The sequence below is a fragment of the Maribellus luteus genome, from assembly GCF_003576475.1.
Classification (GTDB): Bacteria; Bacteroidota; Bacteroidia; order Bacteroidales; family Prolixibacteraceae; genus Draconibacterium; species Draconibacterium luteum.
The window spans coordinates 173015-547515 of the sequence record NZ_QWGR01000004.1; the positions used below are offsets into that span (position 1 = coordinate 173015).

General features: G+C 43.4%; 284 protein-coding genes, 2 tRNA genes, 1 pseudogene and 1 riboswitch (1 of these 288 cut by a window edge). Of the genes and pseudogenes, 142 read left to right on the forward strand and 145 right to left on the reverse strand.

Annotation, left to right across the window (positions count from 1 at the left end):
- The 4 genes in view from mnmG to D1614_RS08910 are tightly spaced (each overlapping or abutting the next) and all read right to left on the reverse strand, a layout consistent with a single transcriptional unit that may run on beyond the window.
- Positions 1-295, reverse strand: the start of a protein-coding gene (gene mnmG, locus D1614_RS08895; protein WP_119437562.1) for a tRNA uridine-5-carboxymethylaminomethyl(34) synthesis enzyme MnmG. It extends 1586 nt beyond the left edge of the window; the window shows 295 of its 1881 coding nt (coding positions 1-295); the start codon lies at positions 293-295; its stop codon lies beyond the left edge, outside the window.
- Positions 292-729: an rRNA maturation RNase YbeY gene (gene ybeY, locus D1614_RS08900; protein ID WP_119437846.1), complete on the reverse strand. Its 438-nt coding sequence runs from the start codon at positions 727-729 to the stop codon at positions 292-294. The genes mnmG and ybeY overlap by 4 nt, the downstream gene beginning before the upstream one ends.
- Positions 729-1136, reverse strand: coding sequence for an ATP-binding protein (locus D1614_RS08905; protein WP_162304453.1), 408 nt, complete (start codon positions 1134-1136; stop codon positions 729-731). The genes ybeY and D1614_RS08905 overlap by 1 nt, the downstream gene beginning before the upstream one ends.
- Positions 1133-4417, reverse strand: a complete 3285-nt coding sequence (locus D1614_RS08910; RefSeq protein WP_119437564.1) for a DUF4175 family protein — start codon at positions 4415-4417, stop codon at positions 1133-1135. The genes D1614_RS08905 and D1614_RS08910 overlap by 4 nt, the downstream gene beginning before the upstream one ends.
- Before the next feature lie 429 nt (positions 4418-4846).
- Between D1614_RS08910 and D1614_RS08915 the strand changes: the two genes are divergently transcribed.
- Positions 4847-5218, forward strand: coding sequence for a response regulator (locus D1614_RS08915; RefSeq protein WP_241558096.1), 372 nt, complete (start codon positions 4847-4849; stop codon positions 5216-5218).
- A 10-nt stretch (positions 5219-5228) separates the two neighbouring features.
- Complete coding sequence (ruvB, locus tag D1614_RS08920) at positions 5229-6254, forward strand: Holliday junction branch migration DNA helicase RuvB (protein WP_119437566.1); 1026 nt, start codon at positions 5229-5231, stop codon at positions 6252-6254.
- Here ruvB and D1614_RS08925 read toward each other — a convergent pair.
- On the reverse strand, positions 6246-7319 hold the full coding sequence (locus D1614_RS08925) for a glutaminyl-peptide cyclotransferase (RefSeq protein WP_119437567.1): 1074 nt from the start codon (positions 7317-7319) through the stop codon (positions 6246-6248). The two genes, ruvB and D1614_RS08925, sit on opposite strands and share 9 nt — an antisense overlap.
- A gap of 89 nt (positions 7320-7408) precedes the next feature.
- Here D1614_RS08925 and D1614_RS08930 point away from each other — a divergent pair, with 89 nt between their 5' ends.
- The 4 genes from D1614_RS08930 (at position 7409) to D1614_RS08945 (ending at position 11282) form a co-directional block, all read left to right on the forward strand.
- Entirely contained in the window at positions 7409-8893 is a 1485-nt protein-coding gene (locus D1614_RS08930) for a lipopolysaccharide biosynthesis protein (protein WP_162304454.1), read from the forward strand.
- A 122-nt stretch (positions 8894-9015) separates the two neighbouring features.
- Positions 9016-9462, forward strand: coding sequence for a ribose 5-phosphate isomerase B (rpiB, locus tag D1614_RS08935; RefSeq protein WP_119437569.1), 447 nt, complete (start codon positions 9016-9018; stop codon positions 9460-9462).
- A 3-nt stretch (positions 9463-9465) separates the two neighbouring features.
- Positions 9466-10836 carry a lactate utilization protein B gene (locus D1614_RS08940; protein WP_119437570.1) on the forward strand — a complete coding sequence of 457 codons (1371 nt, stop codon included), beginning with the start codon at positions 9466-9468 and terminating at the stop codon, positions 10834-10836.
- A 2-nt stretch (positions 10837-10838) separates the two neighbouring features.
- Positions 10839-11282 (forward strand): RrF2 family transcriptional regulator, encoded by a 444-nt coding sequence (locus D1614_RS08945; RefSeq protein WP_119437571.1) that lies wholly within the window; start codon positions 10839-10841, stop codon positions 11280-11282.
- Here D1614_RS08945 and D1614_RS08950 read toward each other — a convergent pair.
- The gene (locus D1614_RS08950; RefSeq protein ID WP_119437572.1) at positions 11279-11659 is read right to left on the reverse strand and encodes a VanZ family protein; all 381 of its coding nucleotides are present in this window, start codon (positions 11657-11659) and stop codon (positions 11279-11281) included. The genes D1614_RS08945 and D1614_RS08950 overlap by 4 nt on opposite strands.
- On the opposite strand from D1614_RS08950, the gene hemW reads away from it, so the two are divergent.
- The 5 genes from hemW (at position 11658) to D1614_RS08975 (ending at position 17201) form a co-directional block, all read left to right on the forward strand.
- On the forward strand, positions 11658-12785 hold the full coding sequence (gene hemW, locus D1614_RS08955; protein WP_119437573.1) for a radical SAM family heme chaperone HemW: 1128 nt from the start codon (positions 11658-11660) through the stop codon (positions 12783-12785). The two genes, D1614_RS08950 and hemW, sit on opposite strands and share 2 nt — an antisense overlap.
- A 107-nt stretch (positions 12786-12892) precedes the next feature.
- On the forward strand, positions 12893-13327 hold the full coding sequence (dut, locus tag D1614_RS08960) for a dUTP diphosphatase (protein WP_119437574.1): 435 nt from the start codon (positions 12893-12895) through the stop codon (positions 13325-13327).
- Between the two features lies 1 nt (position 13328).
- The gene (locus D1614_RS08965) at positions 13329-15092 is read left to right on the forward strand and encodes a tetratricopeptide repeat protein (protein ID WP_119437575.1); all 1764 of its coding nucleotides are present in this window, start codon (positions 13329-13331) and stop codon (positions 15090-15092) included.
- Positions 15093-15095: 3 nt separating this feature from the next.
- Positions 15096-15974 carry a lipoprotein insertase outer membrane protein LolB1 gene (lolB1, locus tag D1614_RS08970; protein WP_119437576.1) on the forward strand — a complete coding sequence of 293 codons (879 nt, stop codon included), beginning with the start codon at positions 15096-15098 and terminating at the stop codon, positions 15972-15974.
- Between the two features lie 36 nt (positions 15975-16010).
- The gene (locus D1614_RS08975; protein WP_119437577.1) at positions 16011-17201 is read left to right on the forward strand and encodes a murein hydrolase activator EnvC family protein; all 1191 of its coding nucleotides are present in this window, start codon (positions 16011-16013) and stop codon (positions 17199-17201) included.
- Here D1614_RS08975 and D1614_RS08980 read toward each other — a convergent pair whose 3' ends face one another.
- The 3 genes from D1614_RS08980 to D1614_RS08990 form a co-directional block, all read right to left on the reverse strand.
- Positions 17202-17552: a hypothetical protein gene (locus D1614_RS08980; RefSeq protein ID WP_119437578.1), complete on the reverse strand. Its 351-nt coding sequence runs from the start codon at positions 17550-17552 to the stop codon at positions 17202-17204.
- A 5-nt stretch (positions 17553-17557) separates the two neighbouring features.
- Positions 17558-18400 carry a GNAT family N-acetyltransferase gene (locus tag D1614_RS08985; RefSeq protein ID WP_119437579.1) on the reverse strand — a complete coding sequence of 281 codons (843 nt, stop codon included), beginning with the start codon at positions 18398-18400 and terminating at the stop codon, positions 17558-17560.
- Positions 18401-18472: 72 nt separating this feature from the next.
- Positions 18473-19174 carry a Crp/Fnr family transcriptional regulator gene (locus tag D1614_RS08990; protein ID WP_119437580.1) on the reverse strand — a complete coding sequence of 234 codons (702 nt, stop codon included), beginning with the start codon at positions 19172-19174 and terminating at the stop codon, positions 18473-18475.
- Between the two features lie 149 nt (positions 19175-19323).
- On the opposite strand from D1614_RS08990, the gene D1614_RS08995 reads away from it, so the two are divergent.
- Positions 19324-19740 carry an OsmC family protein gene (locus tag D1614_RS08995; RefSeq protein WP_119437581.1) on the forward strand — a complete coding sequence of 139 codons (417 nt, stop codon included), beginning with the start codon at positions 19324-19326 and terminating at the stop codon, positions 19738-19740.
- A gap of 294 nt (positions 19741-20034) precedes the next feature.
- A complete protein-coding gene (locus D1614_RS09000) occupies positions 20035-21399 on the forward strand; it encodes an NAD-dependent succinate-semialdehyde dehydrogenase (protein ID WP_119437582.1) in 1365 nt (454 codons plus the stop codon).
- Positions 21400-21415: 16 nt separating this feature from the next.
- Here the strand turns inward: D1614_RS09000 and D1614_RS09005 are convergent, their stop codons facing one another.
- The 7 genes from D1614_RS09005 to D1614_RS09035 form a co-directional block, all read right to left on the reverse strand.
- Positions 21416-21736 (reverse strand): hypothetical protein, encoded by a 321-nt coding sequence (locus D1614_RS09005; RefSeq protein ID WP_119437583.1) that lies wholly within the window; start codon positions 21734-21736, stop codon positions 21416-21418.
- 3 nt (positions 21737-21739) lie between these two features.
- Positions 21740-22729, reverse strand: a complete 990-nt coding sequence (gene hemH, locus D1614_RS09010) for a ferrochelatase (RefSeq protein WP_119437584.1) — start codon at positions 22727-22729, stop codon at positions 21740-21742.
- Position 22730: 1 nt separating this feature from the next.
- Entirely contained in the window at positions 22731-24119 is a 1389-nt protein-coding gene (gene hemG / locus D1614_RS09015; RefSeq protein ID WP_119437585.1) for a protoporphyrinogen oxidase, read from the reverse strand.
- Positions 24088-25464: an oxygen-independent coproporphyrinogen III oxidase gene (gene hemN / locus D1614_RS09020; protein WP_206609963.1), complete on the reverse strand. Its 1377-nt coding sequence runs from the start codon at positions 25462-25464 to the stop codon at positions 24088-24090. Before hemN ends, hemG begins: the two co-directional genes overlap by 32 nt.
- Before the next feature lie 35 nt (positions 25465-25499).
- On the reverse strand, positions 25500-26714 hold the full coding sequence (locus D1614_RS09025) for an MFS transporter (protein WP_119437586.1): 1215 nt from the start codon (positions 26712-26714) through the stop codon (positions 25500-25502).
- A gap of 7 nt (positions 26715-26721) precedes the next feature.
- Positions 26722-28821: a TonB-dependent receptor gene (locus D1614_RS09030; RefSeq protein ID WP_119437587.1), complete on the reverse strand. Its 2100-nt coding sequence runs from the start codon at positions 28819-28821 to the stop codon at positions 26722-26724.
- A 68-nt stretch (positions 28822-28889) separates the two neighbouring features.
- Positions 28890-29228, reverse strand: coding sequence for a hypothetical protein (locus D1614_RS09035; protein WP_119437588.1), 339 nt, complete (start codon positions 29226-29228; stop codon positions 28890-28892).
- A 121-nt stretch (positions 29229-29349) separates the two neighbouring features.
- Between D1614_RS09035 and D1614_RS09040 the strand changes: the two genes are divergently transcribed.
- The 3 genes from D1614_RS09040 to D1614_RS09050 all read left to right on the forward strand — a co-directional run bounded on the left by D1614_RS09040 (position 29350) and on the right by D1614_RS09050 (position 32427).
- Positions 29350-30978, forward strand: a complete 1629-nt coding sequence (locus tag D1614_RS09040; RefSeq protein ID WP_119437589.1) for an amidohydrolase — start codon at positions 29350-29352, stop codon at positions 30976-30978.
- A 209-nt stretch (positions 30979-31187) separates the two neighbouring features.
- Positions 31188-31841 (forward strand): outer membrane beta-barrel protein, encoded by a 654-nt coding sequence (locus D1614_RS09045; protein ID WP_119437590.1) that lies wholly within the window; start codon positions 31188-31190, stop codon positions 31839-31841.
- Complete coding sequence (locus tag D1614_RS09050) at positions 31816-32427, forward strand: Riean_0653 family protein (protein ID WP_119437591.1); 612 nt, start codon at positions 31816-31818, stop codon at positions 32425-32427. The genes D1614_RS09045 and D1614_RS09050 overlap by 26 nt, the downstream gene beginning before the upstream one ends.
- A gap of 15 nt (positions 32428-32442) precedes the next feature.
- Here D1614_RS09050 and D1614_RS09055 read toward each other — a convergent pair whose 3' ends face one another.
- From D1614_RS09055 to D1614_RS09070, 4 genes are all read right to left on the reverse strand, one after another.
- Positions 32443-33039, reverse strand: coding sequence for a methyltransferase family protein (locus D1614_RS09055; protein ID WP_119437592.1), 597 nt, complete (start codon positions 33037-33039; stop codon positions 32443-32445).
- Positions 33040-33143: 104 nt separating this feature from the next.
- Complete coding sequence (locus tag D1614_RS09060; RefSeq protein ID WP_119437593.1) at positions 33144-34058, reverse strand: outer membrane beta-barrel protein; 915 nt, start codon at positions 34056-34058, stop codon at positions 33144-33146.
- 89 nt (positions 34059-34147) lie between these two features.
- On the reverse strand, positions 34148-35212 hold the full coding sequence (locus D1614_RS09065) for a hypothetical protein (RefSeq protein ID WP_119437594.1): 1065 nt from the start codon (positions 35210-35212) through the stop codon (positions 34148-34150).
- A gap of 24 nt (positions 35213-35236) precedes the next feature.
- The gene (locus tag D1614_RS09070; RefSeq protein WP_119437595.1) at positions 35237-35722 is read right to left on the reverse strand and encodes an RNA polymerase sigma factor; all 486 of its coding nucleotides are present in this window, start codon (positions 35720-35722) and stop codon (positions 35237-35239) included.
- A 254-nt stretch (positions 35723-35976) separates the two neighbouring features.
- Here D1614_RS09070 and D1614_RS09075 point away from each other — a divergent pair, with 254 nt between their 5' ends.
- Complete coding sequence (locus tag D1614_RS09075; RefSeq protein WP_162304455.1) at positions 35977-36834, forward strand: TraB/GumN family protein; 858 nt, start codon at positions 35977-35979, stop codon at positions 36832-36834.
- A gap of 141 nt (positions 36835-36975) precedes the next feature.
- Here D1614_RS09075 and D1614_RS09080 read toward each other — a convergent pair whose 3' ends face one another.
- From D1614_RS09080 to dtd, 3 genes are all read right to left on the reverse strand, one after another.
- The gene (locus D1614_RS09080; RefSeq protein ID WP_119437597.1) at positions 36976-37995 is read right to left on the reverse strand and encodes a branched-chain amino acid aminotransferase; all 1020 of its coding nucleotides are present in this window, start codon (positions 37993-37995) and stop codon (positions 36976-36978) included.
- 244 nt (positions 37996-38239) lie between these two features.
- The gene (locus D1614_RS09085) at positions 38240-38581 is read right to left on the reverse strand and encodes a nucleotide pyrophosphohydrolase (RefSeq protein ID WP_119437598.1); all 342 of its coding nucleotides are present in this window, start codon (positions 38579-38581) and stop codon (positions 38240-38242) included.
- Between the two features lie 77 nt (positions 38582-38658).
- Entirely contained in the window at positions 38659-39114 is a 456-nt protein-coding gene (gene dtd, locus D1614_RS09090; protein ID WP_119437599.1) for a D-aminoacyl-tRNA deacylase, read from the reverse strand.
- 103 nt (positions 39115-39217) lie between these two features.
- On the opposite strand from dtd, the gene D1614_RS09095 reads away from it, so the two are divergent.
- The gene (locus D1614_RS09095) at positions 39218-41599 is read left to right on the forward strand and encodes a TonB-dependent receptor (RefSeq protein ID WP_119437600.1); all 2382 of its coding nucleotides are present in this window, start codon (positions 39218-39220) and stop codon (positions 41597-41599) included.
- A 203-nt stretch (positions 41600-41802) separates the two neighbouring features.
- On the opposite strand, the gene D1614_RS09100 is transcribed toward D1614_RS09095, so the two are convergent.
- From D1614_RS09100 to D1614_RS09120, 5 genes are all read right to left on the reverse strand, one after another.
- Positions 41803-42810, reverse strand: a complete 1008-nt coding sequence (locus tag D1614_RS09100; RefSeq protein ID WP_119437601.1) for an adenosine deaminase — start codon at positions 42808-42810, stop codon at positions 41803-41805.
- Between the two features lie 101 nt (positions 42811-42911).
- Entirely contained in the window at positions 42912-43907 is a 996-nt protein-coding gene (locus D1614_RS09105; RefSeq protein ID WP_119437848.1) for a bile acid:sodium symporter family protein, read from the reverse strand.
- Positions 43908-43993: 86 nt separating this feature from the next.
- On the reverse strand, positions 43994-45103 hold the full coding sequence (locus D1614_RS09110) for an acyltransferase family protein (protein ID WP_119437602.1): 1110 nt from the start codon (positions 45101-45103) through the stop codon (positions 43994-43996).
- A 103-nt stretch (positions 45104-45206) separates the two neighbouring features.
- On the reverse strand, positions 45207-45719 hold the full coding sequence (locus D1614_RS09115) for an OsmC family protein (protein ID WP_119437603.1): 513 nt from the start codon (positions 45717-45719) through the stop codon (positions 45207-45209).
- Positions 45720-45769: 50 nt separating this feature from the next.
- Entirely contained in the window at positions 45770-46243 is a 474-nt protein-coding gene (locus D1614_RS09120) for a hypothetical protein (protein ID WP_147384131.1), read from the reverse strand.
- Between the two features lie 263 nt (positions 46244-46506).
- Between D1614_RS09120 and D1614_RS09125 the strand changes: the two genes are divergently transcribed.
- Complete coding sequence (locus tag D1614_RS09125; protein WP_119437605.1) at positions 46507-47088, forward strand: DUF2085 domain-containing protein; 582 nt, start codon at positions 46507-46509, stop codon at positions 47086-47088.
- Positions 47085-47792 carry a hypothetical protein gene (locus D1614_RS09130; protein ID WP_119437606.1) on the forward strand — a complete coding sequence of 236 codons (708 nt, stop codon included), beginning with the start codon at positions 47085-47087 and terminating at the stop codon, positions 47790-47792. Before D1614_RS09125 ends, D1614_RS09130 begins: the two co-directional genes overlap by 4 nt.
- Before the next feature lie 127 nt (positions 47793-47919).
- Here the strand turns inward: D1614_RS09130 and D1614_RS09135 are convergent, their stop codons facing one another.
- Positions 47920-48360 (reverse strand): cold-shock protein, encoded by a 441-nt coding sequence (locus tag D1614_RS09135; protein WP_119437607.1) that lies wholly within the window; start codon positions 48358-48360, stop codon positions 47920-47922.
- A gap of 489 nt (positions 48361-48849) precedes the next feature.
- On the opposite strand from D1614_RS09135, the gene D1614_RS09140 reads away from it, so the two are divergent.
- Positions 48850-49620: a hypothetical protein gene (locus tag D1614_RS09140; protein WP_119437608.1), complete on the forward strand. Its 771-nt coding sequence runs from the start codon at positions 48850-48852 to the stop codon at positions 49618-49620.
- Positions 49621-49966: 346 nt separating this feature from the next.
- Positions 49967-50176 (forward strand): hypothetical protein, encoded by a 210-nt coding sequence (locus tag D1614_RS09145; protein WP_119437609.1) that lies wholly within the window; start codon positions 49967-49969, stop codon positions 50174-50176.
- Positions 50177-50666: 490 nt separating this feature from the next.
- Here D1614_RS09145 and D1614_RS09150 read toward each other — a convergent pair whose 3' ends face one another.
- The gene (locus tag D1614_RS09150) at positions 50667-51398 is read right to left on the reverse strand and encodes a hypothetical protein (RefSeq protein WP_147384133.1); all 732 of its coding nucleotides are present in this window, start codon (positions 51396-51398) and stop codon (positions 50667-50669) included.
- A 376-nt stretch (positions 51399-51774) separates the two neighbouring features.
- Positions 51775-53952 carry a prolyl oligopeptidase family serine peptidase gene (locus D1614_RS09160; RefSeq protein ID WP_119437612.1) on the reverse strand — a complete coding sequence of 726 codons (2178 nt, stop codon included), beginning with the start codon at positions 53950-53952 and terminating at the stop codon, positions 51775-51777.
- A 1333-nt stretch (positions 53953-55285) separates the two neighbouring features.
- On the opposite strand from D1614_RS09160, the gene D1614_RS09165 reads away from it, so the two are divergent.
- On the forward strand, positions 55286-56026 hold the full coding sequence (locus tag D1614_RS09165) for a hypothetical protein (protein ID WP_119437613.1): 741 nt from the start codon (positions 55286-55288) through the stop codon (positions 56024-56026).
- A 781-nt stretch (positions 56027-56807) separates the two neighbouring features.
- Here the strand turns inward: D1614_RS09165 and D1614_RS09170 are convergent.
- Complete coding sequence (locus tag D1614_RS09170; RefSeq protein WP_206609964.1) at positions 56808-58115, reverse strand: cytochrome-c peroxidase; 1308 nt, start codon at positions 58113-58115, stop codon at positions 56808-56810.
- Between the two features lie 318 nt (positions 58116-58433).
- Complete coding sequence (locus tag D1614_RS09175; RefSeq protein WP_119437615.1) at positions 58434-58766, reverse strand: GYD domain-containing protein; 333 nt, start codon at positions 58764-58766, stop codon at positions 58434-58436.
- Positions 58767-59052: 286 nt separating this feature from the next.
- On the opposite strand from D1614_RS09175, the gene D1614_RS09180 reads away from it, so the two are divergent.
- The 5 genes from D1614_RS09180 (at position 59053) to D1614_RS09200 (ending at position 64879) form a co-directional block, all read left to right on the forward strand.
- Positions 59053-59721, forward strand: coding sequence for an HhH-GPD family protein (locus tag D1614_RS09180; RefSeq protein WP_119437616.1), 669 nt, complete (start codon positions 59053-59055; stop codon positions 59719-59721).
- Positions 59722-59790: 69 nt separating this feature from the next.
- Positions 59791-61005: a DNA cytosine methyltransferase gene (locus tag D1614_RS09185; protein WP_119437617.1), complete on the forward strand. Its 1215-nt coding sequence runs from the start codon at positions 59791-59793 to the stop codon at positions 61003-61005.
- Complete coding sequence (locus D1614_RS09190) at positions 61006-63522, forward strand: ATP-binding protein (protein WP_119437618.1); 2517 nt, start codon at positions 61006-61008, stop codon at positions 63520-63522.
- A gap of 6 nt (positions 63523-63528) precedes the next feature.
- Entirely contained in the window at positions 63529-64218 is a 690-nt protein-coding gene (locus D1614_RS09195) for a hypothetical protein (protein WP_119437619.1), read from the forward strand.
- Positions 64211-64879 (forward strand): hypothetical protein, encoded by a 669-nt coding sequence (locus tag D1614_RS09200; RefSeq protein WP_119437620.1) that lies wholly within the window; start codon positions 64211-64213, stop codon positions 64877-64879. The genes D1614_RS09195 and D1614_RS09200 overlap by 8 nt, the downstream gene beginning before the upstream one ends.
- A 33-nt stretch (positions 64880-64912) precedes the next feature.
- Here the strand turns inward: D1614_RS09200 and D1614_RS09205 are convergent, their stop codons facing one another.
- From D1614_RS09205 to D1614_RS09225, 4 genes are all read right to left on the reverse strand, one after another.
- The gene (locus D1614_RS09205) at positions 64913-66595 is read right to left on the reverse strand and encodes a hypothetical protein (protein WP_119437621.1); all 1683 of its coding nucleotides are present in this window, start codon (positions 66593-66595) and stop codon (positions 64913-64915) included.
- Positions 66596-66905: 310 nt separating this feature from the next.
- Entirely contained in the window at positions 66906-67205 is a 300-nt protein-coding gene (locus D1614_RS09210) for a hypothetical protein (RefSeq protein ID WP_147384135.1), read from the reverse strand.
- A 133-nt stretch (positions 67206-67338) separates the two neighbouring features.
- The gene (locus tag D1614_RS09215) at positions 67339-68088 is read right to left on the reverse strand and encodes an N-formylglutamate amidohydrolase (RefSeq protein WP_119437623.1); all 750 of its coding nucleotides are present in this window, start codon (positions 68086-68088) and stop codon (positions 67339-67341) included.
- A 56-nt stretch (positions 68089-68144) separates the two neighbouring features.
- A riboswitch (SAM-I-IV-variant riboswitch) is annotated at positions 68145-68241 on the reverse strand.
- 328 nt (positions 68242-68569) lie between these two features.
- The gene (locus D1614_RS09225) at positions 68570-69574 is read right to left on the reverse strand and encodes a hypothetical protein (protein WP_147384137.1); all 1005 of its coding nucleotides are present in this window, start codon (positions 69572-69574) and stop codon (positions 68570-68572) included.
- Between the two features lie 299 nt (positions 69575-69873).
- On the opposite strand from D1614_RS09225, the gene D1614_RS09230 reads away from it, so the two are divergent.
- Together D1614_RS09230 and D1614_RS09235 are read left to right on the forward strand one after the other, a co-directional pair.
- On the forward strand, positions 69874-71163 hold the full coding sequence (locus D1614_RS09230) for a citrate (Si)-synthase (protein WP_119437626.1): 1290 nt from the start codon (positions 69874-69876) through the stop codon (positions 71161-71163).
- Positions 71164-71540: 377 nt separating this feature from the next.
- Positions 71541-71912 (forward strand): endonuclease domain-containing protein, encoded by a 372-nt coding sequence (locus D1614_RS09235; protein WP_119437627.1) that lies wholly within the window; start codon positions 71541-71543, stop codon positions 71910-71912.
- A 469-nt stretch (positions 71913-72381) separates the two neighbouring features.
- Here the strand turns inward: D1614_RS09235 and D1614_RS09245 are convergent, their stop codons facing one another.
- Entirely contained in the window at positions 72382-73176 is a 795-nt protein-coding gene (locus D1614_RS09245; protein WP_147384139.1) for a hypothetical protein, read from the reverse strand.
- Positions 73177-73653: 477 nt separating this feature from the next.
- On the opposite strand from D1614_RS09245, the gene D1614_RS09250 reads away from it, so the two are divergent.
- The 7 genes from D1614_RS09250 (at position 73654) to D1614_RS09280 (ending at position 80992) form a co-directional block, all read left to right on the forward strand.
- A complete protein-coding gene (locus D1614_RS09250; RefSeq protein WP_119437630.1) occupies positions 73654-75807 on the forward strand; it encodes an ATP-binding protein in 2154 nt (717 codons plus the stop codon).
- Positions 75808-75992: 185 nt separating this feature from the next.
- Complete coding sequence (locus tag D1614_RS09255; protein ID WP_119437631.1) at positions 75993-77114, forward strand: mandelate racemase/muconate lactonizing enzyme family protein; 1122 nt, start codon at positions 75993-75995, stop codon at positions 77112-77114.
- 198 nt (positions 77115-77312) lie between these two features.
- Positions 77313-78008, forward strand: a complete 696-nt coding sequence (locus D1614_RS09260; RefSeq protein ID WP_119437632.1) for a hemerythrin domain-containing protein — start codon at positions 77313-77315, stop codon at positions 78006-78008.
- Positions 78008-78595: a helix-turn-helix transcriptional regulator gene (locus D1614_RS26415; protein WP_119437633.1), complete on the forward strand. Its 588-nt coding sequence runs from the start codon at positions 78008-78010 to the stop codon at positions 78593-78595. Before D1614_RS09260 ends, D1614_RS26415 begins: the two co-directional genes overlap by 1 nt.
- 98 nt (positions 78596-78693) lie before the next feature.
- Positions 78694-79881, forward strand: a complete 1188-nt coding sequence (locus D1614_RS09270; RefSeq protein ID WP_206609965.1) for a putative porin — start codon at positions 78694-78696, stop codon at positions 79879-79881.
- Between the two features lie 11 nt (positions 79882-79892).
- A complete protein-coding gene (locus tag D1614_RS09275; protein ID WP_119437634.1) occupies positions 79893-80405 on the forward strand; it encodes an FMN-binding protein in 513 nt (170 codons plus the stop codon).
- A gap of 206 nt (positions 80406-80611) precedes the next feature.
- Positions 80612-80992 carry a hypothetical protein gene (locus tag D1614_RS09280; protein ID WP_119437635.1) on the forward strand — a complete coding sequence of 127 codons (381 nt, stop codon included), beginning with the start codon at positions 80612-80614 and terminating at the stop codon, positions 80990-80992.
- A gap of 110 nt (positions 80993-81102) precedes the next feature.
- Here the strand turns inward: D1614_RS09280 and D1614_RS09285 are convergent, their stop codons facing one another.
- The 5 genes from D1614_RS09285 to D1614_RS09305 all read right to left on the reverse strand — a co-directional run bounded on the left by D1614_RS09285 (position 81103) and on the right by D1614_RS09305 (position 86258).
- A complete protein-coding gene (locus D1614_RS09285; protein WP_119437636.1) occupies positions 81103-81513 on the reverse strand; it encodes a DoxX family protein in 411 nt (136 codons plus the stop codon).
- A gap of 99 nt (positions 81514-81612) precedes the next feature.
- Entirely contained in the window at positions 81613-83181 is a 1569-nt protein-coding gene (locus tag D1614_RS09290) for a sulfatase (RefSeq protein WP_119437637.1), read from the reverse strand.
- Positions 83182-83249: 68 nt separating this feature from the next.
- Complete coding sequence (locus D1614_RS09295; RefSeq protein WP_119437638.1) at positions 83250-84575, reverse strand: phage exclusion protein Lit family protein; 1326 nt, start codon at positions 84573-84575, stop codon at positions 83250-83252.
- Positions 84576-84587: 12 nt separating this feature from the next.
- Positions 84588-85193: a hypothetical protein gene (locus D1614_RS09300; protein WP_119437639.1), complete on the reverse strand. Its 606-nt coding sequence runs from the start codon at positions 85191-85193 to the stop codon at positions 84588-84590.
- A gap of 150 nt (positions 85194-85343) precedes the next feature.
- Positions 85344-86258 (reverse strand): putative 2-dehydropantoate 2-reductase, encoded by a 915-nt coding sequence (locus tag D1614_RS09305; protein WP_119437640.1) that lies wholly within the window; start codon positions 86256-86258, stop codon positions 85344-85346.
- A gap of 398 nt (positions 86259-86656) precedes the next feature.
- Here D1614_RS09305 and D1614_RS09310 point away from each other — a divergent pair, with 398 nt between their 5' ends.
- The 7 genes from D1614_RS09310 to D1614_RS09340 all read left to right on the forward strand — a co-directional run bounded on the left by D1614_RS09310 (position 86657) and on the right by D1614_RS09340 (position 98014).
- A complete protein-coding gene (locus D1614_RS09310; protein WP_119437641.1) occupies positions 86657-87265 on the forward strand; it encodes a heparinase II/III family protein in 609 nt (202 codons plus the stop codon).
- 9 nt (positions 87266-87274) lie between these two features.
- Entirely contained in the window at positions 87275-89995 is a 2721-nt protein-coding gene (locus D1614_RS09315) for an endo-acting ulvan lysase-like protein (protein ID WP_119437642.1), read from the forward strand.
- A 47-nt stretch (positions 89996-90042) separates the two neighbouring features.
- Positions 90043-91239 (forward strand): glycoside hydrolase family 88 protein, encoded by a 1197-nt coding sequence (locus D1614_RS09320; protein ID WP_119437850.1) that lies wholly within the window; start codon positions 90043-90045, stop codon positions 91237-91239.
- A 284-nt stretch (positions 91240-91523) separates the two neighbouring features.
- Complete coding sequence (locus D1614_RS09325; RefSeq protein WP_206609966.1) at positions 91524-93416, forward strand: alginate lyase family protein; 1893 nt, start codon at positions 91524-91526, stop codon at positions 93414-93416.
- Between the two features lie 14 nt (positions 93417-93430).
- Positions 93431-94834 carry a BNR-4 repeat-containing protein gene (locus D1614_RS09330; RefSeq protein WP_119437644.1) on the forward strand — a complete coding sequence of 468 codons (1404 nt, stop codon included), beginning with the start codon at positions 93431-93433 and terminating at the stop codon, positions 94832-94834.
- 2 nt (positions 94835-94836) lie between these two features.
- Positions 94837-96765, forward strand: coding sequence for a heparinase II/III domain-containing protein (locus D1614_RS09335; RefSeq protein ID WP_119437645.1), 1929 nt, complete (start codon positions 94837-94839; stop codon positions 96763-96765).
- 55 nt (positions 96766-96820) lie between these two features.
- Complete coding sequence (locus D1614_RS09340) at positions 96821-98014, forward strand: alginate lyase family protein (RefSeq protein WP_119437646.1); 1194 nt, start codon at positions 96821-96823, stop codon at positions 98012-98014.
- A 113-nt stretch (positions 98015-98127) separates the two neighbouring features.
- On the opposite strand, the gene D1614_RS09345 is transcribed toward D1614_RS09340, so the two are convergent.
- The 6 genes from D1614_RS09345 to D1614_RS09370 form a co-directional block, all read right to left on the reverse strand.
- Positions 98128-99606, reverse strand: a complete 1479-nt coding sequence (locus D1614_RS09345; RefSeq protein WP_119437647.1) for a glycoside hydrolase family 30 protein — start codon at positions 99604-99606, stop codon at positions 98128-98130.
- Positions 99607-99752: 146 nt separating this feature from the next.
- A complete protein-coding gene (locus D1614_RS09350; protein WP_119437851.1) occupies positions 99753-101090 on the reverse strand; it encodes a DUF5125 domain-containing protein in 1338 nt (445 codons plus the stop codon).
- A gap of 11 nt (positions 101091-101101) precedes the next feature.
- On the reverse strand, positions 101102-102598 hold the full coding sequence (locus tag D1614_RS09355) for an endo-1,6-beta-glucanase (protein ID WP_119437648.1): 1497 nt from the start codon (positions 102596-102598) through the stop codon (positions 101102-101104).
- A 4-nt stretch (positions 102599-102602) separates the two neighbouring features.
- Positions 102603-104000, reverse strand: coding sequence for a hypothetical protein (locus D1614_RS09360; RefSeq protein ID WP_119437649.1), 1398 nt, complete (start codon positions 103998-104000; stop codon positions 102603-102605).
- A gap of 32 nt (positions 104001-104032) precedes the next feature.
- Positions 104033-105571: a RagB/SusD family nutrient uptake outer membrane protein gene (locus tag D1614_RS09365; RefSeq protein WP_119437650.1), complete on the reverse strand. Its 1539-nt coding sequence runs from the start codon at positions 105569-105571 to the stop codon at positions 104033-104035.
- 11 nt (positions 105572-105582) lie between these two features.
- Positions 105583-108558, reverse strand: a complete 2976-nt coding sequence (locus D1614_RS09370) for a SusC/RagA family TonB-linked outer membrane protein (RefSeq protein ID WP_119437651.1) — start codon at positions 108556-108558, stop codon at positions 105583-105585.
- A 224-nt stretch (positions 108559-108782) separates the two neighbouring features.
- On the opposite strand from D1614_RS09370, the gene D1614_RS09375 reads away from it, so the two are divergent.
- On the forward strand, positions 108783-108998 hold the full coding sequence (locus D1614_RS09375; protein ID WP_119437652.1) for a hypothetical protein: 216 nt from the start codon (positions 108783-108785) through the stop codon (positions 108996-108998).
- 17 nt (positions 108999-109015) lie between these two features.
- Here D1614_RS09375 and susR read toward each other — a convergent pair whose 3' ends face one another.
- Both susR and D1614_RS09385 read right to left on the reverse strand, forming a co-directional pair.
- A complete protein-coding gene (susR, locus tag D1614_RS09380) occupies positions 109016-110656 on the reverse strand; it encodes a SusR family glycan utilization regulator (RefSeq protein ID WP_119437653.1) in 1641 nt (546 codons plus the stop codon).
- Positions 110657-110827: 171 nt separating this feature from the next.
- Positions 110828-114862: a hybrid sensor histidine kinase/response regulator transcription factor gene (locus tag D1614_RS09385; RefSeq protein WP_119437654.1), complete on the reverse strand. Its 4035-nt coding sequence runs from the start codon at positions 114860-114862 to the stop codon at positions 110828-110830.
- A gap of 352 nt (positions 114863-115214) precedes the next feature.
- Here D1614_RS09385 and lacZ4 point away from each other — a divergent pair, with 352 nt between their 5' ends.
- The 15 genes from lacZ4 to D1614_RS09460 all read left to right on the forward strand — a co-directional run bounded on the left by lacZ4 (position 115215) and on the right by D1614_RS09460 (position 146146).
- Positions 115215-117233, forward strand: a complete 2019-nt coding sequence (gene lacZ4 / locus D1614_RS09390) for a beta-glucuronidase LacZ4 (protein WP_119437655.1) — start codon at positions 115215-115217, stop codon at positions 117231-117233.
- A 4-nt stretch (positions 117234-117237) separates the two neighbouring features.
- Positions 117238-119613 (forward strand): glycoside hydrolase family 95 protein, encoded by a 2376-nt coding sequence (locus D1614_RS09395; protein ID WP_119437656.1) that lies wholly within the window; start codon positions 117238-117240, stop codon positions 119611-119613.
- A gap of 562 nt (positions 119614-120175) precedes the next feature.
- Positions 120176-123373 (forward strand): SusC/RagA family TonB-linked outer membrane protein, encoded by a 3198-nt coding sequence (locus D1614_RS09400; protein ID WP_119437657.1) that lies wholly within the window; start codon positions 120176-120178, stop codon positions 123371-123373.
- Positions 123374-123405: 32 nt separating this feature from the next.
- On the forward strand, positions 123406-125427 hold the full coding sequence (locus tag D1614_RS09405; protein ID WP_119437658.1) for a RagB/SusD family nutrient uptake outer membrane protein: 2022 nt from the start codon (positions 123406-123408) through the stop codon (positions 125425-125427).
- A gap of 19 nt (positions 125428-125446) precedes the next feature.
- Positions 125447-128422, forward strand: a complete 2976-nt coding sequence (locus D1614_RS09410; RefSeq protein WP_119437659.1) for a SusC/RagA family TonB-linked outer membrane protein — start codon at positions 125447-125449, stop codon at positions 128420-128422.
- A gap of 11 nt (positions 128423-128433) precedes the next feature.
- Complete coding sequence (locus tag D1614_RS09415; RefSeq protein ID WP_119437660.1) at positions 128434-130107, forward strand: RagB/SusD family nutrient uptake outer membrane protein; 1674 nt, start codon at positions 128434-128436, stop codon at positions 130105-130107.
- A 59-nt stretch (positions 130108-130166) separates the two neighbouring features.
- A complete protein-coding gene (locus D1614_RS09420) occupies positions 130167-131867 on the forward strand; it encodes an SUMF1/EgtB/PvdO family nonheme iron enzyme (protein ID WP_119437661.1) in 1701 nt (566 codons plus the stop codon).
- A gap of 142 nt (positions 131868-132009) precedes the next feature.
- Complete coding sequence (locus tag D1614_RS09425) at positions 132010-133695, forward strand: SGBP N-terminal domain-containing protein (protein WP_119437662.1); 1686 nt, start codon at positions 132010-132012, stop codon at positions 133693-133695.
- A gap of 78 nt (positions 133696-133773) precedes the next feature.
- On the forward strand, positions 133774-135369 hold the full coding sequence (locus tag D1614_RS09430; protein ID WP_119437663.1) for a beta-N-acetylhexosaminidase: 1596 nt from the start codon (positions 133774-133776) through the stop codon (positions 135367-135369).
- Positions 135370-135455: 86 nt separating this feature from the next.
- The gene (locus D1614_RS09435) at positions 135456-136898 is read left to right on the forward strand and encodes an alpha-L-fucosidase (protein WP_119437664.1); all 1443 of its coding nucleotides are present in this window, start codon (positions 135456-135458) and stop codon (positions 136896-136898) included.
- A 43-nt stretch (positions 136899-136941) separates the two neighbouring features.
- A complete protein-coding gene (locus D1614_RS09440; RefSeq protein ID WP_147384141.1) occupies positions 136942-138081 on the forward strand; it encodes a glycoside hydrolase family protein in 1140 nt (379 codons plus the stop codon).
- A 288-nt stretch (positions 138082-138369) separates the two neighbouring features.
- Positions 138370-139416, forward strand: a complete 1047-nt coding sequence (locus D1614_RS09445; protein ID WP_438268350.1) for a glycoside hydrolase family 88 protein — start codon at positions 138370-138372, stop codon at positions 139414-139416.
- 64 nt (positions 139417-139480) lie between these two features.
- Positions 139481-142705 (forward strand): beta-galactosidase, LacZ type, encoded by a 3225-nt coding sequence (gene lacZ / locus D1614_RS09450; RefSeq protein WP_162304457.1) that lies wholly within the window; start codon positions 139481-139483, stop codon positions 142703-142705.
- Between the two features lie 157 nt (positions 142706-142862).
- Positions 142863-144413 (forward strand): sulfatase family protein, encoded by a 1551-nt coding sequence (locus D1614_RS09455; RefSeq protein WP_119437668.1) that lies wholly within the window; start codon positions 142863-142865, stop codon positions 144411-144413.
- Positions 144414-145018: 605 nt separating this feature from the next.
- Positions 145019-146146, forward strand: coding sequence for a site-specific integrase (locus D1614_RS09460; protein ID WP_119437669.1), 1128 nt, complete (start codon positions 145019-145021; stop codon positions 146144-146146).
- Positions 146147-146190: 44 nt separating this feature from the next.
- Here D1614_RS09460 and D1614_RS09465 read toward each other — a convergent pair whose 3' ends face one another.
- From D1614_RS09465 to D1614_RS09570, 22 genes are all read right to left on the reverse strand, one after another.
- Entirely contained in the window at positions 146191-146934 is a 744-nt protein-coding gene (locus D1614_RS09465) for a hypothetical protein (RefSeq protein WP_119437670.1), read from the reverse strand.
- Positions 146935-146970: 36 nt separating this feature from the next.
- Entirely contained in the window at positions 146971-147648 is a 678-nt protein-coding gene (locus tag D1614_RS09470) for an abortive infection system antitoxin AbiGi family protein (RefSeq protein ID WP_119437671.1), read from the reverse strand.
- Between the two features lie 20 nt (positions 147649-147668).
- Entirely contained in the window at positions 147669-148913 is a 1245-nt protein-coding gene (locus D1614_RS09475; protein ID WP_119437672.1) for a PIN domain-containing protein, read from the reverse strand.
- Between the two features lie 10 nt (positions 148914-148923).
- Positions 148924-150903 carry an ATP-binding protein gene (locus D1614_RS09480; protein WP_119437673.1) on the reverse strand — a complete coding sequence of 660 codons (1980 nt, stop codon included), beginning with the start codon at positions 150901-150903 and terminating at the stop codon, positions 148924-148926.
- Between the two features lie 71 nt (positions 150904-150974).
- Positions 150975-151508: a hypothetical protein gene (locus D1614_RS09485; protein ID WP_119437674.1), complete on the reverse strand. Its 534-nt coding sequence runs from the start codon at positions 151506-151508 to the stop codon at positions 150975-150977.
- 45 nt (positions 151509-151553) lie between these two features.
- Positions 151554-153509 (reverse strand): restriction endonuclease subunit S, encoded by a 1956-nt coding sequence (locus D1614_RS09490; RefSeq protein ID WP_119437675.1) that lies wholly within the window; start codon positions 153507-153509, stop codon positions 151554-151556.
- Positions 153502-155127 (reverse strand): HsdM family class I SAM-dependent methyltransferase, encoded by a 1626-nt coding sequence (locus D1614_RS09495; RefSeq protein WP_119437676.1) that lies wholly within the window; start codon positions 155125-155127, stop codon positions 153502-153504. Before D1614_RS09495 ends, D1614_RS09490 begins: the two co-directional genes overlap by 8 nt.
- Positions 155124-158198, reverse strand: coding sequence for a type I restriction endonuclease subunit R (locus tag D1614_RS09500; RefSeq protein ID WP_119437677.1), 3075 nt, complete (start codon positions 158196-158198; stop codon positions 155124-155126). The genes D1614_RS09495 and D1614_RS09500 overlap by 4 nt, the downstream gene beginning before the upstream one ends.
- Positions 158188-160041 carry a DUF262 domain-containing protein gene (locus tag D1614_RS09505; RefSeq protein WP_119437678.1) on the reverse strand — a complete coding sequence of 618 codons (1854 nt, stop codon included), beginning with the start codon at positions 160039-160041 and terminating at the stop codon, positions 158188-158190. The genes D1614_RS09500 and D1614_RS09505 overlap by 11 nt, the downstream gene beginning before the upstream one ends.
- 76 nt (positions 160042-160117) lie before the next feature.
- Positions 160118-161149, reverse strand: coding sequence for a hypothetical protein (locus D1614_RS09510; RefSeq protein ID WP_119437679.1), 1032 nt, complete (start codon positions 161147-161149; stop codon positions 160118-160120).
- A gap of 111 nt (positions 161150-161260) precedes the next feature.
- On the reverse strand, positions 161261-161722 hold the full coding sequence (locus D1614_RS09515; protein ID WP_119437680.1) for a hypothetical protein: 462 nt from the start codon (positions 161720-161722) through the stop codon (positions 161261-161263).
- 42 nt (positions 161723-161764) lie between these two features.
- Positions 161765-163057 (reverse strand): hypothetical protein, encoded by a 1293-nt coding sequence (locus tag D1614_RS26060; RefSeq protein WP_206609969.1) that lies wholly within the window; start codon positions 163055-163057, stop codon positions 161765-161767.
- A 380-nt stretch (positions 163058-163437) separates the two neighbouring features.
- Positions 163438-164433, reverse strand: a complete 996-nt coding sequence (locus tag D1614_RS09525; protein ID WP_119437681.1) for a DUF3871 family protein — start codon at positions 164431-164433, stop codon at positions 163438-163440.
- Positions 164411-165274 (reverse strand): AAA family ATPase, encoded by an 864-nt coding sequence (locus tag D1614_RS09530; protein WP_119437852.1) that lies wholly within the window; start codon positions 165272-165274, stop codon positions 164411-164413. The genes D1614_RS09525 and D1614_RS09530 overlap by 23 nt, the downstream gene beginning before the upstream one ends.
- A 302-nt stretch (positions 165275-165576) precedes the next feature.
- Positions 165577-165882, reverse strand: a complete 306-nt coding sequence (locus D1614_RS25550) for a hypothetical protein (RefSeq protein ID WP_147384143.1) — start codon at positions 165880-165882, stop codon at positions 165577-165579.
- Between the two features lie 361 nt (positions 165883-166243).
- The gene (locus D1614_RS09540; protein WP_119437683.1) at positions 166244-166606 is read right to left on the reverse strand and encodes a hypothetical protein; all 363 of its coding nucleotides are present in this window, start codon (positions 166604-166606) and stop codon (positions 166244-166246) included.
- 276 nt (positions 166607-166882) lie between these two features.
- The gene (locus D1614_RS09545; RefSeq protein ID WP_119437684.1) at positions 166883-167251 is read right to left on the reverse strand and encodes a hypothetical protein; all 369 of its coding nucleotides are present in this window, start codon (positions 167249-167251) and stop codon (positions 166883-166885) included.
- A 42-nt stretch (positions 167252-167293) separates the two neighbouring features.
- Complete coding sequence (locus D1614_RS09550) at positions 167294-168445, reverse strand: AAA family ATPase (RefSeq protein WP_119437685.1); 1152 nt, start codon at positions 168443-168445, stop codon at positions 167294-167296.
- A gap of 2 nt (positions 168446-168447) precedes the next feature.
- A complete protein-coding gene (locus D1614_RS09555) occupies positions 168448-168726 on the reverse strand; it encodes a helix-turn-helix transcriptional regulator (protein WP_119437686.1) in 279 nt (92 codons plus the stop codon).
- A 124-nt stretch (positions 168727-168850) separates the two neighbouring features.
- Positions 168851-169729, reverse strand: a complete 879-nt coding sequence (locus tag D1614_RS09560) for a hypothetical protein (RefSeq protein WP_119437687.1) — start codon at positions 169727-169729, stop codon at positions 168851-168853.
- A gap of 162 nt (positions 169730-169891) precedes the next feature.
- Positions 169892-169975: transfer RNA gene (locus tag D1614_RS09565), tRNA-Leu, on the reverse strand.
- A 59-nt stretch (positions 169976-170034) separates the two neighbouring features.
- On the reverse strand, positions 170035-171411 hold the full coding sequence (locus tag D1614_RS09570) for an MFS transporter (protein ID WP_119437688.1): 1377 nt from the start codon (positions 171409-171411) through the stop codon (positions 170035-170037).
- 135 nt (positions 171412-171546) lie between these two features.
- On the opposite strand from D1614_RS09570, the gene D1614_RS09575 reads away from it, so the two are divergent.
- The 7 genes from D1614_RS09575 to D1614_RS09605 all read left to right on the forward strand — a co-directional run bounded on the left by D1614_RS09575 (position 171547) and on the right by D1614_RS09605 (position 179999).
- Entirely contained in the window at positions 171547-172122 is a 576-nt protein-coding gene (locus D1614_RS09575) for an RNA polymerase sigma-70 factor (RefSeq protein WP_119437689.1), read from the forward strand.
- Positions 172123-172161: 39 nt separating this feature from the next.
- Positions 172162-173214 (forward strand): FecR family protein, encoded by a 1053-nt coding sequence (locus D1614_RS09580; protein ID WP_119437690.1) that lies wholly within the window; start codon positions 172162-172164, stop codon positions 173212-173214.
- 12 nt (positions 173215-173226) lie between these two features.
- Complete coding sequence (locus tag D1614_RS09585) at positions 173227-174792, forward strand: aspartyl protease family protein (RefSeq protein ID WP_119437691.1); 1566 nt, start codon at positions 173227-173229, stop codon at positions 174790-174792.
- A gap of 3 nt (positions 174793-174795) precedes the next feature.
- Positions 174796-176310, forward strand: coding sequence for an STN and carboxypeptidase regulatory-like domain-containing protein (locus D1614_RS09590; RefSeq protein WP_119437692.1), 1515 nt, complete (start codon positions 174796-174798; stop codon positions 176308-176310).
- A gap of 135 nt (positions 176311-176445) precedes the next feature.
- Positions 176446-177612: a Gfo/Idh/MocA family protein gene (locus D1614_RS09595; protein WP_175579274.1), complete on the forward strand. Its 1167-nt coding sequence runs from the start codon at positions 176446-176448 to the stop codon at positions 177610-177612.
- Between the two features lie 25 nt (positions 177613-177637).
- Positions 177638-178630, forward strand: a complete 993-nt coding sequence (locus D1614_RS09600) for a sugar phosphate isomerase/epimerase family protein (protein WP_119437693.1) — start codon at positions 177638-177640, stop codon at positions 178628-178630.
- A 52-nt stretch (positions 178631-178682) separates the two neighbouring features.
- A complete protein-coding gene (locus D1614_RS09605) occupies positions 178683-179999 on the forward strand; it encodes a Gfo/Idh/MocA family protein (protein ID WP_241558097.1) in 1317 nt (438 codons plus the stop codon).
- A gap of 308 nt (positions 180000-180307) precedes the next feature.
- On the opposite strand, the gene D1614_RS09610 is transcribed toward D1614_RS09605, so the two are convergent.
- The 11 genes from D1614_RS09610 to D1614_RS09660 all read right to left on the reverse strand — a co-directional run bounded on the left by D1614_RS09610 (position 180308) and on the right by D1614_RS09660 (position 190603).
- Positions 180308-181786, reverse strand: a complete 1479-nt coding sequence (locus tag D1614_RS09610; RefSeq protein WP_119437694.1) for a sensor histidine kinase — start codon at positions 181784-181786, stop codon at positions 180308-180310.
- A gap of 6 nt (positions 181787-181792) precedes the next feature.
- Entirely contained in the window at positions 181793-182494 is a 702-nt protein-coding gene (locus D1614_RS09615) for a response regulator transcription factor (RefSeq protein ID WP_119437695.1), read from the reverse strand.
- Between the two features lie 123 nt (positions 182495-182617).
- Positions 182618-183778 (reverse strand): helix-turn-helix domain-containing protein, encoded by a 1161-nt coding sequence (locus D1614_RS09620; RefSeq protein ID WP_119437696.1) that lies wholly within the window; start codon positions 183776-183778, stop codon positions 182618-182620.
- An 88-nt stretch (positions 183779-183866) separates the two neighbouring features.
- On the reverse strand, positions 183867-184394 hold the full coding sequence (locus tag D1614_RS09625; protein WP_119437697.1) for a hypothetical protein: 528 nt from the start codon (positions 184392-184394) through the stop codon (positions 183867-183869).
- Between the two features lie 53 nt (positions 184395-184447).
- Complete coding sequence (locus D1614_RS09630) at positions 184448-187042, reverse strand: beta-mannosidase (RefSeq protein WP_119437698.1); 2595 nt, start codon at positions 187040-187042, stop codon at positions 184448-184450.
- Positions 187043-187177: 135 nt separating this feature from the next.
- On the reverse strand, positions 187178-187366 hold the full coding sequence (locus D1614_RS09635; protein ID WP_119437699.1) for a YgaP family membrane protein: 189 nt from the start codon (positions 187364-187366) through the stop codon (positions 187178-187180).
- A gap of 60 nt (positions 187367-187426) precedes the next feature.
- Positions 187427-187855: a C-GCAxxG-C-C family protein gene (locus D1614_RS09640; RefSeq protein WP_119437700.1), complete on the reverse strand. Its 429-nt coding sequence runs from the start codon at positions 187853-187855 to the stop codon at positions 187427-187429.
- A 132-nt stretch (positions 187856-187987) separates the two neighbouring features.
- The gene (locus tag D1614_RS09645; protein WP_119437701.1) at positions 187988-188308 is read right to left on the reverse strand and encodes a hypothetical protein; all 321 of its coding nucleotides are present in this window, start codon (positions 188306-188308) and stop codon (positions 187988-187990) included.
- A gap of 1 nt (position 188309) precedes the next feature.
- Complete coding sequence (locus D1614_RS09650; protein WP_119437702.1) at positions 188310-188867, reverse strand: RNA polymerase sigma factor; 558 nt, start codon at positions 188865-188867, stop codon at positions 188310-188312.
- A 3-nt stretch (positions 188868-188870) separates the two neighbouring features.
- Positions 188871-189239, reverse strand: a complete 369-nt coding sequence (locus D1614_RS09655) for a DUF6249 domain-containing protein (protein WP_119437703.1) — start codon at positions 189237-189239, stop codon at positions 188871-188873.
- A 170-nt stretch (positions 189240-189409) separates the two neighbouring features.
- Entirely contained in the window at positions 189410-190603 is a 1194-nt protein-coding gene (locus D1614_RS09660; RefSeq protein ID WP_119437704.1) for a phosphoglycerate kinase, read from the reverse strand.
- 498 nt (positions 190604-191101) lie between these two features.
- Between D1614_RS09660 and D1614_RS09665 the strand changes: the two genes are divergently transcribed.
- From D1614_RS09665 to porX, 12 genes and pseudogenes are all read left to right on the forward strand, one after another.
- Positions 191102-192226 (forward strand): DNA polymerase III subunit, encoded by a 1125-nt coding sequence (locus D1614_RS09665; protein ID WP_119437705.1) that lies wholly within the window; start codon positions 191102-191104, stop codon positions 192224-192226.
- A 113-nt stretch (positions 192227-192339) separates the two neighbouring features.
- Complete coding sequence (locus D1614_RS09670) at positions 192340-193518, forward strand: PSP1 domain-containing protein (RefSeq protein WP_119437706.1); 1179 nt, start codon at positions 192340-192342, stop codon at positions 193516-193518.
- Positions 193519-193992 (forward strand): gliding motility lipoprotein GldH, encoded by a 474-nt coding sequence (locus D1614_RS09675; RefSeq protein ID WP_119437707.1) that lies wholly within the window; start codon positions 193519-193521, stop codon positions 193990-193992. It begins immediately after the preceding gene.
- A 49-nt stretch (positions 193993-194041) separates the two neighbouring features.
- Positions 194042-194779: a tRNA (guanosine(46)-N7)-methyltransferase TrmB gene (trmB, locus tag D1614_RS09680; protein WP_119437708.1), complete on the forward strand. Its 738-nt coding sequence runs from the start codon at positions 194042-194044 to the stop codon at positions 194777-194779.
- Between the two features lie 265 nt (positions 194780-195044).
- Complete coding sequence (locus D1614_RS09685; protein WP_119437709.1) at positions 195045-195404, forward strand: four helix bundle protein; 360 nt, start codon at positions 195045-195047, stop codon at positions 195402-195404.
- Positions 195405-195594: 190 nt separating this feature from the next.
- Positions 195595-195924, forward strand: coding sequence for an MGMT family protein (locus tag D1614_RS09690; RefSeq protein ID WP_119437710.1), 330 nt, complete (start codon positions 195595-195597; stop codon positions 195922-195924).
- Positions 195925-195982: 58 nt separating this feature from the next.
- The gene (gene mnmH / locus D1614_RS09695; RefSeq protein WP_119437711.1) at positions 195983-197008 is read left to right on the forward strand and encodes a tRNA 2-selenouridine(34) synthase MnmH; all 1026 of its coding nucleotides are present in this window, start codon (positions 195983-195985) and stop codon (positions 197006-197008) included.
- 6 nt (positions 197009-197014) lie between these two features.
- A pseudogene (locus D1614_RS26355) lies at positions 197015-198124 on the forward strand (cysteine desulfurase family protein); the annotation flags it as partial.
- Between the two features lie 36 nt (positions 198125-198160).
- Positions 198161-199219 carry a selenide, water dikinase SelD gene (gene selD, locus D1614_RS26360; protein ID WP_438268351.1) on the forward strand — a complete coding sequence of 353 codons (1059 nt, stop codon included), beginning with the start codon at positions 198161-198163 and terminating at the stop codon, positions 199217-199219.
- Positions 199220-199360: 141 nt separating this feature from the next.
- A complete protein-coding gene (locus D1614_RS09705) occupies positions 199361-200476 on the forward strand; it encodes an Mrp/NBP35 family ATP-binding protein (RefSeq protein ID WP_119437713.1) in 1116 nt (371 codons plus the stop codon).
- 205 nt (positions 200477-200681) lie between these two features.
- Complete coding sequence (gene porW / locus D1614_RS09710; RefSeq protein ID WP_147384145.1) at positions 200682-204371, forward strand: type IX secretion system periplasmic lipoprotein PorW/SprE; 3690 nt, start codon at positions 200682-200684, stop codon at positions 204369-204371.
- Positions 204372-204527: 156 nt separating this feature from the next.
- Positions 204528-206084 (forward strand): T9SS response regulator signal transducer PorX, encoded by a 1557-nt coding sequence (gene porX, locus D1614_RS09715; RefSeq protein ID WP_206609970.1) that lies wholly within the window; start codon positions 204528-204530, stop codon positions 206082-206084.
- Positions 206085-206103: 19 nt separating this feature from the next.
- Here the strand turns inward: porX and D1614_RS09720 are convergent, their stop codons facing one another.
- On the reverse strand, positions 206104-206955 hold the full coding sequence (locus D1614_RS09720) for a damage-control phosphatase ARMT1 family protein (protein ID WP_119437715.1): 852 nt from the start codon (positions 206953-206955) through the stop codon (positions 206104-206106).
- Between the two features lie 171 nt (positions 206956-207126).
- Here D1614_RS09720 and D1614_RS09725 point away from each other — a divergent pair, with 171 nt between their 5' ends.
- Complete coding sequence (locus D1614_RS09725) at positions 207127-208644, forward strand: TlpA family protein disulfide reductase (protein WP_119437716.1); 1518 nt, start codon at positions 207127-207129, stop codon at positions 208642-208644.
- Positions 208645-208677: 33 nt separating this feature from the next.
- Here the strand turns inward: D1614_RS09725 and D1614_RS09730 are convergent, their stop codons facing one another.
- On the reverse strand, positions 208678-209433 hold the full coding sequence (locus D1614_RS09730) for an ABC transporter ATP-binding protein (protein WP_119437717.1): 756 nt from the start codon (positions 209431-209433) through the stop codon (positions 208678-208680).
- Entirely contained in the window at positions 209430-210170 is a 741-nt protein-coding gene (locus tag D1614_RS09735; protein ID WP_119437718.1) for an MlaE family ABC transporter permease, read from the reverse strand. Before D1614_RS09735 ends, D1614_RS09730 begins: the two co-directional genes overlap by 4 nt.
- A gap of 236 nt (positions 210171-210406) precedes the next feature.
- Here D1614_RS09735 and D1614_RS09740 point away from each other — a divergent pair, with 236 nt between their 5' ends.
- Complete coding sequence (locus tag D1614_RS09740; RefSeq protein ID WP_119437719.1) at positions 210407-211495, forward strand: mannose-1-phosphate guanylyltransferase; 1089 nt, start codon at positions 210407-210409, stop codon at positions 211493-211495.
- Positions 211496-211577: 82 nt separating this feature from the next.
- Here D1614_RS09740 and fbaA read toward each other — a convergent pair whose 3' ends face one another.
- Both fbaA and D1614_RS09750 read right to left on the reverse strand, forming a co-directional pair.
- Positions 211578-212654 (reverse strand): class II fructose-bisphosphate aldolase, encoded by a 1077-nt coding sequence (gene fbaA, locus D1614_RS09745; RefSeq protein ID WP_119437720.1) that lies wholly within the window; start codon positions 212652-212654, stop codon positions 211578-211580.
- Between the two features lie 332 nt (positions 212655-212986).
- Positions 212987-213835: a coiled-coil domain-containing protein gene (locus D1614_RS09750; RefSeq protein ID WP_119437721.1), complete on the reverse strand. Its 849-nt coding sequence runs from the start codon at positions 213833-213835 to the stop codon at positions 212987-212989.
- A gap of 422 nt (positions 213836-214257) precedes the next feature.
- On the opposite strand from D1614_RS09750, the gene D1614_RS09755 reads away from it, so the two are divergent.
- From D1614_RS09755 to D1614_RS09770, 4 genes are all read left to right on the forward strand, one after another.
- Positions 214258-214626, forward strand: a complete 369-nt coding sequence (locus tag D1614_RS09755; RefSeq protein ID WP_119437856.1) for a BlaI/MecI/CopY family transcriptional regulator — start codon at positions 214258-214260, stop codon at positions 214624-214626.
- 9 nt (positions 214627-214635) lie between these two features.
- Positions 214636-216033 carry a M56 family metallopeptidase gene (locus tag D1614_RS09760; protein WP_119437722.1) on the forward strand — a complete coding sequence of 466 codons (1398 nt, stop codon included), beginning with the start codon at positions 214636-214638 and terminating at the stop codon, positions 216031-216033.
- A gap of 105 nt (positions 216034-216138) precedes the next feature.
- Positions 216139-216378, forward strand: coding sequence for a hypothetical protein (locus D1614_RS09765; RefSeq protein ID WP_119437723.1), 240 nt, complete (start codon positions 216139-216141; stop codon positions 216376-216378).
- Positions 216375-216671, forward strand: a complete 297-nt coding sequence (locus D1614_RS09770; RefSeq protein WP_119437724.1) for a type II toxin-antitoxin system RelE/ParE family toxin — start codon at positions 216375-216377, stop codon at positions 216669-216671. Before D1614_RS09765 ends, D1614_RS09770 begins: the two co-directional genes overlap by 4 nt.
- 122 nt (positions 216672-216793) lie before the next feature.
- Here D1614_RS09770 and hcp read toward each other — a convergent pair whose 3' ends face one another.
- Positions 216794-218461: a hydroxylamine reductase gene (gene hcp / locus D1614_RS09775; protein WP_119437725.1), complete on the reverse strand. Its 1668-nt coding sequence runs from the start codon at positions 218459-218461 to the stop codon at positions 216794-216796.
- 128 nt (positions 218462-218589) lie between these two features.
- Positions 218590-219471, reverse strand: coding sequence for an ATP-binding protein (locus D1614_RS09780; protein ID WP_119437857.1), 882 nt, complete (start codon positions 219469-219471; stop codon positions 218590-218592).
- An 86-nt stretch (positions 219472-219557) separates the two neighbouring features.
- On the opposite strand from D1614_RS09780, the gene D1614_RS09785 reads away from it, so the two are divergent.
- The 10 genes from D1614_RS09785 to efp all read left to right on the forward strand — a co-directional run bounded on the left by D1614_RS09785 (position 219558) and on the right by efp (position 231339).
- The gene (locus D1614_RS09785) at positions 219558-220235 is read left to right on the forward strand and encodes a Crp/Fnr family transcriptional regulator (protein ID WP_119437726.1); all 678 of its coding nucleotides are present in this window, start codon (positions 219558-219560) and stop codon (positions 220233-220235) included.
- Positions 220228-220971, forward strand: a complete 744-nt coding sequence (pgeF, locus tag D1614_RS09790) for a peptidoglycan editing factor PgeF (protein WP_119437727.1) — start codon at positions 220228-220230, stop codon at positions 220969-220971. Before D1614_RS09785 ends, pgeF begins: the two co-directional genes overlap by 8 nt.
- A gap of 43 nt (positions 220972-221014) precedes the next feature.
- Positions 221015-221920 carry a PorP/SprF family type IX secretion system membrane protein gene (locus D1614_RS09795; RefSeq protein WP_119437728.1) on the forward strand — a complete coding sequence of 302 codons (906 nt, stop codon included), beginning with the start codon at positions 221015-221017 and terminating at the stop codon, positions 221918-221920.
- A 144-nt stretch (positions 221921-222064) separates the two neighbouring features.
- A complete protein-coding gene (locus D1614_RS09800) occupies positions 222065-225148 on the forward strand; it encodes a glycosyltransferase family 117 protein (protein WP_119437729.1) in 3084 nt (1027 codons plus the stop codon).
- A gap of 25 nt (positions 225149-225173) precedes the next feature.
- The gene (purD, locus tag D1614_RS09805) at positions 225174-226442 is read left to right on the forward strand and encodes a phosphoribosylamine--glycine ligase (protein WP_119437730.1); all 1269 of its coding nucleotides are present in this window, start codon (positions 225174-225176) and stop codon (positions 226440-226442) included.
- 115 nt (positions 226443-226557) lie between these two features.
- The gene (locus D1614_RS09810; protein ID WP_119437731.1) at positions 226558-227544 is read left to right on the forward strand and encodes a DUF6427 family protein; all 987 of its coding nucleotides are present in this window, start codon (positions 226558-226560) and stop codon (positions 227542-227544) included.
- Complete coding sequence (locus D1614_RS09815; protein ID WP_119437732.1) at positions 227544-229193, forward strand: carbamoyltransferase C-terminal domain-containing protein; 1650 nt, start codon at positions 227544-227546, stop codon at positions 229191-229193. Before D1614_RS09810 ends, D1614_RS09815 begins: the two co-directional genes overlap by 1 nt.
- A 34-nt stretch (positions 229194-229227) precedes the next feature.
- Positions 229228-229938, forward strand: a complete 711-nt coding sequence (tsaB, locus tag D1614_RS09820; RefSeq protein WP_119437733.1) for a tRNA (adenosine(37)-N6)-threonylcarbamoyltransferase complex dimerization subunit type 1 TsaB — start codon at positions 229228-229230, stop codon at positions 229936-229938.
- The gene (locus D1614_RS09825; RefSeq protein ID WP_119437734.1) at positions 229935-230669 is read left to right on the forward strand and encodes a DUF3108 domain-containing protein; all 735 of its coding nucleotides are present in this window, start codon (positions 229935-229937) and stop codon (positions 230667-230669) included. The genes tsaB and D1614_RS09825 overlap by 4 nt, the downstream gene beginning before the upstream one ends.
- A 100-nt stretch (positions 230670-230769) precedes the next feature.
- Positions 230770-231339: an elongation factor P gene (gene efp / locus D1614_RS09830; RefSeq protein ID WP_119437735.1), complete on the forward strand. Its 570-nt coding sequence runs from the start codon at positions 230770-230772 to the stop codon at positions 231337-231339.
- A 74-nt stretch (positions 231340-231413) separates the two neighbouring features.
- Here the strand turns inward: efp and D1614_RS09835 are convergent, their stop codons facing one another.
- Positions 231414-232826 carry a serine hydrolase domain-containing protein gene (locus D1614_RS09835; protein ID WP_119437736.1) on the reverse strand — a complete coding sequence of 471 codons (1413 nt, stop codon included), beginning with the start codon at positions 232824-232826 and terminating at the stop codon, positions 231414-231416.
- Positions 232827-233016: 190 nt separating this feature from the next.
- On the opposite strand from D1614_RS09835, the gene D1614_RS09840 reads away from it, so the two are divergent.
- The 6 genes from D1614_RS09840 to bglX all read left to right on the forward strand — a co-directional run bounded on the left by D1614_RS09840 (position 233017) and on the right by bglX (position 246654).
- Positions 233017-235887, forward strand: coding sequence for a ligand-binding sensor domain-containing protein (locus D1614_RS09840; RefSeq protein WP_119437737.1), 2871 nt, complete (start codon positions 233017-233019; stop codon positions 235885-235887).
- Between the two features lie 442 nt (positions 235888-236329).
- Positions 236330-239401, forward strand: a complete 3072-nt coding sequence (locus D1614_RS09845; protein WP_162304458.1) for a SusC/RagA family TonB-linked outer membrane protein — start codon at positions 236330-236332, stop codon at positions 239399-239401.
- 38 nt (positions 239402-239439) lie between these two features.
- The gene (locus D1614_RS09850) at positions 239440-241038 is read left to right on the forward strand and encodes a RagB/SusD family nutrient uptake outer membrane protein (RefSeq protein ID WP_162304459.1); all 1599 of its coding nucleotides are present in this window, start codon (positions 239440-239442) and stop codon (positions 241036-241038) included.
- Between the two features lie 32 nt (positions 241039-241070).
- A complete protein-coding gene (locus D1614_RS09855; RefSeq protein ID WP_119437740.1) occupies positions 241071-242831 on the forward strand; it encodes a PKD domain-containing protein in 1761 nt (586 codons plus the stop codon).
- 272 nt (positions 242832-243103) lie between these two features.
- Positions 243104-244393, forward strand: coding sequence for a glycoside hydrolase family 16 protein (locus D1614_RS09860; RefSeq protein ID WP_162304460.1), 1290 nt, complete (start codon positions 243104-243106; stop codon positions 244391-244393).
- Positions 244394-244413: 20 nt separating this feature from the next.
- Entirely contained in the window at positions 244414-246654 is a 2241-nt protein-coding gene (gene bglX / locus D1614_RS09865) for a beta-glucosidase BglX (protein WP_119437742.1), read from the forward strand.
- Positions 246655-247153: 499 nt separating this feature from the next.
- Here the strand turns inward: bglX and dcd are convergent, their stop codons facing one another.
- From dcd to gldA, 8 genes are all read right to left on the reverse strand, one after another.
- Complete coding sequence (gene dcd / locus D1614_RS09870; protein WP_119437743.1) at positions 247154-247750, reverse strand: dCTP deaminase; 597 nt, start codon at positions 247748-247750, stop codon at positions 247154-247156.
- The gene (locus D1614_RS09875; RefSeq protein ID WP_119437744.1) at positions 247737-248909 is read right to left on the reverse strand and encodes a hypothetical protein; all 1173 of its coding nucleotides are present in this window, start codon (positions 248907-248909) and stop codon (positions 247737-247739) included. Before D1614_RS09875 ends, dcd begins: the two co-directional genes overlap by 14 nt.
- 852 nt (positions 248910-249761) lie before the next feature.
- Positions 249762-249834 (reverse strand) — tRNA-Met (locus D1614_RS09885).
- A 145-nt stretch (positions 249835-249979) separates the two neighbouring features.
- Positions 249980-251089, reverse strand: a complete 1110-nt coding sequence (locus D1614_RS09890) for a universal stress protein (protein ID WP_119437746.1) — start codon at positions 251087-251089, stop codon at positions 249980-249982.
- 139 nt (positions 251090-251228) lie between these two features.
- Positions 251229-252482, reverse strand: coding sequence for a methionine adenosyltransferase (gene metK / locus D1614_RS09895; protein WP_119437747.1), 1254 nt, complete (start codon positions 252480-252482; stop codon positions 251229-251231).
- A gap of 239 nt (positions 252483-252721) precedes the next feature.
- Entirely contained in the window at positions 252722-253492 is a 771-nt protein-coding gene (locus tag D1614_RS09900) for a LytR/AlgR family response regulator transcription factor (protein ID WP_119437748.1), read from the reverse strand.
- Positions 253489-255285, reverse strand: a complete 1797-nt coding sequence (locus tag D1614_RS09905) for a sensor histidine kinase (protein ID WP_119437749.1) — start codon at positions 255283-255285, stop codon at positions 253489-253491. The genes D1614_RS09900 and D1614_RS09905 overlap by 4 nt, the downstream gene beginning before the upstream one ends.
- Before the next feature lie 569 nt (positions 255286-255854).
- A complete protein-coding gene (gldA, locus tag D1614_RS09915) occupies positions 255855-256769 on the reverse strand; it encodes a gliding motility-associated ABC transporter ATP-binding subunit GldA (protein WP_119437751.1) in 915 nt (304 codons plus the stop codon).
- A 91-nt stretch (positions 256770-256860) separates the two neighbouring features.
- Here gldA and ispG point away from each other — a divergent pair, with 91 nt between their 5' ends.
- From ispG to D1614_RS09935, 4 genes are all read left to right on the forward strand, one after another.
- Positions 256861-258720: a (E)-4-hydroxy-3-methylbut-2-enyl-diphosphate synthase gene (ispG, locus tag D1614_RS09920; RefSeq protein WP_119437752.1), complete on the forward strand. Its 1860-nt coding sequence runs from the start codon at positions 256861-256863 to the stop codon at positions 258718-258720.
- Positions 258721-258920: 200 nt separating this feature from the next.
- On the forward strand, positions 258921-259499 hold the full coding sequence (locus tag D1614_RS09925) for a flavin reductase family protein (RefSeq protein WP_119437753.1): 579 nt from the start codon (positions 258921-258923) through the stop codon (positions 259497-259499).
- A 76-nt stretch (positions 259500-259575) separates the two neighbouring features.
- On the forward strand, positions 259576-261666 hold the full coding sequence (locus tag D1614_RS09930; protein WP_175579275.1) for a M3 family metallopeptidase: 2091 nt from the start codon (positions 259576-259578) through the stop codon (positions 261664-261666).
- A gap of 169 nt (positions 261667-261835) precedes the next feature.
- On the forward strand, positions 261836-262345 hold the full coding sequence (locus tag D1614_RS09935) for a hypothetical protein (RefSeq protein ID WP_119437754.1): 510 nt from the start codon (positions 261836-261838) through the stop codon (positions 262343-262345).
- A 46-nt stretch (positions 262346-262391) separates the two neighbouring features.
- On the opposite strand, the gene D1614_RS09940 is transcribed toward D1614_RS09935, so the two are convergent.
- Positions 262392-263453 carry an amidohydrolase family protein gene (locus D1614_RS09940; RefSeq protein WP_119437755.1) on the reverse strand — a complete coding sequence of 354 codons (1062 nt, stop codon included), beginning with the start codon at positions 263451-263453 and terminating at the stop codon, positions 262392-262394.
- A 359-nt stretch (positions 263454-263812) separates the two neighbouring features.
- Between D1614_RS09940 and D1614_RS09945 the strand changes: the two genes are divergently transcribed.
- From D1614_RS09945 to D1614_RS09960, 4 genes are all read left to right on the forward strand, one after another.
- On the forward strand, positions 263813-264154 hold the full coding sequence (locus D1614_RS09945) for a zinc ribbon domain-containing protein YjdM (protein WP_119437756.1): 342 nt from the start codon (positions 263813-263815) through the stop codon (positions 264152-264154).
- A gap of 111 nt (positions 264155-264265) precedes the next feature.
- A complete protein-coding gene (locus tag D1614_RS25555) occupies positions 264266-264871 on the forward strand; it encodes a hypothetical protein (RefSeq protein WP_147384146.1) in 606 nt (201 codons plus the stop codon).
- A gap of 89 nt (positions 264872-264960) precedes the next feature.
- Positions 264961-266724 carry a hypothetical protein gene (locus D1614_RS09955; RefSeq protein ID WP_147384147.1) on the forward strand — a complete coding sequence of 588 codons (1764 nt, stop codon included), beginning with the start codon at positions 264961-264963 and terminating at the stop codon, positions 266722-266724.
- On the forward strand, positions 266721-267239 hold the full coding sequence (locus D1614_RS09960; protein WP_119437759.1) for a nitroreductase family protein: 519 nt from the start codon (positions 266721-266723) through the stop codon (positions 267237-267239). Before D1614_RS09955 ends, D1614_RS09960 begins: the two co-directional genes overlap by 4 nt.
- 91 nt (positions 267240-267330) lie before the next feature.
- Here the strand turns inward: D1614_RS09960 and D1614_RS09965 are convergent, their stop codons facing one another.
- Positions 267331-269709: a transglycosylase domain-containing protein gene (locus D1614_RS09965; protein WP_119437760.1), complete on the reverse strand. Its 2379-nt coding sequence runs from the start codon at positions 269707-269709 to the stop codon at positions 267331-267333.
- A gap of 215 nt (positions 269710-269924) precedes the next feature.
- Here D1614_RS09965 and topA point away from each other — a divergent pair, with 215 nt between their 5' ends.
- The 8 genes from topA to porK (D1614_RS10005) all read left to right on the forward strand — a co-directional run bounded on the left by topA (position 269925) and on the right by porK (D1614_RS10005) (position 280885).
- Positions 269925-272258: a type I DNA topoisomerase gene (gene topA / locus D1614_RS09970; RefSeq protein WP_119437761.1), complete on the forward strand. Its 2334-nt coding sequence runs from the start codon at positions 269925-269927 to the stop codon at positions 272256-272258.
- A 51-nt stretch (positions 272259-272309) separates the two neighbouring features.
- On the forward strand, positions 272310-273461 hold the full coding sequence (locus tag D1614_RS09975) for an arginase family protein (protein ID WP_119437762.1): 1152 nt from the start codon (positions 272310-272312) through the stop codon (positions 273459-273461).
- 116 nt (positions 273462-273577) lie between these two features.
- Positions 273578-274546: a PorP/SprF family type IX secretion system membrane protein gene (locus D1614_RS09980; protein ID WP_119437763.1), complete on the forward strand. Its 969-nt coding sequence runs from the start codon at positions 273578-273580 to the stop codon at positions 274544-274546.
- A gap of 108 nt (positions 274547-274654) precedes the next feature.
- Positions 274655-276001, forward strand: a complete 1347-nt coding sequence (porK, locus tag D1614_RS09985) for a T9SS ring complex lipoprotein PorK/GldK (RefSeq protein WP_119437764.1) — start codon at positions 274655-274657, stop codon at positions 275999-276001.
- Positions 276002-276038: 37 nt separating this feature from the next.
- Complete coding sequence (porL, locus tag D1614_RS09990; protein WP_119437765.1) at positions 276039-276941, forward strand: type IX secretion system motor protein PorL/GldL; 903 nt, start codon at positions 276039-276041, stop codon at positions 276939-276941.
- A gap of 19 nt (positions 276942-276960) precedes the next feature.
- Positions 276961-278571: a type IX secretion system motor protein PorM/GldM gene (gene porM / locus D1614_RS09995; RefSeq protein WP_119437766.1), complete on the forward strand. Its 1611-nt coding sequence runs from the start codon at positions 276961-276963 to the stop codon at positions 278569-278571.
- Between the two features lie 5 nt (positions 278572-278576).
- Positions 278577-279428, forward strand: coding sequence for a type IX secretion system ring subunit PorN/GldN (gene porN, locus D1614_RS10000; RefSeq protein WP_119437767.1), 852 nt, complete (start codon positions 278577-278579; stop codon positions 279426-279428).
- Positions 279429-279538: 110 nt separating this feature from the next.
- Entirely contained in the window at positions 279539-280885 is a 1347-nt protein-coding gene (gene porK, locus D1614_RS10005; protein WP_119437768.1) for a T9SS ring complex lipoprotein PorK/GldK, read from the forward strand.
- 4 nt (positions 280886-280889) lie between these two features.
- Here the strand turns inward: porK (D1614_RS10005) and D1614_RS10010 are convergent, their stop codons facing one another.
- Together D1614_RS10010 and nikR are read right to left on the reverse strand one after the other, a co-directional pair.
- Positions 280890-282740 carry a TonB-dependent receptor plug domain-containing protein gene (locus D1614_RS10010; RefSeq protein WP_119437769.1) on the reverse strand — a complete coding sequence of 617 codons (1851 nt, stop codon included), beginning with the start codon at positions 282738-282740 and terminating at the stop codon, positions 280890-280892.
- A gap of 46 nt (positions 282741-282786) precedes the next feature.
- Entirely contained in the window at positions 282787-283188 is a 402-nt protein-coding gene (nikR, locus tag D1614_RS10015) for a nickel-responsive transcriptional regulator NikR (protein WP_119437770.1), read from the reverse strand.
- Between the two features lie 172 nt (positions 283189-283360).
- On the opposite strand from nikR, the gene D1614_RS10020 reads away from it, so the two are divergent.
- Positions 283361-283765: an OsmC family protein gene (locus tag D1614_RS10020; RefSeq protein ID WP_119437771.1), complete on the forward strand. Its 405-nt coding sequence runs from the start codon at positions 283361-283363 to the stop codon at positions 283763-283765.
- On the opposite strand, the gene D1614_RS10025 is transcribed toward D1614_RS10020, so the two are convergent.
- From D1614_RS10025 to D1614_RS10040, 4 genes are all read right to left on the reverse strand, one after another.
- Positions 283766-285691, reverse strand: coding sequence for a M1 family metallopeptidase (locus D1614_RS10025; RefSeq protein WP_119437772.1), 1926 nt, complete (start codon positions 285689-285691; stop codon positions 283766-283768).
- 566 nt (positions 285692-286257) lie between these two features.
- On the reverse strand, positions 286258-291720 hold the full coding sequence (locus D1614_RS10030; protein ID WP_162304462.1) for a LamG-like jellyroll fold domain-containing protein: 5463 nt from the start codon (positions 291718-291720) through the stop codon (positions 286258-286260).
- Positions 291721-291751: 31 nt separating this feature from the next.
- Positions 291752-292804, reverse strand: coding sequence for a right-handed parallel beta-helix repeat-containing protein (locus D1614_RS10035; RefSeq protein ID WP_119437774.1), 1053 nt, complete (start codon positions 292802-292804; stop codon positions 291752-291754).
- 64 nt (positions 292805-292868) lie between these two features.
- A complete protein-coding gene (locus D1614_RS10040; RefSeq protein ID WP_147384149.1) occupies positions 292869-293924 on the reverse strand; it encodes a hypothetical protein in 1056 nt (351 codons plus the stop codon).
- Positions 293925-294198: 274 nt separating this feature from the next.
- Between D1614_RS10040 and D1614_RS10045 the strand changes: the two genes are divergently transcribed.
- Complete coding sequence (locus D1614_RS10045; protein WP_119437776.1) at positions 294199-295356, forward strand: helix-turn-helix transcriptional regulator; 1158 nt, start codon at positions 294199-294201, stop codon at positions 295354-295356.
- 190 nt (positions 295357-295546) lie between these two features.
- On the opposite strand, the gene D1614_RS10050 is transcribed toward D1614_RS10045, so the two are convergent.
- Entirely contained in the window at positions 295547-296524 is a 978-nt protein-coding gene (locus tag D1614_RS10050) for an ROK family protein (protein ID WP_119437859.1), read from the reverse strand.
- 205 nt (positions 296525-296729) lie between these two features.
- On the opposite strand from D1614_RS10050, the gene yidD reads away from it, so the two are divergent.
- The 4 genes from yidD to D1614_RS10070 all read left to right on the forward strand — a co-directional run bounded on the left by yidD (position 296730) and on the right by D1614_RS10070 (position 299506).
- Positions 296730-296999, forward strand: coding sequence for a membrane protein insertion efficiency factor YidD (yidD, locus tag D1614_RS10055; protein ID WP_119437777.1), 270 nt, complete (start codon positions 296730-296732; stop codon positions 296997-296999).
- An 85-nt stretch (positions 297000-297084) separates the two neighbouring features.
- Positions 297085-297948, forward strand: coding sequence for a metal ABC transporter solute-binding protein, Zn/Mn family (locus tag D1614_RS10060; RefSeq protein ID WP_119437778.1), 864 nt, complete (start codon positions 297085-297087; stop codon positions 297946-297948).
- Positions 297948-298694, forward strand: a complete 747-nt coding sequence (locus D1614_RS10065) for a metal ABC transporter ATP-binding protein (protein WP_119437779.1) — start codon at positions 297948-297950, stop codon at positions 298692-298694. The genes D1614_RS10060 and D1614_RS10065 overlap by 1 nt, the downstream gene beginning before the upstream one ends.
- A gap of 2 nt (positions 298695-298696) precedes the next feature.
- Positions 298697-299506: a metal ABC transporter permease gene (locus D1614_RS10070; RefSeq protein WP_119437780.1), complete on the forward strand. Its 810-nt coding sequence runs from the start codon at positions 298697-298699 to the stop codon at positions 299504-299506.
- A 384-nt stretch (positions 299507-299890) separates the two neighbouring features.
- Here the strand turns inward: D1614_RS10070 and nagB are convergent, their stop codons facing one another.
- The 3 genes from nagB to D1614_RS10085 all read right to left on the reverse strand — a co-directional run bounded on the left by nagB (position 299891) and on the right by D1614_RS10085 (position 304328).
- Positions 299891-300670, reverse strand: a complete 780-nt coding sequence (nagB, locus tag D1614_RS10075; RefSeq protein ID WP_119437781.1) for a glucosamine-6-phosphate deaminase — start codon at positions 300668-300670, stop codon at positions 299891-299893.
- A gap of 75 nt (positions 300671-300745) precedes the next feature.
- Positions 300746-303052, reverse strand: a complete 2307-nt coding sequence (locus tag D1614_RS10080; RefSeq protein ID WP_119437782.1) for a glucosamine-6-phosphate isomerase — start codon at positions 303050-303052, stop codon at positions 300746-300748.
- 61 nt (positions 303053-303113) lie between these two features.
- Positions 303114-304328, reverse strand: coding sequence for an ROK family transcriptional regulator (locus D1614_RS10085; RefSeq protein WP_119437783.1), 1215 nt, complete (start codon positions 304326-304328; stop codon positions 303114-303116).
- 198 nt (positions 304329-304526) lie between these two features.
- Between D1614_RS10085 and D1614_RS10090 the strand changes: the two genes are divergently transcribed.
- From D1614_RS10090 to D1614_RS10125, 8 genes are all read left to right on the forward strand, one after another.
- A complete protein-coding gene (locus D1614_RS10090; RefSeq protein WP_119437784.1) occupies positions 304527-305636 on the forward strand; it encodes an Sb-PDE family phosphodiesterase in 1110 nt (369 codons plus the stop codon).
- A gap of 64 nt (positions 305637-305700) precedes the next feature.
- Positions 305701-306369 (forward strand): ferredoxin--NADP reductase, encoded by a 669-nt coding sequence (locus D1614_RS10095; RefSeq protein ID WP_119437785.1) that lies wholly within the window; start codon positions 305701-305703, stop codon positions 306367-306369.
- Between the two features lie 72 nt (positions 306370-306441).
- Positions 306442-307152: a LolA family protein gene (locus D1614_RS10100; RefSeq protein ID WP_119437786.1), complete on the forward strand. Its 711-nt coding sequence runs from the start codon at positions 306442-306444 to the stop codon at positions 307150-307152.
- A 223-nt stretch (positions 307153-307375) separates the two neighbouring features.
- Positions 307376-307888: an OmpH/Skp family outer membrane protein gene (locus tag D1614_RS10105; RefSeq protein ID WP_119437787.1), complete on the forward strand. Its 513-nt coding sequence runs from the start codon at positions 307376-307378 to the stop codon at positions 307886-307888.
- Positions 307889-308014: 126 nt separating this feature from the next.
- The gene (locus D1614_RS10110) at positions 308015-310093 is read left to right on the forward strand and encodes a hypothetical protein (protein ID WP_119437788.1); all 2079 of its coding nucleotides are present in this window, start codon (positions 308015-308017) and stop codon (positions 310091-310093) included.
- Between the two features lie 155 nt (positions 310094-310248).
- On the forward strand, positions 310249-311019 hold the full coding sequence (locus D1614_RS10115; protein ID WP_162304463.1) for a sensor histidine kinase: 771 nt from the start codon (positions 310249-310251) through the stop codon (positions 311017-311019).
- 114 nt (positions 311020-311133) lie between these two features.
- Positions 311134-311886, forward strand: coding sequence for a LytR/AlgR family response regulator transcription factor (locus D1614_RS10120; protein ID WP_119437790.1), 753 nt, complete (start codon positions 311134-311136; stop codon positions 311884-311886).
- 48 nt (positions 311887-311934) lie between these two features.
- The gene (locus D1614_RS10125) at positions 311935-312342 is read left to right on the forward strand and encodes a hypothetical protein (protein ID WP_119437791.1); all 408 of its coding nucleotides are present in this window, start codon (positions 311935-311937) and stop codon (positions 312340-312342) included.
- Between the two features lie 61 nt (positions 312343-312403).
- On the opposite strand, the gene D1614_RS10130 is transcribed toward D1614_RS10125, so the two are convergent.
- Positions 312404-312841, reverse strand: coding sequence for a DUF4395 domain-containing protein (locus tag D1614_RS10130; RefSeq protein WP_119437792.1), 438 nt, complete (start codon positions 312839-312841; stop codon positions 312404-312406).
- Positions 312842-313072: 231 nt separating this feature from the next.
- Between D1614_RS10130 and D1614_RS10135 the strand changes: the two genes are divergently transcribed.
- From D1614_RS10135 to pulA, 5 genes are all read left to right on the forward strand, one after another.
- Positions 313073-314938 (forward strand): Xaa-Pro dipeptidyl-peptidase, encoded by a 1866-nt coding sequence (locus D1614_RS10135; RefSeq protein ID WP_119437793.1) that lies wholly within the window; start codon positions 313073-313075, stop codon positions 314936-314938.
- A gap of 12 nt (positions 314939-314950) precedes the next feature.
- Positions 314951-316333 carry an aminopeptidase P family protein gene (locus tag D1614_RS10140; protein WP_119437794.1) on the forward strand — a complete coding sequence of 461 codons (1383 nt, stop codon included), beginning with the start codon at positions 314951-314953 and terminating at the stop codon, positions 316331-316333.
- Positions 316334-316393: 60 nt separating this feature from the next.
- Entirely contained in the window at positions 316394-318970 is a 2577-nt protein-coding gene (locus tag D1614_RS10145) for a phosphatidylglycerol lysyltransferase domain-containing protein (RefSeq protein WP_119437795.1), read from the forward strand.
- 99 nt (positions 318971-319069) lie between these two features.
- A complete protein-coding gene (locus D1614_RS10150; RefSeq protein ID WP_119437796.1) occupies positions 319070-319618 on the forward strand; it encodes a hypothetical protein in 549 nt (182 codons plus the stop codon).
- Complete coding sequence (gene pulA / locus D1614_RS10155; protein ID WP_119437797.1) at positions 319619-321562, forward strand: type I pullulanase; 1944 nt, start codon at positions 319619-319621, stop codon at positions 321560-321562. It begins immediately after the preceding gene.
- Between the two features lie 408 nt (positions 321563-321970).
- Here pulA and D1614_RS10160 read toward each other — a convergent pair whose 3' ends face one another.
- The 8 genes from D1614_RS10160 to D1614_RS10195 form a co-directional block, all read right to left on the reverse strand.
- Positions 321971-323473, reverse strand: a complete 1503-nt coding sequence (locus tag D1614_RS10160; protein ID WP_119437798.1) for a BACON domain-containing protein — start codon at positions 323471-323473, stop codon at positions 321971-321973.
- A 35-nt stretch (positions 323474-323508) separates the two neighbouring features.
- On the reverse strand, positions 323509-325317 hold the full coding sequence (locus D1614_RS10165) for a RagB/SusD family nutrient uptake outer membrane protein (RefSeq protein WP_119437799.1): 1809 nt from the start codon (positions 325315-325317) through the stop codon (positions 323509-323511).
- A gap of 12 nt (positions 325318-325329) precedes the next feature.
- Positions 325330-328569 (reverse strand): SusC/RagA family TonB-linked outer membrane protein, encoded by a 3240-nt coding sequence (locus D1614_RS10170; protein WP_206609971.1) that lies wholly within the window; start codon positions 328567-328569, stop codon positions 325330-325332.
- A gap of 55 nt (positions 328570-328624) precedes the next feature.
- On the reverse strand, positions 328625-330613 hold the full coding sequence (locus D1614_RS10175) for a calcineurin-like phosphoesterase C-terminal domain-containing protein (protein ID WP_119437801.1): 1989 nt from the start codon (positions 330611-330613) through the stop codon (positions 328625-328627).
- Positions 330614-330806: 193 nt separating this feature from the next.
- Positions 330807-331574 (reverse strand): glycerophosphodiester phosphodiesterase, encoded by a 768-nt coding sequence (locus tag D1614_RS10180; RefSeq protein ID WP_162304464.1) that lies wholly within the window; start codon positions 331572-331574, stop codon positions 330807-330809.
- An 80-nt stretch (positions 331575-331654) separates the two neighbouring features.
- Positions 331655-332587, reverse strand: a complete 933-nt coding sequence (locus D1614_RS10185; protein ID WP_119437803.1) for an HAD family hydrolase — start codon at positions 332585-332587, stop codon at positions 331655-331657.
- A 53-nt stretch (positions 332588-332640) separates the two neighbouring features.
- The gene (gene glpT / locus D1614_RS10190) at positions 332641-333984 is read right to left on the reverse strand and encodes a glycerol-3-phosphate transporter (protein ID WP_119437804.1); all 1344 of its coding nucleotides are present in this window, start codon (positions 333982-333984) and stop codon (positions 332641-332643) included.
- Positions 333985-334069: 85 nt separating this feature from the next.
- Positions 334070-335638, reverse strand: coding sequence for a glycerol-3-phosphate dehydrogenase/oxidase (locus D1614_RS10195; RefSeq protein WP_119437860.1), 1569 nt, complete (start codon positions 335636-335638; stop codon positions 334070-334072).
- Positions 335639-336142: 504 nt separating this feature from the next.
- On the opposite strand from D1614_RS10195, the gene D1614_RS10200 reads away from it, so the two are divergent.
- Positions 336143-336907 (forward strand): DeoR/GlpR family DNA-binding transcription regulator, encoded by a 765-nt coding sequence (locus tag D1614_RS10200; protein WP_119437805.1) that lies wholly within the window; start codon positions 336143-336145, stop codon positions 336905-336907.
- A gap of 18 nt (positions 336908-336925) precedes the next feature.
- On the opposite strand, the gene D1614_RS10205 is transcribed toward D1614_RS10200, so the two are convergent.
- The 4 genes from D1614_RS10205 to tsaE all read right to left on the reverse strand — a co-directional run bounded on the left by D1614_RS10205 (position 336926) and on the right by tsaE (position 340277).
- Positions 336926-337429: a hypothetical protein gene (locus D1614_RS10205; RefSeq protein WP_119437806.1), complete on the reverse strand. Its 504-nt coding sequence runs from the start codon at positions 337427-337429 to the stop codon at positions 336926-336928.
- Between the two features lie 195 nt (positions 337430-337624).
- A complete protein-coding gene (locus tag D1614_RS10210; RefSeq protein WP_119437807.1) occupies positions 337625-338476 on the reverse strand; it encodes a LytR/AlgR family response regulator transcription factor in 852 nt (283 codons plus the stop codon).
- A 19-nt stretch (positions 338477-338495) separates the two neighbouring features.
- A complete protein-coding gene (locus D1614_RS10215; protein WP_119437808.1) occupies positions 338496-339707 on the reverse strand; it encodes an alanine dehydrogenase in 1212 nt (403 codons plus the stop codon).
- 147 nt (positions 339708-339854) lie between these two features.
- Entirely contained in the window at positions 339855-340277 is a 423-nt protein-coding gene (gene tsaE / locus D1614_RS10220) for a tRNA (adenosine(37)-N6)-threonylcarbamoyltransferase complex ATPase subunit type 1 TsaE (RefSeq protein ID WP_119437809.1), read from the reverse strand.
- A 249-nt stretch (positions 340278-340526) separates the two neighbouring features.
- Between tsaE and gcvH the strand changes: the two genes are divergently transcribed.
- Complete coding sequence (gcvH, locus tag D1614_RS10225) at positions 340527-340907, forward strand: glycine cleavage system protein GcvH (protein WP_119437810.1); 381 nt, start codon at positions 340527-340529, stop codon at positions 340905-340907.
- A 195-nt stretch (positions 340908-341102) separates the two neighbouring features.
- Positions 341103-341642, forward strand: coding sequence for a LytR/AlgR family response regulator transcription factor (locus tag D1614_RS10230; RefSeq protein ID WP_119437811.1), 540 nt, complete (start codon positions 341103-341105; stop codon positions 341640-341642).
- Positions 341643-341766: 124 nt separating this feature from the next.
- Here the strand turns inward: D1614_RS10230 and D1614_RS10235 are convergent, their stop codons facing one another.
- The 8 genes from D1614_RS10235 to D1614_RS10270 all read right to left on the reverse strand — a co-directional run bounded on the left by D1614_RS10235 (position 341767) and on the right by D1614_RS10270 (position 355805).
- Positions 341767-344316 carry an adenosylcobalamin-dependent ribonucleoside-diphosphate reductase gene (locus D1614_RS10235; protein WP_119437812.1) on the reverse strand — a complete coding sequence of 850 codons (2550 nt, stop codon included), beginning with the start codon at positions 344314-344316 and terminating at the stop codon, positions 341767-341769.
- Positions 344317-344636: 320 nt separating this feature from the next.
- Complete coding sequence (locus tag D1614_RS10240) at positions 344637-345872, reverse strand: 3-deoxy-D-manno-octulosonic acid transferase (protein WP_119437813.1); 1236 nt, start codon at positions 345870-345872, stop codon at positions 344637-344639.
- On the reverse strand, positions 345869-346573 hold the full coding sequence (locus tag D1614_RS10245; RefSeq protein ID WP_119437814.1) for a lycopene cyclase domain-containing protein: 705 nt from the start codon (positions 346571-346573) through the stop codon (positions 345869-345871). The genes D1614_RS10240 and D1614_RS10245 overlap by 4 nt, the downstream gene beginning before the upstream one ends.
- 108 nt (positions 346574-346681) lie before the next feature.
- Entirely contained in the window at positions 346682-349882 is a 3201-nt protein-coding gene (gene lacZ, locus D1614_RS10250; RefSeq protein ID WP_119437815.1) for a beta-galactosidase, LacZ type, read from the reverse strand.
- Between the two features lie 134 nt (positions 349883-350016).
- Positions 350017-350577: a hypothetical protein gene (locus D1614_RS10255; RefSeq protein WP_119437816.1), complete on the reverse strand. Its 561-nt coding sequence runs from the start codon at positions 350575-350577 to the stop codon at positions 350017-350019.
- Entirely contained in the window at positions 350578-351474 is an 897-nt protein-coding gene (locus tag D1614_RS10260; protein WP_119437817.1) for a zinc ribbon domain-containing protein, read from the reverse strand. It lies immediately after the preceding gene.
- A 3-nt stretch (positions 351475-351477) separates the two neighbouring features.
- Positions 351478-352080, reverse strand: coding sequence for a zinc ribbon domain-containing protein (locus tag D1614_RS10265; protein ID WP_119437818.1), 603 nt, complete (start codon positions 352078-352080; stop codon positions 351478-351480).
- Positions 352081-352091: 11 nt separating this feature from the next.
- Positions 352092-355805 (reverse strand): hypothetical protein, encoded by a 3714-nt coding sequence (locus tag D1614_RS10270; protein WP_147384152.1) that lies wholly within the window; start codon positions 355803-355805, stop codon positions 352092-352094.
- 274 nt (positions 355806-356079) lie between these two features.
- Between D1614_RS10270 and D1614_RS10275 the strand changes: the two genes are divergently transcribed.
- Positions 356080-356496, forward strand: a complete 417-nt coding sequence (locus D1614_RS10275) for a hypothetical protein (RefSeq protein ID WP_119437820.1) — start codon at positions 356080-356082, stop codon at positions 356494-356496.
- 5 nt (positions 356497-356501) lie between these two features.
- Here the strand turns inward: D1614_RS10275 and D1614_RS10280 are convergent, their stop codons facing one another.
- The 5 genes from D1614_RS10280 to D1614_RS10300 form a co-directional block, all read right to left on the reverse strand.
- Positions 356502-357797 (reverse strand): cysteate synthase, encoded by a 1296-nt coding sequence (locus D1614_RS10280; RefSeq protein ID WP_175579276.1) that lies wholly within the window; start codon positions 357795-357797, stop codon positions 356502-356504.
- 150 nt (positions 357798-357947) lie between these two features.
- Complete coding sequence (locus tag D1614_RS10285; protein ID WP_119437821.1) at positions 357948-358829, reverse strand: DUF72 domain-containing protein; 882 nt, start codon at positions 358827-358829, stop codon at positions 357948-357950.
- 122 nt (positions 358830-358951) lie between these two features.
- Positions 358952-360880, reverse strand: a complete 1929-nt coding sequence (locus D1614_RS10290) for a peptide-N-glycosidase F-related protein (RefSeq protein WP_119437822.1) — start codon at positions 360878-360880, stop codon at positions 358952-358954.
- A gap of 25 nt (positions 360881-360905) precedes the next feature.
- Entirely contained in the window at positions 360906-362189 is a 1284-nt protein-coding gene (locus tag D1614_RS10295) for a transglutaminase domain-containing protein (protein WP_119437823.1), read from the reverse strand.
- Positions 362190-362374: 185 nt separating this feature from the next.
- On the reverse strand, positions 362375-363433 hold the full coding sequence (locus D1614_RS10300; protein WP_119437824.1) for an NAD-dependent epimerase/dehydratase family protein: 1059 nt from the start codon (positions 363431-363433) through the stop codon (positions 362375-362377).
- 232 nt (positions 363434-363665) lie between these two features.
- On the opposite strand from D1614_RS10300, the gene D1614_RS10305 reads away from it, so the two are divergent.
- On the forward strand, positions 363666-365012 hold the full coding sequence (locus D1614_RS10305; RefSeq protein ID WP_119437825.1) for an NAD(P)/FAD-dependent oxidoreductase: 1347 nt from the start codon (positions 363666-363668) through the stop codon (positions 365010-365012).
- Between the two features lie 27 nt (positions 365013-365039).
- Here D1614_RS10305 and D1614_RS10310 read toward each other — a convergent pair whose 3' ends face one another.
- Together D1614_RS10310 and D1614_RS10315 are read right to left on the reverse strand one after the other, a co-directional pair.
- Complete coding sequence (locus D1614_RS10310) at positions 365040-365273, reverse strand: hypothetical protein (protein WP_147384154.1); 234 nt, start codon at positions 365271-365273, stop codon at positions 365040-365042.
- A gap of 354 nt (positions 365274-365627) precedes the next feature.
- A complete protein-coding gene (locus D1614_RS10315; protein WP_162304465.1) occupies positions 365628-369338 on the reverse strand; it encodes a BspA family leucine-rich repeat surface protein in 3711 nt (1236 codons plus the stop codon).
- A gap of 412 nt (positions 369339-369750) precedes the next feature.
- Here D1614_RS10315 and D1614_RS25650 point away from each other — a divergent pair, with 412 nt between their 5' ends.
- On the forward strand, positions 369751-369888 hold the full coding sequence (locus D1614_RS25650; protein ID WP_155523335.1) for a hypothetical protein: 138 nt from the start codon (positions 369751-369753) through the stop codon (positions 369886-369888).
- Between the two features lie 27 nt (positions 369889-369915).
- On the opposite strand, the gene D1614_RS10320 is transcribed toward D1614_RS25650, so the two are convergent.
- The 5 genes from D1614_RS10320 to D1614_RS26065 form a co-directional block, all read right to left on the reverse strand.
- Positions 369916-370581 (reverse strand): NAD-dependent epimerase/dehydratase family protein, encoded by a 666-nt coding sequence (locus tag D1614_RS10320; RefSeq protein ID WP_119437828.1) that lies wholly within the window; start codon positions 370579-370581, stop codon positions 369916-369918.
- 71 nt (positions 370582-370652) lie between these two features.
- A complete protein-coding gene (locus tag D1614_RS10325) occupies positions 370653-371819 on the reverse strand; it encodes an exo-beta-N-acetylmuramidase NamZ family protein (protein WP_119437829.1) in 1167 nt (388 codons plus the stop codon).
- A 98-nt stretch (positions 371820-371917) separates the two neighbouring features.
- Positions 371918-373093 carry a peroxiredoxin family protein gene (locus D1614_RS10330; protein WP_119437830.1) on the reverse strand — a complete coding sequence of 392 codons (1176 nt, stop codon included), beginning with the start codon at positions 373091-373093 and terminating at the stop codon, positions 371918-371920.
- A 177-nt stretch (positions 373094-373270) separates the two neighbouring features.
- Positions 373271-374245 carry a DUF4238 domain-containing protein gene (locus D1614_RS10335; protein ID WP_119437831.1) on the reverse strand — a complete coding sequence of 325 codons (975 nt, stop codon included), beginning with the start codon at positions 374243-374245 and terminating at the stop codon, positions 373271-373273.
- A gap of 72 nt (positions 374246-374317) precedes the next feature.
- Positions 374318-374501, reverse strand: a 184-nt coding sequence (locus D1614_RS26065; RefSeq protein ID WP_206609972.1) for a hypothetical protein, incomplete at its 5' end; no start/stop codon positions are given.

A 374501-nucleotide genomic window follows, 5' to 3' on the forward strand; every position in this document is an offset into this window, starting at 1 on the left:
GATCGTTCTGTGCGCGTGGACTCCACATAGCCGGTCCTTTGGAGCGATTCAGCATTCTGAACTGTATGGTAGTTTTATCGGTAATAATACCTGAATAACCACCTAAGGCATCAATTTCACGAACAATTTGTCCTTTTGCTATTCCACCCATGGCTGGATTACAGGACATTTGACCGTATTTAGTCATGTCCATAGTAATCAGCAAGGTTTTAGAACCTAAATTTGCAGCAGCAGCGGCGGCTTCGCAACCTGCGTGGCCCCCTCCTACTACAATAACATCGTATTTTGGTATCATTTTTCCAACCCCTTAAAATCAACTTCACTCAAATAAAAATCTTCTTTGCTCCGCATTACAACCTTTTCATCTTCTGTTTTATCCTTATAACCCACCAAATGCAGGGTTCCGTGAAAAACGACCCTGTAAAGCTCCTTTAAGAGCGTTGAATCGAATTGCACAGCGTTGTCCTTCACCCGGTCTACACTAATAAAAAGATCGCCGGAAATAATGTCTCCTTCCACATAATCGAAGGTGATTATATCCGTATAATAATCGTGATTCAGATACTCTTTGTTCATTTCAAGCAGATACTCATCCGAACAAAAAATTACCGTAATATCACCTACTTCTTTTAACTCTTTTTTAATCAAAGATTTAAGTTGCAAATTTAAAATATTTTCGTGAATTGAAATTGGATCAATGTCTTCGAAGTAAAACTCGACTGAATTCATTAACATAGAATTTTAAATTGGAGGCTGTTTCCTCTCTTATTGAACTCAACGGAATTGGACAAGGTTTTTATAATATGAATGCCTCTTCCTGATTCTTTTTTGATATTTTCTACTGACGTTGGATCAGGAACTTCTTCTAAATCAAAACCTTCCCCTTCATCGGTTACACTTATAACCAGACTGTGCGTTAAACAATCAACTTTCACTTTTATTTCTTTGTGAAGCACGTTCTTATTTCCATGTACAATTGAATTAACAATGGCTTCTGACAAACACAGTAAACTTTTATTAAAACAACTTTCGGGCAACATATGGGCGGTAAAAATCTCCCTTAAGAATATTTCTACCCTTTTTAGCTCGGTTTGCGAAGATTTAATCACTAATATGTAGCGAGGTGGTTCTATCACTGGTTGCTCTTGATATTGTTCAAATATTGCTTGTATTTACTGTTATAAAAGTTGTTCAATTTATGAGAATTCTTGTTTAAATATTCAATTGAGTAGTTTTCTTTTTCTTTATACTCAAAAAATTTAACGGGGTTACTATAAAACTCATCAGCACTTTCCGATTCTCTCTTCTCTTCAAACTCCCGTTCCATTTCAGCCTTTTCCGCTTCCAGTAAACGAGTCGTTATCAAATTTTGCCTTTTTATTGTTTGTGCATTGATCGATTTATTCATCAACTCTTTTCTATTCTCTTCCAGCATTTTATCGATTTGTTGCAATGTATTTCGTGCGCCACTTCCCACACTTCCGTTATTCATCATTTCCCGGATCATTTGCTGCATCATTTCGTGCTGCATCAAACTTTCTCCCAATTGTTGATTCATTCCCTGGCTACCACCTTCTTTCATCTGCTGAATCATATTCTCCAGCTGTTTCTTTAAGCTTTCGGACGACTGTTTCAGATCCTGCATTCCACTGCCATTTCCACCGGGGTTTTCACATTGCTGATCACCAGGTTGTGCATTGGCCTGTTGTTTTTCCATCTGCTCCAATACCTCGTTCAGCAATAAAGCCAGGTTATTGGCAGCTGTAATAACAAATTGCTGACTTCCTCTCGCCTGCGGAAACAATGCTTCTTCCATCTCAGAAGAGGCTTTGTTAAGGTTGATCTCCAGCGAAACAAGTTCGTTGTTAATAGTACTTGTAATCTGCGGAGTACGCATCGCCAGTGCATAAAGCGAATCCTTTACAATGTTGCTCTGATCTTTAATCCTTTTTTGATGGAGGTTGAGTTGAACCAACTGCGGATCTTTGGCATCAACACCCGAAAGTCCGTTTAAAATATCTTCCTGGCTAAAACTTATATAAATCAGGTTGCTAAGAATTTGCCTCAGGTTCTGCATGTTCTCCATATTTTGCTCCTGGCTGTTCATATCCAGCATTTGCTGCATTCCGAAGGCCATATTTTTCATCTTCTCAGATGTCTCCTTCATACTTGAACCCGACTTCTTTCTGTTCTTTTGCTCCAGATTTTCCTTACTTTTTTCAATGCTTTCATCTACGTTTTTAAAATCTTCATCAAACTCGTCGAACATCATCGGCTTTGCGAGTTCTTCATTCATTTTCAAAGCATCTTTTATTTGATTTTGAAGATCTTCCAACGCTTTTTCGTGCTCTTCAACAGCCTCTTTAGCCTGTTCAAAATTCTTTTCTTCCAGTATCTCTTCCGCCATCTTTTCTTCTTCACCTGCCATTTCTTCAATCCGATCGATTACATCCTGTAACTTTTGCTCAATTTTCATTTTCTTAAGCATTTCCAGGTTCCGGTCCAGTTGTTTTTGAAGATCATCAAACGACATGTCCATATTCTTGCTCAACTGGTTTAGTTTTTTACTGTCGAACTCTTCAGCCAGCTTATTAAACTCTTCCATGAGTTTTTTTAACTCATCGGTAAAAACTTCATCGAGCAACTCTTCTATTTGCTTTTGCTTTTCAAGAATATCGGTATTCGGTTTATCGAATGAATTCAGGTAATTATTAAGATTCTCGTTGCTTTGCTTTACCTGATCGTATAACTTTTCAAGTTGATTCTGTTTTTGAACAATGTCGTTAACCATTTGCGATTTCTCCCAGTCAGAAACAGAAGTATCCATGTTTTTAAACTGAAGATTCTTAAGATCCTGCTGAATTTCATTGGCCAACTTTTGACTCTTATTCAGCATATCTTCAAGCGTTTCAAACTGTTCCTTGTCGAAAACCTGCAATTCCTGCTGATTCGGAAAATGAAAAGTAAAACTTTTAGAAGTAGTTGTCTTATAACGATTTACCGCATCGTTATCGCTTACCGAAAAGTAATAAGAAATAATACCTTCTTTGTCGGGCACATCATTGAAATCATAACTGAAATAGAAATCCTGATCTGTTAAATTCCTGACAATTGGAATTACAACACTTGAATCGGCATTATCAACATTGTAATGAAAACGAAGGGAAGAAAATCCATAATCGTCGCCAATTACTCCTTTGTAAAAAAAGCGTGTGATATGCGTTGAATCCTGCATCTGAACCACATCTATTTCCGGATATAAATCAGGAATCACTTCTATCGAATAGGAAAGAGCCAGCTCCGGTTCGGTTACTCTATTCTGTATAAACACGTTGTAAGCCGAAGATTTGTAAAAGTTTCTTTCTAGCACAAATCCTTCGTCGCTTTTTTGGGCACTAATCCGGAGCGAATCGTCTAAAATAATGTACAACGAATCCACATCCATTCCGTTAAAAAGCCATTTTACACGGGTTCCGTTTGGTACCTGTAAATCACCCATGTTATCAAAAACCTGGCTTTTTAAAGCTGTATAAGCAGGAGGTGTTACTTCGGTTTTAAAACTGTTAATACCTGGTTTGGGAAGTAACTGTAATTGGTATGTATCCGATTTGTATTTCAAATCGGTAAAATAGAAACGAACCGGGTTGATCACCGAAGCCATTTCAAATTCGTACTCCCCTTCTGCTCCCGTTTTCATTAAATAGTTGTTACCATCTATATTAATGTATACGATTTGCGGAATTTCATTTCCTTCGGCAGTAACCTTTATAGTAAAAGCATCTCCTTTCTTTGCCCTCAACTCTTCATTCTGCAAATAAAAGGTAAAAGGAGCCGGCTTTATAAACGTTTCGTTGTAATGGATGATCCGGTGTGCTGATTCAGTAAAAATATTCTTGTTAATAACCAACAAACCTAAAGCGATACCAGCACTAATAAACAGATATACAGCAACTAAGCGTATATTTTTAAAACTAACCGCCTCGTTAAAATCAAAAACCTTTAGTTCGTTGATCTTCTGATCGATACTCGCCAATAAAAGATCGTTGGAAACGTCAGCGCTTTTATATTCTGATAATTCAATTATATTCAACAATTTATCCTGAATGCCCGAGAAATGATTCTGAATTAGCTGTGAAGTTGATTTTAAATTCAGCGGCTTTAGAATGTGCACCAGACGCAACAACGGAATCCCTACAAAACTAACAAGTAGTAAAACCGCAAAAACAATAAAACCGTAAAACACTGTTTTTCTGGCATCTGAAGAAAGGTAACCAACATATTCAATCAGCGAAAAGGATGTGAATAACACAATTAAAACCACTGCGCTTACTACTAAACCCTTAATTAACTGGTACGAATAGTACTTAAGTTGAAAGGTATTTAGTTTATGAACAAGTATGTCGAAACTTTTCGTCATTTAATTATTTTTCAGGCCCTTGCAAAATAGCTCAATTGTTAACAAAGTGTGTGTTTTTTGCTCACAAAACAAAAATAATCTTTTCATTTAATATTTGGTTTATCCGCAAATTTCTACATATAACAACGAGCACAAAAAAGAATTGTTAGAAGCGTGAAAATTTAAGGTGAATATTTCAACATTATTTGCACTGGTTAATATCCTTCTTTTCTTTCTACATCGCGCTATTAACAATTGTTTATAACAACAGAAAGGGGATTAGATTATAGCGTCTTACTACTTCTCAAACCTGTTTAAAACCCCTTAAAAATTCCGTTAACAGTGTCTTCATAAAAACTAAGAAATACTAATTAACACTTACCAACAGGTTATAATAAACACCATTAGTTTTTTATATTTGTTATCAATATTAATATTAATACGGAAAGCTTGGACATTCTATTAGTTGAAGACAATGTACTGAACCAGAAAATCGTTTCTTTTAACCTGAAGAAATACAATTTCACGGTTACTGCTGTAACAAACGGACAGGATGCCATAGAGGCGGTGAAGAGTAATAATTACCGGCTTATTTTAATGGATCTGATGTTACCGGGCATGAACGGCTACGAAATTACCGGTGAAATTAGAAAATACGAAACAGAAAAAGGCGTTGAAAATCAGGTTCCTATAATTGCTATTACCGCTAATACCCTGGATAACGACCGGGAAAAATGTTTTGAAGCCGGTATGAATGAATACCTTTCGAAACCTTTTACGGCAGAGCAACTATTAGAGAAAGTGATGCACTTTTTAGCTTAATTGTTAATAAATGGAAGAAGATAATCTGGACATTCGGGGAGGCTCATACACGGAGACGGAAAGAGAGCTGGATAAAAAATTACGGCCACTTCAGTTCAGTGATTTCAAAGGACAGAAACAAATTGTTGAGAACCTTGAAATATTTGTAAAAGCGGCTAAAATGAGGGGGGAAGCCCTGGACCATGTTTTATTGCACGGTCCACCGGGATTGGGAAAAACCACCTTATCAAATATTATTGCCAACGAACTGGGCGTAGGTTTTAAAATTACTTCCGGTCCGGTGCTGGATAAACCCGGCGATTTAGCGGGTTTATTAACCAACCTGGAAGAGAGCGATGTGTTGTTTATCGACGAGATTCATCGTTTGTCGCCCATTGTGGAAGAATACCTGTATTCGGCCATGGAAGACTTTCGGATTGATATAATGATCGACAAGGGACCCAGTGCAAGATCGGTACAGCTCGAATTAAGCCCTTTTACGCTAATTGGAGCCACAACCCGCTCCGGACTGTTAACTTCTCCATTGCGGGCCCGTTTTGGCATTAAATCGCACCTGGAGTACTACGACGCGGATGTATTGACTTTAATTGTTAAACGCTCGGCCGGTATTTTGAATGTGGCGATCACCGAAGATGCTGCCCGTGAAATTGCACTGAGAAGTCGTGGCACACCGCGTATCGTCAATTCATTGCTTCGGAGAGTACGCGATTTTGCACAGGTAAAAGGAGATGGAAACATTGAAATAGAAATTACGCGTCATGCGCTGGCAGCCATGAACATCGATAAGTATGGTTTGGATGAAATGGATAACCGTATTTTGTCTTCCATCATCGACAAATTCAAAGGCGGACCGGTGGGAATAACCACGATTGCCACTGCAGTTGGTGAAGATGCCGGTACAATCGAAGAAGTTTACGAACCCTTCTTAATCAAAGAAGGATTTATTAAACGGACTCCCCGCGGAAGAGAAGTTACCGAATTGGCCTACAAACATTTGGGTAAAGTAAAATACGGCGACTCCCCTACTCTATTTTGAAATAAATTTTACTTCAAACAAACGGGAATATAGTTTGCCGGTTACAAACATGCGGTCGTTTTCGGCATCGTACGCAATACCGTTCAGGTAATCGATACGTTCGCCTTGTTTGTGATAAAGATTGATGATTCCGGCCATGTTGATTTCTTCCACTATTTTTCCGGTTGCAGCATCAATTTTTACGATGTAATCAGAGGTGTAAACGTTGGCATAAATAAAACCGTTCACATATTCCAGCTCGTTTAAATTGGCCATTAATGTTCGGTCGTTACCAACCTGCAGTTTTTTTACCACCGAAAAATCGTCCGGACTGATCCAGGTAAGAACATGAGTTCCATCACTCATAATCAGGTTTTTACCATCGTTGGCAAGTCCCCATCCTTCGGGTGAAGCGTAAGTAAAACTATCGGTAACCGCCAGTGTTTCCAAATCGTAAACAAAGCCTTTTTGAGCGCGGTAGGTAAGCTGATAGATTTTGTTGTTTAGTATGGTAATTCCTTCGCCAAAATATTTGTCGTCCATTTCAAATACCTGGAGCGGCTTACCTGTTGAAACATCAATCTTCATCAGTCTCGAATGACCTTTTTCCCCGGTTCCTTCATAAATAAAACCGTTGTGGTATTCCAGTCCCTGTGTATACGAAGTGGTTAAGTGCGGGTAATTATTCAGCACCTGGTAAGAAAACTGGGCAGGTTTAACATCCGACAAAACCGTGATAGCTTTTGACCGGGTATTTTTTAAGCCATCTGTTTTCTCAGCATGAACACCAATACTAACAGTTCCAACTTCCTTTAATTCAATATATTTCTCAGTAAAATCAAGTTCGTTACTTTCTGTTATCAATTTATTTTGAAGGTATAGATTCACCGATTTTAGTTCCCCGTCGCGAAGTTTGGTTTTTACATTTACCGAAACTTTTTCGCCGCAAATGTATTGCGCTTTTTCGGGTTGAACTGTGATGGTGCTAACCGGTTTTCGTGCTCGTTTTTCCGATTTACTTGAACACGAAAAGGTGGTTACAAACAAGGCTATGATAAGAAATATGGGAAAAAGCTTTTGTTTCATCTGCTTTTGAATAATTAAAAGTTCAAAGATAAAACTATTAAATGTTTGCTGTTAAATGTATTTTATCTTTGCTCAAAAATAATACTCCATTGAATCCTTTCAAAAAATTAGCCGGCGATACAGCCATTTATGGCGTTAGCAGCATAGTAGGGCGTTTCCTGAACTGGTGGCTTGTTCCCTACTACTCTTTTATGTTTTTGCCCGAAGAGTACGGGGTGGTTACCAACATGTATGCTTACGTGGCTTTTTTCCTGGTATTGCTCACGTACGGTATGGAAACTTCGTATTTCAGGTATGCATCGCGAAGCGACAAACCCGAAGAAGTTTATTCAACATCGCTGATTTCTTTGCTGTTTACCACGCTTTCTTTTGTGTTGCTGGCCTCGGCTTTCCGGCACGAAATTGCGGCCTGGATTCGCTATCCCGATCATCCGGAATACATACTTTGGTTTGCCATTATCCTGGGAATCGACGCATTTACAGCCATTCCTTTTGCTCGGCTAAGACTGAACAACCGGCCGATAAAGTTTGCGATGCTGAAGTTTATTTTCATCGGTTTCAACATCGGTTTTAACCTGTTCTTTATTTCGCTTTGCCCAAAACTGGTGGAGAACAACCCCGACTCCATTGTTAACCTGGTGTATTCAAAAGAAATTGGCGTTGGATATGTTTTTATTTCCAACTTGCTGGCATCGGTAATTGTATTGATTTTATTGCTTCCCGAAATCTTTCGTATTTCCTTTAATTTCAATAAAAAGCTGCTGAAACAAATGCTGAATTACGGTTTTCCTATTCTGATTGTAGGATTAACCGGAATGATCAATCAAAACATTGATAAAGTATTGTTACCCTTTTTATTGCCGCAGAACCAGGACCCGATGTTTCAGCTGGGAATATACGGGGCCAACTACAAACTGGCCGTGCTGATGAATATGTTTATCCAGGCATTTCGTTATGCTTTTGAGCCTTTCTTTTTTGCCCGCGGCGGATCAAAAGACGATCCCCGGATATATGCTGTGGTAATGAAGTATTTTGTGATTTTCGGACTGATCATTTTCCTCGGAATGATGCTTTACCTTGATGTTGTAAAACTCATCATCGATCCGAAATACCACGAAGGATTAAGAGTGGTTCCGCTGGTTTTACTGGCCAACCTCTTTTTTGGTATTTATTTTACGCTTTCGCTGTGGTACAAACTTACCGACAAAACCCGTTACGGAGCTTACATGGCGCTTGTTGGATCGGCTATTACGCTGGTTTTAAATTTTTTATTGATACCGCTTATGGGTTATATGGGCTCGGCCATCGCTGTTTTCGTATGTTTTCTGGCCATGATGATTATATCGTTTGTTTTGGGACAAAAGCATTACCCGGTTCCTTATGATTTAAAGCGGATTGGAACTTATGCTATTTTCGCAGCGGTATTTTTTGCCGCTTCCTATTTTACTGAGAGTTTGCCTTCCCTGCTGAAATACGGTGTGAATACCGTTTTTATGCTTCTTTTTCTGGGAACTGTTTTTAAACACGAAAAAAATGACCTGCTAAAATTGTTTAAAGCAGGAAATAAAAAGTAGATAAAGCATTTAAGTTTCTATCTATCAGCTACTAATTTTAGTAGTGGAGCTTATTTTATCTTCTTTCATAAATATAAGGAATGAATGAGATAAATATGAAAAAGTATTAATTTTGTGGGATTATGAATATCGAAGGTAAAATTATTGCTTTGGCCAGCGATCACGCAGGCTTTCTCAAAAAACAGGTGATCATAAAATTCCTGCAGGAGAACAACATTCCGTTTAAAGATTTTGGGTCTTACTCAGAAGAAAGCGTGGACTATCCGGTGTATGCGCATTTAATTGGTGAAGCCATTGAAAAGGGAGAGTACGAAACGGGTATTACTTTTTGCGGAACAGGGCAGGGAATCAGTATTGCTGCTAACAAGCATCAGGGAGTTCGTTCGGCTATTTGCTGGAATACGGATATCGCTGAATTAGCGCGTCAGCACAACAATGCAAATATTTGTGCTATTCCGGGCCGCTTTGTAAGCGACGAAGAAGCAATTGCCATTGTAAAAGCCTTTTTAAGTACTGATTTCGAAGGAGGAAGACACGCCCGAAGGGTAGACCAGATTCCTATTTGTTAGTGAATGACGGAACTGAAAAACATATTTCTTCAGGATTCTAAAATAGCTTTTAACAAACAGCATCGACGAACCTTAAATTTCAACATTTCGAAGTATGATGAAGCAGTGGCCAAAGGCAAGCTTCGTTATACAAATCTTGAATTGGCGAAACAACGTGCTTCTTATTTCAAAGAAAAAGTAGTTTCAAATCTTGCTGCACATCTCACCGAATTTGAGAAGAACGCCCAAAAGAACGGAATTGAGGTGCTGTGGGCGCGCGATGGAAAAGAAGCGGTAGAGGAAATAAGGAAAGTTCTGGAGGCCGTAAATGCAAAAGTTCTGGTGAAAAGTAAGTCGATGATCTCGGAAGAGATTGAACTGAATGAACACCTGGAACAAGCAGGTTACGAGCCGGTTGAAACCGATTTAGGGGAGTTTATTGTGCAGGTAGCCGGCGAAAAGCCTTACCATATTTTAACGCCTGCCATGCACAAATCGAAAGAAGATGTGGCGGCGCTTTTCAATCAAAAATTTGATACACCCGAAAATTCGACACCCGAAGAACTCACGAAATTTGTTCGCGGGGTTTTGCGTAAAAAATTTACCAGTGCCGAAGTAGGAGTAACCGGATCCAATTTTTTGGTGGCCGATATAGGCGGAGTAGCCCTGACCGAAAACGAAGGGAACGGGATGATGTCGGTTTCCTTTCCGAAGGTTCACATTGTTATCACCGGCATCGAAAAAATCATTCCTTCGGTTAACGATTTGGCTTTGTTTTTTCCGTTGTTGGCAACCCTCGGAACGGGGCAGCAGTTAACGGTTTACAACTCGTTGTTTACCGGGCCAAAAAGAAGCAATGAAACCAACGGACCCGAAAAAATGGTAGTGGTGTTGCTCGATAACAACCGAAGCAAAATAGCCGAAGAAAAAGAGCGCTACAAAGCTTTGAAATGCCTGCGTTGCGGAGCTTGTTTAAATGCCTGTCCGATCTACAAAAATGTAGGTGGTTACACGTACAATACTACTTACAGTGGACCAATCGGCTCGGTGATAACACCGGTTATGAAGGGGTTTAAATTTGATCACCTGAGTTTTGCCTGCACCATTTGCGGGGCTTGTACACAGGTGTGTCCGGTTAAAATTCCCTTACACGATTTGCTTTTACTCAACCGCAAAACAAGTGTTGAAACAAAGCACAGTTCTTTGGGCTGGAATGTGGGAATGAAAGCCTACGAATGGGCCTTTAAAAAGAGAAGGAACCTGGATCTGGTCAACGGTTCAGTAAAAAACGGCCTGCTGCAAATGCAGGCTAATATATTGGGCGACCGAAAACAGTTTCCACCGGTGGCCAAAACTTCGTTTAGTAAACAATGGAAATCACATAAAACGTCTTAATTATGTTATCGAATACGTGTAAATATGCTCTTAGAGCCCTCATTTATCTGGGAAAATTTTCTACCGAAGACAAACGAATCGGTATCAAGAAAATTTCGGAAGATCTTGAATTGTCATCACCTTTTTTGGGAAAAATTCTTCAAAACCTGGTAAAGCAAAAACTGCTGGTTTCCACCAAAGGACCCAATGGCGGATTTTCGCTGGCCAGAAGTGCTTCTGAAATTTCGTTGTGGGAAATTGTAACCAAGGTTGATGGCGAAGAGTTTTTCACCAACTGTCTGATCAGGTTGGAACCGTGTAAAACACACGACCCTTCAAAACCGCTGTGTCCGGTACACGCACAGTATGAAGTTCTCAGAAATCAAATCCGTGGATTTTACACCGAAACCACGCTTGAGAAAATTGGCGAGGACATCGATAAATACGAAGATCTGGTAAAACTTTAGAGGTATTTTTCCAGCTTTTTACCTGAAATAAACAGGCGAAAAAGAAAGGTAGCACTTAGTAATCCGGCTACATTGGCCCAAAGGTCAAGCACATCGGATTGACGGGTAACGGATATTTTATGTTGAACCGATTCCAGCATTACTGCCAGACATATGGCTACCAGTGGTGTCCAGAAATAGTAGTTGGGAGTAAATTTTTTTACCGGTCTGAAAAGCAGCAGGCACAGGATAAAAAACAGAAAAAAATGGACGATTTTATCCAAATGAGGAATCCTTAAAAAAGGTTCTGCTGGCAGTTGGCTGGCCGGAATAAAGAGTAAAAAACACGTAAATAAGAACCAAATCGTAAGTCTCCAGTAATCGTTAAATTTCAACATGGCGGGAATTTATATTCATATTCCTTTTTGCAGGCAGAAGTGCTATTATTGCGATTTTTACAAAACCGTTAATACCACCTTAAAACCTAAGTTTTTACTAAGCCTGAAAGCGGAGGCAAAGGTACGTAAAAACTACCTTCGAAACGAGGCGGTCGAAACCATTTATTTTGGAGGAGGAACCCCGTCGGTGCTTGAAGCCCGCGAGCTAGCCGATATTCTGAAGCATTTAAATGGGCTGTTTGAAGTACAGGAAAACGCAGAAATTACCTTCGAGGCCAACCCCGATGATTTAACTCCCGCATATCTGGAAGCAATAAAACAGGCAGGAATTAACCGCCTGAGCGTGGGGATTCAGGCTTTGCAAAACCGGCATCTTCAAAAAATGAACCGCCGGCACGATGCCAGCCAGGCCATCGAAGCCATTCAAAACGCTGCGAAAATTGGTTTTAACAACATCAGTGTCGATCTTATTTACGGATTACCCGGTTTAACCGAAACCGAGTGGGAAGATAGTCTGAACCAGGTTTTTGACTTGCCCGTACAACACCTTTCAGCGTACCACCTAACCTATCACGAAGGCACGGCTTTTTATACCTGGTTAAAAAAAGGCACACTCAGGGAACTGAGCGAAACAGAAAGTGTAAACCAGTTTGAAATTTTAATAGACAAAGCAGCCCTGGCAGGTTTTGAGCAGTACGAAATTTCAAATTTTGCGCGTAACGAACTCTATTCGCAGCACAATACTTCATACTGGCAAGGAAAAAAATACCTGGGATTGGGGCCCTCGGCTCACTCTTTCGACCAGCAATCGCGCCGGTGGAACACTTCGCATGTCGAATCGTATATCAAGGCCATCGACAACGGATTAGCCTTTTCGGAAGAAGAAATACTAAGCGAAAAAGACCGCTACAACGAATACATTTTAACACGCATCCGAACCAAATGGGGAGTGTCTTTAACGGCTATTAATGAGCTTTTTGGAGAAGAAATGAAAAGCTATTTTCTAACGCAGTTAGCAAAATATGCCGACGCCGGTTTGGTAAACCAGGAAAACGACCGCATCACTTTACCCCGGAAAGGTCTGTTTGTTTCGGACGAAATAATGACTGATCTGATGATTATTTGATTGTCAACCAATAAGTTGAATTCGCATTCTGTCTGAAAAATATTGCGAAAAGCAAAGGTGGGTGGCATTATTTATCTATCTTTGCGGTTCTTTGAAAATCAGATTGCATGCAAGTAAAAATTGTCAATAAATCGAGGAATGAGCTGCCGGCTTACAGTACAAAACTCTCTGCCGGAATGGATTTACGCGCGAATCTCGATCAGCCGGTAACTTTAAAACCCTTACAAAGAGCTTTGGTTCCAACGGGCCTGTTTATCGAATTGCCCGAAGGTTACGAAGCACAGGTACGCCCCCGAAGCGGACTGGCCCTTAAAAAGGGAATAACGGTTTTGAATACGCCCGGAACAATCGATGCGGATTACCGGGGTGAAATAGGCGTCATTTTGATCAACTTGTCGCAGGAAGATTTTGTTATAGAGAACGGTGAACGAATCTGTCAGATGGTAATTTCGAGCCACGAAACTGTGGAATGGGATTTGGTAGAAGTGCTGGAGGAAACAGAAAGAGGAGCGGGTGGCTTTGGTCACACCGGGAAAAATTAGCATGAAGAAAAGAATAGTACAAGGATTAGGAGCTGCATTTTTGGTGGCATCATTTATTTCCTGTTCAGGGCCTAAAAAAGTTACCGAGCAGGAAGTTGTAAAAGCGGCTGTCGATAAACCCGTTGATGAACTGGCAGAAGACCAGCAAAAACAGTTTGAATACCTTTTTGTAGAAGCCTTAAAACAAAAGATGTTTGGCAATCCGCAAAAGGCCATTCAGCTGCTGTCTAGCTGTTTGGAGATTGATCCAAACTCGTCGGCAGCCATGTTCGAGCTGGCAAACATCCACGCGGTAAACAACGATTTTACGAGTGCTTCTTTGTTGTTGGAGAAAGCTATTTCGCTGAATCCGGACAATAAATGGTACAAGGTGTTACTGGCGCAAATTTACCAGCAAACACGCAAGTTTTCAGAAGCAGCCGATTTGTATGCAGAACTGATAAAAAAAGAACCGGAAAACCTCGAATACATATACATGAATGCAGCTTTGCTCGCCAGCGCACAACGTTACGACGAAGCCATCGCTGCCTACGACAAAATGGAAAAGGAAACCGGGATAAACGAACAGATTTCGGTAGCCAAACAACAGGTGTATGTTTCGCAGGGAAAAATCGATAAAGCTTTTGAAGAGATTCATAAACTGATTGACAATAACCCGGGTGAAGCCAAGTATTACGGTTTGCTGGCCGATTTGTACCATAGTCAGGGAGACGATGAAAATGCCTTGAAATACTATCAGAAAATTCAGGAGTTGGATCCAGAAAATGGTTTTGTGCATTTTTCCCTGGCCAACTATTACCACGAAAACGGTGATACGAAAAAATCGTTTGAAGAAACCAAAAAGGGATTTGAAAGCGGATCGGTGGAAGTTCAGACAAAGCTTCAGCTGTACATGATGCTGACCAATAACAATACGCAGCCAAAACTTACGGAGGAGCAGGAAAACGAACTGATCGCGATTTTGCTCGAAAAACACCCCGACGATGCGCTGGTGCACACGATTTATGCCGAAAGCCTGCTGAAAAAACAAAAACTGGCAGAAGCAAGAACCGAATTGCTGAAATCGCTGGAGATCGAGAAAAACGATTACATGATTTGGGAACGGGTGATGCTAATCGACAACGATTTGCAGGACTGGAACAGCTTATATACACACACCAGGGAAATTATGGAGTTGTTTCCCAACCAGCCACAAGGATATTTTTTCCATGCCATTGCCTGTGTTCAGCTCGAAAAGTTTGAAGAAACAGTTACGGTTGTCGATGAAGGGATGGATTTTGTAATTCAGAACCCGCAACTGAAATCCAATTTTCTGATGCTAAAAGGAGAAGCCATTTATAAGCAAAACAAAAAGGAGGAAGCTTATAAATTGTTTGACAAGGCATTGGAACAAGACCCTGAAAATTACCTGATTTTGAACAACTATGCTTATTATCTTTCGGTTGAAGGTAAGGACCTGGATAAAGCCGAACGGATGAGCGGAAAAGTGGTGGAACGCTTCCCCGACAATTCAACTTACCTGGATACACATGCCTGGGTTTTGTTCAAAAAAGGAGAATATACGCTGGCCAAATTTTACATGGAGTCGGCCCTGAAAAACGGGGGAGAGGACAACCCAACCCTGCTCGAACATTATGGCGACATTCTGTTTATGCTTAAAAAGCTGGATGAAGCCAAAGCCTATTGGGAAAAAGCAAAGAATTTCGGAGGTGATTCGGAGGTTCTGTTGCGTAAAATAAAGGAACAAAAATATATTGAAGAGTAGAAAATGGGAAAACGTTCCTTGTTTAAATTTCCGCTTATTGTTTTTTTTCTGTTTTTGATTGGAGCAAGTGCCTGTAAGGCCCCGCGTGAAGTGGTTAGAACGGCCATTAAACCAATGGGCACCAATCGTCTTTTGAAAAACATTGAAGAGAATGCGTTTGATTACGAGTACCTGGCGATTAAACGAATCAGCTGCCAGTTTTCCACTTCCGAGAATAAATCATCGTTTCGCATTAACCTGAAGTCGAAGAAAGACGAGCAGATTCTGGTAGCGATCAGTAAGCTCAATATTCCGGTGGGTAGGGTGCTGCTTACCCCCGACAGCGTTAAATACGTGAATTACATCGATCACAACTATTTTGTGGACGATTATTCATTCATCAGCGATTTTTTGAATATGGACATCAACTTTTCCACCATTCAAAACATCATTTCCAACAATGTCTTTTCCTATCGCGACGACCCGCGTGACGATTACAAAACCTTTGATTCCTTTATTGAATCAGGAATGTACGTGCTTCAGTCGGAAAAAAACAGGAAGATATTTAGAATGGAAAACAAAAAGCCGCAGAAGATCGACCGCCGCCTCAAACGCCTTGATGTGGAAGCGCTTATCCTGCAACGAATGTTTTTTGATCCGGTGCATTATTCCCTCAAAAAGCTCGAAATATTTGACAAAACCAACAATCGTAACGTGTTTATGACGTTTGATGAATTTACGGAGGTAAATGGGAAAGAGTATCCGGGAGCTATCGATATGAGTTTTCAATCGGAAGTGGATAAGGTTTCGGTGTCGCTGAAAATGAGCGGTTTTTCAACCGAAGAAATCACCTCGTTTAGTATTAAAATACCCGAAAAATACGAGGAAATCCGTGTAAATTAAGCTCGATTCATTTACATTCGTGAAAACGATTTTGGGATGAAGTATTTCGTATTCACATGGGTTGTTTTTCTGATTCCTCTGGTAGGTTTCACACAATCAATTTCCGAACTGCAAAAGCAAAAAGAAGATGCAGCCAGGGAGATTGAATATACTTCCCGTCTGCTTCAGGAAGCCCAAAAAAACGAAAAATCATCGCTTACCAAACTAAACCTGCTCAACAGTAAAATACGCCAGCGAAACTCTCTTATTGACGCTATTAACGGCGAAATACGCTTGTACGACGAGTTTATTTCGAACAACGTTTTGGCGGTGGATATGCTGGAGGACGATCTCAAAAACCTAAAGGATGAATATGCTGAAATGATTCGGCTGGCTTACAAAAACAGGCACAGTGGAGATGTTCTTTTGTTTATGTTATCGGCCGAAAACTTTAACCAGGCCTACCGCCGGCTTTTGTATACGCGCCGGTATTCTGATTACAGGAAGAGCCAGGTTGAAATGATCGGGTCGGTTCAGGAAGTGCTGAACGGAAGCATTAAAAAGCTGGAAGAACAAAAAGCTGTAAAACAACAGCTGGTTGGGCAGACACGGGACGAACGACAGCAGCTTTCGAAAGAGCAGGGACAGCAAAACCAGGAGCTAAAGGAGCTGAAGGACCAGAAAAGAAACCTCGAAAAACGGCTTCAGCAACAACGAAAAATAGAACAACAACTGGAACGCGAAATCCAACGGATTATTGAAGAGGAAGCCCGCAAAAGCAAGGAAAGCGGAGGATCGGGTTTTGCACTTACTCCCGAGCAAAAGCTGATTGGCAGCAATTTCGAACAAAACAAGAAGCGCCTGCCCTGGCCGGTGGAACGGGGAATCATTGTGGAGCATTTTGGCGTTCATCAGCACCCGGTACTTACCAACGTGCAGGTGCGAAACAACGGGGTGAACATAGCAACCGAAGCGGGTTCAAAAGTACGTGCGATATTCAGCGGCGAAGTAACCCGTGTTTTTGGCATTTCGGGCGGAAATACGGCCGTTATTATCAGGCACGGGAGTTATCTTTCGGTTTACTCCAACCTGCGCGAGGTAGTGGTTAAAAAAGGCGATAAAGTGACCACGAAACAAGTGATAGGAACGGTGTTCACCGATTTTGACGATGACAACAAAACCATCCTCAAATTTCAGATTTGGCACGAAAGCCAGAAAATGAACCCTGAGGACTGGATTGTCCGGTGATTATTCACGTTCGTTTAGTTTGGCCTTAATGTCTCTCAGGTGTTCCAGCATTTCCATGGTTACCGGGTTTTCAACAGCGGCATTGCGCATTTCTTCTTTTCGCAAACCCAATTTGGTGTCAAACCGGCCCAGTATTAATGAGAATACTACAAAAAACACCATCATTACCGGATAAGTAATCCATTTGTTTTCATCCAGAAAATTTCGGATGGTTTCATCCTTCAAGTCGTTTAGAAACATAAAGGCGATCATCACAAAACTGATGTACCCGATGTACATCCGGGCGCGATCTACATAAATTTTCCACCGGATAAAGGTGCGTTTGTCCATTTTTATTCCAAAGAATTTCATAGCAGTTACGAGTTTAATTCCAGTTCCATTTTGTATTGAGAAAGAAAGTGTTGCAGGCCGGTTTTTTCAAGGAAATGCTGAGTTGCCCCGCTCGGATCGTTCACATTGTTGGTGTTGATCTCGCTTCCGGCTTTGTCATAAAAAGAACGAAACAAAGTGCTTCCTATTTTCTGACGCCTGAATTTTGGTGCCACTGCAAATTGCAGTATCCGTGCCCGCTGAAGGTTTCCGGCCAGGTAACCCATCAACTCATTATTGAGGTAAGCACCGTAAACCGTAGCACTGTTAAGTTTCCGGATGGTTTCCGAAGCATTTTGCCAGGTAGGTTCCCAACTTCTGAAAGTATCCAACAGGCTAAAATCGGGAGCAGGCATTTCACGAACCTCCACCGCATTATTTATCGTTACAGAATCTGGTTTTCCTTTAAAACATTCGAGTTTTGTTACCTTTTTAAAACCGGCGGAAGTGTACGATTTGATGGCAGGGATGTTGTCGCTGATCACCTCCAGTTCTATTTTGGTAACGTTCTTTTTCCGAAGCAGGGGAATCAGCTGTTCGTACATTTTAGGAGTGGCTTTTTGCCCCCTGTAGGCCTTTAAAACACCCGTGGCTGCATTGTAGGCAATGGTTTGGTTATTCACTTTCCGGATGGCGTGCAGCATAAAACCAAGGGGTTTGCCTTCGGCAAAAATCCCCATAGAATGGTCGGGCAGAATATCTTCCGACATGATTTTCTCGGTCAGTATTTCGGGGGTGAGGTTTACCTTTACAAAATACTCTTCGAAAGCACGATTGAACAGGTCGGTTAATTCATCAATGCTTAGGTTTTCAAGTGTGCGGAATTCCATTATTGATTGGTTTGAAGTTGAATTTTGGATAACAAAAAACCGGCTTGTGGCCGGTTTCTGTTTATGCTGATTTTATAAATTAGCCACTCTTGTAAGCGACGGGATGTCGAGAAATTTAATCTTTCGTCCCTGTAACTCAATGAGTTTGTCGTTTTTGAATTCAGATAGCAGCCTGATAACCGATTCGGTTGCCGTACCAACCATGTTGGCCAGTTCTTCGCGGGTGAGCGAAATCTGAAGCGTATTATGATGATCGAGCTCAAAATTCTCTTTCAGCAACAACAACACTTCTGCCAGGCGTTCGCGAACCGTTTTTTGAGCAATGTCGGTAATGTAATCGTTGGCTTCGCGTAATTCGCGACAAACAATCTGCAGCATGTGGTGCGAAAACTGCCAGTTGCTTTGGATCAGGTACAACAGTGTTTGATACGGAACGTGGCAAAGTGCCGCTTCATCAATCACTTTGGCGGTTGTACAGGCCAGCTCCTGGCTCAGTAGCGAACGGTAAGCAATGATCTCGCCTTTTTTGGCAAAGCGAATGATCTGTTCCTTGCCATCAATGCCCGTTTTGTACACTTTAATGATTCCGCGCGTGACACAGAAAAACCCGGTTAATCTGCTTCCTTCGCGGTAAATGATGGTTCCTTTTTTATAGAGCGAACAAGTTTTTTCAAAGTTCAAGCGGTTGAACTCATCCTCAGTCAGTTTTTTAAATAACTGAAATCCACTCAAATCCGATTCAGCATCCGATGGCCTTTTAACTGCACTTCTCATTTTAGGTTTTTAGAATAAATTAAATTCAGCTCTCTTATTGACGATAAAAATACAATTATCTGCTTTATCCGAAAAACTATTTATATAGATAGTTGTATGTTGTATATTTGTTGCAAAGTAAAGTAAAAGTATTTTAAAATTAGGATGTTATGAAGCATGTTGTGGATATGGCGTGGACTGATAAACTCGCTTTCGAAGGTGATATGGATGGACACAAAGTGATTGTTGATGCTACGGAAGAAGCAGGGGGCAGCGATTTGGGGCCGCGTCCCAAGAAGTTAATGCTCACGGCTCTGGCTGGTTGTACGGGGGTGGATGTAATTATGATTTTGAAAAAAATGAAAGTGGAGGTGGAAGCTTTCAATGTAATTGTGGAAGCCGATGTTACCGAAGAGCATCCCAAACGTTATTATAAAATGAAGGTGATCTACCAGTTTAAAGGAAAAGATTTACCACTGGAAAAGTTGGAAAAAGCAGTGAAATTATCCGAAGAAAAGTATTGCGGAGTAACAGCTGCCTACCAAAAAGCCATGGATGTGGAAAGTGAGATCAGAATTGTGGAATAAGAACAGTGCATGATCAGAATAAACAGAAAGCAATCTTCCCTGAAGATTGCTTTTTTGTTTATACTAACTGGTTAATAATAAGAGGGCTTTGATGGATGGAAGTGAGAAGCTTTGAAAAGCAATTCCTTTCCACCGAAATACGTTGTAAATCAATATTTACACGCCGGGAATCCCAATACGAAGGAGGCATTTTCTTCTTGCTAAACCTGAATACAAAAAATACCGGTGGACGCAAACGGGCTGCACACCGGTTATTTTTTGTAATTTAGTTTTTTTGATTAACAAACATTCACTATGCTACAATCGGTCAATCCAACCACTGGCGAAGTGGTAAAAACGTATGAAGCTCATACAAGCGAGGGGACAGAGAAAATAATCAATGCCGTAGATAAAACCTGGCACCATTGGAGAAGTACTTCGTTTATGTTTCGAAGCCAGCTGATGCAAAATTTATCGGGCTTGCTGAAATCGAAAAGAGAAGAACTGGCATTTCTGATGGCGCTTGAAATGGGCAAGGTGAAACAGGAAGGAATGGCTGAAATTGACAAGTGTGCCTGGGCTTGTGATTATTATGCAGCAAATGCCGAAAGTTTTCTGGAGAATGAACCGATTCCCACAGAAGCATTCAAATCATATGTTTCGTATCAGCCCATCGGAACTGTTTTGGGAATTATGCCCTGGAACTTTCCGTTTTGGCAGGTGTTTCGCTTTGTTGCCCCAACACTGATGGCCGGGAACACTGCGGTACTGAAACACGCCAGCAACGTGCCGGGGTGTGCCATTGCCATCGAAGAATTGTTTCGTGAAGCCGGTTTCCCTGAGAACGTTTTCCGTACACTGTTGATCGGTAGCAAGCAGGTTGAAAAGGTAATTCGTCACAAAGCCATAAAGGCGGTTAGTATAACGGGAAGTACGCCTGCCGGTAAAAGTGTGGCTGCGATTGCCGGATCGGAACTAAAAAAATGTGTGCTCGAACTGGGAGGCAGCGATCCGTACATCATCCTGGAAGATGCCGACATGGAACTTGCAGCCCAAAAATGTGCTGCAGGGAGGCTGTTAAATGCCGGGCAAAGCTGCATTGGCGCGAAACGTTTTATTGTGGAAGAAAAGGTTTATGCTCATTTCCTGGAGTTGTTTACACACGAAATGAGTGCAGCTGTGTTTGGTGATCCCTTTGATGAAGACACAACGATGGGCCCGCTGGCCCGGTTCGATTTACGCGACGAATTGCATCAGCAGGTAGTGGCGTCGGTTGAAAAAGGTGCTGAAGTGATCATCGGAGGAGAGATTCCCCAAATAAAAGGCGCTTTTTATCCACCCACTATTCTGGAAAATGTAAAACCCGGAATGCCGGCGTATGACGAGGAGCTTTTTGGACCGGTTGCTTCGGTGATAAAAGTAAAAGACCTTCAGGAAGCCGTTAAAGTGGCCAATGACACCGAATTTGGCTTGGGGGCGGCTATCTTCACCGCCAACAGATCAAAGGGCGAAAATATCGCTGAAATGCGCCTCGAAGCGGGTGCCTGTTTTGTAAACGATTTTGTGAAATCGGATCCACGGCTACCTTTTGGAGGAATAAAAACAAGCGGTTTTGGACGGGAGTTATCGGTACACGGCATTAAAGAATTTACCAACATAAAAACAGTGGTCGTAAAATAGCTTTTTGGAAAGTTGGTTAGGAGGATGTTTTGGTGTTTTTCCAGGGCCATCTGGAATAGATTTTTCGCCCTACAAATTGCCCAAGGAAAAAACTTCCGATGAGAAAAGGGGCCAGTTCCCAGGTGAGCGACAGACCAAAAAATTTCCGGATAAGTATGATCAGCGGAACCGGTAAATGAATAAAGAAAAACCACCAGAAGGAGAGTTTTCTGAACTTTCCACGCATATATCCAAAAGGCAGGTTAACCACAAAAGTAGCAAGGCAGGTTAACAAAACGCGGATCCAAAGCTCTTCGGGATATAGTTGAAACAGAAGAATGTTCAGGAAATCCGTCATCTGCTAATCAAGTTTTGCTTCAATCAGTTCGCACAGTGTATCCACCCAGCGGTCGTGTGTATTTAAACTTTCCACCAGCTGCACTTTTTCTCCGCCTTTTTGCTTGAACTCACGGTTGTAATCGTGTTCAATTTCAACAATGGTTTCCAGGCAGTCGGTTACAAAAGCCGGCGCAAGCACCAGTATTCTCTTTTTACCTTCCTGAAGTTTTCGGTCCAGTACTTCATCCGAAAAAGGAGTGAGCCAGTTTTTGGAAAGCCGCGACTGAAATCCAATGGTATATTCATCGTCTTTCAACCCCATTTCGTTGGCAATCAGTTGGGTTGTTTCGCAACAGGCCCGGCTGTAAGCATAGGTTTCTCCGGCAGGTTGATTATCTGGTTGGCTCTTTTCGTCCTGGCGGTTGGGCAGGCCATGGTAGGAGAAAAGTACAAAATCGAAACTCTTCGGATCGTATTTTTGCGCCTGTTCGGCAAAAGCTTTGATAAAGCCCGGATTCCTGAAAAATTGTCCGATCCGGACGACCTCGATATTTATTTTTTTCTTCTGAATATAGTCTTCAACAGCTACAAAAGCCGTTTCGGTGGTCGAAAGCGCGTGTTGCGGGAAAAGCGGCAATACGATCAGCTTTTTATATCCTTCTTTCTGAATTTGAAGAAGTGCCTGCTTGTACCCCGGGTTTCCGTAACGCATGCCTAAAAAAACATCGGCTTTTTCACCCAATTTATCCTGCAACTTTTCCTGTAATTCTTTCGACAGGTAAATAAGTGGCGAACCTTTTTTGGTCCAAAGCCGCAGGTACAATTGTGTCGACTTTTTTACCCTGAAAGGAATAATGATCAGGTTCACGAGTATTTTCCTTGCCAGCCACGGAATGTCTATCACCCGCTTATCGTTCAGGAATTGAGTGAGGTAACGACGTACTGCCGGCTTGGTGGGTGCGTCCGGGCTACCTACATTTACCAGCAAAACAGCTGTGTTTGAATTATTCATATTAGTTGGTTGATAATTGATCAGCAATCAAGCGGCCTTGTTTGATGCGGTCGGCCATTCCGATTCCGTCGCGAATGTTTCCGGCCAGAATCACACCCGGGAATTCCTGTTCGAGTGCTGAAATGGCAGCCAGTTTTTGCTCGCTTTCAAAACTGTATTGCGGAATGGCATGTTGGTAACGGAAAATACGGCATACATCGGGATTGAATGTTTTGAGTCCCATCATTTCGGTAACTTCCTGCTCAGCAACTTTTAACAGTTCTTCGTCGCTCAGGTCAAACAATTCGGGTTTGCGAATACCGCCCATAAATACCGACAACATGGCGCCGCCTTCGGGGGCACGGTTTTTCAAAAACGAAGAAAGGAATAAGATTCCCAATACTTGTCGTTTTTCAGCAGAAGGCACCAGTCCTCCAAAGGATCTGATCGGAAGACCCTCCCATTTTTTAAATCCCAGCGAAACCTGCGTTACTTTCGCATATTTCATCTGGTTGATTTCGTTGACTTTTTCGGCCGGAAGGAAAGGGAACAAATTCTGCAGACCATACGCTCCAACCGTAGAAATTACGTGGGTAAATGTTTCTTCACCGAGCTGATAGGAATTTTCACCTTCCTGTTTTTTTACTTCCAGGTTTTTACAATTCAGGCTGATGTTTTCTTCGCCAATATTTTTTACAAGCGCTTTTACCAGGTTTTCCAAACCACCTTCAGCCGAAAAAACAACCTTGGTAGCTTTCTTTTCGCGTTCTGTTTTGGGCTCCTTGGCTTTTTTGATGCTTCCGCCAATAAAACTGCCATAGTTTTGTTCGAGGTTGTAAAGTTTGGGCAGTGCAAAACGGGTGATCAGTTTTTCCGGATCGCCGGCATAAACCCCCGATAAAAAGGGATCGACTGCATTTCTGAGAAAGCTTTTTCCCATGCGCCGGCGAACCATTTCAGCAACGGTTTCGTCGGGATTGGTGCCCGGTTTTCGGAAAGGCTCACCCAAAATACGAAGTTTGTCACCAAAGGTAAAGAGGGGAGTGGTTATACCGCCGATCAAACCCGAAGGAATGACGCGCCATTTTCCGTTTAGCCAGATCCAGCGGGCCTTGGCCGATTCGTTGGCTACTTCCAGCGTGCAGTCGTCTTTCAGGTCTTCAAAAAGCTCGGCAGCTTCGGGCTGACCCAAAGCACCGGTATTCGGTCCCGATTCAAATACAAAACCATCCTGCTGATTGGTTCGGATAACTCCTCCCGGACGATCGTCTTTTTCAAAAACATGAAAGTTAACACCGTTCTTTTTGAGGTAGAAAGCGGTGGTTAACCCGGTTAACCCGGCGCCGATAATGGCTATTTTAACATTTTCTTTGTTCACCTTACAGGGCTCTTGAGAATTTCTGTGTTGCATTTTTTAAGTTCGGATCGAGGTTGGCGGCAATGTTTCTCACAAAAAACTTTCCGCGATCGGGTACCGTAATTTCGTCGTTGTTAAAAATCAGCAATCCTTCTTCTGCAAATGCCCCCAGTGATTCTTCTTCGTAACTGATTGCTTTCTTGATTTCATCCACGGTAACGCCAAAAACCTGTTCCGTTTCTTTCCATGAAATATAGTAATTACACATTACTTCGTTGATCACATGGCGGATTATTTTCTCACGTTGAGTGAGTTCATAGCCTTTTTCAACGGTGAATTTGCCTTTGTTGATCTGATCAACGTATGTATTGGTGTCTTTTATATTCTGAGCATAAGCACTTTCGAGCTGGCTGATACCGGTAGCTCCAAAGGCATACACCTGCCCGGTAGTTTCGCGGGTACAGTAGCCCTGGAAATTACGGTGAAGTTTTTTGCTGTTAAAAGCGATGGCCAACTCGTCGTCGGGTTTGGCATAATGGTCCAGGCCAATGGCTGCGTAGCCGCTTTTGGTAAGCAGCTGATAGCCTTTTTCAAACATATCGAGCTTTTTACTGGCCGATGGAAGACCTTTTGCTTCGAGTATTTTCTGTGCTTTGCGTACCCACGGAACATGCGCGTAAGAAAAAGTTACCAGGCGATCGGGCGATATTTCGATGGCCCGTTCAATGGTTTTGGCAAACGAATCCACATCCTGGTACGGAAGTCCGTAAATAAAGTCGAGGTTAATGCCCGTATTGGGGTGTTTCCGGATCATGGCCACCAGTTCTTCCACCGGAATGATGGAACCGTCGCGGTTAACGTTGTCCAGCACTTTCTGATCAAAATCCTGAATACCCAGGCTGAACCGGTTGAATTTCATGGCCACCAGCCTTTCAATAAACTCTTCATCCAACATGGCAGGGTGGCATTCCATCGCAATTTCCGCTTTGTCGATAAAGGTGAAATTGTCGTGAATAACCTCCATGATTTCATCAATCATCCCAACCGGTAACGAATTGGGAGTTCCGCCACCCCAGTGAACCTGCGATACTTTTCTGTTCGGATCGAGGTAGCTTTTTACCATCAGTATCTCCTTTTTTACGGCATCAACATACCGCCGCATTTTATCCTGATCTTTTGTTAAATGGGTGTTACAGCCACAGTAATAACAAATTTTCGGACAAAACGGAATGTGGATATAAATCGAGATGTTCTGCGGATTTTCATCGTTCGAACGTTCCAGAATCCGGATGTAATCGTCAGCCGTAAAATCAGGAGTAAAAAAATTGGCAGGAGGATAACTCGTGTACCTCGGTACCGGAGTATTGTATTTCTGAATAAGTTTTTGATCGATCTGCATAATCTGAAATTTTAAAAGTAAAATCGTTTACAGCGTTATTCTTCTTCCCGCTCGTAAAACGATACATTGAATATAAACGGTAAAAGCAGTAAAAGGATCACGCTCAGGGCAATCTCGATACCAAATAATCCACGGTAGCCAATTGCATCAGCGATTTTTCCACTCATTATTGCAATTACCAAACTGCTAAGATGGGTGATAACGATCTGGATCGTGAAGTCGGTTCCTTCGCGGCCCTTTCGCACCACCTGCATACTCATGGTATACACAAATACCGATGCCATTGCATAGGCTCCCCAAAGCAGTGCAACGCCGATATAAATCAAAATCAGTTGATGGTTCGTAAATGTTAATCCAAAGAAATAGACCGCCACCAGCAGGTTCAGCACCGGAAAGTACCACACTGAACGAACAATGCCTCTGCGGCGGAGAAACATTCCTGCGGGAATGGTCATGGCCACACCACAGGCAGTTCCGAAGATTCCCGAGATGAGGCCGATTTTCTTCACATCGTAACCCAGATCCACAAAGTAGGGTTTCACCATGGTCAGTATTCCGATGATTCCCGAGTAGAACAGGAAGAGCAGCAATACGTGCCCGCCAATTTTCTTTTGCTTGAAAAAATAGGCAAAGTCAAGCGGCGAAACCTTTTTGCCAGTGCTTCTTGTTTCCTTGTCTTTTCGCACTTTGTAGAGGGTTACCGGAATGAGTGCCAGCAACACAAAGGCGCCAAGCGAGTGCAAAAGCATTTGCCAGCCCCAGTAGTGGTAAATGATCAGCAGCACGCCGCTTCCCAGCATGGTTCCGATAAAACTCCCGGCCGATTGCATGCTGTTTCCCAGGCTGCGTTCTTCTTTTTTCAGAACGAGAATGGCAAATGCGTCGGTGGCAATGTCCTGCGTGGCCGACGCCGTAAAAGCGATCACCATCAGGATAATAATAGTGATGAAATCGGTGGCCAGATTCAGCGATCCAATGCTTACGATCACCATTGCATAAAATACCTCGGAAGCCAGGATCCAACGCCGGTACTGGGCTTTGGTTTTGCTGGTAAAATCAACCAGGGGCGCCCAAAGCAGTTTTAAAATCCATGGAAGTTTAATCAGCTGGATGTAACCGATCGACTCCAGCGAGTAGTTTTCCATGCGCATGATCACAGGGATCACCGTCGAGAAAAAACTCATCGGGATCGACTGTGCCAGGTAGAGGCTCAGCAGGGTGCCGTATTTGTTCAGTTCATTTTTCTTCATCTGCCTGCTAGAATACAACTTTCAGGTTCAGTCCCATGGTGGCCGGTTTCCCGATTTGTGCATACGAATGTCCCAGTGCCTGAAAATAGAAAGAATTGTAATGACTATCTAAAATATTTTTACCCCAGAATGCCAGTGTTACATTCTTTTTTTCGAAACTGATGCGGTGGTTCAGCAAGCCGTAGTACGACTGGTAAGCTTCGTTGGTTTCTTTCCAGTAATGCTTGCCAAAACCGTTGTAGGTAAGATGAAAACGCACCCGGTCGAGCCATGTTTTATTGAGTTCGAGCGAGTAGTTACCCCCTACGTTAAAAGAAAACCGGGGAACATAGGGAATGTAGTTTCCACTGTAATCCTCGTTTTCGTCTTTTACATAGTCGACGAATTTGGCGTGGTTATACCCAAAATTAAACCAGGTTTCGAGGTGTTTGGCTGGCAGGGCCTTTAGCTCAAATTCTACGCCTTTGCTTTCTGATTTACCGGCATTGGTCAACATCGAACCGGTTCCGCTCGGTACGGTCTGGTAGATCTGCTGGTTGGTCCAGTCGATGTAAAAGAAAGCCAGGTTGGCATAAACGCGTTGCTGTAACCATTTTGCTTTGATCCCTGCTTCGTAGTTCCACGAATGTTCGGGTTCGAACGAGCGATCTTCGTCGCGCTCAAAGGTAGAATTAAAGCCTCCTGAGTTATACCCTTTTGCAACGGTTGCATACGGAACAAAGTATTCGGATATGCTGTATTTAAGCGCAAATCGCGGAAGAATTTCAAAGAAATCCATTTCACTATTAAACGTTTCGACCGGTTTAAGTACACCGTTTGGGAATTTGTCGTAAACATAATCCAACGTGGCTTTTTCAAAATCGGCGCGCAATCCTATCGTAAATGATAGCCCTCCGTAATCAAGTGTTGATTGATGAAAAAAAGCAACGCCTGAATTAATATTGTCATAGCTCTTGGTGTAATAATATTCTGAATACGGGAGTCGGTAGGCAGCTATGCCATCTTGGCCATATTCTACCGTAACCGATTTATCCTGTACCTGTTTGAACGAGAATATGCCAAACAACCAGTTGTACAACTTGTCTCCGTTCGAGCGCAGGTTGTATTCCTGAGAAAACATGTGTTGTTTTTGATCCTGCGTAACAAAAAAGAGCGATTGCGGAGTAAAATCCTGGTCAATATCCTGAAAGTCGTCCACCGATTGATAACTTGTGGTAGCTGTAAACAGGTATTGTTCACTGGCATAACTTAAGTTGACACCTGTCGACAACATTTTTCGGTTGTACACGCTTTCGTGGTCATAATTAACATTTCCGGCCTGGTTGGTTGAATCATTAAACACAGCGTAAGGATAGCCGATTTGTTTACTGTCTTCATACTGAATATTACCGCTAACCTGGAAATTTTTTAGCGGATTATAGGCAAGTTTTAACCGGCCGGAATAACTCTCAAGAGCATCCACTTTTGTGTTGTTGAAATGGTTGGTAAAAAAGCCTTCGTTGTCGCGGACGCTTAAGTTACCCAACACAGCGAGGCTTTTGCTGATCGGCTGGTTGTGCGAAACCTGCGCATTGATCTGGTTAAAATTTCCGTAATCGGCAGCAACACTGGTGCGTCGTTTATTGCCGGGTTGGTTGGTGATAACGTTGATCAAACCACCCATGGCGTTTCTTCCGTACAGTGTTCCCTGTGGGCCACGCAGTACTTCGATACGCTCCACATCAAAGAAATCAAAATTGAAAGCTGATTTCTCAAAATAGGGGATGCCGTCAACATAAAGCCCTACCGACGGTGTGTTGATGCGGTTACCAACCCCCCGGATGTAAACCGGAGAAGTAAGTTTGGAGCCATAATCGGGCATAAAAAAGTTGGGAACCACTGCCGAAATATCGGTCAGGTTCTGAATTTTGTTGTTCTCAATCAATCGTTCGGGCACCATTGTGGCAGCAGCCGGAATCTCAAATACATTGCGGTTGTATTTGGGCGATTTTATTTCAATGTCCTCTAAATGGTAGTGTTTGATGGAGTCTTGAATAGCTTTTTTTTGTGCTTTTGCAGCAGTAATACTGATCAGTACTGCCGCCAAAAACATTGCGGTTTTCTTCATGTGGTTTCAAAATTGTTGATGCAAATTTTTCCCCCGAAACAGGGAAACAGATAACTTTCAGGTATTGGCTAGGCCACTACCGGAGGGGGACGACAGAAGAAATGCCCCTGACCGGGGTCTTGTTTGTACACGGTATGTTTGAACCAGCTTTTCCAGTGAAATTTTTGAAATAGTTGTGGAAGCTCGGTTTCTTCTGTTTTTTCGTATTGATTGTCGAAATGATAAACCAGGTCGGTAAGATAAACCGTGTGCTGTGTATTCAGGTTAAATTCAACCCCCTGCGAGTTTTCGCTTACACGGATGTTGCCGTTGCTGGCCTCGTTCACACCAAAAAGAAGAAAATAGGCATAGAAAAGCAGGAAAGCCAGGTAGGGGATATGGGTTGTAAATATTCCGACTGTAAACATTTTCCTTTGTCTTTTCTATCAGCGGGTAAAGTTATAAATAATATTCAGCTGAACAGTAACTTGTGTATGTTTTAGAAAAGCACTTTAATCCATACATTTGCTGAAGTTAAACACTTAAGTAATGAAAAAGTTAGTTCCGGTTTTAGTAATACTGTTTTTTATGATCAGCTGTACCACCAAAGAAAAAGTAGACCTGGTTTTAACCAATGCTACGCTTTATTCCATCGATGAAGATTTTACCACAGCAGAAGCCATGGCGGTGAACCAGGGAAAAATAGTAGCAATTGGGACTTCCGAAGAAATACGTTCGAAATACGAAGGCCAAGCCACCCTTGATCTGAAAGGAAAGTTTGTGTATCCCGGTTTTAACGATGCGCATTGCCATTTTAACGGCTACGGAAGTAACCTGACACAATATGCCGATTTACGCGGAACCCAAAGCCCGGAAGAAATTTACGAACGCTTAAAAACCCATCCCGAAAAATATGGTGGAGAGTGGATTCTTGGCCGGAGCTGGGATCAGAACGACTGGGAAGGAAAGCAATTTCCGGACAAAACAAAGCTGGATGAGCTGTTTCCCAACACGCCGGTTTACCTGGTTCGCGTTGACGGACATGCCGGATGGTGCAACTCAAAAGCACTTGAAATGGCCGGAGTAACTGCTTCTTCGAAAGTAACGGGGGGAGAAGTTCTGTTGAAAAACGGAGAACCCAGCGGGATTTTAATCGACAATGCCATGGGACTGGTATTTCGCCTGGTTCCTGAAATAACACCGGAACAGCAGGAAAAAGGCTTGCTGGCCGCCCAAAAGAATTGTTTTGAAGCGGGACTTACTTCGGTTACCGATTGCGGCCTGGGGAAAAATACCATTTTGCTGATGGATGAAATGCAAAAAGCAGGCGTTTTGAAAATGCGTATCAACGCGATGCTGGACCCAACACAGGAAAACTTTGAATATTTTGTAAAAAAGGGAGCTTACAAAACCGACCGCCTGTTGGTAAACACGATTAAAATTTATGCGGATGGTGCACTTGGATCGCGGGGTGCCTTACTTTTAGAAGATTATTCGGATGACCCCGGGAACAGCGGACTTCAGATAGAGCCGCAGGAATTTTACGACAGCATATGCCGGTTGGCTTACGATAACAACTACATGGTTGCCACCCATGCCATTGGCGATGGCGGAAACCGCCTGGTGCTGGATACCTATGCAAAGTATTTAAAAGGAAAAAATGACCGTCGCTGGCGCATTGAGCACTCGCAGATTGTAACCCCGGATGATTTTGAAAAGTTTGGGCAGTATTCCATCGTTCCTTCCATTCAGGCAACGCATTGTACTTCCGATATGCCATGGGCGGAAGACCGACTGGGGCCGGAACGGATCAAAGGTGCTTATGCCTACCAGACTTTGCTTCAGCAAAACGGCTGGCTGCCCAACGGAACCGATTTCCCGGTGGAGAACATCGAGCCGCTGTTTACCTTCTATTCCTCGGTTTTTCGGACTGATCACGAAGGTTCGCCCGAAGGTGGCTGGCACATCGCCGAAGGCTTGACACGCGAACAAACGCTGCGCTCTATGACAACCTGGGCCGCAAAAGCATCGTTTGAGGAAAATGAAAAAGGAAGCCTCGAGCCCGGTAAATATGCCGATTTTGTGGTACTCGATACCGACTTAATGACGGCCTCGCCCGAACAAGTGCTGAAAGCAAAAGTGGAAAGTACCTGGATTGGTGGAGAAAAGGTGTTTTGATGAACCCATTCATTGATATCGGGATCGGTCAAGTTATTGGCTGATTTGCGCCTTATTTCAGGGCAAGGCACGATTCTTATTACCAGGTTTAGTTTGTAAAAGATAGCTGGTGATAAAAAACTCTATTTTCAATTATTGTTCTTGTTTTATCAATCAACGCAACCATCGGCTTGTATTTATCATCTGCTAATAAATCAATAACCTGAATTATGAAATTTCCCAAAATTGTCTCCTGTAAATCTCCAACGCTGTTTTTTAAGCTGTTTGCGTTGTGTTGGTTGTTCTTTGTTTTTGTGTTGAAAACCGAGGCACAAATTGCAGTAATCGGGGGCGTTAATTTTAGCAATGTACGAAGCGATGTTTCGTTGGAGAGCAAGAATGGTCTTACTGCTTATCATTTTGGGGTAAGTGTTCAGTATTATCCGATAAAAAGCCTCGAAAAATTGTCCCTTACAAACGAAGTGATTTTCTCACAAAAAGGTTATCAGCAAAGCTTTGCCGAAGATTACACTTTCCGTTTTAATTACCTGGCATTACCGGTTTTAGTAAATTACACGCCACATCCTTTTTTCTCGGTTCAGGGCGGGATTGAACTAAGCCAATTGATGTCAACGAGTATCAAGCAGGGAATGAAAACATACAGGCATTTCGATACAGGACTGGTATTGGGAATAAGTGTTTTCGATAACTCAAGAGTTAGTTTTTACACGAGGGCTACTTATGGGTTGAGGTATATGCTGGATTATGTGTTAATCGATGAAATGGGAGATTTTGAAGAGGATATAAACGACATCTACAACGTTTGCTTTTCGGCAGGCATTAAAATCAAATTGAGGAATGAAAAAATTGCGTTTGGTAAATAAGCTATGGCTGGCAGGTCTGGCAATTGGGCTGTTCGCCTGCAACGGTATATTTGTTCCTGATCCAATCGACCCACGGCTTCCGAAATACACCGAAAGCGGTAACAATGTTGCGGGCGCCTTTGTCGGCAACAAAGTATGGGAATCACAGTTAACGTGGAGTTTATATGGGTATTCATACGCTCCTTTGATGAATGTATGGCCTGAAAAAGATAGTATCGTTCTACGCTTTCCCGGAAGTGCAGAAAACAAGCATGCAAGTATTGAATTTTCTCTTCATGAATCGGACGTGGATGGATTTGAGGATATAAGCCATTTGGAAGGACAAAAGATTGTACTTGATGGAGTAACAAATAAGGCATTTTACATCCGTGAATCAAAATATCAGGAAGCATATAAAAATAGGGGAGTTGGCCAACTTTATATCCGGAAGGTTGAACTGAACGCCTCATTGAGTAGCGCCATTTTTTCCGGTACTTTTGGGTTTTCTGTAACAGATTCAATCGGTAATACCACTAAAATATCGTATGGACGTTTTGACTACCGGCTGGGAAAAGAGAACAGTTTTTTTATTTCTACGGAGCAGTAGCTAAGCACAAGAAATTCAAAAATACCTTCCGGTTTTTTGCTGATAGTTTTGGTATTCTTCCCCGTAGTTTTGAAGCAGAAAACGCTCTTCTTTCAAAATCGAAAGATGAATACCAACCAATGCGGCCAATGCAAAAACAATCATAAAAACATTGGGGAAAACGAGTGCTACTCCGCAAAAATAAAGATCGAGCGAGAGGAAGAACGGGTTGCGCGAAATCGAGAATATACCAGTGGTGATGAGCTTTCCGCGGTTCGTGGCATCAAGGCCCAGGCGCAGCGATGCTTTAAAATAAACAAGTGTTAGCACCCATAAAACCAATGCAAGAGTGATCAGCAATGCGCCGGCTGCTTTCAGAAAGGTACCGTTGATAAGAATCCGGGTAAGCAATTCAGGGAGAATGGAAAACGAAAAAAAAGGTTGGCACAGTTCGAGGAACCAAAGCAGAAATAGGAATGTAAAAATGAGATAACGTAAGATTAGCAAAGGCTTTTTGGGATTGGCAGCAGCCATCACACGGATTTGTTTTTTTGTGAGGAGGTAGATCCTTGCTGCCACAAAAGCCATCATCAGCAGAAATCCTGTCAGCGGGAAATAATCTAAAAACTCCATCCTGTTTATTTGGAAATAAAAGTAGTTGAATCAGTGGTTTATACAACAAAAAATCCCCGGCAAAACTACCGGGGATCTATATCATTCATGGCTTGAGTTTTCTTCTAGATGTTGGGGAACGAGACACCGATCATCATCGGGTTAAGTTCGGGCCCTTTGCCGTCTTTAAACAGCGGCGTTAATCCGTAATTTACAAACACGCAGAAATCGCCAAATCCGATTCTTCCGGTGAGGTCTAACTTAAACTGCGAAAGGTTAAAGTTGCCTCTTGATTTTTCCTTGTTGCCGTCGTATTTATACTTGGTGTGCGAGCCAATGTGCAGGCCGCCGATTACACCCCCGGCCAAGTAAAGGTGCGAACCTCCCATCCGAAGCGGTGTTTTTCCTTCGAACATTAACGGAGCTGTTAAATACGTCATCGTTAGTTTCGATTTGTCGAATTTGTCGAGATCTTCCAGCGATACCGGGATGATCATTCCGCTGTTTGGGTCTTTTTCGATGGTGATCTGGCGGTCGAAGCGGTAATCCGAAAAGCTGAATCCCAGACCTGTAACCAGGGCAAAGTTGTTGCGTTCGTTTCTGAAAGCCCACTCTGCAAAGTTGATGTTCCAGGTCAGCGATTTTCCGGGGATAAGATCAAAAAACTCGTCTCCGTTGTACATCGAATAATCGGTGCTGCTAAACAGGTTCATTCCTACTTCAATGCCGGCCCAATGCGGGTTAAAATGACCGTTCCAGTTTTTGCTCCGGGGCTCCTTGCTGACATTTACGTAGGTTCTGTGCCCGTTTTCCACAACATCGAAAGTACGCCGTCCGATCCTGATACGCGTGGTATCGCCCCAGTCGTCGGTAATTACTTCAACGCCTTTGTTTTCTCCCACTTTCACTTTGGTTCCATTGCCGTCTTCAACAACGGTTACCACATTTTTTTTCAAAACTTTTACCTGGGTGGTATCTTCTTGTGCAAAAAGGTTGCTTACTAAAACACTGCACAAAAGTAAGGTCATAAACGATTTCATCTGTTTCTATTTTTTGTTTCTGATGCTGTGACGGACTGCTGTTTTAAAAAGTTACAAGCCATTGTAAAATCGATGAAAAAAAGAGCGGATTATTGACCGTCGGCTTTTTCGCGGGTGTTGGTTGGAATGGTAAAGGCCAGTAAACGAGAGTCGTAGCTGATTTCGGTTATTTCACCTTCAGCATCGGTTTTGTAGCTAAGATTTTCTTTGGTAAAACCCGAAACCAGTTTTAATCCGGCTTTTTTGATCTTACTCATGGAAAGATCGTTGAGCCCGGTTTTTTCGAGCACGACTTCGGCCAACAGCTTTTCTTCGATGTTTGAGTGTGAAGTTTCCGGCACGGTAATGTACATGGTCTCCAAAGCTTCGTTCGGATGCGGAACATCAAGCGATGCCGTAAGTGTTTTTATTTCCTGCGGCATTTCAACGCGTGCCCTTGCAATTATCGGTTGTTCTGGCTGGGTATTTTTTTGAACGATTTCCGGCGTGTTGACACTTTTCCCGGGTACTCTTTTTTTCTGAACAGGTTTTTCCGGCACCTCTGCTACCTGTTGTTTTTCTGCAAGAGGTTCCTGTGTAAAAACAATTTCGGGTTGAGTAGAAGGCTGCGTTTCTTTGCTTTCTTCCACTTGGGCAAGCTGATTGGTAGGAACGTTTGTTTTCCGGTTTCTTGTTACCAGGCTAAAAACTACCAGGCCCACTATTAAAATAGCTGCCACACGGGTGCTCCAAAGCAAAAGGGTTTTTCCGGCGGCTCGTTTGTAAAGCTTGTTTTTCTTTTCGAACCGGATGCTTTCGTCGGCTTTGAGTCGGGTCTTATCAAATTGGTCAATGTCTTCCTGTTTTTCCGGATGGGATAAAACATAAGCATCAAAATCGAGCATTTCCTGCGCAGAAAGATCGCCTTCGAGCCTGGCAACTGCTGCCTCGTTGAACTCGCTTTCGAGATCGTATTTTTCGTGGTAAAGCCTTTTCTTTTTATTGAAAGTAAGCGATTCGGGCACAGCTGTTACGGCACTGAAAAGTTCGAGTTCCTCTTTCAGATCGGGATTCTGTTGCAGAAAGTCGATAAAGACATCCACCAGCTGTTCATCGAGGTTACCTTCCAGGTAATCGATGAAATAAGCTTCGTAATTTTGCCTTGTGATCTTCATGTTCAACTTCTTTTCCTTTTCTTATCAGGCAACCGCCTCAATACTTCCGATGTATTTTTTCAAAAATACCCTTGCGCGGTAAATATACACTTTTACCTGTGCTTCGCTTAAGTGGGTAAGTTCGCCAATTTCCTTGTAGTTGTATCCTTCGTAATCGCGAAGCAACACAACCATTCGCTGTACTTCAGGCAGTTTGTCCACGGCTTCGCGCAAAACTTCTGCCAGGTCGGTATAGTTGTTTTCCTGCCCTTGTTCGGGCATCGTAATATCGTCGGCATACACCGAATGTTTCTCTTTTCGTATCCGGTCGATCATGGTGTGGTAAGCCGTGGTAAATAAATAAGCCTTTACTTTGGCGGCATTAACATTTTCCACGTTTTTCCACAGCTTTTCATAGCTGTCCTGCACAATGTCTTCTGCCTTGTGCGTGTCCCTAATGCTTTTAAGGACGAACCGGTACAAACGGTCCGAATATTCATCAACAGCCAGGTTATATTCGTTTACGGTCATTCGTTTTCAAACACTGTTCACTGCATATGACGGGCGAGTGAACAGGAAGTTACAGCAAAAGTTTTTTATTTCTCTAGAAATTCTATCTTTATTGATAAATCAGAAAATGATGTTTAAGAATGAAGTGATCATTATGATTTAGTCAATCCGGTTTGAAACGTTGATCTGTTTGTTAACGGATTTAGGTAAAAGGTATTCATTATTAAGGATTTGATTCAATGATTATCGATTTGTTAATCAATAAAACTAAACACATGAAACACCTATTTTTAATTTGTACAATTTTGTTGCTTTGTAACTTTTTGGGCTTTTCACAATCATTTGTGTGGAAAATAAAAGGCAAGGGAACCGAATTTTATATCGGAGGCAGCATTCACATTTTAAGAGATCAGGATTATCCATTGCCAAAAGAATTTTATGAGGCTTATGATCAGTCAGATGTCCTGACTACAGAGTTGGACATGAACGAAATGAAAAATCCTTCGAACTCAATAAAGATGCAGCAGGCGCTTATCTTTCAGGATGACAGAACATTGAGTGGAGTTTTAAGTAAAGATGTCTATTATAAACTTGATTCGGTAAGCAATGCAATGGGTGTAAATTTGAAACTCATGGAAAAATTAAAACCTTCGATGGTTGTTATATCTCTTTCCTTTCAATCGTTGCAAAAGCTTGGTGTAACTACGGAGGGGGTGGATACCCACTTTACCGAGAAAGCCGTGAATGATAAAAAATCACGTTTGTTTTTGGAAAGTTTTGATGAACAACTAGGATTTATTAAAGACATGGGAGAAGGGAATGAAGATGAGTTTGTTTTGTATTCAATTGAGGACATTGAAAAAAATGAAGAGGTGTTTACCGATTTACTTGAGAACTGGAAAAAAGGACAGCAAGAGTTATTGAATGACCAGTTGCTGGAATTTAAGTCAAACTATCCGGATGTTTACAATACTCTGGTTTTAAAAAGAAATAACAATTGGATGATGCTTCTGGAGAAATATATGGATACTGCTGAAATTGAGTTTGTTGTGGTTGGGGCTATGCATTTGGTTGGTAAAGATGGACTTTTAGCTCAACTAAAGAAAAAAGGTTATGAAGTGAGCCAATTATGACACAAGTAATTGAGTAATGATACGCAAAGACCGCAGATAAAAATGATTGATAATCAAAATCTGCGGTCTTTGTGCTTCCTATCGAATCGGGCTCTGTTTATACAAGTTAGATAGCCCCGTTTTTTATGCTCTAGACTCTATTTAATCCAGAACCGTCACCCAACCGTGGTTATCCGGCTCATCGCCGTATTGAATAGCACGTAACTTATTGTACAGTTTTTCACTGATCGGGCCCGGTTTTCCGTCTTTCGAGAAAACATACGATTCTTTTGTATCGTAGTCGTCAATTCGCTGAATCGGGCTGATAACAGCTGCGGTCCCGCAGGCACCGGCTTCTTCAAACGTAGCAAGCTCTTCCACCGGAACGTGGCGGCATTCTACTTTCATTCCCATTTCTTCAGCCAAGGTCATCAAACTTTTGTTAGTGATCGATGGCAAAATTGATTCAGACTTGGGTGTAATGTAGGTGTTGTTTTTTACCCCAAAGAAGTTGGCGGCACCACATTCATCGATGTATTTTTTCTCTTTTGCATCGAGATAGAAAATATTGGAATAGCCCAACTCGTGTGCTTTTTGTCCGGCAATAAGACTGGCTGCATAGTTTCCGCCCACTTTAAATTTTCCCATTCCAAGCGGAGCAGAGCGGTCAAATTCGCGCATAATTACAAACGGCGTGGTTTGGAAACCGCCTTTAAAATACGGACCAACCGGAGTCACAAACAAAATGAACATGTACTCGCGGGCCGGTTTTACTCCAATTTCGGCGCCTGTGCCAAACAGCACCGGGCGAATGTACAGCGAAGCTCCCGACTCGTAAGGAGGAACAAACCTTTCATTAAGTTTTACCGCTTTGGTTACGGCTTCCATAAATTTTTCCTGCGGAAAGCGGGCCATCAAGGTTCCGTTGGCCGAATCCTGCATACGTTTGGCATTTTCATCCATTCTGAAAACACGGATTTTGCCGTCTTTTCCTCTGAATGCTTTCAGGCCTTCAAACGCTTCCTGCCCGTAATGAATGGCAGAGGCAGCCATGTGCATCGTAAAATATTCACTGTCGCTAACTTCCAGATCACCCCAGGCGCCATCTTTGTAGGTGCATCTTATGTTGTAATCTGTTTTTCGGTAGCCGAAACCAAGATTATTCCAATCGATATTTTCCATTTTATTTTTTTAAGTCTTGTTAATTCGGAATGAATGCAACTTTTGTTGCATAGCCAAAGTAAGGAAATTTTCCGGGATTAAAACACGATAATAGTCACCGAAGTCCACTCACAGCAAATGTTTTAAAGCTGCTTAATATTGGCGGTTTTTTAGAGATTGGAACCAGGCTGTTTTCGGAACTTGCAAATTCATCTCACAGAATGGAATAAAGTTCTGAACTGATCAAAATCCCCGATTTTCGCGTTTATTTCAGTTTTTCATTGTTTTGATGGCGGTCTTTGTCCCTTGTTGTTTTTTTCCCGATGTTTTTGATAAATGCCTCACTTAAATCAACACCGGTTTGGTTGGCCAGGCAGATCAACACCCAAAGTACATCTGCCATTTCGTCGGCCAGGTTGTACGCTTCATCCGACTTTTTAAACGACTGATCGCCATATTTACGGGCCATAATACGCGCCAGTTCGCCCACCTCCTCGGTAAGGATAGCCATGTTGGTCAGCTCACTAAAATAGCGTACACCAATGGTTTTAATCCATTCATCTACTTGTTGCTGAGCTTCTGCCAGGGTGAGAGTTTTGTTATTCATAATACGCTGTAAAATTTAAAAATTGGGATTATGATCCCAAAATTTTATATAAAAACTGGGATTAGCCATTTTTTCTTTTAAAAATCTTTTTGTTTTGAATCGATGATGATGGTTACCGGGCCGTTGTTGATGAGTGCTACATCCATCATGGCGCCAAACTTACCGGTGCCAACTTTTTTACCCAATGCTTCTTCCATCGAAGCCACAAATTTTTCGTACATCGGGATGGAAAACTCGGGCCGCGCCGCACGAATGTACGAGGGGCGGTTTCCTTTTTTGGTGCTGGCCTGAAGTGTAAACTGGCTGACAATAATCACATCACCCCCTACATCCTGTACCGATAAATTCATCACCCCGTTTTCGTCATCAAAAACGCGAAGTTGAGCGATCTTTTTTACCAGGTACGATATATCTTCCTCGGTATCTTCGCTTTCGATTCCTACCAGGACCAGCAGTCCTGTCTCTATTGCCGAAATCTTCTCTCCTTCAACAGTAACAGAGGCTTCTTTTACTTTCTGAATAACTACACGCATAAATTTTTGATTTTGCTTTGCTAAGGTATAAAAACGGAAATAACTCTCAACTTTTGAGATTTGACATTGTTTAGTATTTTGCAATAAAAATTGAACAGAGCAAATGAGAATAATTCAAGTTTTTATATACCTGCTTATTTTTCCTGTATGTTCCTGGGCACAAAAAGCAAGCTTAAGTGGTAGAGTGGTAGATGCCACCAGTAACGAACCGCTTCCGTTTGTAAATGTGGTGGTGGCCGGAACGGGTATTGGGACGGTTACCGATACCGAAGGTCGTTTTGTTTTGAAAGGTCTTGAGTCCGGATTTATTCGCGTTGAGGCGTCGTTTGTAGGATACCGGAAGGTAATTTCATCTGAAACAGAAGTTCGGCAGGCCGGTAATGCTTACATCGAAATTAAGATGGAAAAAAGCCGTGAGAACCTTGATGAGGTAACGGTTAAAGCTTCCCCTTTTCGGGTAACCATGGAGAGCCCCTTGTCGATGCGGACGATCGGAGTGGGAGAGATAGAGAAAAGCCCGGGCGCCAACCGCGATGTTTCGCGTATCATTCAATCGTTTCCAGGAGTTCAGTCTACGCCGGCATACCGCAACGATGTGATCATCCGGGGCGGCGGGCCTTCGGAAAGCCGCTTTTTCCTTGACGATGTGGAAATTCCCAACATCAACCATTTCTCCACACAAGGAGCTTCGGGGGGCCCGGTGGGCATTCTGAATGCTGATTTTATCCGGGAAGTGAACTATTACTCAGGTGCTTTCCCGGCCAATCGCGGCAATGCGTTAAGCGGGGTGCTGGAATTCAGGCAAATTGACGGCAACGAAGAGAAGATGCAGTTTCACGGAACGCTCGGTGCCTCGGAAGTGGCTGCTACGCTTGACGGGCCGCTGGGCGAGAAAACCAACTATGTTTTTTCGGTGCGCCGTTCGTATCTGCAATTGTTGTTCAGCGCTTTGAAACTGCCATTTCTGCCCAATTTCACGGATATGCAGTTCAAGGTGCGCACCCGTTTCGATCAAAAAAATGAACTTACGCTGATCGGGCTGGGAGCTTACGATGTGAACAAGCTGAATCTGGATATCGAAGACCCGGATGAGGAACAGCAATACATTTTGAGCCAGTTGCCCGAGGACCGCCAGTGGAGTTACACTGTGGGTGCCGTCTACAAGCATTACCGCGACAATAGCTATCAGACTTTTGTGGTAAGCCGCAGTCAGTTGAAAAACCTGTCGGATAAGTACCTGGACAATGATAAAAGTACCGTAGATAACTGGATTCTGGATTATGAATCGCAGGAAGTCGAGAATAAGATCAGGCTCGAGAATACTTCGCGCATGGATGGTTTTAAGCTGAATTTCGGGGCGGGGCTTGATGTGGTCAATTACCTGAACAACACAGTTTCAGGACGTTTTTACGAAGGAGAGTTGCAGCAGGTGAATTATGACACCGATCTTTCGTTGCTGAAGTATTCGCTGTTTTTTCAGCTCAGTAAAAATATTTTTGACGAGCGTTTGGCGCTTTCGCTGGGTGTTCGCTCCGATGCCAACAATTACTCAGCCAGCATGAACAACTTGTTGGAGCAGATTTCTCCGCGGTTTTCGGCTTCGTACAAACTGAACCCGCAATGGAGTCTTAATTTTAACACGGGGCGTTATTACCAGTTGCCGTCGTACACTTCGCTGGGTTTTAAACAGGACGATGTGCTGGTGAATAAGCAAAACAAGCTGAAATATATTTCGGTGGATCATTTGATTGGTGGGCTTGAATTTCGGCCCAAATCAACGGTTCAGCTTTCGGCCGAAGCATTCTGGAAAAACTATGCCGACTATCCTTTTTCGGTGAAAGACCAGATCAGCCTGGCGAACAAGGGAGCCGATTATGGCGTGATTGGTGATGAGGAAGTTGTTTCAAGCTCTGAAGGAAGAGCTTACGGGGCGGAGTTTCAGGCACGAATTAATTCGAGCGAGGGCTTTAATTTCAACCTTTCTTACACGCTGGTGCGCAGCGAGTTTAAAAACGGCAGCCAACAATATATTCCTTCAAGCTGGGACAGCCAGCATTTGCTGGTTTTGACCACCACTAAAGATCTGAAAAAAGGCTGGAGCCTCGGAGCCCGGTGGCGGTACGTGGGAGCTTTGCCTTACACTCCGTGGGATCTGGATAAATCGTCGCTGGTGGAAGCCTGGAACCTGAGTGGCGGGCCCTACTACGATTTCTCGCGTCTCAACAGCGAGCGTCTGCCTGCTTTCCATCAGCTGGATGTACGGGTGGATAAAGCAATTTACGGAGAAAAGATCACAACCAAGTTTTACATCGACATTCAGAACCTGTATAATTTTCAGGCTAAAACCAACGATATTGTGGTGCGGGCAACCGATGCCAGCGGCAACTATCTGCTGACCGACAACGGAACCCGCTATCAGCTAAACGTGATTGAAAACAAATCGGGAACGGTGCTTCCCACCATCGGTGTTATCGTTTCGTTTTAAGCAAATAATTCCTCGTGGTTTGCCGCTGGGTTTCCTTATATTCTCCCCTGAAATTCAGGGGAGATGTCATTCGTCAGGTGACGGATGACAGAGGGGTGAGATAAAGAAAATTCGGTTTTCAGTTTTTTGCTGAAATAAAGTTGGCGAAACCTGCCCGCCAGTATTCCTTGACTTGTCTCGTTAAGTATTTTCTTTATGTTCGTTCAAAAAGCAGCCAGTTCAGCTATCCATCGCTCTTTTTCATGCTCGCTGAGAAAGCTGGCCTTAAAGCTGTTTTTAGCAAGCTTTAGTATTTCTTCTTTTGAGAGCTTCAGTGCTTCTGCTGTTTCCCGGAAATTTTGGTTGAGATAACCACCAAAGTAAGCCGGATCGTCAGAATTTACAGTTGCCATAATACCGGCATTGAGCAGTTTTTTTAGCGGATGATCCTTCAAATCGTCCACTACTTTCAGTTTTAAATTGGAAAGCGGACAAACCGTTAAAGGAGTCTGACGTTTGGCGAGTTCCTTCAGCAACTCCGGATCGTCGATGGAACGCACACCGTGGTCGATGCGTTCGGCGTGGAGTAAATTCAAACTGTCCCAAATGTTTTGAGCCGGGCCTTCTTCGCCGGCATGCACCACTACCCGAAATCCTTCTTCGCGCACCATCCGAAAAACACGTTCAAATTTAGTGGGTGGATGACCCAGTTCGGAAGAATCGAGGCCAAACCCTGCAAAATAGTCGCGGAAGGGCAAACACTCCTTAAAGGTGGAAATGGCATCTTCTTCACTTAAATGTCGCAGGAAATTAGGGATCAGAAAACTGGTGATTCCCCATTGCTCGCGGGCGTCATCCAGCGCCTTTTGAATTCCGCTGACCACCGTTTTCAAAGCAACTCCCCGGTGTGTGTGGGTTTGCGGATCGAAAAACAGTTCGGTATGCACGATATTTTCTTGGCGGCAACGATTGAGGTAAGCCATGGTCAGGTCGTAAAAATCCTGTTCATGCAGCAACACATCGGCTCCCTGGTAATAAATGTCGAGGAACTCTTGCAGGTTTTTAAACTCGTAAGCTTTCCGAAGTGCTTCAACGCCTGCGTATTTTAGCGGAATATTGTTTCGTTCTGCCAAAGCAAAGATTAACTCCGGTTCAAAGGTTCCTTCAATGTGTAAATGTAATTCGGCTTTTGGAATAGCCTGGATAAGGGCTGTTAAATTTTCTGTCGGCATTGCTCTTTCTTTTGATAAAGATAGAAAACACCCGGATAATACCAATTGTTTTTGAATGTCCGCCTTCAGCAAAACAATGCAATTATCCCAAAATAAAGGGATTAGTGTTGAATTTCGCGGCCATACTTTCCGGCCACCACGCCGATGTAAAACAACTGAAAAGCATGGTAAATCATGACGGGAACGAGGAAAAGACTACCCAAGGTACTTCCGGCAAAAAGAACACCCACCATCACCGAGCCGTGAACGAGCGATTTTTTGGACCCGCAAAAAAGAACGGTAATGCGGTCTTCCCGGTTCAGATGTAAGCGGCGGGTAAGGTATTTGGTGGCTTCAAAAACCACAAAGAAAAGGGCGATAACACCGGCCGACAACAGTAAGAGCGAATGCACGGGAATGCTGGTAAAAATGCCGTTGGTGAACGAATCGCCAAAACTGCGGTAAACAATGGCAAGAATCACCGATTTGTCGAACCAGCTGATGCGTTTTCGGTTGCGAATGGCCCAGTTTCCCCAGTAACGATGCAGGATAAGCCCCACAATAACCGGAACCAGCACTTGCAAAGTAAGATCGCGAATTACGGGGCCAAACGAAAAAGAGCCGGCTTGCTGATCCAGAAAAAGCCCCATCCACGCAGGCGTAAGAATGATGCCGATTACCCCCGAAATACTGGCGTTAAAGATGGCGGCCGGAATATTTCCCCCTGCAATGGAAACCATCACTACCGACGAGGAAACGGTGCTGGGCAAGGCTGCCAGAAAGAAAACGGAAAGCCACAGAATTTCCTGGTCGCTTCCCCTGAAAAGCGGGTAAAACAATAGCAGTAAAAACGGGAATAGAAGGAAAGTAATGCTTTGTATAACAAGGTGAAGCCTCCAGTTTCCGAGATCGTGCTTTAAGCGTGCCGGATCAAGTTTTAGCCCGTAGAAAAAGAAAAGCAGCGTGATGCCGTATTTGATAAGCTGACGAAGTTCGATAACACTTCCTTCGGCACCGATTCCCGGGAAAATGCGGGCCAGCAAAATCATCAAAAGGATTCCGGCAATAAACGGATCGGGAATGACCGTGCTGATAATTCGCCTGATTCTACCTGACATGTTCACTTTTACTTTCCGGTAAAGATGCAGATTTTCCCGAAGATCCAACTTTTATCTCCTGTTAAATGGCCTGAAACGACGGTAGCTTAAAATATCTTTTTGAATACCGGAAGTTGTTTGATCAACCAGGCGGTGAGAAAAGTGAGCAGCAAAGCCAAAGGTGCCAGAACCAGAAATTTAAGGTACGGAGGAATGGAAAGTGGCAGAAAAACAGCACTTAATGCCACAATCAGAGGCGCATGAAAAACAAATACTCCGTAAGCACTTTCCGACAAGTGACGGGCGAATTTTGTTTGGGCATTCAGCCGGTCTTTAAAAATTCCCAGTAAACCCATGATCAACGAAAAACCCACCAATTGTTCCCACAAAGCATACGAAAAGGATTGATAGGTAAGGCCACCCATAAAAGGATCAAGTCCGGAACTTATGGCTTTGCCGCCTATAAATACCGCCGGAAAGCCAATGAAAATAAGGGCTTGTGCAAAAAGGAACCACTGCATTCCCATTTTCCGGTTAAAATGTTCCAGCCAGTTGTTTTGCCAGGCGATGGTTCCAAACGCAAACAGCACAATGTACTGTACAAAGAAGGGAAACTGAAAATTGGTAAAACTCCAGCTCCAGCCAACGGGCAGCCAAATACGGATGATAAACTGTGCGATTCCGGTTAAAAGAGCTGTGACGATGATTTTTTTTGTTCCGGGAAAAGGGAGGCGGATTTTTAGCGGAGTCATTCTGATGATAAGATAAACAGCGGTGAAAATCAACAATGCTTCCACAAACCACATGGGGCCAAAACCAAAGGCACGTCCCGAAAGAATATGTTCGAGCAAACCAGGCTCCTGCTTACGGATATAGTGGTTGGCAATAAAATTGGTCAGCGGATTCAGAATAAAAAAGAAAAGTACGGTTGGAACTCCCAGGCGGATCAGCCGGTCGGAAACAAAACGCCCGGTGCCTTTGCGTTGGAGCGACGGGACCATGAAAAATGCAGAGATAAAAAAGAACATCCCCATAAAAAAGGCCTGGTTCGAAGCCACAAACATCGACAGGGGAATGATCTCCGGAAGTCCGGCTTCTGCTTCGTTGTAATACCACCCGCCGGGAGCTCCGTAGGTAATGGCAAAATGGTGGAGAACCACCAGGCTAATCAGAAAAATACGGAGGTTATCGATGTAGTAAAGGCGCTTACCGGTCATTTGCGGTTATGATTTTAAGTGGTTTAAAGGTATAAAAAAGTGAATATTTTTTTGCAAAAGCCCGGGCTCGGTTTGGATTCATTGATTCCGGCGTTTCTGCCCGCTACTTTTTTAATGCGTGAATATGGGCGTTTACCGGAGTGGCAGCCACAATGGTTTGCAACACCACACAATAGCGTTCGGTGAGTTTCAGCAATGTTTGTTTTGTTTCTTCGCCGGCATCGCAATCGAGTTCAAAATACAAGCGAATGTTTTGAAAGCCAACCGGAACTTCTTTCGAAACGCCCAGTGTTCCTTTAAAATCAAGGTCTCCCTCGGCTCGCACTTTTCCTTCTTTGATGGTGATTCCGATGGAAGTGGCCACCGCGTTAAGCGTAACTCCGGCGCAGGCTACCAGTGCTTCGAGCAGCAGGTCGCCCGAACAAAGCATGGTTCCGTCGCCACCGGATGCCGGATGCAGGCCTGCCTGGGTAAGTGCCCGCCCGGTATCTACTTTGCACGAAATGCCTTCGCCCAGTTTCCCGGAGGCATGCAAGGTGATCACGGCGGATTGCGGATCGTCGCTGTACTTTTTCTTGAGCGGTGCCTGCAGAGCTTTGAGATCTTCTGTTTTCATAGTATGATGTATAAAAGGAGGCTTAGCCTCCTTTCCTCATACGCAATTTATTATTTCTGGTTTTCCGGTGGACAAACCGTCATTTCGGGTACTACGTCCCAGGTGGTCCAGTCAACATAGCCGGAACCGATGTAATGGCTGCCGTCCTCTCCCATAATATTCCAACGAACCGAATAGGTGGGATCCATCCCTTCTTCAAACAATATTTTGTCTGATTCGCGAATGGTGAGCACTTCTCCGTTGGCACTGGTTAAGGTACCGCTAAAATTGATGAGGATCCACTGGCGCACACCGTTTTTGTAATGTACCCGCCAGTGCGCACTGATGTATCCACTTACATAATCCACGATTTCGCCCTCGCAAAAAAGAGGAGTAAAATAGGAGTCGTCGGTGAATTTGGCCTGGTAGGTTTTGGTTTCAGCCGATTTTAATACAGCATCAGCTTCGTTTTCGTACATGTCTTCTTTGGTACATCCCATCATTAGAAGGGATAGCCCCCATACAATAAACGCAATTTTTTTCATGATTCATTTTTTAGAGTTAGAAGAACAAGTTAGGAAGACGGCGTACATGCGACTTAGCAGTTTTGATGCATTGTTTTACAATTTTGCAGCATGAACAGAAACGCCAATGAATTTTTGGTGTTTACCGCGGGGGCTAAAAAAAGAACTTGTTGGATGGATGGTTTGCTGTGCGATTGTGGACACTTGTATAACCAAATCCCGGGCATTCACGTACACTCCACGTCTTGAGCTCCAGATCAGGCAAAAGAACTTAACTCGTTTATATGAAGCTCTTAACAACACTCGATTCATTTTCCGGAAGCCTGTTTAGCTATGTCTGTCACCAGGATAGTTCGATTTTGGTGGATATCCAGGGGAAAACGCTCATGTTGTGTCCCCGTTGTACAGGGCTGCAGGCCGGATTTTTTGCAAGCGTACTGATCCTATTTCTGATTTCGGACCGGAAAAGCCTGAAAGCGGGACGCGCTTTTAAATGGCTGGTGGTTGGGGCTTTGGTGTTTTTGTTCTCAGAATGGATGCTGGCACAACTGGGGATTATTCATTCAGGAACAGCCAGCCGGTTTTTGAGCGGACTGGCGGGCGGTGTAGCACTTTCGTTGCTGGCCTTTGCATACCGGAATCAGTTTGCTGGCCGTGGCAGCCGGTCGCGATCTCAATTTTACCAACTATTCTCGATGATAGTCATAAGCCTGTTACTTGGCTTGCTCTTGTTTCAATCCGACCTCTGGATTGTTGTAACACTCTTTTTGGCAGTGGCGGTTGTGACCAATGTGTTGTTTGTGCTGCAAACCGCCATTCTTCGTGTGTATTCTCTGTTGGTCAAACCAAAAAACAAGACTTTATGAAAAATTTGTATCGTTTAAACCGGATGGATGTGGCCTTTATCGTGGGGGCCGGCCTGTTCTTTTTTAGTTGTATTGCAACCACCCTGCAAACAGCACGTACCAAAGCGCCCGGACAGGTGGAATTGAGCGCCGGGTATTTACAGTCGCGTGGGACCGATGATACCGAGGAGGACGTTCCCGTTCAGCTGATTGGCATGAATGCCCGGGTGGGAGTATGGGAAAACCTGGATGTTGGCCTGGAGCATACCCTGGACCTCACAAAAGACAATGATGCTTATTTCAATACCATTTGGGGAGATGTAAAATACCAGATTTCCAACCACAGTAACCAGGACAAAAAACTTACTTTTTCTTCAGGGCTGCTCAAGGGATATGTATACAACGGAGATGTGTCGGTGCACATCACCACTTTGCCGCTGTACTTTAGTGTGCCGGTAAACAACCGGGCTACGCCAACTTTTATGTATCGGTACGGATTGATCAGCGATGGATTCTTCCCTGATTCCGACAGTTTTGAGGACCCGCGCCATACCTTTATGCTGGGAATTGAATATGCCCTGAAAGATCCGGATGCTGCGAAATGGCTACCCAAATTTGCTGCATCTATCGGAACCATGCAATCGTTTCAGGACGGCGACTCGGGTGCTTTCCTCTTTAACTTTGGATTTAAGCTGGATTCCCCGTTTGGGCAGCGGCAAAAGTAGCACAGGTTGGTACGCAGGATATGCAGTCAACCGAAACGCCGGCTGCAAAAGATGCGCCCGTTTCAGGAAAGTAAAGTACATCCGGGAAATTCACGGGAAAATAACGTTCGGGGGTTAGGGCCGGTTTTTAGGCCGGCTGAATGTTGCCGGCATTCCATCCCCGGGTCCCTTTTATCAGTTCGAAAGTTACCATGGCTCCCTCGCGGATTTCAGGATAGGCTTCCGAAATGTGAAAGAAATATTTTTCGGTACTGGCAGTGTCTTTGATAAAACCGTAGCCTTTGTCGGCTTTAAAATGCTCTACACGCCCGGTCAGCGGAACATCCTCTACCTCTTCTTTCTTAGGTGTCGACACTGCAATGTCTTCTGCTTTGATTTCTTCCTTTTTTTCGTCGGTTGGCATTTCAGTCGTAATCACGCCGTTTTCATCTACATACGCGATCATATCGTCCAGAGAGCTACCACCGGCATTGGCTTTGCGCTCTTCCTTACGTTTCAGCTTCTCTTTTCTTTTTTGCTCTCTTTTCTTTTCTAATTCTCTTTTGTTATACGAAATTGATCTAGCCATTCACTTGTATTTTATGTATTCTTTTTCTCTCTCAAGGTATTTTGCTGTAGGTGCACGACACGTATTTCACGGTATGCTTTTTTTGATGCCGGTCAGGCAGGTGCGCTCCTGTTGCGCAGCATGACCGGTGTACTGCTATTTGGTATACTCCCGGGTTTCAGGCGCTTTGTCTAAACAAGAAAAAGATTTTTGAAGACAATTTTAGCGTTCAGAATATCCGCCAACAAAAGGCGGACAAAACACTGCGGAGTATCACTCAACAAAATACCAGGTTGCCTGGCTTTCAAAGGTAATAAATTATTCCGACGATTGCCATTTTACGGCAACAAGGCAGTACTCCCCAAAACATAACCAAATGAGTTCCAATTACGTAGTCCATTGTGTTTCTCTCTGATTACCATTATGAATGAGTAGAAGCATGGAACTCATAAGCCATAGTGGTAATCAACCGTCGGTTGACGGACCTTTAAAAACTAAAAAATTTAACAGATGAAAAAGTTTACTTTGTTAATTGCAGTATGCCTGATTGTGGCATCGCTGGGTGTAAACCCAACTTACGCGCAGGAGTCGGAAGATCCCGGCCTGATACTGGTGATGGAAGAGTTTGTTGCTCCTTCCGATATGCCGCAGTTCTGGAACGTACAATCAGAAGCCATCAAGCTGTTCGACGAGCTTAATTTCGACATGAAGTTCTGGACCTACCGTACCGATCACAACTCGTTCTACTGGGCGGTGCCGCTCCGGAATTTCGGATCGATCGATGAATTTTATGCCCGGCACATGAAACTTACGGAGCAACTAAAAGAGAAGGGCTACGATTCGGCTGCCAAATTTCGCGACCTGTCCAACATCAGCCAGTTTGTGGTGCGCTGGAACAAAGATCTGTCGTTTCGCAAAACGGAAAGGGTAGAAGGTGCCGACCCCGACAAATTTTATGAATGGATGTTTATGTACCTGAAATCAGGTCATGAAAAAGAAGCCGCTGAAGCCTGTCAGAAGTACATTGATTTCTACAAAAGCATTGATGAAGATTATCCGTGGGACATATACGAAGTGGTGTTTGGAGAGCACACTCCCTGCTGGATTCTGGAAGTATCGTCGGAGAGTGAAGCCACATTGCGTGCCTTGGAAGACGAGTTGCAGAAGAAATACAAGGAGGATTTTATGAAGCTGTGGCAAAACATGATTCCGCATGTCCGCGATATGGAAAGCAAAAAAGGCTGGTTCCTTCCGGGCTGGTCCAGGTTTAGTGAAAACTAAGTAAAAGTACTGCGGTGTTGCCGTTATGCCGTATTGCCGCGATGGAGGTTAGCCGTCTCAGTATTTAGGGATTGAAGGATTGATGAGATTGAAGGATTGAAATGTTCAATATCCAATAATCAATTCTTGCTGATGTATTAAAAGTCCTTTCAGGACATCGTGCCTTTAAACCTGAAAACCTGTTGGTGACAACATTTCAATCCTCTGTAAACGCACCAATTGTAATCGCTAGCAGCTTGTCGCCTGAGGCTTGAAGCTATCATACGCCAAATTGAAGGAAGCAAAGAACCAAAACACCGGCTATTGAGTATCTTTGAGCAAAGCACAACCAATAACATCAGCACAAATGGAAGCGGATAACGGGAACAAAAGCGAAAAAAAGAAAGAAGATCTTCCACAGAAAAATGAATCGTGGATTGATAAAGCGGAAGCATTCATCGACGAGGCAGCCGACAAAATACACAAAAGCGACACTTACCGCAAAGCCGACGAAACAGTGGAAGAAGCCACCAAAAAGCTTTTCCGCAAAGCCGGACGCTGGTGGGGGAAACTCTGAATACACCAGGACGATCTACTGTTGCTACATTCGGCAGCGGACACCGCCATACATTTTCTGATCTTGTTTCATTGCGTCCGCTGCGTGCTTGGCACACATTGCGGGTCATTGCGATCCGTCTGTTGACGGAAGGAGGAAGCATGCTCGGGATGGTTTCTCCCATGTCCGGGATCGCCATGACATTTTATTGGATGATAACCCGCTGCGGGCTTTTGTTTTTACTGCCAGGGTATGGTTTTGTATAGTCCGCGGCATGATGACTAAGATGCGTACCGTCATTGCGAACCGTCGGCTGACGGTGAAACAATCTGACCACCCGTCGACCCCCTTTGTCGGCCACGCTAAAGCCTTACGCTGACATTTCCCCCAAACGGGGGAAAGAATTGGATGATTGGATTTTTAGGAGGGAAAAAATACCCTTTCATAGATTTTTTGATGCAGGTTTTTATTGAAACACTTTGGATCTTACAGATTTTGAAAAGGCTAAAAATCAAAAAGCTATCCCCAGGCTAATACCTCCCCGGTACATGGGGTAAAATAAATTTTTTCCTTTTATGTACACATTATGGCTGTCAGACGACACATCGATTTTATTTCCCCACATAGAGGGCAGATCGTCAACAACATCTTTGACATCATTATAAATATCGTCCACCTGCTCCGGGTCAGATACATAAATATGGGTATCCACCTTTCCAAGGCCGGCTTCAAGACCAAAAAAGAACAGGTCGAGTGTTACCGTTTTTGAAATCAGAAACTGGTACCCCAACTGACATCCTGCACCAATGGTATGAATCTTTGCATCATAGTTTTCGTTGTAACTCGAATTGCCCGGATCATCCACAATTTCTCTGATGTTATCAGCCGAAGCCGAAATTCCCTGGTATTTGATGTAAGGGGCAATGTAAAAACCTTTTGGAAGCATACTTGCCCCGGTGTAGTGACGATAAGCGGCACGAAGAGAAAAAATACCCAATTCATCATTGGAAATGTTTTCATCCTCACTCCAGGTCATCCCAAACTTATCGACAAATGTACTTTTGATTGGAAAGCCAATTCCAAATTCGAGTGCGTTCTTTTCATTTAGCATACGTTCGTACTCAACAACAGCACTGTTTAACGGAAGACTCATGGGCAGAATTTTGATCGTATTTTTCTTTTCCTGCCCCCGGATACCCATGGAGATCAGGCTAAAAACAAGGATTGATAATATGGCTTTCATGATGGTTGATGTATTGGTTTATATAAAATTACTAAAGAAATCAGTCAAAAGAAATGAAGAAACAAATAGAATTTGGTTGAAAACAGAAAAGCAATTTCAACCCAATAGATGTAGTTATTTCTTTAACTGCCCGGTTATCCCACGTTAATGAAAAAGGCAGGCGAAGCAGGACCACCCCGTCAGCGAATCCTTGGGGCCACCCCTCCTGCGAGGAAGGGAAAGTTGAAGTGTAATACCTCTTCACCCCCTTTGTCGGCCACGCTAGAATCTTATGCTGACATTTCACCCAAGCGGGGGAAAGAAAGCCGGCATATGTTACCGATCTTCTTTCCCTTGCTTTTAGGCAGTATTGTGGTTCCTGTTCAGAACCCGTATGTTAATAGGCTTTTGGCTTGTATTTCTCGCTGCCGGTGTTCCAAAGCGCAAAACTCAGGATGTCGGCAAGTTCTTCGAAATCCCTGCTTTTGGTATTGTCGATGCCATGCCCGGCTTCGTAATCCACCCGGAAGATCACCGGGTTGTTGTCCTGGTTGATGGCCTGCAAACGGGCGGCAAATTTTCCGGGATTCCAAACCGCTACACGCGGGTCGTTCATTCCGGCAGTGATCAGCGCAGGTGGGTATTTCACGCCCTCTTTCAGGTGGTGGTAAGCATCCATTTCCAGCAAAGCCAGAAACTCCACCGAATCTTTTACCGTCCCAAATTCCGGTATATTGGCGGGGCCCCCGGGTTCGAGTTCAGTGCGAACCGCGTTCATAACGCCCACCGACGGAATGGCTGCGGCAAACAGGTCGGGGCGTTCGGTCATCGCCCGTCCGATGAGGATACCACCGGCACTTCCGCCGTAAATGGCAATTTTTTCGGGAGTGGTGTACTGTTGGTCCACCATGTATTCGGCACAGGCAATAAAGTCTTTCCAGGTATTGGGTTTGGTGGTTTTAAACCCGGCTTTGTGCCATTGTTCACCCAGCTCGCCTCCGCCGCGAACGTGGGCAATCGCAAAAATGCCGTCTTCGAGGCACCACAGCAAGGTATTGGGGCCAAACCCCGGATCCATCGAAATGCCATACGAACCATAGCCAAAGAGCAGCAGGCGTTTGCTGCCGTCCTTTTTTAAGCCGTTTTTGTAGATGATCGACAAGGGTACTTCCACCCCGTCGTGCGATTTTACCATCACTTCTTCCACCACCAGGTCTTTGTACTCGGGAAATTCGGGAATAACCGACAGGTTCTCCAGCACAAAGGCATCGTTCGCCAAATCGTATCTGAAACGCTGGCTGTTGCTGGTCCAACCTGCCAGGGTCACCCACACTTCGCTAAACTCAACTCCTTTGCTGCGGACCATAACGGTTCCGGCAACAAAGGGAAGTGTCAGTTCGCGGCTTTCCCCGTCGTAGGGTTTGAAGTACAGTTTTTCCTGTACCCCGTTTAGCTTCCTGGTGTAGTAAACCCCGTCTTTGGTGAGGGTAAAGCCCGACAGCTTTTGTCCCGGGTCTTCCGGAATAAAGGTCTCGGCTTTGCTGATCTCAGGCTGATCGAGCGATACCCTTAGCAGCTGGAAGTTGGGAGCATCTTTGGGAGAATACAAAAAGAGGTCTTTCTGATTGGTGGCCCAGTTGTAGATCTCGTCTTCGCGGCCAAACAGCAACTTCCATTCGATCTGATCGTTGCCCAGTTGATCGCCCGGAGCATAAAACACCTGTGCCCGGTTGTCGACATTGGCTGCCAGGGCATACACCTTGTCGCAATCGCGGTCGTAAGCCGCCACCGGAATATCCATTTGTCCCAGCCCCAGTCCGGGGTATTGTTCTTTGGAGAAGAAATCGGTGTCGGTGGAAGCATCGGTGTTGATTTGGTGCAAACAGGTTTTGGCCTGGGTATAAAAGCTAAAATCCCTGACATTGTCGGAGCCCGTGCGGATATAGAGGAAGCTGTTTTTCCCTGGGAGCCACGAGGTAATTCCCAGCACCTGCTCAACGCGATCGGGAAGTAATTGGCGCTCGTCCACTTTCATCACCATCAGGGTAGCCAGCTCCTTTCCGTTGGGCGTTACGCCAAAGGCCAGGTATTCGCCGTCGAAAGTCGGAAGAATGTTGTTGATCACATACTTTATGGTGGAGTCGTTGCCAAAGGTTTCAGGGTCGAAAAGCAGTGTTTCCGAACCGCCCAGTCCTTCGCGATAGAAGAGTTTCCCGGTATCGTCGTCGGGGGTGGTTTTCAGGTAGAAATAGCGGTCGTTGTCGGTGATGCTCAGGTTGGTGACCCGCACCGTGCGGCGGCTGTCGAAATCGTACATTTTATCCAGCAGCTCCTGCCGGGCATCGATGCTTCCGAGCACGGTTTTGGCATAGTCGCCTTGTGCTTTTAGCCACGCCATGACGGTGGTATCTTCGGTGTTTTCGAGGTACTGGTAGTCGTCGGTAAGCGTGGTTCCAAAATAGGTATCCGTGACCGGTTTTTCAGGCGCCAGCGGTGGTTTTTCCACGGTCTGGTGTTGGGTACATTGCAGAAAAAAAGCGGAGATCGCTGTCAAAAGTAGAATTCGAGTTTTCATCTGTTTGTTTTTAGTTCTTTTTAGTGCGGATATTCAATTTACGTAAATCGCAGGTAAAAGACAAGTGAGCGCTTTGATTAGTGTATTGGAAACCAGTGGGTTTGGGTTTGGGTGAAAAAGGAGAGGAAGCGGGAGGGTGACCACCCCCGGCTGGATGGCTTCTCCCGTGCCCGGGATCGCCATGACATTCATTTGGATGATAACCCGCCGCGGACTTTTGTGTTTATTGTCAGGGGATGGTTTTGTATAGTCCGCGGCATGATGACTAACATGTGCACCGTCATTGCTATTTGTCCGTCCACTGACGGAAGGAGGCAGCAATCCCGGGATGGCTTCTCCCGATACCCCGGGATCGCCATGACGATTAACGTTTGTTACACCGGGCAGCGGACACCGGCATACATTTTCATACATTGTTTCACCATGTCCGCTGCCTGTCTGACACACATTGCGGGGTCATTGCGACGACGATCCGTCTGTTGACGGAAGGAGGAAGCAACCTTGGGATGGCTTCTCCCGATACGCCGGGATCGCCATGACGATTAACGTTTGTTACACCGGGCAGCGGACACTGGCATACATTTTCATACATTGTTTCATTACGTCCGCTGCCTGTCTGACACACATTGCGGGTCATTGCGACGACGATCCGTCTGTTGACGGAAGGAGGAAGCAACCTTGGGATGGCTTCTCCCGATACGCCGGGATCGCCATGACGATTAACGTTTGTTACACCGGGCAGCGGACACCAACATACACTTTCATACATTGTTTCATTACGTCCGCTGCCTGTCTGACACACATTGCGGGTCATTGCGACGACGAACCGTCTGCTGACGGAAGGAGGAAGCATGCTCGGGATGGCTTCTCCCGTGCCCGGGATCGCCATGACATTCATTTGGATGATAACCCGCCGCGGACTTTTGTGTTTACTGCCAGGGGATGGTTTTGTATAGTCCGCGGCATGATGACTAACATGTGTACCGCCATTGCGATTCGTCCGTCAACTGACGGACGGGGAAGCAATCTACCCCACTTCTTCTGCTCCACAACATATTGACAGTCAGCTGTGTTTTTTATAATTTGCAAACAAGTTAAAGCCGGCACACAGATATAACCGACAAGCATTCGTTTATTCTGTAAGACTTTTGAATTCCTTCTTAATCCTCACATGTACCCCGTGGTACATGCACCCGCCTCCCCAAACCGGTGGCGTGGATACGAAAAAGGCCACCTGCCCGGCCTGTCTTTTCAGACGGGCCTGTCTGCCCGGAAAAGCTTGCAAGTGGCCGGTCAATAATCTTAAATTATTAACTTTTTAAATGTAACAAAAATGGCAAACATTGATGATTACAATGATCTTTTAGCCAACATTCAGGCGATTCCCGATGAGGAAACCACTGAACCCACTCTTCCGGTGGATGTCGCTTTACAGGAAGCCGAAAACCTTCACCACTGGAGTTTAGACGATGCAGCAGCATTGGAAGTGGTTGGAATTACGGCCGACATGATCAACGCACTGCCCGTGCGCGCCGGTGCCTGCCGCGAAGCACAGTCGATCTGGAACAAAGATTACCGCTCGCAGCAGGAAGCCCAGAAACAGTGGGCCGAACAGGTTCCCGAAGCCTATGCTTTCCGCGACGACCTGTTGGCTTCGATGCGTTTTGCCTACCGGAAAGACGAAGCCCTGTTAAGCCGGGTAAGCGCTATTACCGAAGGGAACGGACATGCCGATATGATCCAGGACCTGAACGACATCGCTGTGCTGGGGCGCGAAAATACCGATCCGCTTACGGCCATCGGTTTCGACCTCGATCAGCTTGATGTGGCAGCTACCCGTGCCGACGAACTGGCCGATCTGCTGGCTGAAGCCAACGGCGACAAAGCCGATCCCAACGAATCGAAGCTTATTCGCGACAAGGCCTATACGCACATGAAGTCGCTGGTTGACGAGATTCGCGAAGCCGGGAAATATGTGTTCCGGAACAACAAAAACCGGCTGAAAGGTTATTCCAGCGAATACTGGCGAAAACAAAACCGCAAGAAAGCCGACGATGTAGAAGTAACTGATTAGAAGCTTCCTGTTGTGTTTTGGGGCGTCCTGTTACCTTGCAGGGCGCCCTGTTGGTTTGTACCCCTCCCTGTAGCACTTTGAGGCCTCCCTGTTAAACAGGGCGGGTAAAAAGTGAACAGGGAACAAAAAAAACGTAACAGGACGGTAAAAAATCCTACAGGGCGACTAAAAAACCTACAGGGAGCGCTCAAAGTGCAACAGGGCAACAAAATACCTCACAGGGCCACTAAATCACTGATCCGGACAAGCGAAACGCACCCGACGCAAGTCGTCAAAAGATAAAAAAAAGTGATCACGAGCCCTCGGGAGAAGCAATCTGGTTAGCATTTCGATCCTTGAGTTGAAGGAGTGGCCATTCAACCACTCCCCCCCGGCTATAGCCGTACCCCTGCTGGCAGGAGGGGAAAATCTGTGAAAGGCGTAATTCTATAGGGCTGATTTTAACCTGGAACACGAACCTTTCTCCTCCTGTTTAGGAGGAGTGGGCTTTTGCGGCAAAGGAGCAAAAGGTCGAGGTGGTTGGGGAGCCTGCCACCCGCAATCGATCTCACCGCTCGTTGTTGATAAAGAAAGTACGCTGCCTCCTCAGACCAGGTCTGATTTCTGCCGGCTTCATACACGAGTCTGAAGACGCGCACCAATGGGGTTTCGAGAGAAATAACTGCCGCCGGCGTGCCACGGGGGTCACCGTGCAGGAATGGTTGGCAACATACCATCCGGCTCAGCCAGCGGGATGCAGGTAGGGCTCTTAACCGGATGGAAAGTGCCACAGGCGGTTCTTCTAGTTTCCGGTATAACCGTCACTCAATGTCAACAGAAAGGCAACGATGGCATCTTCTTCCTCGCCGGTAAGCCCCAGATTCCCAAGTTCGTTTGTGTTTACATTTTGTGCAACTTCAGGTGCCGGCCAGGGCTCCACATCCCGGGTATTGTAGAAGTGTACCAGCTCTTTCAGCGATTTAAAGTACCCGTTATGGGTGTAAGCCTTGATAAATCCGTTTCCTTTCATTTTTCCGACATTTCTCAAGGTTGGTACCTTTTGTTTTCCCATGTTCTCACCGGCCATTGCCATCCACTCCGGATTCGGATGACTTTGCAGAAATCCTCCCAAACCCAGGTCTACCCAATCTTTGCCCATCGGATTAATGGGGGTTCCGTCGTCCAGATAAACCTTATCCATGGAGTAGAACGGGTTGTCGGGATTCTTCGGAACGCCCAGATTATCGAAGGTAAAATCGGTGAAGAGAGGAAGCATGTGGTGGCCTTCGTGTTCTTCGGCACGGCTTGGGTGACAGGCTGTGCAGTTTCCTTTGTCCTCTGCTTCGAAAAGCATCAGTCCTCTGGCTTCCTGTTCAGTAAGCTCCGCTTCGCCCCGCATGTAAGCATCAAACTTCGATGTGAAAGGATTCACTTCCGTTGAGCCTTCATAGGCGGCAATGGCAACTCCAACCCTGTCGTAGTTTCGGTCTGTTTCAGCGCCGCTGGCCCAGCCTGGAGGTTCGCCCCAGACTTCCTCCCACAGCCATGCATATTTCGACGCTGCGATCTGCATCAGAACGTCCTCTTTTGATGGTGCATTCTGTTCCACCGGATTAAGAAAGGGACCCAGCGCCTGCTCGGCCGAAGGCAAACCCATTCCTTCCAGCATCACAGCGTCGGGATTGAGCAGGAAATGTTCGCCTGTGGCGCGACCGTCCCAGAAATTGCCGCCCTCGAAAATACCTTCCTCGTCGATGTGCAACACCGGGCTGAAGGCAGCATAAGCAGCACTCGGTGGTTTACGGTTACCAAAGCGGTGCGGCACCGCTCCCCGGTAAACCGAGCCTTTTAAATTGATCCCGGGATTGGGACCTGTAAAACCTAGCCCCGGATCGTGACACCCGGCACAGGCCATGTTTTCGGGGGAAGAGATCTTGTCGAAATAGATGTTTTTACCCAGTAACTGCAAATCAGTCAGCCCATCGGTTTGGGCCATCTTGAGTTCCGGAACTCCCGTTTCGTCGTTCAACATTTCCTTTTGGCAGGAAATGATCAGTGTCGTCAGCAAGACGACAACTCCCATCTGAAGTAAACTTTTTGATCGTTGCATAACGCTAAAATTTAGGTGTAAGCTGATTTTGTTACAACCTAAAAGGGCGTGTGTATTTATTAAGGTACTTAAAAATCAGTAGTTTCACTTGAAGTATTGGACCTTTTTTATTCGAACGCACCCGGCGCAGGTATTCCGATTTATGTGCTAAATCATAAACAGCCGACTAAGTCTGCTGTACAACAATGTGCCTTCCCGGGCACTGTAAATATTTGTCCGGCTTAACGATTCTCAGACCAGGTCTGATTTCTGCCGGCTTCGCGCACGAGTCTGATGACGCTCACCGGCAAAGAGACAAGCGGGATTCCCTTCCCCTGTTCAGGGCAGCCAGTCGACACCGGGTGCACGGTATCTCCCGGTTTTTTTAGCCGCTTCGTCGATGTCTTCGGGGAGCATCAGCGGGATGCAGGTAACGCTTACCAGTCCGCTCGCCGATGCCTGCAACGAAAAGGCCGCCATGCTGCTGTTGTCGGGCATATCGAAAATGCCGTAAATATCGTATTCGCCAAAGGCGTAATAAACATTTTCCACGCTTCCTCCCAGCGAGCCCGCCAGTTCATGAATCACCGAACGCCTGCCCGAACCTCCTTCGCTAAGCAAGCCCTGTACTCCTTCGCCAATGTATTTTCCGCAAACCAGGTACTTTGCCATCGTATTTCGATTTAAGACACTACAGTCTGTTATGTAACTACAGCCTACGTCGTGGGGTGGAAATGGTTGCAAAGCGGATTGGGGCAAAACTCTTCTACCCCTCGTTTGTAACGAGGGGTTTCGGGTTTATCGTTTTTAACGATAAGAAACTTCAAGCTTTTGTATGAATAGTATAAGGCTGTTTTTCTGTGTCGATACAATCGACTTGCTTTTTACCCCTCGTTGCAAACGAGGGGTAGAGGAGTAATTTGCTATTTCGAGAGACTTATTAATTACCTTTATCCATATGGAAATTGAAGAAGAAAAGATTCAATATTTTCAGGAGAAGATTCTTGAATGGTACCAAGAAAATGGTCGACATTTTCCATGGAGAAATCCATCTGCAAGTAATTATGTAAAAATTATTTCCGAGGTGCTTTTACAGCGCACAAAAGCTGAAACAGTCTCAAAATTTTTCCCAACGTTTGTTAAAAAGTATGCCTCTTGGAAACAACTTGGGAATGCGACAGAAGCTGAACTTCAAGATTTCTTGAAACCACTTGGATTATATAATCAGAGAGGAAGTAGGCTTTTTAAATTGGCCCAAGAAATGAAAAAGCGCAACGGAAGATTTCCCCAGACCCGAGATGTTGTTGAGGAAATACCAATGATGGGTCAGTACATAACAAATGCCTATGAGTTATTCATATTAAACAAACCATCTCCACTTCTTGATGTAAATATGGCACGTGCTCTTGAACGATATTTTGGCCCAAGAAAACTTGCTGATATCCGATACGATCCTTACCTCCAAGGTCTTTCAAAAAAAGTAGTACAGCATCCAAAGTCAAAAGAAATCAATTGGGCTATCTTGGATTTCAGTGCATTAAATTGTAAACAAAGATCACCCTTATGCACAATCTGTTGTTTGAAAAATAATTGTAAGTATTACTCATCAGCAAAATCTGGAAATTAAAAAATCTTATTTTTGTTTAAAACCCGGATTTTTGTTACGATACCCGGTTTTTGCTTTATTTTGCCCCACATGAAAGAAAAGACACCGATCTATATCGACCTTTTTGCTGGTTGCGGAGGACTATCGCTTGGGCTGCACAATGCCGGATGGAAAGGGTTATTTGCAATTGAAAAAAACTCTGATGCCTTTAAGACGCTCGAATATAACCTTATCAAAAACAAAAATCATTTTGATTGGCCTGATTGGTTGCCACAGCAAAGTCATGAGATTAATGAACTGATTAAGAATTACAAAAAGAATTTAGAGGCTCTTAGAGGAAAAGTTGAATTAGTTGCCGGCGGCCCTCCGTGCCAAGGATTTTCAACCGCAGGAAGAAGAAAGGAAAGTGATTCTCGCAATAACTTGGTAAAATCATATATAAAATTTATCGGTCTGGTTCAACCTAAACTATTATTCTTTGAGAATGTAAAGGGATTCACCCAAGAGTTTAAAAAGAATAAAGATAAAGGCAAAAAGTATGCAAGTTATGTTGAGGAAGCATTGAAGAGGAAAGGCTACTATGTAAAAGGTCAGCTTATCAATTTTGGAGATTATGGTATTCCACAAAAAAGAACACGATTTATATTGGTAGGGATCCACAAAAGTGTTCAAGGAGCTAATAAACAAAAAGCAAAAGAGTTCTTTAATTTACTCGGGAAAAATCGATTTGAATTTTTGAAAGATAAAAACCTTTCTGTAAACACGAATTTAAAAGATGCGATATCTGATTTATTAAAAACAAATGGCGAAGTTCCTTCTCCTGATTCTTCTAATTTTAATGCTGGTATTTATTCAATCACAGGGAGTAAATACCAAGAACTAATGCGAGCCAATGTAATTGAAGAAATTCCAGACAGTCATCGTTTTGCTAACCATAAAGAAAAAACAGTTGCAAAATTTCAAGAGTTTATCTTATCAGACAGGAAGAATAAAAATTTAGGTAATGCAACACGAGAAAAACACAAAATAAAAAAGCACACAATTATTCCATTGGATGGTGAAGATAAAAGCCCAACCATAACAACTTTGCCCGACGATTACATTCATTATAGTGAACCTCGAATTTTAACTGTAAGAGAATACGCACGGATTCAATCATTCCCTGATTGGTATAAATTCCGGGGGAAATATACAACGGGAGGGAAACTTCGTACGCAAGAAGTTCCTCGTTATTCACAAATTGGTAATGCTATTCCGCCATTGTTTGGAGAACAAAGCGGTGAAGTGTTAAAACAGCTTTTATAAATGGCAAAAGTACATTTCAGAACAAATGTTGAGTTAAAAAGTATCATCGGGAAGGATTTAATTACTGATGACAATATTGCGGTCCTAGAACTTGTAAAGAATTCGTTTGATGCAGGCTCGAAAAAAGTGGATGTCATTTTTGAAAGTGTTATTCCAAAAATTGATGTCAAATCATATAAAAGGAAGAATAATTCAAAAATCATTATCTCTGATCAAGGTAAAGGCATGTCAAACTTTGATATTGAGAACAAATGGTTAAATATTGCCTACTCGGAGAAAAAAGAAAAAAAGGAGGAATACGGAAGAACGCTTGCAGGGAATAAAGGTGTTGGTCGATTTTCTTGTGATCGGTTAGGTAAATTTCTGACAATTTATACAAAGCAAGAGAATAGTGAGAATTTTATTCGGTTATCCATCGATTGGGAATTGTTTGAAAAGAAAGATGATATCAATTTTAATATTCAAGATGTTGAATTTGATTTATTCGAAATTAGTTCGATAGAGTTTCAATCAGAAACAAATATTGGTTCTTTTCAGTCAGGAACAGTTTTAATGATTTCTTCTCTAAGGGAAATTTGGAGTTATGATAAGATACTTGATTTGAAACGACAGCTTGAAAAATTAATTAATCCAAATCAATCATTTAAGTCTTCCAAGTTCGACATTAACATTATCGCTTCCGAATTCAAAGAGCAAGAAAAAAAGAAAGGGGAAAATGAAAAAATAAATGGGCTTGTAAAAAACCAAATATTTGAAAAATTGGATTTTAAGGTAACAAGCATACAAGCAAAAATTACAAGAGATGGAAAATTCATCATTTCGATTTTAAAAGATAGGGGAAATTCAATATTTACATTAATTGAGAAGAATCCTTTTTACTTACTAAAAAATGTAAAAACACATATATATTATCTTAATCCTTATTCTAAGGCTTATTTTAGAAAACAAACAGGCATTAGGTCGGTCGATTTTGGTTCTATTTCACTTTTTATAAATGGATTTAGAATACCTCCTTACGGTGATTTTGGTGACGACTGGCTTGGCATGGAAAGTCGTAAAGGCCAAGGAAGAACTAGATTTCTGGGAACGAGGGAAGTTATTGGTCGAATTGAGGTAAAGGATAATGATGATATTGCACTCGATGAAGAGAATGACGTATTTAAAATTATTTCTAGCAGAGCAGGGATTGTAAACAATGAAATATTTTCTCAACTAGCAAAGAGTACAGATCCTTATGGATTCTATTACAGAATTTTTAGGAGATTAGAGAGATTTGTTGTTGAAGGAATAAAATGGGATAGTGTTGCGGAGAGAAATTATTCTAAGCTTGAAAAAGAAGTTTTAAATCCAAGATGGGATGAGTCTAAAGAGAAATATGTTGAAGATTCATTATCTAGAAATAAAAGAGTTTACTCCGTCGTTCACAACATAATAGATACTAGAAAAGATGATTTGATCCGATTGAAGATAAATCAAGATTTTGTTTCAAATTTAATTAATGAACAAAAACAGAAAATCGATAAAGAACTTGAGACTATTACAAATCAAATAAATCAAAGTCATCTTTCTCCAGAAGAACTTAGTGATTTTATTGAAAGGTTAGAATCCTCAAATAAAGAATTAGAAGATTTTAATAATAAAGTTGGTGGAGGTGAGACCACTAAAACGCTAAAAGGCGATCTTGAAGCTAAAATAGAATTTCTGTCAAAACAAAAGGCAGAGCTTGAAAGTAAATTAAAGGAGGAAGAAGAACAAAGGAGAACGGCAGAAGAAGAACAAAAGAGGATTCAAGAAGAACTAGAATTAGAACGAGATAAGAACACCTATTTGCTAAGCACCAAAAGAAACATGAGTGAAGACGCAAAAGGTTTAATTCATAATGTTAAGCAGACAAGTAAGAGATCGAAACAGAATGCTCAAAGTCTTTATGATGCATTTGTTCAGGATAATGTAAAAAAAAACCAGGCCTTAAAATTGTTGAGTACTATTATTTACAATTCGGAAAAAGCATTGAAAATTTCCAATTTAATTACCAGGGCAAATTTCAAAGCTAACCAGGACTATCAAGATGTGAATATTGTAAAATTCTTGGAACAATATCTGGATCTCTACAATGTAATATATGATGATAATGAAATTAATTTCGTGTTAGAGTCGAATGTTGAATCATTCTGGAAACGAATCAGCATACTTGATATTTCGCTAATCATCGATGATTTAATTTCAAATTCCGATAAAGCCCATGCCAAATCGGTAAAAATTATTTTAGAAGAAGATAAGGACTCAAACTTAATAATGATATTTACAGATGATGGTGATGGCCTATTACACAAATTCGAAAAAAATAGCGAGGTTATTTTTGAATTAGGTATCACTACCACGGATGGTTCTGGAATTGGATTAAATTATGTTAGAAGGACGTTAGCGAAAATGCAAGGCAAGATTAGATTCCTTGGAAACAATAAATTCTTAAAGGGAGCCTCTTTTGAAATCGTTATTTCAAAATCATACAAATAACACACTATGAATTTACTATTAATAGATAACGAAGACCTCACGGAATCTATATCAGACATTAATGATTTAGCAGTAAAAAAAAGTATTCCAATTAAATGCTATCCCCTTCATGTCGGGCTGCCAGATGGAAATGATGTAATTGATGAAAATGGGAAAATAAGCTTGCAGTTAGTTCGTGATAAATTAGATAGACTATATGGGAATAGGCGTTTTCATATGGTAGCCTCTGATTTTAAGCTAAATGATGAAGAAATTGATGGGGTCGCAATTATTCGACAATTAAACGGAATCAGCAATACAAGAAAAGCAGCAAAGATTTTATATTCTGCAGAATTGGATGAAATTGTTCAGGGTTATCTTGAAATATATAAAAAAGATGGTGATTTTGACCGGTCTTGGAGAGATTTTAAGGCGCTAATTACTTTGAATATTCTTGACTTTGTTATAAGAGACAAGATTGAAGAATGCATTATAAATTTAATTGGTAAAAATGGCGATAATGGTGATGATTATATTGTTGATGAACTACTTTCGCACTCAGATTTGTCATTTAATCCATCGTTAGAGATTTACGAAGGAATGACATTAGGTGAAATAGCGGATCAATTAGTTAATAATGATTCTCAATCTCACAAATTCAAAAGAAAATTAATCCAACTCGCCGTCGCCGATCTTGTGAATTTGAACAATGAGTAAACTTTTGCATATTATTCATCCGAAAGACAATTCTACCGACTTCTTGGAAGAGATTCACACTTACCTCTCAGAAAAATATGAGGAACGAATTCATGTTAGTAGACTCCATACAAGGGAAGATCATAATTATATTTTTAAACAGATGCGGCAAATGCCCACCGATACTTTGTATTTGTTTTTTGGTCATGGCACAAGTACATGTTTGAGTGGAGCAATCACACGCGATTTTGAATACCCTCAATATATATCAGATGAACAGCTGCAAGTCTTTGAAGGCAAAAATGTAGTCTTGTTGTCTTGTAGATCTGATCAGTATCTTCAAAAATACTTCAAACAATGTAATTTAAAATCAGCAATAGGATTTCCGAATATGATAACTGATGATATCGAAACAGAATATCCTGAACCGGAGTCATTTGAAGAAAAGGTTACTTCTGAAGATATATTAGCTTATAGAAAAATTCTTGTGGATGTTATGAAATATTCTCTGGATGATTATTTAAAAGGGAATTTTTCTTCGTCACAGCTAATTGATCGCATGAGACTAAGAATAAATAGAAAATTGATAAACTTTTATAAGGAAAATCCAAATAAAGGTCACTTGCCGTTTGGAATGATGTTGTCCGAGCTAGCTAATGATGTTAGTTATTTTTCGAATTAATGTACAGAATAATTCAAGCCAAACATGTTTCTTCTATTCAAGAATTAAAGAACTAATCTTATATCTACCTAATTGAAATGTTTGTTTACCGGTATTTGGCAGTGATTGGTGTTGCAAGGAATTTTTACGTAAAAAATCAGACAACAAGTTAAGATTATTATTTAAATGAGGATTTTCATGTATTACACGAAATAACCTATACCAACTGCACCAAACTGCTCTTTTATCTTCTTCCTTATCTGAAAAATGAGAAAAATTTCGACCAAGTATCCATAGGTGAATATTTGAAATTTCTTGATTCTCTATTTTAGGATTCTTATCTAAACGGTTCAACAAAACTTTAGGATCGTTATTTTCAATCCATTCAGAAACCTTTTCAATCCATTTCACTGCTTGCGTCATAAAGTTATGAGCCATACTATTTCGTGCCTGCATAGATGGTCCGAAATCATCGTACCATTTTAACTGCACTAAAATGAGAGTTCGTGTTTCTTTATCAAAAAGCATTGCATCAATATCTGTTACAAGCTTCCCTGCCTGTTTTAGATTGATGTTTGAAGACGTTTTGAATATATTGACAGCAGGAAAAAGCTGATATAATTCTTTTTTATAAACATCCTCTCTTTTATTCACTGCTATGGAATAATCTCTTTCATAGTTTAGCTTTAAAGCTCTTACTAAGTATGAAAAAGGATTAATTAATGTTCCAGCAGCTGATCGCAATACAAGTTCTTTGCTAATTCGAATTGTAGGAGGGGTTGAAACACCTGCATCTCTGCCCAGAATTTCAATATTTTCGTCATTCAAAGTGATGTTTTCCAAGAAATTATAAACTGAATTAAAATTGAGTTTCTTGTGAATTGAAACCGAATTTGCTAAATCATCGAGTCGATAAGGTAAAGTATGAATGTTCCATGGATTTATTTTGTAATTTGTCTTCTTAAGTAAAGCTAAGCAATGGTCTTTATGCTTAATTGAATATCCAATTAATGCCTCCATTATTGAGATTATCTCTCCAAAATTTAAATCTCCAAATTTGGAATCAATTGGGAATGCATCATTGCTATGATACCTGATTCGATAGTCCTTTCCCGATAATTCATAAAATTCATCTAATTCTTGAGTACATCCATATTTTATAAAATAATCTTTCCAAACCTCAACCTCTTCGAACAATTGTTTTTCGATAATAGGTTCTAACTCTAACATTCTGTGTTTGTCAGATTCTTGTGATTTGACATGTCCCTGCCACCACAAAAAATCTTCTACTCCCAATGCTTCTCTTCCAGGGTTTTCTGTTTGATTAATAAAAAGGTATTCATTCCCGAGTTTTGATACTTTGAAGAGCCCTTGTTCTGTAAGTTTGATTAATCGTTTAGTATATCCTAAGTAACCGGAGTTAATTAGTACTTGATTTATCCAATTAATGGTTTGTTGATTTGCTGCAAATAATGGGAATCCAGATTCTTTAATAGAACTATCCAGAAATAGTTTTAAGGCTTCATAAAATCCTGTTCCAAATAATCTTTCTCTTTCTATATCTTCCTCTGTGCTGACCTTATTTATCTGTTTTAAGAAACTACTAACAGATGAATGGTCAAGACATCTTACAATTTCTGTTGCTGCTATTCGATTATCACTAAATCGATTTGATTTTTTAAGTTCCAACTGCTGTTGTTGAACTAAATAGTTGAGTTGTTGGATTAACTTATTCATAGTCTATTATTAGTTTTGTATTTTTGCCCTTCATGCGGCTCATGTTATACAAACGCCCGCCTGACTGAAGCATTCGGGCAGGGGTTGCTTTATCGTGCACATCCATCCCAAAAGATTCATTCAAGCTAAAGATAAAAAATGAAACACGTGCCCCTGATGCTAGCGGCATCAAATGTCTATAGAATATTCGTTGAGGAATGAGATATTCGACTCCGGCCGGAGTCGTATTGTTTCCACCGTTGTGTTTTCTATAGACATTCAAATCCTCCGGATTTGGGGTGTGGTAGCCGATTGTGTTTTCAATGGATATTCAAATTCGTCGGATTTGATTTTTGTTCTGCATTGCGACAGGCACCAGCTTTGGGTTTTGTGCTTTGCCCTTCATGCGGCTCATGTTATACAAACGCCCGCCTGACTGAAGCATTCGGGCAGGGCTTGCTTTATCGTGCGCACCCATTGAAAAGCATTCATTCAAGCTAAAAATAAAAAATGAAACACGCATCCCTGATGCCAGCGGCATCAAATGTTTATAGAATATTTGTTGAGGGATGAGGTATTCGACTCCGGCTGGAGTCGTATTTCCTCGGCACAATCTGTTTTCTACAGACATTCAAATCCGCCGGATTTGTGGTTTGGTGGCTGATTGTGTTTTCAATGGATATGCAAATCCGCCGGATTTGATTTTTGTTCCGTATTGTGACAGGCACCAGCTTCGGGCTTGGTGTTTTTGCCCTTAATGCGGCTCATAAAGAAAGTTCTTTTCGCAGCATATCGAGAAACCGCTGTACCAGCGTCCGGATTTCGGAAAAGCCCTTGCTTTTTTGGCTGCTTCCGGGGCAAAGGTAGAGCCGGCGGTTTACTTCGAGCATCAGCGAGTGCACCTGCGGCGCCGTGCGGTAAAAGGCCAGGGGCACCATGGAGCCGCTGTAGGGCCGGTCGATTTCGACCGAATAGCCCCGTTCGCGGAAAAATGCCGCGGCACACCCGGCCAATTCCGGCGGTGTATGAAACCAATCGGTACCAATGTTAAAATCGGGGCGCGGGAGGCTTTGGTCCGGATCGCGTTGCAGCGGAACATCGGGGAAGGAGTGCGCATCCACAATCAGGCAGCGGGAATGTTGCTCTAGTTCGGTTTGCACGGCGCGGGTAAGCCTTGCGTGGTGCGGAAAGTAATACCTGTCGAGTACCTGTTGCCGGAAAGCGGGGCTTACTTCCCGCAGCCGGCCGCCGTTGTCGAGGCCCTGGTACAACACTCCCATACCCCGGGCGGCCATGGGTTCGTGGCGGTCGTCGGAAAAACGTTCCACATCGCAAAACACCCGCGAAAAAGGCGCCCGAACGAGGTGATCGTGGTCGTTGCCAAACAGTTCGTCGGTGTGCCAGTCGGTAAGCCGGAGCAGCTCGGCATCAAGCGTTTCAGTGTTTACCACATAGCCTGTAAAATCGGGAATATGCGTAGACGCATGGGGAAGGTGAAGAATAAGTTGTTGCATTGTGCACAAATTTTATGGTTAAACCTTGTGCATCATGAATGGCCGGAAAAAGGTCTGAATTGAAATTTTTTTGACAGACTGTCCGCATGCTAAACCACCGTGGCTTTTCCTGCTCGGTTGGCGCCGGATTACTCCGGGCTCATGATGCTGGAGTAAAGATGTTTAATTAATTTGAAAAAGACAAGAGGGGAGATAGTCGCAGTTGGCAGTCGCAGTTTACAGTCTCAGTATTCAGTCTCAGTTGGCAGGGGTGCTGAAGCGATCTTCCTTGCCGGATACGTGATGCGGAGGGATTGAAGGATTGAAGGACGGAGGGATTGACGGAGGGGGTGCAGCCATCCAAAAGAAATAACAGAGATTGCTTCGTCGTGCCTCCTCGCAATGACAATTACTCGTTTAATAAATGGCAGCGGACCGTGCAGTTTCCTGCCGGGAATAAGATTTTTGTGGTCCGCTGCTTTTGCCCCCCACATAGTACGCGTCATTGCGATCCCGAGGTATCGGGAGAAGCAATCTGAATTCCCGGATACCTAATGCTGAGGGATTGAAGGACTGAAGGACAGAGGGATTGACGGAGGGGGTGCAGCCATCCAACAGGAATAACAGAGATTGCTTCGTCGTTCCTCCTGGCAATGACCAAGATATTATAGAAGTCTGGCAGCGGACCGTGGAGTTTTCTGCCGGGAATAAGATTTTCGTGGTCCGCTGCTTTTGCCCCCCACATAGTACGCGTCATTGCTTCTCCCGAGGTATCGGGAGAAGCAATCTGAATTCCCGGATACTTAATGCGGAGGAATTGAAGGATTGAAGGACAGAGGGATTGAAGGAGGGGGTGAAGCCATCCAAAAGAAATAACAGGGATTGCTTCGTCGTTCCTCCTCGCAAAGACCAAGATTTTATAGAAGTCTGGCAGCGGACCGTGGAGTTTTCTGCCGGGAATAAGATTTTCGTGGTCCGCTGCTTTTGCCCCCCACATAGCGCGCGTCATTGCTTCTCCCGAGGTATCGGGAGAAGCAATCTGAATTCCCGGATACTTAATGCGGAGGAATTGAAGGATTGAAGGACAGAGGGATTGAAGGAGGGGGTGAAGCCATCCAAAAGAAATAACAGGGATTGCTTCGTCGTTCCTCCTCGCAAAGACCAAGATTTTATAGAAGTCTGGCAGCGGACCGTGGAGTTTTCTGCCGGGAATAAGATTTTCGTGGTCCGCTGCTTTTGCCCCCCACATAGCGCGCGTCATTGCGATCCCGAGGTCTCGGGGGAAGCGATCTGAAACAGATGATAATAACTTATGATTTTGAAGAAGGTTGCTTTGGTCTCCGTCAACTGACAGATCCTTCGTAAAGACGAGACAGCAGGATAAAATAGAGATTGCTTCGTCGTTCCTCCTCGCAAAGACAATTACTCGTTTAGTAAATGGCAGCGGACCGTGGAGTTTTCTGCCGGGAATAAGATTTTTGTGGTCCGCTGCTTTTGATCCCCACATAGCACGCGTCATTGCGATCCCGAGGTATCGGGAGAAGCAATCTGAATTCCCGGATACCTAATGCTGAGGGATTGAAGGACGGAAGGATTGAGTGAAGGCATAATACCCGATGATGCCAGTCTCGGTTTGCAGGGGTGCTGAAATCTGCAACCGACATTCGTTCATCAACAATCGGGATTCTTTTCCTGGCTCGTGGCTCGCAGCTCATCGCTCACAGCTTTTCTTCCATTGAAACCCTGGCTGCGTCAACACAGTAAAAACACATAACAACGATTACCCGGTTTTAAATCATACCAGCCATGGAACAATTCAAGAACAACGTCAAAAAACGGATCGACTACCTGGGCATGGAGATTGCCTGGATGCTTCGGGAGCACGGCAAAACGGTGGTGGGAGAAGTAAGCGTAAAACAACTGCTGGGGGGCATGCGCGGACTTACCGCCCTGGTGTGCAACACCTCGTATGTTGACCCGTACCGCGGTTTGTTTATCAGCGATTATGCGATTCCCGAGTTTGAAGACAAGCTGCCCGAAGAGATCTTTTACCTGCTGTGTGCGGGAAAATTTCCCAACGAAACCGAACTGGCCGAACTGCAGGAGGAACTTGCTTTCCGGGCCGAACTTCCGGACTACCTGTGGACCTTTATCCGGCAGCTTCCGCGCCACCTGCACCCCATGACCATGTTTAGCCTGTGTGTGCTGGCCCTCGAAGGAGAGTCGGTGTTTAAACAAAAGTACGAAGCGGGCGAACTGGGCAAGTCGGAGTACTGGGAATACATGCTGGAAGATGCCGTGAGCCTGCTCGCAAAACTGCCGGCCCTTGCTGCGGCGATCTACCGTATCCACCTCTTGCGGGAAGAGCCCATGGATTACCATCCCTCGCTCGATTGGGGGAGTAACCTGGCGCATATGCTGGGCGTGAATCCCGAGCTTTCGTTTGCCGAACTGGTGCGGCTGTACATGGTGCTGCACTGCGACCACGAAGGCGGCAATGTGAGCGCGTTTACCTCGCGGGTGGTGAACTCGGCGCTGTCGAACCTTTACTATGCCACTTCGGCGGGTCTGAACGGGCTGGCGGGGCCGCTTCACGGACTGGCCAACCAGGTGTGCCTGCGGTTTATCCGCGGTATTCACGAACGTTTTGGCGAATCGCCAGGAACCGATCAGCTCGACGCTTTTGTGAGGGAAGAGCTCGATGCCGGGCGGGTCATTCCGGGCTACGGGCATGCGGTGCTTCGGGTGACCGATCCGCGGTTTACGGCTTTTATGGAGTTTGGGAACCGCCATTGTCCGAATTCGCCCTTCCTGCAAACCGTCAAGAAACTGTACTACGTGGTGCCCAACATCCTGAAAACCTACAAGGAAGGAAAGGTGGCCAACCCTTACCCCAATGTGGATGCGATCTCGGGAACGCTGTTGTACCAGTTCGGGATCAGTCATTTTGATTTCTATACCGTGATGTTTGGGATTTCGCGCACCTTTGGTTTCTGTGCGCAAAGCATTATCGCCTTGGGACTGAACCAGCCCATTATCCGGCCCAAAAGTGTTACCAACAAATGGTTGATGGATGCGCTGGAGCGGGCGGAGTAAAAGTGAGCAGAGGTATAATCAGGAACCTTTCTCCTCCTGTCAGGAGGAGTACGCTGACCGATGGGAATGAGGTCAGTGGGAGGTGGTTGTATTCGTTTTGTTGGATAAGTAGGTGGGGAATGGAAAAAGAGCAGTACCACCCCGTCAGCGAATTGGAGTTTGTTTTATATGGCTAGTTTAGTGTCGCTGCTCCCTTAACCCCCTTTGTCGGCCTCGCTAAAGCCATACGCTGACATTTCCCCCAAATGGGGGAAAGAATTTGGAAGATTGGTTTTTGGGAGGGGAAACTGGCCTTTCTATTAGAGGATATTGCCAGGGAGAGTAGGTAATGAGTAGCCGATGAAGTATAAACAGTTCATTTTCCATAACTTTAAGCTATGAAACTCCACAACCGGACATACCTGAAGAAAATACGGAAACATCTCCGCAATCATTCCACTTCGGCGGAGGCAGCTTGCTGGGATCTGCTGAAACACCGGCAGGTGGGCGGACATAAGTTTAGACGGCAGCATTCCATCGGAAAATACATCGTTGACTTTTTCTGTAATGAGCTTCAGCTGGCAATTGAATTGGACGGAGAGCCGCATGCCGACATTCAGAACATTATGCGTGATGAGGACCGCGACGAAAAGTTGAAGGGTTGGGGAATAACTGTCTTGCGGTATGAAAATCGCTGGGTTTTTGAATATCCAGAAGTGATTCGGCAAGATATTCTGGAATTTGGGGAGAAGAAGCGGACGGGAAAATGAGTTGACCACCCCGTCAGCGAATTGATGTTTGTTTTTATATGGCAAGTTTAGCGTCGCTGACACCCCTCCTGGGAGGAGGGGAAACTATCATTTTTACGATTAGATTTTATTATTAGGAACATTTCTCCTCCTGCGAGGAGGAGTACGCAGTCGGAGTATGCGAAGGCTGTGGGAGGTGGTGATTTTAAGTGATTTGGATTGGAGGAAGGAAGTTGTACAACTCCGTCCACGAGGATTCGCTGACATCCTCAACCCCCTTTGTCATCCTCGCTAAAGCCTTACGCTGACATTTCTCCCAAACGGGGGAAAGAACTTGGAAAATTGGTTTTTGGGAGGGGAAACTGTCTTTTTTGAGTTGCAAATCGATATTCAAAAAAGAAACAGCCACCTGTATCAACTTCGGGTTTTATTCCTTTTGTCAAGACAAGTGGCTGCTTCCGGGAACGGGTTCCCTTATGATGCTGGCTGTTTAATCATCGTCGTGGCCGTTCCCATGGTCGTCGTCGTAGCCATCGTGGTCATCATCGTCGCCGTGGTGTTTGTGTTTGTAGCGGGTACGGCAGTCGTGCGCGAGGTTGCTAACCACCACCTGGTAAATCTCCGGGTTGCTGTTGGCCGAGATCACAATCACCCCATCGGTTGGGTCGGCATTGTCGAGGTCGGCCGGGTCCACGTCTGCCATCAGCTGGTCGAGGTACATTTGTATCACCGAAGTAACATCGATGCCTTCGTCGGTCACTTCCACGTTTTCCTTTTCAGTTTTGAAGTAGACATCTTTTGTTACGCGCACTTCTATAGGCCAGCTACCTGCATCGTTTTTGTAGGTTCCGCCAAGGAAAAACACAGGGTCGCCGCCCGCATCTTCTTTCTTCCCTTCAATTTTGAGTTCAATCTCGTCGTAAGTTCCGGGCGAAAGCACAAAATTACCAAGCGTAAGTTCGTTGTTCAGCAGGTCGACCCACTCCGAGCCGTGCCATTTGTATTCGATTTCGATCGAGTCTTCGTCGGTGAGCTGGCTTTTTAATTCAGCTTCAAACTTAATGGTGGATACCAGTAAATGAGCCGTATCCCAGACAATGGAATCAGTTTCTACCGCGGCCGATTTAAGCGTTCCCTGAACAGGGAGTGCAAAGCGCGGATTCAATGCTTCAAACTGAACACCAAATTCAGAAGTTCCGTCGTTTTTACTGTCGTCTTTCTGGCAGGCGGTAAACACCATGGCAAGGGCCAAAAAAACAAGCGTTGCATTTTTCATTCTTCTCATACTTCTTTTTTAATCAAATAATTTTTCGTGGCTAGCCACGGGTTTTCCTTGTATTCTCCCCTGAATCTCAGGTTGTGTATAGGCAAACGCAAAAGCGCTTTCATTATTTTAATACCAAAAGGTTTCTTTTTTTCGAGAGGGGCACTTTATCGTCGCAGGCATTGTCAAAGCTGCGTTTATGGGTGTCTGTTTCCGGAAAAATGAACAGGGATTTGAGGGATCTTTGTGTAGGTCCCCGTTGTTCCCCCTTCTATATATTTATCGGAATGATGTTTCATTTTAAACTTATTCGCGGGGATTATGTTGAATGGCTTAGTACCGTTTGCTTTCTGCGTGTAACGTGCAAATAAGCCTGTTGAAGAATGTACTTAAGAAGATTGATTTACAGGAATAGATGCGGTGTTTTTCAAAAAAATACTAATTTTCAGCTCTATTAAAAGATAGAAGCACACGGGGAAATTCAAAAAGATAGGGTTAATGAAAAGAATTGCGTGGCAGTACTGTTTCCTGGTACTTTTTTGTATGCAGGCCTTTTCTTTGTACGCCAATGAGCAGGCCCGGTATGAGTCCAGAATAGACAGCCTGCGGAAAGAAATTGAATCAAAATCGGGCGAGCATGCAGTGGAGGCTCAACTGGAACTGGCCTTGCTAAAAGTGGGGACCGACAAGCCGGAGGCTCAGCAACTGGCGGATGCCGCTTTACTGGCCGCCAAAGAGTCGGGAAACCAAGCGCTGTTGATGAAAGCCTGTTATGTACAGGGCAGGGTACTTCTTGAAAAGGAACGTTACGAAGCGTCGCAGGCTTTTATGGACACCGCTTTGGTACTGGCCACCGAACTAAACGACACCTGGTACAAAGGGGAAATCCTGTACCGGATGGGAACCAACTACCATTTTTTGAGCGATGAAATTGGCGCGTTGAAATCGTTTAACGAAGCGGTTCAGGCATGTCGCTTATCCGATAATTACAAAACGCTGGGCTCGGCTTACTCCATGATGGGAACCATCTTCCGGATGAACGGTTTGTACGACCGCGCCATCGAATACATCATTAAGTCGGAGTTGAACTACGAAAAAGCCGGGTTTACCGAAGGAAGTGCGTGGGCCGACTACCTCTTGGGCCGTACCTATGCCGATCTGGGACTTCAGAAAGAAGCGCTGGAGTACTTTGAGAAGTCGCTGGAATTGTACAAAAAGCTGTCAAAAATTGATGGCGACGAAGGGGGATTGGCGATTTGCTATGCCCAGATTGCCTTGCTTAACATCGCTTCGGAAGAGTACGACGAGGCACGTAACAACATCGAGAATACCCGAAAGATCTATGCGGAAAAAGGATCGAAGTTTGGCATGTCGAACGTATATAAAGACCTGGGAATACTCGAATATTCACTCGGAAATTACCAGTTGGCGGAAAGCAATTTAAGAACCGCGGTGGAGATGAAAGAAGGGCTAAACGAAGTGCTGAGTTCTTCGGTTATTTTTGAATACCTGGGTTTGAGTTTGATCGGGCAGGGACAGGTGGAAGAAGGGATTGAAATCATTAAAAAAGGCTTGGAGCTGGCCATTACGAACGACCAGAAAAAAATTCAGCTTGATATTTACGGGAAACTGACCCGGGCCTACCTGGATATGGGCGATCTTAAAAGTGCCATTGATTGCCAGAACAAGCAAATCCGGATCCAGGACCTGATTCTGGCAGGAGGCGGAAACATCAAAGCCAGCCAGTTGTCGGCTATGTATGAGATCGACCAAAAGAACAACCAGATTGCCGAACTGGAAAAGCAAAACAAAATCAACGAGTTAAGTATCCGGGAACAACGGATCATCCGAAACTTTATGCTTAGCGCGGTTGTGCTGGCCTTTCTGATTGCCGGGGTAATCCTTTGGTTTTACCGGAAACTGAGATACACCAACCGCGAGCTGTTTGAAGCCAATGCTGCCAAAGACCGGTTTTTTGCGATTATTTCGCACGACCTGCGCGGGCCTACCGGGTCGCTGACTTCTTTTTTGCAGCACCTGAACTCTCATTTTGATCAATTTAGCCAGCAAGAACTAAGGGAGATGGTAGCCATCCTGTGCCAATCTTCCGAAAATGTAAGCCAGTTACTGGAGAACCTGCTGATATGGGCGCAATCGCAATCCGAAAAAATAGAATACCGTCCGGAAAGGTTGAGCCTTACTGATTGTATCGACAGCGTGGTGAAGGGGTTGTCGCAAATGGCCGAACACAAAGAAATTGACATTCGTTTTGAGCGGGAACAGGACCTGGTGGTTTTTGCCGACCGGAATATGCTGCAGACCATTTTGCGCAACGTGCTTAGCAACGCCATCAAGTTTACGCGCAGGGGAGGGCATGTAAGTATTCATCCGGAAATGAGCCGGAGTAACGCCGTTCTGGTTCGTATAGCGGATACCGGTGTGGGAATTGAAAAGTCGAAACTTGCCAGTATTTTTGATATCAGCAATTCGTACCACACCCACGGTACCGAAAATGAAATGAGTACCGGCCTGGGCTTGATCCTGGTAAAGGATTTTATCGAGAAAAACCGGGGAAGTATCTCGATTGAAAGCGAGCAGGAGAAAGGTACCACCGTTTCGTTTACTCTTCCGGCAACAGCGCCCGGAGCCTGAATGTAATTCGGCTTCCGAAAGAGCGGGCAACCGGCGTAACCAAAGCTTTGTCGGGTGCGACAACAGCGCGGCTCGCCAATCAACAAGTATTAACATAAAAAATTGGACGTCAGAGTGCTTGATGCGAGGTGTTTTTTATAACATTGTAAACGCTTTCCGTTAAACGCTTGGAAGCCGCATTGCATATGAAAGAAGAACAACTCACCATCGACCGGATTGAAGTATACCAGTCGCCGATCAAACTAAAAGAACCCTTTGTTATTTCGCTGGGGCCCTTGGCATATGCCCAGAACCTCATGGTTGTGATCCGCACCCGTGAAGGGATTGCTGGCTTTGGTGAGTGCAGCCCGTTTATGACCATTAACGGCGAAAGCATGGAAACGGCTTTTGTGGTTTCGAAATACCTGGCGCAAATGCTGCTGGGGCAGAATCCGCTGGACATTGCGGCCTGTTCGGCTGCCATGGACCGTGTTATCTTTGGAAATTCGAGTGTAAAAAGTGCCTTTGATATCGCGCTGTACGACATAGCCGCCCAACAGGCAGGCGTTCCTTTGTACAAATACCTCGGGGGCGACAATACCCGGCAACTGGTAACCGATTACACGGTAAGCCTGGGCAGCCGGGAGAAGATGGTGAGCGATGCACTAAAGATCAAAGCTGCCGGATACCAGGTGATCAAAGTAAAACTGGGAGAGAACGGCGAGCGGGATATTGAACGGATTCGCGCGATACGGGAAGCCATCGGAAATGAGATTCCGTTGCGTTTAGACGCCAACCAGGGGTGGGGAACCGATGAGGCCATCCGTGTTTTGCAGGCACTCGAACCGCACAACATCCAGTTTTGCGAAGAGCCTATTCCGCGCTGGGATTTTATGGACCTGCGAAAGGTAAGGCAGCAGTCGGGGATACCGGTGATGGGCGACGAATCGTGTTGCGACCACAACGATGCCAGGCGCCTGATTGACCTGGAAGCTTGCGACATGTTTAACATCAAACTGGGAAAATCGGCGGGCATTTTCAAGGCCTTAAAAATCAAAGAACTTGCTGAAGAGGCAAACATGCCTTTGCAGGTCGGCGGTTTCCTGGAATCGCGGCTGGGTTTCACCGCTTCGGCACATTTTGCACTGGCCGGGAAAACCATTGTTTTCAACGATTTTGATACGCCACTGATGCTGGAAGAAGATCCGGTGATCGGGGGAATCTCGTACGGCGAAAACGGCAAGGTTACTGTGCCGGAAGCGCCGGGGCTGGGATTAAGCGTGGATCCCGGATTTCTGAAAAAGCAGGTTTCGGCGGTGTTTTCCTAGTCGTGATTATCACTGTTTTTTTACGTGAAGCTTGCTGCTTGTGGCTTGTAGCTGTTTCCCCGGACTCTAAACCCGCATTTGAAAATGCGTCGGTTGAAAATTCGTTAGCTTAAAACTTTTGTTCGTGCTTGTTGTTGCTTAGGTAGCTATCAGAAAGGAAGCATCTTGATGCAAAGTTTTTATTAAAGCAGAACAACCATGCTGGAATTTACGAAGACGGACAAAATGGTGCACCTGGTGCAAAACAACCACAGTTTATTGCCGGTGATTCACCGCTTTGGAATCAGGTTGGGATTTGGCAATAAAACCGTGGAAGAGCTTTGCTCTGTTTACGGGGTCAACACCGATTTCTTTTTGGCAATTGTGAACACCTTTCACAACAAAAATTATTTTCCAAAGGCGCAATTGCTTTCCTTTTCGCCTTTGCTGATCGTTGACTATCTCAAAAAGACACATGCCTACTATGTGGGCTTTTCTTTGCCACAGATCGAAGAACTGATTCACCAGCTTTTGTTGAGTACCCCGCAGCAAAACAGTGAAATGAAAATGATCGAGACCTTTTACCTGGCTTACAAGCGAAAGTTACTCGAACATCTGAAAGAGGAAGAGGAAACGATTTTTCCGTACGTAGAAATGCTGGTTTTAAAGCCGCAGGAGGTAGAGCACCGGAATTTTGATTTCAATTTTGAAAAGGAACACGAGCACGTGGATTTCGAGTTGAACGACCTGAAGAAACTGATTCTGAAATACCTGGTTCCGGAATACGATGAGTGGGTGTGTAACAAACTGATGGAGGAAATATACCGGTTTGAGAAAGACATGCACGACCATTCGCGAATGGAAGATGCCATTCTGATTCCACACGTTTTGCATCTGATGAAAACCGCGGAGTAATGGGACAGACTGTGATCATTATCTATCCGGCAGAGCTGGTTCGCCGCGGGCTGGTTTCGGCACTTGAAGACTTTCAGGGGGCCCGGATCGTTAGCGTCGCAACTTTCCCGGAAGTGCGTTTGCAGGATTATGCATCGGTAGCAAAGCTTTTGCTGATTGTTCCGGCCAACTGTGAGTGTACAGGCGATTTGCTGGAGTTACGAACCCGGATTGGCGAGCACCTGCTGATCGGGATTGTTTCCAGCGAAAATGAAAAATACAACCAGGATACGTTTGACAAAGTGCTGCCGCTGGATACACCCGCCCGGCAACTGCGAAAAGCAGTCGAACGTTTTTTTGAACAGGAAGATGCGGCGTTGAACGACGAACTTACCGCCCGCGAAAAAGAAGTACTGCGTTTGATCGCCCTTGGAAACACCAACAAAGCCATTGCCGAGAGTCTTTTTATCAGTACGCACACGGTTATCTCGCACCGGAAAAACATTACTGAAAAGCTGGGTATCAAGTCCATCCCTGGGCTTACCGTTTATGCCATTATCCAGAAAATAGTGGCTCCCACCGATATTTCGGCTGACCATTTGTCGTAAAAAAATTCACTGGCGCCCTCCAAAAAATCCCTACATGTTGGGATATTATTTTGAATCGTTCAAAATAATTTTGCCCCCGAATAAATCACTCTATTGTTATGAAAAGAAATACAAAGACTATTTTAATGGCAACGCTGTTGTTTTTTAGTGTTGCCGCTATGGCCCAAAATACCGATAATAGCTCCGAATTTAATGCTGCCGAATCCCTGTTGAATTCAGGATCGAACCTGTCGATCGGGGGGTATGCACAAATCGATTTCAACCAGCCGGTTGTAGACGGTGAGCGACGAAATTCCACGCTGGATATCCATCGCCTGGTGCTGCTCTTTGGCTATCGTTTTAATGAGAAAACCAGTTTCGTGAGCGAAATTGAGCTGGAGCATGTACAGGAAGTGTATGTGGAGCAGGCATTTATGAATCACGAGTTTTTGCCCTGGCTGAACCTGCGTGGCGGTTTGATGCTGGTGCCGATGGGAATTCAGAACGAATACCACGAACCTCCCACATACAACGGAGTGGAGCGTACCAACCTCGACAGCAAAATTGTGCCCACCACCTGGCGTGAAATCGGACTGGGATTTGCCGGCCGTTTCGACCAGGCTTCGATGAAATACCAGCTGTATGTGATGAACGGCTTTAACGGTTACGACGGAGCGGGTAAGTTTCGTGGTTCTGACGGCTTCCGGAAAGGAAGGCAAAAAGGAGCCGAATCGTTTATGAGTTCGCCAACAGTGGCTGCCCGTGTTGATTATTATGGCATTCGCGGCCTAAAGCTGGGAGCCAGCACTTACCTGGGAAAATCGCAGTCGAGCCTTTACGACGGACTGGACAAAGACGATGATATGGCACTTGCACAGGCTGATTCTTCGGTCATTAACATCGCCATGCTTGGTTTGGACGCCCGTTACCGGAACGGTGGTTTTGAGGCACGTGGTCAGTTTAATGTGGCAAATGTTTCCAATACCGCAGAGTACAACGATTTTACGGGTGCTGATCTGGGAAGCCAGATGCTGGGCTGGTACCTCGAAGCCGGTTACGATGTTTTCCACGGCATTCAGAACGGGCAACGACTGGTTCCGTTTGTGCGCTACGAGCGTTACAACACACATGCGAAAACAGCCGGAAGTCTGGCTGAAAATAAGTCTTTCGACCGTACCGATGTTACCATTGGCGCGGGTTGGTGGCTGGCCACAGGGGCTGTGCTGAAAGCCGATTATCAGTTTTTTGATACCGCTGCCGGAAGTGCTGGAGGCCAGTTTAATATGGGAATCGGAATCTGGTTCTAAACGATTGAAACATGTTACGTATCTTAATTTTTGTATGCTTTATAACTGTTGCCGGTGTCAATGACCCGGCAGCAGATTTTTACCCGGAGGAGAAAGCCGTCGGGCAACTTGAAAAGAACCTGAAGACCAAGGATGTGGAGGTTTTAGAGCGCTTTGATTTAACTGCACAGGTTAAAAACGGGCGGAGAACCGTGGCTTACCGGTTCAAATACGATCATAAACCGGCCACCTTTTTTGCGGTTTTTACCGAATCAAAGGGGCGCTACGATCTGTTTGATTACCTGATTATCACGGACAAGGAAGGAACAATACAATCGGTGAGTTTGCTGAGGTACCGGTCGGAGCACGGTGGTGAAATCGCCTCGCGCAAATGGCTTTCGCAATTTGAAGCTTACTCGGGTGGTCGCCTGATCTATGGAGAAGATATTTCCGCGATTTCGGGTGCAACACGTTCGGCCATGTCCATAACCCGCGATATTCCCGAGGTTATTCAGTTGCTTCAAACCTCCCTGGTAAAGAAGTAAAACCGGGGGTTGGGTATTTTCTGCCCAAACAGGGCGGAAGAAGCCACATATTTGTTGGTAGAATTGTGGGCTTATAATCTTCTGGGGGATAGTTTCTTAAGCAGAAGAGGGCATTGCTGTGCCCAGGTTGTTTGACTTCTTGCGTGGAGATATTATGTGAAATCTCATAATTTCTGTTAATTTCAACGCCCTTTAACAGTCATTTTATGAGTACACTGCTCCGTATTGGAACCATTGTGGTGCTTTTCGCCTTTTTAGCCTATTCTTTAGGTATTTACCGGGAACATCGCAAACGACTTCTCACAAAATCCATCTTGTTTTTTATCACTTTAGGTGTTGTTCTCGACATTACCGCAACCGTTTATATGATCCTCGGATCATCAGAAGGGGCTTTTACACTCCACGGAATTCTGGGTTACCTGGCTCTGGCGGGTATGTTCACCGATGCGGTTTTACTGTGGCGGATACGTATCAAAGAAGGCCTGTACAACCGCATTCCGAAGAAGATTCATCTTTATTCGCGTTATGCTTATTTGTGGTGGGTGCTAGCCTTTATTACCGGCGGTTTGCTGGTGATGCTGGGATAATGCACATTTTCGCTCTTGATTCAATCAAGATGAAAATCAAGACCAAACATTAATAAGCTATAGGAAATCTTAGACTTCATCTCTCACAACGAGGATGTTGCAGCTTTCTATTATCGTTTGCCCAGCAATTGATCGGCTGAAATTTTGCCCGGTCCGGAGAACAAAAGCACCACAAAACTAAGCAGGTATAACAAAGCCATCTCCTTGCGTGCAAACGGATCGGCACCGTGAGCAATAAACGCTGCTACCGACATGGTCACAATCAGCGGAATGGTTGCGAGCCGTGTTCCAAGTCCCAAAATCAGCAAAATAGAACAGAAGAATTCAGCAAAAACTGTGAGTCCAAGTGAAATGCCGGGGCCGAGTCCAAACGGATCGGCAAACTGAAATTCTCCGGACAGCAAACGCTGAAGTTTCGGATAGCCGTGGGTGAGCATAAAAGCTCCTGTTCCCACGCGAAGGATCAGTAAGGAAAAGTGGGTGGCAGACGGGTGTAATCGGGTTGAAAAAATCTTCTTCATGGCTTGTAATTATGAATGATTAATTACCCCACTTAACAATCATAAAAAAGATTTGTTGGTAGAAACAGCGTTACAATCACCGATTTTTTGAAGTTGTGTTCAAAATAAATTTGTTTCATCGGGCCAGGGCACAGGTTGCTTGCTTGCTTTAAAAAGCGGTCGTTGTGCGTCCACGCTTCTGAGGTATTCGCCCAATTTCACAGCCAGTTCCTTTACTTTAGCGGGTTGCTGTTCTGCCAGGTTATTCAGTTCCCCAATGTCTTCACTGATGTTGAATAATTCAAAGCGCTGGTCGGCATAATAATAGATCAGTTTCCAGTCGCCGCTCCGGATGGTACAGGTCGCCCCGATTCCCGGTCCGCTTGGGCCCCAGTTGTTGGGGAAATTCCAGAAAAGATCGCGGTTTTCGTTGTTGGGTGCGTCGTTTTTCAGCACCGGCACAAAGCTCATCCCATCCACCGTTTGTACGGTTTGATAGTTGCTAACTCCTGCCATTTCAAGAATGGTCGGGAAGAAATCCTCGATAATGACCATTTTATCGGTCTTGGTTTTTGGTTGAACCACTCCCGGCCATTTTACGATCATCGGTTCGCGGATTCCGCCTTCGTAAGCCGAGCCTTTTCCGCTGTTAAGCGGTTTGTTGCTGGCATGCACGGCTTCCCTGGGTTTAAGGCTGAATCCTCCGTTGTCGGACATAAAAAGGATGATCGTATTTTCTGTCAAGTCATTTTCATCTAGGTAGTTCATCAGGTCTCCGAGGCTTTTGTCCATGCCTTCCACCATCGAAGCATAGCGAGCTTCGGCATCGGTTAAGCCTGCATCCAGGTATTTTTGGTAAAACCGCTTATCGGCATACAAGGGAACATGTACCGCATAATGCGACATGTATAAGTAAAAAGGTTGATTCGAATCGCGGGCAGAATCCAATGCATGGATGGCTTCCAGCGTTAGTGCCTCGGTTAGAAAAATGCTGTCGCCGTGGTACTTTTCCAATCCCGGAATCCCCCAGGGTTCGGAGTGGCCTCCTTTTTCCTTGTTGCCAAAGTTTTCGCTACCGTAATAACTTCCGGGACCGCCCGCGGCATGCCCGGCAATGTTTACATCAAACCCGCAATTCAACGGATCGGCCGCCGGCGTGGTCATGGCGCCAAAGTGCGCTTTCCCGCAATGGATGGTAAAATAACCGTTGTCGAGTAATAGCTGAGGCAGCAATGTTGCATAAGTGGCATTTTCGATGGAATCTACCGGTTGAATGCCGTTTACACTCCATTGAGGATAGCTAAGCACCGGGTGTTCAGAATCCACCGACTGGTTTCTTCTGAGTGTCCAGTTGGTGACGCGGTGGCGGGCAGCATTCATGCCACTCATCAGGCTCACACGGGTGGGTGAGCATACTGAACTGGCATAGGCCTGGGTAAACATCATTCCACCATCGGCCAGTTTCTCCATGGCCGGAGTATGGTAGCGCCGGTTAAATTCGGTCTCTTCGGTCCAGAAAGGAACAGAGGTATCCTGCCAACCCATATCGTCTACCATAAACATGATGATATTGGGTTTGTTTTGAGTCTCTTTTTGTTGATCGGAAGTTGTACAACTGTTTGCCAAAGCAAAAGAAATCAGCACGATAAATAAGCTGATTGCCCTTTGGACCGAAGTATGAATCGTCATAAGTAAAGTTTTTTTGAGTCCTTTACTGACAAAGAAAGTGAATTGTGATCTAAAAAAATGGATTCTTTTTAGTTTTTATGACTCAGGCTTTGGTTGGAGCGCATGCCAGTCCAGGTTCCGCCACCACTGGTTTGGTCGTCGTAGCCCCAGGTTCCTGAAAAAGAAGAACCTTTGGCTTTTAAAATGCCTCTGCCGCTGGTTTTTCCCCAGGTCCAGTTGTAGTGCAGTGCGTCGTTCTCAATTAAACCCTGAAGTTCGGCTACTCCCACGCCAAAACTAAAACGGCCGTTCACCCGGTTTCCTTTCCGGTAGAATACGGCGGTGGAGGCAAGTGCTTCTTTTTCACCGTTTTTTAACTGACGTTCGTGTTCCCCCTTGTACAAACCGGAAAAAGGCAAGTCTGAAAATACTGCATCTGAATATTCTGATTCGGTAATTGCATTTTCGCCCGGGCGTCGTGGATAAAGCGAAGAAAGATCGATGGCCAGCGCATGCCCGGTAAGAAAGGTTTGCATCTCGGGGGCTTCGATGATTTCGGCTATTTTTTGGGCTTCCAAACCGATGCCTTTGGTCAGTTGTGCCGATTTGTAAAAATCAGGTTCAGCGCCCACAAACGACTCCGGATCCAGGATCAGTTCATTGGCGATTACTTTTAAGCGGTCAGAAGAGACCGGATGAGTGGAGGTGCGCAGGTAGTTTTCCCAATCACCCTGGTTGGTAAAATCGCCCCGATGACCAAAGAAGTTGGTAAAAAGCGTAAACAGCAAGATCATTCCTCCCGGCATGGTTCCAATTCTCCGGAACATATCGGTTGCAAAAGCATCGGCCTGCTGCTCGTATTTTTGCGAAGTTTCAAACGAAACACTGTCGTAGGAAGGGTGTTGAAAAACGATGTGCCCCAGCTCGTGACCGAGTATCCACACAATAATGGATTTGAGCAGTTTCTGCGAAACATCGTCCACCCACTGGTCGCTTTCCCAAGCTTTTTCCGGAACATGCAGCGCTTTGATCGGATCGGGAATCTGCCCGGCAGGAAAGCGGTTCAAACCGTATTTCAGCACCGAAAGATAATCTACCAGTGTTTCCTGGCTGTAGCCGTTTCGTTCGAGCCAGGCCGAAGCTACCGAAAGATCGTCGATAAATTTAACCGACGAGATGGGAGCATAAATAACCTTGTTCTGCACATCGGCATAAAACGAAAATGGAGTGTCAGAGAATTGCGGATGTGGCTTGAGCGGAATTTCCAGTCGTACACCAAACGCATTGAAGCGTTCGGGCGCATAAAGTTTTGCCAGCATCAGGTTATTAAAGTTCCACCGGATATTATCGGGGTACCGGGTGGCGTAGTATTGCAATACAGGATCGGGGTAAATGTTGGAGTAATTGTTTTTCATGGCTGAATGATTTTATTTTCCCTGAAAGAATTTGGCTGCCTCCAGAATTTCATCTGGAACCGGCTCCGGGCAGCCTCGCTTGAGCCAGTTGTCAAAGTCGGGGTATTCGCCCCACTGTTCGTCCCAAACCGAAGCCATCAGCGATTGCCGGGTGTTGTTTAATGCAGTTTCAAATTCGAGCCTTAGATTATTCGGAACCGGTTCCCCGGAATTCAGTTTATCCAAAATACGCGAATACGTCCGAAAGTCTTTCTGGTAGTTGGCTCTAATGTTGATCGAAGCCTCCGATTGCCTGTCTGCTTTCTGAAGAAACTGAAAAGTGGTTGTAGTTTCCGTTTGTTGACCATTATTATTGGTGACAGTTTTCTGTGTTTTTGCTTGCGTGACGATCGAATAAACCGTAATCACCGCACCAAAAAGTGCAAAGAACACACCCGGTCCCACGTTGGCCATCATAAATTTTTTGTTGGCCCATTCGAGGTTGGCGGTTCCTTCAGCCGGTGCATCGGGGGCAAACAGGAACAACAAAAAACCGAGGATGATGCAAATTACTGCAATGCCCAAGGCCAGCAGACGTTCGTGCGCACGTTTTCGAATAAGAAGTTCATTGGTATCCATAACTTTGATCTAATGGGTTTTAGGACAATCAATTGACCCGTTTCCAACAAGTTACGAATTATTGGTTCTGAAAACAATACAAGCTGCTGAACCTGTTGTGAGCAGGATGTTGTCGAATCAGGGGTGTAAAAGATGAAGAAGCTTTTCTTCTTATGAAAGCCGCGCGTTGATAAATTTTAGCTGTTGTTCCAGCATAGCTACTTTTTTCATTTTGTACCCGGCTTTTTGGGCGGCTTTTACGGGTGCCGAATAAATGGCTTCCACTTCCAGTGTGCGTTTGTTGTCGAAATCGAGTTTCATGCTGGGTGCATAAGGCTCCATTTTCATGGTCATGTTGATCATTTTATGCGGCAGATCGTTGTCGAGGTTATACCCGCATTTTTGGGCGGCTTCCACCACTTCCTGCATCATTTCGTGCGACAGTTCACGAATCGATTCATTTTCCAGCAGGCGGTCGGTGTTGGAATTCAGAACAACGCACATCCCGTTAAAAGGAACATTCCAAACCAGTTTGTGCCACCGGGCATATCCCAGGCTTTCGGCTACGTGGGCGTCCACCCCGGCCTTGCAAAAATCAGTGCAAACCTGTTCCAATTGCTCTTTGTTCCCGCGGTACAAGCCCAGGTTGATGCGGCCCAAATCCAAATGAGAAATTACACCGGGGCTGTTTTTCTGTGCACAAATAAATGCGAGTCCGCCGGCAATGTTGGTGTGGGGTAATTCTGCGGCCAGCTTTTCTTCAACACCCAGTCCGTTTTGAATCAGAACCACCAGGCTGTTTTCGTGCAAAATCGGTCTTAAAAGTGATGCCAACTGATGGTTGGCCGTCGTTTTCAAGCCCACCAGGATTACATCGCATGCAGGCATGTCGGTGGTTGAATGGTAGGCATGAACAGGATTTAACAGAAAATCTCCGTCTACAGAGTTAATTTGCAGTCCGTTTTTCTTAACCTGCTCAAAATCGCTTCTGAACAGGAAATGAACTTCGTTTCCGGCTTTGGCCAGCTTTCCTCCGTAGAATCCCCCAATGGCCCCGGTTCCGATAACTGCATATTTTAATCCCATGACACCTTTTCTAAAAAACTGATTTCAAAAATAGCCGGAAAGCAATCGTTTGGGTAAAACAAGGGATAGCAGGAAAGAAGAGTTAACGAAAAGATTTGATAAAAAGCCGATTCAAACAGAAGCGACTTCTTTGAAGCTGCTCGTTTGAGAGATATAATATAAATGTCGAATGTAACTGATGTACTTATGCTTGCTGTAGAATAATTGGTAGCTTTTTCCGGTACTATATAAGAGGGCGTTCTACTCAAAATATGTTGTTTAACACATTCTAGTCATTCAAAATATAATAAATTTATGCAATCGATTGCATTTATGTGTGTGGATTAAAGTTTATTCAACACGTTATGTTAGTTGGTAAGTGATTGATTTTGTGTGAATTGAGTTTGCAATGATTGAAAATGCAAAACTACGAATCGCTGGAGTCAAAAGGGATGTCGATTTTTGGACGAAGTCAGGATGCACAACGCTGGACGATTTACCGGATGAACAATCATGCGCACAACGTTTTAACGGTAAACGATGAGTTGCAGAAAGTATCGGGCTATGCAAAAATTGATAAATTCTCGGATGCTGAAAATTTTAGGTTTGCTGTTTCCGATATCTCGTCGGTTTATAAAGATCTGTTGAAAAAAGCAGTTCGCGGTGTTGCTATCAAAGACGAAAAATACGTGGTGGTTCGTGATGAGATTGAGACGCCTGGCAATGCAGTTAAGATAAAGTGGGCGATCTTCACTTTTGCAGATGTTGAGCTGGGAGAAAAGTCTGCTACACTTGCCATTGGTGATAAAAGATTGTATCTGAGGGTGGAAGGTCTTCAAAACCTGACCATGAAAACATGGAGCACCGCTCCCACCAACGACTACGATGCGCAAAATCCGGGAACGGTTATGGTGGGCTTTGAATGCGAAATTCCTGCAAACACTTCCAAGAGTTTTGAAGTATTGCTGGTTCCTGATAAATATGCCAACGAGGCCTTGCCTTTAGACAAAACATTAAGTAACTGGTGATTTTTTAAGATGAAAAAGAATAAAATCGTTTGGCTTGTTTTCCTGTTGTTTCCGCTTCTTGAGCTTACGGCACAACAAAGTAATCCACATATTTTGGTTAAGCCGGAAGATAAACAAGTGGTATTAGACAAAATCGACAAACAACCGTGGGCAAAAACCATTTTCGACAACATGCGAAAGAACGTGGAAGCCTATGCTGATCGCCATCAAACCGATAAACAGTGGATTTTGAGCCGTTACCTGATGAACCGCGTTCCAGGCAAGCGCTATACAACGGTTTATTCCGACAATTCGGGCAAAAAACTGATTAAGTGGGAGGGTGATGCCCCAGTCCCCACGGTAAGGGTGAATACTTATTTGCGCACACCCATAACGGAAAAAGGCAGTTCGTATCAAAAGCCAGCCATCGAGGAGCTTGTAGCCAACGATACCTGTAGGTTGATGTTCCTGTTTAATCCCGAGACGGGTGAAAAGGAGTGGGTCGATCCGCAGGCTTATATCACCTCGATCAACAGTGACATTAACAAACTGGCACAGGATGCTGCTATTATTTACTGGCTCACCGGCGAGGAAAAGTTTGCGACTTTTGCTGCCGACATTGTTGATCAATGGGCAAAAGGCGCCTATTACCAGGAACCTATTGTTGGACCGTGCCGTACCGGTTTTCTCGACATGCAGACTCTCGGTGATGCAGCTTCCCGTTCGTTGATTGTAGCCTACGATTTTATCAAGCCATTTATGAGGCAGATGAATTATGACCTCAGTTATTATGATACGGTGTTTGAGAAGATTGCATCAACTTTGGCTTTTCGTGGTTACTGGAATAACAACTGGTACGCTGCCGAAAGCTCAACCATGGTTTTTGCGGCACTGAGCCTTGAAGATCCGCAAAAAAGGGATTATTATCTTCAGTTTTTTCTTGAAAAAGATACCATCAACGGTAGTTGCGGGCAACTGGCGTTACCATCAACGGTAGAAAAATGGCTCACTCACGACGGGCATTGGAAAGAACCGGGAGGTTATCACAATTATCCGGTGGGCAATCTTTTGGTTGCAGCGCTCGCCCTCGAAAATAATGGTTTTGATGTTTTTCTTCAGTTTCCTGCCCTCTTCAGGGCTTCCTATGCCATGTTAAAATATTCGTTCCCAAATCTTACGGTTTCTGCTTTTGGAGATACAGGACGGTCTTCGCAAAGCGCAGAATCGCTGGAAATAGGATTGATTGGAGCGGTAAAGCATAAACAGCCCGAATTGCCAGAGATGCTGGCATCAATGAAAAAACTGATGGATGGCGGTAAATACCGGCGAGATGATTCAGGATTCGTAGGCTTACTTTGTTATCTACCCGAAATACCGGAAGCAACTTCATCGTTCGAATGGCCCAGAACCGGGACACTCGATTTTGCGCGGTATTTTCTGCAACGTAACGGTACCGATCCAAAAACCGGATTGATGGTGGGCGTTCAGGGAGCTACATACAACCACAACCATTGCAACGGAATGGCCATGGAATTGTATGGTCTGGGTGAAGTAATGGGAATTGATGCTGGCACGGGCCCGAATTACGAACATCCGATGCACCGCAATTATTACAGCCAGTGGGCTGCACATAACACTGTGGTGGCTGCCGGTGCTTCCAGTTCTGTTCCTTTCAGCGGTTCGGCCGGCACAAAACAAATCGGGGAGATCGAATTGGTGGCTATGGAACCCATGCCCGACAAAGAAGCAGTGTCGCCCGATTATTCGTTTACCGATACCCGGTATTTTGATAAATCCACGAACACGAACCAGTTAAGGATCCTGGCCGTTGTGCGCACTTCACCTTCGTCGGGATATTATGTAGATATCTTTCGCTCCGACAATAAGGTGAGTAACGATTATGTGTATCACAACATGGGCGACGATCTTATTTTTACCGATACAAGCAACAATGTTTTAAAAACGATTTCGACGAGCTATCCGCTGACCGAAAGGGATTATCCCGGATTCCGCTTTTTCACCGATGTAAAAAAGCTGGAAAATTATGCCGGAAATATTACTGCGCTGTTTACCGTCAAAGAAAATCAACTCCCGGATAAATATATGCAGGTGCTTGTTCCGGAGGCAAAAGACAGAACCTACTACACCGCATTTTCACCCAAGGTAAAAACGGCTGGGAATCGGTATAAAAGTCTTCCGCAACCTGTTGTTACTGTTCATGCTCAGGGAGAAGCCTGGGATGAGCCTTTTATTGCCGTTTTCGAACCTTTTGAGGGGACTGGAAACCAATCGATCAAGGCGGTAGAAAAAATAGAGGAACTAAGCAGTTCCCAAAACACAGTGTTGAAAGTTTATAACAGGAATAACACGGAGCAGATTGTTTTGCAGGGAAACGATTGTGAGGCGAAAATCGATGGAAAAGATATCCGGTTCCGGGGTTATTTCGGAATCGTTTCGTTAAAAAACAACCAGCCGGAACACCTCTACCTGGGCAAAGGAAAGGAAATCGGATACGGTCCGGTGTCGCTGAAAGCCGAAAAGGAGCATATCTCTGCTGAGATTCGAAAAATTGATAACAACTCCTATTGGGTGAATTGTACCCATCCCATGAAACTTATTCTGGAGAATTCAACGATAAAAGAAGTCATTTTGGATATAAACGGTTTATCGCAGAAAATAACAACAGAACCTGCCGGAAAGGGAATGTCGGTTTCAATCCCTTCGGTTATGGGTGCAGTGGTGAAATGGTAAGAGAAACAAATTATTGAAACAATATCAACAACGTTAAATTTATGCAGATGAAAAAAACATTCATTTTAATTGCGATCATCGCAGCAGGCATTTTTTCTCAGTCGTGTCAGAATAAGTCTGGCGAGGCTGCAACCGATTTTATAGGTGAGAATGTAAAATTTGCCGCCGAACAATACGGTTTGCAAATAGCTGAAATTGAAAAATCTGACAAAGTGCTTAATCCCAAAAGTATTATCAATGGAAAAATGAAATACATTTCGCCGCAGGAATGGACCTCCGGTTTTTTCCCGGGTAGTTTGTGGTATATTTATGAGCTTTCATCCGACGAAAAATGGAAGCCGCTTGCCACAAAATATACTGAAGCACTCGATACAATTCAATACTTTACAGGCAACCACGATGTTGGGTTTATGATTTATTGCAGCTATGGGAATGCACTTCGGCTTACCGGAAACGAAGCATATAAAAATGTAATTGTAAACGCGGCCAAATCGCTATCAACCCGTTTCAGGCCGGGCGCCGGAATTATCCAGTCGTGGAATGCCAACAAAAAGAAAGACTGGACCTGCCCCGTTATCATCGACAATATGATGAACTTGGAACTAATGTTTGAAGCGACCAAGTTTTCAGGAGACTCCTCGTTTTATAACATTGCTGTAACCCATGCCGACAACACAATTAAGCATCACTACCGGCCTGACTACAGTACCTGGCATGTTGTGGATTACGATCCTGAAACCGGGGACATCCGTCACAAAAATACGCATCAGGGATTTTCAGATGAAAGCGCATGGGCACGTGGCCAGGCGTGGGGAATTTACGGATTTACCCTTTGTTACCGCGAAACCGGCGACCGCAAATACCTAGAGCAGGCTGAAAAAGCTTTTGAGTTTTTGGCGAATCATCCCAACATGCCTGCTGACGGCGTTCCTTATTGGGATTTCAATGCACCCAACATTCCGAATGAAAACCGTGATGCTTCCACTGCAGCCATTTTGGCTTCGGCCCTGTACGAAATGTCAACTTACGACAACAGCGAATACTACAAAGGTTGGGCAGATAAAATCGTTCAGAGCCTGTCAAGTGCCGAATACCGGGCCAACCTGGGCGAAAACGGCCATTTTATTCTGAAACACTCAGTCGGAAGTTTGCCGCACAATTCGGAAGTGGATGTACCACTCAACTATGCCGATTACTATTTCCTGGAAGCACTGAAGAGAAAACGCGATCTGGAGAGAAAGTAAACGGTAGTATAGAGGTTGTTTGAGAAGAGAAGGCGGTAAATGTGTTCCGATAACCGGATTCTCTTCTCACTCTGCCTTTGACGAAATAAATCTGTTGGGTGCGAGACCTGACAAAACGTTTAGTTTGCTCTAACGGGCAGCCTGATAACTTAAACCAAATTACCATGACCCATAAGTTCTTCATTTTTTGTCTGTTTTGTCTTCTGTCCTCAGGAGTTTCCTTCTCTCAGGATTGGCAGCAAATTCGCTCAGCAGAAGAGGTGTGTTCTGCTTACCCTGAGAAAATGGAGTACATTTTTGAGAACCTGGATCTCAGTTATCCCGGGCTGGAGAAAGTAAAAGAAGCTTTTGATAAAGATGAGTTGTCCAGGGCCTGTTCCTTGTTGCTGGAGTATTATGAAAAAAGTGATAATGCCCGGCGACTAAAAAAGCAGCAACCCAATGTATCGTCGCAAAATACATCATTGGGCGATTCCATTTTGCAGGATATTTATGTATTTCAATTGGTAGGGGCAAGGGTTCCCCGGGTGGATGATGGTCATCTTAAGTGGGACTACACCGGTCCTGAGGACGATATTGAATGGGCATGGATGCTAAACCGTCATCATCCGGTGAGTTTTATTTTTTCTGAATATTTCAAAACTGGTAATCCACAGTACGCAAGATACATCGATTGGTTTGTTAAGGACTGGATCATCGAAAGCTGGCCCTATCCGGCAAAAAAAAGCAGTACTGCAATGTGGCGTGGCCTTGAAGTGAGTTTCAGGGTGAAAATGTGGTCGCAGGTGTTTTACGGACTAATGAGTACTGATTACATCTCGCCGGCAACACGGCTGCTGATTTTGAGTAGTTTGCCTGATCATGCCGATTATGCACGCAATTTTCATGCACAGGGCAACTGGCTGACCATGGAAATGTCGGGATTGGCTACTTTAGCTACTTCGTGGCCCGAATTCAAAAAGTCTTCCGAATGGCTTAAATATACCATCAATGCCATGACCGAAAGCATGAAGGAACAGGTTTATCCTGATGGTGTTCAGACCGAACTTACTTCGCATTACCACAGTGTGGCCCTCGGAAATTTTTATCTGTTTTATGAAATTTGCGAACAGGCCGGGGTAGTATTGCCGGAGCATTTTACCAGCCAAATTGAAAAGATGTGGAATTATACTGCCTGCACCATGCGCCCCAATGGAACGGGTTTGTTAAACAACGATTCTGATCTGGATTTTAACCGGGATCGGGTGCTTAAAGCCGCATCACGATATGGGCGTACCGACTGGGAATATATTGCATCGAACGGAGAAAGTGGCACCAAACCTGAATCCGGGCTTTCGTTTGTTTATCCATGGGCCGGGCAGTTGATTTCACGAAGCGGATACGATGCCGGTGCACAGTGGTCTTTTTTCGATTTTGGCCCGTGGGGAAGCGGCCACCAGCACAACGATAAATTACATATTTCGGTATCAGCTTACGGACGGGATTTGCTGGTTGATGCCGGGCGTTTTGCCTATCGCGGTGAAGTAGCCGAAAAATTCAGGGGGTATGCCAAAGGCTCACAGGGACACAATGTGTTGCTTATCGATGGCAAAGGGCAGGCACCAGGCCCGAAGGTTGCTGAAGAACCGGTTTCGCCAACTGATTACCAGATTTCAAAAGACAACGATTTTGCCCGGGGATCATTTGAAGATTTTAAAGGATTGGAAGGCAAGAGTAAGCACACGCGCACACTCTTTTATTCCCGCGGAAATTTTTGGGTAGTGGTCGACCAGGTTTCGACCGACCAGCCCCGGAAAATTGAGGCGCTTTGGCACTGGCATCCTGACTGCCAAGTTCAGATCCGGGAGCAAAAGGTTTTTTCGGTGAATGACTATGGAAATTTGCAGATTATACCTGCTGACAATACAAAATGGTTGGTTCAGAAGATTGAAGGTCAGGAGAAACCTGAAATTCAGGGCTGGTACAGCAGGGAATACAATACGTACAAGCCCAACGCGGCAATCGTTTATTCTACAGATATTGAGGGAGATTCCACATTTGTTTGGGTGCTTTTTCCTTCAGAAAAGTCGGAATCCGGAGTTCAGGCTCAAATTGTTTCAAAATCAGCGAAAGAGATAAAAGTGAAGATCACCAATCAAGACAACAAGGAATGGGAAGTTGCGGTCCCTCTGAAATAAATAACTATAAACGAATGAAAATTTTACACTTGTTTTTCGCCTTGCTCTTTTTTATAGGTCCTTATTTTGTGGCGGCTCAATCATGGTTCACGCTGAATAACACCAAAATCGACGGTTACCGCGCCATTTGGTTCGAACTCAATCAGAAATACGAATACGGCGATAAATATTCGGGCGCCTTGGGAACATACACTGCCAAACATACTCCGTTGGCTATTTATTCAAAAAAGGCCGATAAAACCTTTTTTGTTTATGGCGGAACAACTAGCAAAGACGAGCGCCATTTACTTTGCATGATCGGCGAATTCAATCATAAAACCGGAATGTTTTCCAAACCAACGGTAGTGTACGATAAACAGAAAGTGAACGATCCACATGACAATCCTTCATTGTTGATAGATGATGCAGGTTATGTCTGGGTGTTTGTAAGTGGAAGAGGCCGGTCTCGGATGGGATTTAAGTTTAAAAGCAAAAAGCCATTCAATATCGATGCTTTTGAACAAATTACTGAAGAAGAAATGACTTATCCGCAACCGTGGAATACCAGTGATGGATTCTTCCATTTCTTTACCAAGTATTCGGGAGTGCGGCAGTTGTATTACGAAACCAGCACCGACGGAGTCCACTGGACCGACGATAAATTGCTGGCCGCTATCCCGGTCAATTCCGGTGAAAAATCGGGGCACTACCAAACCAGCGCCGTTTTTCAAAATAAAAAACTGGGTACTTTTTTCAACCGGCATCCGCAGGGGAATGTGGACAAACGCACCGATTTGTACTACGTTCAAACCGAAGACTTTGGGAAGAGCTGGACAAATGTCAACGGGGAAGTACTGGAATTACCCTTGTTGAAAATGGAAAATCCAGCCCGGGTGATCGACTATGCCTCGCAAGAGAAAAATGTGTACATGAAAGATATGGGATTCGATAAAAGCGGGAATCCTGTTTGCCTCTATATTCGAAGTAATGGCCACGAACCGGGCCCGGTAAGTGCACCTTACGAATGGTGTGTCACCCGGTGGGACGGCAAAGAATGGCAGACTTCAGTGGTCTCCGAATCGGACCACAATTACGACATGGGCAGTTTGTACATCGGCAAAAAAGAATGGAAAATTGTCGGCCCGACAGAACCCGGTCCGCAGAAATGGGGGGTAGGCGGCGAACTGGCTGTTTGGAGCTCAACCGACAAGGGAGCCAGCTGGCAGAAAGTGAAAACCTTAACGCACGATAGTCCTTTAAGTCATTCTTATGTAAGGCGGCCTGTGAATTATAAAGCGCCATTCTGCTTTTTCTGGGCCGACGGAAATTCGCATGAATTCAGTAAGTCGGAACTCTACTTTGGTGATTTTGAGGGAAACATCTGGAAACTCCCTTACGAAATGAAGGATGATTTTGTTAAACCAACTAAAATTCAATAATCATGAGAAACCTCGTTGTATTTATGGTACTTATCAGCTTTTCGCTGCATGGTTTTGCTGAAGAAAAGCGCGATTTACTTCAAAAGGAAGCGACTAAGATCGATCTGGCAGCTTCGCTGGTGAAAAACTTTTCGGAGTTAAATTTTCCAACGTATGAAAACCGCAGTTTCTGGAACAATCTTCCGGCCGAAGTCAGGAATGAATATATTGAAGAGGCCGAGGAAGCGTTGGATTACAACTGGCCGGTGGTAAAGGCCACCGATTACTTGGAAATCATCCGATCGGGCGACCGCCGTCAGGGGGCGTATGCAGCGCCGCAAAGGGTACTGCTTGCTCTGGTAATGGGAGAACTGGCTGAAGGGGAAGGCCGTTTTACCGACCAGATTGTGAACGGCGTTTGGTACTACAGCGAGCAAACCTGGTGGGGTTGGTCGGCGCATTTAACAGCTCAAAAGGCGCCGCATGGTTTGCCCGATGCCGACGAACCGGTCATTGACCTCGGCGTTGGCGAAATTACCAACATCCTTTCGTGGACCTGGTTCTTGTTCAAAGACGAGTTCGACAAAATTCACCCGCTGATTGCCAAAAGGTTGAAAAATGAGATTATGAAAAAGGCGGTGGTCCCCTACTACGAACGCAATGATTTCTGGTGGCAGGGATTGGATGGAAGCAGATCTGTAAATAACTGGAATCCATGGACAAATCATAACATGCTCACCGCCATTTTAATCCTGGAAGACGATCAGGAGAAGAAAATTGCAGGAGTTGAAAAGGTAGTGCGTTCGCTGGATGCTTTTACAAACGATTATCCGGCAGATGGAGGTTGCGATGAAGGTCCTTCTTATTGGGGAAGGGCAGGGGCTTCTTTGTACCAATGCCTCGATTTATTGAAAAGAGCTACAAATGGCAAATTTGACGTATTTGATAATTCCCTGATTCAAAACATGGGAAGCTACGTTTACAAAGCATACATCAGCTATCCTTATTTTACAAACTTCGCTGATGCTGATGCGACAACCGGTGGCCGTCCGCAAATCATTTACAGCTATGGGAAAGACATCGGCGATCCCATTATGCAGGGTTTTGGTGCGTTCCTGGCAAAAAAACAGGATTGGGGAACGAAAGCTCCGGGCGGTAAAGTTGACGAGCAGATAATGCAGCTGATGTTTTTAAAGGAAATCGCCAATGCAAAAGCAGAAGAACCACTCATAAGCGATTTTTGGTTGCCTGATTTACAGGTTGCCGGCGCTCGAGATAAGGCTGGCTCATCTGAAGGTTTCTTCTTTGCTGCCAAAGGCGGACACAATGCCGAAAGCCACAATCACAACGATTTGGGAACATGTGTATTGTATTACAATGGCAAACCCTGTCTGGTGGATATTGGCCGTGAAACTTACACTGCAAAAACTTTCAGCCGCCGTCGTTACGAAATCTGGACCATGCAGTCGCAGTACCACAACCTGCCCAAAATCAATGGCGTTGACCAAAAAGAAGGTCGCAATTTTGTAGCAACCAACTCAACATTCAAAGCCGACTCAAAAAAAGCTGTATTCTCAACAGATATTTCAAAAGCTTATCCTGAGAGGGCACAAGTGGATAAATGGATTCGCTCTTACACACTGGAGCGTGGAAAGCGCTTTTTGATCAACGATGGTTACGATTTAAAAGATGTAGTGGAACCGTCGACTCTGAACTTTGTAACTTGTTGTAAGGTTACCGAAGATGGCGCAGGTAAGTTAAAGCTTGAGGGCGATGGATTTACCATTAACATGGTTTACAACCCGAAAGTGCTTACTCCAAAAATCGAATTCAACGAAATAACCGACAGTGGCCTGAAAAGATACTGGAGCAGCATCACCCGGATTGTTTTCACCGTCAACAATCAGAAAGCCAGCGGCAAAAACGAGATTGTGGTGACAGCAGCAAAATAGGCATCACTGATTTCTGATTGAGAGACTGCCGGGTCTTTCCTAAAAATTGAATAACATGGTTAAAAAGAACTATCTCATCCGGATTTTTATTGCAGCGGCATTCTTTCTTGCGATAGCTGCCTGCCAAAAAGAAAAGCAAGTCCCGCTGATTTCTGATGCGGAACAGAAATACATTGTTGAAAAGGCCACATCTTTTCTCGACAGTTTTCCGATCACGGTAACTGATGCGATTTGCGAGCGCAGCGCGGGTGGGGCACACGATTTTTATTCGGAAGGAGATTACTGGTGGCCTGATCCTGAAAATCCGGATGGGCCCTACATTCGGCGCGACGGCGAGTCCAATCCAGGAAATTTTACCGCTCACAGGGAGGCGATGATCCGTTTCAGTCAAGTAGTCGGAATAGAAACCTCTGCCTATCTGCTGACGGGTGATAAGAAATTCGCGGCGGCTGTCGGTAAACACCTCGCAGCGTGGTTTGTAAACCCGAAAACGCGGATGAATCCCAGTTTGCTTTATGTTCAGGCCATAAAAGGAAGGGTTACCGGACGCGGTATTGGAATTATCGATGCCATTCATTTGGTTGAAGTGGCGCGTTCTGTAGAAATTCTGGAGAAAAACGGGGCTTTGCCTGAAGCGTTTATCGCAGAAGTAAAAAGTTGGTTTGGGGAATTGGTCACATGGTTGACGACACATCAATACGGCATTGATGAAATGAACGCGAAAAATAACCACGGCACCTGCTGGGTAATGCAGGTGGGTGCCTTTGCCCGGCTGACGGGCAATACGGAGGTGCTGGCATTGTGCCGCAACCGGTTTAAAGATGTGCTGCTGCCCGGGCAAATGGCTGCCGACGGTTCGTTTCCTCAGGAAATTGCCCGGACAAAACCTTACGGCTATTCCATTTTTAACCTTGATGTTTTTATGGCAACTGCGGAAATTTTATCCACTGACACGGATAATCTCTTCACATATATTACTCCGGACGGACTGACGCTGGAAAAGGCAGCTGAGTTTTTGTATCCGTTCATAAAGGATAAATCCACGTGGCCTTATCCGCCCGATGTAATGTATTGGGACGAATGGCCGGTGCGGCAGCCGTTTTTGCTGTTTGCCGGAAGGGCGTACCACAAACCGGAGTACCTTGAGTTGTGGAAAACGCTGGAAGGCTATCCGACAAACGGGGAGGTTTTGCGCAATTTACCGATTCGAAACCCCTTGCTTTGGCTGATGGAGAAACCGATAAAATAAAGACTAATAAAACCGGCTGTTTAAAATCCCATTTACTTATCAGGAATGAAATTTAAGCAACCGGTTTTGTATTCCTTTTTGCCCCAAAGCCGTGAGATAACAGATGATGTGGCTTACATCACAACCGTCATAATAGAGCGAGGTAAACTCTGAAGTTTCGTGGCTTTTTCTCCAACCATCAACAGGTAGTCGTATTCTTTTTCTGAAAGATTGAGTACGACCACTGCCACCGATCCATCAGGATTTTTAAAAGCTGTTGTTTGCAGATCGTCACGACTTGATGAGGCTGCAATTCTTTTGGCTCCTTCCCGGATGAATTTAGAGAAATGCCCGATGTAATAGTAGCTGTTAGTAAAAATCAACTCGCCGGTTTGTGTGTTGGCATGAACCGGGGCAAAGCAAAAGTTTCCTACGTGGTTTGGTCCACCGGTTTCATCCAGAATAATGTTCCAGTCGGTCCAGGCAACGGTTCCGCAGTTAAAATCATTCAACATCGAATAGCCGTAACGTTCACCCAAAGTCCAGTCATCAACTCTGTTCAGGTCGAATTTCTCCACACACCCTTCGGTAAAAACCAGTTTTGTTTCGGGATAGGCATCGTTTACCAGTTTCACGTTTTTAAACTGCATATCGCCACCTGTCCACGGTTCGTACCAGTGAAACCCTATTCCCCAAACGTATTTGGCTGCATCAGGGTCATTCAAAATAGTGGAAGCCCGCTGGAAAATCTGGTCGCGGTTGTGGTCCCAGGCAATGAGTTTCTTATCGCTCATGTCGTTGTTGTGCAGTGTTGGTCCCAGGTATTTTTTTATAAAATCGCGCTCTTCATCGGCTGTATAAACACACGATTCCCACCTCTGCACCGCCATTGGCTCGTTTTGTACAGAAAGCCCCCACACCGGAATTCCACGTGCTTCGTACTCCTGAATAAACTTTACGTAGTAATTGGCCCACGGCTGTTTGTATTGTTCCAGCAGTTTCCCGCCGCGCAGTACATTGTTGTTGTCTTTCATCCAGGCAGGAGGACTCCAGGGACTAACAAATAATTTCAGTTTTCCGCCGGCAGCTCCGATTGCTTCTTTTATAAAGGGAATACGAAACTCCTCATCATGCTTTACACTGAAAGTACTTAGCAACGAATCATTTTCTTCCACATAGTTATACGATGCGCTCGAAAAGTCGCAGCTGGCGATGTTCGTACGCGCAAAATCATAACCGATGCCTTCTTTCGGATCGAAAAATGAAGTTAAAATCTGCTGCCGGGTGGCTTCGGGCATTTTGTAAAAGGTTTCAGCCGAAGCGTCAGACAAAGCTGCGCCAATCCCCTCCATCGATTGAAAGGTTTTTGAAGGATCGATAAACACAAAGGGCTGTATTTCCAGCGGTTGATCTACTGACTGAAAAGCAAATTCACCCACGTCACTCATCCGAAGACTGGTGTCTTTCGCAGTTACAAATACCTGTGCCTTTTGCGGGTTAAACGATTGGGGAGCTTGTTGTTCGTTGCCGGTATTTTCCCGGTGGCTGCATCCGGCCAAAAGCAAAAGGGATGCGAGCAAGAGCTTAGCCAGCTTTTTCGAATGATTTCTCATGACAATAATTTTTAAACTATTTTTTTTGACGTTTTAAATGTTCAATGTTGTCCGCAATCGGTGGTTCGAAAGCTTTTCTGTAAAAAAAGGCCGTGCACCATTCTCTCTGACGGCGCACGACCTTTTCATCTCTGCATATATCTCTTTTATTGCTTCGTAACCGTCAGTACGGCTTGCTGTATGCCTGCCGACACATCGATGGTGAACACGTAGGTAGCATCTTCTTCGAGTGTTACTCCTGAAACAAGTCCAAGGTTACCGTTATCGCGGCCATTGGTACCATCACCAATGAATACAATTTCACTGCTTGTTGAAATAGCGGCGCTTCCAAATTCTCCGCCCCAGCCTTTCTGGTGGAAAAACTTGAAGTTGATACCATCAAGGCTGATGTTTTTACCGCCGACTAAAGTCAATTGGTATTTTTTTGCACCAACCGGTGCCATACACAAGGCTTTGTCGGTGTTCCAGCCCAGGTAATTATCCGTTAACGATGGTTTGCCAACATTGTCGCCAATCACCCAGATTGCTCCGGTGCCGTCGGCATTTAACGAAGCAACCGAATTACCGCTAAGTACTTCCACTCTGAAGTAATTGAGTTTCAGGTTGGCAGAAATGCGGTATTTGCCGGTGATCGGAACAAAAGTATACAGCCCGTTTTCCTTTTTGGTGAGATAATCGGCATCAATCCACCAGTCGGCAATGTTTTCCAATCCTTCAATGGTGATATCCTGACCCTGTGTGAGGTCCACATCGAGCTGGTAATTTTCCTTGTCGACCATGTGCATCTTTTCTCCGTTTAACAGGATTTCGAAGAAAGGAGCAGCTGCGTAGGTAAGGGTATTGAAGGTAACCGGGAAAGTTCCGGCAACCGGACTTACAAAAGGAATATTTGTAGTGGTGCCTTCGGTTACTGCACCGGCATCCCATCCGAATACGATTTCGCTTCCTTTTTCGTCGAGAGCCGGAGTTTTAATGTATGCCGGAAGATCGGTTGACGGGAAGGCCTCAGTAGCTGCATACTCGTTGGCTTGCCCGGTTGGGAGCATGGGGTACGAAGCATCTTCGGTTACCAAAATCAAATAAGGATATTGTGCGCGGGTAACCGGCACATCAAAGGTTTTTGTGATTCGCTTGAGCGTAGTATTCACCAAAATAAATTCAAGCGTGGCCGTTCCGTCAGGTATGTCTTTGTGAAACGGTATTTCAATGACTCCTGAATATTCACCGTTTTCCTTGGTGCGGATGGTAGTCCGTTCTACTTCTTCGTCGCCAAAATACAGGATGGCAGTGAGCGTAGAGAGAGGAATTTCGTCGCTTACGGTAGCGGAAAAAGGCAGCATGTCGCCAAAATGTACATTCGAAAACTGGTTCTCCATTTCCAGAACAGGATTTCCCGCCTGCTGGATTTCGTTTACCTCGTCAGTACACGAAATGAAAGCCGTAAAGCCCACCAGTATAAGTATCAAGTATTTTAAGTTCTTCATTGTGTTAGTTTTTATTTTTTCCATCGATATGAAATCACAGATTTAGCAGGTACCTCGTAGCTGAAATGGTGCGAGCCATCGTCGAGCGTAATCAGCTTGGAAGCGGTATTGCTGTTGAGTAAAACCACAGCGTAGGTACCATCGGTATTTTCAAAGGCCGACATGTAAAATCCGCCGTCGGCAAAGCCCGAAGTTCCGATGCGCACGGCACCCGGTTTAACCACTGAGGATAAGTGCCCGATGATGTAGTAATGCGAGTTACGCGTGATGGTCGAATAGTTGGAACGATCGATGTCAACTGCGCCGTAACAGGTTTGGCAGCCACCTTCGCGGTTGGGCCCGCGCTCGCTGTCGAGCATCAGGTTCCAGACAATAACGCCCCTGCACCAGTTGTTTACGGTGCCCAGCGCCACTTCCCGCATGTCGTCGATCAAACGCACTTCCAGGTTGCGACCATCGTTCCAGGTACCAATGGATGTTTCGGTGAAAATCAACTCCTTCTCGGGGTATTTTCCGTGTATATCCAGCAGTTCCGATTTGTCTCCGCCATAGTTGTGATAGGCCGCTCCGGCAACAAGCTCATCGTCGATTCCGGCATCGTAGATTTTTACCGGATAATCGTTCTGATCCGCCATGTTATCGTAGTTGTAGTTATGGTCGAACAGATAGATTTTTGTGTTTAGTGAAGCTGCTTTTAATGCCGGAACCAGGTTGTTTTTTACAAACTCGAGTTGTTCTTCCCAGCCCATAAAAAGAGATGCTGAATTTCCGCGGTTCAATGGCTCGTTTTGCGGCGTTACGGAATAAATATTTATTCCCTGCGCGTTAAATGCCTGAATCCATTTTACAAAGTAGGTGGCATAATCAGCATAATGAGCCGGGTTTAGCTGTCCGCTGGTCCACGAGTTGAAGGGCTGCAAATCAGTCAGATTATTCACTTTCATCCAACGTGGAGAGGTCCAGGGCGATCCCAGGATTTTTATGTCCGGATTAATGGCCAGTATCTCCTTTATAATCGGGATAACGTAGTCATTTTCTTCGGATGTAAGCCCGAAATTTTCGATGCCGGGAACATCGCAGCAGGTGTATTCGCTTAGCGAGAAATCGGAACAACCAATGGAAATGCGGATGTAGCTTTGTCCCATTCCTTCGGTTGGCGAAAACGTTTCCTTCAGAAATTTAGTCCGGTTTTCTGCCGTCATCTGCATCAGGTTGTAACAGGTAGAGCCCGTTACAGCTGCTCCAAAACCATCCATGGTCTGGTACCTGGTGTTGGGTTCCAGCTTGATGGTGGTTGGCGACATATTGCTTTTCTCACTGAAATCAACAGCGTGCTTTTTGAAATCCTGTGCCCGGTTGCTGGTGGTAACATAAATCGTTACATCGCCGGTTTCGGTATCCGGAATTTCATCCACGCCGCCGTTGTCTTTGTTTTTGTCGCTGCAGGCAACAAATCCGCAAAGCACGGCCGCCAGTAAAATCAGTTTTAAATCGAATTGTATCTTCATTTTATCAGAGCGTTACTTTTTCAATGTGTACTGTGTTATCGTTCAGATTAATTGTAAAACGATAATTGGCTGACTCAATCACCGGATCATTTTCTCCGTTGGGAATGTCCCAGTTGTTATCGCCTGAAATAATCTGTTCGCCGGTAAATGTAAACTGGCCTGCTTTTTTCTCATTTGCCCAACCTGTGTTCTCAAAGGGTTTAAACCCGGCATAATGATCCTGGTCGCCCGGAGTATAAAAAGTTCCCTGGTAAACACCAGCGCTAATCTGACGCAGCAGAACATAATTCATCACGTTACCAAAACCCCAGTCGGTATGTACCCTTTTGTGCCCCGGGTATACGGCATTGATTTCGTCGGAAGTTACATTTGTTGGATATCCCAGCCCCCAGCCGCAAGCCAGCAGGTACTCAGGATAGGCCGGATTATCGACTCCTACAAATATGTTCTTGCGAACCGGGTTGTAATAGAGAGTGTATTCGCCTGTTGCTCCGAGGAATTTAACCTGTGAATCAGAGATTCGCTCAAAGAAATCAGGATTGTAGATGTTGCTTGCATCTCCCAGTTTGCCAAAAACCTGGTACGTTTTACCGTTTTCGAGGGTGCGTTTCAGGGTGCGGAACGATTCACCATAAATATCCTGGTTGCCAAAAGCTGACAAGGCCAGGTCGTCTGCTCCCAGGTTACTTCCTGTAGTGGCTACACCAAAGGCGTAATTGTCGTAAACAAAAGCTTTGGTATAATCGGCATTGGGCGTATAGGCAAAAGCCGACTCGCCTGCTTCGCTGATCATGGCCATTTGGCCATTCACATTGCCAAAAACAGCTCCGCTGTAATCGATGGTTTTATCGGCATTCAGCTTTTCAGCCACTTTAAAACGGAACGACGTTTCAAAAGTCAGTTCGGTTGCTTCAAACTTGTTTTTGTCGGAAGACCGGGGTGAAAGCATTGCAACAGTTCCATCGTCGGTAACCAGATAAAGTTGGTTGTATACCGGGCGTTTTCCTGTCAGGCCTGTAACTTGATAGGAGTCCTTTCCTTTCAGAACATTTGCAGCTACGAGGTTTACCACCACATCCGAATTATCGGCCTGGTTGTTCAGCAAGGGAATAAAAATGGACTGATTTACCAGGAATGTATCTCCTGCCATTGGAATTACTCCTGAAGCCACCACTCTTCCTTCTGATACCACTTCGTATTTTAAGGTAGCAAGTATTGTGGCCGGATCACTCATCCGGGCGTTTAACGTAATGGAATCGCCAAAGGTAAAGCTTGCCGGGGTAACGGTTACGGCTTCAAAAACCGGAATTGATTCTTTGCGGGGGCCGTATTCATCGTCGCACGAAGCGAAGAACAAGCCAAGCACCCCGATCAGCATGAATATTTTATATATCGAGTTCATAATTATCTCTTTAAAAGTTTACTGTTCATAGTTTAATAGCCAGGGTTTTGAACCAGGTTGGGGTTCTGGTCGATTACGTCCTGTGGAATAGGCAGAATGTAGGATAAGCTGTTGAAGGGGTAAACCTGCGCGGGGCGTCCTTCATCCTTGTCGTAAACGGCATTCATTACTTCTTCCACTTTATCGAGGCGAACAAGATCGAACCAGCGCTGGCCTTCGAAAGCTAGCTCAAGCCGGCGTTCTTTCAGATAGGCTTGCATAATTTGCTCGTGTCCGGCAGTTGCCGACGACGGAAGATTGCTTAGCCCTGCCCGGCGGCGGGTTTGGTTAATAATGGCAGCAGCCCCGTTGTAGTCGCCTTTGCTGATCAATGCTTCTGCTTTGAGGAGCAAAATATCGGCATAACGCAATTTAATAATGCTGTTGTAGGCGCTGCGGCATTTGTACATAAATGGATAATTGTCGGCCGGGTAATACACGTTCCAGTCGCATTGATAAAACACAACCGATTCCTGGTAGCGTTTATCGCCTACTTCGCTGTTAAATGTTTTTATCAGGTCGCGCGACGGTGTGATCCATTTTAGCCAGGTGAAGTAAAAGGTCCAGTCATTCAGCGGACGACCATACATCCAGGTTACCCAGTTGGTATTGCCGGGGAAAAATTGAGCTTCGTAGATGGTTTCCTTTGTATTCCGGGCTTTGGCATCAATGGCTTTGTTTTGCTGCGATGCCGGAGAATTGGGATCCGTTAAAGTAACGCCAAACAGATCGCCGAAGTTTTCCACTAATTCAAAGCCATCGCCGGCTAACTCATCGGCATATTTAATTACTTTGTCGTAATCGCGCAAAGGTTTTTCGGCATAGATCTTAGCGAGCAGAGCACGGGCAACTGATTTCGACAGCTGTGTTTTATCGGCAGCGCTGTTGTCGGGTGCGTATTGCAGTCCTTCCAAAAGGTCTTCTTCAATCTGTTGATAGATGGTCAAAGCGTCCGTTTGCGGCGGGAAATAAGCCGGGTAAACATCCTTGATGGTTTCGGAAGTAATGTCGCCGGCTACGGTGGTTACCAGCGGTACATTTCCCCAAATCCGTACCATGTCGAAATAGATCATGGCCCGGAGGATTTTGGCTTCGGCCTTGTATTGCTGTCTTTCCGCCTGGGTTAAGGATGCGTCATTCACATCGTCGATAAAGTTAATCAGCCTGTTTGTTTGTGCCACATTGGCCATGTGCCCGTTCCAGTCGCGTCTCAGGTTAATGTTTGAACCTTCGATGGAGTTAACCTCAAAGGGAGTGGTTTCTGCATTGGGTGCACCTGCATAGGCGTTGTCGGAGTGCGATTCGGCAAGCAGCAACATATCAAGGTACCAGTGTTCCTGGCCGTTTTTAAAACGCTCGAGCAAGGTTTGCCGATGTAGCAATACAGCCGCTTTGTCTTTAAATACTACGGGTACGCTGTCCTGACTTACCCCTTCGGTTACATCCGAATAGGTGTCGATCGGATCGTAATCAAGCGAACAGGCTGCAAACAGGAAGGCAGATAGGATGGATAAAATATATTTTGACTTCATTTTGTGCAGTTTTAAAATTCAACATTTAGTCCAAAAACAAAGGTTTTACTGTGCGGATAGGTTCCCCAGTCAATGCCTTGTACGGCACCGCTGTTGCCCCACTGGTTTACTTCGGGGTCCATACCGCTGTACTTTGTTAACGTCAGCAAATTGCTGGCAGTAACATACGGTTGCAGGCGCGAAACACCCAGTTTGTTTAAAATGCCTCCATTGAAGTTGTAGGAGAAAGTAACATCTTTAACCCGGAGGTAAGAGCCATCTTCAACAAAATAACTGGAGGGTTGTATGTTGAACCCGGCTTTGGGAACTTCTGTAATCTGTCCGGGAGTGCGCCAGCGTTCCAATACCCTGGTTGATTGATTTTTCAGATCGTGCATGCCCTCTGTATCACCTTTCGAAGCATTGAAAATATCGTTTCCAACAGAACCCTGCATAAAAATGCTCAGGTTAAATCCTTTGTACGAAAAGGAATTGGTAAGCCCGAAAGTAAATGCCGGGTTAGGATCGCCGATGTAGGTTTTGTCCGAAGCAGTGATTTTTCCGTCTTCGTTGATGTCGCGGTACATTAGTTCACCGGTTTCCGGATCAACACCATCGCTGATGTAGCCGTAAAATCCACCTAGCGGACGGCCTGGCTCATTTCGTACCACACGTGTTTGATGAAACGCATCTGTTGTTTCTCCGTCGTAATAAATTTGCTGTAACTCAAGACTTTTTAATTCATTCTTGTTGAAAGAGATGTTGAAATCGGTATTCCAGCTAAAAGCTCCGGTAAAATTGCGTGAGCTTGCCGAGAATTCAAAACCCCGGTTCATCATCTCTCCTTCGTTCCGAACAATGTTGCTTGCTGCGGCGGCTCCGGAAGGGAGTGAAACGTACATCAACATATCGGACGTGTGTTTCGAATAGTAGTCCATTGCAATGGTCAACCTGTCTGCAAACAACGTGGCATCCATCCCAATATTTACTTGTGAAGTTGTTTCCCAGGTAAGGTCTGATGTTCGAAGATTTGCCTGTGTTATAAGTGGAAGCGCATCTTCCTTTCCGGTTTCGAACCAGGCCTGGCGCGTAATGTTGTACCGTTGCAGATAGGCATAATCACCCACTCCCGACTGGTTACCTGTTTGTCCCCAGCCTCCGCGGATTTTTAAATCACTGATCCAGTCGATGTCACGCATAAATTCTTCGGAAGACAGACGCCAGGCACCTGAAAGCGAAGGGAAGGTTCCCCAGCGAAGATCGGGGTGCAGCTTGGAAGATCCGTCCTGACGAATGTTGAACGTAAAAAGGTACTTACTTTCAAAGTTGTACGACAGACGTCCGAAAACAGACATAATGCCCCAGTCGGATGCCGAAGAACCGGTATTGTTCCACGAAATTTTGTTGGCTGCATTCAGTGTCTGGATATATCCGTCTTTAAAATGAGTTCCGTTAATGTAGCTTTGCGACCATTGAGAATCCGTCCACGAGGTACCGGCCATTGCTTCAAAGTTGTGTTTTTCCGCAAATGTTTTCTTGTAAGTCAATACATTGTCGAATACCAGAAGCGTGTTCATGCTTCGTGTGTCCCAGGCACTTCCCCAGTCATCTCTGTCTAACCCATGTACCGGAGGGGTGAATCCTGTTATTTTCCCGTTTCTGCGGTCAACAGTAAGCGATGATCTCAGGTTCAGCTCCGGGAGGAAAGTAATGGTTGCACTACCGGAGGCAATCAGACGGTTTTCGTTGTTTTTATTGTTTTTGCCGTTTTCGAGCGATTCAACCGGGTTGGTAATGTTTTGCCCGAAAAACAGACGGTTGTACAAGCCTGTTTCCGGATTAATGACACTTGCAGCTGTAGGCAGGTTCACTACGGAAAGCACTACGCCACCGCGGTTGGAGCCGGCCCCGGTGGTTACGCCGTTACTCGTATTATCAGAATACGACAGGTTCAGTCCAATATTCAGCCATTTACGTACCTGGCTGTCAACATTACTGCGCAGGTTATAACGACGGAAAAATGCAGAACTGAGCACTCCTTTTTCATTCAAATAACCGCCGGATACAAAATAGCGGGTCTTTTCGTTGCCATCAGATATTTGTAACTGGTAGTTTTGGGTAATACCGGTTCCGTATACTTCGTCAAACCAATCGGTTTGATCGGTGGTCCCTGCGGGGATGGTTCCCGGGCGGATTTCGTCAATCAGCTCCTTGTACTGGGCGGCATTCAACGATTCAATCTGGTTGGCCACACGGCTTACACCCATTTGAACATTGGCTGCAATTTTGGCACCGCCGCCTGCTTGTTTGGTGGTAATAAGAACAACTCCGTTTGCCGCCCGCGAACCATAAATAGCCGCCGAAGAAGCATCTTTCAGGATTTGCATACTGGCAATATCCTGCGGAGAAAGAAAGCTCAGGTTATCAACCGGAACTCCATCCACCACATACAACGGCTCGTTGCTTCCGTTAAAGGAGGTGGTACCGCGCACTCTTACAACCATTTCTCCTCCGGGAGCTCCATTGGGCTGGTAAACATTAACACCGGCGGCCTTTCCCTGGATAGCCTGCGCTGCAGAGATAATCGGGCGCTCGTCAATGTCTTTGGTTGAAACTGTGGAGACAGCGGTGGTTACGTCTTTTTTGGCAACAGTGCCATAGCCAATTACCACTACTTCGTCAATTTGTTGCAAGTCTTCCTTCAATGAAATATTGATTTCATCTTGATTGGCTACAGCCACTTCCTGTGCAAGGTAGCCGATGTAAGAAAACACCAAAACGGCATCGTTGCCGGGCACGCTGATCAGGTACTTGCCGTCAAGGTCTGTTATCACGCCCTGCAAAGTTCCCTTTACCACGATGTTTACACCGGGCAATGGTATTCCGGCAACATCTTTTACAACTCCTGTTATGTTTTTGGGATTTTGTGCCTGAGCCGAAAAGCCAAAGCATAGGATCAAAAGCAAATAAACAAGAGGAATTTTTAGTTTAAAGAAATTAGTTCCCATAGATAAGTTATTTAATTAGTAACAGTTTTCATCCAGAAATAAACGCGTGCCCTTTTGGGGAAAACGCAACGCTTACCTCTTACTCAAACTCTGGTAAATAAATTCCGAACGGTATTATAGATTGTTAAATAAGTCTGTCCTGTTTTATCTTTTACAAAGATATCTAATGACGAGGCCGCTTTTGGGGAGGCAAAAATTAAAGTGGATGTTTGCGTTGGTTTTAAATGATTAGTTGGTTTATTATGTGGTTGTTAGGCCTGGATCGTGGGGTTGAAAAAGTGGAAGGGGAGTGGATTGTTGCGATGGAAATATTTGGTTTATCCGAGCTTCGAAGATGTTTTTGTTGGAAAATGAAAGAGGACCTTTGGGCTGGACAGGTGATGTTTGGCAGGCGTTGGTTTTTAAAAAATCAGGAAGGTTATGTTAATGCCGGTTTCTGAAATTTTAGTGCTTGCTTTTATCTGATAAGAACCAGTAAGTCCTCGAATTCGTCGCGTGATACGGCCCGGCTTTTAGCTTTGGCGCGGTAATTATAAATGGTGTTGACCGAGTACCTTAAAAAATCGGCAATTTGTGAGCTGTTGCTTATGCCCAGGCGGATTAGGGCGAGTATTCTTAGCTCGGCATTCAACAGTTCGTCGTTTTTCAATACAATTTTCTCCCCGTCAACCAGCAGCATGTTTACTTTCTCTACAAAATGAGGGAAAATGCGTAAAAACGCTTTGTCGAAATTCCGGTACAGTTCTTCAATTTCGTTTTCCATCATCGTCTGCGACCGGGTGGCTACCAATAACTCAGAAACCTGGCCCGCCGTCAGTTTTTTATTGACCATGCGGCGGAACCCGTCCATTTTATCAATGTAAGTAGAACAGAGCTTGATAAAATGTCCGATGTATACTTCCTTGATTTGGTTGGACTCAGAGAGGTCAACGTTAACAACCTGTAGTTGCTGATTTACCTGTTTTAACTCGTTGTTCAGGCTTTGCAAATTTGTGTTTGCCTCCTGCAGGTATTTTCGGGTTACGGACAAACGCCTCATTTGGCTGTAGATATAGAAAAAGGCAATGGTGAGCAGTACCCCCAAAATACTTGAAAGAAGTAAGTAATTTTTTAGCTGCCGGTTTTTCTTTTCGATGGTGGCCTGGTAAGTTAAGTCAATCAGCGACAGAATCCCGGCACTTTGCAGGCTTCGGAGGCGCGCGTTGTAAAAAACGGTTTCGCTCCACGAAAAACGAATGTAGTTATAGGCACGTTCCATATCGTTTTCCTTGTACAGAATTTCGGCTAACATCCATAGCGATGCGTGGTCTTTTGTTGCCGAGAGTATATCCGACAGGGCGGATAGCGCGAGGTAGTATTTCTCCTTTTCTGTGTCTTTTAATTTTCGGTAAGTTAAGGAGCGATTGTAACTTGTTATGGCAAATTCGCGGGTGCCGAGGGTACATTTGGCCAGTATCGTGTCGTTTACTTTTAAGGCCTCTTCCAGCCTTTCAGAATTTCTCAGTTCGTCTTCTTTTCCCACATAATACAGTTCGTCGGCAGGTGTAAGAATAGCTTTTAGCGAATCGCCGTACCGGGAAGATATTTGCCAGTATTTTTCGGCTCCCTGCTTGTTTTGCGTATAAAAGGCAAGTTCCGAATAAACGTGTTTATAGGTGCTGTAGTATTCTTCCAGTAATCTGGCTGGTACTTTCTCCCTGTCAATCGAAATGATCAGATCAACCGCTTCCAGGTACATTCCGGTAGAGCCCATCAGGAACGCTAACTGAAGCTCACTTTCGTGCAGAAGCTCGGTGTTGTTCAGGTGCTTTGCAATTTCAATGTTCCTGTTTTTGTAAAAAATGGCGGAGTCGCAAATGTAGGGGCGGTATTCCTTGTAAAGTTCGGTGTTTATGGTGTATTCTTCGAGTGAGTTTTTGGGCGTATGTTGTAATTGGGCTTTAAGCCTTTGCAGGCGTTCTTCCTTTTGCTGTGAATAGTTTGCATGATTTTCGATGGCTACATCAAGCCGGGCCATTAGCGAGTCCAACGAATATTGTCCAAAAACAACACCCGGAGCAAAAAATACAAAACAAAACAATATTCTAACTGAATACATACTTTTAGACTTACCCTTCACCAGAGTAGCACAAAATAAGCATTTTTTATTGTCTCCCCAATGTGGAAAATCATTTTCCAATGCCTGTTGCGCAGGTGGTAGTAGGGTATAAAATATTGAAGTGTCCTTGTAACTTATATCAAAAGTTAAATTGTAATGCGATTTAACGTGTTAGCTATCATTTTCTATTTGGTGTAGTTTGGCCAAGTACTCTTTGGGCGTTTGGTTGTAGTGCTTTCTGAAACTTCTGGTAAAGTAGGAGTGAGTAGTGAACCCAACTATATGAGCTGCTTCATCAATATTGTATTGATTTGTTTTAAGTAAATTAATGGCTTTTTCCAGGCGATATATACGAATGTATTCTGAAGTTGAATAGCCGGTCAGATTTTTAAGCTTACGATGTAGTTGGGAGCGGCTAATGCCAATCAGACTCGTCAGAAGCTCAATATCGAATTCTTCGTCATTTAAGTGTTTTTCAACGATACTGTTTAACTTTTTAAGGAAGTAATTATCCAGCCCATTCATCTCGGATGATTCAGTAGCCGGTATTTTGGGGCCAAAATATTTGCGAAGCTTAGCACGCTGTTCCAGTAGATTGTCTATTTGAGTTAGTAACAGCTCGTCGTCAAACGGTTTTGATAGGTAGGAATCAGCGCCCAATTGCATTCCTGTAATCTGATTCTCGGTTGATGAAAGGGCTGTTAAGAGAATGACAGGTATATGAGAGGTGACTATGTCGCTTTTTATTTTAGCGCAAAGTTCGAATCCATCTATTTCAGGCATCATAACATCCGAAACAATTATATCCACTGCTGTTGATTGAAGGATATCCAATGCAATTTTCCCATTTTCTGCTGTTTTTGTCTGGTAGTGTGGCTTTAGTACGGAGCTTATGTATGTTCTTAAGTCCGGATTGTCTTCCACAATCAGAACCATAGCATTTGATTTTTGACTTTTCTCTTTAGCTCCATGAATTACTAAATCCTGAGAAGCAGTTGTGCTATAGGATTCAAAATATATGTTTTCACCTTCTTGCTTTAGCGGTAGCTGAACGACAAAACAGCTGCCTTTGCCCGGTGTGCTGTATGCATGCAGGCAGCCTTTGTGCATAAGCGTAAAGTCGCGACACAATGAAAGGCCAATGCCTGAACTGTTTTTGCGTAACTCTTTGCCCTGCTCAAAGCGGTCGAATACTTTCCTGAGGTCTTGCGCTTCTATTCCCGGACCTTCATCTTCTATTAAAATGGATACCGTTTCGTCGGTGTGGAGTTCGCCAAAACTGATGTGGTTTTGATACTCATCTTTTGGAGGCTGGTGTTTGCCTTTTTTTAATGAAAGATTAATTTTCTTGTTGTTGGTTGTGTACTTAAAGGAGTTTGAAAGCAAATTAAAAATAATGTAATCTAGTTTTTCAGGATCAAACTCCATTTTAATGTGTTTATCCGGGTAGCTTTCCGTAAAAGAAATGGACTTCGATTGGATGTCAAAAGAAAAATGCAAGCTTCGCTCTTTAAGGAAACCAATGACATCATCGGTCGAAAGGTTTAATTTCTCTTTTCCTTCTTCCAATTTACGGAAGTCTATGATTTGATTGATCAGTATAAGTAAACGTTTTGAGTTGCGCTGAATAATATCTACCATCTGTCTCTGAGAATCTGTTAAGTTATCCGCTTCGATTAATGATTTGGTAGGCCCTGAAATAAGAGACAGAGGGGTCTTGAATTCATGCGATACGTTGGTAAAGAAGCTTAATTTCAGTTCATTGATTTCTTCTTCCTGTTGGTGTTGTATTTTCTGTATTAGTATGTCATTTCTCAGTTTTGTCCGTGCCTTTAATATTCTTATTAAGAAAAACAGGATGGAGCCAATCAGTAGTAAATAAGTAATATAGGCCGTGTTTGTTGCATAAAGCGGCTTGGTTATGGTTATGTGTATGCGTGCAGGCTCTAAGCACCATATGCCGTCATTGTTACAGCTTTTTACTTCAAATATGTATGAGCCCCATTTCAGGTTGGTGAACATGGCTGAAGCCTCCTGGCCTGCTTCAATCCACTCATCATAGAAATTGACTAGCCGGTACTGGAAGCGGTTTTTTTCGGGTAACAGATAATTGTCCGAAGTAAACTTAAAGCGGAGAGTGGTTTCATTTGGTTTAAGACGCAGTTGATGGGTAACCGAGTCCATGTTGGTATAGAAAAGATTGTAGTGCTTTTCATTATTAATGATGGCATCGCTTATAATTACCTTTGGAGGTCGGGTATTAATTTTTATGTTATCGGGATTTACGGTAGTGAAGCCATTGGTACCGCCAAAGTACAATAAGTTATCCTGGTCTTTGAATACCGATTGTGGATTAAACCAAAGGCCCTGTATTCCGTCTGAGGTCTTAAAGTGCCTTGCGGTTTGGTGTTCCGGTTTATACAATACCAGGCCATTATTGGTTGTAATCCAGATGTGTTGATTGAAGTCTTCTAAAACACCATAAACGGCATTGTCTTTTAACAGATTGTTGGCGTTGAAACTGGTAAACTTGTCATCTTTTGGATTATAAATAATGAGATCCGTTTTAGTTCCTATCCAGATTGTACCGTTCTTAAGTTCTGTAATGGAGTAGATTAATCTGTTTAACCCGGCTTGTGCATTTTTTTTAATGGGTGTATTCGGTTTAAGCGGAATGCACCTGATATCGCTCACGGTGCCTATCCAGATGTTGGAGTTGGAATCCACAATGATGGATTTAATGAACGGCGAGTTGTTGGGTATCTCTTTGGGGAATATTGACGATTGAAAAGAAATTTTCTTGGTTTTGTGATGGTAGAAGTTGAGTCCTCCCCCGTGTGTACCTATCCATACTCCTGAATCAACCGGGAAAAGCGAATAAACTTCATTGAAAGAAATATGCTTTCCATCTTCCGGACCGGCATCAAAATGCGTATAAGAGCTGTGCCCCGCTGGTTTATACCAAAGTCCGTTTGCTTTTGTTGCCACCCAATGCCCGCCAAAGCTATCAAAGCATTGGTATTTAATATTGTAGGTGTTTTGGTCGTTGGAGAGTGGTACTGTTGTAAAGGTGCCTCGTTGCTTATCAAAGCTGTTGAGTCCTCCCCTTTCGGTTCCAACAAATATTTTTCCATTGCTATCCTGGGCAAAACAACTGACCATATTATTGCTGATAGATGATGGATCTTTAGAATGTGAATAGTTGATAAACTGATTATTGGCATAGTGATAATAACTAATGCCACCGGCCCATGTTCCGATCCAGATTCCATTTTGTTTGTCTTCAAACAGTTCAAAGATAGAGGAGTTGGGCAGGCCTTCATTCTTGTCACTGTCAATCCATAATAGCTGCTGTCCGGGTTGCTGGATAAACAGGCCATAGTAGGTTGCTATCCAGAATGTACCACTTCGATCCTTGATGACTTTACGAATATCCCAGCTATCATAATTAACCCCCATCGCTTTATTAAAATCAAACTTCTTTGTTTGGGTGCCATCCATTGAATACGAGATGAGACCATTTTTTACATAGCCTATCCAAATGTGGTGATTATCTATATATATGGAAGTTACCTTATTCCCCTGGGCAGAGATAAATAACTCTGGCTTTAGGTCTGTGAGTTTTGCTTTATAAACACTCCCTTCCTGAGTGCCAATCCATACATTATTGTTTAAATCAAAATAGAAGTATACAGGTCTTTCATCGTTATCAAAGGCCAAACGTTCAAGATAACCGTTGTCAGCATTAAGCCGGCCAATGCCAGCCTGATCTGCTATCCATATATTTCCTTCATTATCGCTCGCTATGTGATGTATATATTTGTTTTTAACGATGCCATCTTTATCATTGTAATGAAATTGACTAAAAAGCTGAGTAGCTTTGTCCATTACGCATATTTTATCACTGATAGCTACCCATATTCGTCCGTCACGGTCAATGGCTAAAGAGTTAATCGCGCCATTCTTAAGGCAGTCACTTTTCTTTTCTTCGTTGCTGAACTTGTTTTTATCCCGCATACTGTATTTGAGTAGCCCATGATTGGTTCCTACCCAAATAAAATCATTTTGATCTTGAATAATTGCATTAACCGATTCGGATGAAAATCCACCAAGAGGTGATATGCGACGAAATATAAAATCAGTATTACTGCCATTCATTTCGTGCCCAAAAAAACAAAGCAAAAATATTATGAGTACGATTTTCATATGCAAATGTTTGTTGCAAAAATAGCTGAATTAAACTACAAGAACTAGTATATATGTTGCAAGGTAACTGCATTTATCTCATTCGCGAACAATGCTTGAAAGAATATGCAATATGTGTGGCAGAGTTGGCTTGATGGTGTATTTATATTTGAAAAGAAGAACGTTTGGAGGAGGGTTTTGACATGAATAATAGCTGAGATAAATAGGAGTATTCTTATAATGATGCAAATCAGTTTGAATTTGATAGCGTTGAAGTCAGATGCCTGGATTCGCGATTGTCGCGTATCTGGTCAGATGGTTTTATGTTAATCTTCTTAAAGATGAAAGAAGAGAAAAATAAACACAACAAGATATGAAGAATTTTTTTTTATTACTGTTGTTAATTGTTGGTTTTATAACAATAGCATCAGGACAACGAGAGCAGATGGTGATTAATGACAAGTGGCGTTTCACCTATGGATATGAAGTGCGAAAAAATGTATTTACAGAAATAAATCTGCCTCACACGTGGAATACCAAAGATGCATTGGGAGGCAATGTTGATTATTATCGGGGACTAGGTAATTACGAGCGGACACTTAAAGTGGAAGAAAGCTGGAAAGGAAAGCGATTGTTTGTTCGTTTTCTCGGGGTCAATACGGTGGCCAATGTGTTTGTCAACGGTAAACATGTAGGCGAGCACCGTGGTGGTTACACGGCTTTTGCATTTGAAATAACTGATTTTGTCAATTACGGCGAAGATAATACGCTTTGGATTCGTGTCAATAATGCGCCGCAACTGGATATCATGCCTTTGGTGGGCGATTTTAATATGTATGGCGGCATATACCGCGATGTAGAACTGTATATAACCGATACCGATCTAATATCGTTGCTGGACTATGGCTCTAAAGGAGTTTACCTTCATCAGCAGGAAGTGTCATCAAGCAAAGCCCGGGTAAATGCAGTCGTTAAAACATTGGGGTATTCAGAGTCTGTCGTACGTTTATTAGTTGAAGATCATAGCGGTAATATCATACTCAATAAGTCTGTTTCTGTATCTCCGGGTAAGAACCAAACTGGCGAAGTAGCTATTCCTTTCGAGATGCAGGCACCGCGCTTATGGAATGGGCGTAAAGATCCCTATTTGTACACCGTGCGAACGCAGTTGATTAAGCAGGGAAATGTTGTGGATGAGGTTGTTCAACCATTGGGTTTGCGTTTTTTCCATGTTGATCCTGATAAGGGCTTCTTTTTGAATGGTGAGCATTTGCAGCTAAAAGGTGTGTGTAGGCATCAGGATAGACCAGAATTGGGAAATGCCGTATCGTACCTGCATCATGCCGAAGACATAGCCATTATGGAAGAGATCGGGGCCAATGCAGTGCGCTTGTCTCATTATCCGCAAGATCCGCAAGTGTACCGGTTGTTGGATGAGAAAGGTTTTGTCGTTTGGAGTGAAATTCCTTTTGTCGGTCCAGGAGGGTATCGCGATAAAGGATTTGTAAATCAGGCTTCTTTTAAAGAAAATGGAAAGCAGCAACTACTGGAGATGATACGTCAGCAAATCAACCATCCTTCGATTGTTATGTGGGGTTTGTTTAATGAGCTAAAGGAGCAAGGAGATAATCCTGTTGAGTACATTAAGGAGCTGCATGCGCTCTCTCATTCCGAGGATCCGTCGCGAATAACTGTGGCAGCAAGTAACCAGGGAGGTGCTTTAAATACAATTACAGACATTATAGCCTGGAACAAGTATTATGGCTGGTACGGCGGAAACCCCTCTTCTATTGGAACCTGGGCTGATAATCAACACAAGCAAATGCCTTCAACACCTATTGGAGTGAGTGAGTATGGTGCCGGAGCAAGCTTGTATCACCAGCAGGAAGAACTAATTCAGCCTGCTCCCAATAGTTTCTGGCACCCGGAAAACTGGCAAACGCATTTTCATGAAGGCCATTGGGTAGCTATCGATCAACGTCCTTTCCTATGGGGAACATTCATTTGGAATCTGTTTGATTTTGGAGGAGCGCATCGCACCGAAGGGGAAGTTCCGGGGAAGAATGACAAAGGCTTGGTGACTTTTGACCGGAAAGATAGAAAAGACGCTTTCTACTTTTATAAGGCTAATTGGAACCAGACCGAACCAATGGTTTACGTGGCCGAACGACGCATTGCTAATCGGACAAAAGCAGCACAAACCATTAAAGTGTATTCCAATCAAAAGCGAGTGGAGCTATGGGTAAATGGAAAGAAAGTAGGTACAGCCACCGGTGATTATGCACGTTTCTATTTCGAGGTGACCTTAAAGCCTGGCATGAACGAAATAATCGCCAAAGCGGGAAAAGAATTAATAGATAAGATTTACATTAATTTGCAGATTAATTATTAAAAAGATGAAGAGGAGAGTTTTACTGTTTGCCTTGGGTGTATTGGTATTATTGGCTTGTGAGCAACCACAGGATTTTACTGAAAAGCTCTGGTACAAGCAGCCGGCAAAAGAGTGGTTTGAGGCCTTGCCAATTGGTAATGGACGCATAGGTGCTATGGTGCATGGGGGTATAAATCGCGAGCATTTGCAGCTCAATGAGGAAAGTTTGTGGGCCGGATGCCCTGAACAGCCCTATCCGGAGGATGTACAGAAACACTATAAGCACTTTCAGAAACTAAACCTGGACGGAAAGTTTGAACAAGCATATGAATATGCGAGTAAGTATTTGGTTACTAGTCCAACCGGCTTTAGATCATACGAGCCATTTGGTGACCTGTATATAGGCTTTGACCACTCAGAGGGGCAGAATTATCGCCGGGAAATTGACTTAAGCACAGGCTTTGCTACTGTAGAATATGAGATAGAGGGAAAACGCTTCCGTAGGGAAACCTTTGTATCCATGGAGCACGATGTGTTGGTTTATCATTTTAAAAGTTTGGACGGTCAGAAAGTAAATGCCGAAGTGGCGTTTAGCCGTAAAAAAGATGTGCGAACAAAAGCTGTAGTGGACGGTATTGTTATTCAAGGTCAGATTTTTGATGATCCTGACGGTTATGATGATAATGTTGGAGGATCCGGAAAAGGTGGCTACCACATGAAATTTGCAGGCCGTGCCAAAATAATTGCTGATGGTTCTGAAATTGTTCGTAACGATGAGGCTTGTCAGATAAAAGAGACTTCGTCATTTACCATCCTGTTTGGTGCCGCCACTAATTACAATTTGGCCGGGCTTAATTTTGACGAATCCATTGATGCCTCAAAAAAAGTTGCAGAGGACATTGAAAAGGCTGAGACATTCACGTATGCCGAGTTGAAAGAAGCCCATGTGAAAGTTCATTCGGAATTATATAAGCGCGTGAACCTGGATCTGGCTAAGATGGTAGTGGATACCATTCCTACAGACAACCGTCTGGATGCATTGAAAGCTGGTAATGACGATGTGTATTTGCAGCAATTATTATTTCAATACGGACGATACATGTTAATAACCAGTTCGGCGGGCAAAGCCAACTTGCCGGCTAATCTTCAGGGTATTTGGAATAAGGATATGTGGGCGGCCTGGGAGTCGGATTACCATATGAATATTAATTTGCAAATGAATTACTGGCCGGCTGATGTTTGCAATCTCCCTGAAACTGTCAGGCCATTATCGGATTATTTAACCCGACTGGCGGTGAATGGAAAGCAGACAGCCCGCGAATTTATTGGTTCTGAAGGCTGGATGTTTCATGCAACGAGTAATGTGTTCGGACGCACTACGCCTTCTGCTTCAAATGCTTCTTATCAGGTAAGTGTTGGATATAGCTTCCCTTTGGCCGGAGCCTGGATGACACAGACATTATGGAGGCATTATCAGTTTACCCGCGACGAGGAGTATTTGCGCAAAACGGTTTATCCAATACTACAAGGATCGGCCCGTTTTATCATGGATTTTCTTCAACAGGACGAAAATGGCTTACTAGTTACAGCACCATCTTATTCGCCTGAAAATGAATACATAAATCCTGAAACTGGTAAGGCCTTGTCCAACACAGTGGCTTCGTCGGTAGATATTCAGATTATTCGTGATGTATTGAACAGCTGTTTGGAAGCAGAACAGTTGCTTGGACAATCAAATCTCACCGACGAGATTAAGGCGGTATTACTTCGGCTGCCTGAGATTAACATTGGAGCCAATGGCACCATCATGGAATGGATTCAGGACTATGAAGAAGCTCAGCCTGGGCATAGGCATATCTCACACCTTTATGGCTTGTACCCTTCCACTCAAATAAATCCTTCGAAGCCGGAATTATTTGCTGCCGCGCGTAAAACGATAGAGAGGCGGCTGTCATTTGGAGGTGGACAAACAGGTTGGAGCCGTGCCTGGATGGTTAATTTTTATGCGCGCCTGTTGGATGGTGATGAATCGTATAAACACATCAATGCACTGCTAAAAGAGCAAATGACCAACAATCTGTTTGATTTGCATCCGCCACGTATTTTTCAGATAGATGGCAACCTGGGCGTTACAGCCGGAATGGCTGAAATGTTGTTGCAGTCGCATGAGCCAGGTATCATTCGCTTGTTGCCCGCATTACCTCAACAATGGCGAGAGGGTACAGTTAGTGGACTCAGGGCAAGAGGAAACTATGAATTAGGTTTAAGCTGGTCGGAAGGTAAACTCACAAAAGTACATGTAAAAGCTTTCAGCGGAGGACAGGTTTCTTTGGTGTATCAATCAAAGGAGATGCTGGTTGATATGAAATCTGGCGAAACGAGAGAAGTGGCATTTTTATAGTTGAAGCATTGAATAAGCACTTGCTTTTAAGAAGATACCTGCAAAAAATATGAAATTACTTCCAGTCCTCACGATCAATGATCGTGGGGATTTTTCATCCTCATTACTAATGTTTTTCTTGTATGTATATTTTGTCTGGCCTTTTGGCTTTCTTATATATAGCCCATGAGTTCCCTCTCCGTCAGTCTCACTGATTTAATAACTCAAAACCGCCGCTGTTCTTTCATTATCTGTACCTGTGCCGATGTGTTCTCCAAAGGCGTCTCTAAACTTGGGAATATGCTCCGTTTTTTTTCGTTGAGCACCGAAAACGCTTAACAGCAACAAGAAGAATCTTTTAAAACGTAGAAATTATAAAAAAAAGTTAAATGCTGCTGTCGAGGATGTTGCAGTGGCGAAACAATAGTGAAAACATGCAGCATGTGTCTCAGAACTAAACACAAGAGTGCAAAAATCTTGGAAGCGCTTCATGTATGTTTGGATTTATAAGAATGGAAACATAGTAAGGCACAGTGGTGCTTAGTCTCCTTTTTTATAATAGTGTAATTCTAATCAACCATTTATGAAGAAAAAAAACAAAGTTGTTTATTGGACTCAGCTAAAAAAGTTTGTTTCCAGTAAATTGAAGTTTAGCTTACTGTTTCTGGGATGGAGTTTGTTCCATACATCAGCAATAGCTAATTATTCTGGCGGTGATGGTTTCAAGGAATCAGGAAGTCAGACTGATAGAACAGTTTTTCAAGAGCCTAGCCGGGTAATGACAGGTGTAGTTAAAGATGGGCAAGGGCTAACACTTCCAGGTGTAACTGTGTTTTTAAAGGGCACAACTACCGGTACGGTAACACAACCAGACGGTAGCTATCAGCTTAAGGTTCCGGAGAATGGAGGTGTTTTAGTATTCTCATTTATCGGGATGGAAACCAAGGAGGTTGTAATTGGTGATCAAACGGTTGTCAACTGTATTCTGGTTAGTTCAGTAACAGCGCTTGAAGAAGTAGCTGTTATCGCGTATGGCACTCAAAAGAAAGTGACGATCACTGGAGCTATCTCATCAATGGATACTGAAGAGTTGGGAAGAATGCCTGTTGCTTCGGTTAGCAATATGCTGGCCGGCAATATGACGGGTGTGTCAGCTGTGCAGTATTCTGGTCAGCCAGGTTCTGATGATGCACAAATTTACATTCGTGGTGAAGCAAACCCCTTAGTATTAGTGGATGGGGTTGAAAGAGCATTCTCTCAAATTGATCCGAACGAAATTGCCAATGTAACTGTATTAAAAGATGCCTCTTCAACAGCTGTGTTTGGAGTGCGGGGAGCCAACGGGGTGATTTTAATAACTACCCGGCGAGGACAGGAAGGGTCTGCTCAAATTCATGTAAACTCGTCAATTGGGGCACAGGTACCAACGAGCTTAGGTAAATATGTGAATGCCAAAGACTTTATGACTTATGTGAATGAAGCTAACTCAAATGATGGTCAGTCACCTACCTATTCTGAGGAAACATTGGCTCAATACGATGATCCTAACAGAAATACATTGTTGTATCCCGATACCGATTGGCAGGAGATGTTTTTTGATGATTATGCAATTCAGCATCAGCATAATATGAATGTAAGTGGAGGTTCGAAAAGAGTTAAATACTTTACCTCTATGGGAATGCTTAGTCAGAACGGTATTTTTAACGGAAATGATGAGCTTGAATCTAACGGAAACTTTACTTACCGACGTTACAATTTGAGAAGCAACCTCGACTTTGAGATTACATCGAGTACTACCATGTCGGTAAATATTGGTGCCCGTCTTGAAAATCGAAACGAACCCAATGCCTATAAAGAAGGTGAATTTTTTCGTTCATTTAAAGAAGCGAACCCAATTGGTGGCGCGGGTATCATTGATGGTAAGGTGATTATAGGTAACCAAGATTTGTATGTCCCTCTTGCAGGTCATGCTATGGGATTTGCAGGACTCGGTACAACGTCCAGCTCTAAAAACGTACTAAATCTCGATTTTAATCTGAAGCAGAGGCTTGACTTTGTCACTAAGGGTTTGGAATTAAGTGTGAAAGGTTCTTATAATAGTGCGTATGAGCAGTGGAAGACCTTTAAGACACAACGTCCCAAATACACACCTTGGTTACGAAAAGATATTCCCTGGCTGCAAGATGTGCCATATACTGAAGAGGAAGGCGAACAAGTTATTCTGATTAAAGACGGTGATGATGGACAAACCGAGTTCAACACTGGTGTTGGTAAAGGGCGTGATTTTTATACCGAGGCAGCCTTAAACTTTAAGCGGAGCTTTGGCGGGCATAATGTATCGGCCTTGGCTATGTATAATGCCAGGCGTATTTATTATCCTGCAAATGCTGTTAATCAGGATTTGCCGGCTGGTTATGTGGGGCTGGTTGGACGTATTACCTATGATTATGACACGCGCTACCTCGTTGATTTAAGTGTGGGTTATAACGGTTCTGAGAACTTTCACCGCGATCGCCGTTATGGAACGTTCCCATCTGTTTCTGTTGGTTGGATTGCGACCGAAGAGGGCTTTCTGAAAGATAATAATATCATCGATTATCTAAAGTTGCGTGCTTCATATGGTATTGTTGGTAAAGACCGACGATACAATGATTACAGGTATCGGTTTGGATACGTTCCCAATTCATGGACTTCATCTGGTGGCTATCGATTTGGAGATGTATCAGGTGGAACGTGGTATGGTGGTTACAACGAAGGTAAAATTCATGATGAATTTACTACATGGGAAACGGCTCATAAGCAGAATTACGGTGTGGATATGCGATTCTTGGACAGTAAACTATCTATTTATTTGGATTACTTTAATGAAAAACGCGATGATATCTTAATTGCCCGTCAGACTTACCCAACTTTTGTTGCCTTTACACCTCCTGAGGTCAATATGGGGTCACGGGAGATCACCGGATGGGAATTTAATATCGGTTGGAAATCGCATGTTAACGAGGTTTCTTACAATGTGTCTTTTAATGGTTCGTATGCTAAACGCATTGTTACTTTTATGGATGAGGTCCCAAATCCTGAAAACCCCTGGACCTTGCGCACAGGATATGAGGAAGGTCAACCCTTCGGTTATAAATTTATTGGATTTTACCAGGATGGGATGCTTAATAACAACGGTGTAGATGCTAAAGAAGTGCAGCCTTCTATAGCAGAAGGAGACTGCGTGTATGCTGATGTTAACGGAGATGGCGCTATTGATAGCAATGATATGGTTGCCATTGGCAACACAAACAACCCACGCTTTACCGCAGGTTTAAATATGGGATTTGAGTGGAAAAACTTATCCTTTTCTATGCAGTGGAATGGTGCTACCGGTGTTTCACGTGTGTTGGCAGGTGCCTATCGCGAGCCATTAGGACCAACAGGTAACCGCTCATTAATGCAAGAGCAGTTTGATAACCGATGGACGCCAGAGACAGCTGAGACAGCTACGTTGCCACGTGCCTCAATGAGTTCACTGCCAAATAATAGCATGGTTTCTGATCTTTGGATTAGAGATGCCAGCTATATCCGATTGAAGAACTTCCGTATAGGTTATGATATTCAGTCTCAGTTTATAAAGGGTCTGGGGATTAGTAAGTTTAACGTTTTCGTTGCCGGACAAAATGTGCTGACATTTGATAAGCTGAAAGTACTGGATCCGGAATCTCGCACAACAGCACTAAATCCTGCTTATCCGGTAATGGCTGTATACAACCTTGGGGTTAACCTTAGTTTCTAAGCAGTACTTAATCAATAAAAAAAGTTTGTACAATGAAAACGATAATATATAGATTACTGTTTGTTGGTGCCATTGTTGCCGGCTTGTTTGCAACATCGTGTGTTGATGAATTTGAAGTGGGAGATGACTTTCTGGTTAAAAAGCCCAGCGGAGATATTTCGATTGATACCGTATTTAGTGATGCGGTGAGTGCTAAAGGTGTGCTATGGAATGCATATGCTACACTTTATTATGGCTTAACCGATAGGACAACCTATTTTCATAACCTGGAAGGATTAAACTCTTTAGGAGATGATTACGAGAGTTTTTTGAATCAGGCGCGTGGAACATCGGTTTATTATTCCGGCCAGATGAATCCATCAAGGGAATATAATGACTCAAAAGGATATTATACAAAACCCGAGAGATGGAAAGGAATACGTTATGCCTATACTTTTATTGAAAACGTAGATAAAGTACCAAATTTCGAGGAAGGAGAGAAAGAACGGTTGGTTGGAGAGGCCAAGATGATCATCGCAAGCCATTATGCGAACATGTTTCGCCATTTTGGTGGATTACCATTGTTAAAAAAGGCATATCAGCCTGCTGATGATACCAATGTTAAGCGTGCCACCGTAGAAGAAACGGTAAAATTTATTACCAATTTGTGTGATGAAGCAGCAAATGCTCTTCCCTGGCAGTTGAGTAATGATGAGATAGGAGCATGGGCGGGCAGGTTTACAGCAGCCGGCGCAAAGGGGTTAAAAGTTAGAGTGTTATTGTTTGCTGCAAGTCCATTGTTTAATTCTTCAAATACCTGGAGTGGATCCGGAAACGAGTCGGTTAGCAATTTGCAAACAACCTATGGTAGTTACGATGCCAGCCGCTGGCAAGATGTGGTGAAGGCTTGCGAAGATTTCTTTACACTTAATGGAGGTCTTGCGCCCAATACAGGTACATACTACCTGAACCAGCCTACAGGAACTGATCTGCAAGCATATCGTGAAGGCTACCGCGAAGGCTATTACAACAGAAGTAACCCCGGAATGCTTATATCAGTGCGAAGAGAAGATAAATCACCTTCGAAATGGGATTATTATTATTTCCCAACCATATGGGTACGTTGGAATGGTATGTTGCCGACATTAACTGGTTTGAATGCCTATCCAAAAGCAGATGGAACACCTTTCCTGGAAGCAGATATGCCATGGAAAAAGAGCAACGCAGAACAGCAAACAGCTCTCAATAATGGGACATATGTTGATCCTTTCGCTGATCGCGACCCTCGCCTGTATGAAGTTAGTAACATAACCGGTAAGACCTACCATAACGGAAGATTGTTTGAAGGGTATATGGGAGGTTCCCACCGTGGCGATAAAGAAGATGGATCGCAGGTTAAGACGGACAAAGGACTGGCTGCATCAGGCTTTACAAATTATAAGTTCACGCTTGATTTTGCGGGAGAATACGACGGTCGTACAATCCATTGGCCTGAATTACGTATAGCTGAGATTTACCTGAGTTATGCAGAGGCACTGACAATGGTTGGCCGTTCAAGCGACGCCTATAAGTGGGTGGACGCGGTACGTGCACGTGTTGGACTTAAAGGTTTGTTAGAAGCCAATCCAACCCGCAGTGCCATTGATGTAACACATCCCGATTTCAGTGAGGCGGCACCAGCTGATGAGTTTTTATTAAAAGAAATCCTGAGAGAAAGAAAATGCGAATTGGCGCTTGAAGATGTACGTTTCTACGACCTCATCCGCTGGCGTTGTGCAGAGGACTTCAAAAAGCGTTTGTCTGGCTTATTAATATGGAGATATAAAAAAGATGACGGTACGATCGTGGATGATGATGCCTCATTTGTATTTAATGAATTTCAGATAAGAAAGCGCTTTATTCAGGATGGCGAGTCTGGTAAAGAACAAATTATTCGGATTTACCCTGGCGATAAAGAAACTGCGATCAATAAAGATGCGCACGGATCAATGTGGGAGCCTAAATGGTATTTGTCAGCTTTCCCAACAGCTGAATTAAATAAGAGCTATGGTTTAACTCAAAATCCAGGCTGGTAAGCAGTAAAAAGTTGAATTTATGAAGACAAGATATTTTAAATTTATTATTGGGCTTTTCCTTGTATTTGCAGTTCAAAAGTATACCAATGCAGACGAACTGACCGGCCGAGTGTTGGATGCAAAAGGAAAACCAGTTTCAGGAGCATTGATTTATTTGGTGCAGTATCCTGATGTTAAAGCGACTACTGACAGGAACGGTGAGTATACTATTGCTGCCACAGAAAATTCTGAAGCAGTTATTAATTCAGCTGATAATTTTTCTAAGTCAGTAATATTATCTGATAGCCTTGTGATTGTTATGGGCCTGGAAACGAGCCCGGTTAACCGTGGTTATGATTTAATTAACGCAACAAAAAACACGGCAGCATCTGCTCAAACTGTGTTTGCAGAAGACCTGGAGAAAAACGACTCAAAAGTGAATGCTTCCAATGCATTGTTTGGCGAGTTGTTGGGGCTTAGTGTGTTACAGAAAAGTGGAACGGTTGCCGAAAACCAGGCTAGATTGAATTATCGCGGCTTAGGACGTCCGTTGGTCTTAGTGGATGGTTTCGAACGTGATCTTGATGGACTGACCGTGGAGGAAATTGAGTCAGTAACCCTGTTAAAAGACGCAGCATCGCAAGCTATTTACGGCATGCGTGGGGCGAATGGTGTTTTGTTGGTAAATACCAAAAAGGGTAAATACAATACCATGGAGATTGATCTTAAATACGATCATGGGGTTAAGTTTGCCAAATCAAGTATTCCAATGGTTGATGCTTTCACCTATGCAAGTGCCATGAACGAAGCATTAGGCAATGATGGGTTAGCTCCTGAATTCAACCAGTATCAGCTTAATGCCTACAGAGACGGAAGTCAGCCCGGAATTTATAGTAACGTAAACTGGGCCAATGAGATATTTAAGGATGTAGCTCACTCTAACTCCTACAATGTACAAGTTAGAGGCGGTAATGGCATAACTCGTTTCTATGGGGCGGTTGCCTATGATACTGATGAAAGTTTTATTAAGCTCGGCGCGCCCGATCCTTCAATCCCGAACCAGTTCAAATATTCAAACCTGAATGTACGCACCAATGTAGATGTCAACATATCAAAAAATACACTGTTGACAATTAACATGCTGGGTAAGCTACAGGAGAACAGCCGGGGAATGCTAAGTGAATCGGACCTGATGAAAAGTATTTATAATACACCTGCCGGAGCATTTCCAATTAAAACCGAAAATGGTAATTGGGGAGCCAGCACAACCTGGAAAACCAATCCGGTTGCTGAATTATCGACAGCTGGTTTTACAAGGTTTCATACGCGTACTCTTTACGCCAATATAAATATTAAGCAAAACCTTGATGCGATTACCAAAGGTCTGAATGCTAGTGCCAGGTTTGGTATGGACTCTTATTCTGTTATTAGAGAGAAAAAGTATAGAACTTACCAAACAGAGACAATTACGCCTGTATTTGATAATGATGGTAACCCAACTGATCTTGAATATAACCTGATTGGAGAACGGATGACCAACTTTCAGGAGTGGAATGCGGGCACCATCGATCAGTGGAGAAAACTTACCGGACAGGGACAACTGGATTACAAACGCACGTTTAACAAGTCAACCGTAGGTGGTGGATATATCTTTGAGATATCGAGTTATTCCGGTTACGGGCAGCACAAAATGTTTAACCGGGTAAATAATGTCTTGTATGCTTCGTATGGCTATGATAATAAGTATTTGCTGGATGCTACATTTTCAGTTGGTTCTTCTAACGTACTGAACCCTCGTAGAAAGTGGGGCTATTTTCCTGCCATTTCGGCCGGATGGGTTGTTTCGCAAGAAGACTTTGCTAAAAACAGCGAGGCCATTGATTACCTGAAAGTAAATGCTTCGTGGGGTATTACCGGAAGTGATAACATGAACTTTGATCTGTACAAAGTATATTATCAAACAGGTAAAAGCTATTTATTTGGAAACTTCCAGGGAGTGGGTACTATTGAGCCCGGTAGCTTACCAGTGGTTAATCTTACTTATCCTAAAACCCGAAGTGTCAATGTTGGTGCTGAAGGTACATTCTTCGGTGGTATGAATGTGAGTGTTGATGTGTTTGACATTAAGAAGTACGACCAATTGATTGAAAGCAAGAATATTGTTTCATCAGTCATTGGTATTGACCCGGGCATGACCAACAGTGCAGAATATGCTTACAAAGGCGTTGAGTTAGGATTAGGATATACAGGCACAAAAGGTGACCTTAAGTATTCGGCGATGGGACATTTCACTTTTACAAGAAGTGAAATAATTAATAACAACGAGCAAGTATGGAAGAATGACTTTAACAGGGCTACCGGCCATCCGGTTGGTCAGATCTTTGGTTACGAGTCGATAGGTTTCTTCAAAGATCAGGCTGATATTGATAATAGTCCTGTTCAAACTTTCTCGGAAGTGCAGCCCGGAGATATAAAATACAAGGATCAGGATGATAATGGCATTATCGACCAATACGATAGAATTGCTATTGGCAATAATTCAATTGTACCCGAAATGTATTTTTCGTTGGATTTGAATGTTGAGTATCGTAAGCTAGGTATCAATCTTCTGTTCCAGGGAACCGCTAACCACAGTGCCATCATGCAAGCAGATGGTATTTACCGTCCGTTGGTTAATAATAAGAATATATCGCAGCATTATTACGATAATCGCTGGACTGAGACAAATCAGGATGCATTGTACCCACGTTTAACAAACGCGCTAAATGAAAACAATAATGTGGCCTCAACTATTTGGTTGCAAGATTTATCCTATCTAAAACTGAGGACAGCCGAGATTTACTATACCCTGCCAAAACAATGGGTTGAACGTGTAAAGCTGGGCAACGCCACAGTCTTTGCCAGGGGCTATAACCTGTTTTCGATCGATAAAATGAGAGTTGGCGATGCTGAGGCCTTTGGGCTTAATTTCCCAATGTATAGTTCTGTTAATCTTGGAGTGAAGATCAATTTCTAATAGACTGAAATATGAAAAATAAATATAACAAAATAGTATTACTGCTTAGTGCAGTGATGTTGACGTTTACTGCCTGCAACGACTTCCTGGAGTATAGCGAAACAGATACTCTCAATGAAGAGTTGGCATTTAGTAATCTGCAGCGAGCCACCTCTGCTGGTTTAAACTGTTACACTTATTTACAGGATAATTTTGGATCGGCTATGCGTTCCTCTGGTTGCGATGAATCGCAGTATGCCTGGCCTGCAAGTTATATTCATAAATACTATAATGGCAGCTGGTCGTCCTTTAATACGGTCGATGATCAATGGGGCCATTTTTACCAGGGTATCTTTGTGTGTAACAACTTCCTTGAAAAAGCGGCAGATAAGGAGTTTGAAGAGTATCTGTACAACGAAGATTATGAAAGATTGTACACCAACTTTAAAAATCTGAAATGGGAAGTAAGAGCCCTGCGTGCTTATTTTTACTTCGAATTGGTTAAGCGCTATGGCAATGTGCCTTTGGTTACTGATGTGCTTAACAAGGAGGAAGTTAATAGTGTATCGCAAACTGATGCCAAAAAAGTGTTGGAATGGATTGCCAGCGAGAGTCATACTTGTTCTGATTATCTGCCCGATACCTATGATGTTAATGAATACAGTAAACAAACTGGTCGTGTTACAAAGTTATTTGCAAAGGCCTTGGAAGCACGCGTACTGTTATATGCTGCCAGCCCCTTACACAACAATGGTACTTACGATCTGGATCTGTTACGCTCGTCTGGTTTGGCTTCGTTATCCATTATTAATACAATGGAAGCCAACGGTGTTAGCTTGTCTTCTATCGAGTACTCCGATTTGTGGAACTCAGAAGGCGATAAACATGCAAAATGCCCGGAAGTTATAGCGAATATCATGAAAGGTGCGACAAACTCGTTTGAAAAAGAAAACTTTCCGATTTCAGTAGAGGGAGGAAAAACGGGTAATTGTCCGACACAGAACCTGGTCGATGCCTACGACATGCAATCTGGCTTTACTTACGATCCGGCCAATCCATATGCTAATCGCGATCAGCGTCTGCAACAAACCGTGGTGGTCAATCAGTCGGAATGGGCCTATAACGAAACCATGGATATTTTCTTTGGCGGAAAAGATGGTTTGCCAAACAAAGGTGCCACTCCAACCGGCTATTACCTGAAAAAATATGCGATGAAAAACACCAACCTTAATCCGGTTGGTACCACACAGCATAAAATGGTTTGGATCCTGTTTCGTTTAGGGGAAGTGTATTTGAATTATGCAGAAGCAGCCAGCCAAATCAATGGTGTGTCAGGTACTGATGCTGACTTGCCGCTTTCAGCTGTTGATGCGATTAATAAGGTGCGCACACGCAAAGGCTTAACCATCGATGTTATTTCAGATGCTTTATCACTGGAGGATTTTACCGCTCAGTATCGTAAAGAGCGCATGGTAGAGCTGGCTTTTGAAGATCACCGTTTCTGGGATGTTCGACGCTGGATGATTGGAGATGCTACCGTTGCGATAAAAACAATGAAGATTGAGAAAGCGGCTGATGGTTCATTTATCTACACAAAAGAAGTAGATAATAGCACTCGTCTATGGGAGGATAAATATTACTTCTATCCGATCAATCAAAGTGAGTTGAATATTAATCCAAATTTGAAACCAGGTAAAAATTGGTAAAAATTACAGGGGCAGAGCTATCTCTGTAGCTGTATTACAAAATTTTAAAAAGTTTAATTATGAAGAAAAAATTAAGCTATATATGGATATTGACCATTGCTGTAGTGGCTTTTATCTACGGATGTAACAAAGAAGATGTATTGCACAGTAGTCAGGAAAAGGAAGATGTTGCCTTAAAAATGACAGTGAAGAATGATGTGCTGGTTTCGGGGGACAGCCTAAGTATTGTTTTCGATGTTGAGGAAGACGCTGTTGCCGGTAAAGACATTGAAATTACACTGTCAGTAAGCAATGCAAACGGAGAAGATGCTTCTCAACACTTTCTGGGGTTTATTGAAACGGTTGTTTTTCCAAGAGGTGAGAAATCACTTACTAAAAACTATTCAGTCAGTAAGCTTAAAATGGCTAAAATTAATGTGGAGCTAAGTGCCAGTTGTGAAACGAACACTATTACTGGCGAAAAGATTCCTTTAACGATTACCAATAATCCATCCTGCAATCTGAATTCTTTTCTGCTTGATGGCAGAGAAGGCGAGATTAACCAGGAAGACCGCACTGTTTTGGTATACATGGTATACGGTGCTGATCTGACAGCTTTGGAGCCAGGGTTGGAAGTATCGCTCGATGCAACATATTCGCCGGAGGGCAAGCAGGATTTTTCATCTCCGGTTGAGTACACCATTACTGCGCAGGATGGTGAAACTAAAAAGGTATACACCGTTTCTGTTAAGTATGCTAAAAATGATAAAGCTGTTGTCGAATCATTCATACTTGGCAATTACCCTGCTGTTATCGATCAGACTAACCGGGTAATCAATGTAAATGTGCCAACAGGAACCAATGCTGCTGAGTTGACCAGTTCACTCACACTTGCCTATGGTGCCACATATGAACAAGCGGGTGACACTTATACAGTAACCGCTGAAGATGGAGTGACAACGCAGGAATATAGCGTAAACATTGTTGAAAAAGCAGTTGCACCGCTAATGGTATTTGTTGAAGGTGGCACCTTTACGATGGGAGCCGGAGGAGCGTCTATGTTTGAAGCTACTATTTCTAAAGATTTATTTGTTAGTACTTTAGAGATTATGTGGGGAGAGTATGGTGATTTGTTAGGCGAAGACAGAGCCAGTGTTCAAGGCTGGAGATGGAAACCTGCCGGACCAACTATTCCTATGACTTGTTTGTCATGGTTTGATGCTTGCGACTTTAGTAATAAGCTGAGTATTGAGCATGGCTTAGAACCATATTATATAATATCAGATGTAGTGACTGAGGCAACTGGTCGTATTTCTTCAGCATCTGTAACCATCAATGATCCTAACGGTAAAGGTTACCGTTTGCCAACTGAAGCAGAATGGGAATTCATTGCACGTGGAGGCAAGTACTCTCAAGGATACATTTATCCCGGAGGCGATGTAGCAACAGAGCTTGGGTGGGTACAAGCCAATGCCACCAATGTTTATAACAACTGGGGAGAACCGCATCCTGGTGCAAACTTTAAAGCCAACGAACTAGGTATTTTCGATATGGTGGGTAATGTGAGAGAATGGTGCTGGGATTGGGCTGGCGGAGAACATCCGGCAATTCCAACAATTGATCCGATGGGGCCTGAATCGGGCACTAATAAAGTGACTCGCGGAGGATGCTATTGGACACGCCCTACGGATAAAGAGATGGAAATGTGGGAACGTGGTAAAGAGTTTGGTGTAAACCCAAACCATGCCTCCATAGGATTTAGGATTGTTCGTAATAAATAAGAAGTGGATATATAAGAGTTGGTATCCCTCAGAATACCAACTCTTATTACTTTAAGATTCGATTTATAAGTTGGTTTATTCGTTAGCCAGTTAATATTTTTAATAAAATAACAGCTGTAGTTGTTTTTTAAGTGGAGAAATTATGAAGTATCTTGTATGGGTAGTAGTTATGGCAGCTTGCTTTATGGCATCATGTGGTCAGGATGAGATGTTGGAAAAGGACAAGCCAATTGCTGCGATTCCTTTAAAAATGGCGCTGGAAGAAAAGAGTCTTGTTTCCGGAGATAGTCTCGAAGTAACGTTTAGCTCGGTGTATGGTACACCTGCAAAACTGGATATTCCAATTTCTATTGTGATTAGCGATGGTGATGGTTTAGATATTTCGAATTATTTCAATGATTTGGAAAAAACGATAACCTTTCAGAAAGGACAAACTGTTCTGGCAAAAAAATTTCAGCTAGGTGATGCGCAGATTACCAAAGGACAGGCAGAGCTGATCGCGAGTTCAGAGATAACATCAATTGCCAATAGTTCAGTTAGTTTTACTATCTCAAACAGCGAGTTGTGCAACCTGGTATCTTTTCAGATTAGCGAGGCTGTTGAAATTGTAAAAGATGGAAGTACAGTATATGTAACAATGCCTGCCGGCGCTGATTTAACCAGTTTGACGCCTGAATTGGAGGTATCTGCCAAGGCTACCTATTCACCGCAAGGTCCACAGGATTTTTCATCTCCTGTTGAATTTACCGTTACTGCGCAGGATGGTGTGACAAATAATAAGTATACCATCATTGTCAATGCTGTAATGCCTTACTTGTCAAACTTAGTGGCTGATTTAGAAATGTATAATGCCGCGGTGAAGGAGCTGGAAGAATCAGGCGCAGCGAGGAGCGCATTTAATAAATGGATTACAGAAGTGGCCAATGTCGCCATGACAAGTGAACCATATGCAGTACAACAATTAACCCAGGAAAACCAAGCTACTGCAAAGGAAAATGCCCAAAATATTTACGCCATTGTAGTTGATTGGATGTTCATGGATAAAAAAAGTGAGCAAGCCGGTTTGTACCTTAAAAAAGCGACCGCTTTAATAAAAGCATGGGCAAGTATTAATGAACCCACCGATCATACTCCGCGTGAATCGTTAATAACTCCTTTGTATGAAGCTTACTCAGTAATAAGACAACACATTGGTGAGCAGGATCGTGTCGCGATTGATGGCTGGATACGTAAGCGGGCTGACTATTATAAGCAATTGAACTTTACCGGCAACCTGCTCGAAAACAACTGGAATACGATACGAATCAATTTTCTGTTTTATTTTTCTCAGATATTGGACGATGAGGCACTCTATAATACCTCTGTGAATAACTTGAAAAGTCACATTGAGCTCAATATTCTGGAAAATGGTGTTTCTCATGACTTTGTTAACCGCGATGCGTTTGCTTACCATTCATACAACCTGCTTTTTTATGCGCGTATATTAAAGGCAGTTGGTATGTACAAAGATAAAACAGCTGCCACAGCGCTTTATCAGTTGCAGAACAAAAAAGGAAGTTCCATTGAAAGCTGTGTGAAGTTTTGGGAACCATATATGATTGACACCGAGAACTATGTTCACCTGGAGTTTGTGAATACCGAGTGGGCTCCGGATAAGGACCGCAGCGATTACAACAAGCCTTATAACCCAATGGGAACAGTTTACGTTTTGGATGAGCTCCGGTATATTGACACTAAATGTGCCGAATATGTGCTGAAGATAACATCGATGAATAAATACGGGCGGACTTTTAATTATTGGATGAATAGTCTTCAGCCTGCAAACTAGCAGTGCTGTGGCGATTATGGAAGGTGGGTAAGCCAATGTCGCTATGTTTCCTGTATAAATATTTAAATAATTAAAAGAATGAAGAAGCGTATTTTACTGGTTGTTTCGTTTATTGTTTTGGCAGTATTAATTGGTTTTGCGCAAGAGAATAGCACAATAATAGTTCCTTATCCTAATCATTATGAGGCTAAAAAGGGGCACTTTGATTTTACCAATCGGTTAACCGTGTCAACAGATGCAGATGAGTTCGATGATATAGTCAGGGTATTTACGACACAGGCCAAGAGCTATGCCAATATCAATGTGCGTCAAAAGAAACGAAATGCCCGGGTTAAGCTGGTCAAATCAAGCGAAGTGACAGCCAAAGAGGCTTATCGCTTAGTAATTGAACCGGACGAAATTGTTATTGAAGCAAACGCTTCGGAAGGGACGTTCTACGGGTTGCAGTCACTCATCCAATTGCTTATTAATGCGCAGCAAAAGGGTAATACATCAATTCCCTGTGGTGTGGTCGATGATAGTCCACGTTACGAGTGGCGCGGTTTTATGCTCGATGAGTCTCGTCATTTCTTTGGTATGGAAGAAGTGAAAAAGATACTGGACATGATGGCGCTGCAAAAACTAAACAAGTTTCACTGGCACCTGACAGATGAGCCCGCATGGCGTATCGAAATAAAACAATATCCTTTGTTAACCGAAGTGGGTGGTGCCGGAACCAAATGGGATAAGAATGCACCCGTCAGGTTTTATACCCAAAAGGAGATAAAAGAAATAATTGAGTATGCAGCCGAACGTTTTATTGAAATTATCCCTGAAATAGACATGCCCGGTCATGCAACGGCTGCTGTTAGAGCATATCCCGAATTTGGCGGAGGTGGTTCAGAAAGAAACCCTGATTTCACCTTTCACCCGGGCAAAGAAGGAACATACCAGTTTCTGACCAATATCCTTAAGGAAGTGGCTGTTTTATTCCCTTCTGAATTTATCCATATCGGAGGTGATGAAGTGCACTATGGTAATCAACAGTGGGCAAGTTTTCCTGAAATACAGGATCTGATGAAAAGAGAGGGCTTGAAAGACCTAGTTGATGTAGAGCATTACTTTTTAAACCGGATGGCCGATTCGGTTAAATGCATTGGGAAAACAGTAATGGGATGGGACGAAGTGACGAATGCGGGTTTAAGAAACGAGAATACCTGGGTAATGTGGTGGCGACACGATAAACCACAAATGTTACAGACGGCGGTTGATAAGAAGTACGCAACAATTATGTGTCCTCGCAGACCGCTTTATTTTGATTTTGTGCAGCATGATTCGCACAAAGACGGAAGACGATGGGGTGGCTTTTGTCCTATTGAAGACGTATATGCTTTCCCCAATGAGGAAATGACAGGTGGTCAGTTTTATAAAAGTGACTTTGTTAAAGGAATTCAGGCCAATGTGTGGACGGAAACCATGCACACGGTCGAACGACTTGAGTTTATGGTGTTTCCACGTTTGTCGGCACTGGCTGAAGCAGCCTGGACCAAGGAACGAAACAAAGATTATGAGGGCTTTAATAGTCGCCTTGGCTGGTTAATTACATTTTTCGAGGGGCAGAATATTAGCCTGTTTGATCCGCTTCATCCGGAGCGTATCTCAGAAATCAATGGGGTGAGTGAAGAAAAACACTAAGGTGATTAATTCTGCATTTCTAATTTTTAAACTGGATGCGAGTTGTCAGTTCGAATTAGGTTGTTGGATTATAAAACAGCTATTAAATGAAACGGATTATTACATTGGCCATCTTCGTGCTTAGCTCTTGTTTTTGGGTAAATGCGGGTACAGATGGCGGAACAAAAGAAAATAAGAGTGAAATAAGTAATAAGCTGACATGGTGGGAAGATGCTAAATTTGGCATGTTTATTCACTGGGGCTTATATTCAAAAACAGCAGGATATTGGAAAGATAGGAAGGCAACAGGGTTCGAGCATTTTATGCTTTACGAACGTATTCCCTGGAAGGAATATGCCACTATTGCTAACGACTTTAACCCGGTTAACTACAATGCAGAAGAGTGGGTATTGACCGCAAAAAATGCCGGGATGAAATACCTGGTTATTACCGCCAAGCATCATGATGGTTTTGCCCTTTTTGATTCACCTTCGAGTGATTATGACATTGTCGATTGCACGCCATATGCAAAAGATCCAATGAAAGAATTGTCGGCTGCTTGTCATAAACATGGCATCAGACTTGGTTTTTATTATTCCCTGGGGCGCGATTGGCAAGATCCGGATGTGCCGACAAACTGGCCGGTTAAGGGAGGGAGAAGTAATACCTGGGACTATCCTGATGAGGATAAAAAGGTGTTTAACAAGTATTTTGAACGAAAAGTTAAACCTCAAGTACGAGAACTGCTTACCCAATACGGAAAAGTTGACGTTTTATGGTTCGATACGCCCGGATTAATTAGTGAAGCCGAAAGCGAAGAACTGCGTAATTTTATATTAACGATTCAGCCCGAATGCATTATCAATAGCCGCATCGGAAACGGGAAAGGCGATTACAACGTTCACGAACAAAACATTGTACAAAAAGGAGATACCAGCCCTTGGGAATCATGTATTACAATGAGTCGCAACTGGGGGTTTGTAGCGTATGATACGGCTTACAAAAGCCCGGAGCTAATGATACGTCAGCTGCTCGAAATAGTGAGTAAAGGAGGTAATTTCTTGCTTAATAATGGGCCTACAGCTAAAGGCGATATGACGGAGCAGACGCTTATCAGCTTAGAAAAGATTGGTGAATGGATGAAGCTCAATGCAGAAGGAGTTTATGGTACACAACCCTGGCATGTGGCTAATGAGCGACTTGATAATAAAATCAGCGAGCATACGCTTCAAAAGCACGATGATAAAAACACCATGAAAGATGCTGTAAATGATGCAACATCCAGGCAGATTTTTCCCGAAGTCCGTTTTACATCAAAAGGAGAAAATGTGTATGCTTATGTGTGCAGTCTTGAAAGCTCTGAAGTGTGCATTAAATCTTTGGCAGCCGATAAAGCCGGAAAAATAGAAAGTGTTGAATGGCTGGGCAGAGCTGATAAAGTCGAATGGAAACAAACGGAGCTGGGATTAATACTTAACATGTCAGCTAACCCAATTGATGAAATACCGGTGGCCGGTTTCAGAATTAAATTTGGTAAGTCTAATAGATAAAACGTTCGGGGAGTGTAGTTGGCTACCTTTTAATACTATAGCAATGAAAATAGAGAGAATCACGACTATTGGTATTGTCATTCTTAGCGCGATGATTTTGTTATCGGGATGTTCAGGAACGAAAACCAATGAAGAAAAAGAAACGCCGGAATGGGCAAACCTGGTGTACGACCGCATTGGCGTGGCTCCTGTTGGAGGTGGTTTTGAAATGGAAGATTACTGGGTTTGGGGAAGTTCAGTAGTAAAAGGCGACGATGGATTGTATCATATGTTTGCCAGTCGTTGGCCAAAAAAATTGCCTTTCCATCCGGGCTGGATGACTGATTCAGAAATTGTACACGCCACTTCTGCCACTCCTGAAGGCCCCTTTGAATTTAGCGATGTGGCCCTTGGTGCCCGGGGCGCGCAATATTGGGACGGGCGCTCTGCCCATAATCCAAGGGTATTGCGCTACAAGGATTTATACGTCATGTTTTACACCGGATCAACTCACCCCTTCGCCGATGTTAGCAACCCTGATACGTTGAAATTAGGTACCGCTTATCCCGTAGTAGCTCGCTCTAATAAGCGCATCGGTATCGCTACTTCTAAAAGTCCGTACGGGCCTTGGGCGCGTCGTGATGCACCTGCCTTAGACACAAAGCCCGATTCTTTTTACAGCTTCCTAACTTCAAATCCATCGCCTTGGATTAACGAGGATGGAAGTGTGGTGCTGATGTTTAAATCGAGAGCTTATGGTGATAAGTATCCTTTCCAAAGCAGAATGTTCATTGGTATGGCCATGGCTCCCGACATTAACAGCCCGCTAAAGGTGGTTTCTGACGAACCTGTATTTAGTAAAGACAAATTTGGTGTTATAGAAGATCCTTTCATTTGGAAAGATGAAAATGGGTATCATATGATTGCCAAAGACCAGTACGGTGAAATCACAGGACATCATCATGCGGGTGTAATGGCACACTCCGTTGATGCGATCAACTGGATGGTAGATGATCAGCCTCTGGCCTATGAACGTGTCATCAACTGGAGCGATGGACAGGCCATTAAAATGGGACAACTGGAAAGGCCTTTTGGATTAATTGAGCAGGGAAGACTTACACACTTGTTCTTTGCAACAATGGATGGTCCGGGAGGCTTTAATCGTTCTACAAAATCGTGGAATATGGTATTGCCTCTGAAATAGGTTCGATGGTTCTAAAGTACGGCATTGAAGGGGTGTGCAACGATGGTGAAAGAAACCAGGTAGACGGTTTGCTAAGTTTAAAGTCGTGAAAAGTGCGAAAAATAGAAATTGATAATTATAAATAGTGTTATGAGATTTTTGGGACAGCTTTTTTTTATTTTGATTTCGATAGGAGTCTTTTTCGGATGTAAGAAGGAAAATGCAAATCAAACTTTTATAGAAGAGAATATAGAATTTGCATCTGCTCAAATCGGATTGCAATTGGATGCAATTCGTAAAACCAATAAGGTGTTGAATCCAAGAACAATTAATGAGGATGGGACTACCCGCTATGTGAATCCGCAATGTTGGACAAGTGGCTTTTTTCCTGGTACGATGTGGTATATGTATGAACTAACTGGCGAGCAGAAATGGATCGATTACGGGACTGAATTAACTGAATCGTTGGAGAGTGTGCAATACCTGAAGTGGCATCATGATGTGGGTTTCATGATCGGATGTAGTTATGGCAATGCATACCGTTTAAACAAAAATGAGAAGTATGCCAACGTGATTGTCCAGGCTGCTAAGTCGTTATCAACCCGATTCAGACCCGGAGCAGGCGTTATACAATCGTGGAATACCACAAACGGATGGATGTCGCAGCGTGGTTGGGAATGTCCGGTCATTATAGACAATATGATGAACCTCGAACTGCTGTTTAATGCCACGCGCCTGAGTGGTGATTCCACTTTTTATGACATTGCAGTACAGCATGCTAACACTACTTTGACAAACCAGTTCAGGGAGGATTTTAGCTCGTGGCATGTTGTTGACTATGATACTATCACAGGGGATGTGCGTCAGAAAAATACCGCGCAGGGGTATTCCGATGATTCGGCCTGGGCCAGAGGGCAAGCCTGGGGCTTGTACGGCTACACAGTGTGTTATCGCGAAACAAAGGATCCCAGGTATCTAAAGGTGGCCGAAGAAATAGCTAATTTCATTTTTAGCTCACCAAGTTTACCGGATGACTTAGTGCCGTTTTGGGATTACAATGCACCGAATGTTCCTAGTGAGTTGCGCGATGCTTCAGCCGCTGCTATAACGGCGTCTGCCTTGTACGAACTTAGCGGTTTCTCTGAAAACAGGGAGCTTTATCTTGTAAAAGCGAAAGAGATAATGGAATCATTGGCCTCGTCGGTCTACAGAGCAAAGTTAGGAGAAAACAATTTCTTTTTATTAAAACACTCAGTAGGAAGCATTCCTCATGGAGCCGAAATTGATGTACCTCTCAATTATGCTGATTACTATTTCCTTGAAGCACTCAAACGGTTTAGGGAATTAGAACAATAATTAATCTGTTTCACTCCCATCCGCCAAGAATTCTTGGCGAAATAATAATTAGCGAACCATGTGTATGAAAAAAAATAGTGAGAATAAATTAATGATGGCCCTTCGAAACCTGGCGGCTCTATTGGTCGTGCTTTGTTTTTCGATAGGCCAAACCGAAGCGCAACAGCACGACTGGGAAAATCCTGCGGTGATCGGGATCAATAAGGAACAACCGCACGCTACGCTCTATCCTTTTGATACGTGGGAACAGGCCCTGAGTGGGCAAGCAGAAAATTCACAATGGATACAGCTGTTGAATGGAAACTGGAAGTTCAACTGGGTTAAGCACCCGGACGAACGACCTGTTGAATTTTATCAGACCAGTTTTGATGATTCTAAATGGAACACCATTCCGGTACCGTCTAACTGGCAGTTGCACGGCTATGGAAAGCCGATTTATACCAATGCAACTTATCCGTTTAAAAACAATCCTCCCTATGTTATGTCGGAGCCGGATAGCGCCTACACTTCATTCGAAATGCGCAATCCGGTTGGCTCTTACAGACACCAGTTTATGGTTGATGAAAGTTGGGATGGGCGCGAGCTGTTCATCCACTTTAATGGTGTGAAAAGTGCATTCTATTTATGGATTAATGGTGAGAAAGTAGGATATAGTCAGGGGAGTATGACTTCAGCAGAGTTCAATGTGACCGACTATGTGAAGCCGGGTAAAAACCTTTTGGCGGCGGAAGTATACCGCTGGAGTGATGGTTCCTACCTGGAAGATCAGGATTTCTTCAGGTTCAGCGGAATTTTCAGGGATGTTTACCTGATGGCTGCACCAAAATTGCATATCCGTGACTTTTTTGCCCGAAGCACTTTCGACGCGGATTATAAAAACGCAGAATTGAATGTTACGGCTTACATTCACAATTATGGAGAAAAAGCTCAGTACCGCACGCATCTGCAGCTTGACCTGGTGGATGCCAATGGCAATTACTACAAACAATCACCTTTAGCAGAACACCTGACGGTGATGATTTTTCCCGGTAACGAAAGTGTTGTTCATTTAAAACAAAAGGTTTTGAATCCGCGTCAGTGGAGTGCCGAAGATCCATACTTGTACAAAGCTATTCTGACGCTAAAAGATGATCAGGGCAATGTGCTTGAACGGGTATCCACCGATTTTGGTTTCCGCGATGTAAAGGTGGAAGAGGGTGAATTGCTGGTTAATGGACAGCCTGTCTATATAAAAGGAGTGAACCGCCATGAGCACGACCCTGTTACGGGGCGTAATGTATCCAAAGAGCGTATGTTACAGGATGTGTTAATCATGAAGCAAAATAACATCAACACGGTGCGGATGGCACACTATCCCAATGATCCCTACTTTTATGAGTTATGTAATAAGTACGGCTTGTATGTTATTGATGAAGCCAATGTGGAATCGCACGGAGTAGGTTATGAACCAGCTAAAACACTGGGCAATCAACTGGAGTGGCGCGAGGCTCATGTCGATCGGATTCGTCGGATGGTAGAGCGTGATAAAAACCATCCTTCCATTATCATCTGGTCATTAGGAAATGAAGCCGGAGATGGTACCAGCTTTGAAGTGGCGCGCGATTACATCCGTCAGCGCGATCCGGAGCGCCTGGTGCAATACGAGCGCGCCGGCACACGCAGTTATACCGATATTATCTGTCCGCAATATTCTCATCCGTGGGAATTGGTTAATTATGCCACGGGTAAGAGTGGCTCAATATACCCAGGCACCTGGAGATGGGGAACCTTTGATTATACTGCATCTCAAACACGTACACAACCCTGGATTTTTTCTGAATATGCGCACGCCATGGGAAATAGTTTAGGCAATTTTCAGGATTACTGGGATGTGATTGAAGCGAACAAATACCTGCAGGGTGGTTGTATCTGGGATTTTGTGGATCAGGGTCTTCAGGCAAAGGATGATAATGGGAAGGTGTATTTCAAATATGGAGGTGATTACAAAGATTACCCTAACGATGGTAATTTTTGTTGTAACGGAATTGTGCGGCCTGACCGAACACCAAATCCTGCTTTATATGAGGTGAAAAAGGTTTACCAATATCATAAGATTGAGCCTGTAAATTTGTTGAGAGGAGAAGTAAATTTGTTTAATAAGCATTTCTTTATTGGAACGGAACATTTGTTATTTAACTGGGAACTAACAGAGAATGGAAAACTGTTGCAGCAGGGACAATTACCTATTTACAATGTGGAACCACGTCAAAAGATGCGTATCCGTATCCCGTTTGAAAAGCCACAACTAAAGCCGGGTGCTGAGTATTATTTGAAAGTCACTGCTACTTTACGCGAAGATGGTTTATGGGCGAAGAAGGGACATGTGACAGCATGGGATCAGTACGCTATTCCTTATGAAGTGCCGGCAATAGAAGAGCAAGACCTGGATACCTTCCCGGCTTTACAGATGGTGCAAAGCGAAGATGCGATTCGTGTGTTCAACAAGGCATTTTCAGTTGAAGTCGATCCCAAAAGTGGCCAGGTTGTATCTTACAAAAAAAGAAAAACCGAACTGCTGACTGCTCCTGTTAAAGTTAATTTCTGGCGGGTGCCGACCGATAATGATCGTGGTAATAAAATGCCAAAGCGCCTGAGTGTTTGGAAGAATCCTTCAATGGAAGTGCGGTCGGTGGATGTGGATCAGGTAAGAGAAGGATTGGTAATTGTAGAGGTGAAAAGTAAATTGGTGGTCGGAAGCCATAGCGAGGTTGTGAACACCTATACGATCACCGGCGATGGAGCATTGAGAGTGCATACATCGGTAAGTTTGGAAGGTGAAGAAATTCCTGAAATGCCTCGATTTGGAGTTCAACTAGCCATTGATGACAAATACAACAATGTTAGTTTCTTTGGTCGTGGCCCATGGGAAACCTATTGGGACCGCAAAACATGCGGGGAAGTGGCTATCCATTCAGGAAAAGTAGATGAATTTATTCACGATTATGTTCGCCCTCAGGAAAATGGTAACCACGCCGATGTTCGTTGGGTAACACTGACCGATTCAGGGAAGAACGGATTGAAGGTGGTTGCCAAAGAATTAATTCATTTTTCGGCATGGCCTTATAGTATGGAAACACTGGAGGCAGCGACACACCCTGTTTATTTGAAACGAGATGGCAACATTACTTTGAATATTGACTATAAGCAGATGGGAGTTGGTGGCGACGACAGTTGGGGATCTAGAACCCATGAAAAGTATTGGCTGAAAGCAAATAACTATGCGTTTGAATTTGTTCTACAATGGGAGTAGCATTAATATAGCGGCAGTGGATAAAAATGACCCTGTAGTAAGGAATTTTTGAGCCAATGGTGTACTGGTTGAAGCATCGTGAAGATCCATGGTTTCAACAAGTTTTTAACAGGTTAATTAGTTGGAAACATAGGTCAGAATAGCTATTTAGAAGATTATGAAAAAGAAAAAAAATCTGCGGATATTATTGATTGTGATATGTGCCTGTGTTTTTTGGGTGGGATATCAATTATTGAAGGGTAATGGTACCGAAACAGATATTGAACAAGGCGTTAAGCATCCTAACGTTGTCATTATATATGCCGATGACTTGGGATATGGTGACATAAGTGCTTATGGAGTAGGAAAACTTAATACGCCCAATATAGATCGGATAGCTACCGAGGGTATTCGGTTCGGAAATGGATATGCCACTTCTGCAACCTGTACACCAAGCCGTTATTCATTGCTCACCGGGCAATACCCATGGCGTAATGCCAAAGCTCAGGTGCTTTCAGGAGACGCACCTTTTTTGATAGATACTGAGCAGCCTACATTGCCAAAAATATTGAAGAATGCTGGCTACAGAACAGCCGTAGTAGGGAAATGGCATTTAGGAATGGGCGACGGCTATGTGGATTGGAATGAGACAATAAAATTAAATCCCAATGCCATAGGTTTTGATTATTCATACGTGATGGCTGCTACCAACGACCGTGTGCCCAATGTGTATGTTGAGAATGGTGATGTGGTTGGATTAGATAAAACCGATTCATTAAAGGTTAGTTACAAGAAAAACTTTGAAGGCGAACCAACCGGAAAAGCCAATCCTGAACTTTTAAAAGTAATGTATAGCCACGGACACGACATGAGCATTAATAATGGTATTTCCAGAATTGGCTATCAGAAAGGAGGGAAGTCTGCGCAATGGATAGATGAAAATATGGCAGATACATTTCTTGTAAGGGCGCAGCAATTTGTAAAACAAAGAAGTGACAATCCATTCTTCCTGTTTTATGCCCTGCACCAGCCGCATGTGCCGAGGGTGCCACATCCCCGATTTGTGGGCACAACAGGAATGGGACCGCGTGGCGATGTTATTGCAGAAGCAGATTGGTGTGTTGGTGAATTTCTGAAAACGCTGGAGCAGGAAGGGCTAATGGAAAACACCCTTATTGTATTCTCGAGTGACAATGGGCCGGTGCTCGATGATGGTTATTTGGACGAATCGGCAGAGAAAGTAGGTGATCATACACCCGCCGGTCCTCTCAGGGGAGGTAAATATAGTTTATATGATGCCGGAACAAGGGTTCCTTTTATGGTGATGTGGAAAGACAAAATTAAACCGGGAGTGTCCAATACAATTATTTCTCAGGTTGACCTGGTGGCATCCTTAAGTAAATTAACTGGGCAAACCGTCCCACAAACCGATAGCGAAGATATGCTGGATGTGCTGCTTGGCCACTCGCAAAAAGGAAGAGAAAGTGTTGTTGTCGAGGGGCTCTATCATCGAACGGCATTCAGGAAAGGCGACTGGATACTGATACCTGCGTACGAAGGCACCAAAAAAGTGAGTTGGGGGGTCGATAACGAAACTGGTTTTGGGTATGATACACAGCTGTATAACATTACAGACGATATTGCGCAGCGGAATGATTTGGCAAAACAGATGCCTGAAAAGGTAAATGAGCTCATGGAAGAATTTAGAATAATTTTAGATGACAACTGATTCATAATCATTGGAACTAGTCTGGAAGTGTAATTTTCTTTCATTCATATTTAATATTGTTAGACAGAGTTCATTTTACAGTTTCTTGTTCAGCACAGGCTAATAGTTTTTGCATCAAAAAAAACAGTACAAAAATAATTTCATGTTCGATTTTGCGAAGCAATCTTTTTAAAATTGAAAGGTGTAGCTGGCATTAATACCGATGAGCAGTTAAAATTACCCAGTAGAGATAGCATATGTCTTATTGACACTTAAGTGACTATCGGGGTATTTCCATGGGAGAATTAGTCGATAAAGTGGATAGTAAGTTTGTTTTGGATGTTACAGAAAAAGAAGAAAGTGCTTAAATCATTGATTTAAGCACTTTTTGTTCATTTGGCTTTCACCTAGTACCCGAGGCGGGTACACAACCCAGAATTTAGGTAATTTATAGCAATTCAAAAGAAATCATATACAACTTAAAATACTGTAATACAATAGTATAAAAAATTTCATTGTTTTTGGTTTCTTTTCAAAAAATCTTAAATTTACTTTTTTTGTTACTATTTTGTTACTCGCTGTTAAATAGAGTAAACATTATTTAGAACACTATATATCAGTGCATTATGGGAAGAAAAAGGAGAGGAACACGAAAAAATAATGTTGTTTTAAGAGAAAAAACATTGGCAAATGGGAATATTTCGCTGTATTTGGATATATATAGGAGTGGAAAAAGGTCTTATGAATTCTTAAAACTATACATCATAGATAAGCCACAAACACCTTTTGACCGAGAGCAGAATAACAAAAACTACCAGCTTGCAGAAAACACGAGGACGAAGAGAGAGGAAGAACTAAATCATGATGAATTTGGGTTCATTGCACCTCATCTTAAAAAAACGAATTTTTTAGCCTTTTTTCAGGACTTTCTTGACAACTACAACAAGAAGGATGATCGAATGGTGAAAGGTAGTTTTGAGTACTTTAAAAGCTTTCTCAAAGAGGAAAATATTTCTTTGTCATCCCCATTATATCCAAAAGATATTACGCCGTTTTTGATTCAAAAATACGCTGATTATCTTCAATCAAAATTACAAGGAGAAACACCGGCATCTTATTTTAAAAGATTTAAAAAGGTTCTTACCTATGCTGTATCTAAAAATTTATTTCATAAGAATCCAGCAGCAGGTATAAGTATTACAATTAATGAAGGATTGAAAAAGGATATTCTCACGTTTAAAGAGATACAGGCGTTAGCCGATGCTGATTGCCCTAACTCAGAGGTGAAAAGGGCTTTTCTTTTCTCTCTCAATACAGGGTTGCGATGGGTTGATGTTAATGAATTGAAATACAGGAATGTTGATTACAGCAACCGGAAATTAACAGTTAATCAGGCAAAGACAAAACATAGCTCCACCAATTCACTTGTAATTATTGATCTCAACGCTACAGCAATGAGACTGATTGGAGAACAAAAGTTGCCAGACGATAAGATTTTCAATCTTCCTTCCCATACGGGTTGTCTAAATAATTTGAAAACATGGGTCGGTAATGCTAAAATTAACAAGCACATCACTTGGCACTGCGCCCGGCACTCTTTTGCTGTAAACTTACTTGGAGAGGTTAAAACAGATATTAAAACTGTTGCTTCGCTGCTGGGCCACTCAGGTTTGAAACACACTGAAAAATATACTCGGGCTGTTGATGAATTAAAAAATAAGGCTGTTAATGGGATTCCTGAATTAAAGTTATAGAAATGTCATTGGTGTCTGGTCTAATTTATATGCGACAATTGTGATTATCCAAACAGGTATTTAAACAAGTCCCAAATTTGCCTTCCCGATAACTTCATTAGCCTTATTTCACCTGTATCATATATTCTGAAATTTAATATTTGTTTTGGAACTATATCAATATCGAATACATAATAAACAATTAAGCCGGGATAGGTAAATAGAAAACTCCTACCATTGTCAGAGCCAACCGGCTGACCAATATATTGTTTCAAGTTAGGATTATCACCTGCATCAAGCATAAATAGCATTGTGAAATCCTCATTTCCTTTGGGATTTCCATTCAAAATCATCTCTCGTAATTCTTCCCTAACATTTTCATCAATCTTAATCTCTTTAAAAAATGGCCTTGATGAAACGGAAGCCCTCCACAATATCGACAAAAAGAACAACTTAATTTTAGCATAATCTACGTTCTGAACTGTTACCTGTCCTGGCGAAAATTGATACATAAGCTGATTGCTTAATTGCTTTCCATATAAGAATAGTTTTGTGTAATCCTCATAATTCTTTATTATTCCACCATCACATTCTTTGCATAAGATACCGCCCTCATACTCTCCACTATTCTGTCTTCCTCTCCTCGCAACTTTACCTTTTAAGGACTTCCCAAAATCAATTTTATGCACCGTGTGGTCATCATGATATATTTTACCATCACGGTACATAAAGTCTGGAATTATATGAGATTTATTTAGAAGTTGTTTTTCTTGAAGACATAATTTACAAATCCCAGTTTTCATTGCCATACTCTTGATTTTAAATTAGGTTGAGAAGATTTGCAATCAAAAGTCTCTTTCAATTTGTCTTGCCGTTATTACTTTTGACACCAAGCTTTCATACCTGATATGTCTTTCTTCGCAAAGTGGTATTAATTCTTTTAGTATTCTGTCAAAGTCTCGCTCCTTTTCAATAATGATATATTCTACCTGATTCAGATCAAGTTTCATTCTATCGCCATTTTGAATTGCATCTGGTATGTTTTCTTTCTTTACTTTTACAAGTAGCTCAGTAGTTGCCGTGGGCGGGACATATCTCCATTCACGTTCATCATAAAACTTTTTGCGTCTCCGTCTATTTTCTTTTTGATAGTATTGGAACCCAATGAATTGTTTTAAATAGGGCAATAAATGTCGTTCTACATAGGGTTCAACATTTTCTTTCCCTACCAACCTTTTAACAAAGGTATTTTCACTGGTCACATACCAAACAGGCTTTACTCCTTGCTCTCTGGCATAAGTACGTTTTATCCCGATACCATATCTGCCGTACCAATCAAAATGTTCTTTTATTAAGCTTAGTGGTATGTCACAAAAACATGCCATCGGGATTCGATAACCATTGTTTGCTATTGGCAGCTTTTCGTATGTGTTATGACAGTAGAAGCCATTTTTCAAGTTATCAATCAAAAAATCGATACTATCTGTGAAATTAAACAAGGTGGTTGAACTTACTCTGGTCATATGTTTGTAGATTTTAAGAATTAGCCATTCACATTCCTCTCTTCAATTTCAGCACAATCAGGACATAGTCCAGATTCGTTCACAGATTCAACTTCTTCTCCGCACATTTCACAATGCTCAACTTTTACAATTTCTACTTCAAAACTATTAATCCCCTCTCCTCTATATGCGTCTGTACTAACATTATAAATAGTTCCACATCCTCCTGGACATTCAAACCTATCTGACCACTCCACAGGTATTAATTCACCACATGGGCATTCAAAAAATGATGTCCCGCAATAATTACACTCCGCAGTTCGGATTCTGATGGACTGTGATGTCATATCATCAGGAATTTCTACGTCATCCGTGTCCGGGAAGCTAATACGTATTTGATTCTTGTCGTAATATGCCTTGTTTGGATCAATAATGTCAAAATAATCAGAAAAATCAACAGAAGGATAGTATTCATATTGGCACTGAGGGCAATGTATTCTATCATCGAAATGTTCGATTTCCTCAATTTCCTCAATTGTCAGGAACTCATTCTCCAACGAATTAATTAGTTTACCTAAAGAATAATGAAACTCTGTTTTTGTTTTTGAAAGATACGGTTCTAAATCGGGATGAATATTTTCTTTGTTATCAGGAGCAGAGAAATCACCGCTGTTACTGGAAACAAAACACGATTTGGGTAAAAGAAACTGTGGTTCATCTCCCTCATCAAGAAAAGGGAACTCGGATTTTTCATTCTCGTAGATATGTTCGATCGCACTCAGTAAGATTAAGGCATCTGCCATACTATTTTTTTTATCGCCGATGAATGGTGCTTTTTTTTCTAAAGCCAAATTTGACGCTTCAACTTTCACTTGATCCGAAACCTCTATCTTAACTGTTTTATTGAGTAAAAAGTCTTCAACTTTATCTACATGTTCACGATATTGCTTTACTTTTTTGTCGTATTTATCTTTTAATGCCTTTTGTACTTTTTTGAATTTCTTTTTACCACTGCCAACGAAATTCTTTATTGCTTTGATATTATTTGCGTAGCTTTTATACTTGTTTTCTAAGAGCTTCAATTGCTTTTCAGCAATTTCTTTATTTCTCCTCCATTCGTCAATTACAATATCATTAACCAATATGACAAGGCTACCGTCTTCAACTCTTTTTGTAATTATATCGAATATTTTGAAATGCAGTTCATCGTGGTTGTTCGATAAAACATTAAAACCATTCGACAGATATATCCAGTTATTCGTGTCTAAAAAGATGAATGTTCTCATGATAAATAGCTTAGGCTAAATTCAACTTATCAAATAATACCCGGTTTCTTTCTTTCGAATCTTTCAGCACCTTGTCAAAGCTCATTATTTCCACATACATATTATAGTTATCGTTAAAAGAGAAATAGCCATCACCATCGGGGAGAATCTTGTAACCGGCATCCTCTGCAAATGCCTTTAGCTTCTTTGTTAAATCACAAATAATGTAGGCATAGATAGGTGTGTTTGGCCTAAAATCAAACTCCCTGTCATGTTTGTCCTTGACATCACCATTGATGATTTCACGTGCATAACGATTAATTTGGGCTATTGGATTTTCCTTTTCAGAATAATCATTACGCATCGGACGCTTAAACTCAATTAAAACAATCGATTCATAGGGTTTATCATCATTGGAAAAGGCAAATGGCTTATTGAAAATTAATAGGTCGGGTCGATCAGGTGAATCAGAATTTAAAGGCTTAATCTGTTTGAAAGATTTGTCAGAAGCCAAGTACTTGTGATAAGCAAGTTTCTCGTCCAGCATCCAAAGATTATGGTCCTCAAAACCAAGCTCATCAGAAAAGGTTTGAAGTGGAAAAATAAGGCTGTGTACGGCTCTTTCCGGGGCTTTTCGTTTTAATAGCTTGTCAAAAAGGTCTAAAACCAGTTTGCGATGTACCACGTACTCGGAAAGCTTAGCATTTCCAACCTCAATAATTTTTGCATATAATTCCTTATGGCTGTCTTCAAAATCGGTCAGATCTTCCTCGCTGTCGATGAATTTCAAGACCGAAGTTGTTTCTTTTTTTACATCAAGCTCTAACTCCTGCTGTATCTTGAATACTTCAATCTCCATTTTATCTTCGGAATATGTCGAAGGAATGCGCTTTAAAGCATCAGGTTTATATTTCAGTAACTGCTTATATCTCGGGTGTTGTGAAACAAATTCTTTTACCCGATTTATTCGAATCGATGACAATTCCTGAATTTGGCCTTCAAATTCATCTTCTATTAAAGTTGTAATTGCTTTTCGTAGTTCCTCTTGCGAAGTTTGGTCATCAAATTCAAACTCACTCTTGTTAAAACTGATTGAGGTTCTTTCCTCATTTACGTTCTCATCAAGGTATTCACCTTCAACATAAACAGCAATTGAGAAGTTATTGCCTTCTTCATCAACAAGAAAATTATCCAGTTCAGGAATGTCAGTCGCTATTTTATCGTAATCGACTTCTCGCGAATTAGCACAGTAATGAATTTTATTATCGGGACGTTTACCATTAAGCAGCTTTACTATGCTCAATTTGAATTTGTTAGCCCTAATTTTCAATGGCTTTGTTTTAACTTGGCCATTCGTAAACAAATTAAACAAATCATTCACAACCAGTTGGCTATCAACGTCATTAATAATGATTCGAGGACAATCCTTACTTAAAAAGTAAATAAATGTGTGTTCGATTATTTTAAAAGCAATGTCCTCCGGCTTGCTGTTACACCATTTTCTGTAATCTTCTTTTAATCCCTTTAGCTTAACAATTGTATATCGTTCATCAGTACTATTTACTCTCTCATTAGAATGTTTCTCAATCCCTTTTTTTGTCGGCTCAAAACTGAATTTTCTAAGATTCCAATATCCATTCTCCCTGTATCGGCTTTCAATCTCTGCTCTTTTAAATGCGCGAAGCCAAGTGAATCGACCAATTCCCTTTCCTCCCTTTTTATATGTGGAGTGTGCATAATTAAAGGATTCATAGTTTTCGTCATTAAACCCAATACCATTGTCGGTAACGACAAAATCGACTATTTCTGGCAACTGATCCCCTTTTTCACCTTCAAAGTCTAAGCTTTGCTGTGTTGATCGTATTATATCAATTTCAATTATGCCTGGGGACGTGGCACTATCTTCTTCTATTGCCTGTATTGAGTTTACTACAGCTTCATATAATGGCAAGAGAGTGTTATTGTAGGCAAGTTTCTTTTCGTTAATTTTTCCTTTAATATCAATTTCCATGCTGTTCAGGTATTAGGTTCAATTTATCATCACTTTTGTGTATTCTACTGTAATCTAACTGCTGAATTCTTTTAATTGTATTTCTGAATTGTTACCTGGCAAGTTTGAATTTCGAGTTTATGATCTTCAATGCTTTCATCAATATCAATATACTTGCCCCATATCCAGTTTTGTAACTTCATTTTAATAAGATTGAGGAAGTTATTTAAGTTGGACAGGTTGCCAAAGGTTAAAAAGTTAAATGCCAACCATACAAGAATTGCTGCCTCAGAGTAGTTAATTGCATCTTCAAGGTTTTGCACCCAGCCGATCCTATATAATCCAAACAGATATAAACCCCATAAGACGACAAAGCAAAAACGTACCGCGAGATAAATTCTATTAAATCGTTTGGTTAGTTTTGTTTTTAAAGTCTCCTTCTTTTCGAGTAATGCTTTCAATTTATCATGACGATGTTTTGCCTGCTCCTTATTTTCTTTAAACTCATCAAACGAAAAATTAGTGCCGACATCGACTTTTCCAAGTGACGCTACATATATTATCAATAGAAATAAGAGAAACAGTACTATTAAAATCCAGCTATCATCGTCTCGTTTTTTTGTCATAAATGCAAGCTCTTTTCAAGTGTGTTATCGTGTAACCATTAAATACTATGCCAGAAGTTGATCACTTTCTTCACTCTCTACCTCAGCTCCCCAACCTGTTGGCACAACTCCATTTTCTTTCATCCAGCGAAACGACTTTATGATAATATCATCCTTATCATATTTCTTTTTGCGATTACTCCATTGCAAGAAGTCTTGTTCTAAAAGATGCTCACTTACAGGCTGGTTGTTTATAATACGGTTATTCCAAACCGCATATAAAGTTGATATTACCTCACAGTGTTTAAGCTCCCACTTCTTCATCACACTAAGAAGGTGATTAATGCGAAGCATCTCATCTTCAAACTTCTCTCTAAAAATTTCATCAATAGAAGCGAATTCCAAAGATGGAAGATAGTGTACCTCTGTGATATTCCCTTTCTTCTCCTTTTCTGTAGAGTAGAGGCGAAACCGTTGAAAATACTGTTCTACATCTTTAATTAGTTTCCCATCGTAGGGTCCGGCTGTTTTCTTTACAAAATGAGAGTTAACATTTATTCGGCAGTGATACTCAGTTAAGTGTAGTAGCTTCATCAGCTTCGTTCTACCAATCTGTTCGTGTCCAATTCTTTTCACAATATATGCAGCAAGTACAGCTCTTTCTATTGGTTCACATTCTTTAGTTTGGAAATCCACATTAACAGTTTTGCCATATCCTACTGCCGGTTCAGCAGCCAATCCCAACTCACTAACTTTCTCTTTAGCATCTTTTACCGTAACCTGCCCATTCATTAACATGGGCAATAACCAATCGCGAAGGGCCGCCAGCTGTTGGTTTTCGGTTTCCAATATATCCTGCCTTTTAAATATAGGCTCAGCTTTAGAATTATATTCTTTGAGTAGTGTTTTACATGGTAAAGAGATCTTAATTGTTTTTAATGTTGATCCTGAAACCTCTTTAAATGTTGAACCAACACCATTCTTTTCAATGGCCGGAATCATATTTTTAACAGTGTAAAAAACATATTCTGTTGAATAGCCCTTGTTTGTCACAAAAGATTTGAAACCTTGGTTCGTTGTTACATCTGTCCTTGAAATTGCCAAGTAACCTATAGGTGCTCTTGAACTTAACAAAACTGTTCCTTTGGGCATTATTGTCAATGAAGCATCTCTAACACCTACATCAGTGGCATCAAACTCGCCTCTTGTTATAAATTTATTTCCTTTATTAAGTGATAAATCCCTTGGTGTAATCCAAGGGATTCCAAGTCCATAACAAAAGTTTTTGGTATTTGATTTAGATGGAGTACTACCACCAATGATTGTTCCTAAGTCATCTAATGTACCAGCTTTCCACCCCTCAGGAATTTCCCTTTTAAGCTCTGGGCTATATACCATTTTGCCACCTGACGATTTATACGGTTTCCCCTGCTCATTTGGAAAATCAAATTGTACAAACCAATAATCATACAGAGTTTTTGCCAGCTGTTCTAACTCAACATTAATTCGATTGTTGATTTCAATTTTTGTGTCGAGTGAAGAAAGTACCGAAGCTATCTTTTTCTGAATACTAATTTCAGGTAACCATATCTGCAAAGTACTTACGACGTCAAAGGTTATCTGAGGGAAACTACCGATTCTATTTTCAGCTCTTTGTTGTAAGTAATCCAAAGTTCTTTCGGCAGTGAGGAAGTGGTATAAGTAATCAGTATCTAAAACATCTTTCGATATATTTCTTAACACCATCAATTTAGTTGAAACAATATAATCTTCGATGTTTTCAATGTTCTTAACGTAGGCATACCTTTTATTTTTCGGTCTAATTTCGCTGTACAAAATATCTCCATTCTTAATTGACTTCTTTGCTTGTCCTTTGAGTTCCGAAACTTTGGTATAGTGATTAATCAATATTTTTCCTGCCAAAACATCGGAAGTATTAAGAAATACAAGCTCATCCTTATTAAAACGATGAGTTTGGGAGATTGAAGCAATTAATTCACCTAAAGGGATGTAGTTATTCATAATTTAATCCCTCCAACTGCTTTTTAATTTCCTTTTCTAATTCTGTTGATTCCGCAAAAAGTGTGGTCAGATTACTTTTAAAACCATTCATTTTGTCTTCGAACTCAACATGTGTAATATCCACATATTCAATCTTAACTTCAAAATATTGCCCTGCGCTAAAGCTGTAGTTTTTGGCTTTAATATCGTCGTAATTAACTACCACCGAGAAATCATCTTCAGGAATCTTGTTATTGAAAGTTTGAATGATTTTCTTTTCTTCGCTTTCAGATAAAACTGTCTTTTGATTTTTACCGTCTTTAATTGTTTCTCCAAGGTTGGAAGCATCTATTAATACTACATTGCCTTTGTCTTCATCATCAATAAACAAAATGGATACATTAGTTCCGGTAGCTGCAAATATATTGCTTGGCATACTTACCACACCAGCCAGCATTTTTTCATCTACAAGTTTCTGTCGTATTTTTTTGTCGATACCGCTTTGAGCCGTAATAAATCCGGTAGGTACTACTACTGCTGCTTTACCACCTGTGTTAAGGCTGTACATAATGTGCTGGATAAACAGCGGGTAAATTGCCATTTTGTCTTTAGCTTTTGCTGGTACTTTGGCTATGCCAGCAAAAAAGCGGTCGTTGTTTTCTTTGGTATCCAAGTCATCCCTAAAATCAGAAAAATCAAGCTTAAATGGCGGATTTGACACGATGTAGTCAAACTTTTCCAGTTCTCCTTTTTCGTTAACGTGGTAAGGATTGAGCAAGGTATTGCCTTGAATAATATTCTGAATGGAATGTACCAGGTTATTCAGAATCAGATTTAAACGTAGCAGGTTCGACGACTTTTGTGAAATATCCTGTGAATAGATGGTACACTTGTCTTCTCCAATGGCGTGAGCAAGGTTCATCAACAAAGTTCCCGATCCGGCACTTGGATCATAGCAAGTCACATTTTGTACTGGTTTATTTACCATTATGGCAGCCATAATTTTAGCTACTGCATGAGGCGTAAAATATTCAGCATATTTGCCACCGGCGTTGGCGTTGTAGTCTTTTATCAGATACTCAAAAATAGTAGCATAAAAGTCAAATTTCTGGTTGAAAATATGCTCAAAACTAAAGCCGGTTAGCTTATTAATCATTGCCCGGCAAAAGTCGTCGCGCAATGATGTATCCGAAATAAATTCACTCAACCTGTCGAACAACGTAACTTTTGCTCCACCAGCAGTTTTCACAGAGAAAATATCGTTGTTGTTAATGGCTATATCACGTAAAGTATCGTCAAACGTCTTGGCAAAATCAGCTTCGTTTTGTTTACTAAACAAGTTTGTAATCAAATGCTCTGGTTTCAGCTTTGCTGTATCGGCATTTAATTGCAATAACAGCATTTCGTAATCATTGTCGCTGTATTCACTAATAGCCTGCTCCCAACTTTCAGCATTGGCAAGCTTCTCATCAAGCTGTTTAACTTCGTAGGCAAACTTATCGTTCAAAAACTTATACAGAAATACCTGTGTGATTATTTTAAATTCATTGCCATCGTTCCCTAAACCATAATTGGCACATACGCCTTTCAGTCCGTCAATTAATTCCTTCGTCTTTATCTGAAAATCTAATGTTGTCATGCAACTACCCCGTTAAAATCGTTCATATATTCCTTCACTACCAAGCTGTTAATGTATTTCGAGCTTTCGGCGTCCAGTTTAATGTTGTTCTCGCGCACAAATTTATTTATTACCAGCTTAATCATTAACTGTTCAAAGTAACTTTCATTGCTTAATATTCGAGAATTTTGCAAGACCGTCTCATCAGCCTCATTTTTAATGCCTTCCAATGCTTCAAAAAGTTGAATTTCTTTTTGGGTAATAGTACCGCGTTCCATTAAACGCTTATGTATTCGAGCGTATTTTTCGTCTTTTTTATACTTGTCACGCAGCAAGTTATTCTGACGATTTAACTCCTTAATCTTTTCGTGTATTTTTCGCAGACTTTCAATATTGGCTTTCATTTCTTCCTGCGATATTTCATTTAACTTCTTGTTTTTAAATAAGCGTTCCAACTCTTCTTTTAACGAAATAAATTCCGGGTCTTTTTTATCGAAGTTCCCGGCAAGTGCCTCCCTTGTTATTCGCAAAGTATTTTTTAACTGATCGGCAATAATCAGTTCTTCTTCCTTTATTTTGGTGAACATGAACAGCACATCTTCCAAAGCCACATTTAATAGGTTGGTGGTGTCGGTACTGCTTTCCACGGTTTCTTTAAGATGTAGTAAATCAAGATGATTACTTGCTTCCCGGTACAAAATGTTGATTCTATCAAAGTCAACTTTTTCCAGCAAGTCGTAATGTCCAAATAAGCGTATGAGGTTATACAGTTCTTTAGCGTTACCTAATACCTTCTTCAACTGCTGCATTTTCTCGATGCTGCTAATCTGGCTTATCTGCTGCTGGAATACTTCGGCATTGGATGTATCGAAGTGAAATAACACTTCTTTTAAATCTGCAATCTCTTCCTCAATCTCTTCTTTCGATTTAAAAAGGTTAGAGTAGGTTTGCATTTCATCGCCTAACTCAGCCTGTAACTCATCGAAGTAGGCTTTATTGGTGGCATCAAACTCTTTGCGTATATCAGCAAAATCAACCACATAACCGTATTTGAAATCTTTGTATGTCCGATTTACCCTTGTTAAAGTTTGCAGAAGGTTATGGCGTTTAATTACACGCCCCAGGTATAGTTTTTTTAATCGAGGTGCATCAAATCCTGTTAGCAGCATGTTGTAAACGAACAGAAAATCTATTTTACCATCCTTAAAATCTTCCACCATTAGCTTGCGTTCCTCTTTCGTGCCAACGTCATGTAAAATTAGTTCTGCTGACTTAACCTTACATTTCTGTTTCTGCTTTTCTCCATACGACTGATGTGGTTCTGCTGCTTGGGCCGGTTCATTGTTTTGTTGGTGCGAATTGGAATATTTCTCACTAAATATTTCAAATAGTGCTTTTGCCTGTTTTGAACTGTCGCAAACAACCATACCTCCAATGCTGCAATCGTTGAATAGCACCCGGCTCGATTCAAAATCATTTATGATGTAATCAAGCATCGGTTCTACAAAGTTGTGATGGGCAAAAGCTTCTTCTCTGTTCGCATCTCCTTTTAGAATTTCCAGTTCATCAAGGGCTTTGGCCAGAACCATTTTGTAATTGGTTGCTATTTCCTCCCGAATTAGCCTTAATGTGTAACCGTCGGCAATGGATGCATTGTAGTAGTATTTATGAATGTAATTTCCAAACAGCAATTTTGAATTATAATCGTCGCCCAACAATGGTGTTCCGGTCAACCCTATTTTTACAGAATTAGGGTCTGACTCTTTCAGGTTAGCAAGAAAACTGCCCCTGGGATTGTAACTCCTGTGTACCTCATCCAAAAAATAGACACGCTGAATATTAATGTCGTAATCCTTCGTTGAAATTACATCCGGATCATCTTTGAATTTCTGGATATTAACCACAGTAATTTCAGGCTTGCCGGAATGGTTATGTACAGCAGTTGTTTTTTTAATCTCTCTGGCAAATTCATCTCTTGAACTAACAGTATGTACCACCAAACCACGACTTGCAAATTCACGTTTTGCCTGAGTTGCTAAATCCAGCCGATCAACAATAAAGTAGAACTTTGGAATAACTGATTTTTTCTGATAGTAATCTGTCAGGTGTTTTACATTGTAATAGGCCAAGGCTGTTTTACCACTTCCCTGTGTGTGCCAGATGATACCTTTTTTTATACCATCGTTGAGCTTCGTTTCAATTGCTTTGGTGGCAAAAATCTGCGGATAACGCATGATGTGTTTCTGATAGCCTTTTTGGTCTTTCACATACGCGAAAGCATATTGAAGCATAAAAGCCAATCTCTCTTTGCAAAACAATGATGTTGAGACTCGGTTTGTAGGTGTATCTGGATTTTTATTAGTCAGGAATTCAGGGTTGTACTTTATTATATTCAGGTTGTTATCTTTCAAAATAAAATTTTCCAGTGCATCACCCTCAGGCCTTAGCAGGGCAGCAAGGTCAAATTGTTCCTCCTCCCTGAAATAGTTGAAGATAGGCTTGTAATAGGAAGGTGAAGCATAAAATACACCCTGTATAGGCTCAATTTCCTCATCGTCGTATTCCATATTGTTGGAGAAAACCATGAGCTGAGTAATATTCACAAAACGTCTGAATTTTTTGTTCTGAAAACGCCTGTTGATTCTTTCACGTTCAGCAATAATACCTTCACGGTTGTTTGGTTTTTTTACCTCGATAAATACCAGTGGCATCCCATTAACCAATAAAATAATATCAGGCCGAAACTCTTCGTCACCATTTTTGTAGGTAAGTTCCGTAACCACATTAAAAGTATTATTTGTGAAGTTTTCAAAGTCGATCAGTTTTAAACCTGATTTTGTTGTGAGCTTTTCATAAAAGGCTTTACCTAAATCTTCATTTTCGAGGCTCAGATTGACTTCTTCCAGCAGCTTGTCAATATCCTCTGGCTCAGAGCCGGGATTAATAGCTGCCACACTATTTTTAAAGATTCCGGTAAAAATGTTGGTGTCAATATTCCATTCAGAGTCTTTCAATGAAAGGTAGGAGTACCCCAATCTGGTTAGGTGCAAAATGGCCGGTATTTTTACCCTTGAATCTTCGTTAAATTTCATCGTCAACTAATTGTTTGGATTGAACATTTTGAAATATCTCACCAAATGATATTGCTTTTCCTTCACAAAGTTCTTTTGCAGCACTGTGTACCAGTCTGGCTCTCACATCAATGAACTCTTCAAAATCTGATTCAATCTTCGCAATTTTCTCTTCTTCTCCCAAATCAGCATAGCCGCCATTAGCAAGTTCTGCAACTGGTATCAGATGACTTTTTAATCGCTGGTCAACGATTTCTTCACTCATCCATTCATAACGTTCTTTTAAATAGGTCAAAGGATCTTTCCTTCCTATTGTTCTGTTAGTTACATTAGTTATTAATGAACAGTTTAAAGCAAGGTAACTTTCAATTTTTGCTTCTTTTAGCAAAGCATCAGGATAAATATGATGATACTCACGCGATAGCAAATGTTCTCTTGATGCTTTTTGCCCATCAGCAAAATCGTACGCTCCCAGATAATTTGCCACTGCTAATATTGCACGTCCTCTAACATTTTCACCTTTAGGCCACTTTACTACCTTTAGTTCTTCCACAGTAACCAGTGGGAAGTCTTTTGAAAATACGGGAGCATCTGTCTCCTTATAATGAGAGCCATCATCTTTTGTTGATTTGGTGATTATATTTTTTAGCACTTTATAGTCGGCAAAAGCTCTTGAAGCTGTCGAATTTTCATATCGCTCTGAAAAGAAAGATTTCCATAAATACTTTTTCAATAGTATCTCTGTACTTCCTCTTTCATCTCCCGAATCAGGAATCAATGTATATAAAGAGGCGATAACTGCTAAAACAGCATTTGTAGGTAACCTTTGTTTATCAAATATTCCTTGACTTTCAAGAAAGACTGCCATACTAACCAGTCCTTTCTGCAACTTATCCCAATTGTCAACCAATACAGCCTTGTCCATATCAATCATACCACGTTGATTAGGAATTTTATCTTGTAATAATGCAGACGTTGACAATATTAGATCTGATAGATCGAAGTATGATTTTACATTTGGGTGGTTTGCGTCCAGGTCGGATTGTAAATCATGTAACGACTCACCTTTCTTTCCTTCAACTTCTGCAACAATAATATCAAATAATGATAAAGGCTTACTATTGGTGTTCATGTTAATGAAAACATTTAACGCTGTTTCCTTTGGTGTTACAGTTGGTAAAGCCAGAAATGGTAAATTATAGTGTGTGATTATTTCTCTAATCTCAACAATGCGTGCTTTTAGCTCTTCTCGACATTTAAAATATTGGTGAACCAAGGTCATATCTGTTGCACCCTCTTTGGGCATTTTATCTACCAAAGCGGCTTCAATCCAAGCTTCAACCTCAGCATTAATATCACCGGGACGAAACAGATTACTTGGAATCAGTCCTCTACGATAACAAGGCTCAGGTTCATCCGCCCAAAGCGGGTATTTCTTCCCTTTATTCATCCATCTTGGCTGACAATACCCCGTCACCTCATCAAATTGAACCGAATCTTCAACCTTATCAAGCTCTGGAATGTAAACAAAGTAAGTTTCCCACTCATAATTATTATGCATCATTCGCCAAAATGCAGTTAAGCGTTGTTGCCCATCAAGCAAATGTTCTGTCACCCGGTTTTCTTTGTCCGGTTCAGCAGTTTCAATGTACCTGTCTACAAACTTTCGTTCGTCGCCTACATTTAAAATAAGAGTGATACCAAGAGGTAAGTTATTAACTGCTACTGATAAAAGGCCTGTAATCCGTCTTCTATCCCAGGCTTCAAATCGTTGAAATCTGGGTAGCTTTATTTCTCCATTATTAATTTTTACAAACCAGTCGGCAAGTTCACGATCGGTTGCTTTTATTGATTTAATTGCCATTGAAGAATATGGTTTTGATTTTTTAGTTTATGTCAAATATAATTATTGTTTTAGTATTGTCTGGGAAAGACCTGATTTAATCCTTACGTTTAGCTTTATCATTCAGCCATTTCAAAAAGTATGGTCTATCGTTATTTGCGTTGGTTTCATACCATTCCGAGCAAATAAAATATCTTGTTCCATAAATTTCGATAGCATTTGCCCAATACCGAGGAGGCTTCTTTCCATTACTTAAAGATGCTTTGCGTAGCACCGGGTACTGTAAATCAAATGTATCTTTTGAATATTGAGTTGTTTGCAGAAGTTCCACCTCTTGCTTAGATATTTCGTTATCCTGAAACATTCGAATAAGCGTACTTCTAACAAAAGCGCCGATTTTCATTTCATCTGTAGAATCTGTATCTAAAGGATCAACGACCACGTTCCTTGTTCTTCTTACTTGCTGCTGCTTTATTTCTCCTAACTCGTTGCTGCCAAAAAGATTGTACATTTGAATACTCCTCATAAATAGTTCTGATGTATCCGCAATTAAAGAAGCAGCAGCCAATACAGGATTTAAAACTTTCACTCTAAAATCATCATTTGCAATGATTCTAATCTTATAGTTAAGGTCATATTTCTTTAAAATCATCATTGCATCTTCAACGCATGGGATTAAAATTTCCATAATGTTGTTGTAAATCTTAGGCGATGCGAAGATGATTTCCCCTTCCTTATGTCCGAAATAACCATAGACACACATAGCTGTACGCAAACATTTCTTAATAACCCGCGCTGTACTCAATTCTTTGCTCCCGTAGTTTAGTCCGGCTTCATGAAATGCAACATCAATAGCATAAATTTTTTGTCTATCATCTGCATAGCTGATACCGAAAACATCAATCTCTGCTTGCTGTATTAGCTGTTCTAAAGAATTTGCCTTGTAAATATGAAGATTATGTTTATCAATGAAAAACTGCTTTGATTCATCCATGAATTGTTGAATTGTTTCTTCATGTTCAAACTTCCACGATGAAACCGATGGCTTCCAATTAGTCTGAACAAGCTGGCAGCTTTTGGCATGTCTTAACCACGACAATAATAACGACTCTCCAATTTCAATCTTCATTGTATATGTGTTTTATATTTGGCAGAGCGGAGTTTTTATACATTAGCTTTACCTGAATCTTTCAGAATATCATCCAATTGTGTTTCTTAGGTTGCACTAAATATAATAAAATTAGGATATTATAGAATTTATGTCACGCTCTTTATATTTCTCTTGAAATAAATTTTTAACGAAATCATATCCATCAGGATGTGGAAGCTCGAAATTAATTGCAATTGAAACAAACTCCCGGAGTATTTCAGAAGGTCGATTATATGCCCTTAACAACAGTTCAAGTGTGAAATCAAATTTTCTATTTATGCGCTCGATGAATACAGGATGTTCTTCTTCAAATTCGCGAACATACTCCTGAATGGTCATTATACCTTCTTTGCTTTTCAGGAAATAGGATTCGTGGCAAAAGGCTGAATAAATGTATGCTAATGTAAGAATGAAATCCTCTGCGTCCTTTTGTTCTGAAATAAGAGGCTCGAATTTGTGCCATTCCTTTTTCAACCAATCAAAATCTTCGCCATGTTCCCAGGCGTTGAAGTGTTCTACAGCAAATTTTTTCACATTAGAGAAAGCCAGCATAATTCAAGATATTAATTAAGTCCGTTCACCCGTCTGATATTTCTAATCAATATTCCAGTAAGCGTCAGGATCACTGTCTAATACATCGTCGATGAAGTCATCACTTAATCCCTCAACATCACTTGCCCATGAACCGGAGTATTTACTAATATCATCAATATCGCCAGTCGTTTCAAAATCTGATTCATCCTCATATTCAGCATTATAATCTTCCTGTTTATCTTGAATTTCTATTTTTTCTTTTGTCCCAAGAACTTCATCAATACCAATAATAACAAATGATTTTCTTTTGTTTTCTGCTTCTAATTCTACTATGATATTATTTGTATCATTTGGCGGGAAAAATATTTTTACGACCTTTTTTCTCCACTTGTTAAAATGGCTAATTGAATCTTGTGTTTCTTCAACAACCTCTTTCAATTCATTTTCAGAAAGTTTTTCTAATTCAAAAATTGATAAGTCGAAATCTTTTTCTTCAACTTTGTAAAATCCAATACCGTTTTCATTTGCCGACATTAATAACAGGTTCTGATCTGGAATTAGCAGAATGTTGTTCCATGGGTTGCCATATTTGTTAATTTCTTCGTTGTAGGGCAATTTCTGTAGCAACAACTTTCGTGAAATATCATCTTTAGCGTTTACTTTTCGTGAACGAATTGAAATTACGGAATAATATTCAAGGTTTATTTTTTTCTTCAAAGACAGCAATGCAATATAATTGGTATTGATTGCTGCATCGTGCGCCTGGAAATTAAATTCAAAAGAATACGAATCCTTCAAAAATTTAGAACTGTTTAAATTCTCAAAACTCCATTTACACATTGATACAGACCTTTGTTTTTCAATTTTATTGATTCGTAATTCATCAATGTCATTCCGAAAAGCAATTACCTCATTATTATCGTTTCTAAGAATACCTTTCGTACTAATTACAAAAATGTTTTTGTCTAACTGAACCCAACTGTCCTCTGATTTCAATATTGAATTATTGTTCTCCAACTCAAAGGGTAATAAATGAGAGCCGATGATAATATTTTCACCATTTGCAATGATCGAAGTTGGTCTTATACTGTGATAATTCATAGTTCGATATGCTGAAACATCACCATCATAAGCTAATTTCCCTATAAGTATGGTATCGTGTTGTCGAGCTAAACTTACCACTAATCCTCGTTTTGTTATTGCAAATTCTTCCTGAGCCGGGAAAAGTGTTTTTTTCAGATATAATAATTTTTCACCTTGAATTATTGCTGTAACCATTATATCTCCATGTGGTAATAGAAAAATTGGAAATTCTTTTAAATTCCAAACTTTCTGAACATCTAACTTTTTCATTAAAACAAGGATTACTCACCCAAACCCAAAAGTGAAGGTTCAACAAAAAAGAAGCGTGGGCCGAGCTATCTGAAACTGAGGCATCGCCAAACGCCCACACTAACCTATAGACACAAACCCACGCCAAGGCGTGAGCGTTGTGCATATCCTCCTGTTAGTGTTTTGAAATTGGCGATTTCCAGTTTCAAGAAAATAGCAACGCTAATATTTTATAATTCGTTCCTCTGAACTATTAACCCAAAAGTATAAAAATCGGACTACTTAAACTATGTCTTTATGTTGTTTTTAAAAGAAAGCACAACTTGAACACTCTAAAGTGTCAGTCATGCTTTCACGTTAACATGGACGCTTGGCGATACCTCGATAACTATTATCTGAAACTAACTTATAAACCAGTGATGTTTGTTGACTCCAATTGCTTCATACAAACCATTCACAAAACTTTGGCATCCAACACCACGGTCTAAAAATGTGTCGATATACGACATTTTATTAGCTCCGGTAAATAGATTGTACAAACGCCACAGATTGATGTTTCCCAAATCGTTTCTGCAAAATGATTCATCAGAATAGTAATCTTTTACTACCAAATTTACCTGACTGTCAGATAATGGGAATTGTGGTAACTCCTTTTTATCCTTTAAAGGCATGTTCTGGTAAAGTCTTGCTCTACCTACAATTTGTGCAAATTGTGATTCGGTTATCAATGTTCCGGGAAGGTTATTGAACTTTTCCAGCTCCCGGTACACATTAAATTCTCCCATCATTCTGTATAAAACATGAGCAAGTTCAGCAGGGGTACGAACTTTTACATCCAGCATCACTCCATCAGTTGAAATACAAAGATTTGTGCAAACCTTGTTCTGAAAACCAATGAAAAGTTTGAACCGTTCCTCAGTTTTACGTGAATATAGATTCTCCAAATTATAGGCGCGAACGCCACCAACAGCAAGTGAAAGGTTATTTCCAGCAATGTTGCTATTAATTGAAGGAATTTCAATTACAAAGGCCATGCGTTCGTAATACAAAGTTTTTTCATGCTTCTGTAATTCCTTGGCCGGTTTGCCAACAGCAGAAGGAATTCGCCCTTTTATTGGATGGCTTACACGAATTGCTGGTTCGAGTATCTTTTCTCCTGAAAACGCCTGTCCGGTAACATATACCATAGTCTGAATAAATTCTTGGTTCGAGATAACGCTTTCATTGTCTTTCGCGAAAACAGGTATCGTATGTGATTCCTGCATTTCTTTTAAGGTCATCGGAATCGTATTTGCAGCCATAAAATGAATATCGATACTACTGTGCTGTTCTGAATCAACTTCAGTGGAAGACACAAGTTTTAACTGCGCCGTCTCATTTACCTTTATTAACTCCATTACTTCCAATTTTTGTTTGATTAATAATTTCTGCGTTTAGTACCTCTTTCCTTTTCACAGCAAGAGGTTCAATTTTAGTTCTATACTCCGGGTACTTTTTCAGAAGGTCTCTCAGTTCCACAACATCTTTTGCCTGCTGTACCTGTTTAATGACCTCATCCAATGAAGTTCCTTGGTTACACCAATTCAGAATTCTTTCTCCTGTCTTTGAAGAAATTACATAAGCTGGCTTATCCATGAATAAACCTGTTCTGTCTTTGCTGGCAGAAGCATTGTGTTTAATATCAAGGTCAAATACAATGGTGAACTCATAGTCCATCCCATCCCTTGTTATACCTTTCAATCCAACTTTTTCAGGAATCATCTTCCCATTCTTTTCAGAAAGGGTGTAATCAGTTTTTGTCCTGACTGTTGAAATCACATGACAAGGACTTTCAAGGATTTTCTGCACAAATGCATTGTGCCTTGGTGTCATCTTTGCCCAGTTGGTAAACGAATTACCGGGCATATTTCCATGTAAGTCAAGAATACCCCCACTTCCTTCCCATTCGTGACTCACTGAGTCTAAAATTATCACTTCCATACCGGCTTCTTCACAGGTTTCTATGGCGGTAATATACCTTTCAGGTGTGAAAGGTTTTGAGAGTTGCAGAACGTTAAAATCACCAAGATGAGCATATAAGTCAGCAGAGTGATTTTCAGTGTCTATTACAGCTATTTTGCTGTAATCTGTCAATCCAGCAGCAAGAAGGAGTGCTGAATAAGTTTTCCCAGAGCCTGATGGCCCTTGCAAAGCAAGTTTTATTTTGGCTTGCTTTCTTTGAGCTTTTCTTATTTCCATTTTTGAATTATTTGAGATTAATAAATGTTTGTCGAAAGACGACTGCATAGAAACGTCCATTGTCCATCTACCCTAAGGAGCGTGGACAAATGGACAATATTCTAAGAAGTAGGTGCGTCCATGTAAAATAGAAAGGGCTGACCATTTTCAGATCGCCCTTCTACTCTCTTTTTTCAGCGGCATTTTTTCTTCACACATCACAGGAAATACCTTCTCAAAAAACATTTAAAAATTCAGCAGAAAACCTGTTTGAGTTGATGTGTGATTTGCAAATATTGTATCGTACAGCAGCGTAAAGAGTGTTATGTTTTTCTCATCCTTAACTTTATTCCAAGCCACAGAACACGGATTATTTTAGCATAAACCAGCAGCGCAAGTAGATAGCCCAACCAGTAGGAAAATACATCTTTCCCGGCATCATAGATACCTATATTCAGGCCAATGGCTTTACCCAGCAGTGAGAAGGGTATAATCAGACCATGATACATCCCAAGTAAAATATAGTTTTTGGAACTATCACAATAAGATGTATTCTCAGGAGCTGGAATACAGGAAATAAGCAATAAAGCTATGATATAAATGAAAATGAGGTGTTTTTTTGTTTTCATAGTATTCAGTTTTAATATTATTCGTGATTCTACACCCTAATCCACTGCTGGAAAGGGTTAATTTTCAAAATGAAGTCTGTTGTAAAAATTGATTTGTACAGCAGTGTGAAGTGGTTGTAGATTAAAGTTTTCTTTAATTAAGCTATTTTTTAAATGAAAGGAATAAAGAGAAATTGGGAAATGAGGAAATTTGGGGGTGAGTGGACTGTTTCACATGCACACATTAAAGTTCAAAAATTTAATCTCAGCCCAAATTAAAGTTTCAATATTTAGAATCTTAAAGTTTTTTCTTAAACAGCAGAAGAAGTGACTAAATATAAATTTAAACAATGCCCGGAATTACTCCAAGGCATTGCTAAGTTCAGACTGTTTCAACTTCCAGTTCTTCCAGTTCCTCAACCTCTCTGGCTTGCTGCTCTGTTAAATGAGATTCTGGAACATACTGCCACCTATGGTTAAGATGAACAATTTCCCCATCAGAATTTACATGCTCAAAAGGAGGAACTTCCACTTTCTGAATGCAACCCGGTAATTCCTTCCCGATAAGTGTTCTCTTTGCAATTTCAAGTTCAACAGTACATGGCAAAGATGCCTTTTTTACACTTGCGTATAAATTTCCATTAGAACTTGTTACAATTTCCAAATCACTTTGAACAATAAGGGCCGTAAATTGAGTTCCTTGGCTGTTTACCCTCTCAACAGCATCTACTACAATAACTGACATAACTTTTCACTTTTAAAGATTAATAATTTGAATACTTCACTTTGCTGCACTTGCAGTTCAAAGCCAAGTGGGGGTAGGAAGGATTCAGGGAGGTAGAGGAAAAAAGGAATTATTAATACTGCTGCTGAAAAAACTGGAATCTATGCTGCCATGGGGGGTGTCTCAGAAAGTCACTACTTGTAGCCCGGATTAATGGGGAAGTTGAGATATTCGTGAACTGCGCTAATTTTTAAAAAAAATTTTGACAACAGTACCTTCCGCCTCAATCATCATTGATTATATATTTAAATCATCGATTAATATAAATTCTGGATCGACCATCGCAATTTTACCTTCAATATCAGGAGGCAATAAATATTCATCAACTTTTGATTTGATGAAGTCTAAGCCTTCTTTACCAACCACGTAAGTCATTGGGTGACTCATGCCATTTGGTAGTTTTACACGTTCCTCGGTAAGAAGAGATTGTTGGACATAAATTTCCAACGGAAGATTGAACTCATCTAAAATATTAAGCTTTCTTAGTATGCTGTACATCGTTTTGTATCCAAAACGATAACCTAATCTTTTAGTTGTACTTCTTATACTGTATATGTAGATCTGGTAGCTTGACGGATTTTCTTGGTATTCATCGTAATAACTCATCTTGTATCGTTTTAAAAAATAATTATATAGGACATTTCTATTTCAGCCTGTTGGCAATAATTCGTCCTGTTCATCGCTTGAAATCATATCGTCAGGATCGACATAAAAGTAAATTCGATCGTTTTTTTCGTAATCTTTCAACCAATTTGCCACTGTTGATTTCTTAACATCATATCCCTCTTCTCTTAACTTGTCAGCAATTGCCCTATAGGACAGATTCTCAGAGCGGCGTAATTCCTTGGCCCTATCAATGGCTTTATTGTCAGTTGATTTGTTATTCTTACGTTCAACAAGATCGCTGAATGGAACTGATCTGTTAAGGTTCGTAAAACATAGATTTTCGTCGAATTTTAATACCATAGCATCACGTTTCAATGACTCTGGAATATAGTTTCCCTTCACAATACATAAATATCGCAGATCTGGATTAACAGAATCTTTCCTAAGTTCTAAAACAAGTCGCATTTTGGCTTCAAATCCTTGACTGCCTAATACGTTATCCTTAGACGGAGCAGAATATTGAGAACCTTTTTTCGTATGGTGTAGGAAGATAAATAAAGTCTGAAATCGTTCAGCAAGAAGTTGGAACTGATAGATGAAGTTGCGAATCTTATTTGCCGCGTTCATATCGCCAGAATATAAATCGGCCATCGCGTCAATGATAACGCAATCAACCTTGAATACTTTTAGTGCCTTTTCCAGCTTTGCAAGTAGTTTTTCAGTATCAAAAATGAAACCTATTCTTGAAAAGAAGGAATGATCAAGATTTTGAACATTCTGCTTTCTTAAAAGATACGCAATCGCAATTGCATCATCTTCGGTTGATACAACCAACGCGGAATTGTATTCGGCATTTATTTCAATTCCTAAAAAGTCTTTAGCTTTAGTTCCAACATGAAGAACAAATTGCCTCAAAAAACTACTTTTCCCAACATCAGAACTACCAGATAGGGCAACGAGACCTGTTTTTGGGAAAATCCCTTTCCATAAAAAAGGGATTTCTTCAATGTTCCATTTGAGTAAAGTGGTTGCAGGTAATATAAACCCAAGATCATTTTTATTCGATTTTTCAGTAATTTGTTTTACTACTTGCTTGACAGGTTTTGGCTTGTCATTATTAATTTGTTTAGTTGATTTCAGCTTAGCCAATTTTCTTCTTTTTGAGCCTTCAATGAATTTTCTATGTAGCGCCATATTCAATGATTTTTAACTAAATGTTGAGTCCCCATTTCACTAATTTCATGTCGAGATAGTCTTTTGTTTTGCAGTAACCAGGAATCAATCTCGCTTCGTTTAAAGAATATGAGTTTCCCTCGTGGGCAGTAGAATGGAATTTCCCTGAGATGGGTTAGCTTGTAAATGTAGCTTTTGGAAAATCCCGTATATTCTGCCAGCTCAGTGGGTGTTAAAATCTCCTTTTGTAATAGTTTTTGTTTTCGTACAAATTCCTGTACAGTTAGCTCTTCATTTTTCATTGGTTAAAATGTTAATATTCAATCGATAGAATTTATTAATAACTATTTCCAGACAAAGAAACAGTTATATCAAATGGTAAGCAATGCGGAAGTTGTGGTATGTTGCGTCAGAAAGGAAAAGTTGCTATTTTTTCTTTCTTTCAAAGTGTATTTTGATTATTTCGGAAACATATTCCGGAAGGGTACGTGGCTTTTGAGCAAACTTATCAGAGAGAGAATCAATACCTCGCATTTGTATAAAGGTCGCTTCCAAAAAATCTGTAAAAAAATGCTTTCTTGGTTGAATCCCAAATATCTCGACATGAAGTACATAGTAGGAATATCGTAGTAATTCATTTGAAATTTGTAATTTTTCAAATGGAGTATCAACAATAGGAACTGATTCTTTTTGAACCATTTGTATCGTATAAAACAACATACGTTTATAGTCAGAATCTGACAATATTCTTTGCTGGTTTATACCTGCGCCATTTAAATAACCAAGAACTTCAAGTACTTTCAATAGTCTATCATCATAAAAGTCATTGTTATCGAATTGTTGAACGTATTCTATGCCCAAAATTTCTGATATAATTATGTCCTTTGTGAACGAATTGAGTTGAAATACAACATCTGATATCAATGTATTGCTTGTTTCAGCCAGTGTCTTTAATAATTGCGATTGTTTAATCAGATAAGCTGTTATTGATTGATTTGCTATACGATGTGCTCCAATACCCCTTTTTATTAAGTTTTGTGATATTTCAAATTGCTGTAATATTAATTCTTTGAATGCACTTTCAAAATAAACTTTTGTGGGAACAGGAATATGCTCTTCATTCGTGTAATAAAAGTGAATAATGTACCCCTTCTCATTCTCAATGCAAATGCTTTCATCTTCTCTTTTCCTGGTATCATCCCATTCCTGATAGAACGAATTTTCTACCTTTTCGTATTCTCCAAATAAAAATACCTCAATAAAAAAATGTAAGGGTTCTAATTCTGTTGACTGAGAATAAATCATATTTTCAGTTTGCGCTATTTAAAAGATAAATATCGGAAAAAAAGGGAAAGGTAATAGACAAACAATTGTAGTAGTTAGCATTAGTGTTACTATTCTGTTACTCGACAGCATAAAAAAAGCCTGTAACATTAACTGCTACAGGCTGTTGGAATTTCTTCCGAGTACCCGGGGCGGGAATCGAACCCGCACTCCGTTGCCAGAACTGGATTTTGAATCCAGCGCGTCTACCTATTCCGCCACCCGGGCATTTCCTTTAACGGAAATTGGTGCGCAAAACTAACCATTTCGTCGGAATTACCAAAATATTAATGAGCAATTTGTTTTGCCTGGTCAATTCTTTTTACCACTTGCCCGTAAACAATCAGTGCAACAGCCGAAATCATGGCAATACCTACAAAGTAATACCAGATATAATGGGCGTTTTGGGCAGCAGCAGCCCATTCGTCGTGGGTGCTAAATAATAATGGATCGGGACAATACTTGTCGAGTAGGAATCCTGACATCAAAAATCCCAATAAATAGGATAAAAAGGAATGCAGGTGACTAAACCCAAGATAAAGTCCCTCTTCTCCCTTGGGAGCCTGTAATGAAAAGTATTCGAGGTAACGTGGTGAAATAAAGGATTCGGCAAGCCCTTGAAAGGCGATCCCGATAACCATCATAAATGCCACGGGGTGCATGGTCAGAATTTCTCCTGTCATCAGGTTACCGGCAGCCATAAATAAGGCAGATATTGGCATGATAAACATCCCAACCGTCATACTAAAAAGTGCTGTTCGCTTACGGAACATTTGTGTTATAAAAGCAACGGTGGTAAACACAACCAGTGGATTGACGTTGGCATACCACGATGGAGAAGAGGCTTCTCCTGCTAATCGAATTACATATTTAGGCATGGTGGCATACATTTGCGTTTGTACCATCCAAAAACCAGTAATGATAAGAATAAGAACAATGAGACGCACGTTGGAAAGTACGCGGCCAAGTGCTTGAAGTAATTCCCGAATTGACTTCCCCTCTCCACTGTGTTTTGTGCTTTTGTACATCAGGAACACAACGATCAGTCCTAAGAGTGTCATTGCGGCCGAAAAGTAACTGATCCAAATCAGTCCCTCGTTACCCATCGACACACGCAAGGGTTTTACAATGGTTTTTCCGGTAAAAGCTCCGATATTCACCATCGTGTAAAAGATACTAAAACCACGAGCCCTGTTGTCGGCCGAAGTTTCTTTGGCTACCGTGCCGGTTATAACCGATTTTATAAATGATCCTCCAACAATAATTAATACCATGGCTGGAACTACTGCATAACGGTAACCTGAGGTGTTGAGCCCGTGAAATATCGTTTTATCGCCATACTCAACCAATCCTGCTGACTCAAAAAAAGAAGGGATAACTCCCAATCCTGCATAGCCCAGGGTGAGTAAGCCAAACGCCAGCATTAACGACTTGCGGAAGCCTATTTTATCGGCATAAGCGCCAGCGAAAGTTGGAAGAAAATAGAGTAAAGCTGAAAAGACACCCGCAATCACTCCAGCTTCTATATCGTTAAATCCAATAATGGACGACAAATACAAAGTGATAGCTATAAACAAGCCATAGTAGGCAGCCCGTTCAAATAATTCTACTGTGTTGGCGACCCAAAATGCCCGTGGAAACTTCCAGGTTTCTTTTTTTTCCATATTATTTTGCTGAGTTTGACGGGCAAAAATAACAGCTTATTCCGGTTCTCAAAATGAGGGCTTTAACATAAGCAAAATTGTTTTGCAGGGAATTTCTTTTTTCTAACTTAGCTTCAAGTGATTGAACCGTAGCAAATGAACCTGAACGAAGAGAAAAAACTAGTAGATGAAATCAGGCGGGGAAACGAGGCCGCTTTTGAAAAAATATTCCGTAGATACTACCGGGCTTTGTGTCTTTTTTCCACCAAAATACTGGGAGACGATGAAACGGCTGAAGAAGTTGTTCAGGATTTTTTCGTGAAGCTGTGGGAGCGGCGGGAAGGATTTATGGTGGAAACTTCGGTTAAAAACTACCTGTTCCGGTCGGTAAAAAACCTGTCCATCAATGTAATCAAGCACGAGCAGATTAAGCTGAAACATGCGCAGCAGGTGATGGCAGATGCTGAAGCGAACGATTTTAAGGATCATTTTATGGAAGTGGACCTGGAGCGTGCGATTGAAAAAAGCATTGAAGAATTGCCCGAAAAACGCCGCGAAATATTCCGGCTTAGCCGCGAAGAGGGATTAAAATACCGCGAAATAGCCGAACGAATGAATATTTCCATTAAAACAGTGGAGGCTCAAATGGGTTTGGCAATCAAAACATTACGAGATAAGCTGAGAAAATACAGCACCTTTCTTTTCTTTTTTGTGCCTTTTTATCAAAAATAGCTTAGGGGTAAAATTAGTGTGCATTGTCATTTAAATGTAATGAGTAAAATGGAGAACATCGAGAATCAGTCCCGTGAGCTGTTATCCAAACAGCTGGTTGGAGAAGCAAGCGACCGGGAAAAAGTGGAGTTGGAAGCCTGGCTCGAACAATCGGAAGAAAACCGGGCAGAGTGGGAGCAGAGTAAGAAGATGCTCTCGAAAATCGACTCATTCTACCAGGAAAAGCGTTTTGATACAGACGCTGCCTGGAAAAACGTTCATGCACAATTCGTCCCGACGAAAGGTACAGTGGTATCGTTTCAGAAAAAAAGAAAGGAGGGAATTGCAACATTTTACAAGTATGCTGCGATACTGGTGGTGGCACTTTTACTGGGGACTGTTGGATATTACATTGGTTTCAGAAACCAGGTTCCGGCTGTTTACAGCGAGGTAATTTCGGGAGAAAACCAGGTTTTACAACAGTATGTTTTACCCGATGGCTCGGTGGTTGCCCTGAATAGCAACTCGAAACTTACGTTTCCGAAAAAATTCAGGGACAATGTACGCGAAGTTAGCATCGAGGGAGAAGCATTTTTTGATGTAAAACCCAATCCTGATCAACCTTTTGTGATCAACGCCGGCGAAACTCAGGTAAAAGTTTTAGGTACCTCTTTTAGCGTGAGTGCGTATCCGGGCCAGGAAACCGTGGAAGTAATTGTTGAAACCGGCAAAGTGCAGGTAATCAGCAAAAGCACTGAAAAACAAACCGAAGCGACAGAGGTGTTTTTGATTCCGGGCGAGAAAGGAACTTTTTTCAACCAAAACAAAACCTTGGAGAAATCGGTAAACGCCGATCCCAACTTCCTGTCGTGGAAGACGCACGACCTCATTTTTAACAAGGTTCCGCTAAGCGAAGTAGTCCGTTGTTTGGAGAAAACTTACCACATACGGGTTGATTTGGCAGAACCAGCGTTAAACGAGCTGCTGTACGAAGGTCATTTTGACCAGAAACCCGCTGATTTTGTATTGGATGTAATACGGCTCACATTCAATCTTGAACTCATCGGTGAAAACGAACATTACACGCTTACGAGCCGTAAAAACGACCAGTAAAACGAATGAGCAATGAAGACAATTTTGAATAAAATACGGATTTTCATCCTTTTAATTGGAGTGGCATGGGTAATGATGCCCGATCGGCTAAGCGCGCAGGAAGAAAAAAGCCAGGCGCTCGACCAGAACATTACCATTTTTGCCGAGGATGAACCGCTTTCGAGCGTAATTGAGAAAATATGTAAGTACCTGAACATCGATTATTCCTATAACTCGGACCTGGTAGCGGATAAAAAAATCAGTCTGAATATTTCGAACAAACCCATTAAGTATGTATTGGATAAGCTGATGAACGACTTCTACCTGTTGTTCGAAATTGAAGACAACCTGCTGGTGGTGCGCGATTATGTACCGCTGGATAAGAGTATTGATTACGAGAACAATTCGCAGCAGTTTTTTGCGAGCAACCGGGGCTTTTTATTTGATGATCCGCGCGATAAACGCATTACCATCAAATTTAAGTCGGCCAGTAACCTGATCATTATTCCGGTGAATATCAACGATTCGGATACCCTGAATTTTATTCTCGACACCGGGGTTCGCTACCCGATTATTACCGAGCTTCCGTTTGTGAACAAGCTGAACCTTAACTATATGATGCCGGTGAAGATAAAAGGCCTGGACGATGGTGAAGGCTTGACGGCCTACCGTTCGGGCGGAAATACCATGCACATTGACGGGCTTACTGCCCGGAACCAGGAAGTGCAGATGATCATCGACGAAGATTTCCAGATTTCGCACATGCTGGGGATTCCGGTTCATGGATTGATTGGCTTCAATCTTTTCAAGGATTATGTGGTGGAAATCGATTATGCTGATGAAAAACTGCTGCTTTACAAGCCGGAATATTACAAATACCGCGACCGGAAGAATGACATTATTATGCCTTTGCATTTCGACGGGAACAAACCGTATGTTCGTACTACCATTGTTACCGACGAGTTGAAGGATGTTCCGGTTAAACTGTTGGTGGATACCGGAGCAAGCGATGCCTTGTGGCTTTCCGAAAAATCGGACGAACGCATTAAATTGCCGCAGAACCACATCGAAACTTTTTTGGGAAGAGGCCTGAGTGGCGATTTGTACGGAACCAAAGGAAGGATAGACGCCATTTGGGTAGGCCCGCTTTTGATGTCGCACCCGATCGTTGCTTTCCCCGATTCGGAGCTGATGGAACAACTGATCTCGGCAAACGACCGCAACGGAACCATTGGAGCTGAAATTCTGCGAAGGTTTTATGTGGTGGTGGATTACCGGAACAGCCGGCTGACACTGCGTCCAACTCCGCGGATTAAAGAAGATTTTAATTACAACATGAGTGGGATGGAAGTGATCAATCCGATGCCCGGATTACCGGTATTTACCATTGCTGATATTACCAAGGATTCGCCTGCCTTTAACGCCGGGCTGCAAAAAGACGATCAGATTTTATCGATCAACAGTAGCAGCCACCGGTCGATGGAACTGAATGATATTAACTTACTGCTTCAAAGCAAAGAAAACAGGAAAATACGCATCAAAGTACTGCGTAATGGTGAAGAGGTTAAAACTTCGTTCGAGCTGAAAAGAATGTTTTAATGCATGCACCTACATAGAAAAATAGTCATATTAATTGCCATCCTGTTGCTCGCCTTTCTTGCAAAGGGCCAGCAGCAGGATGGTTCTGTATTGGAACGCCGGGTTACGCTGCGAATCCAGGACCAGCCGCTTGAAAGTATTCTGGCCCAGATAAGCTGGCAGGCAGGTGTCTATTTTTCGTATGATGCTTCTGTTGTGGACTCTGAAAAAAAATGCTCGGTGGAAGCTGAAAACAAGTCGCTTTTTACCGTGCTGAATCAGTTGTTTGAACCCGCAAAATACAGCCTGATTGAGCGCGAGAACCAGGTAATTATTTCGCTGAAACCCGATAAGCCCCAAACGGATGAAGCCATAGCCGACAGTATTCCGGTGAAGTACTTTTTCCTAAGCGGGAAGCTGCTGGAAGATCGCAAGGGGAAACCGGTTCCTTATGCATCCGTATCTGTCTTTAACCAACCCATCGGTACAATTTCCAACTCGGATGGTGAGTTTTTGCTGAAACTTCATCCCGATAATATCAACGACACGGTGGTGATCTCGAGTATGGGCTATGCTCAAATTCGGCTTCCGGCCAGCAAATTGCTTGATGAGGATCTTTTTATTCTTCAACCCATTTCCATCCGTATCAAAGAAGTAACGGTTACGGCCATTTCTGCTCAGAAATTACTGGAGAATATTCGCCATAACCTGGAGCGGAATTACACCGCTCATCCGCGTTTGATGACCGCTTTTTACCGCGAAACGGTAAAGCAGGACGGGGCTTATATCAATGTTTCAGAAGCTGTTCTCGAAATCCTGAAATCTCCGTATGTAAATACGTTCAGAAGCGATTTGGTGCGCTTGATAAAAGGGCGTAAAAGCCCCGATGTTCAGCCTTTTCGCTGGTTGAACTTTAAATTGCAGGGAGGGCCGTTTACCATTGTTCAGCTGGATGTGGTAAAAACCATGGAGAGCTTTATCAGCAAAGCCTTTGAAAACAGTTACAAATACGAGGTTTCAAGGGTGGTTCTTTACCACGAGGAGCCGGTTTATGTTTTGACCTTTACGCCGGCTTCCGACGATGTTTTTCCGGGCTACATTGGGGAAATGTATGTTCACCGCGAAAGTTTTGCGATTGTGCATGCCAGTTTCCGGTTTAATAAAAGCAGCTTGAACGAGGCCGTTTCGTTTATGATTCGCAAAAAGCCACCCAAGGTAAAGGCACGTCCCACTTATGTGCAGTACAGTGTAAATTACCAGCAATACCAGGGGAAGTGGCATTTGTCGAGCGCGCAGGCTTCGGTAAAATTTAAGATAAGAAGCAAACGCGATCGGCTAAACAGCGAATTTCACAGTGTGTCTGATTTGCTGATCACCAATATTCAACCCACAGAGCTAAAGCGTTTCTCGGGCGACGAACGTTTTTCCCGCGACGATGTATTTGTGGAAAAACTCGGGCAGTTTGACGAAAAATACTGGGAGAACTACAACATCATTAAGCCCGACGAAGACCTTCGCAACGCATTCAAGGAAAAGTAGGCTTTTCTGAGCTATCGTTGTGGTTGGAAATTTAGTATCCGGCTGGAGTAAACTGCCCCCATTCAAAATTGCTTCCATTAAAAAGAGTTGTTACATTTAACAACTGATTTCTGAATCAACTAAAACTAATAGTACATGAATAGAAAACTTCGTATGGGAATGGTCGGTGGAGGGACCGACGCATTTATTGGTGCAGTTCACCGTCTGGCTGCTTTTATGGACAATCAAATTGAATTGGTTTGCGGCTGTTTCAGCATAAATCCGGAGGTTTCAAAATCTTCAGGGAAACTCTATTTTTTGCCGGAAGAACGCATTTACACGACTTACCAGGAAATGTTTGAAAAGGAGTCGAAGCTGCCCGAAGGTGAAAGAATGGATTTTGTTACGATTGTAACCCCGAACTTTGTTCACTTCGATCCTGCGGTAATGGCGCTGGATCACGGATTTCATGTGGTACTTGATAAACCGATGACTTTCACACTCGAAGAAGCCTACAAGCTCAAAGAAAAACTGGATGAAACAGGTTTGACTTTTGCGTTAACGCATACCTATTCGGGTTACCCGGCGGTTAAACATGCCCGGAAAATGATTGCTGACGGTCAGCTCGGAAAAATCAGAAAGATTTTTGTTGAATACCCGCAAGGCTGGCTTTCGTCGAAACTCGAAGATACCGGCAATGCACAGGCATCGTGGCGAACCGACCCGAAACGCTCGGGGAAAGCCGGATGTATGGGCGATATCGGAACACATGTCCATCATTTGGCAGAGTATATGACTGGTTTAAAAGTCACCGAATTGTGTGCCGAGTTGAATGTTTTTGTTCCCAACCGTTTACTGGACGACGACGGTGCCGCTTTCCTGCGTTTCGACAACGGAGCGAAAGGCGTGCTGATGGCGACTCAAATTGCGGCAGGCGAGGAAAATGCAATTCGTATCCGGGTTTATGGCGACAAAGGTGGCATTGACTGGGAGCAGATGGAACCCAATACTTTGCGCGTGAAATGGCTCGGGCAACCCATGCAGGTTTTGCGTGTGGGAACCAGCCTCGACAGTGCGGTTGCCGCTCACAACACCCGCGTTCCGGGAGGACACCCCGAAGGCTATCTGGAAGCTTTTGCCAATATCTACCGGAATTTTGCCTTAACGGTTCGTGCACGGGCAAACGGCGAAGAACCTACGCCTGAAATGCTCGATTTTCCGGGAGTTGATGATGGGATTCGTGGAATGCAGTTTATCGAGACAGTGGTAAGCGCGGGCTACAACGATGAAGTGAAGTGGGTAAAGTTCGGCGAGACAATTTAAATACCAACCTGATAAACAAGATATCATGTCGAGACCTGTAACAATATTTACCGGACAATGGGCGGATTTGCCTGTTGAAACCATGTGCCAAAAAGCAAAGCAGTTTGGCTACGACGGGCTTGAATTGTGTACCTGGGGAGACCACATGGAAATCCCAAAAGCAGATCAGGCGTATTGCGATCAACGGCTTGATCTGCTGGCAAAGTACGACCTGAAATTGTTTGCTATTTCCTGTCATCTGGATGGTCAGTGTGTTTGCGATCCCATCGATCAGCGGCATAAAAGCATTGCCAGCGCTCATGTTTGGGGCGATGGCGATCCGGAAGGTGTGCGGCAGCGCGCAGCCGAAGAAATGGTGAAAACAGCTGAAGTGGCAAAAAAACTGGGAATTGACAGAGTGGTTGGATTTACCGGAAGCCCGATATGGCATTTGCTGTATTCGTTTCCTCCGGTTTCGCCTGAAATGATTAAAGAAGGTTATGCTGATTTTGCCCGCCGGTGGAAACCGATTCTGGATGAATATCAAAGTCTGGGAGTGAAATTTTGCCTCGAAGCACATCCTACTGAAATTGCTTTTGATATTCACACGGCACATTTGGCATTGAAAGCACTGAATCATCATTCTGCTTTTGGTTTTAACTTCGATCCAAGCCATTTCGGCTACCAGCATGTGGATTATGTGCGGTTTATTTATGAATTCGCCGATCGTATTTTCCATGTGCACATGAAAGACGCTTACTGGAGTGATACGCCAATGAGTGTGGGCGTTTTTGGCGGACACATGGAGTTTGGAGATAACCGGAGGTACTGGAATTTCCGCAGTTTGGGAAGAGGGAAGGTTAATTTTGAAAACATTATAAGGGCTTTGAATGACATTGGTTACAACGGACCGCTTTCGGTTGAATGGGAAGACAGCGGAATGAACCGCGAGCATGGCGCAACAGAAGCCTGCGCTTTTGTGAAAAAGGTTGATTTTGCTCCGTCGGATGTAGCCTTTGACGATGCGATGCAGAAGTAAGATTTTATAACCTGATACGGTCCGGAAAGGATCGCCAACTGAATTTAATTGTATGATGACAGATCGAAGAGCTTTTATCAAAACTACAACAATGGCAACCGCCGGTGTAACCATGGCGGCTGGTATGCCGCTGGCTATGAATTCCTGTGCGGGAGCCAACGATAAAATCGTTTGCGGCGCTATTGGCGTCAATTCCATGGGGTTTGCCGATTTAAAGGCATTCCTGGAGAAGAAAAATACCGAGTGCGCAGCCTTGTGCGATGTGGACGAGCATGTGCTCAACAAACGAATCGACGAGGTTGAGAAGATCCAGGGAAAACGTCCGAAGGGATTCAAAGATTTCAGGAAATTGCTGGAGGAACCCGGAATTGACGTGATCATTATCGGTACGCCCGATCACTGGCACTGCCTGCCTTTTGTGTATGCCGCACAGCTGGGGAAGCACATTTATTGCGAAAAGCCGCTGGCCAACTACATCGAGGAAATCAATGTGATGGAACGTGCGCAAAAGCGTTACGGCAACATTGTTCAGGTAGGGCAATGGCAGCGGAGTGACAAACACTGGCTGGATGCTGTTGATTTTGTTCATTCCGGGAAACTGGGCCAGATACGAGCCGTTAGAACCTGGTCGTACCAGGGGTGGATGAAATCGATCCCCGTTAAACCTGACGGGCTGGTTCCCCAAGGCGTTGATTACGACATGTGGCTGGGGCCGGCCAAAGCCAGGCCTTTTAATCAGAACCGCTTTCATTTTAATTTTCGCTGGTTCTGGGATTATGCCGGAGGTTTGATGACGGACTGGGGCGTACACATTATAGACTATGGACTGTTTGGAATGAAAGCCAAGGCTCCCAAATCGGTGATGGCAATGGGCGGCAAATACGGTTATCCGGATGACGCTGCTGAAACACCCGACACCATGCAGGCTTTGTATGAATTTGATGGCTATACCATGTTATGGGATCATGCCACCGGAATCGATGGCGGATACTACGGGAGAAGCCACGGCGTTGGTTTTGTTGGAAACAATGGGACACTGGTGGTGGATCGCTCCGGATGGGAAGTAATTCCGGAGGGAGGAAAGAATCCAAAAATGGACCCGGTTGAATTGATCAAAGGCGATGGCCAGGGCTTGAGTAACCACATGCAAAACTTTGTGGATTGCATTCGGAGTAACGATCCGGAAACGCATTGCAACATTGGTATTGCGGCCAATACGGCCAGAGTTGCCCACTTGGGGAACATGGCGCTTAAAATGGGGCAACGTCTATACTGGGATGCCGACAACAGTCGTTTTATCGATAACGATGCGGCCAACGAATTGCTGGTTCCGCAGTACAGGGCACCCTGGGAACTTCCGAAAGTTTAAGAAAGTACAAGCATATTTTCAGAGGCAGGCTATTTGGGCTTGCCTTTTTTTATTTGTATGGATAATGTATTTGGTATTTAGATTAATAGGGTTACTATAAGTGTAGTATATTTTGATTTTTGCGACATTTTTACACGTGGGTTAAAAATCACCAAGAAAGAAGAGAACAGGGAATACAAAAGCAGAATAGTTTTTCTGCAAATTTTTCGATCATATTCTTGTATTAATAGTAAAATAAGCCATTGCAAGATACTATGAATATAGTATCAGTGTTTTCATTGCAAGGCTGCTAGGACTGAAAAATACCTTTAGGCAACCACATAAAGTGGCAATTGAAATTCGAAGCGGGTTCCCTGGTTAATTTTGCTGTAAACCTGAATGGATGACTTATGCAAATCAAGGATTTTTTTAACGATGGCCAATCCCAGTCCGGTGCTGTTTGCCCCCTTTGTTTTGCTCCCTTTGTAGTAGCGGGTGAAAATATAGGGTAGTTCATCTTCCGCGATACCTTTTCCGGTATCGGCAATTTTTACGAGCACTGAATCTTTTTGTAACTCCAGCTCAATGGTAACCACGTCACCCGGGTTGCAATATTTAATGGCATTGTCGAGAATGTTCTGAAAAACCCGGTCGGTCATCTGAATGTCGGCATACACCAAAGGCAGGCTTTTGGAATAGATGGTATTGATGCTGATGTTTTTCTCCCGGGCAATAATCTGAAATTTGTCGGCCACATCCTGCACCAGTTCGGCCACCTGTATCGGTTCGGGTTGAATCATTTGCGGATTCGATTCCAGTTTTGACAACTCAAACAGGTCGTTTACCAGCTTGCTCAGGTTTTCCGAATTCTGGAGAATGATTTCGAGGTACTTCTTTCGTTCATTCTCGGTAAGCTTGTCTTCCTTCAGTAAAATAGTTTCAGTAAAACCCTGTATCGATGCAATGGGGCTTCGCAGATCGTGCGAAATGTTGGCAATCAGTTCTTTCCGGAGTTCCTCCACACTTTTCAACTGAATAATATTTTGTTGAATGGTTTCGGCCATGCTGTTAAAAGTATGCGCAACGTTGCCCAATTCACCTCCTGTTTGCAGGTTGATGCGGACTGAGTGATTTCCTTCCTTAAAACTTCGGAAGGCTGAAATGATTTTGTTGAGATTGCGGGTAATGATCCAAATGGCCAGTAAGCCGAGCATGGATGTTAGAAGTACGGATATTAAAATGCTGCGGGCGCCGATTTTCAGGATAAAACTGTTTTCGAGGGCCGCCATGGTTGAGGTGTATTGATTGCTGGCCAAAATAATGTACATGTAGCCTTTTAGCTGGCCATCTTCGATGATCTCAGCAGCCGAGAATATTTTGGGTGAACCCGGGTTTCGCGGATCATCGCCTTTGATAATGCGGTCGTCGCTGCGGCCCAGAAACTTCTTAACGGGCTCCAGCGAAACATACTCGGTTTTAACATCCTGGCCGGGGACAACAAAGGTTAGTATTCTGCCGCCCGGATCAAGCAAATACACTTCAATGCTCGGATGAACCGCCATCATGGAATGCATCAGCACTTTTATGGCTTCTTCCTTTACTTTTCCATCCACAAAAATCGGGGAAACTTCCTTGATTGCTCCGGCGGCAATTTCTCCGTTGATTTTTTGTTGCGCTTCCTGGTTGTATTCCGAAGAGAAGATCACGGAAATGTAAATGAAAATGATGGTCAGCAAAATGGTGAAAACCAAAAATATACCGGATATTTTCCAGTACAGGCTGTTAAATATTTTACTTTTTGTGCTCATGATCTTTTATAATTCGTCGTTGAATTTATAGCCCACTCCCCAACTGGTTAGTATGTATTTCGGGTGGTTAATGTCGGGTTCAATTTTCGACCGCAGGCGGTTGATGTGAGAGTTTACCGTATGTTCGTAGCCGTTGAAATTATAGCCCCAAACAATGTTCAGCAGATCGGTCCGGCTGTAAACTCTGCCGGGTTTTTGTGCCAGAAGCACCAGCAAGTCAAATTCTTTGGGCGTGAGTTCCAGCCGGTCTCCTTTTAGCAGTACCTTTCGTTTAATCAGGTCAATATCCAGCTCGTCAAGGCTTATCTTTTCTGACTGATCTTTGTCTCCATCGTTGCTGAGGGCGTTGAGTCTGCGAAGTATCGCTTTCACACGGGCAATAAACTCGCGCACGCTAAAGGGTTTGGTCAGGTAGTCGTCGGCACCGGTTTCCAGTCCCAATACTTTGTCAATTTCCTCCGATTTGGCGGTGAGCATCAGAATGTGCGTACGAATTTTGTCGGCCCTGAGCTGGCGGCAAACTTCCAGTCCGTCCATTCCGGGCAGCATCAAATCCAGTATAATCAGACTGTAATTGCCGGTACTGGCTTTTTCGTAGCCTTCGCGCCCGTCGGTTGAAATGTCTATTTCGCAATTCAAATCCTTTAAATGAATGCTGACCAGTTCGCCGATGTGCGGATCGTCTTCAATTAACAAAACCTTGTCCATGGTACTTTTTGTTTGTTGCTACAACAGTAACAAGAAAGTATCACAAAAAGGTCACGAAGCTATTGATTTTGTGTAAAATGCCGGTTTTGATTGGTGTTTGAAGGGAGCGAATGTTGCGAGGAATTATACTTCTTTCAGCTTGTTGCGAAACGTGCCCGGAGTTACTCCTTTGTACTCTTTAAAGGCGCGGGTAAATGAGTTGGTCGATCCGAAACCCGATTTTTCAGCAATGTAATCGAGGGTGTAAAAAGCGTGCTCTTTGCTGCGCAACAAAGTCTCGGCTTCCTCTACCCGGTACTTGTTTACAAACTCGTTGAAATTAACCCCAAATTCTTCGTTTATCAGCCGCGAAATATAGGTACGGTTGGTTTGCAGGGTTTCTGAAATAGTGGTGATGCGAAGGTCTGAAAGGCGGTAAATCTTCTCGTTTTCAAACAAAGTAAGTAACTTGCCCTTGAGCAGCTCCTGGTGCGAATCTCCTAATGCCTCGTGTTCGCTGTGAGTATGATTCACTGCTTCAGCAAGCTCGTCTGAGATAAGGATTTGCTGGTTTGCGTAAAATCCGATGAGAAAATAAACGGCACTGAAAACGAGTGATGGAAACAGCAGGGAAATTTCGTTTTTGGCAAAATAACTGCGTCCTACAACGGCGAAGAAAATTCCAAGGGTGGCAACAATAAGCATAACAATGCTGATGTGACGGAGCCATTGCACGCTTCTTCCTTCGGTGTTCGAGTAAAATTCGGTTAAGCGCTTGTTGTGTTTGTTGGTAACACGAATCCCGACAAGAAGGTAAATCACGATCTGTCCGATGAAGATTATTCTTACAATCAAAAGAATAAGGCCTTTAAATCCGGGGAGTGTCGCCAGGTTCAAGTCTTTGAGGTTCCTTTCTATCAGTACGTCTTTTACATAGTCAACTCGCTGATCGGGACTGAGATAGAAAGTGAATAGCAACGATGCCAGGCTAAAAAGTATGGCCGGTATAAAATGGATGAAGTAATGTGCGCATTTTATTTTGTTGGAAGTAAGAAGCAGAATATAAGCAAAGAAAAGAGGGCAGATGGATAGAATTGCAAGGAAATAAACGCTCTCTAAAAAGGAATAAATATGGTACGACTGAAAGAAGAAAAAAGTATGCGTAACATACAGAATGGAAGCAGCGAGCATAAATAAGCCCAACGATTTATTGGCCAGGATCCGCGGTTTTTTCTGGAACAAAAATACCAGTGCCCACATTAAGGTTACATACATGGGGAGCAGTAAAAATGCCGACTTGATCATAATAAATGTTATAGCTCTGAAAGTTATTCCTTATCCAACGTGGCTCATGTTCAAGTTAGTATATTTAGCAGAATGTTTGTGTATGCTGCTACCTGTTATTTGGAATTGAAAGTGTAGAAATGTCGTTTCCGGCCTTGTCGGCTGCTTTCTTGAACTGGGCTGCCGTTATTGCCCGCACAGAAACCCCAATGGACGCATTTTTCCGGTGAGCTCCAAACTTTGTTACTACAACAAAGGTGTTTTTCTCATCCTTTTCTTCGCTGAACGAAACGTGAAAATTCTCGCTTTTTACTTTGGCGAGATCCGAAAAACGAACGACAAAATATCCCTCTTCTCCCTGGTAGTAGTAGGTTTTTTTACGGGGGTTGTAAGCGGCTTTTGTTTGCGTGCGGTTTCTGGGGTTGTCTTTTAAAAATTTCCCATCCTGTTTCGGAAAGGTAAGCGACAGGCGGTAGCTGCCTGCATCGAGGTGATGAAAAATGACTTTGCCATTTTCTCCGGCAGATTGATAGGCAATAAGTTCGGAGCCTTTTTCAAGATAAACTCCGGCTTTGGGAGCCGGTTTTCCCGGGATCAGAAAGTTGAACAGTACTAAAAGAATAGCTAAAATTTTCATGGCTGTTTTTGTATCGAAAGATCATCTGTTTTCCGGATGATCAGATAAATGTTTTAAAATGCGTCGTCTAAAGTTCGTAAAGTAAATACTTCGTTTAATTTTTCTTCGGAAATCCCGGTTTTCAGGTTCACGCTGATTTTTTCGTTGGGTAGCAGGTCAAAATAGTTATCGGAGAAGAACCCTTCTTCTTCGCCGATTTGCAGGTAAACATTTTTTGCCAGTTTATCGGTGGTCAAAGTAATGTCAAATCCATTTTCCGATTTCTGAATGGTGTACTCCACCGTTGGTTTTTTGATCTTCAGATTTTTAAAAGGTTCGAAATAGTATTTGTTGTGCGAAAGAACTTTTCCGTTTTCAAGCACCTCGGCAACAAAAACCATTTCATTTAACATTTTGCGGTATTTGAAGCGGAATTCGTTTCGGTTCACATCAAAATAATCGTCGCTCGAATTGGCCGGGAGGTCAAGCAGCGACGCTTCTTCCCAAATCACTTTGCCGTTAAAATCGACCAGGCGCATGCGAAGTTCTGCTCTAACCGGCTCCAGGCGGTCGTTCACAATACCTACTTTGAACTTGATGTCTTCTTCGTACGGGCTGACCAATACCTGGCTAAATCCTTTTTTTACTGAATACTGAAGTGCCTTCCATTTCTGGTAATAGTCGGTGGAGCTCCACGAAGCAACCGGCCAGCAGTCGTTAATTTGCCAGTACAAACTTCCCATGCAATAGGGCATGGCACGGCGGTGGCCTTCCAGTCCGAATTTGATTCCGTCGGCCTGCAGAACATGGTTTACGTACAGAAACGATTCAAAGTCTTTTGGCTGTCTGTATTCTTTCAGCATGTAATATTCAATGGTTCCGTTGCCGATGGACGAACGTTGGTGCGATTTCATCACTTCGGAATAAATGTCGTAATCTTCCGGCACAGCATATTTTCGCACGGTGGAGATTTCAGGAAAGCTTTGGAATCCGTATTCGCTCATAAAACGGGCCAGATGCGTGGCGTAGGTGCTAAAAGGTTCTTTTCCCCACCAAACACCCCAGTAATGTTCATCGCCGTTTACCAGGTCGGCTTGTATTCCCAGGCCCGACGACGGGCTGGAGCCCCAGTAGCTCCTTTGCGGGTCGTGTTCTGTAACCACGTCAGGCAAGGTTTTGTGAAAAATGTCGACATAAGCCTGCCATACTTTTTCCGGTACATCGGCGCCTTGTTTTTCGGCCTGTGCTTTCCAGCCCCAGGTGTTCCAGGCAGTCAGAATCTCGTTGTTCCCGCACCACAATGCAATGGACGGGTGATTGCGAAGTCGTTTCACATTGTCGATGGCTTCGTGTTTTATGTTTTCAAGAAAGTCGTCATCGTTGGGAAACATGGCGCAGGCAAACATAAAATCCTGCCATACAAGGATTCCGTTTTCGTCACACAGATCGTAAAAAATATCTTCTTCGTAAATGCCACCTCCCCAAACGCGTAACATGTTGTTGTTTGAGTTTTTGGCGGTTTCAACCACTGTTTTGTAGTTTTCGTTGCTTACACGCGGCAGAAAAACGTCGTTGGGAATGTAGTTGGCACCCTTCATAAACACCGGATGCCCGTTTAGCTTAAAGTAAAACGAAGTGCCTTCCTCGTCTTTTTCGCGAACCAGTTCGAGGGTGCGGATGCCAATGCGCGTGTTTTTATTTTCTTTTCTTCCGCCAACTTCCAGGTTTCCGGAGAGACTGTATAAATGTGCTTCACCCAGGCCGTTGGTCCACCACAATTGCGGGTTGGCAATTTCAAAATCAAGCTGGTATTTCGCCTTGCCTTCGATGAGGGTAACTGTTTGTGTGGCCAGGGTCGTGCCTTCGTTGGCAATGGCCAGTGTTGCTTTTCTTTTTTTGTTGGAAGCAATTTCAAAAACAGCAGTGAAGGTTGCTTTCTCGTCCGAAACCTCGTTCTGAACTATCTGCAAATCCTTGATGGTGGCTTTGTCCCAGGCTTTTAGGTAAACCGGCCGCCAAATGCCGCTCGTAACCAGTCGTGGTCCCCAGTCCCATCCAAAGTGGTAGCCTGCTTTGCGGGTGTAAATACTTACTTTCTTCGCGTCTTCAACTTGTCCGCGTTCCGCCTGGTCGTTTTCTGCGCCAGGGTACACAAAACCGTTGGCATTGTATTTTTTCAGCCCTTCGATAATGGGCGAACGAAACAAAATGCGAAGCTCGTTTTCGCCTTCGGTAAGTTGTTCTTTAACATTTACCTGCCATTCGCGAAACATGTTGTCGGCCGAAAGCACTTTCTCTCCGTTTACAAAAACATCGGCATACGTGTCGAGGCCTTTAAAATGGAGGGCAATATTGTCGCGGTCGAGGTAATTGTCGTCAACGGTAAAAGTTGTTTTGTACTCCCAGTCAACTTTATCGATCCATTGCTGATCCAGTTCGTTGAGGCGGTAAAAAGGATCTTCAATTTTCCCGGCGGCCATCAGGTCGGTATGTACTGTTCCGGGTACCTGAGCAGGCATCCATTCGTTTTTATCGGCTTGCTTAAATGTCCAGTCGGTATTTATTTCTTTGATAACCATCAGGTTCGAATCTTGTGGGACTTGTTTGCAGCTACTTGCCAGTAGCAAGACAATGGCAGCCAATACAGTTACTTTTAAAGTGGAACGCATGGATAATTTTAGTTTTAAGCGTGGTTAAAGTTGATAATTTCGCCTCGAATTACCTAAAGTTCTGTTTAAAAAGCGGGCAAATAAAAATGCCATCTCACAAGGGGTAGATGGCATTTTTATTTGTTGTACAAAGCATTAACTGTCTTTTTCGGTGGTCGATAATTTAAACGGCAGGTAAAGCGGGCAAAATTTAAAAAGCCCGGTTGCCAGCGGAATAATTCCGATTAAGCCCCACCAGCTGTCAAAAATTACACCTGCAATAGCCAGGATCAATCCGGCGATTACCCTGATCAGTCGATCTGTCGTGCCAACATTACTCTTCATATCTTCTTTGTTTTAGTTATATGTTTTGAAACAATCGATAAGTCAATGGGTTTAAACGAATTAAAAATGTTCATCCAAAATATCACAGGCAGTTTTTACAAAGTGCGGGCATTTTTTCTGAAACACACCTTCGGCGCTTGCGGCTGCGTTTCCTTCGGGTGTTGAGATATCGTAACCCGTTAGTTCTTTGCAAATCAAACTTCCGTGGGCAGCTTTGAAGCGTTGGTTAAACGCCAGGATTTTCTGCTTGGTGGCAGCTTTTGCTTCAGGATTGGAAACTGCATTTCCGTGTCGCATGCCAATTACCATATACGATCCGGTAACGGCACCGCAGGTTTCGGCGCAATTCATACCGCCGCCAAATCCGCTGGAAATCTTCAGGGCTGTTTCTTCAGAAAGTCCCAGGTCTGCGGCATACAGGCTAAATACTGTTTGAGCACAGTTAAAAACGGGGAAACGTTCGTCGACAAGGTTTGATTTGTTTGCCATTTTTTAGTTAAAGTTAGGAAGTTTTTTGATTATCAGTCTGGTGTAATGCTGGCTGATCATCACAAAGCCGTTCTGTTAAGCAAAACGGCTTTGTGGTGTCAGTTATTTCAGAAGCTGATTTTTTCTTCTTGTTTATCTTCTGAAAGTGACCCGTATCAGTTTGTCGAATTGGGTGGCAAGAATCAGTATAACAAGGATTTCAAATCCTAAAATGGCCAGGTTTGATTTGTCTCCGAGGATTTTGATTTCGAAAGAAGCAAATAGGTCAGTCAGGATTAGTCCCAATCCCAACCCCACGATGAAAAAGAACCACGACCAACGAATGTTTTTCCAAAACGATTTTTCGGCAGCTTGTTTCTCGTGAATGGCCTCCATAACGTTGTCGTCGAAATCGGGAAGTTGTATCTCGAGTTTCGACTCCTGCATCCATTCTTTTAATTGTTTTTCTTCCATGTCAGATCAATGTTTTAGCTTCGCTTTTCAGCCGTTTTAGAAGATGTCTTTCCATATTTTTTCTGGCCCGGTGCAAGGTCACTTTTACTTTAGATTCTGTCCAGCCAGTCATTTCGCAGATTTCAGCAATGCTGTTTTCATTTAAATAGAACAGCCGCAGAACAAGACTTTCGCTCGCCGGTAAACGATTCAGTGTTTCATTGATGTAAAAGCGACGTTCGTCTTCTTTCATCAGAGCCAGGGCAGAAGGTTCGTTTTCCGGATAGTTGGGAAAGTGCGTTTCCATATCGAGGTATTTCTCTCCCTTTTTCCGGACGATTTTTAGCGACTCATTAATGACGATGCGGTAGAACCATGTGCTGAATTTTGACTTTCCCTTAAAATTCTTCAGATTTTGAAATGCCTTTACAAACGATTCCTGTACCACATCAGTGGCCAGGAACTCGTCTTTTACGACCGACATGGAAATGGTAAACGCCATGTTTTTGTACTGGCCGACAAAATACCGGAAAGCTTCCGTGTCTCCTTTTAAAACCTTTTTTATGTAAAGGTCGTCCATCAATTATTGTTTGCTTTTTGGTTTGTCCGCAAAGTAGGCAACCAGGATTGAAATGGCGGTAAACAGAAAAATAATGCCCATAATTAACGGCGCTTCATTGTAGTTTCTCATAATTTTGGCAGATGTTAAGACGTCAGAGATGATGAAAGCGGCCAGCCATCCAAATGAAAAGCCGGTGAGAATAATTCCTATTTTTAGCCAGGGAACCCGGAATTTGATTTCACGTTTAGCATAAATCTCCGATACATCCTTCCCTTTCTCGATTAAGGACATTCGTTCCTTGTTTCGGGCCTGAATGTAAAAGTACCAGCCTAAGAATACGGCAGCAAAAAAGCCCAGCCAGATAATTGCCAAAATAATGTCTTCTCCCATGATTGTAATTTTTAAAGTTTCACCTTTGATACTTTACCGGGAAGAAAGGTTACAAAAATTTTCGATGGGATAAAACATAAAAAAACCGGTCCATCCGTCAGCTGACGGACGAACCGGGTTGTAATATTTTTGTTCTTGTTTCTCCCTTTGGGGGAGATTAAGAGGGGCCTCTATTCGCCGCGAACAGCTGCTACGCCCGGAAGAACTTTTCCTTCGAGGTATTCAAGCAGTGCACCACCGGCAGTTGAGATGTACGAAACTCCCGGGGCAATGCCAAACTGGTTAACCGCAGCAACCGAGTCGCCACCACCTACCAGTGAGAAAGCACCTTTTTTGGTGGCTTCAACAATGGCAGCACCTATCATTTTTGTTCCGGCAGAAAAGGTTTCCATTTCAAAAACTCCCACAGGGCCGTTCCACAGAATTGTTCCTGAGTTTTCGATTACTTCCTTCATTTTGGCAACACTTTCAGGACCGGCATCCAAACCTTGCCATCCTTCAGGAATAGCGTTGGCGGCACAAATCTGGGTATTGGCATCGTTGCTGAATGCATCAGCTGCCACAACATCGGTAGCAATTACCAGGTTAACCCCTTTTTCTTTGGCCAGTTTTTCAATGTTTTTGGCGGTTTCCAGAAAATCTGTTTCACAAATGGAGTCACCAACCTCGCCACCGTTGGCTTTTACAAAAGTGTAAGTCATACCACCACCTAAAATCAGGTTGTCTACTTTGCTCAACAGATTTTCGATAATGGTAATTTTGGATGAAACTTTTGCACCACCCATAATGGCAGTTAACGGACGTTGCGGGTTTTTCACCACTTTGTCAAGGCTTTCCACTTCGCTCTCGATCAGGTAACCAAACATTTTGTCGTTCGGGAAAAACTGCGCAATAACAGCCGTTGAAGCATGTGCACGGTGAGCTGTTCCAAAAGCATCGTTGATCCAGCAGTCGCCATTTTCAGCCAGTTGTTTGGCAAACTCAACATCACCTTTTTCCTCGCCTTTATGGAAGCGAAGGTTTTCAAGAACCAATACCTCTCCGGGTTGAAGTGCATCGGCTATTGCTTTTGTTTCTGCACCAATACAGTCGGGAGCCAATTTTACGTCAACACCTAACAAATCGCTTAGGTGACCCACCAAATGACGCATCGAGAATTTATCTTCCGGACCGTTTTTGGGACGGCCAAAGTGCGACATAATCACCGGAGAACCACCACTTTCCATTACTTTTTTAATGGTTGGAAGCGCGGCCTGGATTCGGGTATCATCGGTAATGACAAAATTTTCGTTCAAAGGAACGTTGAAGTCAACACGGATAAGTGCTTTTTTGCCCTTAAAATCGTAGCTGTTAATTGTTTGCATCGTATTGTATTTTTATAATTTCTTGAAAATCATTCAAAGATAAGAATTAATGCAACGCCATAACAGTGCTGATTTCAAGGCCAAATGAATTTAATGTTTGGGTAAAGTAGATTATCAAGACTTGGAGGATTGGAATATTGGAAGGTTCGAATTTGACGACAAACTGGGAAATTGTTAAGCTGATAAATTGTAAAATTGTTAAACTGTATACTGAGACTGGCCACTAAATCCATCAGTTCTTCGATCCATCAGTCCTTCAGCGTCAAGACACAAGTCGCAGTGTTCAGTCTCAGTGTTCAGGGAAGAAAGGATTGAATTTCAAATAATCAGTGACCAACGACTCGCAGCTCATTCTCGCATTAAAGCATTCATGCATTTTCGCATTCTCATTTGAATGACCAGTGACTAATGACCAGTAACTACCGACAAAGAAAAGGAAGAAACAGATTTCTCCGACATCAATCCTTTGAACCGACATAAAGTGCTATTTTTGGCTCTATGTTTTTCAAAGACGTTGTAGGACAAAACGAAATCAAAAAGCGGCTGATTCGCTCGGTAAAAGAGCAACGAATCAGCCATGCCCAGTTGTTTGCCGGGCAGTCGGGAACAGGAAAGCTGGCCATGGCGCTGGCGTATGCGCAATACATATCGTGTCGGAACCGCACCGACGAGGACTCGTGCGGCGTTTGCCCGTCGTGTCACAAGTACCAAAAACTGGCGCATCCCGACCTGCATTTTGTATTTCCGATTTTCAATGCAAAAAACCTGAACAAGCCGGTGAGCGACGATTTCCTGCCGCAATGGCGCGGAAAAGTCCTGCAATCGCCCTATTTTACCCTGGGCGACTGGCTGCACCATATCGATGCGGGCAATGCGCAGGGCGAGATTTACGAACGCGAAAGTGAATCGATCCTTCGTAAGCTGAACCTGAAATCGTTTGAGTCGGAATTTAAGGTGATGATTATCTGGCTGGCCGACAAAATGAATGTGGCCTGTTCGAACAAGTTGCTGAAAATGATCGAGGAGCCGCCCAGTAAAACACTTTTTTTGCTGATTACTGAAAACGAAGAAGACCTGATCGGAACGATCCGTTCGCGTTCGCAGTTGGTAAAATTCCCGTTTATTGAAGCGGAGGCCATTGAAGAGGCCTTGTTAAAAATAGAAGGCATCGATCCGGAGATTGTTCCCGATGCGGTGCACCTGGCTTCGGGGAGTTACATCCGGGCACTTAGTTACCTCAATCCGGGTGAAGATGAGCGCTTCTACCTGCTGAAATTTCAGGAAATGATGCGTTTTGCCTATGCCCGCAAAGTGAGTGAACTGATTACGTGGGCCGATGAAATGGCCGGTATCGAGCGCGATAAGCAAAAAGCGTTTTTTGCGGCTTCACTGCGTTTGGTGCGCGAATATTTTATTTCGAACCTAAAGTGCAGAGAACTCTCTTACATGAACCGCGAAGAAATGGAATGGGGGAAAAAGTTTGCTCCGTTTATCAACGAAAGAAACATTGTGCCCTTTGCCAAAGAGTTTGAACTGGGCATTCAGCACATCGGGATGAACGGCAATCCGCGCATCGTATTCCTGGATACCGCCCTCCGTATGGTGCGGCTCATAAAGCGCTAATTCGGCATAGATTCGTTCAAAATAGTTGGCATTTCCGGTTCAAATGGTATTAATCGTTATTTTTGTGTATGTATGCTAAACCTGAAGGAAGAAACTAAACATAGAAAGTTACTATGCCGGAAGTCAATACCATAGAACGAGGAGTCTGCAAATCGAATAACGTTTGTTGTGCTAAATTGCATGTTACAGACTGGCTCGCCGATATAAAATCGGTGGTTCAGGGAGACGAGATTGTGGAGGTCCGGTTTAAAAATACGCGCAAAGATTACTACCGGAATGTCAATAACCTGAAAATAAAAGTCGGGGATCTGGTGGCAGTTGAAGGAAGCCCGGGACACGACATCGGTGTGGTTTCTTTAAAAGGCGAGCTGGTGTACGACCAGATGAAACGTCACCGGGTTACGCTGAACAACGGCGAACTCCGGAAGATTTACCGGATCGCCAAGCAGGTGGATATTGAAAAGTGGAAAGAAGCCATTGCGCAGGAACACCAAACCATGATCCGTTCGAGACAGATTGTAAAAGACCTCGATCTGGACATGAAGATCGGGGATGTGGAATACCAGGGCGACAAAACCAAAGCTATCTTTTATTACATCGCCGACGGGCGTGTCGATTTCAGACAACTGATTAAAGTATTGGCCGATACGTTTCGCATCCGCATCGAAATGAAGCAGATTGGTGCGCGGCAGGAAGCCGGTCGGATTGGCGGAATCGGCCCTTGTGGACGAGAACTTTGCTGCTCTACCTGGATGGCGAATTTTATTTCGGTAACCACCAATGCGGCGCGTTACCAGGAAATTTCGCTGAACCCGCAAAAACTGGCCGGACAGTGTGGCAAACTTAAATGCTGTCTGAATTTTGAGGTGGATGCCTACATCGATGCACAGAAAGACTTTCCGCCCACCAATGTGCCGCTTGAAACCGAAAAAGCATCCTACTATTACCTGAAAGCCGATATTTTCACCGGTATTTACTGGTATTCTCCGAGGGGAGATGCTCCGGCAAGCCTGGTGGCAGTCCCGGTTGAACGTGTGAAGGAAGTAATTCGGATGAACCGCAAAGGACGGAAACCGGATAAACTGGTAATAGAGCAGTACGAGAATAATACAAAACAGGAAGATACGTTTCATAATGTGGTGGGACAGGAAGATTTGAATCGTTTTGATAAACCGCAGAGCAGAAAGAAAAGCCGGAATAAACGTTCCCACCGAAGAGAGGGCGGGCCGACCGGCGATTCAGGAGAAAGAAACAGAAAAGGGAGGAATCCAAACCGAAATAACGGGAGATAGATGAAGAAGATTTTTCAGTGGGCGTTGGCTGCTTTTTGTTTGTGTTGGCTAGCTGCCTGTCAGCCAAAAATTATTTACGAAACATACAAGGAAATCGATCAGCGCAGCTGGAACAAAGACTCTCTGGCGGTGTTTGAAATACCGGTGACCGACACCATTCATAATTTTGATCTTTACATCAACGTCAGAAACGACGTAAACTACAACTACAGCAATTTATGGCTGTTTGTAACGATCGAAGAACCGGACGGAAAATCAGTCGAAGATAAGTTTGAAATTACGCTGGCCGAGCCTTCCGGGAAATGGATGGGAGAAGGAATGGGCGGATTAAAAACGCGCGAGGTTTTGTACCGGCGTAACATTTTTTTCCCTTCTTCGGGAGATTATACGATCACGCTTCAGCAAGGAATGCGGGAGAATGTGTTGAAGGGAATCAGCGATGTGGGTGTCCGTATCGAAAGGGTTAAAAATTAGCCTTCAGACTATTAAGTCAGCAAACAAAAGAAAGTAACGATAGATAAAGGTGGGAAAAGGAAAGCTTTTAAAGTTTAACGAGTTGTTGAGCTTCGAACACGTGGTTCAGGCTCCGTTTAACGTGGTAGAACACAACGATTTTCAGCTGAAAGGAAAGTGGGGAAAGGAATTTTTCAAGAATGAAAATCCACTTATTCTTGAACTGGGTTGTGGCAAAGGAGAATACACGGTAGCCCTGGCAGAGAAAAATCCGGGAGTGAATTACATGGGCGTCGATATAAAAGGAGCCCGGCTTTGGAGAGGCGCAAAGCTTGCCAAAGAACAAGGATTGACCAACGTTGGCTTTCTGCGTGCCAACATCGAGCAGATTACACAGTTTTATGGTGCAAGTGAAGTAGCTGAAATCTGGCTTACTTTTCCTGATCCGCAAATGGAAAAGACACGCAAACGTCTTACTTCCACTACTTTTCTGAATAAATACCGTGAGTTTCTGAAACCCGGCGGAATTATTCACCTGAAAACCGACAGTAATTTTCAATACAATTATACCCGCGAGTTGGTAAAACTGAATAAGTTTGAAATTCTGGCAGAGACCGACGATGTTTATGAGTGGGAGCATCTGGATGACACGCTGCGGATCCGGACTTTCTATGAAAAACAGTGGCTCGACCGCGGAATTAAGATCAAGTACATCGCTTTCAGGCTTGGCACTGGCGAATTTCTGGAGCCGGATGTTGAAATTGAAAAAGACGAGTACCGCAGTTTTGGCCGGTCGGCAAGGGAATAGCGCGCGACAAGGTAGTTTTGCGAAGAAGAATGTTCAATATAAATAGGTTGTTGAAAATTGAATATTGGGAGTTGGTTATTGGAAATTCTATTGAAGTGTTGGTCTTGATAGGAGATTTACAACGAACTATATTTTTGGGGTCTAGGAGTCGGAAAATATCCAATGTTCAATAAAAAATATTCAACAAACTGCTGGAAGTTAAACATTTAGAGTTGATCATTGAGTGTTTCTATTATAGTGTTGTATCTTAATAGAAAATCATACTATGAAAAACAGAAAATTCGATCTTGAAGAAAGACTTATTGATTTTGTTTTATTGGTAGACTGGATTATTGAGAAGCTTCCTTCTACGCGATTAACCAACCATTTGGCAGGTCAAATGATACGGAGCAGTACTTCGCCAGCTTTGAATTACGGGGAGGCACAGGCAGCGGAATCACAGAAAGATTTTGTGCATAAAATTCAGATAGTTTTAAAAGAACTTCGTGAAACCAAAGTGTGTCTTAAAATCATTCACAGGAAGAAATACCTAACAGATGATGAGATATTACCGGTTTTAAAAGAGAATGATGAGCTGCTCGCTATTTTCGCAAAAAGTGTTAAAACAGCAAAGTCAAATATTTGAATAGTAAAGATGTGAGATAGAAGTTTTAAACTTCTTGTGAATTGGATGTTGTGAGTTGATCATTGGAAATTTCTATTGGAGTGATGTTTTTGATCGAAAAATGTCCAATATTCAATAATCAATAAAAAATATTCAACATTTGAATGAATATTGAAAAAGTTAGCAAAAGGAAAGTTAATACCATTAGTTTATGTCCGATTTTTTCCAGCAGGTTTTCGAAGTGGTAAAGCAAATACCTCCGGGCAGGGTAACCTCCTACGGAGCAATTGCCCGTTACCTGGGGACCGGCGGATCGGCACGTATGGTAGGCTGGGCTATGAATGCCAGTCATACATCGCCCGATTATGTTCCGGCGCACCGCGTAGTGAACAGAAATGGCTTACTTACCGGTAAACATCATTTCGACAGCCCCAATGCCATGCAGGAGTTACTCGAAGCCGAAGGGTTCAAAATTGAAGACGACCAGATTCTGAATTTTCAGGAACGATTCTGGGATCCGGCGAAGGAACTTGATTTGTAAAGCCCTTAAAAGGACAACGACTTTGTTAATTTTTTACCTTTGAGGGCAAATCAGCAAGATGCCAAAAATCCTATCCATTGAAGAGTTACTTCCACTGACAGATTCTATTCCTTTGATCGATGTCAGGTCGCCGGCCGAATACGAACTGGCGCATGTCCCCGGCGCATTTAACATTCCTATTTTTGATAACGAAGAGCGTCGTCAGGTTGGTATCAAGTACAAGATTGGCGGGAAAGAAAGCGCGGTGCTGCTGGGGCTCGATTTTGTAGGCCCCAAAATGTCAACCTTTGTGAGGGAAGCAAAAAAGCGTGCCCGAAACAAGAAGATTTTGGTTCATTGCTGGCGCGGCGGAATGCGTTCTGCCAGCATGGCCTGGCTTTTTGAAACTGCCGGACTTGAGGTTTATATACTCAAAGGCGGTTACAAAGCGTACCGGAAATACATTCGTGAGCAGTTTTCGCGCCCTGTGAAGATGGTGGTACTGGGAGGCTATACCGGCAGTGGAAAAACCGATATACTTCAGACTCTGAAGAACCAGGGAGAACAGTTTCTCGACATTGAAACCATTGCGCATCACCGGGGCTCGGCTTTCGGATCGCTGGGGCAGAAAGAACAGCCAAGCAACGAACAATTCGAAAACAGCCTCGCCGATGTTTGGCGAAAGTTCGATTTCAACCAAACTGTTTGGGTGGAAGACGAAAGCCGTCAGTTGGGGCAGATCGGCATTCCGGATCCTTTGTATCAGCAGATTTGTAAAGCACCGCTTATTAAAATATACATTCCGAAGCCTTTCAGAGAGGAAAGACTGGTGAAAGAGTACGGATTGTTTGATAAATCCCTGCTTAAGGAAATGATTGAAAAGATCCGAAAAAGGTTGGGCGGGGCGGTAACTGCTGAAGCATTGAAAGCATTGGAAACCGGCGACCTTGGAAAAGTAGCTTCCCTGACATTGCTTTATTACGATAAAAGCTACGATTACGGCTCCTTGAAACGCGATCCCGAGAAGATTCTGGGGGTGGAGCTGGGAAAGGATGATCCGGCTGAAAATGCCGAAATAGTTAAAGAATTGTTGAATAAAATATAGTCTGTTTTGGAACCGATTTATCTTGATTACAACGCAACCACCCCCATTGCCAAAGAGGTGGCGGATGCCATGCGTCCTTATCTGGAGCACTTTTTCGGAAATCCGTCAAGTGTGCACTCCTATGGAGTGAAGACAAAACTGGCGGTTGAAAAGGCGCGCGCTCAACTGGCGGACCTGATTGGTTGTTCGGCGGCAGAGATTGTTTTTACCAGCGGCGGAACCGAGTCCAATAATTACGCAATCAAGGGGGTGGCGATGGCCAACAAGCATCGCGGCAATCATATTATAACGTCAGCGGTGGAGCATCCCGCGGTTTTTGAAGTGTGCCGCTACCTCGAAAAAAATGGTTTTGAAATTACAACAGTTCCGGTGGATGAAGACGGAGTTATTCTGCCCGAAGAACTAAAAGCCGCCATTCGCCCAGAAACCATTCTGATTAGCGTAATGCATGCCAACAACGAAGTGGGTACTATTCAGCCGATTCGTGAAATTTCTGAAATTGCCCGCAGGCACAGCATCATTTTTCATTCCGACGCGGCACAATCGCTGGGGAAAATTCCGGTAAATGTGAATGAACTCGGAGTTGATTTGCTGAGTATTGCCGGGCACAAACTATATGCACCCAAAGGAATCGGAGCTTTGTACATTCGTAGCGGCGTTGAGTTGGAGAAGTTGATCCACGGCGCTGATCATGAGCAAAACTTGCGGGCCGGTACCGAAAATGTATTGGAAATTGTTGGTTTAGGGGCGGCAGCACAGTTAGCTGCGGAAAACCTGGAAGATAATAGGAAACACTATCGGTCCACACGTGATTACCTCGAAAAACTGTTAAGAGAAGCCTTCCCTTCCTTAAAGATAAACGGACATTACAACCTTCGCTTGCCCAACACCCTGAGTGTTTCTTTCCCGAAAGTGGAAGCCAACACCCTGGTCGATCGTTTGGAGGGAGTGGCTGCATCAGCCGGGGCGGCTTGCCATGCAGAAAGTGTGGATGTCTCGGCCGTGCTGGAGGCCATGCATGTTCCGATTGAATTTGCAATGGGAACGATTCGTCTCTCAACGGGCAGGGGAACCACGCTACAGGAAATAAAACAGGCAGCTGACGAAATCATTGAAGTGGTTAAACAGTTGCTCCCAAAAGAGGAGGGCCAGCTGTTAGCCGGGAAATCTTTTCAGAAAGAAATTAAACTGACACATTATACGCACGGATTGGGTTGCGCCTGTAAAATTCGTCCGCAAAACCTGGAGAAAGTGTTGAAAAACCTGGCGCCGGTAATCGACAAAAATGTGCTGGTCGGAACCGAAACTTCCGACGACGCTGCTGTTTACCGAATCAGCGATGATCTTGCCGTGGTTCAAACACTCGACTTTTTTACGCCTGTTGTGGACGATCCGTATGATTTTGGAGCGATTGCCGCTGCCAACGCATTAAGTGATATTTATGCCATGGGAGCGAAACCGGTTTTTGCGCTGAATATAGTCGGCTTTCCGGAAGATACGCTTCCGATGGAAACGCTGGAGCAAATTCTGAAAGGTGCTCAGGATAAAGCTGCTGAAGCCGGAATTCCGGTTTTGGGCGGACATACTGTTGAAGATCCGGAACCCAAATTCGGGATGGTAGTGACGGGTACAATTCATCCCTCAGAAATTTTAAAAAATACCGGTGCGCAACCCGGCGACCAACTGGTGCTGACAAAACCGCTCGGAACCGGAATTCTGTCAACAGGTATAAAACGCGGAATGGTGGAAGATCAAACGCGGGAACTGGTAAGTCGTCAAATGATGAGCTTAAACAAAACCGCTGCTGATGTGATGAAGAAATATCCGGTTCATGCCTGTACCGATGTTACCGGTTTTGGTTTGATGGGGCATTTGAAAGAAATGACAAGCGGATCGGAGTGCAATGCAAGGGTGTGGTACGATAAAGTGCCTTTTCTGCCCGAAGTGAAAAATCTGGCAGTGGCGGGAGTGATTCCCGGTGGATCGCACAATAACCTCAGTTTTGTGTCTGAATTTGTTGATTTTGGAAAGCTTCCGCGGACCGACCAGTTGTTGTTGTGCGATGCGCAAACTTCGGGTGGTTTGCTGATCGCCCTGCCTGCAGCTGAGGCCGAAAAACTGGTAATTGATCTGAAGGAGAGCGGCGTGTCTGATGCTTGTATAATTGGTGAATTTATGGCGAAAGGGAAAGGGATTGTTACTGTTCAGTAAGGTCTTTATATGTCTTTAGTATTGAACAAATGGTTGTAATATTCTTGCTGAAAACAATTCGCCCATCCAGGTGTTTTTATAAGGCAATTGTTACTTTTGCATGGTTTTACGATTACATAAGAACATAAGAATCATTTAAAAATGGCTGAAATACCAAGAAAGTTAATTGTCCCGAAGAATGTTACCGATGCTTTGCGCACGGTAAAATACCCGGGAAGTAATGAAGACATTGTTGCGCTTGAAATGCCACAGGAAATTCGGATTGCCGGACAACGCGTAAGTTTTTCCCTGGTTTTTCAGAAAAGCGATGATCCAAATATAGAAGCGCTGATCCTCGAATGTGAGAAAGCGATCAAAACCTATGTAGGTGAGGAAGTGGAGATCGAAGACAATATTGCGGTGAAATACATCCACGATATGGAGCGCCCGGTTCTTCCGAATGTAAAAAATATTATAGCCATCGCCTCCGGAAAAGGTGGAGTTGGTAAATCAACGGTTTCGGTAAACCTGGCAGTTGCATTGGCAAACTCAGGCGCAAAAGTGGGGTTGTTGGATGCCGATATTTTCGGACCTTCGATACCGAAAATGTTTGGTGCCGAAGGCGACCGCCCGGCAGGTATTAAGATTGGCGGTCGCGAGATGATCAATCCGTTGGAGAAATACGGTGTTAAATTTCTTTCGGTGGGCTTTTTTGTGGATACCGACAGTGCTATTATCTGGCGCGGCCCCATGGCTTCGAATGCCCTGAAACAGTTGATCTCCGAAGGAAACTGGGGCGATCTTGATTATTTGCTGATCGACCTTCCTCCCGGAACAAGCGATATTCACCTGACACTGGTGCAATCAGTGCCGGTTACAGGAGCAGTTATTGTTACTACTCCACAAGATGTGGCACTGGCCGATGTGGTGCGCGGTGCCAGCATGTTCCAAAGTAAATCCATTGATGTTCCGGTGCTTGGGCTGGTTGAAAACATGGCCTGGTTCACTCCCGAAGAATTGCCGGAGAATAAATACTACATTTTTGGTAAAGACGGCGGTAAAAAACTGGCAGACAAACTGGGCTTGTCGTTTTTAGGACAAATTCCGATTGTACAGAGCATCCGCGAGGGGGGCGATTCCGGCAACCCGGTTGCTTCAACGTCCGAAACCATTACCGGGAAGGCTTTTGCTGAAATTGCTGCAACCGTAAAACACCGGATACACCTGCGAAACCTGCAAATGGCACCCACGAAAAAAGTGAAGATTTCAAGAAAATAGTGCTCCTTATACGGAGGCCTTTCAAACAGAAGAGATTTGTTCATTTACAGCAGATCTCTTCTGTATTTTTAACCGAATTGTATTGGGGGTTTTTAGGCAATCAAATTTTCTTATTTTTGCAGCACCCGTCATGAGAATAAATAATGGTAATCAACAATATTCTGATGTTTCGGGAGTTTATTCTTAGAGCAAATAAAATACCTGTTTGAAGAGACTTTTTTTACATACCATAGTTTTTCTATTATTGGTTGCGGTTTTTGCAGGGTGTTCCACCGAAAAGAATACCCGGGCATCGCGTGCTTACCATAATGTTACCTCGAAGTATAACATCTACTTTAATGCGAACGAAAGTGTGAAATCGGGACTCGAAATGATCGATTCACGCATTGAGGATGATTATACGCATGTGCTACCGATCTTTAAGGAAAACGACCCGGCAGCCGGGAAAATGGTGAAATCTGACATGGATTATGCCGTTATAAAATGCTCGAAGCTGGTTGAAATACATTCTCTGACCAAAAAACCTAAACGAAAAAGAGGTGGTGGCTCGCGTAAATACCAGGAATTTGCCAGCCAGGAAGAATTCAATAAGTGGGTCGACGACAGCTATTTGCTGATGGGGAGAGCTTACTTCTATCAACAAAATTATTTTGCTGCCATCGATAATTTCTCGTACGTAGTTCGTAAATACCCCAAGGAAGAAACCGCCAGCATGGCGCAAATCTATCTGATCAGGGCTTATACGCAACTCGAACGATACATTGAGGCCAACGAAGTCATTCAGGCCATTCAGGGCTACGACGATTTTCCCCGGAAATACGAACGCGAACTGGCACTTGCAACTGCCGACTATTATAAAAAACAGAGCAGCTACAGCGAAGCCATCCGAATGCTGGACATTGCCGTAAACAAAACCTTCTGGAGAAAAGAAAGGGCGCGTTTGCTCTACATTGTGGCACAGTTGTACCAGGAAATGGGGCAAAACGACAAGGCCTCGGAAATATTTGGCCAGGTGGCGCGCATCAGTCCCGATTATACGATGGCCTTTAATGCACGGATCAACTCTGCTGGAATATTCTCAGGAGAAGGCGACATCACTCAACTTAAAAAGGAGATGAACAAAATGTTGCGCGATAAGAAGAACATCGATTTCCGTGACCAGATTTATTATGCCTTGGCTAACTTGTTGATGAGGGAAGGTAACCGTGATGAGGGAAAGGACAATTACCGTCTTTCGGTGGCAGCGAGTTACAAAAATCAGTACCAGCGTGCTTTGTCAGCTATCACGCTGGCAAATCTTTATTTTGAAGACCAGAATTACCGCGGGGCACAGTCTTATTACGACAGTGCCATGATCATTATCGATGAGAATTACCCGGATTACAAAAACGTTGAATTAAGATACAAAAGTCTCACCAGTCTGGTGGATAACCTTTTGATAGTGGAGCGCCAGGATAGTTTGCAGAAAGTTGCTCAGATGCCGGAAGGCGAGCGCGAGGCTTTGATTGCCCGTTTGATGCAGGAAGAGCAGGAGCGCCAGCGCAACATGGAAAACCTGGCGATGCAAGGCTCCCGCGATCAGGGCTATTACCGATCTAACCGCTACCGGATGGGAATGGGAGGTTCGGGAGGAACCGGCTGGTATTTTTACAATCCGCAAACGGTTTCTTACGGAAGGGTAACTTTCCAGCAACAGTGGGGCCGAAGACAATTGGAAGACGATTGGCGACGCGCCAACAAGAACACCGTTTCGATGGGAGAAGAAGACGAGGTGGCAGAAGAGGCCCGGCAGGAAGAACAACGGGAGCAAGACCCGCTGAAAAAAGAGTTTTATACGCAGGATCTTCCTCTGACCGATTCGTTGATGCAGGTTTCGCATAATCGGATCCGGGATGCGCTCTACAACGCTGGAAAAATATTTAAAGCCGAGTTTGAAGATTATCCGCGTTCAGCAGAATCGTTTGAAGACCTGAACAAACGCTACCCTGCAAATATGTACCTGCTTTCGGCTTATTTCGATCTGTACGACTTGTACGAGTTGATGGGCGATAAAGCCAAATCGGATTATTACCGCAACCTGATTATTTCGCAGTACCCGGAAAGTAAATACGCGCAATTCCTGCTCAATCCGAATTTCTTTGTGGAAATGGAAGCCCGCCTCGACAGCCTTAACAAACTGTACCAGGAGACTTTCAAAAATTACAAAGCCGGGCGGTACCGCAATGTTTTAACGCTGGCATCGGAGATGAAACTGATGAAGCCCGACACGGTGATCATTCCAAAAATCGATTTTATGGAAGCGATTGCAAAAGGAACCCAGTCGGATATGACTCAGTTTGAATTGCTGATGAAAGGTTATCTTGAAAAGTACCCGGCAAAAGAACCATCGCCGCTGGCAAAGGAGATTCTGACATTGATCCAGGACAGTACGCTGGCCGATTACCAGAAGCTGGTGGAGATGGGGTATATCAACGAAGAAATTCAGAACGAAGAATTGCTTGCCAACGGAGATGTTGACGATGAGTTTGGCGGCAAGTTCTCGTACGACGAAGATCTCTTGCATTATTTTGTGATTGCTTATCCGAGAAAGGATGAGAAAAAGATCGATCTGAACCGCTTGAAATTTGACATTGCCAACTACAACATCGACCACTATACAAAGGTTGATTACGATATTGAAACCGAAAATCTGAACGAGAACACGGCATTTGTACTGGTTCGTGCCATGCAAAATAAAGAGAATGCATTGATCTACCACGGGGCGATCATTCGCAGGGCGCCGGTGTTTAAATCGCTTCAGGATGTCGATTATATGAACTTTGTGATTTCTTCTACCAACTACCGCCAGGTGATGTCAGAGAAATCCATTGCTGATTACCTGAAGTTCTTTGTGAAAAATTACAGCCGCTTTATTCGTTCGAACTTTACCGACGATGGCCTGGATATTTCGCCGGAAGAACTGATGGCACGCGCCGAAGCCGAATCAAATGCGCTGAAGGAAAAAGGACGTTTTGTAAGCGTAAGTACTGCTTTGCCCGGAACCTTCAATACACAGGTAGATACAACACAGAACTTTGTGCTGGCTGTGAAAGACAAAGGCGTTTCAATGCGCCAGGTTCTGAAAGAATTCTCTGATTTCAACCGCGCCGAGTTTAGGCCATGGAATCTGGGAACGCAAATAAAACAGATAGATGAGTACCAGTTGCTCGTGGTAAATGGCATTCCGGCACTGAACCAATCGTTGTCGTATTTCCGGAAGGTATTGACTACCCGGACTCTGTATGGTTCGCTCACAGGTATTTCTTACCGTGCATTCCTGATAACGGATGAAAACCTGGAGGCTTTGATGGACAAGAACAAAGTGGATGAATACATGACGTTCTTCCGGGCGCATTATACTCAACGGAGTTCAGAACAAAGCAGCAGCAGTGCGCAGTCGAATACCCAAAGTACCGGGGCTGTGGCTCAGCCAACAACTACCGGAGCAGTACAAGAGGCTGCAACAGTTACGGATGTGGAAGGCCCGTATAATCCGGCAGTGGAAGGAGCACACAGGGTTGTGTTTGTAATTCCGGCAGAAGGAATTGACAAGGCTGCTTTTATTCAGGGGATTGAACGTTACAACAGCGATAACTTTGCGGGATCAAACTTTGTGGTTTCCGAACAGGCACTGGATGCATATCGAGTATTGGTCATTATTTCCGGAATGAAAGACAAGGAAACAGGACGTTTGTATTTCAGTAACCTGGTTCGCACCCGCAGTTTGTTTGACGCGCTGGGCAATGCCGAGTACCGGAACTTTCTTATTTCCGACGAAAACTTTGACATTTTCCTGAACGAAAAGAACATCACCCAGTACATGGATTTCTACAAAAAAGTGTACCTCGGTAACTAGCCGCAAGTTTCAAACGGATACATTCCAGAAGCTCTTGACTCTTCGCTCAAGGCGCTATGCCCTTTGCCCGCAAAGTGGTTAAACTTTGTTAATGCCATACTTCAGCGGCACTTTTTTTGTTTCTATCTTTACATGAATAATAATAAAACAATGAGTATGAATAAACCACGTATACTTTGGACCGACGACGAAATTGACCTGCTACGCCCCCATATTCTGTTTCTGACAGAGAAGGGTTACGAAGTGGAGACAGCTACAAATGGACTCGACGCGGTTGAGAAAGTAGGTGGTAGTTATTTCGATATCATTTTCTTGGACGAAAACATGCCGGGTTTGACCGGGCTGGAAACACTGACCCGCATCAAGGCAATTTCTCCGAATGTTCCGGTGGTAATGATCACCAAAAGTGAAGAGGAAAACATTATGGATGAGGCTGTGGGTGCAAAAATTGCCGACTACCTTATTAAACCCGTAAATCCCAAGCAGATTTTACTGACTCTGAAAAAGAACATCGATCAGAAACGGCTGGTTACCCAGCAAACCACGTCGAAGTACCAGATGCAGTTTGCACAGATCGGAATGGAGATAAGCGACCGGCTTAGTTTTGATGAGTGGAAAGAGATATACAAAAAGCTGGTTTACTGGGAACTGGAGTTAAGTGACTCGGAGGATTCAACCATGGACCAGATTCTGGCGATGCAAAAGGAAGATGCCAATAAGGCCTTCTTTCGTTTCATAAAAGACAATTATGCCGATTGGTTTAACAGGGATCTTGGCGACCGGCCGATGTTGTCGACCGATATTTTCAGGCACATTGTTTTTCCGCAACTCGATCAAAAGAAAAAAACACTGGTTTTGGTGATCGATAACCTGCGTTACGACCAGTGGCGAATCTTTAGCCCGGTTGTGAACGAGTATTTTCGCACACAAAACGAAGAGTTGTATTGCAGTATTTTACCCACCGCAACCATGTATGCCCGGAATTCGATGTTTGCAGGCTTGATGCCTTCGGAAATTGAGAAAGTATATCCGCAGTTGTGGGAAGACGACGACAACGAAGGCCACAAAAACCGGAACGAGGAAGTTTTACTGCAAAAGCAGATGGCCCGTTTCGGGCGGAAAGAGAGTTTATATTTTGAAAAAGCTTCGGGTGTTCGCAAAGAACGTTGGGTAACCGATAACCTGAAGAATATTCTGGAGAATGATCTTTCGGTAATGGTGGTCAATTTTGTAGATATGATTTCGCATGCGCGTACCGAAATGGACATGATTCGCGAACTGGCCAACAACGAAAAGGCTTATCGTTCGCTGGCACTTAGCTGGTTCAGTAATTCTTCCATTCTGGAACTTTTGAAAGAATTGGCCGACAACGATATCCGGCTGGTTATCACTACCGACCATGGCGCCATTCGGGTGGATAATGCGGTGAAAGTGATTGGCGACAGGGAAACCAATACCAACCTGCGGTACAAACTGGGGAAGAACCTGAATTTTAAGTCGAAGAACGTGTTTGAAATTCGCGATCCGCGAAAGATCTATCTGCCGTCAAGAAACGTAAGTACCAGCTACATTTTCGCGCAGGGAAGCGACTTTTTTGCTTATCCGAATAACTATAATTACTACGCCAATTATTACAAGGATACTTTCCAGCACGGAGGCATTTCGATGGAAGAAATGATCATCCCGGTGGTGACCTTAGTTCCTAAAAAATAGGCTTTCACAGGTATCGCGCTTAACAGGAAGCACTACGTTTTATAACGAAATCACCTTTTTGTGCACCGATCTTTTTCCCGATAACCGGGCATTTGATCATTAGCAGGAAAAACAAACGGGGATCGTTCTGGTCCATCAGTCCTTCGTAGTTTCCCATGCCTTTTGAAATGATGAGGTCGGCGGAATCATACATTGCCTTAAACTCCGGGCTAACCCTGTGAAGCAGGGTGGAGGGAGCGTGGTCGCCGTTCGATACCAGTTTTGCCACTTCAGCGATACCAACTTCTTTGGCTTCTTTCTGAGTTACATCGTTTAGAATTGGTCGCTCGCGAACGGAAAACACCACATTCGGATGCTGAATCGTTTCCAGGAAAAGCTTGTCGAGCACCACCTCGCCGCAATTGTCTCCCAGGTATAGGATGGACTTTGCCTTTGCAATCTGGTCCCTCAACTGCTCCGAGTCGTCAATGGCAAAATCGCTGCTCATCACGCGGTCGATGGTTCCCCATACATCAAATTGGTGTGTGGGGCCAAAATCGATGATATTACCGGCAATCGCCAGTCTGAGAGCCGTGTTAAACGGATCAGGAGCCTGGCTGACCATTTCGTTGAAGCCATCGTAACGGGCCAGCATTTCCCGGTTGCTTTCTTCTTTTTCGGTTTTGTACGGATCGGAAATCGGGGAGTGTTTCTCCAGCTCATCAATAATATTGCGCGAAATGTCGGGAGAATAACTGGTGTTCAGATCAATCCCGGCAATAGATTGAATCAACTCACTCACCAGCGTGTTTCGCTTTTCCTCCGCGATTTCGTATTTATCCATACGTTTTTCCAGGGCTTTTACCTGGCAAATCAAGCATTCGTAGTTCATGGAGTAAAGATAGGCAGAAGAACACAGTTCAAATTCTTATTCCTGCTTTTTGTAGAAGCCTCAATATGTTAAAAAAATGCAGCGTGGAATTGATTAGGAGGAAACATCATTTTGGGCGTATTTTCTATTGAACAAAATCTTATTTACTGTATCTTCACTAAAAACCTAAATATGAAAACAGCTCTCCTTACATTCTTTGCTCTCCTTGTTTTGGTATCATGCAGAAAAACAGAGATATCTGATAAAGTCCAGAAAACAATTGTCACCGGAGAGATCGTCGGCTTTAATAACTTACCGGATTACAATTCACTAGAAATACTTGTTCCGCAGTTCCCGGGAAAAGCATTACGACTAAATCCTTCTGTTGACAAGTTTGGAAGATTTTGGTTCAGATTGGATTTGGAAGACGCAACCAATATTTTGATTCGTTATGAAGCTACGTTTCCTGTGTTTATTGCTCCCGGAGATTCCGTTCACATTATTATTGATAACGACTTTATTTCGAATAGAAGCGAAACTTACCGCGATTTATATGATCATTTGAAAGTAAAAGGAACCTCCGAAAGAATGAATAAGGATATCTCAGGATTTCTTGCTTATTGCGAAGATTCAGTTTTTCATCACTTGGCATTGAATGATTCTCTTAAAAAGTATACGGGAATGGAGGCAAGGCAGTTCCTTGATCGCGAACTCGGAAGGTATCGCGAAGCATTGGCGCATTTCAATGCAATGAATAATACTTCAGAACATTTTAAACGCTGGGCACAAAATCATTTAAAATACAGGATATGGTCAATCTTGTTTCAGTATCCGGCATTTCATGCTTATCTAAATAAGATGGAAATGCCAAAGGATGGGTATAACAGCCTGGTTCCTCCGGTGTTTTTTGACTTTCTTGATTCGATGAAGAACTTTAGAGAAGACGAACTTTTTGAAACCAGCAGTTACATCAATTTCTTGGAAGGTTATTACCTATATGAGCGAAAAAAAATCCCGGTCGATACGTTTCAGGTTTATAACCGGCTTTTGGATACTGATTTTGAGAAAGGATACAAATATTTCGTCAATTACTATCAGACAGTTACATCGGGGTTTTCGAAAGATGTTGTATTGTCAAGTTTTCTGTATTATCTGCTGGAAGATGGAAAGTACAATGATTTAAAGTACCTGATTGATTTTTCGCTGATTGAAGACGATAAGTTCAGGGGAAAAGTGGTGGATAAATTCAATTATGAACAGAAACTGGTTGAAAATCCGGAATTGAATCCTGATTTTAATATTGATGCAAAAGTGCGTGAAAATGACTTTTTGCAGAACTTGATTACTAAGTATAAAAACAATGTGATTTATATTGATTTTTGGGGACCATGGTGCAAGCCTTGTATGGCAGAGATGCCATATGCAAAACAACTAAAAGAAAAGTTCAAAAGAGAAGATGTAACTTTCGTGTATTTGGGAGTACAAAGTAGCGAAGCCAGCTGGCAGTCTACAATTAAAGAAGAAGGTATTGAAGGAGAGCATTTTTTACTAACCGATGAGCAAAGAAAACAGTTGGAGAATATTTTTGGAATTGAGGGAGTTCCCCACTATGTTTTATTGGACAGACAAGGGAAAGTGGCACTAAAATCTGCGCCCCGGCCCAGTAACAAAGAAATTCTGGTAAAAGAGATTGAAAAACTACTGAGATAATATCAACGTATCTGATACGTTTCGAAGCGAGATTTATTTCCCCTTCTTCATCTGTGCATACAGCTTGTTGGCAAAAATAAAGTCGTCGAGTTTTTGATTGCCCGAATCAAGGATTTCGCGGTTGGTGCCCACCCATTCTTTTTCGCCTTTGCTGATAAACAAAACCGATTCGCCAATTTCAATCACCGAGTTCATATCGTGGGTGTTAATGATGGTGGTCATCTGAAACTCTTTCGTAAGAGCCTGGATCAGCTGGTCGATCACCGTAGATGTTTCAGGATCGAGACCCGAGTTGGGTTCGTCGCAAAACAGGTATTTCGGGTTGAGGGCGATGGCACGCGCAATGGCCACACGTTTTTGCATTCCGCCGCTTATCTCGCTGGGGTAAAGTTTGTAGGCCTGCCGGTCGATGTTTACGTGGTCGAGACAAAACTGAACACGCTTTATTTTCTCGGGGCCGCTCATATTGGTAAACATATCGAGCGGAAAGCGGACATTGCCTTCCACGTTTACACTGTCGAAAAGCGCTCCTCCCTGGAAAACCATTCCAATTTCGCTTCGCAGCAGTTTTCGCTCCTTATTGCTCATTTGCACCAGGTTGCGGTCGTTGTACCAGATCTCTCCTTCGTCGATATCAAACAAGCCAAGAATCGACTTTAGCAAAACGGTTTTTCCCGAACCGCTTCGCCCAATGATCAGGTTGGTTTTTCCGCGCTCAAAGGTGATGGATATATCTTTTAAGACCTGGTTGCCATCAAACGCTTTTGATATATTTTTTACTTCGATCATGTAAGGAGTAAACGTGTTAAAAGAAGGTCAAAAAACAGGATCAGAATGTTGGTGTTAACAACGGCCTTGGTGCTGGCTTTTCCCACTTCGAGCGCACCTCCCTGCACATAATACCCAAAATAGGCAGGTACCGACGAAACCAGGAACCCAAAAACCAGGCACTTGATAATGGAGAAAGTAATGTAATACGGGTAGAACAGCCATTGAATACCGTCGATGTATTGCGGAATGGTGACCACTCCTACGAGCGGACCTGTGAGCATACCTCCCAGCAGACCAAAGAAAACACTCATGATGTAAAGAAAAGGAAAGATGAAAACCACCGCCACGATCTTGGGAAAAATCAGGTAGCTGGCCGAGTTTACACCCATAATCTCCAGCGAGTCGATTTGCTCGGTAACACGCATGGTGCCGATTTCGGAGGTGATGTTGGAGCCGATCTTTCCGGCCATGATCAGTGCGAGCATGGTCGACGAAAACTCCAGCAACAAGGTGTCGCGGGTGCCAAGCCCTACCAGTTCGTTCGGGTAAAGCGGATTGGCAAGTGCATGCGCAAACTGGATGGTCATAATGCCTCCGATAAAAATGGAAATAATAATAACGATCCACACCGAGTTTACTCCCAGGTTGTCAATCTCGAGAAACAACTGACGCACATACATTTTGGCTTTTTCGGGACGGGCAAACACTTTCGATAACATCGAAAAGTAGCGGCCTATATGAAAAAAAAATCCCATTCGCATTCGATTCCTGCTTTTCTGTCCGGATAAAATTACAACTTATATAATGGATACAAAACTTTTGAAGTAGCGATTCAGCACAATAGAAATAAAATTCCTCCGTACTTATTTCGATATGATTTTTAAATTGGTATTTTTATAGGAAACAGAGGATATAAAAAGGAAGCAAAAGGCAAACATTCAAAATCCCGCAAGCGGGGTGTTTGCTCTGATTCCCGAAGAAAAGACTTAGTATGAATAATACGTATTGCGTTATCATGGCAGGTGGCTTGGGAAGCCGTTTTTGGCCACTCAGCCGCACCGCCAAACCCAAACAGTTCATGGATATTTTAGGAACCGGCCGCACATTTATGCAGCAAACCTACGAACGTTTTTCAAGGTTGATACCCAAAGAAAACTTCCTGGTTGTGACCAATGTCCGGTACAGGGACCTGGTGCTGGAACAGATACCCGAATTAGGTGAAGAACAGGTTTTGCTTGAGCCGTTAAGACGCAATACCGCGCCCTGTCTGGCTTATGCACTTCATAAAATACGGTTAAAAAACCCGGAGGCCAAGATCATTGTAACTCCTTCTGATCATTTAATTCTGAAAGAAGAAGAGTTTGTGAGCCAGTTGAAAAACGGGTTGGCGTTTCTAGATGTGAAGGAAAGGCTGCTGACGCTGGGAATTAAACCCAGTCGCCCGGAAACCCGTTACGGCTATATTCAGGTAAAAAAGAAAAAAGAGTTTAACGATCTGGACAACCTCTACAAGGTGAAAACCTTTACGGAGAAGCCCGACGTGGAAATGGCAAAAATATTTATCGAAACCGGTGAGTTTTACTGGAATTCGGGAATATTTATTTCCTCGGTTGGCTGTTTTATGAAAGCCTTTGATGAGCACCTTCCCGAAATATCGCAAACCTTCCTGAAAGGTGAGCATTTGCTGGATACGCCCAACGAAGAAGCTTTTATTAAAAAGGCTTATTCCGAATGCCAGGCCATTTCCATCGATTACGGGATTATGGAGAAAGCCACGAATGTGTATGTGCTGACAGCCGATTTTGGGTGGAGCGACCTGGGAACCTGGGGCTCGTTGTATGAAAACAAGGCAAAAGACGAGGCCGGAAATTTAATTGAAGGCGACAACATTCTTACCTACGATGTGCGAAACTGCATTGTAAATATTTCGGGTGAAAAAGCCGCTGTTATCCAGGGGCTGGATGGCTACATTGTGGCCGAGTCGAACGAAACACTGATGATCTGCCGTTTGGAAGATGAAGACCAGATCAAGAAGTTTGTGACCGATGTGCGGATCAAAAAAGGAGATTCGCTGGTTTAGCCTGACTTATTTTTTTATCAAATAAAAACCGCCTTCTCTTAACGGGAAGGCGGTTTTCTTATGTTGTGATGATCGTATCTGCTTAGATTACATCAATTGCATTCAGGTCTTCGAAAGCAACCTGCAAACGAGCGATCATTGCTTCTTCCGCTTTTCTTACCCAAACACGTGGATCGTAGAATTTTTTGTTGGGTTTGTCGTCACCTTCTGGGTTACCGATTTGTCCCTGCAGGTAATCGTGGTTGGCGGCTTCGAAAGCACGAACGCCATCCCAGTATGCCCACTGAGTGTCAGTATCGATGTTCATTTTAACTACACCGTAAGAAAGTGCTTCGCGAATTTCTTCGTGTGAAGAACCCGATCCTCCGTGGAATACAAAATCTACTGGTTTTGCAGCAGTATTGTGTTTTTCCTGGATGTATTTCTGTGAGTTATCAAGAATTTTCGGAGTAAGTTTTACGTTACCTGGTTTGTAAACACCATGTACGTTACCAAAAGAAGCAGCAACCGTGAAGTTCGGAGAAACTTTGCTCAGTTCTTCGTAAGCATAGCAAACTTCTTCGGGCTGAGTGTAAAGTTTTGAAGAGTCAACATCAGAGTTGTCAACGCCATCTTCTTCACCACCGGTAATACCCAATTCAATTTCAAGGGTCATACCCATTTTGCTCATTCTTTCGAGGTATTTTTTGCTGATCTCGATGTTTTCTTCCAACGGTTCTTCGCTCAGGTCAAGCATGTGCGAGCTGAACAACGGTTTTCCGGTTTCAGCAAAATGTTTTTCGCTGGCATCCAGTAACCCGTCAATCCAGGGTAACAGTTTTTTGGCAGCGTGGTCGGTGTGCAGAATTACATGAACACCATAAGCCTCAGCCAACGTGTGGATGTGTTTTGCACCGGCAACAGCGCCTAAAATAGCAGCTTGTTGTCCTTCCAATTTCAATCCTTTACCGGCATTGAATACAGCACCACCGTTCGAAAACTGGATGATAACAGGAGCATTGGCTTTTTTAGCTGCTTCCATAACTGCGTTTACTGATGATGAACTTACTACGTTCACTGCCGGAAGTGCAAATTGATTTTCTTTTGCTACTTTGAAAATGAATTGTACGTCAGAACCGGTTACTACACCTGGTTTTACGTTTTCGGCTATTTTACCCATTTTGTATTTGTTTATTTGATTTTAGAATTTGTCTGCTGTCTAAATAAAGTGTAACAAAATTAGAATTTCCCCATTTGTTCAGCAAAATTGCCCTGTTAATGATGATTAAATTCTTCATTATTTAATATTTAGCCGTATCCGGATACCGGGAAGCGGTGGCTGGTCTTTGAGCATTTCAACCGCCGTAAACATTTTAGTGTCTGACGGATAATAGCATACAAAAGGCAGGATTCAGCTTCGATACTCCTGATCCGGTTGCTGAATCCTGCCCACTTGTGCCCGGCTGTTTGTTTGAAAAATACGCCTGTTAAGTACTTTTCAGCTCACCGGAATTATTTTATGTTCTCCAGCTTTTGCTGAGCCTTTTTGATTTCTTGCTCTTTGTTTTCGATGTCCTTTAAAAGGTGCTTTTGTTTGCTGGTGTTTTTGTCAATTTTCTTCTCGTATTTATCGACCGACTTTTTGGCCTTTTTTATCTCTTTGGAGGTTTTCTTGATATCCTCGTTCAGTGTTTTATTGGCTTCACCCGATAGAGGAGTGGCGTTGTCGCTTTCCGACAGCATGTTGGTCTTTAATATGTTTTTTGAACCCTTCAGGTCATCGTTCAGGTCGTCGATATCAGATTGTTTCCCGGCCGATTTCCGGTCCATCTTTTTATTGTCTCTGTCGAAACCCGAATAGTCACTTTTCATTCTCTTGAGTTCTTTCTCCAGTTCGCCTACTTCGTTTCTTACTCCTTGCCGGTAAAGCTCTGCCGCATATTTATGGACGTATTCCTGTGCCTTGTCGGTACCGGACCCCGATTGAGCTCCAATAAAACTTCCGTTGTTGTCGAACAAGGTAGCAAAAGTAATTCGGTCTTTTGCCGAGGTGATGCGTGTGTAAATATCAAGTGTATCGGGGCAAATTTCAGCCACCACTACCCGGCGGATCACCCACTGCTCTTTGTCTTCCTTTTCCATTTTTGGAAGTTTTTTAAAAGTGTCGAAAAAGTTCTTCGGAACCAGGGTTGCTTCCCAAAGTGCAATGGCATCTTTACTTGTAGTCTGCGGTACATCCACCACAAACGCTGGCTGCATTGCATTGTTCAGGGCCCATTCTTTTTGCTGAACATGGATTTCTTCCTGTGCCTGTGTGCTGAGAGCTGCAACTATCAATCCAAGGGAAAGTAATTTTTTCATAGCATTAAAATTTTAAGTTTTTAAAGGAATCCGGGGCGTTCCATTTGTTTGTTAACTGATGGATATGTACTTCAATTAGCATCAATTTCATTGAACTCATTTTTCCATTAAAATTGCTTCGTGTAATTGGATGGATTCTTTTTTACTCTGTTGCCGGATAATTATTTAAGGTTAATGATCAACTATAAATCTGTTAAATTCTCGTTGGTTTCTTCAAAAAATGGCTTTGTGTATCGCCGTTTTCTTGGCCTTGTAACACGCATCAAATAACAAACAAAGCTGACAGAAGTTCATATTTGGAGTTCAGTAGTCCATGTGTATTGTGACTATAAAAATAGTTAAAATGTCAAAAGATGGCGCAATGACTAGAAATATAGTCATATATTTGTTTTGAAGGATTGACAAATGAAAAAGATACTGATATGCAACTTACAAAGGCAGAAGAACAAATAATGCAGCATTTATGGGAAATGGGCGAAGGGATTGTTCGCGATATCCGCGATCGCTTTGAGGAACCAAAGCCTGCCCGAAATACTGTTTCAACCGTGTTACGTGTTTTGGAGAAGAAAGAATTTGTCGCACATAAAAGCTACGGAAACCTACATGTTTACTATCCTTTAATTGCAAAGGAAGAGTATTCGAAGTCACAGCTTTTTGGGCTTATGAAAGATTACTTCAACAATTCGTTTCCGGCGCTCGCTACTTTTTTTGCCAAAGAAAAAGATTTGAGTATTCAGGACCTGGAAAGGTTGATGGAAGAAACCAAACAACAATTATCGAATGATAAATAATCCCCGGATATGGAAACACTTGCCTTTTATTTGTTGAAGTCAGCGCTCTGGTTAGCCGGTTTTGCACTAGTTTATACCTTGTTTTTGCAAAATGAGCGATACTTTCGGTTAAACAGGTTTTTTCTGATTGGTGGATTATTGGCGGCGATCTTTTTGCCATTTTATACCTGGCATTATACAGTCGAGCTTAATACTGAACCGATCGGGTCGTTTGCCGGAATGCCACAACAAGGGGCAAATGAGGCCGCTGTTACAACAGGTTCGTTTTCAGTGCAAAAGGCTCTGCTGTTTCTGTATTTGACGGGAGTTTTGTTTGTGGTCTTCCGGATGTTAAAGTCCACTATCCCTGTTCTTCAAGTCATTTTCAAGTCAAAAGTATATCGGTACGGAAGTATAAAGTTGATCCGTGATGCCGGGTTTCCGGCTTCGTTTTCACTCGTTTCATATGTATTTGTCCATCCTTCAATCGACGAACCTGAATTAGGTGAAATAGTGAAACACGAACTGGAACACATTCGGCAAAAACACTGGATCGATTTATTGCTTTTCGGGATCTTGCGCAACATTCAGTGGTTTAACCCGATCGTTTGGTTTTACGGCCGGTTGATCAGGCAAAACCACGAATACCTGGCAGATAAACATGCGCTGCAGAGCAGTTTGAATCCGGGTGTTTACCGCGCGGTTTTACTCAACCAAACATTTGGTGGGTCAATTATTCCGTTGACCAGTTCTTTTAACTTTTCATTTAACAAAAAACGATTTAACATGATGAATCCAATAATTCAATCACCATTAAGAAAACAGAAGTTGTTATTGATCGTACCTGTTTCTGCAGGCATTTTGTATGCTTTTGCAATGCCGGAATATCGGAATAACACAGAGACTGAAGCACAAAATGAGAATTCACAGGAAACAAAAGTCGTAATCGGGAATATTACCTGGGAGGGTAATTCGGTTTATACTGCTGATGAACTGAATAAGGCTTTAGATATTAAAAAAGGAAATACCTATTCGCAGGAGCAGATTGATCAGCAGCTTTACCATGGTCCCGTTTCTGATCTTTATCTTAACAATGGATATTTATTTTTTAATCTAGAATCCGTTCCAACTAAGAATTCGGACGGTAGAACTGATTTTGCTTTTAAGATTTTTGAAGGAGGACTTTATCAGTTTCGAAAAATTGAGCTAAGAGGTAACAAAAATGTTCCGGCTGATATTCTCCGTGTCGTTTCGATAAGATCCGGAGAGTTGTTTAGTAAAGCAAAATTAATGGAGTCAACCAAAGCTTTGATAAAGACCGGAAATTTCGTTGCCGAGGAAGTTTCTCCCGATGTAAAACCTGATTTAAGTACACAGGGCTATACCGTTGGAATGGTAGATATTGTTTTTAATGTTGTTGAGAAATAAAGAAAAGAAAGACATCCTCAGCCTTGGGGATGTCCTTTTATAATCAGTGCGTTTGGTTCATCTGAAATGCTTTTTCCTTACATTTGTTTAGCAATTATTTAAGTCATGAATATTCAGGCAAAAAAACTGGAATTGGTTGATTTAATTTTGAAGACAGATAAACCTGCACTTCTGGAATTGGTTAGCCATATTTTGAAACAGGAAAAGGATGATGACTGGTGGGATGAATTACCGCTTTCCGTTAAAGAGTCAATAGATCTTGCCCTGGAACAGGTTGCAAAAGGGGAGGAGCTATCACATGATGTCGTTTTACAGGAAATAAGAGCCAAATATGGTTTGAAATGAAAATTTTCTGGTCTCCAAAAGCAAGAGGCGATTTTGAGGACATTCTTGATTATCTGTCAAAGGAATGGGGAATAAAAGAGGTTGAATCGCTGATCAAAAAAACGGACCGGGTTCTCAATGCGATTGCGCAAAATCCTAAAATGTTTGTTGAGTCTTCTAAAAGGAAAAATGTTAGAAAGGGATTTATAACCAAGCACAACAGTGTGTTTTATTTGGTTAAATCGCGAAAGAAGGAAGTGGTTTTATTAACGTTTTGGGATAATCGACAAGATCCTGATAAGCTAATCTATTGAATGATCAAGTAAACCCTGTTCGTGGATTGTAATAAGAGCTGGCAGCGTATACTATAAAAAAAGGCACCCACCTTTCAGTGGATGCCCGTAGAATCAGTCTCCTTTTTGTCCCTAATGCTATGTTATTTGTCTGTTTCGCTTAATTCGAGGAACATTTCCATGTCCTGGTCCACACTGGTAATTCCGCCAATTCCAAAGTTCTCTACCAACACATTGGCTACGTTGGGCGAAAGGAAGGCCGGCAATGTTGGTCCGAGGTGAATGTTTTTCACGCCCAGGTAAAGCAGCGCCAGCAATACAATTACCGCTTTCTGTTCGTACCAGGCAATGTTGTAGGCAATCGGCAGTTCGTTGATATCGTTTAGCTCGAAAACTTCTTTCAGCTTGAGTGCGATCACTGCCAGCGAGTAAGAGTCGTTACACTGTCCGGCGTCGATCACGCGCGGGATGCCACCAATGTCGCCCAACGGGAGTTTGTTGTAACGGTATTTGGCACAACCTGCTGTCAGGATCACCGTATCTTGCGGAAGTTGTTCTGCAAACTGCGTGTAGTAGTCGCGGCTTTTCATGCGTCCGTCGCAACCGGCCATTACAAAGAATTTCTTGATGGCACCGGTTTTTACGGCATCCACAATCTTATCAGCCAGCGCAAAAACCTGTGCGTGTGCAAATCCACCGATGATTTCGCCGCTTTCAATTTCCTGCGGAGCTGCGCATTTTTTGGCATGTTCAATAATGGCGCTGAAGTCTTTCATCTCGCCTTCTTTACGATCCGGAATGTGGATAGCTCCTTCCAAACCTGATGCTCCGGTGGTGTAAATGCGGTCTTTGTAGGTGGCTGTGCTTTTGGGCGGAACGATACAGTTGGTGGTGAACAGGATCGGGCCGTTAAAGCTTTCGAATTCGGTGTTTTGTTTCCACCAGGCATTTCCGTAGTTACCGGCCAGGTGTTTGTATTTTTTGAACGCCGGGTAGTAGTGAGCCGGAAGCATTTCGCTGTGGGTGTATACATCCACGCCGGTTCCTTCGGTTTGTTTCAGCAGTTCTTCCATGTCTTTCAGGTCGTGGCCCGAAATCAGGATTGCCGGATTATTCCGAACGCCAATGTTTACTTTGGTCATTTCCGGGTTTCCGTAAGCCGAAGTGTTGGCCGCATCAAGCAATGCCATCACATCCACACCGTATTTTCCTGTTTCCAGCGTAAGTGCTACCAGTTGATCCACCGACAGGTCTTCGGTAGTGGCTACCAGCGCACGTTGCATAAATGCAAAAATCTCATCTTTTTTGTTGCCCAGGTTCCAGGCGTGTTCGGCATAAGCGGCCAAGCCTTTTACGCCGTAGATAATGAGTTCGCGCAACGAACGGATGTCTTCGTTTTCAGTGCTCAAAATCCCAACTTCTTCGGCTTTCTTTTCGAAGGCTTCTGTGCTTGATGCTGTCCATTTAGCGCAATCCGGAAGATTGTCGGGCAGGATAACGCCTGTATTTTTGCAAAGGATATAAAGTTCGTTCCGAACCTGAAGGGCTTTGATGATTCTTCTTTCAAATGCTTTTTTGTCAAAATTGGCGTTGGTAATGGTGGCGAACAGTCCGTCGAAAACAAATTTGTCGACTTTCGATGGGTTGGCATCAATCGCACGTAGTTTTTCGTTGTACCAACTTATCCCTTTCAAAACAAAAAGCAAAGTGTCCTGCAGGTTCGCTACATCACTGGTTTTTCCACAAACTCCTGCAATGGTACAGCCGGTTCCTTTGGCGGCTTCCTGACACTGAAAACAAAACATACTCATATCTGTACAATATTTAAATTGGTTAATAATTTTTCTGATTTTGGTTTAGGGAGCGGATGTTGTCAGGTCCCGGACCGGGCTCTGGTGTTGTTTGCTATCCGGTGTTCCTGACAATGCCGATCAAACAATTAAATCCATTCTTCGGAAAGAACTTCTCCCCGAATGCTTATCACAACTTCTTTTACGGGTACCTTCCGCGAGGCCATTTGGGTAGCCATCTCCACCATTTGCGACAAGCCGCCGCAACACGGTACTTCCATGATTACCACTGTAATGGTATTGACCCTTGCATCGTCGATGAGGCGGGTCAGTTTTTGAACATAAATATCTTTTCCCTGGTCGAGTTTCGGGCAGGCGATTACCATTTTGCGACCCTTGATGAAATCATTGTGGAAGTTTCCGTAGGCAAAGCCGGCACAATCGGCAGCCACCAGCAGGTCGGCGCCATGAAAGTACGAAGCTGCCGGATTGATCAGGTGCATTTGCACGGGCCATTGTGTAAGGGCCGATGGAACGTCGCCGGCAGGAGCTGCCATTTTCAGGCTTCCGGCATCAAAAGCCATGGGAGCCGATCCGGGGCAACCTCCTGTTGCACAACCTCCGGACGATGCACTTTCCTTTTTTCCGCCGTGCAGCAGTTCGTGCACTTCGCTGATTTCAAAAGGCATTGCCTCGCGGTTGGCGCGAATAAAGCTTAATGCTTCGTTCAGATAACCGGTTTCTCCGTGATCCTGTAAATGTTTCAGGTGAGCAAAAACAGTTGCCTTTCCAGCTTTTATCATTTGCGAAATAGTGGCTACCTCGTCGTAGGCATCGGCTTCGCGTTTTTCGATGGTAATGGCGCCTTCCGGGCAATGACCGATACAGGCTCCCAGTCCGTCGCACATCAGTTCGCTTACCAAACGGGCTTTGCCGTCAATAATCTGTAAAGCTCCTTCGTGGCAGTTCGGAACACAAACTCCGCAACCGTTGCACAAATCCTCGTCTATTTTTACAATTTCCCGTATCATATCGTTTCTTATTTGTTTTCTTATTTTTGGATCACGCAACAAAAGTAGAGGTGCGGCGTTTCGTAAAATGTATCAATTGTTACAAAATGATCGATTATTCACTTTTAAGTCATTGCCCCGTTTTTAGCGGGATTCCGGAGCATGAAACCAAACAGCTCCTGGCAGAAATTCATTTTCAGATTAAAAATTATGAGAAAGACGAGATTGTGGCGCTTGCCGGAGAGGAGGTAAAAGACCTGCTGGTGGTACTTACCGGAACGGTGCGTGGTGAAATGATCGACTACTCGGGAAAAACCGTAAAGATTGAAGATATTGAAGCGCCCAAACCACTGGCGGCGGCATTTTTGTTTGGAAAGGAAAACCGTTTTCCGGTTACCGTTTCAGCCAATGTGCCTGCAAAAATACTGGCGATACCGGTTCCCGAATTTCTGAAGATTTTACAATTGAATACGCGGGTGCTTCGTAACTACCTCAACAGTATTTCTTCGCGGGCTCAGTTTCTTTCGCAAAAGCTGAACTTTTTGAGTTTTAAAACGATTCGCGAAAAAGTGGCGCATTTTCTTTTGCAACGGGCCGGCGACCGTTTTCATTCGTTCGAGCTAAACAGCACTCAACAGCAACTGGCCGATTTGTTTGGAGTTACCCGCCCTTCGCTGGCGCGTGTTTTGGGTGAAATGCAGGCGGAAGGATTGATCACCATCGAGAAAAAAACAGTAACGCTGCTGGATAAAAACGCACTAAATCAATTGCTGAAAAATGGATGATTTGATTCGCTACCCGGTATTTCAATCCTGCAAAAACCTGCTGGCATTTACCACCACCAAAAAAAGTGTGAATAGTGTGGCTGCGCGTTTTACGGGCGACGAGGAATCTGTTTTTATGGGAAGCCGAAAAGAGCTGGCACACTTACTGGGGATAAAAACGGAGCAACTGGTTTTCCCGCGGCAAACGCATACTTCAAGGGTTTGCACGGTGGCGGAAATTCCGGAACAGGAAATTACTGAAACCGATGCGCTGATTACCAACCAGGCAGGAATTTGTATTTGTGTACAGACTGCCGACTGTGTCCCGATTCTCCTTTTCGATCCTGTAGAAAAAGTGGCGGCAGCTGTTCATGCCGGCTGGCGCGGAACGGTTCAGAAAATTGTGGTGGAAACCGTCCGGAAAATGCAAAAGGAATACAACAGCGATCCGGTCAATATTATCGCCGCCATCGGTCCTTCAATTGGCCCCGGAGTGTACGAAGTAGGTTCGGAAGTGGAGCAGGCCGCGCGGCGTTCGATTCCCAAAGCAGAGGAAACACTTTGTTTAAACGGTTCGGGTAAATATCATTTTAACCTGTGGGAAGCGAACCGGAACTTGTTGCTGAGTTGCGGGCTTGTGGCTCAGCATATTGAGGTGCTGGAAGAATGTTCTTTTCAGGAAGGCGAAAAATATTACTCGGCGCGCCGCGAAGGTGTGGATACCGGGCGTATGGTATCCGGAATTATGATATATTAGCAAGAAAATACCCATTAATTTTCACCCTTAAAAATCACTCAAAATGAAAGCAAAAAGCCGCAAATGCGTGTTTCAGCAAATGTTTGTTGTTGTAGCATTGTTGTGCCTGTTTGCAGGTACTAAAGTAAGTGCACAGGAAGGTGCGTACTGGATGGGCTTGTCAACCAAAAATCCGGCAGCCATTGCCACTCCATCGGATTGGGCTTATGGAAGTTTCTCGCATGTAGCACTAGATCTGGGAGATTATGGTAAAGAGTCTTATAATTTGGTGACAGGTTCGTTCGACTACCGAATTTCACCAAAAGCCGGAACCGTGGGACTCGATTTTTATCGTACAAAAATGGACCTGGAGACCGCCAGCCTGGTAAAAGTAAACTACGCCTTTGATTTCAAGGTTTTTAATTCGGCCATTTTAAGTTTAGGTATTTCAGGAGGGACCACTTTTTATAAAAATGAGCTTTCTTCTTATCATCTTTATCCTGATGATCAATATGATCCTTTATATGAGCCGGCTGAAGATCAACATTTCAAAACGTTTAATGGAAACATCGGCATGTTTTTTCATTCTACAAAGTTAAGTGCCGGATTGAGTGTAACTCTCCAGGAGCAAATTGCCGGAGAGGATAATTTGGCGATTGATATTCCTGCCGTTTTTACAGGAGTTTTGTCATTTAAATTGTTTGACAAAGAGAATTTTACGCTCACTCCAAATGTTATGGTCGATTATTCCGACAAAGATTATACGATCATTCCGGGAATTTATGCAGAATACAAAAATACAATTTGGGCAGGGTATCAGAACGGCGATTTTGAGGATTTTCATTCGGTGATGTTTGGTGTAGATATCAAACAAAAATTCCGGATTGGCTACAGCTACGCGTTTAATGATTTCTTGAAAACCGAAACGGTGAATATTCATGAATTTGTTCTGGGCTACCGGCTCAATTAAGTTGCAGATAGTAAGTAAACAGGCCTGAAATTCCAAAAAAGTCTTAAAAAGCAGGGGGCTGGTAATAGTTTATTTCAAAAGCTTTATCTTCGCAACTGTTTATAATTTTTCACATATTTCAGTATTCTGAAAACATTTCAACGAATGAAACAATACAAATTGTACAACGACATTGGCGGCTGGGTAAGTTTTTTGGTAGCTGCCGTTGTTTATCTGATGACGATCGAGCCCACCGTTAGCTTTTGGGACTGCGGCGAGTTTATTACAACTGCCTTTAAATTTGAGGTCGGGCACCCACCCGGAGCTCCTATTTTTATGATCTTTGGCAGAATGTTTACCTTGTTTGGAGGCCCCGAAAATGCCGCGAAACTGGTGAATATAATGTCGGCATTGGCCAGTGCTTTTACCATTATGTTCCTGTTTTGGACCATTACACACCTGGCACGTAAAATGGTGGTAAAAGCAGGTGAAGCTACTTTCGGACAAACGCTTGCCATTGTGGCCAGTGGTTTGGTGGGAGCGCTTGCTTACACGTTTTCAGATACTTTCTGGTTTTCAGCAGTGGAAGGCGAAGTTTATGCGAGTTCATCGCTGTTAACTGCCATTGTTTTTTGGGCGATTCTGAAATGGGAAGATGCAGCCGATCAACCATATGCCAACCGCTGGCTGGTGCTTATTTCCTACATCATCGGCTTGTCAATCGGAGTTCACCTGTTGAACCTGTTGGCAATTCCGGCCATTGTTTTTGTTTATTATTTCAAAAAATACGAAGTCACCAAAAAAGGAATTTTCTGGGCGCTGGCGGTTTCAGTTGGCTTGCTCGGACTGATCATGTACGGAATTATTCCGGGGGTTGTAAACGTGGGCTCGTGGTTCGAGCTGCTGTTTGTGAATTCCTTTGGATTACCGTTCCACTCGGGTGTACTTTTCTATGCCGTGCTTTTGGTGGCTGCTTTTGCTTACGGAATTTATTACACGCACAAAAAGGTGAAGCCGGTTTGGAATACCGTGTTGCTTTCGGTAGCCGTCATCCTGATTGGTTATTCTTCGTTTGCGATCATTATTATTCGCTCCTCGGCCGAACCGCCAATGGATCAAAACAGTCCGAACGATACTTTCTCCTTGCTGGGTTACCTGAACCGCGAACAATACGGCGAACGTCCCTTGTTTAGCGGGCAGTATTATAACTCGCCGCTGAAAAATGGCGACCGCTTTTCTGAAGGCCGCCCGATTTACTCGCAGATCGATGGTAAATACGTGGTGACACACCACCGCTACAGTGCCAATTACGACGAGCGTTTTACTACTTTTTTCCCGCGTATGTGGAGTTCCAACGATCCGTCGCACGAGCAGGATTACATTCGCTGGGGAGGGGTGAAAGGCAATCGCGTCACTTACAAAAATGAACGGGGAGAGAACGAAACCATCGTAAAGCCGACTTTTGCTGAAAACCTGCGTTTCTTCTTTTCGTACCAGGTAAATTTCATGTACTGGCGCTATTTTATGTGGAATTTTGTGGGGCGTCAGAACGATATTCAGGGACATGGCGAAATTCTGTACGGAAACTGGTTAAGCGGCATCAAATTTCTGGATGAAATGAGACTGGGAGACCAGGATAACCTGCCAGCTCGTTTAGCCAATAACAAAGCCCGGAATACTTATTTCTTCCTTCCGCTGCTGCTCGGAATTCTCGGAATTTTATACCAGTACAACAAAGGGAAAGAAGGTAAAAAAGGCCTGTGGGTAGTGTTCCTCTTATTTGTGATGACCGGCCTGGCCATTGTGGTTTACCTGAACCAATATCCGCACCAGCCACGCGAACGCGATTATGCTTATGCCGGTTCGTTCTATGCCTTTGCCATTTGGATCGGGTTGGGTGTTTTATCGCTCACCGATGCTTTAAAAAGATTTTTGCCAGAGACCGTGAGTGCCGGTATTGCAGGTTTAGCTGCGCTTGTTTTGGTACCCGGAATTATGGGCGCACAAAACTGGGACGACCACGATCGTTCGGATCGCTACACGGCCCGCGATTTTGGCTCCAATTACCTGAATACATGCGAGAAAGATGGTATTGTATTTACCAACGGCGACAACGATACATTCCCTCTCTGGTACAACCAGGAAGTGGAAGGCGTGCGTACCGATGTACGGGTTTGTAACCTGAGTTACCTGCAAACCGACTGGTACATCAACCAAATGAAACACAAAGCCTATGATTCGGAACCCTTACCGTTCTCGATGACAGAAGACCAGTACCGTCTCGGAACCCGCGACATGGTTTATGTGTTTGATGATCCCCGGTTAAAACGCGATTTTCTTGGCTTAAAAGAAGCAGTTGAATGGATTGCAGATGATGATCCGGCAACAAAATTGCAGCAAATGGGTGGTGCCGCTTATATTCCCAAAAAAGAGATCCGCTTTAGAGTGGACAAAGAAGCGGTTCTGCGCAACAAGGTGGTGGCGCTTGAAGATTCGGCCAAAATTGTGGACGAGATTGTGATTGATCTATCCAATAAAACAGCTCTTTCAAAAGATGAAATGATGATCCTTGACCTGATTGCCAATAATAACTGGGAAAGACCTATTTACTGGGCAATTACGGTTGGAAGGGATAAATACCTCAATTTAAACGATTATTTCCAGACCGAAGGTTTTGCTTATCGACTGGTGCCGATCAAAACACCGAGCTCGCCACAGCAGTTGCAGTTCGGCCGGGTGGAAACCACGCGTATGTACAACAACCTGATGAACAACTTCAAATGGGGAAATATGAATGATCCGGATGTTTACATCGACGAGAACAACGCGCGTATGATGACCAACATCCGAAACAGTTTCAACCGTTTGGCGGGTGCGTTGATTGCCGAGAATAAAAAAGATTCAGCCATTGCAGTAATCGACCGCTGTGTGGAACTGATTCCCAACGAGGTGATTCCTTTTGAGTATTTTGCCCTCGAACTGGCGGAAAACTACGCCAAAGCAGGAGCCGCAGACAAGGGAATTGCGATGATTGAAACCGCGTATGCAAATGCCGAAGACGAACTGAATTACTACTTTTCGCTGGCACCGCAACATTTCATGACAGATGGGGTAAACGAAGAAATTCAGCGTAACCTGTTCTATGTTCAGAAAATGGAACGTGCGGCCAGAGTTGCCGGGAATACAGAACTTTCAGATAAAATCAGGGCAGGTTTTGAAGCTTATTTCAAAAAGTACAGCAACGGTTAGAACAAACAGATAAAACATTTTTTTGATGAAGATATTGATTATTGGTTCCGGAGGCAGGGAACATGCTTTGGGGTGGAAAATTCAACAAAGCGACAAAGTTGAACAACTTTTTTTTGCACCCGGAAATGCAGGGACAAAAGAATTGGGAACCAACCTGGCTGTGAGTGTCAGCGACTTTGAAAAGATAAAGTCGGCGGTTTTGGAAAACAACATCGACCTGATGTTGGTGGGCCCGGAAGTACCGCTGGTAGAAGGTTTGCACGACTTTTTTGCAGCCGACGAAGCGTTGAAACATGTTAAAGTGGTTGGCCCAAAAAAATTAGGAGCAGAGCTCGAAGGCAGCAAGGATTTTGCCAAAGCCTTTATGGCCCGTCATAACATTCCCACTGCCCAATATGCGACGGTTACAGCAGCGAACCTGAACCAAGGGCTTGCTTTTCTGAAAACCATGCAGGCTCCCTATGTGCTAAAAGCTGACGGTTTGGCCGCCGGGAAAGGTGTTTTGATCATCGACTCGCTGGAAGAAGCCGAAAACTCTTTAAAAGAAATGCTTGACGGCCAGTTCGGAAAAGCCAGCAGCAAGGTGGTGATCGAAGAATTTCTGAGCGGAGTGGAAGTTTCGGTGTTTGTGATCACCGATGGGAAAGACTACAAAATTCTTCCCGAAGCCAAAGACTACAAACGTATTGGAGAAGGTGACACAGGCCTGAATACGGGCGGAATGGGAGCTATCACACCGGTTCCTTTTGCCGATGAGGTGTTCATGAAAAAGGTAGAAGAACGGATTATTCAGCCTACTGTTTCGGGACTTCAGAAAGACAACATCGAATACAACGGTTTTATCTTTTTCGGATTGATTAATGTAAAAGGCGAACCCTTTGTGATTGAATACAACGTGCGCATGGGTGACCCGGAAACCGAAGCCGTTATGCTGCGTATAAAATCGGATTTTGTTGATTTACTTGAAGGTGCCGCTACCGGAACACTTTCTGAAAAGGAGATAGAAATTGACGAACGCACCGCCGTTACCGTTATGTTGGTTTCAGGTGGATACCCGGGAAGTTACGAAAATGGAAAAGTGATTACCGGTGAAGAAAATGTGGAGAACAGCATCGTATTTCATGCGGGTACCAAAGCCGATGGCGACAAGGTTGTGACTGCCGGAGGACGCGTTATTGCAGTAAGTTCGTACGGGACCGATATGAAGGATGCGTTGGCTACTTCGTACAGAAATGCCAAAAAAATAGAATACGACGGTAAATACTACCGGAAAGATTTGGGCTTCGACCTGTAATTCCATTTGATAAAGTTTGGCCGTGTTCAATTTTCAGACAAATGCCGGAAGGCAGGAGAAAGAGACATTTGAAAGAATTCGGAACACGTCAATTTTGAGCTAACCGGTTTAATGCATGCTTTTAAAAACATTAAAATCGAATAATTTAAGAAACCTGATTTTTATCCCGCTTGCCGTAATGGCATTCTGGTTCGAAAAATTTCAGGCTCCTTACAATTATGATTTTATGCCTGGCGAAGCTGAGAATGTGCTGTTTGCGCCCATTTTTCGATTAACAGCTGAAAATCCATTGCTCAATGTGATCCTTTCGGCGGTAATGGCAATCATTCTTGCGTTGATGGTGGAAATGATCATTGCCCGGTACCAGTTTATCCGGATACGGACCCGACTCCCCGCCATATTGTTTGTGATTATCATCGGTGGTTTTACGGGCTTGCATACCTTGCAGCCTGTATATTTTGCCGCCTTTTTTCTTTTGCTGGCCATTTATCGCCTGTTCGGAATTTTTGAGCAACAGAAAGCTTATACCACGGCGTTTGACGTCGGGTTTTTGCTGGGCGTGGGCTCTCTGTTTTACGTTAGTTTGCTTGTATTTCTTCCGGCTTTTATTGCCGGGTTGCTGGTGTTGAACCGGGATACCCGCTGGCGCGAGTTCATATTGATAGTGATTGGCTTTGCTTTACCGCTGGTTTTTGCCATCAGCTATTTCTTTTATACCGACCGCTTATTGCCTTTGTTAACGGTTTTTGAACAGAGTATAACCGAGCCTGTAAGCCATTTCCGCAGTAATGTTCCGCTGCAGATTTACCTGGGGGTGCTGATGGTGTTTACCGCCATGGGAAGCATTGTGATGGCTCAGCAATACGACACTAAGAAAGTGAGTTCGCGGAAGTATTTCACCGTGTTCTTTTTTGTTTTTCTTTTTTCACTGGGCGGTTTTGTTTTTATTCCGGCGGCATCACACGAAATGCTTATTCTTACGGCCATTCCGGTAACTTATCTGATCTCCAATCTGTTGGTTTTTATGAAAAGCCGTTTCTGGAGTGAATTCTTTTTTCTGCTCTTGCTTGGAATCGTAATTGCACTTCAATTTGTTGGCTAATGGAAAAAAACAGGCCCACACTGGCCATTTACGGGATACAGGATCGCTTTGATTACGAGCATCCTTTTTATGTGCACGATCACAACCTGGCGCTGATGCAAAACGGTAAAGTGATCCGTTTTCTGCAACAGGAACGTATTTCGAGACGAAAACGTGACAACACGCTTCACCTTCATTTAAAAGATATTCTGAAACAGCAAAAGCTGCTTGGAACCGATTATGACCTGGTTTTTGTTGACAATGTGGTTGGGCGTACTTTTCTTACCTCGTCGGGCGAAGCTCGTTTTGAAGCCCCGCTGAATGAGCATCTTTCAACCGGGTTGGAAATGGGAAAATGCTGGTGGTTTGGCGAGGAAAAGGAAGCCTGGGTGCTTAACCACGAGCTGGCACATATTTTTTCGTGCCTGCCTTTTTTCGGAAATTTCAGGGAGAACAGTTTGCTGGTGCATTTTGACGGTGGTGCCAGTTTGAGCAACTTTTCCGCGGCGGTTTTCAGAAATGGCAAAATCGAATGGGTGGAGTACCACTGGGATTTAAAACCGTATTCAGCACTTTACAATGCCAATGCACTGGTATTTGCGATCATCGGAGCAAAGCTGGCTGAGCAAAATTCGGTTCCCGGGAAATTTATGGGCTTTGCCGGCTGGGGAAACTATCGGCCAGAGTTGGAAGAATGGCTGTGTCAACACAATTTCTTTGAAAATATTTGGGGGAAAACGTCGCTTTTCTTTCAGCAGGTAAAACAGGATTGGGGCGTTGAACTCAAGTCGTTTAACCAGAACAATCCGTTTATCCGCGATGTGGCGGCTACCTTGCAGCAGGTTTTTATCAAGGCCATCCTCCAAAAACTAACAACACTAAAAGAACAAACCGGAGCGGAATATTTGTATTATACCGGCGGATCGGCTTTGAACATTGTGGCCAACACGCAACTGGTAAAAAGTGGCCTGTTTAAAGAAGTTTTTATTCCGCCGTGTACCGAAGATTCGGGGTTGGCACTGGGCGCAGCTGCCTTTGCCGAGTGGCAAAAACATGGCGAGGTTGAGAAACATTCAGCCTACTTAAATAACTGGGGGATTGAAAAATATGCCGCGGATTATGATTTGGAAACAATCGCAGAAGTGGCAGAATTACTAACCCGGAAAAAACTCGTGGGCATTTGCAACGGCTTGGGAGAAGCGGGGCCGCGAGCATTGGGGAACCGCAGTATTTTGGCAGTGGCAGATTCAAAAGAACTGGCAAAGAAACTCAGCATAGAAAAGAAAGGCCGGGAATGGTACCGCCCGCTGGCACCCATCGCGCTCGAAAAAAATACGCGTTATTTCACCGGGTTATCTGAAATCAATGTCCTGTCGAAGTACATGTTACTCGATTTTGAAGTGCTGCCCGAACGGCAGGAGGAAATAGCCGGGGCGGTTCATGCGGATGGAACGGCGCGTTTTCAAACCATTTTTGAACGAACTGACAATCCGTTTCTTTTCGACCTGCTCACAGAACTCGATGAAAAACATCATGTTAAAGCTCTGATAAATACTTCGTTTAATGCCGGAGGAGAGCCGATTGTACATACCGAAGAAGATGCTTTGCTGTCGGCCCGGAAGATGAAGCTGGATGCTGTGGTTCTAAACGGGAAGATTGTAATGCTTTAACTATTTTTGCAGAACTTTGTTTATTGATCATCTTATGGCAACAATATTAAATATAGAAACATCTACCGAAGTGTGTTCGGTGTCGCTGGCAAAACACGGTGAAACACTCTTTCTGAAAGAAAGTACCGAAGGACTGAATCATTCGCAATTGCTGACGGTGTTTATCGAAGAGCTGTTTGAGTCGGCTGATTTTGACAAGCAACAGCTGGACGCGGTGGCAGTTAGCAAAGGTCCGGGATCTTATACCGGGCTTCGCATTGGTGTGTCGGTGGCTAAAGGCTTGTGCTATGGCTTGAATATTCCGCTGATTGGAGTGGGCTCCATTGATGCCATGGGCCATTATGTGGCAGAAAATGTTGCTGACTTTTATACTGAAAGCAATGAGAACCTGCTCTTTTGTCCGATGATTGATGCCCGCAGAATGGAGGTTTACACCGCCATTTTCAACAAAAAGGGAGAACTGACTCAGGCGGTGTCGGCAGAAATTATTGATGAAAGCTCGTTCAGCAGCCTGCTGGAAGAAAATAAGATTCTGTTTTTTGGCAATGGGGCAGAGAAATGCAAAGCCGCGTTAACCCATCCCAATGCTGTATTTGAAGGACCGGCGAAAACATCGGCACGGTTTATGCAAAAACTCTCGGAAAATAAATTTAACCAGCGGGAGTTTGAAAATGTTGCCTACTTCGAACCTTTTTATTTAAAGGACTTTGTGGCAACGATCCCCAAGAACAAAGTATTAAAATGAAACAAAGTATTCTGATAATTTTCCTGTTTGTTTTTGGCTTCTCAAAGCTGGAGGCCAAAGAGGAGCATCTCCGGTTTAACCTGAAATTTGGTTTTCTGAAGGGTGGAGAAGCCGAAATGATCATCCGCGATACCGTTTATAACGGTAAGCCCGCCAAACATTACCACGTAATGGGGCAAACCACCGGGTTGGCAGAAAAGCTGTACGGCGTTTACGATATTTATGAAACAACAGTTGACGCACAAACTTATCTTCCGTTAAAAACCATTCGGAATGTAAAGGAAGGCAACTACAGACGCTATAACGAAACGTTCTTCTTTCATGAGAACGACTCGATTTTTAGCCAGCGAAGCGGTGGCCGCAAAGTTCCTGAAAACCTGGTAGATATTATTTCGGTACTTTTCTATTTCATGCACAATCAGCCATTCGAAAGCCTGGCTCCCGGCGATGCGGTAACTTATCCTACTATTAATGCCGATAAAATTTCGGATATAAACGTAAAGTTCCTGCGCGAAGAAGTAGTGGAAACCGACATTGGCAAAATAAAGAGCTATGTTTTAAGTCCCACTGTTGAAAAAGGGAAGGTGTTAAAAAAGGCTGACGGTGTTCGGTTTTACATCTCGAAAGAAAAAAAAGTGCCGGTTTTTATCACTTTTGAAATGCGTGTTGGCGCGCTAAAAGCAGTATTAAAAAGCTATAAAATTGACGGAGTGGAGCAAACCACCCGTTAGTTTTTTTTATAAAAATAAAGGCAAAAATTACAGAAGGGGTTGATTTTTAATTGATTTGATTATTTTTGCAGCACTTTAAAAAACAAGATAAATTTTGAATATGGCTTCTACAGCAGATTTTAGAAACGGATTGTGTATCAAATTCAAAGATGGTATTTATACGATTGTATCATTCTTGCACGTAAAACCCGGCAAAGGGCCGGCTTTTGTTCGCACCAAGCTTAGAAACGTAAAAACCGGAAGGGTAATTGAAAATACCTTTAACTCGGGTGTAAAAGTAGAAGATGTTCGTGTGGAACGTCGTCAGTACCAGTTCCTGTATCGCGATGATATGGGATTGAACGTGATGAACACTGAAACTTTTGAGCAAATCTCTATCCCGGAGTCGATGATTGACAACAACGACCTGATGAAAGAAGGACAGGTGATTGAAATTCAGTTTCATGCGGATGAGGAAGTTCCGTTAACAGCAGAAATGCCTGAAAAAGTGGAGCTTACCATTGTTAGCACCATTGAAGGTGAAAAAGGAAACACGGCCAGTTCAACAGCGTTGAAGCCTGCCACTGTTGAAACAGGAGCCGAAGTTATGGTTCCGATGTTTATTAACGAAGGTGATGTAGTCCGTGTGAGCACCTCCGACCGTTCATACAGCGAACGTGTAAAACAGTAGTACGCCGTTTATAACGATATATTTAAACCGGTTTTGGGATTCCAGAACCGGTTTTTTGTTGGCTGAAAACTTGGTTAGTGTTTATCTTCATCTAGCAAATAAAGATATTCTTTGAGTCCGGCAGTGATGGCCCAGGAATCTTGTGCGTAATTGTGGCCTGTTGTTACGATTACAAGTTCCAGTTCAGGAAATACATAGATAAACTGGCTTCCCCAGCCGTTTCCCCAAATACACCGGTACGATTTGTGCTTCGATTCGATCCGAATATTCCACCATAAATAGCTGTATTGGTCGTTGTTGATCCCGGTTTCAACACGGGCTGTTGTAGATTCTTCGATCCATTTTTCGCTCACAATTCGCCGGCCGTTGTATTGACCTTTTTGCAGTATCAATTCGCCTATCTTTAGCATGTCGCGCGGGCGTAAACACAATGCGCCCGACATAAGCGGATAGCCGTTTTGTTGGTAGTCTGACCACTTGAACGTTTGAATATTCAAAGGCTCAAACAGGTATTTCATCGCAAATTTGTCAGCAAACATGCCCGTTTTACGCTGAATTACTGCTCCCAATATCTCGGTATTGCCCCCGTCGTATTGGAAGACTTTGCCAGGTTTATGTACAATTTTTCGGTTTAAGCAGAAGTTCAACCGGTCGTCGCTTTTTGTCAGTTTGTCGTCTTTGCTTTCATAACCCGATGTCATGCTTAGTAAATGTTCGAGAGTGATTTGATTAAAAATTTCGGGTTGATTGTGCCGGATTTCAGGAAATATATCGGCGATTTTTTCTTCTGTTCCTCTTATTTTCCCCTGATCGATGGCTATGCCGGTTAGCAGCGAAGTGATGCTTTTGGTAACCGACTCAACAGGATGAAGATCTTTGGCTTGATAACCCCAGAAGTACTCTTCGCAAAAAAGCTCGTGATTTTTTGAGGCCAGTATTGAATTAATTCTGCCAAATTTACTTTCCGCTATTTTCGGAATGATTGAGTCGAGAAAAGCTTTCTCCCCTGGTGAAAGGGTATTTGCTACTCTCAGCCCATCATCATTTGCAGGAGGTATTTTCCATAAGTAGGTAAAGCCCGTTTCTTGTGAACCGGGAAGTGCATCAACCAGGAAAGAATGAATGCTGTCATTTTTTATCAGCAACACTGAATCAAAGGGCTCCCCTGGGCAGCTAAAACCTCCTGAAACCATTGAATTGCCAGTGAGTTTACCCAGGTAGGTGCATTTCCACATCGGCACATAAAAGCGAATTTCTGTTTTCTCAAAATAAACAGAGTCAATTTCAAACTCCGAGTCGTAAAAACCATTGTGTGTCCAGTAACCGTGGCCGGCAAGGGTATGATTGTTTTCATAGAATCGCACATAAAACTTTCGGTTCTCGTCCTCGGGGTGTGGGCCTTGCCAAAAACCGTAAATGGCTGTATTGTCGTGAGGGCTGGAGCAGGCAAGCAGCAGGGTGACGAGGATAAAAGGAAGAATTCTCATCGTTTCTGATTTTTATTGAAAAGGTACAAAATCTGTTCTAAGTCAGGCACTTTTTTCGATCAGCAGATGGAAGATACTGATGAACAACAGATTTTGGTTTTAGTGAGCAAAGTAGTTTGTAAGTTGCAAATGAAATTATAAATTGAAGACCATAATTTTTACCAGGAATATATACCAACGAACCTGAATTTTGAGAATCTTTTGGAACATACTGTTGTTTTTACTTCCACTGGCCGGCTTAGCGCAGGTTAAAAACACGGGTATTCCTAAAATCCGGAGCTTTTCCAAATCGGAATACCTGGCCGGAACCCAAAACTGGGGAATTTCCCAAGATACTGACGGGTTTATGTATTTCGCAAACAACGATGGGTTGCTTCGCTTTGATGGGCTGAAATGGGACCTTTTTAATGTTCCCGGAACTTCTCCGGTTCGTTCGGTTTGCGTGGATAAAAAAGGGACTATCTACATTGGCTTGGACGGCGACTTTGGCATTTACGAAACCAAGAACGAAGAGGGCTCTCGCTTTAGGAGCCTGAAAGGGAAGTTAGGCCCCGATGTTTCAGAAACAGGTGTCATTTGGAAGATATACGAGACCCAGTTCGGAATCGTTTTTCAATCGTACCAGTACATTTTTATTTACCGCGACGATGAGATTCGGACCATCAGGCCTCACAAAGCGTTTGATTATTCATTTTATGTGAATAACCGCTTGTTTTTTCACGAGTCAGGTGTTGGCTTATTCGAATTGATTAACGGCTTCGTAAACAAAGTGCCGTGGGCCGATGAACTTATAAATTCAGAGATACTTTCCATTGTGAGTTTTCACGACAATCATCTCCTTATTGGAACAGCTCAGGATGGCTGGTTTTATTATTCAAACGGAAAGCTGGAGAAGTGGGATGTTGCGGTTAACGATCTTGTTGAGAAGTACAAGCTCTTTTGTGCCGTTAAAACCGATGAGAACCATTTGGCAATTGGCACGATTTTGAATGGTGTGCTGATTGTTACTTCGGATGGAAAAGTAGTTCAGCATATTAACCGTGAAAAGGGACTTCAGAATAATACTATTTTAAGTCAGTTTCGTGATAACTCGGGAAATCTGTGGTTGGGACTTGACAACGGGATCGATTACATAGAGTTGAATTCTCCCTTGAGTTATATAACCAGTTACGACGGAATTAGTACCGGCTATTGCTGTCTTGTTTATAACGACAACCTGTATTTGGGAACCAACCAAGGGCTTTTTGTTAAGCCCTTCAATGCAATTGGGAACAATACCCTGGAAAAATTTGAGCTGATAGAAAGTACTGAAGGGCAGGTTTGGAGCCTTGAGGTAATCAACAATCAGCTGCTTTGCGGGCACCATTTAGGAACTTTTATAGTTGATGGAGCCAAGGCCCGAAAAATAAGTGAAGAGCCTGGAGGCTGGAAGTATTTGCGGTTGAAGGGGGATTCAACCTTAATGGTGGGAGGACATTACAGTGGACTTGTTTTATTTCAGGATTTGGGTGATGGATGGAAGTTTAAAACGAAAATAGCAAACTTCGCAGAATCAAGCCGGTTTCTGACACAGGACCAGGATGGTAATTTATGGATGAGCCATGGCAGTAAGGGAGTTTTTCGAATTGGGCTAAGCTCCAATTGCGAATCGGTAAATGCTGCTGTGTTGTATGATTCGGGAAGTGGCCTGCCAGCTGACGACCAAAACCTGCTGCTTACGATCAATAATAACTGGTACATCTCAACCATCGATGGATTATATCAATACAACAAGGAAGAAAACCGGTTTGAAAAGAATGTTGAACTGAACACACTCTTCGATGTTAGTGATCAGCTTAAATATGTGACAGTAGACGATCAGGAAAATATCTGGTACATTGCCGGGAAAAATGCCGGACTGTTGCACAAGAACGATGATTTTAGTTACAGTAAGATAACAGCGCCATTTTCACAGCTCAGCAACTCGTTTGTAGGGGGCTTCGAGTTTTTGTATGTGCTTAGTAACAACAATGTATTTTTTGGGATAGAAGACGGATTTGCACATTATTCGTCGCGTATTGTTGCTTCATACAATGTGCCTTTTAGGTGTTTTATTACTGAAGTTGAAGTCCCTTTTCTCGACTCGGTAATCTATCCCGCCGAACATAGCTTAACTTACGGGTTTCCTTTTAAAAGAAATGCATTTCGTTTCTATTTTGCCGCTCCTTTCTTTCAGAACTCCGGGCAGCTCCAATTCAGTTATTTTATTGATGATTATTCGGATAGCTGGTCGCCGTGGTCGGCTGATAATTACAGAGATATCACCAACTTGCCGGAGAACGAATATGTATTTAGGGTGAAAGCCCGAAATGCAAATGGAGCCGAAAGTGAAGAAGCCCGGTTCTCGTTTGTTATAACGCCTCCCTGGTACCGCTCGCTGCTCGCCCGTTATATCTACCTGTTCTTGTTTATTATCACGGTTTTTGGAATTACCTGGATTGTGCGGCGAAGATTTGAACGGTCGAAAGAAAGGGAGCGGAAGAAACACCAAAAGGAGCTTAAGAAAACGGAAAAAGAATTCCAGCAACAGGCTTTGCTTGCCGACAAGGAGATCATCAGACTCAGAAATGAAAAGCTGGAAGCTGAAAAGATCTACCTGGATAAAGAACTGGCAAATCAAACGCTGAGTCTTGTTCAAAAGAATAAGTTTCTGTTAAAGATCAACCAGGAATTAAAGCAGATTGCGGAACATACCGACGATAGTTCGGTACGAACAAAAATGGCTGTGCTTAAAAAGCGCATCGACCGGGAAATAGACGGGCAGCAGCAAAAGAAAATATTTGAAAGCTATTTCGAAGAAGTGCATGCCGATTTTTTTGAGCGTTTAAAAGAACAGTTTCCACAGCTTTCTCCCAAAGATCTGCGTCTTTGTGCCTACATCCGAATGAATATTTCTACCAAGGAAATCTCAACTTTAATGAATATTTCCGACCGCGGAGTTGAAATCAGCCGCTATCGCCTGCGAAAAAAAATGGAGCTTGCACGCGATGTGAATCTTTCTACTTTCCTATTGAATATTTGATGTTATGTGCTTTGTGTTGTATAACACATAATGCTTTGTCGTATTAGATGCTACATGTTTTGTTTTGTCAACATGCTTATTATCAGTTTGTATTGATTTTTGTGATGTGTTTTTGATGTAATGAAAAAACTCAAATGAAGTAATTATGAGATAGGTAATTTTTTGCGTGTACGGAAAGCAAACTTCAAATTTGGCAGTAACGAACGAATCAGGGGATTCAGTATCACGGCGAAAAATGCAAGTGATATTCCCCGGGTGTATTGTCTAATTGAACAAATCTAAGTAATCTATGAATGAAGTAAACTATTCAATTAAAAACTCCAGGCATGATTTTACAATTTGATCAGACTATGGGAGAGCCTTGTGCTCGGCAAGGCTTATAATTTTGGCGTGCATCATTTTACAAATTAACATCAAACTTTTATCTATGAAAGGAAAACAAATGATGAGAAAAATTCTCATGTTGCTTTTGGGGGCTGTTATTTCTGTGGGCTTGTTTGCCCAGGAAGTTGCACTCAAAGGTGTGGTTACTTCGGCTGGCGATAACGAGCCTTTACCCGGAGTTACGGTTGTTGTAAAAGGTACCACAAACGGTACTGTTACTAATATCGACGGGGTTTATCAATTGTCAGTCTCTGCCGATGCTATTCTTCAGTTTTCGTTTGTAGGAATGAAAACACAGGAAGTAGCTGTTGGCGGAAGAACAGAAATCAATGTTCAGTTGGAAAGTGCTGCTTTCGATGTGGACGAAGTGGTAGTGGTTGGTTACGGTGTTCAGAAGAAGAGCTTGGTAACCGGAGCCATTGCGAAAGTAGATGGTGATGAGCTGAAAAAATCATCAGATATGAGGCTAACGCAAGCCTTGCAAGGAAAAACCGCCGGTGTTGTTATCGCCGGTAATTCGGGGCAGCCTGGCGACCAGGTTTCTGTGCGTATCAGGGGAATTGGTACCAATGGCGATGCCGAACCCTTGTATATTATTGATGGTTTGCCCATGAGCAGTGCCGGAACAGATTTCCTGTCATCGGGCGATATCGAATCCATTGAAATTCTGAAAGATGCCGCTTCCAGTGCAATTTACGGTGCACGCGGGGCAAACGGTGTTATCTTAATTACTACCAAGAAAGGAAATGCCAACGAAAAATTCACGGTTTCGTACGATGGTTATTACGGTGTTCAGAATCCATGGAAAAAGCTGAATTTGTTAAATGCGCGTGAATACACTATGCTTACCAACGAAGCTTCTTTGAATGGTAACGGAACTTTGTATTTTACGAACGAAGAGATTGCTGGTTTTACTGCAGATACCGATTGGCAGGACGAAATGTTTAACTACGATGCTCCTAAGCAGAATCACTCATTTTCATTTACCGGAGGTACCCAAAAAACAACTTATTCATCGTCATTTAATTATTTTAACCAGGAAGGTATTGTTGCCAAAGGAAAATCAAATTACGAGCGGTTTAGTATTCGCCTGAATACCAGTTCGCAGTTTGGTTTCTTTAACCTGGGAACAAATGTCAATCTTGTTCGGGTAAACAGCAAGGGGATTGATACCAATGATCATTTTGGAAATGGTTTGGCACAGGCTATCAACATGCCTCCGATTGTTCCGGTAACCAACGGCGATGGTTCATGGTCAACCCCCGAGCAATTCGGCATTGGATTGCAGGAGATCACAAACCCCATTGCTTTGCTGGATCAGCTTAATCACGAAACAAAAACAAGCAAGTTTATCGGGGGCCTTACCGGTACAGTCGATTTTGGAAAACTGGTGGAGGCATTGAATGGCCTGACTTTCAAATCGTCCTACAGCGGCGAATTGGCATTGGTTGACGGAAGAGGGTACCGGCCTTATTATTACCTGGATGCACTTCATTTTACGATTACGGATGAGGCAAGCCGGCATATGGAGCTTTATACCCGCTGGAACTTTGAAAATGTATTGACTTACGACAAAACCATTCAGGATCATCATTTTACCTTGATGGCAGGTACTACCGGATTTAAGAATCAGTATGATAATGTGGGTGGAAGTAAAAAGGATGTAATTTTTGATGACCTGGGACATTCATATATTGATAATGCAACCGATCCGGAAAGTATGAACGTTTACGGTGGATTCTCGGAGCATACGGTTGCTTCTGTTTTCGGTCGTTTAAATTACGACTATAAAGACCGTTACATGTTTGCAGCTACGCTCAGACGCGACGGTTCTTCCCGCTTTGGATCGGAAAACAAATACGGTTACTTCCCGTCGGTTTCGATGGGCTGGGTGCTTTCCCGCGAAGATTTTATGGCAGGCTTGGCTGACAAGCTGGATCTGCTGAAAATTCGCGCCAGCTGGGGGCAGAACGGTAGCGAAAACATCGGTGATTTTGGCTATACTTCGATTATTGGCAACCAAAACATCTATTATTTTGGTGATAGTAAAACCCAGTACAACGGAACGCAACCCACCCGAATTGCTAACCCATCATTGAAATGGGAAACTTCAGAACAAACCAACTTTGGTATCGATATGGCAACGCTGGAAAACAGTTTGCGCGTGTCTCTTGATTACTACGTGAAAACCACAAAAGACTGGTTGGTGACAGCTCCCGTTCCGATGTTGGTGGGGAACTCGGCTCCAACCATCAACGGAGGTAAGGTTCGCAACTCAGGTTTTGAAGCAGAAGTAAGCTACCGGAAAGAATTAGGTAAGCTGTATGTAAGTGCATCTATCAATGGTGCTTATAATAAAAACGAAGTACTCGACATTCAGAATGCAGAGAAACGCCTGCAAGGAGGTGACGGAGGTTTTGGTCAGTCGGGAGTATTGTATGCAGCTGTTGGTACCCCAATGGGAATTTTCTGGGGGGCAAAAACCGATGGTATTTTCCAGACAGTAGAAGAAGTTAATGCCTACACCAATAACGAAGGCGGACTGATTCAGCCAAACGCCAAACCAGGAGACATTCGTTTTGTGGATGCAAATGGTGACGGACAGATTTCTCCTGACGACTATATGGATTTAGGATCTCCTTATCCTGATTTTACAGGTGGTTTGAACCTGACACTTGAATACGGAGGATTTGATTTTACAGCTTTTTTGTATGCGGCTCTTGGGCAGGAAGTATACGATGCAACCCGTCGTTACGATATGAACGGAACCAACTACCGCTCAGATTGGCTGAATCGCTGGACAGGACCCGGAACATCCAATGAGTATCCGCGCGTAACTTTTGTGGATGATAATCAAAACATGAAAACCGTGAGCGATTTCTTTGTTCACGACGGAAGTTTTGTAAGGCTTCGGAACGTTACCCTGGGGTATACCTTGCCCAAAACTGTGACCAGTTACCTGAAAATAGACCGTGTCCGTTTTTATGTGTCCGCAGAAAACCTGCTCACATTTACCAAATACGATGGCTACGATCCTGAGATTGGTGGAGGTGTATTTGGCAACGGTATCGATCATGGTATTTATCCGCAGGCACGCACAGTGCTCGGAGGGGTTAATATTACTTTCTAAGCGTGTTCTGAATGATCAACTATTTAAAATTAAAACAGATGAAAAACAAAACAATATATATTCTGAGTCTCGTTGCTTTGGTTTTCCTGCAAGTGTCTTGTTCAAAAGACTTTCTTGAACTGGAGCCTAAAACCGGGCAGGTAGAAGCCAATTACTACCAGAACGAAGAACAGGCCCTGCTGGCTGTGGCTGCCGTGTACGATGCTTATTCGGTACAAAACTGGCAGTTTGTTCCTACTATGTCGGATATTTTCTCTGACGATGCTTTTTGCGGTGGTTCAAACATCAGCGACATGAGCCAGTGGCAAGACATGGAAATGTTCAAAATGGAACCTGAAAACAATTCTGCTTCTGACCTGTGGAACCGGTGTTATTCGGGAATTTACCGGGCCAATCTTTACCTGCAAAAACAGGAAAATGTAACCTGGGAAACTGAAGGGATGAAAGAAAGACTGGAAGCCGAAACCTTGTTTCTGAGAGCCTATTTTTACTGGGATCTTGTGCGCCATTATGGCTATACTCCAATCATCACCGAGGTTCTGCCTTCGGTAGAAGATTACAAAAATCTTCCGCAAAATACTCCGGAAGAGTTGTTTGCACAAATTGCCGACGATCTTTTGAAAGCTGTCGCAGTTTTGCCGGTTACGGTTTCTTCTGAAGAAACAGGTCGTATTACCAAAGGCGCTGTTCAGGCCTTGATAGCAAGGATTTACCTGTATCACGAAGGGTTTGCAAAACCGGTGCTGGGTGTTGGGAACTGGTCGAACGGGACCACCACCATTGATAAAACGTATGCGCAGAATGCTCTTGAAGCAGTAATCACCAGCAAAGCATATTCTTTGGTGACTGATTATGCCGAATTGTGGAGCTGGGACAACCAGAACAACCAGGAGTCGATACTGGAGATTCAGTATTCAGAGAAAGCAAAATCAGGCGACTGGGGAGGTTGGAACATTAACGGTAACTTCTCAAGTGTTTGGGTGGGGCCTCGTAACCCTGATGGCGACAATGGAAGAGTATTTCCCGGATGGTCGTTCTCGGTTCCTTCCTGGAGCTTGCTGAATGAGTTTGAAAGCGGTGACCCAAGAAAAGATGTGACACTGTACAATGCTGAAACCAAGTTGACTGAGTATACCCGGGCGTTTATGAATACGGGATATTTCAATAATAAATACATGGCATTGAATGCCTACATCGGCTCGGGAGGAGACAATAGCCACAATTTTCCGCGCAACTTTATGGACATCCGCTATGCCGATGTTCTGCTGATGGCAGCTGAGCTCTACCTGACGGATAATCCTTCAAAATCGCTGGATTATTTCAACGAAGTTCGCACCCGCTCAATGGGAGCCGGAGCAGCTAAGTCGGCGATTACTCTCGACGATATTTATCACGAACGTCGTGTTGAATTTGGATTGGAAGGACTGCGCAAATGGGACCTGCTGAGAAGAGGAAACGACTACGCAGCACAAAAAATCAACGCCAGCTTTAATGTGCCGGGCGATGTTCCGAATCCTTCTCATTTCACACCTCGTACGTTCAAAGCCGATACCTGGGGAATGTTCCCGATACCGGCCAGTGAAATTCGCAATACCAACCAGGGAGTTTTACAGCAAATGGTTCCTGCTTACAAGTAGGGCGCATGGTTTAATCTTTTAAAAGGACAAAAATGAAGAATAAAAAATATTTCAATTTAATGTGGCTTTTCGCACTGATTGTAATGTTTGGCTGCGAGCCCTACATGGAAGACGGTCCGGAATCAAGTACCAACCTTCCGCCTGATCCTTCAACAATGGACTTCTCTATTGCCCCGGGTGCCGATGCTTTCCATTTTAAAATCGATCTGGTTAGTCCGCAAGTTAGCGGAATTAGTGCCGTAAGTTTTAATCTGGGAAACGGAGCAACGGTTAAATCATCTTCGGCAACTGCTTATTATCCGCTTCCGGGTGACTATACCATTACCATGACCATTCTGACAAACGGAGGCAGCAGTTCAATTACAAAAACGCATACCACCACCGAAACCGACTACTCAATTTTCACCGATGAGAAATACGTTTTCTTAAGTGGTGGAGCAAATGCAACTGAAGGCAAAGCATGGGTTGTGGATAGTCTTACATGGGGGCATTTTGGAATTGGCCCTGCCGGAGGTACCTGGCCTGAATGGTGGGGAGCTAATCCGCTTCAAAAAACAAACTCAGGAGCCTACGACGATGAGTTTGTGTTTAAAATTGAGGGATTTGTTTTTGATTTCAATAACAATGGCGATTCCTATGTTAAAGATTTCAGGAAAGACTTGCCCTATTACTCAAATCCGGAACCGCTATACGGAGAAGCCGATTGTAGGGTGAGCTATAGTCCTTCGCCAGCTACTTGGACTATAACGAACAAAGCGGATGGTGATTATCTTATCTTGAGTTCAGAAACACCCGCCTTTTTTGGCTTTGACTATGGCGCTGTTGACAATGAGTTCAGAATTGATGAACTTACCGAAAATAAACTCGCGTTGAGTTGTATTGGTGGCGACGGCAACCGTTGGTACTATCTTCTAATTCCCAAAGGATACGAACCTCCTAAAATAGAATATGCGGTGGATGTTCAGGCTGGAAGTGGAGTAAATGCTTACGAAGTTCATTTTACAGTGAATAATATTCCTTCAGGCCAGTCGATTGATAATATTTCAGTTGATTTTGGAAACGGAACAGTGCAGGAATCTACGGATGTAAACGAAGTGTTTACCAACACCTATATGCGTAAGGGGACCTATACCATAACGGTTACTACAACTACTTCGCTGGGAGTTTATACGGAGACACAGACTCTTGAAATTACGGAGAACCATCCGGATTACGAAGAATTTCTGTTGGATGAGATGGTAATGTACAACGATTTTAGTGAAGTAATTATGGCTGCTGTACAAGGTCAGGATTGCGCCGTTGAAACTGTTGACAATCCAATGCGCCTGTACCCGAACAAGAGTACAAAAGTCGCTTTCTATTCTAAAACAGATAATCCGTGGGCCAATGCATTTATGCAACTACCGTCGGGCTATCGCTTCGACTTGCGCCAGTTAAGCACCTTTAAAATACAGGTTTATGGTAAAGCGGGTGATGTAGTTTTATTAAAACTGGAGAATACCGATTGGGGGGGAGACGCCTGGATGTCAGGTGTTGAACTGACTTATACCATTCAGCAAAATGATACCTGGGAAGTAGTGGAATACAACTTCAAAGGAATAGCAAACAATGGCTCTGCTGGTGGTTTCTTTACAAACGACGTAACAGATTCGAATGCTGCAGTCAGCCACGATTTTTACAACGTAATTCGCATAATGCTCAATCCCGGAAACGGAGCAGGAACGCATGAATTCTATTTCGATGAGTTGGCAGGCCCGCACGTTGAGGGTATCAAATCTGCTAAGGTAAGATAGTGTTTGATTAAATAAGAGAGGGGAGTTTTCTCCCCTCTTCTCTACACACTAAAACTGCTTCGACCAAAAAGGAAAAAGGTCGTGATTAGTTGTCCTGTGGAAAAATGAGGAGAGTTAGTTGGGGTGGAATTGAGTCTGAGTAGTCAAGTCGGCAGATTGTGATGATATGGGCTTGGGAAAGAAATGAGCGAATAACAATGGGCTTAAGAATCAACAAAATAAGGTGAGTGATGGTGGTGCAAAAATTAATGGGACTTTGGAATTTCAGAAATATGTTATTACTGCTGTTTAGTGTAATGGCTCTTGGCAGTTGCGGAGGCGACGAGGCCAGTGATATGTTTACTCCCGGTTTTAAATACGATTTTATAGACGAGAATCACGTGCGTTTTACAAACCAGTCAGAAGGTGAGTATCACCTGTTAAACTGGAACTTTGGGAATGGTCGCACAGAAGTAAGCACTACAAAATCGCAAACCTTTGAAGTTTATTATCCCGAAGCAGGAAATTACGTGGTTTCGCTGGAGTTGATCGGGTTGGAAGGCGACCGAAAATCGACGTCTCAAACTGTGACGATTTCGAAGAATGATTTGGTGGTTTCCTTCACAGCAACCGTGGATGGAGCCCGGCCCAACTACGTAAACCTTGCTAACACTTCTGTCGGCACTTTCGATTCATTTAAATGGGTGTACCGAAACAAAGTAATAGAGAATCAAAGCAACGCAGTGGCATATTTTCCTTATTCAGGAAATTATGAAGTTGAATTGCAGCTTGTCAAAAACGGCGTTACATACTCTTCCAAACAAACGGTTTCGATTGCCTCCAACGATCCGGATTATTATTCAAAATTCTCGTTGGTTTGGTCGGATGAGTTTGACGGAAATGCAGTTAATACCAACAACTGGACTTTTGAAACAGGTTCAGGAGGCTGGGGAAACAACGAACTTCAGAATTACACGGCTGGTGATAACGCCGAAGTAAAAGATGGAATATTAACGATCACGGCCAGGAAAGTAAATGATAACAAGGTGGCTGGTTCTTACACATCAACGCGAATGATCACCGGCGGCAAAAAAGAATTTACCTACGGACGAATGGAGATTCGGGCCAAGCTCCCGTCGGGAACCGGAATCTGGCCGGCTATCTGGATGTTGGGAGGCAATATAGGAAGCGTGGGCTGGCCTGCCTGTGGCGAAATCGACATTATGGAATACGTGGGTTACCAGCCCAATACCATTCATGCCACCGTGCACACATCGGCAGGCTTTGGTGGAAACGGCAGTGGCAGCAGCAAAACACTCGAAACCGCCGAGGAAGAGTTCCATATTTATGGTCTGATCTGGACCGAAAAAGAAATGATCTTTTATACCGATACCCCTGAAAATGTGACACACCGGTATGCTCCCTCCAACAAAACTGCCGAGAACTGGCCTTTTGACAAGCCACAGTTTTTTATCCTGAATGTGGCCGTCGGAGGTAACTGGGGAGGTGCGCAGGGAGTGGACAACACCATTTTTCCGCAAAGCATGGAGGTGGATTATATGAAGGTATTTCAGGAGGATTAGGGAATAATAAAATTGCAGGTATGAAATTTAATGGTTTGATATTTATTGTGTTCATGCTTTTGGGCACAGCTTGTACCACTGTTCAAAACAAAGACAAGGGGACAGAAGAAGAGAAGGTTCAGGAACTGGTCAGACAAATGACATTGGATGAAAAAATCGGGCAGATGCAGCAGGTTTCTGACGGATTTTATCCCACCGAAGAAGCACTTAAACAGGCGATTCGCGATGGAAAGGTGGGGTCGGTGTTGAACGTGGTGGGCCCCGAAAGAGTGGGGGAGTTACAGCGCATAGCCCTGCAGGAAAGCAAGCATGGAATACCGTTGCTGTTTGGCCGCGATGTAATTCACGGCTATCGTACCATTTTCCCGATTCCGCTCGGAATGGCTTCTTCCTGGGAGCCGGAGGCAGCAGAAAAATCGATGCGTATTGCCGCGGTTGAAGCGTCGTCGATGGGAATTAACTGGACTTTTGCTCCAATGATGGACATTACCTGGGATCCACGCTGGGGGCGCATTGCCGAAAGCTGTGGCGAAGATCCGTATCTGACATCGCTGTTTGCCGCAGCCATGGTAAAAGGTTTTCAGGGAAATGTGGACGACCCAACGGCAATTGCAGCCTGTGCCAAGCATTACGTTGGTTATGGTATGAGCGAAGCCGGTCGCGATTACAACACCACCTACATTCCCGAGCCGCTCTTGCGCAATGTGCATTTGCGTCCTTTTAAAGCTGCCCAGGATGCCGGAGTGCTTACGTTTATGTCAGCTTTCAATGATTTAAATGGAGTGCCCACATCGGGAAACGAATTTACGCTGAAACAAATTTTACGTGACGAATGGAAATACGACGGAATGGTGGTCAGTGACTGGGGATCGATAGAAGAAATGATCAATCACGGTTTTGCAGCCGATAAACGACAGGCCGCCGAAATTGCGGTAAAAGCTGGTGTTGATATGGAGATGGCGACCACTTGCTATGTCGAAAATCTAAAATCGCTGATTGAAGAGGGAGTTGTTTCAGAGCAGCTGATTGACGAGTGTGTGGGCAATATTCTCCGGGCAAAAATGAAACTGGGGCTGTTTACAAAACCTTACGACCAAATGGTATCAAGCGATACTATTCTGGCAGCATCGCATTTGGCTGAAGCCCGCGAAATGGCTCGAAAAAGCATGGTGTTGCTAAAAAACAAAAACAATACTTTGCCCATTTCAAAATCTGTTCAGCGTTTGGCGGTTATCGGGCCATTGGCTGATGCTCCGCGCGATCAGCTCGGAACCTGGGTTTTTGATGGGAATGAAGATGATTCTACAACCCCGCGGGCCGCAATTGGGCAAATGTTGGGGAATCGGATGAATTATTCTCCGGGATTGGAGTACAGTCGCGACAAATCAACCAAAGGATTTGCGGATGCTTTAGCCGCTGCAAAAACTTCTGATGCCATCCTGTTCTTTGCCGGGGAAGAAGCGATTCTTTCAGGCGAAGCCAATGCGCGCGGGATCATTAATCTGCCGGGTATTCAAACCCAGTTGATTACTGAGCTGAAAAAGACAGGAAAACCGCTTGTGCTGGTGGTGATGGCCGGAAGACCGCTTGCTATTGGTGCCGAGCTGGAAATGGCCGATGCCGTTTTGTATGCCTGGCATCCGGGAACCATGGCGGGGCCTTCAATCACTGATCTTTTGTTTGGTGACTTCTCGCCATCGGGTAAGTTGCCAGTGACTTTTGTAAAGGGAGCGGGCCAGATTCCGTTTTATTATTACCGGAAAAACACGGGACGCCCGGCAACGGAAGACGATTTTATCTACATCGACGATATTCCGCGTAACTCGAAACAGCTGTCGCTTGGTTTTAAATCGATGCATCTTGATTACGGTATTTCACCGCTGCTTCCTTTTGGGTATGGATTGACTTACACCGAGTTTCAGTACAGCAACCTGGTGCTTTCCTCCGGAGAAATGACAAAAGACGGTTCGATCACGGTTTCGGCAGATGTAAAAAACGTGGGGAATTTCGAGGCAGAAGAGATCGTTCAGCTGTATGTACACGATAAAGTGGGAACACTGACGCGTCCGATCAAAGAATTAAAAGGTTTTGATAAAATCAATCTAAAACCCGGCGATGTGCGAAAAGTGTCGTTTCAGCTTAAGCCCGAAGACTTGCAGTTTTTTAACGGGAAGGCTTATGTAATTGAACCCGGTGATTTTGATGTATGGATCGGGCCAAATTCAGCGGAAGGTTTGCAGGGTGCATTTGTGTTGAAATAAAATAGCTTGTCTCCAGCCGCTTTTGTTCGGCTGGATAGACAGAGAAAGGGGCATATTGAGTAGCAAAAGCTACAAATCAATTGAGGGAGTAAGGTCGTCGTAAGGCGGCCTTTTTTTTGAATCCGCTCGGCATATTTTGCGGCGCTTTTACCTTGAGGTAAACCGGCAACACAACAAATAATCTAAGAGAAGGTCTCTTTTCAAGGCAAAGGATATAAAAAAGAGATTGGAATTTTCCAACGTCTTTTCATGAAACTAGCACTATGAGTAATTCTTTTTCCAAGTTACCTCCAAAAATTTCTATTGATCATCCAATGTTCAATCGTTAAACGGGGGCGTCTTCATGTAGCCTTCCCTGTAGGATTTGGGAAAATGTACCCCGGTTACTTTTGCATTCAATTATTTTCTGTCAAATAATTGTACCGTTGTTTTGTTTGTATTAGAAGAAAGTCAAATAAGAATGGAGAGGTAGGAATCTTTAAAATACATACTTATGATTTTAACTTATTGGTTTATTAATTAATTCCAAAAGTTTTAAATCCTGATCTTTATTGGCTCCTGAAATTTCAGGTTTAACAGAGCAAATATATTTTCGTTCTTTTGAGAAATAGTTTGTTTTTTTTGTCTTTACAAATCTGGCTTGAAACATAGTGGCACCAACTCGAACTTTAATAGGATTGTGGCTTGTATTTGTTATTTCTAATGAAAAACACCCACAATATCCCGGCTGTATTACAGTTGACAAATTAATTCCGAGTCTGTTGTATGAGCTTCGTGGAGATAAAATTGCAGAAACATTTTCGGGGAGCTTAACATATTCCAAAGTTGCACCTAATACAGTTTGTCCCGGGTGAAAAAGAAAAGTATCTCCAAAGTTTCTTCTAGTTTCTTGAAAAAAATGATAAAATGCTCCATCTGTTGGAATATGGCTTGCAGAGTTTAAATATGGATGTCTGCCCTGAATCGAAACAAGAAAATCATATCCGAGCCTAAAGTCAATAGTCATCTCGTTGATTTGAGAATTGTCAAGTAATGGGCTGATTATCAGCTTTTCTTGTTTGATAAGTTTTTCGAGTTGATTTTTAGCTAAGAACATTTTTTGATTTTTCCCAATTTGAAGTTACAATGTAATTTCCTATAGACTTTTCCACAAGGTTGTTGATTATTTCATAAACCTTGGAAGATATAAGTGGATATTTAAAATTATTTTGCTTTTCTATTTGATTAGTATATGTATCGTACAATTCCCATGCAGCAACAAATACTGAACTCAATTCGTCTCCGGTTTTTATTTCAATAGGTAGAAGTTTAATCAAATTTGAATTTTTTATTTCAGAGGAGTACCTAACTTTAAGTTCTTTTCCAGAAGTCAAGTTAATAGCAACCTTAAGATCATTAATGAATGTGCTACTATTATTTTTTAAAAAATCTTTGACCAAATCTCCCCGGTTTTTTGTTGAAGGGTGTGTTCCACTTATTGCGTGAGCAGCTAGAGGTCCACCGGATACATAGTTCAACAAATTCTCTGAGTATTTGCCTATATATTGAGCTGCAAAAAGATCACTAAAATATTCTCGAAGGTGCGAGGTTAATACATCTAAATATTCTCTTTTCCAAAATTCGTATGGAAAGAACTTTTGAAATTCAACTAAATCTGAAGCATTATATTTTTTGTTATTGTATTTATCTTGTATTTCAATAGCGAATGGAGCGGTAATTTGGTATTTAAAATCAATAAAATGACCGAGTTCATGATAAAGAACTATGTTTGAAAAATAATCTCTGGCAAGAAATTTTGGTAGATTTATCTGAATTAACCGATATTCAAATGTTAGGTTATATACTTTTTGAATAATATTATAAGCTACATCATCTAGAGCAAGATTTCCGTCAAAGCTGTAAAAATCATCATAACTATTAATTAGCGATGTAACTATTACAAACTTTTCATTAGAAGGGTCAACCCATTCGTCTAGGGCATGTTGCAAACAGTGTATGATTTCAAATGGGAACTGATTTGTTGTACTGGAATCTAATATTCCAAGACTTTTGAAAATGAAATTTATTATTCTTCTTCTTTCTTCAATTTGAGCAGAATTGAAAAGAGTAAAGTTTTCGTCGCTAATCGCTTTTATTAAATATTTTAAAGTTTCTTGATAATGATCTTTCCCTTTATCAAAATAAGTATTGTGCTTGGATTTTTCCCAAGCTTTTATGAGTTGGCTGAAATGTAATCTTAGTGCTTGGACCTCCATTCTTAGTGCATTATCAACTCACTCTCATTTTGCATTTTATCATAGAGGTATTGATATTCCTCATTTTTGATGTTTTGAATATCAATTGTGTTTAAGAATTCCGTAAAACGTGTACTTAAATGATAAATTAAAGCAAAATATGAACGATTAACAGTGTACATGTTTTTATCACCTTTTGATAGAGAATAAGCTTCAGAAATAATATTGTCTACGGAATTTTTGTAAACGTTATTGCCATTCAGTATTTGATAGACAAATAGCTGAAATGTGCTAAAAGTTGGTTTGGATGAAGTTGCTGAGTGAAGCATTTTAAAAGTTTTTTGGTGTTTCTAAAGTTACATAAAACGTAGTTCAATATCCATGCCTAAAAACATTCATAGGTAAAAAAAATGTTTTGTTCGTAACGAATAAACGATAAAAATGTAATTATGGTTTAAATATATGGCAAGAATATAATTAAAAAAATAAGAATAAGCTATTTAAATTCATTATTATTAACTCAACTGTGTTCACATCTGGGGGTATTTCATCTTCATTTTTCACAAATAGTCGATTTTTTAACTATACTTTTTCCAGATATCATTAGACTTATATTAATAAATGCTTTTCTGAAAGTATGCTATTGGATCATGAGGCTAATCCTTGCACCAATTGCTTTGTTTGCAACCATTACTACTTTTTTAAACTAAAAGTCGGAACATAAAAATTAGTATCCCCACAGAAAGTTCAATTGATCCGGTTTTATCGACGGAATCGGAATTTATGCCGCTTGGGTAAAATGGATTAGTTCACGAAATGGAATAAAGTTGGGATTTGGAAAATAAAAAAGCCGGTTAAAAACCGGCTTCTGAGTAGCGGGGACCGGACTTGAACCGATGACCTTCGGGTTATGAGCCCGACGAGCTGCCAACTGCTCCACCCCGCAATGTATCTTTATTTCTGTTGAAATGTCTTCTTGAACGCGGGTGCAAATATAACAGCTTTTTTATAATCTGCAAAAAAGTTTGCAATTCCTTTTTATTTGGAATCATTTTGAGTAAAAATAAAGCCTCTTATCCTGCCCGCTTTATCTATGCATGAAAGATCAAAAGCGGTGTGTTACTGTGAAATACCATCTCACGGGCGATGCTCGGGTTAAAAAGCCGCGAAATCATATTTCTTTTGTGCGATGTCAGCGACAAAAGGTCCACTTCCGAATTTTTGATGTATTCTTCGATCGAATTCAGCACATCGTTGCCCTCGAGCAGCTGACAATTGAAGTTTCGCTTCTCGTATTTTTTCTGAAGTACCTCGCGCATTCCTTCCAAACGGGCCAGGTCCCAGCCGTTTTGACGGGGTTGTCCCACGTGCACACAGGTCAGTTGTATTTCGAAAGGCTGAAGCAGATCGAGTAGTTTATCGATGGCCACAAAGTCTTTTTCATCAAAATTGGTCGCATACAGAACATTGTTAAACGCTGTAACTTTCTTTTCCGGCGCATTTTTCGGGATCACCAAAACCGGCACATTGGCGTTGTACATAATATCGGCGGTTACGCTGCCCACAATGCCGTGCGGATAGTTGTCGCCACCGCTTCCGACAACGATCAGCAACGGACGGTTTTTACGAGCATAAGCCAGAATATCTTCTTCGGGATAGCCCGATTTGATGATGTAATAGGTTTCCACTGATTTCCATACTTCATCGCCCACTTCCTTCGACAGTTCCTGAATAAAGGTCTGAAAATCTTCGTTGGCAGTTTTCTCGGCGTGTTCGATCTTAAACAGCGTACTGGAATCGAAAGCATAAATATCGCTGTAAGGCACCGAATGAATAATCGGATTAATAAAGCTGTGCATAAAAACCAGGTCCGCTTTCAGGTGAGTGGCAATGTCAACCGCCAGACGGGCCGCTTTTTTGGAAGCTTCTGAAAAATCAACCGGAACAAGGATTTGCTTCAAACTGCTGCTTTCTTCTTGTTTCGTAATGGAAACTTTTGTTCCCAGAAATTCTTCGAGTTCGTAAACAGCTCTTGGAATGTCTTTTTCAAGGATCTTAATCCTAACAGTAGCAGATGTTTCACCCTGAATCAGGTAGATATCTTCGAGTTCACAATTAACGCCCTTTTCTTCGAGCATCATCTTGAATATATGTGCTTTTGAATAGGGCAATACAACCAGAGTAACCAGTTTTTCTTCCATGACTTTTAGTTTTTGTTGTTCTTATTTCCCGTTCTTGTATTCGAGATGAATAGATATTATGTTTCAAAAAACGACAACAAAAAGGGCGGTCCGAATATCGAACCGCCCCGTGTGCGTATTACTAACACTTCCCTCGGAATCAGATTCCGAAAGCTTCTTTAATCGGATTTACAAAATCAAGTTTTTCCCAGGTAAACAGTTCCACTTCTTTTTCCACTTTTCCGAAGTATGGAGATTCAAAGGTTTTGGTAACGGTCGACGGAGTACGTCCCATGTGTCCGTAAGCAGCTGTTTCCAGGTAAATTGGGTTGCGCAATGCCAGTCTTTTTTCGATGGCCGACGGGCGCAGGTCGAAAATGGCTTTTACTTTTTCAGCAATCTCAGCATCGCCAATGTTTACGTTCGAGCGGCCGTAGGTATTTACAAAAACACCCACCGGCTGGGCAACACCAATGGCATAAGCCAGTTGTACCAGCACTTCGTCAGCAACACCCGCAGCTACCAGGTTTTTGGCTATGTGGCGCGATGCATAAGCTGCCGAACGGTCTACTTTCGACGGGTCTTTGCCCGAGAAAGCGCCGCCGCCATGAGCTCCGCGGCCCCCGTAAGTATCCACAATAATTTTGCGGCCGGTAAGTCCGGTATCGCCGTGTGGCCCGCCAATCACAAATTTGCCTGTTGGGTTTACGTGGTAAATAATATCGTTTCCGAATAATTTCTGAACACGTTCCGGAAGTTTGGCTACTACGCGGGGGATCAAAATGTTGATCACGTCTTCTTTAATTTTAGCAAGCATAGGCTCGTCGGCGTCAAACTCGTCGTGTTGCGTAGAAACCACAATGGTGTGGATTTTTACCGGCTCGTTTGCTTCGTTGTATTCCACCGTTACCTGCGATTTGGCATCCGGACGAAGATAAGTCATCGTTTTTTCTTCGCGGCGAATGTCGGCCAGTTCCAGTAAAATCAGGTGCGACAATTCCAGCGTCAACGGCATGTAGTTGTCGGTGTCTTTGCAGGCGTAACCAAACATCATTCCCTGGTCGCCGGCGCCCTGGTCGTCTTTGTCTTGCTTGTCAACGCCGCGGTTGATGTCGGCACTTTGTTCGTGAATGGCGGTAAGCACACCGCACGAATCACCGTCGAAACGGTAAGCAGCCTTGGTGTAGCCTATGTCGTTGATCACCTTACGGGCCACTTCCTGTACGTCCACGTACGTTTTTGATTTTACTTCGCCGGCAACAACTACCTGCCCGGTAGTTACCAGTGTTTCAATGGCTACTTTTGAGTCAGCATCGAATGCCAGAAACTGGTCGAGCAATGCGTCTGAAATCTGATCGGAAACCTTGTCCGGATGACCTTCAGAAACCGATTCGCTTGTAAATAAATAATGCATAAAATCCCTTTTTTAAGCTGAAAACGTTCAGCATGTTAAACATTAAATAAAACTGCGGGATGTTCGATTGATAGTGAAAAATGCGATTGTTTTAGCGTTTTTTTCATGTGGTTGCAATCAATCTCAAATCTTTCCACGTAGCGGGCACAAATGTAAGGTGTTTATTTTGAATAAAAAAAGACTTATTTGAATTTATTCCGGATAATGAAATTTCTATTCAGTGAATTAAAAACTGCGACTTACAATTCAAACATTGCTTTAATATCCGGATAATAGCTTCTGCCGCTGGTAATTTTGCTCTGGTTGTAATCGTCAAGGATCAAAACAAAGCGGTTGTTGAAATGCTTCCTTATTTCTTTCAGTAAATTTTTATTGACGAGGAAGGATTTATGTACCCGGATAAAATAGTCGGGCAATTTTTCTTCCAGTCTCTTTAAGCTCGAATCCAGTACGTATGACTTGGCATGTTTGGTAACAACGGTAACATATTTCTCATCGGCCTGAATGTAGGATACTTCGTCGAGCCGGACAAAAATCACGCGGTCGCCAACTTTTACCGGAAGCGAAGTGGCTTCATTTTTCCTGTGTTCCCGGTTAAACTGTGCAATTAGTTTGTTGAGGTCAATTTCCGGACTGTTTTCGTTGAGCTGATTCAGTTTGGCAATGGTTTTGGCAAACCGTTCTTTCGTTAGTGGTTTTACCAGGTAGTCGATACAGTTCGTATCGAAAGCCTGCAAAGCAAATTCGTCGTAGGCCGTGCAAAAAATTACTTTTGGGAGGTAGTCCAGTTTCTTCAGTACATCAAATCCACTGATTACGGGCATTTGAATGTCCAGGAAAATGTACTCAGGGTGTAGCCGGTTGATTTTTTCAATCGCTTCCTCACCGTTTTCGGCTTCGGCAATTATTTCAAACTTATCCGGGTGTTCTCCGGCCAAGGTTTGCAAACGCAAACGCGCCAGGGGTTCATCGTCAACAATTATCGTTTTCCAGGGTTGGTTGAGTTTCATTGGTTGAACTGATTTTTCAGGATTATCCGAATGTGTTTGTTTTCTCCGTTTTCCCAGTTAATACGGGCGTCGTTTCCATAAATTATGTCGAGTTTGTCGTGCAGGTTTTGCAGTCCGTAACCGCTCACCGGTTCTGCCGGAAAATCGGGGCCATTGTCTGCAATGCTTATTATCAGGTTTTTTTCAATCCGTTTCACTTCAACGGAAACTTTCCCTGTGCTTTTTATTTTTGAGAGCCCGTGTTTTATCGCATTTTCCACCAGCGGCTGAATCAGAAATTTTGGGATTTGTTTTTCAAGCGTACTTTCATCGGAATGAATCTCGTACACCAGTTTGTCACCAAAACGGTTTTTTTCAATCTCGAGGTATTTTTTAACCATTTCCAGCTCTTCGGCAACCGTTACAAAGGTTTTGTTTTCTTTATTGATCGAGTACCGGAACAGTTCCGAAAGTCCCGTGGCCATGTTTTCGGTTTTATCGGCATCGATATGCGCCAGACTGGCGATTGAATTCAACGAATTGTACAGGAAATGCGGGTTGATACGCGAGTGCAGGGCATTTAATTCGGCCTGGTTTTTCAGTTCTTTCATTTTGGCTATTTCCACATCTTTTTGGTTTACCATGCTTTGGATACGATGGTTGGACCAATTAAGCAGTATGCGTAAAAATGCAGTGATAATTGCAGCAAGAGCAAATGTTGGGCTGATAAGGCCCGGTTTTGTCGAGATGTTTGTGAAATTTAGATGCTGAAGTGCTATAAATATTAAAATTTCAAACAAATGACCCATTAGAAATGCGATGATTGTGGTAAAGAAAATAATGGTTTGTCGCTGAAGGAACTTTTGACTGTTCTTTAATAAGAAACGTTCACTGTAATATAGGAATGGAATTGCAATTAAACCTAAAGGCAGATAAGCTAAAATAAAGAATGCAAGATTGGAGAAATAGTGTGTGCTTTGTGAGCTAATGAATGCCGGAAGTATGAATATCCAGTAGATGAGGCCTGTTAAAATCAATACAAGAAATCCGGCTTTGAAGTAGTCTTTTAGTTTATGAGTAGTTTTTTTTACATATCTGGATTGTATAAAAAGTAATCCTATAGCTGCAATAATTATTGAAATAAAAGTAAGAAAAAACTTTAGGGTTGATTTGTACCGGATGTTCCAATAATATAGATAACCATATGTTTTGATGGTGTTCTTCTTTAAGTCGTGATAAAAATTTGTGGAATATAATTTTTTGATGATTTCTTTATCGATGTCGGAAAAGGCTATGTATTCAGGCTTGTCTTTATAGTAAAATATCCCTCCATAGCCGATAATGTCAGCATCAAAGTGAAATAATTTGGTAAGGCTTCGAATGGTATAAAAGTAGTAGTCTCTTAACTTTTCTTCGTATGAGTTTATATAACGAAGATTGAAATCTAATTCAACTTTTTGGATCACATACTCTTCTGTGTCCATATCTTGATTTAGACCTAACCCATCATTAGAAGGTAATATTGATATAATAAAATTGGCACTATCCTTTACCAACGTTACTTGAACCGTTTCGGTTAAGGAGTTTAAATCATTTATAAGTGTTTGAAAGATGGTAGAATCTTCCTGATTGGGACTCCCTTTTAGTTGTATGCGGATGTCCTCTTCGAAACGGTACGCGTAGGAACTATAATCGCTAAAAAGTCTGGCTGTGATGATGTCCCAGACAACGTCTTCGTTAACAGAACTATTCTGTGCTGACACTGTGTTTAGTGAAATCGAGAATATAATCAGGATAAATAACAACTGTTTCATAATGGAAAGATTTTAGTTTTGGGTCAAATAAACAGTGTTATCATTTGCTAATTCAGCTTTTTCCGATGAAGTGCTGAATTTAGGGAATATTCTGCTTTTTCTTTTAATAGAATTCGTTTTTACAGTTGTCTTATAAATATCCAATCTTGCATATCATAGTTAAAGAAACTCTCCCTCATGGGCTTGTCCCAAAAGTGAATATCACGCAAAGCGCGCCAAGATTTACTAAAAAGTACGCAAAAGGAGAAGCTGAGTATGAGGATTCTGCGACCTTTGCGCTTCTTTTGTGTCTTTGCGTGAAATTGATTTTACCAACTTTTTGGACAGCCTCTGATTTTTACGAAGTAATAATCAGGGTGAGTATTTCATAAACATGTCCGTTATCTGTTCATATATTGCTCAGTTGTAACGATAAACCAGGCGGCTTGGGTAACGCAGTTATTCATCTAATTTATTATCTGGCAGCTAATTGCTTTCACCAAAGGAGTATTCACAACCGAATCGGGCTGTTAATGAGATATTGGATGGCATTTGTGGAACCGGTTGTCTCGCATCTCGCGACTCGTGTATCAAATCTTATTCTGTGTCAACTGATGAAAAACGTTCTCCAGGTTTTTCTGTTTCTCGTGAAGTGTGAGAAGTGTAAGTTGGTTTTGTACGGCAAATTCAAATACAGCGGCCCGGATATCTGCTCCGGATGCGGCTTCCAGTTCCCAGCCGTTTCCGTTTGGAAGCGCATTTTGCACTCCGGGAATCTGCAATAAACTCTCGTGCCCAACCGGGGTGGCAAACTCGGCAAATACCACCTGGTTTTGCTGAAGGCTTCCCGATTTTACTTCCGAGATGCTACCGTCGGCTACAATTTTTCCCCGGTTAATAATGATCACCCGGTTGCAGACAGCCTCTACTTCCTGCATAATGTGCGACGAAAGGATCACCGTTTTTTCGCGGCTGATGGTGCGGATCAGGTGGCGGATTTCTTCCAGCTGGTTGGGATCGAGCCCGGTGGTTGGTTCATCCAAAATCAGAATCGACGGATCATGGATCAGGGCTTGTGCCAGCCCCACACGCTGGCGGTAGCCTTTCGAGAGAGCACGAATTTTTTTATGCTGTTCCAATCCCAGGCCGGTAAGCTCCACCATTTCGGCCACCCGTTTCTTTACGTTTTTCAGTCCGTAAAAACCGGCCGTAATTTCGAGGTATTCCTTGATGTACAGGTCGGGGTAGAGCGGGTTGTGTTCAGGCAGGTAGCCAATGTCTTTTTTGTAAGCCAGATCGCCGGGCAAAACCTTTTCGCCATGAATAAGAAACTCTCCCGAATCGGCAGGCAGGTAGCCGGTAATGATTTTCATCATTGTAGATTTTCCTGCTCCGTTAGGTCCCAGAAAACCAACTAATTCACCTTTTCTGACAGATAAGCTTACCGTATCCAATGCACGTTGCTTTCCGTATAATTTGCTGATATTTCGGGTTTCGATGCTCATTTGCTTATTTGGAATGAACAAAAATAGCGGAATGTTTTTATTTTAGAAGCATTCACTTAAATTTGCAGTTCAGCTTAACAGATTTAATTAAATGAAGGACCGTCATTTCAACTACATTCAAGACCTTACCAAATATCAGCGGCAGGATACTACCGAAGTGAATATTGGAGGTGTTGCCGTGGGAGGAAGTAATCCGATTCGTATTCAGACCATGACCGATACTGATACGAGTGATACGGATGCAACAGTGGAGCAGATTATTCGGGTAGTAAAGGCGGGAGCCGATTATGTAAGGGTTACCGTAAAAAGCATGCAGGACGCCGAAAGCCTGCAAATTATTAAAAAGGAGTTGGTTGGCAGAGGATACAATACCCCGCTGGTGGCCGATATTCATTTTAATCCGCGTTTGGCAGAAGTGGCTGCTCAATATGTTTCCAAGGTGCGTATCAACCCCGGTAATTTTTACGACAAGAGAGCGCAGTTCAAGAATAAAATATACACCGACGAAGAGTACAAAAACGAACTCGAAATCATCGAGAAGCAGTTTGTTCCTTTTCTTGAGGTGCTGAGAAAAACGAATACCTGTCTTCGGATCGGGGCCAATCATGGTTCGTTGTCCGACAGGGTGATGAGCCGTTTTGGCGACACGCCTGCAGGTATTGCGGAATCGGTGCTGGAATTCCTTCGCATTTGTAAGAAAGTGAATTTCAACAATGTGGTGGTTTCCATCAAATCGAGTAACACCCGAGTGATGGTTTATACGGCGCGTTTGCTTAATTTCAAAATGCGCCTCGAAGATATGCAGTTCCCGTTCCACCTCGGGGTAACCGAGGCCGGAGAAGGAGAAGACGGCCGCCTGAAATCGGCGGTTGGGATCGGAGCTCTTTTGGCCGATGGGATTGGTGATACCGTAAGAATTTCGCTGACCGAAAAACCGATCAACGAGATTCCGGTGGCCATGAAACTGGTCAACCATTTCAGAACTTACCAGAACCATGCACCCATAACGGCGCCGATGATCGGGCAAACGAACCCGTTTGAATACGAACGTCGCGATACGCGCCCGGTGCTGAACATGGGCGGAAAACAACTCCCGGTGGTAGTAGCCGATTTGGGCGACCACAGTTTGCGTGAAATGATTCCGATCCGCGGGAAACTGATTCCCGAGTATTTCTTGTCAGGCAACCGTGTGTTGGATATCGAAGGTGAAGAATACCCGGTGATAACGCTCGAAGAATACTTGTTTGAAAGTACGCGTTGGGGAAGGATGAAATTTATCCGCACCAACAAAGCCGAGTTCGACAAGTTTATGGACCTTCACCCTGAAATTATCATGAAACTCAAACAGACACGTAAAACGGTGCTGATACTGGAGAGTTTCAATGCCAACCCGATGGCGGAACTCCGTGCCTTCTTTATGGCGCTGGAAACACACATCTGGAAGGTGCCGGTAATCTTGTATCGCCGCTACAACGAAAGTCGCCTCGAAGACCTGCAGATCAAGTCTTCTGCCGATTTGGGCGGTTTGCTGATCGATGGTTACGGAGATGGTATCTGTATTTCGAACGACCACGAAAATATCACGTTCACCGAGCTGAAAGACCTGAGTTTTGGCGTTTTGCAGGCCAGCCGTATGCGGGTGTCAAAAACCGAATTTATTTCGTGCCCGGGTTGCGGACGAACGCTGTTTAACCTGCACGAAACCACCAAGCAGGTCAAGGAACATTTCAAACACCTCGATCATTTGAAGATCGGGATTATGGGTTGCGTGGTAAACGGACCCGGCGAAATGGGCGATGTGGATTATGGTTTTGTGGGTGCCGGAAACAACAAGGTAAACCTGTACAAAGGTTTGAAACCAATAAAACGGCACATCCCGTACGAAGATGCTGTGGAAGAACTGGAGCAACTGATTCGTGAAAACGGCGACTGGAAAGATCCGGTGGATTAGTGTCGAATCAATAATCCTCGTGTTTTTTGCGAAATAGCATCAAGCGGTTTTAGTTTGAAATGACTGATTGGACGGGTTGGATTGATTCAATCTACCTCAATCTGTTTTCAATCTACTTCCATCCTTTATTTCTCGTGTGTTGCATAAAGGGGGCAGAATAAGTTTTTTACCTTTACGCGATAAACCATTAATTTTTTTCGATGGCACGAACTTACTGGAAACCAGGTACGATCATTTACCCGCTTCCGGCCGTAATGGTGAGCTGTGGCGAAACACCCGAAGAATACAACATTATTACGATTGCCTGGACAGGTACGATCAACAGCGATCCCCCGATGTGTTATATATCGGTGAGACCCGGGCGGCATTCCTACGAAATTATCAAGCGAACCGGCGAGTTTGTGATCAACCTGACCACCGAGAAACTGGCAAAAGCCACCGACTGGTGTGGTTGCCGGTCGGGCCGTAAATTCAACAAGTGGAAGGAAATGAACCTGACTCCCGGTGAAGCCAAATATGTAAAGGCTCCCATTATCGAAGAATCGCCGGTAAACATCGAGTGCCGGGTAAAGGAGATCGTGGAACTGGGCTCGCACCACATGTTTATCTCCGAAGTACTGGGCGTTTCGATCGACGATACTTACATCAACGAAAAAGACGCGTTCAGCTTTTCCAAGGCCAACCCGTTGGTGTACAGTCACGGTCATTATTTTGGAATGGGAAAGAAAATCGGAAAGTTCGGGTGGAGTGTTGAGAAAAAGAGGAAACGAAAAAAATAGACTTCATTTGAACAAAGCAAACCCGGCTTTGTCTTTTAGGAAATCAAATAATCAGTGTAGAACTTAATCTTTAAACATGAAGAGAATTTACTTGCTATCAATTGTTTTTTTAATGAATATTGGAATGATCAACGCACAGAATAACCCATTGCTGGGCACGTTTAACACGCCGCATGAAACGGCCCCTTTTAACGAAATCAAAAACGAACACTTTTTACCGGCTTTCAAAGCTTCCATCGAAGCGGGCGAGAAAGAGCTGGAAGCCATCAAAAGCAACCCGGAAGCTCCGACTTTCGAAAATACCATTGTTGCGCTCGACCATGTGGGGCGCTTGCTGGGCCGCACTTCGGGTGTGTTCTTTAACCTGCTGGGTGCTGAAACCAACGAGGAGCTGCAAGGTATTGCACAGGAAGTTTCACCTTTGCTGACCAAGTTTCAGAACGATGTTTCGCTGGACCCGGTATTGTTTGAAAAAGTGAAGAAAGTATACCAGCAAAAAGATCAGTTAAACCTGGATGCTGAGCAGAAAACCTTGTTGGAAAATAGCTACGAAGGTTTTGTTCGGAAAGGAGCCAATCTTTCGGAAGCTGACAAGGCGAAATTCAGGGCCATTAGCACCGAATTGTCAAAACTCAGCCTGACTTTTGATGAAAATGTGCTGAAAGAAACCAATGCCTACGAGCTTGTTATTACGAATAAGGAAGAACTGTCGGGTTTACCCGAAGGCGAACTGGAAGCAGCAGCAGGCCGTGCCAAAGCAAAAGGCAAGGAAGGCTGGCTGTTTGATATTACGCAGCCCAGTTTTGGCCCGTTTATGAAATATGCCGACAATCGCGATTTGCGTAAAACGCTTTACATGGCGTATAGCTCGAAGTCGTTTAAAGGCGATGAGCTCGATAACCAGGAAAATGTGAAACGCATTGCTGAACTTCGTTTGCAACTGGCGCAACTGCTGGGGTATAAAAATTATGCCGATTATGTGCTCGAACGCCGCATGGCCATTAATCCGGCCGGTGTGTACGGTTTGCTCAACGATTTGTACGAAGCTTCGTACAAAGTGGCGCTTCAGGAGAAACAGGAAATACAGGAATTTGCAGCAACCGAAGGTTTTGAAGGGGAGCTGATGCCCTGGGACTGGAGCTATTACAGCGAGAAACTGAAAGTAAAAAAATTCGATCTCAACGATGAGATGTTAAAACCATATTTCGAGTTAAGCCGGGTTACTGAAGGGGTACTGGGGCTTGCCACCGACTTGTTTGGAATTACTTTCAGGGAAAACAAAGACATTCCTGTCTACAATCCGGAAGTAACAGCCTACGAGGTGTTTGACGCTGATGGTACATTCCTTTCGGTGTTTTATACTGATTTTCATCCGCGTCCGGGAAAACAGGGCGGTGCCTGGATGAACGATTTCAAAGGCCAGTGGAAAGAAAATGGAGTTGACTCGCGGCCACATGTTACGATTGTGATGAACTTTACCCGCCCCACCGAAACCAAACCGGCTTTGCTTACTTTTTACGAGGTGGAAACGCTGATGCACGAGTTTGGTCATGCCTTACACGGAATGTTGGCTAATTCAACTTATTCAAGCCTTTCGGGAACCAATGTTTACCGCGACTTTGTGGAATTGCCTTCACAAATCATGGAAAACTGGGCCACACAAAAAGAATTCCTGGATCGCTTTGCCAAGCATTATCAAACCGGAGAAACCATTCCGGCCGAGCTGGTGCAGAAAATCGTGGATTCGCAAAACTACCTGGCAGGATACCTTTCCATTCGTCAGTTAAGTTTTGGCTACCTCGACATGGCGTGGCACACGCTCGAGAAGCCCTATACCGGCAGTGTGAAAGACTTTGAAGAGCAGGCCTGGAAAAAGACACAGATCTTCCCGGCAGTCGACGGAGTTTGTATGAGTACACAGTTCGGGCACTTGTTTGCAGGTGGTTATGCTGCCGGCTATTACGGCTACAAATGGGCCGAAGTGCTGGATGCCGATGCCTTTAGCGTTTTCAAGGAGAAAGGACTGTTTAACAAGGAAGTGGCAGCTTCGTTCCGTAAAAACATTTTGGAAAAAGGCGGCACCGAACATCCGATGGAATTGTACAAACGTTTCCGCGGGCACGAACCAACGGTGGATGCTCTGCTCGAACGCAGCGGTTTACAGTAAGCTACAAGCGACACAATATTGGAAATGGCATCCCGGTTTTGGGGTGCTATTTTTGTTTATCGAGTATCGCACAACGAGCTGGGTACAGTGTTCAAAAGCAGATAGCTTGTTGGGATAATACAGAATTCGATTTATATCTTTATCGATAAAAATTGCTTACAATAAAACGATGAGAACCAGTAAATATCAAATGCGGCGGGGGCTTTCAAAAACCGATAGGAAAGTGTTGAGAACTCAATATATAAACGTATTAGGCTTATGTGTATTAGTCTTTGTTCTTACTACAGTTGTTGGAGTTACTATTTACGAGTTATTTTTCGATTTGAATCCTGATGCCCTCCATACTAAAATGATGATTTATGTTTCAATGGGAACACTGATCTTGTCAATAATGCTATATTTTCTAATAAGCCATAAGTATTACCGCGATTTGCAATTCAACGAAAAAATCCAGCTAACAAAAACTTTGACGGGCAAATCAAAAACCGCTGATTACGCTGCTTCTGTACGTGGCAATAGTATGTCGAAGACTTATACCGTAAGATTTGAGTTCCTTGTGGATGATATAAAGTTCAACGTTGATAAAGAACTATTTGAACGTTGTGCAGAGGGGGACAAACTGATTTTTAATTATGCCCTTAAAAGCCACTATTTATTGAGTATTGAGAAAGCAGATTAAAGTGCTGTTTGCTCTTATTCGAAGCGAGGAAATGACTGTGCGTAGTTTAAAAGCTTTGATACCAGACTTTGGCATTTCCCGAATATATTTTATCTACCACCTCCTTCGGAAGTTTTAGCCCTTTAAATTCTCCTTCAATAAGATTGCTTTTCATGGTATTATCGGTGATCAGGTATTCCCAATCGTACAGCCAGGTTGCATGCATTCTTTTTTGGAACGACTCAGCATCTCTTCCGCTGTCGATGATATCGGTTCCGTAAAGCAAACGGTCCTGGTATTTTATAAAGAAATCGCGCACTTTATCGTGGTTTTCGCGGGTTTGGTAGAAGAGCTGTCCCATTCGTGCAGCCATGTCAACAGCGGCGTTCGGATATTTATCGAGCCACTCAGATAGCGTATCGACATTCCATTCGAGGCTTGCCAGGTGGCATCCAATAAAGATGAGGTCAGGGTTCTTGTCCAGCATCCTGTCGCGGGCCGCCATTTGTTCCTCGTAGCTGGGAAACTCAGGGTGCTTGTACATATGGTACTGCGGATGTCGCGAAAAATAACCACTGTCGTTTTTGGTGGTCATTTCTTCCAATGGTAACCAGCAGTTTTTGGGTTCTCCCAAATGTCCGACAAGGGGGATCTTGTTATCCGCAAGGTGCTGAAAGACAGGATCGAACTGCGGATCGTCAATCATCACCAAAACACTGTCGGAGTTTCGGTATTCCATCCCAATGTTTTTCCACACTTTCACTGCAATGGCTCCGTCGGCAAGGCTTTGTTTTAACCACAACAGGGTATTGTCAGACCAGGCTGGGTTGTCCCAGTCGTCCATACAAAACGTTGTTGTATATTCTATTTCGTGTTGAAGTTCCTGCTTAAGTTTCACCAGCTCCTGGTGCGTATCAAGCACCCTTTCGCAAGTGCCTGAATGGGTGTTGATGGAAAGAAGCCTGAAGTTGTCTTTTCGGGCCTGGTCGATCGAAACATTCTGGCTCGAATAAATGTGGTAGTGAGCATCGATTTTCGGGACTGATGAAAAATCATCCATCGAATAATAATTGCCACACGAATAAATGAATGGAGTTAACAAGCTAAGCAGAGCAATCCGGAATTTCATACAATTAAGTTTATTTGGATTTAGAGGGCCGTCGATCGACGGGTGAAACTCGCACGTTTTTCAATTAAGCTAATGGGAATAGTTGTTTTACATGCTCGTTTCATAATGATACAGATTTAGTTGAGCAGATGAAGGTAAGAAAATTTTACTTCTTGCTGCGGAGCCGGATTTTATCTGAAAAAAGATGATATCCTTTTTTGTAGTGTGTCGAAATACTAATTTTTGTTTAGGTGACTAACAAGAGGTTGCTATTGGCCCGGGGAATGCATTGGCAACTTGCCATTCCGGTTTCGGTCTGGAGATATACAAAAGTTTCCCTACCTTTGCCGCCCTTAATAACAACAGAATAGAGAAAAACCATGTCAGACGAAATGAAACAATGTCCGCAATGTGATTGCCCGTACGGATATTTTGTGAGAGAAGATGCGTATGCCTGTCCCGAGTGCAACCATGAATGGAACCCCGCAGAAGTGGCCGATGAGGATACACTGGTGGTAAAAGACGCCAACGGAAACATATTGCAGGATGGCGACTCGGTGATCGTAATAAAAGACCTGCCTGTAAAAGGAGCTTCGGGACCGATTAAAGCGGGTACCAAAGTAAAACGAATTCGTTTGGTGGAAGGCGACCACAACATCGACTGTAAAATTGACGGGTTTGGTGCCATGGGCTTAAAGTCGGAGTTTGTCAGAAAAGGTTAGCACGAAAAGAGTGGGGAGGCTACGAGTTTCGCTAATAACATAAGGATCTTTACTCTCGATCCGGTAAATTCAGTTAATTTTAACCGAAACTAACTTTAACAACCGGAGACAATGAACCGAATGTCAATCGCCTTCCTCTTTTTACTCTCTGCGTTTTCAATAAATGCCCAAACCGACACTGTCACTGGCATAATACCTGAAATAAGGTCGAAAATTCGAAGTGCTATTATTCCAGCACAACGTGATGCCTTTTCCGCAAACGATACGGTCCCATTTGTTCAGATCAGTAAAACAACGACCTTTTCCGAAGGTGTTGCTTGCTTTGTCGATGGAAAATTAATGGATCCTTCCGTTTTGAAAACCATTAACCCAGCCAGTATTGAGCATTTCAGTATAAAAAAGGACGCGATAGAAATTGCGGGGAAGAAATATCCCGGACAGATTCATGTTGAGATTAAAGAAGGCCACCATCCCCGGTTTGTTTCTCTGAATGATTTAAAGGGTAAATACATCCCCGACAATCACCAGCCAACTTTGTTTATGATTAACGATGATTTTGTAAAAGAAGATTACAACTCTTTTTTGGTGGATGAAAAATACATCCTTAAAATTATTGTTGATAAAGTGGAAACCTTGGAAAAACCATTGACAATAATTCGGTTGCTGACCCGCACCGAGGAGAATTTGAAGGAAGCCAATACGATTTATATCCGGTGATATTTGTTTTTCCTGAATTAATCTGCGTTTCAAAAAAGTACCAGAATAACAGATTTTTCTGTTATTTTCCGTGAATGAAAGCTTTCCTTTTGATAACTATTTGTTGGTGGCTGCCGTTTTGGGTGAGTGGGCAGCTTCTTCCCGGTTTTGAAAAATATGCCTCGTTTAACGAACAGCAGATGGTGCTGGAGGGAGCTCCGGCAAATACCCGTGTTCTGATTAATGCACCGCTTGATGGGTTTGGAAAACGGGACCAGGTTTTGTTGATTTTTTATGCCCTCCCGAACGGAAACACCCTTGAACAGACCTTTGGGAAAACACCAAAAGAAGGCGATGACTGGCATTTTAACATTCAGCATATCGGAGCTCAAACCCGTTTCTTAAGAGGTGTTGTTGCGCAAAAGACGATTGTGGTGGCATACCTCGAAACTACCTGTAAAAGCTGGCCTTTGTGGAAGAAAAACAACCCGGATTATTTGAAAGATACTAAAAAAATAGTAGATGAAGTCACAGACGTGTTCTCGGCCTGGAATCCGCAGGTAGTTTTGAATGGTCACAGTGGTGGAGGACGCTTTATTTTTAGTTACCTGGAAGCGGTGGAGGTAATTCCGGACAATGTAAAACGCATCGCTTTTTTGGACAGTGATTACGGGTACGAAGATTCGATTCACGGCCCGCAACTAACTGATTGGCTAAAGGCTGGGAAGGATCGTTTTTTAACGGTGCTGGCCTATAACGACAGTGTGGTTGAGTACAACGGAAAACCGCTGGTTTCGCCAACAGGCGGCACCTGGTACCGGAGCCGGATGATGAAGAAATATTTAGCCCGGTCTTTTCAATTCCGAGAAGAAGGGAACGATTCGCTTTTGTGGTACCGATCACCCGGAAATAAAATAGAGTTTATTCTAAAGACCAACCCGGAAGGAAAGATCTTTCATACGGTTCAGGTAGAACGAAATGGTTTTATCCACAGCATTTTGAGTGGAACAAAGCACGAGCAGAAAGGATACTCTTATTTTGGTGAAAGAGCCTACGAAAATTATATTTCAGAATCAATCGCTCTCCCCATACGGCAACTGAATATCCCGCTGCGAAAAACAGATGCCGAACCCGGGGCCGTTTTTATGAAGCGCATCGAAAATTTGTCTCTCGAAGAGCGGGAAGAAGAAATTTACAAAGCACTGGCCGGTGGAAATCTGCCCGGGTTTTTACGGAGAACGGTTTCTTTAAAAGCCAATTTTGCGGATGCTGCAGGCGTGGTTCATAAAATAGAATACCAGGTTATGCCCGATTACCTGGCGGTTGGAAGCGACGATGATTACTGCCGGATTCCGATGAATCCCCGCACTGCGCAGCGACTGGCTACTTTGTTTGGAGCCTCGCTTATCACTTCCAAAATCAGCGATGATATTTATGAAAAGGCGGAGATTAAATTGGCGCCCTTTCCCTACAAACCGGTAGGCAATGCCAACGAAACCGTTCAGAAGTTTGTTGAGCATAATTCGCAGATTGAAAAGCAAATGTGCGAAGCAGGAGGAACCCGCGGGCAGCTTGTTGCCGGAATAAAAAAGGACGTAATACTTTCGGGGCGGATGGCGCAACAGCCCGATAAAGTAGTGATTTATGGCTGGCACCAGCCCGATGGTAAACCCATTCAGCCGGTTTACAGCGGGCATGTTTACTGGTATGTGGATTACAGTCACGGAATAAGGTTGATAAATAACCAGGTTTTGCTGGACGGGAAGCCTGCATTGTTGTCTGATATTTTACAAGATCCTGTACTTTTTAAGGTTTTCAGTAATGAAGATTCGCCAATGCCTCAACCTGTTTATCTTAGCAGTAAAAAAGAATGATCGAACTATTACGTCAACGCCGGAGTATCCGGAAATATACCGCACAAGCCATTGAACCTGGAAAACTGGAAATTCTCAAGGAAGCAGTTTTGCGTTCCCCGTCTTCAAAAAACATCAATCCCTGGGAGTTTATTTTTGTGGATGACCCGGCTTTGATTGCAGAGATGAAGAACTGCAAGCCGCATGGTGTTGCCCCGTTAACAAGTGCCCCGTTGGCAGTGGTTGTATGCGGCGATGAGAACCTAAACGACGTTTGGGTGGAAGATTGTTCCATCGCATCGATTCTGTTACAATTAACGGCACAATCGCTCGATTTGGGCAGTTGCTGGATTCAGGTTCGCGAACGCATGCATTCCGAAACGGCTTCTTCGGAAAAATTCATTCAGAATTTATTCAGCATTCCCGAAAATTTCAGGGTGCTAAGCATTGTTACCATCGGCTATCCTGAGAAAGGGAGAGAAGGCAAACCTTTTGAAGAATTGCAGTTTGAGAAGATCAGGTTGAACCGGTTCTAACAAACCATCCACCTGCTTTCGCTATAAAAACAAAGGAACCGTTTTCTTTTAGAGAGCGGTTCCTTTGTTTTATTTTGTTTCCGGTTGAATGCTAAAAGAACTCATCAAACGAGTCGGAATTGTTTTTCTTTCTGGTTACCTCGTCGCAATCGAGGTTGATGTTGAAATGGGCAGGCTTTTTAAACTGCATGTCTTCTTCGCGTATTCCCAGCGAAGGGTCGGCCAGCACTTTTTTATAGAAATATCCCCAGACAGGCAGTGCCATGTTGGCTCCCTGTCCCGAAGAAATGGTTTTAAAGTGAATACTTCGTAGGTCGGCGCCTGTCCAGACTCCGGCAGTTAGTTTCGGAGTAATTCCGATAAACCATCCGTCAGAGTGGTTCTGTGTTGTTCCTGTTTTTCCGGCAATGGGCATTTTGAATTCTCCATATTCCTGAGTCACCCTTTCGCGCCACAGGTTTGATCCGCGCAAACGAATACCGGTTCCTTCATCAATCACTCCTTGCAACAGGTTCAGCATCAGGTAGGCGGTCTCGGCATCAATGGCCTCGTGGCGGTCGGGCTGAAACCGTGCGATCACGTTGCCGTGGCGGTCTTCAATACGTGTTACAAAATAAGGTTTTGTATATACGCCCAGGTTGGCATAGGTGTTAAATGCTCCCACCATTTCGTACAGGGTAACGTCGGAAACCCCCAGGAACATAGAGTTTACGGGGTCGATCGGACTAACAATGCCCAAGCGCTTCATTACCTCCACCACTGCCTGCGGATTGTACTGTTTCATTACCCAGGCTGATATGCGGTTTTTTGAATTGGCAAGTCCCCACTTCAGTGTAACCATTTTCCCGTCCATTTCTTCGTCAACACCTGCATCCTTGGGCTCGTAAATCGATCCGTCGGGCTGGATAAACTGCTGGCTTACATACGGAACTTTGGTACACGGAGTCAGGCCGTTTTGCATGGCCAGCGTGTAAACAAAAGGTTTTACCGTAGAGCCAATCTGGCGTTTGCCGTCTTTTACCATATCGTACATAAAATACTGGTAATTGGGGCCGCCCACATACGCTCTTACTTTGCCGCTTTCGGTATCAACCGCCATAAACGACGAGCGGAAAAAACGAAGGTAATACTTGATGGAATCCATCGGAGTCATGGTGGTGTCCACCTCTCCTTCCCATGTAAACACGGTCATTTCTGTGGGTTCGTTGAAGGTTTTCTTCACCTGTTCGAAGTCGTTCCCGGCTTTGCGCATAAGGCGGTAGCGTTCGCTTTTGCGTATTTCGCGGTTCAGCAAATCGTCTACATCCTGCGAACTCATGTTGTTGGCAAACGGCGGATTTCTCAAGTCTTTCATGCTCCCGTCGAAAAGAGGCTGGAGGTCGTTACTAAGATGTTCTTCCACTGCTTCGTTGGCATACCGCTGCATGCGCGAATCGAGTGTGGTGTATATTTTTAACCCGTCGGTATAAATATTGTAGTTTTCGCCGTTGGGCTTTTTGTTCTTTTTACACCAGCCAAACAAAGGGTTGTTTTCCCATTCGGCCAGGTCTTCGATGAATTTTTGTCCCTGCCACGACGGGTAGTTTTCGCGTTCCGGTTTTTTGGAAGTCAAGGCCAGCCGGAGATATTCCCGAACATAAGGCGCAGGTCCCTGTTTGTAATCCACTTTGCTGTATTCAAGATCGAGTGGAAGTTGTTTGGCTGAATCGCACACGGCTTCCGAAATGTATCCGTATTTCTCCATCTGGTTCAGTACGGTATTGCGGCGTTGAAGCACCAGCTCGGGACGACGCACCGGGTTGTACAGCGAAGAGTTTTTGGCCATCCCCACCAGCATGGCAGCCTGGTGCAGCTGCAACGAATCGGGCTGAATGCTGAAATATACGTTAGCCGCCGACTTTATTCCCACGGCATTGTTCAGGTAGTCGTATTTGTTCAGGTACATTAAAATGATCTCTTCCTTGGTATAGCTTCGTTCGAGTTTAACGGCAATAATCCATTCCTTGAATTTGCGTAAAACAAGATCCATTTTGCCGTCGACACCGGTACGCGGGAACAACATTTTGGCGAGCTGCTGGCTGATGGTACTGCCACCTCCCGAACTGGAATCTCCGGTCATAATACCTTTTACAACGCGGAACAATCCACGAAGGTCAACACCCGAATGGTTGTAAAAACGAACATCTTCCGTGGCGATCAATGCGTGAATCAAATGCGGGGGAAGGCTTTCGTACCCGACATAGGTCCGGTTTTCGCTCACAAAGTATTTGTCGAGTATTTTACCGTCTTCAAAATAAATCTCGGTGGCCAGAATGTTTTTTGGATTTTCAAGCTCTTCGAAACTAGGCATAAATCCCATCTTCCCGTTGGCCATCATCGAGAAAAAAAGGAAAACACCACCTATTGCAAGCAGTACAATCGCCCAAAAGGCGATGATATAACCGGTGAATTTTTTTAATTTTTCCCCCATCTATTTTGCTCATTTAAAGTTGGCAACAAATATATATGATAATACCTAGGCGGCAATTGATTTAACGCCCCGGGAAGTGATTATATTTTGGTTTTTTAAAAATAAATTCATCATTTTCAAATAAATAGAAAAACAAAAAATAGAAAGATAAATTTTGAACTTAGCATTGGTTTTGCTTTAATTTGCAGAAATTTTGTGAAAGGATTAGAAAGCATATGCATAATAACCTCGTAATTGTTGAGTCTCCGGCAAAAGCAAAAACTATTGAAAAATTCCTTGGTGAGGGGTATACTGTTACCTCCAGCATGGGGCATGTCAGAGACCTGGAAAAGAAGGACTTTGGGATTGATATCGAGAAAAACTATTTGCCAAAATACGTAGTTACACCCGATAAGAAAAAGATCGTTTCGGAACTGAAAAAAATGGCCAAAGATGCACAGGTTGTGTGGCTCGCATCCGATGAGGACCGCGAAGGAGAAGCCATTGCCTGGCACTTGATGGAAGTGTTAAAACTGAAACCGGAGCACACGAAACGTATCGTTTTTCACGAAATCACAAAAGACGCCATTACCAATGCCATTCAAAATCCGCGAAGCATCGACCAGCATCTGGTAAACGCCCAGCAGGCACGCCGGGTGCTCGACCGTATCGTAGGTTTTGAAGTGTCGCCGGTATTGTGGAAGAAAGTAAAACCGTCGTTGTCGGCCGGCAGGGTTCAGTCGGTGGCAGTACGCCTGATTGTGGAACGTGAGCGCGAAATTCGTGATTTTACAAGTGAATCTGCATTTCGGGTGATTGCAACATTCCTGGTTCCAGATGATAACGGGAATGTGACGGAATTGAAAGCCGAGCTTTCGAAGCGTTTTGAAACGCGCGACGAGGCAGCTGCTTTTCTTGAAAAATGTAAAACTGCCGAATTCAGCGTAAGCGATGTGGCTAAAAAGCCAGGAAAACGTAGCCCGGCACAGCCTTTTACAACTTCTACGCTGCAACAGGAAGCGAGCCGCAAACTTGGTTTTTCGGTTTCGCAAACCATGTCGGTTGCACAGCGCCTGTACGAAAGTGGAAAGATCACTTACATGCGTACCGACTCGGTAAACCTTTCGAGCCTGGCCATCAATACTTCCAAAAAGAAGATTGAAGAACTGCACGGCGAGAACTACGTGAAGATTCGCAAGTTCAAGACAAAATCAAAAGGAGCTCAGGAAGCGCACGAAGCGATCCGGCCTACTTATATGGATCAGGAAACGGTGGATGGCACCAGCCAGGAACAACGTTTGTACGAGCTGATCTGGAAAAGAACCATCGCCTCGCAAATGGCGGATGCCATTATGGAGCGTACCACGGTAACCATTGATGTTTCCACCGCTGCTGAGAAGTTTATTGCCAGTGGAGAAGTGATTGTTTTTGATGGTTTCCTGCGGGTGTACATCGAATCAACCGACGACGAAGGTCAGGGCAACGGAAACGGACAAAGCATTATTCCACCCTTGCATGCAAAAGATGTGCTCAGCATGGAGAAAACCATCGCCACCGAGCGTTTTTCGCAGCGTCCGGCACGCTATACCGAAGCCTCGCTGGTAAAACGCCTGGAAGAGCTGGGAATCGGAAGACCATCGACTTATGCGCCAACCATTACCACGGTTCAAAACCGTAACTACGTAGTGAAAGAAGACCGCCCGGGTGTGGAGCGCGAATACCAGGTACTGGAACTGAAAGGCGGCAAAATAAAGGAACAAACCAAGACCGAAATAACGGGAGCGGAAAAAAGTAAGCTGTTCCCAACTGACATTGGCATTGTAGTGACTGATTTTCTGGTGGATAATTTCAGCGAAATCATGGACTACAACTTTACCGCCGATGTAGAGAAGGAGTTTGACGACATTGCCGATGGGAAGCTGGTTTGGAACGAGATGATCGATAAGTTCTACAAGCCGTTTCACGAAAAAGTGGATGATGCCCTTGAGAATGCAGAACGTTCAAAAGGAGAACGGGTGCTGGGTGTCGATCCTAAAACCGGCAAGCAGGTATCCGTAAAAATCGGGCGTTTTGGGCCCTTGGCTCAGCTGGGCGAAGCTTCGGAAGAAGGAGGCGAGAAGCCCCAGTTTTCGAGTCTTCGCAGCGGTCAGCACATCGAAACAATTACGCTGGAGGAAGCGTTGGAGCTGTTTAAGTTGCCACGCGAATTGGGCGATTTTGAAGGGAAGAAAGTAAGCGTTTCTATTGGCCGCTTTGGGCCGTATGTGCGCCACGACAATAAATTTGTTTCACTCGGAAAAGAAGATGATCCTTATTCTGTTGGTTTGGAAAGAGCAGTGGAGCTTATTGAAATCAAACGCGAGAAAGACAAGAATGCGGTGGTGAAAGTATTTCAGGAAGATGCTGAGCTGCAGATCCTGAATGGGAGATGGGGGCCATACATTAAGTACAAGAAGAAGAATTTTAAAATTCCGAAATCAACGAAAGCAGAAGAACTTTCCTTCGAAGACTGCATGAAGATAGTAAGTGCAGCTCCGGCCTCAAAAAGTACGCGAAGCAGAAAAAAATAACGGAAGAGGGCAGGTGATTTGGTCATTTGCCCTTATTTTTAGCCAAAAAACATGGACCTGAAACCTTATTTCGATGCTGTTGATTTTTCCGCTTATCCTGAGAAATCGCGTCTGAACTGGAAACAGACACTGGGGGCTGTTATCGAAAAAAATACGCAGGCGTTGAATGAGTCAACACTGGCAAAGGTGGAAGTGGCACTGATTGGCCTCCCGTTTGAAACCCTTGAAAACAGTTGTGTTCATAACTCGGTTGCGGATTCTATTCGGGCAGAGTTGTATCAACTGGCAGTTCCCGGTAAATTGAACATCATCGATTTGGGAAACCTGAAAGAAGCGCAGAGTCATAAAGGGAATTACCTCGCTTTGCGCGACATTGTTGATTATCTCACCGAAATTAACATAACTTGTTTGCTGTTGGGTGGTAGTCAGGATTTTTCTTACGGCGTTTGCCAGGCATTCCGAAACGATAAAATGTTTTCCTTTAGTGTGGTAGATGCCTTTCTGGATGTAAAGAAAGGTGTTGAAAGCTTTCAGCCCGACAATTATTTATCACGCATTTTTAGCAAGCAACCCGGTATTTTTGGCTTTAACCTGTTGGGGTACCAGCGTCATTACGTTCCCGATCAGCTTTTTAGTAAAACAAAGGGCGTTGGGAATCACCTGGGATTGGGGCAACTACACGGTAATCCTTTGCTGGCAGAACCTGTTTTCAGAAACAGCGATTTTGTTTCCTTTGATTTTGGCACTTTGAAATTTTCGGAGACCTATGGTAAACAAAAGCTTCCGAATGGTTTATACAGCGAAGACATTTGTCAGCTGGCAAGGTATGCCGGGTTGAGTACAAGGTTGAAGGTGTTGGGGATCTTTGAGGTTCAGGAAGATGCCGGATTAACAGGGGTTAATATTCAGCTGGCAGCACAGGCAGCCTGGTATTTTCTGGAAGGAACGATTCAGCAAAGCCGTGTGAAACCGGAAGATCAGGAAGGCTTTATTATACATAAAGTAGAGGTGTGGCAGGTGGAAACACCGCTGGTATTCTACGAGAACAAGGAAAACGGTCAGTGGTGGATGCAACTGCAGTCGTTTGACAATTCGTTTCTGTATTTTGCCTGTTCAGAACAGGATTTTATTGATGCAAGCCTCAATGAAATCCCGGAGATGTGGTTGAAATATGTTCAAAAAATCGACGAAATATTAAAATAATACACTTTTCAGAACGTTCTTTGCATACCTTGTTAACAGAAGATTGTTACAAACAACAATAATTTTGTTTCTTTGGCGGGGCAATAAATGGCTAAATTGCCAATTGAAAGAAGAGTATGAAGAAAACTGTTTCTTTTCTATATTTGCTGCTATTGGTTCAATTTGTGGTTTTCGGTCAACAGGACCCTCAATTTACAAACCACATGTATTACAAATTGGGGGCTAATCCGGGTTATGCCGGAGCAGAAAACGCCATTAGCGGGCTGATATTGAATCGTTACCAATGGGTTGGATACGGGGGAGGAGAACCAAAGACCATGGTTTTTAGTGTGGACGCACCAATTAAGGCGTTTGGCGCTCCCGGAGGACTTGGGTTAAATATTGTGAGAGACCAGTTGGGTTATTATAACAACTTGTGGATCAACTTGAATTACGCATACAAAGTTACAACTGGTTTGGGGACTTTGGGGATTGGAGTTTCCCCCGGGTTCTATAATTTTAATATATCTCCTGAAGAATGGGTTACTCCTGACGATATATCGGGAAGTGGCGGAGGTGGTGGTGGAACAGACACAGGAGATGGTTCGATACCGAGTGAAGAGGCCAGTCAGCTGGCATTTGATATAGGTTTAGGTGCTTATTTGTATTCCAGGGATTATTACCTGGGAGTTTCAGTAAGCCACATAAACGAAGGGGCTGTGAAGTACGATGATGTGGCAAGCGATTATCTGGCAAGGCATTATTATGCTATGGGCGGATACAATATTAAGCTGTCTGATCCGTTATTTCAGTTGCGGCCGTCGTTCTTGTTTAAATCTGACCTTGCCAGTTGGCAGTTGGATTTAAACGCAAATGTTGTTTATGATGATAAGTTTTGGGGCGGATTGTCTTACAGAGTGCAGGATGCAGTAGCATTGCTGATGGGACTGGAGTTGTTTAACGGATTGAGAATTGGCTATTCTTTTGACCTGGCCACTTCTGCGGTTAGAAGAAATTCTTTGGGGTCTCACGAGTTTTTTGTAAGTTATTCGATCAATGTCGAAAGAAGCCGCAACCAGAAATACAAGAGTATTAGATTTTTGTAAATATTGATTAACACCACAAGTGTTAGGGCAAGACGTAATATATTTTTTTACTTTTATTGTTGTTAACTTTTGCAGAAAAAGGTGCTTAGCTAAGAAAAGATACAAACTATGAGAAAACCACTATTAATTGCAGTAGTATTCACATTGGCGTTAAGTTTATCGGGCTGTTTGGGCGGTGGTTCAGGTGGCAACGGTGAATTGGTCGGAGTACAAAAGAGGCAACGGTTTAAAGAGACGCAACCTTACGGAATGGTATACATCCGCAGGGGAAGTTTCAATATCGGACCCAGCGACCAGGATGCGAGCAGCGCCGGAGTACCTACCAAAACAGTTTCTCAGGAACCATTTTGGATGGACGATACTGAAATTACAAATAACGAATACCGCCAGTTTGTTGGTTGGGTAAAGGAAAAAATGGCGCGCGAGATGCTGGCCGACCAATATCCAGAATTCATGATTACCGAAGACCGGCAGGGAAATCCGATCGATCCGCCTCAAATTAACTGGGACGAAAAAATCGACTGGGAAGATCCTGACATGCAGATGGCCATGGAAGATCTTTACATTCCTGAAAATGAAAGATTCTTCGGGAAAAAGGAAATTGATGCACGTAAGCTGTTTTATGAATACTGGTGGGTTGACTTAAACCAGGCAGCCAAGCGCAGCAACAGCTACAACTACGAAACGCAACGTTACGAAGGTAACGTTTACAATACCGAGGGAGACCTGGTTCCGATTGAGAACCGTTCTTCTTTTATGATGCGCGACCAGGTGCATGTTTATCCCGATACCTTGTGCTGGATCAGGGATTTCACTTATTCTTATAACGAGCCGCTTGCTACCCGTTATTTCTGGCACCCCGGTTTTGATGAATATCCGGTAGTAGGTGTTACCTGGAAGCAGGTAAACGCTTTTTGTAACTGGCGTACTAAAATTCAGTCAGATTATCTGGATGAAAGAGGTGAGCCTACTTTGATGGAATACCGTTTACCCACCGAGGTTGAATGGGAATACGCAGCTCGCGGCGGGAAAGATTTTTCTATGTATCCATGGGGAGGTTACTATACCCGCGATGACAAGGGAGTATTCTTAGCCAACTTTAAGCCTTTGAGAGGTAACTATGTGGAAGACGGCGGAATCGCCTCGATGAAAGTGGGGAGCTACGATCCGAACGAATACGGCTTGTACGATATGTCAGGTAACGTGGCCGAATGGACAAGTACTGCATACGACGAAGCAGGTTACAACTACTTTAGCGACCTCAACCCTACTTTTACCTACAACGCGCGGAAAGATGATCCGCCGGTAATGAAACGCAAGGTAATCAGAGGGGGATCCTGGAAGGACATTTCGCAATTTGTACAGGTATCGACCCGGAGCTTTGAATACCAGGACACTACTAAATCATACGTTGGGTTCAGGTGTGTACGTTCAACCTTTGGTGATGAATTTTAGACTTGTTTGAATAAATTTAACTTTATACCATTCCATTATGAACCTCGGAGAACTTTTTAAAACAAAACGCTGGAAGACTTTCATGGGCTATGTATACGGCTGGGGTGCAGCAGTTGTGCTGATTGGTGCACTTTTCAAACTGGAGCACTGGCAGTATTCGGGTCTTTTGCTGACCATTGGACTTTCCACTGAAGCACTGATCTTTTTCCTTTCAGCTTTTGAGCCATCAACGGAACAACCCGACTGGGGTAAAGTGTATCCTGAGTTACGGGAAGACTATGAACTGGCTGAACTTGAGGAACTGAAGCCGCGGAAAAACGGCCTGGAGCAATTACTAAACGGCTCGCAACTAACACCTGATCTGCTGGACAGGGTTGGTAAAGGTTTAAATGAACTGAGTAACACCGCACGTGGCATCAGCGATATTTCGTCGGCCACGCTGGCAACTGACATGTATGTTAAAAATCTTGGTTCGGCCTCTGAATCAATGAATACCTTTGCTGAAATCAACAACAGGGCGAACGATTCAATCAACCGTTCAGTTACAACCTTGCTGGATTCGTATACATCGGCAGCCACGCAGCTATCGGCAACCGGAAGCAGTCTTTCCGATACGTATAACAAATCAGCCGAAGTTATTTCACAAGGTTTGCAAAACATTGGAAGCAGTTCAAAAGAATATGCCACTAACCTGGATAAACTTAACAAGAATCTGAATTCGCTAAACAGCAATTTCGAGTTGCAATTACAAGATACAAAAGAACAGTTTAAAGCCAGTCAGCAATTCAGCAAAGATCTTTCAGAAATGAACTCCATTCTGACTTCTTCGGTGGACGAGCTGAAAAAATACAAGGAAAATGCCGAACAACTCAACAAAAACCTGGAAGCGTTGAATACGATTTACGGGAATATGTTGGGGGCAATGAGCTATAAAAAATAACATTCTGAAAGAATAGCATATGGGAGCAAAAAATTGCCCGGAAACACCGAGGCAAAAAATGATAAACATGATGTACATCGTGCTCACCGCAATGTTGGCATTAAACGTTGCGGCAGAGGTGCTGGAGGCTTTCAGAGTGGTTGACTCGAGCCTGTTGCAGACGCTGGAGGCGGTTGACATCCAGAATGCTCAGTTATACGCATCATTTGACCAGGCCTATGCCGAAAACCCAACCAAAGTTGCAGAATGGAAGGATAAAGCCGACGAGGTGAAAGCCAAATCTAAAGAGATGATCAACTTTGTTTGGCAACTGAAGGACGACATGGTTAATTACTCGGGAAGTAAGCCTGTGAACGAAGATAACATTCTTACGGAAGAAGATTATTTTCATATTACAGTAGCCGGAGATACAGTAGAACTTGGTAAGGTAGATGATCTGAACGGCCCGTCGGAATACATGATCACCCAAAAACATGCTACCGAATTGAGGGAGAAAATTGCAGAATACAAAGCCTTCTTAGTTAGTATAGTGGGAGAAGATAACGAGGAATTGAAAAAAACAGTTCTGAGTGAATTGAAAACCGAAGATCCGAAAGGGAATATAAAAAGCGGAACTGAAAAAAAATCATGGGAGTCAGAGCATTTCGAGAATAAACCCTTGATTGCTGTGCTTACTTTGCTTTCAAAAATACAGATTGATGTAAAAAATTCGGAATCAAACATGGTAAAATACCTGTATTCTGAGATTGATGCAGGTTCCTTCAAGTTTAACCGCCTGGGGGCGATGGTATTGCCTAATTCAAACGTTGTGTTGATGGGCGACGAATACAAGGCCGATGTTATTTTGGCCGCAGAAGATACTACGCAGCAACCCGAGATTATTATCAACGGGCGTGCTTTTCCTGTAAAAGATGGAAAAGCCACTTATGTTGGAAATACTGACAAACCGGGTGTGTTTAAATGGAGTGGGTTGATCAAATATAAAACTCCGGGTGGAATTATTAAAAGCTATCCTTTTGAACAGGAATACCAGGTTACTCAGCCGTCAGTAACTATGTCGGCCACTAAAATGAACGTTTTCTACAAAGGTTTGGACAACCCCTTCGAGGTGAGTGGTGGTTCGATCCCAAGTGAAAACCTGGAGGTGACGATGACAAACGGTAAGATTGTTCGAAACGGAAACCTTTTCACAATCAATCCTACAGATTTAGATGCAACTGGGAAGAAAACAAAAGTCAGTGTTTATGCCAAAATTAATGGCGATCGCAGGTTAATAGGTACGTCTGATTGGCGTGTAAAAGAAGTTCCGGACCCTGTTGCTCAAGTGGCTGGTATTTCCGGAGGAAATATTAAAAAGGAACTTTTAACCATTCAAGATGGTGTAATGGCAGTACTGGAAGATTTTGATTTTGAGTTCAAATACACAGTCACTCAATTTACCCTTGAAACGACAGGGAGCGATGGGTATTCCAATCCATATCCGGTAAAAGGGAACCGATTTTCTCAACAGCAAAAAGACGCTCTTAAGAGAGTCAATATAAATACCTGGGTCAATATTACTGACATTAAAGCGGTTGGTGACGATGGTTCTACCAGAGACCTGGATCCAATCTCGTTAAAAATAAAATAAGGAATATGAAGAAGTTAGCGATTTATCTTGGCATGCTTGTTTTTGTATTGAGTTTGGCTCACAAAAACTCGAACGCCCAAATTGTAAATGGCGCCTATAAGCAAAACGACATTTATGAAAAGAAACCGATGCCATTGGTTTCGGTAAGGGAGGCCGACGTTTTTTGGTCGAAGAAAATATGGCGTGTCATTGATTTACGTGAAAAGGCAAACATTCCGTTATATTATCCGACAAAAGAAATTGCTGGTCGCGTAAATTTGATTAGTTTACTTTTAACCGGAATTGAAAATAGTCAGCTGACTCCTTACGATGCAAGGTCAGACGATGATTTTAAAGTGCCGATGACCTATACCCAGGTAAAAGAACTTTTTGGTGCAAAAGCAACCACACAGGAGAAGATTAATTTCGATACAGGTGAAAAAGAGAATGTAGTTGTTCAGGGAGATATTCGCAGAGAAGAAATTAAACAGTATATGTTGAAAGAAGAGTGGTATTTCGACAAACAGACTTCAACTTTGAATGTTCGCATATTGGGTATTTGCCCGATTCGCGAATATGTAAGTGAAGGAGATGCGTCGGGACAGATACGTCGCCAGAAGGTATTCTGGATCTATTTCCCGGAAGCGCGTCCGTTGCTGGCTACTAACCTAGCTCTGAATCCGGTTAACGATGCGCGCCAGCAGTCGTTCGACGATTTGTTCATCAAGCGAATGTTTACCAGTTACATTGTAAAGGAATCGAATATGTATAACGATCGTGATATCAGTACCTATTTAAGTGGTATCGATGCAATGCTGGAATCGAAACGTATCGAAAACGATATTTTCAACTACGAACAAGATCTTTGGGAATATTAATACAGAGAAAAAACATATGCAGCCTTATGGAAACATAAGGCTTTTTTTTGAAACAATAGATATTACAAGCGTACGTTTTAATTACACTTTCATTTCTCCGGAAAAATTGCATGAAGAGAACATTCACATATTTGTTTCTGTTGGCAGTGCTTCTGTCGTCGTGCAAGAATGAGCAAAACAAATACCTTTTGCTAGGGAAAAAGAGCGGTAGGCAATGGTTTGAGCCAACACCGTTTGGAATGGCTTACATTAAAAGAGGAGCTTATAACATTGGGGCCAACGACGATCAATTAAATGGCGTTACCCCCAACAAAATGGTATCCACCGAAGCTTTTTGGATTGACGATACCGAAATTACGAATAACGAGTACCGGCAGTTTGTTTACTGGGTGCGCGATAAACGGGCGCGCGAGTTGCTGGGGCAAACATACGCTGATTTCCTTATCACCGAAGACAAGTACGGAAACCCGCTGGATGAACCAGAAATTAACTGGGATGAGCGCATCGAGTGGGACGACATTGATTACCAGAATGCAATGGACGAGCTTTATCTTCCGGAGCAGGACCGGTTTCATTTCAGAAAGGAAATTGATACGCGTCAATTGGTTTACGAACATTATTGGATCGATTTCAAACAGGCGGCGAAACGCAGTAATAGTTACAATTTTGAAACCCAGCGTTACGAAGGAAACGTGGTCAATGAAAAGGGAGAAGTGGTTCCGATTCAAAACCGGACTTCTTTTCTGATGCGCGAATCGGTTCCGGTTTACCCCGATACCTTGTGCTGGATTCGCGATTTCGCTTATACGTACAACGAACCTTTTACGATCAAGTATTTTTCGCATCCCGGATTTGATGATTACCCGGTTGTGGGCGTAACCTGGAAACAAGCCAACGCATTTTGCAGCTGGCGGTCGGGCCTGAAAGCTTTCACTCCGAAAAATGAAGAAGAGGCAGCGCCACACGATTTCCGCTTACCAACCGAAACCGAATGGGAGATTGCAGCCCGCGGCGGGATGATGAACAATAAATATCCGTGGGGAAGTTATTATTCACGCAATGTGAACGGTTGTTTTGTAGCGAATTTTAAACCGCAACGTGGAAATTATGTTGCCGACAGCGAAACAACCACTACCGCGATGAAAGTAGGGCAGTACGATCCCAATCCCTTTGGAGTTTACGATATGGCCGGAAACGTGGCCGAATGGACTTCTACTGCATTCTTCGAAGCCGGTTATGAAATGATGAATGACTACAATCCCGAGATTGAATACAATGCCAAACCCGATGATCCACCTGTAATGAAAAGAAAAGTGATCCGCGGTGGTTCATGGAAAGACATCGCCTATTTTATTCAAACATCAACGCGTAGTTTCGAATACCAGGACACAGCCAAATCATATGTTGGTTTCCGTTGTGTACGTACTTCTTTCAAAGACGAATTCGCACGCAATTAATCTCCTAGAACTTTAGATTTAAACCCGCAAATACCGTTGCTTTTGGCATGGTGTAATACCGGTTTACCTCGTAGCTTGTTCCCAGCAGATTCTCTCCGCTAAGAAACAGATGAAGGTTCTTACTAAGCCGGTACTTGGCTTTGGCATTTACAAGCGTATAACTTTCCTCATTTACAGCCACTGGTGAAGGATTGTTGTCCAGATTCGAGATTTGTTGAATACTTGCAGATAAATGGAGTTTACTGATCTGGTAACTGGCATTCAGAAAGAAATGATGCTCCGGTGTTGCGTAAACCGGTTGGTCTATGTTTATGTAGCTGTAGGTAGCCTGAATTCCGAGGTTTTTTAACGGTTCGGCATTTACAGCCAGTTCCAGACCTTTGTTCGATACTTTGCCGGTATTCAGATAACCATTCGGAGGTCCCACATTTACGATCATATTATCGCCTTCAACCACAAAAAAGGTGAGTTCTGCCTGTACTTTTTTTCCAAGCTTTGTCAGAAGGCCGGTTTCGTAATTCCAGATGGTTTCCGGGTTCAGTTTCGGATTGGGTCCCCACATAAACAATTCGCGCATGGTAGGACTGCGGTAGCCTTTCGAAACGGTTCCTTTCCAGGTTGTGTTTGAATTGAAATGATAGGCAAATCCTGCTGAGGGAATCCAAATGTCGCCATACTGGCTGTGGTGTTGAAAACGGATCCCGGCGTTGATCGTTAGTTTCTTCCACAGTTTTTGCTGGGTGAAAGCGTACGCGCCAATTTCAGACAAGGTAGTATCGGCGAAAACGATTCCGTTACCGTTCATGGCTTTTTTGTTTTCAGCCATTCCTCCGTAGTTCATAAAATCAAAACCGGTGGTTAGTGTGTTCCCGTCAAGCAGGTGGAAGGATTCATACAAATTCACACCGTAATTGTGATCTTTGGAATGAAAACCGTCAGTAATATCGTGTTCCCCAAAGTTGTAAAACACTTTTACTGCCCCCGATGCTTTTTCAAACTCGTTGAGTAAAGTGAAGGCCCAATAACCACGCAAAATATCGATGCTTTCGCCCGCACTGGCATTCAGGGTGTCTGGCCCGGGATCGGACGCTTTAAAAGCGGCGATACTTACATCGCTAGAGGCGGAAAAATGAGGGTTCAAATCGTAGCCCAGTTTCACGTAACCATTCGTGATTTTAAAGTCAGAATGATCGCGGTGCCCGTCAGTTTGATCGTGATTAAGCGATGCAAAAACACTGAATTTATCTTTTTTGTATCCCATCGATCCCATGTATTTCTGAGTATTGTATGAACCATAAGAAAGACGAGCGTTTCCATGTGTACCATTGGCTGTTTGTTTGCGTGTAATGATGTTAATAACGCCTCCCATTGCATTCGAACCATATAAAATCGACGCCGGGCCGCGGATAACTTCAACACGTTCCACATCAGAAGCCACGTACGAGTCGGGGAGCGGATGACCCATAATTCCCATAAATTGCGGGTGCCCGTCGATAAGCATTAAAACGCCGGTAGTTGGATTTCCTCCGATACCCCGGATACTGATCTGCCCGGCAGAGCCGGCAGCAACACCAAAACCGGTAATGCCTCGCTCGGTAACAAAAAGTCCGGGAACCCTGCCGTTTAATACCGGAAGCAAGGCCGACTCATTGGATTCTTCTATTTGATTGCGGTCGACTACCGAAACTGCCATTGGCACGTTGTTACGCGTCACTTTTACGGGTGTTCCGGTTACCACTACTTCATCAATTCTGACCGTATCTTCGGTGATTGAAAAGCTTTGGGCGTTTACCCATCCAATGCAGGTAATTAGAGTGAAAACTGTCAACAATAATTTTAGGTTTATCCGAGTCATCGTGTTACGTTTGTTTTGATTCGTGTTACTATTCGGTCAAAAAAATTTAGCCTGCTTTACTCATAACGAGTTTTCCGTGTTGAATGCCCTTCAAGCCAATAAGTTTATCCGAAATTTCGGTTAATATGCGGGAAGGCCCTTTTACAGCTGTTATTTCCATGTAATTCTCATCGTTCAGGTAAAATCCCTGCGACGACAGGACATATTCTTTATAAGCAAAGCGGATTTCAGAAGATTTTTTGAGGATGTCGGATTTTTCATGGTTAAAAACCAGAACAACAGCACCTGCCACAATATTGTCGCATTTCCATTTCTCCTCCACCATGTTTTTCTCAATAAGGTGACGGATGGCCTGGGAGCGATTGGAGAAACCATTCTCATTCACATAATTGTCGAGTGCTTTCAACAATTCTTCATCCAGTGAAACGCCAAAACGGGAAACCGACACAGTGTTACTTTTTTAGTTTATCGTGGCACGAATATATGCAAAATGTGATTACAAGAGATGAGTTGGGCTTATTTTGTTAAGTAAAATGCCTTCCCGAAGGAGTGTGTTGTGCTTATTTGAGCGGCAAATAATTGTATCTTTAAGCATAAGTAAAAACGCTAAGATCTATTGTATGACAACGATTAAGACCATTTATCTGGGTGAATTGCGCACCGAAAATGAACACCTGCAGTCGGGAAACAAGGTAATTACCGATGCGCCGACAGATAATCGCGGAAAGGGAGAATTTTTTTCGCCCACCGATCTCCTGGCAACGGCACTCGGGAGTTGCATCATGACGATTATGGGAATCAAGGCACGCGACAACGGTATTGACATTGAAGGAACGCAGGTGGATGTTACCAAAATTATGGCATCTGATCCGCGGCGGGTGGCCGAAGTGATTGTCGAATTCACCTTCCCAAAGAAAAACTACACCGAAGAAGAAAAGCAACTGGTTGAAAGTGTTGCAGGGATCAGTCCGGTGCCGCTGAGTTTGCACCCCGACCTGGTTCAAACCATCCGTTTCAACTGGTAATTACTGTTTGATAAATTTGGTTTTGATTTCGCCGTTTTGTATGAAAACAACCAGCACATACGTGGCACTTGTTAAATCCGAAACATCCAGCACTTTTTCAAAGCTGTTGAACGATTTTACCAAAGTCCCGTTCATCGAAAATATACGGATGGACAAAGGCTGAACATTTGAGCTCATCTGAAGCAATAACTGCTCCCGCACAGGATTGGGTAGAATTTTGATGCCGGTATCCGAAATGCCGGGCACGTCGACTACAAAAGCGGTTTTTGAGACCAGCCAGTAATCGGGATCAATTTTGAGCTCCGAAACCGGAAAGCCGGGATGAACAACAAAGGTTTGATCGTTTATAAGTTGGCTAAGCCGGAAATCGGCCGAATCAGAATGATCGGCATTGTATACGCGAATGGGTACCGGCATTTCAAACAGTTCAACCGAAGAATGAGTGGTAGTTTGTGACAATGTGATGGAAAGATCGTTGTTTGCTTGCTGCGAGTAATGGACGCTGTAAACGGGATAACCTTCTCCGTAGAACCAGTCTTGCAGGAATTCAGTAAAGCTGGTATCGGCAGCGCTTTCCATGTGCCGGATAAATTGCCCGGTGTTTGCAAAGCCATTAGCTACTTCCGGATCCTGAAAATAGTTGCGCAGTGCAGAGAAAAATGCATCGTCGCCAACGATCCAGCGAAGCATATGTAACAGGTAGGCACCTTTTCTGTAACTAAGCCTACCGCTGAATATCCGGTTTACATTGCTTGTGTCGTCTACAAACACTGATCCTTCGGGCTGGCCGGTGATGTTGTCGACCTGGAGTTTTTTCCAAACAGGCCAATATCCCGGGAGGAGGTTTTCATAGGAAAGCCCTGTTAAGTAGGTGGCAAATCCCTCGTTGAGCCAGATATCCTGCCAGCTTCCGAGTGTAATGTAATTGCCAAACCACTGGTGAGCCAGTTCGTGTGCAATCAGTTCGTAACTAAAGCCTCCCATAAAACTCATGGTTTGGTGTTCCATTCCGCCTCCCCATCCGAATTGTGCGTGCCCGTATTTTTCATCCGCAAAAGGATATTTACCAATTAATTGATTGTAAAAGGCCATTACCTGTGCGGTTACGGGTGTCTGTACTTTGGCCGTATTCAGGTTCTCCGGGTAAACATAGTTCAGAATATCAATGGTGCGTCCGTCTTCCAGTTGCAGGGTATCTGAATACGAAGCATAGTTGGTAACTGCAATCGCCACCAGGTAAGTGGCAATCGGGTGGCGGTGTTTCCAGTACGCGATGCATTTATTGTCGCTGATTTGTTCTGAAACCAGGATTCCGTTACTGGCTGTCCGGTAGGTTTCAGGCGATGTAACGATGATGTCGATGGAATCAATTTTGTCGGCCAGCGATTGTTTACAAGGCCACCATTCCATGGCACCGTAAGGTTCCGATAGTGTCCAAAGAACCGGTGTTTGCAAGTTGCCATGAACATTCACTTCAAAAGAGCCAAAGCCGCTGCTGGGAGGAACTCCCTGATAGTAGATCGAAAAGGAATCGACCTGTTCCAAATTTACAGGCTTGTTGAAACGGATTGTTACTTTGTTTGCAGAATGGGAAAAGGAGAGTTGTTCTTTTCCGTGGGTGACTGAATCAAGCTGTAAATCGGAATGCAAATCGATGCGGATGGAATCGAGCGATGGAATATTGCTTTTGAAATAACTGGTAACTTTTCCGGAAATACGACGTACGGCGGGGTCAACCTGCCACTCCATCCGCTGGTAAATAAAATCGGTGGACGAATAGTCCTGACTTTCCGTAAAAGCCATTTTTTGGGCGTGGCTTTTTTGTTCCAGTCGCGCGATTTTATCAATAAGAAACGGGTCGTTCTGACCAAAGACAGCCCCGGTAATTGTTAGTAAGAAGCAGTGGAGAACCAGTATTCGTTTCATCTGCTAAATATACAAAACAGAACAAGGTGCAGGTAAAAATAGACAATCATGATTCAGGGCAATCATCAACAGAAATGAAAGTATTATTCGCAGGTAACTTAACTCTTCCTTCATGGAGGGTCCAAAAACAAATTTCACGCAAAGTGCGCGAAGGTTTACGCAAAAGAACGCAAAACAGAAACTAATAGTGAGCACTCTGCGAGCTTTGCGCTTCTTTCGTGTCTTTGCGAGACGCCACCCATTTTTTTAGAATGGGCATAATGAGGAGATGACAGGTAGATTATATTTTTTACCCCCCGTTTCGGCCACACTCCGCTCAGCGGAGCTGTCGGCCTCAACTGTCCCCCTACTCGTAGGGGGACGGCTGGAGCCGGTGGGTACAGTAATCCTCTTTTTCTGTCATAGGCGAGAACTTGTTTTACCAATATTCTGAACGCCCTACAAACTGTCAGCTGACAAATCAGGGTAATTTTGAATAGTATATCTGTATTCTCCCATTGATTGGTTAAGAGACTTTCAGAAAAAAGGCGAATTCCCGAAAGAATCCGCCTTCTGAGTGGCTAGCTCTACTTTTTGTCAAGAATTAATTTCCTGACGATCCGCTTTTTATTGATGTGCATGACAACCAGATAGGTTCCGCTTGCCTGATCAGAAATGTCGAAAATCATTTGTTCGCCGTTCTGATACGTTTTACGAATTAATTCGCTGCCGGCCATGTTTAAAACAAGGAGTTCAACCTGTTCTTGCAAAGGATTTCTGAACTCAATTGTTACCTGTCCCCGGGTGGGGTTAGGATATAAACTGATACCCAAACGATCGTTGTCGATTTCACTGATGCCAACCAGCACCGATACGCAAAGTTCGAAGGTATCGGTAATGCTGGCACCGGCACGATCACTTCCCTGTACAACAATGTTCACACAACCCGTGTCTGCTGATGCCGGGGTGAAGGTGATTGTATAGGTATCCAGGTCTTCCTCTGTTTGGATCCAATCCGGCAAAATACCCTTGTCGGTGCGTACTTCAAATACCAGCGTGCTGTCATCGATGTCGCCAAACAGTTCATTTTTGTTCATAATCAGTCCAAGTGTGTCGTTGGCTATCATTGTTTCGTCATTCAGCCAACTTAGCTGGTAAGGAGGATCGTTTTCAGGGATAACCGTCAGCAGAAATTTACGCATAGTGATTTCGCCGGAGGCATCTTCCACCGAAACCCGGATGGTATCTGTTCCCGATTGATCCGGATTCAGAGAAATGCTTAGTTCTGCTGTTGAATCGAGCGGCTGGTGATCGACCACAAGCTCTGCGATTAACCCGGTATTGGAGTAACTGGCATCAACAGTTACCGGCCCCGGTTCACAAACGGTTCCTCCTGATATCCCGGTGATCGTTATTTTCACAGATTCATCTTCAAACATGCTTATTGCCGGAATCTCGTCAATGGAAGGCTGAATTCCTGCTGCCAATACTGTGAGGGTGGTCTGGCAACTGGCAATGTTCCCGGCCTGGTCTTTTACACTTAGTGTTACGGTATTTTCACCCAGATTCTCACAAGTAAAGAACGAAGGCGAAACCTGGATGTCAAGGTTAGTATACGACGTAATATTGTCGGTTGTTCCGTTGGAAATCAGGTCCCCGTCAGCTTCTGTTAAAGAATAATTTCCATCTGCTGAAAGTGTTAGCTCCATTGGGTTACAGACAACCTCAGGCGGAATATCGTCTTTTACTTTTAGGTTGAGAACGATAACGCTGTCGCAGCCGTTTACCGTTTGCAGGTTACGCGTATAAATTCCTGGTTGCCGTATTTGCTGTGTTCCAAACAGGTATGGTAACTGACTAATGCCCACCGTAACGTTTATAGTGGCACGGTAAGCCGGATGTACCGTAAGAGAAAGAGTAACTACGCTGTCGCAACCATTTATGGCCGGGAAGGTTTCGGTATACGTCCCGGATATGGTGAGCGACTGACCTCCAAAACGGTAGGGTAAGTCGTTTTCGCAAATGGTATCGGAATAGGCCAAAGCAAATGTGTCGCTTACCGAGAATACCAGTGTTACGGTGCTGTCGCATCCCGCTGAAGAGGTGAACAGTTCGGTATAGATTCCGTCGACTGAAAGCTCTTGCGAACCAAACTGATAGGGCAAATTGTTTTCGCATACGCTGACTGTGTCAGCCACATCAAAGGTATCATTCACTGTTAGTGAAAGAACCACGGTGCTGTCGCATCCGTTTGCTGAAGCAAAAACTTCGGTGTAATTCCCGGAGGAGAGCAGCAACTGAGTTCCAAACTGATACGGGAGGTCGTTTTCGCAAAGCACCAGTGTGTCGGTTACCACAAAAGTATCTGAAACGGTGAGTGTCAGCATTACCGTGCTGTCGCAGCCATTGTCACGGGTGAATACTTCCAGGTAATTTCCACCTGCAAGCAGCGATTGTGTTCCGAATGTATACGGCAGTTCACTTTCGCAAATGGTCACTTCTTTCGAAACCAGCGAAGTATCGAGGACATTGAGTGTTAATACCACTGTACTGTCGCAACCATTGCTTCCTGTAAAAATTTCAGTAAAAGTTCCGCTTGAAGTTAGTGTTTGTGCTCCGAGTGTATAGGGTAGATCGTTTTCGCAAAGGGCCAATTCCTGTTCTATCAGGAAAGTATCTGTTACGTTCAGGGTAAAAAGAAAGATACTGTCGCAGCCATTTACTGTAGTATAAACCCGGGAGTAAGTGCCCGCTGAAATGAGTGTCGAATCCTCCCACTGATAGGGCAACTCATCCTCACAAATGGTAAGGGTGTCTTTCCAGGAGTAAGAAGGATGTACTGTGAGGTTCAAGGTTACGGTACTGTCGCAGCCAAATTCGCTTTGGAAGGTTTCGGTGTAGGTTCCGCTTTCGGATAATTGTTGATTTCCAAAAATATAAGGTGTTTCGGATGAGCAAAGTACTATTTCGGTACTCCCGCTTTCATACAATTTTACGTTATCGAAATAAACCATGCTATTGCCATACAGCTCAACAGAAGTTGGCGTAACTCCATTTAATATAGGAAACTCGCTAACTACCTCGCTTCCCGAAGTACCGCTGGCCTGTGTGCCGTTTATAAACACTTGGTATTTGCCTGCCGAAAAATCAAATTCCATTCGAATATGATACCAGGTATTGGATGTAGCTGGTTGCAACACATACTGCGTTCCGTAACCTCCGGAACTTCCGGAGTAGTTAAAGGTGATCAGGTTGCCGTTATAAGATTCTACTCTGCCCGGAAATGCACCCCAACTTCCAATCGACGGATTTCCCAATCCCATTCCGCACCTGCCTCCGCTAGATGCATTTGTTGCATACATCCAGCCTTCCAGTGTCGATTTTTCGTAGACTCCCGAAACCGGCTTCGACAGATTTGCAGCCCAACTTGAACCGGAAACCTGGAAAGATTGTGCTCCATACTTTACCGGAGTGTTCACTATTTTTTGGTCAGCATTTCCTGTCCCATCGTAACGGATTACCCAACCGTCAGGAAGTGTACCAAGGGCACCATTTTCAAAATCATCCATAACCAATGAGTTTGAAGGATCTCCAATTGTATCGTTATAGGTTGGATGCACGGTTAAATTCAGTTGAATAACACTGTCGCACCCATTAACTGTCTGGTAAGTTTGGTAGTAGGTTCCGCTTGTGCTGAGTTGTTGCGAACCAAAAGTGTACGGGACTTCGCTGGCGCAAATCTCGGCTTCGATCGGCGGAAGAGTGGTGCCTTCATTTCCCTGGTATAGCTGGAATATTTCTGCCGGCGATAAGACTTTGTTGTACATTCTCAAGTCATCGATTGCACCTTTGAAATATTCTGCCCCCCGGCTTGCATATCCAATTGTCAGTGGATTAGTAATACTTCCAAATGGACCGGAAGAAGAAGTTGTTTCGGCAACTAACTGGCCGTTTACATAAATTTGTCTGTGTTCTCCCGGATTATTGGCAGTAACAACAATGTAGTACCATTTATCCGCTTCAAGTGGCTTTGTTGTAGTGTTCAGGAAGCCATTGTATTCCCATTGAAGGTTGCCGTCTGACTGTATCCGCAGCAAATAGTTGGTTGCCGTTGTATAGTTCGACTTTCCAAAGATCATAGCGTTCTGGAGCACGGTAGGTTTTATCCAGCAAGAGAAACTCAGTGCTTCTGACATGTTTAGCGCATCGGAATGCTGAATCAGAATACCATCGTTGCCATCAAACAAATAGGCACTGTTTGGCGCTCCGTTTCGATCTTCGGTAGGCGTTGCACCGTTAACTGCTCCGTCGTGTCCATTTCCACTGGCATCTGTGGCATCACCATCCAAAGGATAATAGGCGACCAGGTCCTCAGGAGCAACTACAGAAATGCCATAGCTTTGGTGAACTGTTATGGTGGTGGTTGCTGTATTTGTGTAGGCGCTGTCGAGATTGAGAAATGTGGCCGTAACAGTAAAATCACCTGCATTTTTGTAGGCGTGATAAGCATCTTCACTTGCGGCTCTTCCCACAATTGCTGTAGTGTCGCCAAAATCCCAGAAAATACTGTCCACATCCGTAGTTTCTGCCGTAAATGTAACCACACTGTTACTACATGCCGGATCTGTTTGGGCTGTTATGGTGCCACGTGGGTTATAATCCTGGGTATAGGATTTTGTGAGCGTACTACTCCAGTTTCCCACGGAATCTCTAAACTGGAAACTGATGTCGTTGGTTCCGCCCGGAAGCGATGAAACATCCACCAGCTCATCAAGTGCCAGGGTTGCCACAGGAGTTGGTAAATCAACCTCGATGGCTGATCCAATGCCTGTATTGGACCAGTAACGGTAAGTAACTATTTTGTTGCCTGTGGTTATTGGTTCGTCTTCATATTTGGCAAACAGTTGTGTTATCCCCGGGCTCCATGTTCCGGCTTCATCCTGAAAGCGCCAGGTGATAGAGTGCAATCCGTCGTTCAGCGCCGAAACATCGAGCTGTGTGTCAACTAAATATTCCGAACCAGCTGGAACTACACTTTTTACTGCCGAAGAAAGGTTCCCGTTGAACCAGTATTCCACCGCAACAAGGTTGTGCATTGCGGGAGCCGGTTCGGCTGTGAATTTTGCAAACAAGCGGCTAAAGGCAGGACTCCAGTTTCCGGCTTCATCCTGATACCGGTAACTCACCATATGTAAGCCGTCGTTTAAGGCAGAAACGTCTAAATCAGTGTCGATATTTAGCAAGGGCGTTGCCGGAACCGGATCTGTTTGAACGGTAGAGTAATCGCCGTTGAACCAGTACTCAAGAGCAGTAAGTTGGTGAAGTTCCGGTAAGTCTTCCTGATTTTCCTTTGTAAAGTACCACGATGCTACCGGGCCCCATTTACCCTGCTCGTCTTGCATCCTGAAACTCACAAAATGAAACCCAATGTTAAGGGAAGACACATCGAGCATTTTATGGATGTTGAGCAATGACGTTGCTGTAAATACCGTGTCTTGTTTATTATTGAAATCATTGTTAAACCAGTATTCGAGTGCTACAAGCTGTTGAAGGCCGGTGTTTTTGTCTTTCTTGAAAAAACGGATCAGTGGTGAACTCCAAATTCCGCGGTCGTCTTTAAAGCGGCAGCTTACTGTGTGTAACCCGTTTATCAGCGAGCTTACATCAAGCAGCGAATTTAAATCAACACTTACTCCGGGTGGTAGTGGGACAGCAACTGAAGAGGAATAGTTGCCATCGTACCAGTATTCGACATCGGTAACCTGGCGGATTCCCGGTGTTGAGCCCGGGTAATAGGTAAAGAACTTTGTGAGTACGGAGCCCCAAATTCCTCTGTTGTCCTGAAAACGGACAGAAAAGGTATGCAGGCCCGGCTCAAGGGTGCTTACATCGAGCAAATCGGTATAGTTCACTATCGGAGCCGATACCGTTTGCCGGCTGGCTGTGCTGTAGTCGCCATCGTACCAATATTCCACGGCAGAGATATTGGTTTGCGCCGATAACCAGGCGGGAAGCAACAGCCATATGAGTAAATAGATGAATCGTCTCATGTTCATTTTCTTTTCAATTAAACCGGAACGATTAACGGCTTTGCGCCTCTGCATTGATGTTTACTCCCAATTGATCGTTTACAGCCTCGGTGGCAATGTTGGCTGAGTTGATGTGCGGGTAGTACGGGATGGTTTTATAGGGAGTAGTTGTTCCGTAAACTCCGGCATTGGTGCCGTCGCTAGCTGTACCGATAATACTCACTGTTGAACCATCCAATTCCGCAGTCCCGGTGGCTGACACGTTTAGGTGATAATCGTTTTCGTATGAAAAAATATAAACATTCGCACTGTGCGATATGTCTGTGTAAATATTTTCCAGGCCAACATTGTAGATGTTGTTATTGCCACCATTGCCATTTCCATCAGTAGGGGGATATGGCAGTCCACTTCGGAAAATATTATTATTAAAGGTATTACTGGCCGAGTTATATAATCCCCATTCATAACCAAAAACATTATCGTTAAAAAGGCTGTTTGAACATCCGTATATTATTCTGTTCGAATTGCTTGCATTTATTGTATTGTGCGAAAACAAGGATTGAACAAAATAATGAACAGGTCCGAAAATGAGTGATTTTTCGATTAAACAATTTGAGCCATTGTTAGCATAAAGAAAACCTGTCACACATTCGCTGATGTGAAAATTAAGATCAGGGTTTCCGACGTTACTTACACGCATGTTAAGAGTGTTTAAAATTCGGCAACGCTTAATTTCAATGTTGGTCGCTTCATCTTCAGCACTTCCAAACGTGAGAGTTGATGTAAAATAAATTCCTTCAAAAGTGCTGTTATCGCAGTTCCCCGTAAAGTTCAATCCTGTTGTAATTCGGGTTTGCATGGTAGCTCCGGTTTCAGAAGGATAATGGCCGTGCCCTACCCAGTGCAGGGTTTTGTCAATAGTGGCGTTTGTAATGGTAAAGCCACCGCCGGGCAAATACAGAGTATCACCTGCCACCGCATTGGTAATGGCGGTATTAATATTGTTGTAAACCTCGGTTTTTGAACCGTTTTGCACTACAAACTGCGCCTGTCCCCAGCTAAGCAGGCCAAGGAATAAAAAGGGAAGTATGATTGTTTTTTTCATGATTGTTGATTTTTGATATTCAATACGTGATGCTTGATTCGCGATTTTTGATTCTCGCAGTGTTTTAACGCTCCTGTGCGGCAACGGTTATTTTTACGCCCAGGTTTCCTGAAACCGCTTCGTTATCGATGGTTGCTGTGCGGATGTGCGGAGCATATGGGACTGCTCCGTCTTTGTAAGGCAGTGTGGTTCCGTAAATCCCGGCATCAAAACCGTCAGTGGCAGTGCCAATAATGCTCACCCCGGTTGTCCCGTCTTCTGCGGTGCCGGTGCTGGCCGGATTCAGGTGGTAGTCGTTTTCATACGAAAATTGGTAAACGTAGCCGGTAATGGCAACATATGTATTCGGGACCCCTACACTGTACAAATTGCCCGACCCCGTATGAGAAGAAGTGGTTGGATTGTATGGCAGTGCTGCCTGAAAAATATTGTTTGTAAAGTTGCAGTTGCTGCAATTTCCATCGATGCCGTGATGGTACGAAAAAACATTGTTGGTAAACTGGCAGAAATCACAATCACGGAATACTGAACTACTATTACTGACGTTGAATGAGTTATTGATAAACAGGCATTGGAAGAAGTTGATTGCGATACCGAAAATCAGGTTTTGTTCCATTCTGACGTTGGTTCCAAGGTAGGCATTGATGTTGGTAATTATGGATTCAGATATTTTAAAATTCAAATCGGGATTGCCTCCGCTTATGTCTGTATTGTTCCGCATGTTAAGGGTACCATCCAGCCTGCAATATTTAATTCGTATGCCGGTAGCTTCGTTTCCTGCCGAACCAAAATTAGCACCGTATTGAAAGAAGATTCCTTCAAAAGTACTGTTGTCGCAGTTTCCGGTGAAGGTAACAGTATTGGTAATTTGGGTATGTCCGGTTGCGATTGTTGAGTCGGGGTAATGGCCAACGCCCCGCCAGTGCAGGGTTTTATCAACTGGAGCAGCAACGGAGAATCCGCCGCCGGGGATGTAAAGGGTGTCTCCGGCAGATGCAGCAGCAATGGCTGCATTAAGGTCATTAAAAGTTTGTGCTGTGCTGTTTTGCACAACAATTTGTTTTTGGGCAAAGCCTGTGAATGCCAAAAACAAGAGCGGTAAAAAGTAAAGCTTCTTCATTTTGATTTTGTTTTTATTTTGCTGTTTGGTTTATCATATTTCTGCCGGTAAATTAGGAGTGTATGATTTTGCACTTTTGTTTTAATTGATTCCGGATGATCCTCCTTAGTTGATTGTTTGCGAGGCGCTTGTTAAGTTCATTTTACTTTTTGCGGGTTTTGTTGCAAAGTTATACTCAGGATAAAAACATTAATACCTATATTGTAAAACCATTACTCACAACGTACAATTGAGCCGGATCAGATATTTATTTTGAATAACAATACAGGAACAGATGCTTCGAGATTTGGTAGTTTACACACCCATGTATGTTACTTTTTTCTGGTGTATTGTATTGCTTATTCCGAACAGAAAAAATAACCGGGCCAGGCATTTTCTTGGCTTCTTTATGCTGGCGGCTTTTTTGCTGTATTTATGTCATGCCGTTTTTTTTAAAGCGTCACCTGGGCGCTATTTATGGTTCGACCCTGTATACACCTTTGTTTCTTTGTCGGTTTATCCGCTTTATTATTGGTACATTAAACTCCTTTCAATAGAAACAGATTATAAATGGTATAATCTGCGCATGTTTCTTCCAGCTGGCATTTTATTTTGGTGTTCTGTTGGCACTTATCTGATTATGACACCTGTAGAACGAGATTATTACCTAACTTCTTTTCTATTAAAAAGAGAAGGCTTTCTATCGGCCTCTCCCGGGGTATTGCTTCAGGAGATTTTTTACATTACCGGACGAATCGTTTTTACTATCCAGGTTGTTTTCTTTCTTGTTCATGGAAGAAATCTTATAATGCGGTACAATTCAAGAATCGCAGACTTTTATTCCAACCTTAACAACAAAACCATTCTTTGGGTGAAAACGCTGTTGTATTCATTGGTAGTAACCTCGGTAATGAGTATCATTTTTATGATTATTGGAAGAACACAGTTTATGGATTCGACTGTCTTGCTGCTTATTCCTTCCAGTGTTTTCAGTATTTTATTATTTTTTATTGGCTTGCAGGGCTATATGCAAAATCATACGGTTGTTGATTTGGTTGTGGAAGAAAATATGGATGCAGAAAAAAACAACCATAAAATCTATAACCAGGATATGCTAAAGAGAAAGTTGCTGAAACTTTTTTCTGAAAAAAAGCCCTATCGAAATCCCGAACTTAAAATCACACAGATATCCGAAGAATTGTTAACAAACCGTACTTATGTCTCCAATCTGATCAACAGTGAATTTTTATGCTCTTTTAGCGATTTCGTAAATAATTACCGGGTTGCGGAAGCGAAAGAACTGCTTGCTGACTCCAGCTACGATAACCATTCTCTTGAATCTATTTCCGAGGCAGTTGGTTTTGGGTCGTTAAATACTTTTATCCGGGTATTTAAGCAGGCTGAAGGTGTAACTCCCGGTCGTTACCGAAGCAGAATAATGCAGGAAAAATAGCTCTGTGATTTTCTTTTATCGTTGCAATGCTGGCGAAAAACTCCGTTTGAATTTCTGAATAATTCGTATGTGGGGGAAAAGTAGTGTATTATCCGAATAGGCTTGGTATGTTTGAATAAAAGTTAGCGAGCGATTTATTGAATAAAAAAAACAGGAACCGTTTGGCTCCTGTTTTTATATTGCGTAGGTCTTATTTTTCCAGTTCTTTCCAAACCAGTGCGCTTGCTCCGACAATGGCCGCATCGCCAGGCTTCAGTTTAGATGGAAGAATTTTAATTTTGTTTTTGAAGATCGGGAGCAAATGTCTTTCCATGCTCTCTTTGGTTGGTTTGAAAATGTATTCGCCGGCAGCAGTAGGTCCGCCAAAAAGGAATACAGCTTCAGGGCTCAGGTGGTGAACGGTATCAGCCAAGCCTTGGCCCAACCATGCACCGGTTTTTTCGAATACTTCCAGTGCAATTTTATCGCCTTTTTCTGCTGCGTCGAAGATCATTTTTGAACTCAGTTCCTTGAATGATTTGTCGGCCAGTAAACTGTCGTTGGCGTTGTAGTGTGCCATCAGTTCAAAGGCAGTACGTTTCATTCCGGGAGCTGAACAGTAAGCTTCCAGGTGTCCCAGAGCAGAACATCCGCAAAGTCTTCCGTTCGGAATCAGTGTGGTGTGTCCGCATTCTCCGGCAAAACCATCGTGTCCGTAAACCAGGTCGCCGTTCACAACAATACCGCTGCCAACGCCTGTTCCCAGGGTAAACATTACAAAGTTTTTCATGCCTTTGGCACCACCGTAAATCATCTCTCCCAAAGCGGCTGCATTGGCATCGTTGGTAAGAGCTACGGCGTTCATATCCGGAAAATGTTTTGTCAGCAATTCAACAAACGGAACCATTCCGCGGAACGAAAGGTTAGGAGCATATTCAATGGTTCCACTGTAGTAGTTACCATTGGGAGCGCCGATACCAATCCCGAGGAACTCAATATCTTCGTTTAATAATTTTACTGATTTAATCAATTCTTTAATGGCTGCTGACAGGTCGGCTATATAACGGTCGATATCCCCGTGCGAAGGGGTCGAAATATTGTCCTTAACCATTACATTTCCCTCTGCATCAACAACTCCGATAGCGGTGTTCGTCCCACCTATATCCACACCGATTGCAACTTTCTTCATTATAAATATGTTTTTAATTTTTTGGCTTTTTCTGTAGCTCAGCAAATTTAAAAATAATATGCAATTCTCCCTGTCTCAGAAGGCTTATTCGGAAAATATTCTTGAAAATCCGGAAAGAGAATAGCTTTTTTTCTGTCTGTGAACGGAATTTTCGTCCGTTTCGCTGAAGTTCGGTAAATTTGCAGCAAAAGAGAAGGAGAATTTTATGCACAAACTGAAAAAAAAATTACTTCAGGCACTCGGATGGGTGTTGCTGGTGCCGGTTTATATTTATAAATACGGCATTTCTCCTTATACTCCGGCATCGTGCAGGCATGTTCCCACTTGTTCTGAATACGCTGTTCAGGCCATCAAAATTCACGGTCCTTTCCGCGGGTTTGTGCTCACTGCCAAAAGAATTTCCAGGTGTCATCCGTGGGGAACGCACGGTTACGATCCTGTTCCGCCTAAAAAGGAAAAGAAGAAGGCGAGTTAGTTCGATTATCAGAATGTAATCAAAAACATAAAACTAAATTTGTAGGACGTTGTTCTATTGGGAGCATTAAAATTATTACGAAAAAATGAAGAGATTTTTATTTATACTGGCCCTTGCTTTTATAGCAGCATCTTGTGGTTCCGGGAAACAGGAAGAAGCAAAAGTGATTACAGTGAGTATTTTGCCGCAAAAAACGTTTGTCCAGAAAATTGTGGGCGACGATTTTAGTGTGAATGTTTTGATTCCTCCGGGGGGAAGCCCGGCCACATACACGCTTTTGCCATCGCAGCTGAAGGACATTGCGCGATCTGCGATCTGGTTCCGGATTGGATACATTGCCTTTGAACATTCGTGGAAAGATAAAATTGGCCAGGCCAACACCAAAATGAAAGTGGTTAACATGGCTGAAGGACTGGATCTGATTGCCGACCAGATGGAACAGCACGGTGATCATGTTCATATCGACGGAGTTGATCCGCATGTGTGGATGTCGCCGGTAATGGTGAAGCAAATGGGAAAAGTAATACTGGATGAAGTTTCGAAACTTAAGCCGGAGAAAGCCGATGAGTACAAGGCCAATTACGAGAAGTTTGCCAACGAATGCGATGAGCTGGATGCGGAGCTTCGGAGCAAACTGGAGCCCTACAAAGGCCGGAAATTCATTGTTTTTCACCCCAGCCTTTCGTACTATTCCCGCGAGTTTGGCCTCGAACAGTACTCGCTCGAAACAGGAGGAAAAGAGCCAACTCCGCAACATATGAAAGAAGTGGTGGATATGGCCAACGAGGACAATATCCGGGTGATTTATATCCAAAGCGAGTTTGATAAGGACCATGCGCGGGTTTTTGCCGAAGAGATCAATGGCAAAGTGTTCCAGGTTTGGCCACTGAGTCCTGACTGGGCGGAGAATTTAAGGTCGATGACTGATTTACTTATTGAGAATTTTTAATGAAACCACTGGTTAAAATAGAAAATCTTACGTGCGCTTACGACAAAATTCCGGTGCTTGAGAATGTCAACCTGGAAGTGAATGAGCGCGATTTCCTCGGCGTTATCGGACCCAATGGCGGCGGCAAAACAACTTTGCTGAAAGCCATTTTGGGGCTGCTTAAACCGGTGAAAGGAAAAATAGTTTTTGGAAGTGATTTGCAGGGACGTAAGAAACCCATCGGATATCTGCCCCAGGTAAGGCATATCGATAAAAAGTTTCCGATCACGGTTTTTGATGTGGTGCTTTCCGGGTCGATTATGAACGGCATTTACCGGCCTTCGGCTGAAGAACGGCAGAAAGCAGAGCAACTTCTCGTTGAGATGGGAATCCTGGATATCCGGCACAAAGCCATTGGTGAGCTTTCGGGTGGACAAATGCAACGTGTTTTTCTGTGCCGTGCATTGCTGAGCGACCCCAAACTTCTGATCCTGGATGAACCGGATACCTTTGTGGATAACCGTTTTGAAGGAGAGTTGTATGAGAAACTCCGGGCACTGAACAAAGAGATTGCCATCATCCTGGTTTCGCACGACGTGGGCACCATTTCAACCTATGTGAAAACCATTGCCTGCGTGAATAAATCGCTTCATTACCATCCGAGCAATATTATTACCCAGGAGCAGCTGGAAGGATACAACTGTCCGATCCAGGTTATAACACACGGAGAAGTTCCACACACTGTATTACAGTATCATCATCATTGATTATGAACGCCATACTTGAACTTTTTAATTACGATTTTTTTCAGAAAGCTTTTCTCGCCACCGTTTTTGCCAGTATTTCCTGCGGAATTATTGGGAGTTATATCGTTGCGCGAAGAATTGTATTTATCAGCGGGGGGATCACCCATGCCTCGTTTGGGGGTATCGGACTGGCTTTTCTCTTGGGATTTAACCCCTTACTGGGAGCTGTGTTGTTTGCTGTAATGTCGGCCATGGGAATTCAGTTCTTTACCAAAGTGGCCGAAATCAGGGAAGACTCTTCCATTGCGATCTGGTGGTCGCTTGGAATGGCACTGGGGATCATTTTTGTATTCCTGACACCGGGTTACACGCCCAACCTGATGAGCTACCTTTTTGGAAACATCCTTACGGTTACCAGTTCCGAACTTTGGTGGATGTTTATGCTGAACGTGGTGATCGTGCTGTTCTTCACGCTTTTTTTGCGTCAGATTCTGTACATCGCATTCGACGAAGAGTTTGCCCGCACTGCCGGTTTGCCGGTCGATCGGTACAACTATCTCATCATGACACTGATTGCGCTTACCGTGGTGCTGAACATCCGCGTGGTGGGAATTATCCTGATTTTATCGCTGCTGACGATCCCGCAGGCTTCGGCCAATCTTTTTACCAAAGATTTTAAGAAGCTGATTGTTCTGTCGTCGATGTTTGCATTTATTGGGACGATGATCGGACTGTTCATTTCCTATTTCCTGGATATACCTTCGGGGGCCGCGATTATTTTTACGCTGGTGCTTATGTTTGGCTTGCTTCGGGTGGTTAAGATATTTGTGTAATGTTCACCCAAAAAAAGGAGAAATTCTATTGCTGTAAAACGTGTGGTTTTGAGTTTTCGAACCTCGATGTTGAACGTGTTTGCAGCAATTGTTTCGCCTGTACCGGATGCGAAGTTTACACTTGCCCGTCGTGTGGTTCAGAGGTGGTGGTTAAGCCCATGAAAAAGATGCAATCGTAGTTCACTCTGAGCTTGAAATCAACACACAAAAAACTTTCGGTTTAGCGTGATTTAATAGGATAAAACGCGAAAAACGTATTGTATCAAATAAAAGAATAATGTATTTTCGGCTTGTGTTTATACACAATCAATTCGGGATTGCCTAAAACAAAAACTGCCCGTGCTGTAACAGCCGGGCAGTTTCGTTTTCTAACAGTTATAGTGTTTAATAAGCTTCTTTGAAGTATTTAACTGTACCCACTTTTAACTCCATGGTGGCTTCTTCGTCACAAACAATAATTCCGTTCGGATGAGCCTGTAAAGCTGAAAGCGTCCACATGTGGTTGATTCCGTTTTCTACTACATTTTGCAGCGCGCGCGCTTTCTTGTATCCGTTTACAATGATCAGTACCTCTTTGGCATCCAAAACCGTTTGTACACCAACCGTAAGCGACTGCTTGGGGACAAGGGTAAGATCGTTGTTAAAGAAACGCGAGTTGGCAACAATGGTGTCGTAGTTCAGGTTAACCAGGCGGGTGCGCGATTGCAGCGATGAACCGGGAACGTTAAAGGCCAGGTGACCATCGGCTCCCATTCCTCCCAAGAAAAGCTCAATCCCACCGTAGTTATTGATCTTCTCTTCGTATTCAGCACATTCCTTATCCAGATCGCTCGCGTTGCCATTCAAAATGTGAATGTTCTCTTTTTTGATGTCGATATGGTTAAAGAAATTGTTGAACATGAAGCTATGGTAGCTTTCCGGATGATCTTCGGCAATACCTACGTATTCATCCATATTGAAAGTAACCACATTCTCGAAAGACACTCTTCCCGATTTGTTTAAATCGATTAGTGCTTTGTAAGTTCCAAGTGGCGATGAACCTGTGGGCAAACCCAGTACAAAAGGCTTCTCCGGAGTTGGTTGAAATTCGTTGATCCGGGTCGCAATATGGTTAGCTGTCCACTGGCTGATCTCGTCGTAATTGTTATGAATGATAAGTTTCATCTTATATATGATTTTTGGTTATTTTGACACTCTCCCGTTCATACGGGGAAAGTGCCAAAAGTAATCAATTAAATGTTATCCAAGGTTCTCCATTGCCTTGCCCAGCTTGGCTGATTCGGCAAGAAACTGCTCTACAGTTAATTCGCGGTGGTAAATCATTCCGTGTGTTGCTCTCAGTAGTGGCGATTCATTCTGGTAGAAGAAATTTTTGCCCAGTAACAACTCAATTTGTTTGTGCTGTTCGAACCATACCCTGCGGGTTACATCGCTGAATTTTCCATCGAGCTGGTAACTTGGGAACGATGCGTTCACCTGTGTAATGTAGCATTCGGTAAACGACTGGTCGAGCGTTGCCAGCGAATTAAGCGAAACCGGAACGATCACTTCCACATCCCACGGATTGTACCTGAACCACACATTCCGGTAACCTACAATGCGCAAGTTGCTGAGGTCTTCTTCTTTGTTCCATTCTTCAACGGCTTTGCTTACTGCCTGTAGTACTTTGTAGTGAGTGTCCGGTCCGCTTCCCTGCGGGTCCATTGCCAAACTGATAACTGTTGGCTTATATTTTCTGAAATCATTCAGAATAGGCAGCACGTCGTTTTCGAAATTAGATTCTCCGGAATAAAATCCAAGATGAAGGTGGTGTACATTTTTCACCATTGTTCCGTAGTGCGCCCAAACCAGTTCTTCTTCGAACTCACGGATCATTCCTTTCAGTTTCTGTATTTTTGGGGGATTTATACCACCGTCGTAGCTGTTTTTCAGAACTGTAAGAATTTCATCGATGGTTTCGCGCAGCTGCTCTTCGTTGTTGAGATCCCAGATAGAAACCAGCGCTCTTACCGTCCGGTGGCAAACACCGCGGCGTTTTTCTTCTGCATCCTGTGCTGCAATGTTATCGAGGTAATGGTAAAGATCTTTGTCCCACTTGTATTTGTATCCATCCTGGAAAAAATCGGGGAAGTTGATCATCTCAATTTTGCCATGGTTCAGCAGGTCCAGCGTATCCAGTAAAAGATCGCGCAGGAATGTATTGGTGACTGCATTATAGCCGGAAGTCATTACCGAAAAATGTAATTCATTGCTGGCTTCGCGTGACTGCCTGTTAGTTGCCGGCATAATTCCGAGCATGATGTCGTCGTGGTGAGGGCCAGTATGGTAATAAGTCTGGTTTTTCTCCCGCTCCATTCCTTTTTGAAGCTTTGCCGTAATGGAATCAATTACCGACTGAACTGTATTCTCACTCAGATCGGGAATCATACTGCAATATTTGTCTGCTTTCAGATCGGCTAGTTCGAGTTTCGATCCGAACTTGTTGATCTTCTTGCACAAATCAATTACAGCACGTTCTGTTTTCTGGTGATTCCACGGCGAGCATTTATAGTAGCAATCAATGGCATCATCCAATTTTACGGCAGCTCCTTCAGTCAGGTAAAAACGGGCATTTTCAAGTCCCTGTAGTGAAGTAGCGGGGTAGCAAATGCTGGCTTCGCATTCAATTGAGTTTTTGATCACATCCGCAATCGCTTCGCCTGCTGCATAAATAATCGCCTTGTTTTTTGGGTTGAATTTCAGGGTTCCCAAGCCAATGGTAATTACCAGGCGGTTTCTCGAGACTTCGATTCCGCCTAAGTCGGCCGCTGTTATTGCCTGTGTTTCGAAATTGGTTTCGGTAAGGCGGGTACCTGAGAAATGATCGGTTCCGCGGGTATTGAAGGCAATGTGTCCGTCAGGCCCGATTCCACTCATGAAAAATCCGATACCACCTTTTTCCCTTATTTTGGTTTCGTAAGCCCTGCACCAGTTGTCGATTTGGAAAATGGAACGTTGTTGCAGTTGCTCCTGGTGTGTTTTTGCTTCGCGGTAACGCAGCGAGAGGTCAATTTTGTAATCCGGGAATACTTCGCTGTAGTGTTTGCCGTCGGCCAGTTCAATTTCTTCCGAATTGATCAGCAATGCTTTTTCTGCATCAAAGCCAAAACCTTTTATGTAGTGCTCAACCGCGTAATTGTACAAGCTGTTGTGTTGTTTTGGATCGATGGGGAAAAATTCGCCCATTTGCACAAATGTCAGGCCGCTCAAATCTGGTTTTGCCACATCTGCCAGTCCGTATTTTGCACGAATGTCAATGCCTTTCTGGTTGTCCCAGTTATCCAGCAGGAAATGCGTGTAATTCTGAAAGTACTGAGCGGTTTTTGCACTCGGAAGACTGATAACGCCTTGCGGGTTTTTACTTACCCATTCAAGGAAACTCAAAGCCGATAATAATCCGAGTTTTGGAAAACTATCAGACGCAATGTAAGGAACACGAGTTGTAATCTCTTGTAGTTGGGTTTCTTTTAGAAACGCTTCTTCAACTTTTGAAAAATTGTGATTCATCGTATGTATTTGTTTCTGCTACTATTTATTCATAGACAGTTGCCTGAATTTTTTGTTCTGTCTATTTTGAAATTTGTTCCAGTGCATAAGCCGCTGCGCCCATTGTTCCGGCTTTTGGCCCCAGTTCGGAGAACAGTACCTGGGAGTCGTTACTGATGTCGCGGTTGCTGTAAGTGTTAATCGCCTGTTGAATGGGAGCCTGAATAAAGCGGCTGGCTACAGCTACCTGTCCGCTTAAAATAATCAGCTCGGGGTTAAATACCTGAATAAGCAATGCAATGCCGTGTCCAAGCCATTTTCCTGCTTCCGAAAAGAGCGAAATGGCAAACTGGTCGCCGGAATCGGCAGCTTGTATAACCGTTGAAATATCTATTTTTTCTAAATCGTTGTCAACCAATTTGTTTATAAGCGATGACTTGCCGTTTTTAATGGCTTCCCGCGCCTGGCGGGCAATGGCTTTTGCCGAAACTACTGTTTCGAGGCATCCCTGTTTTCCGCAAACACAAAGCGGTCCGTCGGTAACAATCGGAACATGCCCGAATTCGCCGGAAAAACCTGACTTGCCGGTGTATAATTTCCCGTTCACGATTATGCCCAGTCCCATTCCCCAATCAACCTGCAGCATCAGCACGTTTTTCTTGTTACGTGCCAGACCAAAATGTTGTTCGGCAAAGGTGCGCAGCTTGGTATCGTGGTTGAAAAATACGGGTACCCCGAATATCGTTTTTAATTCGGCAAACAAGTTCTTTACTTCGGGGAAGTAGGTAAGGTTGGTTCCTTCGTGAAGATTAATCAGCCCGGGAAGTTCAATTCCTGCCACCAGGATCTTGTCGCGCGAGATATTGCTTTCCTTGAAAACCTCCTCCAGCTTTTGATTTACCTGGTGGAATATTTCAATGTCCGACTGCATGCTGATGGGGAAAAAGTGAGGTCCGCTAATTTCCTCGTTGTTGCTGTTAAAAATCGAAATAATGGTGCGGGTAACATTAATAGTAATACCAACTACATAAAATCCGTCTTTCACCAGGCCGTAAATATTGGGCCGGCGGCCACCGCTGGAATCACCGCGGCCGAGTTCTTCCACCAAACCTTCATCAATCAGCTCCAGGAGCAAACTGTTAATTTTGGGGGTACTTAACTTAATTTGTTTTGCTAACTCCGAATTCGACAGGGGGCCGTTAAAATAAATCGCACGAAGGATGTGCTTTTTATGTCCACTTTTTTTGACTTCAACGGCCTGGCTATGGTTTACAGGATGTTTAAATAGTCTTTCCATGATAGTTCTACAAAAATCTAAATTAAATAAGTTCCAAACAAGCGCCTTTTTAATAATTTTAAAAAGGAAGAGGTATTTTCGCTAAATTTAACCATTGCTTTACAATTCATAAAAAAATAATGCCAAAATATTTTGATCTTGTTTATTTTAGAAGAACTTTAGGCTGGCAAGTCTTAAACCGATTAAACAGAAAGTACAATGTGTAGGAAGAAATTTTGGATACTGCTTTTGCTTGTAATTGGTATTGGCCTGGCTCACGGTCAATCGCGTAGAATTATCAACATTCCTGATATTAGTGGGTACAAAACACTCAAATGTGATTTTCATATTCATACCGTATTTTCGGATGGTACCGTTTGGCCAACCGTGCGGATAAATGAAGCCTGGGAAGAGGGCCTCGATGCAATTTCGATTACGGATCACATCGAGTACAGGCCGCATTCAACCGATGTTGTGGCAGATCACAACCGTTCGTATGAAATTGCGGTACCGCTGGCCAGGCAAAAAAATATTTTGCTGGTAAAGGGGGCCGAGATTACCCGCAGTATGCCTCCCGGGCATTTGAATGCCTTGTTTATTAAGAATGCCAACCTGCTGGACCGCGACGATGTGTTCGATGCCATCAAGGAAGCACGTGACCAGGGCGCTTTTCTGATCTGGAACCACCCGGGCTGGAAAGCGCAGCAGCCCGATTCAACCTTGTGGTGGCCCGAACATTCCAACCTCCTGGCAAATGGCTTGCTTCATGGTATTGAGGTGTATAACAGCAATGAATATTACCCGGAAGCATTGGAATGGGCCAACGAAAAAAAGCTGACCATGTTTGCCAATACCGATGTACACGGCCCCATGAATGTAGAGGAAGGACAACACCGCCCTATGACATTGGTTTTTGCGAAAAGCCGTACCGAAGGCGGAATCAAGGAAGCGCTTTTTAACCGGCGCACATTGGCTTATTTCGACAATACCCTGGTAGGGCAATCGGCTTTGCTGGAACCTGTGTTTTTTGCCTCGCTCGAATACGACAAGGCACCTTTACGAATCGCCAACGGAATCAATAAAGTAGTGTACCTGCGAAATAACTCGGATCTTGACTACGAACTGGAACTGGTACAACCGGGTGTTGGTTTCGATGCACCGGAGCGTTTAACACTGAAAGCACATCATGTTACGCCTTTGAGTTTAAGCGGTAACTCCGATGAAATTGGCAGTACCCGCGAAATCAACCTTTACTACACGGTAAAAAACATGTTCACAGGGCCTGTCGATAACCTGATCGTTACGTTTACCTTTAAAAATCTTCCTTAAAAAATACCGCCTGCTGAACAATTTGGCCGCGGGGAAGTTTTTGCGATTACATATTCAGTAAAAAATGGCTGTTAGCAAGAAAAAAGAACCGCAACTTTTCCCGCAAATCATTACCGACAACCAGGAAATATCGCCCGGCGTTCACCTGATTGCTTTTAAACGAAGCACAACATTTAGCCCCGGGCAGGTAGTGAAGATCGGAATCGACTCTGAGCATCCGCCCCGCATATACAGTATTTGCAGTGGCAACCAGGAGGAGGAGGTCCGCATCCTTTTCAATATAAAAGAGGATGGATTTCTAACCCCGAAACTTTCGGCCGTTATCCCGGGCGATACGATCTGGGTTTCGGAGCCTTACGGGAGCTTTCTGGCAACCGGAGAGCCGGCGTGGTGGATCGCCACCGGCACAGGTATTGCTCCTTTTTACAGCATGTTTCGTTCGGGAGTTGATGCCAATAAAAAACTGATACACGGAGTGGCGCACCTGAACCAGTTTTATTTCGAAGATGAACTGGAATGGGCCATGGGCGAAAACTATGTGCGCTGTTGTTCGCGCGAGTCGTCGTGTAATGTTTTCCCCGGACGCGTGACTGATTACCTGGCAAATTTGGAAAGCTTCCCCGATGTGAAATTTTATCTCTGCGGAAAAGCGCTGATGGTAGTGGAAGTACGTGACCTGCTGATTGAAAAAGGAGTTCCGTACGAAAACATCCTGGCCGAGATATATTTTTAAGCAAAGGCTTGGCCGAAAAACCAATATTTGTAAATTAGTCGATTAATATCCATTCAATTTAAACTAAAAAAAATGAAACGGACCTTTATTTTAACCGCCCTGATGCTATTTGCATTCATTGGCTCCCACGCGCAATCGCTCGACGATGTATTGAAAAAACACTATGCTGCCACCGGGCAGGAGAAACTTGCTGCCGTAAAAACATTTTACGTAAAAGCAAAAATAAGTATGATGGGGATGGACATGCCCATGACGATTCAAATGAAAAAGCCCGATAAATTCCGGATTGAAATGGAAGCAATGGGGCAAAAAATCATTCAGGCATATGACGGTGAGACTGGTTGGATGCAGAACCCAATGGCCGGAGCCGGAACTACCGATTTGGCCGGACCTGAGCTGAAACAAGCCATGAGCCAGGCCGACCTGGAAGGTGAACTTTACAACTACGAGAAAAAAGGCCACTCGGCCGAATTGCTGGGTAAAGTAAATGCCGACGGTAAAGAAGCCTACAAAATTAAGCTGACCAACGCCGATGGAACCGTAAAAGATTATTTTATTGATGCCGGCACGTACCTGATCAATAAAATAAAAGTAACCATCGAATCGATGGGACAAACCGTTGACGTGGAAACCAAAGTAAGCGAATACAAAGACATTAACGGTATTAAAATGGGGAGCAAGATGGAAATAAGTACCCCAATGGGCAACCAGTCGATGGTTATGGAAGAAATCAAACTCGACGAGAGTATGGATGATTCTATTTTTGCTCGTCCAGGCGAATAACCGAAGATTTACCAGATAGCAAAAGGGGCGGAATTTCTGCCCCTTTTTTTGTAGCGCGATTAATTAAATCATAGGACCGTGCCGATTTGGTTTTTCACAATTGCAATGCTGTGTCATCCCTTATTTTCGGATTATTAACTTCTTTACGGCCTATTTTTAACGTCTTTTAAAAAGGAGCCTGACATATTTATCGGAAATTCGGGGAAAACATAAATCAAACAATATGAAGATCCGATTTTTACTTGTATTTCCCATTATTTTACTGACAGTCAGTGTGCTTCAGGCGCAGACTGCTTTGAAGGTTGCCCATGTGAACGTACAGGAACTGGTCCAAACACATCCGCTGTTGGACAGCATTCAGGGAGTGCTTGACCAGGAAGCCAAAGACATGGAGCAGATTTACGCCGATATGCTGGAAGAGCAGCAAACCAAAATGGACGTTTTTGAAAAGGAAAACGCCGGCTATTCCGAATTGATGAAAAAGACCAAACAGGAAGAACTGCTGGCCCTGGCACAGAAAATTCAGAATTACAACCAAACCGCACAGCAAACACTCAGGCAGCGAAACATGGAGTTGATACAGCCGGTTTACCAGAATGTAAGCGCTGCGATTAGTGACGTAGCCAAAGAAAATAAAATTACCTACGTGCTGGATGTGAGTACCGGTGCTGTTGCCTACATGGCCCCCGACGCTCAGGATATTACCGAACTGGTGCGGCAGAAATTTCAGAAATAGCCTGCCACTTTCCGAACCTGTAACTCAAATTTTGCCGGAAAATAAGTAAACCCTGCCGTTGAATAAACCGGGCTTTTAATTATCAATAATTCCTGCAAAATTTGGGTAAATCCAAATACAACGGTTATGAAAGCAACTTTTCTGTTTCTGTTAGCGTTTTTGCCTTTTTTCGGCTTCGCCCAAAACGACACCCTTTTACTGTTACCCCAATTAGGAAAGGAATATATTTACGAATACACCGAGTCGGAATACATCCTATTGAATGATGATTCGAGGTACAGACCTTACGACAAGGAGAAAACAATCAAAGTTCAATACAATAACTTTGAACCGGACGAGAAGCCTTTCCTCCGGGTTTCGGTTGAGAAAAACAGGGAAGTTAAGCCCAATGAGAAACCAATGCCGATCCGGGATTTTAAATACCCGACATTCTGGGGTGAAAAAGGTTCTCAGCGAAACAGACAATACTATGAAAGTTTATTATGCCTTGTTAATCCGAAGTACAGCATCGACTCCGGAACCAGCCGGATTACTTTGCTCGACCGCGTCGGCCTTTTATTGGAAGTTCGAAAGATTCTTAGAGATAAAGGCTTTTCAGAGAAAGACGTGGATTATTTCTCTGAAGAGTTTAACGAAAAAGGAATACCGCTGATAACAAAGTTGGTACAGTCAATTTACAGGGTGCCGATACCCGACAAAAATGAAACTGACCCAGTTGCATACTTAACTGTACAGCAAAAAAAGGAGGAGGCAGAACTAATTACCTGCTCGGCAAATAAGCCAGAGGCGGGGCTTAATTCTCTGACAATAGAAATCGATAAGGACAGAAATCAGTTGGTTCAGTACAACCGGATTGAGTTAAACGAGCTTAGATACAATGTTTCCCTCGTTCGAAGCAAATATCAAAACTTGTCGAACAAGGAAACACATCTTTCTTTGGCTTCGGAAAAGGAAATAGGGAACAATACTTTCACCATTTCGGGCAAGGTGGAAAAAGTGCTGGGTAAAAGGGTAATCTTATCAACATTGCAGAAGCCATACGGCGTAAGCATGAGTCAAAAAGTATATGACCTGGGTGAAAGTAACTCGTTTAAAATTGAAGAAGAGTTGGAGCAGCCTCAGCTTATATTTCTCAGGTTTGGCTACAATGCGAACCTGAGAGATTTGCCAACCCTGGTGATATATGCCGAACCGGGCAACGAAATACACCTTGATGCGAAAGGCGATACTTTTCCCTGGGATATTACTTTTACAGGTCCTTTGGCCAAAACCGGGCAAATGATTTATGAATACCGCAAAGCCTATCCTGTTTTCGACGATGACATTACCCCTTATTCATACCTCAACCGGGGCACGCAATATGCCGAGTTTGAAAAAGCAAGCAAAGCATTTTCCGAAATTTGCGATAAATACCGGAACGATATGCCTGCGAGTGTATTTCGTTTTGTGGAAACAGAGTTGCAAAACCAGTTGTATTGCGGGGCAAATCAACTGTTAAGTCAGTTTAATTCTTTTGATGTTGAGAGGGTATGGAGAGGAGATACCAAACCCGATGAGGTTGATGCAGATTACCTAAAGAAATATGTCGATCGGTTCAATGTTAATGTAGATTACAATCCTTTGGGAATTTATTCACGACAAGCAGCAACTTCTTACTTCACGAGTAATGCAGTGACAAGTAGTAAGATTGTCCCCAACATTATTTTGTGGGATGTTGACTACAATGAATTCTATTCTTCCTTTTACTATTTTGGTGATCTTCGCTCACGGATAGAATTGGCAAAATTGACATTTGCCGGGTTGCCATTGTACAGTACGGCAGGCGATATGCTTGTTCAGGAGAAAAGAGGACAAATATTTGGGCAGATTGGGATAAACAGCCAAGGGGAAGAAGCCGACGAATACCTCGATGACATGCTCCGATATTGTAATGACAAGAATTTTGTCCGGGAAATATCAGGTTTTGTATCAAACCAGGGAAAATGGAAGGACGAAAACTATGTCCCCGATGTGAGGTTTACAATGCCTGACGGGAAAGAAGTCGGCATGAAAGATTTTTTCGGGGAAAGACCAACCATCTTTTACGTAAGTTCAGACTGGGCCGGCGAACGCTATTATTTCGACGACCTTTCGAAAGAAAACCCCGACATCAACTATGTTTACATTGTGGAAGGCAGCAATCTTAATGTGTGGAAGATTTCCTGAGCCGGGCTGAACCGAAAGCGCAGCAATTGCTGTTGATGAACGATACTATTCGGTTATCAGACATATTTCCTTCGGATTGGAAGAATTTCATCCTTTACAATAAAGAGGGAGAACACATCGGAAATGCCAAAAGCCCTTTAGAGGCAACAAATTTGATGAAACAATATTTAGTTCAACCGAAGGAAAAAACAATCGATAAGTCGGTGCTGATAACCGTGATCATTGTTTTGGTTGCATTGCTGGTGTTGGTCGTTTCGGTTTTGTTGGTTTGGAAATGGCGTGTTCAGCAGCAGTTTCGAAAGGAGCAACGCGAACGGCGCTTGCGCGAGCTGGAGCTAACTGCCATCCGGTCGCAAATGAACCCGCACTTTTTGTTTAACAGTTTAAATTCGGTACAAAACCTCGTTCAGAAAAATATGGGCCGCGAGGCCCATTTGTATTTAGCCGACTTTGCCGGGTTAATCCGGAAGGTGCTGAATAACTCGGAAAAGGAAGAAGTGTCGCTGGCCGAAGAGTTGGAAATGACCGAACAATACCTGAGGCTTGAACAACTGCGCTTCGACTTTGACTATTCGATGGAAATAGATTCGGAAATAGATGTACACAACACGCTGGTGCCTTCCATGTTGTTGCAGCCTTTTGTGGAAAATGCCATTGTTCATGGCTTGCAAAACAAAACGTCGGACCGTAAACTGAAAATAACAATGAAACGCCGGGATTCGGAAATCAAAATCGAAATAGAGGACAACGGTGTTGGCCGGGAAGCTGCCAAAGAATTGTCGAAAACCAAGAACGGGAAAGGAACAAAACTCATTAGCGAGCGTTTGCAGCTTCTGAAAGAAAAGCAAGGTGAAAAGTATTTGCTCGAAACCATCGATTTGCCGGAAGGAACGCGTGTTGAGATTATCATTCCGGAAGAAAATTAGATCTTCCACGCAAAGAAAAGAAGAAGCACAAAGGCCGCAGAAATCTTTTGCGTACTCTGCTCCTGACTTAGCGTTCTTTGTGAGAACTAGAACTGAGAACTAAAAAAGGATAAAATGAAAATCAAATCCATCATAGTTGACGACGAGAAACACGGGCGTGAAAATCTTGCCGGATTGCTGCGGGAATATTGCCCCGAAGTGTTGGTGCTCGGAGAAGCAAATTCGGTGGCCGCTGCTGTTTTGTTGATTGAAAAGCACGATCCTGATTTGGTTTTTCTGGATATTGAAATGCCCAAAGAAAATGGCTTCCGGCTTTTGGAAACGCTGGGTCATGCCCGCTTCGAAGTGATTTTTGTAACCGCTTTTGATAATTATGCCATCAAAGCAATTCGTTTTTCGGCTGCCGATTACATCCTCAAACCCATTAATTACAACGATTTGGTAGAAGCTGTTAAGAGGGTTTCACATCGGGTTTTGCAGAAACAGGAAAATCAACGCGTCAACGAATTGGCGCGCAACATTCAGCAGCCCGAGAACCCCAGAATAGGTTTACCTACGGGCGACAGGATTGAGTTTATCGAAGTGCGGAAGATCATTCATTGCAAAGGCGAAGGAAATTACACGCACATATACTTACAGGACAAGAGACGTTTGCTGGTGGCAAAAACGCTGGTGGATTTCGAGGAGCTTCTAAACGATTATGCGTTTATCAGAACCCACAAATCGCATTTGGTGAATCTGCATCATGTTTCGGCCTATTTGAAGACCGACGGAGGAACACTGGAGCTTTCCAATGGCGACCGGGTAAATATTTCAAGGCGCCGAAAAGACGCAGTTCAGGAAGTGTTAAAAACCTTGACACAGTAGGTCGTTTGTACAGCATTCTTTATTTTAGCAGGAAACCATCTGGAAATCATGAAAGTATTAGCCCTTCTTTTTCTCATAAGTCTGTCGTTAGCCGGAGTTGGTCAAAATGCAGACACGTTGAAAACACTTCCCGGAATTGAAATAACGGGATTCTTGCAGGATTTCAAAACCGATTCTTTGGGACTTCCGCTAAAATTAAAGATGGATTCTTTGAGTCTCGATGAATGGAAAGACCCCTATACGATGAGGTACGGGCAAAAGCAGGAAGAACAGGAACAAGCGATGATTTTTCCCGGGGCGTCACCGAAACAGGAAAACGCTTATGATCCATGGAATATGCCGGTTGCCAAACCAAATGCCAACAACTGGAATATGCCCGTTGCGGTTCCCGACTCTTCCGTCGACTTCTCGCTAAAAATTATTGGGAAAGAGAAGTACAGTTTTCCACAGAAATAAATTTAGGCCATAAAAAAGGCGCACCAACTGTGATGCGCCTCTGAAAATGTGTAGTAAGTTATTACTTGTTGAAGGGTACAATCAAATAGGTATAGATAATGCAACCTACGCAAATGGTGAGCGCAAACTCAAGCGTGGCAAAGAATACATAAATTCCAGCGATCAGCAGGGCGGCAGAATGCAATTCGCTGACAGAGAGAATTGTAATGGCTAGCATCAGTAAGAAAGCCAGGCGCGCGGCAAATATTTTGGGAGCTTTGTCGATGGCTTTTTCTCCTAAGTTAAGCGTGTTGGTCAGCCAGTGGCTGAGGTAGCTGATGGGACTGAATTTGGCTTTGGTAAAGGCACGTACAAAATAGTCGGCCACCAAAAAGAAGAGAATAACCGGTAGTTGAAATGCAAAGGCTGCTACAATCAGCAGAATTCCAAGAATTGCATTCAGGCGGGTTATCTGTTCGTTGATTTTTTCATTGGAGATGGGGCAAATAATCTGTTTCATAGCATTTTCGTTAACTGGATGAATATAAACACTAAAAAGTGTTTTATTGCCGTATGTGACTTAAGTCACCCAGATTCATTACAAAGATTTAACAATAAGGGGAGAAAGTCATTTCATGCTACCGATGTGTAATTATCTTTAAGGTTTCCGGTCAAATCGGTTATTGCGGCAATGGCATGATAGAAAAAGTCGCTGCTTTCTAAAACAGATAAACATTCAATACAGATACAAATGAAGGTTCGATTTATTGGTACAACAATTTTAAGTTTCGCCGCTGCATTGGTATTGCAAGGCGCTGTTATTACAGGGGTACAGGCCCAGGAGAAACAAGAGGCGAAGCCCTGGTTTAAAGACGGGGAAGCGCAAATTGTTAAAGCTTTTGAGGATCCGGACCGCTGGATCAGGGAAGATTTGTGGGTGGAAACCGAATTCGACAGCGATGGCGACGGACGTTCTGACCGGATGCACGTTGACGTAACCCGTCCGGCCGAAACCGAAACTGAGGGCTTGAAGCTGCCGGTTGTTTACAATACCAGTCCTTACTTTGCCGGAACGGCCGGAAACAATCCTTCCTATTTTTGGGATGTGAGGCACGAGCTGGGCGAAGAGCCAAAACCACACGCACACCCGACAGAAATTAAGCGAAGAGGGGTGCGCCCGATCATTTCGAAAGGGCATGTTAGCACCTGGTTGCCGCGTGGCTACATTGTGGTGCACTCTTCCTCTCCCGGAACAGGTTTGTCGGACGGTGTTCCTACGATTGGCGGCGACAATGAATCGCTGGCGCCAAAGGCTGTGATCGACTGGCTTTGTGGTCGGGCAAAAGGTTATACAACACGCACAGGAAATAAAGAGGTAAAAGCCTACTGGTCCACCGGGAAGGTTGGAATGACTGGCACGTCGTACAACGGAACGCTGCCCCTGGCCGCTGCAACAACCGGTGTGGAAGGTTTGGAAGCGATTATTCCGGTGGCACCCAATACTTCCTACTATCACTATTACCGTTCCAACGGACTGGTTCGCTCACCCGGCGGGTACCTGGGGGAAGATGTGGATGTTTTGTTCGATTTTATTCACAGCGGCGATGAGTCGAAACGCGAATATGCCCGGAAAACCGTGCGCGACACAGAGATGAAAAACGGGCAGGACCGTGTTACCGGCGACTACAACGATTTTTGGGCAGGGCGCGACTATCTGAATAAAATGGATAAAATGAAAGCAGCTTTGCTGATGTCGCACGGTTTTAACGACTGGAATGTGGTGCCCGAGCACAGCCTGCGCATCTACGAAGCCGCCAGAACCAAAGGACTGCCGGCTCAGATATATTACCACCAGAACGGGCACGGCGGACCGCCACCCGTATCGATGATGAACCGCTGGTTTACCCGTTATTTGTTTGGTGTTGAAAACGGGGTTGAGAACGATCCCAAGGCATGGATTGTGCGTGAAAACGACGAACAGGGAAACCCGACGTCGTATGCCGATTATCCCAATCCCGATGCATCGCCGGTTACCCTTCATCTTACAAAAGGAGCACCTGAAAAAGGAAGCCTGACGGTTGCCAAGCCAACATCGCAGGGAAAAGAGGCTTTGGTTGACAATTATTCTTTTTCTGCCGAGGCACTGGCAAAGGCAGAGAACACCGATCACCGTTTGATTTACGTAACACCTGTTTTGAAAGAGGAGGTGCATCTTTCGGGGAAAACGGTTTTCACCATCAGGGCCGCCAGCAGCAAGCCCGCCGTTAACCTTTCCGTTTACCTGGTATCCTTACCTTGGAACGACCACCGAGGTGCGAAAATTACCGATAACCTGATCACCCGTGGCTGGGCCGACCTGCAGAATTACAAATCGTTGTGGGATAGTGAGCCACTCAAGCCCGGCAGGTTTTATGAAATGACATTTGAATTGCAACCCGATGACCAGGTAATACCGGCAGGTCAGCAAATCGGGTTGATGATTTTTTCGAGCGACCGCGATTTTACTTTGCAACCCGAACCCGGAACCGAGTTAAGGGTTGATCTGGATGGGACTTCCGTTTCATTGCCCGTTGTTGGTGGTGCACAGGCGTGGATGAAGGCTACAGGTGAATTTTAAAAACCGAAAAACATGTTTGGTAAATCAACGTACACAAAACGCAGAAAAACGCTTAAAGAGAAAGTTGGGAAAGGTTTGATTCTTTTGCTGGGGAACAACGAGTCGGCAATGAATTATGCCGATAACACCTATCATTTCCGGCAGAACAGTACTTTTCTGTATTATTTTGGAATCAATCATCCGGGGCTGGCAGCGCTGATCGATATTGACAACGACACGGAAACAATTTTCGGAGACGATTATACCATCGACGACATTGTTTGGATGGGGCCGCAACCTACCATCGCTGAGCGGGCAGAGAAATGCGGAGTAAGCCGCGTTAAACCCTTGACTGAATTGCAGGACGCGTTGGGCAAGGCTGGAACCACCGGGCAAATGTTGCATTTCTTGCCGCTGTACCGGCCCGAGAACAAGATCAAACTCCTGGAGTTGGCAGGTGTATCTCCCAAAGAAATTGGAGAGAGGTTTTCGCTCGAACTGGTAAAAGCAGTGGTGAGTCAGCGCGAAATAAAAACGGCCGAAGAATTGGTGCGAATTAACCAGGCGGTGGATGTTTCGGTGGATATGCACATGGAAGCCATGAAATTTGCGCGACCCGGGATGAGCGAAGCTGAAGTGGCTGCCGAAATTCACAAAGTGGCACTTGCCGCCGGCGGAAACATCTCTTTTCCCATCATTGCCACCATTAACGGGCAAACATTGCACAATCACTACCACGGGAATACCATCAAAGAAGGCGATCTGTTTTTAGTGGATGCCGGTTACGAGAATGAAATGTGTTATGCGGGAGACCTGTCGAGCACTTTCCCGGTGAGTAAAAAGTTTACTTCAGAGCAAAAAGAAATATACGGGATTACGCTGGCTGCTCATCAGGCGGCAGTCGATGCGCTGGGGTTTCTAAAACCTTTTCGGGAGGCGCACCTGGCAGCCTGTTCAGCTATTTTTGATGGGATGAAAAGCATGGGCTTTACCAAAGGAAATACCGCCGATGCAGTGGAGGCTGGCGCTCATGCCTTGTTCTTTCCCTGCGGAACCGGACATATGATGGGCCTCGATGTACACGATATGGAAGACCTTGGCGAGGTTTGGGTGGGATACGACGGTCAGCCCAAAAGTACGCAGTTTGGGTTGAAATCGTTGCGACTGGCAAAACCGCTGCAGGCCGGGCATGTATTTACCATCGAGCCGGGAATTTATTTTATTCCGGAGTTGATCGATCTTTGGAGCGGACAGGGGAAATTCAAGGACTTTATTCATTGGGACAAGGTGAAAACTTATCGTAATTTTGGTGGTATACGCAACGAAGAAGACTTTGTAATGACCGAGAACGGAGCCCAATTACTTGGAAAGCCAAAACCCAAGACAATGCCCGAAGTGGAAGCTTTGCGTGGATAGATGACTGCGTAAAGCACAGACGGTTTTTGCAGAGTGCCGGTAGGTTTAACGTTCGTGATTATGATCAGAATATTTAAAAACCGAAGAAGCAGCAGGCCGGTTTGGCAGATCACACTGGCTGTTCTTATGATTTTGATGAGTATCTATTTCATCAAAAACGAGCATCTTGAGCTTGCCCAAATCCGATCGACACTGCAAAACGCCAACTCATTTTACATTTTTCTGGGGCTGATCGTTACGGTACTGTATGTTTTGCTCCAGGCATTTATGTATGTGTTTAGTTTCAGGGCAGCGGGAGTAAAAGCCAGTTTAAGCGACACTTTGCCTTTGTTTCTGAAGCGAACCCTGATCAGTATTTTCCTGCCCGCCGGGGGAGTTTCGTCGCTGGTATTTTTTACGCGGCCGCTGTCTGCCAGGGGAATCAGTAATTCCGATATTCATTATGGCTCTTACATTTACGGGCTGTGCGGATTTCTTTCGGTGGTTGTGGTTGCCTTTCCGCTGCTGATTATACTGCTCTTGCGCAACAAACTTACTTCGGTAGAATTGATTCCTTTCATCGTACTGATTGTGCTGATTGCCTTGATTTTATTGCTTGTCTGGTCGTTTGCGAAACGCGGTTTTGTTTACAGACTGGTGCAGCGCTTCAATCCGCAGGCGCTGTTAACTCTTGAGAATGTTTTTTCAACGAACCTTCACAACCGGGCGTTTATTTTTGCGTTGCTGATTTCAGTGTTCATTGAGCTGGTTGGGGTAAGTCATGTTTACATTTCCATGTTGGCACTGGGTTTTAAGCCTACTTTGTTTACTGCTTTCATGGCCTACATTGTGATGGTAATGTTGCTGATTGTTTCGCCTTTTTTGCGCGGCATCGGGGCCATCGAAGTTTCCATGACCTATGTTTTTATCCAGAGCGGAATAGCTGCACCACAGGCTGCCGCCATAACGCTTGTGTTCCGCTTCTTCGAATTTTGGCTGCCTTTGATCGCTGGTGCGGGCAGTTTTCTGTTTTCAAGAAAAAACATCCTGTTGCGTGTTATTCCGGTGTTTATCATCTTTGTTGCGGGGCTGATTAACATTGTTTCTGCCATTTCGCCCACCTTGCCCGAGCGGATTGTGATCCTCGAAAAACTACTTCCCAGGCTGGCTGTTACGATTTCGAACTTCGCCGTATTTTTTATTGGCTTGCTGTTAATCGCTCTTTCGGTTTATCTTTTGAAAGGCGTGAAGCGCGCCTGGAGAATCTCCCTTTTGTTATTAACGCTTTCCGCGATTGGCCATCTTACCAAGGGAATTGATTACGAAGAAGCCCTGGTTTCTCTGTTGGCCATTGCCAGTTTGTTGTATACTTACCGCCTGTACAATGTGCGTTCTTTGCCTTTTTACCTTCAAAACTGGTGGAAGATATGGCTGGCTGCTTTTGTGGCGCTGATGGTAAGTACGGTGGGGGGAACTTATTTCCTGGAAAAAGTACACATGGGGGTGGATTACAGTTTTATCCATTCGGTAAAAGCTTCGTTTCGTTTGATTTTCCTGTTCGACAACTCTGCGTATTTGCCACAGTCAAGCTTCGGGCAGCACTTTGTTTTACTGGCTCATCTTTTTAGTGGCGGGTTGTTGATTTCTGCCATTGTGCTTTCGCTGCGTCCGATTTTTGTAAGCGACCACACTGATCTGGAAAATGACAGAAACCACGCACGTTTGCTGGTGCAGGATTACGGGAAGTCGGCACTCGATTATTTCAAATATTACCCCGACAAGCTTTTCTTTTTTAATGAAAATGGTTTTCTGGCCTATAAAATTCAGGGCAGTTATGCAGTTGTTCTCGAATTACCGGTTTGTGCCGATGAGGAAACCGCGCTATCCTTGCTCCGGGAATTTGAGCGCTATTGTTACGGGAACGGCTTGAAAACCTTTTATTACCGTGTCCCGGAATCTTCCATCGGTATTTTTCGTCAGCTAAAAAAGAACGTATTGTTTATCGGGCAGGAAGCCATTCTGAACCTGGAAAGTTTTTCGTTGAGCGGCTCAAAAATGCACCCGCTGCGAAATGCGATTAATAAAGCTAAAAATGCAGGCTTTACGTTTCATGTGTACGAGCCTGAAATAAAAGACGGGGTGATCCAGAAGCTGCAGCAGGTATCGGACGCCTGGCTGAACAAACCGGGTAAGCACGAAATGGTTTTTTCGCAGGGAATGTTTCTTCCCGAGTTGCTCAAAAAAACGACTGTGATGACCATTGAGAATCCGGAAGAAAAAGTGGTTGCTTTTCTGAACCTGGTGCCCGATTTTGTGAAAGGAGAAGGAACTTACGACCTGATTCGGATTACCGACGATGCTCCCACCGGGATCATTTATTTTCTGTTAACTGAAATGTTTGCCTGGTTCAAAAGCAAAGGGATTACGCATGTAAACCTTGGTCTGGTGGCTTTTGCCGGGATTGAGAATCCTAAAACAATGGCTGAACGATCGATGAAAATAGCGCTGGAAAGATTAAAGCCGCTTCAGCATTTTAAAGGACAATTTCAGTTTAAAGACAAGTTCAACCCCGACTGGGAGAAGAAGTACCTGGTATACGGTAACGATTACGATCTTGTGCAGTTTCCGGTGATTCTGAAAGGGGTTTCAAAACCATAATCTACTAATCGTTAACGTTCAATTTGCATTGGACCCGATCAAGGGAGACAAGAGTTGGAAAAGGGCTAAATTCTTGTATTTTTACCCGAAATTTGGCAGGTGAAAAAACTTCTTTCCATACTCTTTTTCAGCAGCTTTTCGTTCAGGCTCTTCGCACAAAACGAGGTAGGCCCTGATGGTGACAAGCTTGTGTATATTTTTCTGGTACTGGTTGCGTTGATAGCCGGTTTTATTTTTACCGGAAGATCGTCGCGCAAAACAAAGGATGGCGGAGGTAAACCGCTGTTTGGTAATGGAGGGGTACGGATTGAACTCGGGAAAAGTGCTATTTATTACCCGGACAGGCTAACGCTTACGGTAAAAAACACCGGGAAAACAGATATCGATCTTGCCAGGCCTTTGCTGGTGTTCGATAATTTCTGGATAAAACGAAAATTCAGGCTCAAGGGAAGCAATAATTACGTGTTTTATCCGCTTTACCTGGAAAAAGGAAAAACGCACACACTTGAAATCGATTTACGGCGTTTTTACGGGCACGACGATCGCCTGAAAAAGTTTCCAAAAGCAAAGATCTACCTCGAGGATGTAAAAGGGAAGAAGCTGGGAAGCAGGGCAGTTTTTTTGCGGAAAACAGCGTTTAAATTTTAAATGAGAAACTGGAAATTCAACCATATAGATTTTTCAACTTATCCGGGTTATGATGGAAATGACCTGGGAGTGTTTTGGTCACCCGAGAAAACCGTGATCAAAATATGGGTACCTACTGCCCAGGTGGTTGAGTTGCGTTTGTACAAGGACGGACTGACCGGAGAAGCCTTTCATAAAACCAATTTGCAGAAATCGGGAAACGGAACCTGGTCGACGGTTTTGAACGGCGATTACGAAGGCAAATACTACACTTTCAAAGTTAACGACGGCGAATGGCTCAACGAAGTGCCGGGAATGTACGCCCGTTGTGTGGGTGCCAATGGCCTGCGCGGGCAGATTTATAATCCGAATTCGACCAATCCCGAAGGGTGGGCGGTGGATCGCGGACCGCGTTACCATAGTTTTACCGAGGCGGTTATCTACGAACTTCATGTGCGCGATTTTTCTATTTCTGAAAACTCGGGCATTGAAAGCAAGGGAAAGTTTCTGGGGTTTACCGAAGAAGGAACCACGTCTCCGCAGGGGCAGAAAACGGGTGTTGACCACTTGCAGGAACTGGGTATTACGCATGTTCACCTGCTTCCGGTAAACGATTTTGCAACCGTTGACGAAGAAAAACCGCTTGAGAAATACAACTGGGGTTACGATCCGCAGCATTTTTGTGCGCTGGAGGGTTCGTATGCCAGCGATCCGTACGATGGAACCAGGCGAATCAGGGAATTTAAGAAATTGGTAAAAACATTGCACGACAAGGGAATTGGCGTTATTCTGGATGTGGTGTTTAACCATACTTTCTATACCAAGGAGTCGGTGTTCAACCAAATGGTGCCCGGCTATTTTTACCGCCAGAAACCCGATGGAACTTTTGCCAATGCTACGGGATGCGGGAATGAAATTGCCTCGGAGCGTTTCATGGCCCGGAAATACATCGTGGATGCGCTGACGTTTTGGGTGGAAGAATACCACATCGACGGTTTTCGTTTCGACCTGATGGGTGTTTTGGACCTGGAAACGATGAAAACCATCCGGGAGGAGATGTCGAAGCTGGATCGTGGTTTGTTTCTTTACGGCGAAGGCTGGGCTGCCGACCAAAGTCCGATGCCGGAGGAGCAGCGTGCTGTTAAGCAAAACACGCATAAATTGCCCGGGATCGCCAGTTTTAATGACGATTTCAGGGACGGGTTGAAAGGAAATCACGGCGATAAAAAATCAAAAGGATTTGTAAGTGGCCTTAACCTGCGGGAAGAAACCATCAAGTTTGGGATTGCCGCTGCTGTTGACCATCCGCAGATCAATTTTGGCTACATCGAGTCCATCAAAAGAGCCTGGGCTGCAGAGCCGGATCAATGCATCAACTATGTTTCGTGTCACGATAATTACACGCTTTGGGACAAACTGAAACAAAGCCTGCCCAAAGCCCCGGATGAAGAATTGCGGAAGCGGGTAAAACTAGCCGGTGCGTTGGTGCTTACCTCGCAGGGAGTTCCTTTTTTGCATGCCGGCGTTGAGTTTTGCCGCAGCAAAAACGGGAACGGGAATTCCTATAAATCACCCGATGCTATCAACCAGTTGGATTGGGCACGGAAGAACGATTACATCGATGTTTTCAACTATTTCCGGCAACTGATTCAACTGCGAAAAAATCACCCGGGCTTGCGGATCGCCAATGCTGAAGGCATCCGAAGTCACCTGAATTTTTGCACGCAGTACAAAATAGGTGTGGTGGCTTATTGTATCGAAGGGCAGCAGGTTGGCGACAGCTGGGAGCGGATTATGCTGTTTTTTAACGGCAACGCCGAGCCAGTTGAGATGCCACTACCGGAAGGCAGTTTCAGGGTGGTGGCCAATGATACTGAAATCAACGAAGCAGGAATTGGTGAGCTGGTTTCTGATACGGTTACGGTTCAGCCTGTTTCTATGCTTATCCTTACTTTGGTGAAATAAAAATCCCATTCACCACGAAAGTGAACGGGATCTTGTTCTTATCTTAAAAATATGTCAAAGGTTTACTTGTGTATTATTGAAAAGAATGCGTTGGTGCATGAGTAAGTACTCTTTCCTTTAATCCAGCTATTTGTGTAACCACCCCGGGCGGTTGGTTGTAATGTCATTAATTGATTTTAAATCTAAATGAACAACGACATTGTCACAACAATGTATTAACGAACGGTATTTTTCAAAATAGAAATGTGCTGTTTGTGAAATGTTTCCTATCCGTCAAGTCATTTTTCCCGCAAATCATTCTTTTGAAGTTGGCTTCCAAAGTATAAAAACAGAAACGGAACCAACTAAGAAGAATAGAGAGGCCGCCCTGGAAATATCGGGCAGCCTCTCTGTTTATCCGGCAATTTGTTAATTAGCCTTTACAAGTTTAATATTATCAAGGAACCAGCGGTTGGCTGTAGATACCTGCCATTGAGTGGCACGGATCGTAATCTTGGTGTCATTGCTGATTGTAAGACCTGTGAGCTCTACTTCGGCTCTGACCCACTCAAGTACATGACCCGTCTCGAAACCCGATTCGGGGATATCGAATGTTACTTCCTCGCTTCCATTGGTAACGATGACGACCAGGTTGACAGGGTCTATTTTGCCCGATCCCTGACGCATTGGACACCAGTCGAACGACAGCACGGTTGTTGCACCAGCAGGAATGTCTTCAATTGTTGGAAGAATGATCCCGGCCTGATAGCCCGTTTTACCGAACTTGAGGTAATTGTTCTGAAGATAGATACACTCGCCCGCTTCCGTAGTGCTGGGTGTAACACGCAGGAATTGATAACCTTCCTGGAGAAGCGCATCATTGGCTGTAATACCGTCAACAACTGTAGCCGAAGACGATATCTGAGGGGCGGTTGAGCCGAGGTTGTCCGTCTCGACTGTCCGGCCGGCTGCACTTGCTTCGGCCCACGGGTTCAGCCACTCAAAATCCTCAGCAAAATAGATGATTTCCACCACGCCGAGGTCTTCAATGGCAGTAGCGTTTAGCTTAATAACAGGAGCGGCCACACCGGCAAAATAGCCGGTAGCTTTTACTTTATGTCCATTCAGCGGAGCAAGGTCAAAATTTTCCGGAGCATCTGTTATTGCAACAGAATAGTTAGCACCTTCCACTGTTACGTTATTGCCATTCAATATGCCGCTGACCGTAACAAAAGTTCTCGAAGTGGAGGTGTAGGTATCCAGCTTGTCAGTAATATCTTCCACGGCAGGATAGGTTACCGTACCACCTGTAGAGTTAACGTTCGCTTCGTCGCATTCTACGTATGGAAGCGAATGAGTATCGTAGAGCTTTGTCCCTTTTACCGAAACGTTGTCGCCAACGCTTACAGCAGAGGAGCTTTGCATAAAGATATTCACCGTTCCATCGCTAACAATGAAGCCTTTTGTTGTGACTGCTGTTACGATGACCTGCGGCACGATAACGACCGTTTCGTTTTCCAATTCTGCCAATTCTGCCAGCGTATATTCCTCACAGTCGCGATATTTGTCGCCACCCTGAGAAATTATCACTTCGGCCCGGCTTGCCAGTGTGCCGCCCTTGAATACAAGCGCAGCTTTGCGGGGATTGTCAACAGCGCCACCGCGGATATTTTCAGTTACATTAATTGTAACATCCATGGTTCCTGTGCCGGAAGCGGGCGTGACTGTTACCCATTCGGGAACTTCCGTAATCCAGTCGGCATCAGCATAAATGGTGATGATTTTTTCGGATGTTCCGGTCGCTTCAAAATTTAGCGTACCGGCACTCGCCAAAACAGCTTTGGACAGTCCGCTCTCTTCATCGTTGCAGCCCTGTAAGAGGCTTGCAAACACCAGCAGGATAGAGAAGATGATATAATTTGTACGTTTCATGATTTTGCAATTTTTTATCAATTACCATTTTTCAGTTAAAAAGAGAGTCCGTCATTCCAACCCGGGTTCTGCGTAAGATTGTGGTTGAGCGAACGCTCGTTAATCGGAATCGGGTAGAGATAATCGCGCCCCTCGTCAAAAGCAGTGCGCTCGATATTTTTATGATAGTAAATGTAACCTTTATTGCCTCCTGAAAGGATGATTTCGTTTCCTATCTCATACGCGACTCCGGAAGTAACGTCTGGTTTAGGTGTTCCATTGGCATAAAGTGTAACATCTGCCTGTCCGTCACCACTCAGGTCGTATGCTCCGGGACCGGGGAAATACATGCCATAAGTAGACTGGTCGATGCAATAACCGGCTTTCCAGCGTACCAGGTCGTCGAAGCGGAATCCTTCCTGATTCAGTTCAATGCCCCTTTCACGGCGGATTTCCAGGATGACGCCTTTGTTTGCGCCTGTAACGTTCGGGTAGCCTGTTTCTGCGTCAGAAAGGTATCTGTCGGGATTGGCGTTGGCGGCGTTCATGTCAAGGTTTGGCATTCCGGCACGCTGACGGATCAGATTGACAGATTCATCCAGATCGGCCTGGATCAAGGTTCCAAGTTCTGCCTTTGCTTCGGCATAATTGAGGAGCACCTCGGCATAGCGATATACCGGCAAGTCGCAAGTAGAACGGTCGTTACGATCTACGTTGCCACCCGATGCTTTCGGGTCCTGTACAAACTTAATGGGCTGGTAGCCGGTAACGCTTATTGAAAGGTCGGGCGCCAGCACTGTTGTTTGCCCAATGCGTGTATAGCCCGGCGTACGGATGCTTTGGGCCAAGCGGGGATCGCGGTCTGTCGTTTCGTCGATGAACGACATCTCCTGCCAGCCCGACTGATTGGTGAATGCTGTACCGTCTTTTTTCAGATAAGTATTCACCATCTTGCGGGTCAGTCCCGGTCGTCCCTGTGTTGGTACCAGCGTGTGCGCTGTAGCATTGTGGTAGATGTTAAGTCCGTAGTCGAATTTGATAGCGAGAATATACTCGTTCGGATCAGCATTTTCTTGTGCAAAAAGCGTCAGATAGTCGCTTTCCGGATGATTGGTGCTGTACAGACTGTATACGCCTTCGTTCATTAAGTTCTTCGCCGCTGTTGCCGCTTGTTCCAGATAATATTTGTAGTCGTGTCCTTCCAGATTGAGAGAGTGATATTTCCGGTAAGTACCTTCGTACAGGCAAAACTGAGCTTTCAGCGCCATGGCTGCATATTTGTTGACACGATAAGGACTGCTTGTTTCCTTTGCCTTGTCGGGAAGATTGGCAATGGCGTAATCAATGTCCTCAATCATTTTGGTCATAACAAATTCGCGCGAATCGCGGGCTTTGTAGAGTTCTTCATCTGCCGAACCCAGTTCAGCTTCGTACCACGGCACATCGCCGAAGCGTTTTATCTTCTCGAAATAGAAAAAAGCACGGAAGAACCGGGTTAGTGCGGTATATTTAATAACAGCATCCTCGTCCTTGCATTGATCGGCATAGGCAATCAATGTGTTCATTCTGCGCAAGTCTGTCCACGACCATCCTCCACCCGAAGCGGGAACGGTACGCTTGGTACCTCCCAGCATTATGTCCGACAGGTTTTGGCAAACATAAAGGTCGCTCTGCAAATCGTAGGGCGATTTGTCCAGCAGGTTATTGTAGAAAGGGTTGCTGAAGAGCTGAAGATCTGTTTCCGTCTGGAAATAATCCGCCTGAGAAATCTGGCTCAATGGCTTCAGGTCAAGAAGATCATTACAAGCCGAAAGCCCCATAAGCAATGTCATGGCTACTATAGTAAAACGTTTTATCTTAATCATAGCTTAATCGTGTTAAAAAGTAATATCTACACCAAACATAATGGTCTTTTGCCAGGGATAGAAGGCGTTGTTGGAAGCGCCGCTTCTGTCGATGGCCCCTTCGGGATCAAGGTATTTCGTGCGTTTCTTAAGGGGTGACCAATAGCAAAGGTTTTCACCCGAAAAATAGAAACGAAGTGCATCAATGCCTACTTTATTCGTCAAAACTGACGGAATAGTGTAACCGATGGTTAGATTTTTTAAACGCAGATAGCGCAGGTTCTGGAGATAACGGTCGTTGACCTTGCTCAAAGGACCAGAGGTGGCTGAATAGGCCATCGGTCGCGTAAAGTATGCATCCCGGTTATCTTCTGCCCAAACATCTTTCAGGAAATCTTTCTGCAAATAAGTGAGATAAGGATACGAATAAGGTCCCCAGAATGGCATTGACTGTCCGGTAGGATACCAGTAATGGTTTCCGGTGCCCTGGAAGAATACGGATGCATCGAAACCATACCAGCGAATGCTTGTATTAATCCCGTAAGAAAAACTAGGAAGCGAGTTGCCCAAAATCTTACGGTCGCCCGGATCGTTAACACTGTTGCTGCCGATACCCAGTTTTTTATCCCCGTCAAGATCTAAAAACTTAAGGTCGCCTGCCTGCCAACCGCCGGTAATCCGGTTGTTGATATAGCTCAAATCAACCTCTTGTGCATATGCCTGCGCTTCTTCGGTGCTCTGATACAGTCCATCGGTAACGAAGCCCCAGATTTCTCCAAGGCGCATACCTTCGTAGTAGCTCTTGGCAAAAGTTTTGTCGGCGTTATCGTATTTAGTGATGGTACTCTTGTAGTTGCTAACATTCACCCCAATGCTATACTCGAGGGGTTTGTTTACCAGGGTTAGCTGGTCCCTCCACGAAGCAGATAATTCGTACCCTTTTGTACGCAAGTCGGCCGTATTCATTTTCGGAACAGAAGCACCGTACACTGCGGGCAGTTCAATACCGTCGGTCAACATGTTTTTGGTATCGCGAATATAGACGTCGGCCGTAAAGTTCAGGCGGTTATTGGCCATAGTGAGATCGAAGCCAAGGTCCCATTGCGCTGCCGTTTCCCAGGTAAGGTCGGAGGCCACAGGGGAGCCCAGCGACGAATATTTGCCCATAGTGCTGCCTTCGTTGAATGAATATCCTGCGAAGTCGTTGATGGAAACCAGGCGCAAATAGGCATAATAGGAAGAAACATTCTGATTACCCAGGCTTCCGAAAGAGGCTCTTAGCTTCAGGTTGTCGATGGTACCTCTGGCCGATTCAAAGAAAGACTCTTCCGAAATGCGCCAGCCTGCCGATGCCGAAGGGAACCATCCCCAGCGACTGTCAGCTTCAAAACGTGATGTTCCGTCGTAACGACCACTGACCTCGAGGAGATAACGGCCTTTGTAATCGTAGTTAACACGAGCGAAAACGCCGGCTAAAGCGTATTCATTCTGCCCGCCTCCTACACCAGTGATGGTTTGACCTTCCGAATTTTGACCCACGAGGTCTAAGTCATCCAACGTTGATGAAGAAAGATATTCACCGTATGCGGAAAGATTTTTCAGTTTCAGGGTTTCGTAGTTGAACCCAACAACACCCGACAGATTATGCTCGCCAAAGGTTTGGGTATAATTGGCAAATACGTTGGTTGAGTAGTAATTGCGCGTATTAACCGATTCGTCGAGCCGGTTGGCACCGGCGCCGGTTGCATACGAGCCAAGAGGCGCATCCGGATATTCCCGGTAAAAAATGTTGTTGGAACGGCTTGTGTTACGTGTCTGATACTGACGGTAAGTAAAGTCGGCCGTAATTTTCAATGGTTTTATCGGATTGAGGACAAGACGGGTAGTGTTAGATAAATCAGATGCCCTGTTTACGTTCCGGTGCGACCCTTCGCCAAGAATAATGTGGCGGCCGTTACCTACTTTATAGTTCAGGTATGGGGTACTGTAAAGCCACGACCCGTCAGGGTTTTGCATCGGAAAATTTGCAAGTGCATGCCTTGCACCGTAAGCAAGCGTATTCTCTACGCTGCCATCTCCCTGGAAGGTATATTGCGAAGCGAAGAACGAGGTATTGTTTGTCATCGTCGCCCACTTGTTGATCCGGAAGTCGATCTTTGAACGCAAATTGTATTTATTGAAAATATCAGGATGAACTTTCAGGATGCCTTCCTGGCGATCATACGCACCCGATACAAGATACTTGACGTCCTTTGTTCCGCCACTGATGGATATATTGTGTTGTTGCACCGGGCGGCTATCCCGATATTGCATGTGCCACCAGTCGTAGTTACCGTAATAAACCCACTGATTCCGTCCGTTTCTCACTTCTTCGACTACCCAGGGACGATCAGGATTTTCTGTTTTGTCATTTACACGGGCCAATAGCTGCTGCATATCGCGGTCGGTATAGTTGACGTAGAGCGTTCCCGAGTCGGCTTTCCAAAACTTGTTGATGGTATATACCGACCAATATCCGGTAGTTTCATAATCGGTAGAAGTTGTCGGGCTTTCCCATCCATAGCGGCCACTGTAACGAACGGTCGCTTTATTGTCTTGTGCTGATCCCGATTTTGTTGTAACCAGGATAACCCCAAAAGCTGCACGCGCGCCGTAAACAGCAGCAGCTGATGCATCTTTGATAACCGAAATTGATTCTACGTCGTTTGGGTTAACGCGGTTCAGGTCGCCCACTGCACCGTCGATCAGTACCAGGGGCGAAGCGCCGTTAATGGAAGTTACACCACGGATATTGATGTTGGGCGAACTGCCGGGTACGCCCGAAGAAGTAGTGATGTTAAGTCCCGATACAGAGCCTTGCAGCATATTCGTCAGCGAATGGGATACACGGTTTTCAAGCCCTTTGCTTTCTACCGTTGACACGGCGCCGGTCAGGTTAACCTTTTTCTGTGTTCCATAACCGATAACCACCGTTTCATTCATTAAAATGACGTCTTCCTGCATGTAAACGTTGATGTCTTTTTGATCCGGGGCAACATTGACTTTTTGAGTCAGGTAGCCCACATAAGAGATATTTAAAACGACAGCCTCTGATGGAACCAGAAGACTGAAAGATCCATCTGCAGCAGTAACCGTACCTTGAGTGGTGCCACTGAGTTGAATGGTTACTCCTACAAGAGCTTCTTGCTGGGTATCAAAAACTTTTCCCGATACCGTTCTATTTTGGGCGGAAAGAACCGAAAAGCCCTCCACCACAAATAGTATTAGCAACAAAATAAGAGATTTGAACGCTTTCATTGATTCATAGGTATTTAAATTAGAATAATTTTTATTTAGTCTTATAAGCATCCGTAGAGAAGACTTTGGGGCGTTGCATATTTTCCGTCCAGATGTGCCCAAATTCATCTTTAACGGTAATGGTCAGGTCAGTATCTGCATTATCGGCTTTTACCTTGAAGAAGTGGGTGAACTTATCGGTAATAAAACTGGGAGTAGACGTAAGACTAGCCGAATTGAAGCGCTTCACGGACAGGGCGGCAATGTGCAACGGGTCGTATGCCCATACTTTTTCAGGAGTCAGGCTCTTTCCGGATTCGTCAGTTACGGTCAGCGTCCAGCGCGGATTCCAGTTCCAGATGTTTATCAGCACCTCGTTGTCGTTGTTGGCCGGGTAGGCATCAACATACTGCATATACTTATTCTTAACCGAAGTGGGAACCGAGGATGGCATCAGCGGAACATCTGCCAGCGAAAAGTTTACGTTGTTCAGGTCGTAGCTCCGGAATTGGTAATCCTCCGGCCATCCGGTGGCCTTGTAAACATATTGCAAATCTTTCCCCGAAACATCCCAAATCGAATACCCGCCCGGTGTACCGTCAGGACTGATGTGAACACCCGGCGTTAAGTTACCCGACCACCACCAGGAGGCGCAAACAGCTCCGGCGTTGTGTTCATAGAAATCATTTCCGCCTGTAATGGCATCCTGGGGCGTAACATTGAAAGTCTTGTGTGTATGCCCTGTCACAAAATGCACTTTATAGCCATCCAGAATGTTGAATAGTTGTTCGGTGCTGGTTATGTCGTGGTCTATCTTAAATTCGGCAGTTTCCGAAGGTAAATACACTTGTGCGTGCATCGCAACAACCAAAGGCGTTGATTTGTCGACATAAGCGAGGTCTTTTTCAAGCCAGCTCAACTGTTCTGCAGAAGTCAGTTTTTTGTAATTGCGGGAAGTTGTTCCGTCATACTCACTGCAATCGATGTCGTCCATGACTACATAATGCACCTCACCTATATTAAACGAGTAATAGGTAGGGGCAATGTGGTTCATGTATTTGAGTTCCGCAGTAAAATCGGAAGTCGCCTGATAATCGTAGTCGTGATTGCCGATGGTATGGAATATCTGCAAGTTTTTAACCTGACTGTTTATGGTGTTCAGGTATTCGGGTAAGCCAAAATTATTTGAATACCAGTACAAATCCCAGGTCATGTCGCCCAGGGCGATTGCATACATTTTTTCAGAAGCGTGGGCGTTCATGTAAGTATTCAGGTCGGTGGTAAAATCCGAAAACTGGCTAAGGTCGTTTGTTCGGGCGGCAAGGTGCATGTCGCCAAGCATGAATACTTTGTACGCATCCTGTCCTTCAACCTTCTGAAGCGTAAAATCTACCCGTTCAACGGTGTTGGCATTGGCTTTTAATTTTTGAAAGAACTGAGGAAGAACTCCCAAAGAAGGCGCCTCGTAATTGCCCGGAACAGAAATAAAAACATAGTTTCTTTTCTTCGCCGACTTGAGTTGATAGATGCCTTGTTCATCTGTGGTGGTCACTTCGACCCCGTCTGAAACCACGACGCCTTTTAAGCCGCCCTCTGCCGATTTAACGAGGCCATATACCGTAGTGCCTTCGTCGGGCGTAAACAAAAAATCAACAATATTGACGTATATCTTCCCAACGGGCTTCTTTCGTACATCCCGTTTAACCGAAACATTGTAATCGCCGGTTTTACATTCATTGGAAATCTGCACTGTGAATCCTGTGGACGAAACAGCGGTGATTGGGCAAACGTAAGATATGCCACCCGACTCCAGAATGAATAAATCGGACGTTTTTAGTCCGCCTCCGTCTTGCGCCGTAAAAACATATTCTCCGCCCTTGGTTACCTCAATTGTGGAGGGGAGACTAATCTGTATATTGAAATCATCTACAGGTTCTTCGTTCTCGTCCCCGCTCTCGCAGCCATAAAGCGATGAAATTACAGCGAAAACTAAATACAATAAAATTTTACTGTATTCCAGGTTACTTTTTATTTTTCTCATTCGTTTAAAATGTATCTATTCTTATTCGGTCAGTAATTTCTATAAATGTTGCGGACAATTCCTTGTAAAATAGTCTGCTTCCATTTCGATGAAATACTTCATATCCTCTTCTTTATTCACCGTTATTTGTCATCAGGGAGACTCATAACGTACTTAGTGATTTAGTGTCGCCTTATGCTTCACTTGTAGTTGTTTATTTTAACTGTTCGCGCAGCCATCCCGGACGGTTGGTAGTAATGGCGCTCACACCAAGTTCAGCAACTCGTTTGGCATCTTCGGGTTTATCAACCGTCCAGCACCATACATCCAGTCCCAGTTTTTTGGCTTTGGCCATTGTTTCGGGTGTAACCAGTTTGGCATTTACATCTATTCCTTCAAGACCCAGTGCGGCACATTCCCCGATTTTGTTATCCAAATCTTTAGCCGATGAGGTAAGCCAGTAACAGTCGTTGTCCGGGAAAAGCTTTTTAGCAGTGAGAATCGTTTCCCAGTTAAAGGCGATAAATTTAACCTGTTTCTCCTTGCCCGATTTTTTGATTGCTTTTTGTAAAGCCGTAAAAATTTCAGGACCGGTTTTGATTTCGATGACTAAGTATCTGTCTTCTGGAATAATCTTCAGAACTTCTTCTACGAAGGGGATCTTTTCTCCGGCAAATTTTTCATCTTTCCAGGTACCGGCATCCAGCTTTCTCAGTTTTTTTGATTTTGTTTCTGAAACTACGAGGTCCACTCCGGTTGTTCTTTTTGTGGTTTTGTCGTGGATCGCCACCACCCGTTGATCAGGAGTCAGGTAAACATCGATTTCAACGCCTTCAGCACCGAGTTCCCATCCGAGTTTAGCTGCTGCAACTGTATTTTCAGGGGCCAGGTAAGAAGCTCCTCTGTGTCCTACAAACTCCACTTGTGCGAACAAAGAAAAGCTTGCCGTAATCATGAAAAATAAAAGAAATGTTGTTTTCATTCGTTTGTAATTGTTTGTTTTTACCAGTTTGTCGCTATATAACAATATCGTTCGTTTTTGTCTTTTGATGAGAGATAGTTTTATTGCTTCGGATTGGGGCGGTTTTGTCTGATCTTCCATTCGGTAGTGGAAAATTTCACGGAAGGATCGGCTACATCGTTGCATTTTACGATCAAAGCACCTTCTTTCTCCCAGTACGATTTAACGGTATAGCCGTTCATTGGGCCATCTTCTTCTCCCCGCACCGTTTTGTCGTCAGGGTTTACAATAATTTTCAGACCGGCAGATTCGTTCAGCATATCCATGTCGCCACGGCTGTTGCCACCTACTATCAGAGGCCTGGTTTTGATGTAGGTTTCAATGGTGTGCGCTTTTCCGTCATCCTGCGGAATCGGAAGAATAATCTCGTTGGTGGTTTTACCTTCTTTTACCACGCATTTGGCACCCAGAATATTTATTTCCGGAATACCCAATTGTTCCGACACAAATTTCTGGTAAAGAATTTCGGGAGATGCGGTGAGTACCCAAACTTCAAATCCGTATTCCTTGAGGTTGGCAATTAATTCCTTCATTTCAGGGTAAAACTTTCCCTCATAGGCTTGGCGGAAGCAGTTGTAGCCAATCATTTCAATTTCGGAAGGAGAGAGACCGGCCAGGAAATGGATGCGGTCTTCTACATATACTTTCCCCACGTTGTCCCCGTTTTTCACCATGCGGTTCAATACCTCGAGTTTTTCTTTTGCTTCCTTGTCGTTTCTGTTTTTCAGAACCTGGTCGGCATAGCGGTAAAGCGCTTCGTCAGCTAAATAATGGGGTACCTGCCCAAAGGTTGTTCCATCGCAATCGAAAACAGATACTTTTCGTTCGGTCATGGTAAGTGTTGAGTTCAAAAAGCTTTCAAGCTTCTCATTTACTTCTTTCGACCATCCTTTGATGGGGCGAAAGGTTTGAGCCTGTATTCCCTGTATAAACAGGAGGAATGTGAGTGATGATATAAATAGGATCTTTCTCATTTTTCAATTGATTTGTAAGATGCGCAAATGCGTTTTTTGTTTATTGATTTAGATTAAGCTGCTAATCGTTGTTTCTCTGTTTTCCAGGTAAAAGCGGTGAAAATGATGGAAATCACACAGGCTGCGAGCATAAGGATAAATGCCGCATCCCAGCCCCAGTGGTCCACAATAAATCCGATGGCAATATTGGCCAGCAAGGCTCCGCCAAGGTACCCGAACAGTCCGGTAAGACCTGCTGCCGTTCCGGCTGCTTTTTTGGGAACAAGATCAAGTGCCTGGACTCCGATTAGCATAACCGGTCCGTATATCAGGAACCCGATGGCAATCAGAGCGATATTGTCGATCATGATATGGCCGGCAGGGTTTTGCCAGTACATATAAATGGCCGCCATCACCAGCAACATGTAAATAATAATTGCGGGGGCCCGTCTTCCCTTGAACACTTTATCCGAAATCCATCCACACAATAAGGTTCCGGGGATACCTGCGTACTCATAAGCAAAATAGGCCCACCCCGATTCAGAAATGGAGAAGCCTTTTACCTCGTCGAGGTACGTTGGAGCCCAATCGAGCACTCCGTACCGCACCAGGTAAATCATGGCGTTGGCAAATGCAATCAACCATAAAAATTTGTTTCGGAATACATAGGTGAAGAAAATTTCCCTTGCTGAAAATTCCTTTTCATAGCTTTGGTTATAATCTTTCGGATAATCCTTTTTGTAAGCTTCAATATTTGGCAGACCGCAGGATTGCGGAGTGTCCCGAATCAGAATATAGGCCAGGAAAGCGATCCCCATCGCAATTAATGCCGGAAAGTATAGCTTACTGTGCCAGTTTCCGAAAATGGCAACTCCTACCACTGCCAGCGGGCCAATCAAGCCACCGCCGATGTTGTGGGCCACGTTCCAGATCGACATCATAGTGCCACGTTCTTTTGTCGAAAACCAGTGAACCATTGTACGTCCGCAGGGAGGCCAGCCCATTCCCTGAAACCAACCGTTGATAAAAATTACAATAAACATGATGGTTACCGAAGAAGTAAGCAACGGAATGGTTCCCAGGCTAAAGATGGTCAGAGCCGAGAGTAATAATCCCAGGCTAAGAAATACCCTTGCATTGCTTCGGTCAGAAACTCCTCCCATCAGGAATTTGCTTAGCCCGTAGGCAATCGAGACAGCCGAAGCAACTATCCCCAATTGACTTTTAGTGTAGCCCTGCTCAATAAGGTCGGGCATAACAAGCGAAAAGTTTTTTCGAACCAGGTAGTAACCGGCGTAACCGATAAAAATGCCCAGGAAAACCTGCCAGCGTAATTTTTTATACGTCGGATCTATTTTCTCCTCAGGGAGTAGTTCTTTGTGTGGAGGGGGAGATAGTATATTTTTAAAATTAAGCATTTAGTTAATATGTTAAAGTTCGCAAAAGTAGGTTTCTAGTATTTACGTTTTATTGCTATTTGTTTACATTTTTATTACAGTGGGTTTATGCCAGGTAGCATTGGGCTATGTCTGTATACGTTTTAATTTGTTCTTTTTCCCAGTTTTCGTCTTTCTTGAGTTCCTGTGCCATAATTTTGGCTACTTTGGGTGCAATCTCAATGGATGCTTTGGCGTCGAGATAGAGTAATCTCACTCTGCGTGCCAATACATCGTCAACGGTGCGAGCCATTTCCTTTCTAACTGCCCAAACTACTTCCCCAACCGTGAAATCGTAGTCTTCGATTAACTTGCGTGCATAGTCCGGATTCTCCTTCTGAAGACGCAGTATTTCGTCCTGGTCGCTACCATAAACATAGAGCCAATGATTGTAATCCGGATTTTCGCGGTGGCCGTGTATTTTTAGATTTTTGGTTTTGCAAGGCTTTTGAGGAAGATTCTTCTTTTTAATGGCCAAGTCAACCGTTTCTTCCGCCATAATTCGGTAGGTAGTCCATTTTCCTCCGGTAATGGTAATCAGGTCAGAGTCGGAGGCGATTAGTTTATGACTACGCGAAATTTCTTTTGTTTTGGTTTCATCCGCATGCTTTTGTGGGGCGGCCAACGGTCTTAGTCCGGCAAAAACGCAAAGTACATCTTCCCTCTGTGGTTTCCGCGTAAGATAGCGTCCGGCTGTTTCCAAAATGAAATCAACTTCTTCCTGCAGGGCTTTGGGCTCCAGAACAAAGTCTTTTACCGGGGTGTCTGTTGTTCCTAAAATTACCCGGTTGTGCCACGGAACTCCAAACATTACGCGGCCATCGCTGGTCTTGGGAACCATGATGGCATCGTCGCCGCCAAGAAAGGATTTATCAACAACCAAATGCACTCCCTGACTGGGTCTGACCAACGGTTTTTCTTCGGGCGCATCCATTTTGATAATATCATCTACAAAAATACCGGTGGCGTTAATAATGCATTTTCCTTTTAGCTTGAATGTGCCGCCGTTTAGTTCATCCTGAGCTATGACTCCCGAAACTTTTCCGTTGGAGTCTTTCAGAAGTTCGGTAACTTTTACATAGTTTACCGCGTTTGCACCATTTTCTGTGGCAGTTTGCACAAGGTTAATAGCCAGGCGTGCGTCGTCGAACTGGCCATCTTTGTAGGCTACTCCCCCTTTTAGGTTTTTCTGCTCTATCTCGGGGACATGTTTTATTACTTCTTTTTTACTCATTGGGATGGAATGTCCCAGTCCCATCTTTCCTGCGAGTAAATCGTACACTGTAAGGCCTATCGTATAAAATGGTTTCTCCCACCATAGGTAGTTTCCGATTATAAATCGTTGGTTTTTAACCAGGTGTGGTGCATTTTTTCGCAGGTATCCTCTTTCTCGCAAGGCTTCTCTCACCAGAGCAACATCTCCTTTCTGCAGGTAACGAACTCCCCCGTGTACTAATTTTGTACTTCGGCTCGATGTCGCTTTTGCAAAGTCTGATTGTTCCAGTAAAACAGTTTTATATCCACGGGTGGCTGCATCTACTGCAATGCCTAGGCCCGTGGCTCCTCCTCCCACAATAATGAAATCCCATTCTTCATTTGATGACTTCAATTGTGCGATGTAGCTCTCTCGGTTCATTTTATGTGGTATTTTAATCATTAAAGGTTTTTGATCTTTCTTATCTAAAAGATGAAGTAAAAATAAATTTCTGTTTCGATAAAAACAAAATAAAATGAAACTAAATGAAACTAAATGAAATTTAAGGGGTTTTGAAAAGGGCTGAAATTTAAGCAGAGGCAGTACTGTTGTATCGAGTGTATTTCAGTAGATAGGTGATTTTGAGGATTTTTTAAGTGGTTGATATTGTAGTAGTTGTGAAGGCGTTTTCCTGGGTTATTAGGTGAAGTTACTATTCCCGGGAAAGTTGTTTCGTGTTAACTTAACGCCAGTTTCGCTTTTGAAGAAGTGAAGGGGCCGTTCTCAGTAATCGAAATTAAATAAATTCACGAATATAAAAGGATGTAGCTTTTATTTTACTCATAATCAAATGTTTGTATGTGCTGGTGGAAAGGTGAGTAAGTTGCCTTAGTTGTGTTATATTCATTTCATTTTCTTATTTTTGCTTGAAAACAAACTAAAATTATGAGAAATATCGCGCAAAGGCACAAAATTATTTTGAACGAATTGGAGAAAAAAGGATTTGTTCGTGTGCAGGATCTGAGTAAAAAATTAGACGTTTCGGAAGTTACGATCCGGAAGGATCTGAAGGAACTCGAAGAAAGAAGGCTGCTTTACCGTAATCATGGCAGTGCGAGCCAGCTGAGTTCGTTGATTAACGACCGGCACATTGATGAAAAGGCTAAAGTTCAGGTCGAAGAAAAAGCGCGTATAGCCGATGCGGCCAATCTGTTGCTGGAGAAAAATGACCGGATTATAATTGCCTCCGGAACAACCCTTTTACGTTTTGCGCAGCAAATGACCTTTGCCGAGCCGTTAACAGTAATTACCTCTTCGGTTAAAGTTTCGCTAACGCTTAGTTATAAACCCAATATTGACATAATTCAGCTGGGCGGAATCATGAGGAAAAGTTCTGCCTCTGTTATTGGTCCTCACGCTGAGTATTTTTTAAAAGATCTTACCTGTAACAAGCTTTTCATTAGTGTGGATGGTATCGATCTTGATTTTGGACTTACCACCAGTAACCTGGACGAAGCATACCTCAATAAATTTATGATAAAGGCTGCGCAGGAAGTAATTGTTTTGGCTGATTCTTCAAAGTTCGGGAAACGGGGCTTTGGAAAGATCTGTGACATGCACCAGATTCACCGGATTATTACCGATAAAAATGCTTCACCCAATGCCATTGCAATAATGAGAGAAAAGGGGATTGAGGTGGATTTGGTGTAACCCTTTACTTTCTGATGTTTAGTCAAGTACGATTTGGAGTCGTTTTCTGAGGCTCCCGGAAAAGTCGAACAAAGAATACTCTGAGTTTCCGATGTTTGGTTTCTTTTTGATTCCGGCATCCAGAAAATCGTGTAGGAAACTGTTGTCAAAAAGGTTGTCAACCACTTCGGTGAAGCTTGACCTGGAAACGTTTTCGGTACTCCAAAGTGGTGATTCATTCAATTCTCCCTGTACAATGATTCTTTTTTGAAATGCATCGCATCTTTTGGCCACGAAGCTGGCTGATTGAATTTGGTTGTATTGTGTTTTTATGATGATAAGATCGGCCCAGAGGATGTCTTTGTCGCGAAGTTTTTTCACGCCCAAATCAATCAGCTTCTTCTCCCAGGTAATTGGGAGCTCAATGGAAATCTCGAGTAGCTCCAACGGTGTTGAATGCTCTTTTTTTGTATTTAGCCCAAGCTTGTTTAACCAGCTTTTAGCGGTGTTGTCTTTCTCCGGATATATTAGTAATGTTTTCATGTGGTGTTATATTTAAGCGTTTCTGTTGTACAAAGAAAATGTGCGGACAGAAGTATAAAAAGAATAAGGGGTTGGTGTCAAGAAAATGTGATTAAATGCTCGGAAATGGTTGGAATACCACCTATTTGGGATTAGTGGCAATTATCCCAACGGGAGAAGGTGTGTGCAGGGGATGATTGTTACTTATTCAAGAGATTAATGGTGGCGAAGAGCTTCTTTTACCTTTAGCGCGTATTGGCGCGAAACATGAATGGTTTGTGGAAAGTTAAACAGCGAAAGTTCCAGACCATAGTTTCCGCGTGTTAGTTTCTGGACATGCTTACGGTTTACAATGTAGGAGCGGTGGCAACGGATCATGTCCTGGTAGCGCGATAATTGTGCTTCGGTATTTTTTAGTGTATTGCGGATGAGCTTTTTGTTTGTTTTGCCATCTTCTTTGTATAGAACTTCAATATAATTATTGGCTGATTTAATCAGCATGACCTGCTCTGACGGAATCTGGAAAAACTCTGTTTTGTTTTCCGATTCAAAATCAATCATTTCATCTTCGGGTGGCTCTTTTTCCAACTTTTGGTTGGAAGGAACAAACTGGCTGAGTTCCTCGATCTGTTTTTTTAGCATGTAAATCCGGTTAATGGTAACCAAAACAGCTGCCGCCGATATCGAAAGAATTACAATGTTAATTACGATGGGAAAATTGATCCGGACTCCTCCAACATAGCGGGCAAAAAATGAAAAGGCCACCGAGTTGAAGATCACAAACAGCAGGTCGATGATGATCTCTTTCTTGATGTTCCAGCGTTCTTCAGAAAAGGCTTTGGTGAAAATAGATGGAATTACCAGCCGGAAAATACTCAGCAAAACCAGTGTAATAGCTCCAAAGGTGGCCAAAATAATAAGCCGGTTGTCAAAATCGGGATTCTGAATTTCGAAGGGTTGAAAGAAAAGCAGGAATAAGAAAATGCCCAGACTTACCGAAGTAATGGTCCGCACATTGATCTTGAGGTTATCGTTGAATGGGTATTTTTTGTTGAGTGAATTAAGCATGCTCCGGTTGTTTTAATGGTTAAAAAACCGCGAGCAGCAGGTTGATGTCTTTCGACGGAATGTTGAACAGGCGGCCGATGTCGTGGTTGGTTAGAATTCCCTGATAGATATAAACGCCTTTTCTAAATCCTTTCGAAACTTTTATGTAGTTGTCAACACCTCCGTTATCGCCAATAGCCAGTAAAATCGGGATGAGAATATTGCTCATCGAGATGGAAGCGGTTCGCGCAACCATGGCCGGAGAGTTAGGTACGCAATAATGTACTACGCCGTGTTTTATAAAGGTAGGATGGTTGAAATCGGTACATTCCGAAGTTTCGAAACAACCTCCCTGGTTCATGTTGAGGTCGATGATCACAGAACCTTCTTTCATTTGCTTGATCAGTTCTTCCGAAACTTTGAATTTCGGCGGCGTGTTAAACGATGCGGCACCAATTACTGCATCGGCCGAAACCAGTGCTTTTCTCAGTACTTTCGGGTAAAACACGGATGTGAAAATCCGGCGCCCCAGTTTCTCTTCCAGTTTGCTCAGTTCATACACCGAGGTGTCAAAAACTTTTACGAAAATTCCGAGTCCAAGAGCGGCGCGGGCAGCGTATTCGGCTGCAGTGCTTGTTCCGATAATCACCAGTTCGGCAGGAGTAACGCCAGTCACTTCGCCAAACAAAACGCCTTTGCCGTTTCTCGATTTGCTCAGGTATTCACTGGCAATTGTGATGGAAGTGACCCCTGCAATCTGGCTCATTTGATGTACGAAAGGCAGAAAGCCGTCTTCATTTTCCAGGTATTCGAAAGCAATGGTGGTAACTTTCTTTTGCATCAGTTTCTGGATTGATTCCATACTGTATGCCTGAATTTGCATGCTCGAAATAATCACCTGGTTTCCACGCAGCGAGTCAATTTCTTCGTTGCTGAATGTCGCCAGGCGCAGAACGATATCGCACTGAAATGTTTCTTCTTTGGTGTCAACAATAATGGCGCCTGCTTTCTGAAAATCTTCGTTGGTGTAGTTGGCCGATTTTCCGGCATTTCTTTCAATGAATATTTCGTGGCCGTATGAAACCAACAAATCTACTGCCTGAGGAGTTAAAGGCACGCGGTATTCGACTTTGGAAAAATCGGAAGGGATCCCAATTTTTAATTTCTGCCCTTTCTTGCGAACCTCCAACATCTCTTCCTTGGGCAGTAACATCGATTTGGGTATTGAAACCTTTTCCTTTGCTTTTTCCATTGCTGAAACGTGAGAATATTAACTGCTGATTTTGACAAGAGCAATTTACAAGCAAAAGGGGAGTTTTCAAAATGAAGATTCGAAATTGTAGATTACCTTACAAATGAAGACTTAGGGGATGAATGCGGTTCGGAAATTCACTGGTAATCAGATTGTTTGTGCACTTATTTGCCGGGTGCCATCTTCCGAAACTTCAATTGTAACTTCCACCATTTTCTCCGGAAGCAGTGGCTCAATCATTTCGGGCCATTCAATTAAACAATAACTGCCGCTGTAAATGTAGTCTTCATAACCCAGGTCAAACGCTTCTTCAATGTCTTTGATGCGGTAAAAATCGAAATGAAAAATTGATTCCATTTTCGCTGTGTTGTATTCGTTGATCAGGGCGAAAGTGGGGCTGGTGATGTTGTCCCGGCTTCCCAGTTCCCGGCAAATAGACTGGATGAAAGTAGTTTTCCCGGCACCCATCTTTCCGTAAAAAGCAAACACCCGTTCGTTGGGGAAAGTGCTGATCAGTTCTTTGGCGACCTCTGGCAATGCAGACAGTGTTTCAACTTTTCTTGAAAACATATTACTCGTACAAATTTTTGCAATAATACAAAAAGACTCTAAACTATCTTGTATCCGTGTCAAAATTGGGTAAAAATCAGGGAAATGGTTGTTTTTTGTGGCTTCTTATTTCGGCAAAATGTTTTAATTTTGACGAGAATCTTTGAAATCATTTCGTTATGAAACGAGCCGGAAGGAGTTTTACTGAACCAGAAGATTTTTGCCGGCGAGTTCCATGTTGTACCATAAAATCATTTAAAACGTAATAATATGAATATTCCTGCTGATTTGAAATACACGCAAGACCACGAATGGGTGCGCGTTGAAGGCGACCTCGTTGTGGTTGGTGTTACCGATTTCGCTCAAGGTGAATTGGGTGATGTTGTTTTTGTTGAAATTGAAACAGAAGGCGAAGAGCTTGGAAAAGGCGAAACTTTTGGTACGGTGGAAGCCGTTAAAACAGTTTCGGATTTATTTATGCCTGTAGGTGGAGAAGTAGTTGAAGTTAACGAAGCCCTGGCCGACGATCCTGAACTGGTAAACAAAGATCCTTACGGTGACGGCTGGATGATTAAAGTTAAAGTAGCCGATGCAGCTGAATTGAATGAGTTGCTGGATGCTGATGCTTACAAAGCAATGATTGAAGCTTAGAAAGAACAAATCGAAGATAAAGGAAGGCGTAACTTTTAGTTGCGCCTTTTTTGTTCCTAATCGGATAATCTAGGAAGGCGCCTTGGAGGAAAAATGAATGCATTGGCCTGTTAATTTAGGCGTCTTGCAAACTATTGTTTTGAGAAGGTGTAGATATTCGGTTAGTTTGAGCAAAAATCACAAATAACAAACTTGATGAATACATTAATTGCCGGTTTTATCGGTCCCCAGGAAATTGTCATTATTATTTTCATAGGCTTTATTCTTCTGCCCGTTTTTATTCTTTATAAAGTTGTAAAAAATGCGAGGAACAAGAAGAATGAGAACACCAGATGGTCGGGAGAAGAAGTGGAGAAACAGTTTCGCAAATTCAGCGAAGATAGTTTTGTTAAAAAGAATGTCAGGGAGTATTTTCCCGTAAAAGAAGGAAATAAGATTACGCTGATCCAGTTTAGTGAAATTGTGGATTTTTCAGTGATCAATAACTACGTGTTTTTAACCGATATAAACGGAAAGGATTATCTGGTTGATTCAAGTTTAAGCGCACTGGAGCTGAAATTGCCTGATGATTTTATTCGGGTTCACAAGTCCACAATTATCAACAGCAAGTTAATTGGCGAGGTTAAGAAACTGGACAATGGACGCTATGATTTGGTGATGAAATGTGAAAAAGAACGGGTGATTTCGTGTAGCAAAAGTTACAATGAAAAGATTAAGTCGATTATTGACTTTTGAACAAGGAAATATTGCTTTTATACAGAAAATGCCCGGCTATTTTGGCCGGGCATTTTTGTAGAACTTTATAATTGTCAATCAAAGTTATCCGATTACAAAGTCTGAGTATGTTGAATTGATTGATTTATCCGCATTTAGACGAGCCACACGAAATACAGGTAAGACAGCCTTCCTGGTAGATCACTTCTTCCGATCCGCATTCGCCGCATTTGGCGCCGTCGGCCAATGTTCCGTCCGGAATGTACTTTTTAAGCGCACGGGCCACACCGGCTTTCCACGAGTTAATGGTTTCGTTATCAAGCTGCAGGCTGGTTACCAGTTCCACTACTTTGTGGATGGGCATACCGTGACGCAGCGTTCCCGAAATCAGTTTCGCATAGTTCCAGTAAACCGGGTTAAACTTGTGCGACAGTCCTTCGATGGTGGTTTTGTAGCCGCGTTTGTTAACGTATTGGAAATCGTAGCGCGAGTTTTCTTCGTCGATCCAGCTTTTGAAAATGTATCCTTTCCCCACAGAGCGAGGCAGTAAAATTCCGTCTTCATCGTCGTGCAAACCGGTGAAAATCTCGTAAGGTTTGCCATCCATCAGCCCGATAAAGGCAATCCATTTCTCTTTGTTGTTCTGGAAACGAACCACATCGGCTTCCAATTTTTCCGGGCGGTGAGTTGGGAAACTGCCGTCTTTTTTCGCCGGCTTGTCGTTCGAAATAAGAACTCCTGAACGTGATCCGTCGCGATAAACAGTAACACCTTTGCATCCGCTTTTCCATGCTTCGAAATACAGATTTCCAACCAACTCTTCTTTTACATCGTTCGGAAGGTTGATGGTTACTGAAATAGAGTGGTCAACCCATTTCTGGATACGGCCCTGCATGCGCACTTTGTTCAGCCAGTCAACATCGTTGGAAGTGGCTTTGTAGTAAGGCGATTTCTCTACCAGTACATCCAGTTCTTCCTGGCTGTATTCGCGGCTGGTGTCGTAACCGTTGGTTTTCATCCAGGTTTTGAAATGGTGATGGAATACGGTAAACTCTTCCCAGTGGTCGCCTACTTCGTCAACAAAATCAACACGAACATCTTTGTCGTTCGGGTTTACTTTCCGGCGGCGTTTGTAAACCGGCAGAAATACGGGCTCAATCCCCGACGTGGTTTGCGTCATCAAACTGGTTGTTCCGGTTGGAGCAATGGTTAACAACGCAATGTTACGGCGGCCGTACTTGGTCATTTTCTCGTACAAAGCTGCGTCTTCTGCTTTGATGCGGTTGATAAGCGGGTTGTTTTTTTCGCGTTCAGCATCGTAAATTGTGAACGGGCCGCGTTCTTTTGCCAGATGAACAGAAGAGCGGTAGGCTTCCACTGCGATGGTTTTGTGAATTTCAACCGAGAAGTCGGTCGCATTTTCGCTTCCGTAGCGCAAGCCAAGAGCTGCCAGCATATCGCCTTCAGCCGTGATGCCAATACCGGTCCTGCGTCCTTCTTTTGCTTTGCGTTGAATGTTCTCCCACAATTTTCTTTCGGTGTATTTAATTTCTTCTGCCTCCGGGTCGGCATCTACTTTCCCGATAATGGCATCGATTTTCTCCAGTTCAAGGTCGATAATGTCGTCCATAATGCGTTGTGCATAGTGAACGTGTTCTTTGAATAACTCAAAGTTGAATTTTGCCTGCGGAGTGAATGGATTCTCAACATAGGAATAGAGGTTGATGGCCAGCAAGCGGCAACTGTCGTACGGGCACAACGGAATTTCTCCGCAAGGATTGGTGGATACGGTGCGGTAACCAAGATCGGCATAGCAATCCGGCACCGACTCTTTAATAATGGTATCCCAGAATAAAATACCCGGTTCGGCAGACTGCCAGGCGTTCTTGACAATCTTTTGCCAAAGACGCATGGCATCTGTTTCTTTGCTGTATATCGCTTCCCCCGTAACCGGATATTGTTGGATGTAAGGAGTACCTGTTTCAACAGCCTGCATGAAATCGTCCTGAATTTTAACAGAAACGTTGGCTCCGGTTACTTTACCTTGTTCCATTTTGGCGTCGATAAAGCTTTCCGAATCGGGATGCTTGATTGAAACCGACAGCATAAGTGCGCCCCGGCGTCCATCCTGGGCTACTTCGCGCGTCGAGTTTGAATAACGTTCCATGAAAGGTACAATGCCGGTTGAGGTAAGCGCCGAGTTCTTTACCGGTGAACCTTTGGGACGAATATGCGAAAGGTCGTGACCAACACCGCCACGGCGTTTCATAAGTTGTACTTGCTCCTGATCAATTTTCATGATACCGCCATACGAGTCAGAGTTGCCGTCGTTTCCAACAACAAAGCAGTTCGACAGCGATGCAATCTGGTAATCGTTTCCGATTCCTGTCATTGGTCCGCCTTGCGGAACAATGTACCTGAAGTCTTTCAATACACTGTAGATCTCTTCTTCAGTTAAGGGGTTTGGGTAGCGTTCTTCGATTCTTGCGATCTCTTTGGCTAACCTCCGGTGCATGTCGTCGGGTGTCAGTTCAAAAATATTCCCGAAAGAATCTTTCAAGGCATACTTGTTCACCCATACTCTTGCTGCCAAATCGTCTCCTTTGAAGTACTCTAGCGAGGCCTTTACCGCTTCGTCCTGAGCGTAAATTTTCTTGCCCGCCGGGGCTTTTACAGATACTTCGTTTAATGCCATTTTTATTCCTATATGTGAGTTAAATAATAATAAGATTTATTCCTTGATTGCTCCAGTTTTCCGGCTTGTAGAATGTGTAATGCAAGATAGAAATGAAAACAGGATTTTGGAATTTTTTCATGAACAAATTCATCAAAAGTTATCAACTTTCAAAAGTTATTATTTTGATAATCAATGTAATGCATGTTTGATAGATGAAAAAAGTTTACCGAAAATGTAATTTTAACATACAAGGAAGAGGTATTTTTTTATAGAATCTTTGGGGAAATAATTCAATTTTTTGAGGAATTTTTTTCTAACAAAAAGTATGCTAAATAAAGTTATGTGTTAAAAACTTTTTTTATGATAACTTTTGTCGATCCCACGTTTTTTTCTACATATTTCTGGCAGATACCGGAGGCATTTGCCAGCTCATTTTTGTCTTCAAGCAGCCGGTTTAGGGCTTTGTTGAGTGAGTTTGAATCGTCAATAGGAAAAGCCCCTTTTTCTTCCACCAAATCCACTGCTTCTTTAAACTTGAGGTAATTGGGGCCGAAAATAATGGGTAGTTTAAAAGTGGCAGCTTCCAGTATGTTGTGGATTCCTACGCCAAAGCCACCGCCTATGTATGCTATGTTTCCGTATTGGTAGAGCGACGAAAGAATGCCGATCGAATCAATTATCAACACATCAAATTCTTCGATAGCGGTATTTTGCACTTTGCTGAATGAAATCGCCTTCTTTTTCAACAGTTGGTGAATTCTGTTAATATTGGCGGGTGCTACCTCGTGTGGAGCCAGAATGAATTTTACGCCCCGGCTGTTGTTGATAAACGCTGCAAGCAGCTCTTCATCGGGTTTCCAGGTGCTTCCGGCAATTATAAGCGGGGAATTGCCTTTGAACTTTTCAACATTTTCGAACTTTTTTGCACTCTTTGCAATAGCGGCTACCCGGTCGAAACGTGTATCGCCGGCAATGGTGTAATTGGTAATGTCAATTTTCTCGAGCAGTTGTGCCGACTTTTCATTCTGAATAAATATGTGTTCAAAACTGAAGAGCATTTTTCGGTACCATTTTCCCCACAAACTGTTCTTGAAAAAAGATTGGTTTTCGCGGAAGATGGCCGAAACAATGTAGAGCGGGATGTTTCTTTGTTTTAGTTGATGAATGTAGTTGTACCAGTATTCGTATTTTACAAAGAAAGCTTTTCGGGGTTGAAGCACATCCAGAAAATACCTGACATTGCTCTTTGTGTCGAGCGGAAGGTAAGCCACCAGGTCGGCGCCATCGTAGTTTTTACGAATCTCGTAACCCGACGGAGAAAAGAACGTGAGCGCAATTTTGTACTGGGGAAACTCTTTTCTCACTTCCTCGATCACCGGTCTGCCTTGTTCGAATTCACCCAGCGACGCACAGTGAAACCAGAGATAGTCAGCCTGACTGTCCACTCCGGATTTTAATTGCTGTTTCCAGTTTTTTCTTCCCGAAACAAACAGTTTGGCTTTGGGATTGAACAGAGCCGCCACGCGCGTGGCAAGGGCATAAAAATATATACCAAGATTATAGAGGAATGTCATAGCTTGAAGTCTAAGAAATACCGACGCTCACTTAAGTACTCGTATATCGTAATGTTGATTAAAAGCAGTAAAAACAGGTAGGCAAATTTCTCGACCGGGAAATCTGCCAGGTTGATGTTCATGGTGTGTTGTGGGTTGTAATTCACGATTTCCAAACGGCTGGCTATCCCCGAAAGAATGGTAAAGGGGAGGAGCGAGACAAAATAAGCCAGGTAGAATTTGGTCAGGTTTTTCCTGAAACGGTTTCTGAATACCGTGTATCCCAAATAAATGGCAGCGAGAAAAAAGGTAAAGAAACTAAACATGTTTTGGCGGAAGGTATAGGCAAGAAAGGCCAGAGCCGCAAAACCAATCAGGCTGATAATTACAAAAAGACGGGGTTTCTCGAAGTTTTCGAAACGGATTTTCAGCCATTCATAAATATACACCGCCGACCAGGGAATGACAATGAACGAAAGCCATTCTTCCATCGGGACTTTCAGCCATTGAATACCGCTTGTATAGGCCGGGTTGAAATTCCAGATGTCCATTTCGATAAAGCGGCGGTCCCACATCACAAAAATGGCTCCGGCAAAAATGGTGGCGGGAATGAGGTAGCGCAAACGAAAAACAAAGCGCACTTTACGCTGGTAGCCCAGGATTAAGGGGATTACCAGGTAGCCCAAAAGAAGCAGTAAGTAGCTAAAATTTTTGAATTCCATTTGTCTGAATTTGCGCCAAAGTTATTTAAAAATACGAAGGTTTGGTAACAAAAAAAGTCATACTCTCACGCAAGATGAAAGTATGACTTTTTGTATGGTTGAAGCAGTTTAGAACTGCATTTTGGCAGCTTTTAGCGGATCGTCCCCTTTTGAAAGCGGGGTCATCCGGAAAGAGTAGCTGTATTCTTTTGCGGTGAGGCGGTACTGGTCGTGAGTCCATGCTCCCCAGCTATCGTCGCCGCCAACACCCATTTGCCGGTAATCGATGTTTACCGAAGTCAGGTCGCGGGGCTGCACGTCGGTGGTGTGGCGGTTCACTACCGCAATGCCTTCTACCTGGCGCCCGTCGGTACGCTCCATCGATTCAAAATCTTCCAGAATGTTGTGGTGGGCGCTTACTTCCAGCAGTGGCATTCCGGTAAACAGCAAGCCGTTTCCTTCGTTATCGGTGATGGTCATCCAGCGTACATCGGTTTTGTTGCCGTTTTCCTGCGGACGAAGATAGGCCCAGTACTGATCGGCCACACTTCCGCTGTACAAGCCCACAAAAGCGCCTGATTTCCGGTCGCAATATGATTCCTGCGGCCCGCGGCCCAGCCAGCTCATTTGGTCGAACTTGCGCGGCATTACCAGGTTCATTCCCATTTTTACGATTTCAGGAAGATCTTTGGCGGTCATTTTAAAATGATTGTTTACAACTACATCTCCCGTTCCGTAAACGGTGTAAGTTGAATTGTAGGAAGCAATTTTCGCCCCTTCGTCATTGACAAGATCGAATACGAATTCGATCTGGACTTCTGCGTTGCCGATCTTTTTTACATTGGTTTTTACAACCTGGCGGTTTTCACCTGCTTTTCTCCACACCCGCGAGCGTTTGTGCAAGTTGTTGCCAAAGTCGTTATCAATCGGTGCCCTCCAGAAATTGGGAACAGGCCCGCTTATCAGCAATTCGGTTTCGCCTTCTTTAAAGCTTGTCATCACTCCTGCATTTTTGTCGAAGGATACACTAAAAATATTGTCGGCAGAAATGGTCACTGCATCTTCCGATTCTTCAGTTTTAACATCAGGTAGTTTTACCGCAGTCAACTTTCCAACTATTGGAGTGAATGCTGGTAATTCAAATTGCTCGGCAGCCATTTCGGTGCCGGCTTCTACCAGGCTCCAGTCTTTTTTCAGTTTGGCTTTCAGGGTAAGGAAGTATTCAACTCCGGGTTCCGGGGTAAGGCTGTAATCGATGGTAAATGTTTGCGATGCGCCCGGTTCGAGATCGATTTCACCCAGACTGCCGTTGTCCAGCATCTTGCCATCACCGGTAACTTCCCATACAAAGTCAAATGCTGATAAGTTCAGGAAAGCATATTTGTTTTGAATGGAAATTTCTCCGGAGGTCAGATCTTCCGCTTTAAAGGCTATGTACTGGTAAACTTTTTTTACTTCCAGCAAATGTGGTTTCACGGTACGGTCGGGATTTACCAATCCGTTGTTACAGAAGTTGCCGTCAGAAGGAACGTTTTCGGGACCAAAGTCGCCGCCGTAAGCCCAGTATTCCTCACCTTTTTCGTTGGTGGTTAACAAGCCCTGGTCAACCCAGTCCCAGATAAAGCCTCCCTGAAGAGCGGGATATTTTTCAATCACATCCCAGTAATCCTGTAAGTTGCCTACGCTGTTGCCCATGGCATGTGCGTATTCGCACTGGATCAAGGGCTTTTCCGGATTGCTCTCGGCGTATTGGATCATGCCTTCGATTCGCATGTACATCGGGCAGAAAATATCGGTATTTCTTTCCACTCCTGCCCGTTCGTACTGCACTGTTCGTGTGCTGTCAACCGATTTCAGGTAATCGTAAGTAATTTCGAAATTAATTCCGTTACCGGCTTCGTTTCCCAACGACCAGGTTACAATACAGGGCTGGTTTTTGTCGCGTTCGAACATATTTTTTGTGCGGAACATGTGCGCTGCCTTCCAAAGGGTGTCTTTCGCCAGCGATTCAGGCCCGTAGCCCATTCCGTGCGATTCGATGTTGGCTTCATCGATGATGTACAAGCCAAATTTGTTGCACAGGTCGTACCACAATTCCGGTTGCGGGTAATGCGAAGTGCGAACCGCATTGATGTTGTTTTCTTTCATGGTTTTTATATCCAGCAACATCGTGGCTTTGTCCTGAACATGGCCTGTTTTGTCGTTGTGTTCGTGCAGATTGACGCCTTTCATGTAAACGTATTGGCCGTTAACCAGCAGGTGTCCGTCTTTTATTTCCACCCTTCTGAAACCCACTTCCTGGCGAATGACTTCCACAATTCCTTTTTTGTTTCGCAAGGTGATCATCAGCTCATAAAGATTGGGTATTTCTGCCGACCATTGTTTTACATTTTCAATTTCAGCATCAAATGCTACACTGCTTTCGCTTGTTGTCTCCGTGAATTCCCTGATAAGCGTTCCCTTGTCCGAAAGGCTTGCTTCTACAGTTAGTTCCGCATCGTTTTGCAGCTCGATGTTCAGGCTGAATAAGCCGTTTTTAAAAGAGTCGTCGAGGTTGGAGCCAACGCTGAAATCCTTGAGTGCCTGATTGCCCCGGGCCACCAGGTACACGTCGCGCGTAATGCCGCTTAAACGCCAGAAGTCCTGGTCTTCGAGGTAGGAGCCGTCGCACCAGCGGAATACTTCAACGGCCATGGTGTTTTTCCCCGATTTCAGGAAGGGAGTAATGTCGAATTCCATGGGTGTTTTGCTGTCTTCGCTGTAACCAACGTATTGTTCGTTCACCCAAAGACTGAGGCTGGCACCGGCAGCGCCAAAATGCGCGATCACCTGTTTGTTTTTCCAGTTGGCCGGAACTTCAAAGGTCCGTTTGTACGAGCCCACCGGATTGTAATCGTCGGTAATAAGCGGCGGGGTTGTATTGTGCGGATACTTTACGTTGGTATAAATCGGGTAGTCGTATCCCTTCATCTGCCAGTTCGATGGTACTTCTATCTGGTCCCAGGAACGGGTGTCGAAATCGTTTTTGAAAAACCAGAAAGGACGTTCCGCCGGGTTGTTTGCCAGGTGAAACTGCCACATGCCGTTCAGCGACTTTATCAGCGGCGACTGCCACTTGTCTTCAGTTCGTGCCTGCTCGGTTGCTGTAAACGGTATAAATGAAGCGCGGGGCTCCAGTCTGTTAACTTCATTGATGGTTGGGTCTTCCCATGGTTTGGGCGATGGTTCCTCAAAAGGTACTCCCGAATAGTCGGAATAACTTGAACAAGCTGTAAGGATTATTAAGAAGAGCAGTTGTGAGGCTAGAAATAATTTCTTGCGATTGTACATAGCTTTTGAGTTTATGCTTTTAGATACTGACAAATATAAACTTTACTATTCTGAATTCTGAGCATGGGTCAATAATAAGAATCGTGTTTTCAATTTTCGGCTATTCAGGTAAGAAATAGCAAAGTTTAATTTTGCTATTTCAGAAGAGGACATCCGCAGTTTCTGCAATCGTCATCATTTATATCATGCATAAATGCACAGGCATTGCAAAATACGATGGTGTCACCCGATTTGTCAAATTTCTCGTACGAATGCAAAGAACCATGGTATCTGACCTTATCGCCGATTTTATAATAATCGTAAACTGTGTCGTCGTCCTCGTTACGGATTGCGTGCGTATTTCCATCTTCGCTTTTGACGAAGACGATGAAAATGAGCCGTTCTGCTTTCACTCCATTGTAACCAATGTCTTTGTTCGTTTTTCTTACACTTTTATCGATCACCACTCCATCCCAGGTGCGACTGTCAGTCCTTGTTCTTGTAGAAAAGAAGCCGATAAGGATGAACATAAGCGCAATGGTAAGCCCGATTTGCAGCGCTTCCGGATTATTCATTTCAGAACTCAGTGCGCCATAGACATAAAAACCTAACACGGCAATGGCAGCAATAATTAATGAAAAGCCAAATCTCCAGTTTTTGGTATTTTGCCGGTACCTGTCGAAAGCCTGGTCGTTTATTTTTGACGAATACGCCATTTATTTGCTTTTTAAAAGCGCTACAATGTTTTTTAAATCCAATTCCGCCGGAGCCGGTATGTTGAGTTCTTCTGTGTTTTTTAAGGTTCGGTCGTAATAGTAATATTGAATAAAAAGACCGTGGAAAGGTTGATCAATCATCTTTACTTTTTGAATGCCCGATAAGGGAAAATCCCAGTTGTGGAAAAATCCGTTGATGTAGGCGAATTTTTTTCCGAGTAAAACCACTCCGTCGCCCCGCAGGTTTTTGGAGCGGTAGTAGCGAGGCATGCCCAGAGCAAAAGCGGAAATAATGACAATGAGGACCAGCATAACCACTAACATGGCGGCTTTTCCTTCTTCGATGAAAACAATGAACGCTCCAAAAATCAATACAATCAAAACGACGGTAATGATCAGGATAGCCTTGTTTTTAGCCTGCTCGGTGCGGAACAGGGTGTTTACATACGCTGTCTTTTGTTCTTCGCTTAGCGACCACGATGCGATTACATTTTCTCCCGAAATAAGCGTATCCAGTTTTTTGGCGCGGCTTCGGAAAACCACGGCCGTTATTAGTGCAGCAATCGCAACAAAGATCCCAACCAGCGTGATTGCATATATTCCATGTAAGGGGCTGCCTTCGGTGAAGGACATAATTACCAGAACGACAGAAATCAGTGCGATCAGCAGTGAAATTGTTACGGGCTTCCGTTGGCTGTTTTTTACTTTGAGCCGATGGTTGATTTTTCTAAAATCAATGTCTTCCGGGTACTGGTTAAAAGGAGCATTTCCCGGCTCTTTTTGGGGTTCCCCTTCTGTTTTCACTTCCGTTTTAGTGGCTTGTTTTATTCCGCAGTTTAGGCAGAAAAGCGCATTGTCGGCAAGTTGTGTTCCACAGTTTGTACAGTATTTAGCCATCGTTTAATTTTTATTTCCGTTAAACAGCAGTTTGAAATCGATAAAAAGCAAGGTTACGAAAAGCAGTGATGTAAAGGTAAAATTCTGGTCCATAACGCTCTGGTAAATCAGCGCTGCGAGAAAAACTACCTGAACGACCACTAGTAGTTTTATAAGCCAGTTGTAAGGTTTCGGTTTTTTCAGCCGGATAAAAACCAGGACCAAGACAAGAAATGAAAAAAACAATATTCCGAGTACCTCGTTGAGGCGGTAACTTCGCACTGCCAGTATGGTATTGACGATGAGGTATAGCCAGGTCCAGATGGTTACTCCTCCAGCTGTTTCTTGTTTAGCCACCTCAGTTACTTTTGTTTTTGAAGTTACTTCCTGTGCTTTTTTTGCACCGGTTTTGCTTTTCTCAATCCATTCTGAAGCATTCTTCTGAAAAGAGGAAGTTGCTTTGCTTCTCAGGCTGCTCTTCAGTTGTTGTTCAACTCCCTTAAACATTTTCTCTTTGTAGCCCGAAGCATATGTTTTGCTTTGTGCTGTAATAGATGCAGTGCCGCAGGCAGGACAAAACTTTGCGACAGGGAGTAGCGATTTTCCGCATTGGGTGCAATAAGCCATGGTTTTATGTTTTAGCTGTTTGAAGGAACTCCTTTGTCAAATGTTTTTAAATCTTTGAATCCGTTTTTAATGGCTTCGTTCAGCGTTTTCAGATCGTGCCCCGTAACCCGTTTAATTGTCTTTTCAATTTTTTCCACCCGGTGCGGATCGGCATCACTCGTAATTTGTGTTGAGACCTGTTTCGCATAATTCATTGCCAACTGGGTTTTCGGATCGAGTTCAGGAATATCCAGGTTCTGGCTTTTGTATCCTTTTCGCACATCCTCCAGTGTTTTTATTCCTTTCTGAAGTTGTGCGTATGCTTCGGGTTTGGTGCCGTTGTCGATCGAATTTTGTACTTTGTTTTTATACATTTCTCCTGTTTTTTCAGCACTAATCAGCCTCGAATTTCCTTTTTTTACCTGCTTGATGTTGGCATCCAGAATTTCGACTTCCCCTGTTTTTGGATTGACAACGTGGTCGGAATAATCAGAGCAAGCTTCGGCATCGAAACGGTCGGTGCCGCGCTGCTGGTGTTTTTCTGCCCATTCCTGGTTGCTGATTCCTTCCGGTTTTCCCGTCAGCTCACCAAAAATATCGTACGAGTCTTCTTTCCATTTTTGAGTTTCCACTTCGTGAAATTCAATTTTGCCTTCAGCGGTTTTTACTTTTCGCAGAACCCGGTAGTCACGGTCGGTGTTTACACTGTTCGGGTCGGCACCGGGAGTCCTGAATTCGTCAATAATTACTTCGTGTTGCGGTATGCCAAGTTTTTGGGCGATCGCCTGTTTTAATTTGATATCGTGAACATTGTAAATCGATTTTCGTGTGCGCACAAAAATTTCTTTTAGCTCCGGGCTTCCCCATTTTTTTATGGTTCGTACTTTTTCAGGGTCGCGCATTATTTCCAGCAGTTTTTTCTGGCTAAGCACTTTTTTCCCCATTTCCGTTTTGGTGTTTTTCATGAAGTCTTCGAAAAACTCTTTGGGAGAAGCAAAGCCGGTTTGACGGTTCATGTATTCGCGGTGCAGTTTTTCGGTCAGTTTCCGCATAATCATTTCTTCGGTCAATCCCTGGGCTGTTAGTTTTGCGGCTTCCCACACCGAATAGTTGGTTTGATAGAGGTTGTAGGCAAATTCGGTGGCGATGTAAACTGCGTAAGCCAGCGGTTTGTTTTTTCCGACAATCAGCTCAATGTTTTCAATCGACAATAAACGTCCCTTGGTCTGGCTCATTAGTACCGACATGATTTTTTCTTTCTGCAAATTCCAGAAATCCTCTGCTGTTGCATTGGGCTCATAATACATCATTTTAATGGCATCGATCATTGTCGATTTGGTCAGTCCGAGCGCGGTGGAGCCTAGCCCCCCTGTAAAATAGGCGGTTAAGGCATTAAAGGCAATATCTCCGGCCCACTCTGTCCATTCGAGGGTGGTAGTAATAAGATTTGCCCAAGCCTCCTCCAGTTTGTAACCTTCGGCCCCTTCTGCTAAAATCAGTTCCCCGGCAATTTTCCAGATACGGTTGCGCATTTCAACCATACCCTCGACCCCCAACTTCATTTTTTGCGACTCCAGGATATCGTAAAGTTTGTTTTTCGAGTCTCCCGCCGGCATGTAATTATTCAACACATATTTACATTCCTCGTACGCTTTTACCCAATCCGGAAACTCATCGCCAATTCCGTAAGTCTTTACTTTAACATTTATAATTTTCTCGAACAGCTCCGGTTTTTCGTGGTTGACAACAGGCGCACTTACCTTGTATTTTATTGAATGAATATCACCAATCCCTGGGATTTCAGCCTGTGTTGTAAACTTATAGTGCCCGTAAGGTATATTTCCCAACAAGTCGATAAATTCGAATTGAGGTAGCAAGACACTCATCAGGTTGAGGGTTTTATCATCGTCTGAAAGCAGTTCAAATTGTAAATCCTTTAATCCCTCTGAATCAACAATGATCTGGTTGCTTTGCGGATCATAAATATTCAGCGCAAAATCGATAAAACTTTCATGAGGTTTGTTGGCCGTAAACGGAAGGTCTCCGCTTTTATTTACGCCGTGTCGGATCAAAAGACCTTCCTGCGAAACCATGATGGTAAGATGCCGTTCGATGGGTTCTTCATCGCCCTGGGCAGCCGAAATGGCGAGTGTCCGGCTGATCACCGATTCGTTCTCTCCGGGCGAAACCAGGGGGCCGGTGAGCCTGACCGAAACACGGGTTTCGTTTTGTTTTTCAATATCGATCATGGTCAGTGGGTCAGCCGGGTCAACTCCGATCCGGTATTCGGCACTGAAATTCCAACCCTTTTCTTCGCCGGCATTCTCAATCCACGCATCAAAGGTGATTTCACTCATTTCGTCCGAAACAGGGAAGGTGGCATCTTCGATTTCGGTTTCTATCCGGCAGTCGAGCAACGCTATTTCCAGGTCGTTTTGCAGTGGTGGCTCTCCTTCGGGCACATCGTCCATGTACAAGCTCAGAAAAACAGAGCCTGGCATGTTGGCCGTTTTATTGTTTGGATTCGGGCTGGTGCTCCCCATGTTAATAGCGATTTTTTCATCATCAATTACCGGTTCCGATAAGTCAATCCAATCACTTTGGGGCTTAAATACAATTTGTTCAGTAAGTTCGGGAAGGCTGGTTCCCTCTTCGTCAAGAACCTGTGCCTGAATGGTCAGCACCTGGTAAGTGTCGGGACGAAGACTGCGTTTTCCGGCAGGGATCGTTTCTATTGAAATACGGGGTTTGGTCTGGGTTTGAATGCGAACCGATTTCTGAAATTCGTGTCCATCGGCACTTGCCTGAACCATTAAATCGAACGAGGCTTTTTCTGGTTTCCCGCTTAACAGAAGCTGTGCCGAAACGCTTCCAGAGGCTTGCGGAGGAGTGACTTTTAGCGCTTTTTCAGGACTTACTATCCTGATTTGGGCAGCCGGGTATTTCCGTTGTGTTTTTGGGGTGATTTTGTAAACAACCACCTCTAAAACATCGGGTTGATTTTGTGCCAGCTGAAAGTTTTCCTTGTTCAGATTCAGGATGTACTTAACTTTTTCTTCTTCCTCTTTTTCTTCTTTTTCGTTTTTCTTGGAGGTAGTTTTTTTAGTGGTTGTTTTGGGTTTTTTGAAAAGTTTTCGTCCCAGGGCTGCTGCTCCTCCTGCGCCAATCAATCCAATTATTGCTTCCCAGGGCACTTCGTCTTCTGATGATGAACCAGTGCCGGGTGCTTCAGAACTACTTTCTTCCGATGCAGAGTCCAAAGGAGGAGCGAACCCTGGAGCCATATTATACCCGGTTTGCGTTCCCTTGACATCGTCGTCGTAAGCTTGTTGCAACGACGACGGCCTGTAGCCCATCCTGGTGCCTATAAAATGGAATTTACCCGTTTGAGAATTCTGAACAAGTGAATATGAATTTATAGCTGTGCCATAAGTGCCTTGAGTTGACGAGAAAATATGAGCTCCCGAAATGGTGCCGGGTTCTCTTTTTCCTGCCAAATTTTTGGTATGAAATTTTACAACTCGTGAAACTTCAAATCTTCGCCGGTCAACGGTTTCTCCATTTACCGAAATATCTCCTCCCGAATTGCGGATTAACTCCTGAACTGCCTGCTCAATTTCAGCATCAGAGGGAAGTCTGTTCCATTGCAGCCCTCCGGCTTGTGTGGCTACATTCATCGGGTTTTGCGCCCCAATTGTGAAAGATAACAGAATCAGTATTAGCAGAATGGTATTTGTTTTCATCATTCCAGGATAGGTAGGTTAGTCTTATTTTTTATTGCTTCAAAACAACCAGTTTCTCAATCGGATGATTTTGTCAGTTTCCTCCGAATGCTCAACCCAAATGTCAAATCTCTGATGGTTAAATTAGGAGCCTGGAAACAAATGTTGTACAAAATTAACGGATTCAATTTTTTTGTTTAAAAACGTCAGGCTCAACTCTGTAAATTTAGCAGATCATTTAAATTTAACAAATAATTTTAAGTTACTTTAATCGGTAATTTTAACAAACTGATAAATTGTGGGACAAAGAAAAAATAAACATAAGTTAGGTAAGTGGTTGATCGGAGGGGTTGGTTTCCTGTTTGCCGTTTATGCGGTGTTTTTGCTTTCGCTGATGTTGTGGGGAGAAAGCAGGCAAGCCGTGCTAACTAGTTACCGGCAAGAATACGGTGAGCGGGATGAAACCATTCGCAACCAGTACAACTATGAATTTGCCTACGAATTTACTGTCGAAGGGAAAACTTATTCGGGGACGGGCAGAAGGATAGGTTCTTCGGTTTTTCTGAAATTGAAACCCGGAACTACCATTTCAATAAAATACCTCAAATGCTGCCCTTATTTAAACTCACACATTGAGGAACGAAAAACCTGGATCAACATCCTGGTGATGGTGGTCGTTTCGGTCGTATTGTTTGGGTTTTCGCGAAAAATGTAAGGAATTTACTGAAATAGCTTTGATACTTTCTCTTTCACCTCCTCTTCACTTGGATGGATATCAAAAACAATCTCGGGTTTCAGGTAAAACAACTCGTTCTCTTTTTTGAATTTTTCTTCGCCCCCGCCGGTAATGTTGAGCATGATCAGATCGTCGGCTTTCACCGTTCCGTTTTTGGCTGCTGCAATTAAGGTAGCTGTGGCTACTGCCGATGCCGGGTGAATATCGTTGCCCTCTGTTTCAAGGAAAAGCTTTGCAGCTTCGGCGGCTTCCTGGTTGGTGGCCAGCAGTACATCGCCGCCTGCATCTTTCATTGCATCATACAGCCCGCCGATAATCGGGTAGGGCGGTTTGCGGTTCGAAAGCACTTTGGCAACAATCTCTTCTACCTGTGTCCGTGCTTCATGGTCATCAAAAGGAAGCATCGCCCTTGAGTCGGCTTTCCATGCATCGTGGATGGGCTTGAACGGAAGGTTTTGCGAAACCATCAGTTTCATTTTGTGCGAACCAAAACGTCCGTCTTCGATCAGTCTGAGATTGGCTTCCCAGGCAGCAATCGCACCTGTTCCGCTTCCAATAGCCTGGAAATAATAATCTGGAATGCGGCCGATGGTAGTGGTTGCAGAAAGCATGGTGGTTGCCATCCCATCGCGGCGGGCAACGTTTTTGGCACCGCCCTCGGCAACAAAGCCGGGAGTAGCTGCCACAATATTCGACAAATGAATAGCATCGAAATAATCGCTTCCCGAGCGACTGCAAATCAGTTTAACGCAGTCGTTTATCGGCTTGTCGAACCACAGCGCGCTGATGTTGTCTTCGGGTACGCAGATCAACAATGGAATGTGATTGTCAGAACAAACTTTTGCAAAAGCCCTGGATGTGTTTCCGGCTGAAGCCACCACAAGAACCTTGTTCATGTCGTTGTTCATACGTCCGCAAACGGAGTAAGCTTCTGTTTCTTTGAAAGAGCAGGTTTGCATGTTGACTCCTTTCTCGGGCCAGTATCCGCTAAAGGTGATCCAAAGATTTTTAAGGCCCAGTTCTTTGGCCAGACCTTCACTTTTGTAGGTTACCGGTGCCGAAGAGCCTGCCAGTGTTTTGCTGATGGGAAGCCAGTCGGCAAATTTATACAGTCCCCAAGAGTCGTCTTTTACTTCAATCTGCTTCTTTTCGTACATGGCCCTGATTAGTGTTGGTTCCACTTCTCCGGGCGCATCCAGTAACCAGCCGGTATCATTAAAAATTTTACCTGTTTTAATGGATTTCAGCTGATACCTGGTTTTTTCAAAAGTTTTACTCATTATTTCAATCGTTGAACAGAAGCACAAAAATAGTATTTTGAGTGGGCTTTAAAATAACCTTTTGTGATTTTAGTGTGTTACCGGGGTAAGAGCATTAACATAGTGGCTTTTAGCGTTTTTAATTTTCCTTTGGCTGCAGGAAGCTGTTTTTCAGAATAAAGTGCCGTTTACATGAGGGCCTCTCACGCTTAAGCCAAGTTTCTCGTTCAGTTTTTGTATGAAATGGGCCGCCAGTTGCGGCGATTCTTCTTCTGTATTTTGATGAACAAAGAAATAAAGGTTCTCCAGTCCGTTTTCAACCCAGTTTTCAATGCGGTCGATCCAGTCTTCGAGCCGCGTATAATCTGTAGGATGGTTGGCACCAACATAGCGGACAAAAGCAGTGGGCGAAGTCAGCCGCATGTGGAGTAAATCGCGGCGGCCTGCTGTGTCCACAATTATATTTGCAACTTTGCGCTCTTCCAAAAGTGCATAAAGTTCGGCGGCTACGGCCTCATCGTTGAACCAGGCTGGGTGCCTCAGTTCCACTGCCAGCTGGATTCCTGTCGGAAACATATGAATGAAGTCCTTTAAGCGATTGAAGTCCTTGTGTGCAAAGTTGTCGTTTAGCTGCAAAAATACCATGCCCAGTTTTGATTCGAAATGGCTGATGTTCAGGCAAAACTCGTCAAGCAGGTAGTGTACATCTTTAAGCCTTTTAAAGTGGCTGATGATGCGGGTTATTTTTGGGAAAAATTTAAAATCATCGGGTGTTTTGTCGCGCCAGGCTGTTACCTGCGGGATAGATGGTGTGCCGTAAAATGAAGCATTCAGCTCGATGCTGTTGAATTGTGACGAATAATAAAGCAATTCATCTTTGGTTCCCCTGGGGTAGAATCCTTTTAACTCGGTTCTGTTCCATTTGGCGCAACCCACATAAACTTCCGGTTGCTTCTTCTGCTCGGCATGCGTTAAAACTCTAGCCGTGTCGTTGTGGTCGGGAGGTAGCTCAAAGCTAATCAATGACGGGTTATCTACATGGCCGAAGATCATGTGAGTTAATTTAAATTCTGTATTTAAAACAAAATTCGGGTTTATTTAACTCAATGACAAATTTCAGCCGCTGTTGTTGTTAACACAGCGGCTGAGTGAGCAAGTATCAATAGTTAATTCTACTAATGTCTTCTACCTTTTTGAGGCACTTTATTAAATCTCCGGTTCATTTTGTGTTCACCGTCCACATATATTTCCATCACATAACGGCCGTCTTCCAAATGTCGCAAATCAAGGCCGGTTTGTGCGTCTTTTATATTGGTGAACTCATGCGTTTCCACGTACTCTCCGTCCTTCGTGATCCGTATTTTTAAGGTGGAAGGCTTGTTGGTGGTGGTGTAAACCGTGGCGTAATCACGTACCATGCGCGGATAAATGTTTACCGAAAGATGAGGCTCGCTTGGATCAACTGTAGTTTCATTGTCGGCTCTGAAACCATAAAACTGACCGTTTCCGCAATCACTTTCAAACAAATGAATGAGGTTTCCTTCGGTGTCTTTCAAACGCAGGCGTCCGTAGCCGGCTTGAGCTAAAAACCAGAATTCCAGCCCTTCTCCGGCGGTGTCAACCAACTGCATGTAGTAGTTTCCTTCGGGTAATTCGAGCGTATCAAGGTAAGTGGTTGCGGTGTCCAGCATTTCCGGTGTTTTGGCATAAACCGTATCGTAGGCACTGTTTACAATGTACAGCCAGTTGTCTTTCGGGCGGTTGTTGGTCATAAAATCCACCACAATTTTTGAAGGGATGTTCGGAATGTCTTCGAAACTTGCTTCGAGACTGTTGTCGCCATCCCACTCATCTGCAACTCCGTTCGGATCGTTCAGGGTCACCGCAAAAGTGTTGGTTCCGGGGTGGGCATCAATTTCGCCGGGCAGCGTAATAAGGGCGCCTTCGTAAAAGCCCAGGTTTCCTTCCCATTTGAATGTCTTTTCCGCAAAACCAACAGTTTTGTACACAATGTCAAGGCTGGTGAGGTCCTGGCTTCCCAGGTTTCTGATTTTGATGATGGGGCTGAAACCACGGGGATTGAAGCGGTTGTAGTTGTCTTTGCTGTTCGGAGCAATGATTTCCTCAATAATCACATCGTTGGCTCTGTTCGGCGCTCCGTACTGAAAAAAGTACGAGGTGATTTGTTCTTTGGGCTGGTCGATATTGTTGGCCGTAAAAGGCTCCATGTTCAGGTCGAGCGTATGTTTCGACTTTTCCAGCGGAATGTCGATTACATCCGGCACCTGCAAATCTCCGGGGCACCAGTAGCCACGGTCAAAAATCCAGGTTCCACCTTGCGGGTAAAGCGGGTTATTGCCGCAATCTTTCCACATATCGCGGTGGTCAACCACCTGTCCGTCAAAAAGCAATTCGCGCCAGCGGCTGCAAAACTCGCTGCATCCGTTTGGCTGGTCCATTCCGTGTCCGGTGTGTTGAATCCGAAAACGGCCAAAAGCTGCATTTTTTGCGGTTTTTACTTTTATGGGTGCCAGCTGTTTTTCAATGTCGTTGGCCGGGTTTCCGTATTGGTAGTTGCCGTCCCATGTTTTCTGAACGGTGATGAAATCAGCCACCTGCGGCCCGTAAGTGATGTCGAAATCAATGCTCAGGTCCCAGCCCAGGTCGGGTGACTCGTAGCCCGAATGAATGTACTCCAGTTCCACGCTGTCGCGCAGAAAGGCCTGAAAATCGGTTACGTCGATGCTCCAGGTAAAGCTCCATCCTTCTTTAAAATTACTTCCGTAAGGGGTAAGCATACGGCCGATTTCAAAATTTACCGCTTTGCCGTTTTTCCCGCCCTGACGTAGAATTTTTACGCGGTCCATGTAATCCCAATGCGCAATGGCCCGGTCTTCGGGATAAGCCAAAGTAAGGTTCATCACCACGCGACGGATTTCTTTGCTGGCGGAAGGAAATTCACCCCACTGAACAAAGCTTTTCACTCCCTGCGAGGGATCGGTGACGATGGTTACTTTGTCGAATACTTTTACCTTGGAAGTTTGGGAAAAAGCCAGCTGTCCGCCTAGCAGGACAATGACCAGTAAAATAAGTTTCTTATTCATCAGGCTTCAATGTTTTCAATGGTTTTTATTTCGATAGAATGAGTTGAATGTCTTGCTGTGCATCGTTTCCAGTGGTTACGGCAAACGTTTTTTCAATCGCCTGCTCGGGATTGCTTACCACGAACTGATAGCTTGTATTTTTTTTAAGTTTAAACTGAAGGAAGTGATTCAGATCGTCAGTCTTGCGGGGCGAATAGCCGAAATTCACTTTTTCGTCGTCTTTCTGTACATCTACCCGGCAACTTAAACGCGATTCGCTGGAGCTGGTGTTTTCGTCGGCAAGAACCACCACATTGGCCAGCAGTTCATCTTCGGCAAGGGCGCTGTTTTGCACTGATTTCTCGTACAAATCGATGTAGCGTTGCGTAACGTTGTGTCCCCAGATGTAGGGCTTTAGCCCGCTTGCCCTTTCTTTCATGCGTTCGTAACGTGCGCGCACATCTTCGGGCAGGTTGCTGAGGTTAACCACATCAGCCACATAGGGAGCGTCAACGGCTGCATAGTAAGGCAGACCGGTGGGTTTAAACGAAGCGGCATAGATCCAGTGCAACATATTGTCGGGATCGGCTTTTCCCGCATCGGCGACAAACCACGATTGATCGAGTGTGTCCACATAGTATTCAATAAACTTCCATTCGCCTTCCACCCAAACTTCACTCCAGGTGTGGTTTCCTTTGTAGTTGGTCCACATGGCTGTTCCGGCCAGGCGCGACGGAATTCCCACCGAACGGTAGGCGTCGGTCAGTAAAATGGAAAGCCCGCTACAGGTAGCCATGTGTTCTTTCATGGCCTGCAAAGGACTGATGTCGACCCGCGAACGTTTGGTGTTGTACTCCACATCCACTTCGGTCGGAATGTTGTGGGCAATGTTCATCAGGGCATCCACCATGTTGTCTTTGTCTTTTACATATTTTGAAAAGCGTTCGTAAAAATCAGGTCTCCAGCGGTCGCGGTTTTCCGAAATGTTGGCGTAAGGCAGTACTTCATTCAAGAAAATGGAATCGGGCAGCGCAGCGCACCAGGGGAATTCCCGGCGGGCTTTGTAGGCATACTGGTTGTTTTCGAGCAGAAAATCAGCCGTTAAAGTAGTAAGGTCGCGCTCGGGCATGTAGCTGATCAGAAAGGCCATTCCTTCCTTTTCGTCTGCCGGTGCTTCGGCAAGTGCCTTTTGTAATTCCGCAGCATTTCCTCCGGCTTTAACCAAAGCCGAGTCGAGCAGGGTGTGGTATTCTTCTGAAACTCCGGGGTATTTCGACTGACAGGCAACCGCCAGAATCAAAATGGTAATGTACAATAGCAGCTTATTCATTTACTTGAGTTATTAAAATATTTTAATAATAAACAAAACTAACACAAAAAAATGAACAATAGACTTGTGTCCTGAAAAATTCCCTGAAAAAATGAACGGATACAATGAATGAAGCCGGCTGATAATTAATTGATTAATCGGCCGGCCTGTAACTTATAAATGAAATAAATGTCGGTGTCCGTTTCTTAAATCAAGCCGTTGTCGATAAGTTGCTGAAACATCTCGTTGAGCGATTCTTCCATGGGGCGGTAATTCATTTTCAGTTCGTTGATGCTTTTTGAGTTATCCGCTACAAAAGGGAGCCCCATGTTGCGTGAAATGTATTTTCGTGTAACGGCTTTGTTGATGATTGGTCCCATCAGCCAGATCAGCCATTTGGGCATTTCCTTTTTCGGGATGGGGTATTTGTCGCCATATTTGGGTTGAAGGGCTTTGGCCATGTCGATAAACCAGGTATTGTAGCCTGAAATGATGTAACGGCCACTTGCGTCGGGTTTAAAGCCGGCCATAAAATGTGCCTCGGCTACATCGCGTACATCCACCAGGCCCATGCCCAGTTTGGGTGCACCCATTTTAAGCTTTCCATCGCCAAAGGGCTGGATGATGCGGAAACTCTCGGAAGTAACCTGCGTGGGGTTAATTGCCGGGCCAATCACCAGGCTGGGATTTATCACCACCAATTCCCACTGCAGCTGTTCTTCGCAAATTTTCCAGGCTTCTTTTTCGGCCAGCGTTTTGGAATACGAGTAAGGTTGGTGTTCGAGCGAAGAACTGGTGTTCCAGATTTCTTCTGTAAAAACCTTGCCGGGAGCATGGTTCAGGTCGGCATTGTCGCCATAAATGGCAGCCACGCTGCTGGTAAGAACCACCCGCTTCACCGATTCCGTTTGGTTGGCTTGTTCCAGTACATTGCGGGTTCCCAGTTTGGCGGGGTTGATGAGGTCTCTCTGCGGATCTTTTACATCGGTAACAAAGGGCGATGCCGTGTGGAAAACCAGCTCGCAACCTGCCATGGCTTCGGCATACGATCCTTCTTCGAGTAAATCGGCCCTGAAATAACGGATTTCACCCGGCGTGTTTTGGGCAATCTCATCGAGGTATTTTAGTTTTTCCTTATCATCCGGATTCCGAACTGCCGCATGCACCGTTAGTCCTTCTGCGAGAAGTTTTTTTACCAGCCAGCCTGCCACATAGCCGGTGGCACCGGTAACCAGCACGGGTTTTGATTTATCAATGGTCTTCATAATGTATTAGTTCATAAAGTTAGTTTTCTATGCCGTAACAGGGCTTGTCCGGAAAAATCGTTGCCCCCTAAGAATTTTGTTTGCAAGTATAGTTTTACTTGATCGAATAATCCCTGATTCATCATTAATAAAATGTAAAATCAACCTTTCTTTTGACATGAAAGATGCTTAAGAGGATAAAATTCGATAGCCTTGCGGCACCTATAGTATTTACCAACTAAAAAACCGAAATATGGCCATTAACCGACGGAGATTTCTCTTGAACGGGGCATTGGGTCTTGGAGGACTCATTGTTGCTGAGAGGACTTACGATTTTTTTTCAGAGAGTAAAGCAAAGGCGAAGATACTGATTGTGGGGGGAGGAGCTGCCGGAATAACCATGGCCGCTTACCTTACCGATAAGTTGCGAACGCCTGATATTACCATTATTGAACCCAACGAAACACATTTCTACCAGCCGGGTTATACCTTGATTGCATCGGGAACTTTTTCTCCCGACCAGGTTAAAAGGTCTACCGAAAAGCTGATTCCCAAAGGCGTGAAGTGGGTAAAAGATTCGGTGGCCGAACTGGTGCCGGATGCCAATTATGTAACCACACAGAAGAGTGGGAAGATTGATTATGACTTTTTGGTGCTGACACCGGGCTGTCAGATGAACTTCGATTTGGTTGAAGGAATTTCGCGTGAAACGCTGGGCGAAGGAAACGCGCACTGCATCTACGATTACCAGGGAGCCATAAAATACCACCGGGCAATGGAACAACTTGCCTCCGGACGTAAAGATGCCCGCCTGGTGTTTACCGACACGTACACAAAACTGAAATGCGGCGGCGCGCCTAAAAAGATTTGTTTGATCACCGAAGACTTTCTGCGTGACAAAGAGATCAGGGACGGGTTTGATATTCAGTATTTCGGGAATTCCACCAACCTGATGACGCCCGTGGTTTTTGGCGACCGGCTTCAGCAGATTTATGACGAACGAAACATCGGGATATCCTACAAACACCGCCTGGTATCGGTGGATACCTCAGCTAAAAAGGCTGTTTTTCAGCAGATAGAGGAAGCTACCCTGGCTCCTTTGCCGGTGGACGATACAAAATTGATCACGGTGGATTATGATTTGCTTCATTTTATCCCGCCGATGAGTGCACCCGATTTTGTGAAAAATTCTCCGCTGGCCATAACAACAGGCGATTTGCGTCACGGTGGCTGGGCCGATGTAGACAATGCCACGCTGGTTCATACGCATTATAAAAACATTATGGTGGTTGGCGACGCGGGCGGACTGCGTACCAGCAAAACAGGGGCGGCCATTCGCATGCAGGCTCCGGTGGCTGCTGCCAACCTGGTGTCGATTATGGAAGGCAACGAGCCCGAAGAAACCTACAACGGTTATTCTGCATGCCCGATCGTAACGGAGTACGGAAAGGTGCTGATGTGCGAATTTGGTTACGACAAAGAGCTGATGCCAACCATTCCGTGGCTGGACCCTGCGGTGGAGCGCGGAATGTGGTGGATGTTGAAAGTGCACGGGCTGGAGCCGATGTACTATCATGGCATGCTGAAAGGCCTGATGTAACCGGTGTCGTAATCTGCTTACCGGACTTTACTTCGCCAGAATAATGATGTCTTTGGGGGCTATTATATTTTTGGGATAGCCCTTCAAAGCTGAATTTATCATGGCTTTGCCCACCTGCGTGGTATCGACCACCGAGTGGGGAGAAAAGAATTTTACAAGGTTTACGAGCCAGAGAAAATAGTCGTACAAAAACTGGTAGGCTTTGGTGCGTGATTTTATGCCCCGCAGGTGCGGATTTGCAATCCGTACTCCAGTCAGCAAGATTGGTAAATTGCTTTTGGTATTTTTATGTTTAAGGAGTATTCCAATGAGCAGAAATATGAATTTCAATCTCCGGTTAAATCGGGATTGCCTTCAGCAATGGAACGGTTTACAAAATCGCGTCAGCGGGTTGTCCTCTTTTTAGCTGCCTAAAGGCTTGGTCTCGCATTAATTTAAATTCTATCGAATTTTATAGTTTCTCTGTCGTCACAAAATTAGTATTGTTAGACAGAGCTCATTTTACAGTCTCCATTTTTTAATGTATTAACTACCATGAAATCTATTTATAAGAACGTTTATTTAATCCCCTTAGGTAGCTGATTAATTCTAAGGGATATTTAACATGTCTCATCTTTACCATTTTATGATCTTTTTTTGGGATACCCCAGAACTGTTTTCAAATATGATTATAAAAATACCGGAAGGAAAGTTACTGGTTTCAATGATTGTGCTACTGTCAAACAACTTACTTTTGAGTATCTTCTTCCCAGAAGAAGAAATAATTTCAAAATCAATAACTTCAGTAATATTATGTGCCTCAATTATTAATTTATCTCTTACCGGATTTGGGAAAACGTTGATTTTTTCATCTAAAAAGGTATTTCTGCTTCCTGTTCGAACGTAGGTTACTACATTTGATGGTTTTGAATCACAAGAAGCCGACTGAACCACTACATAATAATTTCCACTTTTTTGAGGGATGCATTTCTTACCGCTTTCTGCTTCCATCATTTCATTATTGCAGTACCAAACATTGCCATTTTCAGAAGATGAATACAAGGTATCTCCCACAATAGTCACTAAAGGGGTTTCAGGCCTTGGATTAACATTCACCGAAATAACTGATTCGATACCTTCTCCACACTCATTTACACCTTTAACTTTAATATCTCCTGAAACAGCACAACTATCAAAATCAACCGTAATACTATTCGAAGTACTGTTGCCACAAACTCCTTCGGGTAAGCTCCATAAATAAGAAGAAGCATTTGAAATTTTAGGAAGGGAATAGCTTATTCCTTTCTGCCCTGAGCAAACATTCAGTTCGCCCTTAATCTCACCTGCCGCATTTACTTCATCAAGTTCTGAGTCTCCAATAATGGTCCATCCCCTTGTTGAAATAAGCTCAGTGCGGAAATCAGAAGCACCCGAATGATATTGCCTGTTTTGGGCCCCAAGAATAAGACTGTCCGGTGTGTTCGGGTTTTCGCTCCATCCTTTTAGCGTATTGGAATAGTTGGCACAATCCATTCCACAATCAACCAGCATATTTTGAACATTTGATACACTTGATAAATCCCATTTTTCAAGATTCTGATTAAATGCTCTGGTTCCATAAAACATATCGTCCATATGCTCAACTTTTGAAACATCCCAGTCTCCTATATTTTGATTAAAGGAGTCTGCGTCAAAAAACATCCCTTGCATACTAATAACCTTCGAAACATCCCAGTCTCCTATAAATTGATTAAAAGAATCGGCATCATAAAACACCCACCCCATTCCATCTACATTCGAAACATCCCAGTCCCCTATATTTTGATTAAAGGAGCCTGCTCCAAAAAACATACTACTTATATTCGTAACGCTTGACACATCCCAACGACTTATATCTCGATTAAAATTTTCTGCGAGACTAAACATACTACTCATGGTGGTCACGCTAGATACATTCCAACTGCCAATGTGCTGATTAAATAATTTTGCTTGTGAAAACATATCGTTCATAATTTTTACCTTTGATACATCCCAATCTCCAATGCATTGATTAAAAGATTTAGCACACTCAAACATTCCCATCATACTATTTACATTGGATACATCCCAATTTCCAATATTCTGATTAAATAATTCAGCACAATAAAAAAGAGCCCACATATCACGAACGGAACCAACATACCAATCATTAATATTCGACGGTCCATTAAGAGCTGTACAGTTACTAAACATCCATCCCATTTTATAAACATTTCGAAAGTCGGGTACATCAGTAGCCGATATGTTCAAATTCTTACATCCCCAGAAAGCATTTTCCATGTTTGTCCACTTTGCCGTTCCCCACTGCTCCACGTCTATCAGGTTCTCTCTGTCGGGGCCTTTAATATCTTCAGGACAGCGCTGCAAACGGTTGCAAAACGACGTTAAATTTTCGGGATCTATATATAACCGAATTGTTTTTCCTTCGGGCAAACCTGTAATTTTAACCATTCCAATACTCGTTGGGCTCCCTTCTATTTCTTCTTCTTCACCTCCCATTGAAATTCCTCCTGCACTTAAGTCTTCATAAAAAGTTCCTGACCCACTGTTCAGGGCAGGGACAGTCTCCCAGTGATAGTCAACCTTGCCAGTTCGTGCTAACAAAAATTGGAGACTGGTCTGTCCTTCCGGAATTCTCCATCGGGTAACAAAGTCTCTTTCTTTCTTTCCCATATTTAAATAAACAAGCTCATTGCCATACACCGTATCGTTTTTGGTACAAACATAGGTTCGAATATAATAATAAGCACCTTCTTTTAGACGGGTAAGTGTGCAATCAAAGCCTTCCGCATCCGAACTTTCCAAGTTAAAACTATCTTCTATGTTTGGCTTTCGGTCCAAACTCCATACAACTCCTTTCTTCACAATAGGAGAATAACCTTCTTTTAATATTTTACCATGAACTGTAATGCTGTCTCCTTGCTGCATCAAATTTAACTTTGTGTAAACAATAGGTAAATTATCAGTATTGCGCTTACAGTAACCTGCTACATGATGCTTTACTTCACGAATGGTGCGGGCATTATTTGCATCGTCTGCATCGCCTGTAGCTTGCCCATCATGAAGAATGTTCGGATCGGAAAAATAAAGCACATTTGTGTAGAATTTGGAAGTAGTAGAATATAATCCATCCCAGTAAGTCATAATACTACAATAATTACCTGTTTCACTTGTCCAGTTCCATCCTGCAGACCAGGTATTTTCAAACCAGGTATTATTCCACCAGGTTGGGCCTGGAAAATCTTTTTGGTCTTTTTTATGATGTCCTGCTCCCAGAAGATGTCCAATTTCATGAATCCCAGTTATAAAATCATCGGCCTGCTGCACACGAACAATCGCAAAGGCTTGCGTATTATCACCATTCCTGTTGCTAAGCCCCATGGCTAATCCACCATAATCGTTAGTTTTTGTTAAGACTATTACCAAGTCAGCATTTGTTACATCTTTTAAAGCATATACTTCCGAAATCTGTCCGTCCTCAAGGTTGTAAAGATCCGTTTCTGAACTACCTGATTCAGTATAATCCACCTCGGTGGAATAAACATTATTAAAATAAATACCCAACTTACTATTTTCAGAAGCCAGATTAGAGGATGCGAATATTTGGGAAATTATTAGATTAATATCCTTTCCATTATCCACTGTCCATTTTTTTGCAGCTGGCGTGTACAAAACCAAGATATCAATTTCAGCCGAATCTTGCTGGGAACTATCAATTATTCCCGACTTCTCAATGGGATATGGTTTGGTTTGGTTTTTTAATTGTCCTGAATACCCATGCGGCATTTTATGCTTTTCTTCCTCCTGAGATTTCGAATTGATATGTCCACCGGGTAAAATATCTACTTTGGTTTCGTCTAACTGCACGAGGTATTGAAGCGCTGTTTCGGTATGCATAAAGGTTTTATACTTTTCTGCCAGTTCAGGAATTTCAACCGACATTAAAACATGATCATTGTTCATGGAGATTAAACAATAAGCCAAATTGTAATCAAGTAGCCGGCTAACAATCGTTGTGGTGCCATTTATATCGGTTGTTATTGATTTTATTACCGAGAGATAATTTTTATTTTGAAATAGATCTAGTTGTAAGGTATCACCTACAATTACATTCTCATTTTTTCTGACCACAGGATTTAAAAAAAAGGGACGGGCATTCTTAACAGATATTTTAAAATTTACACCAATACCGGAACTTTTCAGTATCGATTGTAAACCTGCTTCATCATTGATACTTATTTTATTATTTTGAGAATAAGTCAACTGAATAAATACAAAACAAAACAGGAAGGAGATTATAGCTTTCATTATGATTACATAGGTTTGAGAATAATTTGCAAACATTTATTGTTAAATATATGTATTTATAATTTCAAAAATCACTAATCGGTGAATAATTTGCCCCGAAACCACAGATATTCCAAACTACCAAAAGATAATTCTATAACGAATACATTTAAAACAACTTTGCCGTAGATTGCTTCCCCATCGAAAAAAATAATTCGGAAACAAGAAAGAGTAGAGATGTTTTAGTGCCCTGTTTGCAAACGAGGAAACTTGAAAAAGGCCGTCCTTTTAAACAGGGAGGGTGAAAGTAAACAGGGCGCCGCATATTGTTGCAGAACGTTCCAAAACCTAACAGGAGTTTTTTACTTAGCAACTTCACTGTTGTTATTGTTCTTGCTGTTTTGTTTTCGCCAGTATTCGGTTGAACAGTTGGTTGTCTGAGACGGTAGCCACAGTTTATTACCCCAGGATTTTCCCCGCTGGCGTGGTAGAGCGCGGAATGTGGTGGATGTTGAAAGTGCACGGGCTGGAGCCGATGTACTATCATGGCATGCTGAAAGGCCTGATGTAACCGATGCCGCGATCTGCTTACCTGACTTTATTTTGCCAGAATAATGATGTCTTTGGGGGCTATTGTATTTTTGGGATAGCCCTTCAAAGCCGAATTTATCATGGCTTTGCCCACCTGCGTGGTATCGACCACCGAGTGGGGAGAAAAGAATTTTACAAGGTTTACGAGCCAGAGAAAATAGTCGTACAAAAACTGGTAGGCTTTGGTGCGTGATTTTATGCCCCGTTTGGGGATGATCATTCCCGGGCGGAACATGTAGGCTTGCTTAAAACCAAGGCCGATCAGGTCGTTTTCGGTTTTGCCTTTTACGCGGGCCCACATGCTTCTCCCTTTTTCGGTTGAGTCGGTACCAACCCCCGACACATAGTTGAAGGTCATGTCCGGATTCAAGGTGCGAATTATCCGGGCCAGTGCCAGGGCAAAATCGTAAGTTACCCGCCGGTAATCGGCTTCATTCATGCCCACAGAGCTCACTCCCATGCAAAAGAAGCAGGCATCGTAGCCTTCCAGTTGCGATTGCAGGGCTGTGAAGTCAGCAAAATCACGATGAATCACTTCCTTTAATTTCGGATGCTGAATTCCGAGCGGGTTTCGGTTGATGACTAAAACCTCCGTAACGGCTTCATGGTCGAGGCATTCCAGAAGAACACCCTTTCCTACCATGCCGCTTGCTCCGGTTATTATTGCTTTCATCTGTTTATAAGTGTTCTGCTTTTTCTAACTTATCAATCAGCTATTTTGTTGCTTCCCTAGTAAAAAACGATCTACTCAAAATCTTCATATAAGAGATATTTTTTGCGCATTCGTTTGTATTCGGAGAGTTCTTCTTTCCAACTGTCCCGGATCTGCTTTTCTGTCCATCCCGCCAGAATTTGTTCGCGGAGTTTATCTGTACCTGCCAACTTATCGAAGAAGTCGGGACGTGCAAAGAATTTATCGGGCATTTTATGGTAGAAATCAAGAATATACTTGAGCGTAAACCGAATACTGTCAGCCTTTAACCCGCGCAAGTCGATGCCATAGCAAAGATTCCCCTGTTGCTCTACATGCGCTGACATGCCCACACGGGTTCCCGGCGTAAATGTGAAATCGCCAAACCGAGTGTCGGGATAGCCGATTACCTGAAATGGAAAATCCGTTCCACGGCCTATGCTGAAATCGGTGGCTTCAAATAAACACAGCAGCGGAAACAAACGAACCGACTGATAATTGGGTAAGCTGGGAGACGGAATAACAGGCAACTCGTATTTTGATTTGTGCGTGTAGTTTTCCAGCGTAATAACAGTAAGGTCGCACTTTTTTTCACCCTTATCGAGCCAGCCTTCGCCGTTAATCATTTGCGCTAGCTCGCCAATGGTAAGTCCGTGTATCATCGCAACTTTATGAAAACTGATATCCGATTTAAATTTATCATCTTTCCGGACAGGGCCGTCAACCTGCTCGCCGTTGGGATTAGGACGGTCGAGAACTAGAAGCGGACGGTTATTGTTGGCGCACAATTGCATTACATTGTGCATTCCTACAACAAAGGTGTAAAAACGAGCGCCAACATCCTGTATGTCGAATATCATTACATCCACCGAACGAACCAACGAATCGGCCTGGTGGTTTTCTCCATACAGCGAATACAGCGGTAAGCCTGTTTTGGTGTCCACATCGTTGTGTACGTCCTCTCCGCGCTCGATGGTGCCACGAAAGCCGTGTTCGGGAATGAACGCGAATTGTAGGTCAACACCTTTTTCCAACAGCACGTCAACCAAGTGTTTGCTGCCAACAATCGCTGTCTGGTTCACCATTACGCCTACTTTTTTGCCTTCGAGCAAAGGCAGGTAGACGTTTAAACGTTCGGCGCCTGTTGTAATTTTCTGTTGAGCATAGGTAGTCAGCGAAATGCTCATGATGATTGCTAAAATCAGAATGACCCGTTTCATTGTTTTTTATGTTGTAAGCTTTTTAATTTTCTAATCTCTTGTTGACGTACCACCGAACCCCGCCCTGCAATATGTACGGTGTTATGTGCTGAAATTTATTAAATATTGTTTTTTATAGAATTTATTAATTCATCCTTTTTAAACCCAACCGAGAAATATAAAACTTTCCCACTTCTATCAATTAGCACAAAAGTTGGTGCTCCTTTTACGCCATATCCTCTTGCAATTTTATACCCTGAATATAATACAGGGTACTGTATATTATGTTCCTGAATATACTCATGTAATCCTGAGTCGTCAGATTTGGAAAATTCAACACCAAAAACCAACAGTCCATCATTTGAAAAATTATTTTGAATTAAATTCAACTCGGAAATGGCTTGAACGCAACCACTACAGCCAGGAAACCAGAATTCCAACAGGACGAGATTGCCTTTTAGTGCATTCAGGTGAATCATTTCATCTTTTCCAACCACGGGCAATTCCCAGTCACTAGCATTTTGTCCAGTTTGTGTAGGAGCTTTCAGTTCCATGCTTTTTGTAAACTCACTAAATGACATAACCTTATATTTGGAGAGGTATTTATCAAAGCTCCAATATGAGTCTGGTCTGCACTCCTCGAGTTTAATATCCGAATAATAGGTTTTCCAATATCCCGAATTATCTGTGAAAATCTGACTGAATTGTGTTGGTAGATTATTGTCTTTTGAAATAAGTAAAAAGTAGTTCGAAACTGTTCCTTTGTTTTCAATTAAATCTCCTCTTGTATCAAGATATTTGTCTGATATAACTATCTTGAAATTGTAATTTTCGATATTGTCAACAATAACATTATCAAGCCTCTCTATTTTACAAGAAGAATCAGTTATTAGTTTCGGTAATACATTTTTTAAAACATAGATAGAGTTTATCATAAATAATGAGCTCATAACTTTTGGGATATTAATCTGGTCGTCATACAATACACGCTTTTCCCGTATGTTAACTGATACGATTTTATTCCCATCAAAAATTTGCTCTGCATGTTTAGCTTTAAAATGATATTTCGCTCCAAGTATATTGTCCGGACTTGAAAAATCGAAGAAACAGATTGCTGTATCGATTCTTTCTGTACCATTATTTTTTTGCAAATAATGGTTTATAACTTTGTATTCAATAGCTTCAGCAGAATTAAGTTGTTCAATTGTCTTTTCAAGTATCTTGTTTTGGGGAAAAAGTTCGCTCGTCAATAAGTTACAAAAGACAAATACAGATAGAATAATTTTAATATTCATAATTGATAATTTAATGTGAACCCCTCATTCTTTTTTGCACATAACGGTAAATTGTATGAGTAGTGGCAGATTGCGTGGTACTTTCCCGTCAAACCGCTATGCAGTTTGAGCGGGCGACAAGCCTTGATATTTAACACTTTACCTGCCATTGCTTATACAAAGTGTTAGGCAAAATACTTATTCAACCATCATTCTTACAATTTCATTAAGTTCTTCCATATTTTTCTTTTGTTCTTCACTTATTGGTTTCTTATAATCGTCAAGTTTTTCAATGAAATTAGAAAGAGCCCTTTTTGTTCCAAGAATATATTTGAATGCTGATTCCAATTGAGAAGAGTTATTTGCAATCATCTTTGCAACTGACATTCCAGCACTTTCATTAATTCTTGTAATTCTATGACTTCCATCTGATTGCGAATGTGGCATTATTGTCAAAATATGACTTGAATCTAAGGGCAGTCTAATCATATTTTCTGGGTCAAATGGAGCAATATGTCCAGGATTAATGTTTGATAATATAACTGGATTATCACTTGTAATCAATTGATTATCTGAGCTAATTTTACTCACTAATATTCCATCAAATTTTCTAATATTTATAAGTTTGAGAGCAACTTCTAATTGTGTTAAGACCTGAACTTCTTTTTTCATTTTTCTAAACTCTGTCTTAATTTCATCAAGAGTTTTTCCTTTAATTTCATACTTAACGTCTTCATACATAAAATAGTCTTTTCCGGTCTGCTGACACAAGGAATACATCCTATCTAACACAGTATCAAAAAAGTCATTGTGTAAGTGAATCCATTTAGAAGTACGATACATCATTGTAATAATGGTCATTACAATTTTATAATGCATTTCTTCATCAATTTCTCTGATAGAATCGTCTGTCAATGTTTGGTAAACCTCATTATAGACATTTTCTACATTGTCTGAATAAAAGGTCTCAAGAGCTTGTCTTTGTTCTTTTGTTTGTCCTGCAAGAGTATATATGTCAGTTTCTAAACATACATTTGTGATGTTCGGAAATATTATCTTCTCTAAATTATCTTTATCTGCAGCATTGATATTATAATTCTTCTTTCTTTTTATCGCGAATTTCTGCAGATAAGTTCTAGGAACATAATGCTGCCTTTTTGTTTCTTTGTTCATCTTCTTTAGGTAGTATCTCTTTTTTGTATTTTGCCTAACTAGCGCATAACATCACTAGTCATGTTATTTTCATTATCTCATTTTTTTGGTGGTTTTGCCCGGTCTATGCCCCGGTAGCGCCTGTATATTCTGTAAGTCGGTTCCCTGTTCCAAAAAGCGGGGGACATAATTATGCCGGAGCAACTGATTGCACGGCTGGCGGTGTTGTTCCTGTGTGGGCTTTATTTGCGGGCGTGTAGTCAAAAGGTTTTGGTTT

Coding starts and splice junctions, on each gene's coding strand:
- ybeY (WP_119437846.1), bottom strand. CDS start 729: ATGAATTCAGTCGAGTTTTACTTCGAAGACATTGATCCAATTTCAATT.
- D1614_RS08910 (WP_119437564.1), bottom strand. CDS start 4,417: ATGACGAAAAGTTTCGACATACTTGTTCATAAACTAAATACCTTTCAA.
- ruvB (WP_119437566.1), top strand. CDS start 5,229: ATGGAAGAAGATAATCTGGACATTCGGGGAGGCTCATACACGGAGACG.
- D1614_RS08925 (WP_119437567.1), bottom strand. CDS start 7,319: ATGAAACAAAAGCTTTTTCCCATATTTCTTATCATAGCCTTGTTTGTA.
- rpiB (WP_119437569.1), top strand. CDS start 9,016: ATGAATATCGAAGGTAAAATTATTGCTTTGGCCAGCGATCACGCAGGC.
- D1614_RS08940 (WP_119437570.1), top strand. CDS start 9,466: ATGACGGAACTGAAAAACATATTTCTTCAGGATTCTAAAATAGCTTTT.
- D1614_RS08945 (WP_119437571.1), top strand. CDS start 10,839: ATGTTATCGAATACGTGTAAATATGCTCTTAGAGCCCTCATTTATCTG.
- hemW (WP_119437573.1), top strand. CDS start 11,658: ATGGCGGGAATTTATATTCATATTCCTTTTTGCAGGCAGAAGTGCTAT.
- D1614_RS08950 (WP_119437572.1), bottom strand. CDS start 11,659: ATGTTGAAATTTAACGATTACTGGAGACTTACGATTTGGTTCTTATTT.
- dut (WP_119437574.1), top strand. CDS start 12,893: ATGCAAGTAAAAATTGTCAATAAATCGAGGAATGAGCTGCCGGCTTAC.
- D1614_RS08965 (WP_119437575.1), top strand. CDS start 13,329: ATGAAGAAAAGAATAGTACAAGGATTAGGAGCTGCATTTTTGGTGGCA.
- lolB1 (WP_119437576.1), top strand. CDS start 15,096: ATGGGAAAACGTTCCTTGTTTAAATTTCCGCTTATTGTTTTTTTTCTG.
- D1614_RS08975 (WP_119437577.1), top strand. CDS start 16,011: ATGAAGTATTTCGTATTCACATGGGTTGTTTTTCTGATTCCTCTGGTA.
- D1614_RS08980 (WP_119437578.1), bottom strand. CDS start 17,552: ATGAAATTCTTTGGAATAAAAATGGACAAACGCACCTTTATCCGGTGG.
- D1614_RS08985 (WP_119437579.1), bottom strand. CDS start 18,400: ATGGAATTCCGCACACTTGAAAACCTAAGCATTGATGAATTAACCGAC.
- D1614_RS08990 (WP_119437580.1), bottom strand. CDS start 19,174: ATGAGAAGTGCAGTTAAAAGGCCATCGGATGCTGAATCGGATTTGAGT.
- D1614_RS08995 (WP_119437581.1), top strand. CDS start 19,324: ATGAAGCATGTTGTGGATATGGCGTGGACTGATAAACTCGCTTTCGAA.
- D1614_RS09000 (WP_119437582.1), top strand. CDS start 20,035: ATGCTACAATCGGTCAATCCAACCACTGGCGAAGTGGTAAAAACGTAT.
- D1614_RS09005 (WP_119437583.1), bottom strand. CDS start 21,736: ATGACGGATTTCCTGAACATTCTTCTGTTTCAACTATATCCCGAAGAG.
- hemH (WP_119437584.1), bottom strand. CDS start 22,729: ATGAATAATTCAAACACAGCTGTTTTGCTGGTAAATGTAGGTAGCCCG.
- hemG (WP_119437585.1), bottom strand. CDS start 24,119: ATGCAACACAGAAATTCTCAAGAGCCCTGTAAGGTGAACAAAGAAAAT.
- hemN (WP_206609963.1), bottom strand. CDS start 25,464: ATGCAGATCGATCAAAAACTTATTCAGAAATACAATACTCCGGTACCG.
- D1614_RS09025 (WP_119437586.1), bottom strand. CDS start 26,714: ATGAAGAAAAATGAACTGAACAAATACGGCACCCTGCTGAGCCTCTAC.
- D1614_RS09030 (WP_119437587.1), bottom strand. CDS start 28,821: ATGAAGAAAACCGCAATGTTTTTGGCGGCAGTACTGATCAGTATTACT.
- D1614_RS09035 (WP_119437588.1), bottom strand. CDS start 29,228: ATGTTTACAGTCGGAATATTTACAACCCATATCCCCTACCTGGCTTTC.
- D1614_RS09040 (WP_119437589.1), top strand. CDS start 29,350: ATGAAAAAGTTAGTTCCGGTTTTAGTAATACTGTTTTTTATGATCAGC.
- D1614_RS09045 (WP_119437590.1), top strand. CDS start 31,188: ATGAAATTTCCCAAAATTGTCTCCTGTAAATCTCCAACGCTGTTTTTT.
- D1614_RS09050 (WP_119437591.1), top strand. CDS start 31,816: ATGAAAAAATTGCGTTTGGTAAATAAGCTATGGCTGGCAGGTCTGGCA.
- D1614_RS09055 (WP_119437592.1), bottom strand. CDS start 33,039: ATGGAGTTTTTAGATTATTTCCCGCTGACAGGATTTCTGCTGATGATG.
- D1614_RS09060 (WP_119437593.1), bottom strand. CDS start 34,058: ATGAAATCGTTTATGACCTTACTTTTGTGCAGTGTTTTAGTAAGCAAC.
- D1614_RS09065 (WP_119437594.1), bottom strand. CDS start 35,212: ATGAAGATCACAAGGCAAAATTACGAAGCTTATTTCATCGATTACCTG.
- D1614_RS09070 (WP_119437595.1), bottom strand. CDS start 35,722: ATGACCGTAAACGAATATAACCTGGCTGTTGATGAATATTCGGACCGT.
- D1614_RS09075 (WP_162304455.1), top strand. CDS start 35,977: ATGAAACACCTATTTTTAATTTGTACAATTTTGTTGCTTTGTAACTTT.
- D1614_RS09080 (WP_119437597.1), bottom strand. CDS start 37,995: ATGGAAAATATCGATTGGAATAATCTTGGTTTCGGCTACCGAAAAACA.
- D1614_RS09085 (WP_119437598.1), bottom strand. CDS start 38,581: ATGAATAACAAAACTCTCACCCTGGCAGAAGCTCAGCAACAAGTAGAT.
- dtd (WP_119437599.1), bottom strand. CDS start 39,114: ATGCGTGTAGTTATTCAGAAAGTAAAAGAAGCCTCTGTTACTGTTGAA.
- D1614_RS09095 (WP_119437600.1), top strand. CDS start 39,218: ATGAGAATAATTCAAGTTTTTATATACCTGCTTATTTTTCCTGTATGT.
- D1614_RS09100 (WP_119437601.1), bottom strand. CDS start 42,810: ATGCCGACAGAAAATTTAACAGCCCTTATCCAGGCTATTCCAAAAGCC.
- D1614_RS09105 (WP_119437848.1), bottom strand. CDS start 43,907: ATGTCAGGTAGAATCAGGCGAATTATCAGCACGGTCATTCCCGATCCG.
- D1614_RS09110 (WP_119437602.1), bottom strand. CDS start 45,103: ATGACCGGTAAGCGCCTTTACTACATCGATAACCTCCGTATTTTTCTG.
- D1614_RS09115 (WP_119437603.1), bottom strand. CDS start 45,719: ATGAAAACAGAAGATCTCAAAGCTCTGCAGGCACCGCTCAAGAAAAAG.
- D1614_RS09120 (WP_147384131.1), bottom strand. CDS start 46,243: ATGAAAAAAATTGCGTTTATTGTATGGGGGCTATCCCTTCTAATGATG.
- D1614_RS09125 (WP_119437605.1), top strand. CDS start 46,507: ATGAAGCTCTTAACAACACTCGATTCATTTTCCGGAAGCCTGTTTAGC.
- D1614_RS09130 (WP_119437606.1), top strand. CDS start 47,085: ATGAAAAATTTGTATCGTTTAAACCGGATGGATGTGGCCTTTATCGTG.
- D1614_RS09135 (WP_119437607.1), bottom strand. CDS start 48,360: ATGGCTAGATCAATTTCGTATAACAAAAGAGAATTAGAAAAGAAAAGA.
- D1614_RS09140 (WP_119437608.1), top strand. CDS start 48,850: ATGAAAAAGTTTACTTTGTTAATTGCAGTATGCCTGATTGTGGCATCG.
- D1614_RS09145 (WP_119437609.1), top strand. CDS start 49,967: ATGGAAGCGGATAACGGGAACAAAAGCGAAAAAAAGAAAGAAGATCTT.
- D1614_RS09150 (WP_147384133.1), bottom strand. CDS start 51,398: ATGAAAGCCATATTATCAATCCTTGTTTTTAGCCTGATCTCCATGGGT.
- D1614_RS09160 (WP_119437612.1), bottom strand. CDS start 53,952: ATGAAAACTCGAATTCTACTTTTGACAGCGATCTCCGCTTTTTTTCTG.
- D1614_RS09165 (WP_119437613.1), top strand. CDS start 55,286: ATGGCAAACATTGATGATTACAATGATCTTTTAGCCAACATTCAGGCG.
- D1614_RS09170 (WP_206609964.1), bottom strand. CDS start 58,115: ATGCAACGATCAAAAAGTTTACTTCAGATGGGAGTTGTCGTCTTGCTG.
- D1614_RS09175 (WP_119437615.1), bottom strand. CDS start 58,766: ATGGCAAAGTACCTGGTTTGCGGAAAATACATTGGCGAAGGAGTACAG.
- D1614_RS09180 (WP_119437616.1), top strand. CDS start 59,053: ATGGAAATTGAAGAAGAAAAGATTCAATATTTTCAGGAGAAGATTCTT.
- D1614_RS09185 (WP_119437617.1), top strand. CDS start 59,791: ATGAAAGAAAAGACACCGATCTATATCGACCTTTTTGCTGGTTGCGGA.
- D1614_RS09190 (WP_119437618.1), top strand. CDS start 61,006: ATGGCAAAAGTACATTTCAGAACAAATGTTGAGTTAAAAAGTATCATC.
- D1614_RS09195 (WP_119437619.1), top strand. CDS start 63,529: ATGAATTTACTATTAATAGATAACGAAGACCTCACGGAATCTATATCA.
- D1614_RS09200 (WP_119437620.1), top strand. CDS start 64,211: ATGAGTAAACTTTTGCATATTATTCATCCGAAAGACAATTCTACCGAC.
- D1614_RS09205 (WP_119437621.1), bottom strand. CDS start 66,595: ATGAATAAGTTAATCCAACAACTCAACTATTTAGTTCAACAACAGCAG.
- D1614_RS09210 (WP_147384135.1), bottom strand. CDS start 67,205: ATGTCTGTAGAAAACAGATTGTGCCGAGGAAATACGACTCCAGCCGGA.
- D1614_RS09215 (WP_119437623.1), bottom strand. CDS start 68,088: ATGCAACAACTTATTCTTCACCTTCCCCATGCGTCTACGCATATTCCC.
- D1614_RS09225 (WP_147384137.1), bottom strand. CDS start 69,574: ATGTGGGGATCAAAAGCAGCGGACCACAAAAATCTTATTCCCGGCAGA.
- D1614_RS09230 (WP_119437626.1), top strand. CDS start 69,874: ATGGAACAATTCAAGAACAACGTCAAAAAACGGATCGACTACCTGGGC.
- D1614_RS09235 (WP_119437627.1), top strand. CDS start 71,541: ATGAAACTCCACAACCGGACATACCTGAAGAAAATACGGAAACATCTC.
- D1614_RS09245 (WP_147384139.1), bottom strand. CDS start 73,176: ATGAGAAGAATGAAAAATGCAACGCTTGTTTTTTTGGCCCTTGCCATG.
- D1614_RS09250 (WP_119437630.1), top strand. CDS start 73,654: ATGAAAAGAATTGCGTGGCAGTACTGTTTCCTGGTACTTTTTTGTATG.
- D1614_RS09255 (WP_119437631.1), top strand. CDS start 75,993: ATGAAAGAAGAACAACTCACCATCGACCGGATTGAAGTATACCAGTCG.
- D1614_RS09260 (WP_119437632.1), top strand. CDS start 77,313: ATGCTGGAATTTACGAAGACGGACAAAATGGTGCACCTGGTGCAAAAC.
- D1614_RS26415 (WP_119437633.1), top strand. CDS start 78,008: ATGGGACAGACTGTGATCATTATCTATCCGGCAGAGCTGGTTCGCCGC.
- D1614_RS09270 (WP_206609965.1), top strand. CDS start 78,694: ATGAAAAGAAATACAAAGACTATTTTAATGGCAACGCTGTTGTTTTTT.
- D1614_RS09275 (WP_119437634.1), top strand. CDS start 79,893: ATGTTACGTATCTTAATTTTTGTATGCTTTATAACTGTTGCCGGTGTC.
- D1614_RS09280 (WP_119437635.1), top strand. CDS start 80,612: ATGAGTACACTGCTCCGTATTGGAACCATTGTGGTGCTTTTCGCCTTT.
- D1614_RS09285 (WP_119437636.1), bottom strand. CDS start 81,513: ATGAAGAAGATTTTTTCAACCCGATTACACCCGTCTGCCACCCACTTT.
- D1614_RS09290 (WP_119437637.1), bottom strand. CDS start 83,181: ATGACGATTCATACTTCGGTCCAAAGGGCAATCAGCTTATTTATCGTG.
- D1614_RS09295 (WP_119437638.1), bottom strand. CDS start 84,575: ATGAAAAACAATTACTCCAACATTTACCCCGATCCTGTATTGCAATAC.
- D1614_RS09300 (WP_119437639.1), bottom strand. CDS start 85,193: ATGGATACCAATGAACTTCTTATTCGAAAACGTGCGCACGAACGTCTG.
- D1614_RS09305 (WP_119437640.1), bottom strand. CDS start 86,258: ATGGGATTAAAATATGCAGTTATCGGAACCGGGGCCATTGGGGGATTC.
- D1614_RS09310 (WP_119437641.1), top strand. CDS start 86,657: ATGCAAAACTACGAATCGCTGGAGTCAAAAGGGATGTCGATTTTTGGA.
- D1614_RS09315 (WP_119437642.1), top strand. CDS start 87,275: ATGAAAAAGAATAAAATCGTTTGGCTTGTTTTCCTGTTGTTTCCGCTT.
- D1614_RS09320 (WP_119437850.1), top strand. CDS start 90,043: ATGAAAAAAACATTCATTTTAATTGCGATCATCGCAGCAGGCATTTTT.
- D1614_RS09325 (WP_206609966.1), top strand. CDS start 91,524: ATGGAGTACATTTTTGAGAACCTGGATCTCAGTTATCCCGGGCTGGAG.
- D1614_RS09330 (WP_119437644.1), top strand. CDS start 93,431: ATGAAAATTTTACACTTGTTTTTCGCCTTGCTCTTTTTTATAGGTCCT.
- D1614_RS09335 (WP_119437645.1), top strand. CDS start 94,837: ATGAGAAACCTCGTTGTATTTATGGTACTTATCAGCTTTTCGCTGCAT.
- D1614_RS09340 (WP_119437646.1), top strand. CDS start 96,821: ATGGTTAAAAAGAACTATCTCATCCGGATTTTTATTGCAGCGGCATTC.
- D1614_RS09345 (WP_119437647.1), bottom strand. CDS start 99,606: ATGAGAAATCATTCGAAAAAGCTGGCTAAGCTCTTGCTCGCATCCCTT.
- D1614_RS09350 (WP_119437851.1), bottom strand. CDS start 101,090: ATGAAGAACTTAAAATACTTGATACTTATACTGGTGGGCTTTACGGCT.
- D1614_RS09355 (WP_119437648.1), bottom strand. CDS start 102,598: ATGAAGATACAATTCGATTTAAAACTGATTTTACTGGCGGCCGTGCTT.
- D1614_RS09360 (WP_119437649.1), bottom strand. CDS start 104,000: ATGAACTCGATATATAAAATATTCATGCTGATCGGGGTGCTTGGCTTG.
- D1614_RS09365 (WP_119437650.1), bottom strand. CDS start 105,571: ATGAAGTCAAAATATATTTTATCCATCCTATCTGCCTTCCTGTTTGCA.
- D1614_RS09370 (WP_119437651.1), bottom strand. CDS start 108,558: ATGGGAACTAATTTCTTTAAACTAAAAATTCCTCTTGTTTATTTGCTT.
- D1614_RS09375 (WP_119437652.1), top strand. CDS start 108,783: ATGATTAGTTGGTTTATTATGTGGTTGTTAGGCCTGGATCGTGGGGTT.
- susR (WP_119437653.1), bottom strand. CDS start 110,656: ATGTATTCAGTTAGAATATTGTTTTGTTTTGTATTTTTTGCTCCGGGT.
- D1614_RS09385 (WP_119437654.1), bottom strand. CDS start 114,862: ATGAAAATCGTACTCATAATATTTTTGCTTTGTTTTTTTGGGCACGAA.
- lacZ4 (WP_119437655.1), top strand. CDS start 115,215: ATGAAGAATTTTTTTTTATTACTGTTGTTAATTGTTGGTTTTATAACA.
- D1614_RS09395 (WP_119437656.1), top strand. CDS start 117,238: ATGAAGAGGAGAGTTTTACTGTTTGCCTTGGGTGTATTGGTATTATTG.
- D1614_RS09400 (WP_119437657.1), top strand. CDS start 120,176: ATGAAGAAAAAAAACAAAGTTGTTTATTGGACTCAGCTAAAAAAGTTT.
- D1614_RS09405 (WP_119437658.1), top strand. CDS start 123,406: ATGAAAACGATAATATATAGATTACTGTTTGTTGGTGCCATTGTTGCC.
- D1614_RS09410 (WP_119437659.1), top strand. CDS start 125,447: ATGAAGACAAGATATTTTAAATTTATTATTGGGCTTTTCCTTGTATTT.
- D1614_RS09415 (WP_119437660.1), top strand. CDS start 128,434: ATGAAAAATAAATATAACAAAATAGTATTACTGCTTAGTGCAGTGATG.
- D1614_RS09420 (WP_119437661.1), top strand. CDS start 130,167: ATGAAGAAAAAATTAAGCTATATATGGATATTGACCATTGCTGTAGTG.
- D1614_RS09425 (WP_119437662.1), top strand. CDS start 132,010: ATGAAGTATCTTGTATGGGTAGTAGTTATGGCAGCTTGCTTTATGGCA.
- D1614_RS09430 (WP_119437663.1), top strand. CDS start 133,774: ATGAAGAAGCGTATTTTACTGGTTGTTTCGTTTATTGTTTTGGCAGTA.
- D1614_RS09435 (WP_119437664.1), top strand. CDS start 135,456: ATGAAACGGATTATTACATTGGCCATCTTCGTGCTTAGCTCTTGTTTT.
- D1614_RS09440 (WP_147384141.1), top strand. CDS start 136,942: ATGAAAATAGAGAGAATCACGACTATTGGTATTGTCATTCTTAGCGCG.
- lacZ (WP_162304457.1), top strand. CDS start 139,481: ATGAAAAAAAATAGTGAGAATAAATTAATGATGGCCCTTCGAAACCTG.
- D1614_RS09455 (WP_119437668.1), top strand. CDS start 142,863: ATGAAAAAGAAAAAAAATCTGCGGATATTATTGATTGTGATATGTGCC.
- D1614_RS09460 (WP_119437669.1), top strand. CDS start 145,019: ATGGGAAGAAAAAGGAGAGGAACACGAAAAAATAATGTTGTTTTAAGA.
- D1614_RS09465 (WP_119437670.1), bottom strand. CDS start 146,934: ATGGCAATGAAAACTGGGATTTGTAAATTATGTCTTCAAGAAAAACAA.
- D1614_RS09470 (WP_119437671.1), bottom strand. CDS start 147,648: ATGACCAGAGTAAGTTCAACCACCTTGTTTAATTTCACAGATAGTATC.
- D1614_RS09475 (WP_119437672.1), bottom strand. CDS start 148,913: ATGAGAACATTCATCTTTTTAGACACGAATAACTGGATATATCTGTCG.
- D1614_RS09480 (WP_119437673.1), bottom strand. CDS start 150,903: ATGGAAATTGATATTAAAGGAAAAATTAACGAAAAGAAACTTGCCTAC.
- D1614_RS09485 (WP_119437674.1), bottom strand. CDS start 151,508: ATGACAAAAAAACGAGACGATGATAGCTGGATTTTAATAGTACTGTTT.
- D1614_RS09490 (WP_119437675.1), bottom strand. CDS start 153,509: ATGAATAACTACATCCCTTTAGGTGAATTAATTGCTTCAATCTCCCAA.
- D1614_RS09495 (WP_119437676.1), bottom strand. CDS start 155,127: ATGACAACATTAGATTTTCAGATAAAGACGAAGGAATTAATTGACGGA.
- D1614_RS09500 (WP_119437677.1), bottom strand. CDS start 158,198: ATGAAATTTAACGAAGATTCAAGGGTAAAAATACCGGCCATTTTGCAC.
- D1614_RS09505 (WP_119437678.1), bottom strand. CDS start 160,041: ATGGCAATTAAATCAATAAAAGCAACCGATCGTGAACTTGCCGACTGG.
- D1614_RS09510 (WP_119437679.1), bottom strand. CDS start 161,149: ATGAAGATTGAAATTGGAGAGTCGTTATTATTGTCGTGGTTAAGACAT.
- D1614_RS09515 (WP_119437680.1), bottom strand. CDS start 161,722: ATGCTGGCTTTCTCTAATGTGAAAAAATTTGCTGTAGAACACTTCAAC.
- D1614_RS26060 (WP_206609969.1), bottom strand. CDS start 163,057: ATGAAAAAGTTAGATGTTCAGAAAGTTTGGAATTTAAAAGAATTTCCA.
- D1614_RS09525 (WP_119437681.1), bottom strand. CDS start 164,433: ATGGAGTTAATAAAGGTAAATGAGACGGCGCAGTTAAAACTTGTGTCT.
- D1614_RS09530 (WP_119437852.1), bottom strand. CDS start 165,274: ATGGAAATAAGAAAAGCTCAAAGAAAGCAAGCCAAAATAAAACTTGCT.
- D1614_RS25550 (WP_147384143.1), bottom strand. CDS start 165,882: ATGAAAACAAAAAAACACCTCATTTTCATTTATATCATAGCTTTATTG.
- D1614_RS09540 (WP_119437683.1), bottom strand. CDS start 166,606: ATGTCAGTTATTGTAGTAGATGCTGTTGAGAGGGTAAACAGCCAAGGA.
- D1614_RS09545 (WP_119437684.1), bottom strand. CDS start 167,251: ATGAGTTATTACGATGAATACCAAGAAAATCCGTCAAGCTACCAGATC.
- D1614_RS09550 (WP_119437685.1), bottom strand. CDS start 168,445: ATGGCGCTACATAGAAAATTCATTGAAGGCTCAAAAAGAAGAAAATTG.
- D1614_RS09555 (WP_119437686.1), bottom strand. CDS start 168,726: ATGAAAAATGAAGAGCTAACTGTACAGGAATTTGTACGAAAACAAAAA.
- D1614_RS09560 (WP_119437687.1), bottom strand. CDS start 169,729: ATGATTTATTCTCAGTCAACAGAATTAGAACCCTTACATTTTTTTATT.
- D1614_RS09570 (WP_119437688.1), bottom strand. CDS start 171,411: ATGGAAAAAAAAGAAACCTGGAAGTTTCCACGGGCATTTTGGGTCGCC.
- D1614_RS09575 (WP_119437689.1), top strand. CDS start 171,547: ATGAACCTGAACGAAGAGAAAAAACTAGTAGATGAAATCAGGCGGGGA.
- D1614_RS09580 (WP_119437690.1), top strand. CDS start 172,162: ATGAGTAAAATGGAGAACATCGAGAATCAGTCCCGTGAGCTGTTATCC.
- D1614_RS09585 (WP_119437691.1), top strand. CDS start 173,227: ATGAAGACAATTTTGAATAAAATACGGATTTTCATCCTTTTAATTGGA.
- D1614_RS09590 (WP_119437692.1), top strand. CDS start 174,796: ATGCACCTACATAGAAAAATAGTCATATTAATTGCCATCCTGTTGCTC.
- D1614_RS09595 (WP_175579274.1), top strand. CDS start 176,446: ATGAATAGAAAACTTCGTATGGGAATGGTCGGTGGAGGGACCGACGCA.
- D1614_RS09600 (WP_119437693.1), top strand. CDS start 177,638: ATGTCGAGACCTGTAACAATATTTACCGGACAATGGGCGGATTTGCCT.
- D1614_RS09605 (WP_241558097.1), top strand. CDS start 178,683: ATGATGACAGATCGAAGAGCTTTTATCAAAACTACAACAATGGCAACC.
- D1614_RS09610 (WP_119437694.1), bottom strand. CDS start 181,786: ATGAGCACAAAAAGTAAAATATTTAACAGCCTGTACTGGAAAATATCC.
- D1614_RS09615 (WP_119437695.1), bottom strand. CDS start 182,494: ATGGACAAGGTTTTGTTAATTGAAGACGATCCGCACATCGGCGAACTG.
- D1614_RS09620 (WP_119437696.1), bottom strand. CDS start 183,778: ATGATCAAGTCGGCATTTTTACTGCTCCCCATGTATGTAACCTTAATG.
- D1614_RS09625 (WP_119437697.1), bottom strand. CDS start 184,394: ATGAAAATTTTAGCTATTCTTTTAGTACTGTTCAACTTTCTGATCCCG.
- D1614_RS09630 (WP_119437698.1), bottom strand. CDS start 187,042: ATGCGTTCCACTTTAAAAGTAACTGTATTGGCTGCCATTGTCTTGCTA.
- D1614_RS09635 (WP_119437699.1), bottom strand. CDS start 187,366: ATGAAGAGTAATGTTGGCACGACAGATCGACTGATCAGGGTAATCGCC.
- D1614_RS09640 (WP_119437700.1), bottom strand. CDS start 187,855: ATGGCAAACAAATCAAACCTTGTCGACGAACGTTTCCCCGTTTTTAAC.
- D1614_RS09645 (WP_119437701.1), bottom strand. CDS start 188,308: ATGGAAGAAAAACAATTAAAAGAATGGATGCAGGAGTCGAAACTCGAG.
- D1614_RS09650 (WP_119437702.1), bottom strand. CDS start 188,867: ATGGACGACCTTTACATAAAAAAGGTTTTAAAAGGAGACACGGAAGCT.
- D1614_RS09655 (WP_119437703.1), bottom strand. CDS start 189,239: ATGGGAGAAGACATTATTTTGGCAATTATCTGGCTGGGCTTTTTTGCT.
- D1614_RS09660 (WP_119437704.1), bottom strand. CDS start 190,603: ATGCAAACAATTAACAGCTACGATTTTAAGGGCAAAAAAGCACTTATC.
- D1614_RS09665 (WP_119437705.1), top strand. CDS start 191,102: ATGTTTTTCAAAGACGTTGTAGGACAAAACGAAATCAAAAAGCGGCTG.
- D1614_RS09670 (WP_119437706.1), top strand. CDS start 192,340: ATGCCGGAAGTCAATACCATAGAACGAGGAGTCTGCAAATCGAATAAC.
- D1614_RS09675 (WP_119437707.1), top strand. CDS start 193,519: ATGAAGAAGATTTTTCAGTGGGCGTTGGCTGCTTTTTGTTTGTGTTGG.
- D1614_RS09685 (WP_119437709.1), top strand. CDS start 195,045: ATGAAAAACAGAAAATTCGATCTTGAAGAAAGACTTATTGATTTTGTT.
- D1614_RS09690 (WP_119437710.1), top strand. CDS start 195,595: ATGTCCGATTTTTTCCAGCAGGTTTTCGAAGTGGTAAAGCAAATACCT.
- mnmH (WP_119437711.1), top strand. CDS start 195,983: ATGCCAAAAATCCTATCCATTGAAGAGTTACTTCCACTGACAGATTCT.
- D1614_RS09705 (WP_119437713.1), top strand. CDS start 199,361: ATGGCTGAAATACCAAGAAAGTTAATTGTCCCGAAGAATGTTACCGAT.
- porX (WP_206609970.1), top strand. CDS start 204,528: ATGAATAAACCACGTATACTTTGGACCGACGACGAAATTGACCTGCTA.
- D1614_RS09720 (WP_119437715.1), bottom strand. CDS start 206,955: ATGAACTACGAATGCTTGATTTGCCAGGTAAAAGCCCTGGAAAAACGT.
- D1614_RS09725 (WP_119437716.1), top strand. CDS start 207,127: ATGAAAACAGCTCTCCTTACATTCTTTGCTCTCCTTGTTTTGGTATCA.
- D1614_RS09730 (WP_119437717.1), bottom strand. CDS start 209,433: ATGATCGAAGTAAAAAATATATCAAAAGCGTTTGATGGCAACCAGGTC.
- D1614_RS09735 (WP_119437718.1), bottom strand. CDS start 210,170: ATGGGATTTTTTTTTCATATAGGCCGCTACTTTTCGATGTTATCGAAA.
- D1614_RS09740 (WP_119437719.1), top strand. CDS start 210,407: ATGAATAATACGTATTGCGTTATCATGGCAGGTGGCTTGGGAAGCCGT.
- fbaA (WP_119437720.1), bottom strand. CDS start 212,654: ATGGGTAAAATAGCCGAAAACGTAAAACCAGGTGTAGTAACCGGTTCT.
- D1614_RS09750 (WP_119437721.1), bottom strand. CDS start 213,835: ATGAAAAAATTACTTTCCCTTGGATTGATAGTTGCAGCTCTCAGCACA.
- D1614_RS09755 (WP_119437856.1), top strand. CDS start 214,258: ATGCAACTTACAAAGGCAGAAGAACAAATAATGCAGCATTTATGGGAA.
- D1614_RS09760 (WP_119437722.1), top strand. CDS start 214,636: ATGGAAACACTTGCCTTTTATTTGTTGAAGTCAGCGCTCTGGTTAGCC.
- D1614_RS09765 (WP_119437723.1), top strand. CDS start 216,139: ATGAATATTCAGGCAAAAAAACTGGAATTGGTTGATTTAATTTTGAAG.
- D1614_RS09770 (WP_119437724.1), top strand. CDS start 216,375: ATGAAAATTTTCTGGTCTCCAAAAGCAAGAGGCGATTTTGAGGACATT.
- hcp (WP_119437725.1), bottom strand. CDS start 218,461: ATGAGTATGTTTTGTTTTCAGTGTCAGGAAGCCGCCAAAGGAACCGGC.
- D1614_RS09780 (WP_119437857.1), bottom strand. CDS start 219,471: ATGATACGGGAAATTGTAAAAATAGACGAGGATTTGTGCAACGGTTGC.
- D1614_RS09785 (WP_119437726.1), top strand. CDS start 219,558: ATGATCGATTATTCACTTTTAAGTCATTGCCCCGTTTTTAGCGGGATT.
- pgeF (WP_119437727.1), top strand. CDS start 220,228: ATGGATGATTTGATTCGCTACCCGGTATTTCAATCCTGCAAAAACCTG.
- D1614_RS09795 (WP_119437728.1), top strand. CDS start 221,015: ATGAAAGCAAAAAGCCGCAAATGCGTGTTTCAGCAAATGTTTGTTGTT.
- D1614_RS09800 (WP_119437729.1), top strand. CDS start 222,065: ATGAAACAATACAAATTGTACAACGACATTGGCGGCTGGGTAAGTTTT.
- purD (WP_119437730.1), top strand. CDS start 225,174: ATGAAGATATTGATTATTGGTTCCGGAGGCAGGGAACATGCTTTGGGG.
- D1614_RS09810 (WP_119437731.1), top strand. CDS start 226,558: ATGCTTTTAAAAACATTAAAATCGAATAATTTAAGAAACCTGATTTTT.
- D1614_RS09815 (WP_119437732.1), top strand. CDS start 227,544: ATGGAAAAAAACAGGCCCACACTGGCCATTTACGGGATACAGGATCGC.
- tsaB (WP_119437733.1), top strand. CDS start 229,228: ATGGCAACAATATTAAATATAGAAACATCTACCGAAGTGTGTTCGGTG.
- D1614_RS09825 (WP_119437734.1), top strand. CDS start 229,935: ATGAAACAAAGTATTCTGATAATTTTCCTGTTTGTTTTTGGCTTCTCA.
- efp (WP_119437735.1), top strand. CDS start 230,770: ATGGCTTCTACAGCAGATTTTAGAAACGGATTGTGTATCAAATTCAAA.
- D1614_RS09835 (WP_119437736.1), bottom strand. CDS start 232,826: ATGAGAATTCTTCCTTTTATCCTCGTCACCCTGCTGCTTGCCTGCTCC.
- D1614_RS09845 (WP_162304458.1), top strand. CDS start 236,330: ATGATGAGAAAAATTCTCATGTTGCTTTTGGGGGCTGTTATTTCTGTG.
- D1614_RS09850 (WP_162304459.1), top strand. CDS start 239,440: ATGAAAAACAAAACAATATATATTCTGAGTCTCGTTGCTTTGGTTTTC.
- D1614_RS09855 (WP_119437740.1), top strand. CDS start 241,071: ATGAAGAATAAAAAATATTTCAATTTAATGTGGCTTTTCGCACTGATT.
- D1614_RS09860 (WP_162304460.1), top strand. CDS start 243,104: ATGTTATTACTGCTGTTTAGTGTAATGGCTCTTGGCAGTTGCGGAGGC.
- bglX (WP_119437742.1), top strand. CDS start 244,414: ATGAAATTTAATGGTTTGATATTTATTGTGTTCATGCTTTTGGGCACA.
- dcd (WP_119437743.1), bottom strand. CDS start 247,750: ATGTTCTTAGCTAAAAATCAACTCGAAAAACTTATCAAACAAGAAAAG.
- D1614_RS09875 (WP_119437744.1), bottom strand. CDS start 248,909: ATGGAGGTCCAAGCACTAAGATTACATTTCAGCCAACTCATAAAAGCT.
- D1614_RS09890 (WP_119437746.1), bottom strand. CDS start 251,089: ATGGAAGAAAAACTGGTTACTCTGGTTGTATTGCCCTATTCAAAAGCA.
- metK (WP_119437747.1), bottom strand. CDS start 252,482: ATGCATTATTTATTTACAAGCGAATCGGTTTCTGAAGGTCATCCGGAC.
- D1614_RS09900 (WP_119437748.1), bottom strand. CDS start 253,492: ATGAAACTCAACCAACCCTGGAAAACGATAATTGTTGACGATGAACCC.
- D1614_RS09905 (WP_119437749.1), bottom strand. CDS start 255,285: ATGAAACAGTTGTTATTTATCCTGATTATATTCTCGATTTCACTAAAC.
- gldA (WP_119437751.1), bottom strand. CDS start 256,769: ATGAGCATCGAAACCCGAAATATCAGCAAATTATACGGAAAGCAACGT.
- ispG (WP_119437752.1), top strand. CDS start 256,861: ATGAAGGACCGTCATTTCAACTACATTCAAGACCTTACCAAATATCAG.
- D1614_RS09925 (WP_119437753.1), top strand. CDS start 258,921: ATGGCACGAACTTACTGGAAACCAGGTACGATCATTTACCCGCTTCCG.
- D1614_RS09930 (WP_175579275.1), top strand. CDS start 259,576: ATGAAGAGAATTTACTTGCTATCAATTGTTTTTTTAATGAATATTGGA.
- D1614_RS09935 (WP_119437754.1), top strand. CDS start 261,836: ATGAGAACCAGTAAATATCAAATGCGGCGGGGGCTTTCAAAAACCGAT.
- D1614_RS09940 (WP_119437755.1), bottom strand. CDS start 263,453: ATGAAATTCCGGATTGCTCTGCTTAGCTTGTTAACTCCATTCATTTAT.
- D1614_RS09945 (WP_119437756.1), top strand. CDS start 263,813: ATGTCAGACGAAATGAAACAATGTCCGCAATGTGATTGCCCGTACGGA.
- D1614_RS25555 (WP_147384146.1), top strand. CDS start 264,266: ATGAACCGAATGTCAATCGCCTTCCTCTTTTTACTCTCTGCGTTTTCA.
- D1614_RS09960 (WP_119437759.1), top strand. CDS start 266,721: ATGATCGAACTATTACGTCAACGCCGGAGTATCCGGAAATATACCGCA.
- D1614_RS09965 (WP_119437760.1), bottom strand. CDS start 269,709: ATGGGGGAAAAATTAAAAAAATTCACCGGTTATATCATCGCCTTTTGG.
- topA (WP_119437761.1), top strand. CDS start 269,925: ATGCATAATAACCTCGTAATTGTTGAGTCTCCGGCAAAAGCAAAAACT.
- D1614_RS09975 (WP_119437762.1), top strand. CDS start 272,310: ATGGACCTGAAACCTTATTTCGATGCTGTTGATTTTTCCGCTTATCCT.
- D1614_RS09980 (WP_119437763.1), top strand. CDS start 273,578: ATGAAGAAAACTGTTTCTTTTCTATATTTGCTGCTATTGGTTCAATTT.
- porK (WP_119437764.1), top strand. CDS start 274,655: ATGAGAAAACCACTATTAATTGCAGTAGTATTCACATTGGCGTTAAGT.
- porL (WP_119437765.1), top strand. CDS start 276,039: ATGAACCTCGGAGAACTTTTTAAAACAAAACGCTGGAAGACTTTCATG.
- porM (WP_119437766.1), top strand. CDS start 276,961: ATGGGAGCAAAAAATTGCCCGGAAACACCGAGGCAAAAAATGATAAAC.
- porN (WP_119437767.1), top strand. CDS start 278,577: ATGAAGAAGTTAGCGATTTATCTTGGCATGCTTGTTTTTGTATTGAGT.
- porK (WP_119437768.1), top strand. CDS start 279,539: ATGAAGAGAACATTCACATATTTGTTTCTGTTGGCAGTGCTTCTGTCG.
- D1614_RS10010 (WP_119437769.1), bottom strand. CDS start 282,740: ATGACTCGGATAAACCTAAAATTATTGTTGACAGTTTTCACTCTAATT.
- D1614_RS10020 (WP_119437771.1), top strand. CDS start 283,361: ATGACAACGATTAAGACCATTTATCTGGGTGAATTGCGCACCGAAAAT.
- D1614_RS10025 (WP_119437772.1), bottom strand. CDS start 285,691: ATGAAACGAATACTGGTTCTCCACTGCTTCTTACTAACAATTACCGGG.
- D1614_RS10030 (WP_162304462.1), bottom strand. CDS start 291,720: ATGAGACGATTCATCTATTTACTCATATGGCTGTTGCTTCCCGCCTGG.
- D1614_RS10035 (WP_119437774.1), bottom strand. CDS start 292,804: ATGAAAAAAACAATCATACTTCCCTTTTTATTCCTTGGCCTGCTTAGC.
- D1614_RS10040 (WP_147384149.1), bottom strand. CDS start 293,924: ATGAAGAAGCTTTACTTTTTACCGCTCTTGTTTTTGGCATTCACAGGC.
- D1614_RS10045 (WP_119437776.1), top strand. CDS start 294,199: ATGCTTCGAGATTTGGTAGTTTACACACCCATGTATGTTACTTTTTTC.
- D1614_RS10050 (WP_119437859.1), bottom strand. CDS start 296,524: ATGAAGAAAGTTGCAATCGGTGTGGATATAGGTGGGACGAACACCGCT.
- yidD (WP_119437777.1), top strand. CDS start 296,730: ATGCACAAACTGAAAAAAAAATTACTTCAGGCACTCGGATGGGTGTTG.
- D1614_RS10060 (WP_119437778.1), top strand. CDS start 297,085: ATGAAGAGATTTTTATTTATACTGGCCCTTGCTTTTATAGCAGCATCT.
- D1614_RS10065 (WP_119437779.1), top strand. CDS start 297,948: ATGAAACCACTGGTTAAAATAGAAAATCTTACGTGCGCTTACGACAAA.
- D1614_RS10070 (WP_119437780.1), top strand. CDS start 298,697: ATGAACGCCATACTTGAACTTTTTAATTACGATTTTTTTCAGAAAGCT.
- nagB (WP_119437781.1), bottom strand. CDS start 300,670: ATGAAACTTATCATTCATAACAATTACGACGAGATCAGCCAGTGGACA.
- D1614_RS10080 (WP_119437782.1), bottom strand. CDS start 303,052: ATGAATCACAATTTTTCAAAAGTTGAAGAAGCGTTTCTAAAAGAAACC.
- D1614_RS10085 (WP_119437783.1), bottom strand. CDS start 304,328: ATGGAAAGACTATTTAAACATCCTGTAAACCATAGCCAGGCCGTTGAA.
- D1614_RS10090 (WP_119437784.1), top strand. CDS start 304,527: ATGTGTAGGAAGAAATTTTGGATACTGCTTTTGCTTGTAATTGGTATT.
- D1614_RS10095 (WP_119437785.1), top strand. CDS start 305,701: ATGGCTGTTAGCAAGAAAAAAGAACCGCAACTTTTCCCGCAAATCATT.
- D1614_RS10100 (WP_119437786.1), top strand. CDS start 306,442: ATGAAACGGACCTTTATTTTAACCGCCCTGATGCTATTTGCATTCATT.
- D1614_RS10105 (WP_119437787.1), top strand. CDS start 307,376: ATGAAGATCCGATTTTTACTTGTATTTCCCATTATTTTACTGACAGTC.
- D1614_RS10110 (WP_119437788.1), top strand. CDS start 308,015: ATGAAAGCAACTTTTCTGTTTCTGTTAGCGTTTTTGCCTTTTTTCGGC.
- D1614_RS10115 (WP_162304463.1), top strand. CDS start 310,249: ATGAAACAATATTTAGTTCAACCGAAGGAAAAAACAATCGATAAGTCG.
- D1614_RS10120 (WP_119437790.1), top strand. CDS start 311,134: ATGAAAATCAAATCCATCATAGTTGACGACGAGAAACACGGGCGTGAA.
- D1614_RS10125 (WP_119437791.1), top strand. CDS start 311,935: ATGAAAGTATTAGCCCTTCTTTTTCTCATAAGTCTGTCGTTAGCCGGA.
- D1614_RS10130 (WP_119437792.1), bottom strand. CDS start 312,841: ATGAAACAGATTATTTGCCCCATCTCCAATGAAAAAATCAACGAACAG.
- D1614_RS10135 (WP_119437793.1), top strand. CDS start 313,073: ATGAAGGTTCGATTTATTGGTACAACAATTTTAAGTTTCGCCGCTGCA.
- D1614_RS10140 (WP_119437794.1), top strand. CDS start 314,951: ATGTTTGGTAAATCAACGTACACAAAACGCAGAAAAACGCTTAAAGAG.
- D1614_RS10145 (WP_119437795.1), top strand. CDS start 316,394: ATGATCAGAATATTTAAAAACCGAAGAAGCAGCAGGCCGGTTTGGCAG.
- pulA (WP_119437797.1), top strand. CDS start 319,619: ATGAGAAACTGGAAATTCAACCATATAGATTTTTCAACTTATCCGGGT.
- D1614_RS10160 (WP_119437798.1), bottom strand. CDS start 323,473: ATGAAACGTACAAATTATATCATCTTCTCTATCCTGCTGGTGTTTGCA.
- D1614_RS10165 (WP_119437799.1), bottom strand. CDS start 325,317: ATGATTAAGATAAAACGTTTTACTATAGTAGCCATGACATTGCTTATG.
- D1614_RS10175 (WP_119437801.1), bottom strand. CDS start 330,613: ATGAGAAAAATAAAAAGTAACCTGGAATACAGTAAAATTTTATTGTAT.
- D1614_RS10180 (WP_162304464.1), bottom strand. CDS start 331,574: ATGAAAACAACATTTCTTTTATTTTTCATGATTACGGCAAGCTTTTCT.
- D1614_RS10185 (WP_119437803.1), bottom strand. CDS start 332,587: ATGAGAAAGATCCTATTTATATCATCACTCACATTCCTCCTGTTTATA.
- glpT (WP_119437804.1), bottom strand. CDS start 333,984: ATGCTTAATTTTAAAAATATACTATCTCCCCCTCCACACAAAGAACTA.
- D1614_RS10195 (WP_119437860.1), bottom strand. CDS start 335,638: ATGAACCGAGAGAGCTACATCGCACAATTGAAGTCATCAAATGAAGAA.
- D1614_RS10200 (WP_119437805.1), top strand. CDS start 336,143: ATGAGAAATATCGCGCAAAGGCACAAAATTATTTTGAACGAATTGGAG.
- D1614_RS10205 (WP_119437806.1), bottom strand. CDS start 337,429: ATGAAAACATTACTAATATATCCGGAGAAAGACAACACCGCTAAAAGC.
- D1614_RS10210 (WP_119437807.1), bottom strand. CDS start 338,476: ATGCTTAATTCACTCAACAAAAAATACCCATTCAACGATAACCTCAAG.
- D1614_RS10215 (WP_119437808.1), bottom strand. CDS start 339,707: ATGGAAAAAGCAAAGGAAAAGGTTTCAATACCCAAATCGATGTTACTG.
- tsaE (WP_119437809.1), bottom strand. CDS start 340,277: ATGTTTTCAAGAAAAGTTGAAACACTGTCTGCATTGCCAGAGGTCGCC.
- gcvH (WP_119437810.1), top strand. CDS start 340,527: ATGAATATTCCTGCTGATTTGAAATACACGCAAGACCACGAATGGGTG.
- D1614_RS10230 (WP_119437811.1), top strand. CDS start 341,103: ATGAATACATTAATTGCCGGTTTTATCGGTCCCCAGGAAATTGTCATT.
- D1614_RS10235 (WP_119437812.1), bottom strand. CDS start 344,316: ATGGCATTAAACGAAGTATCTGTAAAAGCCCCGGCGGGCAAGAAAATT.
- D1614_RS10240 (WP_119437813.1), bottom strand. CDS start 345,872: ATGACATTCCTCTATAATCTTGGTATATATTTTTATGCCCTTGCCACG.
- D1614_RS10245 (WP_119437814.1), bottom strand. CDS start 346,573: ATGGAATTCAAAAATTTTAGCTACTTACTGCTTCTTTTGGGCTACCTG.
- lacZ (WP_119437815.1), bottom strand. CDS start 349,882: ATGTACAATCGCAAGAAATTATTTCTAGCCTCACAACTGCTCTTCTTA.
- D1614_RS10255 (WP_119437816.1), bottom strand. CDS start 350,577: ATGGCGTATTCGTCAAAAATAAACGACCAGGCTTTCGACAGGTACCGG.
- D1614_RS10260 (WP_119437817.1), bottom strand. CDS start 351,474: ATGGCTAAATACTGTACAAACTGTGGAACACAACTTGCCGACAATGCG.
- D1614_RS10265 (WP_119437818.1), bottom strand. CDS start 352,080: ATGGCTTATTGCACCCAATGCGGAAAATCGCTACTCCCTGTCGCAAAG.
- D1614_RS10270 (WP_147384152.1), bottom strand. CDS start 355,805: ATGATGAAAACAAATACCATTCTGCTAATACTGATTCTGTTATCTTTC.
- D1614_RS10280 (WP_175579276.1), bottom strand. CDS start 357,797: ATGAGTAAAACTTTTGAAAAAACCAGGTATCAGCTGAAATCCATTAAA.
- D1614_RS10285 (WP_119437821.1), bottom strand. CDS start 358,829: ATGATCTTCGGCCATGTAGATAACCCGTCATTGATTAGCTTTGAGCTA.
- D1614_RS10290 (WP_119437822.1), bottom strand. CDS start 360,880: ATGAATAAGAAACTTATTTTACTGGTCATTGTCCTGCTAGGCGGACAG.
- D1614_RS10295 (WP_119437823.1), bottom strand. CDS start 362,189: ATGAATAAGCTGCTATTGTACATTACCATTTTGATTCTGGCGGTTGCC.
- D1614_RS10300 (WP_119437824.1), bottom strand. CDS start 363,433: ATGAAGACCATTGATAAATCAAAACCCGTGCTGGTTACCGGTGCCACC.
- D1614_RS10305 (WP_119437825.1), top strand. CDS start 363,666: ATGGCCATTAACCGACGGAGATTTCTCTTGAACGGGGCATTGGGTCTT.
- D1614_RS10315 (WP_162304465.1), bottom strand. CDS start 369,338: ATGAAAGCTATAATCTCCTTCCTGTTTTGTTTTGTATTTATTCAGTTG.
- D1614_RS10320 (WP_119437828.1), bottom strand. CDS start 370,581: ATGAAAGCAATAATAACCGGAGCAAGCGGCATGGTAGGAAAGGGTGTT.
- D1614_RS10325 (WP_119437829.1), bottom strand. CDS start 371,819: ATGAAACGGGTCATTCTGATTTTAGCAATCATCATGAGCATTTCGCTG.
- D1614_RS10330 (WP_119437830.1), bottom strand. CDS start 373,093: ATGAATATTAAAATTATTCTATCTGTATTTGTCTTTTGTAACTTATTG.
- D1614_RS10335 (WP_119437831.1), bottom strand. CDS start 374,245: ATGAACAAAGAAACAAAAAGGCAGCATTATGTTCCTAGAACTTATCTG.